This window comes from Noviherbaspirillum suwonense, from assembly GCF_900182955.1.
In the GTDB taxonomy this organism is placed as follows: Bacteria; Pseudomonadota; Gammaproteobacteria; order Burkholderiales; family Burkholderiaceae_D; genus Noviherbaspirillum_A; species Noviherbaspirillum_A suwonense.
Genome location: NZ_FXUL01000004.1, coordinates 1 through 326,955 on the forward strand (window position 1 = coordinate 1; position 326,955 = coordinate 326,955).

The 326,955-nt window shown below is 64.4% G+C and carries 300 protein-coding genes, 6 tRNA genes, 5 pseudogenes and 1 riboswitch; of the genes and pseudogenes, 227 read left to right on the top strand and 84 right to left on the bottom strand.

The features are described from left to right. Positions 1–268: 268 nt before the first annotated feature. Together QOL82_RS07220 and QOL82_RS07225 are read left to right on the top strand one after the other, a co-directional pair. Positions 269–430: pseudogene (locus tag QOL82_RS07220) on the top strand (IS5/IS1182 family transposase); the annotation flags it as partial. A 442-nt stretch (positions 431–872) separates the two neighbouring features. Continuing rightward, the gene (locus QOL82_RS07225) at positions 873–1,976 is read left to right on the top strand and encodes a heme-binding protein (RefSeq protein WP_283441580.1); all 1,104 of its coding nucleotides are present in this window, start codon (positions 873–875) and stop codon (positions 1,974–1,976) included. Between the two features lie 213 nt (positions 1,977–2,189). On the opposite strand, the pseudogene QOL82_RS07230 reads toward QOL82_RS07225, so the two are convergent. Continuing rightward, positions 2,190–2,571 (bottom strand): annotated as a pseudogene (locus QOL82_RS07230) (transposase); the annotation flags it as partial. A 426-nt stretch (positions 2,572–2,997) separates the two neighbouring features. Here QOL82_RS07230 and QOL82_RS07235 point away from each other — a divergent pair. Beyond that, the gene (locus QOL82_RS07235; protein WP_283441581.1) at positions 2,998–3,981 is read left to right on the top strand and encodes a trypsin-like serine peptidase; all 984 of its coding nucleotides are present in this window, start codon (positions 2,998–3,000) and stop codon (positions 3,979–3,981) included. Positions 3,982–4,952: 971 nt separating this feature from the next. After that, positions 4,953–5,084, top strand: a pseudogene (locus QOL82_RS07240) (IS5/IS1182 family transposase); the annotation flags it as partial. Here the strand turns inward: QOL82_RS07240 and QOL82_RS07245 are convergent. Beyond that, positions 5,075–6,060, bottom strand: a pseudogene (locus QOL82_RS07245) (IS3 family transposase); the annotation flags it as partial. The pseudogenes QOL82_RS07240 and QOL82_RS07245 overlap by 10 nt on opposite strands. 79 nt (positions 6,061–6,139) lie before the next feature. After that, complete coding sequence (locus QOL82_RS07250; protein ID WP_283441582.1) at positions 6,140–7,432, bottom strand: S8 family peptidase; 1,293 nt, start codon at positions 7,430–7,432, stop codon at positions 6,140–6,142. 553 nt (positions 7,433–7,985) lie between these two features. Between QOL82_RS07250 and QOL82_RS07255 the strand changes: the two genes are divergently transcribed. The 5 genes from QOL82_RS07255 to qhpG are packed head-to-tail and all read left to right on the top strand — an operon-like array spanning position 7,986 to position 14,487. Further along, the gene (locus QOL82_RS07255) at positions 7,986–9,437 is read left to right on the top strand and encodes a ferritin-like domain-containing protein (protein WP_283441583.1); all 1,452 of its coding nucleotides are present in this window, start codon (positions 7,986–7,988) and stop codon (positions 9,435–9,437) included. Between the two features lie 16 nt (positions 9,438–9,453). Then, on the top strand, positions 9,454–10,839 hold the full coding sequence (locus QOL82_RS07260) for a hypothetical protein (RefSeq protein WP_283441584.1): 1,386 nt from the start codon (positions 9,454–9,456) through the stop codon (positions 10,837–10,839). Positions 10,840–10,859: 20 nt separating this feature from the next. Beyond that, positions 10,860–11,669 (top strand): hypothetical protein, encoded by an 810-nt coding sequence (locus QOL82_RS07265; RefSeq protein WP_283441585.1) that lies wholly within the window; start codon positions 10,860–10,862, stop codon positions 11,667–11,669. A gap of 2 nt (positions 11,670–11,671) precedes the next feature. Further along, on the top strand, positions 11,672–13,054 hold the full coding sequence (locus QOL82_RS07270; protein ID WP_283441586.1) for a radical SAM/SPASM domain-containing protein: 1,383 nt from the start codon (positions 11,672–11,674) through the stop codon (positions 13,052–13,054). Between the two features lie 14 nt (positions 13,055–13,068). Then, complete coding sequence (gene qhpG / locus QOL82_RS07275; protein WP_283441587.1) at positions 13,069–14,487, top strand: flavin-dependent monooxygenase QhpG; 1,419 nt, start codon at positions 13,069–13,071, stop codon at positions 14,485–14,487. A 311-nt stretch (positions 14,488–14,798) separates the two neighbouring features. Here the strand turns inward: qhpG and QOL82_RS07280 are convergent. From QOL82_RS07280 to wrbA, 7 genes and pseudogenes are all read right to left on the bottom strand, one after another. Beyond that, positions 14,799–15,605: pseudogene (locus tag QOL82_RS07280) on the bottom strand (IS5 family transposase). Between the two features lie 385 nt (positions 15,606–15,990). Next, positions 15,991–16,209 carry a hypothetical protein gene (locus tag QOL82_RS07285; protein ID WP_283441588.1) on the bottom strand — a complete coding sequence of 73 codons (219 nt, stop codon included), beginning with the start codon at positions 16,207–16,209 and terminating at the stop codon, positions 15,991–15,993. Between the two features lie 159 nt (positions 16,210–16,368). Further along, complete coding sequence (locus QOL82_RS07290) at positions 16,369–16,782, bottom strand: CesT family type III secretion system chaperone (protein ID WP_283441589.1); 414 nt, start codon at positions 16,780–16,782, stop codon at positions 16,369–16,371. 126 nt (positions 16,783–16,908) lie between these two features. After that, on the bottom strand, positions 16,909–17,352 hold the full coding sequence (locus tag QOL82_RS07295; RefSeq protein WP_283441590.1) for a DUF4124 domain-containing protein: 444 nt from the start codon (positions 17,350–17,352) through the stop codon (positions 16,909–16,911). 18 nt (positions 17,353–17,370) lie between these two features. Beyond that, entirely contained in the window at positions 17,371–18,777 is a 1,407-nt protein-coding gene (locus QOL82_RS07300) for an FAD-binding oxidoreductase (protein WP_283441591.1), read from the bottom strand. Continuing rightward, on the bottom strand, positions 18,770–19,174 hold the full coding sequence (locus tag QOL82_RS07305) for a DUF2069 domain-containing protein (RefSeq protein WP_283441592.1): 405 nt from the start codon (positions 19,172–19,174) through the stop codon (positions 18,770–18,772). Before QOL82_RS07305 ends, QOL82_RS07300 begins: the two co-directional genes overlap by 8 nt. Beyond that, entirely contained in the window at positions 19,174–19,782 is a 609-nt protein-coding gene (gene wrbA / locus QOL82_RS07310; protein ID WP_283441593.1) for an NAD(P)H:quinone oxidoreductase, read from the bottom strand. Before wrbA ends, QOL82_RS07305 begins: the two co-directional genes overlap by 1 nt. 56 nt (positions 19,783–19,838) lie before the next feature. Between wrbA and QOL82_RS07315 the strand changes: the two genes are divergently transcribed. Then, positions 19,839–21,119 carry a YihY family inner membrane protein gene (locus QOL82_RS07315; protein ID WP_283441594.1) on the top strand — a complete coding sequence of 427 codons (1,281 nt, stop codon included), beginning with the start codon at positions 19,839–19,841 and terminating at the stop codon, positions 21,117–21,119. A 107-nt stretch (positions 21,120–21,226) separates the two neighbouring features. Here the strand turns inward: QOL82_RS07315 and QOL82_RS07320 are convergent, their stop codons facing one another. Both QOL82_RS07320 and QOL82_RS07325 read right to left on the bottom strand, forming a co-directional pair. Next, positions 21,227–22,036: an alpha/beta fold hydrolase gene (locus QOL82_RS07320; protein ID WP_283441595.1), complete on the bottom strand. Its 810-nt coding sequence runs from the start codon at positions 22,034–22,036 to the stop codon at positions 21,227–21,229. 1 nt (position 22,037) lies between these two features. Next, a complete protein-coding gene (locus tag QOL82_RS07325; RefSeq protein ID WP_283441596.1) occupies positions 22,038–23,348 on the bottom strand; it encodes an O-acetylhomoserine aminocarboxypropyltransferase in 1,311 nt (436 codons plus the stop codon). A gap of 131 nt (positions 23,349–23,479) precedes the next feature. On the opposite strand from QOL82_RS07325, the gene QOL82_RS07330 reads away from it, so the two are divergent. From QOL82_RS07330 to QOL82_RS07420, 19 genes are all read left to right on the top strand, one after another. Then, on the top strand, positions 23,480–23,926 hold the full coding sequence (locus tag QOL82_RS07330) for a CBS domain-containing protein (RefSeq protein ID WP_283441597.1): 447 nt from the start codon (positions 23,480–23,482) through the stop codon (positions 23,924–23,926). 119 nt (positions 23,927–24,045) lie between these two features. Then, on the top strand, positions 24,046–25,038 hold the full coding sequence (locus QOL82_RS07335; protein WP_283441598.1) for an NAD(P)/FAD-dependent oxidoreductase: 993 nt from the start codon (positions 24,046–24,048) through the stop codon (positions 25,036–25,038). 64 nt (positions 25,039–25,102) lie between these two features. Next, positions 25,103–26,989 carry an MFS transporter gene (locus tag QOL82_RS07340; RefSeq protein WP_283441599.1) on the top strand — a complete coding sequence of 629 codons (1,887 nt, stop codon included), beginning with the start codon at positions 25,103–25,105 and terminating at the stop codon, positions 26,987–26,989. Between the two features lie 86 nt (positions 26,990–27,075). Further along, on the top strand, positions 27,076–28,179 hold the full coding sequence (gene aroC / locus QOL82_RS07345; RefSeq protein ID WP_283441600.1) for a chorismate synthase: 1,104 nt from the start codon (positions 27,076–27,078) through the stop codon (positions 28,177–28,179). Positions 28,180–28,304: 125 nt separating this feature from the next. Then, a complete protein-coding gene (leuC, locus tag QOL82_RS07350) occupies positions 28,305–29,705 on the top strand; it encodes a 3-isopropylmalate dehydratase large subunit (protein ID WP_283441601.1) in 1,401 nt (466 codons plus the stop codon). 30 nt (positions 29,706–29,735) lie between these two features. Further along, the gene (gene leuD / locus QOL82_RS07355; RefSeq protein WP_283441602.1) at positions 29,736–30,383 is read left to right on the top strand and encodes a 3-isopropylmalate dehydratase small subunit; all 648 of its coding nucleotides are present in this window, start codon (positions 29,736–29,738) and stop codon (positions 30,381–30,383) included. An 18-nt stretch (positions 30,384–30,401) separates the two neighbouring features. Then, entirely contained in the window at positions 30,402–31,475 is a 1,074-nt protein-coding gene (gene leuB, locus QOL82_RS07360; RefSeq protein WP_283441603.1) for a 3-isopropylmalate dehydrogenase, read from the top strand. Positions 31,476–31,522: 47 nt separating this feature from the next. Continuing rightward, positions 31,523–32,659, top strand: coding sequence for an aspartate-semialdehyde dehydrogenase (gene asd, locus QOL82_RS07365; RefSeq protein ID WP_283441604.1), 1,137 nt, complete (start codon positions 31,523–31,525; stop codon positions 32,657–32,659). Between the two features lie 208 nt (positions 32,660–32,867). After that, entirely contained in the window at positions 32,868–35,720 is a 2,853-nt protein-coding gene (locus tag QOL82_RS07370) for a motility hub landmark protein FimV (protein WP_283441605.1), read from the top strand. Between the two features lie 410 nt (positions 35,721–36,130). Beyond that, a complete protein-coding gene (gene truA, locus QOL82_RS07375) occupies positions 36,131–36,919 on the top strand; it encodes a tRNA pseudouridine(38-40) synthase TruA (protein WP_283441606.1) in 789 nt (262 codons plus the stop codon). After that, on the top strand, positions 36,916–37,623 hold the full coding sequence (locus QOL82_RS07380; protein ID WP_283441607.1) for a phosphoribosylanthranilate isomerase: 708 nt from the start codon (positions 36,916–36,918) through the stop codon (positions 37,621–37,623). The genes truA and QOL82_RS07380 overlap by 4 nt, the downstream gene beginning before the upstream one ends. After that, positions 37,620–38,858, top strand: coding sequence for a tryptophan synthase subunit beta (gene trpB / locus QOL82_RS07385; RefSeq protein WP_283441608.1), 1,239 nt, complete (start codon positions 37,620–37,622; stop codon positions 38,856–38,858). The genes QOL82_RS07380 and trpB overlap by 4 nt, the downstream gene beginning before the upstream one ends. A 79-nt stretch (positions 38,859–38,937) precedes the next feature. Further along, positions 38,938–39,762, top strand: coding sequence for a tryptophan synthase subunit alpha (gene trpA / locus QOL82_RS07390; RefSeq protein WP_283441609.1), 825 nt, complete (start codon positions 38,938–38,940; stop codon positions 39,760–39,762). Between the two features lie 91 nt (positions 39,763–39,853). Next, positions 39,854–40,726 carry an acetyl-CoA carboxylase, carboxyltransferase subunit beta gene (gene accD / locus QOL82_RS07395; protein ID WP_283441610.1) on the top strand — a complete coding sequence of 291 codons (873 nt, stop codon included), beginning with the start codon at positions 39,854–39,856 and terminating at the stop codon, positions 40,724–40,726. Between the two features lie 80 nt (positions 40,727–40,806). Further along, positions 40,807–42,102 carry a bifunctional tetrahydrofolate synthase/dihydrofolate synthase gene (folC, locus tag QOL82_RS07400; RefSeq protein ID WP_283441611.1) on the top strand — a complete coding sequence of 432 codons (1,296 nt, stop codon included), beginning with the start codon at positions 40,807–40,809 and terminating at the stop codon, positions 42,100–42,102. Between the two features lie 19 nt (positions 42,103–42,121). Then, positions 42,122–43,069, top strand: a complete 948-nt coding sequence (locus QOL82_RS07405) for an SPOR domain-containing protein (RefSeq protein WP_283441612.1) — start codon at positions 42,122–42,124, stop codon at positions 43,067–43,069. Positions 43,070–43,094: 25 nt separating this feature from the next. Then, positions 43,095–43,583: a CvpA family protein gene (locus QOL82_RS07410; RefSeq protein ID WP_283441613.1), complete on the top strand. Its 489-nt coding sequence runs from the start codon at positions 43,095–43,097 to the stop codon at positions 43,581–43,583. A gap of 24 nt (positions 43,584–43,607) precedes the next feature. Next, positions 43,608–45,125, top strand: coding sequence for an amidophosphoribosyltransferase (gene purF, locus QOL82_RS07415; protein ID WP_283441614.1), 1,518 nt, complete (start codon positions 43,608–43,610; stop codon positions 45,123–45,125). Positions 45,126–45,189: 64 nt separating this feature from the next. Further along, positions 45,190–46,434 carry a cystathionine gamma-synthase family protein gene (locus QOL82_RS07420; protein WP_283441615.1) on the top strand — a complete coding sequence of 415 codons (1,245 nt, stop codon included), beginning with the start codon at positions 45,190–45,192 and terminating at the stop codon, positions 46,432–46,434. Between the two features lie 132 nt (positions 46,435–46,566). Here the strand turns inward: QOL82_RS07420 and QOL82_RS07425 are convergent, their stop codons facing one another. From QOL82_RS07425 to QOL82_RS07435, 3 genes are all read right to left on the bottom strand, one after another. After that, positions 46,567–47,163: an LOG family protein gene (locus QOL82_RS07425; RefSeq protein WP_283441871.1), complete on the bottom strand. Its 597-nt coding sequence runs from the start codon at positions 47,161–47,163 to the stop codon at positions 46,567–46,569. 5 nt (positions 47,164–47,168) lie between these two features. After that, positions 47,169–47,849, bottom strand: a complete 681-nt coding sequence (locus tag QOL82_RS07430; protein WP_283441616.1) for a TetR/AcrR family transcriptional regulator — start codon at positions 47,847–47,849, stop codon at positions 47,169–47,171. Positions 47,850–47,944: 95 nt separating this feature from the next. Next, complete coding sequence (locus QOL82_RS07435) at positions 47,945–48,406, bottom strand: fasciclin domain-containing protein (RefSeq protein ID WP_283441617.1); 462 nt, start codon at positions 48,404–48,406, stop codon at positions 47,945–47,947. A 163-nt stretch (positions 48,407–48,569) separates the two neighbouring features. Here QOL82_RS07435 and QOL82_RS07440 point away from each other — a divergent pair, with 163 nt between their 5' ends. Continuing rightward, the gene (locus QOL82_RS07440) at positions 48,570–48,968 is read left to right on the top strand and encodes a hypothetical protein (RefSeq protein WP_283441618.1); all 399 of its coding nucleotides are present in this window, start codon (positions 48,570–48,572) and stop codon (positions 48,966–48,968) included. Between the two features lie 18 nt (positions 48,969–48,986). On the opposite strand, the gene QOL82_RS07445 is transcribed toward QOL82_RS07440, so the two are convergent. The 5 genes from QOL82_RS07445 to QOL82_RS07465 are packed head-to-tail and all read right to left on the bottom strand — an operon-like array spanning position 48,987 to position 52,065. Next, entirely contained in the window at positions 48,987–49,916 is a 930-nt protein-coding gene (locus tag QOL82_RS07445; protein WP_283441619.1) for an esterase/lipase family protein, read from the bottom strand. A 52-nt stretch (positions 49,917–49,968) separates the two neighbouring features. Beyond that, the gene (locus QOL82_RS07450; RefSeq protein ID WP_283441620.1) at positions 49,969–50,442 is read right to left on the bottom strand and encodes an RDD family protein; all 474 of its coding nucleotides are present in this window, start codon (positions 50,440–50,442) and stop codon (positions 49,969–49,971) included. A 54-nt stretch (positions 50,443–50,496) separates the two neighbouring features. Continuing rightward, entirely contained in the window at positions 50,497–51,087 is a 591-nt protein-coding gene (locus QOL82_RS07455) for a DUF3106 domain-containing protein (RefSeq protein WP_283441621.1), read from the bottom strand. Between the two features lies 1 nt (position 51,088). Continuing rightward, positions 51,089–51,499, bottom strand: a complete 411-nt coding sequence (locus QOL82_RS07460) for a DUF3619 family protein (RefSeq protein ID WP_283441622.1) — start codon at positions 51,497–51,499, stop codon at positions 51,089–51,091. Continuing rightward, positions 51,496–52,065, bottom strand: coding sequence for an RNA polymerase sigma factor (locus tag QOL82_RS07465; protein ID WP_283441623.1), 570 nt, complete (start codon positions 52,063–52,065; stop codon positions 51,496–51,498). The genes QOL82_RS07460 and QOL82_RS07465 overlap by 4 nt, the downstream gene beginning before the upstream one ends. Positions 52,066–52,146: 81 nt before the next feature. On the opposite strand from QOL82_RS07465, the gene QOL82_RS07470 reads away from it, so the two are divergent. The 28 genes from QOL82_RS07470 to QOL82_RS07605 all read left to right on the top strand — a co-directional run bounded on the left by QOL82_RS07470 (position 52,147) and on the right by QOL82_RS07605 (position 79,127). Next, a complete protein-coding gene (locus tag QOL82_RS07470; RefSeq protein WP_283441624.1) occupies positions 52,147–52,419 on the top strand; it encodes a hypothetical protein in 273 nt (90 codons plus the stop codon). A 158-nt stretch (positions 52,420–52,577) separates the two neighbouring features. Next, positions 52,578–54,305: an acetolactate synthase 3 catalytic subunit gene (locus QOL82_RS07475; protein ID WP_283441625.1), complete on the top strand. Its 1,728-nt coding sequence runs from the start codon at positions 52,578–52,580 to the stop codon at positions 54,303–54,305. After that, positions 54,305–54,796 (top strand): acetolactate synthase small subunit, encoded by a 492-nt coding sequence (ilvN, locus tag QOL82_RS07480; RefSeq protein WP_283441626.1) that lies wholly within the window; start codon positions 54,305–54,307, stop codon positions 54,794–54,796. Before QOL82_RS07475 ends, ilvN begins: the two co-directional genes overlap by 1 nt. A gap of 32 nt (positions 54,797–54,828) precedes the next feature. Then, on the top strand, positions 54,829–55,845 hold the full coding sequence (gene ilvC / locus QOL82_RS07485) for a ketol-acid reductoisomerase (RefSeq protein ID WP_283441627.1): 1,017 nt from the start codon (positions 54,829–54,831) through the stop codon (positions 55,843–55,845). 70 nt (positions 55,846–55,915) lie between these two features. Beyond that, positions 55,916–56,659, top strand: coding sequence for an SIMPL domain-containing protein (locus QOL82_RS07490; RefSeq protein WP_283441628.1), 744 nt, complete (start codon positions 55,916–55,918; stop codon positions 56,657–56,659). A gap of 160 nt (positions 56,660–56,819) precedes the next feature. Further along, the gene (gene pssA / locus QOL82_RS07495; protein WP_283441629.1) at positions 56,820–57,701 is read left to right on the top strand and encodes a CDP-diacylglycerol--serine O-phosphatidyltransferase; all 882 of its coding nucleotides are present in this window, start codon (positions 56,820–56,822) and stop codon (positions 57,699–57,701) included. An 81-nt stretch (positions 57,702–57,782) separates the two neighbouring features. Continuing rightward, entirely contained in the window at positions 57,783–59,330 is a 1,548-nt protein-coding gene (locus QOL82_RS07500; RefSeq protein WP_283441630.1) for a 2-isopropylmalate synthase, read from the top strand. A 158-nt stretch (positions 59,331–59,488) separates the two neighbouring features. Further along, positions 59,489–60,793, top strand: a complete 1,305-nt coding sequence (locus tag QOL82_RS07505) for an NAD(P)/FAD-dependent oxidoreductase (RefSeq protein WP_283441631.1) — start codon at positions 59,489–59,491, stop codon at positions 60,791–60,793. Positions 60,794–60,869: 76 nt separating this feature from the next. Then, positions 60,870–61,850 (top strand): NAD(P)H-quinone oxidoreductase, encoded by a 981-nt coding sequence (locus QOL82_RS07510; protein WP_283441632.1) that lies wholly within the window; start codon positions 60,870–60,872, stop codon positions 61,848–61,850. Positions 61,851–61,953: 103 nt separating this feature from the next. Then, the gene (gene tpiA, locus QOL82_RS07515) at positions 61,954–62,703 is read left to right on the top strand and encodes a triose-phosphate isomerase (protein WP_283441633.1); all 750 of its coding nucleotides are present in this window, start codon (positions 61,954–61,956) and stop codon (positions 62,701–62,703) included. 28 nt (positions 62,704–62,731) lie between these two features. Continuing rightward, a complete protein-coding gene (gene secG, locus QOL82_RS07520) occupies positions 62,732–63,106 on the top strand; it encodes a preprotein translocase subunit SecG (RefSeq protein ID WP_283441634.1) in 375 nt (124 codons plus the stop codon). Positions 63,107–63,184: 78 nt separating this feature from the next. Continuing rightward, positions 63,185–63,269, top strand: a tRNA-Leu gene (locus tag QOL82_RS07525). 122 nt (positions 63,270–63,391) lie between these two features. After that, complete coding sequence (locus QOL82_RS07530; protein WP_283441635.1) at positions 63,392–63,751, top strand: NADH-quinone oxidoreductase subunit A; 360 nt, start codon at positions 63,392–63,394, stop codon at positions 63,749–63,751. A 3-nt stretch (positions 63,752–63,754) separates the two neighbouring features. Continuing rightward, positions 63,755–64,231, top strand: a complete 477-nt coding sequence (locus tag QOL82_RS07535; protein ID WP_283441636.1) for a NuoB/complex I 20 kDa subunit family protein — start codon at positions 63,755–63,757, stop codon at positions 64,229–64,231. 19 nt (positions 64,232–64,250) lie between these two features. Further along, the gene (locus QOL82_RS07540) at positions 64,251–64,856 is read left to right on the top strand and encodes an NADH-quinone oxidoreductase subunit C (RefSeq protein WP_283441637.1); all 606 of its coding nucleotides are present in this window, start codon (positions 64,251–64,253) and stop codon (positions 64,854–64,856) included. After that, positions 64,849–66,102, top strand: coding sequence for an NADH-quinone oxidoreductase subunit D (locus tag QOL82_RS07545; RefSeq protein ID WP_283441638.1), 1,254 nt, complete (start codon positions 64,849–64,851; stop codon positions 66,100–66,102). The genes QOL82_RS07540 and QOL82_RS07545 overlap by 8 nt, the downstream gene beginning before the upstream one ends. 39 nt (positions 66,103–66,141) lie before the next feature. Next, positions 66,142–66,621 (top strand): NADH-quinone oxidoreductase subunit NuoE, encoded by a 480-nt coding sequence (nuoE, locus tag QOL82_RS07550; protein ID WP_283441639.1) that lies wholly within the window; start codon positions 66,142–66,144, stop codon positions 66,619–66,621. Beyond that, complete coding sequence (gene nuoF / locus QOL82_RS07555) at positions 66,618–67,913, top strand: NADH-quinone oxidoreductase subunit NuoF (RefSeq protein ID WP_283441640.1); 1,296 nt, start codon at positions 66,618–66,620, stop codon at positions 67,911–67,913. Before nuoE ends, nuoF begins: the two co-directional genes overlap by 4 nt. A gap of 66 nt (positions 67,914–67,979) precedes the next feature. Beyond that, positions 67,980–70,325, top strand: a complete 2,346-nt coding sequence (nuoG, locus tag QOL82_RS07560) for an NADH-quinone oxidoreductase subunit NuoG (protein WP_283441641.1) — start codon at positions 67,980–67,982, stop codon at positions 70,323–70,325. 8 nt (positions 70,326–70,333) lie between these two features. Further along, positions 70,334–71,398, top strand: coding sequence for an NADH-quinone oxidoreductase subunit NuoH (gene nuoH, locus QOL82_RS07565; RefSeq protein WP_430438455.1), 1,065 nt, complete (start codon positions 70,334–70,336; stop codon positions 71,396–71,398). Positions 71,399–71,424: 26 nt separating this feature from the next. Then, positions 71,425–71,913: an NADH-quinone oxidoreductase subunit NuoI gene (gene nuoI, locus QOL82_RS07570; RefSeq protein ID WP_283441643.1), complete on the top strand. Its 489-nt coding sequence runs from the start codon at positions 71,425–71,427 to the stop codon at positions 71,911–71,913. Between the two features lie 65 nt (positions 71,914–71,978). Further along, positions 71,979–72,620 (top strand): NADH-quinone oxidoreductase subunit J, encoded by a 642-nt coding sequence (locus tag QOL82_RS07575; protein WP_283441644.1) that lies wholly within the window; start codon positions 71,979–71,981, stop codon positions 72,618–72,620. Positions 72,621–72,629: 9 nt separating this feature from the next. Further along, positions 72,630–72,938, top strand: a complete 309-nt coding sequence (gene nuoK, locus QOL82_RS07580; protein WP_283441645.1) for an NADH-quinone oxidoreductase subunit NuoK — start codon at positions 72,630–72,632, stop codon at positions 72,936–72,938. A gap of 25 nt (positions 72,939–72,963) precedes the next feature. Then, positions 72,964–75,063, top strand: a complete 2,100-nt coding sequence (nuoL, locus tag QOL82_RS07585) for an NADH-quinone oxidoreductase subunit L (protein WP_283441646.1) — start codon at positions 72,964–72,966, stop codon at positions 75,061–75,063. 24 nt (positions 75,064–75,087) lie between these two features. Further along, a complete protein-coding gene (locus QOL82_RS07590) occupies positions 75,088–76,578 on the top strand; it encodes an NADH-quinone oxidoreductase subunit M (RefSeq protein ID WP_283441647.1) in 1,491 nt (496 codons plus the stop codon). A 129-nt stretch (positions 76,579–76,707) separates the two neighbouring features. Further along, positions 76,708–78,195: an NADH-quinone oxidoreductase subunit NuoN gene (gene nuoN, locus QOL82_RS07595; protein WP_283441648.1), complete on the top strand. Its 1,488-nt coding sequence runs from the start codon at positions 76,708–76,710 to the stop codon at positions 78,193–78,195. Positions 78,196–78,215: 20 nt separating this feature from the next. Beyond that, on the top strand, positions 78,216–78,521 hold the full coding sequence (locus QOL82_RS07600) for a DUF2818 family protein (protein ID WP_283441649.1): 306 nt from the start codon (positions 78,216–78,218) through the stop codon (positions 78,519–78,521). A 27-nt stretch (positions 78,522–78,548) separates the two neighbouring features. Continuing rightward, positions 78,549–79,127 (top strand): NUDIX domain-containing protein, encoded by a 579-nt coding sequence (locus tag QOL82_RS07605; protein WP_283441650.1) that lies wholly within the window; start codon positions 78,549–78,551, stop codon positions 79,125–79,127. An 86-nt stretch (positions 79,128–79,213) separates the two neighbouring features. Here QOL82_RS07605 and QOL82_RS07610 read toward each other — a convergent pair whose 3' ends face one another. After that, entirely contained in the window at positions 79,214–80,890 is a 1,677-nt protein-coding gene (locus QOL82_RS07610; RefSeq protein WP_283441651.1) for an electron transfer flavoprotein-ubiquinone oxidoreductase, read from the bottom strand. Positions 80,891–81,047: 157 nt separating this feature from the next. Here QOL82_RS07610 and QOL82_RS07615 point away from each other — a divergent pair, with 157 nt between their 5' ends. Then, the gene (locus tag QOL82_RS07615; protein WP_283441652.1) at positions 81,048–81,824 is read left to right on the top strand and encodes an SDR family oxidoreductase; all 777 of its coding nucleotides are present in this window, start codon (positions 81,048–81,050) and stop codon (positions 81,822–81,824) included. Further along, a complete protein-coding gene (locus tag QOL82_RS07620) occupies positions 81,821–82,246 on the top strand; it encodes an acyl-CoA thioesterase (protein WP_283441653.1) in 426 nt (141 codons plus the stop codon). The genes QOL82_RS07615 and QOL82_RS07620 overlap by 4 nt, the downstream gene beginning before the upstream one ends. A 6-nt stretch (positions 82,247–82,252) precedes the next feature. Here QOL82_RS07620 and QOL82_RS07625 read toward each other — a convergent pair whose 3' ends face one another. Further along, on the bottom strand, positions 82,253–82,864 hold the full coding sequence (locus QOL82_RS07625) for a LuxR C-terminal-related transcriptional regulator (RefSeq protein ID WP_283441654.1): 612 nt from the start codon (positions 82,862–82,864) through the stop codon (positions 82,253–82,255). Between the two features lie 140 nt (positions 82,865–83,004). Between QOL82_RS07625 and QOL82_RS07630 the strand changes: the two genes are divergently transcribed. Together QOL82_RS07630 and QOL82_RS07635 are read left to right on the top strand one after the other, a co-directional pair. Further along, positions 83,005–83,703, top strand: coding sequence for a CoA transferase subunit A (locus QOL82_RS07630; protein WP_283441655.1), 699 nt, complete (start codon positions 83,005–83,007; stop codon positions 83,701–83,703). Between the two features lie 14 nt (positions 83,704–83,717). Beyond that, positions 83,718–84,389 (top strand): CoA transferase subunit B, encoded by a 672-nt coding sequence (locus tag QOL82_RS07635; protein ID WP_283441656.1) that lies wholly within the window; start codon positions 83,718–83,720, stop codon positions 84,387–84,389. A 72-nt stretch (positions 84,390–84,461) separates the two neighbouring features. On the opposite strand, the gene QOL82_RS07640 is transcribed toward QOL82_RS07635, so the two are convergent. Further along, positions 84,462–85,256, bottom strand: a complete 795-nt coding sequence (locus QOL82_RS07640; RefSeq protein ID WP_283441657.1) for a 3-hydroxybutyrate dehydrogenase — start codon at positions 85,254–85,256, stop codon at positions 84,462–84,464. Between the two features lie 106 nt (positions 85,257–85,362). Here QOL82_RS07640 and QOL82_RS07645 point away from each other — a divergent pair, with 106 nt between their 5' ends. From QOL82_RS07645 to leuA, 14 genes are all read left to right on the top strand, one after another. Continuing rightward, positions 85,363–86,253 carry an alpha/beta fold hydrolase gene (locus tag QOL82_RS07645; protein ID WP_283441658.1) on the top strand — a complete coding sequence of 297 codons (891 nt, stop codon included), beginning with the start codon at positions 85,363–85,365 and terminating at the stop codon, positions 86,251–86,253. A 25-nt stretch (positions 86,254–86,278) separates the two neighbouring features. Then, positions 86,279–86,629 carry a RidA family protein gene (locus QOL82_RS07650; RefSeq protein WP_283441659.1) on the top strand — a complete coding sequence of 117 codons (351 nt, stop codon included), beginning with the start codon at positions 86,279–86,281 and terminating at the stop codon, positions 86,627–86,629. Positions 86,630–86,643: 14 nt separating this feature from the next. Further along, positions 86,644–88,920, top strand: a complete 2,277-nt coding sequence (locus QOL82_RS07655) for a RelA/SpoT family protein (RefSeq protein ID WP_283441660.1) — start codon at positions 86,644–86,646, stop codon at positions 88,918–88,920. Positions 88,921–88,978: 58 nt separating this feature from the next. Continuing rightward, a tRNA-Val gene (locus tag QOL82_RS07660) sits at positions 88,979–89,055 on the top strand. Between the two features lie 219 nt (positions 89,056–89,274). Then, positions 89,275–90,399, top strand: a complete 1,125-nt coding sequence (locus tag QOL82_RS07665; RefSeq protein ID WP_283441661.1) for a polymer-forming cytoskeletal protein — start codon at positions 89,275–89,277, stop codon at positions 90,397–90,399. A 256-nt stretch (positions 90,400–90,655) separates the two neighbouring features. Then, positions 90,656–92,563, top strand: coding sequence for a threonine--tRNA ligase (gene thrS, locus QOL82_RS07670; protein ID WP_283441662.1), 1,908 nt, complete (start codon positions 90,656–90,658; stop codon positions 92,561–92,563). Positions 92,564–92,623: 60 nt separating this feature from the next. Then, the gene (infC, locus tag QOL82_RS07675; RefSeq protein ID WP_283441872.1) at positions 92,624–93,145 is read left to right on the top strand and encodes a translation initiation factor IF-3; all 522 of its coding nucleotides are present in this window, start codon (positions 92,624–92,626) and stop codon (positions 93,143–93,145) included. A gap of 172 nt (positions 93,146–93,317) precedes the next feature. Next, the gene (rpmI, locus tag QOL82_RS07680) at positions 93,318–93,515 is read left to right on the top strand and encodes a 50S ribosomal protein L35 (RefSeq protein WP_283441873.1); all 198 of its coding nucleotides are present in this window, start codon (positions 93,318–93,320) and stop codon (positions 93,513–93,515) included. A gap of 22 nt (positions 93,516–93,537) precedes the next feature. Further along, on the top strand, positions 93,538–93,897 hold the full coding sequence (gene rplT, locus QOL82_RS07685) for a 50S ribosomal protein L20 (RefSeq protein WP_194714186.1): 360 nt from the start codon (positions 93,538–93,540) through the stop codon (positions 93,895–93,897). A 154-nt stretch (positions 93,898–94,051) separates the two neighbouring features. Then, positions 94,052–95,068, top strand: coding sequence for a phenylalanine--tRNA ligase subunit alpha (gene pheS, locus QOL82_RS07690; RefSeq protein WP_283441663.1), 1,017 nt, complete (start codon positions 94,052–94,054; stop codon positions 95,066–95,068). A gap of 14 nt (positions 95,069–95,082) precedes the next feature. Next, entirely contained in the window at positions 95,083–97,509 is a 2,427-nt protein-coding gene (gene pheT, locus QOL82_RS07695) for a phenylalanine--tRNA ligase subunit beta (protein WP_283441664.1), read from the top strand. Positions 97,510–97,529: 20 nt separating this feature from the next. Then, the gene (locus tag QOL82_RS07700) at positions 97,530–97,943 is read left to right on the top strand and encodes an integration host factor subunit alpha (protein ID WP_283441665.1); all 414 of its coding nucleotides are present in this window, start codon (positions 97,530–97,532) and stop codon (positions 97,941–97,943) included. 10 nt (positions 97,944–97,953) lie between these two features. Continuing rightward, positions 97,954–98,349, top strand: coding sequence for a MerR family transcriptional regulator (locus tag QOL82_RS07705; protein WP_283441666.1), 396 nt, complete (start codon positions 97,954–97,956; stop codon positions 98,347–98,349). A gap of 438 nt (positions 98,350–98,787) precedes the next feature. Beyond that, the gene (gene leuA, locus QOL82_RS07710; RefSeq protein ID WP_283441667.1) at positions 98,788–100,455 is read left to right on the top strand and encodes a 2-isopropylmalate synthase; all 1,668 of its coding nucleotides are present in this window, start codon (positions 98,788–98,790) and stop codon (positions 100,453–100,455) included. A 16-nt stretch (positions 100,456–100,471) separates the two neighbouring features. Here leuA and QOL82_RS07715 read toward each other — a convergent pair whose 3' ends face one another. Continuing rightward, on the bottom strand, positions 100,472–100,798 hold the full coding sequence (locus tag QOL82_RS07715; RefSeq protein ID WP_283441668.1) for a DUF3135 domain-containing protein: 327 nt from the start codon (positions 100,796–100,798) through the stop codon (positions 100,472–100,474). Positions 100,799–100,977: 179 nt separating this feature from the next. Between QOL82_RS07715 and QOL82_RS07720 the strand changes: the two genes are divergently transcribed. The 5 genes from QOL82_RS07720 to QOL82_RS07740 all read left to right on the top strand — a co-directional run bounded on the left by QOL82_RS07720 (position 100,978) and on the right by QOL82_RS07740 (position 103,331). Then, a complete protein-coding gene (locus QOL82_RS07720; RefSeq protein ID WP_283441669.1) occupies positions 100,978–101,382 on the top strand; it encodes a hypothetical protein in 405 nt (134 codons plus the stop codon). Positions 101,383–101,489: 107 nt separating this feature from the next. Then, complete coding sequence (locus QOL82_RS07725; protein WP_283441670.1) at positions 101,490–101,963, top strand: YXWGXW repeat-containing protein; 474 nt, start codon at positions 101,490–101,492, stop codon at positions 101,961–101,963. A 104-nt stretch (positions 101,964–102,067) separates the two neighbouring features. Beyond that, on the top strand, positions 102,068–102,283 hold the full coding sequence (locus QOL82_RS07730) for a hypothetical protein (protein WP_283441671.1): 216 nt from the start codon (positions 102,068–102,070) through the stop codon (positions 102,281–102,283). Positions 102,284–102,379: 96 nt separating this feature from the next. Next, positions 102,380–102,622: a hypothetical protein gene (locus QOL82_RS07735; protein ID WP_283441672.1), complete on the top strand. Its 243-nt coding sequence runs from the start codon at positions 102,380–102,382 to the stop codon at positions 102,620–102,622. A gap of 226 nt (positions 102,623–102,848) precedes the next feature. Then, a complete protein-coding gene (locus QOL82_RS07740; protein WP_283441673.1) occupies positions 102,849–103,331 on the top strand; it encodes a Spy/CpxP family protein refolding chaperone in 483 nt (160 codons plus the stop codon). Between the two features lie 70 nt (positions 103,332–103,401). Here the strand turns inward: QOL82_RS07740 and QOL82_RS07745 are convergent, their stop codons facing one another. The 3 genes from QOL82_RS07745 to QOL82_RS07755 all read right to left on the bottom strand — a co-directional run bounded on the left by QOL82_RS07745 (position 103,402) and on the right by QOL82_RS07755 (position 105,291). Beyond that, the gene (locus QOL82_RS07745; protein ID WP_283441674.1) at positions 103,402–104,526 is read right to left on the bottom strand and encodes an SLC13 family permease; all 1,125 of its coding nucleotides are present in this window, start codon (positions 104,524–104,526) and stop codon (positions 103,402–103,404) included. Then, entirely contained in the window at positions 104,519–104,746 is a 228-nt protein-coding gene (locus QOL82_RS07750) for a hypothetical protein (protein ID WP_283441675.1), read from the bottom strand. The genes QOL82_RS07745 and QOL82_RS07750 overlap by 8 nt, the downstream gene beginning before the upstream one ends. Before the next feature lie 188 nt (positions 104,747–104,934). Beyond that, the gene (locus QOL82_RS07755) at positions 104,935–105,291 is read right to left on the bottom strand and encodes a hypothetical protein (RefSeq protein ID WP_283441676.1); all 357 of its coding nucleotides are present in this window, start codon (positions 105,289–105,291) and stop codon (positions 104,935–104,937) included. Between the two features lie 163 nt (positions 105,292–105,454). On the opposite strand from QOL82_RS07755, the gene QOL82_RS07760 reads away from it, so the two are divergent. After that, positions 105,455–107,680, top strand: a complete 2,226-nt coding sequence (locus QOL82_RS07760; RefSeq protein WP_283441677.1) for a bifunctional diguanylate cyclase/phosphodiesterase — start codon at positions 105,455–105,457, stop codon at positions 107,678–107,680. 264 nt (positions 107,681–107,944) lie between these two features. Then, entirely contained in the window at positions 107,945–108,931 is a 987-nt protein-coding gene (locus QOL82_RS07765; protein ID WP_283441678.1) for a ChaN family lipoprotein, read from the top strand. Here the strand turns inward: QOL82_RS07765 and QOL82_RS07770 are convergent. Together QOL82_RS07770 and aptA are read right to left on the bottom strand one after the other, a co-directional pair. Then, positions 108,925–109,347 carry a hypothetical protein gene (locus QOL82_RS07770; RefSeq protein WP_283441679.1) on the bottom strand — a complete coding sequence of 141 codons (423 nt, stop codon included), beginning with the start codon at positions 109,345–109,347 and terminating at the stop codon, positions 108,925–108,927. The genes QOL82_RS07765 and QOL82_RS07770 overlap by 7 nt on opposite strands. A gap of 7 nt (positions 109,348–109,354) precedes the next feature. Further along, positions 109,355–110,707: an omega-aminotransferase AptA gene (aptA, locus tag QOL82_RS07775; protein ID WP_283441680.1), complete on the bottom strand. Its 1,353-nt coding sequence runs from the start codon at positions 110,705–110,707 to the stop codon at positions 109,355–109,357. A gap of 640 nt (positions 110,708–111,347) precedes the next feature. Here aptA and flhD point away from each other — a divergent pair. The 9 genes from flhD (at position 111,348) to mntP (ending at position 119,126) form a co-directional block, all read left to right on the top strand. Then, positions 111,348–111,665, top strand: a complete 318-nt coding sequence (gene flhD, locus QOL82_RS07780; RefSeq protein ID WP_283441681.1) for a flagellar transcriptional regulator FlhD — start codon at positions 111,348–111,350, stop codon at positions 111,663–111,665. A 38-nt stretch (positions 111,666–111,703) separates the two neighbouring features. Then, positions 111,704–112,246 (top strand): flagellar transcriptional regulator FlhC, encoded by a 543-nt coding sequence (gene flhC / locus QOL82_RS07785; protein ID WP_283441682.1) that lies wholly within the window; start codon positions 111,704–111,706, stop codon positions 112,244–112,246. Positions 112,247–112,286: 40 nt separating this feature from the next. Then, on the top strand, positions 112,287–113,078 hold the full coding sequence (locus tag QOL82_RS07790; protein WP_283441683.1) for a class I SAM-dependent methyltransferase: 792 nt from the start codon (positions 112,287–112,289) through the stop codon (positions 113,076–113,078). A gap of 172 nt (positions 113,079–113,250) precedes the next feature. Then, entirely contained in the window at positions 113,251–114,111 is an 861-nt protein-coding gene (motA, locus tag QOL82_RS07795; protein ID WP_283441684.1) for a flagellar motor stator protein MotA, read from the top strand. A 24-nt stretch (positions 114,112–114,135) separates the two neighbouring features. After that, on the top strand, positions 114,136–115,251 hold the full coding sequence (gene motB / locus QOL82_RS07800; protein ID WP_283441685.1) for a flagellar motor protein MotB: 1,116 nt from the start codon (positions 114,136–114,138) through the stop codon (positions 115,249–115,251). A 28-nt stretch (positions 115,252–115,279) separates the two neighbouring features. After that, positions 115,280–115,822 (top strand): chemotaxis protein, encoded by a 543-nt coding sequence (locus QOL82_RS07805; RefSeq protein ID WP_283441686.1) that lies wholly within the window; start codon positions 115,280–115,282, stop codon positions 115,820–115,822. Positions 115,823–115,869: 47 nt separating this feature from the next. Continuing rightward, positions 115,870–116,235, top strand: coding sequence for a response regulator (locus QOL82_RS07810; protein WP_283441687.1), 366 nt, complete (start codon positions 115,870–115,872; stop codon positions 116,233–116,235). Between the two features lie 48 nt (positions 116,236–116,283). Further along, complete coding sequence (gene cheA, locus QOL82_RS07815) at positions 116,284–118,278, top strand: chemotaxis protein CheA (protein WP_283441688.1); 1,995 nt, start codon at positions 116,284–116,286, stop codon at positions 118,276–118,278. Between the two features lie 278 nt (positions 118,279–118,556). Further along, entirely contained in the window at positions 118,557–119,126 is a 570-nt protein-coding gene (gene mntP / locus QOL82_RS07820) for a manganese efflux pump MntP (protein ID WP_283441689.1), read from the top strand. Positions 119,127–119,163: 37 nt separating this feature from the next. Here the strand turns inward: mntP and QOL82_RS07825 are convergent, their stop codons facing one another. Together QOL82_RS07825 and QOL82_RS07830 are read right to left on the bottom strand one after the other, a co-directional pair. Continuing rightward, positions 119,164–120,351, bottom strand: a complete 1,188-nt coding sequence (locus QOL82_RS07825; RefSeq protein ID WP_283441690.1) for a sensor domain-containing diguanylate cyclase — start codon at positions 120,349–120,351, stop codon at positions 119,164–119,166. A gap of 115 nt (positions 120,352–120,466) precedes the next feature. After that, positions 120,467–120,619 (bottom strand): hypothetical protein, encoded by a 153-nt coding sequence (locus QOL82_RS07830; RefSeq protein WP_283441691.1) that lies wholly within the window; start codon positions 120,617–120,619, stop codon positions 120,467–120,469. Positions 120,620–120,817: 198 nt separating this feature from the next. On the opposite strand from QOL82_RS07830, the gene QOL82_RS07835 reads away from it, so the two are divergent. From QOL82_RS07835 to QOL82_RS07855, 5 genes are read left to right on the top strand one after another with little or no spacing between them, the layout of a single operon-like run. Then, positions 120,818–121,591, top strand: coding sequence for an SDR family oxidoreductase (locus tag QOL82_RS07835; RefSeq protein WP_283441692.1), 774 nt, complete (start codon positions 120,818–120,820; stop codon positions 121,589–121,591). Positions 121,592–121,636: 45 nt separating this feature from the next. After that, positions 121,637–122,716: a phosphotransferase gene (locus tag QOL82_RS07840; protein ID WP_283441693.1), complete on the top strand. Its 1,080-nt coding sequence runs from the start codon at positions 121,637–121,639 to the stop codon at positions 122,714–122,716. A gap of 12 nt (positions 122,717–122,728) precedes the next feature. Further along, positions 122,729–123,976, top strand: a complete 1,248-nt coding sequence (locus QOL82_RS07845) for an acyl-CoA dehydrogenase family protein (RefSeq protein WP_283441694.1) — start codon at positions 122,729–122,731, stop codon at positions 123,974–123,976. 25 nt (positions 123,977–124,001) lie between these two features. Beyond that, a complete protein-coding gene (locus QOL82_RS07850; protein ID WP_283441695.1) occupies positions 124,002–125,672 on the top strand; it encodes a long-chain fatty acid--CoA ligase in 1,671 nt (556 codons plus the stop codon). A 15-nt stretch (positions 125,673–125,687) separates the two neighbouring features. Further along, positions 125,688–126,473, top strand: coding sequence for an SDR family NAD(P)-dependent oxidoreductase (locus tag QOL82_RS07855; protein ID WP_283441696.1), 786 nt, complete (start codon positions 125,688–125,690; stop codon positions 126,471–126,473). Between the two features lie 214 nt (positions 126,474–126,687). Here QOL82_RS07855 and QOL82_RS07860 read toward each other — a convergent pair whose 3' ends face one another. Together QOL82_RS07860 and QOL82_RS07865 are read right to left on the bottom strand one after the other, a co-directional pair. Further along, the gene (locus QOL82_RS07860) at positions 126,688–127,362 is read right to left on the bottom strand and encodes a class I SAM-dependent methyltransferase (RefSeq protein ID WP_283441697.1); all 675 of its coding nucleotides are present in this window, start codon (positions 127,360–127,362) and stop codon (positions 126,688–126,690) included. 542 nt (positions 127,363–127,904) lie between these two features. Continuing rightward, the gene (locus QOL82_RS07865) at positions 127,905–128,327 is read right to left on the bottom strand and encodes a hypothetical protein (protein ID WP_283441698.1); all 423 of its coding nucleotides are present in this window, start codon (positions 128,325–128,327) and stop codon (positions 127,905–127,907) included. Between the two features lie 213 nt (positions 128,328–128,540). On the opposite strand from QOL82_RS07865, the gene QOL82_RS07870 reads away from it, so the two are divergent. Next, positions 128,541–128,939, top strand: coding sequence for an MAPEG family protein (locus QOL82_RS07870; protein ID WP_283441699.1), 399 nt, complete (start codon positions 128,541–128,543; stop codon positions 128,937–128,939). A gap of 10 nt (positions 128,940–128,949) precedes the next feature. On the opposite strand, the gene QOL82_RS07875 is transcribed toward QOL82_RS07870, so the two are convergent. From QOL82_RS07875 to yjgA, 3 genes are read right to left on the bottom strand one after another with little or no spacing between them, the layout of a single operon-like run. Then, complete coding sequence (locus tag QOL82_RS07875) at positions 128,950–129,621, bottom strand: alpha/beta hydrolase (protein WP_283441700.1); 672 nt, start codon at positions 129,619–129,621, stop codon at positions 128,950–128,952. A gap of 28 nt (positions 129,622–129,649) precedes the next feature. Next, positions 129,650–130,255 carry a molybdopterin adenylyltransferase gene (gene mog / locus QOL82_RS07880; protein WP_283441701.1) on the bottom strand — a complete coding sequence of 202 codons (606 nt, stop codon included), beginning with the start codon at positions 130,253–130,255 and terminating at the stop codon, positions 129,650–129,652. After that, the gene (gene yjgA, locus QOL82_RS07885) at positions 130,248–130,856 is read right to left on the bottom strand and encodes a ribosome biogenesis factor YjgA (protein WP_283441702.1); all 609 of its coding nucleotides are present in this window, start codon (positions 130,854–130,856) and stop codon (positions 130,248–130,250) included. The genes mog and yjgA overlap by 8 nt, the downstream gene beginning before the upstream one ends. A 76-nt stretch (positions 130,857–130,932) precedes the next feature. Here yjgA and pmbA point away from each other — a divergent pair, with 76 nt between their 5' ends. Continuing rightward, on the top strand, positions 130,933–132,297 hold the full coding sequence (gene pmbA / locus QOL82_RS07890) for a metalloprotease PmbA (protein ID WP_283441703.1): 1,365 nt from the start codon (positions 130,933–130,935) through the stop codon (positions 132,295–132,297). Between the two features lie 163 nt (positions 132,298–132,460). Further along, complete coding sequence (locus QOL82_RS07895; protein ID WP_283441704.1) at positions 132,461–133,540, top strand: TRAP transporter substrate-binding protein; 1,080 nt, start codon at positions 132,461–132,463, stop codon at positions 133,538–133,540. 255 nt (positions 133,541–133,795) lie between these two features. Here QOL82_RS07895 and QOL82_RS07900 read toward each other — a convergent pair whose 3' ends face one another. From QOL82_RS07900 to argH, 3 genes are all read right to left on the bottom strand, one after another. Continuing rightward, positions 133,796–135,472: a TRAP transporter large permease gene (locus tag QOL82_RS07900; protein ID WP_283441705.1), complete on the bottom strand. Its 1,677-nt coding sequence runs from the start codon at positions 135,470–135,472 to the stop codon at positions 133,796–133,798. After that, entirely contained in the window at positions 135,469–136,071 is a 603-nt protein-coding gene (locus QOL82_RS07905) for a TRAP transporter small permease subunit (RefSeq protein WP_283441706.1), read from the bottom strand. Before QOL82_RS07905 ends, QOL82_RS07900 begins: the two co-directional genes overlap by 4 nt. 436 nt (positions 136,072–136,507) lie before the next feature. Then, positions 136,508–137,902, bottom strand: a complete 1,395-nt coding sequence (gene argH, locus QOL82_RS07910) for an argininosuccinate lyase (RefSeq protein ID WP_283441707.1) — start codon at positions 137,900–137,902, stop codon at positions 136,508–136,510. Positions 137,903–138,013: 111 nt separating this feature from the next. Here argH and QOL82_RS07915 point away from each other — a divergent pair, with 111 nt between their 5' ends. The 6 genes from QOL82_RS07915 to QOL82_RS07940 all read left to right on the top strand — a co-directional run bounded on the left by QOL82_RS07915 (position 138,014) and on the right by QOL82_RS07940 (position 143,574). After that, positions 138,014–139,051 carry a sensor histidine kinase gene (locus QOL82_RS07915; RefSeq protein ID WP_283441708.1) on the top strand — a complete coding sequence of 346 codons (1,038 nt, stop codon included), beginning with the start codon at positions 138,014–138,016 and terminating at the stop codon, positions 139,049–139,051. Further along, positions 139,048–139,818, top strand: coding sequence for a LytR/AlgR family response regulator transcription factor (locus QOL82_RS07920; RefSeq protein ID WP_283441709.1), 771 nt, complete (start codon positions 139,048–139,050; stop codon positions 139,816–139,818). The genes QOL82_RS07915 and QOL82_RS07920 overlap by 4 nt, the downstream gene beginning before the upstream one ends. Before the next feature lie 131 nt (positions 139,819–139,949). Beyond that, positions 139,950–140,639 (top strand): paraquat-inducible protein A, encoded by a 690-nt coding sequence (locus tag QOL82_RS07925; RefSeq protein WP_283441710.1) that lies wholly within the window; start codon positions 139,950–139,952, stop codon positions 140,637–140,639. A 37-nt stretch (positions 140,640–140,676) separates the two neighbouring features. Next, positions 140,677–141,291 (top strand): paraquat-inducible protein A, encoded by a 615-nt coding sequence (locus QOL82_RS07930; RefSeq protein ID WP_283441711.1) that lies wholly within the window; start codon positions 140,677–140,679, stop codon positions 141,289–141,291. Next, on the top strand, positions 141,288–142,943 hold the full coding sequence (locus tag QOL82_RS07935) for a PqiB family protein (RefSeq protein ID WP_283441712.1): 1,656 nt from the start codon (positions 141,288–141,290) through the stop codon (positions 142,941–142,943). Before QOL82_RS07930 ends, QOL82_RS07935 begins: the two co-directional genes overlap by 4 nt. A gap of 1 nt (position 142,944) precedes the next feature. Then, positions 142,945–143,574 carry a PqiC family protein gene (locus QOL82_RS07940; protein WP_283441713.1) on the top strand — a complete coding sequence of 210 codons (630 nt, stop codon included), beginning with the start codon at positions 142,945–142,947 and terminating at the stop codon, positions 143,572–143,574. A gap of 3 nt (positions 143,575–143,577) precedes the next feature. On the opposite strand, the gene QOL82_RS07945 is transcribed toward QOL82_RS07940, so the two are convergent. The 4 genes from QOL82_RS07945 to ppc all read right to left on the bottom strand — a co-directional run bounded on the left by QOL82_RS07945 (position 143,578) and on the right by ppc (position 147,850). Beyond that, positions 143,578–143,910, bottom strand: a complete 333-nt coding sequence (locus tag QOL82_RS07945) for a helix-turn-helix domain-containing protein (protein ID WP_283441714.1) — start codon at positions 143,908–143,910, stop codon at positions 143,578–143,580. Then, complete coding sequence (locus tag QOL82_RS07950) at positions 143,894–144,148, bottom strand: type II toxin-antitoxin system RelE family toxin (protein ID WP_283441715.1); 255 nt, start codon at positions 144,146–144,148, stop codon at positions 143,894–143,896. Before QOL82_RS07950 ends, QOL82_RS07945 begins: the two co-directional genes overlap by 17 nt. A 497-nt stretch (positions 144,149–144,645) precedes the next feature. Next, positions 144,646–144,936 carry a DUF427 domain-containing protein gene (locus QOL82_RS07955; RefSeq protein WP_283441716.1) on the bottom strand — a complete coding sequence of 97 codons (291 nt, stop codon included), beginning with the start codon at positions 144,934–144,936 and terminating at the stop codon, positions 144,646–144,648. Positions 144,937–144,973: 37 nt separating this feature from the next. Continuing rightward, positions 144,974–147,850, bottom strand: coding sequence for a phosphoenolpyruvate carboxylase (ppc, locus tag QOL82_RS07960; RefSeq protein ID WP_283441717.1), 2,877 nt, complete (start codon positions 147,848–147,850; stop codon positions 144,974–144,976). A gap of 54 nt (positions 147,851–147,904) precedes the next feature. Here ppc and hemC point away from each other — a divergent pair, with 54 nt between their 5' ends. The 5 genes from hemC (at position 147,905) to ppa (ending at position 152,607) form a co-directional block, all read left to right on the top strand. Next, positions 147,905–148,900 carry a hydroxymethylbilane synthase gene (gene hemC / locus QOL82_RS07965; RefSeq protein WP_283441718.1) on the top strand — a complete coding sequence of 332 codons (996 nt, stop codon included), beginning with the start codon at positions 147,905–147,907 and terminating at the stop codon, positions 148,898–148,900. Continuing rightward, complete coding sequence (locus QOL82_RS07970) at positions 148,893–149,663, top strand: uroporphyrinogen-III synthase (protein ID WP_283441719.1); 771 nt, start codon at positions 148,893–148,895, stop codon at positions 149,661–149,663. The genes hemC and QOL82_RS07970 overlap by 8 nt, the downstream gene beginning before the upstream one ends. After that, on the top strand, positions 149,660–150,760 hold the full coding sequence (locus tag QOL82_RS07975; RefSeq protein ID WP_430438454.1) for a uroporphyrinogen-III C-methyltransferase: 1,101 nt from the start codon (positions 149,660–149,662) through the stop codon (positions 150,758–150,760). The genes QOL82_RS07970 and QOL82_RS07975 overlap by 4 nt, the downstream gene beginning before the upstream one ends. A gap of 9 nt (positions 150,761–150,769) precedes the next feature. After that, on the top strand, positions 150,770–151,966 hold the full coding sequence (locus QOL82_RS07980) for a heme biosynthesis protein HemY (RefSeq protein WP_283441720.1): 1,197 nt from the start codon (positions 150,770–150,772) through the stop codon (positions 151,964–151,966). A gap of 86 nt (positions 151,967–152,052) precedes the next feature. Further along, positions 152,053–152,607 (top strand): inorganic diphosphatase, encoded by a 555-nt coding sequence (gene ppa / locus QOL82_RS07985; RefSeq protein ID WP_283441721.1) that lies wholly within the window; start codon positions 152,053–152,055, stop codon positions 152,605–152,607. A gap of 39 nt (positions 152,608–152,646) precedes the next feature. On the opposite strand, the gene QOL82_RS07990 is transcribed toward ppa, so the two are convergent. Further along, entirely contained in the window at positions 152,647–153,813 is a 1,167-nt protein-coding gene (locus QOL82_RS07990) for a GNAT family N-acetyltransferase (RefSeq protein WP_283441722.1), read from the bottom strand. A 168-nt stretch (positions 153,814–153,981) separates the two neighbouring features. Between QOL82_RS07990 and QOL82_RS07995 the strand changes: the two genes are divergently transcribed. Together QOL82_RS07995 and QOL82_RS08000 are read left to right on the top strand one after the other, a co-directional pair. After that, entirely contained in the window at positions 153,982–156,036 is a 2,055-nt protein-coding gene (locus QOL82_RS07995; RefSeq protein WP_283441723.1) for an NAD(+) synthase, read from the top strand. 177 nt (positions 156,037–156,213) lie between these two features. Next, the gene (locus tag QOL82_RS08000; protein WP_283441724.1) at positions 156,214–156,552 is read left to right on the top strand and encodes a P-II family nitrogen regulator; all 339 of its coding nucleotides are present in this window, start codon (positions 156,214–156,216) and stop codon (positions 156,550–156,552) included. A 43-nt stretch (positions 156,553–156,595) separates the two neighbouring features. On the opposite strand, the gene QOL82_RS08005 is transcribed toward QOL82_RS08000, so the two are convergent. Together QOL82_RS08005 and trxB are read right to left on the bottom strand one after the other, a co-directional pair. Continuing rightward, on the bottom strand, positions 156,596–157,237 hold the full coding sequence (locus QOL82_RS08005; protein ID WP_283441725.1) for a Smr/MutS family protein: 642 nt from the start codon (positions 157,235–157,237) through the stop codon (positions 156,596–156,598). A 33-nt stretch (positions 157,238–157,270) separates the two neighbouring features. Further along, positions 157,271–158,224 carry a thioredoxin-disulfide reductase gene (trxB, locus tag QOL82_RS08010; protein ID WP_283441726.1) on the bottom strand — a complete coding sequence of 318 codons (954 nt, stop codon included), beginning with the start codon at positions 158,222–158,224 and terminating at the stop codon, positions 157,271–157,273. A gap of 301 nt (positions 158,225–158,525) precedes the next feature. On the opposite strand from trxB, the gene QOL82_RS08015 reads away from it, so the two are divergent. The 5 genes from QOL82_RS08015 to QOL82_RS08035 all read left to right on the top strand — a co-directional run bounded on the left by QOL82_RS08015 (position 158,526) and on the right by QOL82_RS08035 (position 164,396). Further along, positions 158,526–160,853: a DNA translocase FtsK gene (locus QOL82_RS08015; RefSeq protein WP_283441727.1), complete on the top strand. Its 2,328-nt coding sequence runs from the start codon at positions 158,526–158,528 to the stop codon at positions 160,851–160,853. An 8-nt stretch (positions 160,854–160,861) separates the two neighbouring features. Next, on the top strand, positions 160,862–161,506 hold the full coding sequence (gene lolA / locus QOL82_RS08020) for an outer membrane lipoprotein chaperone LolA (protein WP_283441728.1): 645 nt from the start codon (positions 160,862–160,864) through the stop codon (positions 161,504–161,506). Between the two features lie 21 nt (positions 161,507–161,527). Further along, positions 161,528–162,832, top strand: coding sequence for a replication-associated recombination protein A (locus QOL82_RS08025; protein WP_283441729.1), 1,305 nt, complete (start codon positions 161,528–161,530; stop codon positions 162,830–162,832). A gap of 77 nt (positions 162,833–162,909) precedes the next feature. Next, complete coding sequence (serS, locus tag QOL82_RS08030; RefSeq protein ID WP_283441730.1) at positions 162,910–164,205, top strand: serine--tRNA ligase; 1,296 nt, start codon at positions 162,910–162,912, stop codon at positions 164,203–164,205. Positions 164,206–164,305: 100 nt separating this feature from the next. Then, positions 164,306–164,396, top strand: a tRNA-Ser gene (locus tag QOL82_RS08035). A 230-nt stretch (positions 164,397–164,626) separates the two neighbouring features. On the opposite strand, the gene QOL82_RS08040 is transcribed toward QOL82_RS08035, so the two are convergent. After that, a complete protein-coding gene (locus tag QOL82_RS08040; protein WP_283441731.1) occupies positions 164,627–165,244 on the bottom strand; it encodes a PEP-CTERM sorting domain-containing protein in 618 nt (205 codons plus the stop codon). Positions 165,245–166,168: 924 nt separating this feature from the next. On the opposite strand from QOL82_RS08040, the gene QOL82_RS08045 reads away from it, so the two are divergent. Together QOL82_RS08045 and QOL82_RS08050 are read left to right on the top strand one after the other, a co-directional pair. After that, complete coding sequence (locus QOL82_RS08045; protein ID WP_283441732.1) at positions 166,169–166,558, top strand: hypothetical protein; 390 nt, start codon at positions 166,169–166,171, stop codon at positions 166,556–166,558. A 78-nt stretch (positions 166,559–166,636) separates the two neighbouring features. Continuing rightward, the gene (locus QOL82_RS08050; protein WP_283441733.1) at positions 166,637–167,461 is read left to right on the top strand and encodes a crotonase/enoyl-CoA hydratase family protein; all 825 of its coding nucleotides are present in this window, start codon (positions 166,637–166,639) and stop codon (positions 167,459–167,461) included. 6 nt (positions 167,462–167,467) lie between these two features. Here the strand turns inward: QOL82_RS08050 and QOL82_RS08055 are convergent, their stop codons facing one another. Continuing rightward, on the bottom strand, positions 167,468–168,307 hold the full coding sequence (locus tag QOL82_RS08055; protein ID WP_283441734.1) for a glycosyltransferase family 25 protein: 840 nt from the start codon (positions 168,305–168,307) through the stop codon (positions 167,468–167,470). A 173-nt stretch (positions 168,308–168,480) separates the two neighbouring features. Here QOL82_RS08055 and QOL82_RS08060 point away from each other — a divergent pair, with 173 nt between their 5' ends. The 17 genes from QOL82_RS08060 to QOL82_RS08140 all read left to right on the top strand — a co-directional run bounded on the left by QOL82_RS08060 (position 168,481) and on the right by QOL82_RS08140 (position 186,005). Beyond that, positions 168,481–169,137, top strand: coding sequence for a class I SAM-dependent methyltransferase (locus tag QOL82_RS08060; protein WP_283441735.1), 657 nt, complete (start codon positions 168,481–168,483; stop codon positions 169,135–169,137). A gap of 146 nt (positions 169,138–169,283) precedes the next feature. Further along, complete coding sequence (locus QOL82_RS08065) at positions 169,284–170,192, top strand: DUF6920 family protein (protein ID WP_283441736.1); 909 nt, start codon at positions 169,284–169,286, stop codon at positions 170,190–170,192. A 67-nt stretch (positions 170,193–170,259) separates the two neighbouring features. Next, a complete protein-coding gene (locus QOL82_RS08070; RefSeq protein WP_283441737.1) occupies positions 170,260–171,153 on the top strand; it encodes an acyl-CoA thioesterase in 894 nt (297 codons plus the stop codon). A gap of 1 nt (position 171,154) precedes the next feature. After that, complete coding sequence (locus tag QOL82_RS08075) at positions 171,155–172,297, top strand: CaiB/BaiF CoA transferase family protein (RefSeq protein WP_283441875.1); 1,143 nt, start codon at positions 171,155–171,157, stop codon at positions 172,295–172,297. Positions 172,298–172,399: 102 nt separating this feature from the next. Further along, positions 172,400–173,581, top strand: coding sequence for an acetyl-CoA C-acetyltransferase (locus QOL82_RS08080; protein WP_283441738.1), 1,182 nt, complete (start codon positions 172,400–172,402; stop codon positions 173,579–173,581). A 97-nt stretch (positions 173,582–173,678) separates the two neighbouring features. Beyond that, a complete protein-coding gene (locus tag QOL82_RS08085) occupies positions 173,679–174,185 on the top strand; it encodes a LapA family protein (protein WP_283441739.1) in 507 nt (168 codons plus the stop codon). A gap of 122 nt (positions 174,186–174,307) precedes the next feature. After that, positions 174,308–174,493 carry a hypothetical protein gene (locus tag QOL82_RS08090; protein ID WP_283441740.1) on the top strand — a complete coding sequence of 62 codons (186 nt, stop codon included), beginning with the start codon at positions 174,308–174,310 and terminating at the stop codon, positions 174,491–174,493. A 40-nt stretch (positions 174,494–174,533) separates the two neighbouring features. Next, positions 174,534–175,367: a YihY/virulence factor BrkB family protein gene (locus QOL82_RS08095; RefSeq protein ID WP_283441876.1), complete on the top strand. Its 834-nt coding sequence runs from the start codon at positions 174,534–174,536 to the stop codon at positions 175,365–175,367. Between the two features lie 288 nt (positions 175,368–175,655). Then, positions 175,656–177,269, top strand: coding sequence for a TolC family protein (locus tag QOL82_RS08100; protein WP_283441741.1), 1,614 nt, complete (start codon positions 175,656–175,658; stop codon positions 177,267–177,269). After that, the gene (locus QOL82_RS08105) at positions 177,266–178,522 is read left to right on the top strand and encodes an NHLP bacteriocin system secretion protein (protein WP_283441742.1); all 1,257 of its coding nucleotides are present in this window, start codon (positions 177,266–177,268) and stop codon (positions 178,520–178,522) included. The genes QOL82_RS08100 and QOL82_RS08105 overlap by 4 nt, the downstream gene beginning before the upstream one ends. 1 nt (position 178,523) lies before the next feature. Further along, complete coding sequence (locus QOL82_RS08110) at positions 178,524–180,725, top strand: NHLP family bacteriocin export ABC transporter peptidase/permease/ATPase subunit (RefSeq protein WP_283441743.1); 2,202 nt, start codon at positions 178,524–178,526, stop codon at positions 180,723–180,725. Next, positions 180,722–183,391, top strand: coding sequence for an NHLP bacteriocin export ABC transporter permease/ATPase subunit (locus QOL82_RS08115; RefSeq protein WP_283441744.1), 2,670 nt, complete (start codon positions 180,722–180,724; stop codon positions 183,389–183,391). Before QOL82_RS08110 ends, QOL82_RS08115 begins: the two co-directional genes overlap by 4 nt. Continuing rightward, the gene (locus QOL82_RS08120; protein ID WP_283441745.1) at positions 183,388–183,957 is read left to right on the top strand and encodes an RNA polymerase sigma factor; all 570 of its coding nucleotides are present in this window, start codon (positions 183,388–183,390) and stop codon (positions 183,955–183,957) included. The genes QOL82_RS08115 and QOL82_RS08120 overlap by 4 nt, the downstream gene beginning before the upstream one ends. Before the next feature lie 109 nt (positions 183,958–184,066). After that, positions 184,067–184,273 (top strand): hypothetical protein, encoded by a 207-nt coding sequence (locus QOL82_RS08125; protein ID WP_283441746.1) that lies wholly within the window; start codon positions 184,067–184,069, stop codon positions 184,271–184,273. Between the two features lie 123 nt (positions 184,274–184,396). Further along, on the top strand, positions 184,397–184,981 hold the full coding sequence (locus QOL82_RS08130; protein WP_283441747.1) for a cytochrome b: 585 nt from the start codon (positions 184,397–184,399) through the stop codon (positions 184,979–184,981). A 43-nt stretch (positions 184,982–185,024) separates the two neighbouring features. Further along, a tRNA-Met gene (locus QOL82_RS08135) sits at positions 185,025–185,101 on the top strand. Positions 185,102–185,381: 280 nt separating this feature from the next. Then, entirely contained in the window at positions 185,382–186,005 is a 624-nt protein-coding gene (locus tag QOL82_RS08140; RefSeq protein WP_283441748.1) for an MlaC/ttg2D family ABC transporter substrate-binding protein, read from the top strand. Positions 186,006–186,076: 71 nt separating this feature from the next. Here QOL82_RS08140 and QOL82_RS08145 read toward each other — a convergent pair whose 3' ends face one another. Next, positions 186,077–186,496: a PaaI family thioesterase gene (locus QOL82_RS08145; protein ID WP_283441749.1), complete on the bottom strand. Its 420-nt coding sequence runs from the start codon at positions 186,494–186,496 to the stop codon at positions 186,077–186,079. 83 nt (positions 186,497–186,579) lie between these two features. Here QOL82_RS08145 and QOL82_RS08150 point away from each other — a divergent pair, with 83 nt between their 5' ends. Next, positions 186,580–187,215 carry a ParA family protein gene (locus QOL82_RS08150; protein ID WP_283441750.1) on the top strand — a complete coding sequence of 212 codons (636 nt, stop codon included), beginning with the start codon at positions 186,580–186,582 and terminating at the stop codon, positions 187,213–187,215. Between the two features lie 2 nt (positions 187,216–187,217). After that, positions 187,218–187,712, top strand: coding sequence for a ribonuclease E activity regulator RraA (gene rraA, locus QOL82_RS08155; RefSeq protein WP_283441751.1), 495 nt, complete (start codon positions 187,218–187,220; stop codon positions 187,710–187,712). 111 nt (positions 187,713–187,823) lie between these two features. On the opposite strand, the gene QOL82_RS08160 is transcribed toward rraA, so the two are convergent. The 3 genes from QOL82_RS08160 to flgA form a co-directional block, all read right to left on the bottom strand. Then, positions 187,824–188,291: a flagella synthesis protein FlgN gene (locus QOL82_RS08160; protein ID WP_283441752.1), complete on the bottom strand. Its 468-nt coding sequence runs from the start codon at positions 188,289–188,291 to the stop codon at positions 187,824–187,826. Between the two features lies 1 nt (position 188,292). After that, positions 188,293–188,592 carry a flagellar biosynthesis anti-sigma factor FlgM gene (flgM, locus tag QOL82_RS08165; protein WP_283441753.1) on the bottom strand — a complete coding sequence of 100 codons (300 nt, stop codon included), beginning with the start codon at positions 188,590–188,592 and terminating at the stop codon, positions 188,293–188,295. A 91-nt stretch (positions 188,593–188,683) separates the two neighbouring features. Further along, complete coding sequence (flgA, locus tag QOL82_RS08170; protein ID WP_283441754.1) at positions 188,684–189,391, bottom strand: flagellar basal body P-ring formation chaperone FlgA; 708 nt, start codon at positions 189,389–189,391, stop codon at positions 188,684–188,686. A gap of 155 nt (positions 189,392–189,546) precedes the next feature. Between flgA and flgB the strand changes: the two genes are divergently transcribed. The 13 genes from flgB (at position 189,547) to QOL82_RS08235 (ending at position 202,648) form a co-directional block, all read left to right on the top strand. Further along, complete coding sequence (flgB, locus tag QOL82_RS08175; protein ID WP_283441755.1) at positions 189,547–189,969, top strand: flagellar basal body rod protein FlgB; 423 nt, start codon at positions 189,547–189,549, stop codon at positions 189,967–189,969. Between the two features lie 5 nt (positions 189,970–189,974). Continuing rightward, a complete protein-coding gene (flgC, locus tag QOL82_RS08180; RefSeq protein WP_283441756.1) occupies positions 189,975–190,379 on the top strand; it encodes a flagellar basal body rod protein FlgC in 405 nt (134 codons plus the stop codon). An 11-nt stretch (positions 190,380–190,390) separates the two neighbouring features. Further along, a complete protein-coding gene (gene flgD, locus QOL82_RS08185) occupies positions 190,391–191,071 on the top strand; it encodes a flagellar hook assembly protein FlgD (protein WP_283441757.1) in 681 nt (226 codons plus the stop codon). Between the two features lie 37 nt (positions 191,072–191,108). After that, the gene (gene flgE, locus QOL82_RS08190) at positions 191,109–192,374 is read left to right on the top strand and encodes a flagellar hook protein FlgE (protein WP_283441758.1); all 1,266 of its coding nucleotides are present in this window, start codon (positions 191,109–191,111) and stop codon (positions 192,372–192,374) included. A 529-nt stretch (positions 192,375–192,903) separates the two neighbouring features. Continuing rightward, entirely contained in the window at positions 192,904–193,635 is a 732-nt protein-coding gene (gene flgF, locus QOL82_RS08195; protein WP_283441759.1) for a flagellar basal-body rod protein FlgF, read from the top strand. A gap of 71 nt (positions 193,636–193,706) precedes the next feature. Further along, complete coding sequence (flgG, locus tag QOL82_RS08200) at positions 193,707–194,489, top strand: flagellar basal-body rod protein FlgG (RefSeq protein WP_283441760.1); 783 nt, start codon at positions 193,707–193,709, stop codon at positions 194,487–194,489. Positions 194,490–194,500: 11 nt separating this feature from the next. Continuing rightward, positions 194,501–195,178 (top strand): flagellar basal body L-ring protein FlgH, encoded by a 678-nt coding sequence (locus QOL82_RS08205; protein WP_283441761.1) that lies wholly within the window; start codon positions 194,501–194,503, stop codon positions 195,176–195,178. Between the two features lie 10 nt (positions 195,179–195,188). Then, positions 195,189–196,298 carry a flagellar basal body P-ring protein FlgI gene (locus QOL82_RS08210; RefSeq protein WP_283441762.1) on the top strand — a complete coding sequence of 370 codons (1,110 nt, stop codon included), beginning with the start codon at positions 195,189–195,191 and terminating at the stop codon, positions 196,296–196,298. Positions 196,299–196,326: 28 nt separating this feature from the next. Further along, complete coding sequence (flgJ, locus tag QOL82_RS08215; protein ID WP_283441763.1) at positions 196,327–197,253, top strand: flagellar assembly peptidoglycan hydrolase FlgJ; 927 nt, start codon at positions 196,327–196,329, stop codon at positions 197,251–197,253. A 54-nt stretch (positions 197,254–197,307) separates the two neighbouring features. Beyond that, on the top strand, positions 197,308–199,212 hold the full coding sequence (flgK, locus tag QOL82_RS08220; protein WP_283441764.1) for a flagellar hook-associated protein FlgK: 1,905 nt from the start codon (positions 197,308–197,310) through the stop codon (positions 199,210–199,212). A gap of 5 nt (positions 199,213–199,217) precedes the next feature. Next, positions 199,218–199,529 carry a flagellin N-terminal helical domain-containing protein gene (locus QOL82_RS08225; protein ID WP_283441765.1) on the top strand — a complete coding sequence of 104 codons (312 nt, stop codon included), beginning with the start codon at positions 199,218–199,220 and terminating at the stop codon, positions 199,527–199,529. A gap of 206 nt (positions 199,530–199,735) precedes the next feature. Then, positions 199,736–200,182: a hypothetical protein gene (locus tag QOL82_RS08230; RefSeq protein ID WP_283441766.1), complete on the top strand. Its 447-nt coding sequence runs from the start codon at positions 199,736–199,738 to the stop codon at positions 200,180–200,182. A 12-nt stretch (positions 200,183–200,194) separates the two neighbouring features. Further along, positions 200,195–202,648: a hypothetical protein gene (locus QOL82_RS08235; protein WP_283441767.1), complete on the top strand. Its 2,454-nt coding sequence runs from the start codon at positions 200,195–200,197 to the stop codon at positions 202,646–202,648. 118 nt (positions 202,649–202,766) lie between these two features. Here QOL82_RS08235 and fliR read toward each other — a convergent pair whose 3' ends face one another. The 8 genes from fliR to QOL82_RS08275 form a co-directional block, all read right to left on the bottom strand. Beyond that, on the bottom strand, positions 202,767–203,555 hold the full coding sequence (gene fliR, locus QOL82_RS08240) for a flagellar biosynthetic protein FliR (RefSeq protein ID WP_283441768.1): 789 nt from the start codon (positions 203,553–203,555) through the stop codon (positions 202,767–202,769). Positions 203,556–203,590: 35 nt separating this feature from the next. Then, positions 203,591–203,860: a flagellar biosynthesis protein FliQ gene (fliQ, locus tag QOL82_RS08245; RefSeq protein WP_283441769.1), complete on the bottom strand. Its 270-nt coding sequence runs from the start codon at positions 203,858–203,860 to the stop codon at positions 203,591–203,593. 118 nt (positions 203,861–203,978) lie between these two features. Beyond that, positions 203,979–204,722: a flagellar type III secretion system pore protein FliP gene (gene fliP / locus QOL82_RS08250; protein ID WP_283441770.1), complete on the bottom strand. Its 744-nt coding sequence runs from the start codon at positions 204,720–204,722 to the stop codon at positions 203,979–203,981. Continuing rightward, positions 204,712–205,311, bottom strand: coding sequence for a flagellar biosynthetic protein FliO (gene fliO / locus QOL82_RS08255; RefSeq protein WP_283441771.1), 600 nt, complete (start codon positions 205,309–205,311; stop codon positions 204,712–204,714). Before fliO ends, fliP begins: the two co-directional genes overlap by 11 nt. Beyond that, complete coding sequence (gene fliN, locus QOL82_RS08260; protein WP_283441772.1) at positions 205,308–205,724, bottom strand: flagellar motor switch protein FliN; 417 nt, start codon at positions 205,722–205,724, stop codon at positions 205,308–205,310. Before fliN ends, fliO begins: the two co-directional genes overlap by 4 nt. Next, on the bottom strand, positions 205,714–206,715 hold the full coding sequence (gene fliM / locus QOL82_RS08265) for a flagellar motor switch protein FliM (RefSeq protein WP_283441773.1): 1,002 nt from the start codon (positions 206,713–206,715) through the stop codon (positions 205,714–205,716). Before fliM ends, fliN begins: the two co-directional genes overlap by 11 nt. Positions 206,716–206,719: 4 nt before the next feature. After that, the gene (gene fliL, locus QOL82_RS08270) at positions 206,720–207,220 is read right to left on the bottom strand and encodes a flagellar basal body-associated protein FliL (protein ID WP_283441774.1); all 501 of its coding nucleotides are present in this window, start codon (positions 207,218–207,220) and stop codon (positions 206,720–206,722) included. Positions 207,221–207,377: 157 nt separating this feature from the next. Next, positions 207,378–208,448 (bottom strand): sulfate ABC transporter substrate-binding protein, encoded by a 1,071-nt coding sequence (locus QOL82_RS08275; protein ID WP_283441775.1) that lies wholly within the window; start codon positions 208,446–208,448, stop codon positions 207,378–207,380. Positions 208,449–208,588: 140 nt separating this feature from the next. On the opposite strand from QOL82_RS08275, the gene QOL82_RS08280 reads away from it, so the two are divergent. The 6 genes from QOL82_RS08280 (at position 208,589) to QOL82_RS08305 (ending at position 215,582) form a co-directional block, all read left to right on the top strand. Then, complete coding sequence (locus QOL82_RS08280; protein WP_283441776.1) at positions 208,589–209,845, top strand: MFS transporter; 1,257 nt, start codon at positions 208,589–208,591, stop codon at positions 209,843–209,845. Next, positions 209,842–211,677 carry an ABC transporter ATP-binding protein gene (locus QOL82_RS08285; protein ID WP_283441777.1) on the top strand — a complete coding sequence of 612 codons (1,836 nt, stop codon included), beginning with the start codon at positions 209,842–209,844 and terminating at the stop codon, positions 211,675–211,677. The genes QOL82_RS08280 and QOL82_RS08285 overlap by 4 nt, the downstream gene beginning before the upstream one ends. A 115-nt stretch (positions 211,678–211,792) precedes the next feature. Continuing rightward, on the top strand, positions 211,793–212,656 hold the full coding sequence (gene cysT / locus QOL82_RS08290) for a sulfate ABC transporter permease subunit CysT (RefSeq protein WP_283441778.1): 864 nt from the start codon (positions 211,793–211,795) through the stop codon (positions 212,654–212,656). Next, positions 212,656–213,552, top strand: coding sequence for a sulfate ABC transporter permease subunit CysW (gene cysW / locus QOL82_RS08295; protein WP_283441779.1), 897 nt, complete (start codon positions 212,656–212,658; stop codon positions 213,550–213,552). Before cysT ends, cysW begins: the two co-directional genes overlap by 1 nt. 5 nt (positions 213,553–213,557) lie before the next feature. Beyond that, positions 213,558–214,631: a sulfate/molybdate ABC transporter ATP-binding protein gene (locus QOL82_RS08300; protein WP_283441780.1), complete on the top strand. Its 1,074-nt coding sequence runs from the start codon at positions 213,558–213,560 to the stop codon at positions 214,629–214,631. Between the two features lie 21 nt (positions 214,632–214,652). Further along, the gene (locus tag QOL82_RS08305; RefSeq protein ID WP_283441781.1) at positions 214,653–215,582 is read left to right on the top strand and encodes a CysB family HTH-type transcriptional regulator; all 930 of its coding nucleotides are present in this window, start codon (positions 214,653–214,655) and stop codon (positions 215,580–215,582) included. 41 nt (positions 215,583–215,623) lie between these two features. Here QOL82_RS08305 and QOL82_RS08310 read toward each other — a convergent pair whose 3' ends face one another. The 3 genes from QOL82_RS08310 to aat form a co-directional block, all read right to left on the bottom strand. Beyond that, on the bottom strand, positions 215,624–216,673 hold the full coding sequence (locus tag QOL82_RS08310) for a quinone-dependent dihydroorotate dehydrogenase (protein ID WP_283441782.1): 1,050 nt from the start codon (positions 216,671–216,673) through the stop codon (positions 215,624–215,626). A gap of 53 nt (positions 216,674–216,726) precedes the next feature. Next, complete coding sequence (locus tag QOL82_RS08315) at positions 216,727–217,449, bottom strand: arginyltransferase (protein WP_283441783.1); 723 nt, start codon at positions 217,447–217,449, stop codon at positions 216,727–216,729. 68 nt (positions 217,450–217,517) lie between these two features. Further along, positions 217,518–218,252, bottom strand: coding sequence for a leucyl/phenylalanyl-tRNA--protein transferase (gene aat / locus QOL82_RS08320; RefSeq protein ID WP_283441784.1), 735 nt, complete (start codon positions 218,250–218,252; stop codon positions 217,518–217,520). Positions 218,253–218,433: 181 nt separating this feature from the next. Here aat and QOL82_RS08325 point away from each other — a divergent pair, with 181 nt between their 5' ends. Beyond that, positions 218,434–219,636: an ammonium transporter gene (locus QOL82_RS08325; RefSeq protein WP_283441785.1), complete on the top strand. Its 1,203-nt coding sequence runs from the start codon at positions 218,434–218,436 to the stop codon at positions 219,634–219,636. Between the two features lie 27 nt (positions 219,637–219,663). Here the strand turns inward: QOL82_RS08325 and QOL82_RS08330 are convergent, their stop codons facing one another. Beyond that, positions 219,664–220,236 carry an NUDIX hydrolase gene (locus tag QOL82_RS08330; protein ID WP_283441786.1) on the bottom strand — a complete coding sequence of 191 codons (573 nt, stop codon included), beginning with the start codon at positions 220,234–220,236 and terminating at the stop codon, positions 219,664–219,666. A 104-nt stretch (positions 220,237–220,340) separates the two neighbouring features. On the opposite strand from QOL82_RS08330, the gene QOL82_RS08335 reads away from it, so the two are divergent. From QOL82_RS08335 to flhA, 20 genes are all read left to right on the top strand, one after another. Beyond that, positions 220,341–220,417: transfer RNA gene (locus QOL82_RS08335), tRNA-Met, on the top strand. 176 nt (positions 220,418–220,593) lie between these two features. Further along, on the top strand, positions 220,594–221,646 hold the full coding sequence (locus QOL82_RS08340; RefSeq protein ID WP_283441787.1) for a DMT family transporter: 1,053 nt from the start codon (positions 220,594–220,596) through the stop codon (positions 221,644–221,646). A 207-nt stretch (positions 221,647–221,853) separates the two neighbouring features. Next, positions 221,854–224,565: a bifunctional diguanylate cyclase/phosphodiesterase gene (locus QOL82_RS08345; RefSeq protein WP_283441788.1), complete on the top strand. Its 2,712-nt coding sequence runs from the start codon at positions 221,854–221,856 to the stop codon at positions 224,563–224,565. A 279-nt stretch (positions 224,566–224,844) separates the two neighbouring features. Beyond that, entirely contained in the window at positions 224,845–225,513 is a 669-nt protein-coding gene (scpB, locus tag QOL82_RS08350) for an SMC-Scp complex subunit ScpB (RefSeq protein WP_283441789.1), read from the top strand. Further along, positions 225,494–226,894 (top strand): 23S rRNA pseudouridine(2605) synthase RluB, encoded by a 1,401-nt coding sequence (gene rluB, locus QOL82_RS08355; RefSeq protein ID WP_283441790.1) that lies wholly within the window; start codon positions 225,494–225,496, stop codon positions 226,892–226,894. Before scpB ends, rluB begins: the two co-directional genes overlap by 20 nt. A 310-nt stretch (positions 226,895–227,204) precedes the next feature. Next, complete coding sequence (gene rimP / locus QOL82_RS08360; protein ID WP_283441877.1) at positions 227,205–227,690, top strand: ribosome maturation factor RimP; 486 nt, start codon at positions 227,205–227,207, stop codon at positions 227,688–227,690. Further along, the gene (gene nusA / locus QOL82_RS08365) at positions 227,687–229,246 is read left to right on the top strand and encodes a transcription termination factor NusA (RefSeq protein WP_283441791.1); all 1,560 of its coding nucleotides are present in this window, start codon (positions 227,687–227,689) and stop codon (positions 229,244–229,246) included. The genes rimP and nusA overlap by 4 nt, the downstream gene beginning before the upstream one ends. Before the next feature lie 46 nt (positions 229,247–229,292). Next, on the top strand, positions 229,293–232,166 hold the full coding sequence (gene infB, locus QOL82_RS08370; RefSeq protein ID WP_283441792.1) for a translation initiation factor IF-2: 2,874 nt from the start codon (positions 229,293–229,295) through the stop codon (positions 232,164–232,166). Positions 232,167–232,396: 230 nt separating this feature from the next. Beyond that, positions 232,397–232,786 carry a 30S ribosome-binding factor RbfA gene (gene rbfA / locus QOL82_RS08375; RefSeq protein ID WP_283441793.1) on the top strand — a complete coding sequence of 130 codons (390 nt, stop codon included), beginning with the start codon at positions 232,397–232,399 and terminating at the stop codon, positions 232,784–232,786. Further along, positions 232,776–233,699, top strand: a complete 924-nt coding sequence (gene truB / locus QOL82_RS08380; protein ID WP_283441794.1) for a tRNA pseudouridine(55) synthase TruB — start codon at positions 232,776–232,778, stop codon at positions 233,697–233,699. The genes rbfA and truB overlap by 11 nt, the downstream gene beginning before the upstream one ends. Before the next feature lie 240 nt (positions 233,700–233,939). Continuing rightward, positions 233,940–235,775, top strand: a complete 1,836-nt coding sequence (gene typA / locus QOL82_RS08385; RefSeq protein ID WP_283441795.1) for a translational GTPase TypA — start codon at positions 233,940–233,942, stop codon at positions 235,773–235,775. Positions 235,776–236,237: 462 nt separating this feature from the next. Further along, positions 236,238–236,768, top strand: a complete 531-nt coding sequence (locus QOL82_RS08390) for a chemotaxis protein CheW (protein ID WP_283441796.1) — start codon at positions 236,238–236,240, stop codon at positions 236,766–236,768. 23 nt (positions 236,769–236,791) lie between these two features. Beyond that, positions 236,792–238,552 carry a methyl-accepting chemotaxis protein gene (locus tag QOL82_RS08395; RefSeq protein WP_283441797.1) on the top strand — a complete coding sequence of 587 codons (1,761 nt, stop codon included), beginning with the start codon at positions 236,792–236,794 and terminating at the stop codon, positions 238,550–238,552. Between the two features lie 49 nt (positions 238,553–238,601). Then, positions 238,602–239,852: an EAL and HDOD domain-containing protein gene (locus QOL82_RS08400; protein ID WP_283441798.1), complete on the top strand. Its 1,251-nt coding sequence runs from the start codon at positions 238,602–238,604 to the stop codon at positions 239,850–239,852. Beyond that, positions 239,852–240,952 carry a protein-glutamate methylesterase/protein-glutamine glutaminase gene (locus tag QOL82_RS08405; protein ID WP_283441878.1) on the top strand — a complete coding sequence of 367 codons (1,101 nt, stop codon included), beginning with the start codon at positions 239,852–239,854 and terminating at the stop codon, positions 240,950–240,952. The genes QOL82_RS08400 and QOL82_RS08405 overlap by 1 nt, the downstream gene beginning before the upstream one ends. 100 nt (positions 240,953–241,052) lie before the next feature. Then, positions 241,053–241,451 (top strand): chemotaxis response regulator CheY, encoded by a 399-nt coding sequence (cheY, locus tag QOL82_RS08410; RefSeq protein WP_283441799.1) that lies wholly within the window; start codon positions 241,053–241,055, stop codon positions 241,449–241,451. 1 nt (position 241,452) lies between these two features. Beyond that, positions 241,453–242,106: a protein phosphatase CheZ gene (cheZ, locus tag QOL82_RS08415; protein WP_283441800.1), complete on the top strand. Its 654-nt coding sequence runs from the start codon at positions 241,453–241,455 to the stop codon at positions 242,104–242,106. Positions 242,107–242,155: 49 nt separating this feature from the next. After that, complete coding sequence (locus QOL82_RS08420) at positions 242,156–243,349, top strand: EAL and HDOD domain-containing protein (protein ID WP_283441801.1); 1,194 nt, start codon at positions 242,156–242,158, stop codon at positions 243,347–243,349. A gap of 185 nt (positions 243,350–243,534) precedes the next feature. Then, positions 243,535–244,686: a flagellar biosynthesis protein FlhB gene (gene flhB / locus QOL82_RS08425; protein WP_283441802.1), complete on the top strand. Its 1,152-nt coding sequence runs from the start codon at positions 243,535–243,537 to the stop codon at positions 244,684–244,686. A 348-nt stretch (positions 244,687–245,034) separates the two neighbouring features. Next, positions 245,035–247,122 (top strand): flagellar biosynthesis protein FlhA, encoded by a 2,088-nt coding sequence (gene flhA / locus QOL82_RS08430; protein WP_283441803.1) that lies wholly within the window; start codon positions 245,035–245,037, stop codon positions 247,120–247,122. Between the two features lie 71 nt (positions 247,123–247,193). Here flhA and QOL82_RS08435 read toward each other — a convergent pair whose 3' ends face one another. After that, the gene (locus tag QOL82_RS08435; protein ID WP_283441804.1) at positions 247,194–248,822 is read right to left on the bottom strand and encodes a leucine-rich repeat domain-containing protein; all 1,629 of its coding nucleotides are present in this window, start codon (positions 248,820–248,822) and stop codon (positions 247,194–247,196) included. Between the two features lie 117 nt (positions 248,823–248,939). On the opposite strand from QOL82_RS08435, the gene flhF reads away from it, so the two are divergent. Genes flhF through motD form a run of 5 tightly spaced genes read left to right on the top strand, consistent with a single transcriptional unit; the run spans position 248,940 to position 253,439 of the window. Further along, positions 248,940–250,373, top strand: coding sequence for a flagellar biosynthesis GTPase FlhF (flhF, locus tag QOL82_RS08440; RefSeq protein WP_283441805.1), 1,434 nt, complete (start codon positions 248,940–248,942; stop codon positions 250,371–250,373). Further along, entirely contained in the window at positions 250,366–251,199 is an 834-nt protein-coding gene (locus QOL82_RS08445) for a MinD/ParA family ATP-binding protein (RefSeq protein WP_283441806.1), read from the top strand. The genes flhF and QOL82_RS08445 overlap by 8 nt, the downstream gene beginning before the upstream one ends. Before the next feature lie 3 nt (positions 251,200–251,202). Further along, the gene (locus tag QOL82_RS08450; RefSeq protein ID WP_283441807.1) at positions 251,203–251,934 is read left to right on the top strand and encodes an RNA polymerase sigma factor FliA; all 732 of its coding nucleotides are present in this window, start codon (positions 251,203–251,205) and stop codon (positions 251,932–251,934) included. After that, the gene (locus QOL82_RS08455; protein ID WP_283441808.1) at positions 251,916–252,656 is read left to right on the top strand and encodes a flagellar motor protein; all 741 of its coding nucleotides are present in this window, start codon (positions 251,916–251,918) and stop codon (positions 252,654–252,656) included. Before QOL82_RS08450 ends, QOL82_RS08455 begins: the two co-directional genes overlap by 19 nt. Before the next feature lie 6 nt (positions 252,657–252,662). Next, entirely contained in the window at positions 252,663–253,439 is a 777-nt protein-coding gene (gene motD / locus QOL82_RS08460) for a flagellar motor protein MotD (protein WP_283441809.1), read from the top strand. A gap of 39 nt (positions 253,440–253,478) precedes the next feature. Here the strand turns inward: motD and QOL82_RS08465 are convergent, their stop codons facing one another. Continuing rightward, positions 253,479–254,588 carry a hypothetical protein gene (locus QOL82_RS08465; RefSeq protein WP_283441810.1) on the bottom strand — a complete coding sequence of 370 codons (1,110 nt, stop codon included), beginning with the start codon at positions 254,586–254,588 and terminating at the stop codon, positions 253,479–253,481. A 385-nt stretch (positions 254,589–254,973) separates the two neighbouring features. Here QOL82_RS08465 and aceA point away from each other — a divergent pair, with 385 nt between their 5' ends. From aceA to greB, 7 genes are all read left to right on the top strand, one after another. Continuing rightward, a complete protein-coding gene (gene aceA, locus QOL82_RS08470) occupies positions 254,974–256,275 on the top strand; it encodes an isocitrate lyase (protein ID WP_283441811.1) in 1,302 nt (433 codons plus the stop codon). 240 nt (positions 256,276–256,515) lie between these two features. Beyond that, complete coding sequence (locus QOL82_RS08475; protein ID WP_283441812.1) at positions 256,516–259,176, top strand: bifunctional diguanylate cyclase/phosphodiesterase; 2,661 nt, start codon at positions 256,516–256,518, stop codon at positions 259,174–259,176. Between the two features lie 30 nt (positions 259,177–259,206). Continuing rightward, a complete protein-coding gene (locus QOL82_RS08480) occupies positions 259,207–259,566 on the top strand; it encodes a winged helix-turn-helix domain-containing protein (protein WP_283441813.1) in 360 nt (119 codons plus the stop codon). Positions 259,567–259,704: 138 nt separating this feature from the next. Next, on the top strand, positions 259,705–260,460 hold the full coding sequence (modA, locus tag QOL82_RS08485) for a molybdate ABC transporter substrate-binding protein (protein WP_283441814.1): 756 nt from the start codon (positions 259,705–259,707) through the stop codon (positions 260,458–260,460). After that, positions 260,460–261,179 (top strand): molybdate ABC transporter permease subunit, encoded by a 720-nt coding sequence (gene modB, locus QOL82_RS08490; protein ID WP_283441815.1) that lies wholly within the window; start codon positions 260,460–260,462, stop codon positions 261,177–261,179. Before modA ends, modB begins: the two co-directional genes overlap by 1 nt. A gap of 67 nt (positions 261,180–261,246) precedes the next feature. Continuing rightward, the gene (locus QOL82_RS08495; protein ID WP_283441816.1) at positions 261,247–262,167 is read left to right on the top strand and encodes a 23S rRNA (adenine(2030)-N(6))-methyltransferase RlmJ; all 921 of its coding nucleotides are present in this window, start codon (positions 261,247–261,249) and stop codon (positions 262,165–262,167) included. Between the two features lie 15 nt (positions 262,168–262,182). Further along, positions 262,183–262,743: a transcription elongation factor GreB gene (greB, locus tag QOL82_RS08500; RefSeq protein WP_283441817.1), complete on the top strand. Its 561-nt coding sequence runs from the start codon at positions 262,183–262,185 to the stop codon at positions 262,741–262,743. A gap of 137 nt (positions 262,744–262,880) precedes the next feature. Here the strand turns inward: greB and QOL82_RS08505 are convergent, their stop codons facing one another. From QOL82_RS08505 to gmk, 3 genes are read right to left on the bottom strand one after another with little or no spacing between them, the layout of a single operon-like run. Beyond that, the gene (locus QOL82_RS08505; protein WP_283441818.1) at positions 262,881–265,154 is read right to left on the bottom strand and encodes a RelA/SpoT family protein; all 2,274 of its coding nucleotides are present in this window, start codon (positions 265,152–265,154) and stop codon (positions 262,881–262,883) included. A 39-nt stretch (positions 265,155–265,193) separates the two neighbouring features. Next, positions 265,194–265,397, bottom strand: a complete 204-nt coding sequence (gene rpoZ / locus QOL82_RS08510; RefSeq protein WP_283441819.1) for a DNA-directed RNA polymerase subunit omega — start codon at positions 265,395–265,397, stop codon at positions 265,194–265,196. Between the two features lie 21 nt (positions 265,398–265,418). Next, positions 265,419–266,063, bottom strand: coding sequence for a guanylate kinase (gene gmk, locus QOL82_RS08515; RefSeq protein WP_283441820.1), 645 nt, complete (start codon positions 266,061–266,063; stop codon positions 265,419–265,421). 147 nt (positions 266,064–266,210) lie between these two features. Here gmk and QOL82_RS08520 point away from each other — a divergent pair, with 147 nt between their 5' ends. Further along, positions 266,211–266,852, top strand: a complete 642-nt coding sequence (locus tag QOL82_RS08520; RefSeq protein WP_283441821.1) for a response regulator — start codon at positions 266,211–266,213, stop codon at positions 266,850–266,852. A 9-nt stretch (positions 266,853–266,861) separates the two neighbouring features. Here the strand turns inward: QOL82_RS08520 and QOL82_RS08525 are convergent, their stop codons facing one another. Continuing rightward, the gene (locus QOL82_RS08525) at positions 266,862–267,431 is read right to left on the bottom strand and encodes a biliverdin-producing heme oxygenase (RefSeq protein WP_283441822.1); all 570 of its coding nucleotides are present in this window, start codon (positions 267,429–267,431) and stop codon (positions 266,862–266,864) included. Positions 267,432–267,445: 14 nt separating this feature from the next. Then, the gene (locus QOL82_RS08530; protein ID WP_283441823.1) at positions 267,446–268,360 is read right to left on the bottom strand and encodes a YicC/YloC family endoribonuclease; all 915 of its coding nucleotides are present in this window, start codon (positions 268,358–268,360) and stop codon (positions 267,446–267,448) included. Positions 268,361–268,514: 154 nt separating this feature from the next. On the opposite strand from QOL82_RS08530, the gene QOL82_RS08535 reads away from it, so the two are divergent. From QOL82_RS08535 to hemW, 5 genes are read left to right on the top strand one after another with little or no spacing between them, the layout of a single operon-like run. Next, positions 268,515–269,516 (top strand): serine/threonine protein kinase, encoded by a 1,002-nt coding sequence (locus tag QOL82_RS08535; protein ID WP_283441824.1) that lies wholly within the window; start codon positions 268,515–268,517, stop codon positions 269,514–269,516. A 6-nt stretch (positions 269,517–269,522) separates the two neighbouring features. Continuing rightward, entirely contained in the window at positions 269,523–270,458 is a 936-nt protein-coding gene (locus QOL82_RS08540; protein WP_283441825.1) for a PP2C family protein-serine/threonine phosphatase, read from the top strand. Positions 270,459–270,469: 11 nt separating this feature from the next. Further along, positions 270,470–271,201, top strand: coding sequence for a ribonuclease PH (gene rph, locus QOL82_RS08545; RefSeq protein ID WP_283441826.1), 732 nt, complete (start codon positions 270,470–270,472; stop codon positions 271,199–271,201). Between the two features lie 25 nt (positions 271,202–271,226). Further along, entirely contained in the window at positions 271,227–271,811 is a 585-nt protein-coding gene (rdgB, locus tag QOL82_RS08550) for an RdgB/HAM1 family non-canonical purine NTP pyrophosphatase (RefSeq protein ID WP_283441827.1), read from the top strand. Continuing rightward, positions 271,808–273,037, top strand: a complete 1,230-nt coding sequence (gene hemW, locus QOL82_RS08555; protein WP_283441828.1) for a radical SAM family heme chaperone HemW — start codon at positions 271,808–271,810, stop codon at positions 273,035–273,037. Before rdgB ends, hemW begins: the two co-directional genes overlap by 4 nt. 1,100 nt (positions 273,038–274,137) lie before the next feature. Here hemW and QOL82_RS08560 read toward each other — a convergent pair. After that, on the bottom strand, positions 274,138–277,428 hold the full coding sequence (locus QOL82_RS08560) for an acetyl-CoA carboxylase family protein (RefSeq protein ID WP_283441829.1): 3,291 nt from the start codon (positions 277,426–277,428) through the stop codon (positions 274,138–274,140). Next, positions 277,425–278,108 (bottom strand): TetR/AcrR family transcriptional regulator, encoded by a 684-nt coding sequence (locus QOL82_RS08565; RefSeq protein WP_283441830.1) that lies wholly within the window; start codon positions 278,106–278,108, stop codon positions 277,425–277,427. Before QOL82_RS08565 ends, QOL82_RS08560 begins: the two co-directional genes overlap by 4 nt. Before the next feature lie 184 nt (positions 278,109–278,292). Between QOL82_RS08565 and QOL82_RS08570 the strand changes: the two genes are divergently transcribed. The 4 genes from QOL82_RS08570 to QOL82_RS08585 are packed head-to-tail and all read left to right on the top strand — an operon-like array spanning position 278,293 to position 284,432. Further along, a complete protein-coding gene (locus QOL82_RS08570) occupies positions 278,293–281,814 on the top strand; it encodes a response regulator (RefSeq protein ID WP_283441831.1) in 3,522 nt (1,173 codons plus the stop codon). Beyond that, entirely contained in the window at positions 281,811–282,629 is an 819-nt protein-coding gene (locus QOL82_RS08575; RefSeq protein ID WP_283441832.1) for a CheR family methyltransferase, read from the top strand. The genes QOL82_RS08570 and QOL82_RS08575 overlap by 4 nt, the downstream gene beginning before the upstream one ends. 10 nt (positions 282,630–282,639) lie before the next feature. Then, positions 282,640–283,236: a chemotaxis protein CheB gene (locus tag QOL82_RS08580; protein ID WP_283441833.1), complete on the top strand. Its 597-nt coding sequence runs from the start codon at positions 282,640–282,642 to the stop codon at positions 283,234–283,236. A gap of 5 nt (positions 283,237–283,241) precedes the next feature. Continuing rightward, positions 283,242–284,432: a hybrid sensor histidine kinase/response regulator gene (locus tag QOL82_RS08585; RefSeq protein WP_283441834.1), complete on the top strand. Its 1,191-nt coding sequence runs from the start codon at positions 283,242–283,244 to the stop codon at positions 284,430–284,432. Here the strand turns inward: QOL82_RS08585 and QOL82_RS08590 are convergent. Next, positions 284,395–284,616: a hypothetical protein gene (locus QOL82_RS08590; RefSeq protein ID WP_283441835.1), complete on the bottom strand. Its 222-nt coding sequence runs from the start codon at positions 284,614–284,616 to the stop codon at positions 284,395–284,397. The genes QOL82_RS08585 and QOL82_RS08590 overlap by 38 nt on opposite strands. Here QOL82_RS08590 and QOL82_RS08595 point away from each other — a divergent pair. The 13 genes from QOL82_RS08595 to QOL82_RS08655 all read left to right on the top strand — a co-directional run bounded on the left by QOL82_RS08595 (position 284,615) and on the right by QOL82_RS08655 (position 303,702). Further along, positions 284,615–285,226, top strand: a complete 612-nt coding sequence (locus QOL82_RS08595; RefSeq protein WP_283441836.1) for a response regulator — start codon at positions 284,615–284,617, stop codon at positions 285,224–285,226. The genes QOL82_RS08590 and QOL82_RS08595 overlap by 2 nt on opposite strands. 461 nt (positions 285,227–285,687) lie before the next feature. After that, positions 285,688–286,173 (top strand): hypothetical protein, encoded by a 486-nt coding sequence (locus QOL82_RS08600; protein WP_283441837.1) that lies wholly within the window; start codon positions 285,688–285,690, stop codon positions 286,171–286,173. An 18-nt stretch (positions 286,174–286,191) separates the two neighbouring features. Further along, positions 286,192–287,565, top strand: a complete 1,374-nt coding sequence (locus QOL82_RS08605) for a hypothetical protein (protein ID WP_283441838.1) — start codon at positions 286,192–286,194, stop codon at positions 287,563–287,565. A 90-nt stretch (positions 287,566–287,655) separates the two neighbouring features. Continuing rightward, positions 287,656–292,506: a carboxypeptidase regulatory-like domain-containing protein gene (locus QOL82_RS08610; protein WP_283441839.1), complete on the top strand. Its 4,851-nt coding sequence runs from the start codon at positions 287,656–287,658 to the stop codon at positions 292,504–292,506. Then, a complete protein-coding gene (locus tag QOL82_RS08615) occupies positions 292,506–294,497 on the top strand; it encodes a hypothetical protein (RefSeq protein WP_283441840.1) in 1,992 nt (663 codons plus the stop codon). The genes QOL82_RS08610 and QOL82_RS08615 overlap by 1 nt, the downstream gene beginning before the upstream one ends. 112 nt (positions 294,498–294,609) lie before the next feature. Beyond that, positions 294,610–296,172 (top strand): ATP-binding protein, encoded by a 1,563-nt coding sequence (locus QOL82_RS08620; protein WP_283441841.1) that lies wholly within the window; start codon positions 294,610–294,612, stop codon positions 296,170–296,172. 314 nt (positions 296,173–296,486) lie between these two features. After that, on the top strand, positions 296,487–297,278 hold the full coding sequence (locus QOL82_RS08625) for a FadR/GntR family transcriptional regulator (protein ID WP_283441842.1): 792 nt from the start codon (positions 296,487–296,489) through the stop codon (positions 297,276–297,278). A gap of 23 nt (positions 297,279–297,301) precedes the next feature. Continuing rightward, on the top strand, positions 297,302–298,654 hold the full coding sequence (locus QOL82_RS08630) for an ABC transporter substrate-binding protein (protein WP_283441843.1): 1,353 nt from the start codon (positions 297,302–297,304) through the stop codon (positions 298,652–298,654). 94 nt (positions 298,655–298,748) lie between these two features. After that, positions 298,749–299,645 (top strand): branched-chain amino acid ABC transporter permease, encoded by an 897-nt coding sequence (locus QOL82_RS08635; RefSeq protein ID WP_283441844.1) that lies wholly within the window; start codon positions 298,749–298,751, stop codon positions 299,643–299,645. A gap of 1 nt (position 299,646) precedes the next feature. Continuing rightward, positions 299,647–300,645 (top strand): branched-chain amino acid ABC transporter permease, encoded by a 999-nt coding sequence (locus QOL82_RS08640; RefSeq protein ID WP_283441845.1) that lies wholly within the window; start codon positions 299,647–299,649, stop codon positions 300,643–300,645. After that, positions 300,642–301,412 carry an ABC transporter ATP-binding protein gene (locus tag QOL82_RS08645; protein ID WP_283441846.1) on the top strand — a complete coding sequence of 257 codons (771 nt, stop codon included), beginning with the start codon at positions 300,642–300,644 and terminating at the stop codon, positions 301,410–301,412. Before QOL82_RS08640 ends, QOL82_RS08645 begins: the two co-directional genes overlap by 4 nt. Positions 301,413–301,424: 12 nt before the next feature. Continuing rightward, a complete protein-coding gene (locus tag QOL82_RS08650) occupies positions 301,425–302,072 on the top strand; it encodes an ATP-binding cassette domain-containing protein (protein WP_283441847.1) in 648 nt (215 codons plus the stop codon). Positions 302,073–302,076: 4 nt separating this feature from the next. Beyond that, positions 302,077–303,702 carry a class I adenylate-forming enzyme family protein gene (locus QOL82_RS08655; RefSeq protein WP_283441848.1) on the top strand — a complete coding sequence of 542 codons (1,626 nt, stop codon included), beginning with the start codon at positions 302,077–302,079 and terminating at the stop codon, positions 303,700–303,702. A 250-nt stretch (positions 303,703–303,952) separates the two neighbouring features. Here QOL82_RS08655 and QOL82_RS08660 read toward each other — a convergent pair whose 3' ends face one another. After that, a complete protein-coding gene (locus QOL82_RS08660) occupies positions 303,953–304,288 on the bottom strand; it encodes a YnfA family protein (protein WP_283441849.1) in 336 nt (111 codons plus the stop codon). A gap of 189 nt (positions 304,289–304,477) precedes the next feature. On the opposite strand from QOL82_RS08660, the gene QOL82_RS08665 reads away from it, so the two are divergent. Next, on the top strand, positions 304,478–305,650 hold the full coding sequence (locus tag QOL82_RS08665; RefSeq protein ID WP_283441850.1) for a hypothetical protein: 1,173 nt from the start codon (positions 304,478–304,480) through the stop codon (positions 305,648–305,650). 61 nt (positions 305,651–305,711) lie between these two features. Here QOL82_RS08665 and QOL82_RS08670 read toward each other — a convergent pair whose 3' ends face one another. Beyond that, entirely contained in the window at positions 305,712–307,256 is a 1,545-nt protein-coding gene (locus QOL82_RS08670; RefSeq protein WP_283441851.1) for a glycosyltransferase family protein, read from the bottom strand. A gap of 269 nt (positions 307,257–307,525) precedes the next feature. Here QOL82_RS08670 and QOL82_RS08675 point away from each other — a divergent pair, with 269 nt between their 5' ends. From QOL82_RS08675 to QOL82_RS08695, 5 genes are all read left to right on the top strand, one after another. Then, complete coding sequence (locus QOL82_RS08675; protein ID WP_283441852.1) at positions 307,526–308,512, top strand: acyl-CoA dehydrogenase; 987 nt, start codon at positions 307,526–307,528, stop codon at positions 308,510–308,512. Next, complete coding sequence (locus QOL82_RS08680; protein ID WP_283441853.1) at positions 308,509–309,264, top strand: PIG-L deacetylase family protein; 756 nt, start codon at positions 308,509–308,511, stop codon at positions 309,262–309,264. The genes QOL82_RS08675 and QOL82_RS08680 overlap by 4 nt, the downstream gene beginning before the upstream one ends. Then, entirely contained in the window at positions 309,261–309,863 is a 603-nt protein-coding gene (locus tag QOL82_RS08685; protein WP_283441854.1) for a class I SAM-dependent methyltransferase, read from the top strand. Before QOL82_RS08680 ends, QOL82_RS08685 begins: the two co-directional genes overlap by 4 nt. Then, positions 309,860–310,543, top strand: a complete 684-nt coding sequence (locus tag QOL82_RS08690; protein WP_283441855.1) for a glycosyltransferase family 2 protein — start codon at positions 309,860–309,862, stop codon at positions 310,541–310,543. Before QOL82_RS08685 ends, QOL82_RS08690 begins: the two co-directional genes overlap by 4 nt. Before the next feature lie 131 nt (positions 310,544–310,674). Next, the gene (locus QOL82_RS08695; protein ID WP_283441856.1) at positions 310,675–310,932 is read left to right on the top strand and encodes a DUF6582 domain-containing protein; all 258 of its coding nucleotides are present in this window, start codon (positions 310,675–310,677) and stop codon (positions 310,930–310,932) included. Positions 310,933–311,054: 122 nt separating this feature from the next. On the opposite strand, the gene ribB is transcribed toward QOL82_RS08695, so the two are convergent. Next, positions 311,055–311,726, bottom strand: coding sequence for a 3,4-dihydroxy-2-butanone-4-phosphate synthase (gene ribB, locus QOL82_RS08700; RefSeq protein ID WP_283441857.1), 672 nt, complete (start codon positions 311,724–311,726; stop codon positions 311,055–311,057). A gap of 97 nt (positions 311,727–311,823) precedes the next feature. Beyond that, positions 311,824–311,969: riboswitch (FMN riboswitch) on the bottom strand. Positions 311,970–312,105: 136 nt separating this feature from the next. On the opposite strand from ribB, the gene QOL82_RS08705 reads away from it, so the two are divergent. From QOL82_RS08705 to QOL82_RS08730, 6 genes are all read left to right on the top strand, one after another. Then, entirely contained in the window at positions 312,106–313,539 is a 1,434-nt protein-coding gene (locus tag QOL82_RS08705) for a thioredoxin family protein (RefSeq protein WP_283441858.1), read from the top strand. Beyond that, complete coding sequence (locus tag QOL82_RS08710) at positions 313,536–314,066, top strand: UGSC family (seleno)protein (protein WP_283441859.1); 531 nt, start codon at positions 313,536–313,538, stop codon at positions 314,064–314,066. Before QOL82_RS08705 ends, QOL82_RS08710 begins: the two co-directional genes overlap by 4 nt. Positions 314,067–314,087: 21 nt before the next feature. After that, positions 314,088–315,461 (top strand): L-seryl-tRNA(Sec) selenium transferase, encoded by a 1,374-nt coding sequence (selA, locus tag QOL82_RS08715; protein WP_283441860.1) that lies wholly within the window; start codon positions 314,088–314,090, stop codon positions 315,459–315,461. Further along, positions 315,458–317,353 (top strand): selenocysteine-specific translation elongation factor, encoded by a 1,896-nt coding sequence (selB, locus tag QOL82_RS08720; protein WP_283441861.1) that lies wholly within the window; start codon positions 315,458–315,460, stop codon positions 317,351–317,353. The genes selA and selB overlap by 4 nt, the downstream gene beginning before the upstream one ends. A 46-nt stretch (positions 317,354–317,399) precedes the next feature. Then, positions 317,400–317,492: transfer RNA gene (locus tag QOL82_RS08725), tRNA-Sec, on the top strand. Between the two features lie 947 nt (positions 317,493–318,439). Then, positions 318,440–318,766 (top strand): hypothetical protein, encoded by a 327-nt coding sequence (locus tag QOL82_RS08730; RefSeq protein ID WP_283441862.1) that lies wholly within the window; start codon positions 318,440–318,442, stop codon positions 318,764–318,766. On the opposite strand, the gene cobA is transcribed toward QOL82_RS08730, so the two are convergent. The 7 genes from cobA to QOL82_RS08765 are packed head-to-tail and all read right to left on the bottom strand — an operon-like array spanning position 318,763 to position 325,543. Then, positions 318,763–319,515 (bottom strand): uroporphyrinogen-III C-methyltransferase, encoded by a 753-nt coding sequence (gene cobA, locus QOL82_RS08735; protein WP_283441863.1) that lies wholly within the window; start codon positions 319,513–319,515, stop codon positions 318,763–318,765. The two genes, QOL82_RS08730 and cobA, sit on opposite strands and share 4 nt — an antisense overlap. A gap of 4 nt (positions 319,516–319,519) precedes the next feature. After that, positions 319,520–320,854: a sulfate adenylyltransferase subunit 1 gene (locus QOL82_RS08740; protein ID WP_283441864.1), complete on the bottom strand. Its 1,335-nt coding sequence runs from the start codon at positions 320,852–320,854 to the stop codon at positions 319,520–319,522. Then, positions 320,854–321,789 (bottom strand): sulfate adenylyltransferase subunit CysD, encoded by a 936-nt coding sequence (gene cysD, locus QOL82_RS08745; protein WP_283441865.1) that lies wholly within the window; start codon positions 321,787–321,789, stop codon positions 320,854–320,856. The genes QOL82_RS08740 and cysD overlap by 1 nt, the downstream gene beginning before the upstream one ends. Before the next feature lie 18 nt (positions 321,790–321,807). Beyond that, on the bottom strand, positions 321,808–322,527 hold the full coding sequence (locus QOL82_RS08750) for a phosphoadenylyl-sulfate reductase (RefSeq protein ID WP_283441866.1): 720 nt from the start codon (positions 322,525–322,527) through the stop codon (positions 321,808–321,810). Beyond that, positions 322,524–323,057 (bottom strand): DUF934 domain-containing protein, encoded by a 534-nt coding sequence (locus QOL82_RS08755; RefSeq protein ID WP_283441867.1) that lies wholly within the window; start codon positions 323,055–323,057, stop codon positions 322,524–322,526. The genes QOL82_RS08750 and QOL82_RS08755 overlap by 4 nt, the downstream gene beginning before the upstream one ends. Further along, on the bottom strand, positions 323,050–324,744 hold the full coding sequence (locus tag QOL82_RS08760; protein WP_283441868.1) for a nitrite/sulfite reductase: 1,695 nt from the start codon (positions 324,742–324,744) through the stop codon (positions 323,050–323,052). The genes QOL82_RS08755 and QOL82_RS08760 overlap by 8 nt, the downstream gene beginning before the upstream one ends. A 25-nt stretch (positions 324,745–324,769) precedes the next feature. After that, the gene (locus QOL82_RS08765) at positions 324,770–325,543 is read right to left on the bottom strand and encodes a sulfite exporter TauE/SafE family protein (protein ID WP_283441869.1); all 774 of its coding nucleotides are present in this window, start codon (positions 325,541–325,543) and stop codon (positions 324,770–324,772) included. Between the two features lie 126 nt (positions 325,544–325,669). On the opposite strand from QOL82_RS08765, the gene QOL82_RS08770 reads away from it, so the two are divergent. Beyond that, on the top strand, positions 325,670–326,611 hold the full coding sequence (locus QOL82_RS08770; RefSeq protein ID WP_283441870.1) for a CysB family HTH-type transcriptional regulator: 942 nt from the start codon (positions 325,670–325,672) through the stop codon (positions 326,609–326,611). Positions 326,612–326,955 lie beyond the last annotated feature (344 nt).

Here is a 326,955-nt window from a genome sequence, read left to right on the forward strand (position 1 = left end):
GTCTGCGCCGCTGGACCCCGGTAATGACTTCCACTTGCTGATTTCTTCCCGAAGGCATAGGTCTATCCATAGCAGTATTCCTAGTCGTTAGTTTACGGAATACCGACGGCCCGGGGAATCATGGGGCTACTTCACGGTCATCAGTTGCTGTCCGAGATCATCTTCAGCAAGCTGCTCTCCCAACTCATGCTCCATCCCCGTAATCTGTTTGCTGAAATACGTGTAATGCGCCTGCAAGCGTTCAAGTTTTGATACCAGCCCTGCTGGCGATAGTCGTGCACACCGCTTGGCCTTGGAGCAACGCGGCATTGACCACCAAATTGCCAAACGCCGAACTGCGCATGGCAGCAATCTTGGCAAGACCCGACGGGTGGTTGGACGCACTACCGCTTGGTTGCATCAATTTCGGCGACTGTGCGTACGCTACGAACGACTGCCCTCATTCATGAAGCATTCTTTCACTTGGGCTGCGCCCCTATTTGTTGGCGCATTTGAAAAACTCATTTTGTTAGATGCTCTTAATGTTTTTTCCTTACTTAGCGTTGACTTTTACTATTAAGCACACACTGAGCGGTGCTTTACCAGTTTCTGCAACAGCTTTCGGCATAAATCAAACGACCATCCGTACAAGATATACCAAGCTATTTTTGTGCCGTCGCCGCACCGACTATAGTTGGAGTTTACTAGTCCCCAAAGCACCTGGCACTTTTATATAACTTTGATGTAGCACAATTTAACAATTCTTTGGCGGGTCAAGATTAGTGCAGGCGGTAGATATTTAGTCGGTTCAGCTACGTAGTGCTCGTTGTAAGGCGCAGGCACGATAACGTAAATTAGGCATTGCATAAGTCAAGATTAAGGAGACAGTTGTTATGGTTAAAAAAAATCCAATTGACAACAGAAACCGGCAGTTCTCGGATGTAGTGCCACCACAGTCTACGCTAGTTCGCAAACTTACCAATCGAGGATCCCCGCCGCCTCAAAATCTTGGCCCGCTCCAAAATCTTTTAGGAATATGGACTGCGAACGGAACTGGATGGAACATGATTGCACTACCGTTCCATAATTCTCTACCGTCGCCTGCAGGGTTCAAATTCAGAGTACTGATGAATCAGTATAATGAAGAACTTCGCTTTACTTTTGTGGACGATGATGTGCCGAATCGAGGTTTGTTAAGGTCTGGAGATCCCAATTTTGATCAATTTGTAGTAACAGTTGATTATCAACAGAAAATCGCTCAGGTCGTGGCGGAAGACCGACCAGTGAGCGATGACGCAGGTGGGACCGGTCTGCCGATCCATCACGAACCCGGATTATGGTTATACATGAAGAATCGTAGATCAAAAGACGATCGAATTAGAGATAACACTGTGACAGAAGATGAAATTGATGTTGCGCGACTTGCATCTATTCCCCATGGAAATTCCGTTCTGGCGCTTGGAAAATCTGAACTACATAAAGGCATGCCGGCAATTCCACCAATTAGCGGATTGCCTTTAGGTCGATTTGAGGATGTCAGTACTCCGGATTATGATTTTAAGTCTGATCCGTATTTCGCACCTTACAAGCATTACATCGATAACCCTTTCATGGGAAACGTCACAGTTCCTGGTTTTCCTGGATTCAGTCCGGATGACATGAACAAGATTCTTAGGTTTGCAAACCAAGGTGTCAATATAGTTAAGACGACAACTTTAACTGTAGATTCTACTCGAAGGACCGGTGGAATAACGAATGCTCCATTTTCTGTAAGAGAAGCCGAAGCAGTCAGCATGAAATCAACTTTTTGGATTCAAGAGCTCGCTGAAGTTGACCAATTTGGCAATCCAAAACTGAGGCTCCAATATTCTCAAGTTGTCATGTTAGATTTCTTCCACCCTCGTGAAGATGAATCGCCAGGACGGAATGCTTGGCCACATATCAGTGTTGCGACCTTAGAAAAGGTACCGGCAGAATATGCGCTCGTGTCATCGTAACGGAAGCGACATCCGTTCCTCCTACCTTACATAATAAGGTTGTGCAATTCATATTTGAAGCCGTTCTTGTCATAGAAATCATCGCTAAATCGTCAATTCTATTTCTAATTTAGGTTTAATCATAGAAACACTTCCGTGTAAAACCAAGGGCTTAAATATCGGGCAACTAATCTCAAGCGTGGCAGCATCAATACCGAGGTGGATCTTGCGTCACTGGTGCCGGTGATCGGCGCCGTGCATTTTGTACTCCACTCACCTTTGTACAGCAACTTGATACCAGTGCTATCGACCAGCAAATGCAGACTGGTTACGGTAGGTGGTGCGACTTCAATAGTGACTTGCCTAATGTCTTTTGCCCCCGGCTCACGGTACTGTAGTCGGAAACAGGCGAGGCCAGGCCTGCAAGGCCGAGCGGGCTTCGCCACGCCCATTGTTGTTGATGAGGCAAGCTGAACGGGCGCTTGATGCTCAGGCAAAACTGGATCGCTTCGTCACTGAAACTCGCACTGCTGCCGCGCTTGCCGTTTGCCTAGCCATCCCAGTTCATGGCGTAATCGACCCTGATCAACCGCGAGCCGCGCGATTTTAACGCCACGCTGTACGCTCTCCGGTTCGTCGTTCAGTATTCCAAGAGGGGCGGGTTGCATGCGCTCAGCATATCCAAGCCGCAGCCTATGGGCTGGACGGCATGATTTGCTTAACAAAACCCTTTAACATCATTTTCTCGCAAAAAAACGTTGTAAAAGAAAACTGAGGAACAAGCGTCCTAATTCGGCTTTTTTATGGATGCATAAATAACAAAACCATGTTAAGAAAAATATAACAACAATCAAACTAAGTGTTTCACAGCCCGTTAAGCGTTGCCTGCTGTAATACCCTTCAGTCCAAGTTTTTGACTGACATCAAAATATGCAAGAAAAGAAAGAGCATTCTGAAAATACCATGAACGGCATCGCGGTTACGGCATGGCGAAACTTTTACAGCGAGAGACTAAATTTCGACATCTATCCAAGGAAGAATTATGTCTAACGATAAAGACTTAGAAGGCGTTGACCATGAGGAATTACTTAAGGTGATTCGCTCACGGAACAAACCGCAAAAAGAAAACGGAAGTAGTACGGCTCTTACAAAAGAGAAAAATATAGCTGCGTCCGACATTCCAACGTTGTTGAAGGCGCTTAAAGCAAAGCAAAAAGTCATTTATGGCGTGGACGATCGCAAAGACATGTATGAGGTGTCTGAAAAGAAATTTTTAGTTGACGCGGATAGCGTTGTAGCTTTATTCAAAGAAGACAAGGTCTTGGATAATTCAAACGGGACATCCACGCTTATCACCGAAAGTTTCGGCATCTCCCATAACTTATGCAAAGAATCTAATGTGGCATTTTTTGATCAGCCAACAGGTGCTTTCTGCACGGGATTTTTGGTGGCTCCAGATATAATCGCTACAGCCGGACATTGCGTAACGACGAGCAATGTATCATCTATTAAATTTTTGTTCGGCTTTCGCGAAGCTATAAAGGGAAAACCGGAGACGGTTATTAATAATATTGAAATATATACGGGTACCGAAGTCATTGATATCAAAAACACACCAGATGCCGCAGATTGGGCGCTTATTCGTCTAGATCGTAGGGTAGAAAATCACCCTGTCGTTAAAATTCGTAGGAGTGGTAAAATACCAGATGGTCAATCCGTGCACGTCATTGGGCATCCCTCTGGACTACCGGCAAAATTCGCTGACGGTGCCTTAGTTCGTGAAAATACACAAAACGAATATTTTGTCGCAAACCTCGATACTTTTGGTGGAAATTCCGGCTCACCCGTATTTAACAGTGACACCCACGAAGTTGAAGGAATACTCGTTCGCGGCGAGGCCGATTTTGAAACGCGTGGGACCTGCCTCATCCCGCTAGTCTGCCCAACGACAGGCTGCCAAGGGGAACACTGCACACGAACAACCGAGTTTGGGCATTTGCTTACAAAAGAAGATAATCCTGGGTAACCAGCTAAATGCGGACAAGCGGTTGTGAGATCATACTCAGACGGTTAGTAATTATTAATAATTGGCCCGTACAAATTAAGCTTTAAAATTTGGAGGCAGCCGCAATCCTTCGGTAAGTTGTTAACCGGATCGTTGCGGTAGTACGCTGCCTGAAAGGCTGAAAGAAAACAAGCAGAAAAACGTTAAAACGGGGCAAGTACAGCTTTGTTAGACATATTTTCAATGTTGCTCGCGTAGAAATTGGTCGAACTCTTTTTAGGGAAAATTGCTAGCAGTCAAATAGTTTAGAGCGCGTGCCCAATTTAGTAAAATAAAACACGAAACGACCCACTGAAATTTATAGAAAAGGAAAAGCGGTTGTTTCCAAGTCCGAACGTGAAGTCAATCAGAGATTTGACGGCGATCATAATAGCAATGTGGGGATATCTATTATTCGACTCCAACAGATGAATTGAATTTATATGATGCCAGTCCTCAATTGCCATCTTCCGTTGCACGATTTGGAATCTCAGTTAATAACAGTCGTGCGTAGAAGCAAATCAATCAACGAAATAATGAAATTTTTTCGGTCTTGCTCAAACGTTGAATCTGCTAACTGCAGAAACTATTTTTTAAAAAGCAATCCGCCACAGCGGGTTTTTTCTATTCAATGTCGTGGAAGTAACGAGCTAACTTTTCAACTCACTTTAAGAATTATAGAATTTTCTGGTCAGAAGTTTGAGTTTCACTCATTAGAAATAGAACAGTGACCCTAAAAACAAATTGCATTCGATGCAGTCAGAGTCGATTATATGCAGATCTGCAGTCACAGCACTGGCAAACTTCATACCAAATCGTTGGAAGAAGACCCGGCTGTTATAGGTCATTCGGCCTGCTAAGATTTTTCTCCTATTGCAGTAAATGGCCCTGAAAGTTTGCGCGGCAGAACGCTGACAGGTCATCGGATTGGATAAAGTAAACGTTAAGGGAGAATGACTACAAGCTACCTCCCTTACGACCCGCAGCAGCAGATGCTGTTGCCTTACGTCTTGCAAGAGTGGCTGCCCGAAGGGCATCGAGCTTATTACATCAGCGATACGGTGGGCACTCTGGACTTGACTTCTTCGAGATTGTCAAACAGGTAGTGTGCCAGCAAGTCATTCCGGACTGTGCGGTTGTACCGTTCGATAGGCATTCTGCCGTAACTTATAGGGTTGGACGAATTCGATCTGAATGCCACGCCGGCTTGCCCATGACATGAGAGCGCCGCTGACCTATTCAGGGCCGTTATCGCACCGAATCCTTTCGGGATGCCCTCGCCATTCCATGATGCGTTCTAGCGATCGGATCATCCGCTCGGACAGCAGCCAGAAGCCGACTTCGATTTCCAGGCCTACCCAGTTGAAATCATCAATCACATTGCACAGCCGGATACTGCGGCCGTTGACCAATTGGTCGTGCATGAAGTCAATCGACCAAACTTGATTGTCCGCCGTTGGCTCGGCCAGTGGCTTAGGCTTCTCCCGCACCAAGCGTTTCTTCGGCTTGATACGTAGATTTAGTTCCAATTGTTGATATATCCGATAGACACGTTTGTGATTCCAACGGTAACCCTTGACGTTATGTAGGTACTGGAAGCACAAACCAAAGCCCGAGTTACGCTGGTTGGTCGTCAGGCAAATCAGCCAGTCGCCAATCTCACTGCTCTGCGACGACAGCTTGGCCTCATGCCAATAGCAGGTCTGACCAATGCCGAACGCCTCCCATACCGGCCGGATGCTGATTCCTTTGTCTCTTACTGCCTGTTGCGCCATTTCCCGCCGTCGAGATGGCGCTACCACTTTTTTTTGCATGGCCTCAGCGATGATCTCTGCCTCCAGATGCTCCTCTTCGTACATCTTCTTCAGCCGCCGATTCTTCTTCCAACTCCTTCATTCACCCCATCAAGGTGGCATCCATGCCGCCGAACTTATTGCGCCAGCGATAGAACAATGCTGACCTGATGCCTTGCTCTCGGCACAGTTCTGAAATTGGAGTGCCGGCTTCTGCCTGTTCGAGAATGGTAATGATCTGGCTTTCCGAAAAGCGCGACTTCTTCATGTACAACTTCCCCGTTTCTAATTGGAGAAAACTCTACTTTCAAATCCGCTTACTTTTCCGAGGTTACCTTGGTACGAAATTATGGCGCTTTTACCATCCCGGCACCTACATCAAAAACATCGAAGCCTTGCACCAAATCTGTCGTAGTGGCTGAACCAATTATTTTACTCGTCAGCAAAAGACCATTAAACATGCCCTCTGTTTTCAACTTTTCTGCCCAAAGCGCTCCAATACCAGCTACATGAGGAGCCGCCATACTCGTACCACTTAGCTTATGTCGCCCGCCGCCTAATTTTGATGAAACAATATCGAACCCGGGCGCGCAAATGTTCGGGCCAGTATTTGAAAATGGAGCAACCGCATACCTACGTCGGCCCTCCGTATAAATTGGCATAAAAGCGCCAACAGAAATCACACTTTCTGCTGCGGCGGGCGGAGACACCGCAACCTCGAAATTAGAATCAATTTGCCTCTCGCTCTCGTTACCTGCAGATGCAACTATGATAGTCGGATTTCCTAAACCAGCCCGTGCCTTGATGAACGCCGCCATTTTATCAAAAAGATTTATGTTTGCTCTGTAGGCTTCAAGTGCCCTCGAAAAAGCGATCTGTTTCGGCAGGCCGTTGCGTTCTAATTCAAGGGCCAAAGCTGGGAAATCAAAGCCAACAGACATACAAATGATCGTCGCTCCTCGTTCAGCTGCCCAATACATGGCGTTTAAAACATTTTCACTAGACGCCCCGTCTTTGCCGATCACCTTAGCAATTAACGCAGTTTGTACGCCTGGTGCTACTGAAATTCTAGAGCCCTCGTGTGCCCTGCCAAAAATTATTCCAGCACAATGGGTTCCATGTCCATCAGTATCGCCATTTCCTTCACCAGTGAAATCATTCTCTATAATGTCAATACCTTTAAAATCCTCGTGTTTGGCATCAATCCCGCTGTCAAGAACCGCTACAGTAATACCTTGACCTGTGTATTTTGATGTGCCAGCACCAGTCGCCTCTATTCCCCATTCAAAAAAATCATGCTTCCTTGCTGAAAGCACTTTTCCGGGCGACTCAATACTAGCAGTAAACCTTTTTATTTGTGCTTTTGTCAACGGTCGAAGAAGTTTCATAGGCATGTCTGGCGCAATTGCAAGAACACCCGGATCCCTTGCAAGAATGCCGAGTTTAGACCTTGGGATCATCTTGGTTTCAACCGCAATCCTGTCGTCAGCGAGTAAAGGAGAAGCTGCTGAAATCAAAACTTGTCCTACGTTACCCTTGAAAAACTGAGTCTCACTAGGTAATGAAAACGAGGGTCCAGAAAACATGTTATGTTTAAAAGCAGGTTTTAAGCGCAAAATAATATGACTAGTTTCTTTCATTCCATACCCCAAGTCAACTCTTTAAACAACTGATAACATAAAGAGAGCATCGTGCGAGTAGAAGATGTTCGCAATTAATTGCTCATCCTGCACCGACCGCTGCAAAATTAAGTCCGAAGTTTTATTGATAGTGTGTGCGTCTATAAATCAAACCTTAATGCTCGTTTTGTATAAATTCACCATTAGAAGCAGGGTTGCAGCTTCACGCGCCGATCAGCACAAGTAGGACCGCAATACAAAAATGAATGATGTGCCGATATCATAAGCATGATTTGTGGAATATCAAAGTCGAGCACAGGTTAAGGATTCTAATAAGGGTTCGGTACTCGAGATTTGACGAAACAGAGTAGCTGTCAAGCCGTCCTCGACCAATGACCATCACCACACTTTCAAAAATGGATTAATGCATTATCGGTTTTTTAGAGGGAATGGGATTCTTCTAACTTATGTTCGCAGCGCTTTCATAGGTACGAGATTCAGCACAAACGAAACTTGCTATTTGGAAAATAATTCTTGTTAATAAACTAGATTTAAACATGCAAGGATATAACTTATGAGAGCTCGAACTCGACGGCAAATTCATTTGCTAATAGATCAAGACATTGGTCAATTAGTCTTGAAACACGGTTTGAATAAAGAGAGTAGTTTAGACGACAGGTCGCAACGTTTTCCTTCGGAGTTTGGTGCGCACCAATACGTGGTTATGTTACTGCACGTTGCGGCCGAAATTGAGCACATGCTAATGGTTCAATACCTTTATGCAGCTTACTCGCTAGGGGGCGATCAAGTTCCAGAACGGTATAGAAGAAAAGTTGCATCATGGCAATCAACGATCCTTGGAATAGCGAAAGAGGAAATGGCACACCTCATGACTGTGCAAAACGTGCTGCGGTGTATCGGGGGACCGCTAAATTTCGACAGGGAAGATTACCCATCTTATTCAGAACTGTACCCATTTCCTTTTCTTCTAGAGCCGCTGACACGTACCTCACTTGCAAAATATGTTTATGCTGAAGCGCCTGATCCCGATAGCTGGAGTGGGCAAGAGGCAGATGAGATAAGGGAAATTATCCAAGATGGAGATGGCACTCCCTATCTAAATCGCGTCGGTAAGGTTTATAAGGAGATTATTGACATAATCCAAGACGAGCATGCTCTAGAAGACAAATACTTTAGAGACACTACGCATTCTTTCCAAAGTAACTGGGATGAATGGGGAAGAGGATATGCAAACGGTGAAAGACGTAATCCGGAAGCACAAGATCCAGAGGGATCTCCTAGCCTGATCCTACGTCCGGTTTCTTCCCGTTCCGATGCAGTTTCTGCTTTAAATGCAATTGCAGTGCAAGGGGAAGCCAATTCCGTGAATGCTTCTGAGGCAAAATCACACTTTGCTAGATTTCTTAATATATACCGGGATTTTCCGGACAGAAAAGACTGGATCCCAACAAGAAATGTAGTAATCAATCCATCGGTGTCACCCGTAGACTTAAGAAATTCCGACACCAATCAACTGCCGACAAGCACGATTACACATCCAATAAGCAAGCTTTGGGGCAACCTTTTTAATATTCGCTACCGCATTCTCCTCTCGAGTTTAGCTCATAGCTACGATTACCGTAATGACACCTCAATGTCGAGTTCAGTATCACCTCGAGGACTTTTAATTCATACAACATTTGGGGAAATGTACAACATTCGCTCGATTTCCGGAATACTGATTCAGTCTCCAGTGTCTACAGACAATGACCAAGAGATGGCTGGGCCACCTTTTCAAATGCCGTACACACTAACACTGCCTCATGATCCGGTTGATCGATGGGCTCTTTATCTCGACCTATTTAGCGCTTCGATTGATATCTCATTCCGTTTGAAAAAAGTCGTAGACGCGCGCCATCGGAGCTTTTTAGATGTACTTATCTCCACTGACCAGAAAGCCTTGACGAAAATTGAAGCTTTGATCAATAGCTTGATAACAGTATCTCGTACGACTGACCTAACTTAAACTACTGGTGACGAACATGGCTATTGTAGGACTTCGGCTACTACCGTCGATGGCGATTGGACGATTTGGCTCATCGGAACATCCTCTTGAGGCGTACGAATTACGCTTCGACGAAAATGATCCGTTGGGTTACCGGAAGATTGTTCCAAAGACGACGTTTAACATTGACCATCAGACCGGCGAAGTAATAAACGCATATATACCGCGTAATATAAAGTTTAGAGACGGCTTTCAAATACGCCCTGTTGCGCCTTTTATAGAAGTTTTCGCGCTTATTTCGGACGGGACATTGGTGCCGCTTACATACTCGCTGCTCGAAGCAGAGGGTCTTGGGTTACAAAATATCGAGTGGAATGTTAACGTTGGCAACTTGAAAGTATTTCGCCAAACTGGCGATCAAAATGATAAGGTTCTTAGCAAGACAGGATCTTTTAATGATTTTGAACTGCATAAGCTTAACGGAATATGCGCCAATTTTTTGGAAGGCAAATCTATTGATTTCGGAAGTGTAAGGTTTATAAAACCGACGCTAAAATTTCCAGAGATCCGTTTAAGATTTATCCCTCCAGCGGGTCTTGTCTACGGCTCCAGTACGCTGCGATATAACATGGATGAAAATAAAGATGTCATAGATCCGGTTTTTGTAGGTAAAGAAGAAAGGATCGTCTATGACACATCGCGAGGTAAATGGCGTGGGTTTGGTAAAGATAATGAAGCGTCGTCCACCCATCATCCGACCAGCCCTGGCGACATTTACCATGGATACTGGCCGGACTGGAATGGGCGGCCCATTAGTTGGGGTTATTTAGATGATGTATGCGACGGGCCCGTTACGATAAAGCTTTCACGTAATGATGGAACTACACTTCGTGCGCAAGCTTGGATTAGCTCAGCCATGCCTACATTTGCGCCCGATTCGCTCCCCCTTAGGACCGTTGCCGATGAACTTGAGCAGCTTATTTTGGGTCCTGATGTGGCGGATGAAGAAGTATCAATTCAGTCGGCCGCTGAGATTGTACGCCGAGCACTTGAGTCAATTCGCTTCATGAACACAACGGTTATGAACGGCAATGTGGTCAGTGGAAGGTCAAATATTGCGCGAACATTAGGTACGCAAGATACAAGCAACTTTGGCCGAGAGTATGAACCGATTATGGCTCAATCACTAGTAGACAATTTCGGGGTGATTGCTTTGCATGAACGCATCTACTCTTCTCTCCTAAGCGGCTCGGCGCCGTGGTTTGCCGATGTATTGCGACGGCCAGAAGAGGTCGGTGATCTTAGCGATAAGGGTAGGAGGAAAATGCCACCTATGTTACGAGGCGCGGATGGTCGCGCGCTTACCTTGACCAGACGACAAATCAGCCAGGTGGTTAGGGCTGCAGTGCGCGGACTACTTTAGCAGCGATAGGATAAATGAAAATGGATCCAAAAATCGAACCAAAGAACCGTATGGCACAATTGTTGCACCTTTCCGCTGGAAATCCAGCAAGTACTCTGCCGACATCTACGATTTCAAATTGTTTCCCTGGACTAGAGTATGACTTCAAGAATTTTTGGCGACGTGCATTCGTTGGGATAGTTATGTTAGAAGGCGATAATTATGTATCTGAAGTTACGGACACAAATTATGCTGGGCTAAAGTCGCACCGTTTGCTCAGAGTTGATGATATCGACATAGTTGTTCCAGTTTTCGGGCCTCGGATTCCGGAGGGTCGTGCGGTGCTCCTTCCTTCTTATGAAAATCCCGGTCTAGTAGCGATAGAATGGTCCAACGCATTAGCATATGCCATGCAAAATCAAGGGAAAACTGTAAAGTGTTTCTTTAGTATTGAGGAGGAGGAGCTTCCAGTCCCTTTGCCCGCTGACTCTAACGCACTTCTTGAAGTTGAAATGGTGGTTCGCGTAATGTTTGAAGATGAGTCGGGCGAATTTGCCCATGAATTACTGGAACCAGGCGAATTAACTCAAGGTCTGTGCTCCCCATGGCAACATGACTACCGTGAATGTTCTTGCTACTACTGGCCAGCAAGCCGCCCTGACTTCGTGAATGTAGTTCCTGCCGAAAACGGAAGAAGTCGTGGCGATAATTGGATTTCACGCAACCGAACAGGGGAATATATTTTAGATGACAGAAAGGACAGTCGCTTGGTAACTTATGATGAACTATTCCAAAGGTGGGAAGAGATGCTCCGCTTCCAAGTTGAAGGAAAAGATGGAGAGGAGACTTAGCAATGTTAAACGAGCATCCTGTAATCCGGGTTCGGAAAGCTAGTAAAGAAGAATTACAAACATCCCAGAGCGTGAACAGCTGCAAATCGAGACATGCACACTGGCAGAGATATGGAGGTCAAGGCCAGCTACTTGTTGTTAATGGTACCCAGTTATTCGACGTCGATGATGAGATACTGGATAGGCTAGATGTGGCAGCTCAAAATGGCGATCAAGCAGTTGAGGATGTCCTGCGTAACTTAAATCTTCTTACTCCTCCGCTGATTACTGATGAACCGCTTACTAATCCTAAGCTTCGTGCGTTATCGCTAGCGGTTGCTCAAAAGTGCAATATGGGCTGTTCCTACTGTTACGCGAGTCAGGGCAATTTTGGTAGCGATGATAAAAGCATGACATGGGACACAGCGCGGAGAGCCGTAGATCTTTTATTTGAGGACATTAAAGCAGGCGAAAATGTTAATCTTGCTTTCTTGGGAGGTGAGCCGCTTTTTAACCGCGTTGTCATCCAGGCTGTTACTAAATACGCTGCGAATCTTGCCGAAAAGCGTGGAGTGAAAGCTGGTTTTTCGCTCACGACGAACGGCACACTTCTTAACGACAATGATGCATCATTTTTTGAAGAGTATGGCTTCGCCGTAACTATAAGTTTAGACGGCTTAAAGGAAGAGCATGATAAGCGAAGGACTTTTAAAAATGGCAAGGGCAGTTTCGATCAGATTATCAAGCGTGTAGAACCTTTGCTTTCGTTACAAAATCGAATGCAAGTGTCGGTGCGAGCTACTGTCTGTCCTGGTAACACACGTCTCAAAGAAGCGGTAAATAATTTTCTTGACGTTGGATTCCACTCGGTTGGGCTTTCGCCGGTCCTTCACTCTCCAGATGGGATTGGCGAAATGACCCAAGCTGACTTCGATCAACTTCTTGCAGAAATGATAGATTGCGGACATGAGTTTGAATTAAGAACATTACGAGGCAATCAATACGCTTTTAGCAATATTATCAATGCACTCAATGAGATCCACAGGGGCACTCATCGACCATATCCCTGTGGTGCCGGCGCGGGATACCTAGGCGTGTCTGCGGATGGCAATCTTGCCGCGTGCCATAGGTTTGTCGGAGACCCGATAGGAAAAATGGGGAGTTTAGAAGACGGTATTGATGAGACAAAACGTAATATTTGGCTTGCTACCAGACACGTCCATAAACAGATGCCATGCACCAACTGTTGGGCTCGCTATCTTTGCTCCGGTGGCTGCCATCATGAAGTAATTGCCCGAGGGCGACCAGCATGTGATTTCATCCGTGGTTGGCTTGAATATTGTTTGCAGGCCTATGGGAGACTTTCGTCACTGCAACCTGACTGGTTTAATTATCCTAGCCGGTAAGTAAACTGAATTGGATGACAATGCAAGGTTTTGATGTTTGTGTTATTGGCGGTGGCCCCTCCGGCTGCATTACTGCTCTTAGCCTTGCAATTCGTGGAGTACATGTCTGTGTGATTGAAAAATACGTGCCTTCGGACGCCCGTTCATTCGAATCACTTACCGACGGGATTTGGCCAGTCCTCGACGCTATTGGAATACGCGAATCGTTCCTAAAAGCTGCGCTGTTGAACTTTAGTCCCAAAATTGTTCTTTGGGAGAACGCCGCCGAGCCTGATGTTAATTTCTTCAATAACGACGTCAGCATGATTGTCGATCGCTCCCGATTTAATGAATTTTTTTTAAAGTCACTTCAGGATTTTGGTGTGGCAGTGTTTCGCCCGGCAATTGTCACCCGAACTAAGTATTCGACACTTGGATGGGAAGTGGATCTATCGGTTTACGGAAAAAGTTCGCGAATTTCTAGTCGATTTGTTGTTGACGCATGCGGAAAGAGCGGTTTCTTACCTCAAAAGAAAACACGTAATTCACCGCGAACGATAGCGCTTTGTGGAACGCTTCAGAATTCAGACAGTTCACCTATGACGTACGTTGAGGCTTTTCCGCAAGCTTGGTGTTGGGGTAGTTCGCTTCCTAATAAGGGACTTACCGTAATGATGTTCTCCGATTCTGATACCTTTAATTTGTCCTCAAAGAGAGAAATAGAAGAGAAATGGCGGTCAGCCCTATCTCAGTCAAAGTTTTTTTCAAAGTTTTCCAGCTGTCCTTTGTCACAAAATTTAATTCTGCGAAATGCGACAGCTTATTGCGTCGCCGATCCGCTGCAGGACAGTTATATTAAGGTAGGAGATGCTTCTTTTAGCTTAGATCCATTGTCGTCTAGCGGGGTAGAGAAGGCAATGCATACTGGATTAACGGCAAGTGCAGTTATTCGTACGATATTAAATAAGCCGGCGCGTTTGGATTTGTGCAAAAAGTTTTACTGTGATTACCAATCTGAAACTATTGCAATGCATATTTTTTGGGCGACCAGCTCGTATGCGAAGGTGAAACGTTTCGATGAATCTCCATTTTGGAAGTCGAGATCCGTTTCCCATATTCGTGCCATCGCGCCTCGCCAAAACGATATCGAATTTGGAAAAGTATGTGATATAAAAAATGACACTTTTTTTCAGTTTTCAAAAAACACAAAGTTTGAGAAAAGGCCATGTATTATCGATAGTATGGTTTGTGAAAATACTGTTCTGGTTCACCCCAATTTGGCTCGTCCCATTGCTTTTGTGAGCGGTGTGGACGTGGATCGTCTTTTCCCGCGTTTTACGGACCGTATCAATGCGATAGGACTGCTACGTTATTGGGCGGAAAATTTTCCTTCTGTGAACGGTGTGCGAACAGCCGCCTGGCTTTTAACGAATCAAGTTATGGAAGTCAGTTAACTAGTCGTCCATGCAAATCTCTAAAAGCCTTTTGACCACAAGGAGTTAGCCGCTAGTTCTCTGATCCTGATCCCTAAGAACTAGCATAAGCCCTAGTGAAACCTGAGGGAGATGGGGAGCATTGCAGATGGCAACTGACGATTTTTTCCGAGCCAGGCGCGACCAGATGGTCGATTTGCGACATCCGCTTTCCGTATTGGCAGGCCGGCTGCAGGGGTGGCTCCGGAAATTCGAACAGTTGGATAATTGGAGACCTTGCGGTGAGATAACCTGAGTTCTGTGGACATTCCCGTTTGATAAACTAAGAGCGCCTAACAAAATGAGTTTTTCAAAATGCGCCAGCAAATAAGGGCGCAGCCTAAGTGAAAAAATGCTTCTTGAATCGAGGGCAGTCGTTCGTAGCGTACGCGCAGTCGCCGAAATTGATGCAACCAGGCGATCGTGCGTTCAACGACCCATCGGGTCGTGCCAAGATTGCTGCCATGCGCCGCTCGACGCTTGGCAATTTGGTGGCCGATGCCGCGTTGCTCCAGTGCCAAACGATGGGCGCGACTATCGTAGGCACGATCGGCTTGAACGGACTTGGGCTTTTTCAACGGCCACCCGCGTTTTCCTCGAATTGGGTAGACGCCATCGACCAATGGCAGGAGCTGCGTGACATCAGGCCGGTTAGCCTTGGTCAGAATGACATTGACCGGGATGCCTTGCGCATCGACGAGCAAAGGGTGCTTGCGGCTCGCCTTACAGCGAATGGTTGGGTTCGGTCTAGTTTTTTCCGCCATGCCCAGCCCGTACCGATGAACTGTCGGCAACGACACGGGAGAAATCGAGCTTGTCGGCGCCACGCAGTTTATCCGGCAGCACACGGTGCAGCTTGCGCCACACTCCGGCCTTTTGCCAGGCATGCACCCGGCGCCAGCAGGTCAAACCGGAGCCGCACCCCATTTCTTGGAGCAGCATTTACCATGGAATTCCCGACTGCAAAACAAACAGGATGCCCGTCAGGACGCGCCTATCGTCCAGCGGCTTGCGGCCAGGAGGCGTCCTGCGCCGCCGCCTGACTGGAAGCAGTGGCTAGACTATTTCCACAATGCATCATCAACCAGTTCGCGTGCCATATTGCCTCGCCACGATATATATCGACGAGTTGCTATGACAGTAAAAATCCCATTTTGTTAGATGCTCTAAGACAAATCGCCTCGGCTTATTGCGCCCACCCAGGCCGACACGCTTTAGCGTTTATTTCAATAACCAGATGACGCTTGAAAAAATATAAATATGCAGTCAAGTGCGTATTATGAAGCAACTACATCACGTTATATACCATTGTTTTTTATTGCTAACTCAGTCAGTCAGTCAGTTAGGGTACAATTTTTACCTGTCATAAGGGTTCGAGTCCCTCTGGGCAGGCCAGGCTCCCGCTTTCATTCGTTCATCCTCCCGGCACTTCTGTTATTTCCGTCATTGGCGCGCCATCGATTGCGCCTTTGTCATCCGGCATGCTCATCCGGATTTTTGCCGGCCCGGCGGATTCCTGAACGGCACGTCGCTGCGCGCTGCAACGACCGCGTCCGGCGCGCATTCCTGCAGGTCGCGCAACCGGCGATTGATCTCGCTGAGTCTCAGGAATACTTCCCGCTTTTCATCGAACAGCGACCGTGCCTGGCTGTAGGCGTCAGTCATCCGTATTTGTTCAACCTGCAGATAGCGATCATTTGCCATTGTGCGAACTCCACCAATTTGGTTCCATGGGATAGGCCCAAGTATAAATGGTGAGTTTATCAATAGATTGTGCAAATTCAAGCGGGATAAATTATAGAAAATAAGTATCAAAACGATTAAGAATACTTATTGCGAGGCGGGTATCCCGCTGCCTGCCGCTCAGGCGATGGCAGCCTGGTCGAGGTAGAAGGTGCGACGCCATTCAAGCGCCTGCTGGGCATGATAGGTAAGCAGATCGTGCAGTATCTGCGGGTCGGCGCTGACCAGCTTCAGCGTGCTGATCAGGACGATACGACCAGTCGCCGGCGCCATGCTGAAAGCAGCGCTTCCGCTGGCCAGCTGCAGGTAATTGGCATTGAGCAGCTGCCTGTAAATGTCGGCGCCGCCTGCCTCGGGAACGAGGCCGAAGTCGATATAGCAATGCAGGGTGTCCGGCCTGAGGGCATGGAGATGGATCAGCGTGCAGTCGATGCCATCGACGCGGAAGGAAGCACCATCGGCAATGGCCCCGGCGTGACCGTGGCCGGCGATCCTGCAAAATTCCTGTACGAGCCTGCGATAAGCTTGTTGCACCAGTTCTCCGTAAGGCCGCTGTCGGATGCAACGAGATAACGATGCAACGATGCAGCGTCATGCGTTGGGAGTCTCTTGGTTACTGGCATCTGCGATCGGTTCCAGCGATGCAGGGAAGGCCCGCTGTCATAAGGCCGCGCCGCATTCGGCATCGTGGCGTTCCGCCTTGCGGCGCGCGGCTCTCCTGATGGCCTCGGTTTTCGCGGAAATGGTTTTCGACACCGATGCCGCATCCTCGGCGCTCCATTTCCTTTCCAGTTCCAGGCGCACGCATTTCTTTTTGTCGGCCCGTGCCGCCTTGTCCTTCCTGTCTGCGCGCTGCTCGCGTTCACGGGAAGCCCGTTCGGCATCGCGGGCTTTCTCGATGGCGGCAAGCTGCCGCCGCTCCTTGTCCACCTGCTGCCTGGCGCCCGCCGCGTCGATGGACGGCGGCGGAGGAGGGAGCACGACCTGCGCTGCGCCGCAGGGAACGTCGCTATAGGTGACGTGGTCTTGCGACACGCATTTATAGACGGCCATGGCGGGCATCGCTACTGCCATCAGCAGGGACAGCAGTATCGTATGTCGCATGGCAGCCTCGTTGTCCGGTTAGAGCACCTTCCCCGGGTTCATCAGGTGGAGCGGATCGAGCGCATCCTTGATCACTCCCATCAGACGCAGCTCGACCGCCGATTTGTACTGCTTGATCTCTTCGCGCTTCAATGCGCCCAGCCCATGCTCGGCCGAGATCGAGCCGTGGAAGCGATGCACGCTGTCATGCACGACCTGGTTGACTTCGTGCTGCCGTTCCATGAAGTCGTCCGCCGGCATGTCGACCGGCGGGGACACGTTGTAATGCAGGTTGCCGTCGCCCAGGTGGCCGAAGGTGACCATCCTGATGCCCGGAAACCGGTCCGCCAGCAGCGCGTCGGTTTCGTGGATGAAGTCGCCGATGCGCGAGATCGGCACCGACACGTCATGCTTGATGTTCTTGCCTTCGTCCGCCTGCGCGAGCGTGATGTGCTCGCGGATGTCCCACAGCGCGCGCGACTGGGCGATCGAGCCCGCGACAACCGCGTCCTGTATCGTTTCCTCTTCCAGCGCGCCGGTGATCAACGACTCCAGCATTGCCATCGCATGTTCTTCGGACTCGCTGTCGGATAGCTCCAGCAGCACGTACTGCGGATAGGGCTGCGGAAACGGAGCGTGCATTTGTGGGTAATGTTTGGCAACCAGTTCCAGGCAAAATTGCGACATCAGCTCGAAGCCGGTCAGCGTCGCGCCGCATTGCTGCCGGGCCAGCGTCAGCAGCTTCAGCGCGGCATCCGTGGTCTGCATCGCGGCGAGGGCGGTCAGCGTTGCCTTGGGACGGGGGAAGAGCTTGATGACGGCGCCGGTGATGATGCCCAGCGTGCCTTCGGCGCCGATGTACAGGTCGCGCAGGTCGTAGCCGGTATTGTCCTTGCGCAGGCCGCGCAGCCCGTTCCAGACTTCGCCCTGCGGCGTCACGACTTCCAGTCCCAGGCACAGTTCGCGCGTGTTCCCGTAGCGCAGCACGCCGGTGCCGCCGGCATTGGTCGACAGGTTGCCGCCTATCGTGCAGCTGCCTTCCGCGCCCAGCGACAGCGGGAACAGGCGGTCGCGCTCGTCGGCCGCCTGCTGGATATTCGCCAGGATGCAGCCGGCGTCGACGGTCATCGTGTTGTTGACCAGGTCGATGTCCCTGATCCGGTTCATGCGGCCGAGCGACAGCACCACCGCGCGGCCGCTCAGGTCCGGCACGCTGCCCAGCACCAGGCCGGTGTTGCCGCCCTGCGGGCAGATGGGCACGCCGGCGTCGACGCAAAGGCGCACCAGCGCGGCGACTTCTTCCACCGAGCCGGGACGCAGTACTGCCTGCGCGCGGCCGGTGTAACGGCGGCGCCAGTCGACCAGGTAGGAAGCCATGTCGGCTTCGTTGGTGATCACGTGGGAAGCGCCTATCGCCTCCCGGCACAAATCGAGAAAATTATTCATTGATGGATTCCGATGCTTTCTTGATGACCTGCTTCGCCAGCGTCTTCGCGGCTTTCTTGTAGGGCCGCAGGTAGAGCAGGCTGCAGAGGAAGAAGATGCCTACCAGCGCGATTTCCGCGTAGGCCAGCCAGGCCGACACGCCGGTGTCGGTGTAGGCGCGCACGCTGCCTTCGGCCAGGTAGATGAGGATCAGCATCGACGACCATTGCAGCGTATAGATGTCGCGCTTGAGGATGCCGCGCAGCGGCAGCAGCAGCGGGATGACCTTCAGCACCAGCCACGATCCGTTCGGCCGCAGCGGCGCGAGCACCGTTTCCCATGCGACGCACAGCACGATCAGCGCGACCAGGCTGGCGACCGCGCCGATGTAGAAATTTCTTTGGGCAGGACTTTCCATCAGGCGCCTCGCAGTTTGAGTGCAGTTTGGGCCAGCCGCCGGCCCAGCGCAATTGCCAGGCTGCGGCTGTCGTCGGCCAGGGGGCGGTCGCCGTTCAGGCCCGACCAGTGGCTGGCGCCATACGGCGTGCCGCCGCTGGCCGTGGTCATCAGTTCCGGGTGGGTATAGGGCAGGCCCAGCAGCAGCATGCCATGGTGCAGCAGCGGCAGCATCATCGACAGCAGCGTGCTTTCCTGGCCGCCGTGCAGGCTGCCGGTGGAGGTGAAGACGCAGGCCGGCTTGCCGGCGAGCGTGCCGGCCAGCCATTCGGCGCTGGTGCCGTCCCAGAAATATTTCATCGCCGACGCCATGTTGCCGAAGCGGGTGGGGGAGCCGAGCGCCAGGCCGTCGCATTCGCGCAGGTCGGCCAGCTCGACATAGGGCGGGCCCTGGGCCGGGATGGCGGGCTCGCTGGCTTCGCTGACGGCGGACACCGCGGGCACCGTGCGCAGCCTGGCTTCGCAGCCGGGAACGCTGTCTATGCCCTGGCAGATCAGGTCGGCCAGCTTGCGGGTGGCGCCGTGGCGGGAATAGTAGAGCACGAGGAGGGTAATCGCTTGCTGGGTCATGCTTGGTATTATAGGGGGCTTTGCCAATAACAAATCGGGCCGACGCCGCGCAGCGCATGCCATCCAACGACCATTCCCTGCTTGCCCGATTCGCCCACGTGCAGGTGCGCGACCTGCTGCGCTTCGCCGGGCAGCGCCTGCGCGAGGAGCGGCTGCCGCAGGTCGCCGGCAGCCTGACCTTCACCACGGTGCTGGCGCTGGTGCCCTTGCTGACCATTGCGCTGGCAGTGTTTACGACCTTCCCGCTGTTCGACACCTTCCGCCGCGCGCTGGACAGCTATTTTTTGCGCAGCCTCATTCCGGCCGGCATTGCCAGCACCATCCTCGACTACCTGAACCAGTTCGCCAGCCAGGCCACGCGGCTGTCGGCCGTCGGCGCGGTGGCGCTGATCGCCACCGCTGTGGCCATGATAGGCACGGTCGACCGCACCTTCAACCGTATCTGGCGGGTGCGCACCCGCCGGCCGTTTGCGCAGCGGGTGCTGACCTACTGGGCAGTCATCACGCTCGGCCCCCTGCTCATCGGCGTGTCGATCTCGGTGACCGGCTACCTGTTTGCGGCGACCAACGGCGTGGTCCTGAAGCTGCCGCTGCTGGGCGCGGTGATGTTTACGCTGGTGTCGCTGGCGCTGACCGCCGGCGCGTTCACGCTGCTGTACATGGTCGTGCCGAACCGCCTGATCGACTGGCGCGACGCCGCCTGCGGCGGCGTGCTGGCGGCAATCGCGTTCGAGCTGTCCAAGCGCCTGTTCGCGGTGTTCATCGCCAGCTTTCCAACGTACACCGTGCTGTACGGCGCGCTGGCGGCGATTCCGCTGTTCCTGGTCTGGATCTACCTCGGCTGGATGATCACGCTGATGGGCGCCACGCTGACCGCGGCGCTGCCGGTGGTGCGCTACGAACGCTGGTGGCACGTGGCGCTGCCGGGCAGCGCATTCATCGACGCGCTGTCGCTGCTGGAAGTGCTGTACCAGGCCCGCAGCGGCGAGTCGGCGGCGGTGTCGGCGGCATTGCTGCGCGAACGCACCCGCATCGGCTTCGAGGAATCCGAACGGCTGCTGCAGCAGATGCTGGACGCCGGCTGGGTCGGCCGCATCCGGCACGAGGCGCCGCGGCGCCGGGTGCAGTTCGGCAAGCGCGATACGGTCGGGCTGGACAGCTGGACGCTGCTGGCCAACCCTGGGCAGCTGCGGCTGGCCGACGTCTACCGGATGTTCGTCTTTACCGCGACCGACCAGATGCCCCTGTCGCAGGCCGTTGAAGCGGCGGTCGAGCAGGGCCTGCAGCAGACCCTGGCGGATTACTTTCACCAGCATGGGCAGCCTCGGCCGGCTTGAATGACGGCCGCGACGGCCCCGGCCTGCAGGCGCTGCGCATGCCTGCTGCGCGCAGCCACCGCGGCGGCGGACGCCAGGCGCCCGTTACCGGCGCGAACCGGTCGTGCTCAAAGCTCGGTGGCGAATCCGTAGAGCGCGTCCAGCACCGCGTCCGGCTGCTCCGTCATCAGCGCATGGCCGGTGGCGGCGACCTCGATGCTGCGCGCATGCAGGATGGATTCCTTGATCATCCGCGCAGCCTTCGGCGGCGTCATCATGTCGCGCTGGCCCAGCAGCAGCAGGGTGGGGCAGGTCACCCGCGCCGCCGCCGCTTCGCCGCCGGCATAGCTGTTGCAGACCGAGAAATCCGTGTGGAACAGGTGTTCCGGGCCGCGTGCGGCGATGCGCTGCATCAGCCGGCGCGAGCCTTCCATCACGTTGAAGCCGGGCCCCGGGCTGGACGGCTTCGGCGACATGGTCGAATGCGACCAGATGTTGACCATGTCGATGGCCCGCTGCTCGTCGTCCCGCGCCGCGCCCAGCAGCGCGTCGGATACGCGCATCGGATAGGCCGTGCCGACCATCGCCAGCTTGCTGACCCGCGCCGGCACCGCGCCGGCGGTCTCCAGCGCCGCCAGCGAACCCATGCTGTGGCCGATCAGCAGCGCCCGCTCGACGCCGGCGGCGTCCAGCAGCGCCAGCAGCCAGGCGCTGATCGCCTCGATGCTGGTCAGCGCCGGCCCCGCACTGCGCCCGTGGCCCGGCAGGTCCACCGCCAGCACGTTGTAGCCATGGTGCGCGAAATAGCGCGTCTGCAGACCCCAGACCGAGTGGTCGTTCTGCGCGCCGTGGATGAACACCGCGGTCGGCTGCGACGGCTTGTACGGCTTGCCGCCGGTGTAGCAGTAAGCGCGCTTTCCCTCTACCTGGTAATCCATGTCAGCGTCCCTTCTGCGAGGCTTTCAGGCCGCGCGACAAATCGTCGATCAGGTCGTCGGCATCTTCCAGGCCGACCGACAGCCGTATCGTGCCCTCGGTGATGCCGGAGGCGGCAAGCTGTTCCGCCGGCACCCGGAAATGGGTGGTCGAGGCCGGGTGGATCACCAGCGACTTCGCATCCCCGACGTTCGCCAGGTGGGAGAAAATGTTCAGCGCCTCGACGAAGCGCCGTCCGGCGGCCCGGTCGCCGCGGATGCCGAAGGAAAACACCGCGCCGCAGCCGCGCGGCAGCAGCTTCTGCGCCAGCGCATGGTCCGGGTGGTCGGGCAGGTCGGGGTAGGACACCGACTCCACCGCCGGATGCGCGGCCAGGAACTCGACCACGCGGCGCGCATTGGCCACGTGCTTTTCCATGCGCAGCGGCAGGGTCTCGATGCCCTGCAGGATGGCGAACGCATTGTGCGGGCTCATCACCGCGCCGAAGTCGCGCAGGCCTTCGCGCCGCGCGCGCAATGCGAACGGCGCGACCGTCGATTCCTCGGAGAACACCATGCCGTGAAAGCCGTCGTACGGCTCGCACAGTTCCGGAAAGTTGCCGGTCCGGTCATGCGCCGCCTGCCAGTCGAAGGTGCCGCCATCGACCAGCAGGCCGCCGACCGCGGTGCCGTGCCCGCACAGGAACTTGGTCGCCGAATGAAACAGCAGGTCGGCGCCGTGGTCGAACGGGCGCAGCAGCCAGGGCGTGGTGAAGGTCGAGTCCACCATCAGCGGCAGGAAATGCTCATGGGCCACCTCGGCCACGCGCGGGATGTCGAGCACGTCGAGGCCGGGGTTGCCCAGCGTCTCGGCGAACAGCACCTTGGTGTTGGGCCGGATCGCATTGCGCCAGGCGTCGATGTCGCGCGGGTCGACGAAGGTAGTGTCGATGCCGAAGCGCTTCATCGTATAGCCGAGCAGGTTCTGCGAGCCGCCGTACAGCGCGCGCGACGCCACCACGTGGGAGCCGGCGCCGGCGATGGTGGCCAGGCCCAGGTGCATCGCGGCCTGGCCGCTGGCCACGGCGATGCCGGCGACGCCGCCCTCGAGCGCGGCGATGCGTTCTTCGAGCACCGCGTTGGTCGGGTTGGAAATGCGCGAGTAGACATGGCCCGAGCGCTCCATGTTGAACAGCGCCGCGGCATGGTCGGAGTCCTTGAACACATAGGACGTGGTCAGGTAGATCGGGGTGGCGCGGGCGCCGGTCGCGGGGTCGGGCACGGCGCCGGCATGCAGCGCCAGCGTGTCGAAACCCGGGTATCTGGGATCGCTCATGGCTGTCTCTCTCCTTGTTGATTGCCGGGCATCGTAGCAGTTAAGGCCGGGCCGGGCCACCGCGGGCGCGCTGGATTTTTCAGACCGCATACGCTACATTGCGTTAGGCAAAACTACAACGGGCGGCGGAGATGAAAGTTTCGGAAATTCTCAAGGTCAAGGGTGACATCCTCTATACCGTCACCCCTGAAAGCTCGCTGCAGCAGGCCATCGCCACCATGGCGGAAAAGGATATCGGCTCCCTGGTGGTCATGGAGTTCGGCGAACTGGTCGGCATGCTGACCTTCCGGGAAGTGGTCAAGGCCATCCACGGCAACCAGGGCTCGGTCGGCGCCGGCACCGTGCGCAAGCACATGGACGACCACCCGATCACGATCACGCCCGACACCGACATCAACGAAGTGCGCCGCCTGATGCTGGAGCGCCATGCGCGCTACGTGCCGGTGGTGGACGCCAAGACGCTGCTGGGCGTGATTTCCTTCTACGACGTCGCCAAGGCAGTCTTCGAAGCGCAGAGCTTCGAGAACAGGATGCTCAAGGCATATATCCGCGACTGGCCCAGCGAGGGAGACGAGTAGGGCCTGTCATGCCCCGATCAAGCCGTTCATGGCGCGCAAGCACACCATGAACGGCTTTTTTAATGCGCTGCCGGTATTCTCCGGCCAGCGGCTTATCCGCACGAACGACAAGGAGACTTATGCATATCGCCATCATCGGCGCCGGCCTCGCCGGTCTTTGCTGCGCGCGTGAACTGCAGGCGGCGCGCCATACCGTGACCCTTTACGAAAAGCATGGCGACGCGGGCGGCCGCGCCCGGACCTGCGAGACCGAGGTCGGCGGACTGGACTTCGGCGCGCAGTATTTCACCGTGCAGAGCGATGCCTTCAAGAAGCGCACCGCCGCCTGGCGCAAGGCGGGATGGGTCGCGCCCTGGAGCGGCAAGCTTGTCAGCCTGGAGGACGGCAAGGCCCGTCCATCCGGCCGCGGCCAGCAGCGGCTGGTCGGCGTGCCCGGCATGGGCTCGCTGGCCGGGCAGCTGGCGCTCGGGATGGATGTGCGGATGGGGCAGCGGGTCAACCGCATCGAGCCGCACGGCCAGCAGTGGCTGCTGTCGGTCGAGGCCGAGACCGTGCCCATCGCCGCCACCGCCGGGCCGTTCGACGCGGTGATCCTTGCCATCCCGTCCGACCAGGCGACGCTGCTGCTGGAGCCGGCGCCCGAACTCGCCGCGCAGACCGCGCAGATGCACATGGCGCCCTGCTGGTCGCTGATGATGGCGTTCCAGGACACGCTGGGCCTGTCGTACGACGGCGCCTGGGTCCGCGGCGGCCGGCTGGGCTGGATCGCGCGCGACGCCTCCAAGCCGCAGCGCCGGCCCGGCGAACACTGGATCGCGCACTCGACGCCGGAGTGGGGCGCCGAGCACCTGATGGACGACCCGGAGCGGGCGAAGGAAAAGCTGCTGAAGGCGTTTCACGAGGTGACCGGCTCGGCGGTGCAGCCGGTCTATGCCGCGGTGCACCGCTGGCCGTATGCGCAGGCGCTGCAGCCTTTGCCCGGGCTGTTTCTATGGGACGAGGCGCGCCGCATCGGCGTCTGCGGCGACTGGTTTTCCTGCGGACTCGAGGGCTGCGGCCGGATCGAAAACGCCTGCCTGAGCGGGACGGCGATCGCGGAGGCAATCGCCTGAGCTAGAATTCGAGTTTGATTTCCCGCCGGCATCTTCTGTGCCGGCGTTATTTTTAGCCCGGACCATGCAAAAAAACAGCCAGTTCGCCCTGCTGCGCCAGCGCCGCTTCGCGCCATTTTTCTGGACCCAGTTCCTGGGCGCGTTCAACGACAACGTGTTCAAGACCGCGCTGCTGACCATCATCACCTATGACGCGCTGACCTGGACCACGACCGATGTCGGCCTGCTCAACAACCTGATCCCCGGCCTTTTCATCCTGCCTTTCCTGCTGTTCTCGGCCACGGCCGGGCAGCTTGCCGACAAGTTCGAGAAATCGCGGCTCACGCGCTTCGTCAAGCTGCTCGAAATCGCGATCATGCTGGTCGCCGCCGCCGGCTGGCTCACGCACAGCCTGTGGCTGCTGGTGGCGGCGGTGGTCGGCATGGGCCTGCACTCGACGCTGTTCGGCCCGGTCAAGTATGCCTACCTGCCGCAGCAGCTGAAGGCCGAGGAACTGGTCGGCGGCAACGGCGTGATCGAGATGGGCACCTTCGTCGGCATCCTGCTCGGCGAAGTGCTGGGCGCGGTGCTGGTGCTGCACAAGCCCTGGGGCGTGCACCTGGTCGCATTCGGCACCATCGCCATCGCCGTGCTCGGCTGGCTGACCAGCCGCGGCGTGCCGCTGACGCCGGCGCCGGCGCCCAACCTGCGCATCAACTGGAACCCGCTGACCGAGACGGTGCGCAACATCGGCCACACCCGCCAGAACCGCACCGTGTTCCTGTCGGTGCTGGGCAACTCCTGGTTCTGGTTCTACGGCGCGATCCTGCTCGCCCAATTTCCGCTGTATGCCAAGAATTACCTGCATGGCGACCATGGCGTGTTCGTGCTGCTGCTGACCGTGTTTTCGCTGGGCATAGGCGCCGGCTCGCTGCTGTGCGAGCGGCTGTCCGGGCACAAGATCGAGATCGGCCTGGTGCCGTTCGGCGCGATCGGCCTGTCGGTGTTCGGTTTCGATCTGTTCCTGGCCAGCCTGTCCTACGTGAACACCGAACTGGTCGGCGTGCAGGACTTCGTCGCGCAGAAAGGCAGCTGGCGCATCCTGTTCGACTGCGTTTTCATCGGCGTATTCGGCGGCTTCTATATCGTTCCGCTGTTCGCGCTGATCCAGACCCGCACCGACCCGGCCCACCTGTCGCGCACGATTGCCGGCATGAACATCATGAATGCGCTGTTCATGGTGACCGCGGCGCTGGTGGCGATGGTGCTGCTGGGCATGGGCCTGTCGATTCCGCAGATCTTCATGGTGACCGCGCTGATGAACGCGGTGGTCGCGCTCTACATCTTCCTGCTGGTGCCGGAATTCCTGATGCGCTTCTTCGCCTGGATGCTGATCCACACGCTGCACCGGGTCGAGGCGGTGGACGCCGACCGCATCCCGGAAGCCGGGCCGGCGGTGCTGGTCTGCAATCACGTCAGCTACATGGATGCGCTGGTCATCGCCGCCGCCAGCCCGCGGCCCATCCGCTTCGTGATGGATCATCGCATCTTCGGCATCCCGGTGATTTCCTGGCTGTTCCGCGCGGCCAAGGCGATCCCGATCGCGCCGGCCAGGGAAGATGCGAAGCTGATGGCACAGGCCTACGACCAGATTGCCGCGGCGCTGGAAGAGGGCGATCTGGTCTGCATCTTCCCGGAAGGCAAGCTCACCCGCGATGGCGAGATCGACGCGTTCAGGAGCGGCGTCCAGCACATCGTCGCCCGCACGCCGGTGCCGGTGATCCCGATGGCGCTGCGCGGCCTGTGGGGCAGCCTGCTGACCCGCGGCGACGGCAACCCGTTCGAGCGTTCGTTCCGGCGCGGGCCCTGGTCGCGGCTGTCGCTGTCGGTCGGCGAGCCGCTGGCGCCGGCCGAGGTCACGCCGGACGCGCTGCGGCGGCAGGTGCTGGCGCTGCGCGGCGACTGGAAGTAGGCGCCCGAAGCCGTCGCCGATGCCAGCGCGCCCGGCCGCGCTGGTAAAATCGCTCGCTTCCGCTCAACCTTTCCCCTGGCGACATCATGGCTGGCAATACACTCGGCACAATTTTCACGGTCACCACGTTCGGCGAATCCCACGGTCCTGCGATCGGCTGCGTCATCGACGGCTGCCCGCCCGGCCTCGAACTGTCCGAAGCGGACATCCAGCCCGAACTGGACCGCCGCAAGCCCGGCACCTCGCGCCACGTGACCCAGCGCAAGGAGCCGGACACCGTCGAAATCCTGTCCGGCGTCTATGAAGGCCGGACTACCGGCACGCCGATCGCGCTGATGATCCGCAACCAGGACCAGCGCAGCCATGACTACGGCAATATCGTCGAGACCTTCCGGCCCGGCCATGCCGACTATGCTTACTGGCACAAGTACGGCATCCGCGACCCGCGCGGCGGCGGCCGCTCGTCGGCGCGGCTGACGGCGCCCGTGGTCGGCGCGGCAGCCATCGCGAAGAAATGGCTGAACCAGCAATATGGCACCGTGTTCAAGGGCTGCATGAGCCAGCTGGGCGAGCTGCCGATTCCCTTCGTCGGCTGGGAACACGTGCCGGACAACCCGTTTTTCGCCGCCAATCCAGGCATCGTGCCCGAACTCGAGGCCTATATGGATGCGCTGCGCAAGGCCGGCGACTCCTGCGGCGCGCGCATCGACGTCGTCGCGCAGAACGTGCCGGTCGGGCTGGGCGAGCCGATCTACGACAAGCTCGACGCCGAGATCGCCTACGCGATGATGGGCATCAACGCGGTCAAGGGCGTCGAGATCGGCGCCGGTTTCCGCTCGGTCGCGCAGAAGGGCACCGAGCATGGCGACGAACTGACGCCGCAGGGTTTCGCCAGCAACAACGCCGGCGGCGTGCTGGGCGGCATCTCCACCGGGCAGGACATCACGGTGTCGATCGCGATCAAGCCGACATCGAGCATACGCACCCCGCGCCACTCGATCGACAAGGCCGGCAACCCGGTGATGGTGGAAACCTTCGGCCGCCACGACCCCTGCGTCGGCATCCGCGCCACGCCGATCGCCGAGGCGATGCTGGCGCTGGTGCTGATGGACCATGCGCTGCGCCACCGCGCGCAGTGCGGCGACGTCGTCGCCGGCACGCCGCCGATCCCGGCCGGCGCGGGCGGATAAGGCCGGCGCCGGGGCGCTTGCCGCGGCGCCCCGGCGATGCCGGCCGGAACGGGCTGAATTCCCGATCTCTATGGCATAATCGCAGACTGTTTACCGACACCTGCGCGCTGCGCCTTCCCCCGACCATGGCTCAAACTCTGTACGACAAACTCTGGGATTCCCACGTCGTTGATACTGGCGACGATGGCACCACGATGCTTTACATCGACCGCCACCTGCTGCATGAAGTCACCAGCCCGCAGGCGTTCGAAGGACTCAAGCTGGCAGGACGCCAGCCGTGGCGGCGCTCCGCCAACCTGATGGTTGCCGACCATAACGTGCCGACCACCGACCGTGCCGAAGGCATCGCCGATCCCACGTCGCGGCTCCAGGTCGAGACGCTGGACCAGAACGCCAGCACCTACAACCTGACCTATTTCAACATGCGCGACCGGCGCCAGGGCATCGTCCACGTGATCGGGCCGGAGCAGGGCGCGACCCTGCCGGGCATGACCGTGGTCTGCGGCGACTCGCATACGTCGACCCACGGCGCCTTCGGCTGTCTGGCGCACGGCATCGGCACCTCCGAGGTCGAGCACGTGCTGGCGACGCAGACGCTGCTGGGCAAGAAGTCCAAGGCGATGCTGGTGCAGGTCGACGGCGCGCTGCCGGCCGGCGTCACCGCCAAGGACATCGTGCTGGCCGTGATCGGCAAGATAGGCACGGCCGGCGGCACCGGCTATGCAATCGAATTCGGCGGCTCGACCATACGCGCGCTGTCGATGGAAGGCCGGATGACGGTCTGCAACATGGCCATCGAAGCCGGCGCCCGCGCCGGCATGGTGGCGGTGGACCAGACCACCATCGACTACGTCAAGGGCCGTCCGTACTCGCCGGTGGGTCCGCACTGGGACCGCGCGGTCGACTATTGGCGCACGCTGCAGTCCGACCCGGGCGCGCGTTTCGACCTGGTCGTCACGCTCAATGCGGCCGAGATCAAGCCGCAGGTCACCTGGGGCACCTCGCCCGAGATGGTGGTCGCCATCGACGGCCGCGTGCCCGATCCCGACAAGGAAAAGGATGCCGTGCGCCGCGACGCGATCGAGAAGGCGCTGGTCTACATGGCGCTGAAGCCGAACACCGCGATCGAGGACATCCGCATCGACAAGGTCTTCATCGGCTCCTGCACCAACTCCCGCATCGAGGACCTGCGCGCCGCCGCCGCCATCGTGCGCGGAAAGTTCCGCGCTTCCAACGTCAAGCTGGCAATGGTGGTGCCGGGCTCGGGCCTGGTCAAGGAACAGGCCGAGCGCGAGGGGCTGGACCGCATCTTCCGCGACGCCGGCTTCGAATGGCGCGAGCCGGGCTGCTCGATGTGCCTGGCGATGAACGCCGACCGGCTGGAGCCGGGCGAGCGCTGCGCATCGACCTCGAACCGCAATTTCGAAGGCCGCCAGGGCGCCGGCGGACGCACCCACCTGGTCAGCCCGGCAATGGCCGCCGCCGCCGGCGTGATGGGCCACTTCGTCGACGTGCGCTCGCTTTAAGCGGCAACAACGGAACAGAAAGCAAACGACATGAACAAATTCACCCTGCTCGATGGCCTTGTCGCCCCGCTGGACCGGGCCAATGTCGACACCGACGCCATCATCCCCAAGCAATTCCTGAAGTCGATCAAGCGCACCGGCTTCGGCCCCAACCTGTTCGACGAATGGCGCTATCTCGACCATGGCGAACCCGGCATCGACAACAGCAAGCGGCCGCTGAACCCGGACTTCGTGCTGAACCAGCCGCGCTACCAGGGCGCGTCCATCCTGCTGGCGCGCAAGAACTTCGGCTGCGGCTCGTCGCGCGAGCATGCGCCGTGGGCGCTGGACCAGTTCGGTTTCCGCGCGGTCATCGCGCCCAGCTTCGCCGATATCTTTTTCAACAACTGCTACAAGAACGGCCTGCTGCCGATCAAGCTGACCGAAGGCGAAGTCGACCAGCTGTTCAACGAGGTCAAGGCGTTTCCCGGCTACCGGCTGGTCGTCGACCTGGAGCAGCAGACCGTCTCGACGAAAAACGGCAGCAGCGTGTTTTCCTTTGATATCGACGCCTTCCGCAAATTCTGCATGATCAACGGGCTGGACGACATCGGCCTGACGCTGCAGAAAGCCGACAAGATCCGCGCGTTCGAGGAACGCCACCTGGCCGCGCAGCCCTGGCTGGCCAACACCATCTGACCTTCACGGAAAATTACAATGAAAATAGCAGTCCTGCCGGGCGACGGCATCGGTCCCGAGATCATCGAGCAGGCGGTGCGAGTGCTGCAATCGCTGGATGAACAGTTCGAACTGGAGACCGCGCCGGTCGGCGGCGCCGGCTATGAGGCGCATGGCCATCCGCTGCCGGACGGCACGCTGAAGCTGGCGCAGGAAGCCGACGCGGTGCTGTTCGGCGCGGTCGGCGACTGGAAGTACGACACGCTGGACCGGCCGCTGCGGCCGGAACAGGCGATCCTCGGCCTGCGCAAGAACCTGAAGCTGTTCGCCAACCTGCGTCCGGCCATCCTGTATCCGGAACTGGCCGGCGCGTCGACGCTGAAGCCGGAAGTGGTGTCGGGACTCGACATCCTGATCATCCGCGAGCTGACCGGCGACATCTACTTCGGCCAGCCGCGCGGCGTGCGCATCGCGGTCGACGGCCCGTTCAAGGGCGAGCGCGAAGGCTTCGACACGATGCGCTATGCCGAGCCGGAAATCCGCCGCATCGCGCATGTCGGCTTCCAGGCCGCGCAGAAACGCGGCAAGCGCCTGACCAGCGTCGACAAGGCCAACGTGCTGGAGACCTTCCAGTTCTGGAAGGACATCGTCACTGACGTCCACAAGGAATACCCGGACGTCGCGCTCGACCACATGTATGTCGACAATGCGGCGATGCAGCTGGTGCGCGCGCCGAAGAAATTCGACGTGATCGTCACCGGCAACATGTTCGGCGACATCCTGTCGGATGCGGCCGCGATGCTGACCGGCTCGATCGGCATGCTGCCGTCGGCCTCGCTGGACGCGGCCAACAAGGGACTGTACGAACCGTCGCACGGCTCCGCGCCCGACATCGCCGGCAAGGGCGTCGCCAATCCGCTGGCGACCATCCTGTCGGCCGCGATGATGCTGCGCTATTCGCTGGACCGCGCCGAACAGGCCGACCGCATCGAGGCGGCGGTCAAGAAGGTGCTGGCTTCGGGGCTGCGCACGCCGGACATTTACGAAGAAGGCACGACCCGCGTCGGCACCCGCGAAATGGGCGATGCGGTAGTCAAGGCGCTGGCCGCCTGACGATGCAGGGCAGCAAACAGTAATCAATACAATTCCGGGGAATAAAGATGAAACTCGTAGGCTTGGTAGGTTGGCGCGGCATGGTGGGCTCGGTCCTGATGCAGCGCATGCAGGAAGAGGGCGACTTCGCACAGATCGAACCGGTGTTCTTTTCGACATCGAACGCCGGCGGCCGCGCGCCGTCGCAGGCGAAGAACGAGACCGCATTGAAGGACGCCAACGACATCGAGGCGCTGAAGAAGTGCGAGATCATCCTCACCTGCCAGGGCGGCGACTACACCAGCGAGATCTTCCCCAGGCTGCGCGCCGCCGGCTGGAACGGCTACTGGATCGACGCCGCGTCGACCCTGCGCATGAAGGATGACGCGATCATCGTGCTCGACCCGGTCAACCTCGACGTGATCCGCACCGCGCTGTCGCGCGGCGTGAAGAACTACATCGGCGGCAACTGCACCGTGTCCTGCATGATGATGGGCCTGGGCGGCCTGTTCCAGCACGACTTGATCGACTGGATGACCTCGATGACCTACCAGGCCGCTTCCGGCGGCGGCGCGCAGCACATGCGCGAGCTGCTGACCCAGTTCGGCTCCATCAACGCCGAAGTCAAGGCGCTGCTGGACGACCCGGCTTCCGCCATCCTGGAAATCGACCGCAAGGTGCTGGCCAAGCAGCATGCGATGAGCGCCGAGGAAACCCAGCAGTTCGGCGTGCCGCTGGGCGGCAACCTGATCCCGTGGATCGACAAGGACCTCGGCAACGGCGTGTCCCGCGAGGAATGGAAGGCGGGCGCCGAGACCAACAAGATCCTCGGCCGCGGCGACGCCTTCGGCGCCGGCGCAAAGCCTGCCATCGCGGTCGACGGCCTGTGCGTGCGCATCGGCGCGATGCGCTGCCATTCGCAGGCGCTGACCATCAAGCTGAAGAAAGACGTGCCGCTGGACGAGATCAACGACATCATCGCCAGCAACAACCAGTGGGTGAAGCTGGTGCCCAACACCCGCGAAGCGTCGATGAAGGACCTGACTCCGGCCGCCGTCACCGGCAGCCTGACCATCCCGGTCGGGCGCCTGCGCAAGATGCAGATGGGCGGCGAATACCTGTCCGCCTTCACCGTCGGCGACCAGCTGCTGTGGGGTGCAGCCGAGCCGCTGCGCCGGATGTTGCGTATCGTCCTCGAGGCTTGACAAGCGCGGCCTCAGGTCGTAGATTGTGTTTCCTAAGCGCAATGTCCGCCCGTCAGACCCCGGTAGCCGCCGGATATGACGGGCTTGCTTTATCCAGCCAGGGCGCCTGCTTGCAAGCGCCAGCGTCACGGTGATAAGGTGAAACTTCCCGATCGAAGCCACTTTGGTGCATTCCGGCAAAGCCGGATGTGCCGCGGAATGACCCTCTATGCCCAAGAAAACGACTGAAAAAGACACCGGGAAACCGCATTCGAGAGCCTGGAAGGCGTTGGGGGCCGCAGTGGTGTCCGCCGCCATGCTGGGCAGCGCCGGCGCTGCAGGACTGGGTCAGCTGACCGTCCTGTCCTCGCTGGGGCAGCCGCTGCTGGCCGAGATCGAACTGACTTCGGTAAGCCGGGATGAAGCAGGCAATGTGTCGGTCAGGCTGGCGCCGGCATCGGCATTCAGGCAGGCGAACATCGATTACAACCCGTCGCTGGCCAACCTGAGATTTGCGATCGAGCAGCGCGGGAACCGGCAGATCGTCCGCATCACGTCTTCTCAGCCGGTTAACGAACCTTTCGTCGATGTCTTGCTGGAAGTAAACAGCAATGGCAGTCGCCTGTTGCGCGAATACGTCGTGTTGCTCGATCCGGCCGGCACCCGGCGCGCCCAGCCGGCCGAAACCGCGCCGGCCCCGGCGGGCAATCCGACTGCTGCTGCAGCGGCGGCTACGGCCGCCGCCGCGGCTGCCACCTCGACGCCGGCTGCGCCGGCTAGACGGCAGGCGCCTGCCGCATCGGCGCCGGCAGCCCCGGCCCCAGCCTCGTCGTCGTCAGCCGACGCCGGCGCAGGCGGAAATACCTATCCGGTCAAGCGCGGCGATACGCTGGCCGAAATCGCCGGCCAGGTGAAACCGGAGGGCGTGTCGCTGGACCAGATGCTGGTTGCGCTTCAGCGCGCCAACCCGAATGCCTTCGTCGGCGACAACATCAACCGCCTCCGTTCCGGCCAGATCCTAACCGTGCCGGGCGCGGAAGCGGCGCGCGCGGTGCCCAGCGGAGAAGCCCGCCGCATCGTGGTCGCGCAGTCGGCCGACTTCAATAATTACCGCAACCGGCTGGCAGGGCAGGTTGCCGGCGCCGGCAGCGGCCAGGGCGAAGGCGGGCAGCTTGCGTCCGGCAAGATCACCGCGAAAGTCGAGGAACAGCGCAACCCGGCCGGCGACTCGCGCGACCGGCTGCAGGTATCCCGCTCGGGCGCGCCTGCCGGCGCCAATGCCGAGGAACGCATTGCGCAGGAAAAGGCGCTCGCCGAAGCAAATTCCCGCGTCAGGGAACTGGAAAAGACCGTAGGCGACTTGCAGCGCCTTCTGGAGATCCGCAACCGCGACCTCGCGGCAAGGCAGAACCAGGCGGCTGCAGTTGCAGGCACTGCGGCGACGACGCCGGCTGCGCCAGCCGCGACCGTTGCGCCGGCCGCAAGCCCGGCGCCTGCCGCCGAAGCCCCAGCACCAGCCGCAACGGCACCCGCACCTGCGCCCGCAGCGGTGACCGCCGCGCCCGCGCAACCGGCCCCGGCGGCTGGCGATGCCGCACCCAAGCCGGCCAAGCCGCGTCCGGTGGCTGTCACGCCGCCGGCGGCTGAACCCAGCCTGCTCGAAGACCTCACCGGCAACCCGGTGGTCCTGGGCGCATCGGCATTGCTGCTGGCCTTGCTGGCTGCGCTCGGCATCAGCCGTTCCCGCAAGGCCAAGAAGGCGAAGTCCCTGGGCGGCGCGAGCATCCTCCCGACTTCGACGCTGAAGACCAATACGCTGTTCGGCGCGGCCGGCGGCCAGAGCGTCGACACCAGCAACAGCGTGTTCAACTCGAATTTCTCCCCGTCCGCCAGCCAGCTCGACACCAATGAAGTCGACCCGGTGGCGGAAGCCGATGTCTATATCGCCTATGGACGGGACGCGCAGGCCGAGGAAATCCTGAAGGAGGCGCTGCGCACCCAGCCCGACCGCACCGCGGTGCGCGGCAAGCTGCTGGAAATCTATTCGTCGCGCAAGGACCTGCGCGCCTTCGAGACCACCGCGACCGAGCTGTTCAGCCTGACCAAGGGCGAAGGCGAGGAGTGGGCGCAGGCGGCCACGCTCGGCAGCGCGCTCGACCCGGCCAATCCGCTGTATGCATCGGCGAAGAAGCCGGTGGATGCGGCTGGTCCCGGCATGAGCACCGGCGCCGCAGCGACGGCAGCGGCGGTTGGCGCAGCCGGCATCGGCGCCGCCGCGCTCGCCGCAGCGCCGCATGCCCACAACGAAGACCACGACAACGACCTCGATTTCGACGGCCTGCTGAGCGCCACGAAACAGGTCGACGATACGCCGCACGAGCTGAAGCTGGACGACACGCCGCCCCCGGCGCAAGCACAGTCGCAGGCACAGGTGGACGAAGCGGCAACGCCTGCGACGGACAGCATCGTCGCCACGGACCTGCCTGACGACGCGCCGCTCGCCGCTTCCACGGCCCCGGCGCCCGTGCCGGCAGAGCCCGAGCCGGCATCCAACCTGCTCGATTTCGATTTCGACCTCGACAGCTTCGGCAAGACCACGCCGCCGGTTGCGCCTGCCGCGCCTGCCGACTCCACGCTGGACGAGCATGCCGATTCCAGGCTGATGGACTTCAGGCTCGATGACGACGACGTGCCGGCCGCCACGCCTGGCGTGCCAGCATCGCAACACGGCGAGCCGGCCGACGACGAGTCGTTCGCGCTGCTGGACCCGGAACCCGATGCGACGCAGCCGCACCCGGCAACCCTGGCAGATCAGCCGACGCCCGTGGATTTCGACCTGTCCGGCATCAGCCTCGACCTCGATAGCCATGGCGCGGACAGCGAGGCGCTGCAGGACGTGCCGACGCTGGGCGAGCATGCGTATTCGAACACCGCCGAAATGGCCACCAAGCTGGACCTGGCATCGGCCTACCAGGAAATCGGCGACCGGGAAGGCGCCCGGGAGTTGCTGGAGGAAGTGATCCGCGGCGGCGACACCGAGCAAAGCGAGAAGGCGCGCGGCCTGCTGGAAAAACTCGCCTGAAGCGGGTTTTCCTTGCCGAACGGGCGCAGCGCTGCTGTCGCCCGTTTTGTCATTAAAGGACGTACTCCAGTCCCGGTCCACAACGCGCGACGAAACCCCGTAGGGTGCAATAAGCGCAAGCGCATCACACCATCACCATGCGTCGCGAACAGGCGACGGTGGTTGATTGGCCGGTGGTGTAATGCGCTGCGCTTATTACACCCTATGGAGCGGGACCGTCGATCTCATCCGGTACGGCATGAATCGGGATTGGTATAACCTTGCCCATCGCAACACCCTGAAATCACGGACGTCGCAGGACGCGGCAGGCGAAGCGCATTACGCAAGGCGAGGCGAATGTCGCGACCGCCGGAATCGCCAGCACGGCCCATCCCGTCGTCCGCCAGCCAACCAGACCCATCGGAACTCATTTGAAACGCATAGCAATCGGCATCCAGTATGACGGCGCCCCATGGCAGGGCTGGCAGACCCAGCCGCACGGCCTGACCGTGCAGGATGCGCTGCAGGCCGCGATCCGGCAGTTCGCCTTGCAGGACATCCCGGTCCAGTGCGCTGGCCGCACCGACACCGGCGTGCATGCGATCGGCCAGGTCGCGCATTTCGACACCGACGTGGCGCGCACGATGCAGTCGTGGGTGCGCGGCGTCAATAACTTCCTGCCGCCGTCGATCGCCGTGCGCTGGGCGCAGGAAGTCGACGACGGCTTCCATGCGCGGTTCAGCGCCATCGGCCGCACCTACCATTACTACCTGTACAACCACCCGGTGCGCGCGCCGCTGCTGCATGGCCGCGCCGGCTGGGCGTTCCGGCCGCTGGATGCCGCCCGCATGCACGATGCCGCCCAGCACCTGGTCGGCCGCCATGACTTTTCGGCCTTCCGCGCGGCCCAGTGCCAGGCCAGTTCGCCGGTGCGCGACATGCATGCGATTTCGGTAGAGCGCAATGGCGACCTGCTGCGCTTCACGCTGACCGCGAACGCCTTCCTGCATCACATGGTGCGCAATATCGTCGGCTCGCTGATCGCCGTCGGCAGCGGCGTCCAGCCGCCGGACTGGATCGCCTGCCTGCTTGCCAACGGCGACCGCAAGCTCGCCGCGCCGACCTTCATGCCGGACGGCCTTTACCTTGCGAACATCGATTACGGCCCCAACTGGCATCTGCCTGCCACCCCGATCACCCAACCCGTATTCGCCCTATGAACGCCATTTCCCATCCCGCGCGCACCCGGATCAAGCTATGCGGCCTGAAAGAGGCCGAGGACGTCCGCAATGCGGTCGCCGCCGGCGCCGACGCGATCGGCCTGGTGTTCTATCCGCCCAGCCCGCGCAACCTGACCCTGGCCCAGGCGGCGGCGCTGGCGGCGCTGGTGCCGCCCTTCGTCGCCACGGTGGGGCTGTTCGTGAACCCGACCGCGGCGCAGCTGCGGGAAGCCACGGATGCCGCGCGGCTGTCGCTGCTGCAGTTCCACGGCGACGAGACGCCGGCGCAGTGCCATGCGCTGGCGGCCGCGGTGAACCTGCCCTTCATCAAGGCGTTCCGGGTCCGTCCCGATACGAAACCCGATGATTTGTTAGAATACGACTCCAATTGTCGCGCCGGCGGCCACCTGTACTCAGCCTTGCTGCTGGATACCTGGGTCGATGCCTACGGCGGTGGCGGAAAGGTTTTCGATTGGTCCCTCATCCCAGAAGAACTCGCGCCTCGGGTCGTTTTAAGTGGTGGCTTGAGCGTACACAACGCGACTGACGCGGTGCTGCGCGTTCGCCCTTACGCCGTCGATGTCAGCAGTGGCATCGAACGCGAGAAGGGCGTCAAGGACGGCGAGAAAATGCGCGCTTTCGTCGCCGCCGTCCGCCTGGCGGATTACCGCCTCAGCCCAGCCCTACCTGAAGGAATAGCATGACGACCCAGACCCAGACACGCCCGCCCGAAGGGCAGACCGAGCAATACAACCTGCCTGACGCACGCGGCCACTTCGGCCCCTACGGCGGCAGCTTCGTTTCCGAAACGCTGACGCATGCGCTGACCGAATTGCGCGAGGCCTATGCGCATTACCAGAACGACCGCGAGTTCATGGAGGAATTCCATTACGAGCTCAAGCATTTCGTCGGCCGTCCCAGCCCGATCTACCATGCCAAGCGCTGGTCCGAGATCGTCGGCGGCGCGCAGATCTATTTCAAGCGCGAGGACCTGAACCATACCGGCGCCCACAAGATCAACAACGTGATCGGCCAGGCGCTGCTGGCCAAGCGCATGGGCAAGCCGCGCGTCATCGCCGAGACCGGCGCCGGCCAGCATGGCGTGGCCACCGCCACCATCTGTGCCCGTTTCGGCCTCGAATGCGTGGTCTACATGGGCAGCGAGGACACCCGCCGTCAGGTCCAGAACCTGTACCGGATGGAGCTGCTGGGCGCGAAGGTGGTGCCGGTGGAATCGGGCTCGAAGACCCTGAAGGACGCGCTTAACGAAGCGATGCGCGACTGGGTCACCAACATCGAGAACACGTTCTACATCATCGGCACGGTGGCCGGCCCGCACCCTTACCCGATGATGGTGCGCGACTTCCAGTCCGTGATCGGCAACGAGTGCCTGACCCAGATGCCCGAAATGACCGGCCGCCAGCCTGACTACGTGCTGGCATGCATCGGCGGCGGCTCGAATGCGATGGGCATTTTCTACCCGTACATCGAGCACAAGGACGTGCAGCTGATCGGCGTCGAAGCCGCGGGCGACGGCATCGAGACCGGCCGCCACTCGGCGTCGCTGCTGGCCGGCACCGCCGGCGTGCTGCATGGCAACCGCACTTACCTGCTGCAGGACAAGAACGGCCAGATCATCGAGACCCACTCGGTGTCCGCCGGCCTCGACTATCCGGGCGTCGGCCCCGAGCATGCATGGCTGAAGGACATCGGCCGCGCGCAGTACGTCTCCATCACCGACGATGAAGCGATCGATGCGTTCCACAAGAGCTGCCGCATCGAGGGCATCATCCCGGCGCTGGAATCGGCGCATGCGCTGGCCTATGCGGCCAAGCTGGCCGCCACGCTGCCGAAGGACAAGACCATCCTGGTCAACCTGTCCGGCCGCGGCGACAAGGACATGCATACGGTCGCCGAACGCGACAGGCGCGCGCTGTAATCCGCTGTCCTTTCCGGCATCCGATATCCGTTAATCCCCCGGCCGGCGTTTTCGCCGGCTGCATGACTATAGGCAGGCCATGTCCCGCATAACACCTACATTCGCCGCATTGGCGGCGCAAAAAAGAACCGCGCTGATCACCTTCATCACCGCCGGCGACCCGGCGCCCGAACTGACCGTGCCGCTGATGCATTCGCTGGTCGCCGGCGGCGTCGACCTGCTGGAACTCGGCGTGCCGTTTTCCGACCCGATGGCGGAAGGCCCGGTCATCCAGCGCGCCAGCGAGCGCGCGCTGAAGCACGGCGTCGGCACCACCGACGTGCTCGGCTACGTCCGTGAATTCCGGCGCACCAACAAGACCACGCCGGTTGTGCTGATGGGCTATGCGAACCCGATCGAATGCATGGGCCAGCAGGCCTTCGTCGACGCCGCGCACGAGGCCGGCGTCGACGGCACCATCGTGGTCGACTATCCGCCCGAGGAGTGCGAGGACTTTGCCCGGATGATGATGGAGAAGGGCATGGACAACATCTTCCTGCTGGCGCCGACCTCGACCGAGGAACGCATCCGCCAGGTCGCCAGGGTCGGCGGCGGCTTCAGCTACTACGTGTCCCTCAAGGGCGTGACCGGCGCCGGCAACATCGACATCGACGACGTCAGCCGCCGCCTCGAGCATATCCGCGCCCATGTGAAGCTGCCGATCGGCGTGGGCTTCGGCATCCGCGACGCCGCCACCGCCAAGGCCATCGCGTCGGTCGCCGACGGCGTCGTGATCGGCAGCCGCATCATCCAGGAAATGGAGAAAGCGCCGCTGGACGAAGCGGTGGGCGTGGCCCATGCCTTCGTCGCCAGCATCCGCGCCGCCCTCGACGAGCAGAGCGCGGCGTCGGTCACGGCGGTGTAATATTGCCCCCTTGTGCGCGGGTGGTGGTTGCCGCGCCATCCGGGGCATCCCAAGAACAGCACAATATTGAGAAGATTGAGAGAGGGTCGCCATGAGCTGGCTAGAAAAATTGTTACCCCCGCGCATACAACGCACCGACAGCGCCAACCGCAAGTCGATGCCCGAAGGTCTCTGGGTCAAGTGCCCGTCATGCGAAGCGGTGCTGTATCGCACCGACCTGGAATCCAACCTCCACGTCTGCCCCAAGTGCAGCCATCACCTGCGCATCCGCGCCCGCGAACGTCTGGACTCGCTGCTCGACCCGGAAGGCCGCTACGAGATCGGCCACGAGGCATTGCCGGTCGACACGCTGAAGTTCAAGGACAGCAAGAAATACCCGGAACGCCTGAAAGCCGCAATGGAAGCAACCGGCGAGACCGATGCGCTGGTCGTGCTGGGCGGCGCCATCATGACGCTGCCGGTGGTGGTCGCCTGCTTTGAATTCGAATTCATGGGCGGCTCGATGGGGTCGGTGGTCGGCGAGCGCTTCGTGCGCGGCGCGCAGATCGCGCTGGAGCAGAAGGTGCCATTCATCTGCATCACCGCCACCGGCGGCGCCCGGATGCAGGAAGGCCTGCTGTCGCTGATGCAGATGGCGAAGACCACGGCAATGCTGACCAAGCTGTCCGAAAAGAAGCTGCCGTTCATTTCCGTGCTGACCGACCCGACCATGGGCGGCGTTTCCGCGTCATTTGCCTTCATGGGCGACGTGGTCATTGCCGAACCGAAGGCGCTGATCGGCTTCGCCGGGCCGCGCGTGATCGAGAACACGGTGCGCGAGAAGCTGCCGGAAGGCTTCCAGCGCGCCGAATTCCTGGTGCAGAAGGGCGCGGTAGACATGATCATCGACCGCCGCAAGATGCGCGAGGAAATCGCCCGGCTGCTGGCGCTGCTGCAAAACCAGTCCGCCGACGTGCTGGCCTGACAGCTGGCGCAGCCGCTGGCCCGGTCCTGTTTCCAGGCCCGGGCCTTTTCATTTGAACACCCGTCTCCAGATAAGCCGACATGAACATGCCCACCAACCTCGCCGACTGGCTTGCCTACCTCGAAGCCCAACACCCGAAAGCCATCGACATGGGCCTGGAACGGGTTGCGCAGGTGCGCGACGCGCTCGGACTCCGCCTCGATTGCCCGGTCGTGACCGTCGGCGGCACCAATGGCAAGGGTTCGACCTGCGCGATGATGGAAGCCATCCTGCTGCAGGCGGGCTACAAGGTCGGCCTGTACACCTCGCCGCACCTGGTGCACTTCAACGAGCGGGCACGGGTGGCCGGCGAGATCGTCAGCGACGATGCGCTGATCGAACAGTTCGCCGCGGTGGAAGCGGCGCGCGGCGATGTGTCGCTGACCTATTTCGAATTCACCACGCTGGCCATCCTGCGCCTGTTCGCACAGGCGGGGCTGGACGCGGTCATCCTCGAAGTGGGCCTGGGCGGACGGCTCGATGCGGTCAACGTGATCGACGCCGATGTCGCCGTCGTCACCAGCGTCGACATCGACCATACCGAATACCTGGGCGTGACCCGCGAGCAGATCGGGTTCGAGAAGGCCGGCATCTTCCGCGCCGGGCGTCCGGCCATCTGCAGCGACCCGGTGCCGCCCCAATCGCTGATCGACCATGCTGAAAAGATCGGCGCCGACCTGTGGCTGCTGGGCCGCGATTTCAATTACTCCGGCGACAAGCAGCAGTGGAACTATGGCGGTCGCAGCGTGCGCCGCAATGCGCTGGGCTACCCGGGCCTGCGCGGCGCCAACCAGTTGCTCAACGCCTGCGCCGCGCTGGCCGCGCTGGAAGCCCTGCGCGACCGCCTGCCGCTGGGCGCACAGGAAGTGCGCAGCGGGCTGGCGATGGTCGAACTGCCGGGACGCTTCCAGGTCATGCCCGGCCGGCCCACGGTGATCCTCGATGTTGCGCATAACCCACATGCGGCCGCGGCGCTGTCGCAAAATCTCGGCAACATGGGTTTCCATCCTTATACCTACGCGGTGTTCGGTGCGATGGCGGACAAGGACATCGACGGGATCATTGCGCACATGAAACCGCTCGTTGACCACTGGTGCGTGACCGATTTGCCCCTGCCCAGGGCGGCCAGCGCCGCGCAGATTGCCGAAAAGCTGTCCGAAGCCGGCGTCGAGAGCGGCGCAGCGGACGCCGAACACAGCATCGCGACGTTCGCCAGCCCCGCCGAAGCCTATGCAAATGCGCGGAGCAGGGCAGGCGAGAATGATAGAATTGCTGTTTTCGGCTCTTTCCTTACCGTGGCAGGCGTGATCGCCGCGCGCAAATCCGAATATCACTGACAGATTCAGCATCAATCGCATGGGCTTGCTCTCATTCCTCCGTAAAAACAAGCAGGAATCGCGCTCCGACAGCACGTTCCAGAGTCGCGCAGAAGAGGATTCGGACGCCGTCCGCAATCGTGGCAAGCGCAAGACAGGCAAGGAGCGCGGCAAGGCCCCGGACCCTGTGCTTCCCGAGAAAAAGCGCGCGCGTCGCCGGCTGGTCGGGGCAGTCGCCCTGGTGCTGGCGGCCGTCGTCGGCCTGCCGATGATCCTCGATTCCGAACCGAAGCCGGTCACCGACGACATCGCCATCGACATTCCTTCCAAGGACAAGCGCACGCAGGGCGGAACGGTCCGCAACGCGCCGCCGCCGGTAGCCAACGTCGCCAAGGCGCCGGTCGGCGTCGGGCTGGACAAGGACGAGGAAGTCATCGACCCCGCGACCTTGCCGCCGCCGGTCGACACCGGGCCGTCGACCGCCGCCCGCTCCGAAATGCCGCAACTGGTCAAGCCGGAACCGCGGCCCAAGCCCGAAGCACGGGCCGAAGCCAAGCCGGAAAGCCCGCGCCCGGCCAAGCCCGAACACAAACCTGAACCCAAGACGGAATCGAAGCCGGAGCCGAAGGCCGAGCGCAAGACCGAGATCGCCCATGCCAAGCCCGTCGAGAAAGTCGATGAAGCCAGCCGCGCCAGGGCCATACTCGAGGGCCGGCCCGAGCCGAAGGCGGAAGCCAAGGCCGAACCCAAGAAGGATGGCGGCCGTTTCGTCGTGCAGGTCGCGGCGCTCGCCACCCAGGACAAGGTCGATGAATTGCAGGGCAAGCTGAAGTCGGCCGGCATTGCATCGTTCACACAGAAAGTTTCTACCGACGGCGGCAGCCGTACCCGTATCCGGGTCGGCCCGTTCAGCAGCAAGGAAGAAGCCGACCGCGTGCGGGCCAAGCTGTCGAAGATCGGGCTCGCAGGCACGCTGGTGCCGGCCTGAAGCCGGTAACGGCGCGTGACTGGCGGTGACGCTCTTCGATTACCTGACCCTGTTCGTGCTGGTCGCCTCGATCGTGGTCAGCACCACGCGCGGCGTCGTGCGGGAGGTGCTGTCGCTGGCAAGCTGGGTGGCGGCATTCCTGGTCGCCAACATGTATGGCCAGACGCTGGCGGAATTATTGCCGGATGTCGTGCCAGGCGCGCTGACCAGGCTGATCATCGCATTCGTGGTGCTGTTCATCGGCACGCGCATGCTGATGGGCCTGCTGATACTGATGTGCGAATCGCTGATCAAGGCCAGCGGCCTCTCGTTCGTCGACCGCAGCCTGGGCAGCCTGTTCGGTCTCGCGCGCGGCCTGCTGATCGTGCTGGTGACCGTGATCCTCTGCGGCATGACCGCCATCCCGCAGCAGCCTTTCTGGAAAGATGCGATGCTCAGCGTCTATGCCGAATCCGCCGCGCGCAGCGTCAAGCCTTTCCTGCCGGACGAATTTGCCCGGCATGTACAGTTTTGAATTGTCTTAGTTAGGAGCTCCACCATGTGTGGCATTGCAGGCGTCGTCTCCCAGAACCCCGTCAACCAGCTGATCTACGATGCGCTGCTGCTTCTGCAGCATCGCGGCCAGGATGCAGCGGGCATCGCAACCAATCAGGGCAACAAGTTCTACATGCACAAGGCCAATGGCCTGGTGCGGGACGTGTTCCGGACCCGCAACATGCGCTCGCTGCTGGGCAACATGGGCATAGGCCAGTGCCGCTATCCGACCGCCGGCTCGTCCAGCGAAGAGGAAGCGCAGCCGTTCTATGTCAATGCGCCGTTCGGCATCACGCTGGCGCACAACGGCAACCTGACCAACTGGGAGCAGCTGAAGATCGAGATGTTCCGCAACGACCGCCGGCACATCAACACCAATTCCGACTCCGAAGTGCTGCTCAACGTGCTGGCGCATGAAATCCAGCAGGCCACGCTCGGCTATTCGCTCGATCCGGCCGCGCTGTTCAAGGCGGTGGCATCGCTGCACCGCCGGGTCCGCGGCTCGTACGCGGTGGTCGCGCAGATCGCCGGCTTCGGCCTGCTGGCCTTCCGCGACCCCTACGGCATCCGGCCGCTGTGCCTGGGCGTCAACGAGACCGACGCCGGCACCGAGTACCTGGTGGCGAGCGAATCGGTGGCGCTGGAAGGCCTGGGCTTCCGCTTCGTGCGCGACGTGATCCCCGGCGAGGCGATCTTCATCGATGTCGACGGCAACATGACGAGCCAGCAATGCGCGGACAACCCGGTGCTCAACCCGTGCGCATTCGAATTCGTCTACCTGGCCCGTCCGGACTCGGTGATCGACGGCGCGTCGGTCTATCACTCGCGCCTGAAGATGGGCGAATACCTGGCCGACAAGATCAAGCGCGAATTCAGCACCGGCGATATCGACGTCGTGATGCCGATACCCGATTCGGCGCGGCCGTCCACCATCGAACTGGCGCTGAAGCTCAACCTCGACTACCGCGAGGGCTTCATCAAGAACCGCTACATCGGCCGCACCTTCCTGATGCCCGGCCAGGCGATACGCCGCAAGTCGGTGCGCCAGAAGCTCAATGCGATCGGATCTGAATTCAAGGGCAAGAGCGTGCTGCTGGTCGACGACTCCATCGTCCGCGGCACCACCAGCCGGGAAATCGTGCAGATGGCGCGCGACGCCGGCGCCCGCCGCGTGATTTTCGCGTCGGCCGCGCCGCCGGTGAAATTCCCGAATGTCTACGGCATCGACATGCCGACGCGCAGCGAACTGATCGCCTACGGCCGCACCGACGAGGAAGTGTGCCGCGAGATCACCGCCGACGCGCTGGTCTACCAGGACCTCGACGCGCTCAAGCGCTCCATTTCGGATGCCAACCCGTCCATCCGCCAGTTCGAGGCTTCCTGCTTCGACGGCAACTACGTGACCGGCGACATATCGCGGGACTACCTGGACCGCATCGAATACGCGCGCGGCAATCCGGAACCCGCCAACGACGACATGGTGCGCTCGCAGCTCAACCTGTCGCTGGCGCCGGCGGACTGATCACCGAGCCCGGGACCGTGCCAGCGCGGCCCCGGGCGCATCGAGCCTTAGCGAAATCCCACACATGAACGACAAACGACAGTACGGCTTCACCACCACGATCCTGCACAGCGACCGCCAGAAGAACATCGAGCATGGCTCGCTGCACAAGCCCATCCATACCTCGGTGGCGTTCGGCTACAAGGACGCGCGTGAACTGGCTGCGGTGTTCCAGGGCCGGCAGCCCGGCTACCGCTACGGCCGGCAGGGCAATCCGACCGTGTCCGCGCTGGAAGACAAGGTCAACAAGATGGAAAACGGCTACGGCACCATCTGTTTTTCCACAGGCATGGCAGCCATCGGCGCGGTAGCCCAGGCGCTGCTGCGGGATGGCGACCACGTTGTATCGTCGGCTTTCCTGTTCGGCAACACCAACAGTCTGTGGCAGACGGTGGCCGCGCAGGGCGTGTCGGTTTCGATGGTCGACGCGACCGATGTCGCCAATGTCGAGGCGGCGCTGACGCCGGCGACCCGCATCGTCTTCGTCGAAACCATTGCCAATCCGCGGACCCAGGTCGCCGACCTGGCGCGTATCGGCGCGCTGTGCCGCGAGCGGGGCATTCTCTACATCGTCGACAACACGATGACGTCGCCCTACCTGTTCCAGCCGAAATCGGTCGGCGCGGGCCTCGTGGTCAATGCGCTGACCAAGTCCATCGCCGGCCATGGCATCGCGCTGGGCGGCAGCCTGACCGACACCGGGACCTATGACTGGGCACGTTATCCGCACATCGCGGAAAACTACCGGAAATTCCCGCCGGTGCAGTGGGGCATGGCGCAGATCCGGGCCAAGGCCCTGCGCGACTTCGGCGGCTCGCTGGGGCCGGAAGCGGCGCATCACATCGCGGTCGGCGCGGAAACCATGGCGCTGCGGCTGGAGCGGGAATGCGGGAATGCGCTGGCACTGGCGCGCATGCTGGAGGCGGACGAGCGGGTCGCGGCGGTCCATTATCCCGGCCTGGCATCCCACCCGCAGCATGCGCTGGCGGGCGAACTGTTCCGGGCCTATGGCAGCCTGCTGAGCTTCGAGCTGAAGGACGATATCGACTGCTTCGATTTCCTGAACCGGCTGCAGCTCGCGATCCCGGCCAGCAATCTCGGCGACACCCGGACGCTGGTGATCCCGGTGGCGCATACGATCTTCTATGAAATGGGCGCGGAGCGTCGCGCCAGCATGGGGATCGCGGAATCGCTGATCAGGGTGTCGGTCGGCATCGAGGATACCGACGACCTGGTGGACGACTTCCGGCAGGCGCTGGCGCTGCAGTAATGCCCGTTTCCTGAAGGCCGGGACATCGGGCCGGCGGAGAACGTCCGATGCGGCAGGCCGGCTGGCGTGAAATCCACGGCCGGCGCGCAGCGCTGCGACGAGCAGCGCGTATTCCGGCAATGCGCCTTCGCTTCAGGGAACGATTTCCTTGGCCTGCTCGCGTTCCAGCCACTTCACCTTGATATTCGGCACATAGCTCTCGAACTGGTCCAGCAGCGCGGCCGCGTCCGGCGCATGCATCAGCAGCTGGGCATGATCGGCCCGCACGAATCCCTCGTTCACGAGGTGGTTGGCAAAGCCGGTCAGCCCATCGTAGAACCCGTTCACGTTCAGCAGGCCGATCGGTTTCTGGTGCAGGCCGAGCTGCGCCCAGGTCGTCACCTCGAACAGCTCTTCCAGCGTGCCGAAACCGCCCGGCATCGCGATGAATCCACCGGCCAGTTCGGCCATCATGGCCTTGCGTTCATGCATGTCCTTGACGATGTGCAGTTCGGTCAGGCCATGGTGGCCGAGTTCGCGCTTCATCAGCGCCTCCGGTATCACGCCGATCGCCCGGCCTCCGTTGGCCATGACTTCCTCGGCGATCGCACCCATCAGGCCGACATTGCCGCCGCCGTAGACAAGGCCGATATCGCGCCGGACCAGTTCGCGGCCCAGTGCGCGGGCAGCGTCTGCATAGGCCGGGGAAGCGCCGGCGGCGGAGCCGCAATAGACGCACAGTGTTGCTATTTTTTTCATGATGTCAGTTTTTCTGGAGGTCGCTTCGAGTACTCGTCGACCAGTTTGCGGAAAAGGGCGTGGGTGTCGCCGCGCAGGTAGGGACCGACGAGCGATAGCACTTGGTAACAGCCGCGCATCAATGCATCCGCCATGACCTGCTGCTCGGTGTAGCGGCGCGGGTTGAGCACGTATTCGTACGATAGCCAGTAGCTGGCCACCACGACCATGTTGGCCGACAGCGCCTCGATTTCCTGGTCGCTGGCGTCGAGCGCGCCGTCGCTGCGCAGCCCGGCGCACAGCTGCCTCGCCACCAGCACCTTGTGCCGGTAGATCTGCTTGAACTGCAGTTCGAGCTTGCGGTTGCGCGAGAGCAGGTCGGACAGGTCGCGGTAGAAAAAACGGTAGCGCCAGACCAGTTCGAAGATCAGGTGCAGGTAAAGCCAGACGTCTTCTATCGTCGGGCGCCGGTCTGCCGGCACCGACAGCATCCGGTTGATCTCATCCTCGAACTGCACGAAGATCGAGTCGACGATATCGTCCTTGTTGCGAAAGTGGTAATACAGGTTGCCGGGGGATATGTTGAGTTCTTCGGCAATGATGGTCGTCGTGATGTTCGGTTCGCCGAACTCGTTGAACAGGCGCAGCGATGTTTCCAGTATCCGTTCGCGGGTACGGCGTGGCGCTTTTGCTTGCATTGGCGGGAAACGTTCCTGAACTGTCCGGTAGGCCATAAGCATAGCATCGGATCCGCCGTTCCCGAAGCCAACCCGGCGCCGGCCGCGCCGCTGCGTCAGGGCATGACGACGGTGTCGATCACATGGATGACGCCATTGTCGGCGGCCACATCGCTCTCGATGACGTTGGCCTGGTCGACCGTGACCTTGCCGTTATCCGACTTCAGCGTGACGGGCGCGCCCTGCAGCGTGCTGGCCTTGCCCGGCTTGACCTCGGCGACCAGCATCCGTCCCTGGACGATATGGTGGGAGAGCACGGCGGCCAGCTTCGCCTTGTCCTTGTACAGCGCATCCCAGCTCCCTGCAGGCAGCCTGGAAAACGCGCCATCCTCCGGGGCGAAAATGGTATACGGGCCGCCGGATTTCAGGCTGTCGTCGAGTCCCGAGGCTTTCAGTGCGGCGGTAAATGTGCGCAGATTGGTCGAACTCGCCGATTTCTCTACCAGGTCGGCTGCGCCGGCGGCATGCGCCAGTGTCAGCAGCAATATCGCTGCGCTTGTCTTCGAACGTATCGTCATGTTTGGTCCTGATTTCGATGCTGTGGAGCATTGCGACGCAGTGCGCCGGATTGGCGAAAGCGTCAAGCTGTCTCCACTATGGTTGCCATACAATCGAAAAGTTTCAACACAAGTGCGAGGGCATGCGCCAGATCGGCGCCCGGCGGCTCGCCAGATTCCCCGAATGAAAACAGAAAACGCAGCGCTTCCGCTGCTCCGGATCGTCCTGTGGTCATGGCTGGCCGGCATTGCCTGCCTGTTCCTGGCCCTGCAGTTCAGTCCGCCGTGGTTCTCCATCGACGCGATGGGTGGCGCGCTGGTGACCGCGTTCCGCTCAAGCCTGCTGTATGTGCTGCCGCCGCTGCTGGCGCTGGCCGCATGGCGCTGGCGGCGCGGCCGGGTGGACCTGGCCGTGTCGGCGCTTGCGGCCCTGCTGTGGACGACGTTGACTGTCGGATGGTGGGCGATCCATTTCAATCCCTTCCCCTGGGCGGCAAGCCTGCGCAACATCATGCTGCTCCTGCCATCCATCCTGGTGCCGTGCCTGGTGTTCTGGCGCCTCGTCCGGCGCAAGCCGGGCTGACCGGCGCTACACACCGGCCTAGGCGGCCGAACCGATCGCGTCGATAACGACCTGCTGCACCCGTGGGTGCAGGCCGAGCGCCACGTGGCCGATGCCGTTGAACTCGATATTGCGTGCACCGGGGAGGTGCGACGACAGCTGCGGGGAAACGATATTGTCCTGGTGGGAAAAGATCGAGATGAAGAGCGGCCGCAATGCGGCATCTTCATCGCGGGCAAGGCTGTCCAGCCAGGCGCTGCATCGTCCGTTCTCGGCGTCGCCGGTCCACAGCATTTCCCTGACATTCTCGCCGGCGCCGAACCGGGCCAGCCCGGTGCCGCGATGCGGCGTGCCCAGCGTGACCACCCGCAGCACGCGTCGCGCCCCGTGGTCGCGCAGGTACGCGCGCGCGACCAGGCCGCCCATGCTGTGCGCGACGATGACGATCTGCTCGCGGCCGGTCTGCCGGCATATCTCCTCGATCCGCGCATGCAGCGCCGGCACGAACTGGTCGATGCTGGCGAGCATCGGCTCCAGGTCGATGCCATAGTGGCCGATGCCGGCGCGGGAAAGCGCACGGCTCATGAAGTGCCAATAACCGCTGTTGCAGCCGTAGCCGTGGACCAGCAGCACCGGCGCCGTGTCGGCTTCCCCAGGGCGGTCGCGGAAGGTGCAGAAGCCCATGGTCCAGGATGACGAGACCATCGACGCGCAATACTCGATTAAAAACAGGCGTAACGCAGCCAGCCGGCCAAGCCGATGGTCGAAGGGCGTTTCGCTGCGGTAGATCCAGGAGAGGCCGAAGTTGTTGGCGGTGATCGTCATGCGCACCAGCAGCACAATGGCGACCGCCAGCAGGGCCGCCGGCAGCTTGCCGTGCAGGCCCGCGTATCGCGTCAGCAGCAGGTAGATGCCGGCCGCGGCGAGCAGTTGTATTGCCAGGAGGATGCGGGTGACGCGAGCGACCATGGCCAGTTATCGGGGACGATCGGTTATTGACAGTCTCAGCGTTCGGATTGTCTCAGCGTTGCCGGCCGCGCTTGCGCTTGCCCAGTTTCAGCGGCAGGCGCACCAGGCGGGTCCGGGCCAGCCTGTCATGCAGGAACTGGCGGTCCGGGCCAAGATACATCGTCAGCGCCCAGGCAACCATGCTCGCGGCCGGCAGCAGCACCAGCATCCAGCCCTTCGCATTGATCAGCCAGGCCAGGAGCAGGCCGGGAAGGAACCACATCCAGGCGAGCACATAGCGCAGCAGCGCCTGCCAGGCCGGCAGGTCTTTTCCATCCGTGCGTTCGACGCGGATGCGCCAGGTTTTCATCGCCAGCGTCTGGCCGCCATGCACCCAGAACCACGAGAAGTAGGCCGCCAGCACCAGGAATAGCCAGGTCTCCATCGCGCCGCGCAGGTAAAGCCCGTGGCGCTGCTGGGTCAGCGTCGAAAACAGGTAGCCGGAGATGAACAGGACGCCGAACAGCAGCATGGCCTCGTACACCATGCACGCCAGGCGCACCCTTAACGGGGGGATTGGATGCGGTTCCAAAATAGGCAACTACTGAACGGCGGACGGCTGCGGCGGCGGCTGCCTGAGCACGGATTTCGATGGCGGGACGAGCTTGCTCTTGTCGTGCGCGGCGGGAGGCAGGTTGGTGACGCGCTTCCGGGCGGCCGCTTCTTCCACCAGCTTCTTCTTTTGTTCGTCGGAAAGCTGCTGGTACTCCTGCCACTGCGCGGTTTTCTGGTCCGGTTCCAGCTTCTTGGTCCGCGAATAGCTTTCGCGGGCAACCCGCCGTTCTTCCGGCGTCAGCTTGACCCATTCCCGCATGCGCTCCTGCATCCTTGCCTGCTGTTCAGGCGGAAGGCTGGAGTAGCGCTTGGTCAGTTCTATCCATTTCTTCTTGCGCGCGCCGTCCAGCCTGTCCCAGTCCGCGGCCAGCGGCGCGAGCGCCTGCTGCTGCGTCGGATTGAGTTCCGCCCACAGGGGTTTCGAAAGAGGGGCCTGTTTGGCCACGGCCGCCGGCTTGGCTGTCGCGGAAGCCTGCGCACCGACGCTGTGCGCCGACGACACGCTGCTCGTCAAAGCAATCACGCAGGCGATCACGCAGGCAGGCGCTGAAGCTGCGCGCCATGCGGAACGCGCCACGTCATTCGCCCTGTTGCGCAAGATAGGCATTAAATCCGTGGTCGAGATAGGCATTGAGCGGCAATTCGTCGGTCAGCACCATTGCGTCGATTTCTGCAAGATCGACGATGTGCTGTCTTTTCTCGGCTTGATACATGCCGACCAGGCTGGCGAACACGATGACGACAGGCAGCGCGACGCTCATGCGGCCGAGCCATGAAACCGGCCGGCTGAAGAAGCCTGCGCCATCGCTGCCATGCGCCGCTGCGAGACGCGGCAGAAGCACCCGGCGGCCGGTGTCCGGTTTCTTGCGGGAAAGCGCAAGCTGCCGCGCGGCCGCAAGGCGGCTGCCGGTAGCGGCAGGCAGTTGATCGAGATTTTCATTGAGCGCATGCCGGACCCGGTATGCGAAGTTGATTTCTTTGGCATTCATAAACGTATTCCTCTGGATTTCAGGGCATGAGCCAGGGTGTGTGTCGCTCGCGAGCAGTGGGTCTTTACGCTACCCTCCGAACATCCCATGATCGCGGCGGTTTCCGCGACGTCCATATCCTGCCAATAACGTAGAAGAAACGCTTCGCGTTGACGTCCGGGGAGTTTTTGTACTTCGTCGTCGATCGCGTTGAGCACCTGGTCGCGCGACACCTTGTCCTCGCTGGACTCGGCCGCCATGCTGCCTTCCTCTGCCTCGAAGGTTTCCAGCACGTCGTACTGGTCGCTGTCGTCGGCATTGCCCCGCAGTCCGGAAAACAGGGTCACCCAGGTGTTCCTGACCTTTTCGCGGCGAAAGTAATCGTGGATCGTGTTCTGGAGTATTCGCTGGAACAGCAGCGGGAGTTCGGCAGCCGGCTTGTCCCCGTATTTCTCCGACAGCTTGATCATCGCGTCCTGCACGATATCGAGTGCCGATTCGTCCCGCCGGACGGCAAATGCAGCCTGCTTGAACGCACGACGTTCGACGCTTTGGAGAAAGTCGGAAAGTTCTTTGTCGGAGGCCATTCGGTGCGACGCGCTCGTATTGCCGGCGCTAAGGGTGGAAAGGGTCGAAAACCCGGGACAGCCTGCTGATGCGGATTTGCAATGTTGCGCATGCTAGCAAAAAACACCCTGGTTGTCCGCTTTTTCTGGCTGAAACGGGTGGCATTGCACCGGTTTTGTGAACAATTTGTCTTGACCAATAATGCATCACGCAGTACCTTATCGTTCCCCCGCAACTCGGGGTCGTTTGATGTCTTCCGGCGCGCGCCCCATGATGATGCCGCTGTCGAAGACGCGCTTCATTTGAAAGCTGTTTGCTCTAACCCGCGCCAAAAGCGCGAGAAACCCGCACAAGAACCCAGAACCTCCGGCTGAACGAGTGGCGTTTAGCGCCGATTTGAACCGCATACAACCCTGCGCGACGAATCAGCGTGACCGCACAAGGAAGGGATGCCCCAGGACTGTTTCAACGGCGGTTTCGACAGGAGAGAGCATCCGATCAATCTCCAATGGGACCTTGAAAGGACTTGGTAATGACCCAGGAAATACTCACCGGCGCAGACATCGTTGTCCGCTGCCTGGCCGAAGAAGGCGTGGAACACGTGTTCGGCTATCCCGGCGGCGCCGTGCTCTACATCTACGACGCTATCTTCAAGCAAGACAAATTCCAGCACATCCTGGTTCGCCACGAGCAGGCCGCCATCCATGCGGCGGATGCCTACTCGCGCAGCTCGACCAAGGTCGGCGTGGCGCTCGTGACATCCGGTCCCGGCGTGACGAATGCGGTAACCGGCCTCGCGACCGCCTACATGGATTCGATCCCGATGGTGATCATTTCCGGGCAGGTGCCGTCCACGGCGATCGGCCAGGACGCGTTCCAGGAGTGCGACACCGTCGGCATCACCCGTCCCTGCGTCAAGCACAACTTCTTGGTGAAGGATGTGAAGGACCTGGCGATGACGATGAAGAAGGCGTTCTACATCGCCACTACCGGCCGTCCCGGCCCGGTGCTGGTCGACATTCCCAAAGACATTTCGATGCACACCTGCGCTTACGAGTATCCAAAGGAACTCGAAATGCGCTCGTACAAGCCGGTGGACAAGGGCCATGCCGGCCAGATCCGCAAGGCGATGCAGCTGCTGCTGTCGGCCGAGCGGCCGATGATCTATTCCGGCGGCGGCGTCATCCTCGCCAATGCCTCGCCCGAACTGAACAAGCTGGTCGACCGCCTGGGCTTCCCGTGCACGAACACGCTGATGGGCCTCGGCGCCTACCGCGCGTCGAGCGACAAGTTCGTCGGCATGCCCGGCATGCACGGGACCTATGAAGCCAATATGGCCATGCAGCACTGCGACGTGCTGATCGCCATCGGCGCCCGTTTCGATGACCGCGTGATCGGCAATCCCAAGCATTTCGCGTCGCATCCGCGCAAGATCATCCATATCGATATCGACCCGTCGTCGATTTCCAAGCGCGTCAAGGTCGACATCCCTATCGTCGGCAATGTGAAGGACGTGCTGCAGGAACTGCTGACGCAGATCGACGCCGCCGACGCGCAGGCGATCCGCCCGAATCCGGCGGCGCTGGCCAGCTGGTGGGTGCAGATCAACCAGTGGCGCGAGCGCGACTGCCTGAAGTACCCGACCTCGCGCGAAGTCATCAAGCCGCAGTCCGTGGTGCAGAAGGTATGGGAAGTGACGAACGGCGACGCCTTCATCACCTCCGACGTCGGCCAGCACCAGATGTGGGCGGCGCAGTACTACAACTTCGACAAGCCGCGCCGCTGGATCAACTCCGGCGGACTTGGCACGATGGGCGTCGGCCTGCCGTACGCAATGGGCGTGCAGATGGCCAATCCCGACGCCACCGTCGCCTGCATCACCGGCGAGGCGTCGATCCAGATGTGCATACAGGAGCTCGCGACCTGCAAGCAGTATCACCTGACGCCCAAGATCGTCCTGCTCAACAACCGCTTCCTGGGCATGGTCCGCCAGTGGCAGCAGATCGACTACGGCTCGCGCTATTCCGAGTCGTACATGGATTCGCTGCCGGACTTCACGATGCTGGCCGAGTCTTTCGGCCACGTCGGCATGAAGATCGAGAACCCGAATGATGTCGACGGCGCGCTGCGCGAAGCATTTGCGATGAAGGACAGGCTGGTGTTCATGAACTTCATCACGGACCAGACCGAGAACGTCTGGCCGATGGTCAAGGCCGGCAAGGGCCTGACTGAAATGCTGCTGGGTTCGGAGGATCTGTAATGCGCCATATCGTCTCTGTGCTGCTGGAAAACGAAGCCGGCGCCCTGTCCCGCGTGGTGGGCCTGTTCTCCGCCCGTGGCTACAACATCGAAACCCTGACCGTTGCGCCGACCGAGGACGCAACGCTGTCCCGCATGACCATCGTCACCTCGGGTTCCGACGATGTGATCGAGCAGATCACCAAGCACCTGAACCGACTGATCGAAGTCGTCAAGGTGGTCGACCTGACCGAAGGTGCGCACATCGAGCGTGAACTGATGCTCATCAAGGTGCGCGCAGTGGGCAAGGAGCGTGAAGAGATGAAGCGCACCGCGGACATTTTCCGCGGCCGCATCATCGACGTCACCGAGAAGACCTACACGATCGAGCTGACCGGCAACAAGGGCAAGCTCGACGCATTCATCGACTCGATCGACCGCAGCGCCATCCTCGAAACCGTGCGCACCGGCGGCTCCGGCATCGGCCGCGGCGAGCGCATCCTCAAAGTTTAACCAGCCACCAACACATAAATCTTAGGAAGATCATGAAAGTTTTCTACGACAAAGACTGCGACCTGTCCCTCATCAAGGGCAAGAATGTCGCCATCATCGGCTATGGCTCGCAGGGCCACGCCCATGCGCAAAACCTCAACGATTCCGGCTGCAAGGTCACTGTCGGCCTGCGCCGCGGCGGCGCTTCCTGGAACAAGGTGCAGGCCGCCGGCCTGAACGTGGCCGAGGTCAATGAGGCAGTCAAGGCTGCCGACGTCATCATGATCCTGCTGCCGGACGAGAACATCGCCCAGGTCTACAACGAGAATGTCGCGCCGAATGCCAAGGAAGGCGCCGTGCTGGCGTTTGCCCACGGCTTCAACGTGCATTACGGCCAGGTCGTGCCGCGCGCTGACCTCGACGTGATCATGATCGCGCCGAAGGCGCCGGGCCACACCGTGCGCTCGACCTACGCGCAGGGCGGCGGCGTGCCGCACCTGGTGGCGGTGTACCAGGACAAGTCGGGCAATGCCCGTGACATCGCGCTGTCGTATGCGATGGCCAATGGCGGCGGCCGCGCCGGCATCATCGAGACCAACTTCCGCGAAGAGACCGAGACCGACCTGTTCGGCGAGCAGGCCGTGCTGTGCGGCGGCACCGTGGAACTGATCAAGGCCGGTTTCGAGACGCTGGTCGAAGCAGGCTATGCGCCTGAAATGGCCTACTTCGAGTGCCTGCATGAACTGAAGCTGATCGTCGACCTGATCTATGAAGGCGGCATCGCCAACATGAACTACTCGATCTCCAACAACGCGGAATACGGCGAGTACGTGACCGGCCCGCGCATGGTGACCGCGGAGACCAAGGATGCGATGCGCCAGGTGCTGAAGGACATCCAGACCGGCGAATATGCGAAGAGCTTCATCCTGGAAAACAAGGCCGGCGCGCCGACCCTGATTTCCCGTCGCCGCCTGACTTCCGAGCACCAGATCGAGGAAGTCGGCGCCAAGCTGCGCGCGATGATGCCGTGGATCGCGAAGAACAAGCTGGTCGACCAAAGCAAGAACTGACCTGGTCCAATCGACACAAGAAGCTGTGCCTTGTGCGCAGCTTTTTTTTCGTCTGTATCAAGGAGTATCCATGAAGAAGATTGCAGCATTGATCGCCGTCGCCGCGCTGGCTTCCCCAAGCTGGGCGCAGGCGCCGCAAAGTTTCCAGACCAGCGGCACGCTGGTGGTGGTGCCGGCTTCCGGCGAAGTGCGGCTTGCCAACGATGAAGCCGTGCTGACGCTGATGGTGGAAGAGCAGGACAAGGACAAGTCCGCCGCGGCGTCACGCGTGAACCAGAAAATGAAGCAGGGCGTCGACATCGTCAAGCGGCAGGATCCGTCCGCTGTCTTGCAGACGCGCGGCTATTACACCTATCCGGTCTACCCTGAAAACCAGTCGCCCCGGGCGGCCGGCGCGCGCCTGCAGCCGGTCGGATGGCGGGTCGGCCAGTACCTGGATGCAACCACCACCAGCCTCGCGACGCTCCCGGCGACGGTGGCGGCCGCTCAGAAGGTGCTCGCGGTAAACGGGCTGCGTTTCGGCCTGTCGTCGGCGAGCGCGAAAAAGCTCGACGAGGAGCGGATCGCGGCAACCTATCGCAACCTCGGCGAGCGCATCGCGTCCATCTCGCGGGCCATGGGACGCAATCCCGCCGATGCGATCCTCGACACGCTCGATTTCGAGGGATCGGGCAATTACGTCCAGCAGGAAATGGCGCCGAAGATGATGCGTTCGGCGGCCGCCCAGGATGCGCAGGCGGTCGAGGAACCGAGTTTCGAGCCGGGCGAGACGACGCTGCAGATGCGCGCGGTGGGCAAGGTCCGATTCCGTTGAAGCGGGAAGGGTTACTTTTGGGCAGCGCTCGTCTAGAATAACGACGTTTTATAATTGCCGCCGTAGCGTCATCGAACCCATGTGCGCATCTGTTGTCTGTTTCGCGGGCGCACGGTGCGACCATGCCGTACCGCTCGCATCTCACTGAAACGGAACCAATATGGGTACATTCAACCGGCGCAAGCCCAAAGGCAATGTCACGCAGTTTCCCAAGTCGCCGCGCTCGCTGCGCCACGGCCTGCGTCGCACGCCGCCGGAGGCGCCGGCCGAGGCCACCGTCATCCGGCGTCGCCGCGGCATCTATCTGCTGCCGAACGCCTTCACCACGGCGGCCCTGTTCTTCGGCTTCTATGCGATCGTGATGGCGATGAACCTGAGGTTCGACCAGGCCGCGATCGGCATATTCGCCGCAATGGTGCTGGATGCGGTCGACGGCCGCGTCGCCCGGCTGACCAATACCCAGAGCGAATTCGGCGCGCAGTACGACAGCTTGTCCGACATGGTGTCCTTCGGGGCCGCGCCGGCGCTGGTGATGTACGAATGGTCGCTGCGCGGCCTGGGCAAGTGGGGCTGGCTGGCGGCCTTTGTCTACTGTGCCGGCGGCGCGCTGCGCCTGGCCCGGTTCAACACCAATATCGCCGTGGTCGACAAGCGCTATTTCCAGGGCCTGCCCAGCCCGGCGGCGGCCGCGCTGGTGGCCGGCTTCGTCTGGGTGATGGACGACCTGCGTTATGCGGGCGCCCAGCTCACCTGGGCCGCATGGGGCATCACGCTGTTCGCGGGCCTGACCATGGTGACCAACGTGCCGTTCTACAGTTTCAAGGACGTCAACTTCCGCAAGTCGGTGCCCTTCATCGCGGTATTCGTGATCGTGCTGCTGTTCGTCGCCGTGTCGAGCGATCCGCCCAAGGTATTGTTCGGCCTGTTCATCCTGTACGGCCTGTCCGGCTATGCGATCTTTTTCTGGCGCATGATCAAGGGCAAGCCGGTCAGCATCGTGCAGACCCGCCCGGAACACGACATCGCCGAAGATCACGACTAGCCTGCCGGACCGGCAGGCGCCATCATCATTATCCATCCAGACCCGACACCCGTCGTCACCGTCATCACCAGGAGAGCAGCCATGGCCGCCAGCGCAGAAAAACTGATCATATTCGACACCACCTTGCGTGACGGCGAACAGTCCCCGGGCGCATCGATGACGAAGGACGAGAAGATACGCATCGCCCGCCAGCTTGAGCGGCTGAAGGTCGACATCATCGAAGCCGGTTTCGCGGCGTCGTCGCAAGGCGACTTCGAAGCCATCCGGGCCATCGCCGGCATCATCAAGGATTCGACCGTCTGCTCGCTGTCGCGCGCCAACGACCGCGACATTGCACGGGCAGCCGAAGCGCTGGCCGCGGCGCCGCGCAAGCGCATCCATACCTTCATCGCGACGTCGGCGCTGCACATGGAAAAGAAGCTGCGGATGACGCCGGACCAGGTGCATGAGCAGGCCAGACTGGCGGTGCGTTTCGCGCGCCAGTTCACCGACGATGTCGAGTTCAGCCCCGAGGACGGCAGCCGCTCCGACATGGACTTCCTGTGCCGTGTCATCGAGTCGGTCATCAAAGAAGGCGCGAGCACCATCAACTTCGCCGACACGGTGGGCTACGGCGTGCCGGAACTGTACGGCCAGATGATACGCAGCCTGCGCGAGCGGATTCCCAACTCCGACAAGGCGGTCTGGTCCGTGCATTGCCATAATGACCTCGGCATGGCGGTGGCCAACTCGCTGGCCGGCGTGATGATAGGCGGGGCGCGCCAGGTCGAATGCACGATCAACGGCCTCGGCGAGCGTGCCGGCAATACCGCGCTGGAAGAGATCGTGATGGCGGTGCGGACGCGGCGCGACCACTTCAACCTCGACATCGGCGTCGATGCGTCGCAGATCGTGCCGACTTCCAAGCTGGTCTCGCAGATCACCGGTTTCGCGGTGCAGCCCAACAAGTCGGTGGTCGGCGCCAATGCGTTCGCCCATGCGTCCGGCATCCACCAGGACGGCATCCTGAAGGCACGGGACACCTATGAGATCATGCGCGCGGAAGACGTGGGCTGGACCGCCAACAAGATCGTGCTGGGCAAGCTGTCGGGCCGCAATGCGTTCAAGCAGCGGCTCGAGGAACTGGGCATCAAGCTCGAATCGGAGTCGGAAGTCAACGCCGCATTCGGCCGCTTCAAGGAGCTTGCCGACCGCAAGTCGGATATCTTCGATGAAGACATCATGGCGCTGGTGTCGGACGAGCAGCAGTCGCACGAGAACGAGCACTACCGGTATGTGTCGCTGTCGCAGCATTCGGAAACCGGCGAACGTCCGGCGGCAGAAATCGTGTTCTCGGTCGACGGCAAGGAAGTCCGCTGCAGCGGGCAGGGCAACGGCCCGGTGGACGCGATCGTCAATGCGATCGAGTCGAATGCGCAGAGCGGCTGCGAGCTGCTGCTGTTCTCGGTAAACGCCATCACCACCGGCACCCAGTCGCAGGGCGAAGTGACGATGCGGCTTTCCAAGGCCGGACGCATCGTCAATGGCGTCGGTGCCGACCTCGACATCGTCGTGGCGTCCGCGAAGGCCTACCTGTCGGCGCTCAACAAGCTGCATTCCAAGACGGAGAAGCTCAATCCGCAGCTTTGACGGGAATCCATTCGCGGGGCGAAAGACCGTACGGCAACATGGCGGCGCACTGATTTCGTGCTAAGGTTGTTGCCAGTTTATTACCGACTCGCCCCTGTGACTATTCCCTTGCCCACGCTTGCCGGTCTTCGGCGCCTGCGCGGGCAACAACGCTGCCTATGACCCATATCGTAATTCTGGGCTGCGGCTTCGGTGGTCTCGAAGCCGCCCGCACCCTGGCGCGCGCCGACGTGCGCATCACGCTGATCGATCGCAGCAACCATCACCTGTTCCAGCCCCTGCTATACCAGGTCGCCACTGCCGGCCTGTCGGGACCGGCCATCGCCGCGCCGATCCGGCACATCCTGGCGCGCCAGCGCAATCTGACGACGCTGATGGGATCGGTGACGTCGGTGGACACAAACCAGCGCACGGTCAGCCTTGCCGATGGCGATGTGATCGCCTATGACCACCTGATCGTCGCCACCGGCTCCACCCACAGCTATTTCGGCAACGACCAGTGGGCCGAGTTCGCACCCGGCCTGAAAACGCTGGGCGACGCATTCGAGATCAGGCGCCGCATCCTGATGAGCTTCGAGCGGGCCGAGCGGGAGACCGATGAGGCGGCGCAATCGGCCTGGCTGACCTTCGTCGTGGTCGGCGGCGGCGCGACCGGCGTGGAAATGGCGGGAACCATGACCGAGATTGGCCGCTATACGCTCAATGGCGAATACCGCCGCATCGATTCGCGCAGGGCCAGGGTCGTGCTGGTCGAAGGCAGCGACAGGGTGCTGCCGCCTTATCCGCCCGACCTGTCCGAAAAGGCCCGCCTGCAGCTGGTCCAGCTTGGCGTCGATGTGCGCACCGGCTGCAAGGTTACCGCGATCGATAAAGACGGGGTCACGTACACCGGTTCCAACGGGGAAGAGCGGCTCGCCGCGAAAACCGTCATCTGGTCGGCAGGCGTCGCCGCATCGCCCATAGGCAAGACATTGGGCGTGCAGGTGGATCGCGCGGGAAGGGTGCCGGTCGGGCCCGACCTGACCATTCCCGGCCATCCCGAAGTCTACGTGGTCGGCGACCTGGCTTCCGCGACATCGGACGGCAAGCCGGTGCCTGGCGTCTCGCCCGCGGCCAAGCAGATGGGCCGCACCGCGGCGCGCAACATCCTGCTGCGGATGCGGGGCAAGCCGCCGGAAACGTTCCACTACAAGGATTACGGGTCGCTGGCGACCATAGGACGCAAATCGGCAGTCGCGCAGGTCGGCAAGATCAAGTTCTCGGGTTTTCCCGCCTGGCTGTTCTGGCTTTTCGTCCACGTGTATTTCCTGATCGGCTTTCGCAGCCGGCTGATGGTGCTGACCGACTGGGCCTGGGCCTATTTCACCTTCAAGCGTAATGCTCGGCTCGTCGTCGGCACCGAGGAAGAGCCCGATGTGCTGGAGGGCGGCAGGCCGCGGCGACGCATCGACCAGCCTGGCTGAAAGCGTTGATCGGCTGTTGCCATTACAATCAGCGTTTTTCAACCCCAGTCACCGCGACTGTTTTGATGGACATTCCATGCGCGCTATAGAAATTACCAAGCCCGGAGCACCCGACGTACTGCAACTCTGCGAGCGGCCGATGCCGGTTGCCAATGCGGGCGAAGTCATCATCAAGGTCCATGCGGCGGGCATCAACCGCCCGGACGTGCTTCAGCGGACCGGCAATTATCCGGTGCCGCCCGGCGCGTCGGACTTGCCCGGCCTGGAAGTGGCCGGTGAGATCGTCGACGGCGACCTGGCCGGCAGCGGCTTTTCCAAGGGCGACATGGTTTGTGCGCTGGTGCAGGGCGGCGGCTATGCCGAGTATTGCGCGGCGCCCATCGCGCAGTGCCTGCCGGTGCCCAAGGGCCTGTCCGCGGTCGAGGCGGCATCCCTGCCGGAAACCTTCTTCACCGTGTATAGCAATGTGTTCGACCGCGCGCGCCTGAGCGAGGGCGAGACCCTGCTGGTCCAGGGCGGCACCTCCGGCATCGGCGTGACCGCCATCCAGCTCGCCACCGCGATGGGACACCGTGTGTTCGCCACCGCCGGCAGCGACGACAAGTGCCGCGCATGCGAATCGCTGGGCGCGGAGAAGGGCATCAATTACCGGACCGAGGATTTCGTCGAGGTGGTCAAGGCCGCCACCGGCGGCAAGGGCGTCGACGTGGTGCTCGACATGGTCGCCGGCGACTATCTACCGCGCGAAGTCAGCTGCCTCGCCGACGACGGCCGCATCGTGATCATCGCGCTGCTGGGCGGCGCGAAGGCCACCGTCAACCTGGGCGACGTGCTGCGTCGCCGGCTGACAATCACCGGTTCCACGCTGCGCCCGCGTCCGGTCGCCTTCAAGGCCGCAATTGCTGCCAGCCTGAAGGAAAAGGTCTGGCCTTTGCTTGAGTCGGGCAAGATCAAGCCGGTCATTTTCAAGACCTTCCCGCTGGCGCAGGCAGCCGAGGCGCATACGCTGATGGAGTCGAGCACGCACGTGGGCAAGATCGTGCTGCAGGTTATCTAATAGCTGCCTGACCCGGCTGGCGGCAGGCTCGCCAGCCGGGTCTCAATTTGACCGTCCCGGACGCGCCGCGCTAGAATGACGGGTTATTGAAAATTCAGAAAATATGCGCCGCAAACTCATTGCCGGTAACTGGAAAATGAACGGCAGCCTCGCAGCCAACGCTGCGCTGCTATCCGACATCCAGTCCCACCTGACCTCTCCCTCCTGCGACGTGGCAGTCTGCGCGCCAGCGCCTTATCTCGAACAATGCCGCACGATGCTGGCCGACGGCGCCATCGCCTGGGGCGCGCAGGACGTGTCGGACCACGAGTCGGGCGCCTATACCGGCGAAATATCCGCAGCGATGCTGACGGATTTCGACTGTGCTTACGTTATTACTGGCCATTCCGAGCGGCGCGCCTACCATGGTGAGAGCGATGCGCTGGTCGGACGGAAATCGGCGCGTGCGCTGGCTGCCGGACTGCGGCCCATCGTCTGCGTCGGCGAAACATTGGAAGAGCGCGACGCCGGCCAGACCGAGCTGGTCGTCCAGCGCCAGCTCGATGCGGTGCTGAAAGAAGTGGCAGACGCCGACCTGGTCCGGCTCGTCATCGCTTATGAGCCGGTCTGGGCAATTGGCACTGGCAAGACCGCGACGCCGCAGATGGCGCAGGATGTCCATGCTTTCCTGCGCGCCCGGCTGGCCGCGCGCCATGCCGCTGCCGCGACGCAGATCCAGATCCTTTACGGCGGCAGCATGAAGCCCGACAACGCAGCCGACCTGCTGGCGATGGAAGACATCGACGGCGGACTCATCGGAGGCGCGGCGCTGAAGGCGGCCGATTTCCTCGCCATCATTCATGCAGCCGCATAACGTTTTATCCTAGAACTGGAATTTTTTAATGAACACACTGCTTACCGTCATGATCGTCATCCAGGTGCTGTCCGCGCTGACGATCATCGGCCTGGTCTTATTGCAACACGGGAAGGGCGCCGACATGGGCGCCGCGTTCGGGTCCGGCGCTTCGGGCAGCCTGTTCGGCGCGACCGGCTCGTCCAACTTCCTGTCGAAGTCGACCGGTGTTGCCGCCGCGATTTTCTTTGGCGCGACGCTGGCGCTGGCCTTCCTCGGCAATCGTCCGGCATCGGTGACCGGGGGAGTGATGGACAGGCTGCCGGCGAGCACGGTGCCTGCGAACACCGCACCTGCCGCGCCGGCGCCGGTTGCGCCTGCCGCACCTGTCGAACAAGGCCAATCGGGCCAGATTCCAAAGTAAGAATTTATCGTTTTATGCAATTTCCGGGCGAAATCGTGCATTGAATAAAGAGTTCAAACCGGTTAAAATGCAGGGCTTGCCGACGTGGTGAAACTGGTAGACACGCTATCTTGAGGGGGTAGTGGCGAAAGCTGTGCGAGTTCGAGTCTCGCCGTCGGCACCAAAATAATAAAGCCAGCTGGGGACTTCCTTAGCTGGCTTTTTCTCGAGAATGTTGTTTAGTTTGCAAGTGCGTTTGCAGCAGCCGCCTGTCAAGGCTGGACATTCATCATACGGCGACCCATCGTGAACCTCGAAAATTATCTCCCCGTACTACTATTTATCCTTGTCGGCATCGCCGTAGGCATTGCGCCGCAGGTGCTGGGGCGTGTCCTTGCACCCCATCGGCCCGACGTCCAGAAGAACTCTCCTTACGAATGCGGCTTCGAGGCATTCGAAGACGCGCGGATGAAGTTCGACGTGCGTTATTACCTTGTTGCTATTTTATTCATCCTGTTTGACCTGGAAACAGCGTTCTTCTTCCCATGGGGTGTCGCCATGCGCGACCTCGGCTGGCCTGGCTTCGTTACGATGCTGGTCTTCATCGCCGAGTTCGTCGTTGGCTTCTGGTACATCTGGAAGAAGGGCGCTCTGGATTGGGAATAAGCCATGTCTCTTGAAGGTGTAATGAACGAAGGATTTGTCACCACCACGGCTGACAAACTGATCAACTGGACCCGCACCGGGTCGATGTGGCCGATGACATTCGGCCTGGCCTGCTGTGCAGTCGAGATGATGCATGCGGGCGCCTCGCGTTACGATCTCGACCGTTTCGGCGTCGTGTTTCGCCCCTCGCCGCGTCAGTCCGACGTGATGATCGTGGCCGGCACGCTGTGCAACAAGATGGCGCCCGCGCTGCGCAAGGTCTACGACCAGATGGCGGAGCCGCGCTGGGTCATCTCGATGGGCTCGTGCGCCAACGGCGGCGGTTATTACCACTATTCGTACTCCGTGGTGCGCGGTTGCGACCGCATCGTGCCGGTCGATATCTATGTGCCCGGTTGCCCGCCGACGGCGGAAGCGCTGATCTACGGCATCATGCAGCTGCAGAACAAGATCAAGCGCACCAACACCATCGCCCGTTAACGGCATTCCAGACGGAACTATGACGACAAAACTTGAAACGCTGGAAGCCGGGCTGCGCAATGCGCTTGGCGATCATCTGCAGGACCTGACTGTCGCGCTGGGCGAAATTACCGTACTGGTAAAGGCGGCCGATTACCTTTCCGTAATGCGCGTAATGCGCGACCATGCCGATCTCCGTTTCGAAGAGCTGATCGACCTGTGCGGCGTCGACTACTCCGCGTACGGCGACGGGACCTACGACGGCCCGCGTTTCGCGGTGACGTCGCATCTGCTGTCGATGACCCATAACTGGCGTGTCCGGGTGCGCGTGTTCGCACCGGACGACGACATGCCGCTGGTGGCGTCGCTGGTCGACATCTGGTCAGCCGCGAACTGGTACGAGCGCGAGGCATTCGACTTCTTCGGCATCCTGTTCGACGGCCACAACGACCTGCGCCGCATCCTGACCGACTACGGCTTCATCGGCCACCCGTTCCGCAAGGACTTCCCGGTCACCGGGTATGTCGAGATGCGCTACGACCCGGAACAGAAGCGCGTGATTTATCAGCCGGTGACCATCGAGCCGCGTGAAAACGTGCCGCGCGTCATCCGTGAAGAAAATTACGGGATCAAGAACCATGGCTGAAATCAAGAACTACACACTGAACTTCGGTCCGCAGCACCCGGCAGCGCACGGCGTGCTGCGGCTGGTGCTGGAGCTGGATGGCGAAGTCATCCAGCGGGCCGACCCGCATATCGGCCTGCTGCATCGCGCGACCGAGAAGCTGGCCGAGCAGAAAACCTACCTGCAGTCCGTGCCCTACATGGACCGCCTCGATTACGTCTCGATGATGTGCAACGAGCATGCCTACGTGATGGCAATCGAGAAGATGCTCGGCATCGAGGTGCCGTTGCGCGCGCAGTACATCCGCGTGATGTTCGACGAGATCACGCGCCTGCTGAATCACCTGCTGTGGCTGGGCGCGCATGCGCTGGACGTCGGCGCGATGGGCGTGTTCCTGTACGCGTTCCGCGAGCGCGAGGATCTGATGGACTGCTACGAGGCAGTGTCCGGCGCACGGATGCATGCGGCGTACTACCGTCCGGGCGGCGTCTACCGCGACCTGCCGGATGCGATGCCGAAATACACGGCGTCCATCATCCGCAACGAGAAGGCAATCAGGCAGCTCAACGAAAACCGCCAGGGCTCGCTGCTGGATTTCATCGAAGACTTCACCAACCGCTTTCCCGGTTATGTCGACGAATATGAAACCCTGCTGACCGACAACCGCATCTGGAAGCAGCGCCTGGTCGGCATCGGCGTCGTTACGCCGGAGCGGGCGATGGCAATGGGCTTTACCGGTCCGATGCTGCGCGGCTCTGGCATCGAATGGGACCTGCGGCGCAAGCAGCCGTATGAAGTGTACGACCTGCTGGACTTCGACATCCCGCTGGGCACCAACGGCGACTGCTACGACCGTTACCTGGTGCGCGTCGAAGAGATGCGCCAGTCCAACCGCATCATCAAGCAGTGCATCGAATGGCTGCGCAACAACCAGGGCCCGGTCATGGTCGACAACCACAAGGTTGCGCCGCCGGGACGGGTCGACATGAAGTCCAACATGGAAGAGCTGATCCATCACTTCAAGCTCTTCACCGAGGGCTTTCACGTGCCTGCCGGCGAAGCCTATGCGGCAGTCGAGCACCCGAAAGGCGAGTTCGGCATCTACCTGGTGTCCGACGGCGCGAACAAGCCGTACCGGCTGAAAATTCGGGCGCCGGGCTTCCCGCACCTGCAAGGGCTGAACGAGATGGCCAAGGGCCACATGATCGCCGACGCGGTCACCATCATCGGCACCCAGGACATCGTATTCGGCGAGATCGACAGATAAGTCCGGGCGCGGCGCGCATCGGCATTTGAGGCAAACACAATGGTGTTATCAGAGCAAGCGTACAGAAAAATAGATCGCGAGATCGGCAAGTTTCCGGCGGACCAGAAACAGTCCGCGGTAATGGCCGCGCTCGCCATCGCGCAGGACGAAGCAGGCTGGCTGTCGCCCGAGGTCATGGAAGCAATCGCCGCCTACCTCGACATGGCGCCGATCGCTGTGCAGGAAGTCGCCACGTTTTATGCGATGTACAACCTGGAGCCGATGGGAAGAAGCAAGATCACCATCTGCACCAACCTGCCATGCGCATTGTCCGGCGGCGAGAAGGCTGCCCACTACCTGAAACAGAAGCTCGGCATCGGCTACCGCGAAACCACGGCGGACGGCATGTTCACGCTGCAGGAAGGCGAGTGCATGGGCGCCTGCGGCGACGCGCCGGTGCTGCTGGTGAATAACAAGCGCATGTGCAGCCTGATGTCGGACCAGAAGATCGACGCGCTGCTGGAGGAACTGAAGAAATGACCAGCCTGCATAATCGTCACATCAAGCCGCTGATCCTGGAAGGCCTGGACGGCGCCAACTGGCATCTGAAGGATTACGTGCAGCGCGGCGGCTATGCGTCGCTGCGCCGCATCCTGACCGAGGGCATCACGCCCGAGCAGGTGATCGCCGAACTGAAGGCTTCGTCGCTGCGCGGACGCGGCGGCGCCGGTTTTCCGACCGGTCTCAAGTGGAGCTTCATGCCGCGCCAGTTCCCGGGCCAGAAATACCTGGTCTGCAATACGGACGAGGGCGAGCCGGGCACCTTCAAGGACCGGGACATCATCCGTTACAACCCGCATGCGCTGATCGAAGGCATGGCCATCGGCGCGTATGCGATGGGCATCACCGTGGGCTACAACTATATCCACGGCGAGATCTGGGCCGACTACGAGCGCTTCGAGGAAGCGATTGACGAGGCGCGCGCCGAGGGCTTCCTGGGCGACGGCATCATGGGCAGCCAGTTCAACTTCCAGTTGCATGCATTCCACGGCTATGGCGCCTACATCTGCGGCGAGGAAACAGCGCTGCTGGAGTCGCTCGAAGGCAAGAAGGGACAGCCGCGCTTCAAGCCGCCTTTCCCGGCCAGCTTCGGCCTGTACGGCAAGCCGACCACGATCAACAACACCGAGACCTTCGCGGCAGTGCCCTTCGTGATGAAGATGGGCGGCGAAGCGTATGCGGCGCTGGGCAAGCCAAACAACGGCGGCACCAAGATTTTCTCGATGTCCGGCGACGTCGCCAAGCCCGGCAATTACGAAGTCCCGCTCGGCACCCCGTTCGCGACCCTGCTCGAGCTGGCTGGCGGCATGCGCGACGGCAAGAAGATCAAGGCGGTCATTCCAGGCGGCTCGTCGATGCCGGTGCTGACCGGCGACGTGATGATGGCGACCGACATGGATTACGACTCGATCGCGAAGGCCGGTTCGATGCTGGGCTCCGGCGCGGTCATCGTGATGGATGAAACGCGCTGCATGGTCCGCTCGCTGCTCCGGCTGTCCTACTTTTATTTCGAGGAATCCTGCGGACAATGCACGCCGTGCCGTGAAGGCACCGGCTGGCTGTACCGCATGGTCCACCGGATCGAGCATGGCCAGGGCCGCGCCGAAGATATCGACCTGCTGAACTCGGTGGCCGACAACATCCAGGGCCGCACGATTTGCGCGCTGGGCGATGCCGCCGCGATGCCGGTCAGGGCAATGATCAAGAATTTCCGGGAAGAGTTCGAATACCACATTGAGCACAAGCATTGCCTGGTGCCTGCCTATCTGTAAAGGCAAGGCGGCAGCAGGCGACAGTGCTCCGGTGCGCAAAGCGCACGCTACGGGAAAAAGAAAACCATGGTTGAAATCGAAATAGACGGCAAGAAAGTGGAAGTGCAGGAAGGCAGCATGGTGATGGAAGCTGCCAACAAGATCGGCACCTACATTCCGCATTTTTGCTATCACAAGAAGCTGTCCATCGCGGCCAACTGCCGGATGTGCCTGGTCGAAGTCGAAAAGGCGCCGAAGCCGCTGCCGGCCTGCGCAACGCCTGTGACCAACGGCATGATCGTGCGCTCGCACAGCGAGAAGGCGGTCAAGGCGCAGAAGGGCGTGATGGAGTTCCTGCTGATCAATCACCCGCTCGATTGCCCGATCTGCGACCAGGGCGGTGAATGCCAGCTGCAGGATCTCGCCGTCGGCTATGGCGCGTCGTCATCCCGCTACGAGGAAGAGAAGCGGGTGGTCGTGCCCAAGGATGCCGGTCCGCTGATCTCGATGCGCGAGATGGCGCGCTGCATCCATTGCACGCGCTGCGTCCGCTTCGGCCAGGAAGTTGCAGGCGTGATGGAGTTCGGCATGCTGAACCGCGGCGAGCACGCGGAAATCACGTCCTTCGTCGGCAAGACCGTCAACTCCGAACTGTCGGGCAACATGATCGACCTGTGCCCGGTCGGCGCGCTGACGTCCAAGCCATTCCGCTATCGTGCCCGCACCTGGGAGCTGTCGCGCCGCAAGTCGGTCAGCCCGCATGACGGCCTGGGTTCCAACCTGATCGTGCAGGTCAAGGGCGGCGTGGTGATGCGCGTGCTGCCGCTGGAAAACGAGGAAGTCAATGAATGCTGGCTGTCCGACCGCGACCGCTTCTCCTATGAAGGCCTGAACGTCGAAGAGCGCTTGACGCGCCCGATGATCAAGCAGGATGGCAAGTGGCTGGACACCGACTGGCAGACCGCGCTCGAATATGTCGCGCACGGCCTGCGCAACATCCGCCACGAGCATGGCGCCGACGCGATCGCCGCGCTGGCAACGCCAGGCTCCACGCTGGAAGAACTCGCGCTGCTGAAAAAGCTGGTCAACGGCATCGGATCGGACAATATCGACTTCCGCCTGCGCCAGTCCGACTTCGCACTGTCGGGCGCCGTTGCGCCATGGCTGGGCATGTCGATCGCCGAATTCGGTGAACTCAAACGCGTATTCGTGATCGGCTCCTTCCTGCGCAAGGACCATCCTCTGCTGGCCGCGCGCCTGCGGGCCGCGGTGAAGAACGGCGCCAAGCTGGGCATCCTGCATGCCAGCGACGACGACCTGCTGATGCCGGTTGCCGCCAAGATGATCGCCGCGCCGTCCGCATGGCTGTCGGCGCTGGGTGAAATCATGGCCGCGGTGTCGGTCGCAAAAACGGTCGCGCTGCCGGCGGGCTTCGAGAATGTCGAGGCTTCCGAGAATGCGAAACTGGTTGCAGCCAGCCTGCTGTCCGGCGAGCCACGGGCCATCATGATGGGCAATGCGGCCGCGCAGCATCCGCAAGCATCGCAATTGCATGCCGCCGCACAATGGCTGGCCGAGCAGACCGGCGCGCATTTCGGTTACCTGACCGAAGGCGCCAACACCGTCGGCGGCCACATCGTCCAGGCTTACCCGCAGAAGGGCGGCAATGCGCTGCAGATGTTCGAGGAGCCGCGCAAGGCTTACCTGCTGCTGAACGCGGAACCCGAACTCGACTGCTACGACCCGCAGGCTGCCCGCCGCGCGCTGGACGGCGCCGAGATGGTGGTCGCGATGTCGCCCTACAAGCATGGCCTCGACTATGCAGACGTGCTGCTGCCGGTCTCGCCGTTCAGCGAAACCGCCGGCACCTATGTGAATTGCGAAGGCCGCGCGCAGAGCTTCAACGGCACCGTCAAGCCGCTGGGTGAAACCCGGCCGGCCTGGAAGGTATTGCGCGTGCTGGGCAACCTGCTGGACCTGCAGGGCTTCAACTACGAAACCTCGGAAGAAATCCGCAACGAAGTGCTGGGCGTGCCGTCGAACACCAGGGATGTCCAGGCCGACCTGCGTCCGCGGCTGAACAACCAGGCAACGCTGGCGCCCAAGGCTGCCGCGGCGCCGGCTGGCGGCGGGCTGGAACGCCTTGCGCCCGTGCCTATCTATTCGACCGACGCCATCGTGCGCCGCTCGCCGCCACTGCAGCAGACCGAGGATGCGAAAGCGCCGCTGGCCTGGATGTCCCCGGCGCTCGCGGAAAAGCTGGTCGTCATCGAAGGCGACGTGGTGAAGGTCAGCCAGGGCAGCGGCAGCGCGCTGCTGACGATAGGCATCGACAAGCGCCTGCCCTACAGCGTGGTGCGGGTCGCCGCCGCGCATCCGAGCACGCAAGCGCTCGGCGGCATGTTCGGTGAAATCCGCGTGGAGAAAGCGTAATGGACCAGATGCTGCTCACCCTGAATGCAACCGGGCAGTCCTGGTTCGGCGTCATCTGGCCGGCGATCTGGACGCTGATCAAGATCGTCCTGATCGTTCTGCCCATCATGGGCTGCGTCGCCTACCTGACGCTGTGGGAACGCAAGATGATCGGCTGGATGCACGTGCGCATCGGCCCGAACCGTACCGGCCCCGCCGGCCTGCTGCAGCCGATCGCCGACGCGCTGAAGCTGCTGCTGAAGGAAATCATCGTCCCGGCCCGGGCAAGCAAGGCGCTGTTCGTGATCGCGCCCATCATGACCATCATGCCGGCGCTTGCGGCCTGGGTTGCTGTGCCGTTCGGTCCCGAAGTCGCGCTGGCGAACGTCAATGCCGGCCTGCTGCTGATCATGGCCATCACGTCGATGGAAGTGTATGGCGTGATCATCGCCGGCTGGGCGTCGAACTCCAAGTATGCCTTCCTCGGCGCGATGCGCGCATCGGCCCAGATGGTGTCGTATGAAATCGCGATGGGCTTCGTGCTGGTCATCGTGCTGATGGTGTCCGGCAGCCTGAACATGACCGAGATCGTCATGCAGCAGACGCAGGGCCGCTTCGCCGACATGGGCCTGAACTTCCTGTCATGGAACTGGCTGCCCCTGCTGCCGATGTTCGGCGTCTACATCATTTCCGGCATCGCCGAGACCAACCGCCATCCGTTCGACGTGGTCGAGGGCGAGTCCGAGATCGTCGCAGGCCACATGGTTGAGTATTCGGGCATGTCCTTCGCGATGTTCTTCCTTGCCGAATACGCGAACATGATCCTGATCTCGGCGCTGGCTTCGCTGATGTTCCTCGGCGGCTGGAACCCGCCGCTCGGCATCGCGCCATTTACCTGGGTGCCGGGCTGGATCTGGCTGGGCATCAAGACCTTCCTGGTGGTATCGATCTTCATCTGGGTACGCGCTTCCTTCCCGCGCTACCGCTATGACCAGATCATGCGCCTGGGCTGGAAAGTATTCATTCCATTGACGCTGGGCTACCTGCTGATCGTCGCGATCTGGATCCAGTCGCCATGGAACATCTGGAATTAAACGAATTGAAAAAGGCTGAATAAGACATGGAAGCCATCAAGGATTTTTTCGGCAGCCTGATGCTGCGCGAACTGTTCAAGGGCATGGCCCTGACCGGCCGCTATATGTTTGCCCGCAAGATCACCGTGCAGTTCCCGGAAGAGAAGACGCCGCTGTCGCCGCGCTTCCGGGGCCTGCATGCGCTGAGGCGTTATCCGAACGGGGAAGAGCGCTGCATCGCCTGCAAGCTGTGCGAAGCGGTGTGCCCGGCGCTGGCCATCTCGATCGAATCGGAACAGCGTGACGACGGCACCCGCCGCACCACGCGCTACGACATCGACCTGACCAAGTGCATCTTCTGCGGCTTCTGCGAGGAGTCGTGCCCGGTGGACTCGATCGTCGAGACAAATATGCTCGAGTACCACGGCGAAAAGCGGGGCGACCTGTACTTCACCAAGGAGATGCTGCTGGCCGTGGGCGACCGCTACGAGAAAGACATTGCCGCAAACCGTGCGGCGGACGCTGCTTACCGCTGATTTGATTAATTCGTCACACGCCCGGCCCGTAGCTGGCCGGTCAGGGACGATCTTTGTGGTCCATTATGGAATTTAAAACTGCGCTGTTCTATGTGTTCTCGGCGATCCTCGTGGTCGCCGCGACCCGTGTCATCACCGACCGCAACCCGGTGCATGCCGCCTTGTACCTGGTGCTTTCCTTCTTCTCGGCGGCGTCCATCTGGATGATGCTGCAGGCGGAGTTCCTGGCCATCGTGCTCGTGCTGGTCTATGTCGGCGCGGTGATGGTGCTGTTCCTGTTCGTGGTCATGATGCTGGACATCGACATGGACAGGCTGCGCCAGGGCTTCTGGGGCTACTTTCCGTTTGCGGCCACGATAGGCGTGATCATCGTGCTGGAAATGGCGGCGGTGCTGTTCCGCGGCTTCATCACGCTGGACCCGCGCACGCCGCCGGCGACGAGCATCGGCAACACCCGCGAGCTCGGCAAGCTGATCTATACCCAGTACGTGTATGCGTTCGAGATCGCCGCGGTGATCCTGCTGGTTGCCATCATCGCCGCGGTTGCGCTGACGCTGCGCCGGCGCAAGGACAGCAAGTACTACGACCCGTCCGACGCGGTCAAGGTCAAGAGCAGCGACCGCCTGCGCATCATCAGCATGAAATCCGAGACCGAGCGCCCAGCCCCCGAGGCTGAGGCTGTCGAGTCCGTTCCGCCCAAACAATAAGGACTTACAGTGACCTTGTCCCTCGCTCATTACCTGATCCTCGGCGCGATCCTGTTCGCGATCTCCATCGTCGGCATCTTCCTGAACCGCAAGAACATCATCGTCCTGCTGATGGCGATCGAGCTGATGCTGCTCGCGGTGAACCTGAACTTCATCGCGTTCTCGCATTATCTCGGCGACGCCGCCGGACAGATCTTCGTTTTCTTCATCCTCACCGTGGCGGCGGCCGAGTCCGCGATCGGCCTGGCGATCCTTGTTGTGCTGTTCCGCAATCTCGACACGATCAATGTCGAGGACTTGGACAGTCTCAAGGGCTAATAACAAACAAGCGATAAGGTTCATCATGGCGGGGCAACTCAATCCACAACTTCTTTTGGCCGTACCGCTGGCGCCGCTGGCGGGATCGGTTATTGCCGGCCTTTTCGGCACCAAGTTCTTCGGCAACAAGATAGGGCGGGGCGCATCCCATAGCGTCACCATCCTGGGCGTATTGATTGCGCTGATCATTTCCGTCCAGACCCTGCTGGCGGTCATGGACGGCGCGTCCTACAACGGCACGCTGTACACCTGGATGACCGTGGCCGGCCTGAAGCTGGAGATCGGCTTCCTGGTCGACAGCCTGACGGCGATGATGATGTGCGTGGTGACCTTCGTGTCGCTGATGGTGCATATCTACACGATAGGCTACATGCGGGACGACCCCGGCTATAACCGCTTCTTCTCGTATATCTCGCTGTTCACGTTCTCGATGCTGATGCTCGTCATGAGCAACAACTTCCTGCAGCTGTTCTTCGGCTGGGAAGCCGTGGGCCTGGTGTCCTACCTGCTGATCGGCTTCTGGTACACGCGGCCGACCGCGATCTACGCGAACATGAAAGCCTTCCTGGTCAACCGGGTCGGCGACTTCGGCTTTATCCTGGGCATCGGCCTGCTGCTCGCCTTCGCCGGTTCGATGAACTACACCGAAGTCTTCGCCAAGCGCGAGGCGCTGGCGCAGCTGACGATGCCGGGTTCGAGCTGGATGCTGCTGACGGTTGCCTGCATCTGCCTGTTCATCGGCGCAATGGGCAAGTCGGCCCAGTTTCCGCTGCATGTGTGGCTGCCCGACTCGATGGAAGGCCCGACCCCGATCTCCGCGCTGATCCACGCCGCGACGATGGTGACCGCCGGCATCTTCATGGTGGCCCGCATGTCGCCGCTGTTCGAGCTGTCCGACACTGCCTTGTCCTTCGTGCTGATCATCGGCTCCATCACCGCGCTGTTCATGGGCTTCCTCGGCATCATCCAGAACGACATCAAGCGCGTGGTCGCCTATTCGACGCTGTCGCAGCTCGGCTACATGACGGTGGCGCTGGGCGCCTCGGCCTACCAGGTCGGCGTGTTCCACCTGATGACGCATGCATTCTTCAAGGCGCTGCTGTTCCTCGCCGCCGGCGCGGTCATCATCAGCATGCACCATGACCAGGACATCCGTAACATGGGCGGCCTGCGCAAGTACCTGCCCATCACCTGGATCACCTCGCTGCTGGGTTCGCTGGCGCTGATCGGCACGCCATTCTTCTCGGGCTTCTATTCGAAGGACAGCATCATCGAAGCGGTGGCGGCCAGCCACCTGCCGGGTTCGGGCTTTGCCTATTTCGCGGTGCTGGCGGGTGTCTTCGTGACCGCATTCTATTCGTTCCGCATGTATTTCCTGGTGTTCCACGGCGAAGAGCGCTTCGGCAAGGCGCATCACGGCCATGACGACCATGCGCATCATGCTGCCCATGCCGCACCGCACAGCTCCGACGACATCCACGGCTCGGACGTCGAGGAAGAGGCAGGGCATGAAGAGCATCATGGCCTGGCGCCGGGCGAAAAGCCGGTCGAAGCGCCGCTGGTGGTGACGCTGCCGCTGATCCTGCTGGCGATCCCGTCGGTCATCATCGGCTACCTGACGATTGCGCCGATGCTGCATGGCGACTTCTTCAAGGGCGTGATCTTCGTCGGCGAGAATCACAAGGCGATGGAAGAACTGAGCCACGAATTCCACGGCGCGATGGCAATGGGCCTGCATGGCCTGACCTCGGTGCCGTTCTTCCTCGCGCTCGCCGGCGTGGTCGCCGCGTTCTACTGCTACATGGTAAATCCGCGCGTGCCGGCCTGGTTCTTCGCGAAGTTCCACGGCATCTACAAGCTGCTGGACAACAAGTACTACATGGACCGCATCAACGAGATCGTGTTTGCCGGTGGCGCCCGATCGGTGGGGCGCGGCTTGTGGAATGTCGGCGACCGCACCCTGATCGACGGCCTGCTGGTCAATGGCAGCGCGCGCGTGGTGGGCTGGTTCTCGGTGGTGAGCCGGGCTTTCCAGACCGGCTACATCTATCACTATGCGTTCACGATGATCCTCGGCATTGCGCTGTACCTCGGCTACCTGCTGCTGGCTTCTTACCTGAAATAACGTCGCGTCTCCAGAAAAACAAACATGATGCAGTCAAACTTTCCTCTCCTAAGCCTCGCGATCTGGCTGCCCATCCTTTTCGGCCTGCTGGTGCTGGCCGTCGGCAGCGACCGCAATCCGGGCACTGCGCGTGCATTGTCGCTGTTCGGTTCGATCGCGAGCTTTCTCGTCACGCTGCCCATCGTCGCCAATTTCGACAATGCCTTCCATGGCATGCAGATGGTCGAGCGGGCGCCGTGGATCAGCAGCTTCAATATCTTTTACGCGCTGGGCATCGACGGCATCTCGCTGTGGTTCGTGCCGCTGACGGCGCTGATCACGGTCATCGTCGTGATCGCCGGCTGGCAGGTCATCGAAAAGAAGGTGTCGCAGTACATGGGCTCCTTCCTGATCCTGTCGGGCGCGATGATCGGCGTCTTCTGCGCGCTCGACGGCCTGCTGTTCTACGTGTTCTTCGAAGCCACGCTGATCCCGATGTTCATCATCATCGGCGTCTGGGGCGGCAGCAACCGGATGTACGCGGCAATCAAGTTCTTCCTGTACACCTTCCTCGGCTCGCTGCTGATGCTGGTCGCCATCATCTACCTGTACTTTGCCGCCGGCCATAGCTTCGACATCCTCGCCTGGCACAAGCTGCCGCTGCCGATGACGGCCCAGATCCCGATCTTCCTGGCCTTCATGATGGCGTTCGCCGTCAAGGTGCCGATGTGGCCGGTGCATACCTGGCTGCCCGACGCACACGTCGAGGCGCCTACCGGCGGCTCGGTGGTGCTGGCTGCGATCATGCTGAAGCTCGGCGGCTACGGCTTCCTGCGGTTCTCGCTGCCGATCGCGCCCGACGCCAGCCATTACCTGGCGCCGCTGGTCATTTCGCTGTCGCTGATCGCCGTCATCTACATCGGCCTGGTCGCGATGGTGCAGGCGGACATGAAGAAGCTGGTCGCCTATTCATCGATCGCGCACATGGGCTTCGTGACGCTGGGCTGCTTCCTCTTCAATGACATGGGCGTGCAGGGCGCGATCATGCAGATGATTTCCCACGGCTTCGTGTCGGGCGCGATGTTCCTTTGCATCGGCGTGCTGTACGACCGCATGCATACCCGCCAGATCGCCGAGTACGGCGGCGTGATCAACACCATGCCGCGCTTCGCTGCGTTCTTCGTCCTGTTCTCGCTGGCCAATGCCGGCCTGCCGGCGACCTCGGGCTTCATCGGCGAATTCATGGTCATCCTGGCCTCGGTCCAGTTCAACTTCTGGATCGGCCTGCTGGCCGGCACCGCGCTGATCCTCGGCGCAGCCTATTCGCTGTGGCTGGTCAAGCGCGTGGTGTTCGGCGCCATCGCCAACAAGCACGTGGCGCAGCTGCAGGACCTCAACGGCCGCGAATTCCTGATCCTCGGCGTGCTGGCGATCGCCGTCATCGCAATGGGCGTCTACCCGGCGCCGGTCGGCGATGCATTGCAGTCCTCGGTATCGGACCTGCTCAAGCATGTCGCCGTGAGCAAGGTGCCCTGAAGTGCAGCGAGGCTGGACAACTGACTGCAACTCCCGCTCTTCCGTCGCACGGAAGGGACGGGCAACAAGCCGCGTGCATGCCATAGGCAGGCGGCTCGCAACAAAACTGGCGCAAACGAAGCGGAAACCATGAACAACCTGAATCTCGCACCGCTGTACCCCGAAATCTTCCTCGTGGTGGCGACGTCCTTCATCCTGCTGCTTGACATGTTCCTGAGCGATGCCAGGCGCAACCTGACCTACCTGCTGTCGCTGGCGTCGCTAGCCGTCTGCGCGGCGCTGACGCTGGTGGACTTCAACAACGGGCAGACCACGTACACGTTCTACAACATGTTCGTGTCGGACCCGATGTCCAACCTGCTCAAGCTGTTTTCCTACCTGGCAGTGGGCCTGACGCTGATCTACTCGCGCCAGTACACGACCGACCGCCAGATGCTGACGGTCACCACTGGCGGCGAGTTCTATGTGCTGGCCCTGTTTTCCCTGGTCGGACAGATGGTGATGCTGTCGGCGAATAACTTCCTGATCATCTACCTCGGCCTGGAACTGATGTCGCTGTCGCTCTACGCGCTGGTGGCGCTGCGCCGCGACCATACGCAGTCGACCGAGGCGGCAATGAAATACTTCATCCTCGGCGCAATGGCATCGGGCTTCCTGCTGTACGGCATCTCGATGCTGTACGGCGCGACCGGCTCGCTCGACCTCGCCGAAGTGGCCCGCGTGACCGCTTCCGGCACCGTCAACCGCATGGTGCTGGTGTTCGGCATCGTGTTCGTGGTGGCGGGCCTGGCGTTCAAGCTCGGCGCGGCGCCATTCCACATGTGGGTGCCCGACGTCTACCAGGGCGCGCCGACCTCGGTGACGCTGCTGCTGGGCGGCGCGCCGAAGCTGGCCGCTTTCGCCATCTGCATGCGGCTGCTGGTGGAAGGCCTGTGGACGCTTGCGGTGGACTGGCAGCAGATGCTGACCGTGATGGCAGTGCTCTCGATGGCGGTCGGTAACATCACCGCGATCGCGCAGACCAATTTGAAGCGGATGCTGGCCTACTCGACCATTTCGCAGATGGGCTTCATGCTGCTGGGCCTGCTGTCCGGCGTCTATGCCGGCAGCGACGCGACCGCCGCCGCGAGTGCCTACAGCTCGGCGATGTTCTATGCGATCACCTACGTGCTGACCACGCTCGGCACCTTCGGCGTGATCATGCTGCTGTCGCGCGCCGGCTTCGATGCGGAAAACCTGGAGGACTTCAAGGGCCTGAACCAGCGCAGCCCGTGGTTCGCCGCGATCATGATGGTGCTGCTGCTGTCTCTGGCCGGCGTGCCGCCGATGATGGGCTTCTATGCGAAGCTGGCCGTGCTGCAGTCGGTCCTGGGAGCAGGGCAGTTGTGGCTGTCCATCCTTGCCGTGCTGTTCTCGCTGGTCGGCGCCTATTACTACCTGCGCATCATCAAGCTGATGTACTTCGATGACGCGACCGACACGTCGCGCATCGTGGCCCATGGCGACATGCGCATCGCGCTGAGCCTGAACGGCATTGCCGTCGTTGCGCTCGGCCTGCTGCCCGGCCCGCTGATGGCCGCCTGCTCCGCAGCCATCGTCCGCACGCTCGCCTCGTGACGCGCAGACGCCCGGCCTAGATGGACGTTTCCCTTTCCAGCTGGCTGGTGATCCTCCTGGCCGCACTGGCGGCCAACCTGCCTTTTTTCACTGAACGGGTGTTTGGCGTGCTGCCCTGGCGCAGCGCGGCCAAGCCGTTCTGGCTTCGGCTGGTGGAGATGTTCGTGCTCTACCTGCTGCTGGGCCTGGTCGCTTCGCTGCTCGAAGCCCGCCTCGGCAACCGCTTTCCGCAGCACTGGGAATTTTACGCGGTCACAGGCTGTCTATTCATCGTGCTGGCCTATCCCGGCTTCGTGCATCGCTACCTGCGCCGGCGCCAGGGTTAATCACACGTAGTGGAAAAGGAAGTTCGAATGGATCATCATCTGCGGGAAACGCGGCTAGCCGGCGAGCTGGTCTTCGACGGCGACTTCATCAAGGTGCAGAAGGATACGGTCACGCTGCCCGATGGCAGCCAGTCCGAGCGCGAGTTCATCCGCCATCCGGGCGCGGTGGTGATCCTGCCCATCCTTGACGACGGCAGCATCCTGATCGAACGCCAGTACCGTTATCCGCTGGACCGGGTGTTCTATGAGTTCCCGGCCGGGAAAATCGATCCGGGCGAAGATCCGCTCGTCTGCGCGAAGCGCGAGCTGCGGGAGGAAACCGGTTATACCGCGAGCGACTGGCGCTTCGTCTGCACCATCCACAACGCGATCGCCTATTCGGACGAACACCTCGAGATCTACCTGGCCCGCGGCCTGGTCGCCGGCGAAAGCGCGCTGGACGAGGGCGAGTTCCTGGAAACCATGACCGCCTCGGTCGACGACCTGCTGCGGTGGGTCAGGGAAGGGAAGATCACCGACGTGAAGACCGTGATTGGCTCGTTCTGGCTGGAGAAGATCGTGTCGGGAAGCTGGAGCCTGGATCAGGCTGGGCCTTCCGAAAAATAAGGTCGCCGGAGGGCGGCTTCATTCCCCGCCGCGGCATCGAAGCCGCCGTCCGAAAAAAAAGCCGCATTATGCGGCTTTTTTGTTTTCTACATATTCGGATAGTTCGGCCCGCCGCCGCCTTCCGGCGTCACCCAGACGATGTTCTGGGTCGGGTCCTTGATATCGCAGGTCTTGCAGTGCACGCAGTTCTGCGCGTTGATCTGCAGCTTTTCCTTGCCTTCGGCGCTCGTCACGTATTCATAGACGCCGGCCGGGCAGTAGCGCTGTTCCGGTCCCGCGTAGATATGCAGGTTGATATCGACCGGCACGTTCGGGTCCTTCAGCGTCAGGTGCACCGGCTGGTGCTCCTCGTGATTGGTGTTGGATATGAACACCGAGGACAGCTTGTCGAAGGTCAGCTTGCCATCCGGCTTCGGGTAGACGATGGGCTTGAACTCCGCCGCCGGGCGGAGGTATTCGTTGTCCGGCTTCTTGTGATGCAAGGTCCACGGCGCGCGGCCACGGAACAGCACCTGGTCGATGCCGACCATCAGCGTGCCGGTGTACAGGCCCTGGCCCATGAAAGGCTTGAAGTTGCGCGCCTTGTGCAGTTCGTCGTACAGCCACGAGTTGCGGAAGGCTTCCGGATACGCGTCGAGCTCGTCATGCTGCCGGTCCGCGCCCAGTGCAGCGAATGCGGCCTCGGCGGCCAGCATGCCGGTCTTCATCGCCGCATGGCTGCCCTTGATGCGGCTGGCGTTCAGGAAGCCTGCATCGCAGCCCAGCAGCGCGCCGCCCGGGAAAGTCAGCTTGGGCAATGCCTGCAGGCCGCCCGCAGTGATCGCGCGTGCGCCGTACGAAATGCGCTTGCCGCCTTCGAAGAACTTGCGGATCTCCGGGTGCGTCTTGTAGCGCTGGAATTCCTCGTACGGCGACAGGTAGGGATTGGAATAGGACAGGCCCACCACGTAGCCGACGGCGACCTGGTTGTTCTCCAGGTGGTAAAGGAAGGAGCCGCCGTAGGTCGTTGCATCGAGCGGCCAGCCGGCGGTATGGATCACGAGGCCAGGCTTGTGCATCTTCGGATCGATTTCCCACAGCTCCTTGATGCCGATGCCGTAGGTCTGCGGATCGCGGTCCTTGTTCAGGTCGTACTTGCTCATCAGCTGGCGGCCGAGATGGCCGCGCGAACCTTCGGCAAACAGCGTGTACTTCGCATGCAGCTCCATGCCGAGCTGGAAGGCGTCGGTCGGCTTGCCGTCGCGGTCCACGCCCATGTTGCCGGTAGCGACGCCGCGCACCGAGCCGTCGTCGTTATAGAGGATTTCGGCGGCCGGGAAGCCCGGGAACACCTCGACGCCCAGGCTCTCGGCCTGCTGGCCCAGCCAGCGTGTGACATTGGCCAGCGAGACGACATAATTGCCGTGGTTCCGGAAGCAGCCCGGCAGCATCCATTCGGGAGTGGTGCGCGCCTTTTTCTCGGTCAGGAACATGAAGCGGTCTTCGGTGACCGGCGTATTCAGCGGCGCCCCGAGTTCGCGCCAGTTCGGGAACAGCTCGTTGATCGCGATCGGGTCCATCACCGCGCCGGACAGGATGTGCGCGCCGATCTCGCCGCCTTTTTCCAGGACGCAGACCGATACTTCGCGGTCCTGTTCGGCGGCCAGCTGCTTGAGCCGGATCGCTGCCGACAGGCCGCCGGGGCCGCCGCCGACCACGACCACGTCATACTCCATGGCCTCGCGCGGGCCGTATTCTTCAAGGATGCTCTGGTTCTGCGTCATGGTCTCATCACCTTAGATATATTTTCGAACGTGCGTGCTAATTGTCCGGGATTTTACGGCAGAATACTAGACGCCCCGTTCTAATAGCATGCCTTTCATGTATCTTAGCGGCTCCGTCGCCATGCGCTTCAAGGCAAAACAATTCAAGGAGAAAATTGTGGGTATCGAACTTAATTTCGAAGGCAAGATCGCGATGGTCACCGGCGCATCCAGCGGGCTCGGCGCCCGCTTCGCCAAGGTGCTGGCACAGGGAGGCGCGCAGGTCGTGCTGGCGTCGCGCCGCACCGAGCGGCTGAAGGAACTGCGGGCGGAGATCGAGGCCGAGGGCGGGGCAGCCCATGTGGTCAGCCTGGACGTGACCGACTACGCCAGCATCAAGGCGGCCATTGCGCATGCCGAGACCGAGGCCGGTCCGATCGACATCCTGGTCAACAACTCGGGCGTGTCGACCACCCAGCGCCTGATCGACGTGACCCCGGACGACTATGCCTACGTGATGGACACCAACCAGCGCGGTGCCTTCTTCGTCGCGCAGGAAGCCGCGAAGCGCATGATCGCGCGGGCCAAGGGCGACCCGAAGAAGCAGCATCGCATCATCAACATCGCGTCGGTCGCCGGCCTGCGGGTGTTGCCGCAGATCGGCATCTACTGCGTCAGCAAGGCGGCCGTGGTCCACATGACCAAGTCGATGGCGGTCGAATGGGGCCGCTACAACATCAATGTCAATGCGATCTGCCCGGGCTACATCAGCACCGAGATCAACGCCGAGCATTTCCAGTCGGAGCAGGGGAAGGCGCTCGTCAACATGCTGCCCCGCAAGCGCGTCGGCGAGCCGCAGGACCTAGACGGCCTCCTGCTGCTGCTGGCGTCGGACGAGGCGCACTTCATCAACGGCGCCATCATGACTGCCGACGACGGCATGAGCGCGTCATGAAGATGGAAGACCGGCCGCTGGTGCACGTGGCGCGCATGCCGATCCGCTGGGGCGACATGGACATGATGGGTCACGTCAATAACGCGATGTATTTCACCTACCTGGAGACCGCGCGCATCGACTGGTTCACCAGTCTTGGCTGCGGCCCGAATCCGGCTGGGGAAGGGCCGGTGCTGATCAATGCCAGCTGCACGTTCATCAAACAGCTCGAGTATCCGGGCAATATCGAGATCCGCACGTTCATCGGCAACTTCGGCCGCACCAGTTTCGAGACCTTTCACCAGATCTGCCGGGTGGACCAGCCGGACGTGATCTGCGCGGAGGGCGCGGCCAAGGTCGTCTGGGTCGACTTCGTCGCAGGGAAGTCGACGCCGCTGACCGACGAGCTCAAGGCCAGGTTCGCGGCGCCGCTGCCGGCATAGCCTCGGTCAGGCCGGCGCGGCTTCGGCCCGCGGCGCAGCCGGGGCCGGGGAAGGCGCCTGCCGCGTCACGCCCAGCAGCCGGTTCACCAGTTCGCTGGAGGTCGCCGCGGCGAACTTGCGCATCAGCTTGGCCCGATGCATCTCCACCGTGCGCGGGCTGAGCCCGACCTGGCGCGCGATCAGCTTGCTGGTCTTGCCCTCGACCAGCAGTGCGGCTATTTCCCGCTCCCGCGGCGTCAGCTCGGCCGTTACCGGCCGCTTGGCGCTGAGGTCGTCGAAGGTCCAGATGCCGGCCGCATGCGCGTCGGCGGGGATCAGCCCACTGCCGGACACGTGGCACCAGAACAGTTCCTGGTTGGCCCGCTTCATGATGCGCTCGTCGGAATAGCGGCCGCAGGCGTTCATGATGGGCACGATGCGCGCGCCGGTGCGCTCGAACTCGTCGGGCGACGGGTAGAGCACCGAGAACGACTGGCCCGCCAGCGCGCCGGGCTCGTACCCGAACATCAGGTCCAGCGCCCGGTTGCTGGCCTGGATCACCCGGTTGTAGGACACGCACATGCCCACCGGGGCATGCCTGAATATGGTCTCGAAATCGATGGAAACTGGTTGTCTCATGGCGTGGTACGCTTTTTTCCGTCAAGGCGTTCGTACTTCTACGGTATTGTGCTGCCGTATACGGCAATCTATTCTTCCGGTTGAATTATAAAAGACGGCATTCTCACCGGATGCGGTCTACTTTACACAAAAGGGACACCATGAAGAAAGTTTATCCCGATGCGGCATCCGCGCTTGCCGACATCGTCAAGGACGGGCAGACCATCGCCGTTGGCGGGTTCGGCCTGTGCGGCATACCCGAGGCGCTGATCGCAGCGCTGCGCGACTCGGGCGTCAAGAACCTGACCGCCATTTCCAACAATGCCGGCGTTGACGGCTTCGGCCTCGGCCAGCTGCTGACCACGCGCCAGATCAAGCGCATGATCGCGTCCTATGTCGGTGAAAACAAGGAGTTCGAGCGCCAGTACCTGGCCGGCGAACTGGAGCTGGAATTCACGCCGCAGGGCACGCTGGCTGAAAAGCTGCGCGCCGGCGGGTCGGGCATCCCGGCCTTCTTCACCAAGACCGGCGTCGGCACCATCGTCGCCGACGGCAAGGAAGTGCGCGAATTCGATGGCGAGCAGTACGTAATGGAACGCTCGCTGGTGGCCGACGTGTCGCTGGTCAAGGCCTACATGGCCGACAAGTCCGGCAACCTGGTCTATAACAAGACCGCGCGCAACTTCAATCCCAATGTCGCAATGGCCGGCAAGATCACCGTCGTCGAGGTGGAAAAACTGGTCGAGGTCGGCGAAATCGACCCGGATCAGGTGCATACCCCCAGCATTTTCGTGCATCGCATCGTGGTTAATGCGAACCCCGAAAAACGGATCGAACAACGCACGGTGCGTGCTAAATAAGCAGGAGACAAATCATGGCATGGACTCGTGAAGAAATGGCCGCCCGCGCGGCCAAGGAATTGCAGGACGGTTTTTACGTCAATCTCGGCATTGGCCTGCCAACCATGGTGGCCAATTACGTGCCGCAGGAAATGGAAGTCTGGCTGCAGTCGGAAAATGGCCTGCTCGGCATCGGCCCGTTCCCGACCGAGGAAACGATAGACCCGGACCTGATCAATGCAGGCAAGCAGACCGTCACGGCCTTGCCCGGCGCGTCCTATTTCCCGTCGGCAGATTCATTTGCGATGATCCGGGGCGGCAAGGTCAACCTGGCCATCCTCGGCGCAATGCAGGTGTCCGAGCAGGGCGACCTGGCCAACTGGATGATCCCGGGGAAAATGGTCAAGGGCATGGGCGGCGCAATGGATCTGGTGGCCGGCGTGCGGCGCGTGGTCGTGCTGATGGAGCATGTGGCGAAGGCCAAGGACGGCAGCACGTCCCACAAGATCCTGAAGAAGTGCGACCTGCCGCTGACCGGCGTCGGCGTGATCGATCGCATCATCACCGACCTGGGCGTGATCGACGTCACCGACCAGGGACTGAAGCTGGTCGAACTGGCGCCGGGCGTGACGGTGGACGAGATCGTTGAAAAGACCGGCGCACCGCTCGACACGTCGGCTGTAGGCCAGGCAAGCGCGCAGGGCTGATCCAGCCTGGTCCCATGAAAAAACGGCGCTGTCGACAGCGCCGTTTTTTATTGTGTGGTTGCCTGCTGCGGGTTACTGCGCGACCCAGCCGCCGTCCATGTTCCAGGCCACGCCGCGCACCTGGCTGGCCGCGTCGCTGCACATGAAAACGGCCAGCGCGCCCAGCTGTTCCGGCGTGACGAATTCGCCGGAGGGCTGCTTTTCCGCCAGCAGGTTGCGCTTGGCCTCCTCGTTCGAGATCCCGCCTTCCAGCGCGCGCGCATCGACCTGTTTCTGCACCAGCGGCGTGAGCACCCAGCCCGGGCAGATGGCATTGCAGGTGATGCCGGTCTGCGCGGTTTCCAGCGCGGTGACCTTGGTCAGTCCGACCAGTCCATGCTTGGCGGCGACATACGCCGATTTCTGCGCCGAGGCGACCAGGCCGTGCGCGGAAGCGATATTGATGATGCGGCCCCAGTTGTTTTCCTTCATCCGCGGCAGCGCAAGGCGGGTCGTGTGGAAGGCCGAGGTCAGGTTGATCGCGATGACCGCGTCCCACTTGTCCACCGGAAAATCCTCGATGTTGGCGACATGCTGTATCCCGGCATTGTTGACCACGATGTCGACGCCGCCGAACTGCTCGACCGCGCTACGCATCATCAGCTCGATCTCGGTAGGCTGCGACATGTCGGCATTGTGGTAGGACGTCTTGATGCCGAATTCCTTGGCGACATCGGCCTGCAGCTTGGTGATCGCCGTGGCGTCGCCGAAACCGTTGAACATCACGTTGGCGCCTTCCGCGGCCAGCGCCCGCGCGATGCCCAGGCCGATGCCGGAAGTCGAGCCGGTGACCAGGGCGGTCTTGCCCTTCAAAAAATTGCCTTGCATGCTGTCCCCTAATGCTGATGGATGGAATGTTATGAAGTAATCCGATTCTAAGCGGAACGCTTAGTAAAATACAGGTTTTGGCCGCCAGTACTTCTACGGTAATCACATGACTATTCCCTCCGCAGTCACCACGCCTTATCCCCCGATCAAGCACGTGCAATGCATGTCGCCAGCCGGCCTGCACCGCATGGCGTACAAGGAATGGGGCGATCCGCGCAATCCCAACGTGCTGGTCTGCGTGCACGGCGTGACCCGCGTCTCCGACGATTTCGACGACCTCGCGCGCGCGCTCAGCGACGTCTACCGGGTAGTGTGCCCGGACGTGGTGGGCCGCGGCCGCTCGGGCTGGCTGCGCAATCCCGCCTACTACCTGGTGCCGCAGTATGTGTCGGACATGGTCACGCTGCTGGCCCGGCTCGATGCCGACAGCGTCGACTGGGTCGGCACATCGATGGGCGGGCTGATCGGCATGGGCCTGGCGTCGCTGGAAGGCAACCCGGTCCGCAGGCTGGTGCTCAACGATATCGGCCCCACGTTGAACCATGCGGCGCTGGAACGCATCGGCGCCTATATCGGGCAGCAGGTGATGTTCGACACCCAGCAGGAAGCGGAGAAATATATCCGCGACATCACCGCGCCGTTTGGCCCGCATACCGAGCTGCAGTGGAAGAAGCTTGCCAACGATGTGCTCAGGCAGGATGCCGAGGGTAAATGGATACGCCATTACGATCCGCAGCTCGCCGTGCCCTTCAGGAGCAGCACGGTGGAGACGACGGCCCAGGCCGAAAAAATGATGTGGGCCGCTTATGACGCGATCCGCTGCCCGACGCTGCTGGTGCGCGGCGCCGAGTCGGACCTGCTGACGGCGCAGACCGCCGCTGAAATGACCGGGCGCGGGCCGAAGGCCAGCCTGGTGCAATTCGAGGGCGTCGGCCACGCGCCCACGCTGATGCATGGCGACCAGATCGCCGCCGTGCAAAAATTCCTGCTGGCCTGAGCGCATTTATTTGAATGGACACATCATGGAAATCAAGCGACTGCATGTAGGCTCCCGGCTTTCCGAAGCGGCCATCCACAACGGCGTGGTCTATCTCGCCGGCCAGATCGCCGAGGAAACCACCCAGAACATCGACGGCCAGACCCGCGAGGTGCTGGCCCATGTCGACCGGCTGCTGGCGGAGGCGGGCAGCGACAAGACCCGTATCCTGATGTGCCAGATCTTCCTTGCCGACATCAAGGATATTGCCGCGATGAACGCGGTCTGGGACGCCTGGGTGCCGGCCGGCCATGCGCCGCCCCGTGCGACCGTGCAGGCGATGCTGGCGCGTCCTGAACTGCTGGTCGAGGTCGTGGTCACCGCGGCCCTGTCCTAGGGGCATGCGGGCTTATGGTATCGATTGCAGCAGCCGGAGACGAAGCGGCAGTGCAGCTGGTGGCGGGCCTCAACGAGGCTGACGCCCGGCGCGTGCTGGATGCGCTGGAATTCGTGCGCCCGCTTTATACGGGCAACCCGGTCGCCACCGGGCAGGACGCCTTCGTATTCTCCGAGAACGTCGCCGTGACGCTGGCTTCGCTCAATACCGACGCGGAGACCCGCATCGCCGGCCTGCTGTTCGAATTGCCCATCATCGACGCCAAGGCCGCCGAGCAGATCGAGGCGCGCTTCGGGCAGGAAACCGCCGATCTCGTCGGCCGCATCCGCCAGCTGATGCGCCTGCACGAGATGACCTTCGGCCAGCACAGGGCTGCGACCGACAAGCCCGACAAGACCGGCAAGAACACCGCGCAGCAGACCGCGGCACAGGTCGAGACCCTGCGCAAGATGCTGCTGGCGATGGCGTCCGACATGCGCGTGGTGCTGGTGCGGCTCGCGTCGCGGCTGACCACGCTGCGCTATTTCGCCGACAACAAGCTGCAGAACGACCGCACGTCGCAATATGCCCGCGAGACCTTCGACCTGTATGCGCCGCTGGCCAACCGGCTCGGCGTCTGGCAGCTCAAGTGGGAGCTTGAGGACCTGTCCTTCCGCTTCCTCGAGCCGCAGGCGTACAAGCGCATCGCCAGCATGCTCGAGGAAAAGCGGGTAGGGCGCGAACAGTTCGTCAACTCCGCGATCGCACGGCTGAAGGACGAACTGCGCGCGGCGGGCATCAAGGCCGAGGTCAGCGGCCGGCCCAAGCATATCTACAGCATCTGGAACAAGATGCGCGGCAAGTCGCTGGACTTTTCCGAGCTGTACGACGTGCGCGCCTTCCGCGTCATCGTCGACGATGTGAAGACCTGCTACGCGGTGCTGGGCATCGTCCACAACATCTGGGCGCCCATCCCCAAGGAATTCGACGATTACATCTCCCGGCCCAAGGCCAACGGCTACCGCTCGCTGCACACGGTCGTGCTGGCCGAAGACGGCCGGCCGCTCGAAGTCCAGGTGCGCACCAGCGAGATGCACCATTTCGCCGAGTACGGCGTCGCCGCCCACTGGCGCTACAAGGAAAGCCCCGGTTCCGCCGGCGAGAAATACGACGCCAAGATTGCCTGGCTGCGCCAGTTGCTTGCCTGGAAGTCGGAAGTGGTCGACGCGGTCGTCGGCCAGGAAGACATGCGCCGCGACTGGGTCGAGAACCTGAAGGCGGCGGCGCTCGACGACCGCATCTATGTGCTGACGCCGCAGGCGAGGGTGATCGAACTGCCGCGCGGCGCCACGCCGATCGATTTCGCTTATCACCTGCACAGCGACGTCGGCCACCGCTGCCGCGGCGCGAAAGTGGACGGCGTGATGGTCCCGCTCAACACGGCGCTGAAGAATGGCCAGACGGTCGAGATCATCACGGCCAAGGGCGAAAGCGCCGCGTCCGGCGCTGCCGGCCCGTCGCGTGACTGGCTCAGCGCCGACTATGCGGTCAGTGCCCGCACCCGGACCAAGATACGCGCCTGGTTCAATGCGATCGACCAGCAGGAAACCCTGGGCAGCGGCCGCTCGCTGGTGGAAAAAACCCTGCAGCGCGAAGGCAAGACCGCCGTGAACCTCGAAGTGCTGGCGCACAAGCTCGGCTTCGACAAGCTCGACGATTTCTTCCTGGCGGTCGGCAAGGATGAATTCAGCCTGCGCCAGGTCGAGCAGGCGCTGCATGCGGACGACGCGAAGGTGGCCAAGCCGGTGAACCCGGACGACGCGGTCGTGGCGCGCAAGAGCAGGGCGTCCAGCGTCGTCCAGGGCGCGAAGTCCGGCGTGCTGGTGGTGGGCACCGAAGGATTGATGACCCAGCTCGCACGCTGCTGCAAGCCGGCGCCGCCGGACGAGATCGTCGGCTTCGTCACGCGCGGCAAGGGCGTGTCCATCCACCGCGCGGCCTGCAAGAACTTCGCGGCCATGGAGGCGGCTGCGCCCGAGCGGGTCATTTCGACCGAATGGGGGTCGCCGGCGGCGGACACGGTCTATCCGGTGGACCTGTTCATCCTGGCAAACGACCGCCAGGGCTTGCTGCGCGATATTTCCGAGATCCTGCTGCGCGAAAAAATCAACGTGATCGGCGTGAGCACCCAGAGCAGCCGCGGCCAGGCGCGCATGGCGTTCACCGCGGAAATCACGTCAACAGCCCAGTTGCAGCGGGCGCTGGGCATCATCCGGGACGTGCAGGGCGTGCAGGAAGCGAGGCGGAATTAAAGAAATTGGGAATGACCCTTGGCAAATTGGATTCGGGCCCCTATAATCTCGCTTCCTCAGGCGCGTAGCTCAGCTGGTTAGAGCACTACCTTGACATGGTAGGGGTCGTTGGTTCGAGTCCAATCGTGCCTACCAATGGATTTTGATCTTCAGAGCATCGAGGGACAAAAATCATTGGTTTCGGAAAAGCACCGTCGAAAGACGGTGCTTTTTTTTCGTCCCTACCTTCGGCTGCAGCGCTTTTCCCTTTTTGACCTGCATCAATCCGCACAATCCCCATCGCTTACTAACATAAATGCACCCGGTTTGGCGGGGTCGGGCAAGGCGCCCATCCGGCGCGTCACGGAGCGGATCATGAAAGACTTCATCGTCATTTGTTTTCTGGGAATGTTCGCGGCCATGCCGCTTGCGTCTGGCGCTGCCACCGCCGCGTCCTCGCAGACCGGCTCCGGCAATCGCTACATGAGCGGCGGCGAGGTCAGGCTGACCGAGCCGGTTGCGGCCGACCTGTATGCAGCCGGAGGCAAGGTGACGATCGCCCAGCCGGTTGCGGAGGATGCGGCATTGGCCGGCGGCCAGGTGGACGTGCTTGCCGCGATAGGCCAGGACCTGCGCGCCACCGGCGGCAAGATCAGGGTCAATGCCAACGTCGGCGGCGACCTTCTCGTTGCCGGCGGTGACGTCGCGATAGGCAAGGACAGCCGGGTCGGCGGCGACTTGCTGGCGGCGGGCGGGGATGTGCAGTTTGCCGGCGCCGTAACGGGCGGCGCCAAGCTGACTGGCGGCAAGGTGACGGTGGCGGGGCAGATCAACGGCGACACCGTGCTGTATGCGCAGGAAATCGTCATGGCGCCCGGCGCGCGGATAGGCGGCAACCTGACCTATGCAAGCAGCAAGCCGCTCTCGACGGAAGAGGCCGGCATGGTGTCCGGCGCCGTGAAGCGCGAGGGCGCGCCGCGTGACTGGGCGCCGCGATCCCCGATTTCCTGGTTCCACCCGGTATTCTTCGTCAGCATGCTGGCCTGCGGCTCCCTCCTTTTCATTCTCTTTCCCAACGCGGTCAGCGGCACCCAGCAGACCATGAGGCAAACGCCGCTGCGCAGCCTGCTGGTCGGCATTGCGCTGCTATGCACGCTGCCCCCGGTCGCCGTGCTGTTCATGGTGTCCATCATCGGCATCCCGGTCGGCTTCGCCTTGCTGGCCCTGTATCCGCTGCTGCTCCTGCTGGGCTACCTGGGCGCCGCATTTTTCGTCAGCCGCACCACGGCCGATGCGATGCACCGGGCCAACCGGCCCGGTCGCGCCTGGCAGATCGGTTTCCTGGCAATCGGGCTGGCCCTGCTGGCGCTTGCCGCCAACGTTCCTTTCCTCGGCGGCCTGCTGGTGTTCGTGGCCATCGTCACCGGCGTCGGCGGATGGGCGCAGTGGCTGTACCGCCGTTACCGGACCAGCCATCCGGGCATTGCGGCGCAGCCATGAAGCGCTGGAAAAACAGCGCCCAGTCTGGTAAGCTCGCCGCTCATTCCAAATCCAGTTTTGTAAGAGCGAGAAAGGCAACCCGGTTATGACACCGCGAACTACCATGCCAAGAGTGCAGGAGCGACGCTAGTCGGGATCTTTTTCGTCATCATTCATTGAAAAAGCGCGGCTGGTCCGCGTTTTTTTTCGTCCCAGTTTTTGTACAGATCTATCACCGCAGCAGCGCCAGGCCAGGCCGGCGCCAATGGAGAGCAAAATGATTTCAGTCAGACTTCCCGATGGTTCACAGCGGCAGTTCGAGTCGCCGGTCACGGTAGCCCAGGTCGCCGCCAGCATAGGCGCCGGCCTCGCCAAGGCGGCGCTGGCGGGCAAGGTCGATGGTCGGGTCGTGGATACCTCGCACCTGATCGACCATGATGCGGACCTGGCCATCATTACCGACAAGGATGCCGAAGGCATCGATGTGATCCGGCATTCGGCCGCCCACCTGCTGGCTTATGCAGTCAAGGCCCTGTTTCCGGAAGCGCAGGTCACCATCGGACCGGTGATCGAAAACGGCTTTTACTATGATTTCTCGTACAAGCGGCCGTTCACGCCGGAAGACCTGCAGGCGATCGAAAAGAAAATGGCCGAACTGGCCAAGAAGGACGAGCCGGTCACGCGCAGCGTGATGCCGCGCGACGAGGCGGTGGCCTACTTCAAGTCCATCGGCGAAGAGTACAAGGCCGAAATCATTGGGTCGATCCCGGCCGGCGAGGATGTTTCACTGTATGCGGAAGGCGACTTCGTCGACCTGTGCCGTGGCCCGCACGTGCCGTCCACCGGCAAGATCAAGGTATTCAAGCTGATGAAGCTGGCCGGCGCCTACTGGCGCGGCGATTCCAAGAACGAGATGCTGCAGCGGATCTACGGCACGGCCTGGGGCAGGAAGGAAGACCAGGAAGCCTATCTGCACATGCTGGAGGAAGCGGAAAAGCGCGACCATCGCAAGCTGGGACGCCAGCTCGACCTGTTCCATTTCCAGGACGAAGCGCCAGGGCTGATTTTCTGGCATCCGAAAGGCTGGACGGTCTGGCAGCAGGTCGAGCAGTACATGCGCGCCGTCTACCAGGACAATGGCTTCCAGGAAGTGAAGGCGCCGCAGATCCTGGACCGCAGCCTGTGGGAGAAGTCGGGACATTGGGAAAACTACAAGGAAAACATGTTCACGACCGAGTCGGAGAACCGTTCCTATGCGTTGAAGCCGATGAATTGCCCCGGCCATGTCCAGATCTTCAAGTCCAACATGCATTCCTACCGGGAACTGCCGCTGCGTTATGGCGAATTCGGCCAGTGCCATCGCAACGAGCCGTCGGGTTCGCTGCACGGCATGATGCGGGTGCGCGGCTTCACGCAGGACGACGGCCACATCTTCTGCACCGAAGACCAGATCCTCGACGAGTGCGTGAATGCGACCGCATTGCTGCAGAAGGTGTACCGCGATTTCGGCTTCAATGAAATCATCTACAAGGTAGCGACCCGGCCGGAAAAGCGGGTCGGCTCCGACGAGGCATGGGACAAGGCGGAAGCCGCGCTGATCGAGTCGCTGCGGCGCTCGGGCTGCGAGTTCGAGATCGCGCCGGGCGAGGGCGCGTTCTACGGGCCGAAGATCGAGTACACGCTGAAGGACGCGATCGGCCGGATGTGGCAATGCGGCACGATCCAGGTCGACTTCTCGATGCCGGTCCGCCTCGACGCCGAATATGTCGCCGAGGACAATACCCGCAAGGTGCCGGTCATGCTGCACCGGGCCATCCTCGGCTCGCTGGAGCGTTTCATCGGCATGCTGATCGAAAACCATGCGGGCGCCTTGCCGTTCTGGCTGGCGCCGGTGCAAGTCGTCGTGCTGAACATATCCGATGCGCAGGCAGACTATGCCCGCGAAGTAACACAAGCCTTGAAAAAACAAGGGTTTAGGGTGAACTCGGATTTGCGCAACGAGAAAATAACCTATAAAATACGGGAGCACTCCGTCCAGAAATTGCCTTACATCGTAGTCGTGGGCGACAAGGAACGGGATGCGAACACAGTGGCCGTGCGTGCGCGTGGCAACGTCGATCTGGGCAGCATGCCGATCGACGCGCTGGTGGAAAGGCTCTCGCAGGAGCTTCAAACCAAAGCCTGAGCGGGGAAACCCGCAGCGCTGTAGCACGGCTTAATCATTTGATTTTCAAAGGAAACTACAATAGCTACTGACAAGTCGCATCGCATAAATGGCGAAATCAACGCGCCTGAACTGCGCCTGAGCGGGGTAGACAACGAACCCCTGGGCATCGTGAGCCTCGCCGACGCCTTCCGCCTTGCCGAAGAGAAGAACGTGGACCTGGTGGAAATCGCGCCGACCGCGACACCTCCGGTTGCGCGCCTGATGGACTACGGCAAGTTCAAGTATCAGGAGCAAAAGAAGGCGCACGAAGCGAAGCTCAAGCAGAAGATCATCTCGGTCAAGGAAGTCAAATTCCGACCCGGTACGGACGATGGCGATTACAACATCAAGGTCCGTAACCTGATCAAGTTCCTCGATGAAGGCGACAAGACCAAGATCACGCTGCGTTTCCGCGGTCGCGAAATGGCGCACCAGGATATCGGCATGCGCATGCTCGAACGTCTGAAGGTGGATCTGGAGCAGTACGGCCAGGTCGAGCAGTGGCCGAAGATGGAAGGACGCCAGATGATCATGGTGATGGCGCCCAAGAAGAAGAAGTAGCTGTTGGCGTAACGCAGAATTCGCACGGCTGATTTAGTACAGTCAGCCGGCGCAATAACGTCAGCCGTCAGGTTGGCGTAAAACAAGTGAGAGCAGGCATCAAAGTGCAGTCACAGGCTGCCACCTGCAATCATGTTAAAAAATGGAGCTGTCCATAAGGACAGGTATTGCTATGCCAAAAATGAAAACGAAAAGCAGCGCCAAAAAGCGCTTTCGTGTACGTCCAGGTGGAACCGTCAAGCGCGGCCAGGCTTTCAAGCGTCACATCCTGACCAAGAAAACCACCAAAACCAAACGTCAACTGCGCGGTGCAACCGATGTCCATGCCACAAACATGGTGTCCGTCCGCGCAATGATGCCGAACGCTTAACCTCACTATTTAAGGAGTAACCATGCCTAGAGTAAAACGTGGGGTCACAGCACGGGCCCGTCATAAGAAAGTTCTCGATCAAGCCAAAGGCTACCGCGGCCGCCGCAGCAAGGTATACCGCGTCGCCAAGCAGGCAGTCATGCGCGCAGGCCAGTATGCCTACCGTGACCGCCGCAACAAGAAGCGCGTGTTCCGCGCACTGTGGATCACCCGTATCAACGCCGCGTCGCGTTCGCACGGCCTGACCTACAGCGTGTTCATGAACGGCCTGAAGCGCGCCGCCATCGAACTGGACCGTAAAGTCCTGGCCGACATGGCCGTGACCGACAAGCCGGCATTCGCCGCTATCGTCAACCAGGTGAAAGCCGCGATCGCTGCTTAATTGTTAGCATCCATCATTGCTTGCAGATGATGGTCGGGCGGGGCACAGGTGAACACCTTTGCCCCGCTTTGTTTGTCGGCTGCTGGATGGCCGGCACGCCGGCTTCCTTTTTCGGCTTTTTTTTCGGCTTCAATCAGAAAGCGGGAAACACCGCATGACCTCCTTAGAACAACTCGTAACCCAGGCGCAGGCTGATTTCGCCGCCGCGCCGGACGCTGCCGCGCTGGAAAACGCCAAGGCCAGATACCTGGGCAAGACCGGCCAGATCACCGAGCAGATGAAGGGCCTGGGCAAGCTGGCGCCGGATGAGCGCCGCGCCCAGGGTGCCGTGATCAACGCGGCAAAAGAACAGATCGAGCGCGCGCTGACCGCGCGCCGCGATGCGCTTGACCAGGCGCAGCTGGAAGCCCGCCTGAATGCGGAAGCGATCGACGTGACGCTGCCCGGCCGCGGCCGCGGCATCGGCGGCATCCATCCGGTGATGCGCACCTGGAACCGCGTCGAGGAAATTTTCGGTTCGATCGGCTTCGAGGTCGCCGACGGTCCCGAGATCGAGACCGACTGGACCAATTTCACCGCATTGAACAGCCCGGAAAACCACCCGGCGCGATCGATGCAGGATACGTTTTACATCGACGGCAAGGACAGCCAGGGCAAGCAGTTGCTGCTGCGCACGCACACCAGCCCGATGCAGGTCCGCTATGCGCGGATGAACAAGCCGCCGATCAAGGTGATCGCGCCCGGCCGCACCTACCGGGTCGATAGCGACGCCACCCATTCGCCGATGTTCCACCAGGTCGAAGGACTTTGGATAGACGAGAACGTCAGCTTCGCCGACCTGAAAGGCGTCTACCTGAATTTCGTCCGCGCTTTCTTTGAAACCGACGATTTGCAGGTGCGTTTCCGGCCATCGTATTTCCCGTTCACCGAACCATCGGCCGAAATCGATATCGCGTTCGGCAGCGGCCCGTTGAAGGGCCGCTGGCTGGAAGTCTCGGGCGCCGGCCAGGTGCATCCGACGGTCGTGCGAAACATGGGACTCGATCCGGACCGCTACATCGGTTTCGCGTTCGGCTCCGGCCTCGAACGGCTGACCATGCTGCGCTATGGCATCAACGACCTGCGCCTGTTCTACGAGGGCGATCTGCGCTTCCTGAAACAATTCAATTAACGACACGGTTCACTATGCAATTCTCCGAAAGCTGGCTCCGCACGATGGCCGATCCGACATTGAATTCGGATGAACTGTCACATCTGCTGACAATGTCGGGTCTCGAAGTCGAAGAGGTGGAAGCCGTGGCGCCGCCGTTTTCCGGCGTGGTCGTTGCACGCGTGGTTGAAGTTGCGCGGCATCCGAACGCCGACCGTCTCAATGTCTGCCAGGTGGATGTCGGCAGCGGCACGCTGCACAACATCGTCTGCGGCGCGCCCAATGTGCGTGCCGGCATGCATGTTCCCTGCGCACTGCCTGGCGCGGTGTTGCCGCCCGGCGAAGACGGCAAGCCATTTGAAATACGTGTCGGCCAGCTCCGCGGCGTCGAGTCGCAGGGCATGCTGTGCTCGGCGCGCGAACTGAAGCTGTCCGAGGATCACGGCGGTCTGCTGGAGCTTCCGGCCGATGCGCCGGTGGGCCAGGATTTCCGCGACTACTATCAGCTCAACGACCTGCGTTTCACGATCAAGCTCACCCCCAACAAGGCGGACTGCCTGTCGGTGCTCGGCGTCGCGCGCGAGGTTTCCGCGCTGACCGGCGTGCCGCTGCATGAACCCGAGTTCAAGGCGGCCGCGGTCAGTTCCGATGAGAAGTTGCCGGTGCGCATCGACGCGCCCGACCTGTGCGGCCGGTTTTCGGGACGCGTGATCCGTGGCGTCGATGCCCGCGCGGCGACGCCGGACTGGATGAAGCGCCGCCTGGAACGCAGCGGGCAGCGGCCGATTTCGGCGCTGGTCGATATCTCGAATTACGTGATGCTTGAACTGGGCCGGCCTACCCATGTGTTCGACCTCGACAAGATCCACGGCGGGCTGGAAGTGCGCTGGGGACGCAAGGGCGAAAGCCTGAAGCTGTTGAACGGCAACACGGTCGACGTGGATGAGTGGATAGGCGTGATCGCCGACGACAGGCAGATCGAGTCGCTGGCCGGCATCATGGGCGGCGACGCAACCGCGGTGTCGCTGGAGACGCAAAACATCTATCTCGAGGCGGCATTCTGGTATCCGCAGGCGATACAGGGCCGTGCGCGCCGCTATAACTTCTCGACCGACGCCGCTCACCGCTTCGAGCGCGGCGTCGACTATGCGACGACTGTCGAGCATATCGAGCGGATCACCGCGCTGATTACCGAGATTTGCGGCACCGCCGCGACCACGGTCGGCCCGGTGGACGACCAGGTGGTGAACCTGCCGCAACGCGTTCCCGTGACCGTTCGCACCGAGCGCGCCCAGAAAGTGATCGGCGTTCCGCTGGACGATCAGCGCATTGCCGACATCTTCAGCCGGCTGAAGCTGCCGTTCACGCAGGAGGCAGGACGCTTCCACGTGACGCCGCCGTCATACCGTTTCGATATCGAGATCGAGGAAGACCTGATCGAGGAAATCGCACGGGTCTATGGATTTGAAAACATTCCGGCACGGCCGCCGGTTGCCGCCAACGTGATGCGCATGCTGCCGGAAAACGTGCGTTCGCTGTTTGCGATCCGCCGGCAGATCGCTGACCTCGACTACCAGGAAGTGATCAATTTCAGCTTCGTCGAAGAATCCTGGGAAAAGGATTTCGCCGACAATGACGCGCCCATCCGGCTGCTGAATCCGATTGCAAGCCAGATGAGCGTGATGCGCTCGACGCTGATTGGCGGCCTGCTTGCCAACGTCCGCTACAACCTGAACCGCAAGCTTAGCCGGGTGCGGGTATTCGAAATCGGTGCAATCTTCAAGCGGGACGAGTCGGTACAGGATGGCCCTCTGTCCGTTGCCGGCTATTCCCAGCCCAAGCGCATGGCCGCGCTGGCTTATGGCCAGGCGATCGACGAGCAGTGGGGCGCGCCTGCGCGCAATGTCGATTATTTCGACCTGAAGGCCGACCTCGAAGCGCTGTTCGCGCCGCGCCAGCTGCGCTTCCGCAAGGCCGTGCATCCGGCGCTGCACCCGGGCCGTTCGGCCGAAGTGCTGCTTGACGGCGCGCTGATCGGCTTCATCGGGGAACTGCATCCGCGCTGGCAGCAGAAATACGACCTGCCGCTCGCACCGGTCATTTTCGAGGTCGATGCGACTGCACTGCAGCATCGTGACGTGCCCGTCTACCAGGAAATCTCGCGCTTTCCGGCGGTCACGCGTGACCTCGCGCTGTTGGTAAAAAACGACGTTCAGGCCCAGGAACTGCTTGACGCTTTCGAGTTGCACAGGCAGGAAAGCAGTGAAGGGCGCCTCGTCCAAGCCATTGTTTTATTTGATGAATATCGCGGCAAAGGTCTGGAAAATGAGCAAAAAAGCCTTGCTTTCCGGTTCACCTTGCAAGATACTCAGACGACCCTGAACGACAACAACGTGGACGCCCTGATGGCTGGTTTCATTGAGGTTGCCCGCACAAAACATGGTGCCGCACTGCGCACTTAAGGCAGGTGGGGACAACAGAAATGAATGACGTGAACTCAGCTGAATTTCAATCCGTATTAGCCGTCGATCTCAACCGCGCCGTCCTGGAAGCACAGGCGCGGTCGCAGGCAGAAAAGGATTTGCCCACCCTGACCAAGGCGGAACTTGCCGAAATGCTGTTCGAACAGGTTGGCCTGAACAAGCGCGAGGCGAAGGACATGGTCGAGACCTTCTTCGATGAAATCCGCAATGCGCTGGAACGCGGGGAACTGGTCAAGCTGTCGGGATTCGGCAATTTCCAGCTGCGGGACAAGCCGCAGCGGCCGGGACGGAATCCGAAGACCGGCGAGGAAATTCCGATCACCGCGCGGCGGGTCGTTACCTTCCATGCCAGCCAAAAACTCAAGAGCATGGTCGAACTCGCCAGCCAAAAACCCGCCACCCGCGTCGCCTGATTGATTGCCCATGACCGAGCGTAACAGCAAGCCAGAACCAATCGAACTCCCGCCGATTCCCGCGAAACGTTATTTCACCATTGGCGAAGTCAGCGACCTGTGCGGTGTCAAGCCGCACGTGCTGCGGTACTGGGAGCAGGAATTTACCCAGCTCAAGCCGGTGAAGCGGCGCGGCAACCGGCGCTATTACCAGCATCATGAAGTATTGCTGATCCGGCGGATACGCGAGCTGCTGTACGAGCAGGGCTTCACGATCAGCGGCGCGCGCAACAAGCTGGGCAGCCGGCTTGCCGAGCACGAGGAAGTGCCGGAGGAACCGCCGGCGCCGCCCGAGCCGCAGGTCGACCTGCTGGCATTGCGCGAAGAACTTGCAGGCATCATGCAGCTGTTGCGGCCGCAGGCCTGAAAAAGTCGGCTGAAAGGCATTTCAGCCGACTTTTTTGCTTGACAGCGGTTCGCCGCGTCCCTTAAGGTTCACCCATGTCTTCCGCTCACCCACCTCTCTTTTCGTTCAGCCCGCGCGCCAGCCTGCTGCCAGCGCTACGACTACGCCTGCCGCTATAACAGCAGGCAGCAAGTCCGCGCCGGTGTTCCGGCCCCAGGCAAATTGAACGAAAGACCGTGAGCATGTATTCGAAGGCCATATCCCCCGCAAGCTGCACCCAAGGCGAATTTCCGCATTCCTCCGGTCGCGCACGCGCCGTTGCAATCCTCCTGCTACTACTACCGATCGGTTGCCTGGCCTCGCGTTGAGTGGCAGTCCGGCAGCCTTTCCGCCACATCCGAATTTCCCTTCCGTTTTCGCGACCGTTCACCGGTCACCTGTACCAGACAAGGAATTGCCATGATGCTCACCAACCCAGCAAGCAAATACCGTCCATTCGCCGCCGTAGCGCTGCGTGACCGGACCTGGCCCGACCAGGTCATCAGCCATCCGCCGATCTGGATGAGCACCGATCTGCGCGACGGCAACCAGGCGCTGATCGAGCCGATGAGCCCGGAGCGCAAGCTGCAATTCTTCGAATTGCTGCTCCGTACCGGCCTGAAAGAGATCGAAGTGGGTTTCCCGTCGGCGTCGCAGACCGACTTCGATTTCGTCCGCATGCTGATCGAGGAAAACCGCATTCCCGACGACGTCACGATCATCGTGCTGACCCAGTCGCGGGAAGAACTCATCCGCCGCACCGTCGATTCGGTGCGCGGCGCGAAGCGGGCAGTAGTCCATCTTTACAATTCGACCGCGCCGGCATTCCGCCGCGTGGTCTTCAACATGAGCCGTGACGAGATCCGGGACATCGCGGTCAGCGGCACGCGCCTGGTGCGCCACCTGACCAGCGACATGCCCGAGACTGACTGGGGTTTCGAGTACACGCCGGAATCGTTCAGCCAAACCGAACTGGATTTCGCCAGGGATGTCTGCGACGCGGTCTCCGCAATCTGGCAGCCGACGCCCGAGCGCAAGATGATCGTCAATCTGCCGTCGACGGTCGAAAGCAGCACGCCCAACATCTATGCCGACCAGATCGAATGGATGCATCGCAACCTGGCGCGCCGCGACGCCATCATCCTGAGCGTGCATCCGCACAATGACCGCGGCACCGCGGTCGCCGCCGCCGAGATGGCGGTGATGGCGGGCGCGCAGCGGGTCGAAGGCTGCCTGTTCGGCAACGGCGAGCGCACCGGCAACGTCGACCTCGTGACGCTGGCGCTCAACCTGTACACGCAGGGCGTGCATCCCGGCCTGGATTTTTCGGATATCGATGCGGTCCGCCAGTGCGTCGAGGATTGCAACCAGCTCCCGGTGCATCCGCGCCACCCCTATGTCGGCGACCTCGTCTACACCGCGTTCTCCGGTTCGCACCAGGATGCGATCAAGAAGGGATTCGCCAAGCAGAAGCCGGACGAGTTCTGGGACGTGCCCTACCTGCCGATCGACCCGGCCGACCTCGGGCGCAACTACGACGCGGTCATCCGCGTAAACAGCCAGTCGGGCAAGGGCGGCATGTCCTACCTGCTGGAGCAGGAATATGGCCTGGCATTGCCGCGGCGGCTGCAGATCGAGTTCAGCCGGGTGGTGCAGGCGGCTGCCGACACCACCGGCAAGGAAATCACGGCCGACGAAATCCACCGCATCTTCAGCCGGGAATACCTGGAACGGCAGGCGCCGTATGCCTACCAGGGCCACCGGATGAGCGAGGATACGAGCCGCGAGAGCCCGGTGCAGATCAGCGTGACCGTGGAGCAGGACGGCCGGGAAGTCCAGCATTCAGGGCAGGGCAATGGGCCGATCGACGCCTTCGTCGCTGCGCTTGGGCTGGACATCCGGGTCATGGATTACCACGAACATGCGATCGGCGCGGGCGCCAATGCGCAGGCGGCAAGCTATGTGGAACTCCGCGTCGGCGACGGTCCGACCACGTTTGGCGTCGGCGTCGACGCCAATATCGTCACGGCCTCGTTCAAGGCGGTGATCAGCGCGGTGAACCGGGACAGGCAGTCGTCGGCGCGCTGATCCCGCGAGCGCCGGTTCAGCCGGCGCGCAGTTTCATCATCAATGCATCGGCCTGCAGCTGGGCGAGGCTTTGCAAGCCGAGCTGCCAGGCCGCATTCAGTTGGCCGACCGATTGACGCATCATCTGGAATGCGCCGATTGCGGCGTCGGCCGGCGTCGCCGCGCGCTGGCGATTCGCTTCGATGCAAAGCAATAATTCTTCGAGCGCGGGCCGGTGCCGCTGCGGCGCCTCGTCGACTGCCTGCTGGAGCAGGTGCCGGCGGAAGCTTTCGAAAGCCGCCGGATCTTCCTTGTACAGACGGGACAGCGTATCAAAGTCAGGCAGTTTAGCGTCGGTGTTCATCACGACTCCGCATAGTTGTATTAATGATAATCTTAACTACGTGGCAATATTATCATTTACGCAATCGCAATGCGGCGCACTTTAACGAATCGGGCCTGAGCAAAATTGGGTCTGTTAGCGAACATACATTTCCAAAGTTTCGTTCTAGACTGCAACTTTTAGCGTCCAGGAGCGACAACATGACCTTCCCCATTTCCCGTTTTTCCCATTCCTGCCGTGTTGCGCTGGTCGCAGGCGGCATGCTTCTGGCAACCGGCAGTGCAATGGCGGCAGAGGGCGACCGCCAGGCTGGCGCCAGCACGACGATTGCCCAGGAACGGCAGAATTGCATGGACGGCAAGACCAACCAGGACCGCGAAACCTGCCTGCGCGAAGCGGGCGCCGCGAAGCAGGAATCCCAGCGCGGCAACCTGCGCGACACCGGCGATTACAGCAGCAACGCCAGCAAGCGCTGCGCGACGCTGCCAGCTGACCAGAAGGCCGATTGCGAACGCCGCAGCATGGGCGAGGGCAGTGTCAGCGGCAGCGTCGGCAGCGGTGGCGTGGTCCGCGAACTGGTGACGCCCGTTCCTGCAGCGAAATGAACAGGCAATGACGGAATCCGCAACATGTCGCAGGAAAACTTGCAATTGTGTCTGAATATTTCTCTATGGCATGTATATTGGTTGCCAGTGAGTCAAAAGGAACCAGTATGAAATCCGCCGTCATTGCAGCAGCACTGTTCGTCGCCGTATCCGGCGCCGCCTTCGTCCCGGCGCCGGCGCACGCCCAGGTCAACGTCAACATCGTGATCGGCAATCCGCCGCCGCCGCCACGCTACGAGGCCGTCCCGCGGCCTCGCGCCGGTTATGTGTGGGCGCCCGGCTTCTGGAACTGGAATGGCCGCGACCACGACTGGCGTTCCGGTCACTGGGAGCGCGCCCGTGCCGGGCAAGTCTATAACCGCCCGCAGTGGGTCCAGGCTGACAACGGCTGGCGGCTGCAGGAAGGCGGCTGGCGTCGTGCCCGTGCAGAACGGCACGAGCGCTATGAAAGACAAGAGCGCCATGAGCGGCACGACCGCCGGGACGAGTACCGCTCGGAAGAGCGGGATGGCCATGGTCATGGTCACGGTCATGGCGGAGACCACTGTCCTCCGGGACAGGCCAAAAAAGGTCGATGCTGAGCCGTGTCATCCTGAAGTCATGAGTCCGGAATTTTCTGTGCGCGAGCGCACAGACGCCAGGGCCGGACGGAATTATCTTTTGGAATTATCAGGAGAATAAGACAATGCCTTCAGAGAATTACACCCGCCGTGGCGGCCAGCGGCTGACTTATCTAATCGCCTATGACAAGGGCGAATACTTTATCGAACGTGACGGCCAGCTGAAAAAGGCGGTTCCGGATGCGATGGCAACCGGCATTGCGCCGAGTGAAGCGACCCCGGAACTCATGCTCCGCATGGCGATCGGCGATATCGAGAGTTTGAACGGCATGGACGAGTAATCATCCCTGCCGGCAGGACGGTTCCAGGCGCACGCTCGCCTGGCGCTGAAACAGTGGCTCCGGCATGGCGCCGGCCACAATAACCAGGAGGATGTCATGAAAAGAATAATCGGTGTTTTCGCAGTGCTGCTCGCGCTCAGCCCATTGGCCCAGGCGCAGGAACGTTCGGTCCGCGAAGAAATGCGCCATGACCGCCATGTCGTCGCCCGCGACGCGCGCGCCGCCGGCCACAAGATCGCCCATCCGCTGCGCGGCAAGGTACGCTGCCGCGACGGCCTGATCCGCACCAGCCGTCCAGGCGCCTGCGCCCGCCACAACGGCATCGCCCGCCGCTACTGATTCGCGAGGTACTGCGCACCGGCGCCGCCGCCCGATTCTCGGCCGGCGGCGTTTTACATCCGGCGGCCCGATCCGGCAGCCTTCACCTTCCTGGCCGCATCCCATTCCTTCCCCGCTTCGACACAACTCGATACAAAGCCGTCCCTGCTGACATCAGTCTGATACATCGGCCATGCATCATGCATTCCTGTGCACTGCACACTTTTTAACCTGAAGGGGAATGAACATGAAACAACTGCACGCCAGGATGATCTCGGGCTTTATCGCCGCCGCCGCTCTCTCCACCGCTGTGTACGCAGCACCGCCGGCGCCTGAACAGGGCGGACCGGACCGGGGTGCGATGCAGGGCATGCACCAGGAGCACAAGGGTGGCGACTTCAAGGAGCGCATTGCACGCCGCCAGGCGGTATTGCATGACAAGCTGAAGCTGACCGGCACCCAGGAAGCCGCCTGGAAAACCTATATCGCGGCCGCCACGCCGCCGGCCCCGCCCGCACGCCCGGATCGCGCCCAGTGGGAAAAACTGTCCGCGCCGGAGCGCATGGAAAAGATGATGACCATGATGAAGGAGCGGGAAGGCCATATGGCAACGCACCTTGCCGCGATGAAGACCTTCTATGCAACGCTGTCGCCGCTGCAGCAGCAGATCTTCAATGACAATGTCGGCGGCGGCATGCGCGGCCACGGCCACGGGCACGGCCGCGGTTAAGTCCACGGTGTGTGCAGGCCTGGGGCTGTCTTCGCAGCGTTAGCGTGGATGTAGGCAGGCGAACGCTGCGTCAGCGCAGCAGCAGCCAGGCCAGACCGCCCGCCACCAGCAGGAAGGGCAGGGAATAGGCGTGAAAGCTGATCCATGCCCGGCGGTCGGGCGCCATCCGCAGCGCGATGATATTGGCGAGCGAGCCGATCATGAAGCCGAAGCCGCCGACATTGACGGCATAGGCGATCACCCGCCAGTCGTGGCTGTACTCGGCCAGCAGGATGGCCGCCGGCACGTTGCTCACAACCTGCGACGCAGCGATGCCGGCAAGGTAAAGGTGCGGCAACTGGCGCAGGTCGACCGCGCCTATCCAGGCCCGCACCACGTCCAGCTGCGACAGCAGGCGCAGGTCGATGAACATCAGGACGAACACCAGGATCAGCGCCCAGTCCAGCCGGGCCAGCAGTTCGCGCCGGGCGAGCAGGAGCGGCGCCAGCGCCAGCAGCGCCAGGTAAGGATGGCGCAGGTCGGTGATCACCAGGAAGGGTATATACAGCCCCAGCGCCAGCATCAGCATCAGGCGGTCGGGCTGCGCGGACGACTGCCTGGGCGACAGGTGCAGCCGCTTGCCCGAAAACGCCAGCAGGGTCAGCAGCAGCAGCGGCGCCAGCAACACGGCCGCCAGCGGCAGCATGGCCAGCGTGAACTGTCCGAACGTGACATGCGAGAGCTGCCACAGGAACAGGTTCTGCGGATTGCCGATCGGCGTCAGCACCGAGCCCGCATTCGCGGCCAGCGCCTCGAACACGATCAGGCGCGTCAGCGGCGCGCCGCTGCTTTTCAGCGTCAGCGTCAGCGGCACCACCACGAACAGCGCGACGTCATTGGTCAGCACGGTGGCCAGCAGCGCGGTCGCCAGCACCAGGAACACCGCCAGGCTGCGCTCGGTGGGAATGGCGGCGACCAGGCGCTGCGCGAGTTGCGGCAGGTAGCCGCTGCGCTCGACACCCTTGGTCAGGGCGAGCAATCCGGTCAGCGTGGCGATGGTTCGCCAGTCGACCAGCGAAAGATAATCGGGAATGGCGGCCGGCCTTGCCATCGAGAACGCGGCCAGCGCCAGCAGCAGCGTCCAGAGCAGGTAGTCGCCTGCCAGCGCAGCGAGGAAGGCCCTTAACGGCGGCGCCGCGCTGGCGCCGTCAGCCATTGTTCTTCACCCACTCCACCGACCAGGCGCGCGCATGTTCGATCGCGATCGCACGGGTGGAGTAGGCGACTTCCGGCGCGAACCGGGTGGTGCCCATGTCGGCCTTGTCGCTATAGCGGGTAATGTGGGCTTCCGCGTGAAAACCGCCTTTTTCCACTGGAATGGCGATGCAGCGCAGCAGATAACCCTGGTTTGCGAATGTTTTTTCAGCCTTGATCACGTTTATTTCCTGGCATTCCGGACGCCGAATTATAACGGCTCGGGAGGTGCCGGGCGGAACTGCCTCCAAATGCATCACCGCGAAATTTATCCATCGCGATCAAGCACTTAGGACGCTTCAAGCAGGGTTATCCACAGAATTGTCCACTAGAAATGTGAGTAGTCCACAGCAGCCGTCGGCTTATCCGGTCATCGCAGCGGGAAACGGGCCTCCAGCACGGTCCGGACGGCATAGCTGCGCGCTGTGTCGCGCGTATCCCTGAGCGTGATGTTTGCCGCCGGCAAGCCGCCCAGCAACGCTGAGGTCGCATTGACGAGATCCTGGTAGCGGTCCTGGCAGGCCGACATTGCCGCGTCGGCGATGTCGGCGACCAGCGCCTCCGACTTCACGTAGCGCATCGCATAGACGCCGATGCAGCGGAAATAGGTGCTGTACGCCTCTTCCTGCTGGGACTGCCGGTCGGAAGCCGCGCCTTGCGCCTGGGCGGCGCCGGTGGAGCCGACGGCAAGTAATACGGACAGGGCAAGGATGGGCAGGGTTTTCATGGGAGTCCGGCAAGGAGAAGGAAGGAATCGCCATGATAGTGCAGCCAGCCGTGTGGGCAGCTGCCATGCTGCGCAAACGTAGTTGCCGCCGTGATATTTCCTGCAGGCAGCAAAACTTGTAAAATCCTGTCACAATACGATTTCATTTCCATTGGGAATTATTTTGGACGGACTTTCTCCTCCAGCGCAACAGGACCGGAAGCCCTCTCCCGGAAGCAGGCATGCAGGATGGCTGGTCGCCTGCCTGGCGCTTGCCTGCGTGCTGCTGCTTGCGCTGGATGGGTGGAGCGTCTGGCGCTCCCATGAGCGCAGGGTGCAGGAAGCAGGGCGCGCGGCCGGCAACATGGCGCAGGCCGTGGCGCGCCATGCGGACGACACGATCACCGCGGCCGACCTGGCGCTGGCGTTCGTGGTGCGCCGGGTGGAAGGCGACCTCGACCGGGACGACTTCTTCGGCGACCTCGGCGAAGCGCTTGCCGCGCGGGCAACGTCGCTGCCGCAGGTTGCCGAACTGTTCGTGTTCGATGACGCCGGCGGCTGGGTCGCCAATTCGCTGCGGGTCATGCCCAGGGACGCGAACAGCGCGTCCGCGCCTTTCTTCATTCATCACCGCGACAATTCCGGGCTCGAAGCCTACATCGGGCCGCCGGTCAAAAGCCGCATCAACGGCGAATGGGTCATGACGGTATCGCGCCGCATTTCCCGTCCCGACGGCTCGTTCGCCGGCGTCGCGGCAGCGACCATACCGCTGTCCTACCTGCGCGATTTCTACGCGGGGCTGGACCTTGGCCCGAGCGGCGTCGTCGGCCTGCTGCGCGACAGCGGAGCCTTGCTGATGCGCCACCCGTTCGTCGAGACCGCCGCCGACGCCGACGCGTCGCAGTCGGCGCTGTTCCGCGCCTACCTGCGCCGCCCGGCGCAGGGCCTGCTGCGCGACCGTTCGCCGGTCGACGGCATTGAACGGCTCTATGCCTACCGCCATTCCGAGCGCTACCCGCTGGTGATCACCGCCGCGCTGTCGTACGACGCGCTGCTGGCGCCATGGATCGAGGAAGCGCTGCTGCACGGCGCCGTGGTGCTGGTGCTGGCCTTGCTGGCGGCGGCTGGCGCGGCCGGCCACCTGCTGCAGCGTCGCCGCCTCCGCCTGCTGGCGCAGCGGCACCGGGCCAGCGAGATGCGGCTGGTCGACCTGGCCAACAACCTGCCGCTGATGGCGCTGCGGCTGGATGCGGGCCACAAGCTGGACTTCTGCAACGCGGCCAGCCGCGCCTGGCTGGACATCGCGCCCGGCCCGGCCCGGAGCATGCATCTCGCCGATGCAGCCGGCCCGGTGCTGTATGCGCAATGGCGGCCGATGCTGGAGCGGGCGCTGGCGGGCGAGCGCGTCGACTTCGACTGCGTCGCGCTGATGCACGGCCAGGCGCACGACCTGCGCATGGTCTGCATGCCGGACCGCGGGCATGACGGCAGCGTGCAGGGCGTCGTCATGCTGGGCAGCGATATCACCGGGCTGAAGGCGGGCGAGCGGCGGATGCAGTCGATCGCCGCCAACACCCCGGCGCTGGTGGCCTTCGTCGACCGCGACCAGCGTTTCAGCTATACCAATGGCCACGGCGAGGCGTCGCCAGGCATCAATGCCGAACACATGGTCGGACGCACCGTGCAGGAATTGTATGGCGGCACCGTGTACTCGCTGCTCGAAGCCCATGTGCGGGCGGCGCTTGCCGGGGAGCGGGCGCAGTTCGACTACAGCATCGACCAGGGCGGCGAGCGGCGCGTGCTGCACAACGTCTATATACCGGAATGCGATGCGGCCGGCCGCGTGATCGGCTTCACCATGCTGACCGACGATGTCACGATGTTCAAGGAAGCCGAGCAGAAGCTGAGCCGGCTGGCGCGCTTCGACGCGCTGACGGGCCTGCCCAACCGCAGCCAGCTGAGCGAACGCCTGGCCGACGCGCTGCGGCGCAGCGACCGCAGCGGTCGCGCGCTGGCGCTGATCCGGCTGGACATCCACGGCTTCCGCGAGATCAATGACGTGCTCGGGCATCTTGGCGGCGACGCGGTGCTGAAGGAAGTCGCTGCGCGCCTGGTGCGCAATTGCCGCACCACCGACATGGCCGCGCGGCTGGGCGACGATGAATTCGCGATCCTGATGGAAGGCCTGGGCGAGCCGGAGGAAAGCCAGCTCGTGGCAGCGAAGCTGATGGAAGCCCTGTCGCGCCCGTTCGAGATCGCGAACCAGACGCAGCATCTTGCGTTCACGGCAGGCATCGCGCTGCGCGTGGCCGAAGCGGTCGATGCGGACACGCTGCTGCGGCGGGCCGGCGACGCGCTGCGGAAGGCGCGGCAGGATGCGCGCAGCCGGGCGGCCGAACTGGTCGACTGACACCGATCCCGCGTCATGACGCACCGGATGAGATCGTGGTTCCGGTTCGTAGGGTGTAATAAGCGTAGCGCATTGCACCACCGGCCAGTCAACCACCATCGCCCGTTCGCAGCGAATGATGTAATGCGCTTGCGCTTATCACACCCTACGGGGTTTCATGGCGCATCTCCTGGGATCGGTATGGCATCGATCACCGCCGATGCGCCACGCCCGCCGCATTCCATGATAGGTTAGCCGGCTCTCCCACGCCGATGAGCCGCTGCCATGCCGAGTCGCCTTTTCTCCCGCGCGCCAACCCTGCGCGCCGCCCGCCTGCCTGTCCTGCTTCGACTCCTGCCCATCCTTGCCGTCCTGTGCGCCTGCGCGCCGCTGGCGCCTGACGAGGCCGCTTCCGACGCGAAGGTGTGGCGGGCCTCGGCCCGCAGCTTCATCCCGTATGACGAACTGCTGCAGCAGGCCAGGGCGGCCGACGTCGTGCTGCTCGGCGAAACCCATCACAACCCGTCCCACCATGCGCTGCAGGCGCGCCTGCTCGCGGCGCTGTCCGAAAGCGGCCAGCGCCCGGTGCTGGTGATGGAGCAGTTCGATATCGAGCAGCAGGACAGGCTGGACGCGATCAAGGCGTCCGCGGCGTCCGGCGACATCAAGCTGGCCGCCTACAAGGCGCTGATGGGGGAGGGATGGGAATGGAAGGGCTACCAGCCGCTGCTGTCGCTGGCGGTCAAGCACGAACTGCCTGTGCTTGCCGCGAATATTTCGCGGGCGTCGCTGCGCGAGGTGATGCGCGGCGGGCAGGAGAAGCTGGGCAGCGGCGAGCCGCAGCGGCTGGGTCTGGCCAGCGGCTGGCGCCGCGAACAGCAGGACGCGCTGTCGAAGGACATCGCCGTCGCGCATTGCGACGCGCTGCCGCCGGCTGCGATCAGTGCGCTGACGCTGGCGCAGCGGGCGCGTGACGCGGTGATGGCCGACCGGCTGCTATCGGTGCGCGGCAGCAAGGCGGTGGCCATACTCGGGCGCGGCCACGTGCGCCAGGACCTGGCCGTGCCGCTGTACCTGAAGCAGCGCGCGCCCCGCACCAGCGTGCTGGCAGTCGGCATGGTCGAGGCAACGCCGCCGTTCCATCCGGCCGAGCTTGCCTACGGGCCGCTGGGCCAGCGCTACGACGCGGTGGTGTACGCCGGCCTGGTCGAACGCGACGCCGATCCGTGCGCCGCTTTCCAGAAGCCGGCAGCGGCAAGCGCCGCTCAGTAGCGGCGCTTGCGGAAATCGTGCCGGGTCACGATGCGGGTCGACTCGATCAGCATCGATAGCCCCACGACCAGCTGCGTCAGCGCATGCGCCGGCAGCGCCCAGACCTGGCTGGGCGGCGCTGGCATGCCGGTGGCCGCGACGATCACCGGCGCCGCCCATTCGGCTTCCGGCGTCACGTCCAGCAGCACGTCGCCGTCGCCGGTGGTGTGCAGGTAGATCTCGCCGCCCGCGGCCAGCACGAAGCAGATGCCCTGGCCCTGGTTGAGGCCGAACGACTGCGACTGCACGTTGTTCGGGTCCAGCGTGCGCTTGAGGTCGCGGTTGTAGCTGTCGATCCATCCTTCCACGTCGCCGCTGTTTTCCAGGTGTATCCACGGGCGGGTGATCGGCGGCGGACTGTCTTCGTAATCATCCATGCCTGAATTACACCGTGCTTTCCATGGTTTGCGGCGCGGCGCTCTGGGCCTTGAGCACGTCGGCAATCGCGCCGAACAGCTGGTCGACCTGCGCCCGGTCGATGATCAGCGGCGGCGACAGCGCGATGATGTCGCCGGTGGTGCGGATCAGCACGCCCTTGTCCCAGAAGCACTTGAGGAAGGCGTCGAAGGCGCGGGCGGTCGGCTTGCCCGGCACCGGCTCGAGCTCGATGCCGCAGATCAGGCCGAGGTTGCGCACGTCCTTGACCCACGGCAGCCCGCGCAGGCTGTGCGCGGCGTCCTCGAAGTAGGGCGCCATCGCGGCGGCCCGCTCGAACACCTGCTCGTCGCGGTACACGCCCATGGTGGCGACCATCGCGGCCGCGGCCAGCGGATGGCCGCTGTAGGTATAGCCGTGATAGAACTCGATCGCGCCTTCGGCCGACGCGCGCATGAAGTCGTCGTGGATGTCCTGGCGCACGATCACCGCGCCCATCGGCACCGCGGCATTGGTCAGTCCCTTTGCGCAGACGATCATGTCGGGCACCACGCCGAAGTAGTCGGCCGCGAACGGCGCGCCCAGGCGGCCAAAACCGGTGATGACCTCGTCGAAGATCAGCAGAATGCCGTGCTTGTCGCAGATCGCGCGCAGCTTCTGCAGGTAGCCCTTGGGCGGCAGGATCACGCCGGTCGAGCCCTGCACCGGCTCGACGATCAGCGCGGCCACCGTGGCCGGGTCGTGCAGCGCGAGCAGGCGCTGCTCGAATTCGTCGGCGATCTCGGCGCCATGGTCCGGCAGGCCGCGGCTGAACGCATTGCGGCCGATGTCGAGCGGATGGCGCAGGTGGTCGACGCTGGCCAGCGTCGGCCCGAAGTGCTTGCGGTTGCCGGCGATGCCGCCGACCGCGATGCCGCCGAAGCCGACGCCGTGGTAGGCGCGCTCGCGGCCGATCAGCCTGGTGCGCAGCGTGTCGCCGCGCATGCGCTGCCAGGCGATCGCGATTTTCAGCGCGGTGTCGACGCCTTCGGAGCCGTCATTGCAGAAGAACACCCGGTTCAGGCCTTCCGGCGCAATCGCCGCCAGCGCGGTGGCTGACTCGAACGCAGCCGGGTGGCCCATCTGGAACATCGGCGCGAAATCCATCTCGCCCGCCTGGCGGCGGATCGCCTCGGTGATCTTCGGATGGCAATGGCCGGCATTGACGCACCACAGGCCGGCCGTGCCGTCGAGGATCTGCCGGCCGTCGTCGCTGGTGTAATGCATGCCCGAGGCGGCGACCAGCATCCGCGGCTTTTGCTTGAACTGGCGGTTGGCGGTAAAGGGCATCCACAGATGGGCGGTGTCGATGGGCTGGGTCATGGCCGGCTTCCTTGGTGTGATGGGGAAAGTTGACATGGTAGTACGTTTTGCGGGGACAGGCAGCGCAACGGGGCATCTGGCCGCGGCGGAACGCATGCCGTCCGGCCTCCGCCAGCGCGCCGGCTCCTGCCGCGCACGGCGTCGGCCTGCAAATCGACGGCCGGCATGGTCCGGTTGTTCTCGGAATGATTTTTTTTGGCGCCACCCTAAATTTCCCGTTGGCGCCGCCGTTACTTGCCCTGTAGCCCGAGCCGACTGGATTATTTGAAAATATTTTCAAAATAACCCTAAAGTCGTTCGGCACGCTGCCGTAAATAGCTTCAGCAACACCGCAACAAGCAGGGAAAGACCAGCAGCACCGAGGAAAGCCAGTCCGTCGCAGCCGATACTGCAAGCGCCATCCTCCCGCAGCAATGTCTTCCCGCCGGATTTTCTTCGTGCCAGACACTGTCCCCGCCCCGGTTTCCCGGGGCGGGGAGGCCGGCGCTGGCGTCTTGTAAGACGGAGTCCTACAAACCCGCTAGATAATTCCTCACTAGAAATACAGCGTCCCGCTTATTTCCAGCAGGCATCATTGCAGGCAAACTTCTTCCATCGGCAAAGCAACCGGGTTCACCGGCAAAACGGACAGGAGAACGCAATGAATACCAACGACATGATGGCTGAGATTCGCGACGCAAATCTGAACTACCTGATGCTGGCGCAGCAGATGATACGCGCCGACAAGGCATGCGCCATCTACCGTCTTGGCATCAGCGCGGAGATCGCTTCGCTGCTGGAAACCCTGAGCAACAGCCAGCTCCTGAAGCTGGCCAGCGCCAACCTGATGCTGGCGCGCTTCCGTTTCGACGACACCGCCATCCTCGGCATGCTGACCAGCCACAGCAAGGAGCGTTCGCTGTCCCAGACGCACGCGGCCATCCTGATGGCCGGCCAGCCGGTCGAAGAAATCAACTGATCAGCGGCACACACACACTTTCAGCAGGAGTCGGGAACATGGCAAACAAGAGTCTGGTGTCGGAAGCGCGGGAAATCGGCCTGGCGATCGAGCTGATCAAGCTGGGCGCCCGCCTGCAGCTGCTGGAGCTGGAAACCTCGCTGTCGCGCGAGCGCCTGCTGAAGCTGTACAAGGAATTGAAGGGCATGTCGCCGCCGAAGGGCATGCTGCCGTTCTCGACCGACTGGTTCATCACCTGGCAGCCGAACATCCATTCGTCGCTGTTCATCAACATCCACCGCTACATGACCCAGCACGCGGGCCTTGCCGGCATCGAGGCCGTGATGAAGGCCTACCAGCTGTACCTGGAGCAGATGCCGCCGGCCCCCGGCGAGGAAGCGGTGCTGTCGCTGACCCGCGCATGGACCCTGGTGCGCTTCTTCGACAGCAAGATGCTGACCACCGCCAGGTGCGGCCAGTGCGGCGGCGAGTTCGTCACCCACAGTTTCGACCTGAACCACGGCTATGCCTGCGGCCTGTGCCACATGCCGTCCCGCGCCGGCAAGACCAAGAAGGCGCGCGAGGATGCGCTGAGCGCCTGAGCTTCGTCGTTCCTCCCGATCCAACCGTAAAGAGCCCGCAATGCAAAGCATCGCCACAACGGCCGGGCGCGGGCTGCTGCGCCTGCCCTCGGTGCAGGCGCTGGCGATCCAGGCCGGCGCACTGCTCGTCGTCGGGCTGTCGCTGCTCATGCTGGCCCGGATGCAGTGGCTGCCGCCCGGCGCCTTTCCCTCCATGACCGTGATCGTGCTGCTGCAGGGCGCGCTGGCGGCGCTGCTGTCGCGCGCGCTGCGGCAGGCCGCGTGGTGGCCCGTCATGCATTTCCTGTTCCTGCCGGCGGCGCTGGCGGCCTTGTCCCTGCGCCTGCCGCCGTGGGTCTTCCTGGGCGTGTTCCTGCTGATGCTGGCGCTGTACTGGTCGACCTTCCGCACCCAGGTGCCGTTCTACGCCTCCGGCGCGGCGGCCTGGCGCGCGGTCGAGGCCGAACTGCCGCAGCGGCCGCTGCGCATCATAGACATCGGCAGCGGTCTTGGCGGGCTGGTGGTCAACCTTGCCGGGCGCCGGCCCGACTGCCGTCTCGAAGGGATCGAGCTGGCGCCGCTGCCGTGGCTGGTGAGCCGTGTTCGCCAGGCGGCCGGCGCGCGCTGCCGCTTCCTGCGCGGCGACTATCAGCGCCTCGATTTCGCCGACTACGACGTGGTGTTCGCCTACCTGTCGCCGGCCGCGATGCCGGCGCTCTGGGCCAAGGCCCGCGCCGAGATGCGCAGCGGCACGCTGCTGCTGAGCCATGAATTCGCGGTGCCGGGCGCCGCGCCGCAGATCGCGCGTCCGACCCGCCCGGGCGGACCGGTGCTGTACGGATGGGTCGTGTGATCACGCCGAAAAAATTGCCTCCTCTCAAGTTTTTGCCGCACATGCCGTAACCGGAACGAGGACGGGATCGAGGCGCACGCCGCGCAGCACATCGTGGCGCGGCGCCGCTCCCGAATGAACAGCGACAGCCGGCGGCCTGGCCGCGGCACTTACCAGGCGGAGAGTAATAAACGTGTTAGTGATCATTGGATATGTCGTCGTCATGGCGTCGGTGTTCGGCGGCTTCGCAATGGCCGGCGGGCACCTGGCCGCACTCTGGCAGCCGCTGGAAGTATTGATGATCGCCGGCGCCGCCGTCGGCGCCTTCTTCGTCGGCAATGACATGAAGTCGATCAAGGCGACTGCCAAGGCCATTCCTTCGCTGTTCAAGGGTTCGCGCTACAACAAGACCCTGTACCTGGAGCTGATGTCGCTGCTGTCGGAAATCCTGACCAAGGTCCGCAAGGAAGGCCTGATGTCGATCGAGGGCGATGTCGACGCGCCGGAGGAAAGCGCGATCTTCGGCAAGTATCCGGGCATCCTCCACGACCATCACATGATCGAGTTCATCACCGACTACCTGCGCCTGATGGTGTCCGGGAACATGGACGCGTTCCAGATCGAGAACCTGATGGACAACGAGATCGAGACCCATCATCACGAGGGCGAAGTGCCGGCGCACTGCATCGCCAAGCTGGGCGACGGCCTGCCGGCATTCGGCATCGTCGCCGCGGTGATGGGCGTGGTGCACACGATGGAGTCGGTCGGCCTGCCGCCGGCGGAACTGGGCATCCTGATCGCGCACGCGCTGGTCGGCACCTTCCTCGGCATCCTGCTGGCCTACGGCTTCATCGGCCCGCTGTCCGGCCTGCTGGAGCAGAAGCTCACCGAGTCGACCAAGATGTACCAGTGCGTGAAGGTCACGCTGCTGGCCAGCCTGAATGGCTACGCGCCCGCGCTGGCGGTCGAGTTCGGCCGCAAGGTGCTGTTCTCCACCGAGCGCCCGTCGTTCAAGGAACTGGAAGAACACATCAAGCAGGCAAAAACCAAGTAAGCATCGAGGACACGGAACGGCATCATGGCTGACGACAACCTGCGACCCATCGTAGTCAAGCGCATCAAGAAAGTGGCGGGCGGCCATCACGGCGGCGCCTGGAAGATTGCCTACGCCGACTTCGTGACCGCGATGATGGCCTTCTTCCTGCTGATGTGGCTGCTGGGCTCGACCGCCAAGGGCGACCTGCAGGGCATCGCCGAATATTTCTCGACGCCGCTGAAGGTGGCGATGGCCGGCGGCTCCGGCGCCGGCGACAGTTCCAGCGTGATCCAGGGCGGCGGCAAGGACCTGACCCGGAAGGACGGCCAGGTCAAGAAGGGCACCGAGCCGCCGGCCAAGAAAACCTACGACCTGAAAGGCGCGCAGGCCGACCTCGAACGCATCGAAGGCGAGAAGCTCAAGGGCCTGAAGGCGCGCATCGAAGCGGCGATCGAAGCCAATCCCACGCTCAAGCAGTTCAGGAAGCAGCTGCTGATGGACATCACCACCGAGGGCTTGCGGATCCAGATCGTCGATGCGCAGAACCGGCCCATGTTCGCCAGCGCCAAGGCCGAACTGCAGCCCTATACACGCGAGATCCTGCATGAGATCGGCCGCGTGCTGAATGACATGCCCAACAAGATCAGCCTGTCCGGCCACACCGACGCGACGCCGTATTCGAGCGGCGACAAGGGCTACAGCAACTGGGAGCTGTCGTCAGACCGCGCGAATGCGTCGCGTCGCGCGCTGATCGCCGGCGGCATGGAGGAAGGAAAGATCGTGCGCGTGGTCGGACTGTCGTCGGCGGTGCTGATGGACCAGCAGAATCCGAACAACCCGATCAACCGGCGCATCTCGATTATCGTGATGAACAAGAAGGCCGAGGACACTGCGTCGCGCGATGGCGGCTCCGTCACGATCAGGGAAGAGAAGCAGGCCGAGCCGGTGCTGCAGGGGATAGAGAAGCCGGGCGCGGGCGCCGAAGCGCCGCCAGCCGGCGCTGCGGCAGCGGCGACGACGCCAGCGCCAGCGCCAGCGCCATTGCCGGCAGCCGCGCCGTCGATGCCGCCCAACGCGGCGACCGTGGCGCAGCAGGCCACGGCGGCGGCGGCTGCGGTGACGGCACGGCAGGATGCCGCAGCCGCCAGGCATGAGTAGAACATTTGGCACAGACCATGGACAGGCGATGAAGAGACAGGATTCCGGCGTGCTTGAACTGGGCCAGCTGCTGACCGATGTCAGCGCCGAAGGGATAGCGCATCTCGAGGAAGTGCAGGCCGACCTGGCGCAGACCCGGCTGCTGCTGGGCGAGGCGATTGCGCGCCTGTCCAGCGGCTTCGGCGCGCTGCATGCCGCGGTGTCGGTCCAGCGCGTCGCGGCCGAGCAGCTGCAGCGGCAGGCCGAGGGCGCAGGCGGCGGCGGCGACGGCGAGGAACAGCTGCGCGCCGCGGCGGCGGCCATCGACACGCATGTGCAGGCGATGGTGACCGCGCTGCAGTTCGAAGACATGACCAGCCAGCTCATCGCCCAGGCCGGGCGGCGCATCGCCGGCCTGCTCGGCATCCTTGCCGGCGTCGGCGACGGCGCCCAGGGCCTGGCGAGCGGCGACCTGACCCGGCTCGACGCGCTGCGCACCGCGATGGCAGCGCAAAGCCGCGAACTCGATGGCCTGCTGGCGCGCAGCGTCGACCAGCGGCACATGGAAAGCGGCGACATAACCCTGTTCTGATCCGTGGCGATCGGCAATTCAAGACGACAAACAAAGCGAGCAAGACTATGGCAAAGACAATACTGGCGGTGGACGACTCGGGCTCACTGCGCCAGATGCTGGTATTCACGCTGAAGGCCGCCGGCTACCAGGTGGTGGAAGCGGTCGATGGCCGCGACGGCCTCGACAAGGCAATGCAGAAGCAGTTCGACCTGGTGCTGACCGACCAGAACATGCCGAACATGGACGGCCTCACGCTGATCCGCTCGCTGCGCGCGCTGCCGGCCTATGCGCGGGTGCCCATCCTGATGCTGACCACGGAGTCGAGCGACGAGATGAAGTCCAAGGGCCGCACCGCCGGCGCCACCGGCTGGCTGGTCAAGCCCTTCGACCCGAACCGGCTCACCGAAGTGGTCCGCAAGGTGCTGGGCTGATGCCGCATTCCCTATCCCGCCGGCTGCGCAGAGCATGAGGAGCCCAGCATGAGCATCGATATCAGCCAGTTCTTCCAGGTGTTCTTCGAGGAAGCCGAGGAGCTGCTGGCCGAGATGGAACGCCTGCTGCTGGCGCTGGACACCGCTGCGCCCGACATGGAGCAGCTGGCGGCGATCTTCCGCAGCGCGCATTCGATCAAGGGCGGCGCGGCGACCTTCGGCCAGACCGACATGGCCGAGGTGACCCATGTGCTGGAATCGCTGCTGGACCGGCTGCGGCGCGGCGAGATGGGGCTGACGTCGGCCCATGTCGACGCCTTCTTCGCGGCCAAGGACGTGCTGAAGATGCAGCTCGACGGCCACCGCCATGCAACGCCGGTGGACATGGACGCGGTCGCCGCGGTGCGCGCCCGGCTGGAGGCGCTGTCCGCCGGCCATGCGCCGCTTGCACAGTCACAGTCAGCGCCGCTGCCGGCAACCCTGGCGCCAAGCCGCCGCCTCAGCCTGGAGCTGCCTGCGCTGGCGCAGGACGAACTCGATGCGCTGGTGGACGAACTGGCGCTGATGGGCACGGTGTCGTCGCAGCTGCTGGAGGACGGCCGCCTGCGCCTGAGCGTCGATACCGCGCAGAGCGCCGACGACGTGCTGGCGATCTGCTCGTTCATCGTCGACCCGGACAGCCTGGCCATCGTCGAGGACGGGGCAGGCGGCTATACGTCGCCCGACGGCAGCTATGGCTTTTTCGAGCCGCTGCCGGAACCGGCCGCGGCCCATGACGACGCGCCGGTGGTGGTGGCGCACGCGGAGTCGCCGGCCGCGCGCTCGGCCGCCGCCGACAAGGCGGCCAGCCTCGACGCGTCGTCGATCCGCGTCAGCGTCGAGAAGGTGGACCAGCTGATCAACCTGGTCGGCGAACTCGTCATCACCCAGGCCATGATCGAGCAGCGCAGCAGCACGCTCGACCCGATGCTGCATGAACGCCTGCTCGGCAGCGTCAGCCAGCTCACGCGCAACACCCGCGACCTGCAGGAAGCGGTGATGTCGATCCGCATGATGCCGATGGACTACGTGTTCTCGCGCTTTCCGCGCATGGTGCGCGACCTGTCCGGCAAGCTCGGCAAGAAGGTCGATTTCCTGACCTATGGCGCCGCCACCGAACTCGACAAGGGCCTGATCGAGCGCATCATCGATCCGCTGACGCACCTGGTGCGCAACAGCGTCGACCACGGCATCGAGACGCCGGCGGTGCGCGCCGCCGCCGGCAAGCTCGAAGCCGGCAAGCTGTCGCTGTCGGCCGCGCACCAGGGCGGCAACATCGTCATCGAGGTCAGCGACGACGGCGGCGGGCTGAACCGCGAGCGCATCCTGGAGAAGGCGCGCCAGAACGGGCTGGACGTGTCCGACGCGATGGCCGACGCCGAGGTCTGGCAACTGATCTTCGCGCCCGGCTTTTCGACGGCCGAGGAAGTGACCGACGTGTCCGGGCGCGGCGTCGGCATGGATGTCGTCAAGCGCAACATCGCCGCGATGGGCGGCTCGGTCGACATCCGCTCGGCGCGCGGCTTCGGCACCACGATCTCGATCTCGCTGCCGCTGACGCTGGCCATCCTCGACGGCATGTCGGTGCGGGTCGGCGAGGAGATCTACATCCTGCCGCTGGGCTACGTGGTCGAGTCGCTGCAGCCGGCGCGCGAGGACGTCCGGGAGATTGCGGGACAGGGCAGGGTGGTGCGGGTGCGCGGCGAATACCTGCCGCTGATTGCGCTGCACGAGCTGTTCGGCATCGACCCGCACTGCGCCGACCCGTCCGAGGGCATCCTGGTCATCCTGGAGTCGGACGGCGCGCGCGCGGCGCTGCTGCTCGACGAGCTGGTCGGCCAGCAGCAGGTGGTGGTCAAGAACCTGGAATCGAATTACCGCAAGGTCGCCGGGATCTCGGGCGCGACCATCCTCGGCGACGGCGGCGTGTCGCTGATACTGGATGTGGCGATGCTGCTGCGCGGCTACGGCAGGCGGGCGATGGCGGAAGGCGCGGTCGGATAGGGCCGGCGCCGGAAGCGGGCGCGTGCCGCCGCGTCGCTCCGCGCATTTTCAGGCCGGCCCGCGCCGGGGCTTCCACCATCCAGCGCGGCCATGCTATATTCCGGCGTCCTTTGGGGAGTAGCCGGCTTCCGTCCCCCGGAAGCGTCCGCATCAACATACTCGGTGACTTCGGTCCCGTGGTGCGGTCAGCCAGTCAGGTTGGCGAGACCATAGGCATTGCGCTTGCCCGGTCGGGCCGGGCGCAATGCCTTCGTCCATGCCCGACCTGAAAGTACCCGATGAACTTTGCCGCCACCGCCCTGCTGTCCCTCGCCATGTCCACCGATGCCTTCGCCGCCGCTGTCGGCAAGGGCGCGGCGCTGCACCGTCCCCACTTGCGCGAGGCGCTGCGCACCGGCCTGATCTTCGGCGTGATCGAAGGCCTGACCCCGGTCATCGGCTGGCTGCTGGGCCAGCTCGCCGCGCCGTATGTCAGCGCATGGGACCACTGGATCGCGTTCGTGCTGCTCGGCGGACTGGGCATCATGATGGTGCGGGAAGGGCTGTCGACCGACGAGGAGGAAGCCGAGAAGCCGGGCAGCCATTCGTTCTGGCTGCTGGCCGTCACCGGGTTCGCCACCAGCATCGACGCGATGGTGGTCGGCGCCGGCCTTGCGATCATGGATGCCGATATCGTCGTCACCGCAATCGCCATCGGCTTTTCCACTTTCGTGATGGTGACCATCGGCGTGATGCTGGGCCGTGTGCTCGGGCTGATCGCCGGCAAACGCGCCGAGATCGTCGGCGGCATCATCCTGATCGGGATCGGCGCCTTCATCCTGTATGAACACCTGGGGGCGACTGCCTGAACGGAACGCGCCGGCGACGGGCGATTCGCCTGTTCCCCTAGAAGAATTCCACGCTGCCGCTGGCGTCCTCGCGGTGCAGCAGGCGTTCCGCGACCAGCTGGTCGTAGAACTGGACCTGGTTCCTGCCATGCTGCTTCGCGTAATACAGCGCCTGGTCGGCATGGCCGAGCACCACGACCGGCGTGTCGCTGCTGATGCTGACGAAGCCGAGGCTGATCGTGACCCGGCCCACCTGCGGGAAGTCGTACTGCTCGATCGCCCGGCGCAGGCGCTCGAACACCATCGTCGCATTTTCCTTCGTCGCCGACCTGAGCAGGATGACGAATTCCTCGCCGCCGAAACGAAAGATCCTTTCATTGGCCCGGAATGACGATTTCAGCAGGTTGGCCAGCAGGATCAGCACTTCGTCGCCGTACAGGTGGCCGAAACGGTCGTTGATCTTCTTGAAATGGTCGATGTCCACCACCGCCAGCCAGTTTTCGCGTGCCTGTTCGGTGTGCCGGCGCTCGGGCTGGCCCGGCTGCGCATGCGGCTTCGGCTGATGGCATTGCGCGGTCATCCGCGCAAACCTGGCGTCGAAGGTTTTCCGGTTCAGCAGGCCCGTCAGCGAGTCGCGCTCGCTGTAGTCGAGCAGGCTCTGGTGATTCGAGTAGACCTTGACGATGCCTTCGATGAGGATGCGGCTATCGGCATCGCACGGCGTCGCATAGGCAAGAAGGATGCAGCACTGGATACGGTCGTTCAGCCATACCGGCAGCCAGATCAGGTGCTGTCCGTTCCCGTCGTCCGCTTCCACCGGGCAGGCGCGGCGCCGTATGCCATCCGCAAGCGGCTGCGGGCAGGGCTCCTGCCGGCTTGCTTCATCGGTCCCGGCCGCGTCGTCGAAGTAGGCGCGCACCGTGTCCTGCTCGATCACGGCCGTGGCTTGCGTGTACAGCCTGCCGTTCGCCTGCGTCACGTCGAGCATCGTGGCCGACAGCGCGCCGGTCATACGGTACAGCGCCGTGATGGTCGTCAGGTCGAGCTGGTCATGCTCGCGGCAGCGGGTCATTTCCGCGAGGTGATGGAGGAATGCTTTCAACGGGTTTCCCTGGCCTGCCAGCAGCGACACCGTCGCCGGTTTTGTTGCCGCGGGAAATGGTTGGTCATGCGCGGCAGGCGCGCGCGGCGGCTTGTCGCGCAGCGTTCCCATTTCGTGCAGCGGTGCAGGCAAGTCTCTCGGCATGGCGGCATCATCCTCGTCCCGGGTCGGCAATTCAAGCAGTTCGGGCGTTGTCCCGAGATGCCCGGCCAGCGACCGCCCGTTCGAGACCGTTTACCTGATATGGAATAATTCTATTTTAGAAATAATGCGAAGAGGAATTATTCTGCAGGGTTTCCCCCATTTTTGTCATTTGCTGTTGCTCATTGGCAGCAACCGGAAGGCAGTCGAACCATGCTTCCGGCGCAAGGATCGTGCAGATATGCAATCTCCCGTCGATCGTGATACCCATTCGGCCATCCTGGACCAGCGGCGCCCGGTGCTGCGTTGGCAGCGGTTTGGTATCCGGTAGCTGACTTTACTTGACGATGACCGGCTGTTACCATGAGCTGCGAATGGAACATTGTTTTGCTGTGCGGAACAAATCGGGCGATTGTAGTTTAGTCCCGTAATTTTCCATCGCCGCTTTTAAATCGCAGGAGACAACAGCATGGGCGTCAAGGAATTATTCAAGCTCGACGGCAAGGTGGCATTGATCACCGGCGGTTCGCGCGGACTCGGGCTGCAGATGGCCGAGGCGCTTGCCGAGATGGGCTGCAGGCTGGCCATCACGGCGCGCAAGGCGGATGAACTCGAGGAAGCGAGAAAGCACCTGGAGGCCATGGGCGCGGAGGTGCTGACCATCGCGAACGACCTGTCCGACACCGCCGGCATCCCGGGCATGGTCGAGCAGGTGGCCCAGCGCTACGGCACGATAGACATCCTGGTCAACAATGCGGGCGCGACCTGGAATGCGCCGGCCGAGGACTATCCCGACCACGCGTGGCACAAGGTGATGAACCTGAATGTCGATGCGCTGTTTTTCGTGGCCCGCGAAGTCGGCCGGCGCTGCATGATCCCGCAGCAATCGGGCAAGATCATCAACATCGCCTCGGTCGCCGGCCTGCGCGGCAGCGCGACCAATGTCACCACGATTGCCTATCACACGTCCAAGGCCGCCGCCGTCAACATGACCCGCGCGCTGGCCTCCGAATGGGGCAAGTACAACATCAATGTCAATGCGATCTGCCCGGGCTTCTTCCCGTCCAAGATGTCGGCCGGCCTGCTGGAAAAAGTAGGCGACGCGATCATCGCGCGGGCGCCGCTGCATCGCATCGGCGGTGAAGAAGACCTGAAGGGTTCGGTCGTGTTCCTGGCCAGCGAGGCGTCGCGCCACATCACCGGCCAGGCGCTGGCGGTCGATGGCGGCGTCACCGCTGTTTGAGTCTTATCTCCCATCCATAGTGGACGGCCGCGCGCCGTTGATTTCATGAGTTCAGATCCGCAGGACCGTTTTACAGGCACCCGTCCGGTGTCGCCGCAGCATGTGTTCGATATCCCTAAATTGTCGGCCTGGATGCGGGCCAATGTCGAAGGCTTCAGCGGCGAGCTGACGCTGGAGCAATTCAAGGGCGGCCAGTCCAACCCGACCTTCCTGCTCGCCGCCGGCGGGCGCAAGTACGTGATGCGCCGCAAGCCGCCCGGCACGCTGCTGCCGTCGGCCCATGCGGTCGACCGCGAATACAGGGTGATCAGCGCGCTTGCCAATACCGACGTGCCGGTCGCCAGGGCCTATGCGCTGTGCGAGGACGACAGCATCATCGGCACTGCGTTCTACATCATGGATTATGTCGAGGGCCGCATCCTGTGGAACTCGGCGCTGCCCGACCACAGCCCGGCCGAGCGGGCCGCGCTGTTCGATGAAATGAACCGCGTGATCGCCGCGCTGCACAGCGTCGACTACCAGGCGGTCGGGCTGGAAAGCTACGGCAAGCCGGGCAACTTCCTGGAGCGCCAGGTGGCGCGCTGGACCAAGCAGTACCGTGCCTCGGAGACCGAGCGCATCGAGGCCGTGGAAAACCTGATCGCCTGGCTGCCGCAGCACATCCCGTCAGGCGACGAGACCCGCATCGTGCATGGCGACTACCGCATCGACAACGTGATCTTCCATCCGACCGAGCCGCGCATCCTGGCGGTGCTGGACTGGGAACTGTCGACGCTGGGCCATCCGCTGGCCGACTTCGCCTATCACTGCATGACCTGGCGCATGCCGCCGGGGCCGTCGCGCGGCATGGCGGGACTGGACCTGCCGGCGCTGGGCATCCCGACCGAAGAGCAATACCTGGCGGCTTACTGCCGCCGCACCGGCCGCGACGGCATTTCGCAGAGCGACTGGGAGTACTACATGGTGTTCAACATGTTCCGCCTGACCGGCATCCTGCAGGGCATCATGGCGCGGGCGCTGCAGGGCAATGCGTCCAGCGCCGAGGCCATGGCTGCCGGCAAGCGGGCGCGCCCGCTCGCCGAACTGGCGTGGCAACTGGTCGAACGCATACAACAACGCAACTAATCGGAGACGACGATGGAATTCAATTACTCAGACAAGGTCATCGACCTGCAGAAGCGGGTCACCGCATTCATGGACGAGCATGTGTACGCGGCCGAGGAAGTGTTCGAAGCCGAGATGGATGCGGCGCGCAAGACCGGCAACCCCTGGGTCCCCACGAAGATCGTCGAGGAACTGAAGCAGAAGGCGCGCGCGGCCGGCTTGTGGAACCTGTTCCTGCCCGAGTCCGAACTCGGCGCCGGCCTCACCAATCTTGAATACGCGCCGCTGTGCGAGATCATGGGCCGCTCCCATATCGGGCCGGAAGCCTTCAACTGCTCCGCGCCCGACACCGGCAACATGGAGACCCTGGCCCGCTATGCCAGCCAGCCGCTGCAGGACCAGTGGCTCAAGCCGCTGCTGGAAGGCACGATCCGCTCCGGCTTCGCGATGACCGAGCCTGATGTCGCCTCGTCGGATGCGACCAACATCGAGGCGCGCATCGAGCGCGACGGCGACGACTACGTGATCAACGGCCAGAAATGGTGGACCTCTGGCGCCAACGACCCGCGCTGCAAGATCCTGATCTTCATGGGCAAGACCGACCCGGACAACCCGAACCGGCACCGCCAGCAGTCGATGATCCTGGTGCCGATGGACACGCCGGGCGTGACCGTGCTGCGCCACCTGCCCGTGTTCGGCTATGACGATGCGCCGCACGGCCATGCCGAAGTGCGCTTCGAGAATGTGCGGGTGCCGGCGACCAACATGCTGCTGGGCGAGGGCCGCGGCTTCGAGATCGCCCAGGGCCGCCTCGGACCGGGACGCATCCACCACTGCATGCGCCTGATCGGCCGCGCCGAACGTGCGCTGGAAAAGATGTGCCGCCGTTCGCTGAACCGGGTCGCATTCGGCCGCCCGGTGGCGGACCAGGGCGTGACCCGCGAGCGCATCGCAAACGCGCGTATCATGATCGACCAGACCCGTTTCATGGTGCTCAATGCCGCTTACATGATGGACACCGTCGGCAACAAGGCCGCGGCCAAGGAAATCGCGATGATCAAGGTCGCCGCGCCCAACATGGCCTGCCAGGTCATCGACTGGGCAATCCAGGCGCACGGCGGCGGCGGCGTCAGCGAGGACTTCGGCCTGGCCCGCGCCTATGCCAGCTCGCGCACGCTGCGCATCGCCGACGGCCCGGACGAGGTGCATCGCAATGCGATCGCCAAGCTCGAGCTGGCCCGCTATATGGAACCGAAACTGCGGGAACCCAAGCAGCGCTGATTTAATCTAGAGGAAGCCGTTACCCATGTCGGACCGTCATCTGGCCTTCTGGCCGAAGACCCAGCCGCGGCACCTGTCGCTGCCGAACACCCACCTGTTCTACAACGCGGAGGTGTCGGCCGCGCGCTATCCCGACAAGCCCTACCTGGTGTTCTACGACACCCCGGTGACCTTCGGCCAGTTCAAGGACGAGGCCGAGCGCATCGCCGGCTACCTGCAGAACGAATGCGGTGTGAAGAAGGGCGACCGGGTGCTGCTGTACCTGCAGAACAGCCCGCAGTTCGTGCTCGCGTATTACGGCATCCTGCGTGCCGATGCGGTGGTGGTGCCGGTCAATCCGATGAACATGACCGAGGAGCTGCGCCACTATGTGAGCGACACCGGCGCCACGGTCGCGTTCGCGCCGCAGGACCTGATGGGCCACATCGCGCCGCTGCTCGACGAGGGCCTGCGGCATATCGTCGCGGTCTCCTATGGCGATTACATCCGGGCCGGGCATGACTACCCGGTGCCGGCCTATATCGCCGCGCCGCGCGCGCATTTCGATTTGCCGGGCGTGATCCCGTGGACCGACATGCTGGCGCGCGGCCTGCGTCCCGGGCCCATGACCGCCGGCCCGGACGACCTCGCGGTGATGCCCTATACCTCCGGCACCACCGGCCATCCGAAGGGCTGCATGCATACCCACCGCAGCGTGATGTACAACGCGGTGGCCGGCATGACCTGGGTCGGCACGCAGGCCGACTCGGTGCTGCTGTCGGTGCTGCCTTTCTTCCATGTGACCGGCATGCAGGGCAGCATGAACACGCCGCTGTATGCGGGCGCCACGCTGGTGATGCTGCCGCGCTGGGACCGCGACACCGCGGCGCGGCTGATCCAGCGCTACCGGGTCAACGGCGTGCAGCTGATCTCGGCGATGGTGGTCGACCTGCTGTCCAACCCGGACATCACCGACTATGACCTTTCCAGCATCACCCGCATCAGCGGCGGCGGCGCGGCGATGCCGGAAGCCATCGCGCAGAAGCTCAACGACATGCTGGGCATACCGTACGTCGAAGGCTACGGCATGTCCGAGACCATGGCGGCGACCCACCTGAACCCGATGCAGCGGCCCAAGAAGCAGTGCCTGGGCATGCCGCTGTACGACGTCGACTCCCGCGTGGTCGATACGCAGACGCTGCTCGAAGTGCCGCAGGGCGAGGCCGGCGAGATCATCGTCAGCGGACCGCAGGTGATGCAGGGCTACTGGAACAACCCGGGCGCCACGCAGGACGCATTCATCGAGCGCGACGGCAAGCGCTTCCTGCGCACCGGCGACATCGCGATGATCGACGAGGACGGCTATTTCTTCATGGTCGACCGATTGAAGCGCATGATCAACGCGTCCGGCTTCAAGGTCTGGCCGGCCGAGGTCGAGGCGCTGCTGTATCACCACCCGGCGATCCGGGAAGCCTGCATCATCGCCGCGCCGGACGAGAAGCGCGGCGAGACCGTGAAGGCGGTGGTGGTGCTGAAGGACGCCTATCGCGGCGAGGTCAGCGAACAGGACATCGTCGACTGGGCCCATGCGAACATGGCGGCCTACAAGAGTCCGCGCATCGTCGAGTTCCGCGACGCGCTGCCGAAGTCCGGCTCGGGCAAGGTGATGTGGCGCGAGATGCAGGAACAGGCGATGGCTGCGGCCGTGAAAAACTAGGAAGAGGAGACAGGCATGCGATTCACAGACAGGGTGGCCATCATCACCGGCGCGGCCAGCGGCATCGGCCGCGCCACCGCGCAAAGGCTGTACGACGAAGGCGCGGCGATTGCGCTGGTGGACCGCAACGAGGAAGCGCTGGCAACCTTTGCCGCGTCGCTGCCGGATGCGCAGCGCGTGCTGTGGCGCTCGTTCGACATCGGCGACGAAGCCGAGGTCGAGCGTTTCATTGCCGACGTGCAGAGCCGGCATGGGCACATCGACGTGCTGTGCAACAACGCCGGCATTGCCGGCGGCGATTATTCGGCGATCAGCGAGACCGATACCGAAGTGTGGCAGCGCATCCTGCAGGTCAATGTGATGGGCGCGGTCAATTTCACCAAGCATGCATCGCGCATCATGCGCGACCAGCAGCGGGGCGCGATCGTCAATACCGCGTCGGTCGCCGGCGTGCGTTCCGGCGCAGGCGGCAATGCTTACAGCGCATCCAAGGCCGCCGTGATCAACCTCACGATGACGTCGGCCTGCGACCTCGGCCAGTACAACGTGCGGGTGAATGCGGTCTGTCCCGGCCTGATCGAGACCGGCATGACCGCTCCCGTGTTCGAGCGCGCCCGCGCCGCCGACAAGGAAGACCGGCTGGGCTCGCGCTGCGAATTGCGGCGCTACGGCCGGCCGCAGGAAGTCGCCGCCGTGATCGCCTTCCTTGCCAGCGACGACGCCAGCTACGTGACCGGCCAGGCGCTGCCGGTGGACGGCGGCAACACGGCGTCGCTGAACCTGCCGGGGATGAAGGTCTAGCAGGTTACGGCTTTGCTTCAGGCTAGACGCGGTTAACGGCGCGGCAATGCAGGGTGTCCTCTGACAACGACACGCAGGCAAGCCAGCCCAGCGCCGGACTTTTCAAAGTGCCTTGACAGTCATGCTGTGGCGGCCGGTTGCGGGCTCTTCAGGCGAATCTTGTATTGCAGCCACGCCCGACCCGCCTACGGCGGGACGTCGGCGCTGGACCGTCTCATGGAACGATCCCGGCATCGTCCTGGAGAAGCTCCGCGACCATTGCATACTGAACGTATTTCGTATCTTCCAGATACTTCGGGAACAGCCTGAATGCAATGCGCCGGACGATGGATTCGGTCCACCATTCCTCGTTGATTCCCTTCAGCTCGACCAGTTTCAAGCCTGTCCCCGCAAGCAATTTCGGCGCGCTCTTCTTGGTGAAGAAGCGCAGGTGCGTCCGGTCCCGGATGCCGATGGCTTCATAGTTGAAGTCTTTGTCGACCAGGATATGAAGCAGGTTGTCTATATGCCGCAAATTCGGGATCGAGATGACGATGCGCCCGCCGGGCTTCAGTTTCCCGGCTGCCAGCCGGAGCGCCGCCCACGGGTCCGGGATATGTTCCAGCACGTCGTTGAACGAGATGACGTCGAAATATTTTTCGGGCAAGGCCAGATCTTCTGAAAAGTAGCCGTGGAACACCTCGTCCAGGTAATTGCTGGCGATACGTGCCGTTTCGGCATCGGGTTCGACGCCCCAGACTTCCGCACCGTATTTCTTTTTTACCGCATGACCGAATTGGCCGGTATGACACCCGATGTCCAGCAGCCTGTGCACGGATGAAGGTATGAAGGCCAGCATCTCCGACCGCGGGGTGTCCGTATAAATAGAATCGTGCTTTAAACAGTCCATGTAAGCGGATCCTTTACTCGTCTAGCTTACGCTGTGACCGGCCCGGCTCGATGAAGTGCCCTTTGTTTTTGTCATGGCACGCTGCCGGCAACAAGCGAGCGGTGCGCAAGGAAGATCGTTCCAGCGGGGAAATGCCGCCGGTGGCTCGCGGGAGCCTGATGCGGACTTGTCGCCGGTGTGCGATGCGGGAGTGAGCGGATGTACAACTCCGTGCCACGTTGCCCGGCGGCGGGCAGCATTGCCCGTGTCGACCAGGCCAGCCGTTCATCTGCCTGCCGGCCCGGTCGCATCCGGCGGACGGAAGGAGGGTATGCCCCTTGCCGGGACCGATGAACGTTGGACGCGGAGCGCGTCGCCAAGGGCTGGAAAGGCTTTCGCCTATCCGGATAGCTGGTTTGACGGTGGAACCGCGGCCAGGCGGCCTGGCGGCTCTCCACGGGCCTGTGCGCAACCCGCGGGGCATTCCCGCAACGGGCTCGATGCGCCTGGCTTAAACCCGGGTGCGACTCATCGGCGCAGCGCCGCGGTCCGGCAGCGTGGATTTACTTCGCGTCGCTATGCGCTGCCTTGTCCTTTGCATGCATACGCTTGCCGCCCGGCGTGGCGGGCACCTCGGTGTTCTTCGTGCCCATCGAGCCGGTCGCCCGTTCGCTTGCCTTGACTTCGGACCGCGCCAGCCCGCTGCCTTTGGTCGAGGGATTCGCCGGCGTCTCGATATTGTCGGTGACCGGGGTGCCGGATGCGCGGGTTTCCGCCTTCACCGCAGAACGCGACGTCGTGCTTCCCTTCGTGGACGGCGTGCGCGGCACTTCGATGTTCTTCGTGCCCGCCGATCCGGAAGCGCGCTGGTCGGCCTTCACTTCGGCGCGGCTTTTCGCGGCGGAAGGATCGCTGGACGCAGCAGTCTGCGCATGTGCGGCGCTCGCGGCAAGCAGCATTGCAGGCAGCAATAGCAATTTGTTCATGGTTTTTCCCTATATGAATTGATGATCGGTGAGCTCGATGCATGTACCGGCGCATTGCATGTCGGATGCGGGCGCAACGAAGCGTCGTCCACCTTTGGGCCGCCCGCCTTGGCCTGGATCATAATTCGGTCGGAAAAAGCGCAGGCGCGGGCTGGCTGGAAGCGCATGCGCATGGCCCATAATGGCCGTCCGGATAAAACGATGGAGAATGGCATGGCTTGGATACACCTGGTCGCACTACTGGCGCTGATCCAGTACCTGCTGTTTGGCGCGCTGGTAGGCCGTGCGCGCGGCAAGTACGGCGTGCATGCGCCGGCAACGACTGGCAACGAGGTATTCGAGCGCTACTACCGGGTGCAGATGAATACGCTGGAACTGATGGTGGTGCTGCTGCCGGCGATGTGGATGGCCGCGGCCTACTGGGACACGCGCTGGGTTGCCGCAGCAGGGGCGGTGTACCTTGCGGGGCGCGTCATCTATCTGCGGGCCTATACCCGCGACCCGGCCGGCCGGGCGCTGGGCTTCATGCTGAGCGTCGCGCCGATCTCGGTGCTGATCGTGGCGGCCGTCACCGGGGCGGCGCTGCGCGTCCTGAACGGCGGGACGCCCTGACGCCGCTGGCTCAGGCCAGCACGCGCCGCATCCAGGCGCCGATATCCTCGACCTCGTCCTGGCACACCGAGTGCGGCATCATGTACTCGTGCCATTCGACCGGGTAGCCCAGCGACTTCAGCATGTCGCGGGACTGCTCGGCGCGGGCGATAGGGATCACCTGGTCGGTGCGGCCATGCGCGAGGAAGACAGGCGTCTGCTGGTTGGCCGGATGGCGTTCGGCGGCAACGGTCGTGTGGATCGGCAGGTAACCTGACAGGCACAGCAGGCCGGCCAGCTTTTCCGGGTGGCGCAGGCCGGTCTGCAGCGTCATCGCGCAGCCCTGCGAAAACCCGGCCAGCACGATGCGTTCGGCCGGCACGCCGCGCGCCTGCTCCTGCGCGATCAGCTGCTCCACCATGACCTGCGACGCGCGCAAGCCTGCTTCGTCCTCGCGGCGCGACAGGTCGGCGCCGACGATGTCATACCAGGCCCGCATCACATAGCCGTTATTGACGGTCACCGGCATCGTCGGCGCATGCGGGAAGATGAATCGTATCGCCGGCAGGCCGGTCAGGTCGAGTTCGCGCACGATAGGAACGAAATCGTCGCCGCTGGCGCCCAGTCCGTGCAGCCAGATCACGGAAATGGTGGGATTCGGGCCGGTGTCGACCTGTATGGTCTCGAGTGTCGAAGAAGTCATGTAGGAGCGCTTGCGCGGTTTGTGCCGGTTAGGCGTTTTTCGGGCGGATGGCGGATTTGGGGCGGAATACCTTGCAGACTGCGTCGTCGGTCTCGATATACGGGCCGCCTATCAGGTCGATGCAATAAGGCACCGCGGCAAAGATGCCGCCGACCAGCTGCTTGCCGTCCGCGTCCTTCAGGCCTTCCAGGGTTTCGCGTATCGACTTGGGCTGGCCCGGCAGGTTGATGATCAGCGCCGCATGGTCGGCTGTCTCGCGGATCACCGCGACCTGACGCGACAGGATGGCGGTCGGCACGAAATGCAGGCTGATCTGCCGCATCTGCTCGCCGAAACCCGGCATTTCCTTGGTCGCCACCGCCAGCGTGGCTTCGGGCGTCACGTCGCGCCGCGCCGGGCCGGTGCCGCCGGTGGTGATGACGAGGTCGCAGCGCTGCTGGTCGACCAGCTCGGTCAGCGCCGCCTCGATCGCCGGGCGATCGTCGGCAATCAGCCGGCTTTCGAGCTCGAACGGGCTGGTCAGCGCCGCCTTCAGCCAGTCGGCCAGCGCCGGGATGCCCTGGTCCTGGTAGACCCCGCCCGAGGCGCGGTCCGACACCGACACCAGGCCGATGCGCACGGTTTCTTCATTCATCGTCCTGCTCTCCGTCCTCGTCCTCGTCGTCCGCCGCTTCCTGCGCGGCGGCCTTGGCGCTGCCCGCCTGCAGCAGCTTGAGCGCCTGGAAGATTTCGCGGTAAGCCTTGGGCGGCTTGTTCTCGGCCTGCTCGCGGCGGGCATTGCGTATCATCGTGCGCATCTGCTGGACGTCGAGGTCCGGGTACTGCGCGCGCAATTCGGTCAGCGCGCCGTCGTCGGCCACCAGCCGGTCGCGGCGGCGTTCAAGCGCATGCAGCGCGGCCGTTTCCGCCTTGGACGGCTGTTTCCAGCTGTCGATGGTCTTGCGGATCAGCGCGACTTCCTCTTCTTCCAGCGTGCGCATTTTCTTGCCGACATATTGCAGCTGGCGACGACGGCCTTCGTGGTCGGTGATCGTCTGGCATTCGAGGATGGCGTCGCGCACGTCTTCCGGCATCGGCACGCGCTTGACGCGTTCGCGCGGTTCGGCGATCAGCTCGGCGCCGAGCTTTTGCAGCGCGGTCATTTCGCGCTTGAGCTGGGACTTGGACGGGCGGTCGTATTCCTGTTCAAACTCGTTCGACTGGAATCCGGTATTGCCCCGGTTGGAGTTAGGCATGATAGGGAGGCGGCGTTAAGCCATTCGGTAAACGGCTGCTATGATAACTCTTTTACACCGGCCCCTAAAACCGCATATGAACGACACCTTGTTTATCCACAGCCAGGACCAGTTGCGCGAGCTTGCCCAGGACGTGCTGCGCTATGCCAGGGACATGGGCGCCTCGGACGCTGCCGTCCAGATCAGCGAGGGCAGCGGACTCTCCGTCACTGTCCGCCGAGGCAATGTGGAAACCATCGAACAGAACAAGGACAAGGGAATCGGCGTCACCGTTTATATGGGCGAAAGCCGGGCGATCCGGCGCGGCAGCGCCAGCACCTCCGACTTTTCCCAGGCGTCGCTGAAAGCCACCGTCGAGGCCGCGGCCAATATCGCGCGCTTCACCGCCGCCGACGACTGCGCCGGGCTGCCGGACGAGGACACGCTGGAGTTCGACCCGCAGGACCTGGCGTTGTGCTACCCGTGGCCCATCAGCGCCGAGGACGCGATCGTGCTGGCCGGACGCGGCGAGGCGGCGGCTTTCGCGGTCGACCCGCGCATCACCAATAGCGAAGGCGCCAGCGTCCATGCGCAGCAGTCGCATTTCGTCAGCGCCAATACCCGCGGCTTCATGGGCGGCTATCCGTATTCCCGCCATACGATCTCGGTGATGCCGATTGCGGGCCGCGGCAACAACATGCAGCGCGACGACTGGTATTCGTCGGCGCGCGACCCCGATCGCCTGGCCGAGCCCGAGGCGATCGGGCGCTACGCCGCCGAGCGCGCGCTGGCCCGCCTGAATGCCAGGAAGCTCGATACCCGCAAATGCCCGGTGCTGTTCGAGGCGCCGCTGGCCGCGGGCCTGCTGGGCGCCTTCGTCCAGGCAGTCTCCGGCGGAGCGCTTTATCGCAAGTCGACATTCCTGAACGACTCGATCGGCAGCCAGGTGTTCGGCGAGCATGTGCAGATCGTCGAGGAGCCGCATGTGAAGGGCGCGGTCGGGTCGGCGCCGTTCGACGAGGAAGGCGTGAAAACGTCGCGCCGAGACGTCGTGCGCGACGGCGTGGTCCAGGGTTATTTCCTGTCGACCTATTCGGCCCGCAAGCTCGGCCTGAAAACCACCGGCAACGCCGGCGGCGCGCATAACCTGACCATTACTTCCAGGCTGACCGGGGCCGACGACGACTTCGCCGGCATGCTGCGCAAGATGGGCACTGGCCTGCTGGTGACCGAACTGATGGGGCAGGGCGTCAATTACGTGACCGGCGACTATTCGCGCGGCGCGTCGGGCTACTGGGTGGAAAATGGCGTGATCCAGTATCCGGTCGAGGAGATCACCATCGCCGGCAACATGAAGTCCATGTTCCGGCAAATTGCCGGCATCGGCACCGACACCCTGGTGCGCGGCACCCGCCGCACCGGCTCCATCCTGATCGAAAGCATGACCGTTGCCGGTAGCTGAAAATTTGTGCGATGCAGTTGTGCGTCGCAGCAACTAATTCCTGTTGCGGCGCGGCGTTGCCGCCCCTACAATCTGCACGCTGTTTGAGCAGCAGCCCGGACAAAGCGCCGCCGACTGCTGCCTGACGACCCAACCCTTATAACCGACTGGAGATGACACCATTATGGAACGACGTTCCTTCCTGAAAAAAGCGGCGGTAGGCGCCTCTGTAGGCGCAATCGCGGCGCCGGCGCTGGCGCAGTCGCAGCCCACCGTCAACTGGCGCCTGGCGTCAAGTTTTCCGAAATCGCTGGATGTCATCTTTGGCGCTTCCGAGCGCCTGTCCAAGCGCGTCGCCGAGCTGACCGGCGGCAAATTCAACATCCGCCCATTCGCCGCCGGTGAAATCGTCCCGGCGCTGCAGGTGGTGGACGCGGTCCAGGCCGGCACGGTCGAAATGGGCCACAGCGCGGGCTATTACTACTTCGGCAAGGACCCGGCATTCTGCTTTGACACCGCGGTGCCATTCGGCCTGACGTCCCGCCAGCAGACTTCCTGGTTCGAGTTCGGCGGCGGCAAGGAACTGATGCGCGAGTTCTACAAGGAATACGGCATCATGAACTTCATGGGCGGCAACACCGGCACCCAGATGGGCGGCTGGTTCCGCAAGGAGATCAAGACCGTCAAGGACCTCGAGGGCCTGAAGATGCGCATCAGCGGCCTGGCTGGCCGCGTGATGCAGCGCCTGGGCGTGGTGCCGCAGCAGATCGGCGGCGGCGACATCTACCCGGCGCTGGAAAAAGGCACCATCGACGCAGCCGAGTGGGTCGGTCCGTACGACGATGAAAAGCTGGGTTTCGCCCGTGTCGCGCCGTTCTACTACGCGCCGGGCTGGTGGGAAGCCAGCGCGCAGCTCAATTTCATGGTCGGCATCAAGGAATGGGACAAGCTGCCCAAGGAATACCAGAACGCCTTCGAAGTGGCGAGCCATGAAGCCCACGTGCTGATGCAGGCCGACTTCGATGCGCGCAACCCGGCGGCGCTGGCCCGCCTGCTCAAGGGCGGCACCAAGCTGCGTACCTTCTCGCGCGACATCATGGAAGCGTCGTACAAGGCGGCGACCGAGGTGATGGAAGAGGAAGCGGCGAAGAACGCCAAGTTCAAGAAGATTTACGAGCCGTGGAAGCAGTTCCGCCAGAACCAGAACCAGTGGTACTCGGTGTCCGAAGCGCCGATCGCCAACTTCCTGGTCAGCCGCAAGTAAGCATCGGCCCGGTGCGGCCTGGCATAGCCGCCAGTCCGCAGTCCGGACCAGCGCCCGCAGCACGCAAGTGCTGCGGGTTTTTTTTCGCCTGCCGCCGGCAGGGACGCAGCAATGCGCGCGGTCCCACGCCATCCGCCGCGTTGGCCTGCTTGCGGGAGATGGCGAGGACCCGCGGCGGCCGCCGCGCCGAAAAAAAAGCCCCGTGGTTTTCACGGGGCTTTCCATGACGCTTTTCGTCGTCGACGGCTTACTGGCTTACTTCTTGTCGCCTTCCGTCGAGAAGTTCAGCTGCGGCGTGGTGTCTTCCGGCGCGCTGAAATCCGGCGTCGGCTGCGCATCCGGCGCCGGCGTGTCGGGCGCCGGTATGTCGATGCGAAGCTGCAGCTTCTCCTTCATGTCGGCGCGTTTTTCCACCGACACCAGGTGCGGGAAGATGATGATCAGCGCGACCATGATCACCTGTATCAGCACGAACGGGATGGCGCCCCGGTAGATGTCGGATGTCTTCACTTCCTTCGGCGCCACCGAACGCAGGTAGAACAGCGCAAAGCCGAACGGCGGGTGCATGAAGGACGTCTGCATGTTAACCCCGAGCAGCACGCCGAACCAGATCAGGTCGATGCCCATCTTTTCCGCAACCGGGCCGACCAGCGGCACCAGGATGAAGGCCAGTTCGAAGAAGTCGAGGAAGAAGGCCAGGAAGAAGAACAGCAGGTTGACCACGATCAGGAAACCGAGGTTGCCGCCCGGCAGGGAAGTCAGCAGGTGCTCGACCCACAGATCGCCGTTGACGCCCCGGAACACCAGCGAGAAGACGCTGGAGCCGATCAGGATAAAGACGACGAAGGCGGACAGGCGCGTGGTCGAGTTCATTGCCTGCTTCATCAGGCTCCAGCTGAGCCTGCGGTTCAGGATCGCCAGGACCAGCGCGCCGAGCGCGCCCATGCCGCCGCCTTCGGTCGGCGTTGCGATGCCCACGAAGATCGTGCCCAGCACCAGGAAAATCAGCGCCAGCGGCGGGATCAGCACGAACACCACCCGCTCCGCCATTTTCGACAGGATATTCAGGCGGAGCTTGCGGCTGACGAGCGCAAACAGGAAGCAGACGGCGGTTGCCAGCGACGCGCCGTAGATCATCACTTCATCGAACGGCTTTTCCGGATGACGGGCGCCGAACCACTGGCTGAACAGGTAGGTGATGCCGGCAGCGACCACCACCAGCACCGCCAGCGACCGCACGCCGCTGTCGCCGTTCGGCTCGCGCAGGTTGCGCGCCTCGAGCGGCAGCGCGGGCGCGGCGCTCGGCCGTATGATGGACACGGCCATCACGTAGCCGGCGTACATCGCGGTCAGCATCAGTCCGGGAAAGAAGGCGGCCTTGTACATGTCGCCGACCGAACGGCCGAGCTGGTCGGCCATCACGATCAGCACCAGCGACGGCGGAATGATCTGCGCCAGCGTCCCGGAAGCGGCGATCACGCCCGACGCCAGTCGCTTGTCGTAACCGTAGCGCAGCATCACCGGCAACGAGATCAGGCCCATCGAGATCACCGACGCGGCGACCACGCCGGTGGTGGCGGCCAGCAGCGCGCCGACGAAGATCACCGCATAGGCGACGCCGCCGCGGATGGGGCCGAACAGCTGGCCGATGGTGTCGAGCAGGTCTTCGGCCATGCCCGAGCGTTCCAGGATCAGGCCCATGAAGGTGAAGAAGGGGATGGCCAGCAGCGTGTCATTGGCCATGATGCCGAACAGCCGGTTCGGCAACGCCTGCAGCAGTTCAGGGCGCAGCAGGCCGAGTTCGATGCCCAGCAGGCCGAAGAACAGGCCGTTGGCCGCCAGCGCGAACGCGACCGGGAAGCCCGACAGCAGGAACACCACCAGTGCGCCGAACATGATGGGCGCCATATTGGCGATCAGGAACGCGCTCATGCTTTCTCCTGCGGTACGTCGAGTTTATTGGCGGCGGCGATCGCCGCGATTTCTTCTTCCGGCGTGGCGACCTGCTTTTCGAATTCGCTTGGGTCGATCAGGCCGGCCAGGCATGCGAGACGCTTGATCAGTTCGGAGAAGCCCTGCAGGATCAGCATGATGAAGCCGATCGGGATCAGCATCTTGGCCGGCCAGAGGATGAGTCCACCCGCGTTGCTGGACACCTCCTGGTTGCGCAGGGATTCCATTGCGTACGGAATCGAAAAGTAGAGGATCAGCAGCGACACCGGCAGCAGGAAGATGGCAAAGCCGAATATGTCGATGATGATCTGGGTGCGCCGCGAGAACCGTCCGACGATGACGTCGATGCGCACGTGCTCGTTGCGCTTCAGGGTATAGGCGCCGGCCAGCAGGAACATCGCCGCGAACAGGTACCACTGGATTTCCAGCCAGGCATTGGAGCTCATGTTGAAGGTATAGCGGACGATCGCGTTGCCGGCGCAGATCAGCACGGCCAGCAGCAGGGCCCAGCTGACGGCCAGGCCGATCTTTTCATTGATCGCGTCGATCAGACGCGCGAGCGCAAGGAGTAAAGACATGGTGTGTCTCCGTCGTTATGGTCAGATTCCGGGTTGTGCCCCCGGGTTGGCGTGGCGATGCCGCTGGTACGAACTTGTTCCGCCGTGAGCGGTGGGGAGTATATGGACATTTCAGCCATGAAACAATGCATTTCTTGTGTCGGAAACCGGCGCGACGCCGCCGTGTTGCGGCGCTGCCGGAGACGGGGTAAAAGCCGACCGAGTATAGAAAGATTCGGGACTGCCGGGAACCAGCCTGGCGACCGATTCCCAGAATATGATGCAAAAGCCTGGCTAGAAGGGCGGTGACCGAAATGCCGGTCGAAAGACGATACTTTAGTGGCAAAAATACATCAGTCGCCGCGCATCCAGTGGCCGGTCATGCAGTCCTTGCCTGCCCGGACAGGCATCCGGTCGCCTTGGCCCGGCAGGTTCGCCAGGCCAGCCCGATGACGGCTCAGCCGAGTTCGGCGCGAACCCGTGCGATCGCGGTGCGCACCTGTGCCGGCGCGGTTCCGCCCACGTGGTCGCGCGCCGCGACCGAGCCTTCCAGCGTCAGCACCGCGAACACGTCCTCGGCAACCAGGTCCGAGAAGGCGCGCAGGTCGTCCAGCGTCAGGTCCGCCAGGTCGCAGCCGCGGTCGACGCAGGCGCGCACCGCGCGGGCGACCGCCTCGTGGGCGTCGCGGAACGGCAGCCCTTTCTTGACCAGGTAATCGGCCAGGTCGGTCGCGGTTGCATAGCCCTGCAGCGCCGCGGCGCGCATGGCTTCCGGCTTGACGGTGATGCCGCGCGCCATGTCGGCGAAGATGCGCAGCGTGTCGGTGACCGTGTCGACCGTGTCGAACAGCGGTTCCTTGTCTTCCTGGTTGTCCTTGTTGTAGGCGAGCGGCTGGCCTTTCATCAGGGTCAGCAGCGCGACCAGGTGGCCGTTGACGCGCCCGGTCTTGCCGCGCGCCAGTTCGGGCACGTCCGGGTTCTTTTTCTGCGGCATGATGGACGAGCCGGTGCAGAAGCGGTCGGCGATGTCGATGAAACCCACCCGTGGGCTCATCCAGATCACCAGTTCTTCGGACATCCGGGACACGTGCGTCATCACCAGCGCGGCGGCGGCGCAGAATTCGATGGCGAAATCGCGGTCGGACACCGCGTCCAGCGAATTGTGGCAGACGTCGTCGAAGCCCAGCGTCGCCGCTACCCGCAGGCGGTCGATCGGGAAGGTGGTGCCGGCCAGCGCCGCGGCGCCCAGCGGCAGCCGGTTGACGCGCTTGCGGCAGTCGGCCATGCGCTCGGCGTCGCGGCCGAACATCTCGACATAGGCCAGCATATGGTGGCCGAACGTGACCGGCTGCGCGACCTGCATGTGCGTGAAGCCGGGCAGGATCGTGTCGGCATGCTGTTCGGCCAGGTCCGTCAGCGCCAGCCGCAATTCACGCAGCAGCACGGTGATGTCGTCGATCGCGCCGCGCAGGTAGAGGCGGATGTCGGTGGCGACCTGGTCGTTGCGCGAGCGGCCGGTGTGCAGCCGCTTGCCGGCGTCGCCGACCAGTTCGGTCAGGCGTTTTTCGATGTTCAGGTGCACGTCTTCCAGGTCCAGCAGCCATTCGAACTGGCCGGCGGCGATTTCGGACTGGATCTGCGCCATGCCGCGCTGTATCTCCTGGAGGTCGCTCTGGCTGATGATGCCCTGCGCGGCCAGCATGTCGGCATGCGCGAGCGAGCCCTGGATGTCGACTTCGGCCAGGCGCTTGTCGAAGAAAACGGAAGCGGTGTAGCGCTTGACCAGGTCGGAAACCGGTTCGGAAAATCGTGCCGACCAGGCTTCGCTTTTTTTGGAGAGTTGTGCTGTCATAATTGTGTCCCGGAGAATTACGGGATTATAGAGCAAGCCGGTTCCGCTTCCGCCCCTGCCTGGCCCCGCCTGCGATCCCCTTGCATCCCTAGCCACCGTCCACGGAGAACCATGTCCGCCACTGCCCCGGCCGCGCCGCCACCGTCCGTCCTGCCCGACTGCTGCAATATCGGCGTGGTCCTGCGCACGCTGCTGGCGGTCAACGGCGCGGTCATGGTCGCGATCCTGGCGCAGGCGCCGACGCTGGGCGCGGCCATCCTGTCCTTCATCGAGGCGTCGATGCTGGTCGAGCTGGCCTGCCTGGCGTCGCTGCTGCTGCTGTGCGCCGGCCGCAAGGTGCTGTCCGGCTTCCCGCCGTGGGTGCAGCGCGGCGCCTGCACGCTGGTGCCGGCCGCGGTGACCGCGCTGATCATCCGCTTCCTGGCGACGCTGAACCTGTTCCTGGTCGACGCCGCCGGCCTCTCCATGCTGCAGGGCGTGGTCAGCGCGGCGGTGATGGGTTATCTTCTGCAGCATTACTTCGAGCTGCGCACCCGGGCTTTCTCGCCGGCGCTCGCCGAGGCGAGGCTGCAGGCGCTGCAGGCGCGGATCCGTCCGCATTTCCTGTTCAACAGCCTCAACGCGGTGCTGTCGCTGATCCGCAGCGCGCCGCGGCAGGCCGAGGCGACGCTGGAGGACCTGGCCGAACTGTTCCGGGCGCTGCTGCGGGACGCCCGCGACATGACCACGCTGGAGCAGGAACTGCGGCTGTGCGAGCAGTACCTGTCGATCGAGAAGATCAGGCTGGGCGACCGGCTGCAGGTCGAATGGGAGCTGACGAACATGAGCGACGACGTGCTGCATTCCGCGCAGATCCCGTCGCTGCTGCTGCAGCCGCTGCTGGAAAACGCGGTGCACCACGGCGTCGAGCCGGCGCGCGAGCCGATGCTGGTGCAGATCCATGTCAGCCGCTGGGGCGACAGGCTGGACATTGCGGTCATCAATCCGCATCATCCTGAACGCAGCCGGCCAGGCAACCACATGGCGCTGGATAATATCCGCGAACGCCTCGCACTGCTCTACGATGTCGAGGCGCAGCTGGTGACGACGATAGCGCGCGGTTATTTCGAGGTGCGGCTGCGGTTTCCGTATGTAAGGGAGGACGAATGAGCCAACGCATATTCATAGTCGATGACGAGGAGCATGCCCGCGCCAGGCTGGCGATGCTGCTTTCCGACATCGGCGAGGATTGCCCGAACGAACTGGTAGGCGAGGCCGCGGATGCGGCCGGCGCGCTGCAGGGCATTGTCGACACGCACCCGGACATCGTGCTGATGGACATACAGATGCCCGGCATGAATGGCCTGGACCTGGCGTCCCGGCTGTCGCTGGAAGGCGAGGGCATGCCGGCCGTGGTATTCGTCAGCGCCCATGACGACTACGCGCTGGACGCGTTCGAGGTCCATGCGCTGGACTACCTGGTCAAGCCGGTGCGCGCGGCGCGGCTGCAGCAGGCGCTGCGCCGGGTTGCGCTGCTGCGCGGGCGCAGCAGCGGCGGCAGCGACGTCGAGCAGACGCGGCGGCGCGAGCATTTCACCGTGCATGAGCGCGACCGCCTGCTGCTGGTGCCGGTCGCCGACGTGATCTACCTGAAAGCCGAGCTGAAATACGTCACGCTGCGCACCCGCACCCGGGACTACCTGATCGAGGATTCGCTGGCGTCGATCGAGGAGGAACTGGACGACGTGTTCGTCCGCGTGCATCGCAACACGCTGGTCGCGCGCAAGTCCATCATGGGCGTCGAGCGCGGCACCGTCGGCGCCGACGGCGACGGCGAGCGCGGGCAGGAAGCCTGGCAGGTCATCCTGCGCGACGTCGCCGAGCGGCTGCCGATCTCGCGGCGCCAATGGCCGGTGGTCAAGGCGCTGGTCCGCTGAGGGTCCGGCGGGGGATTGCGCAGGAATAAGTCCTGTGCGCAAGACGGCTGCAGGCTATTGTTCAGGGTGCCCGCATAGGATAGCCTGTAGCGCATCTTGTCCGATTAATATTTCCCCTAAGCATTTCACGCGTGAGCCAACCATCCAGCAGCGAATTGCAATCGTCCCGGCCGCCTGCGCCGGAAGGCGCTGCAACGCGCCTGATCGCCTGCCGCGACTGCGACCTGCTGCAGCAGGAAGTCCCGCTGGAACGGCATGCCGACGCGCATTGCATCCGCTGCAACAGCGTGCTGTACCGCGGCACCCGCACCGGCATGAACCTGATGCTGTCGCTGATGCTGGCCTGCGCCTTCCTGCTGATCGTCTCCAATGTCTTCCCGATCGCCGTGCTGGAAGCGCAGGGCACCCGCGTCGAGGCGACGCTTTTCAGCACCGTGCTGACCGTCTACGACCAGGGCCGCGAACTGGTGGCGCTGCTGGTGCTGCTGACCACCATCGTGCTGCCGGCGCTGGAGATCGGCTGCCTGCTGTACCTGCTCGTGCCGCTCTGGCTCGGCCGGCCGGCGTCGCGCACGCCGCTGGTGTTTCGCCTGGTGATGGCCATCCATCCGTGGAGCATGATGGAAATCTTCCTGCTCGGCGTGCTGGTCACGCTGGTCAAGCTCAACGACTTCGCCACCATCATTCCCGGCGTTTCACTCTGGTCTTTCTGCGCGCTGATCGTGTTCTTCACGGCCGCATCGTCGGCCTTCAGCACGCGCGACTTCTGGGAATGGGTCGTATCTAGCCAAGCCGGACAACTGGAGGAACTCCCGCAATGAATTCGCGCCTTGCCGTCTATACCGAGGACAGTGCCTGATGGCGTCCGCCATGACCCACGGCCTGGCGTCCTGCCATACCTGCGGGATGCTGTCGCGCCTCGACGGCGCCGCCGCCGCGCACTGCCCGCGCTGCGCGGCGCGCCTGCATGCCCGCAAGCCCGACAGCCTGTCGCGCACCTGGGCGCTGGTGGTGCTGGCCTACGTGCTGTACATACCGGCGAACCTGCTGCCCATCCTGGAAAGCCGGGCGCTGCTGACCGCCGAGAGCAACACCATCATGAGCGGGATCCTGCTGTTCTGGGAAGGCGGCTCCTGGATGATCGCCGCGCTGGTGTTCATCGCCAGCATCGTGGTGCCGATGACCAAGCTACTGGCGCTGACCTGGCTGCTGATATCCGTGCAGATGAAAAGCCGCGCCAAGCCTTACCAGCGCACGCAGCTTTACCGGATGGTCGAGTTCATCGGTCGCTGGTCGATGCTCGACATCTATGTCGTGGCGCTGACGGTGACCCTGGTGCAGGTCGGCACGCTGGCCTCGATCGAGGTCGGGCCGGGCGCGCTGGCCTTCGGCGCCGTGGTGGTGGTGACGATGATCGCCGCCCGCTCGTTCGACCCGCGCCTGATCTGGGACGCCGCCGGGGAGGCTGAATGAGCGATAGCCTGCCGCCGGACACATCCGGCATCCCGAGCGCGCTGCCGGTACCCAAGCGGCGCTGGGCGGTTTCCATCGTCTGGCTCATCCCGCTGGTGGCCGTGCTGGTCGGCGGCTGGGTCGCCGTGCACTACCTGATGGCGCGCGGGCCGACCATCACCATCGAATTCGCGAATGCCGACGGCCTGGAAGCCGGCAAGACCAAGCTGCGCTACAAGGAGGTCGATATCGGCACCGTGTCGGCGATCGCCATCGCCAAGGACCGCAGCCACGTGATCGTCACCGCCAAGATGGCCAAGCAGGCCGACGACCTGCTGGTGACCGACACCAAGTTCTGGGTCGTGCGGCCGCGGGTCACGCTCAACAGCATCAGCGGGCTGGGCACGCTGCTGTCGGGCGCCTATATCGGCCTCGACGCCGGCAAGTCGGCCGAGAGCCAGTCCGACTTCAAGGGCCTGGAGACGCCGCCGCCGATTCCTTCGGACCTGCCGGGACGGCGCTTCATGCTGCACGCGGACGACATCGGCTCGCTCTACGTCGGCGCGCCGGTGTATTACCGGCGGGTCGAAGTGGGCAGCATCACCAGCTACAAGCTCGATGAAAACGGCCGCGGCATCTCGCTCGAGATCTTCATCAACGCGCCCAACGACAAGCTGGTGACGACCAATGCCCGCTTCTGGCACGCCAGCGGCATCGACGTGTCGATCGGGTCGTCGGGCGTGACGCTCAACACCGAGTCGCTGACGTCCATCATCGTCGGCGGCATCTCGTTCCAGGCGCCGGAGGAGGCAAGGCCGGCCGAGCCGGCCAAGGCCGATACCAATTTCACGCTGTTCGAGAACAAGGCCGGCGCGCTGAAACTGATCAACCAGGAAGTCCACAGCTACATCCTCTACTTCGACGAGTCGCTGCGCGGCCTGGCGCCCGGCGCGCAGGTGGATTTCCGCGGCATCCCGCTGGGCGAGGTGAAATCGGTCAGCATTGAATACGACCGCAGCGAGAAGGCGGTGCGCTTCCCGGTCGAGATCGACATCTACCCGGAGCGGATGCGTTCGCGCTACCGGGTCGGCGCGCCCGAAATGTCGGCGATGGAACGCGATCCCCAGGCGCTGCTGGACCGGATGGTGGCGCGCGGCTTCCGCGCCCAGCTGAAGAGCGCCAACCTGCTGACCGGCCAGCTCTATGTGGCGCTGGACTTCTTCCCGAAAGCGCCCAAGGCCAAGATCGACTGGACCAAGAAACCGGTCGAGCTGCCGACCGCGCCGGGCGCGCTGGAAGACATCCAGCAGACTATCGGCAATATCGCGAGCAAGCTGGAGAAGGTGCCGTTCGATACCCTCGGCACCGATGCGGGCCGCGCGCTGAAGACGCTTGATACTGCGCTGAAGAGCGTCAACAGCACGCTGAAGCAGGCCGACACGACGCTCGCCAAGGTCGACGCCAGCATCGTGCCCGAACTGCGCAGCACGCTGGAACAGGCACGCAAGACGCTGTCCAGCGCGGAAAAAACCCTGTCGTCGGATGCGCCGGTGCAGTCCGACCTGCGGGACACGCTTGCCGAGGTCACCAAGGCGGCGCGCACGCTGCAGGACCTGGCCGATTATCTGAGCCGGCACCCGGAGTCGCTGTTACGCGGCAAGAAAGGCGATTGAAATGAACAGGACCAGCAAACTGGCGAGCCTGGCCGTGATGGTCGCCGCCCTGTGCTCGGGCTGCGGCAGCGCGCCCAAGGAACGTTTCTACACGCTCGCGCCCGCATCCGGTCCGGCGACAGCCGCGGCGCCGGTGACGGCATCGAATGCGCAGCCGCGCCTGACCATTGCGATCGGCCCGGTACGTGTGCCGGACGCGGTGGACCGGCCGCAGATGGTGGTGCGCGAAGGCCCGAACCGGGTCGAGATACTGGAGCAGCAGCGCTGGGCCGGCTCGCTGCGCAGCGAGATCGGACGCGCGCTGGCCGCCGGCGTCGGCGAGCGCCTGCCCGATGCGCGTGTCAGCGCGGCCGACAGCCAGGCAGCGCGCAGCGCGGCGTACCGCGTCGGCATCGACGTCGAGCGGTTCGACGCGGCGCTGAACGGCAGCGTCAGCGTCCAGGCGCTTTGGACCGTGCGCCAGGACAATGGCACGCAGCTCGCCAGCGGCCGTTACAGCGCCACCGAGCCGACCGGCGCTGGCGGCTATGAAGCGATTGCGGCTGCCTATGCCCGCACATTGGCGGGGCTGAGCAGCGTGATTGCGGATGCGGTGCAGGGTGCGCCGATTGCGCCGGTGGCCGGAAAGTAAGGCTCAGACGTCCAGCTGTTCGGGCAGGATGCCCAGCGCTTCGGCGATTTTCCGCCGCGTCGCAGCCCGGATTTTCCGGCTGGATTCCTGCTGCGAGTAGGCGGACTGGCTCACGCCCAGTCGCTCCGCCAGCTGTTCCTGGGTCAGGCCCAGGTGTTCGCGCCAGGCACGGGTGACGGTCCAGTCGCGGTCGACCATCATCGACACGACTTCATGCGGTATGTAGGTGTCGCCGGCATTCTTGCGGCATTCGACGAAGTCGGCGTACGGGATCACCGCGAAAGCCGGTTTCCCATCCGGCCCGCTGATGATCTGGACATTAGTAAGTGCGTTCATCGCGCTTCCTCACTTCCTCTATCACGACGATGCGGATCGCACCGTCAAAGTTGAAAAATACCCGGTAATTCCCGACGCGAAGCCGGAACTGGTGCTTGTGATTCGTCAGCGCGACGACATTGCGCGTGTCGGGAAGATGCGCCAGTTCGCCTATTGCGTCTTTAATCCCTGCCTGTTCCGGTTTGCCGATCTTGAGCAACTGCTTGACTGCCTTGGGCGACCATTTGATGGCATTCATATTTATTATAGGCCTGATTATAAGTTTATAAGCAATTTTAAAAGGAAATGACTAATAAATTGGTCAGGCGAGCGGTGGAGGAGGCTAGGGCTGCCCGGGAAATCAGGTGCCTGAGTCGGTTCTGCAGGAGGAGAGTTCAGAACAAAAAGGAAAGGGCCGCGCAGACGTTCGGGGGGCGCATCACGGACAAGGAGGAAGGGAAAGGCGGCGGAGGGCCGGCTTGGCGAACATGCGGATGGAAACCTGACCTGCCTGGACAGGCTTTGCGGGCGGGTATTGTCTCGCAGACGAATAATCATCCGCATTGCGCGGCAGGCGTCATCTGCTCAGGACAGGCGATGGGCGTGAACGCCGCGTCGACATCGGCGGCGCCCGGGACCGGGGTGTCGCAAGGGAAGCGCGTCAGGCAAGTGCGCACATCATCGGAACGCGCACCCCGGACGGCTGAAAGTGCAGGGCGCCTTTGCCCGTCGCATGCTGCGGCGCCCGCGCCAGCCTTACCCTTCGATCTTCACCCCGCGCCAGAATGCGATGCGCCCGGCGATCTCCTTCGCCGCGTCCTTCGGCTCGGGGTAGTACCAGGCCGCGTCCTTGTTGACCTGGCCGTCGACCACCACGTCGTAGTAGCTGGCGGTGCCTTTCCACGGGCAGACCGTGTGGGTTGCGCTCGGGCGCAGCGTGTCGCTGGCGACCGACGATGCGGGAAAGTACTTGTTGCCTTCGACGACCACGATGTCCTGCTCGGCGGCGTCGGCGATGACGGCATTGTTCCAGCTGGCTTTCGGCATGATGCATGCTCCTGTGTGGTGAAAGAAAACGGCCCGCTCAGCCTGTATTGCGCAGGCCGGCAGCAATGCCGTTGATGGAAAGATGAATGCCGCGATGCACCCGGCCGTCATGCTTGCGGCCCTCGTCCGCATTGGCGCGGTTGCGCTTGATCAGCTCGACCTGCAGGTGGTTCAGCGGATCCAGATAGGCAAAGCGGTTCTGGATCGAGCGCGCCAGCAGCGGGTTGCTTTCCAGCCGCGTCTTGGCGCCGGTGATCTGGCCCAGGCAGGCAACCGTCTGGCCGTGCTCGGCGCTGATGCGCTTGAAGATCGCATTGCGCAGCTTGCGGTCGACGACCAGCTCGGCATAGCGCGAGGCGACTGCAAGGTCGGTCTTGGACAGCACCATGTCCATGTTCGATAGCAGGGTGGCGAAGAACGGCCATTCCTGGAACATGGCCTTGAGCGTCGCCAGCCGGGCCGTGCGTCCGCGCTTGCCTCCCTTGGCGTCGCTGCCTTCCAGCCAGGCCGAGATCGCCGAGCCGAAGCCATACCAGCCCGGCAGCAGCAGCCGGCACTGGCCCCAGGAAAAGCCCCACGGGATCGCGCGCAGGTCCTCGATGCGGCGGCTGGCCTTGCGCGAGGCCGGGCGCGAGCCGATATTGAGCTCGGCGATTTCCGCGATCGGCGTGGCCGCGAAGAAGTAGTCGGTGAAGCCGGGGGTTTCATAGACCAGGTCGCGGTAGGCGTGGTAGGCGAGGCCGGACAGTTCGTCCATCACCTGTTCGAAACCGGCCAGCCGCTCGGCGTGGCGGCTGCTGTCGGACGGCGGCATCAGGCTGGCTTCCAGCGTGGCCGACACCAGCAGCTCCAGGTTGCGCCGCCCGATCTCGGGATTGGAGAATTTCGATGCAATGATTTCGCCCTGCTCGGTGAGCCGGATCTGTCCGTTCACAGTGCCGCTGGGCTGGGCCAGGATCGCCTCGTAGCTCGGTCCGCCGCCGCGGCCGACCGTGCCGCCGCGGCCATGGAACAGCCGCAGCGTGACGCCGGCGCGCTTGAACACGTCGACCAGCCGGGTCTCGGCCTTGTACAGCTCCCAGGTCGATGTCAGGAAGCCGCCGTCCTTGTTCGAGTCCGAATAGCCGAGCATGACTTCCTGCAGTTCTCCCTGCTTGGCGACGAGCCGTCGCACCACCGGGATGGCCATCAGGTTTTCCATGATCTCGGCCGCGCGCCGCAGGTCGGGAATGGTCTCGAACAGCGGGATCACCATCAGCTCGAGGTCGGTTTCCGGGATGCCGCCGTCGTCGGCTTCATGCCAGCGGCTGCGCAGCAGGCCGGTTTCCTTCTGCAGCAAAAAGACTTCCAGCAGGTCCGACACTTCCTCGGTGTGCGAGATGATGTAGTTGCGGATGGCCTTGGCGCCGTAGCGGGCGCGGATCTCGCGCGCGGTGCGCAGCACGCCCAGCTCGACATTCGCCTCATCGCTGTAGCTGATGTACGGCGAGGTCAGCAGGCCGGGCCGCGCCAGTTCCGACAGCAGCAGCGCGACCTTGGCCGGTTCGTCCAGCGCCGCATAGTCCGCCTCGACCCGGGCGCAGGCGAACAGCTCCGACAGCACCCGCTCGTGCACGTCCGAACTCTGGCGCATGTCCAGCGTCGCCAGGTGGAAGCCGAAGATCTCGGAGGCGCGCAGCAGCGACGCCAGGCGCGGGCGGATCAGCGCGGAGCCGAAGTTGGCGCTCAGCGAGTCGGCGATGGTCTGCAGGTCCAGCGTGAACGCGATGGCGCTTTCATACGGTTCGGCATGGCCGACTTCCTTGCGCAGGATGTTCGACGCGCCCAGCGCGCGCGACGTGGCGGCCAGCCGTGCATAGACATAGATCAGCGCCCGGCGGTAAGGCTCGTCGTTGCGATGGGCCGACTGGTCCGGCGATATGTCGGCCAGCGCCTGCAGTTCCGGGCTCACGCCGACCAGCAGCGTCGAGATCGACAGTTCGGCGCCGAGCGCATGGACTTCCTGCAGGTAGAAGTCGAGGATGGTGGTCGACTGCCGCGTCAGCGCATGCTGCATGGTGGCCGCGTTCACGTTCGGGTTGCCGTCGCGGTCGCCGCCGATCCAGCTGCCCATCTGCACGAACGGCGGCAGCTTCAGGCCGCCGTCCTTTTTCTGCAGGTGCGGGAACTGGGCGGCAAGCTCGACTTCCATGTCGTCGAACAGCGCCGGCAGCTCGCGCAGGAAGGTGATGCGGTAGTAGGACAGCGCATTCTCGATTTCATCGGCCACGGTCAGTTTCGTGTAGCGCAGCATCCGGGTCTGCCACAGCGTCGCCACCTGCGCATGCAGCAGTTCGCCGTTGCGGGTGCGTTCGCGCGGCGTCAGCGCCAGGTCGCGCTCGGCCAGCAGGCGGGCGATCTCGTGTTCGGCGTCAAGGATGCTCTTGCGCTGCACCTCGGTCGGATGCGCGGTCAGCACCGGCGACACCAGCGCGCCGTCGAAAAATTCGCGGATCGCCGCGCCGGACACGCCGGCATCGTCCAGCCGCGACAGCGCATGCGGAATGCTGCCCGGCTGCGCGGCGGACCCGGCCAGCAGGTGCGAGCGGCGGCGGCGGTTGTGATGCTGGTCCTCGGCGATGTTGGCCAGGTGCGAGAAATAGGAAAAGGCGCGCACGACCGAGATGGTCTGCTCGCGCGTGAGCTTCTTGAGCATGCGGTTGAGTTCCGCGCCGGCCACCGGGTCGGCCTCGCGCCGGAAGCGCACCGCGGTCTGCCGCACCGTCTCGACGACTTCGTAGACGGCATCGCCTTCCTGCGCGCGCAGCACGTCGCCCAGCAGGCGACCCAGCATCCGTATGTCTTCCTTCAGCGGCGCATCCTTGTCGATTGCCGCGGGGCTGGTCCTGCCGGGTGTTTTCAACTGCTTTGCCATGATGGGAATGCGCGCTCCATAGAGGGGGAAGGGGACGGGCGGGCCAGAAGCGCCATGCTAGAATCCTTCGCTTCCAGCCCATCAGAAGAGCCTGTCTTGAACTCTCCAGAGATCCAATCTTTTACCGGAAAACTCGTTATCGCCTCGCGCGAAAGCCGGCTTGCAATGTGGCAGGCCGAACATGTGCGCGCACAGTTGCTTGAATTATATCCGCACAGTTCGGTCGAGATTCTGGGCATGACCACCCGCGGCGACCAGATCCTGGACCGCACCCTGTCCAAGGTGGGCGGCAAGGGCCTGTTCGTGAAGGAACTGGAAATCGCGATGCTGGGCGGGCATGCCGACCTCGCGGTCCATTCGCTGAAGGACGTGCCGATGGAGCTGCCGCCGGAGTTCGAACTGGCGGCGGTGCTGGAGCGCGAAGACGCGCGCGACGCCTTCGTCTCGAATGACTACGACAACCTGGCGGCGCTGCCGGCCGGCGCGGTCGTCGGCACCAGCAGCCTGCGGCGCCAGGCGCTGATCGCCGCGCGCTTCCCGCACCTGGTGATCCGGCCGCTGCGGGGCAATCTCGACACCCGCCTTGGCAAGCTCGATCGCGGCGAATACGCGGCCATCATCCTGGCCGCGGCCGGCCTGAAGCGGCTGGGTCTGCCGGAACGCATCCGCAGCCTGCTGGAGCCGGAACAAAGCCTGCCGGCGCCGGGGCAGGGCGCGATGGCGATCGAGATACCCGCCGGCCGCGCCGACCTCAGGCAGCTGCTCGCGCCGCTGGACCATGCGGACACCTCGGCCGCGGTGCGGGCCGAGCGCACGCTGTCGCGCGTGTTCGGCGGCAGCTGCCAGGTGCCGCTGGCCGCATACGCAACGGTGGCTGGCGACCAGCTGCATATGCGTGCGATGGTCGGCACGCCGGACGGCCTGCGCGTCGCCACCGCCGAGGCCAGCGGCCCGGCCAGTGCGCCCGAGGCGCTCGGCCGGCAGATTGCCGACGCGCTGAACACGCAGGGCGCGGCATCCATCCTGGAGGCGTGCAAGGCGGATGCCTGATCCGGTCGTCATCACCCGCCCGGCCGCCCAGGCCGCGCCGCTGGCAGAGCGCCTGACCGCGCTGGGCCATGACGCAGTGCTGTTTCCGCTGCTGGAAATCCAGCCATTGCCCGACCAGTCCGCACTTCGGGCGGCGCTGGCCGACATGTCCGGCGTGGCGCTGGTCGCCTTCGTCAGCCCGAATGCCATCGACGCCGCCTGCGCGCTGCGGAGCGAATGGCCGCGCGCCGTCACGCTGGCCGTCATGGGCGAGGGCAGCCGCGCCGCGCTGGCCCGCCACGGCCTGACTGCCGCCAATGCCACCATCGTCAGCCCGGCCAACACCGAGCGCACCGACTCGCAGACGCTGCTGGAAACGCTGGACCTCGAAATGCTGCGCGGTAAAAGGGCGCTGATCGTACGGGGCGAGAGCGGACGCGAATTGCTGGGCGACGCATTGCGCGCAGCCGGCATGGAAGTTACCCAGGTCGCCGCTTACCGGCGCAGCATTCCGCCGTTCGACCCGGCGCGGAAGCGGGAACTGGCCCGCCTGCTGGCCTGCGACAGCCGCTGGATCATCACCAGCTCCGAAGCGCTGCGCGGCCTGCTGGACATGGCGCGGGCGCTGGACGGCGATCAATCTGTAGTTAGTTTGCAACAAAAAAGCCTGATCGTTCCGCACGTCCGCATCGAAGAAAGCGCCCGCGCACTCGGTTTCCGCTCTGTGACGCTGACCGGATCAGGCGACGAAGCGCTGATTGCCGCGTTACAATCCCGGCCATGAACGACGCGCCTTTCAACTCCGAATTGCCGCCGCCGCGCTATGCGGCGGGGCTGGTCGATCCCGTCGGGTCGGCCATGCGCAACCGCAGCGGCCGCCTCGGCTACGTGCTGCTTGCGGTGCTGGCGCTGCTGCTGGCCCTGCAGTGGTGGACTTCGCATTCGGAACTGCGCACGCTGCGGCGCGAGATGGCGCAGCGCCTGCAGGCCGGGGACAGCATCGCCACCGAGGGCCGGACCATCGCCAGGTCGGCGCAGGACGACCTCAAGGAATTGCAGGGCAAGGTGTCGGTGCTGGAAGGCAAGCAGGTAGAGGGCCAGAGCCAGCAGATGGCGCTGGAGCAGCTGTACCAGGAATTGTCCCGCAACCGCGACGACTGGGCGCTGGCCGAGATCGAGCAGGTGCTGTCGACCGCGAGCCAGCAGCTCCAGCTGGCCGGCAATGTGCAGGGTGCGCTGATCGCGCTCCAGAATGCCGACACCCGGCTGTCGCGCTCCGACAAGCCGCAGTTCATCACGATACGCCGGGCGCTGGCCGGCGACATCGACAAGCTCAAGGCGCTGCCGTCGGTCGATGTGACGGGCATCGCATTGCGGCTGGACAGCCTGATCACCCAGGTCGACAGGCTGCCGCTGCTGGCCGACGAGAAGCCCGCGCTGCCGGCGACGCCGCCGAAGAACAGCAGCGTGGTCCCCGGCACCCAGTCGGCCAGCGCCGCCTGGCTGACCGCGCTGAATGACAAGTGGCAGAGCTTTTCCAATGAAATGTGGACCGAGCTCCGGCAACTGATACGGGTGCGCACTGTCGACACGCCGGACGCGCTGCTGCTCTCGCCGACCCAGGCCTACTATGCCCGCGAAAATCTCAAGCTGCGGCTGCTGAGCGCCCGGCTGGCGCTGCTGTCGCGCAATGAAAGCGCATTCCGCAGCGACCTCGCCGCCGCCCAGGACACGATCAACCGGTATTTCGACACCCGCGCCCGCCAGACCCAGTCGGCGCAGGCGCTGCTCAAGCAGGTCCAGGCCAGCGACCTGACCATCGAGATGCCGACGCTGAACGCCAGCCTGAACGCGGTCCGCAATTACAAGGCCAAGCCCTGATACCGGACCATGCGCATATTTCTCTGGCTCGTCGCACTCCTGGCAACCGCGATCGGACTCGCGGTGATGGCGCGGTTCAATGCGGGCAACGTGGTGCTGTTCTACCCGCCGTACCGGGTCGACCTGTCGCTTAATTTCTTCCTGCTGCTGCTGTTCCTGCTGTTCCTGCTCAGCTACGGCGTGCTGAACGCGATCCGCAGCGCACAGAGAATGCCGGGCAGGGTGATTGAATACCGCCGCAGCCGTCGCGAACGCGAGGGCAACCGCGCCTTCCGCGAGGCCCTGAAGGCGCTGTTCGAGGGCCGCTTCGGCCATTCGGAAAAAGCCGCGGCGCGGGCGCTGGACCTCGACGAGAACAAGGGCCTGGCGTCGCTGATCGGCGCGCGCGCCGCGCACCGGATGCGGCAGTCGGAGCGGCGCGACGCCTGGCTGGCGCGCGCGCAGGAAGACCCGGCGCTGAAGACCGCGCGGCTGATGACGGCGATCGAACTGCTGGTCGACGACGACCAGCCGGAAGCGGCGCTGGAGACCGTGCGCGAGCTGAACGCCAGCGGCACCCGCCACATCCATGCGCTCAGGCTGGCTCTGAAGGCCAACCAGCGCGCCAAGGACTGGCCCGAAGTGCTGCGGCTGACGCGCATGCTGGACAAGAACAATGCGCTGCATCCCGCGCTGTCGCAGCGGCTGCGCGAACTTGCCTACAACGACCTGCTGTCCGGCCGCCGGCATGACGCCGAATCGGTGCGCCGCGTATGGGCGACCGTGCCGGACGCCGACGCGCGCAAGCCGGCGATCGCGGTGCGTGCGGCCGACGCCTTCAATGCCCACGGCCTGCACCAGGAAGCGGCGGCGCTGGTGGAAAAGGCGCTGGCGGTCGAGTGGGACGAGCGCCTGGTCTGCGCCTACCGCCGCGCCGCCGCGCCGGAAAACTCGCCGGCGCTGCTGGCACAGATCGAACGCTGCGAGCAGTGGGCGCGCGAGCATCCGAGCGATGCGGAACTCGAATTGACGCTGGGCACGCTGTGCCTGAAACAAAAGCTCTGGGGCAAGGCGCAGCGCTACCTGGAGCATGCGCTGGCCGACGCCATCCATGCGCCGACCGTGCGCGAGATCCACCTGAAACTTGCGCAATTGCACGAGTCGCTGAACGACCCGGAACGGGCCGCGGAGCACTACCGGCAATGCGCGCTGGCAACGGCGATCTGACCCGCGTTGATGCGCATCGCGTTCCCGCGGCGGCAAAGCCGCTATAATCTGCCGACTTAAAATTCTTACCACTTCTGGAAACTGCCATGAGTCTTAACGACGTCAATTCAGGCCGCGACGTGCCTAACGATTTCAACGTGATTATCGAAATCCCGATGAATGCCGACCCGATCAAGTACGAAGTCGACAAGGAATCCGGCGCGATCTTCGTCGATCGCTTCATGGGCACCGCGATGCACTATCCGTGCAACTACGGCTACGTCCCGAAAACCATTTCCGACGACGGCGACCCGGTCGACGTGCTCGTCATTACCCCGTTCGCGCTGATTCCGGGCGTTGTCGTGCGCTGCCGTCCGCTGGGCATGCTGAAGATGAGCGACGAAGCCGGCGGCGACGCCAAGGTTCTGGCCGTGCCGGTCGACAAGGTGCTGCCGATCTACAGCCACTGGCAGAAGCCGGAAGACCTGAACGACCTGCGCCTGCAGCAGATCCAGCACTTTTTCGAGCACTACAAGGACCTGGAAAAGGGCAAGTGGGTCAAGATCGAAGGCTGGGTCGGCCCGGAAGAGGCGAAGCAGGAAATCCTGAACGGCATCGCCGCTTACAACAAGCTGGAAGCCGACGCCAAGGCCAAGGAATAAATCGCGTTGAACAGGCCGGGCCAATCGCGGCCCGGCCTGTCATTCCGGCGCGCCCTGCGCGCCGGTCCTGAACGGGTTGCGCTCGTTCAGTTCATCGATGTAAGCCGCAATCCCTCCCGATTCCTGTTCCAGAAAGCGTTCCACCGCGTCGCCGAATGCCGGATGCGCGAGCCAGTGCGCCGACCAGGTTTTTTGCGGCAGGAAGCCGCGGGCCATCTTGTGTTCACCCTGCGCGCCGCCTTCGAAGGCCGCGATTCCCCGTTCGATGCAGAATTCCAGCGGCTGGTAATACGAGGTCTCGAAATGCAGGCAGTCGTGATGCTCGAGCGCGCCCCAGTAACGGCCGTACAGCGCATGCCGGTCATGGATCACCAGCGACGCGGCGATCGGCCGGCCGTCGCGCTCGGCAATGACCAGCAGGATGTTTTGCGGCATCGTCGCGCCGATGCGCAGGAAAAAGTCCAGGTTCAGGTAGGGCGTCGAATAATGCGCCGCATAGGTATGGTCGTAGCAGCGCTTGAAGAAGCGCCAGTCCGCCTCGCCGATCTGCGCGCCTTCGACCCGGCGGAACGTGATGCCAGCGTCCCGCACCTTGCGCCGTTCGGCGCGGATGTTCTTGCGCTTCTTCTGTTCCAGCGTCGACAGGAACTGGTCGAAATCGCGGTAGCCGGCGTTAAGCCAGTGAAACTGCACGCCGTTGCGCAGCAGGAACCCGGCGCGCTCCAGCAGTTCCGCCTGTTCCGGCGGCGGGTACAGCACATGGGTCGACGACACGTCGGCCTGCTGCTGCAGCGCGACCAGCGCCTTGGCCAGCGCTGCCCGCGCCGATTCGTCCCGCGCCAGCAGCCGGGCGCCGGTCACCGGCGTGAACGGGATCGCCGACAGCAGCTTCGGGTAATACTCCAGCCCGTGCCGCCGGTAGGCGTCGGCCCATGCCCAGTCGAACACATATTCGCCATACGAATGGCTCTTCAGGTACAGCGGCAGCGCGGCGGCGAGGACATCGCCCTGCCACAGCGTCAGGTAGTGCGGCCGCCAGCCTGACTTGCGCGACGCGCTGCCGGACTCGTGCAGCGCATGCAGGAAGGCATAGGACAGGAAGGGGTTGGCGTCCGCCTGCAGGGCCAGCAGGCCGCTCCATGCCGGTTCGCCGACCTCGGACAGGGAGGCGATAATACGCGTGCGATAATTCAGGGTCAGCCTCATTGAGCGTTGTTCACAGGGGCAGCCGCCTCGACAGGCCGGTTCGCAACGGGAACCGTAGTGGCGGCATCAAGCCTGACCAGGCGCTGCTGTGCGACCCATTTTACGCAAAAACTGCTGGCAGAGAATTTCATCAACCGACCCTGCTCAAGGGCGCGCAAGGCGGAGCAAATGCAAACCAAGGAATTTTTCAATCTCTATTCGCACGATTTCGCAAGGGTGGCCGTAGGCGTTCCGACCTGCCGGGTCGCCGACCCGGTTTTCAATGCGGCGGAAACCATCGCGCTGGCAAGGCAGGCGGCCGAACGCGGCGCGGTGCTGATCGCGTTTCCCGAACTCGGCCTGTCGGCATATACCTGCGACGACCTGTTCCATCAGCGCGCGCTGCTCGAAGCCAGCAAGACGGCGCTGGCGTCCATCGTCGACGCCTCGGTCGACCTGCCGCTGGCGATGGTGGTCGGGATGCCGCTGCAAGTCGATCACCTTCTGTTCAACTGTGCGGTCGTCGTTTCCGGTGGCGCGATACAGGGCGTGGTGCCCAAGAGCTACCTGCCCAACTATGGCGAATTCTACGAGGCCCGCCAATTCAGCGCGGCTGACTGTGCGACCAGCGAACAGATCGAGCTGCTCGGCCAGACCGTGCCATTTGGCCCCGCGCTGCTGTTCGAGGCGGCGAACATGCCGCTGCTGCGCTTCCATGTGGAAATCTGCGAGGATCTGTGGACGCCGATTCCGCCGTCATCCTATGCGGCGCTGGCCGGCGCGACCGTGCTGATCAACCTGTCCGCATCGAACATCGTGGTGGGGAAGTCGCGTTACCGGCACCAGCTGGTGTCGCAGCAGTCGGCGCGCTGCCTGTCCGCCTACCTGTATTCATCGGCCGGGAAGGGCGAGTCGTCGACCGACATGGCCTGGGACGGCCAGGCGCTGATCTGCGAGAACGGCGAACTGCTGGCCGAGTCCGAACGCTTCTCCGACGCCTCCCACCTGATCTGCGCCGACATCGACCTGGAGCGGCTCTCGCGCGAGCGGATGCGGGTGACGACGTTCGGGCAGTCGATGCGCCGGCACCGGGACGAGGCCGCACGCTTCAGGACCGTGTCATTCCTCATCGATGCGCCGCTGGACCGCCGCCTGCCGCTGCAGCGCCGGCTCGAGCGTTTCCCCTACGTGCCGTCCGACGCCCGCCAGCGCGACGAGCGCTGCGAGGAGGTCTACAACATCCAGGTCCAGGCGCTGGTGCAGCGGCTGTCGGCATCGGGCATCAGCAAGGTTGTGATCGGCGTGTCCGGCGGCCTCGATTCCACCCATGCGCTCCTGGTCTGCGCGAAGGCGATGGACAGGCTGAAGCTGCCGCGCACGAATATCCTGGGCGTCACCATGCCCGGCTTTGCGACCAGCGACCGCACGTTGCAGCAGGCCAGGCAGCTGATGCAGGTGACTGGCTGCACTGCCAGCGAGGTCGATATCCGGCCAAGCTGCCTGCAGATGCTGAAGGATATCGGCCATCCGTATGCGGCCGGCCACGAGGATTACGATGTGACCTTCGAGAACGTGCAGGCCGGCGAGCGCACCAGCCACCTGTTCCGCATGGCCAATTACAACCAGGCCATCGTCCTCGGCACCGGCGACCTCAGCGAGCTGGCGCTGGGCTGGTGCACCTATGGCGTCGGCGATCACATGTCGCACTACAACGTGAACGCCAGCGTGCCAAAGACGCTGATCGTCCACCTGGTGCGCTGGGTCGCCGAGACCAGGCAGATCGGCGAGTCCGGCTCGGACGTGCTGCTCAATGTGCTGGCCACCGACATCAGCCCGGAGCTGGTGCCGGGCAAGCTGGCCGATGTGCCCGAGCAGAAGACCGAGAATGTCATCGGTCCGTATGAACTGCAGGATTTCAACCTGTACTACGTGCTGCGTTTCGGTTTCGCGCCGTCCAAGGTCGCGTTCCTGGCGCTGTCGGCATGGGGCGACCGCGACGCCGGGCGCTGGCCGGAAGGCCCGCATGTGCCCCGCAATGAATACACGCTGGCGGCGATCAAGAAAAACCTGGGCATTTTCCTTTACCGCTTCTTCAAGACCAGCCAGTTCAAGCGCTCGTGCATCCCGAATGGGCCCAAGGTCGGCTCCGGCGGGTCGCTGTCGCCGCGCGGCGACTGGCGCGCGCCCAGCGATTCGGAAGCGGTGGTCTGGATGGACGAACTGAAAAGCATACCGGATGACTGAGCGGGCTTCCCATCGTAAGATTCGTGCGATGGGTTTCTGGAGATAGCCGCTGGTCGGCTATACTCGCGGCCGGTGATCGTATCGAGTAGCTTGGTTGTATCGGGCAACCGACAGCATCCGGAGCCGCAGCGCCGCATTCAATGACTTGGGTTTGCCATACAACAGGAGGAATTTTTCGTGAAACAAATTACCGCGATCATCAAGCCGTTCAAGCTCGACGAAGTGCGCGAGGCGCTTGCCGAAGTCGGCGTCAGCGGACTGACAGTCACCGAAGTCAAGGGTTTCGGCCGCCAGAAAGGCCATACCGAGCTGTACCGCGGCGCCGAATACGTGGTCGACTTCCTGCCCAAGGTGAAGGTCGAGGCGGTGGTCGACGATGACGTGGTCGACTCCGCGGTCGATGCAGTGATCAAGGCGGCGCGCACCGGCAAGATAGGCGATGGCAAGATCTTCGTGCAGGCGGTCGAGCAGGTGGTGCGCATCCGCACCGGCGAAACCGGTCCGGACGCCGTCTAGGCCGCCTGGACCATCCGGCGCAGGATCAGCCCGGTCGGGCGCATCAGCTCTGCGCCTTGAGCAGCACCATCACCGCCCCGGCGCCGCCATCCGCGGCCCGGGCCTGGCAGAACGCCAGCACTTCCTCCTTCTGCACCAGCCAGTTCCGCACTTTTTTCTTCAGCACCGGTTCGCGGTTGACCGAACCCAGTCCCTTGCCGTGGATTACCCGCACGCAGCGCAGCCCGCGCCGGCCTGCGCTGCGCAGGAATTCGGCCAGCGCCTCGCGCGCCTCGTCGGTGCGCATGCCATGCAGGTCCAGCTGCGCCTGGGTCACCCAGTGGCCGCGCCGCAGCTTGCGCACGGTTTCCTGGCCGATGCCGGTGCGGGCATAGCTCAGTCCCTCGTCGGTTTCCAGCAGCGACTCGATGCTGAATTCGTCGGACAGCGATTGCGCCAGCGCCGCCTGCTCGTCGGCCAGGTGGTGCCGGGCGATCGGCTCCGGTTGCGGCGGCAGGTGCAGCGCCTTGTCGATGATGCGCATCGGCGCCACCGTGCCTATGCTTTGCCGGAACAGGTTGGCCTCGCGCAGCGCCAGCGCTTCCTGCTCGCGCCGCCTGACTTCGGCGGCGGCGCGCGCCTCCTGTTCCCGCTTCAGCTGGTCGCGCAGCGCCTGCAGCGCCGCAAAATCCTTGATGCCTGCCATGACCAGTCCATCCCTTGAGTGCTTGGCGGGTCTTTACGACTGGCCTTCCAGGTAACGCTGCGCGTCGAGCGCGGCCATGCAGCCGGTGCCCGAACTGGTGATGGCCTGGCGGTAGACGTGATCCTGCACGTCGCCGGCGGCGAACACGCCGGGCGCGCTGGTCGCGGTGGCAAAGCCGTCGAGGCCGGTCTTCGTGCGGATATAGCCGTTTTTCATTTCCAGCTGGCCTTCGAAGATGCCGGTATTGGGCTTGTGGCCGATCGCGATGAAGACGCCATGCAGCGTCAGCGGCGTCACGGCGCCGTCGATCATCGACTTGATGCGGATGCCGGTCACGCCGCTGTTGTCGCCAACCACTTCGTCCAGCGTGTGGTTCCACTTGATCTCGACCTTGCCCTCGGCAACCTTGGCCATCAGGCGGTCGATCAGGATGGCTTCGGCCCGGAACTTGTCGCGGCGGTGCACGACGGTGACTTTCTTGGCGATGTTGGACAGGTAGAGCGCTTCTTCCACCGCCGTATTGCCGCCGCCGACCACGGCGACTTCCTGGTTCTTGTAGAAGAAACCGTCGCAGGTCGCGCAGGCGGACACGCCCTTGCCCATGAATTCCTCTTCCGACGGCAGCCCCAGGTACTGGGCCGACGCGCCGGTGGCGATGATCAGCGCGTCGCAGGTGTATTCGCCGGCGTCGCCGATCAGCCGGATCGGCTTTTCATCGAGTTTCGTGGTGTGGATATGGTCGAACACGATTTCCGTGTCGAAACGCTCGGCATGCTGCAGCAGCCGCTGCATCAGTTCCGGTCCCTGCACGCCCATCGGGTCGCCCGGCCAGTTTTCGACGTCGGTGGTCGTCATCAACTGTCCGCCCTGCTCGATGCCGGTGATCAGGACCGGCTTCAGGTTGGCGCGGGCGGCGTAGACCGCAGCGCTGTAGCCGGCGGGGCCGGAGCCGAGAATGAGGACGTGGGCGTGTTTGGGAGTGGACATGGCGCTCATAGTAAAAGGAAAGGAAACAGGGGTCGGGCGTGGCAAGGCGCTGACGTCGGGCGTTGCAGCTTGCACGGGATACTGCTGCGGCGTCGGCCGCGATGCTGCTGGCAGTGCTCGTCGTATATCATGCCGGTCTGGCCGATTTCAACCAGGACCGATTTTGTGCTTTGTTGCAGCCTGAAAATGGTTAAGATTATAGACCAACCCGCCAGACACCTATTTTCACCCGTCGCAGCATTCTTAAATGCAACATCGTGGCGATCCGCTTACCTGCTTCCGATATTCCGCTCCCTGATTTATGACTAGAACGAGCCAAACCTATACCCGCGACACCAGTCCACAGCCGCAGCTGCCGAGCCGGCTGGTGCGCCTGCTGTCCGAAGCCAAGTGGCTGGTGCTGACGGTGATGACGACTTACCTGGTGCTCATCCTGCTCACCTATGCCAAGTCCGACCCGGGCTGGTCGCATGCGACCCACGTGACCCGTATGCACAACTGGGGCGGCCTGATCGGCGCCCGCGCCGCCGACCTGCTGCTCTATATCTTCGGCCTGTCGGCATGGTGGTTCTGCGTGCTGCTGTTCAAGGCGATCTACCAGGGATACCGCCGCTTGTCCGAGGGCGACGTCGAAGGCGTCGAGCCGATCTACCGGCAGGAGAAAATCATCCGCGGCATTGGTTTCGTGATGCTGCTGGCCGGCAGCATCGGCCTCGAATACGTGCGGATGTACAGCCTGAAAGTGGCCTTGCCGCTGGCGCCGGGTGGCGTACTCGGTGCGCTCATCGGCGGAACTGCGCAAAAAGCGCTGGGTTTTACCGGCGCGACGCTGCTGCTGGTGCTGCTGTTCGGCCTCGGTTTCTCGCTGTTTTTCCACGTGTCCTGGCTGACGCTGGCCGAGCGCATCGGCGCGGTGCTGGAAGGCTCGATCACCTCGGTGCAGAAGCTGTATGCGGCCCATGTCGACCGCAAGCTGGGCCAGGTCGCCGCGGTCAAGCGGGACGTGGTCGTGGTGCAGGAGCGCGCAAAGAGCGTGGAAGCGCCGCCGGTGCGCATCGAGCCGCAGGCGGTGACCGTGCCGCGCGCCGAGCGCGCAGCGCCCAAGGAACGCCAGGCCAGCCTGTTTACCAATGACAACCGCGACACCAACCTGCCGCCGCTGTCGCTGCTGGACGAGGCGCCGCCGGCGCAGGAAACCGTCAGCGTGGAAACGCTGGAATTCACCAGCCGCCTGATCGAGAAAAAGCTGTCGGACTTCGGCGTCGATGCCAAGGTGGTCGCGGCCTACCCGGGACCGGTGATCACCCGCTATGAAATCGAACCGGCTACCGGCGTCAAGGGCAGCCAGATCGTGAACCTGGCGCGCGACCTGGCGCGTGCGCTGTCGCTGACCTCGATCCGTGTCGTCGAAACCATTCCCGGCAAGAATTACATGGGCCTGGAGCTGCCGAACCCGAAACGGCAGATCGTCCGGCTGACCGAGATCCTCGGCTCCAAGGTCTACAACGACGGCCAGTCCAGCCTGACCGTGGCGCTGGGCAAGGACATCGCCGGCCATCCGATCGTCGCCGACCTGGCCAAGATGCCGCACCTGCTGGTGGCCGGCACCACCGGCTCGGGCAAGTCGGTCGGCATCAACGCCACCATCCTGTCGCTGCTGTACAAGTCCGACCCGAAACAGGTCAGGCTGATCCTGATCGACCCGAAGATGCTGGAACTGTCGATCTACGAAGGCATCCCGCACCTGCTGGCGCCGGTGGTCACCGACATGAAGCAGGCGGCCCATGCGCTGAACTGGGCGGTCAACGAGATGGAGCGGCGCTACAAGCTGATGTCCAAGCTGGGCGTGCGGAACCTGGCCGGCTACAACCAGAAGATCAGCGACGCCGAGAAGAGCGAGCAAAAGATTGCGAACCCGTTCAGCCTGACGCCGGACGCGCCCGAGCCGCTGGAAAAACTGCCGACCATCGTCATCATCATCGACGAGCTGGCCGACCTGATGATGGTGGTGGGCAAGAAGATCGAGGAACTGATCGCCCGGATTGCGCAGAAGGCGCGCGCCGCCGGCATCCACCTGATCCTGGCGACACAGCGGCCGTCGGTGGACGTGATCACCGGCCTGATCAAGGCCAACATCCCGACCCGCATCGCGTTCCAGGTGTCGTCCAAGATCGATTCGCGGACCATCCTCGACCAGATGGGCGCCGAGGCGCTGCTGGGCATGGGCGACATGCTGTACATGCCGCCCGGCACCGGGCTGCCGGTGCGGGTGCACGGCGCCTTCGTTTCCGACGAGGAAGTGCACCGCGTGGTCGACCACCTGAAGGAGCAGGGCGAGCCGAACTACATCGACGGCATACTGGAGGGCGGCGTCGCGGACGAGGGCGGCGAGGCGGGCGCGGTGGCAGGCGAGGGCGGCGGCGAGAGCGACGCGCTGTACGACCAGGCGGTGCAGGTCGTGCTGAAGAACCGGCGCGCGTCGATCTCGCTGGTCCAGCGCCACCTGAGAATTGGTTACAATCGCGCCGCCCGCCTGCTGGAACAAATGGAACAGAGCGGAGTCGTATCCAGCATGCAATCCAATGGCAATCGCGACATCCTCGTCCCCGCCGGCAACACAGCAGAATAGGACAGCACTTGACCAAAGCATTCCGCAGCAAGCACACCGTTTCCCTACTGGTCGCCGCCGCGCTCGCGCTGCCGGCGCTGGCGCAGGCAGCCGCGCTGGACCAGTTCCGTTCCTTCGTCGCCGGCACCAAGACCGCCCGCGGCGAATTCTCGCAGCGGCTGGTCAAGAACGACAACGGCAACGCCCGCGTTTCCAATGCCTCGACCGGCACCTTCGAATTTTCCCGTCCCGGCAAGTTCATCTGGATCTACAAGAAGCCGTACGAACAGCATCTGCAGGCCGACGGCGAGAAGCTCTACATCTACGACAAGGACCTGAACCAGGTCACCGTGCGCAAGCTGGGCAATGCGCTCGGCTCGTCGCCGGCTGCCATCCTGTTCGGCAGCAATGACCTGGAAAAGAATTTCACGCTGAAGGACGTCGGCGAACGCGACGGCATGGAGTGGCTGCAGGCCACGCCGAAGGCGAAGGACACCACGTTCGAGCAGATCGGCATCGGCCTGCGCGACGGCGTGCCGGCGGCGATGGAACTGCGCGACTCGTTCGGCCAGGTGTCGCTGCTGAGCTTCACGAAATTCGAGCGGAACCCGGCGCTGCCCGACAGCCAGTTCCGCTTCACGCCGCCCAAGGGCGCCGACGTGTTCGAGCAGTGAAGCCGATGACGGTCCGCGCCCATGGCTGACCTGTTCCACACCGAGCCGCGCCAGCCGCTGGCCGAGGCGCTGCGCCCGCGCAAGCTCAACGAGGTCGTCGGCCAGAGCCACCTGCTGGGTCCGGGCAAGCCGCTGCGGCTGGCCTTCGAGTCCGGCAAGGTCCACTCGATGATCCTGTGGGGTCCGCCCGGCGTCGGCAAGACCACGCTGGCGCGGCTGATGGCCGACGCCTTCAACAGCGAATTCATCGCGCTGTCGGCGGTGTTCGCCGGCGTCAAGGACATCCGCGCGGCGATGGAGCAGGCGCAGCAGAACCTGGACCAGCATGGCCGCCATACCATCCTGTTCGTCGATGAAATCCACCGCTTCAACAAGTCGCAGCAGGACGCGTTGCTGCCCTTCGTCGAATCGGGGCTGGTGACCTTCATCGGCGCGACCACCGAGAATCCCAGCTTCGAGGTCAACTCCGCGCTGCTGTCCCGCGCCCAGGTCTACGTTCTGCAGTCGCTGACCGACGAGGACATGAAGCTGCTGCTGCAGAGGGCGCAGGACAGCGGCCTGGTCGACCTGTCGTTCAAGGACGCCGCGATCGACACGCTGGCCGGTTATGCGGACGGCGACGCCAGGCGCTTCCTCAACCTGCTGGAACAGGCGGAAACGGCCGCGCATGCGTCCGGCCGGCGCGAGATCGACGGCGCCTTCGTCGAAAGCGCGATGACGCTCAACGCGCGCCGCTTCGACAAGGGCGGCGACAATTTCTACGACCAGATCTCGGCATTGCACAAGTCGGTGCGCGGCTCGCATCCCGACGCGGCGCTGTACTGGTTCTGCCGGATGATAGACGGCGGCGCCGATCCGCGTTACCTCGCGCGCCGCATCGTCCGCATGGCGTGGGAAGACATCGGCCTGGCCGACCCGCGCGCGGTGCAGCTGGTCAACGACGCCGCCGAGACCTACGAGCGCCTGGGCTCGCCCGAAGGCGAGCTGGCGCTCGGCCAGGCGGTGATCTACCTGGCGGTGGCCGCGAAGAGCAATGCCGGCTACAACGCGTTCAACCAGGCAATGGCGTATGTGAAGAAGGACAAGTCGCGCGAGGTGCCGATCCACCTGCGCAATGCGCCGACCAAGCTGATGAAGGAGCTGGGCCACGGCCATGCGTACCGCTATGCGCATGACGAGCCGAACGCCTACGCAGCCGGCGAGACCTACCTGCCCGACGGCATGCCCGAGCCGGGCTGGTACCGGCCGGCGCCGCGCGGCACCGAGGCCAAGATCGCCGAGAAGCTGGCCTGGCTGCGGCAGCTCGACCGCGACGCCACGGACTGAACCGGGGCGCGGCCGATAGCGGATTGCGCCGGTGGCCTTGCTACAATGGCGGCTTTCAAAACCGACATCCTCCCGCCATGATAGACATCCAGCTCCTGCGCAAGGACATAGACGCCGTCGCCGCGCGGCTCGCCGCGCGCAAGTTCAGGCTTGACGTGCCCGCCTTCAACGCCCTCGAAGCCGAGCGCAAGCAGATCCAGACCCAGACCGAAGAACTGCAGGGCCGCCGCAACAGCCTGTCCAAGCAGATCGGCATGTTGAAGGGCAAGGGCGAGGACGCGTCGGCCGTGATGGCGGAAGTGACCAGCATCGGCGACCAGCTCAAGGCCTCGGCCGCGCGCCTCGACGAAGTGCAGGCCGCAATGGGCGCCTTCCTCGAAGCGGTGCCCAACCTGCCGCATCCGTCGGTGCCGGTGGGCGATGACGAATCCGGCAACGTGGAAGTCAGGAAGGTCGGCCAGCCGCCCGCATTCGACTTCGAGGTGAAGGACCATGTCGATATCGGCGCCCGGCTGGGCCTGGACTTCGAGACCGCCGCCAAGCTGACCGGCTCGCGCTTCGCGGTGATGAAGGGCGGCATCGCCCGCCTGCACCGGGCGCTTGCGCAGTTCATGCTGGACACCCATGTCGAGGAGCACGGCTACACCGAGTGCTACACGCCCTACATCGTGAATGCCGAGTCGCTGCGCGGCACCGGGCAGCTGCCGAAATTCGAGGCCGACCTGTTCGCCGTGAAGAAGGGCGGCCAGGAAGGCGAGGGCGAGGCGCTGTACCTGATACCGACCGCCGAAGTGCCGCTGACGAACATGGTCAGGAACGACATCGTCGCACGCGATCAGCTGCCGATCCGCCTGACCGCCCATTCCCCGTGCTTCCGTTCCGAAGCCGGCGCCTATGGCCGCGACACCCGCGGCCTGATCCGCCAGCACCAGTTCGACAAGGTCGAGATGGTGCAGATCGTCGATCCGGAAACCTCGTACGACGTACTGGAGGAAATGCTGGGCCACGCCGAGAACATCCTGAAGAAGCTGGGCCTGCCGTACCGCGTGATCACGCTCTGCACCGGCGACATGGGCTTCGGCGCGGCCAAGACCTACGACATCGAAGTCTGGGTGCCGGCGCAGCGCACCTACCGCGAGATTTCATCGGTCTCGAACTGCGAGGCATTCCAGGCGCGCCGGATGCAGGCGCGCTTCCGCAATGCGCAGGGCAAGCCCGAACTCCTGCACACGCTCAACGGCTCCGGCCTCGCCGTCGGCCGCACGCTGGTCGCGCTGCTGGAAAACAATCAGCAGGCCGACGGCAGCGTGCTCATCCCCGAGGTGCTGCGTCCCTACATGCGCGGCCTGGAAGCGCTGACGCCGGCCGATTGAAAAAGCCGCAATTTTGCGGCTTGCGGGTATTCCAGTTTTCAAAGTTCGTCTGCTATAATTCGCGCCTTGCAGCGCTTCGGTGCCGCAAGGAATCAGACCAGGAAAGGTGGCAGAGTGGTCGAATGCGCTGGACTCGAAATCCAGTGTAGGATTATGTCCTACCGTGAGTTCGAATCTCACCCTTTCCGCCACATATTCAAGTACCTAGCTTCACCGATAAAGCCCCTTTTCAGGGGCTTTATTTTTTTCCGTGCCGGATTTTCTGGGCGTCCGGTCGAGGGCGGAAACCAAAGTATCCGATGCCAGGCCGGATATACTTGCCGAGCACCGCGATCACCTGGCGCTGCCGCTCTTTCTGGGCGGGTAAAGGTGGAGAGCAAAAAAGCCCGCACGCGGCGGGCTCTGTCGAGGTGGGGAAGTTTTACTTTTTCGCTGTCTTCCTGCGCGATGCGGCAACGCCCAGCAGGCCAAGGCCGAGCAACGCGACGGTGGTTGGTTCTGGAACCGTTCCCATTACGACCTTCCCATTGAAGATGCTGACGGAGGCGAGTCGGATGTTTCTTATGCCATTCGAATCAGGACCATTTTCCAGGTTGCCCCAGTATAGGTCCATGGTGCCGGTGCCAGACGTGTTAAGAAAACTTTCGCCACCCCATGTCAAGGTCACGGGTGCGCCAGTCCCTGTTAGTCCAGTGAGAGGGTCTGAAAACTGCAGCCAGGAATAATCTGTCGGTGTGTACCCGAAACCGCCAGTATTTCCGTCAACCAAGGTGAGAGCTCCGTTAAAAGGAATGGCACTAAGGCTATTTGCAGAGAAGTTATTTCCGCCAATCCATAGGTTCCCGGAATAATTGATGTCTATTTCAACTGGACTATTAGCCAGGGTTCCAGGATCAGTAGCTGGCATGGTCCCATTCAGAGTAAATGTTACGGAATTGCTTGTGTAGTTATTAACGGTAAACTGCAATGGAGCCGCATTTGCGGCAACGGCGGATAACATCAGAACTGCGGCCGCAAACCATGCTGTTTTAGGATTCATATTGTGACTCCTTTATAGTTAATTTTCTGATGGATATGAAATGTTCTTGCATCAAAGAAGCTCCGACCGATATTCGATGCTTTGAACACATTGCTTTCCGTGCAGACATCATGCCAGAACGTAATATATTGATTAAAAGTCAATTTAATTTCCAATTGGAATAGATTGTAAATAATTCCGACACGCGCGAATCAACCCAAACGACTGCGGTTAACGGTCGACAAAAGTCGTCCGTATATTGATGCAGGGCACCATTGAACTGAAGCAAGGATTCATGCCGATTTAGGCGGTTCCTGTCCGCGTTCACGGAAATGTGCGGAACCTTGTGATGCCAAACGGCAAGAGCCCGAAATTAAGAGTTACATCGAAACTTCGAGGCAAAATTACCTCAGCAACGATTATTTTTTTAAAAACAGCCGGCAAGCTGTAGTCAATGACTGAGCTAGCCAATTCAGTAATGCGGGAAGAGGCGGTATTCCGATACGTGTCTATGCCGTTGTTGCACGCGAAAACAGTGACAAGTCTTTGTTTGCATTAAGACCGGCAGCGAGGCCATATATAAATAACTAGCAATTGGTCTTGAAATCGGGCGTAGTTTCATGTCATGCCGAGAGATAGAATCTCGTCCTTTCCGCCAATAAGTCATGTTGTCACGTTGTCTGCAGAAGCCGCTGAATAGCGGCTTCTGCAGACAACACGGGAAGAGTTGTAAGGTTTCTTGAAGTAGTCCCATTCCTACAAGGCTTTAAGCCTTTCTCCGACTGGTGGTCGCTGGGCAAACCGTTAAGATGAACCCGTCTCCTCCACCTCCCTTAAGGATGGATCTGGCCCGCCGATGTTCGCGGGCCTTTTTTTATTACGGCGTCAAGGAGCCTGCGGAAAAAACGGGACGCAGCCAGTCAAATGCAGTAAATTCGCCAGATCATGGATCGTCGCAATACGCCATTCAGGAATCGTGTGCAAGCCAGGGTGCGCCAGTTCTGGCGGCTGGCCGTGCCGTTCTGGCTGTTCCGGGATGCGCACCATGGAACCGTGGAGCAGCGCATTGCGAATTACCGGTTCAATCGCGCGCAGCGCAACATCCTCCCGTTCTACATGCTCAAGTGGCTGGGCATTGCCACCTGCCTGCTGAAGATGACCGAGTTGCTGTCCGGGCTGATGCTCAGCACCCAGGCGCAGGCCCAATCCCAGGGCGCGGACCACCTGTTCGCCGCGCTGCTGTGCATGGGCGCGGGCATCGCCTTCGCGTTTTCCTGCATCGTCCTTCTGATGCTTGCCACGAGTTATCTTTACCTGAGCTGCGTCGAGCGCTAGGGCCTCTTTGATCGTTGCGATGCCTGTGCGACACTTTGCTCCCGGCCCACGACGGCCAAACTTCATCCGGGGAGCAGAATGCAGACAGAAGAAAGAGTAACGATCAGCGTGGAGGATGGCGTCGCGCAGGTGAGGCTTAACCGTCCGGACAAGATGAATGCGCTCGACAGCGCAATGTTCCAGGCGCTGCTGGCGGCGGCGGATCGCCTGCGCCGCGACCGCTCGGTGCGGGCCGTGGTCGTGGCCGGCGAGGGCAAGGCTTTCTGCGCGGGCCTGGACATGCAGTCCTTCCAGCGCATGCAGGAAGGCGGCAGCGTGAATGCCGACGCCGGCTTCCCTTTCGACCGCGGCCTGATGCAGCGCACCTTCGGCAGCGCCAACGCGTTCCAGCAGGTGGCGATGATGTGGCGCGACATCCCGGCGCCGGTGATCGCCGCGGTCCACGGCGTCGCGTTCGGCGGCGGCCTGCAGATTGCGCTGGGCGCGGACATCCGCCTGATCGCGGCGGATGCGCGCATGTCGGTCATGGAAATGAAATGGGGACTGGTGCCGGACATGGGCGGCATCCTGCTGATGCGCGAACTGGCGCGGCATGACGTGGTGCGCGAGCTGACCTTCAGCGGCCGCCAGTTTTCGGGGGAAGAGGCGGTGCGCATCGGCTTCGCCACCCGGATCGAGGCTGACCCGCTGGCTGCGGCCACCGCGCTTGCGCGGCACATTGCGCAGCAGAGCCCGGACGCGGTCAGGGCGGCCAAGCGCCTGCTCAACCTGTCATTGCATGCCGACCCGGCGACGGTGCTGCAGGCCGAATCCTATGAACAGGAACGGCTGGTCGGCAGCGCCAGCCAGGTCGAGGCGGTAATGGCGAACATCGAGAAGCGGCCGCCCCGGTTCAGCGACTGACGCCGTTCAGGCCGGGCTGGCGCCGTCCTTGAGTTCCCGGAAGTTCATCAGCATGCTGGTCAGGATTGCAGAGAATGCCCTGTGTTCGGGGTCCGCGATGACTGCTTCGATTTGCGCCATGTCGGCCGCGACCTGTTCCGGCCGCCTCTCCAGCCATACCAGCCGGCGGAACGTGCTTCTGGCGTGGTTGAGCTGTTCGACCTTGTCCGGCTGTATCTGCGAGCTTGTTGAGTGGTGGGACAGCGTGGTCACGAAAGGGAACAGCACGGCGGCCTTCAGCCGCCCCTCGCGGATCTGCGCGGCCAGGTACACGTCATATTCGACGTCGACCGGCACGCCCGCGTCGAGGATGGCGACTATCCTGGGGATGGACCGGGGATTGACGATGTAGGCGTTGGCGCCGAAGAAGGGAATCTTTGCCAGGTCGAGCGGGATGACGCTTCCGGTTCTCATCAGGTCCTTGCGGTGGAAGTACAGCTTCACCATGTCATCGATGCCGGTCGCGCAGACATCGAGAAACAGCAGGTCCCAGTCGGCTTCGGGATTCTGCTGCAGCAGGCCATCGACGATTTCGCAGGTGGCGATGCCGAATTCGACATCGTCTTCCAGCACCAGTAGCGGCGTGGAGCGGCCTGCATGGGCCTCGATCACCGCTTTATGGCTGAGGAAGCAGGCTTTTTCTTCCCTGCTCCTGACGCCGCCAACCGCATGGCGGTCGACGAACTGCGTATCCACCGCCTCGAAACGCGCCATGTCCCAGCCCGGCCGCGCCACCTTGTCAAAGCTCGCCTCGATGGCCAACCGCCGTTCCACGGCATCGGCGAGATTAATGTACCGGCATTGCATATGCGCTTCCTTTCATCGGGAGAGATTAGAACTGGGGTGGGGATGGCGTTACTACCTTGGGTAACGCCCGCTGCCGATCTGCACCCACAGACATCGAAACCTACACTGACACCGTTCTGCCGCGCCCGTCCCGCCAGCGCGCGCCAGGCCGGCCCAACAGGAAAGCGCCTGCCATGCCCAACGACCGAGCCCAGCCCGCCCGACAGGACGAACAGCCCGTATTCACCGCCGACTGGTTCGAGACAGTCGCCCGGCCGCTGTGGGACCAGTTCATTCCTTCCCTCGAAGCCCGCCGCGTGCTGGAAGTGGGTTCCTACGAGGGCGCCAGCGCCTGCTACCTGATCGATCATCTTGCCGCGCAGGCGCCGCTGGAAATCCATTGCATCGACGCGTGGATAGACACCGGAACCTGGAACCGCGCAATCGTCGACATGGCCGAGATCGAGGCCCGGTTCCGGCGCAATACGGCGCTGCTGGTCGCGCGCAGCCCGCATCCGGTCACGCTGGAAGTGCACAAGGGGTATTCGGATGTCTGCCTGGCGACGCTGCTGGCGCAGAAGGGCAAGGGCTACTTCGACCTGGTGTATGTCGATGGCTCGCACCAGGCCTCGGACGTGCTGGCGGACGCGGTGGTCGGCTTTCAACTGCTGCGGCCCCACGGCATCATGATCTTCGACGACTACCTGTGGCGCGGCGGGGAAGACAACTACAGCGACCCTGCGATGTGTCCCAAGATGGCCATCGACGCATTCATCAACTGCAACCATGCCAACCTGCGCATCGTCAACGCGCCGCTCTACCAGATCTACCTGCAAAAGCTGTCCGCCTAGAACCTGCCGGCTTCGCTTCCAGCACCCGGCCGGACCGGGTTGAGTACGCTCAATGCAATGCCCGGCATCGGGCCGTAGCATGGGGCGCATCCATCGCCCGGCAAGCGCGGGCATTCGTCAAACCGGGAACAGGCATCGGACAGCAAGTGAACTGGCTGAAAACCACCGGCATGGCCGCCGCCGGCATGCTGGCGCTGGGCATGGGCGCCAGCGCATATGGCAGGGCGCGGTGGAGCCTGCAGACGTCGCGCCTGCTGGGCCGCCTGGAAGCGGCGCGCGGAGAAACGCGCTTCCAGCCCTATCGCGCCGATGACCTCGACGGCCTGCCGGCGCCGGTGCAGCGTTACTTTCGGGCAGTGCTGGTCGACGGCCAGCCGGCGATCGGGGCCGTGAACATGCGGCACGAGGGCACATTCAACACCGGCGCCCGCGCCGAAAACTGGAAGCCGTTCACGTCGCGGCAGCGCGTCGTCATCCATCGTCCGGGATTTGTCTGGGACGCGAAAATCATGATGGCGCCCGGCCTGCCGGTGCGCGTGCACGATGCCTATATCGACGGGCGCGGTTTCCTTGCCGCGGCGCTGGCCGGCGCGTATCCGGTCGCGGACATGAAGCCGTCGCCGGCGCTGGACGAGGGCGAACTGATGCGTTTCCTCGCCGAGGCCGCCTGGTATCCGACGGCGCTGCTGCCAGGCCAGGGCGTGCGCTGGGATGCGGTGGATGCGCATTCCGCCCGGGCAACGCTGGCGGACGGAAAGACGTCCGCAAGCCTGCTGTTCCGGTTCAACGGCGACGGCCTGATCGACACCGTCACCGCCGACGCGCGCGGCCGCACCGTCGGCCGGGATGTGGTGATGACGCCGTGGCAGGGCAGGTGGTCCGGCTACGCATGGCGGCATCGCATGCTGCTGCCGATGGAAGGCGAGGTCGCCTGGCTGACGCCCGGCAAGCGCCTGCCGTACTGGCGCGGCAGGGTGCTGGCCCTCGATGTCGAACAAGCGCCGCACGCCGCTGCCGGCAGCGCCGCCGCGACCGGCGCTGCGCCTGCGCGTTAGAATGAATGCCAGACAATAACCGGCATACGCCTGGCGCGCTGCCCGGGACTTATAACAAGGAGCGCAAATGAAAGATCACCACTGGCGCCGCCAGCTGGAATCCTACGATTTCCATTGCACGATCGACCCCCGCCATGCCGACATGGACGCGGAGCGGCATATCAACAACGTTGCCGTCCAGGCGCTGCATGCGGAAGCGCTGATGCGTTTCCAGACGCAGGCCCGCGATGGCTGGGACCCGGACGGCGCGCTGCTGCATCCGCTGCAGTCGGAAGTCCATTTCCTGAAGGTCACGCATTATCCCGAGCCGGTACGCTGCGGCGTGCGGCTGCTGTCGGCCGGCAAGCAGGGCTACCGGCTGGCCAGCGCCGTGTTCCAGGGCGGCGCCTGCACCAGCATCCAGGAAACCCTGTCGCTGCCCTGGCAGCATGCCGAGCCGGCGCCGCCGGACGCGCTGGCAAGCGGCCTGGCGCCGCTGGTGAACGCGGCAGGCGAGCCGGCGCCCGAGCCGCTGCCGGCCGATGACGGCCAGCCCTATCCATACCGCTATCGCTCGACCTTCCGTTTCGGCGACCTCGATGCCGACCGCTGCCTGTCGGCGCTGGCCGTCGCCCGCTTCGTGGAGCAGGGCAGGGTGCATCTGCTGCACCAGGCGGTGGCGTCGTCCGGCATCGACATGCAGGCCGCCGGCCTGGGCCTCCTGGTGGCGAAGATCACGATCCGCTTTCTTGCGCGGCGCGAAGCCGGCGGCGACGGCTGGCTGCGCGCCCGCCTGCTCAAGCTCGGCAATGCATCGATGCTCCTGCGCATCGTGCTCAGCGACCAGCATGGCGACCTTGCCTACGCCGATAACGTGATGCTGTTTGCCGACCGCGCCACCACGCGGCCGGTGACGGTGCCGGCGGCGGTGCGCGCCTGGCTGGCCGCGGCGCCGCCGGCCGATGGCCATGGAGGGCAATGACATGGCCGGTCCGCTGCAGGGATTGAAGGTCGTGGAAATGGCGGGCCTGGGGCCGGCGCCGTTCTGCGCAATGATGCTGGCCGACATGGGCGCTGACGTGGTCCGCATCGAGCGGCCGTCGGCGGCCAGCGTCACCGGCGCGGCGGGCAGGTTCGACGTCACCGCGCGCGGCAGGCGCGTGCTGGCGCTGGACCTGAAGAACCCGTCGGCGATCGGCGCGGTGCTGGCGCTGGTGGACCGGGCCGACGTGCTGATCGAGGGCTTCCGGCCGGGCGTGATGGAACGGCTGGGCCTGGGGCCGGACGTCTGCATGGCGCGGCGGCCGTCGCTGGTCTATGGGCGCATGACGGGCTGGGGGCAGACCGGGCCGCTGGCGCGGGCCGCGGGCCATGACATCAACTACATCGCCATCAGCGGCGCGCTGCATGCGATCGGCAGCCAGTCCGCGCCGCCGGTGCCGCCGCTGAATTACGTCGGCGACTTCGGCGGCGGCGCGATGATGCTGGCCTTCGGCATCCTCTGCGCGCTGCATCATGCGCGCGGCGGCGGCGCCGGGCAGGTCGTCGACGCGGCGATGACCGACGGCGCGGCGCTGCTCTCGGCGATGATGTACGGCATGCATGCGGCCGGCGCCTGGAGCAACCGCCGCGGCGAAAACATGCTCGACGGCGGCGCGCATTTCTATGGCTGTTACGCCTGCGCCGACGGCAGGCACGTGTCGATCGGCTCGATCGAGCCGCAGTTCTATGCGCAGTTGCTGGAACGCACCGGCATCACGGACCCGGCCTTCGCCGCGCAGCTCGACGCCGCCGCCTGGCCGGCGCTGAAGGTCCGCCTGGCCGAGGTGTTCCTGACAAAGACACGGGACGAATGGTGCGCGCTGATGGAAGGCAGCGATGTCTGCTTCGCGCCCGTGCTCGACTGGGACGAGGCGCCGCAGCATCCGCATAACCTGGCGCGCCAGAGCTTCGTCACGGTGGACGGCGTGGTGCAGCCGGCGCCCGCGCCGCGTTTCAGCGGCACGCCGCCGGCGCCGCCGCGCGGAACGGCAGCCGCCAGCGCCGACGCCGCCGCCATCTTCAGCGCATGGGGCATCGCGCCGGGCATGCTGCAGTCGCTGCGCAATGCCGGGCTGGCCGGCTAGGCGGATGCCCGGCGCCATGGTTTTCAGTACACTTGACGACCGAGCAGGCGGCGCGCCGCGCGCCGCCATATAAACAGGGGAAGACAACATGAGGAAGACAACATGAGCCAGGCCTATATCGTCGCCGCAGTCCGGACCGCAGGCGGAAAACGCGGGGGTCGGCTGTCCGGCTGGCACCCGGTCGACCTGGCGGCGAAAGTGCTCGACGCGCTGGTCGACCGCACCGGCATCGACCCGGCCGCGGTCGAGGATGTGATCATGGGCTGCGTCGGCCAGGCCGGCGAGCAGTCCACCAATGTCGGGCGCAACGCGGTGCTGGCGTCGAAACTGCCCGAATCGGTGCCCGGCACGTCGGTGGACCGGCAGTGCGGATCGTCCCAGCAGGCGCTGCATTTCGCCGCGCAGGCCGTGATGTCGGGCACGATGGACGTCGTCATCGCCGCCGGCGTGGAAAGCATGAGCCGGGTGCCGATGAACATGCCCAGCGCGCTGCCGCGCAGGAACGACCTCGGTTTCTACATGAGTCCCGGCCTGCGTGAGAACTACCCGGATGCGCCGGAATTCAGCCAGTTCATCGGCGCCGAGATGATTGCCCAGAAATACAATCTGTCGCGCGACATGCTGGACCAGTATGCATTCGACAGCCACCAGCGGGCCATCGCCGCCAGCCGCGCCGGCGCCTTCAACGACGAGATCCTGGTGCTGGAGGCGCGCACCGCCGATGGCGACCCCACCGGCGAGATGCATGCGGTGGACGAGGGCATCCGGTTCGAAGCGACGCTGGAAGGCATCCGGAACGTCAAGCTGCTGCAGGAAGGCGGGCGCATCAGCGCGGCCAACGCCAGCCAGATCTGCGACGGCGCCACCGGCGTCATGGTGGTCAGCGAAAAGGCGCTGAAGGAACACGGCCTGGTGCCGCTGGCGCGCATCCACCAGATGACGCTGCTCGGCCACGACCCGGTCGTGATGCTGGAGGCGCCGCTGCCGGCGACGGCCAAGGCGCTGAAAAAGGCGGGCATGTCGATCGACGACATCGACCTGTTCGAGGTCAACGAGGCATTCGCCTCGGTGCCGCTCGCGTGGCTGCAGGCCACCGGCGCCGATCCGGCGCGGCTCAATGTCAACGGTGGCGCGATCGCGCTCGGCCACCCGCTCGGCGCCTCCGGCACCAAGCTGATGACGACGCTGGTGCATGCGCTCGGGAAGCGCGGCAAGCGCTACGGCCTGCAGACGATGTGCGAGGGCGGCGGCATGGCCAACGTGACGATCGTCGAACGCCTCTAAGCGTAAACGCCGCAGACGGCAAAGTCCGCCTGGCGCAAGGGCCGCCCGCCGCGGCTCGGGTAGCATCGTGGACGATTCTTACCGTAACGGAGTACTCATGAAAGTCCGCACCCTGCTGCTGATACTGGTCCTGCTTGCCATCGTCCTCTTCACCGCGCTGAACTGGACGGTGTTTACCACGCCGTCCACGCTGTCGCTGCTCGTGGCCACCGTCGAGGCGCCGCTGGGCGTGATCATGCTGGGCTTGCTGGTGCTGCTGACCGGCCTGTTCATGATCTTCGCCGGCTACCTGCAGACGTCGACGCTGCTGGAAGCGCGCCAGCAGACGAAGGCGCTGGAGGCGCAGCGCAAGCTGGCCGACCAGGCCGAGGCGTCCCGCATCACCGACCTGCAGAACCTGCTCAACAGCGCACTGCTCAAACTGGAGCAGCAGTCGCTCGAAAGCCGCCAGCTCAACAGCGCCAGGCTGGACCAGCTGGAGCAGAACCTGCGCGCCGCGGTCGCCCAGGAAGGGACCACGCTGTCGGCCTACATTGGGCAGCTGGAAGACCGGCTGGACAGCCGCGACCGGGCTTCCGGCCTGCCGCCGGTGCGCGGCGGCTGACCTGCGCGATCCGGCCGGCGCCAAGGTGCGCCAGCCCACCGACGCGCGCAGCGGAATCCCGTTAACCTAGACCAGACTCGGACCGGCTCGCCGGTCTGCAACACGCAGTTTTGGAGGCAATCATGCAAAACCAGGCGCAGGCGGAAACCCTGATCCAGATGACGGAAGTCGATGGCCGGCAATGGCACGTCAGCCAGGTCGGCCAGGCCGAGCCGCTGGCCTCGTTCGGCGATGTGAATGCGGCAGTGGATTACGCGAGCGAATATGCGCAAAGCAGCGGCGGGCGCATCGTCCAGCATCTTGACTGAACCGGCGCCGACCCGGATCGGCCTGCGGGACCTGTTCGACATGGCGCGGGCAGCCGTGTCGGCCTGGAGCAGCGACTATGCGCCCAGCATGGGCGCGGCCCTGTCGTACTACACGATCTTTTCCATCGCCCCGTCGCTGCTGATCGTCATTTCGATCGCGGGCCTGGTCTACGGCGAGGACGCTGCCCGCGGCGCGGTGTTCTACCAGGTGCGGGGCATGATGGGCGACGCGGCGGCCGTGGCCCTGCAGGGGCTGCTGGCCAGCGCGCACAAGCCCGGCCAGAGCATCGTGGCGGCGACCATCGGCCTGGTGCTGCTGATCGTCGGCGCCACATCCGTGTTCGGGGAACTGCAAAGCGCGCTCGACCGCATCTGGCGCACGCCGGACCGTGTCAAGCAGGGCGGATTGTGGATGCTCCTGCGCACCCGCCTCGTGTCGTTCGCGATGATCGTCGGCATCGGCATCCTGCTGATTGCGTCGCTGCTCGCCAGCGCCGCGCTGGCGCTGCTGGAAAACTGGTGGGGCGCGCTGTTCGGCGCGCAGGCGCTGGTGGCGAGCGCGCTCAACATCCTGCTGAGCTACCTGATCGTGACCGTGATGTTTGCCATGATCTACAAGATCATGCCGCGGGTTCGCATTGCGTGGCGCGATGTCTGGACCGGCGCAGTCATCACCGGCATTCTCTTTACGGTAGGCAAGTACCTGATCGGCTTGTATATAGGAAAGAGCGGGGTGAGTTCATCCTTCGGCGCCGCCGGCTCCCTCGTGGTCATCCTGCTGTGGGTCTACTACTCCGCGCAGATCTTTCTCCTTGGCGCGGAATTCACCTGGGTCTACGCCCACCGCTTCGGTTCGCGCCGCCCCGCCAGCTAGTCCCGGCTTTTCCCGGCTTTTACCGTATATCAAATTTCGCACAGACGTCCGTTCCCCGCTTCCAGGCTGGGAACAGGATGTTGTTTTGCGTTACCAAGCGCACTGCTCGGACATTAGGGTCCGAAGCCAATCATGGCGGCGGTAGCTGATCCTACCTGCGCGTACCTGCGCGTACCTGCGCTTACCTGCGCTTACTTGCCAGTACTTGCAGTATTGGCCAGCACTTGCCAATACTCGCCTGCACGAGTTGGTACGCGCCAGCACCTGCCAGCACCCGTTTGCGACCCAATGCGATTGAAAAAATACCGGCATTTCCCTGGGCCAGGCCAGCGCGACCAGCATCGAATAGCCAGCGTAGCGCGCACGCTGGTTCAGCTTGCCCGCGCGCTGGGCGCACTGGCCGCGGGGCTCATGCTGGCCTGGCCCTTCTCCGCATTGGCGCAGGTGTTCCAGGGCCGGTTGCTCGAGGCGGTGCTGCTCACGCTGCAGCATGAGCCCAATGTCGCCGCAGCCAGCCGCCAGATTGCCTACACCGAAGGCCAGCTTCAGGCGGCGCGCGGCGAGTTCGACACGGTCCTCGACGCAGGCGCCGGCGTCGGGCAGACCCGGGTTCCGCTCATCGCCGCGCTGCAGTCGCCGGGTCGCACGCAGGCCAATGCCAGCACCGCCGGCTACAGCATCGGTTCCACCACGCGGCTGCGCTCGGGCATCACGGTCGCGCCGGTGCTCCGGGTCGACCGCCTGCGCGACAACCAGGGCGCGGCCAGCGCGCCGGCGAGCAGCCAGGTCGCGCTGAATGTCGTGCTGCCGATGCTGCGCGGCCGCGGCGTCGAGACCAACACCGCGGCCGAGCGGGCTGCCCGCGAAAACCTGCAGGCCGCCGAATTCGCCTATCGCCACACGGTCGCGGCGCGGATTGCCGGCAGCGTCAACGCCTACTGGGATTACCTTGCGGCGCTGCGCGCGCTGGATATCCGCATCCAGTCCGAGGCGCGGTCGCTGCTGCTGCTCGACGACGCCCGCCGCCTGGCCAGGGGCGATGAGATACCGCAGGCCGACGTGCTGCAGAACGAGGCGCAGCTCGCGCGCGACCGCGGCTTCCGGCTGGTCGCCGAGCAGGCGGTGGTCGAGGCCCGCAGCGCGCTTGCGATTGCGATGGGCATGCCGGCGGCCGATCCGATGCAGCTTGCGCTGCCTGCGGACGACTTTCCCGACCTGCAGCCGGCGCAGCTGGCGCAGCTGCAGGCCATGCCGCCGGTCGCGCCGCCCGCCGGTCGCTTCGACCTGCTGGCTTCGCACCGCCGCCTGGCGGCAGCCGGGATACTGTTCGATGCGGTGCGCAGGGACCCGGGGTCGCAACTCGACCTGACCGTCTCGGTCGGCTATAGCGGGCTGGTCGAAAACCGGCCCGCGCTTGCGGCGATGGAAGCGCTGGGGCGGCCGGCCTCCGGCTTCAATGCGTCCATCGGCCTCGTCTACGTGCTGCCGGTCCAGGGCAATACGCAGGCGGGCCAGCTGCGGCAGCGGGCGGCGCTGGCCGACCAGGCCCGCATCGAACTCGAGGCCCTGCTGCTGTCGGTGAAGGCCGCGATCGCCGTCCAGCGCGCCAACCTGTCGAGCGCGGTGCTCCAGCTCGACCAGCAGCGGCAGCAGGTGGTGCTGCAGACGCAGGTGTTTGCCAATGAACGCAAGAAGTACCGGCTGGGCCTGGCCACGGTGCTGGACCTGCTGACGGTGGAAACCCGCCTGACCAGCGATGAGCTGGCGGTGATAGACATCCGCCGCCGGCTGGCGCAGGCGCTGGTCAATTACCGCTTCGAGACCGGCACGCTGCTCGGCGCCGGCGGCGATGTCCAGCGCATCGACATGCAATCGCTGACGACACTGCCGGAGCCGGGATGAAACAGGAAATGTTCCGCAAGGCGGCGCTGGAAAACCTCTCGACGCCGGACCAGCTCGACCACGGCATGCAGATCACGCGACCGCGCGCATGGATCGCATTGAGCGCCATCCTGCTGCTGCTGCTGGCGGCCGTCGTCTGGAGCGTCGCCGGCACGCTGCCGGCCAGCGTCGAAGGGCAGGGCATCATCATTCGCGAAGGCGGCACCTTCAATATCGTTTCATTCGGCACCGGCGTCATCACCGACATGACGGACCTGAAGATCGGCGACCCGGTGCGCCGCGGGCAATTGCTGGGCCGACTGGCGCAGCCTGAGATGCAGCAGCAGATCGATACGCAGCGCATCGCGCTGCAGCAGCTGCTGGACGAGGAAACGGACACCACCGGCAGGATGCGGGCGCTGCGGCCGGTCCAGGAAAATTCGATCCGCCTGCAGCAGGCCGTGCTCCAGCGCAGCATCCTGGCCAAGCAGGACCAGTTGCGTTCGCTGCGCGTGATACTGGAAGGCCAGCAGGAACTGCTGCGCGACGGCCTGATCACGCGCCAGCGCTACGAGCAGAGCCGGCAGCAGGCGCTCGGCGCGGAAAGCGACATCGACAATGCCCGCACGCTGCTGCAGAAGCTGTCGGTCGAGCAGATCGAGTCGGCGGCGCTGCGCGAGAACCGGCTGCGCGAGATCGGCGCCCGGGTGCTGCAGGCGCGCAACCGGCTCAACGACCTGCTGCTGCAGCACGAACTGGCGTCGCAGCTGATCAGCCCCCATGACGGCATCGTCGTCGAGAGCATGGCGATGCAGGGCGACGCGATCCGGAATGGCCAGCCGGTGCTGAGCATCGAAGTCAACGAGGGCGTGCTGGAAGCGGTGATTTATCTCCCCCCGAACTCCAACGCCAAGCTGTTGAAGCCGGGCATGGCCGCGCAGATTTCCCCCGTCACCGCGAAGAAGGAACGCTTCGGCTACCTGATCGGCACGGTGCGGGCGGTCGCGCAGTATCCGGCGACCGAGGCGGGCATGCTGTCGCTGTTCAACAATGCGGCCCTGGTCCGCGAGCTGACCCGCAGCGGACCGCCCATCGCGGTCGAGGTGGTGCTGGCGCCGGACGCCTCGACCCGCAGCGGGTACGCCTGGTCGTCGCGGACCGGCGCCAGTGTCGAACTGTCGAGCGGCACGCTGGCCGGCGGCACCTTCGTGGTGGAAAGCAAGCGCCCGATCACGCTGCTGATCCCGCTGCTGCGCGAACTGACGGGGACCTGAGATGAAACGGCTGATCGCGCCGATCCGGCATGCATTCCGACGGGCTCCCGGCCGCCGCGTGCGCACGCCCACGGTGCTGCAGATGGAAGCGGTCGAATGCGGCGCCGCGGCGCTCTGCATCGTGCTGCGCCATCACGGACGCCATGTGTCGCTCGAGGAATTGCGCATCGCCTGCGGCGTCTCGCGCGACGGCAGCAAGGCCAGCAGCGTGGCGCGGGCCGCGCGCAGCTACGGGCTGGCGACGCAGGGCATGCGGCTGGAAATCGACGCGCTCGCGCAGTACGCATTCCCGATGATCGTGTTCTGGAACTTCAACCACTTCCTGGTGCTGGAAGGCCTGGACGGGAAGCGCGCCTGGCTCAATGACCCGGCCACCGGGCCACGGACGGTCGGCATCGACGAATTCAGCCGCTCCTATACCGGCGTGGCGCTGGTGTTCCAGCCGGAGCCAGGCTTCAGGCGCATGGGCAAGCCGCGCGGCATGGTCGCCGCGCTTGCCGCGCGGCTGCGCAACGGGCGGGCCGGGCTGCTGTACGTGCTGATCGCCACCCTGGCCATGGTCATCCCCGGCCTCGCGATCCCGGTGTTCTCGCAGGTCTTCGTCGACAGCTACCTGATCGGCCGGCTCGACAGCTGGGTCAAGCCGCTGCTGCTGGGAATGGCGCTGACCGCCTTGCTGCGCGCGGCGCTGGTCTGGCTGCAGCAGACCTACCTGCTGCGGCTGGAAACCCGGCTGTCGCTGGCGTCCTCGGCCGACTTCCTCTGGCATGTGCTGCGCCTGCCCATCGACTTCTTCAGCCAGCGCCATGCGGCCAATATCGCCCAGCGCGTCGGCGCCAACGACAATATCGCGCAGCTGGTGTCGGGCGAGCTGGCGACCAATGCGGTGGCGCTCGTCACGCTGGTGTTCTATGCGGCCATCATGCTGGCCTACGACGTCGTGCTGACCGTGGCCGGCATCGCGCTGACGCTGCTCAATGTCGGGCTGATGGCTTACCTGTCGCGGTCGCGCCAGGATGCGACGCTGCGGCTGCAGAAGGAGCGCGGCAAGCTGGGCGCGGCGCTGGTCGGCGGCATACAGATCATGGAGACCATCAAGGCCGGCGGCGGCGAGGCGGACTTCTTCACGCGCTGGGTCGGCCTGCGGGCGGCGGCCAATAATACCGAACAGGCGCTTCGGCTCTACTTGCAGGTCATCGGCACGCTGCCGCTGCTGGTCTCGGCCGTCATCACCGCCGTCATCCTCGGCCTGGGCGGCCTGCGCGTGATGTCGGGCGACATGACGGTTGGCATGCTGGTCGCCTTCCAGAGCCTGATGGCCTCGTTTTACAGCCCGGTCAACGACCTGATGAGCCTGTCCGGCCGCCTCCAGGAAGCGCGCGCCGACCTCGACCGGCTGGAGGACGTGCTGCACTATCCGGTCGACCCGCGCTTTTCCGCCGCACCCGCGCCGGCCGCGGCCGTTCCCGAGGAAAAACTGCAGGGCGCGCTCGAACTGCGGCATGTCAGCTTCGGCTACAGCCGGCTGGAGCCGCCATTGCTCGACGACTTCTGCCTGGCGCTGGCGCCGGGGCAGCGGGTGGCGCTGGTCGGCGCCTCCGGCAGCGGCAAGAGCACGGTCGCCAGGCTGGTCATGGGATTGCACCAGCCGTGGAGCGGCGAGATCCTGTTCGACGGCCGGGCGCGCAGCGAGATTGCGCCGCGCGTGCTCAACGCGAGCCTGGCGGGCGTGGACCAGGAAGTGTTCCTGTTCTCGGGCAGCGTCCGGGACAACCTGTCGCTGTGGGATCACAGCCTGCCCGAACCGGACATGGTCCGCGCCGGCCACGATGCGGCGATCCATGCCACGGTCGCGCTGCGCAGCGGCGGCTATGACGCCGCGGTCTCCGAAGGCGCATCCAACTTTTCCGGGGGACAGCGCCAGCGGCTGGAGATTGCCCGCGCGCTGGCCGGCAATCCGCGCATCCTGGTGCTGGACGAGGCGACCGCCGCCCTCGACACCGGCACCGAAAAGGAGATCGACGACAACCTGCGCAGGCGGGGCTGCACCTGCCTGATCGTCGCGCACCGGCTTTCCACGATCCGCGACTGCGACGAGATCATCGTCATGGCGCAGGGCCGCATCGTCGAGCGCGGCACCCATGCCGCATTGCTTGCGCAGCGCGGCGCGTATGCGGACCTGGTCGGGGAGATCGCCGCGTGAGCGCCGTCGCCAGCGGCATGCCCGCAGCGGCCGGACGCCACGCGGCGTTTGAGGACGCGGGCACGCGGCTCGCGCCGCTGGCGCTCGAGCCCGTGCTGCTGGGCACGGGCAATGCGGTCTGGCTGGTCGAGCAGGGCGGCGTCGACCTGTTCCACGTCGCGATCGCCGACGGCATGCCGGCCGGCGCGCGCCGCCATGTCTGCCGGGTCGGCCCGGGCGGGCTGGTCATGGACCGTCCCGGCGCCGTGCATTCGGCGCTGATGGCCGTCGCGCTGTCGGGCACCGTCTGGCTGCGTTTCGAGGACGGCGGCGCGGCATTGAAGCAAGACCCCGGCAGCGCGGCCGCGCTGCAGTCGCTGGAGCAGGGCTGGCGCGACTGCCTGCGGCGCGCGCTGCACGGCCTGCCGGACGACGCGCTTGCGCCCGGCGCCTGCCACCTCGACCTGCTGGCGTTCCTGGACCGGAGCGCGCAGCAGGCGCTCGCGGCCGAGCATGCGGCCATCGACGCCAGCGCCAGGAACGAGGCGCAGACGATGCGGCATGCGCTGTCGGATGTCGCCGGCGTACTGGCCGGGCCGGACGGCATCCCGCATGCGGCCGGCGGCAATCCGCTCCACGCGGCCTGCCTGATCGTGCTGCGGGCCGCGGGTATCGCGATCCAGAGCCAGGGCGGGCCGGCTGTCCCGGCCCCGGGCGACGCCGGCGGGTGGCTGGAACAATTCTGCCGGCGGAACCGGCTCGCAAGGCGCCAGGTCGACCTGGGCGAGCCGCACTGGTGGCGCAACGACCTTGGCCCGCTGCTGGCCTTCCGCGCCGCCGACGGCATGCCCGCCGCGCTGGTGCCGGACGGCGCCGGCTATCTGCTGACCGACCCGGTGGCCGGCACCCGCCGCCGGGTCGACGACCAGGTCGCCGCCAGCTTCTCGCGCCACGCGGTGATGTTCTTCAACAGCCTGCCGGGCGCGAAGCTGCGGTTCCGCGACCTGGTCCGTTTCAGCCTGGCCGGCAGCGGGTCCGACCGTCGGCGGCTGATGGGATTCGGCCTGGCCGGCGGCGCGCTGGGAATGGTGGCGCCGTTCGTCACGCGGCTGCTGGTGGACTCGGTGCTACCCGGCGCCAATCGGGGCGAACTGCTGCAGCTGGTCCTGATGCTGGCGCTGACCGCGGTGGGCGTCGCCGCCTTCGCGTTCAGCCGCGGCCTGGCGGCCAACCGCATCCGCACCCGGCTGGGCAACAACATGCAGGCCGCGGTCATCGACCGGCTGCTGTCGCTGCCGGCGCCGTTCTTTCGCGGCCATGAGGCCGGCGATCTGGCGCAGCGGGCGATGGGCATCGAAAGCATCCTGCAGAAACTCAGCGGCACGGCCGAGACCGCGGTGTTCGGCTGGGTGTTCGGCCTGTTCAGCCTGTTCTACCTGTTCTTCCTGGATGCCGGCCTCGGCCTGCTGGCGCTGGCGCTGGTGGGCCTGAAGCTGATATGGACGCTGGCGCTGGGCTACCGTGCGCTGCTGCTGCAGCGCGACGGCGCGAAGCTGTCCGGCGAGATCGCCAGCCGGGTTCTCCAGATATTGAACGGCATCGCCAAGCTGCGCGCGCAGGGCGCGGAAAACCGGGCCTTCGCATTGTGGGCGTCGCTGTTTTCGCGGCAGAAGTCGCTCGATGTCGACGTGCGCCGGGTCGGCATCGCGCTCGCCACGATGGACGGGGCCTACGGCCTGTTCTGCAGCATGGCCATCTTCGCCGCGGTGGCCTTCCTGATGCCGGACATGCGGGCCGGCGAATTCATTTCCTTCGGCGCCGCCTTCGGCCAGTTTCTCGGCGCGACGATGGCCCTGAGCACGGCGCTGACCGGCATGCTGGCCGTGATCCCGCTCTACGAGCGGGCGCTGCCCATCCTCGACGCAATGCCCGAGTCCGCCGACGCCGCGCATGCGCCGGGCGTGCTGAGCGGCGCAATCGACATCAGCAGCGTGTCCTTCCGCTATCAAGCGGACGGCCCGGAGGTGCTGGACAAGCTGTCCATCAGCATACGCGCCGGCGAATTCGTCGCGCTGGTCGGCCCGTCCGGCTGCGGGAAGTCGACGCTGTGCCGGCTGCTGCTGGGGTTCGAACAGGCGCAGGCGGGCGCCATCTTCTTCGACGGGCAGGACCTCGCCGGGCTCGACCGGGTGGCGGTGCGGCGGCAGATCGGCGTCGTGCTGCAGAACGGCCAGCTGACGGCCGGCGACATCTTCAGCAACATCGTCGGCGCGTCGCGGCTCAGCATGGACGACGCCTGGGAAGCGGTGCGGTTGGCGGGCATGGAAAACGACCTGCGCGGCATGCCCATGGGCATGCACACGATGATTTCCGAAGGCGCCAGCACGATCTCCGGCGGCCAGAAGCAGAGGCTGATGGTGGCGCGGGCGATCGTCCGCAAACCGAAGATCCTGCTGTTCGACGAAGCGACCAGCGCGCTCGACAACGCCACGCAGGCCATCGTCACCCGCAGCATCGCCTCGCTCAGGACGACGCGCATCGTCGTCGCGCACCGGCTCTCGACGATCATCGGCGCGGACAGGATTTTCTTTATCGAGCAGGGACGGGTAATGGAAGTCGGCACATTTGAACAACTGATGCAGCTTAACGGCCGCTTTAAAGCTTTAGCAGAAAGGCAACTTGCATGAGCAGACTTCTTTTGATCGAAGGCGAACGCTGGGTGGAACAGGCGCGCAATGGGAACCAGGAGGCATTCGGTAAGCTAACGGAGGCCTACTACAGCAGGGTCTGGCGCTTCCTGCTGAAATGGGTGAAGAATCGCGACGATGCCGAAGAGCTGGCGCAGGAAACCTTCCTCGCGGCCTGGCGGGCGCTTCCCGGCTATCGGGCAGGCTCGAAATTTTCAACCTGGCTGCTGGGCATTGCGCTCAACCTGGCCCGCAATCACCATAACCGCACCGTCAAGAAGCGCAGCCGCGACGTCGAGCTCGACGAGTCGATGTATCTCGAGACGCCGGGCGGGCATGACGACGAGCCCGACCGCCAGTTCGAACGCAAGCAGGCGATGCAGGCGCTCGAAAAGGCGATCGGCCGGCTGCCGGATGACATGCGGGAAGTCGTGACCATGGTCAAGCTGGAGGGCATGCTGCTCGACGAGGTGGCCAGCGTGCTGGGCATACCGGCCGGCACCGTCAAGAGCCGCCTGTCGCGGGCGAAAAGCAAGCTGCTGGAGGACGTCGCGCCCTACCTGTGACGCAGGAAGACGCTGCCATTCCGGGAGGAACGAAGCCTCGGCAAGCGTTGCCCAACATGGGCCGGACATGCTCTATCATCAACCTGCCTTTCTCCGACGAGGAACCGAAATGAACGACAAGGAAGAACAACTTGACCGACTGCTGACCGGCCTCGCCGATACCTATGCGCGGCAGCAGGTGCCGGCAGGGGCGATCGACCGCATCAAGCGCCGCCTGCGCGCGGAGACCAATACGCTGTCGGACGCAGACCTCGACTGGCTGGCCGCCGCCGGCGACCGGATGCCGACGGACAGCGGCGGCCCCGAAGACGAATAGGCCGGCATACGCCGCCTGCGCATGGCGCGCAGCGGCGGGCACGTGTATATTTTCATCGCACCGGGCGCAGGCTGGCGGCCCGGCATCCAGGTTGCCGGGAGAGATGCGATGGAAAGCCGCAGTATGTCAAGTTCCGCCCGGGCCTCCGGGTATGTTTCCCCGTCCGGCGCGCCGATCGCGCGCTACAGCTGGCAGGCCATGCTGCTGCACTGGCTGCTGGCCGTCATCGTCATCGGCATGCTGTGCCTGGGGTACCTGCTGGACGACATGGCGCGCGGACCGACCAAGGATTTCTACGTCGAGATGCACCGCTCCTTCGGCGTGACGGCGCTGGTGCTGGTGTTCCTGAGGCTTGCATGGCGCATGCGCCGCACGCCGCCGCCGCTGCCGGCCAGCGTGCCGCGCTGGCAGCGCATCGCGGCAGCCGTCACCCACGGCCTGCTGTATCTCTGCATCCTGCTGCAGCCGCTGTCCGGCTACCTGGCATCGTCGTTCGGCCGCAGCGGCATCCATTACTTCGGCATGCCGCTGCCGCACTGGGGCTGGGATGACAAGCCGCTGCGGACTTTCTTCGGCGAGGTGCATGGCATCGTGGCGACGGCGCTGGTGGTGCTGATCGCGATCCATGTGCTGGCCGCGCTGAAACACCTTTTTATCAACCGCGACCAGGTGTTCCAGCGCATGCTGCCGGCGCGGCGAAAACCCTGATTTGCGGATTCCGGCCTGGCTGTGTACAATGCGACCTCTCAGACGCGGGGTGGAGCAGTCTGGCAGCTCGTCGGGCTCATAACCCGAAGGTCGTAGGTTCAAATCCTGCCCCCGCAACCAGTTTCATGAAAACCGGCTTCCTACAGGAAGCCGGTTTTTTTTGTGCCGCGCCGCCGGACGCATCCGCAAGGGCCGCCTCCGGTCGAAAATAAGCGGTCGACCGTTTTCCGGTGCCGGTCCGGCCCGTAAACCGTCCCGGCCGCCCGGCCGGCGCGCCGAGCGGAACCGGGCGCCGGCCGGACGGATGCTGTTACCATGTCCGGCTTCCTACCGTTCGCGGCTGCTTCCAGCCCATGCCATCATGCAAGCAAATTCCTCTTCTTTCCGACATTTCCTGGCAATGCTCCTGCTGCTCGCTGCCGCCTGCGGCCTGGCCCGCGCGCAGGAGGCGATCGAGGCGCCCGATGCGCTGATACGGCGGGTCAGCCAGGAAGTGATGGACCTTGCCCGCAACGACCCGGCGATCCAGGCCGGCGACCGCAGGCGCATCTACGCGGTGGTCGAGTCCCGCATCCTGCCGCACCTTGACTTCCAGCGCGGCACAGCGCTGACCATGGGCCGCAACTGGCGCGAAGCCACGCCGCAGCAGCGCCAGAAACTGGCCGCGGAATTCCGCAACCTGCTGCTTCATACCTATGCGGGCGCGATGTCGCAGATCAAGGACCAGACCATGACCTTCCGGCCCTTGCGCATGGATCCGTCGGACACCGATGTCGAGGTGCGCTCGGAAGTGCGCCTGCCGCGCCGCCCGGAGCCGGTCGAAGTCAGCTACCGGCTGCGCAAGACGCCGACCGGCTGGAAGATCTACGACGTCAACGTGATGGGCGCCTGGCTGTCGGAGACCTACCGGACCACGTTCGCGTCGGAAGTCAGCAAGGGCGGGATCGACGGCCTTATCCGGACGCTGGAAGAGAAAAACCGCTACCTGGCGTCGCGCGACGCGCAGGAAGACGGCAAGCGCTGAGCCGCCGACAGCGGCGCATCAGGCCTTCGGCCTCCGGCCACGACGCCATCAGGCCTTCGGCCACAACATCCTCAGGCCTTCGGCCACAACACCATCTGCGTGCAGCGAAACAGCGCCAGGGTCTTCCCGCCGGCGCTGACGGCAGCGTCCCACACCTGGGTAGTCCTGCCGAGGTGCACCGGGCGCGCATGGCATTCGAGCACGCCTTCCAGCGCCGTCCCGAGGTGGTTGCTCTTCAGTTCGATCGTGGTGAAACCGCTGGCGCCCGGCGGCAGCCGGGAAATGCATCCGTAGCCGCAGCAGGAGTCGGCCAGCGCCACGACCGACGCCGCATGCAGGAAACCGTTGGGCGCCATGTGCACGGCCTTGATCGCCATGGTTGCGTGGACGCCATCCTCGCCGACGGCCGTGACCTCGATGCCCAGCATGCCGGGCAGGGTGCCCTGCTGGATCGAATGGAAATGTTCTGGCGGGAGAAATGGGGCGGTCATGGCGGGTCCGTGTCGTGTGATAGGCATGCTATTCTTGCACGAAAATTTTCGGATCGAGGGCAATTGCCCGCCAGGAGAACTGCGTGCCGGTCATCGTGATTGCAAACCCGAAGGGCGGCGTCGGCAAGAGCACCATCGCAACCAACCTTGCCGGCTGCCTGGCGCGCCAGGGGCACAAGGTGATGCTGGGCGACACCGATGCGCAGCAGTCTTCCCGCGCGTGGCTGGCGCTGCGGCCGCCGGGGCTGCCGGCCATTGCAGCATGGGAACTGGGGCCGGACCATATCGCCCGGCCGCCGCGCGGCGTCACGCACGTGGTGCTGGACACGCCGGCCGGCATCGACAGCGCCCATCTGCAGCGGGCGCTGCGGATCGCCGACCGGCTGATCGTGCCGCTGCAGCCGTCGATGTTCGACATCCTGGCCACCCAGACCTTCCTGCAGCAGCTGCCTCCCTTGCCCGAACGGGTGCGGGTCGGCGTGATCGGCATGCGGGTCAATGCCCGCACCCGCGCCGCCGAGCAGCTGTCGCACTATGTCGGCCGGCTCGGCATGCCGGTGCTGGGCTATCTGCGCGACACCCAGAACTACGTGCAGCTGGCGGCGATGGGCGCCACGCTCTGGGACGCGGCGCCGTCCCGGGTCGACCGCGATATCGCCCAGTGGCAGGACCTGCTGCGCTGGATCGACGATGCATCCGTTTTCAACCACCTGGAGTAATGATGGGCTTTACCACATGCGACCTTTGCGACGCCAATGAAAACCTGATCGGGGAGGGCACGCTGGCCGTGCTGCCGCCGGTGTTCCGGCCTTTCGGCAAGCGCGCCGCGTTTTCCGGGCAGGCAGCCACGCTGAAGGTGTTCGAGGACAATGTGCTGGTGCGCACCGCGCTGGAAACCCCGGGCAATGGCCGGGTGCTGGTGGTCGACGGCGGCGGCAGCCTGCGCTGCGCGCTGGTCGGCGGCAATCTCGGCAAGCTGGCCGAGAAAAACGGCTGGGCCGGCATCGTCGTCAACGGCTGCGTGCGGGATTCGGCGGAACTCGATGCCTGCGATGTCGGCATCCGGGCGCTGGCGCTGCATCCGCAGCGCAGCGTGCGCAAGGGCCTGGGCTACCAGGAGATCGCGGTGACGATGGCCGGCGTCACGGTCAGGCCGGGAGACTGGATCTACGCGGATGAAGACGGCGTGCTCGTGTCGCGCGCCAAGCTCGACTAGGCGCTTGCGCCGCGGACGGCCGCCGCGCAATAAGGGAACAAGGGGAGCTGGAAGGACTTCGATACGCCCGCCCGGCCCATGCCGGGCCAGGCCGATCGCCTGCGGCCAGGGCTAGCCCGCGACGAACGAACGTCCGGCTGTGCGGACATTCTGCTGGCCGTCGCGGCCGTACACCGCTGTCTGGCCGCCGCCGCGCAGCGCCTGCAGGCCGCCCTGGTTGCGGTTGATGTGCTGGTGTATCAGCAGGCCGTTGGTGCGGTTGAGTTCCTTGCCCGACGCGGCCAGCGCGAGCAGCGCATGCCAGTCGCCGCGCACCGCGTCCTGCTGCTGCGCCAGCCAGGCCAGCATGCCGGCCTCGGTGGCGGGGTGGCCGGCGTCGGCCAGCGATTGCAGCCGGGCCGCCGCCAGGCCGTTCATCCGGCCGACCAGGCCGGTCTTGCGTTCGGCGCAGTTCGCCAGCGCGTCGATGTCCGCCCTGATCAGGTGCGCCTGCTCCTGCTGCAGGCATTCGAGCAGTTCGCGGGCGGATTCCAGTTCCTGGGCCAGGCTGGCTGCCGGGCCGTGCTGCGCTTCAGTCATGCTATTTCCGTTTCTGGATCATGTCCTTGACAGAGTCGATCAGGCCGTCGGCAATCTTGCCTGCATCCACCTGAAACTGGCCGCCGGCAATCGCGGCCTTGATCTCTTCAACCTTCTTCGCGTCGAACACGCCGCCGGTCGAGGTCGAGGAAAGCGCCTTGGCCTGGCTGGAAAGACGCACATTGTCGGAACCCGCGCTGACAGCGCCGGCCTTGTCGGCTGCGCGGCCGGCGCCGGCCTGGGCGGGGGCGACGCTGGTCGCCGCGGGCTTCTTGATGGAGCTGGAGTCATTGATTTTCATGACGTTTCCTTAGTCTTTGCGAGGGGACAGTCCTCTGCCATAGTTGGGTTACGACGCGTCCGGCAAAAACTTTAATGCGGCTCTCCCGGTATCAGTAAGCCACTTCGACCAGACCGCCCAGCCGCGCCACGCCCGACACCACCTGGCCGTTCGGCGCCCGCACCTGTATGGTCTGGCCGTCGCTGCCGTTGGCCAGCGCGCGGCCGTCGGTGGTGACCTTGAAGCCGGGGCCGGCGGACACCAGCCGCACCATCTGTCCCTGGGCGACTGCCTGCTGGCTGCGCAGCGCATCCTGCCGCAGCGGCGCGCCGAGCGCCACCGTGCGGGCCACAGTATAGCCGACCGCCTGCGACGCGTCGGTGACGATGCCCGGCGGCAGGGCGGTCAGGTCGCCGCGCACTTTCGCGACGTCGTTGGGGCCGATGGTCTGCCCCTGCGCCAGAGGCACCGCCGCCGCCAGGTATTCGCCCTGGACCTGCACCATTGCCGGTATGTATACAGTCCATGGCGACGGCGCGGTGCAGCGCACGCCGACCGAAGTCTTGCCCCAGGCCTTCGCGCCGTTCGGCAGGAAGGCTTCGGGCGCGGCGCAGGCGGCCAGGTTCAGGCGCGGGTCGATGGCGCCGACGGTGACGCTGATCTGGCCCGGCAGCCCGCCCGCCTGCACGGTCAGGAACTGGGTGACGGCCTGGCGCAGCGCGCCATGGTCCTGGCGCGCCGGCGCCGACTGCGCGAAGGACGCAGCGGCCATGGCGGACAGCGCGAGGGCGGTGAATACGGTTCGAAATTGCTTGATCATGGGCAGGCCCGAGGATTATTCCAGCCTGCATGGTACGGCCGGGCCGGCCGGACAAAGACCTGAACAGCGCGTGGTTTGCCGCCTTTATCAGCCGATGGGACGCGGTGCCGAATCATTACTATTCCCTACAAGCAATATCATCATCGGGAGCGGACATGATAGGAAAACTGGATCAGGCGCTGGGTTTTCATGAAGCGGCGCTGCGGCTGCGCTCGGAGCGGCAGCAGGCGCTGGCGTCGAACATCGCCAATGCGGACACGCCCAACTTCAAGGCGCGCGACTTCGATTTCAGCCAGGCGCTGCAGAACGCCGTCGGCCGCACTTCCGGCGCGCCCGCCGCGCCAACGGCCGGCCTGGCGCAGACCGACGGCGGCCACCAGGCCGGCAACGGCTCGGTGACCAGGGCCGGCGCGCCCTCGATGCTGTACCGCACCGGCGTGCAGGGCGGCGTCGACGGCAACACGGTCGACATGGACGTGGAACGCAACCAGTTCGCCGACAACGCGCTGCGCTACGAGGCCAGCATCACCATGATCAGTTCGCAGATCAAGAACCTGCTCACCGCGATACAGGGATAAGCCAGATGTCGCTCTTTAATGTATTCAACGTCGCCGGCTCGGCCATGAGCGCCCAGGGCCACCGCCTCAACACGGTCGCCAGCAACCTGGCCAATGCCGACAGCGCCACCAGCGCCACCGGCCAGCCCTACCGCGCCAAGCAGGTGGTGTTCGAGGCGGTCGAGGGGACGACGCCGGGCGCGTCCTCGGTCAAGGTGCAGCAGGTGGTCGAGGACAGCGCGCCGCCGCGCGTCGTCTACAACCCGTCGCACCCGCAGGCCGATGAAAAAGGCTATGTGAATATGCCCAACGTCAACGTCGTGGAGGAAATGGTCAACATGATTTCCGCCACCCGGTCCTACCAGACCAACGTGGAAACCATGAATGCAGCCAAGACCATGCTGCTGAAAACCCTGACCATCGGCCAGTAAAGGAAACAGGCATGACGACCATTAACGACAACACCGTGTCACCCGCGCTGCTGAACTCGATGAACACCAGCAAGGCCGCGGCAGCTACCGCGACCGACAGCGCCGGCGCGACCCAGGACCGCTTCATGAAGCTGCTGATCACGCAGATGAAGAACCAGGACCCCATGAACCCGCTCGACAATGCGCAGGTCACCAGCCAGCTTGCCCAGCTCTCCACCGTGACCGGCATCGACAAGCTCAACGCCACCATGGGCACGCTCAAGGACAGCTACCAGTCCAGCCAGGCGCTGCAGGCCACCAGCCTGATCGGCCACGGCGTGCTGGTCCCCGGCAACAGCGCCGTCCTGGCCGACGGCAAGGCGGTGCTGGGCATGGACCTGCCGGGCGCGGCCGACGCGGTGTCGGTCACGATACGCGACGGCTCCGGCAACGTGGTGCGCAAGATGGACCTCGGCGCGCAGGCGGCCGGCACGCTGCCGCTGGGCTGGGACGGCAAGACCGACAAGGGCGCGGCGGCCGCCAGCGGCCAGTACAGCTTCGAAGTCAGCGCCTCCAGCGCCGGCTCGGCGCTGAAGGCGACGACGCTGTCGTACGACGAGGTCGGCAGCGTGTCGACCGGCGCGTCCGGCACCAAGCTCAACCTGAAGGGCGGCAGTTCGGCAGCGCTGGCCGACGTTCGCGAAATCATTTGAAGGCAGCAGGACCAGCACCTATCCCACGGAGAAGAACATGAGTTTTCAGCAAGGTCTGAGCGGCCTGAACGCCGCATCCAAGAGTCTCGAAGTCATCGGCAACAACGTCGCCAATGCCAGCACGGTCGGCTTCAAGGGCTCGCAGGCGCAGTTCGCCGACGTCTACGCCACCTCGCTGTCCGGCGGCGGCTCGTCGCAGGTCGGCATCGGCACCAAGGTGTCGAAAGTGTCGCAGCAATTCAGCCAGGGCAACATCACCGCGTCCAACAACCCGCTGGACATCGCCATCAACGGCGCCGGCTTCTTCCGCATGGACAGCAACGGCACCGTGACCTATGGCCGCAACGGCCAGTTCGAGCTGGACAAGACCGGCCATATCGTCAACGGCACCGGCGCCGCGCTGACCGGCTACACTGCGAACGCCGCCGGCGTGCTGTCGACCGGCGCGCCGTCCAAGCTGCAGATCAGCACCGCCGACCTGCCGCCAGCCATCACCGGCAAGGTCAAGGAAGTCGTCAACCTCGACTCCGGGCAGAAGGCGCCCGTCACGACGCCGTTCAACCCGGCCGACCCGACCAGCTACAACAACGCGACCTCGATCTCGGTCTTCGACAGCCTCGGCAACCCGCACGTGGTGCAGAGCTTCTTCGTCAAGACCAATCCCACCCCTCCCGTCACCGGCATCAGCACCTGGGAGGTCTACGGCGTCGCCGACGACGTGGTCCTCAACACCGGCCCCGCCGGCAAGAAAGGCCTGATCGGTTCGCTGGAATTTGGCGAGGACGGCGCACTGACCACCGCCGGCAAGGCCGCGCTGCCATTCAACGTGACCATCCCGGCCAGCGCCGGCGGCGCAGCCGACATCAAGTCCACCATCGACTACAGCGGCAGCACCCAGTACGGTTCCCCCTTCATCGTCAACGCGCTGTCGCAGGACGGCTACACCTCCGGCCGCCTGACCGGCTTCAACACCGGCGCCGACGGCATCATCACCGGCCGCTACAGCAACGGCAAATCCGCAACCCTCGGCCAGGTCGTGCTGGCCAATTTCACGAACGTCAACGGCCTGCAACCCCTGGGCAACAACGTCTGGGCCGAAAGCACCACCTCCGGCGTCCCCCTGGTAGGCGCCCCGTCGTCCGGCACCTTCGGCACGCTGCAGGCATCGGCCGTGGAAGATTCGAACGTCGACCTGACCGCCGAACTCGTCAACATGATCACCGCCCAGCGCGTCTATCAGGCCAATGCGCAAACGGTGAAGACGCAAGACCAGGTCCTGCAAACCCTGGTGAACCTGAGGTAAGAAAAGTAAAAAGGGGAAGGGGAGGCGCAATGCGCCACCCCGCAAGGATAACGGCCCGATGCCTGGCCTCTGCCCCGCGCAGCGACAGTTGAAGTTGAAGTGGCAGTCAGCCCCGCGCAGCGACATTTGAAGTTGAAGTGGTAGTTGCCTTTGAAGTGGCCGTTGCAGTGAATCCCCGTTAGATGGCGACGCGTCGCCAGTACCTGAAACGGATAAAGAAGCGTCCGCTGTCTGAGCGCAGCGAGTTTCGGACGCTTCCCGTTTCAGGTACTGGCGGCGCGTGCAGTCCGCGCAGCGGACCGCCATCGTAGGGGTCGCCTTTTTTGCCCCACTTTTTTGGCGAAGCAAAAAAGCGGGTCGGCCGCCGGGCCGAACACCCGGCTTGCATCCACGGCAGCGAAGCAGCAACGCTTCACCGGCCAGCAGACGCAGCATGAGCGCCTTGCGTATCAAAAGGTCACTTGCCTACCAATAGGTCAACAACAACACGCCCCAGCCCGCGCCAGCACCAGACTAAAGGAACGCACAAATGGACCGCCTGATCTACACCGCCATGACCGGCGCCAAACACATCCTCGAACAACAAGCCAACACAAGCAACAACCTCGCCAACGCCACCACCACCGGCTTCCGCGCCCAGATCGATGCCTTCCGCGCCGTCCCCGTCGTCGGCAACGACCTCCCCACCCGCGCCTTCGTGGTCGACGCCACGGTAGCCACCGACTACACCCCCGGCCCCCTCCAGCAAACCGCCCGCGAACTCGACGTCGCGATCCAGGGCAAGGGCTGGCTAGCCGTCCAGACCGCCGACGGCGCCGAAGCCTACACCCGCCACGGCAGCCTGAAGGTGTCCGAGAACGGCCAGCTCCAGACCCAGCGCGGCGACGCGGTGCTCGGCGACGGCGGCCCGATCAGCATCCCGCCCGACACCAGGATCGCGATCGCCAAGGACGGCACCATCACCGGCACCGCCGCCAACCAGCCGCCCAGCATCCTGGGCCGGCTCAAGCTGGTTAACCCGCCCGAGGACAACCTGGCGCGCGGCAATGACGGCCTGTTCAGGACCAAGGACGCCAGCCCGGCCGACGCCGACGCCGCGGTCACCGTCATCGGCGGCACGCTCGAAGGCAGCAACGTCAACACGGTCGACGCGATGGTCAACATGATCAGCCTGGCCCGCCAGTTCGAAATGCAGATGAGCCTGATGAAGAACGCCGAGAGTAACGAGACAAAAGCCAGTCAACTCCTCGCTTTGAATTAAGTGTTTCTCCACGACAATAGAGACTAGCCCACCAGTCAACATTGAGCGGCCGCGCCGCGACGGAGTTAGACATGATTCGATCCCTCTGGATAGCCAAGACCGGTCTGGACGCACAGCAGACCCAGATGGACACCATTGCCAACAACCTGGCCAATGTCAGCACCAGCGGCTTCAAGCGCTCGCGTGCCGTGTTCGAGGACCTGCTGTACCAGAACATGCGCCAGCCCGGCGCGCAGACCTCGCAGCAGACGCAGATGCCGTCGGGCCTGCAGGTCGGCACCGGCGTGCGCACCGTCGCCACCGAGCGCATCTTCACGCAGGGCAACCTGCAGCAGACCAGCAACGACAAGGACCTGGCGATCCAGGGCAACGGCTTCTTCCAGGTCTTGATGCCGGACGGGACCACCGGCTACACCCGCGACGGCTCGTTCCAGGTCGACAGCCAGGGCCAGATGGTGACCGCCAGCGGCTTCGTCATCCAGCCGGCCATCACCATTCCCGCCAATACGCAGAGCATCACCGTCGGCCGCGACGGCACCGTCTCGGTCACGCAGGCCGGCACCGCCACCGCGACCCAGGTCGGCCAGCTGCAGATGGCGACCTTCATGAACCCGGCCGGCCTGGAAAGCCGCGGCGAGAACCTGTACGTGGAGACGGTCGCGTCGGGCAACGCCAGCACCACCACGCCGGGCACCAACGGCGCCGGCATGATCACGCAGGGCTATGTCGAGACCTCCAACGTCAACGTCGCCGAGGAACTGGTAAACATGATCCAGACCCAGCGCGCATACGAAATCAACAGCAAGGCCATCACCACTTCCGACCAGATGCTGCAGAAGCTGACCCAGCTCTAAGCCGCCACGCCATGAAAAAAGCCTTACTCCTCGCGCTGCGGGTCGTCCCGCCGCTGCTGGCGCTGGCCGCCTGCAACACCGTGCCCGACTCCATCGTCCAGCGCCCGACCAGCACCCGGCCGGAGCCGCGCATGGCCAGCGCGCCGGCGTCGAACGGCGCGATCTTCCAGGCCGCGACCTACCGCCCGCTGTTCGAAGACCGCCGCGCCCGCCATGTCGGCGACATGCTGACCATCGTCATCAACGAGAAGACCAGCGCCGGCAAGACCGGCTCGGACACCGGCAGCAAGACCGGCAGCGCCAGCTTCTCGGTCGGCAAGCTGCTGGGCCTGAACACCGCCGTCACCGGCCGGTTGGGCGTGGATGCGAAGGGCGCGAACAAGTTCGAGGACAAGGACGCGTCCAGCTCCAGCAACAACTTCACCGGCACGCTGTCGGTGACCGTGACCGAAGTGCTGTCCAACGGCTACCTGGCCGTCAGCGGCGAGAAGCAGGTGGCCTTCGACAAGGGCAACGAGTACATCCGGTTTTCCGGCGTCGTCAACCCGGATTCCATCCTGAACGGCAACCAGGTCGCCTCGACCCAGGTCGCCGACGCCCGGCTGGAGTACCGCAGCAATACCCGCATCGACCCGGTCGAGGTGGCGTCCCAGCTGGGCCGCTTCTTCCTCAGCGTCCTGCCGTTCTAGGAAAGCGCCCATGCGTACCAAGACCCTGTTCAAGGCGCTGCTGTGCGGCGCCATCCTGCTGGCCAGTGCCGGCGCCCAGGCCGAGCGCCTGAAGGACCTCGCCAGCATCGGCGGCGTGCGCCAGAACCAGCTGATGGGCTATGGCCTGGTCGTCGGCCTCGACGGCAGCGGCGACCAGACCACCCAGACGCCGTTCACCGTGCAGAGCGTCATCAGCATGCTGCAGCAGCTCGGCGTGAACCTGCCGCCGACCGGAAGCCTGCAATTGAAGAACGTGGCCGCGGTGATGGTCACGACCTCGCTGCCGGCCTTTTCCCAGCCCGGCCAGCTGCTCGACGTGACCGTGTCGTCGATGGGCAATGCGAAGAGCCTGCGCGGCGGCACGCTGCTGATGACGCCGCTCAAGGGCGCGGACGGGCAGATCTACGGCATGGCCCAGGGCAACGTGCTGGTCGGCGGCGTCGGCGCCGCGGCCAACGGCAGCAAGGCCCAGGTCAATCACCTGAGCGTCGGCCGCATTTCCAGCGGCGCCACCGTGGAACGCGCGGTGCCGAATGCGCTTGGAGAGAACAACATGATTGCGCTGGAGCTCAACGAGAGCGACTTCTCGACCGCCAGCAAGGTGGTCGAGGCGGTCAACCGGCGCTTCGGCCCCGACACCGCCGCCGCCCAGGACGGCCGCGTGATCCGGGTCCGCACGCCGTCCGGCAGCGACGAGCGCGTGGCCTTCCTCGGCGCGCTCGAAAGCCTGTCTGTGACGCCGGCGCAGACCGCCGCCAAGGTCATCATGAATGCCCGCACCGGCTCGGTGGTGATGAACCAGTCGGTCACGCTCGACACCTGCGCCGTTTCGCACGGCAACCTGTCGGTGGTCATCAATACCGAGAACACCCCGAGCCAGCCGGCGCCGCTGTCGGGCGGCCAGACCGTGGTCACGCAGAACTCGCAGATCGAGATCAAGAAGGAAGCAGGGCAGGTGGTGCTGCTGAAGCAGGCCGCGTCGCTGGCCGACGTGGTCAAGGCGCTCAATGCGATCGGCGCGACGCCGCAGGACCTGCTGGCGATCCTGCAGGCGATGAAGGCGTCCGGCTCGCTGCGCGCCGAGCTCGAAATCATCTGACGCACAACAGTCAAGGACGAACCACGACATGATCAGCCCGACCCCCAGCATCGCCAGCGACGGCGCCGATGTCTCCGCTCTGCGCCGTTCCGGCAAGGCGGACTCGCCCGAAGCGCTGCGCGCCGCGGCCAGGCAGTTCGAAGGACTGTTCATGAACATGGTGATGAAGAGCATGCGCGACGCCACGCCCCAGGACAGCCCGTTCGACAGCCAGCAGAGCCGCATGTACACGTCGATGCTGGACCAGAAGATCAGCGACAATTTTTCCAAGCGCGGCATGGGCCTGGCCGATGCGCTGATGCGGCAGCTGTCGAACAATGCGGCCGGACCGACGCTGCTGCCGGGCCAGGAAGCCGCCGCCGGCATGGGCGACGGTATGGGTCCAGGCGCCATCCCCGCCGCGCCGAACCTGAAGCAGACCGGCCTGTCGGCCACGCCGCCGGACGGGGCGACGCCGCTGGAAATCAGCAGCGCCCGCCAGTTCCCGGCGCGGCCGGACCATGTGCAGGCTTTCCAGGACAAGCTGGCCGCGCATGCGAACGAAGCCAGCCGCAGCACCGGCATTCCCGCAAAGTTCATGCTGGGCCAGGCCGCGCTGGAAACCGGCTGGGGCAAGCGCGAGATCCGCGGCGCCGACGGCAGCACCAGCCACAACCTGTTCGGCATCAAGGCGACCGGCAACTGGACTGGCAAGACCGTCGAGGTCGCCACCACCGAATACGTCAACGGCGTGGCCCAGAAGAAGATGGAGAAATTCCGCGCCTACGATTCCTATGCCGATTCCTTCCGCGACTACGCCAGCCTGCTGAAGAACAATCCGCGCTACCAGAACGTGATCGCCAACGGCAAGGACGCCGCCGGGTTCGCGCAGGGCCTGCAGGCAGCCGGCTATGCGACCGACCCGAATTACGCGGCCAAGCTCAGCCGCATTATCAAACAATCACTATCCAGCTAAAGTTCGGCGCGCAAACGCCGTAACCGGTGTAACAGCGATAAGGAAAAACCCATTATGTCCATACTCAGCGTCGGTCAGAGCGCGCTTAACGCGGCACAGGTGGGCCTTGTCACGACCGGGCACAACATCGCCAACGCGGCCACACCCGGCTACAACCGTCAGGTGGTGGTGCAGGGCGCCGTCAGCGGCCAGGATGCCGGCTACGGCTTCATCGGCAAGGGCACCGAGGTCACCGGCGTGCGCCGCGTCTACAGCGAGTTTCTCGGCAACCAGGTGGTCTCGACCCAGACCGCCAAGGGCCAGCTCGACAGCTACTATTCCCAGATCCAGCAGGTCAACAACATGCTGGGCGACAGCAAGTCCGGCCTGTCGCCGGCCCTGCAGGATTTCTTCTCCAGCGTGCAGTCCACCACGTCCGACCCGAGCTCCGCCGCCGCGCGCCAGTCCATGCTGTCGTCGGCCAACACGCTGGCCGGCCGCTTCCAGAGCATGGACGCGCAGCTCAACGAGCAGCGCCAGGGCGTCAATGCCGAGATCCGATCCAGCGTCGAGGGCATCAATGCCTATGCGCAGCAGATAGGCAAGCTCAACGACGCGATCGAAAAGGTGATGAACAACGGCGGCGGCGCGCCCAACGACCTGCTCGACCAGCGCGACCAGGCCGTCAGCGAACTGAGCAAGGAAATCAAGGTCAACGTCGTCAAGCAGGGCAATACCTTCAACGTGATGATAGGCAGCGGCCAGCCGCTGGTGGTCGGCAACAAGACCTATAACCTCTCCGTGGTCCAGTCGCCGACCGACGCCGGCCGGGCCGAGGTCGCCTATGACATCAACGGCAAGCCGGTGATGCTGGCCGAGGAAAGCATCACCGGCGGCAAGCTCGGCGGCGTGATGGAATTCCGCTCCAAGACGCTGGATGCGACACAGAGCGCGCTGGGCCGTGTCGCCATCACGCTGGCCACCGAATTCAACCGCCAGCATGCGCTGGGACAGGACCAGGCCGGCGCGCCGGGCGGCCAGTTCTTCGACATCGGCGCGCCCATGGTCGGCCCCAGCAGCGCCAACAGCAAGAACGCCAACGGCAGCCCGAAAGGCGAGCTGGTGGCGAGCTTCGATCCGGCTGCTACCAGTTTGCTGACCGCGAGCGATTACAAAGTGCAGGTAACCGGCACCAATCCGGCCGCGTTTTCGGTGCTGCGCCTGTCGGACAATAAGCCGGTGTCCGAGATCGCGGGCGTGCAGCTCCAGCTCACCGGCTCGCCGTCGGTAGGCGACACCTTCACGGTGCGCCCGACCGCGGGCGGCGCGTCGGCCGCGACCGGCATCAAGGTCAAGCTCGACGACCCGGCGAAGATCGCGCTGGGCTCGCCGCTGCGCGGCACGTCCGCCGCCAGCAACACCGGCACCGGCGCGGTCGGCGGCGTCGCGGCCACTGCGCCGACCGCCAAACCGGTGCAGCCATTCACGATCACCTTCAGCAATCCGACCACGTTCAGCATTACCGACAGCAGCGGCAACGCGGTGCTGAGCAACCAGACTTTCCAAGCCGGCGCCGACATCGCCGCCGGCGGCTGGAAGCTGCAGATCAAGGGCGCGCCGGCAGCCGGCGACGTGTTCACCGTCGGCGCAAACAACGGCGCCAGCGGCGACAACAGCAATGCGCTGGCGCTGGCCAGCCTGCAGTCGGCCAAGACCACCGCAGGCGACGCCAGCTTCCAGGGTGCGTATTCGCAGCTGGTGAACCAGGTCGGCAACAAGACCCGCGAACTCGAGGTCACCAGCGCCGCCGCCGGCCAGCTCTACACCTCGGCCGTGACCGCGCAGCAGTCGGAGTCCGGCGTCAACCTCGACGAGGAAGCCGCCAACCTGCTCAAGTACCAGCAGGCCTACCAGGCTGCCGGCAAGCTGATGAAGACCGCCAGCGACATGTTCAACGTTCTGCTTTCGCTCGGCGCGTAAGTGGTTTGGCAATCCGTATCAGCGCCAGCAGCCTGCTCGAATCGAATGTCAGCCACATCGGCGAAACGCAGTCGAGCCTGGCGAAAGTCCAGCAGCAGATCAGCACCGGCAAGCGGCTGCTGTCGCCTGCCGATGACCCGCTGGGGGCGGCCAAGGTGCTGGACCTGAGCCAGGGCCAGTCGATCAATGCCCATTACACGCAGAACCGCGGCAGCGCCAGGGATGCGCTGAATATCCAGGAAGGCACACTGCCGGCAGCGCGCGGGACATACAGTACGCCGACCAGCTGTCTTCGATCCAGGCCCTCGACTACGTAAAGGCGATCTCGGAGCTGTCGCAAAAGCAGATGATGCTGCAGGCGGAGCAGCAGAGCTTCGTCAAGGTATCGGGACTGTCGCTGTTCAGCTATCTGTAAAAAAATCCCAGTGACAGGACGGCTGCGCCGCGTGGGAACGGCCAGACTCTTGCAGTTACGAAGGCGGCTCGGCTGGATTGAGCCGTTAACTGTAGGAATTGAAAAGATATGAGCGCGCTGCAAATTTTGTTGGACGATCTGGTCAATGGTGTTTGGCCCGTTGTCCCGGCGCCTTTCGCGCCCTTTTGGCTGACGCTCGATGACAAAGTTGTCATTGCCCTTTTGGAGGATGAGGCAAAGGGCGCCATCTTGCTGTGCGCCAGCCCGGGCTACCTGCATCAGACCTCCCGCGATAGTCCAGCAGCTTCCGACGCTTCGTGGACCGATGATGCAAGTGATCATGATCTTGCTCCAGGAGCGAGTCGCTTATTGCAGGTCGATCCAGCCACCGGCATTGTGATGATCAGCGAGTCATGGCCGCGCGCGGCGCTCGACAGCGTGCGTTTCAGGGAACGTCTTTCCTACTTTGCCGATGCCTTTTGCTACTGGAGTGGCCTGCTGCATCACACGCCAGCTATCGCAAAAATTAATTCTGTAACGCAGTCGCAAAACTGAAAGGCTATTGCAATGGATAAATCGAACCTGCCTGGGCATTCCCTTCATCACGTGCCGCTTCTGCAGCCGTTCCCAAGCATGGCAGGGCCATCTGCACCCGGAGTGTCGCTGCCACAGTCCCCCATGCTTTCGCAGGGGCTGCAGCATGTGCTGTACAACATCGACCGCATCCGGCAGCAGCGCGAGCTGTTCTCAATGCAAAACCAGCTGCAGACGCAGCTAACCACGTTTTCCAGCGCGACCACCGGATTGCCTTTCACGGTAGCGCCCCATATTTCGACTAACGCCACATTCTCTGGAAACAACACCCAAAAATCGCTGGACGTGTTTGGACCGACCGCGTTCGAGGAACATGCTGGACGTTCTGCGAGCATGGAGTCGCCCATCCACAACCGGGAAACTGCCGAATCCAGTTTCTCTTATCCGCCATTCCTTGAACCCGGCTCGTCGCCCGGCAGCGCACGCCTGGAAGCACGGGCTTTGCAATCGCCAGAGCAATCAAGAAGTAAGGCGAGTAGTCCAGGCGAATTGCATCTGCTCGCCGCGCCCAGCGCGGCAACACTGAAAAGAAGTCGCAATGTCATCGCGCAAGATAATTCCGGCAGCGCAAGCTGGAAACGTGCTGGCGGGGCGGAAAAATCGACAGCGTCACTGACGACCACAACCACAACGACAGACGGGCTGGGCAAACTTGCCGACGCGACTGGACAGGACGGCGAACCTGTGAACAAAAAGCGCCGGATTGAAACCCCTGTGTCCTCAAACATGCAAATGTCCTTTGCGTCATTGTCAGGTGAATTCGATAAAATGCAGTCGATCATGGAACGCTATAAATCAGCGACCGAAATCGCTCAAAAAAGACTGGGCCATGATTTCCTGGAAGATGAGGACATACAGGATTACGGCGATGAATTCAAAAAAGAATGCGTTGGCCTAGTCCGTTTCTGCCTCCGGAACAATTACCTCAGCTTGTGTGAAAGAATCATTTCAGAAAGTGAAAAATTTTATGCGGAAACGTTCCCGCCCACATTCGAAGCCGGGGAGCGGACAAGATGGCGTTTGTCAGACGAACTAGTCCCACACAATCTGAATAACCTTTGTGCGCTCCTGGATAGAAGTAACCTGACCAAACTGCTATGCCAGCGGGATGAATTCAGGCAGCAGGTATTGGGAAGTTCGACACTGCCGCACGAAATTTCACAACTCGCCCCGGTAACAGTCCCAACTGTTCTCAGAGAGCTTCCCGATGTGACGCCGGCGCCGAAAAGCCTGACTCCCAGCGAGCCAGTGGCTGCCGCGGATGATGCGCCGCATATGGCGATTATCATGGAAAGTCCTGACGATGGCAGTTCGTTTACGCAAAGCTTTGTCGAACTCGTCGACGTCCCCTCGAGAATTACCCAAGCAGATATAGACGAGTTTATTTCGGATAAAAGAAATTTCGAGACGCCTGAAACAGTTGGTGGATTTCTGCGCATTATTGTCAGGCTCGTGTCCACGATCATGGCCCAGCGCGGTCTTTCCATAAAATTCGACGGGCAGCCAATTCTTCAGTCGGCCTTGAAAAAATTATTTTCCCAAATGCAGGACAAACAGGCCAGTAAGGGAAAGATCGCCATCACAAATCGATTTCTTGTAGAGCTTGCGATTGATAATGCCGCGTTGTGTGAGCTGATCAGCCTTGTTCTACTTGATATGTCGTCGAAGCGCTTTAGCGGGATCGTGTACAAGGGAGACTTCGAAATTATTTCTGGCTTGCATAAGACTGGCATTCCGAATTTTCAGGCCGGCGATGAACTTCCGACCAATACCATACTAAAAAATTTACGCGACGGCGATAAGTTCTCAAAAGGAAAGGTAATTTTATATCTGAAAACGGCGCCTGCAGGATCCAGTATTAATTCGTTGAATGACTACTTTCAAACGCTCGAACTTTTGCTTGAAGAATTGTTTTCAGATAGCGAGAAATATCAAGACCTATTTGCCAAGGACATAATTTCAGCTGCGCTCGACAGGCTGGTAAAAACGTCGAACGTGATTACGTTGCATGACATCGCATCCCACTATTTATTAAGGCTGGCAATTAAAAGCAAGCAGGCATGCGATATTTTGGTTCGCGAGTTATCGCACATGTCTGACGACAGGAAGCGCAAATTCCGGGTCGTGCGAAAATTGGAATTTTTTAGTAAAGCCCATGCGTTACTGAAGGCCAAATTTTATGTGCCAGCGCCGAGCGGGCACAGAGCGGGCACTGAGCCTGGCGTCAGTTCAAGCACACCGATCGCCCATGCGTACGGTCGAACCGATTCCGGGGTCTCGACAATCGAGAAGCCAACATCGAGTACTACGGCAAATTCGTCCACGACGCCTTCGGGTGTGCTGCCTGGGGAAGCGGCGGGTAGCGCAAACAGGCGGGATAAGGGAACGAAATCCTTGTCCAATCGGGAAGATGAATCCGAAAACTGACGGTCTTCTGGAAAGGCCTGGATGTTCTGCTCGCGCACGGTAGATGTTCACCTTGTCCGTCCTGATTTTGCCAGGGCTTTTTCCTGGATAGCGACAGAAAATAGCCGCAAGCCTGCGTTCAAATCTTCGGCAGGCCCGCCGTCAGCTGCCGCATCATCCCGAATGCTTCCGCAAACAACCGGTCCAGCGGCACCGCCAGGTAAGGCACGGTCAGGGCCAGCATCAGGAAGCCGACCGACAGCGTGATCGGGAAGCCGACGCCGAACAGGTTCAGCTGCGGCGCGGCGCGGGTCAGGATGCCCAGCGCGATGTTGGTGATCAGCAGGGCGGCGACCACCGGCAGCGAGAGCTGCACGCCGGCGCTGAAGATGCGGCCGCCCCATCCGACCAGCTGGCGGAACAGGTCGCCGCCCATCGGCATGGCCGAGATCGGCATGCTGGTGAAGCTGTCGACCAGCGTCGACAGCACGACCAGGTGCAGGTTGGCGGCGAGGTAGACCATCAGCGTCAGCAGCGACAGGAACTGGCTGATCGCGGACGTGCGGCCGCTGGACTGCGGGTCGAAGAAGGTGGCGAAGCCCAGGCCCATGGTCATGCCGCACAGTTCGCCGGCCAGCTCCACCGCGGTGAACACGATGCGCATCGCGAATCCCATCGCGATGCCGATGATGAACTGCTGTGCCAGCAGCAGCGCGCCGCCGATCGACACCGGGTCCATTGCCGGCAGGGCTGCGACGGTCGGCGCGACGATGGCCGACAGCAGCATGCCGAGCGCGATCTTGAGCCGCGCCGGGATGCCGTTGTTGCCGAACAGCGGCGCGATCGACAGCAGTCCCATGATGCGGGTGAAGGGCCACAGGTAGCTGGCGATCAGCGCGTTGATGTCGAGGCTGTTCAGGGTAATCATGCTTGCGCGCAGCCGGAGCCGCCAGGTCCGGCCGATCAGCCCACCATGCCGGGAATGCCGGTCAGCATCTGGCGCATGTAGTCGAGCATCACCGACAGCATCCACGGCCCGGCCACGACCAGCGCGACGAAGATGCCGATCAGCTTGGGAATGAAGGACAGGGTGGTCTCGTTGATCTGCGTGGCGGCCTGGAAGATGCTGACCACCAGGCCGATGACCAGCGCCACCAGCAGCATCGGCGCGGCGACCATCAGCGTGACTTCCATCGCATGGCGGCCTAGGGACATGACGCTTTCTGGGGTCATTGCGGTGCTTTCTTGATGGTCTTCATAACATTGTCCTGCACGGGACGCCGTGCGAGGGGCAAAGAGGCTGCGGCGGGCGGGAACGCGATGCGCCCCGCGGCTTCCGCGCCGTCATTCTTCAATAGAAACTCTGCGCCAGCGAGCCGATCAGCAGCTGCCAGCCATCGACCAGCACGAACAGCATCAGCTTGAACGGCAATGACACGATGGACGGCGACACCATCATCATGCCCATCGACATCAGCACGCTGGCCACCACCATGTCGATGATCAGGAAGGGGATGAAGATCGCGAAGCTGATCTGGAACGCGGTCTTGAGCTCGCTGGTGATGAAGGCCGGCACCAGCACCCGCAGCGGCACGTCCTCCGGGCCCTGGAGCTGCGCGCTGTTGGACAGCTTCACATACAGCGCCAGGTCCGACTGCCGGGTCTGCTTCATCATGAATTCCTTCAGCGGGCCGACGCCGGTGTCGAGCGCCTGCGTCATCGTGATCCGGTTTTCCGACAGTGGCAGGTAGGCGTCGGTATAGATCTTGTCCAGCACCGGGCCCATCACGAACAGCGACAGGAACAGCGCCAGGCCGACCATCACCTGGTTGGGCGGCGCGGTCTGCGTGCCCAGCGCCTGGCGCAGCAGCGACAGCACGATGATGATGCGGGTGAAGCTGGTCATCATCAGCAGCGCCGCCGGCAGGAAGGTCAGGCCGGTCAGCAGCAGCATGGTCTGCAGGCTAAGCGTGTAATTCTGTCCGCCGTTGGCGGCGGGGGTGCTGGTCAGCGCCGGCAGGCCCTGGGCCTGCGCGCACAGCGGCAGCAGCGCGGCCGCGATCACAAGGCCGCGTGCGGCCCACTTAGTTTGCATTGCGTTTCTCTATCGTTTGCTTCAGCCATGCGCTGAAATTGGGAGCGCCGGCGGCAGCCTGCGCTGCGGGCTGCTCCTGGCGCGGCATGCTGGCCAGCGTGTTGACCTGGCCGGGAGCGACGCCGATGACGATCCACTGGTCGGCCACTTCCACCACCATCACGCGCTCGCGGTTGCCGACGGACACGCCGCCGACGATCTTCACCACCGAGCCCGGCGCGAAGCGGCCGCCGCCCAGGCGCTTGAGGAACCACAGCGCGCCGGCCAGCAGGCCCAGCACCACCAGCAGGCCGAACACCACCTGCAGCAGGCTGCCGGCCGAACCCGGTGCGCTCGTGACCGGGGCTGGCGCCGCCGCCGGCGCGGCGGACCCGAGGGCAGGGCGCTGGGCGGGAGCCGCCGGCGTCGGCACCGGCTGTGCAGTGACAGGCTGCGCCGTGTCGGCTTGCGCCGGCGCCGGCTGCACGGCAACAGGCTGCGTCGTAGCCGGCTGCACGGTAACAGGCTGCGCCGTCGCAGCCGGATCGGCGGCCACGGCCGTGCCTGCCGCCAGGGCCAGGCTCAGCAGCAGCGCGCGTGCGGTCGTCATTTGTTGAGTTTGCGGATGCGTTCGGACGGCGTGATGATGTCGGTCAGGCGGATGCCGAACTTGTCGTTGACCACCACCACTTCGCCCTGCGCGATCAGGCAGCCGTTGACCAGCACGTCCATCGGCTCGCCGGCCAGGCCGTCCAGCTCCACCACCGAGCCCTGCGCCAGTTGCAGCAGGTTCTTGATCGCGATCTTGGTGCGTCCGAGTTCGACCGTCAGCTGCACCGGGATGTCCAGGATGAAGTCGATGTCGTTGTGGGTGCTGCGGCTGCCGCCGCTGGAAAACTCCTGGAAGATGCTGGCGCCGGCGGTCTGCGCGCGCAGCGCGTTTTCCTCGGCCTGCGCCTGCTCGGCGATCGCGGCGCCCCAGTCATCCTCGGCGATGATCTGGGTGGTGGGGTCATTGGACATGTTCATCTCCTGGCATTACTTCATGTGAGCTGTTGATCATGCGTTCGACGCGCAGCGCGTACTGGCCGTTGATTTTGCCATAGGTGCATTCCATTACCGGCACGCCGTCGACCTTGGCTTCCACCGTCGGGGCCAGCGCGAACGGGATCACGTCGCCCGCCTTCATGTTGAGGATGGCGCCCAGCGTGGTGCGGGCTTCGCCCAGGTCCACGATCAGCTCCACCTCGGCGCTCTGGATCTGCTGCGTCATCAGGCGGATCCAGCGCTTGTCCACTTCCAGCGTCTCGCCCTGGATGCTGCTGGTCAGCAGGTCGCGTATCGGCTCGATCATCGAGTAGGGCATGCAGAAGTGCATTTCGCCGCTGACCGGGCCGAGCTCGATGGTGAACGTGGTCGCCACCACCACTTCGTTCGGCGTGGCGATGTTGGTGAACTGGGTATTCATCTCGGAGCGGATGTACTCGAATTCGATCGGGTACACCGGCTCCCATGACTTCGCATACGACTCGAAGACGATGTTCAGTATCCGGTGGATGATGCGCTGCTCGGTCTGGGTGAAGTCGCGGCCCTCGACCCGGGTGTGGAACCGTCCATCGCCGCCGAACAGGTTGTCGACCATCAGGAACACCAGGTTCGGGTCGAGCACCATCAGCGCCGTGCCGCGCAGCGGCTTCATGTGCACCAGGTTCAGGTTGGTCGGCACCACCAGGTTGCGGATGAATTCGCTGTACTTGGAAACCCGCACCGGGCCGATCGACACCTCGGCGCTGCGGTGCAGGAAGTTGAACAGGCCGATCCGCAGCAGCCGCGCAAAGCGCTCGTTGATGATCTCGAGCGTCGGCATGCGGCCGCGGACGATGCGTTCCTGGGTCGCCAGGTTGTAGGGCCGTACGCTGGAGCTGTCGACCTGCGTGCTTATTTCGTCGATGTCTCCGCTGACGCCCTTCAGGAGGGCGTCGACTTCATCCTGCGACAGAAAATTTTCGGCCATGGCTTTACTGAATGACGAAAGCGGTGAAGAAGACGTCGGTCACTTCCAGCGGCTGCGCGCCCTTGGCAAACGGCTGCGTCAGCTGCTCGATGATTTCCTTGGCCAGCTTGTTCTTGCCGTCCACCGTGGCAATGTCGGCGCCGCGCTTGCTCGACAGCAGCAGCAGCACGCGGCTGCGGACCTGCGGCAGGTAGAGCTTGATCGCGTCGACGTCGGCCTGGCTGCCGACCTTCAGCGTGAATGCGGTCTGCAGGAACTGTTCGCCGCCATCGGCCTGCAGGTTGACGGTGAACGGGTCCATCTGCGCAAAGACGGGCGGCGCCGCCGGGTTGGGCTTGGCATGCGCCGCCTTTTCAGTCGTCTCGCCCTTGTGGCCCATGAAATACCAGGCGCCGCCGCCGCCGCCGGCGGCCAGCACCAGCGCGCCGATGATGATGAACATCTTGCTCTTGGATTTCTTGCCTTCCGCGGCCGCGGGGGCCGCGGCGGCTTTCGAGGTTGCCATTTCTGTTCCTTGGGTTGCAATGAGAATTGCAGCCATTATCGAAAAGAACGGCCCGGCGGGATGCGGAGATTAACGGGGGGATAGTCGCGCATATCGTGGCTTCGCGACTGAAATGACAAGGTGCGGCGCCGGCGGCCGGCGGCGCACCCCTGAACGGCTACTTCTTGGGCTGGTAAATCTTGTCGAATTCGCCACCGTCGTCGAAGTGCTTCTTCTGCGCGGCGTCCCAGCCGCCGAACACCGCGTCGACCGTGAACAGCTTGACCGGGCGGAACGACTCGGCATGCTTCTTCAGCACCGCTTCCGAGCGCGGACGGAAGAAATGCTGGGCGATGACTTCCTGCGCCGGCTCGGTGTACAGGTATTGCAGGTAGGCGGTGGCCTGCTTGCGGATGCCCTTGCGGTCGACCACCTTGTCGACCACCGCGACCGGCGATTCGGCCAGGATGGACGTGGTCGGGTAGACGATGTCGAAGTTCTGGCCCATTTCCTTCTTCACCAGCTGCACTTCGTTTTCGAAGGTGACCAGCACGTCGCCGATTTCACGCTGGGTGAAGGTGGTGGTGGCGGCGCGTCCGCCCGAGTCCAGCACCGGCACGTTCTTGAAGATCTTCGTCACCAGCTCGCGCGCCTGGGCTTCGTTGCCGCCTTTCTGCAGCACCGAGCCCCAGGCGGCGAGATAGGTGTAGCGGCCGTTCCCCGCGGTCTTCGGGTTCGGGATGACGACCTTCACGTCCGGCTTGGCCAGGTCGTCCCAGTCCTTGATGCCCTTGGGATTGCCCTTGCGGACCAGGTAGACCATGGTCGAATAGAAAGGCGCGGCATTGTTCGGGAATTTCTTGCTCCAGTCGGCGGGCAGCAGGCCGCGCTTGGCGAGCATGTCGATGTCATTGGCCTGGTTCATCGTGACGACCGACGCTTCCAGGCCGTCGGCCACGGCGCGCGCCTGCTTGCTGGAGCCGCCGTGCGACTGGTTGATGACCAGGGTCTCGCCGGTCTGCTTCTTCCAGTCGGCGATGAAGAGGGGATTGATGTCCTTGAACAGTTCCCGCGCGACGTCGTAGGAAACATTGAGCAGCGTGGTGTCGGCGCGGGCCGGCGCGGCAACGCCGAGCGTCAGCGCGACGGCGGCCAGGCCGGCGATGCCGGCAAGCTTGCCGCGCAGCGTGCGCAGCAGCGGCGCGCCATGGTCTGCGCCGTCACGGCGGCGGATTGCGAAGGTGGACATTGCCTCTCCTGAAATGAATTGAGGCGCGTATTGTGCCAAAAATCGGCGCTGCGCATCGGCCCGGCTGGATGCCGATGCGAATCTTGCCTCCAAGGTATACTCGCCGGCTCGCCATCAAGACGTCCGGAAAGAAAGTTTCAATGCCCGACCCCGCTCCAGAACGCGCCGCCAGCCTGTTGCGCCAGCCCAGCTTCACCTTCTACCTGCTGGCCCGCGTGCTGGGCACGCTGGCCGTCCAGATGCAGAGCGTGGCCATCGGCTGGCAGGTCTACGAACTGACCGGCAGCCTGGTGGACCTCGGCCTGATCGGCCTGGCGCAGTTCGCGCCGTTCTTCCTGCTCATCCTGATCGCCGGCCATGTCGCCGACCGCTACGACCGCCGCCTGATCATCCTGCTGTGCCTGGCAACGCAGCTGCTGTGTGGCGCCTTGCTGTTCGCGCTGACCTTCAGCGGGCTGCGCGAGGTCTGGCCGGTGTTCGCGGTGCTGGTGCTGTTCGGCAGCGCGCGCGCCTTCATGATGCCGGCTACCCAGGCCATCCTGATCAATCTCGTGCCGCCGGCCAGCTTCAGCCGCGCGGTTGCCCTCAGTTCCTCCACCTTCCATGTGGCGGTGATCGCCGGGCCGGTGCTGGGCGGGCTGCTGTACCTGGCCGGCCCCAAGGTGGTGTACGGCATCGTCGCCGGGCTGCTGCTGGTGTCGGTCGCGCTGATGTCGCTGACCCGCACGCTGACGCGGCAGAACGGCGGCCGCGAACCGGTGTCCTGGCACAGCCTGCTCGAAGGGCTGCGCTTCGTGCGCTCCCGCCCCGTGGTGCTGGGCGCGATCTCGCTCGACCTGTTCGCGGTGCTGTTCGGCGGCGCCACCGCGCTGCTGCCGGCGCTGGCGCGGGACGTGCTGCATGCCGGCCCCGGCGCGCTCGGCCTGCTGCGCATGGCGCCCGGCGTCGGCGCGGCGCTGACGTCGGCCGTGCTGGCCTACCGGCCGATCACGCGCCGGGTGGGGCTATGGATGTTCGGCGGCGTTGCGCTCTACGGCTTCGGCACCGTGGTGCTCGGCCAGTCGGCATGGCTGCCGCTGTCGCTGGCGGCGCTGGCGCTGATGGGCGCCGGCGACATGGTCAGCGTCTACGTGCGGCACATGCTGGTGCAGCTGGAAACGCCGGACGCGATCCGCGGCCGGGTCAGCGCGGTCAACTCGGTGTTCATCGGCGCGTCGAACGAGCTGGGCGAATTCGAGTCGGGCATCACCGCGGGCTGGTTCGGCCTGGTGCCGGCGGTATTGCTGGGCGGCGTAGTGACGCTGGGCGTCACCGCGGCCTGGATGCGCATCTTCCCGGTGCTGCGGCGCATGGACCGGTTTCCGGGGGCGGTGGACCAGACCGCCAGGGGCAAATGAGCGCGGCCGGGCCGGAGGACGGCCCAGCCCCGTCCTCCGGCGTGTCGTCCGGCGTACCCGCGCTGCCGGCGACGCCGCTGCGCTTCATCCTGCATTTCGTCGCCAGCTACCCGTGGTGGTACCTGGCCATGCTGCTGTTCGAGACCGCCAACGTAACCTGCGGCATCCTGCTGCCCTATGCGCTGGGCCGCATCGTGAAGGGCGTGACGGCCAGCCCGGTGGCGTCGCCCGCGGTGGTCGACGCGCTGCACGGCCCGCTGCTGCTGTTCGTCGCGCTTTGCGCCGGCGAGCTGGTGTTCGGCCGGATCGCCGGTGGCATCCAGATCCGGATCGGCCCGCGCCAGCGGCAGAACGTGACGCGCACGCTGTTCCACTACCTCCAGCACCATTCGCATCGTTATTTCAGCAACAGTTTCGCCGGCTCGCTCGCGCATCGCGTCAGCGAGACCGCGCTGGGCGTGGTGCAGGCGCTCTGGTCGCTGCTGACCGAATTCTGGCCCATCGCGATCGTGCTGACCGTGTCCATCGTGCTGATGTCCCGCGCGCATGTGCAGCTGGGCCTGTTCGTGTCGCTGTGGGCGGTCTTGTTTATCGGCCTGTCCTACCTGCTGGCGCGGCGTTCGCGGCCGCTGGCAATCAATGCATCCGCCGCCCGCAGCGACACCACCGGCAAGGTGGTCGACTCGGTCACCAATCTTTCCAGCACCCGGCTGTTCGCCCGGCTCGGCTTCGAACGGCAGCTGCTCGACGAGGCGCAGGTGACCGAGATGGCGGCGCTGCGGCTGTCGAACCGCTACAACGAGCGGGTGCGCTGGTTCCAGTTCGGCGCGGCGGCGGTGCTGAAGGCCGGCATCCTGTATTACGCGCTGACGCTCTGGAGCCGCGGCGAGATCGGCGTCGGCGACTTCGTGATGGCGGTCAGCCTGGGGCTGATGATCATCAACGAGGCGCGCAACCTGTCGCGCCGCTTCCTGGAATTCTTCGAGTACATCGGCAATGTCGCCAACGGCGTGCACAGCATCGTCCAGCCGCATGAGCTGGTCGATGCGCCGGGCGCGGTCGCCGCGCGGGTGCGGGCAGGGCGCATCGAGTTCAGGGACGTCGCTTTCGGCTACGATCCGGCGCGCCCGGTGTTCGACGGCCTCAACGTGACCGTGGAGGCCGGCCAGCGGGTAGGGCTGGTCGGCTTCTCCGGCTCCGGCAAGTCCACCTTCGTGAACCTGCTGCTGCGCCTGTACGACGTGCAGCGCGGCGCCGTCCTGGTCGATGGCGTCGACGTCCGGGGCATGACCCAGGATGCGCTGCATGAGCAGCTGAGCCTGATACCGCAGGACCCGAGCCTGTTCCACCGCAGCCTGATGGACAACATCCGCTATGGCCGGCTGGATGCGAGCGACGACGAGGTCATGGCTGCCGCTGCCCAGGCGCATGCGCATGCGTTCATCATGCAGGCGCCGGAGGCCTATGACGCGATGGTCGGCGAGCGCGGCGTCAAGCTGTCCGGCGGCCAGCGCCAGCGCATCGCGATCGCCCGCGTCATCCTGAAAAACGCGCCGGTGCTGATCCTCGACGAGGCCACGTCCAGCCTGGACTCGGTGACCGAGGACGCGATCCAGACTACGCTGGAGGAAGTCATGCGCGGCAAGACGGTCATCGTGGTCGCGCACCGGCTGTCCACCATCGCGCACCTGGACCGCATCCTGGTGTTCGACGAGGGCCGCATCGTCGAGGACGGCAGCCACCAGGCGCTGCTGGCGCGGCGCGGCGTCTACTGGCAGTTATGGAGCCGGCAGGCCGGCGGCTTCCTGCCGGACCGGCGGGCGGCATCCTGATATCCCGGTCCGTATATGCGTTTTTCTTCTAACGACATGCAAATAAAATATTTTGCTTTATAACAACCGTATGTGATTATGCCGGCCTGTTAGTCGGACCGGTTATAAAGGATTTATGGACGTCGCCACCACACCGCCGGCGCAAAAGCGCGGCAATTTTCGGGTCATGCCCGGTTTCCACCTGTCGCTCGGCTTCACCATTTTCTACCTGAGCCTGGTGGTGCTGATCCCGTTGTCGGCCGTGTTCTTCAAGACCTTCACGATGACCTGGGAAGCGTTCTGGAGCGCGGTCACGTCGGACCGGGTGATGGCTTCCTACCGGCTGACGTTCGGCGCGTCGCTGATCGCCGCCGCGCTGAACGTGCTGTTCGGCGGCATCGTCGCCTGGGTGCTGGTGCGCTACCGCTTTCCCGGCAAGCGCATCATCGACGCGATGGTCGACCTGCCGTTCGCGCTGCCCACCGCGGTCGCCGGCATCGCGCTGACGGCGCTGTATTCCACCAACGGCTGGATCGGCCGCTACCTGGAGCCGCTGGGCATCAAGGTCGCGTTCACGCCGCTGGGCGTGGTGGTGGCGCTGACCTTCATCGGCCTGCCTTTCGTGGTGCGCACGGTCCAGCCGGTGCTGGAAGACGCCGAACGCGAACTGGAGGAAGCCGCGGCCAGCCTCGGCGCGAGCAACTGGCAGACCTTCACCCGCGTGATCTTCCCGACCATCCTGCCGGCGCTGCTGACCGGCTTCGCGCTGGCCTTCGCCCGCGCCACCGGCGAATACGGCTCGGTCATCTTCATCGCCGGCAACATGCCTATGGTGTCCGAGATCACGCCGCTGTTCATCATCACCAAGCTCGAGCAGTACGACTACGCCGGCGCCACCGCGATTGCGGTGGTCATGCTGCTGGCGTCCTTCCTGATGCTCCTGACCATCAACCTGTTGCAAGCCTGGACCCGCAAGCGCGGCCAGCCGGAGAAAATCTGATGTCCGCCGTCGCCACTCCCGCCACCGCGCCCGTGCCGCGCGTCGAGCCGGCCTACACGCCGTCCGCCATCGCCGAGCCGTTCTGGGTGCGCGCGCTGCTGATCACCGCGGCGCTGACCTTCATGACGCTGTTCCTGTTCGTGCCGCTGGTCGCGGTGTTCGTCGAGGCATTCAAGAAGGGCTGGCAGGTCTACCTGACGTCCATCACCGAGCCGGATGCGATTGCCGCGATCAAGCTGACGCTGCTGACCGCCGTCATCGCGGTGCCGCTGAACCTGGTGTTCGGCGTGGCCGCGTCCTGGGCCATCGCCAAGTTCGAATTCCGCGGCAAGAGCATATTGCTTACCCTGATCGACCTGCCGTTCTCGGTCTCGCCGGTGATCTCCGGCCTGATCTACGTGCTGCTGTTCGGCGCCCAGGGCTGGTTCGGCGAATGGCTGCAGGCGCATGACATCAAGATCCTGTTCGCGGTGCCCGGCATCGTGATCGCCACGGTCTTCATCACCTTTCCCTTCGTCGCCCGCGAGCTGATCCCGCTGATGCAGTCGCAGGGCAGCGAGGAAGAGGAAGCCGCGCTGGTGCTGGGCGCGTCGGGCTTCCGCACGTTCTGGCACGTGACCCTGCCCAACATCAAGTGGGGCCTGCTGTACGGCGTGATCCTGTGCAATGCCCGCGCGATGGGCGAGTTCGGCGCGGTGTCGGTGGTGTCCGGCCATATCCGCGGCCAGACCAACACCATCCCGCTGCAGGTCGAGATCCTCTACAACGAATACAACTTCGCCGCCGCCTTCGCCATCGCGTCGCTGCTGGCGCTGCTGGCCCTCGTCACGCTGGCGCTGAAGAGCTTTATTGAATGGCGGTTGCACCATGCCATGTCGTCCACCGATCAGGAGTAATCACCGTGGCCATCGAAGTCAGAAATATCAACAAGCGCTTTGGCAACTTCGTCGCGCTCAACAATGTGTCGCTCAGCTTCAAGCCGGGCGAACTGACCGCGCTGCTCGGCCCCTCGGGCTGCGGCAAGACCACGCTGCTGCGCATCATCGCCGGCCTGGAACGGCCCGACAGCGGCCAGGTCTTGCTGGACAATGAAGACGCGTCCGAGCGCCATGTCCGCGAGCGGCAGGTCGGTTTCGTGTTCCAGCATTACGCGCTGTTCAAGCACATGACCGTGTTCGAGAACATTGCCTTCGGCCTGCGCGTCAAGCCGCGCTCGGAGCGTCCGTCGGAAGCGCAGATCAAGGCGCGCGTCCACCAGCTGCTGGAACTGGTGCAGCTGGACTGGCTGGCCGACCGTTATCCGCCGCAGCTGTCGGGCGGCCAGCGGCAGCGCATTGCGCTGGCGCGGGCGCTGGCGGTCGAGCCCAAGGTGCTGCTGCTGGACGAGCCGTTCGGCGCGCTCGACGCCAAGGTCCGCAAGGAACTGCGGCGCTGGCTGCGCCGGCTGCATGACGAGCTGCATGTGACCAGCATCTTCGTCACCCACGACCAGGAAGAGGCGCTCGAGGTGGCCGACCGCATCGTGCTGATGAACAAGGGAAATATCGAGCAGGTCGGCTCGCCGGCCGACGTCTACAACCAGCCGGCGTCGCCCTTCGTCTACGGCTTCCTCGGCAACGTCAACCTGTTCCGCGGCCGGGTGCATGAAGGCGTGCTGGAAGCCGATGGCGTCACCTTCGACGCGCCCGAGCATGGCGGCGCGAAGGACGCCAAGGGCACCGGCTTCGTCCGTCCGCATGACATCGAGATCGACCGCTACCTGCCCGACATCGACAGCGACGGCATCGTCGCCGTGATCCGCCGCGCGCATGCGATCGGGCCGCTGGCGCAGCTGGACCTGCAGCGCGAGGACAACGGCGACCTGCTGGAAGCCGTGGTGCCGAGCGAGCGCTATGCCGAGCTTGGCGTGGCCGAGGGCGACCGCCTGGTGGTGCGGCCCAAGCGGCTGCGCATCTTCGTCGACGAAGCGGTCTGACATCCATCCGGGGCAAGGGCGATGAACTTCCAGCAACTGCGCTCGATCCGCGAAGCCACGCGGCGCGGCTACAACCTGACCGAGGTCGCCAATGCACTGTTTACGTCGCAGCCCGGCGTGTCCCGCCAGATACGGGAGCTGGAGGAAGAGCTGGGCGTCGAGATTTTCGAGCGCAACGGCAAGCGGCTGACCGGCCTCACCAGTCCCGGCAAGGACATCCTGCGCATCATCGACCGGCTGCTGCTGGAAGCGGAAAACCTGCAGCAGGCCGGGCAGGAATACTCGGGCGTCAAGCGCGGCACGCTGACCATCGCAACGACCCACACCCAGGCGCGCTACGTGCTGCCGAAAGCGGTGCAGAGCTTCCGCGCGGCATTCCCGGATGTGCGGATCGCGCTTCAGCAAAGCTCGCCCGAACATATCGCCGAGTGGGTGTTGTCCGGGAAGGCCGATATCGGCATCGCGACCGAGGGCCTGAGCCAGTTCGACGACCTGGTGTCCTTCCCGTGCTACCAGTGGCATCACGCGGTGGTCGTGCCGGAAGGGCATCCGCTGCTGGCCGCCGGCAAGCTCACGCTGGCGCAGCTGGCCGAGTATCCGCTCATTACCTATGACATTGGATTCACCGGCCGCAGCCACATCGACGATGCGTTCCGCGAGGCCGGCACCGCCACCGACATCGTGCTGACAGCGATGGACTCCGACGTGATCCAGCAGTATGTCGCGCTGGGCATGGGCGTGGGCATCGTGGCGTCGATGGCGATCGAGCAGAGCCGGCATGCCGGGTTGAAGCCGGTCGACGCCAGCCACCTGTTCGCGCCGAACGTGACCCGGCTGGCGGTGAGAAGGGCCGCTTACCTGCGGTCGTACACGGTGGATTTCATCCTGCAATTCGCGCCGACGCTGACGCGGGCGGATATCGATACGGCGCTGGGCGGGGCGGGCGGGTAAGCGTCGGCCGTCCGAGCGGCGTCGAGTATCCTTATTTCGCCTTATTTCGCGCCGTGGCCGCGCAGCGCATCCGCGCATTCCCGTATCAGCGCCGGCCCACGGTAGATCAGGCCGCTATATAACTGCACCAGCGCCGCGCCCGCGTCCATCTTCGCCCGCGCATCTGCGCCCGACAGGATGCCGCCGACACCGATGATGGGCAGCGCGTCGCCCAGTTCGGCCTTCAGCGCCCGGATCACCTGGTTGGAAGCGTCGAACACCGGCGCGCCGGACAGCCCCCCGGCTTCGTCCGCATGCGGCATGCCCTTCACCGCGTCCCGCGAGATGGTCGTGTTGGTCGCAATCACGCCGTCGAACCGGTGCCGCAGCAACGCGTCCGCGATGTTCTTCACCTGCTCGCCATCGACGTCCGGCGCGATCTTCAGCGCGATCGGCACGTAGCGCTTGTGCTTGCCCGCCAGGCGCTGCTGCGCGTCCTTCAGCGTGGACAGCAGCGCGTCGAGCTCGGACGCGCCCTGCAGCTGGCGCAGGTTCTTCGTGTTCGGCGACGAAATGTTGACCGTCACATAGCTGGCGTAGGGATACACCTTTTCCAGGCACAGCAGGTAGTCGTCGGCGGCCCGCTCGATCGGCGTATCGGCATTCTTGCCGATGTTCAGCCCCAGCACGCCTTCCTTTTCGCGGTAGAACTTCGATGCCTGCACGTTGCGCACGAACGCATCGACGCCGCCATTGTTGAAACCCATGCGGTTGATGATCGCGCTGGCTTCGGGCAGGCGGAACATCCGCGGCTTCGGGTTGCCGGGCTGCGCGCGCGGCGTCACGGTGCCGATCTCGATGAAGCCGAAACCCAGCGCCGCCAGCCCGTCGATATAGGCGCCGTCCTTGTCCAGCCCGGCGGCCAGGCCGACCGGATTCGGAAACGTAATGCCCATCACCGTGCGCGGATCGGGCCGGGGACGGCGCAGTATCCGGGTCAGGCCCAGTCCGGCCGCGCGGCGCAGCGCCGGCAGGGTCAGGTTGTGGGCTTCTTCGGCGTCGAGGGAAAACAGCAGCGGGCGGGCGAGGGCGTAGAGGAGTTTGTCGGACACGGTAGGGACGGGAAATTTGCGCGAGCGCTATTGTAGCCCGCGCGCTCCCGGCCTCACATCTCCGCCCAGGCGCCGTTGCGCAGCGCCTCGATCGGCCTGAAGTTGATCTTGTAGGCCATCTTCGGGCTTTTTTCGATCCAGTAGCCGAGGTAGACGTAGGGCATGTTCAGCGTCTTGGCCTGGGCGATCTGCCACAGCACGTTGTAGGTGCCGAAGCTCGCGCCTTCCACGTCCGGGTCGTAGAAGGTATAGACCGAGGACAGGCCGTCTTCCAGTACGTCGATGATGCTGACCATGACCAGCGTGCCGTCCGGCTCGCGAAACTCCGCCAGCCGGGTATTGACCTTGCTCTGCAGCAGGAACTGCGCGTACTGGTCGCGGCTGTCCTGGTCCATGCCGCCGCCGGCATGCCGCGCCGACTGGTAGCGCAGGTAGAGGTCGTAATGCTCGTGCACGTAGGCCAGGTTGGTGATCAGCACTTGCAGATGGCCATGCCGCTGCGCGGCGCGGCGCTGGCTGCGGTTGGGCCGGAAGTGCCAGGCGTTGACGCGCACCGGCGTGCAGGCCTGGCAGCCGTCGCAATACGGCCGGTAGGTGAAAATGCCGCTGCGGCGAAAACCGTTTTTAACCAGTTCCGAGTAGACATCGGCATTGATCAGGTGGGACGGTGTGGCGACCTGCGAGCGAGCCTGCCGGTGTTCGAGATAGCTGCACGGGTAGGGCGCTGTGGCATAGAACTGCAAGGTTGAAAAGGGAAGGTCTTTTAGATGCGTCATCGTGCAAACCGGTTTGACAACAAATCGACGTTTCAATGTACACCGATGGTCAGCCTGAAGCAAAAAATTCAGGCCGGCGCTTGCACCGGATCGACTGGCCGCCAATCGGAGATCGGCGGCAGCTTCACAGCGGACGAAAGGTGCGCCATGAATTCAGCGCGGGAAATCGGCGTTGCGCCCAGCGAGGCAAGGTGTTCTGTCTCCTGCTGACAATCGACCATCGTAACGCCATTGAGTTTCAGGAAATGCACAAGATAGGCGAGCGCGACCTTGGATGCATCGGTCTCGCGGGCGAACATCGACTCTCCATAAAACATGCGGCCTATCGATACGCCATAGGCGCCGCCTACCAGTTCGCCATCCCGCCATAATTCCGCCGAATGCGCATGGCCGCTGGCATGCAGGCCGGCGTAGCCCTGGACGATGTCCTCGGAAATCCAGGTGCCCGCGCCGTCCCGGCGGGGCGCTGCACAGGCGCGGACCACCCGTTCGAACGCCGAATCGAACCGGACCTGGTAAGGCCCGCCGGCTTCCCGGCTTTTCTGGATGCGGCGCAGGGTCTTGCGCAGGCTGGGAGAAATCTTGAAGCGCTCGGTGTAGAGCACCATGCGCGGGTCCGTGCTCCACCAGAGTATCGGCTGGCCTTCCGAGTACCACGGGAAGATGCCGCGCTGGTAGGCCTGCAGCAGCCGCCAGGGCGACAGGTCGGCGCCCGCCGCCAGCAGCCCGGGCGCGCCGTCGGCCTCGGTCAATGCCTGCGATACGTCGGGGAACGGGGTGCTTCTATCCAGCCAGGGAATCATCTTGCCTCACATTTGCACTGAAACGGCGCCCCTCGATGGTGCGCGGCGGATGGACGAGCTCGGCCAGCCAAAAATATTTCCTTATCTTTCAATGACTTGAAAATTTGCACCAAATTGGAATGGTTTTTGCTTTTTCCCACCGTCAATTGATAAAAATCGCACTAAAATTGGGAGTTGTTGCATGGAAGCCTATAAGCACAGTACCGACACACTCTTCATCCTGCTCGGCGCCATCATGATTCTTGCGATGCATGCCGGCTTCGCCTTCCTCGAACTCGGCACCGTGCGGCGCAAGAACCAGGTCAATGCGCTGGTCAAAATCTTAGTCGATTTTGCCATTTCAACCATTGCCTATTTCTTCGTGGGCTACAGCGTCGCCTATGGCGTGACCTTCTTCACCGACGCGCCGAGCCTGGCGCAGCGCGGCGGCTTCGAACTCGTGAAGTTCTTTTTCCTGCTGACCTTCGCGGCGGCGATCCCGGCCATCATCTCGGGCGGCATCGCCGAACGTGCGCGCTTCCACCCGCAGTCGATCGCCACCGCGCTGCTGGTCGGCCTGCTTTATCCGCTGTTCGAAGGTATCGCGTGGAACCAGCGTTTCGGCATCCAGGCCGGCCTCGCATCGCTGTTCGGCGCCGAATTCCATGACTTCGCCGGCTCGGTCGTCGTCCATGCATTCGGCGGCTGGGCCGCGCTGCCGGCCGTGCTGCTGCTCGGCGCGCGCCGCGGCCGGTATGCCAAGGACGGGGCGATTGCCGCGCATCCGCCGTCGAGCATTCCCTTCCTGGCGCTCGGCGCATGGATATTGACGGTCGGCTGGTTCGGCTTCAACGTGATGAGCGCGCAGACGCTGGACAAGATCAATGGCCTGGTCGCGATGAATTCGCTGATGGCCATGGCCGGCGGCACGCTGGTGGCCGTCATCATGGGCAAGAACGACCCGGGTTTCGCGTACAACGGCCCGCTGGCCGGCCTGGTCGCCATCTGCGCCGGCTCGGACCTGATGCATCCGCTTGGTGCACTGGCGACCGGCGGCATCGCCGGGGCGATCTTCGTATGGACGTTCACGCTTACCCAGAACAAGTGGAAGATCGACGACGTGCTGGGCGTATGGCCGCTGCACGGGCTGTGCGGAACCTGGGGCGGCATCGCGGCCGGCATCTTCGGCTCGACCGCGCTGGGCGGCGTCGGCGGCGTGTCCCTGATGTCGCAGCTGGCCGGCACGCTGCTCGGCGTCACCATCGCCGTGTCGGGCAGCCTGCTGATCTACGGCCTGCTGAAGAAAACCCTGGGCCTGCGGCTGGACCCGGAAGAGGAATTCAACGGCGCCGACCTGTCCATACACCGGATCTCGGCATCGCCCGAGCGGGAGACCAACTGGTGACGGGCAGGCGGCCCGCAGCGCGCAGTCTCAGGTCTGCCGCATCGGCTTGTTGATGTCGCGGGTGTGAAACCGGAAATCGCCTTCGCCATTGCGGATGCGGGCGAGGTCCTCGAACAGAAAACGCAGCGTGTGGCTGATGGTTGGAAAGGCGATCTCGTCCCACGGGATCTCCGCTTCGGAAAACAGCTTCACTTCCAGGCTTTCGACGCCGGCCAGGTAGTCGAGGTCGAGCAGGGTGGCGAGGTAGAACATGTGCACCTGGTGCACGTGCGGCACGTTCAGCAGCGAGAAAAGCTGGTGCAGTTCGATGCGCGCGCCGGCTTCCTCCTCGGTTTCCCGGCCGGCCGCCTCGGACGTGGTCTCGCCGTTTTCCATGAAGCCGGCCGGCAGCGTCCAGTAGCCGTAGCGCGGCTCGATCGCGCGGCGGCAGAGCAGCACGCGGGTCTCGCCATCGGCTTTCCAGAGGGGAACCGAGCCGACCACCATATTGGGATTCTGGTAATGGATCGTCCCGCATTGCGTGCAGACGTAGCGCAGCCGAGTGTCATCCGGCGGGATTATCTGGGTTACCGGATGCGCGCATTCTGAGCAGAATTTCATGGAAAAAATGGGTAGTGTGGACGAGCGCCGAGTGTAACACCGCCTCCCCGGCTGTTCGCGATTTGCAATTGACGCAACCAGCCTGTATAGTTCACATCTTCAGACGCGGGGTGGAGCAGTCTGGCAGCTCGTCGGGCTCATAACCCGAAGGTCGTAGGTTCAAATCCTGCCCCCGCAACCAGTTTTACGAAAGGCCCGCATTCATGCGGGCCTTTCTGTTTTTGCCGATCGCATTTGATGCGATCCGCCTCCAGCGCCCGGCGGCATTGCGGTTTTCCTGCCGCGCTGCCTAGACTGCATTGCCTGCGCCGCGCATCCTGCCGGCGCCACTTCCACCTCCACCGATTGGAAATCCTGATGAATGCTGGTGTCTTGCATGCCTTTGCAGCGGCAGCGACATTCGGCGCAAGCACGCCATTCGCGAAGCTGCTGGTCGGCGAGATTGCGCCGGTTGCGCTGGCCGCGCTGCTGTACCTGGGCAGCGGCATCGGCCTGATGCTGTGGTTCGGCGTTCGCGCGCTTCGTGCGTCCCCGTCCGACGGCGGGACCGCCCGGCTGGAACGGAGCGACCTGCCGTGGCTGTTCGGCGCCATCCTGTTCGGCGGCATTGCCGGCCCGGTGCTGCTGATGCTGGGACTGAGCGTGACGCCGGCGTCGTCGGCGTCGCTGCTGCTGAACATGGAAGGCGTGCTGACCTCGCTGCTGGCCTGGTTCGTCTTCAAGGAAAATTTCGACCGCCGCATCTTCCTCGGCATGCTGCTGATCATCGCCGGCGGCCTGGTGCTGGCCTGGGAGCAGCGACCCGAGATCGGCATCCCGTGGGGCGCGCTGGCGATCGTCGGCGCCTGTCTCTGCTGGGGCATCGACAACAACCTGACCCGGAAGATTTCCGCCAGCGACGCGGTGCAGATCGCCGGCATCAAGGGACTGGCGGCCGGCGCCGTCAACCTCGGCATCGCACTGGCGATGGGCGTCGCGCTGCCCGGCATCGGCAAGGCGGCGCTGGCGGGGCTGGTCGGGTTCTGCGGCTATGGCATGAGCCTGGTCTTTTTCGTGCTGGCGCTGCAAAAGCTGGGAACGGCCCGCACCGGCGCCTATTTCTCGATTGCGCCGTTCGTCGGCGCCGCCGTGTCGCTGCTGATGCTGGGCGACACGCCGGGCGCCGGTTTCTGGACGGCGGGCGTGCTGATGGGCGCGGGAATCTGGCTGCACCTGACCGAGCGGCATGAGCATGTCCACCTGCACGAGCCGATGGCGCATGCGCATGAACACCGGCATGACGAGCATCACCAGCACCGGCACGATTTCGACTGGGACGGCGTCGAGCCGCATGTACATCCGCATCGTCATGAAGCCGCGCGGCACAGTCATCCTCACGTGCCAGACATCCATCACCGGCACAGCCATTGACGCGCCCGGCCGCGGGTTTTCATGCCGGCAGTCAACGAAACTTGCGGTTAAATTTCCCTCAGTCATTAAATGGCTGTCGGGAATTTTTACACCGTTTCCATCGTTGTTTGATTTATCTCAGCAAGCCGTTGATTAGTTTATAAAATATTTCTAGGCACAAATGTTGCTCTGACGGATTACTCTTAAATGTCTTTCCGTCAAGAATTTATGCTTAAAGGCATCTCCATCCTGCGTACGCGCCAGCCTGGAAAGCGACTTGTCGCTTCCGGCAATGCCGGCGTCGTCGCAGTCTGGATGATGGCCCTGATCTGCCTTCTTGCCGTCGTCTGGCAGTTCACGCGCATCTCGCTGGCCGAGGAAAAGGCAATGCGGGCCGAGCGTTCCCGCGAAAAGGCGGCGGTGCTGGCCCGCGCATATGCCCGGCAGCTGTCGCGTTCGCTGGACCAGATCGAGCAGGCGGCGCAGGGGCTGCAGTACGACTGGGAGGAATTGCACACGCCCGATCTGCTCGAACGTCGCCTGCGCCGCATCCTTCGCCCGTCCGCCGGCGTGCGCATTGCCGCGGTGGCCGACAGCAGCGGGCGGCTGCTGGCAGCCACCGGCCTGGTGGAACCAGACGTGTCCGGCACGCCGTTTTTCATCCATCACCAGCAGCGCGCCGGCAACGGCATCCTGATCAGCCGGAGCACGTCGGGCGTGCTGCCCGAGGCCAACCTGCTGATTTCCCGGCGGCTGGAGTCCGGCGACGGCGGTTTCGACGGCATCGTGATGTTTGCGGTCGACCCGGCGTCGCTGGCCGACTTCAGCGACGAAAGCGGGCTGGGCCACAACGACTTCCTGACCGTGCTGGACAGCGCCGGCGCGCCGCTGCTGACCCGCGTCGGCGCCGACCCCCGGCTGGCGTCCGGCCTGTTCCGGCAAGCCTATGTGGCGCCGGCCGACATCGGCGTGACCCGGGTCGAGTCGCGGGCGTTCACCGACGACGCCGCGCGCACCGTCGCATGGCAGCGCCTGCCGCAGTCCGGCCTGGTGGTGGTCGCCGGGATCGCCGAGCGGGACATGCTGCTGGCCTATCAGCATTTCGCGAACCAGCGCATTGCCGTCGCCGTCGCCGGCAGCCTGCTGCTGGCGCTCGCGGCCGCCATGGGCATGCGCATTGCGATGCGCCGCGCCGGCCGCGAACGCCGGCTGGCCGAGGTGCACAAGACCTACAGCATCGCGGTGGATGCCGCCAACGAAGGTTTCTATACCGTGCAGGCGCTTTATGACGCCGACGGCAACCTGTGCGACTTCCTGATCGAGTACTGCAACGAGCGCGGCGCGGAACTGGTCGGACGGGCCAAGCATGAACTGGTCGGAAAACGCTTCCTGGAACTGTATTCGGGCAGCCATGCGCAGCAGCTGCTGGCGGTGTTCAGCGCCGCGATGGAGTCCGGCTACCACGAGGACGAGATCCTGGCGTCGGCGCACGGGCCGCTCGGGGCGCGCTGGCTGTCGCGCCGCCTGGTGCGTTCCGGCGCCGGCCTGGCGATGACCGTGCGCGACATCTCCGAGCGGCGGGCCCAGGAACAGGCGCTCAGCCACATGGCCAACACCGACCCGCTGACCGGGCTGCCCAACCGGCACTGGCTGATGGCCTTCCTGCCGCCCGCGATCGAGGCGGCGAATGCCTGCAACGGCGGCATGGCGCTGCTGTTCGTCGATCTCGACGATTTCCGCCATATCAACGATTCCTTCGGCCACGGCGCCGGCGACGAACTGCTGCGGCAGGCGGCCGCGCGGCTGAAGTCGCTGGTGCGGGCCAGCGACCACGTGGTGCGCCTGGGCGGCGACGAATTCACGGTGGTGCTGCAGAAGGTGCAGGCGAGCGACGACGTCGCCCGCGTGTCGCGGCTGATCATCAGGGCGATGCAGGAGCCGTTCGATGTCAACGGACAGGGCCAGCACCTGGTCGAGGCGTCGGTCGGCATCTCGGTGTTTCCGCGCGACGGCGGCGACGCCGACACGCTGCTCAAGCATGCCGACCTGGCGCTGTACGCGGCCAAGGCGGAAGGCAAGGGCCGCTTTTCCTTCTACCAGCCGGGCCTGTCCGACAAGCTGATGAACCGCCTGGGCAAGGAGCAGGCGCTGCGGCGGGCGATTGCGCAGGACGAATTCATCATGGTCTACCAGCCGCGGGTCGAAACGATGGGCGGCGCGCTGTGCGGCATGGAGGCGCTGGTGCGCTGGATGCATCCCGAGCGCGGCCTGCTGCCGCCGGAGGAATTCATCCAGGTCGCCGAAGACACCGGGATGATCCGGGAAATCGGCTCCGCGGTGATCGAAAAGACGATCGCGCAGATCTCGGTCTGGCAGGACGCCGGCCTGCCGGTGGTGCCGGTGTCGATCAACGTGTCGGCGCTGCAGTTCGACGAAGGCCACCTGCGTCCGCTGCTGGTGGCCTGCATGCGCCGCTACCGGGTCAATGCCGACCTGATCGAGATCGAGATCACCGAGTCCAGCATGCTGGGCGGCGGCGACCTGGTCTCCGGCCAGCTGGCGGCGATACGCGAGCTCGGCATCAAGCTGCTGATCGACGACTTCGGCACCGGCTACTCGTCGCTGTCGCAACTGCAGCGGCTGGAAATGGACGTGCTGAAAATCGACCGCGCATTCACCTCCCAGCTGCGCAAGGAGTCCAGCGCCAACGTGCTGTTCAACGCGATCGTCGTGATGGCGCATGCGCTCGACATGCGGGTCGTCGCGGAAGGCGTGGAGACGCTGGAGCAGCTGCGCGCGCTGCAGCTGCTGGGCTGCGACGAGGTGCAGGGCTTCTACGTGTCGCGGCCGGTCGCCGCGTCCGAGATGCCGGCGCTGATGCAGCGCGAATGCCTGTTCCCGCCGCAGCGCGCCGGCCTGCGGCTGGTCTCCGGCGACTGAGGCCCGTGGCCCCGCAGCGGGCTTTTTCATGACACTGCCTGGCATTTCCTCTATAATCCGCCGACCGGAGAAGCCAGGAAACCCGCCATGAGCCGCCCAGCACGGGCCCTGAACAGCGCTCCGGCAGCCTTGGCCGCATGCTCCACTCCATCCACGACGATTGTTCCTCCGGCTAGCTGGTGTCGGAGAGCGGCAGCGAAGTTTCCCGAACAGGCGGCGCTTAGGCCGCCGACTTTAATCTCAGCAGTCTGCAACCAACTTGCCGTAGATGAATTGCACATGAATACCGTTGAGGCGAAAAAAGTCCTCGAAACCGCGCTGCTCTGCACGCAGGAACCCCTGTCGATGGCCGACCTGAAGAAGCTGTATGCCGACGACGACGGGAACGGCGCCGCGGGCGCCGACACCATCAAGCTGATGCTGGAGCAGCTGCGCGAGGACTGGCGGGGAAAAGGCATCGAGCTGGTGGCGCTGGCGTCGGGCTGGCGCTTCCAGAGCCGGCCGGAAATGAAGGTCTACCTCGAACGCCTGAACCCGGAAAAGCCGCCGCGCTACTCGCGGGCGACGCTGGAGACGCTGGCCATCATCGCGTACCGGCAGCCGGTGACGCGCGGCGACATCGAGGAGATACGCGGCGTGACGGTGAATTCGCAGACCATCAAGATGCTGGAAGACCGCGGCTGGATCGAGGCCATCGGCCATCGCGACGTGCCGGGCCGGCCGGCGCTGCTGGCGACGACCAGGCAGTTTCTCGACGACCTCGGCCTGTCCTCGCTGGAGCATTTGCCGCCGCTCCAGGCAGTAAGCAGTCCCGAACTGGCCAGCCGGCTTGCGACGGGCGGCACAGATAACGACATTCCATCCCCAGACCACGCGCCCGAACCGATCACAGACGCCGCGCCTGGTCAGCCAAACCAAGAACCGACCAATGACCTCGCCAATTCCTGAAGATTCCAAGCCCGCAGACGCGGCTGACGACACCGCTGCCGCGCCGGCCAGTTCCCGGGAGGGAAGCACGGCGGAGCGCAGCGCGCAGGCGCCGCGGCCCGTGCGGCGCACCCGCCCAGGCGAGGCAGCGGCCAAGCCGGCCAAGGGCCGCGGCGCGCAGGACAAGCGCGCGCAGCCGGGCGCGAGGGCCAAGCCCGGTGCGCCGCGCGGCGGCAAGCCTGGCGGCGACGATGCCGACGAGGTGTTCTCGTTCGTGACCTCCGACGCGTTCGACAGCGCGGCCGACGACGCCCGCGGCGCCCGCGCCGCCAAGCCGGTCCGGCGCGACCTGACCGCGGACGACGACGCGCCCAAGCTGCACAAGGTGCTGGCCGAAGCCGGACTCGGCTCGCGGCGCGACATGGAGGAATTGATCGTGGCCGGGCGGGTCTCGGTCAACGGCGAGCCGGCCCACATCGGCCAGCGCATCCTGCCGACCGACCAGGTCCGCATCAATGGCAAGCCGCTGCAGCGCCGCATCAGCAGGAAGCCGCCGCGGGTCCTGGTCTATCACAAGCCGGCCGGCGAGATCGTCAGCACCAGCGACCCCGACGGCAGGCCGTCGGTGTTCGACCGCCTGCCGACCATGAAGACCGGCAAGTGGCTGGCGGTCGGACGGCTGGACTTCAACACCGAGGGCCTGCTGCTGTTTACGACCTCCGGCGACATCGCCAACCGGCTGATGCACCCGCGCTATGGCATCGACCGCGAATACGCGGTGCGCACGCTGGGCGAACTGGAAGAGGGCATGAGGCAGAAACTGCTGGCCGGCGTCGAACTGGACGACGGCCTTGCCCAGTTCTCCAAGATCGCCGACGGCGGCGGCGAAGGCGTCAACAAGTGGTACCGGGTCACGATCGGCGAGGGCCGCAACCGCGAGGTGCGCCGGATGTTCGAGGCGATCGGCCTGACCGTGTCGCGCCTGATCCGCACGCGCTACGGCAGCATGACGCTGCCGCGCGGCCTCAAGCGCGGCCGCTGGGAAGAGATGGAAGAAAACGATGTGCGCGGCCTGATGACCATGATCGGCCTGGACAAGCCGGAGCGCGACAGCGCGCCGCGCGGCCGGACCGATGCGCAGCCGCGGACCGCGGGCGCAAACCCGTTCGACAAGCCGGCCTCGCAGCGCCGTTCGGGGCCGGGACCGGGAGCGGGACCGCGCTCGCGCCAGCCCGACCCGCTGCAGACCGCGCTCGGTTTTCCGGGCGCCGGCCAGCGCCGCAATGCCGGCCAGGGCCGCACGCCCGACCAGGGACCGGGACGCGGGCCGCGTCCCGGCGGCCCGGCAAGATTCACCCCCGGCGGCGCCCAGGGAACGCCGCGCCGCCGTCCTAAAGGTTAAGACTGCGGGTGGATGCTCGCCGCGGTGGCCGGATGGCGCACTGCGGTATTTTTCATTGCGGCGCAGTCCGCATTACCGTATAATTCGATAGTTAACGAAGGTCGCCGCAACAGGATTTAAACAGTTTAGGCGACCCGAAGCCTGAGCAGGCGCAGAAGTAGGGGCAGGCACGCAACAGCATGGTGGCAATCATTGAAGCACAGGTCAAGTTGGCTTGAACGATAAGAAAGATGGGCAGATGCCCATTTTTTTTTTGGCAAACGATTGTGCGCAGGTTGTCGCGGGCCACAGCAAAATTCGGAGAATCGCATTGCAATTGTTGCACTTAATTGAAAAGACCGTTGTCGGCATGGGTTATGACCTGGTCGATTTCGAGCAGGCCGGGCGCGGCCTGCTGCGGGTGTTCATCGACTTCACCGAGGAAGAGGCCGACCGCGGTTTCATCACCGTGGAAGACTGTGAAAAGGTGACGCACCAGCTGCTGCATGTGCTGACCGTGGAAAATGCGAATTACGAGCGGCTCGAAGTATCGTCGCCCGGACTGGACAGGCCGCTGAAGAAGCTGGCGGACTACCGCCGGTTTGCCGGGCAGGAAGCGGTGGTCAAGCTTCGCATGCCCATGGCGGCGGCGGCCAACCGCAAGAATTTCCAGGGCATCCTGCAGGAACCCGAAGAAGACCGGCTCAAGCTTGAATTTGAAGGAAAAGACGGCCCGGCGATGCTCGAGTTTACGCTCGCCGATGTGGACAAGGCACGACTGGTGCCGAAAGTGGATTTTAGGAGTCGCAAAGCATGAGTCGCGAGATTTTACTGTTGGTTGACGCGCTGGCGCGCGAAAAGAACGTGGACAAGGAGGTTGTCTTCGGAGCCCTGGAGCATGCGCTTGCGCAGGCGACCAAGAAACGCTACGAAGGCGATGTCGACATCCGCGTGGCCATCGACCGCGACACGGGCGAGTTCGAAACCTTCCGCCGCTGGCACGTGGTGCCGGACGAGGCAGGCCTGCAGCTGCCGGACCAGGAAATCCTGCTGTTCGAAGCCAAGGACCAGATCGGCGACATCGAGGTCGACGACTTCATCGAGGAGCCGATCGAGTCGGTCGACTTCGGTCGCCGCTTCGCGCAGGACACCAAGCAGGTCGTGCTGCAGCGCATCCGCGACGCCGAGCGCGAGCAGATCCTGGCCGACTTCCTCGAGCGCGGCGACGCGCTGGTCACCGGCACGATCAAGCGCATGGAACGCGGCGACGCGATCGTCGAGTCCGGCAAGATCGAGGCGCGGCTGCCGCGCGACCAGATGATCCCGAAGGAAAACCTGCGCATCGGCGACCGGGTCCGCGCTTATATACAGCGCATCGAGCGCAATGCCCGCGGCCCGCAGGTGATCCTGTCGCGCACCGCGCCGGAATTCATCATGAAGCTGTTCGAGCTGGAAGTGCCTGAAATCGAGCAGGGCCTGCTGGAAATCAAATCGGCGGCGCGCGACGCCGGCGTCCGCGCCAAGATCGCGGTGTTCACCAGCGACAAGCGGATCGACCCGATCGGCACCTGCGTCGGCATGCGCGGTTCGCGCGTGCAGGCCGTGACCGGTGAACTGGGCGGCGAGCGGGTAGACATCGTGCTCTGGTCCGACGATCCGGCGCAGTTCGTGATCGGCGCGCTGGCCCCGGCCAATGTCTCGTCAATCATGGTCGACGAGGAGAAGCATGCGATGGACGTGGTGGTGGACGAGGAAAACCTGGCCATCGCCATCGGCCGCGGCGGCCAGAACGTGCGCCTCGCGGCGGAGCTGACCGGCTGGCAGATCAACATCATGACCGCCGAGGAATCGGCCGACAAGTCCGCGCAGGAAACCGCCGCGGTGCGCCTGCTGTTCATGGAAAAGCTGGACGTCGACCAGGAAGTCGCCGACATCCTGGCCAACGAGGGGTTTTCCAGCCTGGAGGAGATCGCCTACGTGCCGATCACCGAGATGCTGGAAATCGAATCCTTCGACGAGGACACCGTCAACGAGCTGCGCAACCGGGCGCGCGACGCGCTGGTGACCGAGGCGATCGCGTCGGAAGAAGGCCTGGAAGGCATGGAAGAGGCGATGGTCAATTTCGAGGGCATGGACCGTGTCACCGCGGGCAAGCTGGGACTGGCCGGCGTGAAGACGATGGACCAGTTTTCCAGCCTTGCTTACGACGAATTTGGCGCAATACTGGCACTGCCCGCGGACCGTGCGCGCCAGCTGATAGACAATGCATTTGAAGATGTGACCGATGAGGAGATGAAGCTGATCGACTTGAAGTACGACGATCGCGCCAAGGCCCTGCAGGCCAAGGCGTGGAGCCTGGCAGCTGTCAAGTAAGCCGGTTTCCACATCATCCACCGCGTCACATAGAAAAGAGGACTGAATGGCGAGTAACAACGTAGCCCAATTTGCCACCGAGCTGAAGATGCCGGCTGACCTGCTGTTGACACAGCTGCGCGCAGCCGGGGTCGAAAAGAGCTCGACCGACGACCAGCTGTCCAAGGAAGACAAGGACAAGCTTCTTGGTCATCTGCGGCGCGCGCATGGTGTGGCACCCGACAGCGAAAAGAAGAAGATCACCCTGACCCGCAAGGAAACCACCGAGATCAAGCAGGCCGACGCCACGGGCAAGTCGCGCACGATCCAGGTTGAAGTCCGCAAGAAGCGCACCTTTGTGCAGCGCATGGATACGCCGCCGGAACCGGCGCCGGTCCAGCAGGCCGCACCCGTCGTGGACGAGGCTGAAATCGCCCGCCGCGAGGAAGAGGCGCGCCGTCAGGCCGAGCAGGCCGCACGGCAGCAGGCCGAGCTGAAGGAGCGCCAGGAACGCCTGGCCGCGCTGGAAGCCGAGCGCCAGCTGCAGGAAGAAGCCGAGGCACGCGCCGCGCAGAAGGCAGCCAGCGAAAAGGCGGCTGCCGAAGCCAATGCCCGCAAGGCAGCCGCGCAGGCGCCGGTCCAGGCAGCGGCAGCGGCGGCAGCGCCCGTCGCCGCCCCGAAAGTGGACCCGGCCGTCGAGGAAGCCAAGCGCGCCGCCGCCGAGGAAGCCGCGAAGAAGCGCGAGCAGGACGCGAAGGAAGCGGCCGAGCGCGCCGCGGCCGTCGACCGCGCACGCAAGGCGGTCGCCGACGAGGTCGCGCAGATCAAGGCGATGATGAATGCGCCGCGCCGCGTGATCAAGGCCCCGGAACCGGCGCCCGCGCCGGCCCCGGTGGCGAAGGCCAAGCCGGAAGGCACGCTGCACAAGCCGACCGACAAGAAGCCCGACGCCAAGAAGGATGACAAGAAGCCCGCGGTCACGCCGGACAAGAAGTCGATCAAGTCGGCCAATGTCTCGTCGACCTGGCAGGATGACGCCAAGAAACGCGGCGGTCCCGGCATCAAGACCCGCGGCAACACGGGCGGCGGTGGCCGTGACGGCTGGCGCGCCGGCCCGCGCGGCGGACGCCGCGGCGGCCATAGCGACGATCGGGAAAGCAATTTCCAGGCGCCGACCGAGGCAGTGGTCAAGGACATCAGCGTGCCGGAAACCATTACCGTGGCCGAACTGGCGCACAAGATGGCGGTCAAGGCTTCCGAGGTCATCAAGCACCTGATGAAACTGGGCCAGATGGTCACCATCAACCAGGTGCTGGACCAGGAAACGGCGATGATTCTCGTCGAGGAAATGGGCCACACCGCGCATGCGGCGAAACTGGACGATCCGGAAGCGCTGCTGCAGGACGGCGACGAGCATGCGGACGCCGAGCAGGTGGCGCGCGCGCCGGTCGTGACCGTCATGGGCCACGTCGACCACGGCAAGACCTCGCTGCTGGACTACATCCGGCGCGCCAAGGTGGCGTCCGGCGAGGCCGGCGGCATCACGCAGCACATCGGCGCCTACCACGTGCAGACGCCGCGCGGCATGATCACCTTCCTCGACACCCCGGGCCACGAGGCGTTCACCGCCATGCGTGCCCGCGGCGCCAAGGCGACCGACATCGTCATCCTGGTGGTGGCGGCGGACGACGGCGTGATGCCGCAGACCAAGGAAGCGATTGCCCATGCGAAGGCTGCGGGCGTGCCGCTGGTGGTGGCGATCAACAAGATCGACAAGCCGGGCGGCAACCTCGACCGCGTTCGCCAGGAACTGATTGCCGAGCAGGTCGTGCCCGAAGAGTACGGCGGCGATTCGCCGTTCGTGCCGGTGTCGGCCAAGACTGGCGAAGGCGTCGACGCGCTGCTGGAGCAGGTGCTGTTGCAGGCCGAGGTGCTGGAGCTGACGGCGTCGATCGACTCGCCTGCACGCGGCCTGGTGATCGAAGCCAAGCTCGACAAGGGCCGCGGTCCGGTCGCGACCATCCTGGTGCAGTCCGGCACCCTGCGCCGCGGCGACGTGGTGCTGGCGGGTTCGGCTTATGGCCGCGTCCGTGCAATGCTGGATGAAAACGGGAAATCGATCAGCGAAGCGGGTCCATCGCTTCCGGTCGAGATCCAGGGCCTGACCGAGGTGCCGAATGCCGGCGAGGAAGTCATGGTCATGTCCGACGAGCGCAAGGCGCGCGAAATCGGCCTGTTCCGCCAGGGCAAGTTCCGCGACGTAAAGCTGGCCAAGCAGCAGGCAGCGAAGCTGGAAAACATGTTCGAGCAGATGGCCGAAGGCGAAGTCAAGTCGCTGCCGATGATCATCAAGACCGACGTGCAGGGTTCGCAGGAAGCGCTGGTGCAGTCGCTGCAGAAGCTCTCCACCAGCGAAGTCCGTGTCCAGGTCGTGCATGCGGGCGTTGGCGGCATCACCGAGTCGGACGTCAACCTGGCGGTCGCCTCGAAAGCGGTCATCATCGGCTTCAACACCCGGGCTGACGCCCAGGCGCGCAAGCTGGCGGAATCCAACGGCGTCGACATCCGTTACTACAACATCATTTACGATGCGGTGGACGAGATCAAGGCGGCAATGTCGGGCATGCTGGCGCCGGAGAAGCGCGAGAGCAATATCGGCCTGGTCGAAATCCGCCAGGTCATCATGGTCAGCAAGGTCGGCGCGATTGCCGGTTGCTACGTGCTCGAAGGCGTGGCCCGTCGCGGTGCATCGGCAAGGCTGCTGCGCAACAACGTGGTGGTCTGGACCGGCGAGCTCGATTCGCTCAAGCGCTTCAAGGACGACGTCAAGGAAGTCAAGTCCGGCTTCGAATGCGGCCTGACGCTGAAGAACTTCAACGACATCCAGGAAGGCGACCAGCTCGAGCTGTTCGAAGTCCAGGAGGTGGCGCGCACGCTGTAAGGCGGCAACCCGTCAAACCGGTCGGGATTCAGCGGTGTACGATGTACATCGCCGGATCCCGATTTTTTTGGCTGGAACGCGCCAGCATGCGCCGCCGTCGGCCGGGAATCAGCGGAAAAGGCGGCGAAGCGCTTGCCGGACCGTCCACTCCGCAAGACGCCCGCGCCAGAAGGCCTGCCCCTGTTTTTGCGGGCACGCCATCCACTCATCAAACACCACACTCCATCATCATGGCCAAACACAGCAAAACCATGCCGGCCCGCGGATTGCGCGTGGCCGACCAGATCCAGCGCGACCTGGCGGAAATCATCGCCTATGAACTCAAGGACCCCCGGGTCGGCATGATCACGCTGACCGAAGTCCAGCTCACCCCGGACTATGCGCATGCCAAGGTGTTCTTCACCACCCTGGCCGACGACCCGGAAACCGTGCGCAACACAGTGCAGGGCTTGTCCAAGGCCGCCGGCTTCATCCGGCTGCAGCTGGGCAAGCGCGTGACCATCCATACCTTGCCGGAACTGCATTTCGTGCACGACCAGTCGACCGCGCGCGGTTCGGCGCTGTCCAAACTGATAGACGAAGCCAACGCCACCCGCGCGCTGGATGCGGATGAAGGCTGACGCACGGCCGAAGCGCGTGCGCGTGCCGGTCCACGGCGTGCTGCTGCTCGACAAGCCGGCCGGCCTGTCGAGCAATGACGCGCTGATCAAGGCCAAGCGCCTGCTCAATGCGGAAAAGGCCGGCCATACCGGCACGCTGGACCCGTTCGCCACCGGCCTGCTGCCGCTGTGCTTCGGCGAGGCGACCAAGTTTGCGCAGGACCTGTTGGACGCCGACAAGACCTATGAGACCACGGTCCATCTCGGCGTCACGACCAGCACCGGCGACACCGAGGGCGAGGTCATCGACAACCGGCCGGTCGACGTCAGCCCGGAGCAGATCGAGGCGGCGCTGGCCGCTTTCCGCGGTCCGATCGACCAGGTGCCGCCGATGCATTCGGCGCTCAAGCGGGACGGCCGGCCGCTGTACGAATATGCGCGGGCCGGCATCACGCTGGAACGCGAGGCGCGGCGGGTCACCATTCATGCGCTGACGCTGCTGGGCTGGGAGCCGCCATTCCTGCGGCTGGCGGTCACCTGCAGCAAGGGCACGTACATCCGCGTGCTGGGCGAGGATATCGGCGCGGCCCTGGGCTGCGGCGCGCACCTGAACGCGCTGCGCCGCACCGCGGTCGGCAACCTGTCGATCGCGCAGGCGGTCACGCTGGAGCAGCTGGCCGGGCTGCCCGAGCCGGATCGCGCGGCCAGCCTGGCGCCGGTCGATGCGCTGCTGTCGAGTTTCCCCCAGCTGATGCTGGACGACGAGCTGTCCCGCCGCTTCCTGCACGGGCAGCGGCTGGCGCTGGCCGGCATGGAGGGATTGCCGCAGGCGGGCAGGGTGCGAGTGTATCGCCAGAGCGACAGCCGGCTGCTCGGCACCGCGCAGCTGATGGACTACGGCGTGCTCGCGCCGGAACGCCTGGTCAAGTCATAGCCTGCCGCAGCGCAGACGGCGGGCGCCGCGGGCTGCGCCCGGCGGCGAGTCATTTGCGCTTTGTTGAATCCGGCTCCCGGGCCGCGGCACATCGCCGGTTCCGGGCATGCCGGTTTGCCGTTGTTATCGGCCCACTGTTGCCAACCCGTTGAAATAAAGGGATTTTTCGGAGATTCGTGCGTCGCAGCATGATACAATGCGCGTCTTCCGTTATTCCGCCCCACACGCAGACAAGAGATCATGTCAAATATCAAACGCGCAATTCGCAACATCGCCATCATCGCCCACGTCGATCACGGCAAAACCACGCTGGTCGACCAGCTGCTTCGCCAGTCCGGCACGTTCCGCGATAACCAGCATGTCGATGCGCGCGTGATGGACTCCAACGACCTCGAAAAGGAACGCGGCATCACCATCCTGTCGAAGAACTGCGCGGTCGAATACGAAGGCACCCATATCAATATCGTCGACACCCCGGGCCACGCCGACTTCGGCGGCGAGGTCGAGCGCGTGCTGTCGATGGTCGACAGCGTGCTGCTGCTGGTGGACGCGGTCGAAGGCCCGATGCCGCAGACCCGCTTCGTGACGCGCAAGGCGCTGGCGCTGGGCCTGAAGCCCATCGTCGTGGTCAACAAGATCGACCGTCCGGGCGCACGTCCTGACTGGGTCATCAACGCGACCTTCGAACTGTTCGACAAGCTGGGCGCCACGGAAGAACAACTCGATTTCCCGGTCGTCTTCGCCTCGGCGCTGAACGGCTATGCGTCGCTCGACGCCGAAGTCCGCGAAGGCACCATGAAGCCGCTGTTCGACGCCGTGCTGCAACACGTTCCGGCCCGCGAGGACGACGTCGACGGCCCGTTGCAACTGCAGATCTCCTCGCTGGATTATTCCTCCTACGTCGGCAAGATCGGTATCGGCCGCATCACCCGCGGCCGCGTCCGCGCGCTGCAGGACGTCATCATCATGGACGGCCCTGAAGGCACGCCGGTGAAGGCGCGTATCAACCAGGTACTGAATTTCAAGGGCCTCGAGCGCGTGATCGTGGACGAGGCGGTTGCCGGCGACATCGTGCTGATCAACGGCATCGAGGACCTCGGCATCGGCACCACGGTATGCGCGCCGGAACGTCCGGACGCGCTGCCGATGCTGAAGGTCGACGAGCCGACGCTGACCATGAACTTCATGGTCAACAGCTCGCCGCTGGCCGGCCGCGAAGGCAAGTTCGTCACCAGCCGCCAGCTGCGCGACCGCCTGGAACGTGAACTGAAGGCCAACGTCGCGCTGCGCGTGATGCCGACCGACGACGACACCACGTTCGAAGTGTCGGGCCGCGGTGAACTGCACCTGACCATCCTGATCGAAAACATGCGCCGCGAAGGCTACGAGCTGGCGGTGTCCCGTCCGCGCGTGGTGTTCAAGATGGTCGATGGCGTGCGCCACGAGCCGTTCGAGCTGCTGTCGGTCGACGTCGAGGAAAACCACCAGGGCGGCGTGATGGAAGAACTGGGCCGCCGCCGCGGCGACCTGCAGGACATGCAGCCGGACGGCAAGGGCCGCGTGCGCCTCGAGTACCGCATCCCGGCCCGTGGCCTGATCGGTTTCCAGGGCGAGTTCATGACCCTGACCCGCGGCACCGGCCTGATGAGCCATATTTTCGACGACTACGCGCCTGTCGATAACACCAAGGGCGAGATGGCCGGCCGTCGCAACGGCGTGCTGATCTCGCAGGATGACGGCGCAGCCGTTGCCTACGCACTGTGGAAGCTGCAGGACCGCGGCCGCATGTTCGTCGTCCACAACGACCCGGTGTACGAGGGCATGATCATCGGCATTCACTCCCGTGACAATGACCTGGTCGTCAACCCGATCAAGGGCAAGCAGCTGACCAACGTGCGTTCGTCCGGCACCGACGAAGCGGTGCGCCTGGTGCCGCCGATCCAGATGTCGCTCGAATACGCTGTCGAATTCATCGACGACGACGAACTGGTCGAAGTCACGCCGAAGAGCATTCGCCTGCGCAAGCGCTACCTGAAAGAGCACGAGCGCAAGAAGGCGTCGCGCGAAGCCGCATAAGCAACAGCGGACCGCAGATCCACCCGCGCAAGCAGTCGCCCCTGGCGGCGGCCTGCGCGGGTTTTTTATTGGGCGCGGCTTCCGCATCGGGAGTGGCCCCGGTCTTGCAGCAACGTCCCGGCGCTTCACGCCAGTGCATGGCGTTGCCTGAGAACCTGTGGAGGCGCTCGCCCCAGCCGGTCTGCCGGTTTTGGCCCGAAACGCAAAAAATGCGCGCTTTCCTTCCCAGCCCGACCCGCTGCCGGCGTGCCCGAAGCCGCTGGCTGCCGCCTGCCCGACACTGGGCGTTCCCGAATAGTTGTCACTCCTGCCACGTCCTCCCGGCGTTCGACCTTCCTCTCCTGAATTAGCCCGAAAAACCCTGCCTGTTTCCGGCATGGACCCCTAAAGAGTGCGTATAAGCTGTCGATAACTTTACAGAAGGCAATTTTGTGTAAAGCACTTTCTGAAAAGGTCAAATCCATGCACGCCACCGTCTCGCCCAGCACTGTCTCCTCCCACAACAACGCCCACTCCGCTTCCCACGTCAGCCACGCCGACATCGGCTCCGGCAACGAATACTTGGCCTTCAAGCTGGGCGAAGAGGAATACGGCATCGACATCCTGAAGGTGCAGGAAATTCGCGGCTATGAAAACGTCACGCGGATCGCAAACGCGCCGGAGTTCATCAAGGGCGTGATCAACCTGCGCGGCATCATCGTGCCCATCGTCGACATGCGCATCAAGTTCAATCTGGGTGAGCCGAGCTACGACCAGTTCACCGTCGTGATCATCCTGTCGATCGCAGGGCGGGTAATGGGCATGGTGGTCGACAGCGTTTCCGACGTGACCACGCTGCAGCCCGACCAGATCCGCCCGGCGCCGCAGATGGGTTCGGCGCTCAACACCGACTACCTGGTCGGCCTCGGCACGGTTGAAGAGCGGATGCTGATCCTGCTCGACATCGAGCGGCTGATGTCGTCCGCCGAAATGGGCTTGCTGCAGCAAGCCTGAACCAGGAAAGCCCGAGGACAGTAATGACTATCCGTAACCTGAAAGTACGCACGAGGCTGGCCCTGGGTTTCGGCGCCATGATCGTGGTCGTCTCCGGCGTGGCTTCGGTCGGGCTGTTGAAGATGACGCAGATCGAGCACCGGCTGGAAAACATCGTCGGCATCAATAACGTTGCGACAGCGCAGGTCATGGCAATGCGCGGCACGGTGTTGGACCGGATGATCGCGTTGCGCAATCTGGCCCTGCTTTCCGATCCGGCCGATGTCAAGCAGGAGGCCGACCGCATCACGGCGCAGGCGCGCAAGTACGGCGAAGCAGAGGCGCGACTCGGCGGCCTGTTCAAGTCCAACGTCGAGACGACGCCGGAAGAAAAGGCAGGATTGGAGCGGATTCGCGAGTTCAGCCAGGCGGCAGCGCCCATCATCGAACGCGCGGCGAAGGCCGGCTCGAATAATGACGCCGACACGGCGAAGAAAATCCTGATCGGCGATCTTCGCCAGGTCCAGCGCAAATGGGTGGAAAGCCTCAACGACCTGGCCGCGGTCGAGGAAAAGCTGGCCGCGCAGGCAACCGCGGAAGCGGCCCAGAGCTATGCCCAGGCACGCAACCTGATGCTGGCCATCAGCGCGCTGGCGCTGCTGATCGCAGCGGCGGCAGGCATGCTGATCGCTCGTTCGCTGACCCGCCAGCTCGGCGGCGAGCCGGACGAGGCGGCCAGCGTCGCGTCGCGCATTGCGGCCGGCGACCTCGCCACGGCGATCCCGCTGCGCGAGGGCGACCGCAGCAGCATGATGTTCGCCATGAAAACCATGCGCGACGACCTTGCTGGCATCGTCACCCAGGTCCGCTCGGGCACCGACACGATTGCCACTGCTTCCGGCCAGATCGCATCCGGCAACCTGGACCTGTCCTCGCGCACCGAGGAGCAGGCGTCGTCGCTGGAAGAGACCGCGTCGTCGATGGAAGAGCTGACTTCGACCGTCAAGCAGAATGCCGACAATGCGCGCCAGGCAAGGCAGCTTGCGGCAACGGCGTCGAGCGTCGCTTCCGAAGGCGGCAGCGTCGTGGCGCAAGTGGTCGAGACCATGGGCGCAATCGACGCGTCGTCGCGCAAGATCGTCGACATCATTTCGGTCATCGACGGCATCGCTTTCCAGACCAACATCCTGGCGCTGAATGCCGCGGTGGAAGCGGCGAGGGCCGGCGAGCAGGGCCGCGGCTTCGCGGTGGTGGCGAGCGAGGTGCGCAGCCTGGCGCAGAAGAGCGCCGCCGCGGCGCGCGAGATCAAGGGCCTGATCGGCGACTCGGTGGACAAGGTCGAGGCCGGCGGGCGGCTTGTGGCGCAGGCCGGCGCGACGATGCAGGACGTCGTCACCAGCGTGCAGCGGGTCAGCGACATCATGGCCGAGATCAGCGCGGCCAGCACCGAACAGAGTGCTGGCATCGAGCAGGTGAACCAGGCCATCGCGCAGATGGACCAGGTCACGCAGCAGAACGCGGCGCTGGTGGAAGAGGCTGCCGCTGCGGCCGGCTCGATGCAGGACCAGGCAGCGAGCCTGTCGCGGGTGGTCGGCATCTTCCGGCTGGCCGACAACGGCGTGCAGCAGCCGGTTGTCCCGGCAAGGTCGGCGGGACCGGCCGGCGCGATCGAGCCGGCGGGCCTGCGCCCGGCGACGCTTCCGGGTGCAGGTCGCCTGCCGGCGGCAGCAGGGCGCAGCATGGCGCGGCCAGCAGCGCCGTTGCCATCGTCCGCCGGCGCCGACGGGGATTGGGAAACGTTCTAAACTGCGCGCCGGCCGACTGCCGGCCGCATGTCCACGGAAGACCTAACACATGCCAGTAGCAACCATGCAGGACGAAGTCGAAGACATCTTTCTCGGAAGGCAGCCCATCGTCGACCGGGCGCAGCAGCTTCACGGTTTCGAGCTCCTGTTCCGCAACAGCCGGGCCAATCATGCAGCGGTCTCGGACGACCGGGCAGCGACGTCGACCGTCATCGTCCATACCCTCAGCGAGTTCGGCATCGACAGCGTGCTGGGCGGTTTTTCCGGTTTCATCAACTGCGACGCCAGCTTCCTGATGAGCGACGCCATCGCGCTGCTGCCGCCGGAAAAGGTGGTGCTGGAACTGCTCGAATCGACCGTCAGCGACGCCGAGATCCAGCGCCGCTGCCTGCAGCTGAAGTCGCTCGGCTTCCGGCTGGCGCTCGACGACTTCCAGGGCGCGACCGACTATAACCGCGGCCTGCTGCCGATGATGGACATCATCAAGGTCGACATCAACGGCCTGTCCGCGGCCCAGCTCGACCTGCTGTCGCGCGACGTCCGCACGCTCAACGCGATCCGCCTCGCCGAAAAGGTGGAAACCGCCGAGCAGTTCCGGCACTGCTTCGAGCTTGGCTACCACCTGTTCCAGGGCTATCACTTTTCACGGCCGGAAATGGTCAGCGGCCGCCGGCTGTCGCCTTCCCACATGGCCTTGCTGCGGCTGCTGACGATGCTGCAGCAGGATGCAGACATCCGCCAGATCGAGGACGTGTTCAAGCACAATCCCGCATTGGCGGTCAACCTGCTGCGCCTGGCCAATTCCGCGGCGATGGGACAGCGCCAGCCCCTGCGCTCGGTGGCGAATGCGATCGTCGTGCTGGGGCGGCGCCAGCTGCAGCGCTGGCTGCTGCTGCTGATGCTGGCCACCGCCGACCAGGGCCAGGCCGCGCGGCCTGCGCTGCTGCACATGGCCGCCACCCGCGGCAAGTTGATGGAGCTGCTGATGCTGCAGGACCATCCGACGCACGCCGACAGCGCCTTCGTGGCCGGCATCGTGTCGGTGATGGACGCGCTGCTGGGCCAGCCGATGCAGCAGGTGGTCGACGCGCTGGGCCTGGCCGACGACATGCGCGCCGCGCTGCTGCAGCGCAGCGGCCCGATCGGCCGGACGCTGGGGCTGGTCGAGGCGCTGGAAGGCGACGACGACCGGGCCGTGCTGGCCTATCTCGACGAGGACGAGCGGCGGGCGGCGAAAAAGCTCAACCATAGCCAGGGCCTGGCGCTGGCATGGGCAAACCAGGTATTGCAGGCCGCATGATGCGCGAAGCCACCGCAGGTAGCGCCACCGCCGCGAAGATCCGCGTGCTGGTGGTGGACGACTCGGCGCTGATCCGCAGCGTGCTGCGCGAGATCATCGGCAGCCAGCCCGACATGGAAGTGGTCGGCGTCGCGCCGGACCCGATCGTGGCCCGCGAGATGATACGGCGGCTCGATCCGGACGTGCTGACGCTGGACGTCGAGATGCCGCGCATGGACGGCCTGGATTTCCTTGAAAAACTGATGCGGCTGAGGCCGATGCCGGTCGTCATGGTGTCGACCCTGACCGAGCGCGGCTCGGAAATCACGATGCGTGCGCTGGAGCTGGGCGCGGTCGACTTCGTGACCAAGCCGAAGATATCCATCCAGCACGGCATGCAGGACTATGCCGACACGATCGCCGACAAGATCAGGACGGCTGCGCGGGCGCGGATCCGGCGCGCCGCGCCCGCGGCGGCGACTGCTGCGCCGGCGCTGCTGCAGTCGCTGGGCAACCCGCTCGCCAGCAGCGAAAAGCTGATCATCATCGGCGCCTCCACCGGCGGCACCGAGGCGATCCGGGAATTCCTGGTGCAGATGCCGCCGGACTGTCCCGGCATCATGATCGTGCAGCACATGCCCGAGGGATTCACGCGCTCGTTCGCGCAGCGGCTCGACGGCCTCTGCCGCATCTCGGTGGCCGAGGCGGCCCACGGCGAGCGGGTGCTGCCGGGCCATGCCTACCTCGCGCCCGGGCATTCGCACCTGCTGCTGGCGCGCAGCGGCGCCAATTACGTGACCGCGCTGGACCAGGGGCCGCCGGTCAACCGCCACCGGCCCTCGGTCGACGTGCTGTTCCGTTCGGCCGCGCTGCACGCGGGCAAGAACGCGGTGGGCGTCATCCTGACCGGCATGGGCCGGGACGGCGCGGCCGGCATGCTGGCGATGCGGGAGGCGGGCGCGTGGAATGTCGCGCAGGACGAAGCAAGCTGCGTGGTGTTCGGCATGCCGCGCGAAGCCATCGCGGCAGGCGCCACGCACGAGACCGCGCCGCTGAAGGAATTGCCGGGCATGGTGCTCGGCCACCTGGCGCGGCACGGCGGCCGGTCGCTGCGGGTGTAGAAGGATTGATGTAACGCGCCGGCGGATGTCTTGCCGGTCTAAAGTTTCACCGTGACGTGCCGATATGCAGATGTCGGTTTAAAGAGTTAATGGAGCAATGATGGCTGATCCCAAAATGAAGTTTCTGGTGGTGGACGATTTCTCGACGATGCGCCGCATCGTGCGCAACCTGCTGAAGGAACTGGGCTATAGCAATGTCGACGAGGCCGAAGACGGCGCGATGGCGCTGACCAAGCTGAAGAACGAGCAGTTCGACTTCGTCATCTCGGACTGGAACATGCCGGTGATGAACGGCCTCGACATGCTCAAGAGCATCCGCGCCGACGCCGCGCTGGCCAAGCTGCCGGTGCTGATGGTGACGGCGGAGGCGAAGAAGGAAAACATCATCGCCGCCGCCCAGGCCGGCGCCAACGGCTACGTGGTCAAGCCGTTCACGGCCGCGACCCTGGATGAGAAGCTGGCGAAGATTTTCGAGAAACTCGAAAAAGTCGGAGCCTGAGATGGACGCCGCGCGCCCGGTCGTGACGGCTGATGCGGCAGCGGACGACCCGTCGCCGACGCAGGAAGCCCTGCTGGCGCGGGTCGGACAGATGACGCGCAGCCTGCACGACAGCCTGCGCGGCCTGGACTTCGACAAGCTCGCCGCCCGCGCCGCGCATGACATCCCCGATGCGCGCGACCGGCTCGACTACGTTGCCCGGATGACCGAGCAGGCGGCGCAGAAGGTGCTCAACGCGACCGAGGCGGCCAGCCCGCTGCAGGAGCGGATCGGCGGCGGCGCCAGGTCGCTGGCGCAGCAGTGGCGCCAGGAGCTCGAGGGCCATGGCGCAGCGACGCCGCTGGCCGGGGCGACGCTGGCCTACCTGGAGCAGACGGCCGGCGACAGCGACCTGACGCGGCAGCAGCTGATGGACATCATGATGGCCCAGGACTTCCAGGACCTGACGGGCCAGGTGATCCGCAAGGTCACCGAGCTTGCGCACGGACTGGAGCAGCAGCTGGTGCAGCTGCTGGTCGACTATGCGCCGGGCGACCTGAAGCGCGAGGCGCAGGGCGGCCTGCTCAACGGCCCGCAGATCAATCCGGGCGCCAGCCCGGACGTCGTGGCCGACCAGACCCAGGTCGACGACCTGCTCGAAAGCCTCGGCTTCTGACCGGGCCGCGTTTTCCAATCCCACGATCCCACTCCCGCCAGCCAAACACATGTCCCACTCCGGTTTCCTGGTTCGCACCGCCTTGCTCGACCCGTCCCGCAAGGTGGTCGCGCATGAAGTCGACTGGCAGCGGGCCGGCGCCGCGCCGGCCGATGCGCTGCTGCCGCTGCTGAACGCGGCGCTGCATGACGAAGAGAAGGGCTGGCTGATGGCCGACGGCCACCTGGTCGTGCCGCTGGCGCCGTCCGCGCTGGCTGCGCTGGCGGACACGCCGCTGCCGCCGAGGGGCATGACGATCGCCGTCGGCGCCGACACGCTCGATGGCGCGGACGGCGCGGCGCTGGCCGACGACCTGCGCCGCCGCGGCTACGGCCTCGCGCTGCGCGACGCCGACGGGCAGACGATCAACCCGGCGCTGTTCGCGCACGCGACCCAGCTGCAGCTCGATGGCGCGACGCCGGAATTGCCGGTGCGGCTCAAGCGGGTGATCCAGCAGCGCCGCGCTGGCGCCCGGATCGCGCTCTGCAATATCGGCGAGTGGGCGCATTACGAAACCTGCGCGAAGGCAGGGCTGGACGTCTACACGCAGAAGCTGCTGCGGGCGGCTGCCCCGGCGCAGGCCGCGCGCGGGCTCAATCCGGCGCAGGCGGTGATCCTGCAGCTGATGGACCTGGTCACGCGCAATGCCGACATCCGCGACATCGAGGCGGTGCTCAAGCGCGATCCGGCCATTTCCTACAAGCTGTTCCGCTATATCAATTCGGTGGGTTTCGGCCTCGGCTCGGAAATCCACTCGATTCGCCATGCAGTGACCATGCTGGGCTACAGCACGCTGTACCGCTGGCTGGCGCTGCTGCTGGCCACGGCCAGCGCCAGCGATTATGCCGCGCCGCTGATGAAGACCGCGATCATCCGCGGCCGCTTCGCCGAACTGCTGGGCGTGACGCTGCTGCCGAAAAACGAGGCGGAAAACCTGTTCGTCGCCGGCATGTTCTCGGTGCTCGACCGGCTGCTCGGCCAGCCTATGGAAGAGGTGCTGACCCAGATCCCGCTGTCGGAGGCGCTGTGCGAGGCGCTGCTGTCGCGCACCGGCATCTACGGACCGTTCCTGGCGCTGGCGGAGAGCTGCGAGCAGGCCGACGGCGCCAGCGCCGCGCTGGCCGATGCGCTGTTCCTGAGCGCCGACCAGGTCAACCGCGCGCATCTTGCCGCGCTGGCCTGGGCGCAGAACCTGAAGCTGTAGCCGCCGTTCCCGGTCCGGGAAGCCGAATCCTCGCCGCCTGGCCGCACGTCCCGGTCCCAACACCCGAACAGCGCCTGTTTCGCCGCGCTTTTCCGCGCACGGCCACGCCACGCCGGCATCGATAATCGCTGCTGGCTTCCCACGTCCGCGCCGCAGCGCCGGCGTGCAGGGAGCGGGAGCGCCGCATGGCCGAAGACAGCGAACTGGAAAAAACCGAACCAGCCTCACAGAAACGCCTGGACGATGCGCGCGAACAGGGCAACGTGCCGCGTTCGCGCGAACTCGCGACCTGCAGCGTGCTGCTGGCCGCCGGCTGCGCGTTGTGGATGCTGGGCGAGAAACTGATCGCGCAGCTCGGCAGCCTGCTCAGCAACAGCCTGGTGTTCGAGCGCGAGCAGGCCTACGACATGAACCTGCTGGTCACGCGCGCGGCGTCGCTGCTGGTCGACGTGCTGCTGGCATTCGCGCCGGTGGCCGGCGTGCTGATGCTGGTGGCGATCGGCGCGCCGCTGCTGATCGGCGGCTGGAACTTCAGCACCAAGGCCTTCATGCCCAGCTTCGACAAGCTCAATCCGCTGACCGGCCTGACCCGCATGGTGTCGACGCATTCGCTGGTGGAGCTGGGCAAGGCGCTGGGCAAGACCGTGCTGGTCGGCTACGTTGCGTGGATCGTGGTGCGCGGCAAGCAGGAAGCGGTGATGGCGCTGGCGCTGGAGCCGCTGAACGTCGGCAGCGCGCATCTCGGGCACCTGCTGCTGCAATGCTTCATGCTGATCGTGTTCTCGCTGGTCGCCATTGCCGCGGTCGACGTGCCTTACCAGCTATGGCAGCACGCCAGCAAGCTGAAGATGACACGCGAGGAGCAGCGGCAGGAAGCCAAGGAATCCGAGGGCAACCCGGAGATCAAGGCCAAGATCCGGGCGACCCAGCGCGAGATGGCGCGCCGCCGGATGATGGCGGAGATCCCGACCGCCGACGTGGTCGTCACCAACCCGACCCACTATGCGGTGGCGCTGAAGTACACCGAGGGCAAGATGGGCGCGCCGCGCGTGATCGCCAAGGGCGCCGACGAAGTGGCCGCGAAGATTCGCGAACTGGCGGCCGAGCACAATGTGCCGCTGCTGGAAGCGCCGCCGCTGGCCCGCGCGCTGTTCCGCCATGCCGAGCTGGGCGACGAGATACCGGAGGCGCTGTACACCGCGGTGGCGGAAGTGCTCGCCTATGTGTTCCAGCTGAAGGCGCATGCCAGCCAGGGCGGGCTGCGGCCGACCGCGCCGACGGCGCTGGAAGTGCCGCCGGGGATGGACCCGCACAATGAGCAGGGCGAGCAGGGATAGCAGGATAGGGCGCCTGGCGCCTGCCGGTTGCGCGCTGCCTGCCGGGCACCGCAGTTTCGAACATGCCGCGCCCGGACGTGCGCTGGACGAGACCAGTTGGCCACCGGCCATGCGCTATCGATGCATTGTTGATAACGCCGGGCGTCCCGACGGCGACGGCCAGGCGTTTCCCGGGCCCGCTGTCTTGGAAAAAGCCCGCATTTCCCCTGCTGTTCCTCTCATGCAACTTCTCCTGCCTGCCCAATAATGCTCTCCTAGCACCAGCCGATGCGCCGTCCGGGCGCCGGCCCGTACCCCAGGAGCGGATTTGACAACTATCTCAACATCGACATCGACAGGCGCCGTGCAATGAACGGGATGACGCTTCCGGCCTGGCTGCGCGGCGCCAATACCAAGGCGCTGGCCGCGCCGATCATCATCATCATGATGCTGGCGATGATGGTGCTGCCGCTGCCGGCCATGGCGCTGGACATGTTCTTCAGCTTTAACATCGCGCTGTCGGTCATCATCCTGCTGACCAGCCTGTACACCATCAAGCCGCTGGACTTCATGGCCTTCCCGGCGGTGCTGCTGGTGTCGACCATGCTGCGGCTGTCGCTCAACGTCGCCTCCACCCGCGTCGTGCTGACCGAAGGCCACACCGGCCCGGACGCGGCCGGCAAGGTGGTCGAGGCCTTCGGCCACTTCCTGATCGGCGGCAACTACACGGTCGGCATCGTGGTGTTCGTCATCCTCACTATCATCAACTTCACCGTCGTCACCAAGGGCGCGGGCCGCATTGCCGAAGTCGGCGCGCGCTTCGCGCTGGACGCGATGCCGGGCAAGCAGATGGCGATCGATGCCGACCTGAACGCCGGCCTGATCGCCGAGGCCGAAGCCCGCCGCCGCCGCACCGAAGTGGCGCAGGAAGCCGAGTTCTACGGCGCGATGGACGGTGCGTCCAAGTACGTGCGCGGCGACGCCGTCGCCGGCATCATGGTCACCCTGATCAACGTGGTCGGCGGCCTGGTGGTGGGCATGGTCCAGCATGACATGGCCTTCGATGCGGCGATCAAGAACTACACGCTGCTGGCGATCGGCGACGGCCTGGTCGCGCAGCTGCCTTCGCTGATCATCTCCACCGCGGCCGGCGTCATCGTCTCGCGGGTGGCGAGCGAGCAGGACATCGGCAGCCAGCTGGTGAACCAGCTCTTCGCCAAGCCGCAGGTGCTGTATATCACTGCCGGCATCCTGGGCGGCATGGGCATCATTCCCGGCATGCCGCACGTGCCCTTCCTGTTCCTCGCCGGCCTGATGGGCGGCGGCGCCTACCTGATCAAGAAGCGCGCGGACCAAGCCGCGACGGCCGCCCCGGTGGAAGCGCCGCCGGCGCTGCCCGCGCCGGAAAACGAGGAAGCGACCTGGCAGGACATCGTGCCGGTCGACACGCTGGGCCTGGAAGTGGGCTACCGTCTCATCCCGCTGGTCGACAAGTCGCAGGGCGGCGAGCTGCTCAAGCGCATCAAGGGCATACGCAAGAAGTTCGCGCAGGAAGTCGGTTTCCTGTCTCCGCCAGTGCATATCCGCGACAACCTGGAACTCAAGCCTTCCGGTTACCGCATTGCGCTGAAAGGCGTGGAGATCGGCGCCGGCGAAGCGCATTCCGGCCAGTTCCTGGCGATCAATCCCGGCATGGTGACCGGCACGCTGCCCGGCGCCATCACCAGCGACCCGGCGTTCGGCCTGCCGGCCACCTGGATCGACGCCAGCCTGCGCGACGAAGCCCAGGCCATGGGCTACACCGTGGTCGACGCCGGCACCGTGGTCGCCACGCACCTGAACCACCTGATCACGCTGCACGCGGCCGAGCTGCTGGGCCGCGGCGAACTGCAGCAGCTGATCGACCACCTGAACAAGGAATCGCCGAAGCTGATGGAAGACCTGGTGCCCAAGCTGCTGCCGCTGTCGACGCTGCAGAAGGTGCTGCAGAACCTGCTTGCCGAGGGCATCCATATCCGCGACATGCGCACGATCGTCGAGACCCTGGCCGAGAACGCCAGCCATTTCCAGGACGCCGGCGACCTGACCGCACTGGTGCGCATTGCCCTGGGCCGGGCCATCGTGCAGCAGCTGTTCCCGAACGGCGGCGAACTGACGGTGATGGCGCTGGACAACCGGCTCGAACGCCTGCTGATGCAGGCGATGCAGACCAGCGGCCCGGACGGCGCCGGCATCGAGCCGGGCCTGGCCGACACGCTGGTGATGCAGACCGCCGAGGCGGTCCAGCGCCAGGAGCAGATGGGCGTGACGCCGGTGCTGCTGGTGCCGGGCCAGCTGCGCCCGGTGCTGTCGCGCTTCCTGCGCCGCAGCCTGCCGCAGCTGAAGCTGCTGTCGCATGCGGAGATACCGGACTCGAAGACCATCAAGGTGACGGCGCTGGTGGGCGGGCAGGGCTGAGCTGCCGCGGCGTAGAGATTGTGGGTGTGCGCCGGTTGAAACGGCAGATCGGTGCTGTCAGCGTGTGGAGATCAGTAGTCGTTGTTACCGCTGCTCATCTGGCTGAGCACGGCCAGCAAGTCCTTGGAACAGTTATTAGCAAGCACGTAATGGAGTTCGCGCGGGACGTGTTGCGCCGGTAACGAGCCGTCAGCAGGCTGCTGGGTTTGAATGCTATTTGCCAGCGTGCCGGCCTGGTCCATTGTGAATGCAAAACGGGTAAGCAGGTCGAGGGTGACGGCCGAATGGATGAGCCGTGCCGGGTGAGCCCGGTTGTTGGACAGTTCGGTTTCTATCGCTTGGCTGAGCGGGTCGTCGCATGAGTCCGACGGACTTTCGAATACGAGCGTTGTGATCGACGTGTTGGATTTCATGAACGCCAACACCATTGTGTTGGTCAGGAAATTCTGGTCGACGATAAGCGTTTGCAATTCCTTCGGCAAGTTGTTCGACAAGGAACTTAACCGATTCCTGCCCACGTCAAGGTGTCGCAGTTGTCGTGGCAAGTTATCCGGCAACGTGCGGAAATCGTTGCCTCTGCAGTAAAGGTTTTGCAGATCGGGCGGCAAGTTCCCTGGTAGGGATGCGAGATTGCTGTTGCCAACGGAGAGGTGTTTCAGTCCCTCCGGGAGCTGCGGCAGGGCGTCCAGCTGATTGTCGCTGATGTCAAGGTCTTGCAGCCCTTGAGGCAGTTCAGGAATCGCGGTCAGTCGATTGTGGGCGGCATAAAGATATTGCAAGGTGCTGGGCAAGTTATCTCGCAACGTTGTCAACCGGTTTTGAGCAGCGGAAAGGCATTTCAGGTCCTTTGGCAAATTTTCCGGAAGGGCGCATAACCTGTTGTCGTCAATAAGGAGAAATTCCAATTTTTGTGGCAAGTTTTCCGGAAGTGCGCTCAGCTTGTTGCCGCTGACGTCGAGTGTTTGAAGTTCTTGAGGTAAATAGTCTGGCAAACTGCCTAATCGATTGTCGCGGGCCACAAGACGCCGTAGGCCGGCCGGCAAGGGTGGAAGCGTCGTCAGGGCGAGCGACGAAATATCGATGGTCCCGCTACTTTCCTGATTATCCCGCGTTGCGCGAGCACATCTACTTTCGGCTGCCAGGCGTAAATTTACCTCGGCTGGCGTCGCAGATCTGGTCCACGCTGCCAGTTCGCTCATGTAGGACGCTAATGATCTTGCATCGATGGCCGGCATTGCCTTATGGCCTTCACTGGCAATGCTATAGACGCAAGGAGCAGAAAGGGGGCTTGAATCCTGCGGGTTGGCGGGTGGATCGGTAGCGGACATTTGAATGTTGTCCTGGCGCCGCTGCGAGCCGGTCTGGATGAAAGGGGAGGTGTCATTGGCAGCACGTTTCATTGATGTTCGATCTTGTAAAAGGAAAGGACTGGACTGAGTGGAGACACCCGTAACGCAGTTCATCCGGATTACAGAAGCCCGTGCAGATGCAGCCCTGACTGCGTGATTGCCGCTGGCCAAAATGGCCACCATGCCGGAATCAGTCCCTTTCGCTTCCTGTCCCGGAAAAAGACCCATAACTCCCTCTTGTTCCTCAGATGCAACTTTCCGCAAATCGCCAATAATCAATCCTGTAATGACCCCGATGCGCCACCCGGCGCCGGATTGCACCACAGGAGCGGCATTGGCTAATACCCACATTCAGGCAGGCATGACACCGGCAGCGCGATGGAATCGCGGCGCGATGGCGACCCGGCCGCATGCCGCAAGCACCGATCCAGCACCAATAAAAATCCCCGTCCCGGTTGGAGATCCAGCATGAATGTCAGAAAATTCTCTGCTCAGACATCGCGCGAGGCGCTGCGCATGGTGCGCGATGCATTGGGTGCCGATGCGGTGATCCTGTCCAACCGCTCGGTCAACGGCAACGTGGAAATTCTGGCGCTGGCCAGCGCCGACATGGCCTCGCTGGCCGAGCCGTCGGTGGATAAGGAAGTGCTGCCGCAGCCTCTGGTGGAAGCGCTGGCCGGCAAGCGTATTGCGCAGAGCCAGCCTAAGCCGCAGGTACAGCAACCGGCCCCGTCGCCCGCACAACATGCGACCGTGGCGAAAACGCTCGCCGGTTCTGCCCTCAGCGCATTCGAGCGACTGCGCCCGACGCCGGTGGCTGCACCGGCGCCTGTCGCCCCCGTCGTTGCCGCCCCAGCCGTCAGCGCCCCAGCAGTCAGCGCCCCAGCCGTGGCGATGCCGCAGCCGCCCGCCGCGACCACCATCGACACCCACCAGGCCGAGATGCGCCAGATGATGGACGAGATCCGCTCGATGCGCGGCATGCTCGAAGCGCAGCTCGCCGAGATTTCCTGGGGCGCGCAGCACCGCCGCGAGCCGATGAAGGCGACCGTGATGCGCGAGATGCTGGCCGCCGGCTTTTCCGCCAGCCTGGCGCGTTACCTGACCGAGAAGCTGCCGGAGCAGGGCGGCGACGCCATGGGCTGGATCAAGTCGGTGCTGGTGCGCAACCTGTCGGCCGCGGCCGATGAAAATGCGATCCTCGACAACGGCGGCGTGTTCGCGCTGGTCGGTCCGACCGGCGTCGGCAAGACCACCACCACCGCCAAGCTGGCCGCGCGCTGCGTGATGAAGCATGGCGCCGGCAAGCTGGCGCTGATCACCACCGACGGCTATCGTATCGGCGGCTTCGAGCAGCTGCGCATCTACGGCAAGATCCTCGGCGTGATGGTGCATTCGGTGAAGGACGAAGCCGACCTGCGCATCGCGCTGTCCGAACTGAAGAACAAGCACACCGTGCTGATCGATACCGCCGGCGCCAGCCAGCGCGACCAGATGGTGGCCGAGCAGGTGGCCATGCTGTCGGGCGCCGACACCCCGGTCAGGCGCATCCTCTGCATGTCCGCCACGTCCACCGGCGAGACGCTTAACGAAGTCGTGAAGGCTTACAAGGGCAATGGCCTGTCCGGCGCCATCATCACCAAGCTCGACGAAGCAGCCACCATCGGCAGCGTTCTCGACGTGATCATCCGCCAGAAGCTGCAGCTGCAGTACATCGCCAACGGCCAGCGGGTGCCGGAAGACCTGCACCTGGCCCGCCCCAACTTCCTGATCGACCGCGCGTTCAAGATGAAGCGCGAAGCCGCGCCGTTCCAGTACCAGGACGACGAGCTGCCGCTGGTCATCGGCAACACCGCCCGCGTGATGAACGACCAGTCGCTGCGCGAGGTGAACCTTGGCTAGCATCCGCATCGACCAGGCCGAGGGCCTGCGCCGCATGGTCGCCAAGCCGGCGCCGCGCGTGCTGACCTTTCTGTCCGCCACGCCCGACCATGAAAAGAGCGCGACGCTGCTGAACCTCGGCGCATCGCTGGCGCGCACCGGCAGCGGCGTGCTGCTGCTGGACGCCTGCGCCACCAGCCGCGGCGTCGGCGCCGCGCTCGACCGCATGCAGGGCGGCACGCTGCTGCAGGCCGCGCGCTCCGAGCGCCGCCTGTCCGACGTCGTGCTGGCGATGCCGCAGGGCTTCGGCATTGCCGTGATGGCCCGCGGCGCGCTGGACGAATTCGAGCGCGAGGACATGGCGGCGCTGTTCACCCGGCTGGCCGCCGACAATGACATCGTGCTGGTCGACGCCGAACTCGACGCCTCCAACGCGCTGCCGCTGGCGGCGATGGGCGAGGGCGAAATCGTCGTGCAGGTGGAGGACAGCGCCGAATCGATCACCGCCGCCTACGCATTGATCAAGCGGGTCTCCGAGCATTACGGCCGGCGTCCCGTCAGCATTCTCGTCACCGGCGCCGGCATCGTCCGCGCCGGCATGATCTACCGGAACATCGCGGCCGCCGCCAGCCGTTACCTGGCGCTCGAGCTGCACTCCATCGGGTCGGTCCCGCCGGACGAGCACCTGGCGCGCGCGACGCGCCTCGGCCGCACCGTGATCGACGCATTTCCATTGGCGGGCGCCTCCGTGGCGTTCCGCGACCTGGCCGGCCGCTTTTCCCGCTGCGCGATGCAGCCCGGCGGCTGGCGCAATGCGCTGCAGTCCAGCGCAACTCTCGGGGCTTGAAGCATGTACACCGTACAAGGAAAATCCGACCGCAACCATCTGCTTGCGCACCATGCGCCGCTGGTGAAGAAGCTGGCGCACCTGATGCGCGCGAAGCTGCCGCCCAGCGTCGAGGTCGACGACCTGATCCAGGCCGGCATGATCGGCCTGCTGGACGCCATCAGCCGCTATGAGGAAACCCATGGCGCGCAGTTCGAGACCTATGCGGTGCAGCGCATCCGCGGCGCCATGCTCGACGAGCTGCGCAGCAGCGACTGGATGCCGCGCAACATGCGCCAGAACATGCGCAAGATCGAGGTCGCGATGACCGAGGCGCAGCAGAAGCTGGGCCGGCCGCCGACCGAGAGCGAGGTCGCGGCGCGGATGAAGATGTCGCTGGCGGATTACCAGGAACTGCTGGCCGACGCCGGCGGCCACCAGCTGGTCTATTACGAGGATTTCCAGGACGGCGACGGCAACGAGCATTTCCTCGACCGCTACTGCACCGACGGCTCCGACGACCCGCTGCAGGCGCTGATGAACACGGGCTTTCGCAGCGCCGTCATCGAAGCAATCGAAGCGCTGCCCGAGCGCGAGAAGATCCTGATGGGCCTCTATTACGAGCAGGAACTGAACCTGAAGGAAATCGGCGCCATCATGGGCGTGTCCGAATCGCGGGTCTGCCAGCTGCACAGCCAGGCCGTTGCGCGCATGCGCGCCAGACTCCGGGAGCAGGCATGGACTGGGGTAGCGTAGCCGGCCTGCTGCTGGCGCTCGGCGGCATCGTCGCCGGGCAGATGATCGAGGGCGGCCACATCGGCTCGCTGCTGCAGCCGGCCGCGCTGCTCATCGTGGTGGTCGGCACGCTGGGCGCGGTGCTGATGCAGTCCGGCCTGCGCAACTTCACCCGCGCCATCGCGATGGCGCGCTACGCCTTCGTGCCGCCGGACGACGACCACGGACGGCTGTCGCGCGCCTTCGTCTTCTGGAGCAACATGGTGCGCCGCGAGGGCCTGCTGAGCCTGGAGCGGCATTGCGAACGCGAGAGCGACCCGTTCATCCGCAAGGGCCTGGGCCTGATCGTGGACGGCGTCGACGCCGCAAGGCTGCGGCTGGTGCTGGAGCAGGACATCAATATCTATGAGCGACGCGAACGCGCGGTGGCCAGGGTCTGGGAACTGGCTGGCGGCTATGCGCCGACGGTCGGCATCCTCGGCGCGGTTCTGGGGCTGATACAGGTGATGGAGAACCTCGGCGACCCGACCCGGCTCGGCGCCGGCATCGCGGTGGCCTTTGTCGCCACCGTCTACGGCGTCGGCCTCGCCAACCTGGTATTCCTGCCGATCGGCGGCAAGCTCAAGGCCATGGTGCAGAACGAAGTGGGGCGGCGCGAGATGCTGACCGAAGTGATGGCCGGGCTGGCCGCGGGCGAGAACCCGCGGCTGATCGAGGACCGCATGGCCGCCTGGGCCGCCTGATTCCTCATGGCGCGCAAACCTTATGTCGAGGAAGAGGACAACCGGGAACGCTGGCTGGTTTCCTATGCCGACTTCATCACGCTGCTGTTCGCGTTCTTTGTGGTGATGTACGCGGTGTCCTCCGTCAACGACGGCAAGGTCCGCAATATGTCGAATGCGCTGACCACCGCGTTCGGCCGCTTGCCTGCCGCCACGCCGCCGGTGCATGACAGGCTGGCGCCCGAACTGCCGCTGCTGCCGCGCCAGTCCATCTACCGCAGCCGCCTGAACGACAACGCGGTGCGGCGCGAAAAGGAACAGCTGACCACCATCGCCCGCGACCTGCTGACCGCGCTGGCGCCGCTGGTCAGCCAGGGCAAGGTGAAAGTCACCCAGGGCGCGCGCGGCATCACGGTGGAGATCAACGCCAGCGTGCTGTTCGCGCCCGGCGACGCGAAACTGTCGCCGCAATCGGTCGAGGCGCTGGCCGCGGTGGCGCAGGTGCTGAAGGACGACGGCCATGCGATCCAGGTGGAGGGCCACACCGACAACGTCCCGATCAGCACTGCCCTCTATCCGTCGAACTGGGAACTGTCTTCGGTGCGGGCGTCGAGCGTGGTGCGGCTGTTCATCGACAACGGTGTTGCCCCCTTGCGCCTGACGGCAATCGGCCACGGCGCGAACCGCCCGGTGGACGGCAATGACACCCCGGAAGCACGGTTGCGCAACCGGCGGGTGCAGTTGATGATCATGTCGAACCTGCCGGATGTGCAGAAGGATGTGCCGATCGAGGGGGCGCGGTAGAGGGAGTGGATACGTCCTGTCCTCGTCCAGGCGTCTGCATCAAGCGTCAGCATCCAGCTCGTTTTCGTCGCCAGACTCCTGCTGCTGGCGACGTTCACTCATCCGAGTGTTTGAACCCGTGCGATGGTTGGAGACGCCATCCGGTGCATTGCCTGCGCCAGACTTCGGCGTGTTGACTGGCAGGCTAGGCACAACAATCATGACCGAGACTTTTTTCCCCAACGCTTGCTGCTTTTTAATAAATTCGTTCGCCGCATCCGTCGCGCCATAGACGTTGGCATCTGTGCATACAGGCTCGGAATCATATGGTAATTCCAGAAGAACCGTTGACTTCACGAACCCGGCAACGCTTTTCAGCTGATTTTTGTAATAGTCTTTGAATGCCTCCTTGCTGCGAAGATTTCTAAAGGCATCCGTATATTCCAGCTCGACTGTGTTTCCCCGGCCTAGCAAATCCTTGGTCGCCGACCGCATGGTCTCTTTTCGAACAAGCCGCACGTCGGCGATCACGTGCAGGACAGAATTTTTCAACGATGGTTTGATCGCCGCACTGATCAATTTTTTTATCCAGACATTCAAATTCTTGTCATTCAATGGATTGAAAATTGCGCTGACGACGCCCATTGCGAATTCGGCTTTTTCCTTTACCTCCGGCCTTGCTTGTTCCAGGGCGTCGGGCTGAGCGATAGAAACGCCCCGCCGAACGAGGATTGCGCCATTGGATGGTTTATCAAGCACCTTGCGCAAACAGATCTTATTGCGATTTTTTGCTTCAGTTTTTGTATCGGACTGCCTTTTTGCCGAGGATAGAACGGGGCGGGTAACTAATTTTTCCGTCGTGCGTGTGTGGAGGAGATTCATTATTAATTCCTCCTTTACCGTATCCATTGATGCGTCCTTGCTGTTCAAGAATGCGCGTACATGGCTTTCTATCGCTATCTGGGTGTTTGCTCTTGCCTGCTGGAGTTCCAGATCGGAGGCAACGATTTTTTCGAAAAAATAGCTTGGCCAACTGCGAACGCCTAAATGAATTTGTCCATTTCGTACTTCTGCCCGTAGTGGCGCGCTGGACAAAGTGGCCATTTCGGTAAGCCTCGTCACCGATTCAGAGGCGTTTTTTGCCAGCGTCATAAGATTAATTGTTTGCATGATCTTCCTTTATGTGTCTGAACCTTGGCCGCAAGAGGGCGTTATGCACAGCCGACAACGAACCCGGCTTTTGTATCAGCGACGGACTTTTTCGTTCCTCGCGATGGCTGGATCGTCTTTCATGATTTGGAATGCGTATCCCGCATTGTGAAATCGCCTAGGTGCGCGGCACCATTTTCCGATTTCATTTTGAGGAATAATATTTCATATCGCGATATATGTAAGATAAGTTATTGAAATTAATAGAGAAAAATCAACTTATATGTCTTATATAAGACCTTGTTGCCCTGCAAAATAAAGCATAAGATTTATCCCATGGGCGGAACGTTGAACACGGCTTCCGCACCGACCCGGATTCATTAACATCACTACAGGAGTATTCATCATGGCAACACGTCAAGAGCAGATCCAGGCATTGGAAAAAGACTGGGCCGAGAACCCACGCTGGGAAGGCGTCAAGCGTCCTTACTCGGCGGAAGACGTGGTCCGGCTGCGCGGTTCGGTGCATATCGAGCATTCGCTGGCCCGCCGTGGCGCCGAAAAACTCTGGGACCTGCTCAAGACCGAGCCGTTCGTCAACACGCTGGGCGCGCTGACTGGCAACCAGGCAATGCAGCAGGTGAAAGCCGGCCTCAAGGCCATCTACCTGTCTGGCTGGCAAGTCGCCGGCGACGCCAACCTGGCCGGCGAGATGTATCCTGACCAGTCGCTGTACCCGGCCAACTCGGTGCCGATGGTCGTCAAGCGCATCAACAACACCTTCCAGCGCGCAGACCAGATCCAGTGGTCCGAAGGCAAGGATGACATCGACTTCTTCGCGCCTATCGTGGCTGATGCGGAAGCCGGCTTCGGCGGCGTGCTGAATGCCTTCGAGCTGATGAAGTCCATGATCGACGCAGGCGCCGCCGGCGTTCACTTCGAAGACCAGCTGGCTTCGGTCAAGAAATGCGGCCACATGGGCGGCAAGGTGCTGGTCCCGACCCGCGAAGCCTGCGAGAAGCTGGCCGCCGCGCGCCTGGCAGCCGACGTTTCCGGCGTGCCGACCCTGGTGATCGCCCGTACCGACGCTGAAGCAGCCGACCTGCTGACCTCCGACGTCGATCCGATCGACCAGCCGTTCTGCACCGGCGAGCGTACCGTCGAAGGTTTCTACAAGACCCGTCCCGGCTTCGACCAGGCTGTCGCTCGTGCGCTGGCCTATTGCGAATACGCCGACCTGGTCTGGTGCGAGACTGGCAAGCCTGACCTGGCCTTCGCCAAGGCATTTGCCGACGCCGTCCATGCCAAGTTCCCGAACAAGATGCTGGCCTACAACTGCTCGCCATCGTTCAACTGGAAGAAGAACCTGGACGACGCGACCATTGCCAAGTTCCAGAAAGAGCTGGGCGCGATGGGCTACAAGTTCCAGTTCATCACGCTGGCCGGCTTCCATTCGCTGAACTACTCGATGTTCAACCTGGCCTACGGCTATGCCCGCAACCAGATGAGCGCATTCGTCGAGCTGCAGGAAGGCGAATTCGCCGCCGCCGAGAAGGGTTTCACCGCGGTCAAGCACCAGCGCGAAGTCGGCACCGGCTACTTCGATGCCGTGACCCAGACCATCCAGCAGGGCCAGTCGTCGACGACCGCGCTGCATGGCTCGACCGAAGATGAACAATTCTTCGATGCGAGCAAGAAGGTTGCCTGATCAGTTGATGCATTAAGTTTTTAAGGTGACAATAAAGGCCGCGATTTGCGGCCTTTTTTATTGCTCAATTTCAATTCGACGCGTATTAAAGGTGTTACCATTAGGAATCATTGTGAACCAGCGTGCCGGCGCTGATCTCCAGCATCACAGGCGCTGACCGCGCCGGGCGCGGTCCAGGGGGATCAACCATGCAACTAGCGGCTGGCCCGATAGGCAGTACATATACGCTGGTCTGTACGCATGCAAAAACTGCAGTTTTTAAAAGGTAATTTCCTCTCTGTCCTGGTGTGGCCGGCCCTGTGCCTGCTGCTGGGCGCGCTGCTATGGGGCGCCACCGCCGTCAAGCTGTCGAACGACAGGCGCGAGGCGCAGGAGGGCGCGCTGAAGAACGTGGCCTCGCTGGCTGGCGCCTATGCGCAATACCTGACCCGCACCATCGAGCAGATGGACCAGATCGCGATGCAGGTGCAATACGACTGGAACCGGTCGGGCGGCAACGTCGACCTGAAGGATTTCCGCCGGCAAGGCCTGCTGATCGCGCCGCAGCTGATCACGGTGACGATACTGGGCGCAGACGGCTTCCCGATCACGTCGACCGTCAACCTCAAGGCCAGGCCCTCGGGCGCGAGCCGCGAATACTTCGTCTTCCACCGCGAGAACGACACGCTGGCGGCGCGGGTCGGCCTGCCGCTGGTCTGGCCCGGCACCGGCACTGCCATCCTGCCGTTCACGCGCCGGCTCAATGCGCCCGACGGCAGCTTCGCAGGCGTGGTCGCCGTATCGATAGGCTCGGCCTATTTTTCCGAATTCTATGATGATGTCAGCCTGGGCAACGAAGGCATGCTGGCGCTGGTCGACCTCCAGGGCGCCGTGCGCACTGCGCGCGTCGGCGCAGCCGTCCATACGCCGACCGCGCCTGTCCTGAGCAGCAACATGACGTTCGCCAGCACCGAGGGGTCGATGCGGATGGACGGCAAGCCTTCGTTTGCCGACGGCCAGGCGCGTTATGTCGGCTGGCGCAAGCTGCAGGGCTATCCGTTCATGGCGGCGGTCGGCATGTCCGAGGACGAGGTGCTGGCAGGCTATCGCGCCACCGAAGCGGCGTATCGCAACTATGCGTTCGGCGGCAGCATCGCGCTGCTGTTCTTCGGCATCGTCGCCAGCGTGATGGCGACGCGGCTGGCATGGCGCAAGCAGCAGGTCGAGGCGGTGCAGGCGGCATACCGGGTGGCGACAGAAGGCGCCAACGAAGGCTTCTACATGCTGCGTCCGCTGTATCGCGACGAGCAGCTCGTCGACTTCGAGGTGGTCGACTGCAATGAGCGCGGCGCTGCCTTCTACAGCCTGGAGCGCGACGCGATGCTGGGCATGCGCTTCTCGCAGTTCAGCACGCCGGCCGTCATGCCGGGGCTGCTGGCGAGTTGCGCGGCTGCGATGGCGAACGGTTCGCAGGAAGATGAATTCGAAGTGCCGGCCGGCAGCATGCTGCGCCTGGCGTGGGTCCATCGCCGGCTGGTGCGCTCCGGCGACAGCCTGGCTGTCACGCTGCGCGACATCAGCGAGATCAAGCTGCACGAACAGCAGCTGCTGCGCCTGGCCAGGCAGGACCTGCTCACCGGGCTGCCGAACCGGCAGTGGCTGGCCGACGCGCTGCCGCCCGCCCTTGAACGCGCGGCCACGCGCGGCGGCATGGTTGCGCTGCTGTTCATCGACCTCGACAAGTTCAAGCGGGTCAATGACAGCGCTGGCCACCAGGTCGGCGACGAGCTGCTGAAGGTCGTTGCCCGGCGCATGCAGTCGGTCCTGCGGCCGGGCGACCATGTGGTGCGGCTCGGCGGCGACGAATTCACCGTGCTGATGGATCCGCTGGCGTCGATCGAGGACGCGGGCCATGCGGCCGAACGCATCGCGGCGGTGGTGTCCGAGCCGTTCGCGCTGTCGGGCGCGCAGCACAGCATCAGCGCGTCGATCGGCATCAGCATCTTCCCGCGCGACGGCGCCGACGCCGACCAGCTGCTAAACAATGCGGACATCGCGATGTATGCGGCCAAGGACGAGGGCAGGGGCGGCCATTACCTGTTCCAGCCGCAGCTGTATCACCGGCTCAAGCAGCGGATCGCCACCGAGGAGGCGCTCGAGCGGGCCATCGGCGACGATGAGTTCGCGCTTCATTTCCAGCCGCGCATGCGCGCCGGCGACGGCACGATGACCGGGCTCGAGGCGCTGCTGCGGTGGCGTCACCCGGAGCGCGGCCTGCTGTCGCCGGGCGAATTCATTCCGCTCATCGAGAGCAACAGCCTGCTGCACACGCTGGGCGACATGGTTGTCAACAAGGCATGCGCGCAGCTGGCGGACTGGAAAGCGCAGGGGCTGGCGCTGGCGCCGGTGGCCGTCAATGTGTCGGCCAGCCAGTTCAACCACGGCAGCGTGGCCGACCAGGTGTCGGCGGCGCTCGCGCTGCACGCGGTCGACGCGCGCTGGCTGGAACTTGAAATCACCGATGTCGCCACGCTGGCCGACAACGAGAATGTCGGCGTCCAGCTGCGCCGCCTGGGGGACATGGGCGTGCGGCTGCACATCGACGACTTTGGCGTCGGCCCGTCGTCGCTGTCGCAGCTGCAGCGCCTGCCGGTGCAGGTGCTGAAGATCCATCCGCGCTTCACGTCGAACCTGGGCCGGGAGCCGGCCGGCGCGGTGTTCTTCAACGCGCTGATCAGCATGGCGCATGCGCTGGGCCTGGTGGTGGTGGCCGAGGGTGTCGAGTCGCACCAGCAGCTGGCCATGCTGCGCGACATGGGCTGCGACGAGGTGCAGGGCTATTTCGTCGCGCCGGTGCTGCCTGCCGCGCAGTTGCCGGCCCTGCTCGAAAATCGCGCGCTGCACGAGAGCCTGCCGGCCTGAGCCGGCGGCGCCGCTTGCTACAATCGGCGCATGACGATCACCCGTTCCCTGCAACTTCGCCTGCTGCTCGACAACGTGATCGCGCTTGGCCCCGGCAAGGCGGCGCTGCTGCGCGGCATACAGGACAGCGGCTCGATCTCCGCCGCGGCGCGTGCGATGTCGATGTCCTATCGACGCGCCTGGCTGCTGGTCGAGGACATGAATCGCTGCTTCCGCCAGCCGCTGGTCGAAACCAGCACCGGCGGCGCGCGCGGCGGCGGCGCCCGGCTGACCGACAACGGGCGCGCCGTGCTGGCCCGCTATGCCGCGATGGAGCAGGCCGCGCTGGAGGCGACGCGGGCCGACATGGACTACCTGGCAACGCTGCTTGCCGAGGATTCCGGCGGCTGACTTCGGGGCCGGCATCCCGGCTGGCTTCCCGCAAGGCATTCCGGCCGTTATTTATTTTCCTGCAAGTCCCGTTATCAATCCGCAAGACAATCCGCACGGTTTTCGTTATATTCGCTGGAATATCACGAAAGCCATTCCATGACCGTTTTTCAACGCTGCGCCTTCCTGCTGAGCTCGCTGATCGTGCCGCTGGCCCTTGCCGGACCGGCGCTCGCCGCGCCGCTGCGGATTGCCGCCGCCGCCGACCTGGCAAGCTGCATGCCGGCCCTCACTGCCGGTTTCGTCGGCGAGACCAGCGTCACCACCGGCGCGTCGGGCAGCTTCTATGCGCAGATCCGCAACGGCGCGCCGTTCGACATCCTGATGTCGGCCGACACCAGCTATCCGCAGGCCCTGGCCGATGCCGGCCTGGCGGACGGCGCGTCGATGTTCGTCTACGCGCTAGGGCAACTGGTGCTGTGGTCCGCCGATCCCGCGCTGAAGACCGCCGGCGGCCTGCAGTTGCTCGCCGACCCGTCGGTGCGCCGGATCGCCATCGCCAACCCCGAGGTGGCGCCGTATGGCCGCGCCGCGAAGGCCGCATTGCAGCAGGCCGGACTCTGGGACCGGGTGCAGGGCAAGCTGGTCTACGGCGAGAATGTCGCGCAGACCATGCAGTTCGTCGAAAGCGGCAATGCGCAGGTCGGGCTGGTCAGCAAGGCGCATCTGAAGGACAGGCCGAACGGCTGGATGCTGCCCGCCGGCAGCCATCCCGCGCTGGAGCAGGGGGCCATCGTCACCGCGCGCGGCAGGGAGCATCCGGCGGCCGCGCGCTACCTGCAGTTCCTGCGCTCGGATCGCGGCCGCGCGCTGCTGGCCGGCTGCGGTTTCCTGCTGCCGCCAGCGCGCCCCTGATGCTGACGCCGCCGTGGGCGTTGCCGGCAGAGCTGTGGCGCTCGCTGGCATTGACGCTGCAGCTGGCGCTGGTCTCCACCTGCGTGCTGATGCTGGTGGCGCTGCCGCTCGGCGCCTGGCTGGCCGGCGCGCGCAGCCGGCTTGCGCTGGCGCTGGAAATCCTGATTGCGATGCCGCTGGTGCTGCCGCCGACCGTGATCGGCTTCTACCTGCTGGTGCTGCTGTCGCCGCGCCATGCGTTCGGCGCATGGTGGCAGGAGGTCTTCGGCCAGCCGCTGCCGTTCTCGTTCGCCGGGCTGGTCATCGGCTCCTGCGTCTACAGCCTGCCATTCGCGGTGCAGCCGGTGGTCGCCGCCTTCCGCATGCAGCGCGCCGAGGTGCTGCAGGCCGCGTGGTCACTGGGAATGACGCGGCGCCAGACCTTCCTGCATATCGCGCTGCCGCTGGCGCGCTCCGGCGTCGTCGCCGGAACGCTGCTGGCTTTTGCCCACACCATCGGCGAGTTCGGCGTCGTGCTGATGCTGGGCGGGAATATCCCCGGCGTGACAAGGGTGGCGTCGATCGCGCTGTACGACCAGGCGCAGCTGCTGAACTACCCGGACGCGCATGGCTACGCGCTGCTGCTGCTGGTGCTGTCCTTCGTGCTGCTGCTGACGACGACGCTGGTGCAGAAGCGGCAGGAGCGGCGGCGCCTCGCGCCGCCGGGGAGGATGAAATAGGGGATAACGCGGCCGCTTGTTAAAATGGCCGCCACTTCTATTCAATCATCCGATCGCAGGCCACCTTATGCTCAGTTACCGCCACGCATTTCATGCGGGCAATCACGCCGACGTGCTCAAGCATGCCATCACCATCCAACTGCTGCAATACCTGGGGCAGAAAGACGCGCCCTACATGTACATCGACACCCATGCCGGCGCCGGCGTCTATGCGCTCGACAGCGGCGAGGCGACCAAGAACGCCGAGTTCGACACCGGCATCACCAAGCTGTGGGGCCGCAAGGACCTGCCGCCGGCGCTGGCCGATTACATGGCGCTGGTGAAGGGGATGAACCCGAGCGGCAAGCTGCGGCTGTATCCGGGCTCGCCCTACTGCGCCGAGAAGACCATGCGCGAACAGGACCGGCTGCGGCTGTTCGAACTGCATCCGCGCGACGTGAAGATGCTGGTCGAAAATTTCCGCAAGCTCGAGGCGCATGAAGCCGCGCAGGGCAGGACCGCGCCGGTGCGCGGCAAGCGTGTCATCGTGTCGCATGCCGATGGCTTCACCGGCCTGAAAGCGCTGCTGCCGCCGCCGTCGCGCCGCGGGCTGGTGCTGATCGATCCGCCGTATGAAGTCAAGGACGACTACAAGCGCGTCAAGCAGACGCTGGAAGATGCGCTGGGCCGCTTCGCCACCGGCATCTACGCGGTCTGGTACCCGGTGCTGCAGCGGATGGAAGCGCGGCAGATGCCGGAAAAGCTCAAGCGCCTGCCGGCCAACGGCTGGCTCAATGTCACGCTGTCGATCAGCGCGCCGGTGCCGGACGGCTTCGGGCTGTATGCCAGCGGCATGTTCATCCTGAACCCGCCCTGGACGCTGGAACCGATGCTGCGCGAACTGATGCCGTGGCTGGTCAAGGCGCTGGGCCGCGACGCCGGCGCCACTTTCACGCTGGAGTCGGGCCAGACGCTGCCGGTCAACACCGGCACCCGGCGCACTGCCTAGCCAGGGGACAATGCGATGAACAAGGCTTTCGTCAAGGAGTCATCGGACGACGATGACGATGAACTGGCCGGCGCGCTGCCGCAGATCCCGGCTGGCGCAAAGAATTACATCACGCCGGCCGGCTACCAGCGCATACGCGCCGAGCTGCTGCAGCTGATCGACGTCGATCGGCCCGAGGTGGTCAAGGTCGTGCACTGGGCGGCGTCGAACGGCGACCGCTCGGAAAACGGCGACTACATCTACGGCAAGCGCCGGCTGCGCGAGATCGACCGCCGCATCCGCTTCCTGACCAAGCGGATGGACCTCGCGGAAGTGGTCGACCCGACCGTGCATCACGGCAGCGACCAGGTCTTTTTCGGGGCGACGGTGCGCTATGCCAATACCGCAGGGGAAGAGCACACGGTGACCATCGTCGGCATCGACGAACTGGACCCGCTGCACGGCAAGATCAGCTGGATCGCGCCGGTGGCCAGGGCGCTGACCAAGACGCACGTGGGAGACCTGGTGACGCTGCAGACGCCCGCCGGGCTGGAGGAACTCGAAGTGCTGGATGTGACGTATCCGGCGAAGGATTGACGCCGGAAGAATTGCGGCAAGCAGGGCAGGCTGCCCCGGCATTGCCAGCTGCTATGGCAGCGGCTGCCGTTCGCGGGAAGCGGCTGCATGTGCAGGCTGCAACGCCCGCCGCATGCGCGGCTGGCCCTGCTGCAGCCCTATGACCGTTCCCGCAATATCCTCGCCACGCTCGGGATCGCGCGCACGTTGCGCATCAGCCGGGCCAGGTGGATGCGGTCTTCCACCTGCACCGTGAAGCGCAGCTGCTGCATCACCTGGTCCTTGTCGTCGTCCATCGCGACATAGACGATGTTGGCGTCGGACTCGCCGAGTTCGGCGGCGACCCGCGCCAGCGCGCCTTTCTCGTTGTGGACCAGCACCTTGATGCGGCAGTCGAAGCGGCGCTTGGTCTCGGGCGCCCAGACCACCTCGATCCAGCGGTCCGGCTCCTTCATCCGCTGGCGCTTGGCCAGTTCGCAGTCGGCCGCATGCACGGTCAGGCCCTGGTCGCGCCGGAAATGGCCGAACATGCTGTCGCCCGGGATGGGCAGGCAGCACTGGGCCAGCTGCACCGCGGCGCCCTCGGTGCCATTCAGCACCACCGGGTCGATCTTGTTCGGGATCAGCTCGCCATGCTCGTCCACCGCGGGCGCGGAACCGGCGGCGTTCTCGGCCAGCCCGAAGATATGGCGCGCCACCAGCGAGGCCATGCGCTTGCCCACGCCGATGTCCGCATGCAGCTCCTCGAGCGACCTGGCGCTGGACTCGTTGAGCAGCCGCTCGGCCAGCGGCGCCGGCAGTTCGGGGCTCAGGTTCAGCGCTTCGAGCGCATGGGACAACAGTTCGCGGCCCAGTTCGATCGACTCGGCGCGGTTGATCGTGCGCAGGTAATGCCGTATCGCCGAGCGCGCCTTGCCGGTGCGCACGAAGCCCAGCCAGGTCGGGCTAGGCCTGGCAGTGGACGAGGACACGATCTCCACGATGTCGCCGTTGCGCAGTTCGGTGCGCAGCGGCACATGCTCGTGGTTGATGATGCCTTCGGTCGCGTGGTCGCCGATATCGGTATGGATGGTGTAGGCGAAGTCCAGCGCGGTGGCGCCGCGCGGCAGCGAGATGATGCGCGACTTCGGCGTGAACACGTAGACCGAATCCGGGAAGAGGTCGACCTTCACGTGCTCGAGGAATTCGGCCGAGTCGCCGGTCTGCTTCTGGATGTCGAGCAGCGACTGCAGCCACGCATGCGTGCGCTGCTGCAGGTCGGTCAGCGCGCCTTCGTCGGTCTTGTACAGCCAGTGCGCGGCGACGCCCGACTCGGCGACGCGGTGCATCTCGTCGGTGCGGATCTGGAATTCGACCGGCGTGCCATACGGGCCGATCAGCGTGGTATGCAGCGACTGGTAGCCGTTCAGCTTGGGAATCGCGATGTAGTCCTTGAACTTGCCCGGCATCGGCTTGTACAGCGCATGCAGCGTGCCCAGCGCGACATAGCAGTTGGCGAAGCTGTCGACCACGATGCGGAAGCCGTACACGTCCAGCACCTGCGAGAACGACAGGTGCTTGTTGCGCATCTTGCGGTAGATGCCGAACAGCGTCTTCTCGCGGCCATAGACTTCGGCCTGTATACCGCTTTCGGCCAGCGTGGTGCGCACCGCGTCGAGGATCTTGCTGACCACTTCGCGCCGGTTGCCGCGAGCCGCCTTGACCGCCTTGCCCAGCGTCTTGTAACGGACCGGGTAGAGGTGCGAGAACGACAGGTCCTGCAGTTCGCGGTACAGGTTGTTCAGGCCGAGCCGGTGGGCGATGGGAACATAGACATCCATCGTCTCGCGCGCGATGCGGCTGCGCTTGGACGGGTCCATGTGGCCCAGCGTGCGCATGTTGTGCAGCCGGTCGGCCAGCTTGATCAGGATGACGCGGACGTCGCGCGCCATGGCCAGGAGCATCTTGCGGAAGTTCTCCGCCTGCATCTCGACCTGGCTCTGGAATTCGATCTTGTCGAGCTTGGACAGGCCGTCGACCAGCGACGCGACCGGTGCGCCGAAGCGCTCGATCAGCTCGTCCTTGGCGACGTCCTGGTCTTCCATCACGTCATGCAGCAGCGCGGCCATGATGGCCTGGGCGTCGAGCTTCCACTCGGCGCAGATTTCGGCGACCGCGATCGGATGGGAAATGTAGGGTTCGCCCGACTTGCGCATCTGCCCCAGATGTTTTTCATCGGAGAAGCGATACGCTTCCCTGACCTTCTTCAACTCGGAAGGCGTCAGGTATTCGGTGAGCTGGGCACTGAGTCGGGAGACGGAGGCGACCCCTGGCGCCGGGGCAGGCGCAGCGCCCGGATCTTGCCGGTTCGGTCGCTGCGCAGGCTGGCGGGGGGCATCACCTCGCTTGGCGGGCGTGGCTGATACTGTCGAATCTGGTGAGGTCAGGTTCATAAATGCTAATCAGCGACGGGGCGCGCATGGGAATGACGATTAGCTCGGGACTTTTTTCAGCATTTCAATGCCTACCTTGCCTGCGGCGATTTCACGCAGCGCCAGCACGGTCGGCTTGTCCTTGGCATCGACCATCGCGGTATGGCCCTGCACCAGCTGGCGTGCGCGATAAGTTGCCGACAGGGTCAGCTGAAAGCGATTGGGGATCTTCGAAAGGCAGTCTTCGATGGTAATGCGGGCCATGTGTACTCCGGGATAACGTGGTTAATTTAAATTAGCATGGATGCCCAGTTGGGCAAACAGGGAACTGTTGCGGGCTGCCTGCTGCGGGAACCTGCAGCGGGTGGCGATAACGATGGAAGTCAGTTGGGATAAGGCGACGGAGAATTCTTGATTGATAATAACATACTCGAAGTCTGGGGCATGGGCGATCTCCCCGCCGGCGGCGAGCAGGCGGCGGGTGATCACCTGGTGGTCGTCCTGGCCGCGCTTGGTCAGCCTTTCCTCGAGCGCCGCGATCGACGGCGGCAGGATGAACATGCCGACCGCATGCGGGAACTGCTTGCGCACCTGCTGCGCACCCTGCCAGTCGATCTCGAGCAGCACGTCGGTGCCGGCGCGCATCTGCTCGTTGATCCAGATCCGCGACGTGCCGTAGTAATTCCCATGCACTTCGGCCGACTCCAGGAACTCGCCGGCTTCGCGCCGCGCGAGGAAGTCGTCGACCGTGACGAAATGGTATTCGCGGCCGTTCTGCTCGCCGGGCCGCGGTCCGCGGGTGGTGTACGAGACCGACAGCCTGATGGCGCCGTCCTGCGCCAGCAGCGCATTGACGAGAGTGGACTTGCCGGCGCCCGACGGCGCGACGACCATGAACAGACTGCCGGAGGGAGGCGAGGGGAGAAGCATGGAGAACCTTGTCTTGGTAACCGGAAAAAGCAGCGGTATTGTAGCAGCCGCGTCGCGCCGCCTCGCGCTCAACAACGGTATCATGCGGCCTTGCAGTGAGCCGGCGCAAGGGCGCCGGATGACGGCGGGAAAACGCGGGAGCAAAACGTGCGCAATGAAAAGATCCGGGTGCTGATAGTCGACGACCATATCATTGCGCGCAATGGCGTGCGCCTGATGCTGAGCACCGCCGACGACATCGACGTCGTCGGCGAAGCCGAGACCGCGGAAGCCGCGATGCAGCTGGTGCAGAGCGAACGGCTGGATGTGGCCCTGCTCGACATCGCGCTGCCGGACAAGAGCGGCCTCGAATTGCTGAAGGCCATACGCGCGGCGCGGCCGGGGCTGGCGGTGCTGATGCTGAGCATGTACGCGGAGCAGGTCTACGCGGTGCGGGCGCTGAAGCTGGGCGCGGCCGGCTACCTGACCAAGAACACGCCGGCCGGCACCATTGCCGACGCGGTGCGCAAGGCCGCCGCCGGCGGCCACCACGTGAGTTCGACGCTGACCGAGAAGCTTGCCAGCATGATCAGCCGCGGCAGCGAGGCAGCGCATGAAACCCTGTCGCACCGCGAGCTGGAAGTGCTGAAGCTGCTGGCGGCCGGCGAGAGCCTGGTGCGCATCGCCGAGATGCTGCACCTGAGCCCGAGCACCGTCACCACCTACCGTTCGCGCATCCTGACCAAGACCGGCACCCGCAGCAATGTCGAACTGACCCGCTATGCGCTGGAGACCGGCATCCTGGTGTGATGCCCGCGGTCAGGCCGCGCCGCGTTCGCGGAACCAGCCGGCCAGCGCGCTGAAGGCCGCGCGCGCCGCGGCGGCTGCCTCTTCGCGCGCCGCATCGTCGGCCAGCCGCAGCTCGGCTTCCTTGCGGAATGCCAGCCAGTAGCCCGATGCCTGCTCGCCATAGCCCGACAGCCAGCGCGCCGGCCAGGGCGCAAGCCGCGGCTTGAGCGTGCGCGACAGCAGCTGCGAGCCGAGTTGCGCGCCTTCAAGCACATAGGCGGTGCCGATGCGCTGGGCGGCGCTGTCGAGATGCACGGCGGCCGGGGCCCGCGGCAGGCGGGCAATGGCCTCGTCATCGAGGCCGGCCGCGCGCAGGTCTGCTTCCAGCCAGGCGCTCTTGGAGGAGCGCAGCTGCGGCTCCAGGTGCGCGGGCCAGCCGGCCTGCCATAGCCGCGCCTCGAACGGCTGCAGCCAGCCATACATCGCGGCGATGAACGCCAGATAGTCGTCGCGGCCGGCGTCGGGCGCGGCAATCCTCAGGCCGGTCTCGAATGCATCGTGAATATCGCGGGTGGCTTCCCGCAGTGTCTGCATTGCCATGGACATAAGGGCGGCTACTCCAGGTTCTGCACTTGCTCGCGCATCTGCTCGATCAGCAGCTTCAGCGCCATCGCGGCGTCCGACAGCTCCTTGGCCGGCGCCTTGGAGCCCACCGTGTTGGCTTCGCGGTTCAGTTCCTGCATCATGAAGTCCAGCCGCTTGCCGACCTGGCCGCCCTTTTTCAGGATGTGACGGGTCTCCGCCAGGTGCGCGCCCAGGCGGGTCAGCTCCTCGGCGATGTCGATGCGGATGCCGTACATCGTCACTTCCTGGCGTATGCGCTCGGCCGCTTCCTGCTGCGACAGCAGCGGCTGCGCGCCGCTGTCGGCGGTCCGCAGCGCCAGCCCAAGGCTCTCGCGCATGCGCTCGGTGGCCTTCTGCTGGAACTGGGCCACCACCTGCGGCACGATGGGCGTGATGTCGGCGACGATGCGCTCCATGTCGGCCAGGCGGGCCAGCAGCATCGCCTCCAGCGCCGCGCCCTCGCGCTGGCGCGACGCAACGAAGGCGTCCAGCGCCTCCACCGCGGCGGCGCCGATGTCGGCCTGCAAGGTGTCCTGCGACGCGGCGGCGTCCTCCACCATGCCGGGCCAGCGGAGCAGTTCGCCGACCGACAGCGCGGCGGCCTGCGGGAAGCCGGCCTGGATCTGCGCCTGCAGCGCCGCCAGCTGGGCCAGCAGCGCCGTGTTGACCGCGGCGCCGGCGATCGCCGCCTTGCGGCCGAAGCTCAGCCGGCACTCGACCTTGCCGCGCGTCACGCGTCCCATGATGGCTTCGCGCAACGCCGGCTCGGACGAGCGCAAGTCGTCGTTGATGCGGAACTGCAAGTCGAGGAAGCGGGAGTTGACGCTGCGTAACTCGAGCGTCAGGGTGCCGTGCGGTGTCTCGCGGGTGACGACCGCGTAGCCTGTCATGCTGCTGATAGCCAAAATGAAGTCCTCGAATTCTTTACAAAAAGGGGATTTCTACACACAATCCATGCTTGCCGGCGGCGTCGCCGGGCGGCACAGTATAGGATACCGCCGCAACATCGTACGGCAGCGACGCAAGGTCGGCGCAGCACACCAAGGACACAGCAAACACATGGCCGCGCAAAACAATGCCCCGCTACCGGAAGGACTGAACGTAGCCGGGTACCGCATTGTAAAGAAGATAGCGGCCGGGGGCTTCAGCATCGTCTACCTGGCGCAGGATGAGGAAGGCAACCCGGTTGCCATCAAGGAGTACCTGCCCAGCTCGCTGGCGCTGCGCAAGTCCGGCGAACTGGCGCCGCAGGTCGCGCCGGAAAACCTGCCGGTGTTCCGCATCGGGCTCAAGTGCTTCTTCGAGGAAGGCCGGGCGCTGGCCCGCATCAACCATCCGAACGTGGTGTCGGTGCAGAATTTCTTCCGCGCGCACGACACCGTCTACATGGTGATGGCGTACGAGCACGGGCGCTCGCTGCAGGACCATATCCTGCGCCGCCGCGAACGCGGGGAGAAGCCGCTGGTGTCCGAGCGCTTCATCCGCAAGATGTTCAGCCAGGTCATGCAGGGCCTGCGCGAGGTCCATGCGAACAAGCTGCTGCACCTGGATTTGAAGCCGGCCAACATCTACCTGCGCCTGGACGGCACGCCGATCCTGCTCGACTTCGGCGCGGCGCGGCAGACGCTGCGCGCCGACCTGCCCAAGCTGTACCCGATGTACACGCCGGGCTTTGCGCCGCCCGAGCTGTACACCCGCGGCGGCTCGCTCGGGCCGTGGTCGGACATCTACAGCATCGGCGCGTCGATGTTTGCCTGCATGGTCGGCGCGCCGCCGCAGCCGGCCGACCAGCGCCTGAAGAACGACAGGATGGAGCATCACTACGACAAGCTGCACGGCGTGTATTCGCCCGAGCTGATCGAGGTCATACGCTGGTGCCTGCTGACCGACCCGCTGCAGCGGCCGCAAAGCGTGTTCGCGGTGCAGAAGGCGCTGCGCCAGGACCTGCCCGAGCCGGCGCCCGCGCCGGACTTCCTGGCGCGCATGAAACGCCAGCTGCGCGCGATGCTGGGGCAGAAGCGCCAGCCCGACCCCGACACGATCCAGGAAAACACGAGGTAAGCGGCAATGCGATTTTCAATCTACCAGGAAAGCCTGATCGGCGGCCGCAAGGTCAACCAGGACCGCATGGGCTACTGCTATACCCGCGACGCCTTGCTGATGCTGCTGGCCGACGGCATGGGCGGCCATATCCAGGGCGAGGTGGCGGCGACGATCGCGATGCAGACGATGTCGGCGCTGTTCCAGGAAGTGGCGGTGCCGCATGTGAAGAAGCCCGAGCAGTTCCTGGAGGATGGCATGTTCGCCGCGCACCGCGAGATCCACCGCTACCGCGCGGTCAACAACCTGCCCGAGTCGCCGCGCACGACGCTGGTGGCCTGCCTGGTGCAGCACGGGACCGCGCTGTGGGCGCATGTCGGCGACTCCCGGCTCTATTGGATGCGGCGCGGCCAGATCATCGCGCGCACCCGCGACCACTCGCGGGTGGAGGCGCTGATTGCGCAGGGCAGGCTGGACCCGGCCGAGCGCGACACCCACCCGGACCGCAACAAGCTGTTCAACTGCATCGGCGCGCCGACCATCCCGATGATCGACATCGGCCGGCCCTCGCTGCTGCAGCCCGGCGACGTCATCATGATGTGTTCGGACGGCCTGTGGGCGGTGCTGCCCGAACAGGCGCTGGCCGCGGCCATCGGCGGCAGCACCGTGGTCCGGGCGGTGCCCGAGATGGTGAATGCGGCCGCCGCGCTGGCCGGCCGGCACAGCGACAATGTGACCGCGATGGCGATGATGTGGGAAGACGATGGCCAGGCCGGCGCCGGCGACGGCGGCCTGATCACGACCAGCCTGGTGCCGCTGGGTGCGGTGACCACCACCATCCATGCGCCGCGCCATGCCGACCTCGAAGGCGCCGACCAGTTCGACGACAGCGAGATCGAGAAGGCCATTGCCGAGATACGCGACGCCATCGACAAGTCGTCCCGACTGACACACAAGGATTGAAGGATCAACCCATGCAGCAAGAACGTTCGGGCGGCCGCGCCGCCGACCAGCTACGCGACGTGCGCATCACCCGCCAATACACGAAGCATGCGGAAGGCTCGGTGCTGATCGAATGCGGCGACACCCGCGTGCTGTGCACCGCCAGCCTGCAGGACAAGGTGCCGCCGTTCCTGAAAGGGAAGGGGCAGGGCTGGCTGACCGCGGAGTACGGCATGCTGCCGCGCTCGACCCACAGCCGGATGGACCGCGAGGCGGCCAAGGGCAAGCAGTCCGGCCGCACACAGGAGATCCAGCGCCTGATCGGACGCTCGCTGCGGGCCGCATTCGACCTGCGCGCCTTCGGGGAGCGCACGCTGCAGCTGGACTGCGACGTGCTGCAGGCCGACGGCGGCACCCGCACCGCGTCCATTACCGGCGCGATGGTCGCGGCATACGACGCCTTTTCGACGCTGCTCGCCAGCGGCGCGATCAGCGCGATGCCGGTCAGGCATTTCGTGGCGGCGGTGTCGGTCGGCGTCTATCGCGGCCTGCCGCTGCTGGACCTGGACTATGTCGAGGATTCGGGCTGCGACACCGACATGAACGTGGTGATGACCGAGGCGGGTCGCTTCATCGAAGTGCAGGGCACGGCCGAGGGCGAAGCCTTCGACCGCGCGACCATGGACAAGCTGCTCGACCTTGCGCAGGACGGCATCGCGGAGCTGGTGCGCCTGCAGCAGCGCGCGCTGGGCCTGGCCGCATGAGACTTATTCTAGGATGACAGACCGCATGACACGAACCCTGATACTGGCTTCCAACAATGCCGGCAAGCTGCGCGAGTTCGCGTCGCTGCTGGCGCCGCTCGGCTTGAACGTGGAGCCGCAGGGCGCGCACGACGTGCCCGAGGCCGACGAGCCGCACCCGACCTTCGTCGAGAACGCGCTGGAGAAGGCCCGCCATGCGTCCCGGCTCACCGGCCTGCCGGCGCTGGCCGACGACTCCGGCGTCTGCGTCAATGCACTGGGCGGCGCGCCCGGCGTGCTGTCCGCCCGCTATGCGGGCGAGCCGAAGTCGGACCAGCGCAATAATGAAAAGCTGATCGCCGACCTGGCGGCGCATGTGGACAAGTCCGCTTACTACTACTGCGTGCTGGTCTACGTCCGCCATGCGGACGACCCGCAGCCCATCATCGCCGACGCCCGCTGGCATGGCGTGATGCTGGACCGGCCGCGCGGCGAGGGCGGCTTCGGCTACGACCCGTATTTCCTGCTGCCGGAACTCGGCCTGACCGCGGCCGAACTGGCCGCTGCCGACAAGAACCGGCTGTCGCATCGCGGCCAGGCGCTGCGCCTGCTGGTGGAGAAGCTGCGTTGATCCCCATCATCCCCGCCGGCGCGTCGACCGCGCCCACCGCCGCCCGCGCCGCCACCGCCTATCTCGCGCCCGGCGCGCTGAACCTGGCTGCCTTGCCGCCGCTGTCGCTGTACGTGCATTTCCCGTGGTGCGTGCGCAAGTGCCCGTACTGCGACTTCAACTCGCACCAGGCCAGCGGCGAGATGCCGGAGGACGCCTACCTCGACGCGGTGCGCGCCGACCTCGAAAGCGCGCTGCCGCTGGTCTGGGGCCGCAAGATCTTCACGGTATTCATCGGCGGCGGCACGCCCAGCCTGATGTCGGCCCGCGGACTCGACCGGCTGATGTCGGACATCCGCGCGCTGCTGCCGCTGGACGGCGCGGCCGAGATCACGATGGAAGCCAACCCCGGCACCTTCGAGGCCGAGAAGTTTCGTTCCTACCGGGCCTCCGGCATCAACCGCCTGTCCATCGGCATCCAGAGCTTCAACCCGCAGCACCTGAAGGCGCTGGGCCGCATCCACGACGGCGAGCAGGCGCGCCGCGCGATCGAGATTGCACAGGACAGCTTCGACAACTTCAACCTCGACCTGATGTATGCGCTGCCGTCGCAGACCCTGGCCGAAGCCGAAGCCGACCTCGCCACCGCGCTGTCGTTCGCGCCGCCCCACCTGTCGATGTATCACCTGACGATGGAGCCCAACACCGAGTTCGCCAAGTACCCGCCGTCGCTGCCCGACGATGACGCCAGCGCCGAGATGCAGGACATGATCGCCGCACGCACCGCCGCCGCGGGCTTCCGGCATTACGAAGTGTCGGCCTATGCGCAGCCGGGTCGCGAGGCGCGGCACAACCTGAATTACTGGCAGTTCGGAGACTATCTCGGCGTTGGGGCCGGGGCGCATTCGAAGCTGTCGTTTCCGCATCGGGTGATCCGGCAGGCGCGCTACAAGATGCCTGTTGCGTACATGCAGCATGCGATGGCTGGCAATGCGGTGCATCAGGAAAACGAAGTGGGACGGAACGAGCTCGGGTTTGAGTTCATGCTCAATGCGATGCGGTTGACCGCGGGTGTCGAGTCGAGGATGTTTGCGGAGCGGACGGGGATGGGGTTGAATGCGATCGAGCGCCGGCTCGATGCGGCGGAAGCGAAGGGCTTGGTGTATCGGGATCACATGGTGATCAGGCCGACCGAGCTGGGGCAGCGGTTCCTTAATGATCTGCAGGAGATGTTCCTGCCGGATTAGGTGGGGCTTGCCAGCGGGGGATGGAGGATGGGAGCTGGCGGCGTTGGTGTCGCGCGTGTGCCGGTTTTGCTCCGCGCAGCGACAGTTGCGGTTGTTGTTGACGTTAGTCCCGCGCAGCGACCGTTATTGTTGCCTTTGAACTGGCCGTTGCTGCTGCCTTTGAAGTAGCCGTTGCCATTGCTGTTGAAGTGGCCGTTGCAGTGAGTCCCCGTTAGATGGCGACGCGTCGCCAGTGCCTGAAACGGATAAAGAAGCGTCCGCTGTCTGAGCGTAGCGAGTTTCGGACGCTTCCCGTTTCAGGTGCTGGCGGCGCGTGCAGTCCGCGCAGCGGACCGCCATCGTAGGGGTCGCCTTTTTTGCCCCACTTTTTTGGCGAAGCAAAAAAGCGGGTCGGCTGCCGGGCCGAACACCCGGCTACTCCCCACGGCAGTGAAGCCTCAATGTTTCACCCGCCAGCAGACGCAGCATCGGCGCCTTGCGTTGTGGCGCGTGTTCCTGACGTGCAGCCGCCGCAAACTGCAGAAGCGGCTTCGCGACGGTGCGCCGGCGGGCGGGTGAAGCGATACGTGTGCCCTGCCGGACGACCTAGCCGGGAGTCCGTCCCGGCGGCCGGGTCACTTCTTTTGCTTCGCCAAAAGAAGTAACCAAGAAAAGGCGACCCCGGAGATGCCGCCCCGCTGCGCGGGGTGCCCACGCCGCTGGCACCGAAATCGGGAAGCGTCCGAAACTCGCTTCGCTCAGACAGCGGACGCTTCTCTATCCGATTTCGGCACCAGCGACGTGGCGTCATCAACGGGGATTCACTGCAACGGCAACGGCAACTGCCACTTCAACGGCAACTGCCACTTCAACGGCAACTGGACAAGCAACGGCAACGGCAACGGCAACGGCAACTGTCGCTGCGCGGGGCTAACGTCAACAGCAACCGTCGCTACGCGGAACGTCAACGGCAACGACGCGATGCGGCTGAGGCATCCTTCGGAAGCGCTGCGGCGCAGCCTGCTCAAGGCTAACGGAAATGGCGGAAGCCCCCGTGAATCAAGCGCCACGGCATTCGCAACAGCCACCGCTGCCCGCTGCCCGCGACCCCCTGATCCCCTTCACCACGTGTCAACAAACCGCCGCTTCCGCTCCCCCGGCCCAACCGCCGGCGCAGCCTTCAATCCCCTCACAATCCACCCCCGCGTCTCCGCCGGATCGATCACATCATCGATCTCCAGGTACGACGCCATATTCACGGCCTGCCCATTCGCATAAGCCGCCGCGACCATCCCATCGAACGCCTGCTTGCGCGCATCAGGATCGGCGATCGCCTCAAGCTCCTTGCGGTAGCCAAGCCGCACCGACCCCTCGATCCCCATCGCGCCGAATTCAGCCGATGGCCAGGCGATGGTGAAGAACGGCGCGGCGAAGCTGCCTGCGGCCATTGCCTGCGCGCCGAGGCCATAGCCCTTGCGCAGCACGATGGTGTAGAGCGGCACGGTCAGGCTGGCGGCGGTGACGAACATCCGCGACACATGGCGGACCATCGCGGTGGCTTCGGCGTCGGGGCCGACCATGAAGCCGGGCGTGTCGCACAGGGACACGATGGGCAGGCCGAATGCGTCGCAGAGCTGCATGAAGCGCGCCGCCTTGTCCGCGCCGTCGGCGTCGATCGCGCCGCCGAGATGGATGGAGCTGTTGGCGATCAGGCCGACCGGGCGGCCTTCGATGCGTGCCAGCGCGGTGATCATGCCGACGCCGAATTCGCGGCGCAGTTCCAGTACCGAGTCCGTGTCGGCCAGCGTGGCGACCAGTGCGCGGATGTCGTAGGTCCGCAACCGGTTCTCGGGGACCGCATGGCGCAGCAGGCGCTGGTCGGCGCAGTCCCATGCCGCGATGCTGCCCTGAAAATAGGACAGGTACTGCTTGGCCACCCGCACCGCTTCAGCTTCGTCGGCGACCACGACATCGATCACGCCGTTCGGGCTCTGCATCGATACCGGGCCGACTTCCTCGGGACGGTAGACGCCCAGGCCGCCGCCCTCGATCATCGCGGGTCCGCCCATGCCGATGGTCGCGTTCTCGGTGGCGATGATGACGTCGCTGCATCCGAGGAAGGCCGCATTGCCGGCGAAGCAGCGGCCGGAGACGATGCCGACCCGCGGGACCAGCCCGGCCAGCCGCGCATAGGCGGCGAATGACGTGCAGTCCAGGCCCGCGACCAGCAGCGCATCGGTGTCGCCGGGCCGGCCGCCGCCGCCCTCGGTGAAGAACACGACCGGCAGCCGCCATTGCTCGGCGAGATGCAGCATGCGGTCGGTTTTCTTGTGATTCATCATGCCCTGGGTGCCGGCCATCACCGTGTAGTCGTAGGCCATGACCAGGCAGCGCGACGCGTCGTCGCCGAACAGTTCGCCGTTGATGCTGGCGATGCCGGCCACCAGGCCGTCGGCGGGGCTCATGCGGATCAGTTCGTCCATGGGCCGCCGCCGGCGCTGGGCGGCGAGCGCGAGCGCGCCGTATTCGCGCAGGCTGCCGTCGTCGACCAGGTCCGCGAGGTTTTCCCGCGCGGTCCGCTGGCCGGTCTTGCGCCGGCGGGCGATCGCGTCGGGGCGCTGCGCATCGAGGCCGATTGCATGGCGCTCGATCGCTATCTTCAGGTCCGGGCGGACCAGGTCGAGGTCGGGCGCGGCATCCGGCCCGGCTTCGTGATGGGCGGCCTGCGAAGGCGCGATATGGCATAGCGCCGCGCCGGCGGCGGTGACCTGCCCGGGCCGCACGTCGATCCGGCGCACGATGCCGCTGGACGGCGCCAGCACCAGGTGCTCCATCTTCATCGCTTCCAGCACCGCCAGCTGCTGGCCGGCGCGGACCTCGTCGCCGACCTCGACGGCGATGCTGACCACCGAGCCGGCCATCGGCGAGGGCGCCGGCATGGTGCCGGCGGGCGCATGCTGGACCTGCTGCGCGGCGCGGACCGCGGCCTGGTGCGGCGCATGGCGTCGCCGGTGGCTGGTCGCCGGCGACAGCAGCGCCGCCGCATGCTGCTCGACGAAGGCGGTGCTGATGCGGTGCGCGGCCACGTCCGGGTGGCGCAGCAGGCTTTGCAGGAAGTCGAGGTTGCTGTCCACGCCTTCCAGCCTGAACTCGGACAGCGCATCGGCGGCGCGCGCAAGCGCTGCTTCATAGCGCGGCGCCGATGCGATCACCTTGGCCAGCAGCGAGTCAAAGCCGGGGTTGACCGCGTAGCCGGCATAGCCGCAGCCGTCGACCCGCACCCCCGGCCCGGACGGCGGCTCGTAGGCGGCGATCGTGCCGCCGGCCGGCGTCGGGCTGCCGTCGGCCGCCATGGTTTCCAGGTTCACCCGGCACTGCACCGCGTAGCCCCGCGGCGGCGGAATGTCCTGCTGCCGCAGGCCGAGTTCGGCCAGCGTGGCGCCGCCGGCGATCTGGAGCTGCGCCTGCACCAGGTCGATGCCGGTGACCTGCTCGGTCACCGTGTGTTCGACCTGCAGCCGCGGGTTGGCCTCGATGAAGGCGTAGCGGGCATCGTCGCGGCCTTCATCGGCGGCGACCAGGAACTCGATGGTGCCGAGGCCGGCATAGCCGACTTCCCGCGCCATCGCCAGCGCGGCCTCGATCAGGCTGTCCCTGAGACGCGGCGGCAGCGACGGGCTGGGTGCGACCTCGACGATCTTCTGGTTGCGCCGCTGCAGCGTGCATTCCCGTTCCCACGCATGCGCGATGCCGCCGCGGCCATCGCCCAGCACCTGGACCTCGATGTGCCGCGCCGCCGGCATCAGCTGCTCGACATACAGCGCGCCGTCGCCGAACGCGGCGATGGCCTCGGAACGGCAGCGCTGGAACGCGTCGGCCAGGTCCTGCGGCCGCAGCACCGCGCGCATGCCGCGGCCGCCGCCGCCGGCCAGCGCCTTGAGCATCACCGCGCCGCCGGCCCCCAGTCCTTCCATGAAGCCCAGCGCCTCGTCCAGCGTGGTGGCGCGGTCGGTGCCGGCGATGACGGGAACGTCCAGCCGACGGGCGAGCGCGCGGGCCTGTCCCTTGTCGCCGAACAGCCGCAGCACCTGCGGCGACGGGCCGACGAAGACCAGGCCGGCGTCGATGCAGGCGCTGGCGAAGTCCGCGTTCTCGCTCAGGAAGCCATAGCCCGGATGCACGGCGTCGCAGCCGTGCTGGCGGGCCGCTTCCAGCATCGCGCCGATGTCGAGGTAGGCGCGGGCCGCATGCCCGGGAAGCCGGTGCGACTGGTCGGCCTGGCGCACGTGCAGCGCATCGGCGTCGTCGTCCGGATGGACGGCGACGGTGGCGACGCCCAGGCCGGCGGCCGCGCGGGCGATGCGGATGGCGATCTCGCCGCGGTTGGCGATCAGCAGCTTCTTGATGGTCATGGATTGTCCTTGTTGGCGCCGGTCCGGGCGCGTCGCTTCGGCGTCGGCTGGCGAAAGCCGGCGATGTTCATCAGGATGCGGGTGATCTCGTCGGCCATGTCGTCCTGTGCGATCGGGCCGCCGGGCTTGTACCAGGTATACATGAAGCCGACCACGCTGCCGATCGCATGGCTGGTCAGCATCAGGTTGCCGCATTCGATGCTGCCTTCGTCCCGCGCCTGCTGCAGCAGGTCGCGCAGCTCGCGGTGAAACACCCGGGCCATCGCCCGCAGCCGCGCCTGGAAGGGCGCTGCCAGCGCTCCGGTCTCGCGGTAGGCGAAAGTGCCGGCGCGGAAATAGCGGATGTTGGCGACCGCCAAGCGGTGCAGGCCTTCCTGCAGCCTGTCGCCGGCCGGGCGCGCATCGCCGGCGTCGGTGTGCATGGAGGTCAGGCAGGCGACCGACGCACGCCAGCACAGCTGCTCGAAGATGTCGTCCTTGCCGTTGAAGTAGTAGTACAGGTAGGGCTTGGTGACGCCCAGCGCGGCGACGATGTCGGCCACCGTGGTCTGCGCATAGCCGCGCTCGAAGAACAGCGCCTCCGCCGCCGCCAGGATTTCCTCCCGCTTGTTCTCGCGCACGTCGTCGGCCATCGAGCGGCGTGGCTTTCGTGGGAGGCGTGGCGTGCTGCTCGCGGTCATGGCGGCCCTGGCGGCTGAAGTCGGCTGATGATATACCACCCGGTAGATTATTTCTATCGCCGGCCGACGGCGGTCCATGCTCCCGGCGCATGTCGAACAGCACAACCAGCGGTGCTGTTGCGGGCTTGAAAGATAGTGGTATCGGTTAAACTGCCGCCCGTGTATGGCCCCCGGAAAGGCAATAATGTCCGCAGTACCCGCAGTCGACCCGCACGGATTCAAGCGCATTCTCTATCGAAATATCGCACTGCCCCTGGTCGTGGGCGTGATCAGCATCATGGGTTTCGTCGCGCTGATCGCCTACCTGCTGTCGGCGATGCGCTGGGTCGAGCATAGCGACCGCGTGATCGCGGGCGCGCAGTCCGTGATCAAGCTGGCGGTCGACCAGGAAACCGGCATGCGCGGTTTCCTGCTGACCGGCGAGGAGACCTATCTCGAGCCGTACCGGCTCGGGATGCCGCGGATGCAGGCCGAACTGGACAGCCTCACGCGCATGGTCGCCGACAATCCGGCGCAGGTCGAGCGGCTGCGCCTGCTGGCAAGGCTCCATCGCCAGTGGTCCGACTATGCGAACCAGGCGCTGGCGCTGCGTCGCAGCAACGGCAACTGGCTTCCGCTGGTGCAGGGCGGGCGCGGCAAGCAGGAATTCGACCAGCTGCGGCGCGAGTTCAACGGTTTCCTGCAGATCGAGGAAACCATGCGCACCCAGCGCAGCGAGGAGGCGCGCCAGCTCACGGTGACGCTGGTGGTGATCTACCTGGTGCTCAACCTGATGCTGGCCGGCGGCCTTGCCTGGTTCGGCCGGCGCGAGCTGCTGCGGCTGTCGGAAAGCTATAACGCCGCGCTGCAGCGGCAAAACGAGCATGCGGCCTTCCTGGAGCGCCAGGGCTGGCTGCGCAGCGCGCAGAATACGCTGTCCGAGCGCCTCGTCGGCCAGCAGGCGCTGGCGCCGCTGGCGCGCAGCGTGCTGGACTTCCTGGGCGAGCACCTGAACGTCGCCGTGGCCGCGCTGTATGTGCGGGAGCCGGTCAACCTGCTGCGGCGGGTGGCGACCTACGGCTTTGCCAAGGACAGCGAGCGCAGCGAAGCGCTGGTCGAGGCGGGCGAGGGCCTGGTCGGCCAGGCGCTGCTGGCGCGCCGCGTGATCCGGCTGGACAACGTGCCCGACAATTATCTCAAGGTGAGTTCGGGCCTGGGCAGCGGCGCGCCCGTGTCGGTGCTGCTGGCGCCGATCGAGGAAGGCGGCGTCGTCAACGGCGTGCTGGAACTGGGCTTCGCGCGGCAGGTCGACGCCCGCGACCTCGAATTCCTGGAGCTGGTCGGCGACAGCATCGGCGCGGCCATCGAGGCGGCGCAGTACCGGCAGCGGCTGCAGGCGGCGCTTGCCGACACCCAGCAGCTCAACGAGGAACTGCAGGTCCAGCAGGAAGAGCTGCGCACCGCCAACGAAGGACTGGAAGAGCAGGCCCGGCTGCTGCGCGAGTCGCGCGCCAGCCTGGAGAACCAGCAGGCCGAACTGGAGCAGACCAATATGCGGCTGGGCGAGCAGGCGGACTCGCTGGACCAGAAGAATGCAGCCCTGCAGCAGGCGCAGGACGCGCTGGAGGCGCGCGCCGACGACCTGCAGCGGGCCAGCCGCTACAAGTCGGAATTCCTCGCCAACATGTCCCATGAATTGCGCACGCCGCTGAACAGCTCGCTGATCCTGGCCAAGCTGCTGGCGGAGAACAAGCCGGGCAACCTGTCTTCCGAGCAGGTCAAGTTCGCGGAATCGATTTACGCGTCGGGCAACGACCTGCTGGTGCTGATCAACGACATCCTCGACATTTCCAAGGTCGAGGCAGGCCAGCTCGAACTGATGCCGGAAGCCGTCACCGCCGCCGAGCTGGTGTCCAGCCTCGAGCGCACCTTCGAGCCAGTGGCCACGGAAAAGGGCCTGGCATTCAAGGTGCCGCCGTACGACCTCGGGCCGGCGCCCCTCTACACCGACCGCCAGCGCCTCGAGCAGATCCTGAAGAACCTGCTGTCGAATGCGATGAAGTTCACCGAGCGCGGCAGCGTCACGCTGGCCTTGACGGCGTTGCCGGGCGACCGCATCCGGTTTGCCGTCACCGACTCCGGCATCGGCATCGAACCCGGCCAGCTCGACATCATCTTCGATGCGTTCCGCCAGGCCGACGGCGGCACCAGCCGCCGCTACGGCGGCACCGGGCTGGGCCTGTCGATCTCGCGCGAACTGGCGGCGCTGCTGGGCGGCGCCATCGAGGTTGACAGCGCGCCGGGCAAGGGCAGCACCTTCGCGCTGACGCTGCCGCGCCGCATCGAGACGCCGGCGGCGAGGGCCGCTTTGCCGGCGCCGGCGCCGGCACGGCAGCAGCCGCTGCCGGTCGCGCAGGCCGCGCCCGCATCGGCGGCGGCGCCTGCATCGGCCCCGACGCCCGCGAGGACTGCACAGCAGGCTGCCGCGCCGTTCCCGGACGACCGCGGCAACCCGGCGGACCACCGGCGCACGGTGCTCGTGGTCGAGGACGAGCCGGCATTCGCCGGCATCCTGTACGACCTCGCGCGCGAACTCGGCTACCGCTGCCTGGTGGCGCAGGGCGCCGACGAGGGCCTGCAGCTCGCCCGCGACTTCCTGCCCAGCGCGGTGCTGCTCGACATGCGCCTGCCGGACCGGCCCGGCCTGTCGCTGCTGCAGGACCTGAAGGAAAACCCGCGCACCCGCCACATACCGGTCCATATCGTGTCTTCCGAAGACCGCAGCGACGCGGCGCTGCACATGGGCGCGATCGGCCATGCGCAGAAGCCGGCGTCGCGCGACGCGCTGGAAGAGGTATTCCGGCGGCTGGAAGAGCGCACCACCAAGAAGATGAAGCGCATCCTGCTGGTGGAGGACGACGCCCGCCAGCGCGACAGCGTGACGCACCTGATCGCCGACGAGGATGTCGACATCGTCGCCGTGGCGACCGGCGCGGAAGCGCTGGCGCGGCTGGCGGACGCCGGCGCGAGCGCCGCCTTCGACTGCATGATCATCGACCTGAAGCTGCCCGACATGCAGGGCAAGGACCTGCTGCGCCGCATGGCCGAACAGGGCCTGCAGCCGTTCCCGCCCGTGATCGTCTATACCGGCCGCAACCTGACGCGCGAGGAGGAGGCCGACCTGATGAAGTATTCGCGCTCCATCATCATCAAGGGCGCGCGTTCCCCCGAGCGCCTGCTCGACGAAGTCACGCTGTTCCTGCACAAGGTCGAGGCCGAGCTGTCGGACGACCGCAAGGCCATGCTCAAGACGGCGCGCAGCCGGGACCACGTGTTCCAGGGCCGCCGCGTGCTGCTGGTCGATGACGACGTGCGCAATATCTTCGCCCTCACCAGCGCGCTCGAACAGAAGGGCCTGGCGGTTACGGTGGCCCGCAACGGGCTCGAGGCGATCGAGCGGCTCGACGAGACGCCCGACATCGACCTGGTGCTGATGGACGTGATGATGCCGGTGATGGACGGCCTGGAAGCGACGCGCCGGATACGCGCCGACGGCCGCTTCCAGAAGCTGCCCATCATCGCGGTCACCGCAAAGGCGATGCGCGACGACCATGACCAGTGCCTGAAGGCCGGCGCCAGCGACTACCTGGCCAAGCCGGTGGACCTCGAGCGGCTGTTCGCGCTGCTGCGGGTCTGGCTGCCCACGCTGGAGCGGCTGCCTGCATGAAGCCCGACGCCACCGACATCGAGCTGAAGCTGCTGGCCGAAGCCATTTTCCTGCGCTACGGGCATGATTTCCGCGACTATTCGCTGGCGTCGCAGAAGCGCCGGGTGCTGCACGCGCTGTCGCAGTTCGACTGCCCGACCATCTCGGCGCTGCAGTCGCGCGTGCTGCACGATCCGGAAGCATTCCACCAGCTGCTGCAATTCCTGACCATCCCGGTTAGCGAGATGTTCCGTGACCCGTCCTACTTCCTGGCGCTGCGGCGGGAAGCCGCGCCGCTGCTGCAGACCTACCCGTCGATCAAGGTCTGGGTGGCCGGCTGCAGCACCGGCGAGGAAGTGTATTCGCTGGCGATCCTGCTGCACGAGGAAGGCCTGCTGGAGCGCACGCTGATCTATGCGACCGACATCAACCCGGCCTCGCTGGACAAGGCGCGCCGGGGCATTTTCCCGTTGAGCGCGATGGAGCGTTATGCGGCCAGCTACGAGAAGTCGGGCGGCAAGCGGCAGCTGTCCGACTACTACACCAGCGCCTACGAGTCGGCGCTGATGGACCGTTTCCTGTCGGCCAATGTCACCTTCGCCGACCATAGCCTTGCGACCGACACCGTGTTTTCGGAAACCCACCTGGTGTCCTGCCGGAACGTGCTGATCTACTTCAACCGCAAGCTGCAGGACAGGGCGCTGAAGCTGTTCCACGATTCGCTCTGCAACCGCGGCTTCCTTGGTCTCGGGTCCAAGGAAAGCATGGACTTCTCGGCCTGCAGCGACAGCTTCGAAACGGTGGACAGGCGCGAGCGCCTGTACCGCAAGCGATGACGGGGCGGCCATGAACGAACGAGGAAGCATTGCAGCCGGCCGCCAGATCGACGCGGTGGTGATAGGCGGTTCGGCCGGCGGGCTGGACGCGATGCTGCGCATCCTGTCCGGCCTTCCCGGCACGTTCCGGCTGCCGCTGATCGCGCTGCTGCACCTGCCCAACAACGGCGACAGCAAGCTGGTCGATGTCTTCGGCGCGCGGCTGGCGATCCCGGTCGAGGAAGCGGCGGACAAGGCGCGGATCGCGCCGGGACGGCTATACTTCGCGCCCGGCGGCTATCATCTGCTGGTCGAGCAGGATTTTTCGTTCGCGCTCAGTTGCGAGGCGCCGGTGCATTACTCGCGGCCCTCGATCGACGTGCTGATGGAGTCCGCCGCCGACGCCTGGGGCCCGCGGCTGGCCGGCATCCTGCTGACCGGGGCCAACGATGACGGCGCGGAAGGACTCGCGCGCATCGGCGAGCGCGGCGGGCTGACGGTGGCGCAGGACCCCGACGAAGCCGCCATACCCACGATGCCGCGCGCGGCCATCAAGCGCCGCGCGCCCGACCTGGTGCTGCCGCTGGATAGCATCCGCGACTTGCTCCTCGAATTGAACAGGCATTGAACACCATGGCAAGCAGCGTCAATATTCTGATCGTCGACGATCTTCCCGAAAACCTGATCGCGCTGGAGGCGCTGATCCGGCGCGACCACCTGACCGTGCATGCGGCCAGCTCCGGCGACGACGCGCTTTCGCTGCTGCTGGAGCATGATTTCGCGCTGGCGCTGCTGGACGTGCAGATGCCGGGCATGAACGGCTTCGAACTGGCCGAGCTGATGCGCGGCACCGAGCGCACCCGGCGCATCCCCATCGTGTTCGTCAGCGCCGCCGGCCGCGAACTGAACCATGCGTTCAGGGGCTACGAGGCGGGCGCGGTCGATTTCCTGCACAAGCCGCTGGACGCGTACGCGGTCAACAGCAAGGTCGCGGTGTTCGTCGACATGTACCGCCAGCGCAGCGAGATGCGGCGGCAGGTCGAGGCGCTGGAACTGGCGCGGCGCGAGCAGCAGGCGCTGCTGGAGCGTCTCAATGCCGCGCAGCAGGAGCTGGAGCATGCGGTGAAGATGCGCGACGACTTCATGTCCATCGTCGCCCACGAGCTGCGCACGCCGCTCAACACGCTGTTCCTGGAGTCGCAGCTGCGGCGCATGCAGCTCGACCGCGGCAACATGGCGGCCTTCGACCCGGCGCGGCTGGACGCGATGTTTGCCCGCGACGACCGCCAGATCCGCAACATGGTGCGGCTGATCGAGGACATGATGGATGTCTCGCGCATCCGCAGCGGCACGCTGTCGGTGCGGCCGGTGAAGATCGAGCTGTCGCTGCTGCTGCAGCGGGTGGTCGACGACCTGGCGCAGCAGGCGGCGGCGGTCGGCAGCACGATCACGCTGCAGGCGCCCGAGCCGGTCGACGGCTGGTGGGACGAGTTCCGGATCGAGCAGGTGGCGGTCAACCTGCTGACCAACGCGCTGCGCTACGGCAGCGGCAAGCCGGTGGAGGTGAGCCTGTCGCCGGCGCCGGACGGCGCGCACATCGAGGTGCGCGACCATGGCATCGGCATCTCGCAGGAAGACCAGAAGCGCATCTTCCGCCAGTTCGAGCGCGCCGGCGGCGGCCGCTCGGCGGACGGGCTGGGACTCGGGCTGTTCATCACGCAGCAGCTGGTCGAGGCGCACGGCGGCAGCATCAAGGTCTACAGCGAACCCGGCAACGGCTCGGTGTTCATCCTGCACCTGCCGCACGCGGCAGCCCCGGCATAGGAAGCGCAGGGCAGGCTGCCTTGCCTGCTGCGGTCTGGCTGGCGAACCCATTTTCCACAGCGCCCAGCCCGGCGGAAATGCCATCCGTTGCATTTAATTGCATCGAGGAAATTATTTCTGGCGTCGATATGAAACAATCGCTAGAATCAATAAATTCGTTCAAATTAAAAGAAAGAGCAGCCATGACCACTCTCGCGTCCCTGCGCGTCAATGCGGAAGAGTATTGCACCACCCGCGACGCGGCAGGCGTGCTCGGGGTCTCGCTGCGGACGATACAGGTCTGGGTCGAGAGCGGCGCCCTGCAGGCCTGGAAGACGCCCGGCGGACATCGCCGGATCACCGTGAAGTCGCTGGAAAAAATGGCCGTCGAACGGTCGAGCGCGCTGGGCATCGCGCCATCGCCGGCGCCTGCCGCCGCCGCAAGCCCTTACTGCGTGATGGTGGTGGATGACGATCCGACCATGCTGCGCCTGTATGAGCTGGAGATCGCCGGCTGGGATTTGCCGGTCCAGCTGACAACCGCCGCCAACGGGATGGATGCGCTGATCAAGATCGGCAAGCACCGGCCCGACCTGCTGATCACGGACCTGACGATGCCGGAAATCGACGGCTTTGGCATGATCAGGCGGCTGCGCGCGAACGAGGACTGCGCCGGCATGCCGGTCATCGTGGTCAGCGGCCTGGACGAGAGCGCGCTGAAGGCCGGCGGCCTCGCACCCGACATCCCTTTCTTCCCCAAACCTGTGCCATTCGAAGCGCTGTTCGACGCGGTCAAGCGCAGCCTGAACGCATAGAACCGCCGCGCAGTTCAACCTCGGCCTGACGGACAGGCCGCAGGGCGGGGCGGCCGCCTGCCGCCCGTCTTTCTTTTCTCCCAATCACGAATGATCTGAAGCACGGTCCCGTCAAACGCGGGACGCTGCCCGTTCACGGGCCGAGGCAATGGCCGGGTTCCCGGCCGCCTGGCACCAACCGCCGGCCGTGCAGCGCATCCATGCGCTCCGGAACCAACCGGATTGCCGCACCGCGCATGCACCTGATCGCATCCCGGTCTGCCGGACCGCTCGTCTTTCCTTCCTCCTGTCCCCAGTCGCCGACACCGCTTTAGCGTATTTCCAACAGTGGGCAATTGTTTCTGCTCAGTAATAAAGATGTTTCTATACAGAAATTATAAAAGTGATAGAATGCAACAAAATGAAAGAAATGATACTTCCAGCAAAATGATGCTTCCATCGAAATGACACCGATGATCAAAATGTCCGTTGCAGTTCTGGCTTCCGCCATCCTCTTCACCGCCGCGCCCTGGTTCGCCCACGCCGCAACCGGCCCCGAAGTCGTCGTCGACCTGCAGGTGCAAAAAGTCGTGCGCCAGAAGGACGGCGCCGAGACCATGGTCGATGGCCAGGCCGGGCCGGGGGACACCCTGGAATACCGGGCGACCTATACCAACCGCGGCGCCGCGCCCGCCCGCGGCGTGCTGGCGACGCTGCCGGTGCCGCCGGACGGCATGGAATATGTCGATGCGTCCGCCGCGCCGGCCAAGGTGCTGGCCAGCCTGGATGGCAAGCAGTTCGCGCCTGCGCCGCTGCAGCGCGTGGTCGTCCTGCCCGACGGCAGCCGCAAGTCCGAAGCGGTGCCCGCATCCGAATACCGCTTCCTGCGCTGGAACCTGGGCGACCTCGACGCCGGCAAAAGCGTCGTCGTCCGCTCCCGCATGCGCCTGATCGGCGCTCCCCGTTAATCGTCACAAGCACACACGATGAAATACGCTCGATTTTCCCGTCACTCCCCTGCAGCAGGCTGCCGCCGCCTTCGCCTTTCGCGCCTTTCCCGACTGGCGCTGGCCGCGCTGGCCCTGCTGGGCGCCGCTTCCGCCCATGCGCTCACCGCGGCCGGCGCGTCGATCTCGAACCAGGCCACCGCGACCTATACCGACGCGGCGTCGACCGCGCGCACGGTCAGTTCCAATACCGTGGTCACGGTGGTGCAGCAGGTCGGCAGCCTGACGATGTCGGTGAATGGCGCGAAGAATGCCGCGCCGGGCGCCCAGGTCAGCTATCCGCACACCATCACCAATACCGGCAACGGCCCTGACAGCTTCCTGCTCAGCGCCACCAACAGCGGCGCCTTCGCCCATGCCGGCGTGCTGTTCTATGCCGACGCCAACGGCGACGGCGTGGCCGACAATGCGACGCCCATCGTCGCCACGGACAGCATCGCGGCCGGCGCGACCTACAAGTTCGTCGCCGTGGCCACGGTGCCGGCCAACGCGCCGGCCAATGCGGCCAACAGCATCGTCGTGACCGCGGCCAGCGTCTACGCGCCCGGCTCGACCGCGACCAATACCGACACCACCACGGCCAGCGCAGTGTCGACGGTCGACATCACCGGCAATGCGCCGGGCGCCGGCGCACCCGGCGCGGGCGCCGGCCCGGAAGTCACGCCGACCATCACCAACGCGGTTAACCCGGGCGGCACCACCCGCTACACGCTGTACCTGAACAATGGCGGCAACGCGCCCGACACCTTCAACCTGCAGGCCAGCACCGACGGCAGCTTCGGCGCGACCACGCTGCCGCCGGGCTGGACCGTGGTCTTCAAGGACGCGGCCGGTTCCGTCATCACCAGCAGCACGGTGCCGGCCGGCGGCAACAGCCTGGTGTATGCGGATGTCACGCCGCCCGGCGGCGCCGTGGCGGCGGCGAGCGACCTGTATTTCCGCGCCGCCGGCACGACATCGGGCGCAAGCGACCGGCTGCACGTGGCGGCGGTCGTGCTGCCGGCCGCGGGCCAGGTCGCACTGGTCAAGTCGCAGGCGCTCGACGCCAACTGCGACGGCATCGCCGACACGCCGTTCGTACTGGTCAACATCACCGTCGGCGCCGTGCCGGGCGCCTGCATCCGCTACCAGATCGCCGCGAGCAATGTCAGCGGCAGCAACGTGACGGCGCTGGTGATCACCGATCCGACGCCCGGCAGCACGACCTACCATGCGGCCCGCGCGGCCAGCGTGACGCTGGGCACCGTCACCGCGCCGGCCGGCGGCAGCGCCGGCAATGTGCAGGCAACCGTGGGCACGCTGGCGCCGGCGCAGTCCGCGGTGCTCGAGTTCGGCGTCCGGATCAATCCATAACGCCGCCCCTTCCTTCCCTCCCGTCCCTGGCGCTGCACCGGACCCCGGCGCAGCGCGGGGCTCGCCACGTCCATCGCCATCGTCCCGTCCATGCAGAAACCTGCCCGCCTGCCGCGCCTCTACCTGCTGTCATGCCTGTTCCTGGCATGGCTGCTGTGCGCGCCTGCGGGCGCGGCGGTGACCCTGAACAATGCGATCGCCAACCAGGCGCAGGCAAGCTTCATCGAAGCGGCGTCCAGCAAGAACGCGACCCTGAACTCGAACAAGGTCAGGGTCGTGCCGCCGACCACGATCCGCTATTACCGCGACGACCAGTTCAGCAACGAAGCGCTGGCGTCGCGCATAGGCAGGCAGCTGTTCGTGCAGGCCAGCGCCGAGGCATGCAATGCCGACGAGACGGCGAATGAGCAGGTGCGCATCAGCATCGCGTCGAAACTCACCGGCGACATGGAGTGGTTCGACGCGAGCGAGACCGGCCCGGACACCGGGCTGTTCCGGATTCCGCGCCAGGTCATGACGATGGACGGCGGCGTGCAGCCGGTGCCGGGCGACGGCATCCTGCAGGTGCTGAAGAATGACACGCTGATGGCGCGCATCGAGAACTGCGGCAGCGCCGCCGTGTCGATGCTGCTGATCGACCCCTCGGGCATCGTCTTCGACAGCCGCAGCGACGAGCCGGTCGCCGGCGCCACCGTCGCCATCATCGACGCCAGCGGCGAAGGCAATGGCGGCAATGCCGGCGGCCCGGCGAAGGTGTTCAGCAATGACGGCGCGCCCGCGCCCGACACGGTCACCACCGGTGCCGACGGCCGCTTCGAGTTTCCGCAGGTCGGGGCGGGCCGCTACCGGCTGGTGGTCACGCCGCCGCCCAGCTACGACTTCGCGTCGAAGCTGGCGCCGGCCGCGCTGCCGGCGACCCGGACGATCCACCTGTACGGTTCCTATGGCGGCGAATTCCCGGTCAACGCCAGCACCGGCGCGGTCGTGCTCGACGTGCCGCTGGACTTCGACAGCAGCGGCCTGCTGCTGGAGAAGTCCGCTTCCCGCCAGGTCGTGGAGATCGCCGACTTCCTCGACTATGCGCTGAACGTGCGCAACAGCGGCAGGGGCGACCTGGTGCAGGTCGTGGTGCGCGACCGGCTGCCGGCCGGCTTCAAGTTCGAGCCGGGAAGCCTGCGGGTGCGCGGCGCCAGGGCGCCCGACCCGGTCCAGACGGCCAGCGGCGAACTGGCGCTGCCGGTCGGCGAGCTGCCCGTCAACGCGGTGGCGGCCATCAGCTTCCGCGTCCGGGTCGGCCCCGGCGCGCTGCAGGGCGACGGCATCAGCCGCGGCCAGGCAGGCAGCGGCCGGCCCCTGCCGAAGACAAGCAACGTGGCGACCGCGCGGGTCAAGGTGCAGGCCGGCGTGTTCAGCACCAAGGGCTATGTGATCGGCTCGGTCTACCAGGACTGCAATGGCAGCATGCTGCGCGAGGCCGGGGAAATTGGCATACCCGGCGTGCGCATCCTGATGGAAGACGGCACGTCGGTCGTCACCGACATCGACGGCAGGTACAGCTTCAGCGAGGTGGCGGCGCGCACCCACGTGCTGCGGCTCGACGGCGCGACCCTGCCGCCCGGCGCGCGGATCGCCGACGCGGACCGCAGCCGTTTCGCCGACCTGAAGAACGGCGAGCTGTACAAGGCGGAATTCGCCGTCGCCGGCTGCGACGCGGCAACCGGCAAGGACATCGAAAGCCGCCGCGCGCAACTCGTTAGGGCCGGCGCGGCGGCCATCGCGCCGGGCGGCGCGGCCGCGGCCGCTGCGCCGATCCCGGCCGCAGCCGCGGCGCCGGCCGCAGCGGCTGACATCGATGTCGGCGCGCTGGACAACACGCTGGACTTCGTCGGCCTGCAGGACGGCGCGGTGCTGGGCCAGGCGCAGACGCCGGTGCGGGTCAAGGGCGCGACCGGTTCGCGCCTGGCGCTGAGCGTGAACGGCGGCGCGGTGCCCGACAAGCGCATCGGGCGCAAGCTCGCGGCGCCGGACCGCCAGGTCGAACTGTGGGAATACATCGGCGTCGACCTCAAACCCGGTCCCAACGTGCTGGAGGTGACGCAGCATGACGGCTTCGGCAATCCGCGCGGCGCCAGGCGCATCACCGTCACCGTCGCGGCCGGCGCCGCGGTCATCGAGCTGGCGGCGACCCAGGCCGCGGTGCCGGCCGACGGCAAGTCCATGGCCGGCATCCGGGTGCGCCTGTCCGACGCGAACGGCGTGCGGGTCACCGCGCCCACGCCGCTGACGCTGGAATCCAGCCGCGGCGCCTGGCAGGCGGTCGACCTCGACCCGCGCGAGCCGGGCGTGCAGGCCATGCTCGACGGAGGCGAAGCCGACTTCCTGCTGCAGGCGCCGAAGGAGGAGGGCGAAGCCGTGGTGCGCGTGCGCAGCGACGGCGCGAGCCGGGAGATCAGGGTGCATTTCGTGCCGGACATGCAGCCGCTGATTGCCGCCGGCCTGATCGAGGGCGCGATCAATGTCCGCCACTTCCGGCGCGACGCGCTGGCGCCGGCACGGGCCGAGGACGGTTTCGAGGACGAACTGCGGCAGGTGTCGCGTTCGCTGGGCGGCAATGCCGGCGCGGCGGCGCGCGCGGCGATGTTCATCAAGGGCAAGATCCGCGGCGACTACCTGCTGACGCTGGGCTATGAGTCGGAAAAGGCCCCGGACACCAAGCTGTTCCGCGACATCGACCCGAATGCGTTCTACCCGGTCTATGGCGACGGCGCGGTGCGCAGCTTCGATGCGCAGTCGACCGGCAAGCTCTACGTGCGCATCGCCCGCGACCGCTCGTGGCTGCTGTACGGCGACTTCACGCCGCCGCCGCCCACGCCCGCCCGCAACCTCGGCGCCTATCACCGCAGCCTGACCGGCGTGCGCGAGCATTACGAGACCGACAGCGTCAGCATCGACGCCTATGCCAGCCGGGCCAGCGCGCGCCAGGCGATCGACGAGTTCCCGGCCATCGGCGTGTCCGGCCCGTTCCAGATCAGGCAGCGGCCCATGCTCGCCAACAGCGAGCGCGTCGAGATCGTGGTGCGCGACCGCAACCAGCCGGCGCTGGTGCTGGGCACGACGCCGCTGGCCCGCCTGCAGGATTACGAGATCGATCCGGTCGGCGGCACGCTGCTGCTGCGCGCGCCGGTCGCCAGCCTGGATCCGAACCTCAATCCGGTGTCGATCCGTGTCACCTACGAAGTCGACCAGGGCGGCGCGCAGTTCTGGGTCGCCGGCGTGAACGCGCAGGCCAGGGTAAGCGAGCGCATCGAGGTCGGCGGCAGCTACGCGACCGACCGCAATCCGCAGGACCCGGCCACGCTCAGGAGCGCGAATGCGACGGTGCGCCTGGCCGAGCAGACCACCCTGATCGCCGAGGTCGCCCGGAGCGACAAGGCCAGCCTGGGAACGGGCCGGGCCGCGCGGGTCGACGTCCAGCATGTCGATGGCAGGCTCGAGGCGCGCGTGCATGCGGGCCGCGCCGACAGCCAGTTCGACAACCTGTCGGCCAGCCTGGGCCGCGGCCGCACCGAGGCTGGTGCGCGGGTGGCCTACCGGGTCGACGATGCGACCAGGCTGGTCGGCGAAGCGATCCATTCGGCCGACGCCGCCAGCGGCGCCGCGCGCGACGGCGTGCTGGCGGGCACGGTGACGCGTTTCGCCAACGGCGTGCAGCTCGAAGCCGGCGTGCGCCATGCGACCGAAACTGCGCCGGCCAATGTCACGCTGCCGGACACGACCACCAACAGCGTGCGGGCCAAGGTGACGGCGCCGGCGCCGCTGCCGTCTCTGGCCGGCGCCACCGTGTTCGTCGAAGCGGAGCAGGATGTCGCGCATGCCGACCGCAAGACCGTCGCCGTCGGCGGCGACGTGCCGCTGGCGCAGGGCGGCCGGCTCTATGCACGGCATGAACTGATCTCCAGCCTGGGCTCGAACTACGCGCTCAACGACAGCCAGCAGCGCAATGCGACCGTCGTCGGGCTGGAAGCCGGCGCGATCGAGGATGGCCGGGTCTTCTCCGAATACCGGGCGCGCAACGATTTCGGCGGGCCGCTGGCGGAAGCGGCCATCGGGCTGCGCAAGCTGTGGCGGGTGGACGAGGGCGTGGCCGTGTCGGGCAGCTTCGAGCGCGTGCAGACGCTCGAAGGCGAGAGCCACAACGGCGGCATCGCGCTGACCGCGGCGCTGGAGCTGACCACCAATCCGAACTGGAAGGCGACCGCGCGCGCCGAGGTGCGGCGCTCGGACGCCAGCGAAGGCGTGCTGACGACCGCCGGCATTGCCGCCCGGCTCAGCCACACGCTGACCTTCCTCGGCAAGGGCACGGTCTCGTTCCAGCATGGCCGGCAGGGCGGCGGCATCCGCACCGACGCGCTGCTGCAAACCGGCCTGGCCTACCGGGCGCTCGAATCGCTGGGCCTGAACGCGCTTGCCAAGTACGAATACCGGCTCGAGCGCGACACCAGCTTCGCCAACGTGCGGCGGGCGGTGCATATCATTGCCGCCAACCTGAATTACCAGGCCGACCGCGACACGGTCTACACCGTGCGTTATGCCGGCAAGCGGGTGCATGACCAGTCGGCCGGCATTGCCAGCCAGGCCAGCGCGCACTTGCTGGGCGGCCGCATCGGCAGAAACCTGGGCGGCCGCTGGGACGGCAGCCTGCTGGCGCAGATGCTCACCAGCGGCGACTTCGGCAGCCGCCAGGCCGGCGCCGGCGTCGAGGCGGGCTACCGGCTGCGGGACGACCTGTGGATGGCGGCCGGCTACAACTTCGCGGGCTTCACCGACCGCGACCTGTCGGCGAACAATTACACCAGCCGGGGCGTCTACCTGCGCATGCGCTACCAGTTCGACGAGCGCGCGCTGCCGGACGCACTCGCGGCGGACGCGGGGATGCACTGATGCGCAGCCTCCGCGCCTTGTTCACCTGCCGCAGCCTGCGCAGCCTCCTGGCCGTGCTGGCCTGCCTGCTCTGGTGGCAGCCTGCCTGGAGCTGCACCACCGGCGCATGCGTGACCGTGGGGCCGCGCCTGGCCAGCGTGGACATCGCCAAAAGCGCACTGCTCAATGCGCTCTACGGCAACCTGCTCGGCGGCAACCTGTCGCTGAGCGTCGCCGACTGGAACGCGCTGGCGCAGGGGGACGTGGGCCTGCTCGGCTTCCTGAACGCGCTGCAGGCGCGCACCGCGGTCGGCACGCCGGACCAGGCGCTGGCGGCCAATGCCACCCTGGCGCAGCTGGCCGCGGCGCTGCAGGCAAGCGCGCAGGCCGACGCCAACGTCGCGCTGGCGAATGCCTATGCGTCGCTGGCGTCGCAGCTGGCTTTTGCCGGCGGCACGATACGCATGGCCGACCTGCTGCAGCTGAGCGTCCCGGCGGCGTCGCTTGCCGGCGCACGGCTCAATGCGCTGGACCTGCTGGCCGGGCAGCTGCAGCTGTTCAACCATCGCAACCTGCTGACCACGCCGGCGCCCGTCGGCGTGTCGGCCAGCGCGCTCGGGCTGGGCGGCGTGCTCAACGGCATACAGCTGTACTCGCAGGTGATCGAGCCGCCGGTGATGGTGTGCGGGCCGAGCGGCACGCAATTCCACTCCGCCGCCATCCGCATCAAGCTCAAGCTCGACCTGGTCGCGCTGTCGCCGTCGACCGGGCTGCTGACCGCCATTCCCGGCGTGCTGGGCGCCTCGGTGCGCATCGCCAACCTCGATGTTTACGCCAGCGTGGCCCGCGCCGAGGGCGCCATCGACGGCATCGACGCGATCGGCAGGCTGGTCACGGTCAGGGCCACGCCCGGCGTGGCCGACCTCTACCTTGGTACATTCAGCGACAGCGTGTTCTTCAACCGGAGCCGGACGCTGAATGCCGCGATCGACCTGGGCTACGGCAACATCGGCACCGTCAACATCAACGGCGCCGTCGTCGCGCTGGAGGCGCGCAGCGCCGTCATCGGCCAGGCGCCGCTGGGCGGCAGCGCCAGCTTTACCGGCCCGTTCCCGCAGAGCCGCACCTTCGGCAGCAGTTCCGCCGTTTTGGCCAGCGCGCTTTCCAGCCTGGTGTCGAACCTCGACATCCGGATGACGCCGTCGCTGGGCCTGCTCAACGCGGTGGTGTTGCCGGTGCTGAAGACCGTGGTCGCCGGCGCCTTGTCGCCGGTGTTGTCGAACGTGCTCTCCGGCGTGCTCGACCCGGTGCTGAAGCTGCTCGGCATCGGCATCGGCGAGGCGGTCGTCACCGTCAACGGGATTGCGCAAAGCTGCACGGTGTCGGGCACCGTCTACAACGACGCCAACCGCAACGGCCGCTTCGATGCGGGCGAGAGCGGCACGAGGCAGGCGCTGTGGGCCAAGCTGGTCGCGGGCAACGCGGTCAGCGCCGTCGTCAGCGTCGACCCGAACACCGGGGCGTACAGTTTCCCCAGCGTGCCTATGGGCAGCTACAGCCTGCTGCTCGATGTCGCCAGCGGCGCCGGCACCGCGCCGGCCGGCCCGCCCGGATGGGCCGGCACCGAAGCGCCGACGCTGCTGCGGACGGTCACGATTTCCACTGCGGACCTGGGCAGCCAGAACTTCGGGCTGTTTGGCGACAATACCGAGTTCACGCTGGTCAAGACGGTCGACAAGACGACTGCGGCGCCGGGCGAAGTGCTGACCTATACGCTGAATTTCAAGAACAATGGGGCGGCCGGCGTCAATAATTTGAAGATCGAGGACAGCGTGCCGGCCTATACCGCCTTCCTCGACGCCGGCTGCGGCGCGATGCCGGCTGGCGTCAGCAGCTGCGCCGTCTCGGCCAGGCCGGACGCCAGGCAGGCGGGCCTGGTCCAGTGGACGATCAATGGCATGCTCGGCGCGGGCGCCGGCGGCACAGTCATATTGCGCGTGACGGTGAATTAGGAATCGATTAAATACCTTTCTCTCCTTCCGGATTATTACCAAATGTTAACTTCATCGAAAAACGGGACTAAGGTAAGATCTTTTCCTGGAATTCAATATTCTTGGAGTGATCATGTTGAAAGCGTCCACTCCTTCCGATGAAGCCGAGCGGCTGGAATCTCTCAGAAACCTTTCCATTCTCGATACGCCGCCGGAAGAACGGTTTGACCGCATTACCCGCCTGCTGGCGCATTTTTTCCAGATGCCCATTGCCGCGGTCAGCCTGATCGATTCGGACCGCGTCTGGTTAAAATCGAGGGTCGGCACGCATTTCGTGAACATCCCGCGCGAGAATTCATTTTGCGGGCATGTCATCGCCTCCGGTGAAATGATCGTGGTAAGCGACGTATTGGAAGATGAACGTTTCGCCGATAATCCCTATGTGCGAAATGCCCCGCATATCCGTTCCTATTTCGGCGTTACATTAATGGGCCCTGGCGGCCATCCGGTTGGCGCCTTATGCATGGTCGACCAGAAACCCAGGCATTTATCCAGCGCGGACGCCAAGGCATTAATCAGCCTGGCCGCCATTGCCGGCAATGAATTGGCGGCCGTCGATCTCAATCGCGCGGTCGCGGAACAGTCCCGCCGCGAAAAATGGGTGCGAATGCTGCTGAATCATTTACCCAGTGGCGTGATCCTGCTGGATGAATGCCGTGTCGTCGAATCCTATAATCCGGCCGCCGAACAGCTGTTCGGCGCTTCGCTGTCCGGACTCGTCGGCGCCGACGCCGGCACCTTGACGACCGACGACCTGTCGCGGTTTTCGAGCATGGGAATCGGCGACGACGGCAGTTACACGCAGGAAGCCACCGGGCGGCGCACCGACGGCAGCCTGTTCCCGATGGAGGTGTCGGTGACGCCGACGCACCTGGGCGGCAAGAAAAAATATGCGGTGATGGTGCGCGACATGACGGCGAAAAAAGCCGAGGAAGCGCGGCGGCAGGTGGGCGAGGAACGCAGGCAGAAATACTATTCCAGCGCCGCGCATGAATTGCGTTCGCCGCTCGGCAGTTTGTCGGGATTCGCCAATATGCTGGCGAAACGGCAATTGCCGGAAGAAACGGTGCGCGAAATAGCCGGCATCATGAGCACCGAAACTGGCAGGCTGGTGAAACTCATCAATGAAATGCTCGATTTCGCCCGACTGGAAAATGGCGGCACCGACGATTTCGACATTCGCCTGCAGGCGCTGGCGCCCGTTATCGAAACGACCCTGCAATCGCTCGGCGGCATCGAAGGCATCACCCGGGTGGTTTGCACGATTGCGCCGGAAATGCCGGACGTCGCAATCGATGCGCGAAAAATGCAGCAGGCGCTGACCAATATTCTCGGCAATGCGATTAAATACTCGCCGGACGGCGGCAAAATAGACCTGATCGTGCAGACTGCAATGGCTGGAAATACCCGGGTCGCACAGATCGTGGTCAGGGATCGCGGCATCGGCATGACGCCGGCGCAGAAAGAGCGGATATTCGAGCCATTTTACCGGGCCCGGCAATTGGCTTCCGCCGAGGGCAATGGTCTTGGCATGGCAATTACCCAGGACCTGGTCAAATTGCAGCGCGGTTCGATCAGCGTCGAATCCGCCCTCGGGGAGGGCACCGAGATTACGATTTGCCTGCCATTGCAATGAATTGAACGTTAACTTCATTTGCTGGCTTATCGATTTTCCGGCTGCGAACCCGATTAATGTCGACGATATTGCATTAATCGATCCAGCGAATTAAAGATAAATGATGGCCGTTAAAACCGGCGGACGCCGCGGCGCCGCCGGCGTCCTCCTTTTGCCCGTGCGGCTGCAAGGCATCGCTTCGGCTCGTCGCCCCGGGTGCGGCGCTGCACCATCAAAACATCTTGACCAATTGTTATCTCGGTACGAATATCCGACAAACGGACAGCGTTGGTCCAGCCGCAGCACGAGGATGTCATTTTCCCAGGATGGAAAAAATGAGCTCGACCGATCCCGCAGTCAGCGCCAGCCCGCAGGCCGAACAGGTGTTCCGGCGCATGCGCATCGCGCCGGCCTACAAGGCGGTGTCGGCCGAGATCGAGCGCATCATCGTGTCGGGCGAACTGGAGCCCGGCGCGCCGCTGCCGACCGAACAGGAACTGGCGCAGCAGTTCGGCGTGAACCGCTCGACGCTGCGCGAAGCCATCCGCCAGGTCGAACAGGAAGGCTTGGTCGAGCGGAGGGAGGGGCGGCGCCTGTTCGTCGCGCTGCCCGGCCTGACCGACTTCGCGCCGCGGGCGATACGTTCGCTGGTGCTGCAGCAGGCGACATTCCACGAACTGTGGGAAGTCGCGGTGGTGCTGGAGCCGCTGGCGACGAGGCTGGCTGCGAAGGCGGCGCTGGACGATGACCTCGGCGCGCTGGACCGCAACCTGGCGCGCATGGAGGAACTGGCGTCCGGCGGCCCGGGCGACGCCAGCAATGCCGCCCTGATCGAACTCGACGTCGAATTCCATGCGATCGTGGCCCGCGCCAGCCGCAACCGCGCGCTGATGCTGGCGCGCGAGCCGGTCAGCCTGCTTTACAGCACCACGCTTTCCAAGATGCAGGTCGCCCTGCCGCAGATGCAGGTGCGCAATGCCGCGGCGCACCGCAAGATCCTCGACGCGCTGCGCGGCCGCGACGCCGACGGCGCTGAGCAGTGGATGCGCAAGCACATCATCGATTTCCAGCGCGGTTACGTGTTGGCACAACTGGACATGCATGTGCCGATATCGATAGCCGGATAAAAACCCCCTTGAAGGAGGAGACCATGAAAACAAAAAGCACGAGTCTGCAACCCGCGGCGAACCCGGCGAATTCCCGCCCGACACGGCTACGGGCGGTCGCATGCGCGGCGGCACTGACCGCGCTGGCCGCAATGGCGCCGGGACAGGCGCTGGCGCAGGAGACCTTCCGCATCGGCGTGGTCAGCTTCCTGTCCGGCCAGGCCGCGGAAAGCTTCGGCGTGCCCGCGGTCAATGGCGGCAAGGTGCTGATCGACGCCTTCAACAAGGGCGAGGCGCCGGCGCCGTACAACAAGGTCGGCTTCGGCGGCATGAAGATCGAGGCGGTGTATGTCGACGAGAACGGCGGCGCCACCAAGCAGGTGCAGGAACTGCGTAACCTGTACGACCGGGAGAAGGTCGACGCGGTGGTCGGCTATGTCGGCTCCGGCGACTGCCTGGCGGTCGCGCCGGTGGCCGAGGAAATGAAGCGCTTCCTGATCCTGTACGACTGCGGCACGCCCCGCATCTTCGAGGACGGCAAATACAATTACGTGTTCCGCACCGCGTCCCACGGCACGATGGACAACGTCGCGCTGGCGCGCTACCTGAAGCAGCGCAACGTCAAGGTCGGCACGATGAACCTGATCAACCAGGACTATGCGTGGGGCCAGGATTCGCGCAAGGACTTCGTGCTGGCGATGGAAAAGCTGTACCCGGACGCGAAGGTGCAGTCCGACCTGCTGCCCAAGTTCGGTTCGGGCCAGTACGGCACCGAGATCTCGCAGCTGATGAGCAAGCCGGCCGACCTGACGCATTCGAGCTTCTGGGGCGGCGACCTGCAGAGCTTCATCCTGCAGTCCGCGCCGCGCGGCCTGTTCAAGAAGTCGCAGGTGGTGCTGTCGGCCGCCGACCATGTGCTGCAGGGCCTGGGCGACAAGATGCCGGACGACGTGATCCTCGGCGCACGCGGCGCCTATGGCCTGATGGCGCCGAAGTCGGCGCTGAACGACTGGTGGTGGAGCATCTACCAGAAGGCGTACACGGTCTACCCGGTGCAGGCCCCGTACCGGATGGCGCAGGCGCTGCTGGGGCTAAAGCTGGCCGCCGAGAAGGCGATGGCCGCCAACGGCGGCAAGAAGCCGACGCCCGAACAGCTGGCGGCGGCGCTCGCGGGCTCGTCGTGGGATGCGCCCGGCGGCAAGATCCGCATGGCGCTGGGCGACGGCCACCAGGCGATCCAGGAAACCGCGATCGGCCGCACCAAGTATGACGCCGCGAAGAAGATGGTGACGCTGCAGGACATCCAGCGCTTCCCGGCCGAATGCGTGAATCCGCCGGCCAACATGAAGTCGGAAGACTGGATCAAGGCCAACTTCGCGGGCGCGAAATGTGACTAGCCGAACGGGCTGAAGTAACCCCGCAGCCCCGCAGCCCCGCAGCCCGGCGCAGGCCGGGCTGCGCTCATCCGCCATCCCGCACAGGAGAGCATTCATGAATCAGTTGGTCACTATCCTGATCGACGGCATTACCTACGCGTCCTGGCTGTTCATCGTCGCGCTGGGCCTGACCCTGGTGTTCGGTGTGCTGAAGATCCTCAATATCGCCCACGGCAGCTTCTATGCGGTGGGCGCCTATGCCGCGGCCAGTTTCGTCGGCTGGTTCGGCACCATGCAGTTCGCGCCGTCGTGGTCGCTGGTGGCGATGCTGCTGGCCGCGGTGGCGGTGGCGGTGCTGGTTGCGCCGCTGTGCGAGCGCGCGCTGCTGCGGCCCTTCTATGGCCGCGACGAGGTGCTGCTGGTGCTGGTCACCTATGCGCTGTTCCTGATACTCGAAGACGTGACCAAGCTGGTCTGGGGCGTCAACCCGTACTACGTGACCGACCCGTACGCGCTGTTCGGCAATGTCGAGGTCGGCGCGCAGTCCTATGTCGGCTACGACTTCATGCTGGTCGCCGTCGCGGTGGTGGTCGGCGTCGCCGTCTGGTGGGGCCTGAACCGGACGCGGCAGGGCAAGCTGGTGTTGGCCGTGATCCACAGCGAGGAAGTGGCGTCCAGCATGGGCGTGAACGTGTCCAAGGTCTACATGCTGGCCTTCGGCGTCGGCATCTTCCTGGCCGCGCTGGGCGGCGCGCTGACCGCGCCGATGATCTCGGTGCAGCCGGGCGTCAGCGTCGGCGTGATCATCGTGTCCTTCGCGGTGGTCATCATCGGCGGGCTGGGCAGCATACCGGGCGCGGCGATCGGCGCGCTCATCGTCGGGCTGGCGCGTTCGCTGGCGGTCCATACCGCGCCGGTGGCCGAGCTGTTCTCGGTCTATATCGTGATGGCGGTGGTGCTGATGTTCCGGCCGCAGGGCCTGTTCCAGCGCATACAGGCAAGGAAGATCTGACATGCATGCAAACGTGATCCATCCCGTCGCCGTGCGGCCGCCGCTGGCGGCCAGCCGCACGCCCCGCATCCTCGCCGCCGGCGTCGCGCTGACCGCGCTGATCGCGGTCGCAGGCGCTTTCCTGCCCAAGTGGCTGACCTTCCTGCTGACCATGGCCGCCTCGCATGGCCTGGTATCGCTGGGCATCATCATGCTGATGCGGTGCGGCGTCGTTTCATTCGGCCAGGGCATGGTGTTCGCGCTGGGCGGCTATACCGCGGCGCTGGCCTTCGGCAAGCTGGGGCTGACCGACGCGGTCGGCATGGCGCTGGCGGGCGGGCTGGTGGCCGCGCTGGTGGCGCTGCCGGTGGCAAGGCTGATCGCCGGCTACCGCGGCATCTTCTTCGCGATGCTGACGCTGGCGCTGTCGATGGTGCTGTACGGCGTGCTGGTCAAGACCGACGCGCTGGGCGGCTCCGACGGCTTCAACATGGGCCGGCCCACGCTGTTCGGGCAGGCGCTGCCCGACGCCAGCGCCGGCTACGTGCTCTTCGTCGTCACGATCGTGCTGTCCGGCCTGCTGGCGCTGGCCACGCGCATCTATTTCGACTCGACCCGCGGGCTGGTGTCGCTGGCGGTGCGCGAGAACGAGCTGCGGGTCGAGTATCTCGGCGGCTCGGTGCGCCAGGCGATGGCGACCAATTTCGTGCTCGCCGCCTTCGTCGGCGGCGTCGGCGGCGCGCTGACCGTGATGTCCCTCGGCCATATCGATCCGAACTTCAGCTACTGGACCAGCTCCGGCGAGTTCGTGTTCGTCGCCATTCTCGGCGGCTATCACAGCGTGCTCGCGGTGTTCATCGCGTCGACCGTGCTGGAAATCGTCCGCTCGTTTTCCAGCCTGTATTTTCCGAACACCTGGCAGCTCGCGCTCGGCATCTTCCTGCTGCTGACCATCCGCTTCCTGCCCGGCGGCATCGGCTCGCTGTGGGCCGGCGGCAAGATCAGGACGGGGCGGCCATGAGCGCGCAAGCGATGCAGCGCACGGGGCCGGTGCTCCAGGCCAGCGGACTGCAGAAGCGCTTCGGCTCGGTGGTCGCGGCCAGCGACATGTCGCTCGGCGTGGCCGACGGCGAACGGGTCAGCCTGATCGGCAGCAACGGCGCCGGCAAGACCACCTTCGTCAACATGATCACCGGCTACATCAAGCCGGACGAGGGCAGCATCATGCTGGACGGCCGCGACATCACGCGGCTGGACCCGCGCGCGATCACGCGGCTGGGCGTGGCCCGCTCGTTCCAGATACCGCAGCTCTACCTCGGCCTGACCGTGCTCGACAACATGCTGGTGGCGACCGCCTGCCACGGCCGCAGCCTGTCGTTCTGGCGGCCCGCGCACCGGGCCGAGGCCATCGACCGCGCCAGCGCCCTGCTGGAACGTTTCGGCCTTGCCGCGCACATGGCGCGGCCCGTGTCCGAGCTTCCGGGCGGCGTGCGCAAGCTGCTCGACATCGCGATGGCCCTGACCGAGCAGCCGCGTCTGCTGCTGCTCGACGAGCCGACCAGCGGCGTCAGCGTCGAGGAAAAGTTTCCGATGATGGACACGGTGATGCAGGCATTGCAGCAGGAAGCGATGACGGTGCTGTTCGTCGAGCATGACATGGACATCGTCGAACGCTATGCGAGCCGGGTGGTGGCCTTCTACAGCGGCCGCATCATCGCCGACGCCGCGCCGCAGGATGCGCTGCGAAACGACGAAGTGCGGCGCTATGTCACCGGCACATTGCGCTGAACAGGGGGAAGCATGCTGCAGGTATCTGGAATCAAGGTCGCAATCGACGCCGTGGAAATACTGCGCGGCTTTTCGCTGGACGTGCCGGCCGGGAAAATGGTCGGCCTGATCGGCCGCAACGGCGCCGGCAAGACCTCGCTGATGCGCTCCGTGATGGGCCATCTCGCGGTGCGCGGCGGCGCCATTTATTTCGACGGCCGCGACCTCGCCACGGTGCCGCGCCACCAACGCGCGGCGATGGGCATAGGCTACATGCCGGAAGACCGCGGGCTGGTGCCGGAACTCACCGTCGAGGAAAACATCCTGGTGCCGGTTTGGGCCTCGAAGACGCTGGATGAACGCCAGCGGCTGGACTTCGTCTACAGCGTGCTGCCCGAGATGAAGGAGATGCGCGAGCGGCGGGCGCTTCTGCTGTCCGGCGGCCAGCAGAAGCTGGTGGCGCTGGGACGCGCGCTGGCGGTGGGGACCCGGCTGCTGCTGCTCGACGAGCCGTTCGAGGGCGTCGCGCCGGCGCTGTCGCAGCGGCTGTCCGAAGTGATAGGGGGACTGCGCGGCGGCGAGCTGTCGGTGCTGATCTCGCAGTCCGATCTCAACCATTCGAGTTCGCTGCTCGATGCCGAAGTGGTCATCGAGCGCGGCGCCAATGCAAGCAGGGAGTAAGCGCATGACACAGCAGCACTGGGCTGCGTTCGACGTGCCGGCCATCCGCCACGAAGCCCATTTCAACGACCGCGTGGTGCGCTGCTTCGCCGAGCGCCCCGCGTCCTTCCATCAGATGTATGCCGACGCGCTGGCCGCGCATCCGGCGCGCCGCGCCATCGTGTTCGACGGCGCGGCGCTGACCTACCAGGCGCTCGACGCCGAGGTCGGCCGCATCGCCGCCGGGCTTGCCGCAGAGGGCATTGCGCAGGGCGACCGTGTCGTGCTGTTCATCGGCAACCGTCCAGCCTTCGTGTCCGTGCTGCTGGCCACGCAGCGGCTGGGCGCCATCGCGGTGCCGGTCGGCACCCGCGAGCAGCGTCCCGGGCTGGCCTACGTTCTGCGGCAGTGCGGCGCGAAGGCCATCGTGTTCGACGCGGCGCTGGCCGGCGTGCTGCCGGACGCGGCGGAGGCGCAAGGGCTGGCGGTTCGCATCTGCGTCGACGGCGACGGCGCGGGCACGCTGGGCGCGCTCGGGCTCGGGCTGCCGCCGCTGCAGGCCGCGGACGCGGCTGCCGTTCGCGAGGAGGACACCGCGGTGCTGCTCTACACCTCGGGCACCACCGGCAACCCGAAGGGCGCGATGCTGAGCCATTTCAACATCGTCCATTCGGCCATCCATTACCAGGCCTGCTTCGGCCTCGATGAGAACGACTGCGCCGGCCTCGCGGTGCCGGCCAGCCACGTGACCGGGCTGATCGCCGTCATCGCCGCGATGCTGCGCGTGGGCGGCGCGATGCTGGTGTTCGCCGAGTTTCGCGCCGACCAGTTCGTCGCCGTCGCGGCCCGCGAGCGCATGACCTACACGCTGATGGTGCCGGCCATGTACAACCTGTGCCTGATGCGCGGCGGGATGGAGGCGCACGACCTGTCGGCCTGGCGCATCGGCGGCTTCGGCGGCGCGCCGATGCCGCCGTCGACCGTCGAGGCAATGGCGCAGCAGCTGCCCGGACTGACGCTGGTCAATGCCTACGGCGCGACCGAGACCACGTCGCCGGCAACCGCCGTGCCGCCGGGCGCGATCGTCGAAGGCAACGACTCGGTCGGCGTGGCGCTGCCGTGCGCGTCGGTGATCGCGGTCGATGACGACGGCGTCGAGGTCGCGCCCGGCGTCACCGGCGAGCTGTGGATAGGCGGGCCGATGGTGGTGCGCGGCTACTGGGACAATCCGGAAGCGACCGCGCAGGGCTTCACGGCCGGCTACTGGCATTCGGGCGACATCGGCTCCATCGACGCGCAGGGCTTCGTGCGCATCTTCGACCGCAAGAAGGACATGCTCAACCGCGGCGGCTACAAGATCTATTCGGCCGAGGTCGAAAACGTGCTGATGGCGCTGCCCGGCGTGCTGGAGGCGGCCGTGGTCGGCCGGCCATGCCCGGTGCTGGGGGAAAGGGTGCATGCCTTCCTCTATGCGCCCGGCGGCGGGCTGGATGCTGCAGCGGTCAGGCAGCATTGCGCAACGCGGCTGGCGGATTACAAGGTGCCCGAGGAAGTCACGCTGATGGACGCGCCCCTGCCGCGCAACGCGAATGGCAAGCTGATGAAGAGGACGCTGCGGGAGCAGGCGTCGGCCGGCGGGGCAGGGAAGTGATACCCATCCCAAGCCATGGCGTACCGGACGGGACCGATGGTCCCGATTCGTCTGCGTGGCCCGCAGGCTCGCAGGCCCCTAGGGTGTAATGCGCTTGCGCTTATTACACCCTACGGCGTTCCATGGCGGGTGTTGAGCCGGATTGGCATGACGCATCCGCCTGGCCGAGCGGTGTCCTCCAAGGGAAACCCGCGTTCCTGTCCTATGCCGCGCCGACCTTTTTCGATGGCTGCGCCCGCAACGCCCGGGCTCAGCGCATCTGCGGCTGCAGTGCAATGACCGCCATGCCCGCGAGCGCGAGTCCGGCCCCGGCCAGGTCCCACCGGCTGAGCGGCAAGCCGTCGACGAAGCGGAGCCAGAGCAGCGCGACGACGATGTACATGCCGCCATAGGCCGCATAGGTGCGCCCGGCGGCCGCGGGATGCAGCGTCAGCAGCCACGCGAACAGTCCCAGCGAGGCCATCGCCGGCAGCAGCAGCCATGCCGGCTTACCCTGTTTCAGCACCAGCCACGGCAGATAGCAGCCGACGATTTCCGCCAGCGCGGTGACGGCGAAAAGCGCCGCCAGCTTGATCAATTGCAGCATCGACGCTCCGGGGTTCTACGAAGGCAACACACGGGGTACAGGACGTCCGATGGATTCGGCATCGTCGTATTTATGCCTCTGGATAAGATTGACGGCAATTAAAGCTTTAGCTTTTAATAACAAAAACACTGGCTCGCCGTTATTCTACTGAATTGGCAATGTCGAGGCGCAATTCTCACGGAGTGGTAAATGGATAAAGCAACATTAGCTGGCATGTCAATGCCATTGCAGAAAAAAACAGCGGTGTACTGGCTGGTTTCCGTGCTGATGCTCCTGGTGATCTATAAAAGATTAATGCCCCTTGAATCGGGCGACATGCAGAGTTTTCTGTACCCCTGGTTTTCCGCGATCCTGGCGGGAGGCTACGCCGCAATGGCCGGGGATTATGCCAATTATTCCCCGCCTTATCTGTATCTGCTCGGCCTGGCCTCGCTCTTTTCGCCGCTTGCCTCGCCGATCGTCCTGATCAAATCGGTCAGCATAGTATTCACTTTTGCAGGCGCCGCCGTATTCGGCCTGATCGTCATGGAGGTGAGCCGCAACAGGAATCTCGCCCTGACCTCGGCCTGTTTTTTCCCCCTTATTCCGAGCGTGGCTGTCAATGCCGCCTGGTGGGGGCAGTGCGATGTCATTTACACGACATTCCTGCTGGCCGCATTCTGGGCAAGCATCAGGCGTGCGCCGTTGCAGGTAGTCATTTTCTTTGGCATTGCATTTTCATTCAAGGCGCAGGCTATCTTTTTCACGCCTTATCTGCTTTACCTGGTGCTGAAAAAGGAATTGCCGTGGCGGTATCTGCTGCTCATTCCCGTTATCTACGCTTGCATGATGCTGCCGGCGTGGCTGGCTGGTCGGCCCGCAGCCGAACTGGCATCGATTTACGTCAACCAGGGTGGTTACTACAAGTCGCTTGCGATGAACGCGCCGAATCCATGGGCAATCATCGAGAAATACCATTTAATGCCGTATGCCGCGGGCGTCTTGCTGGGCGCGGCGGCGACGGTGGCCGCCTCCCTGTTTTTGGTGCGCAAAAGCTTGCTGTCTAAATATGACGAGGTGACCGTCAAATTATGGCTGGTTACAATGTCGACTTTGGCCAGTCCCTATCTCCTGCCAAAAATGCACGACCGGTATTTTTTTCCAGCGGACGTGTTCACCGTTTTGCTTTGCGTGATTTTCCCGCGATATCGGATAGCCGCCATTTCAATGCAAATTGCATCGGTCCTGGTTGCGCTGGCTTTCCTGAAAACGCCCGATGCGCGCTCGTCCCTTTCGGTGGTCGCCAGCGTTTTTTCAAGCATCGCATTGTTCTGGCTGCTGTTCAAACCGCCGGTTTCCATGAGATCGGAAGCAGCCCGTTAAGATCGCCGCCGGATTGGATTTATCCGGCCTGCTCAACCTTCAATGCGAAGGGCGTGGCGACCTAGTTGGACTGTGCACCGCCAGAAAGAGCACAGTTCTCGTAGACTTTCCACGGCGCGCTGTCGATCACGACCTTGGGTATGCAGGGCGCAGTCCTGAACAATTGGCCCGCATCGTGTTTGCCCCGGACGAAGAAATAGCGATAGCTCGCGCCCTGGTGTTTTTTCCAGTCGAACGAGCCCGGGACCCATTCAAAACCGAGCGAAACGGCAGGGCCGGCGCCTGGACGGTAGCGGACCACCTGCGGTGTAAACCAGGCAAAGTTGAAATCGGTCAGGCCCTTGTTTTCGGCCTGGTACCAGGCAGTGTAATGGACATAGGGGACGTAATTCTCGGCAGCCTGGCTGCTTGGGTCGAAAATCAGGCCCAGTGCGCGATGCCCGAATGCCAGTTGCCGTACCTTGGCGTCGAATTCCTTCGTTTCCTGGCTGAAGCGCCATACCCGTAGAGAAGTTAATCCCAGCACATAACTGCACGCGAGGACCAGTATCGTCAGCGACAGCGCAGGCCAGATGCCTTTTCTCTGAAATGCCGTCTCTTTTCCCGGTTCTCCTGAAGTGAATAACCATGCGTAGACCGGCAGCAGGAAGAGCGAATAACGCGAATACAGCAGCGCCGTATTGTCGGCGGTGTTGGGCAATCCGAAGAAGAGGGTAGCGACGCACACAAAGGGCGCCCATGCCGCCGGATGGCGCCAGTTCAGGCGCAAACCGAGAAGAAATGGCGCAATGAAAATAGCCAGGACAACCGGGATGAACGAGCGGTCCGTCCCTATTTTCATTTGGGAGGAAAAGGGAAACAGCGCGGCTTCCCTCATCCTGCCGAGCATGCTTGTTCCGTAATCGAAAGCCACCGGGCTTTGAATGAGGGTCGCATCGATCTGCTTGCCGCTTTCATAAAAGATATAGCCGGCAAGCAGCAGGATCGCATAAGGGAGGTAGCGGGTAAGCGCTTTCCATTGGCGCATGCGCAAGGTGAGCAGGGCCAGTCCGGTGCCCCAGCCGAGCACGAAAGTCATGCCGTGACTGATCAGCAGCAACAGTCCGATGGCGATAACGACGGCGCCGCGACGAATTGTCGGGCGGGACGCATACCTTTCCGCCTGCAGGATAAAGTACAGGCCGATTGGCGCCGCAAGCAGGAAGGTGTACAGGCCCCAGGAATAACAGAACCCGAAAAAAGTAGGGATGAAGATCCAGTCGAGGCGTGAATCGGCGCTGACGCGTTTGCGGTACCGGATGCAGACGGCCACGAAAAGAATATAGGCGAGCGACAGCAGCAATTTCATCGCTGTGACGATGGGCATCAGAAATGACAGCAATGTGGCCAGCCCATAGCCGATCAGGTAAGGCGTGACCAGGTTTATCTGCAGTTGGCCAGACCAGGGCGATTTTCCAGTCAACAGATCTTTCAGCAAGCTGATCTGCGCGGCATGCTGTGGAAAGTCGACCATCGGCGGATGCGGAGCGATCCAGAAAATCATTGCGCCCCATGCTACAAAGAAGAAGAGCAATAAACGGGCTTTTATATCGATTTTCTGTTCCATCGAGCGGTAATTCCTTTTTCTAATAGCTTTCATGTTATCAACGAATTGCTGCAGCGAATTGGGCGTAGCTAAGAATGCAGGCTGCTCGCCGGAAACAGGCGCAGCTTTGAAACTGTTCTCAAACAATGCCTGCCTGCGAGCAGTCCGCAACCGCATTTCTTGTGTTCGCCTGCGTACAGTTGAGTTTGATTGCCCGCCTTTATGCTTTATGCATGGAAAACACGCCAGCAGCTCCTACCAACCTGTCACCGGATCTTCTGCAACCCGGCATGATAACCGCATGCCTGGGCAAGGCCGCCATCGAGGCACCGCCCGCGATGCTGGCGCAACTCGTCGCGGCCGGGCTGGACCTGCTTCCCTTTCCGGGCCGCGGCAGTACGCTGCTGCGCTGGCAGATGCTGGCTGCAGTGGCCGCGCACGACCTTTCGCTGGTCAAGCTTTACGAGGGCCATACCGACGCGCTCGCGATCCTTGCCGAACTGGAGGGCGGACCGCCGCCGCCAGGCAGTGTATGGGGCGTCTGGTGCGCTGAGCCGCCGGGCGCAAGGGTGAGCATCGAAGGCAGCCCCGCGCCGGGCGCGGCGGTTCGCCTCCAGGGCGTCAAGGCATGGTGTTCCGGAGCAGCCGACGTCAGCCACGCACTGGTCAGCGCATGGGATGCGGACGGCCGGCCCTGGCTGGTCGCGGTCGCCATGCGGCAGGACGGCGTCCGTGTGCTGCAGGGCGGCTGGCAGGCTGTGGGCATGGCCAGCACCGGCACGGCGGAAGTCGCGTTCAGCGGCGCGGAAGCATTCTGCGTCGGCGCCAGCGGCGCCTATGTGCAGCGGCCGGGCTTCTGGCATGGCGGGGCCGGCATCGGCGCCTGCTGGTACGGTGCGGCGGCCGAACTGGGCCGCATGATGCAGTCGGCCGGCGGCGAGCCGGATGCGCACCGGCTCGCGCACCTGGGCGCGGTCGACTGTGCACTGTCGGCGGTGCGCGCGCTGCTGCATTCCAGCGCAGCTGTGATCGACGCCGAGCCGTCGGGCGACGCGATGGCGCTGGCCATGCGGGTGCGGCTGGCAGTTGAAGCGGCCGCGACCGTCGTGATGCGGCATGCCGGCGAGGCGCTGGGCGCCCGTCCGTTCTGCCTGGACCGCAAGTTCGCGCGGCTGATGGCCGACCTGCCGGTGTTCCTGCGCCAGAGCCACGCCCGGCGGGACGAGGCGGCGCTGGGCCGGATCGCGCACGACCGGCAGCAGGGCTGGGCCTTATGAGCGGCGACCGTGAAATCCGCGGCGCCGGCACGGCCGAAGCCAGCTGGCAGTCGTGGCAGGGCTGGCAGGCGCTGCCCGAGGTCGATGCCGCCCAGCTTGCGCCCGCTGGCAGCCGCACGCTGATCCTGGCGCCGCACCCGGACGACGAGTTGCTCGGCTGCGGCGGGCTGATCCGCGCGCTGGTCCAGCTGGGCCGCGAAGTGCTGCTGGTGGCCGTTACCGACGGCGGCGCGAGCCACCCGGATTCATCGGAATGGCCGCCCGAGCGGCTGAAGCGGCAGCGTTCACGCGAGACCGCCGATGCGCTGGGCCTGCTGGGCGCTGCTCCGGTGACGGTGATGCGCCTGGGCCTGGACGACGGCCAGGTTGCCGCGCAGGCAGGCCGGCTGCAGCAGGCGCTCGACCTGCTGGTCAGGCCGGGCGATGTGATGGTCGCCACCTGCCGCTTCGACGGTCATCCGGACCATGAGGCGGTGGGCGCCGCCGCCGCGCAGGCCGCGGTCCGGCGACGCGCGACGCTGCTCGAAATGCCGGTGTGGATGTGGCACTGGGCCGAAGCGGGCGACCAGCGCGTGCCATGGGACCGCGCCTGCCGGCTGCGGCTGGACGCTGCCGCCCAGCAGGCCAAGCGCAGCGCGGTGCAGGCTTACCGCAGCCAGCTCGAACCCGACCCATCAACCGGGCGCGACGCGATTGTCCCGCCCACCGCACTGGCGCGGCTGCTGCGCGACGAGGAAGTCTATTTCAGATGAACGGCACCGGCCTGTCCTATTTCGATGAACTCTATGCGGCAAGCGATGACCCCTGGCTCATGCAGCAGCGCTGGTACGAACGGCGCAAGCGCGACCTGGTCATGGCATCGCTGCCGCGCGAACGCTACCAGCTGGCGTTCGAGCCCGGCTGCGGCAACGGTTACCTGACGGCGGCGCTGGCGCGGCGCTGCGAGCGCCTGCTGGCAAGCGACTTCTCGACCGACGCGGTGCGGCTCGCGCGCAGCCGCCTGGGCGATGCCGGGCACGTGACCATCGAATGCCAGCACGTGCCGCATGCATGGCCGGCCGGGCGCTTCGACCTGGTCGTGCTGAGCGAATTCGGCTTCTACCTGGACGATGCGGAATTGGCGCTGCTGCAGCGGCGCAGCGTGGACGCGCTGGCCGACGACGGCGTGCTGCTGGCCTGTCACTGGCGCCGGCCGTTCGCCGAGCGCACCCAGGACAGCGACGCCATCCACGAATGGTTCAGCCGGCAGCCGCAGCTGACCCGCATCGCGCATCATGAGGAAGCCGATTTCCTGCTCGACGTATGGAGCCGCCAGCCGGCTTCGGTCGCACAGGCGGAAGGCTTCGCATGATAGGCGTGCTGATCCCGGCGCATGACGAGGAAGCCTGCCTGGCCGACTGCCTGGACGCGGTGTTCCGCGCCGCGGCCCATCCGGGGCTGGGCGGCGAGCAGGTGGTCGTGGCCGTCGCGCTGGATGCCTGCAGCGACCGCTCCGAACAGCTTGCCGCGGCCTATCCGGTGACGCTGATCCGGCTCGATGCGCGCAATGTCGGCATGGCCCGCGCCGCCGCGGCGGTCGCGCTGCTGGATGCGGGCGCGGACTGGCTTGCCTGCACCGATGCCGACACCGTCGTCGCCGACGACTGGCTGCACCAGCAGCTGAGGCTGCGCGACGAAGCGGGCGCCGACGCCGTCTGCGGCACCATCAGCGTCACCGACTGGACGCCGCACCTGGCACGGCTGCAGGCGCTGCTGCAGCGCTTCCATGCGTCCTATACCGACGCGGATGACCACAGGCATATCCACGGCGCCAACTTCGGCGTCTCGGCGCAGGCCTACCGTCGGGCCGGCGGCTTCCAGGCGGTGACCTGCAGCGAGGATGTCGCGCTCGTGATGGCGCTGCAGGCCGACGGCGCCCGGATCGCATGGAGCGCCGCGCCGCGGGTGGTGACCAGCGCCCGCATCGCCAGCAAGGCGCGCGGCGGCTTCGGCGACACGCTGTTTGCATGGAGCATGCAGCCGCCGGCATGAGGAAGCCCGCGCCGGGCGCAGCGTTAGCGGTGATGGGCGCGCGCTTGCGGAGAGTCGTGCGGCGCAGGCGCGGCGCGGGAACCTGGGTCGGGCTCCGGGTCTAAAAGGACATTACCCAACCAGGAGACACCATGAGCAAGCTCGACCAGGAAAAGCGGGACGAGATCCCGTCACGCGAATTCGCCTTTCCCAAGCAGCAGAAGGAGCCGCTGGAAGACGCCAGCCACGTGCGCAATGCGATCGCCAGGTTCAACCAGGTCGAAGGCGTGACCGACGCCGAGCGCGACGAGGCATGGAAGCGCATTCGTGCGGCGGCGCGCAAGTTCGATGTGGAAATGGAAGAGGGTGGATGGCGCGAGCTCAAGCACGGCGGGCACCGGAAGAGCTGACCGGCCGCGCGGCGACGGCTGCGCACTGAGGCAGCGAAGGCCTGCGGCGCAGGCCTTCGCTGCTGCTACTTCAATGCTGTCGCCGGTCTCTTTCGCCTGCCGCGTCCGGGACCGGCGCAGCGTCAGGCCGCCGCCTGGACCTCTGCCATCCGGCACGCCACCAGCTCGGCGATCGTCAGCTGCGGCAGCCCATGGAGCGCGGCGAAGCGGTCGATGTCCTCGCCCCGCATCATCGAGCCGTCCGGGTTCATCAGCTCGCACAGCACCGCCGCCGGCGCCAGCCCGGCCAGCAGCGCGAGGTCGATCGCGCCCTCGGTATGGCCCTGCCGTTCCAGCACGCCGCCGCGCGCGGCCCGCAGCGGGAATACGTGGCCGGGCCGCACCAGGTCGTCGGGCAGCGCGTCGGCGGCGATGGCGGTGCGTATCGTGTGCAGCCGGTCCGCGGCCGACACGCCGGTGCTCACGCCATGGCGCGCCTCGATCGACACGGTGAATGCGGTGCCGTTGCGGCTTTCGTTGCTGGCGACCATCTGGGGCAGGGCCAGCGACTGCAGTTTCTCGTCGGACAGGCACAGGCAGACGATGCCGCTGCATTCGCGGATCAGCATGGCCATCGACTCGACCGTCAGCCTGTCCGCGGCGACGATCAGGTCGGCTTCATTCTCGCGGTCGAAATCATCCAGCAGGATGACGGGGAGGCCGCGCTGCATCGCCTGCAATGCAAGCGCCAGCCGTTCATGCGCGGCTGCGCGGCTCGTGGGAAACGACGTACTTTTCAACTCGGTTTTTGACATGGAAACGCTCTTCACAAAAGATGGGTGAAAGCGTTTCAGGGCAAGCAAACAGGCATAGCCCCGCGCCGATCGCTCGGTGTCGGGGATAGGACCGTAAGCACATCTTCTCTCATCCGGACTATGACCGTCGGCCCTGGAATCGCACCAGATCTGCTGACCTTGCTTGCGCAAGCGCTCGCGGGCTTGTCTACGTGATGTAGTTTTACCGCCGGTGGGGAATTTCACCCCGCCCTGAAGACGCACTGACATGGGACCGATGGATGGCCCCGGGCAAATCTTATCATCGATCGAATAGTACGGTCGTGCAAAAACCGCTAGCCAGCGCTGTGCTTCCTTCGTATGATGTTCGTCACTTTGGTCGACTGGCACGCATAACAACATGAACCCATTGCCCGACGGTTTGATCCTGGTCGCCAAGCGCGGCTGCCCGACCTGCACGCTGGTGGAGCCGCTCGCGGCCGAGCTGGCCGGCAGCGGCCCGCTGACCGTGTATGTGCAGGACGACCCGGCCTACGCCGGCGGCATGGCGGGCGTCGTCGACGACCGCTCGCTCGAACATTCCTACCGTCTCAATATCGAAGTGGTGCCGACGCTGATCCGCGTTGAAAACGGACGCGAGGTGGCGCGCACCTACGGCTGGCATCGCGACGACTGGCGCAGCCTCAGCGGCCTGGATGCGCTGGGCGAAGGGCTGCCTGCGCTGCGCCCCGGCTGCGGTTCCAAGACCCTGGACCCCGGCGTCGCCGAGGAACTCGCGCTGCGCTTCGGCGACGTGCGTTTCGCCTCGCGCGAGGTCACGCTCGGCGACGAGGAAGACGCGATCGAGGCCTGCCACCAGCGCGGCTGGACCGACGGCCTGCCGGTGGTGCCGCCGACCCGCGAACGCGTGCTGCGCATGCTCGCCGGGACCACGCGCAAGCCGGATGAAGTGCTGGGCATGGCGCCGCCAGACCTGGCGCCCTGCACCGTCGAAAAGGTCGCGATCAATGCGGTGATGGCCGGCTGCAAGCCCGAGTACCTGCCCATCGTGCTGGCCGCGGTGGAAGCGGCGCTGGTCGACGAGTTCGGCATGCATGGCGTGCTCTGCACCACGATGTTCGCCGGGCCGGTGGTCATCGTCAACGGCCCGGCGGCAAGGGCGGTCGGCATGAATTCCGGCGTCAATGCGCTGGGGCAGGGCAACCGGGCCAACGCCAGCATCGGCCGCGCGCTGCAGCTGGTCATACGCAATGTGGGCGGCGGCAGGCCGGGCGAAGTGGACCGCGCGACGCTCGGCAACCCGGGCAAGCTCAGCTTCTGCTTTGCCGAAGCCGAAGACAGCGGCTGGGACTCGCTGGCGGTGGAGCGCGGCTTCGGCGCGGGCGCATCGACCGTCACGCTGTTCGCCGGCGAAGGCGTGCAGGGCATCGTCGACCAGAAATCGCGCACGCCGGAGTCGCTGGCGAAGAGCTTCGCGCTGTGCCTGCGCGCGGTCGACCATCCGAAGCTGGCAATGGCCGGGGACGCGGTGCTGGTGGTGTCGCCCGAGCATAGCCGGGTCTTCATCCAGGCCGGCTGGTCGAAGGCGCGGCTGCTCGACGAACTGACCGCATTGCTGACCTTCGATGCCGACGACATGCTGGCCGGCGCCGGCGGCATTGCCGAAGGCCTGCCGGCGGCGCTGGCAGGCAAGAAGGTGCCCAAGTTCCGCCCCGGCGGACTTCTGATCGTGCGGGCCGGCGGCAGCGCCGGCCTGTTTTCCGCTGTCATCGCCGGCTGGGCCGCATCCGGCCCCACCGGCTCCACACCTGTCACCAGGGAGATTGCCTTATGACGCAACAAACCATATTGCTCGACCCGACCGCGGAGCGCGCGCCGTCGGCGCGGCCGCGGCTGGCGCGGCCCGCACAGCTGGACGGCCTGACGGTCGGCCTGCTGGACATATCGAAGGCGCGCGGCAATGTCTTCCTTGACCGGCTCGACGAGCGCCTGTCGGGCATGGGCATCGCCGTCAAGCGCTACAAGAAGCCGACCTTCACCCGCGTCGCGCCGACCGCGCTTTCGCAGCAGATCGCCGGCGAATGCCAGGTCGTCGTCGAAGGCCTGGCCGACTGAGGGTCCTGCACGTCGTGCTGTATGCATGACATTGCGGACCTCGAAGGTCGGGGCATACCTGGAGTAGGCGTTGCATCCACTGAGTTTGTCGAAGCGGCTGCGCTGCAGTCGAAGAGCCTGGGTTTCGACCCGGCGATGGTGTTCGTCCAGCATCCGATACAGGATCGCAGCGACGACGAGATGCGCGCGCTGGCCGACCAGGCGGTCGAGCCCATCCTGCGCGCGCTTACCGGCGCAAAGGGCTGAGTCCAGCCGGGAAAGGCGTTTATGAAGGCCGACGCGCTGGCGCGCCTGCCGTCGGTCGACCGCGTGCTGCGATGGCCGCCGGTCGCGGCCCTGGCCGCGAGCCACGGCCGCGCGCCGGTGCTGCACGTGGTGCGCGCGGCACTGGACGCATGCCGGGCCGCCGCCACGGTCCCGGACGATGACGCGCTGTGCGACGACATCGGGCGGCGGGTAGAGGCCGACCTCGCGCCCAGCCTGCGCCGGGTGCTGAACCTGACCGGCACCGTGCTGCATACCAACCTGGGCCGCGCGCCGCTACCGCAGGAAGCCATCGATGCGATGGTGCAGGTGGCATCGGGCGCGTCCAATCTCGAATACGACCTCGCCACCGGCAAGCGCGGCGACCGCGACAGCCACGTCGAGAAATGGCTGTGCCGGCTGACCGGCGCCGAGGCGGCCACCGTCGTCAACAACAATGCGGCCGCCGTGCTGCTGACCCTCAACAGCCTGGGCGCGCGGCGCGACTGCATCGTCTCGCGCGGCGAACTCATCGAGATCGGCGGCGCGTTCCGGCTGCCCGACATCATGGCCCGCGCCGGCTGCCGGCTGCGCGAGGTCGGCACCACCAACCGCACCCACCTGCGCGACTATGCCGAGGCCATCGGCCCGCGCACCGGCCTGCTGCTGAAGGCCCATACGAGCAATTACCGGATCGAGGGCTTCACCGCCGAGGCCGACCCGGTGAAGCTCGGCGCGTTGGCCGCCGAACATGGGCTGCCCTACGTGGTGGACCTCGGCAGCGGGACGCTGACCGACCTGTCGCGCTTCGGCCTGCCGCGCGAGCCGACGCCGGCCGATACGCTGCGCGAAGGCGCGAGCATCGTCACCTTCAGCGGCGACAAGCTGCTGGGCGGGCCGCAGGCCGGCATCATCGTCGGCCGCGCCGACCTGGTCGCGCGGATCAAGAAGAATCCGATGAAGCGGGCGCTGCGCTGCGACAAGCTGACCATCGCGGCGCTGGGCGCGGTGCTGCGGCTCTATGCCGACCCGGACCGGCTCGCGCAGCGGGTGCCGGCGCTGCGGCTGCTGTCGCGCCCGGCGGCGGAGATCGAGGCGCAGGCGCTGCGGCTGCTGCCGGCGGCCGCGCAATGGGCGGGCGGGCGCGGCCGGGTCGACGTGGTGCCGGTGCAGAGCCAGATCGGCAGCGGCTCGCTGCCGGTCGACCTGCTGCCCAGCTTTGCGCTGCGGATCGCGCCGGCCGGCAAGCGCGGCGGGCAGGCGCTGGAAGCGCTGGCCACCGCGCTGCGCAGCCTGCCGCTGCCCGTGATCGGCCGCGTCGCCGACGGCGCGCTGCTGCTGGACCTGCGCTGTCTCGATGACGAAGCCGGCCTGCTGGCCGCGCTGCTGCCCGCATGATCGTCGCGACCGCCGGCCATGTCGACCATGGCAAGACCACGCTGGTGCGCGCGCTGACCGGCGTCGACACCGACCGGCTGCCCGAGGAGAAGCGCCGCGGCATGTCGATCGACATCGGCTTCGCCCATGCCGACCTGGGCGGCGCGCAGCCGGTCGGATTCGTCGACGTGCCCGGCCATGAACGCTTCCTGCGCAACATGCTGGCCGGCGTCGCCGCGATCGACTTCGCGCTGCTGGTGATCGCCGCCGACGACGGCGTGATGCCGCAGACGATCGAACACCTGGCCGTGCTGGACCTGCTCGGCATCGCGCGGGGCGCGGTCGCGCTGACCAAGGCCGACCGGGTCGACGCCGCCCGCATCGATCAGGTCGGCGCGGAGATCGCCGCGCTGCTGGCGCCGACCTGCCTGCGCGACGCGCCGGTCTTTGCGCTGTCGGCTACCGCGGGCGCCGGCGTGGAGGCGCTGCGGCAGCACCTGGCCGCGGCGCAGGCCGGGCTGGCCGCGCGTTCGCAGGACGGCAATTTCAGGCTGGCGGTGGACCGCAGCTTCACGCTCGACGGCGCCGGCCTGGTCGTCACCGGCGCGGTGCTGGCCGGCAGCGTGCAGGAAGGCGATGCATTGCTGCTGTCGCCAGCCGGCGTGCCGGTGCGGGTGCGCGCGATCCACGTGCAGGACCGGCCGGTCGGCCGGGCCGGGGCCGGCATGCGATGCGCGCTCAACCTCGCCGGCGACCTGAAGCGGGTGGAAGTCGGCCGCGGCGACTGGGTCGTGGCGCCCGCCGCGCACGTGTCGACCTCTCGCCTCGACGTGCGGCTGCGCCTGCTCGCGGATGCGGCCGCGCCGCTGGCGCACTGGACGCCGGTGCAGCTGCATCTGGGCGCGGCCAGCCTGGGCGCCCACGTCGCGCTGCTGCAGGTCCGGGCGCTGGCGCCGGGCGAGCAGGCCTATGCGCAACTGGTGCTGGAGCGGCCTGCGGCAGCCATGCACGGCGACCGCTTCGTGCTGCGCTCGCAGGCCGGGCAGCGCGTGATCGGCGGCGGTATCGTGATCGACACCATGGCCACCAGCCGGCGCATCGCCCGGCCGTTGCGCCTGGCCCGCAGCATCGCGCTGGACCACGCGGATGCGGGGCACGCGCTGGCAGCCCTGCTGGACGTCGAAACCGCCGGACTGGTGCTGGAAGATTTCGTGCAGGCGCGCAACCTGTCGGAAGCCCAGGTTGCGCGCCTGCGGCTGTCGGCGGCAATGCATGCTGCCGAATCGGGCGGCAGCACCTATGCGATCGGCCGGCAGCGCTGGCAGGCGCTTGAACGGCGTGCGCTGGCGCTGGTGGCGGACTGGCATGCGCGGCAGCCCGACAGCCTGGGCGTGCCGGAAGCCTGGCTGGCCGGGCAATTGCGCAGCGAGGCGCTGCCGCCGCTGGCGCATGCGGCCTTGCGCGCATTGCTGCAGCAGGGGGCGCTGGTGCGCGACGGGCTGCTGCTGCGGCTGCCCGATCATTGCGCGCGGCTGGATGCAGAGGACAGCGCCCGGCTGGCGCAGGTCGCGGCGCTGCTGCAGCCGGCCGGCCTGCGCCCGCCCATCGTCGGGGAACTGGCGGCCGCGCTGGGCATGGAACGCGCGGCGCTGATGGCTTTCCTGGAGCGGATCGCCCGGCTCGGCTATTTGGAACAGATCGCGCCCAACCGCTATTTCCTGCCGCAGACGGTGGCGGCCCTGGCGGACATCGCGGCGGCGCTGGCGCAGGAATCCGGCACCGGCGAATTCGACGCGGCCGGCTTTCGCAACCGTTCGGGCATCGGGCGCAACCTGACGGTGGAAGTGCTGGAATACCTGGACCGGGCCGGTTACACCCGGTATGCGCACGGGCGGCGGCGGATGGTCCGGTAAGCCGGGGGCTACGCGTCCGGCTGCGCCTGTGCTACGCTGCCGGCTCGGAAGGACATCGCATCCCGGTGGTGCGCCCGGACTTCAAATCCGGTGAGGCGCGCCACGCGTGCCTGGTGGGTTCGACTCCCATTTCCTTCCGCCTCTCCTCGTTGTTTTCTCTCATTGAAAGTGTCCGTCTATCGCCCAAGGAATCGCAGCGTGCATTAAAATGCAGGCGGTTTTTCCATGGAACAATGACGAGATAATGACGATGTTGATCTTTTTGACGGGTTCGGTGATTTGGCTTGGGGCGCTGGTGGGGGCGGGGTATTCGCATTACCGGTACCGGGTCAGGAATGACCGGATTTATCGGGAGCAGTTGGGGAGGGAGTATATGGGGGGAACCTGGTAGGTTCGGGGCCCTGGCGGGGCTGGCGTGCTGACTGGCGCGGGCGTAGCCTTGCTTTTGCGCTTGGCGCTCGATTAAGCTCCGCGCAGCGACAGTTGCTGTTGCTTGTGAACTGGCCGTTGCCGTTGCCGTTGCAGTGAATCCCCGTTAGATGGCGACGCGTCGCCAGTGCCTGAAACGGATAAAGAAGCGTCCGCTGTCTGAGCGAAGCGAGTTTCGGACGCTTCCCGTTTCAGGTGCTGGCGGCGCGTGCAGTCCGCGCAGCGGACCGCCATCGTAGGGGTCGCCTTTTTTGCCCCACTTTTTTGGCGAAGCAAAAAAGCGGGTCGGCTGCCGGGCCGAACACCCGGCTACTCCCCACGGCAGTGAAGCCTCAATGTTTCACCCGTCAGCAGACGTAGCATCGGCGCCTTGCGTTGTGCAACCGTCGCAAACTGCAAAAGCGCTTCGCGACGGTACGCCTGCTGGCGGGTGAAGCGATACCGGCTAGCCTGCCGGACGACCTAGCCGGGAGTCCGTCCCGGCGGCCGGGTCACTTCTTTTGCTTCGCCAAAAGAAGTAACCAAGAAAAGGCGACCCCGGAGATGCCGCCCCGCTGCGCGGGGTGCCCACGCCGCTGGCACCGAAATCGGGAAGCGTCCGAAACTCGCTTCGCTCAGACAGCGGACGCTTCTTTATCCGATTTCGGTGCCAGCGACGTGGCGTCATCAACGGGGATTCACTGCAACGGCAACGGCAACGGCAACGGCAACGGCAACGGCAACGGCAACGGCAACGGCAACGGCAACGGCAACGGCCACTTCACAGACAACTGCAACGGCAACCGTCGCTGCGCGGAGCTGAACGGAAACTCCCTAAGCGGTAACTGCGACAACAGCTTTGCAAAGATGCCGGGATTAAGTTTAATGATTAGCTGCAGGCTTAAGATCCCGATGATCAGCGGCATCCGGCCCGCAGCGGTCTGCGATGAAAGCGCAGCAGCGAACCCGCCGGCCCCGCAACCTACCGCCCAACGAAACCGCTAGGATCCGCCCGCGTCCGGCCGCGCAGCCTCGCCATGTTCTCTCGCCGCCAGCGCGGCGCCTATCATCACCAGCACCGGGCCGCTGCAGCGCGCCAGTCCCTGTTCCAGGTCGTCCAGCCTCAGCCGGAGCACGTGCTCGTTCGCTAGGCTGCAGTTTTCCACTACCACCACCGGGGTGTCGCCGGGCTGGCCGCGTTCCAGCAGCTTGCGCGCCGTTACCATCGCCTCGCGTCCGCCCATGTACTGGACCAGCGTGTCGCAATCGGGCAGGGTGACCTGGTCGGGTTCGCCGGGAGCGGTGGCGGAGGTGAAGAGGGCGACGCTGCGGGCGATGCCGCGCCGGGTCAGCGGCTGGCGGGCCGAGGCGGCGGCGGCGAGGGCGGCGGTGATGCCGGGGACGATTTCGTAGGGGATGCCGGCTTGTTCCAGGGCGCGCAGTTCCTCGTCGGCGCGGCCGAAGAGCATCGGGTCGCCGCCCTTGAGGCGCACCACCAGCCTGTGCCGGTGCGCGGCGTCGACCAGCAGCTCGTTGATCAGGGTCTGCGCGGTGGAACGCTGGCCGGAGCGCTTGCCGACCGCGATCAGCTCGGCCTGCGGGCACAGGGCCAGCAGGTCGGGCGTGACCAGCGCGTCGTGCAGCACGGCGTCCGCCTGCGACAGCAGGCGCGCGCCGCGCACGGTGATGAGGTCGGCGGCGCCGGGGCCGGCGCCGATCAGGTAGACCTTGCCAGGGCCTGCATTACCCGCCATCGGGCTAGGCCGCCTGCGGCAGCCGTATCATGCCGGCGGCCACCGTCTGGTGGGTGACCTCGTCGATCAGGATGAATGCGCCGGTCGCACGGATATGGTCGTACGCGTCGGCCGCCAGCGGCTGCTGCACGTTCAGCGTGACCCGCGCGATGCCGTTCAGGCCCAGCGCATCGGCCGGCCGGCGCTCCTGGGTGTTGATGTCGAGCAGGCTGTCGAGCTTCGTCACCCGCGCCGCCACCTGGCGGGTCGTGTGCTTGAGCCAGTACTTGCGGCGCAGGTCCAGCGGCTCCTCGGACAGCCAGCACAAATCGGCTTCCACGGTTTTCAGCAGCGTGGCCGGCTGGCCGGCCGACACCAGCATGTCGCCGCGCGAGATGTCGAGGTATTCATTGAGCAGCAGGGTGACGGACTGGCCGACGATGGCGCTTTGCAGCGAGCCGTCCAGCGTGACGATGTCCTTCACCGTCGCCGACTGGCCGCCGGGCTGCACCGTCAGCTTGTCGCCGACGCTGACCTTGCCGGCCTCGATGCGGCCCATGTAGCCGCGGAAGTCGTTGGCCTGGTGGCCGTCGTGGCGCGCCACCAGCTGCACCGGGAAGCGCAGCGGGTCGTCATGCGACTCGTCGTACACGGTCAGCGATTCCAGCAGCTCGATCAGCGTCGGGCCTTCGTACCAGCCCAGCTTGTCGCCTTTCTTCACCACGTTGTCGCCGGCCAGCGCCGACAGCGGGATAGGGCGGATGTCCTTCAGCCCGAGCTGCTCCGCGAACGCCCGGTAAGCGGCGACGATGCGGTCGTACACGGTCTGGTCGTAGTCCACCAGGTCCATCTTGTTGACCGCCACCACCACGTGCTCGATCTGCAGCAGGTGGGCAATGGTGGAATGCCGCTTGGTCTGGATCAGCAGGTCCACGCTGCCGTCGTCGCCCAGCTTCACCTTCGACACGTCGATCAGGATAATCACCGCGTCGGCGGTCGATGCGCCGGTCACCATGTTGCGCGTGTACTGCTCATGGCCCGGCGTGTCGGCGATGATGAACTTGCGCTTGGGCGTGGCGAAGTAGCGGTAGGCGACGTCGATGGTGATGCCCTGCTCGCGCTCGGCTTCCAGGCCGTCGGTCAGCAGCGACAGGTCGATGGTGTCGCCGACCGTGCGCTTGTGGCGGGCGCGGGACATCGCGTCGAGCTGGTCGGCGAAGATGCCCTTGCTGTCGAACAGCAGGCGGCCGATCAGCGTGCTCTTGCCATCGTCGACCGAGCCGGCGGTGATGAAGCGCAGCAGGCCGCGTTCGGTTTTTTCGGCGGGCGCGTTGGTCGCTTGGGTTGCCAGGGCGTTCATCAGAAATATCCTTCCTTCTTGCGTTTTTCCATCGAGGCTTCCGAGGTCTGGTCGTCCATCCTCGTTGCGCCGCGCTCGGTGATCTGGGTCACCGCGGTCTCGGCGATGATCGCGTCCACCGTGGCTGCGTCCGACGACACCGGGCAGGTGCAGGAGATGTCGCCGACGGTGCGGAAGCGCACGGTCTGGGTCTCGATCTGCTCGCCTTCGCGCGGCGGCGTCAGGTCCGTCAGCGGCACCAGCAGGCCGTTGCGCGGGATGACCTGGCGCTCGTGCGCGAAGTAGATGCTCGGCAGCTCCAGCTTCTCGCGGGCGATGTATTGCCAGACGTCGAGCTCGGTCCAGTTCGAGATCGGGAACACGCGCATGTTCTCGCCGGGATGGACGCGGGTGTTATACAGGTCCCACAGTTCGGGACGCTGCGCCTTCGGGTTCCACTGGCCGAACTCGTCGCGGAAGGAAAAGATGCGCTCCTTGGCGCGGGCCTTTTCCTCGTCGCGGCGGGCGCCGCCGATGCAGGCGTCGAACTTGTGCTCGGCGATCGTTTCCAGCAGCGTCACCGCCTGGGCCGCATTGCGCGAGTCGGTCTTCGGATTGCGCAGGCGCACCGTGCCGCGCCGGATCGAGTCCTCGACCGAGCCGACGATCAGGCGCTCGCCGAGTTCGGCCACGCGCTTGTCGCGGAAGGTGATCACTTCCTCGAAGTTATGGCCGGTGTCGATATGCACCAGCGGGAACGGGAAGCGGCCCGGCCGGAAGGCTTTCTCGGCCAGGCGCAGCATGACGACCGAGTCCTTGCCGCCCGAGAACAGCAGCGCCGGGTTGCTGCACTCGGCCGCGACCTCGCGCATGATGTGGATCGCCTCGGACTCGAGCCAGTCCAGGTGGCGGTTGGCCGCCGAGGCGGTCAGGAATTGTTCGACTGCTGTGTTCATGATGGATACCGATCTGGCTTATGCAATTTGTTTGATGCGGATGAGCTTGCCGTCGACCACGTGCAGGCCGCACTCTTTCGATTCCGGGTTTTCCCACCACCAGCGTCCGGCGCGCACGTCCTCGCCCGGCTGTATCGCCCGGGTGCACGGCTCGCAGCCTATCGACGGATAGCCACGGTCATGCAGCGGGTTGTAAGGCACGTCGTTGCTGCGGATGTAGTGCCAGACGTCTTCTTCCAACCAGTCCGCCAGCGGGTTGAACTTGGCCATGCCGTGCGCCGCGTCGTCTTCCTGCACCGCGAGCTCGGTGCGGGTCGCCGACTGCGCGCGGCGCTGGCCGGTGATCCATGCGCGCTGGCCTGCCAGCGCCCGGTTCAGCGGGTCGACCTTGCGGATGCGGCAGCATTCCTTGCGCATCTCGACGCTGTCGTAGAACGCGTTCAGGCCATTCTGCTGCACGTAGGCGTCGACCGCCGCGGGGTCGGGGCGATAGGGCTCGATGTCGTAGCCGTACACTTCGCGCACCCGGTCCAGCATGCCCAGGGTTTCCTTGTGCAGCCGGCCGGTTTCCAGCGTGAAGATGCGGATAGGCAGCTTCGCGCGCAGGATCAGGTCGGTCAGCACCATGTCTTCCGCCGCCAGGCTGGATGCGAACACCGCTGGCGTGAAGTCGGACGCGATGCGTTCCAGGGTCGCCCGGGTGGCCGCGACCAGGCCGTCGTAGTCGGCGGAAATCATTTTGTCGCCGGCTCCACGTCGGCCGTGCGCTCGACGCGCCGGAACAGCGGCGCCTTCTGGTCCCACGATGCCTGGTAGGCCTCGGAGAAGTCGGTCAGGCCCTTCAGCGCATCCTCGATGCTGCGGTCCGGCCGGGTCGCGAAGGCGTTGAAGCCGACCCGCTGCATGTAGAACAGCTGGTCGCGCAGCACGTCGCCGATGGCCCGCAGCTCGCCCTGGTAGCCCAGCCGGGCGCGCAGGTTGTAGGCGGTCGAATAACCGCGGCCGTCGCCAAACTTCGGGAAGTCCACGGCGATCAGCGGCAGCGTCGCCACGTCGTCCTTCAGCGCTTCCGGCCGCTCGTCGCTGGCCAGCCAGACGGCCACGTCGCCGCGCGCCAGCAGGCTGTCGCGGCGCGACTGCCATACCGCCAGCGGCACGATGACCTTGCCCTCGGGAATGGCGACGCCTTCGGCGGTCTCGCCCTCTGCCAGGCGCAGCACCTGCCAGTCGTCCGCGACGATCTTGCGGTCCTTGATGATGTCACGCATATGCGTCTTCTCCTGCGTTGTTGCGCGCCTTGATCGGGGTCGCGTACACATGTTCCTTGAACGGCGCCACGCCGAGGCGGCGCACGGTGTCGATGAAGCGCTCGTCCTCGATGCGGTCGCGCACATACACTTCCAGCAGGCGCTCGATAACGGTCGGCATCTGGTGCGCCGAGAACGACGGCCCGATGATCTTGCCGATCGAGCTCTGGTTGCCCTGGGCGCCGCCGAGCGACACCTGGTACCACTCGGCGCCGTCCTTGTCCACGCCCAGGATGCCGATGTTGCCGACATGGTGATGGCCGCAGGCGTTGATGCAGCCCGAGATGTTGAGCTCGATGTCGCCGATGTCATGCTGGAAGTCGAGGTTGTCGAAACGCTCGGCAATGGCTTCCGCGATCGGGATCGACTTCGCATTCGCCAGCGAGCAGAAGTCGCCGCCCGGGCAGCAGATGATGTCGGTCAGCAGCCCGATGTTGGGCGTGGCCAGTCCCTGCGCCTTCGCTTCCTGCCAGAGCGCGAACAGCTCGCTCTGCTTCACGTCGGCCAGCACCAGGTTCTGCTCGTGCGTCACGCGCAGTTCGCCGAAGCTGTAGCGCTCGGCGAGGCCGGCGACGAAGTCCATCTGGTCGGCGGTCATGTCGCCCGGCGGCACGCCGGTCTTCTTCAGCGACAGCAGCACGATCGCATAGCCCGGCACGCGGTGCGGCTTGACGTTGCGGTTGATCCAGTTGGAGAAGGCCTTGTTCTCTTCCTGCTGCGCCTTCAGCGCGGCGCCGCCGTCTTCCAGCGGCTCGTAGGCGGGCGGCGCGAAGTACGCGGCCACCCGGTTGAATTCGTCCTCGGTCAGCGTGCTCGGGCCGTCCTTGATGTCGGTCCATTCCTGCTCGACCTGCCGCGCGAAGTCTTCGGCGCCGATGGCCTTGACCAGGATCTTGATGCGCGCCTTGTAGATGTTGTCGCGACGGCCGTACTGGTTGTAGACCCGCATGATCGCTTCGGTATAGGTCAGCAGGTGCTCGCGCGGCAGGAACTCGCGGATCACGCTGCCGAGGATAGGCGTGCGGCCCATCCCGCCGCCGACCATCACGCGGAAGCCAACCTCGCCCTGCTCATTCTGCAGCACGGTGAACGCCAGGTCATGCACGGCGGTCGCTGCGCGGTCTTCCACCGAGCCGTTGAAGGCAATCTTGAACTTGCGCGGCAGGTAGGCGAACTCCGGGTGGAAGGTGCTCCACTGGCGCATGATTTCCGCATACGGCCGCGGGTCGACGATCTCGTCGGCGGCGACGCCGCAGAACTCGTCGGTGGTGATGTTGCGGATGCAGTTGCCCGAGGTCTGGATCGCGTGCATCTCGACCGACGCCAGCTTTTCCAGGATCTCCGGGGTCTCTTCCAGCGTGATCCAGTTGTACTGGATGTTCTGGCGGGTCGTCATGTGGCCGTAGCCGCGGTCATGCTTGCGCGCGATCTCGCCGAACATGCGTATCTGCTGCGCATTCAGCAGGCCATAGGGCACGGCCACGCGCAGCATGTACGCATGGCGCTGCAGGTAGAGTCCGTTCTGCAGGCGCAGCGGCCGGAATTCTTCCTCCGCCAGCTCGCCGGACAGGCGTCGGCGCACCTGGTCACGGTATTGCTCGATGCGTTCCTTGACTATCTGGAAATCGTACTGGTCATAACGATACATGGTCATTCCTTAAATTGGGCTTCGGTCACAGCACCAGTTTGGCTGCAACGCCTGTCAGGGTGATCGCCAGCAGACCGCGCAAAGCGCGTTCCGGCACCGCACGCGCAGCCAGCGAACCGAGGGTGATCCCGGGCACTGAACCGAGCAGCAGCATGGCAAGCAGTTCCCAGTTGATCGACCCCAGCCACCAGTGGCCCAGGGCCGCAATCGCCGTCAGCGGGACGGCGTAGGCAATGTCGGTGCCGGCTATTTCAGCCGGCTTCAGGCGTGGATACAGCAGAACCAGCAAGGTGGCGCCAACCGCTCCGGCGCCAATGGACGATATTGTAACCAATGTACCCAATATTGCGCCTGAGACAACAGTGGCCGTCGTCAGCGCGCGGCCGTGCAACTGGCGGCTCGGATGGCTGTTCATCCATGCCTGCATGCGGCCTCTGAACAGGATGGCGACGACGGTCAGCAGCACCGACGTGGCGATCGAATAGCGTATGAACTGGCCGATCTCCTGGCTGAGCGCACCGAAGTACTTGAGTCCCAGCGCGGTCACCACCGCGGCCGGCAGCGCGCCCAGGCACAGGCGGCGGACGATATCCCAGTGCACATTGCCATGGTAGCGGTGGGCGAACGTACCGGCGACCTTGGTCGCGGAGGCAAAGGCGAGGTCGGTTCCGACCGCCACCGCCGGGTTGATCCCGAACAGCAGCGTGAGCAGCGGCGTCATCAGCGAGCCGCCGCCGACGCCGGTCAGGCCAACCAGCAGGCCCACCGCAAAGCCGGATCCTACATACGTTAAAGTCATAACCCCCCGCGCAAATGAGCACGAATCGTAATAAACTCCGGCCTTATTCACAACGACAGAGTATTTATTTGCTTATATGCTTATGCGTAATATGCAGGATGTCGTCTACCTGATCGGCTCTTTCCCATGAATCTCCATCAACTGCGTTTCGTCCGTGAAGCGGTGCGCCAGAATTTCAACCTCACCGAAGCCGCGAAAGCGCTGTTTACGTCCCAGCCCGGCGTCTCCAAGGCCATCATCGAGCTGGAGGAAGAGCTGGGCGTGGACATCTTCACCCGCCACGGCAAGCGCATCCGCGGCCTGACCGAGCCCGGCAGGGCCGTGCTGAAGTCGGTCGAAACGGTGATGCAGGAAATCGACAGCCTCAAGCGCATCGGCAAGGAATTCGCCGCGCACGACAGCGGAAGTTTCACCATCGCAACCACCCACACCCAGGCCCGCTACTCACTGCCGCGCGTGGTCCAGCTATTCGCGCAGCGTTTCCCGAAAGTGCGGCTGTCGCTGCTCCAGGGCAATCCCAAGCAGATCGCCGAGATGGTGCTGAACGATCAGGCCGACCTGGCCATCGCCACCGAGTCGATCGCCGAGATGGATGGATTGATCTCGCTGCCGTGTTACCAGTGGGAGCACCTGGTGGTCACGCCGCCCGACCATCCTCTGCTGCGCGCCAAGCCCCTGTCGCTGGAGGAAATCGCGAGCTACCCGCTCATCACCTATGACGCCGCTTTCGCCGGCCGCAACAAGATCGACCATGCATTCGCGCTGCGTTCGCTGAAGCCGGACATCCTGCTCGAGGCGATCGATGCGGATGTGATCAAGACGTATGTCGAGCTGGGGATGGGGGTGGGGATCATTGCGGGGATGGCGTTCGATGCGGAGCGCGACCGGAACTTGCGGGCGATGTCGGCTGGACATCTGTTTGGCAGCAATGTGTCGAGGGTGGCGGTGAAGCAGGGGGCTTATCTGCGGAGCTATGTGTATACGTTCATCGAGCTGATGACGCCGGCGCTTACCAGGAAGCTGGTGGAGCAGGCGATGAGCGGCGAGCAGCCGATGTATGAACTGTGAGGGCTGCCGCGGGGGAGGGGTAGGGCGCCGCGCAGCGACGGTTGCTGTTGCAGTTAGCTCCGCGCAGCGACCGTTGCCGTTGTAGTCGCCGTTGCCGTTCCGCGTAGCGACAGTTGCCGTTGTAGTTGCCGTTCCGCGTAGCGACAGTTGCCGTTGCCTTTGAAGTGGCTGTTGCCGTTGTCGTTGCCGTTCCGCGCAGCGACAGTTGCCGTTGCCGTTGCCGTTGCCGTTGCCGTTGCCTTTGAAGTGGCCGTTGCCGTTGCAGTGAATCCCCGTTAGATGGCGACGCGTCGCCAGTGCCTGAAACGGATAAAGAAGCGTCCGCTGTCTGAGCGAAGCGAGTT

Bases quoted from the DNA above. Each gene is read 5' to 3' on its own strand.
- QOL82_RS07225 (WP_283441580.1), top strand. From the start codon at position 873: ATGGTTAAAAAAAATCCAATTGACAACAGAAACCGGCAGTTCTCGGAT.
- QOL82_RS07235 (WP_283441581.1), top strand. From the start codon at position 2,998: ATGTCTAACGATAAAGACTTAGAAGGCGTTGACCATGAGGAATTACTT.
- QOL82_RS07250 (WP_283441582.1), bottom strand. From the start codon at position 7,432: ATGAAAGAAACTAGTCATATTATTTTGCGCTTAAAACCTGCTTTTAAA.
- QOL82_RS07255 (WP_283441583.1), top strand. From the start codon at position 7,986: ATGAGAGCTCGAACTCGACGGCAAATTCATTTGCTAATAGATCAAGAC.
- QOL82_RS07260 (WP_283441584.1), top strand. From the start codon at position 9,454: ATGGCTATTGTAGGACTTCGGCTACTACCGTCGATGGCGATTGGACGA.
- QOL82_RS07265 (WP_283441585.1), top strand. From the start codon at position 10,860: ATGGATCCAAAAATCGAACCAAAGAACCGTATGGCACAATTGTTGCAC.
- QOL82_RS07270 (WP_283441586.1), top strand. From the start codon at position 11,672: ATGTTAAACGAGCATCCTGTAATCCGGGTTCGGAAAGCTAGTAAAGAA.
- qhpG (WP_283441587.1), top strand. From the start codon at position 13,069: ATGACAATGCAAGGTTTTGATGTTTGTGTTATTGGCGGTGGCCCCTCC.
- QOL82_RS07285 (WP_283441588.1), bottom strand. From the start codon at position 16,209: ATGGCAAATGATCGCTATCTGCAGGTTGAACAAATACGGATGACTGAC.
- QOL82_RS07295 (WP_283441590.1), bottom strand. From the start codon at position 17,352: ATGCGACATACGATACTGCTGTCCCTGCTGATGGCAGTAGCGATGCCC.
- QOL82_RS07300 (WP_283441591.1), bottom strand. From the start codon at position 18,777: ATGAATAATTTTCTCGATTTGTGCCGGGAGGCGATAGGCGCTTCCCAC.
- QOL82_RS07305 (WP_283441592.1), bottom strand. From the start codon at position 19,174: ATGGAAAGTCCTGCCCAAAGAAATTTCTACATCGGCGCGGTCGCCAGC.
- wrbA (WP_283441593.1), bottom strand. From the start codon at position 19,782: ATGACCCAGCAAGCGATTACCCTCCTCGTGCTCTACTATTCCCGCCAC.
- QOL82_RS07315 (WP_283441594.1), top strand. From the start codon at position 19,839: ATGCCATCCAACGACCATTCCCTGCTTGCCCGATTCGCCCACGTGCAG.
- QOL82_RS07320 (WP_283441595.1), bottom strand. From the start codon at position 22,036: ATGGATTACCAGGTAGAGGGAAAGCGCGCTTACTGCTACACCGGCGGC.
- QOL82_RS07325 (WP_283441596.1), bottom strand. From the start codon at position 23,348: ATGAGCGATCCCAGATACCCGGGTTTCGACACGCTGGCGCTGCATGCC.
- QOL82_RS07330 (WP_283441597.1), top strand. From the start codon at position 23,480: ATGAAAGTTTCGGAAATTCTCAAGGTCAAGGGTGACATCCTCTATACC.
- QOL82_RS07335 (WP_283441598.1), top strand. From the start codon at position 24,046: ATGCATATCGCCATCATCGGCGCCGGCCTCGCCGGTCTTTGCTGCGCG.
- QOL82_RS07340 (WP_283441599.1), top strand. From the start codon at position 25,103: ATGCAAAAAAACAGCCAGTTCGCCCTGCTGCGCCAGCGCCGCTTCGCG.
- aroC (WP_283441600.1), top strand. From the start codon at position 27,076: ATGGCTGGCAATACACTCGGCACAATTTTCACGGTCACCACGTTCGGC.
- leuC (WP_283441601.1), top strand. From the start codon at position 28,305: ATGGCTCAAACTCTGTACGACAAACTCTGGGATTCCCACGTCGTTGAT.
- leuD (WP_283441602.1), top strand. From the start codon at position 29,736: ATGAACAAATTCACCCTGCTCGATGGCCTTGTCGCCCCGCTGGACCGG.
- leuB (WP_283441603.1), top strand. From the start codon at position 30,402: ATGAAAATAGCAGTCCTGCCGGGCGACGGCATCGGTCCCGAGATCATC.
- asd (WP_283441604.1), top strand. From the start codon at position 31,523: ATGAAACTCGTAGGCTTGGTAGGTTGGCGCGGCATGGTGGGCTCGGTC.
- QOL82_RS07370 (WP_283441605.1), top strand. From the start codon at position 32,868: ATGCCCAAGAAAACGACTGAAAAAGACACCGGGAAACCGCATTCGAGA.
- QOL82_RS07380 (WP_283441607.1), top strand. From the start codon at position 36,916: ATGAACGCCATTTCCCATCCCGCGCGCACCCGGATCAAGCTATGCGGC.
- trpB (WP_283441608.1), top strand. From the start codon at position 37,620: ATGACGACCCAGACCCAGACACGCCCGCCCGAAGGGCAGACCGAGCAA.
- trpA (WP_283441609.1), top strand. From the start codon at position 38,938: ATGTCCCGCATAACACCTACATTCGCCGCATTGGCGGCGCAAAAAAGA.
- accD (WP_283441610.1), top strand. From the start codon at position 39,854: ATGAGCTGGCTAGAAAAATTGTTACCCCCGCGCATACAACGCACCGAC.
- folC (WP_283441611.1), top strand. From the start codon at position 40,807: ATGAACATGCCCACCAACCTCGCCGACTGGCTTGCCTACCTCGAAGCC.
- QOL82_RS07405 (WP_283441612.1), top strand. From the start codon at position 42,122: ATGGGCTTGCTCTCATTCCTCCGTAAAAACAAGCAGGAATCGCGCTCC.
- purF (WP_283441614.1), top strand. From the start codon at position 43,608: ATGTGTGGCATTGCAGGCGTCGTCTCCCAGAACCCCGTCAACCAGCTG.
- QOL82_RS07420 (WP_283441615.1), top strand. From the start codon at position 45,190: ATGAACGACAAACGACAGTACGGCTTCACCACCACGATCCTGCACAGC.
- QOL82_RS07430 (WP_283441616.1), bottom strand. From the start codon at position 47,849: ATGCAAGCAAAAGCGCCACGCCGTACCCGCGAACGGATACTGGAAACA.
- QOL82_RS07435 (WP_283441617.1), bottom strand. From the start codon at position 48,406: ATGACGATACGTTCGAAGACAAGCGCAGCGATATTGCTGCTGACACTG.
- QOL82_RS07440 (WP_283441618.1), top strand. From the start codon at position 48,570: ATGAAAACAGAAAACGCAGCGCTTCCGCTGCTCCGGATCGTCCTGTGG.
- QOL82_RS07445 (WP_283441619.1), bottom strand. From the start codon at position 49,916: ATGGTCGCTCGCGTCACCCGCATCCTCCTGGCAATACAACTGCTCGCC.
- QOL82_RS07450 (WP_283441620.1), bottom strand. From the start codon at position 50,442: ATGGTGTACGAGGCCATGCTGCTGTTCGGCGTCCTGTTCATCTCCGGC.
- QOL82_RS07460 (WP_283441622.1), bottom strand. From the start codon at position 51,499: ATGAATGCCAAAGAAATCAACTTCGCATACCGGGTCCGGCATGCGCTC.
- QOL82_RS07465 (WP_283441623.1), bottom strand. From the start codon at position 52,065: ATGGCCTCCGACAAAGAACTTTCCGACTTTCTCCAAAGCGTCGAACGT.
- QOL82_RS07470 (WP_283441624.1), top strand. From the start codon at position 52,147: ATGTTGCGCATGCTAGCAAAAAACACCCTGGTTGTCCGCTTTTTCTGG.
- QOL82_RS07475 (WP_283441625.1), top strand. From the start codon at position 52,578: ATGACCCAGGAAATACTCACCGGCGCAGACATCGTTGTCCGCTGCCTG.
- ilvN (WP_283441626.1), top strand. From the start codon at position 54,305: ATGCGCCATATCGTCTCTGTGCTGCTGGAAAACGAAGCCGGCGCCCTG.
- ilvC (WP_283441627.1), top strand. From the start codon at position 54,829: ATGAAAGTTTTCTACGACAAAGACTGCGACCTGTCCCTCATCAAGGGC.
- QOL82_RS07490 (WP_283441628.1), top strand. From the start codon at position 55,916: ATGAAGAAGATTGCAGCATTGATCGCCGTCGCCGCGCTGGCTTCCCCA.
- pssA (WP_283441629.1), top strand. From the start codon at position 56,820: ATGGGTACATTCAACCGGCGCAAGCCCAAAGGCAATGTCACGCAGTTT.
- QOL82_RS07500 (WP_283441630.1), top strand. From the start codon at position 57,783: ATGGCCGCCAGCGCAGAAAAACTGATCATATTCGACACCACCTTGCGT.
- QOL82_RS07505 (WP_283441631.1), top strand. From the start codon at position 59,489: ATGACCCATATCGTAATTCTGGGCTGCGGCTTCGGTGGTCTCGAAGCC.
- QOL82_RS07510 (WP_283441632.1), top strand. From the start codon at position 60,870: ATGCGCGCTATAGAAATTACCAAGCCCGGAGCACCCGACGTACTGCAA.
- tpiA (WP_283441633.1), top strand. From the start codon at position 61,954: ATGCGCCGCAAACTCATTGCCGGTAACTGGAAAATGAACGGCAGCCTC.
- secG (WP_283441634.1), top strand. From the start codon at position 62,732: ATGAACACACTGCTTACCGTCATGATCGTCATCCAGGTGCTGTCCGCG.
- QOL82_RS07535 (WP_283441636.1), top strand. From the start codon at position 63,755: ATGTCTCTTGAAGGTGTAATGAACGAAGGATTTGTCACCACCACGGCT.
- QOL82_RS07540 (WP_283441637.1), top strand. From the start codon at position 64,251: ATGACGACAAAACTTGAAACGCTGGAAGCCGGGCTGCGCAATGCGCTT.
- QOL82_RS07545 (WP_283441638.1), top strand. From the start codon at position 64,849: ATGGCTGAAATCAAGAACTACACACTGAACTTCGGTCCGCAGCACCCG.
- nuoE (WP_283441639.1), top strand. From the start codon at position 66,142: ATGGTGTTATCAGAGCAAGCGTACAGAAAAATAGATCGCGAGATCGGC.
- nuoF (WP_283441640.1), top strand. From the start codon at position 66,618: ATGACCAGCCTGCATAATCGTCACATCAAGCCGCTGATCCTGGAAGGC.
- nuoG (WP_283441641.1), top strand. From the start codon at position 67,980: ATGGTTGAAATCGAAATAGACGGCAAGAAAGTGGAAGTGCAGGAAGGC.
- nuoH (WP_430438455.1), top strand. From the start codon at position 70,334: ATGCTGCTCACCCTGAATGCAACCGGGCAGTCCTGGTTCGGCGTCATC.
- nuoI (WP_283441643.1), top strand. From the start codon at position 71,425: ATGGAAGCCATCAAGGATTTTTTCGGCAGCCTGATGCTGCGCGAACTG.
- QOL82_RS07575 (WP_283441644.1), top strand. From the start codon at position 71,979: ATGGAATTTAAAACTGCGCTGTTCTATGTGTTCTCGGCGATCCTCGTG.
- nuoL (WP_283441646.1), top strand. From the start codon at position 72,964: ATGGCGGGGCAACTCAATCCACAACTTCTTTTGGCCGTACCGCTGGCG.
- QOL82_RS07590 (WP_283441647.1), top strand. From the start codon at position 75,088: ATGATGCAGTCAAACTTTCCTCTCCTAAGCCTCGCGATCTGGCTGCCC.
- nuoN (WP_283441648.1), top strand. From the start codon at position 76,708: ATGAACAACCTGAATCTCGCACCGCTGTACCCCGAAATCTTCCTCGTG.
- QOL82_RS07600 (WP_283441649.1), top strand. From the start codon at position 78,216: ATGGACGTTTCCCTTTCCAGCTGGCTGGTGATCCTCCTGGCCGCACTG.
- QOL82_RS07605 (WP_283441650.1), top strand. From the start codon at position 78,549: ATGGATCATCATCTGCGGGAAACGCGGCTAGCCGGCGAGCTGGTCTTC.
- QOL82_RS07610 (WP_283441651.1), bottom strand. From the start codon at position 80,890: ATGACGCAGAACCAGAGCATCCTTGAAGAATACGGCCCGCGCGAGGCC.
- QOL82_RS07620 (WP_283441653.1), top strand. From the start codon at position 81,821: ATGAAGATGGAAGACCGGCCGCTGGTGCACGTGGCGCGCATGCCGATC.
- QOL82_RS07625 (WP_283441654.1), bottom strand. From the start codon at position 82,864: ATGAGACAACCAGTTTCCATCGATTTCGAGACCATATTCAGGCATGCC.
- QOL82_RS07630 (WP_283441655.1), top strand. From the start codon at position 83,005: ATGAAGAAAGTTTATCCCGATGCGGCATCCGCGCTTGCCGACATCGTC.
- QOL82_RS07635 (WP_283441656.1), top strand. From the start codon at position 83,718: ATGGCATGGACTCGTGAAGAAATGGCCGCCCGCGCGGCCAAGGAATTG.
- QOL82_RS07640 (WP_283441657.1), bottom strand. From the start codon at position 85,256: ATGCAAGGCAATTTTTTGAAGGGCAAGACCGCCCTGGTCACCGGCTCG.
- QOL82_RS07645 (WP_283441658.1), top strand. From the start codon at position 85,363: ATGACTATTCCCTCCGCAGTCACCACGCCTTATCCCCCGATCAAGCAC.
- QOL82_RS07650 (WP_283441659.1), top strand. From the start codon at position 86,279: ATGGAAATCAAGCGACTGCATGTAGGCTCCCGGCTTTCCGAAGCGGCC.
- QOL82_RS07655 (WP_283441660.1), top strand. From the start codon at position 86,644: ATGGTATCGATTGCAGCAGCCGGAGACGAAGCGGCAGTGCAGCTGGTG.
- QOL82_RS07665 (WP_283441661.1), top strand. From the start codon at position 89,275: ATGAAAGACTTCATCGTCATTTGTTTTCTGGGAATGTTCGCGGCCATG.
- thrS (WP_283441662.1), top strand. From the start codon at position 90,656: ATGATTTCAGTCAGACTTCCCGATGGTTCACAGCGGCAGTTCGAGTCG.
- rpmI (WP_283441873.1), top strand. From the start codon at position 93,318: ATGCCAAAAATGAAAACGAAAAGCAGCGCCAAAAAGCGCTTTCGTGTA.
- rplT (WP_194714186.1), top strand. From the start codon at position 93,538: ATGCCTAGAGTAAAACGTGGGGTCACAGCACGGGCCCGTCATAAGAAA.
- pheS (WP_283441663.1), top strand. From the start codon at position 94,052: ATGACCTCCTTAGAACAACTCGTAACCCAGGCGCAGGCTGATTTCGCC.
- pheT (WP_283441664.1), top strand. From the start codon at position 95,083: ATGCAATTCTCCGAAAGCTGGCTCCGCACGATGGCCGATCCGACATTG.
- QOL82_RS07700 (WP_283441665.1), top strand. From the start codon at position 97,530: ATGAATGACGTGAACTCAGCTGAATTTCAATCCGTATTAGCCGTCGAT.
- QOL82_RS07705 (WP_283441666.1), top strand. From the start codon at position 97,954: ATGACCGAGCGTAACAGCAAGCCAGAACCAATCGAACTCCCGCCGATT.
- leuA (WP_283441667.1), top strand. From the start codon at position 98,788: ATGATGCTCACCAACCCAGCAAGCAAATACCGTCCATTCGCCGCCGTA.
- QOL82_RS07715 (WP_283441668.1), bottom strand. From the start codon at position 100,798: ATGAACACCGACGCTAAACTGCCTGACTTTGATACGCTGTCCCGTCTG.
- QOL82_RS07720 (WP_283441669.1), top strand. From the start codon at position 100,978: ATGACCTTCCCCATTTCCCGTTTTTCCCATTCCTGCCGTGTTGCGCTG.
- QOL82_RS07725 (WP_283441670.1), top strand. From the start codon at position 101,490: ATGAAATCCGCCGTCATTGCAGCAGCACTGTTCGTCGCCGTATCCGGC.
- QOL82_RS07730 (WP_283441671.1), top strand. From the start codon at position 102,068: ATGCCTTCAGAGAATTACACCCGCCGTGGCGGCCAGCGGCTGACTTAT.
- QOL82_RS07735 (WP_283441672.1), top strand. From the start codon at position 102,380: ATGAAAAGAATAATCGGTGTTTTCGCAGTGCTGCTCGCGCTCAGCCCA.
- QOL82_RS07740 (WP_283441673.1), top strand. From the start codon at position 102,849: ATGAAACAACTGCACGCCAGGATGATCTCGGGCTTTATCGCCGCCGCC.
- QOL82_RS07745 (WP_283441674.1), bottom strand. From the start codon at position 104,526: ATGGCTGACGGCGCCAGCGCGGCGCCGCCGTTAAGGGCCTTCCTCGCT.
- QOL82_RS07755 (WP_283441676.1), bottom strand. From the start codon at position 105,291: ATGAAAACCCTGCCCATCCTTGCCCTGTCCGTATTACTTGCCGTCGGC.
- QOL82_RS07765 (WP_283441678.1), top strand. From the start codon at position 107,945: ATGCCGAGTCGCCTTTTCTCCCGCGCGCCAACCCTGCGCGCCGCCCGC.
- QOL82_RS07770 (WP_283441679.1), bottom strand. From the start codon at position 109,347: ATGGATGATTACGAAGACAGTCCGCCGCCGATCACCCGCCCGTGGATA.
- aptA (WP_283441680.1), bottom strand. From the start codon at position 110,707: ATGACCCAGCCCATCGACACCGCCCATCTGTGGATGCCCTTTACCGCC.
- flhD (WP_283441681.1), top strand. From the start codon at position 111,348: ATGAATACCAACGACATGATGGCTGAGATTCGCGACGCAAATCTGAAC.
- flhC (WP_283441682.1), top strand. From the start codon at position 111,704: ATGGCAAACAAGAGTCTGGTGTCGGAAGCGCGGGAAATCGGCCTGGCG.
- QOL82_RS07790 (WP_283441683.1), top strand. From the start codon at position 112,287: ATGCAAAGCATCGCCACAACGGCCGGGCGCGGGCTGCTGCGCCTGCCC.
- motB (WP_283441685.1), top strand. From the start codon at position 114,136: ATGGCTGACGACAACCTGCGACCCATCGTAGTCAAGCGCATCAAGAAA.
- QOL82_RS07805 (WP_283441686.1), top strand. From the start codon at position 115,280: ATGAAGAGACAGGATTCCGGCGTGCTTGAACTGGGCCAGCTGCTGACC.
- QOL82_RS07810 (WP_283441687.1), top strand. From the start codon at position 115,870: ATGGCAAAGACAATACTGGCGGTGGACGACTCGGGCTCACTGCGCCAG.
- cheA (WP_283441688.1), top strand. From the start codon at position 116,284: ATGAGCATCGATATCAGCCAGTTCTTCCAGGTGTTCTTCGAGGAAGCC.
- mntP (WP_283441689.1), top strand. From the start codon at position 118,557: ATGAACTTTGCCGCCACCGCCCTGCTGTCCCTCGCCATGTCCACCGAT.
- QOL82_RS07825 (WP_283441690.1), bottom strand. From the start codon at position 120,351: ATGCCGAGAGACTTGCCTGCACCGCTGCACGAAATGGGAACGCTGCGC.
- QOL82_RS07830 (WP_283441691.1), bottom strand. From the start codon at position 120,619: ATGGGTATCACGATCGACGGGAGATTGCATATCTGCACGATCCTTGCG.
- QOL82_RS07835 (WP_283441692.1), top strand. From the start codon at position 120,818: ATGGGCGTCAAGGAATTATTCAAGCTCGACGGCAAGGTGGCATTGATC.
- QOL82_RS07840 (WP_283441693.1), top strand. From the start codon at position 121,637: ATGAGTTCAGATCCGCAGGACCGTTTTACAGGCACCCGTCCGGTGTCG.
- QOL82_RS07845 (WP_283441694.1), top strand. From the start codon at position 122,729: ATGGAATTCAATTACTCAGACAAGGTCATCGACCTGCAGAAGCGGGTC.
- QOL82_RS07850 (WP_283441695.1), top strand. From the start codon at position 124,002: ATGTCGGACCGTCATCTGGCCTTCTGGCCGAAGACCCAGCCGCGGCAC.
- QOL82_RS07855 (WP_283441696.1), top strand. From the start codon at position 125,688: ATGCGATTCACAGACAGGGTGGCCATCATCACCGGCGCGGCCAGCGGC.
- QOL82_RS07860 (WP_283441697.1), bottom strand. From the start codon at position 127,362: ATGGACTGTTTAAAGCACGATTCTATTTATACGGACACCCCGCGGTCG.
- QOL82_RS07865 (WP_283441698.1), bottom strand. From the start codon at position 128,327: ATGAACAAATTGCTATTGCTGCCTGCAATGCTGCTTGCCGCGAGCGCC.
- QOL82_RS07870 (WP_283441699.1), top strand. From the start codon at position 128,541: ATGGCTTGGATACACCTGGTCGCACTACTGGCGCTGATCCAGTACCTG.
- QOL82_RS07875 (WP_283441700.1), bottom strand. From the start codon at position 129,621: ATGACTTCTTCGACACTCGAGACCATACAGGTCGACACCGGCCCGAAT.
- mog (WP_283441701.1), bottom strand. From the start codon at position 130,255: ATGAATGAAGAAACCGTGCGCATCGGCCTGGTGTCGGTGTCGGACCGC.
- yjgA (WP_283441702.1), bottom strand. From the start codon at position 130,856: ATGCCTAACTCCAACCGGGGCAATACCGGATTCCAGTCGAACGAGTTT.
- pmbA (WP_283441703.1), top strand. From the start codon at position 130,933: ATGAACGACACCTTGTTTATCCACAGCCAGGACCAGTTGCGCGAGCTT.
- QOL82_RS07895 (WP_283441704.1), top strand. From the start codon at position 132,461: ATGGAACGACGTTCCTTCCTGAAAAAAGCGGCGGTAGGCGCCTCTGTA.
- QOL82_RS07900 (WP_283441705.1), bottom strand. From the start codon at position 135,472: ATGAGCGCGTTCCTGATCGCCAATATGGCGCCCATCATGTTCGGCGCA.
- QOL82_RS07905 (WP_283441706.1), bottom strand. From the start codon at position 136,071: ATGTCTTTACTCCTTGCGCTCGCGCGTCTGATCGACGCGATCAATGAA.
- argH (WP_283441707.1), bottom strand. From the start codon at position 137,902: ATGACAGCACAACTCTCCAAAAAAAGCGAAGCCTGGTCGGCACGATTT.
- QOL82_RS07915 (WP_283441708.1), top strand. From the start codon at position 138,014: ATGTCCGCCACTGCCCCGGCCGCGCCGCCACCGTCCGTCCTGCCCGAC.
- QOL82_RS07920 (WP_283441709.1), top strand. From the start codon at position 139,048: ATGAGCCAACGCATATTCATAGTCGATGACGAGGAGCATGCCCGCGCC.
- QOL82_RS07930 (WP_283441711.1), top strand. From the start codon at position 140,677: ATGGCGTCCGCCATGACCCACGGCCTGGCGTCCTGCCATACCTGCGGG.
- QOL82_RS07935 (WP_283441712.1), top strand. From the start codon at position 141,288: ATGAGCGATAGCCTGCCGCCGGACACATCCGGCATCCCGAGCGCGCTG.
- QOL82_RS07940 (WP_283441713.1), top strand. From the start codon at position 142,945: ATGAACAGGACCAGCAAACTGGCGAGCCTGGCCGTGATGGTCGCCGCC.
- QOL82_RS07945 (WP_283441714.1), bottom strand. From the start codon at position 143,910: ATGAACGCACTTACTAATGTCCAGATCATCAGCGGGCCGGATGGGAAA.
- QOL82_RS07950 (WP_283441715.1), bottom strand. From the start codon at position 144,148: ATGAATGCCATCAAATGGTCGCCCAAGGCAGTCAAGCAGTTGCTCAAG.
- QOL82_RS07955 (WP_283441716.1), bottom strand. From the start codon at position 144,936: ATGCCGAAAGCCAGCTGGAACAATGCCGTCATCGCCGACGCCGCCGAG.
- ppc (WP_283441717.1), bottom strand. From the start codon at position 147,850: ATGGCAAAGCAGTTGAAAACACCCGGCAGGACCAGCCCCGCGGCAATC.
- hemC (WP_283441718.1), top strand. From the start codon at position 147,905: ATGCTAGAATCCTTCGCTTCCAGCCCATCAGAAGAGCCTGTCTTGAAC.
- QOL82_RS07970 (WP_283441719.1), top strand. From the start codon at position 148,893: ATGCCTGATCCGGTCGTCATCACCCGCCCGGCCGCCCAGGCCGCGCCG.
- QOL82_RS07975 (WP_430438454.1), top strand. From the start codon at position 149,660: ATGAACGACGCGCCTTTCAACTCCGAATTGCCGCCGCCGCGCTATGCG.
- QOL82_RS07980 (WP_283441720.1), top strand. From the start codon at position 150,770: ATGCGCATATTTCTCTGGCTCGTCGCACTCCTGGCAACCGCGATCGGA.
- ppa (WP_283441721.1), top strand. From the start codon at position 152,053: ATGAGTCTTAACGACGTCAATTCAGGCCGCGACGTGCCTAACGATTTC.
- QOL82_RS07990 (WP_283441722.1), bottom strand. From the start codon at position 153,813: ATGAGGCTGACCCTGAATTATCGCACGCGTATTATCGCCTCCCTGTCC.
- QOL82_RS07995 (WP_283441723.1), top strand. From the start codon at position 153,982: ATGCAAACCAAGGAATTTTTCAATCTCTATTCGCACGATTTCGCAAGG.
- QOL82_RS08005 (WP_283441725.1), bottom strand. From the start codon at position 157,237: ATGGCAGGCATCAAGGATTTTGCGGCGCTGCAGGCGCTGCGCGACCAG.
- trxB (WP_283441726.1), bottom strand. From the start codon at position 158,224: ATGTCCACTCCCAAACACGCCCACGTCCTCATTCTCGGCTCCGGCCCC.
- QOL82_RS08015 (WP_283441727.1), top strand. From the start codon at position 158,526: ATGACTAGAACGAGCCAAACCTATACCCGCGACACCAGTCCACAGCCG.
- QOL82_RS08025 (WP_283441729.1), top strand. From the start codon at position 161,528: ATGGCTGACCTGTTCCACACCGAGCCGCGCCAGCCGCTGGCCGAGGCG.
- serS (WP_283441730.1), top strand. From the start codon at position 162,910: ATGATAGACATCCAGCTCCTGCGCAAGGACATAGACGCCGTCGCCGCG.
- QOL82_RS08040 (WP_283441731.1), bottom strand. From the start codon at position 165,244: ATGAATCCTAAAACAGCATGGTTTGCGGCCGCAGTTCTGATGTTATCC.
- QOL82_RS08045 (WP_283441732.1), top strand. From the start codon at position 166,169: ATGGATCGTCGCAATACGCCATTCAGGAATCGTGTGCAAGCCAGGGTG.
- QOL82_RS08050 (WP_283441733.1), top strand. From the start codon at position 166,637: ATGCAGACAGAAGAAAGAGTAACGATCAGCGTGGAGGATGGCGTCGCG.
- QOL82_RS08055 (WP_283441734.1), bottom strand. From the start codon at position 168,307: ATGCAATGCCGGTACATTAATCTCGCCGATGCCGTGGAACGGCGGTTG.
- QOL82_RS08060 (WP_283441735.1), top strand. From the start codon at position 168,481: ATGCCCAACGACCGAGCCCAGCCCGCCCGACAGGACGAACAGCCCGTA.
- QOL82_RS08070 (WP_283441737.1), top strand. From the start codon at position 170,260: ATGAAAGATCACCACTGGCGCCGCCAGCTGGAATCCTACGATTTCCAT.
- QOL82_RS08075 (WP_283441875.1), top strand. From the start codon at position 171,155: ATGGCCGGTCCGCTGCAGGGATTGAAGGTCGTGGAAATGGCGGGCCTG.
- QOL82_RS08080 (WP_283441738.1), top strand. From the start codon at position 172,400: ATGAGCCAGGCCTATATCGTCGCCGCAGTCCGGACCGCAGGCGGAAAA.
- QOL82_RS08085 (WP_283441739.1), top strand. From the start codon at position 173,679: ATGAAAGTCCGCACCCTGCTGCTGATACTGGTCCTGCTTGCCATCGTC.
- QOL82_RS08090 (WP_283441740.1), top strand. From the start codon at position 174,308: ATGCAAAACCAGGCGCAGGCGGAAACCCTGATCCAGATGACGGAAGTC.
- QOL82_RS08095 (WP_283441876.1), top strand. From the start codon at position 174,534: ATGGCGCGGGCAGCCGTGTCGGCCTGGAGCAGCGACTATGCGCCCAGC.
- QOL82_RS08100 (WP_283441741.1), top strand. From the start codon at position 175,656: ATGCGATTGAAAAAATACCGGCATTTCCCTGGGCCAGGCCAGCGCGAC.
- QOL82_RS08105 (WP_283441742.1), top strand. From the start codon at position 177,266: ATGAAACAGGAAATGTTCCGCAAGGCGGCGCTGGAAAACCTCTCGACG.
- QOL82_RS08110 (WP_283441743.1), top strand. From the start codon at position 178,524: ATGAAACGGCTGATCGCGCCGATCCGGCATGCATTCCGACGGGCTCCC.
- QOL82_RS08120 (WP_283441745.1), top strand. From the start codon at position 183,388: ATGAGCAGACTTCTTTTGATCGAAGGCGAACGCTGGGTGGAACAGGCG.
- QOL82_RS08125 (WP_283441746.1), top strand. From the start codon at position 184,067: ATGAACGACAAGGAAGAACAACTTGACCGACTGCTGACCGGCCTCGCC.
- QOL82_RS08130 (WP_283441747.1), top strand. From the start codon at position 184,397: ATGTCAAGTTCCGCCCGGGCCTCCGGGTATGTTTCCCCGTCCGGCGCG.
- QOL82_RS08140 (WP_283441748.1), top strand. From the start codon at position 185,382: ATGCTCCTGCTGCTCGCTGCCGCCTGCGGCCTGGCCCGCGCGCAGGAG.
- QOL82_RS08145 (WP_283441749.1), bottom strand. From the start codon at position 186,496: ATGACCGCCCCATTTCTCCCGCCAGAACATTTCCATTCGATCCAGCAG.
- rraA (WP_283441751.1), top strand. From the start codon at position 187,218: ATGGGCTTTACCACATGCGACCTTTGCGACGCCAATGAAAACCTGATC.
- QOL82_RS08160 (WP_283441752.1), bottom strand. From the start codon at position 188,291: ATGACTGAAGCGCAGCACGGCCCGGCAGCCAGCCTGGCCCAGGAACTG.
- flgM (WP_283441753.1), bottom strand. From the start codon at position 188,592: ATGAAAATCAATGACTCCAGCTCCATCAAGAAGCCCGCGGCGACCAGC.
- flgA (WP_283441754.1), bottom strand. From the start codon at position 189,391: ATGATCAAGCAATTTCGAACCGTATTCACCGCCCTCGCGCTGTCCGCC.
- flgB (WP_283441755.1), top strand. From the start codon at position 189,547: ATGATAGGAAAACTGGATCAGGCGCTGGGTTTTCATGAAGCGGCGCTG.
- flgC (WP_283441756.1), top strand. From the start codon at position 189,975: ATGTCGCTCTTTAATGTATTCAACGTCGCCGGCTCGGCCATGAGCGCC.
- flgD (WP_283441757.1), top strand. From the start codon at position 190,391: ATGACGACCATTAACGACAACACCGTGTCACCCGCGCTGCTGAACTCG.
- flgE (WP_283441758.1), top strand. From the start codon at position 191,109: ATGAGTTTTCAGCAAGGTCTGAGCGGCCTGAACGCCGCATCCAAGAGT.
- flgF (WP_283441759.1), top strand. From the start codon at position 192,904: ATGGACCGCCTGATCTACACCGCCATGACCGGCGCCAAACACATCCTC.
- flgG (WP_283441760.1), top strand. From the start codon at position 193,707: ATGATTCGATCCCTCTGGATAGCCAAGACCGGTCTGGACGCACAGCAG.
- QOL82_RS08205 (WP_283441761.1), top strand. From the start codon at position 194,501: ATGAAAAAAGCCTTACTCCTCGCGCTGCGGGTCGTCCCGCCGCTGCTG.
- QOL82_RS08210 (WP_283441762.1), top strand. From the start codon at position 195,189: ATGCGTACCAAGACCCTGTTCAAGGCGCTGCTGTGCGGCGCCATCCTG.
- flgJ (WP_283441763.1), top strand. From the start codon at position 196,327: ATGATCAGCCCGACCCCCAGCATCGCCAGCGACGGCGCCGATGTCTCC.
- flgK (WP_283441764.1), top strand. From the start codon at position 197,308: ATGTCCATACTCAGCGTCGGTCAGAGCGCGCTTAACGCGGCACAGGTG.
- QOL82_RS08230 (WP_283441766.1), top strand. From the start codon at position 199,736: ATGAGCGCGCTGCAAATTTTGTTGGACGATCTGGTCAATGGTGTTTGG.
- QOL82_RS08235 (WP_283441767.1), top strand. From the start codon at position 200,195: ATGGATAAATCGAACCTGCCTGGGCATTCCCTTCATCACGTGCCGCTT.
- fliR (WP_283441768.1), bottom strand. From the start codon at position 203,555: ATGATTACCCTGAACAGCCTCGACATCAACGCGCTGATCGCCAGCTAC.
- fliQ (WP_283441769.1), bottom strand. From the start codon at position 203,860: ATGACCCCAGAAAGCGTCATGTCCCTAGGCCGCCATGCGATGGAAGTC.
- fliP (WP_283441770.1), bottom strand. From the start codon at position 204,722: ATGCAAACTAAGTGGGCCGCACGCGGCCTTGTGATCGCGGCCGCGCTG.
- fliO (WP_283441771.1), bottom strand. From the start codon at position 205,311: ATGACGACCGCACGCGCGCTGCTGCTGAGCCTGGCCCTGGCGGCAGGC.
- fliN (WP_283441772.1), bottom strand. From the start codon at position 205,724: ATGTCCAATGACCCCACCACCCAGATCATCGCCGAGGATGACTGGGGC.
- fliM (WP_283441773.1), bottom strand. From the start codon at position 206,715: ATGGCCGAAAATTTTCTGTCGCAGGATGAAGTCGACGCCCTCCTGAAG.
- fliL (WP_283441774.1), bottom strand. From the start codon at position 207,220: ATGGCAACCTCGAAAGCCGCCGCGGCCCCCGCGGCCGCGGAAGGCAAG.
- QOL82_RS08275 (WP_283441775.1), bottom strand. From the start codon at position 208,448: ATGTCCACCTTCGCAATCCGCCGCCGTGACGGCGCAGACCATGGCGCG.
- QOL82_RS08280 (WP_283441776.1), top strand. From the start codon at position 208,589: ATGCCCGACCCCGCTCCAGAACGCGCCGCCAGCCTGTTGCGCCAGCCC.
- QOL82_RS08285 (WP_283441777.1), top strand. From the start codon at position 209,842: ATGAGCGCGGCCGGGCCGGAGGACGGCCCAGCCCCGTCCTCCGGCGTG.
- cysT (WP_283441778.1), top strand. From the start codon at position 211,793: ATGGACGTCGCCACCACACCGCCGGCGCAAAAGCGCGGCAATTTTCGG.
- cysW (WP_283441779.1), top strand. From the start codon at position 212,656: ATGTCCGCCGTCGCCACTCCCGCCACCGCGCCCGTGCCGCGCGTCGAG.
- QOL82_RS08305 (WP_283441781.1), top strand. From the start codon at position 214,653: ATGAACTTCCAGCAACTGCGCTCGATCCGCGAAGCCACGCGGCGCGGC.
- QOL82_RS08315 (WP_283441783.1), bottom strand. From the start codon at position 217,449: ATGACGCATCTAAAAGACCTTCCCTTTTCAACCTTGCAGTTCTATGCC.
- aat (WP_283441784.1), bottom strand. From the start codon at position 218,252: ATGATTCCCTGGCTGGATAGAAGCACCCCGTTCCCCGACGTATCGCAG.
- QOL82_RS08325 (WP_283441785.1), top strand. From the start codon at position 218,434: ATGGAAGCCTATAAGCACAGTACCGACACACTCTTCATCCTGCTCGGC.
- QOL82_RS08330 (WP_283441786.1), bottom strand. From the start codon at position 220,236: ATGAAATTCTGCTCAGAATGCGCGCATCCGGTAACCCAGATAATCCCG.
- QOL82_RS08340 (WP_283441787.1), top strand. From the start codon at position 220,594: ATGAATGCTGGTGTCTTGCATGCCTTTGCAGCGGCAGCGACATTCGGC.
- QOL82_RS08345 (WP_283441788.1), top strand. From the start codon at position 221,854: ATGCTTAAAGGCATCTCCATCCTGCGTACGCGCCAGCCTGGAAAGCGA.
- scpB (WP_283441789.1), top strand. From the start codon at position 224,845: ATGAATACCGTTGAGGCGAAAAAAGTCCTCGAAACCGCGCTGCTCTGC.
- rluB (WP_283441790.1), top strand. From the start codon at position 225,494: ATGACCTCGCCAATTCCTGAAGATTCCAAGCCCGCAGACGCGGCTGAC.
- nusA (WP_283441791.1), top strand. From the start codon at position 227,687: ATGAGTCGCGAGATTTTACTGTTGGTTGACGCGCTGGCGCGCGAAAAG.
- infB (WP_283441792.1), top strand. From the start codon at position 229,293: ATGGCGAGTAACAACGTAGCCCAATTTGCCACCGAGCTGAAGATGCCG.
- rbfA (WP_283441793.1), top strand. From the start codon at position 232,397: ATGGCCAAACACAGCAAAACCATGCCGGCCCGCGGATTGCGCGTGGCC.
- truB (WP_283441794.1), top strand. From the start codon at position 232,776: ATGAAGGCTGACGCACGGCCGAAGCGCGTGCGCGTGCCGGTCCACGGC.
- typA (WP_283441795.1), top strand. From the start codon at position 233,940: ATGTCAAATATCAAACGCGCAATTCGCAACATCGCCATCATCGCCCAC.
- QOL82_RS08390 (WP_283441796.1), top strand. From the start codon at position 236,238: ATGCACGCCACCGTCTCGCCCAGCACTGTCTCCTCCCACAACAACGCC.
- QOL82_RS08395 (WP_283441797.1), top strand. From the start codon at position 236,792: ATGACTATCCGTAACCTGAAAGTACGCACGAGGCTGGCCCTGGGTTTC.
- QOL82_RS08400 (WP_283441798.1), top strand. From the start codon at position 238,602: ATGCCAGTAGCAACCATGCAGGACGAAGTCGAAGACATCTTTCTCGGA.
- QOL82_RS08405 (WP_283441878.1), top strand. From the start codon at position 239,852: ATGCGCGAAGCCACCGCAGGTAGCGCCACCGCCGCGAAGATCCGCGTG.
- cheY (WP_283441799.1), top strand. From the start codon at position 241,053: ATGGCTGATCCCAAAATGAAGTTTCTGGTGGTGGACGATTTCTCGACG.
- cheZ (WP_283441800.1), top strand. From the start codon at position 241,453: ATGGACGCCGCGCGCCCGGTCGTGACGGCTGATGCGGCAGCGGACGAC.
- QOL82_RS08420 (WP_283441801.1), top strand. From the start codon at position 242,156: ATGTCCCACTCCGGTTTCCTGGTTCGCACCGCCTTGCTCGACCCGTCC.
- flhB (WP_283441802.1), top strand. From the start codon at position 243,535: ATGGCCGAAGACAGCGAACTGGAAAAAACCGAACCAGCCTCACAGAAA.
- flhA (WP_283441803.1), top strand. From the start codon at position 245,035: ATGAACGGGATGACGCTTCCGGCCTGGCTGCGCGGCGCCAATACCAAG.
- QOL82_RS08435 (WP_283441804.1), bottom strand. From the start codon at position 248,822: ATGTGGGTATTAGCCAATGCCGCTCCTGTGGTGCAATCCGGCGCCGGG.
- flhF (WP_283441805.1), top strand. From the start codon at position 248,940: ATGAATGTCAGAAAATTCTCTGCTCAGACATCGCGCGAGGCGCTGCGC.
- QOL82_RS08450 (WP_283441807.1), top strand. From the start codon at position 251,203: ATGTACACCGTACAAGGAAAATCCGACCGCAACCATCTGCTTGCGCAC.
- QOL82_RS08455 (WP_283441808.1), top strand. From the start codon at position 251,916: ATGGACTGGGGTAGCGTAGCCGGCCTGCTGCTGGCGCTCGGCGGCATC.
- motD (WP_283441809.1), top strand. From the start codon at position 252,663: ATGGCGCGCAAACCTTATGTCGAGGAAGAGGACAACCGGGAACGCTGG.
- QOL82_RS08465 (WP_283441810.1), bottom strand. From the start codon at position 254,588: ATGCAAACAATTAATCTTATGACGCTGGCAAAAAACGCCTCTGAATCG.
- aceA (WP_283441811.1), top strand. From the start codon at position 254,974: ATGGCAACACGTCAAGAGCAGATCCAGGCATTGGAAAAAGACTGGGCC.
- QOL82_RS08475 (WP_283441812.1), top strand. From the start codon at position 256,516: ATGCAAAAACTGCAGTTTTTAAAAGGTAATTTCCTCTCTGTCCTGGTG.
- QOL82_RS08480 (WP_283441813.1), top strand. From the start codon at position 259,207: ATGACGATCACCCGTTCCCTGCAACTTCGCCTGCTGCTCGACAACGTG.
- modA (WP_283441814.1), top strand. From the start codon at position 259,705: ATGACCGTTTTTCAACGCTGCGCCTTCCTGCTGAGCTCGCTGATCGTG.
- modB (WP_283441815.1), top strand. From the start codon at position 260,460: ATGCTGACGCCGCCGTGGGCGTTGCCGGCAGAGCTGTGGCGCTCGCTG.
- QOL82_RS08495 (WP_283441816.1), top strand. From the start codon at position 261,247: ATGCTCAGTTACCGCCACGCATTTCATGCGGGCAATCACGCCGACGTG.
- greB (WP_283441817.1), top strand. From the start codon at position 262,183: ATGAACAAGGCTTTCGTCAAGGAGTCATCGGACGACGATGACGATGAA.
- QOL82_RS08505 (WP_283441818.1), bottom strand. From the start codon at position 265,154: ATGAACCTGACCTCACCAGATTCGACAGTATCAGCCACGCCCGCCAAG.
- rpoZ (WP_283441819.1), bottom strand. From the start codon at position 265,397: ATGGCCCGCATTACCATCGAAGACTGCCTTTCGAAGATCCCCAATCGC.
- gmk (WP_283441820.1), bottom strand. From the start codon at position 266,063: ATGCTTCTCCCCTCGCCTCCCTCCGGCAGTCTGTTCATGGTCGTCGCG.
- QOL82_RS08525 (WP_283441822.1), bottom strand. From the start codon at position 267,431: ATGGCAATGCAGACACTGCGGGAAGCCACCCGCGATATTCACGATGCA.
- QOL82_RS08535 (WP_283441824.1), top strand. From the start codon at position 268,515: ATGGCCGCGCAAAACAATGCCCCGCTACCGGAAGGACTGAACGTAGCC.
- QOL82_RS08540 (WP_283441825.1), top strand. From the start codon at position 269,523: ATGCGATTTTCAATCTACCAGGAAAGCCTGATCGGCGGCCGCAAGGTC.
- rph (WP_283441826.1), top strand. From the start codon at position 270,470: ATGCAGCAAGAACGTTCGGGCGGCCGCGCCGCCGACCAGCTACGCGAC.
- rdgB (WP_283441827.1), top strand. From the start codon at position 271,227: ATGACACGAACCCTGATACTGGCTTCCAACAATGCCGGCAAGCTGCGC.
- QOL82_RS08560 (WP_283441829.1), bottom strand. From the start codon at position 277,428: ATGACCATCAAGAAGCTGCTGATCGCCAACCGCGGCGAGATCGCCATC.
- QOL82_RS08565 (WP_283441830.1), bottom strand. From the start codon at position 278,108: ATGACCGCGAGCAGCACGCCACGCCTCCCACGAAAGCCACGCCGCTCG.
- QOL82_RS08570 (WP_283441831.1), top strand. From the start codon at position 278,293: ATGTCCGCAGTACCCGCAGTCGACCCGCACGGATTCAAGCGCATTCTC.
- QOL82_RS08575 (WP_283441832.1), top strand. From the start codon at position 281,811: ATGAAGCCCGACGCCACCGACATCGAGCTGAAGCTGCTGGCCGAAGCC.
- QOL82_RS08580 (WP_283441833.1), top strand. From the start codon at position 282,640: ATGAACGAACGAGGAAGCATTGCAGCCGGCCGCCAGATCGACGCGGTG.
- QOL82_RS08585 (WP_283441834.1), top strand. From the start codon at position 283,242: ATGGCAAGCAGCGTCAATATTCTGATCGTCGACGATCTTCCCGAAAAC.
- QOL82_RS08595 (WP_283441836.1), top strand. From the start codon at position 284,615: ATGACCACTCTCGCGTCCCTGCGCGTCAATGCGGAAGAGTATTGCACC.
- QOL82_RS08590 (WP_283441835.1), bottom strand. From the start codon at position 284,616: ATGGCTGCTCTTTCTTTTAATTTGAACGAATTTATTGATTCTAGCGAT.
- QOL82_RS08600 (WP_283441837.1), top strand. From the start codon at position 285,688: ATGTCCGTTGCAGTTCTGGCTTCCGCCATCCTCTTCACCGCCGCGCCC.
- QOL82_RS08605 (WP_283441838.1), top strand. From the start codon at position 286,192: ATGAAATACGCTCGATTTTCCCGTCACTCCCCTGCAGCAGGCTGCCGC.
- QOL82_RS08610 (WP_283441839.1), top strand. From the start codon at position 287,656: ATGCAGAAACCTGCCCGCCTGCCGCGCCTCTACCTGCTGTCATGCCTG.
- QOL82_RS08615 (WP_283441840.1), top strand. From the start codon at position 292,506: ATGCGCAGCCTCCGCGCCTTGTTCACCTGCCGCAGCCTGCGCAGCCTC.
- QOL82_RS08620 (WP_283441841.1), top strand. From the start codon at position 294,610: ATGTTGAAAGCGTCCACTCCTTCCGATGAAGCCGAGCGGCTGGAATCT.
- QOL82_RS08625 (WP_283441842.1), top strand. From the start codon at position 296,487: ATGAGCTCGACCGATCCCGCAGTCAGCGCCAGCCCGCAGGCCGAACAG.
- QOL82_RS08630 (WP_283441843.1), top strand. From the start codon at position 297,302: ATGAAAACAAAAAGCACGAGTCTGCAACCCGCGGCGAACCCGGCGAAT.
- QOL82_RS08635 (WP_283441844.1), top strand. From the start codon at position 298,749: ATGAATCAGTTGGTCACTATCCTGATCGACGGCATTACCTACGCGTCC.
- QOL82_RS08640 (WP_283441845.1), top strand. From the start codon at position 299,647: ATGCATGCAAACGTGATCCATCCCGTCGCCGTGCGGCCGCCGCTGGCG.
- QOL82_RS08645 (WP_283441846.1), top strand. From the start codon at position 300,642: ATGAGCGCGCAAGCGATGCAGCGCACGGGGCCGGTGCTCCAGGCCAGC.
- QOL82_RS08650 (WP_283441847.1), top strand. From the start codon at position 301,425: ATGCTGCAGGTATCTGGAATCAAGGTCGCAATCGACGCCGTGGAAATA.
- QOL82_RS08655 (WP_283441848.1), top strand. From the start codon at position 302,077: ATGACACAGCAGCACTGGGCTGCGTTCGACGTGCCGGCCATCCGCCAC.
- QOL82_RS08660 (WP_283441849.1), bottom strand. From the start codon at position 304,288: ATGCTGCAATTGATCAAGCTGGCGGCGCTTTTCGCCGTCACCGCGCTG.
- QOL82_RS08665 (WP_283441850.1), top strand. From the start codon at position 304,478: ATGGATAAAGCAACATTAGCTGGCATGTCAATGCCATTGCAGAAAAAA.
- QOL82_RS08670 (WP_283441851.1), bottom strand. From the start codon at position 307,256: ATGGAACAGAAAATCGATATAAAAGCCCGTTTATTGCTCTTCTTCTTT.
- QOL82_RS08675 (WP_283441852.1), top strand. From the start codon at position 307,526: ATGATAACCGCATGCCTGGGCAAGGCCGCCATCGAGGCACCGCCCGCG.
- QOL82_RS08680 (WP_283441853.1), top strand. From the start codon at position 308,509: ATGAGCGGCGACCGTGAAATCCGCGGCGCCGGCACGGCCGAAGCCAGC.
- QOL82_RS08685 (WP_283441854.1), top strand. From the start codon at position 309,261: ATGAACGGCACCGGCCTGTCCTATTTCGATGAACTCTATGCGGCAAGC.
- QOL82_RS08690 (WP_283441855.1), top strand. From the start codon at position 309,860: ATGATAGGCGTGCTGATCCCGGCGCATGACGAGGAAGCCTGCCTGGCC.
- QOL82_RS08695 (WP_283441856.1), top strand. From the start codon at position 310,675: ATGAGCAAGCTCGACCAGGAAAAGCGGGACGAGATCCCGTCACGCGAA.
- ribB (WP_283441857.1), bottom strand. From the start codon at position 311,726: ATGTCAAAAACCGAGTTGAAAAGTACGTCGTTTCCCACGAGCCGCGCA.
- QOL82_RS08705 (WP_283441858.1), top strand. From the start codon at position 312,106: ATGAACCCATTGCCCGACGGTTTGATCCTGGTCGCCAAGCGCGGCTGC.
- selA (WP_283441860.1), top strand. From the start codon at position 314,088: ATGAAGGCCGACGCGCTGGCGCGCCTGCCGTCGGTCGACCGCGTGCTG.
- selB (WP_283441861.1), top strand. From the start codon at position 315,458: ATGATCGTCGCGACCGCCGGCCATGTCGACCATGGCAAGACCACGCTG.
- cobA (WP_283441863.1), bottom strand. From the start codon at position 319,515: ATGGCGGGTAATGCAGGCCCTGGCAAGGTCTACCTGATCGGCGCCGGC.
- QOL82_RS08740 (WP_283441864.1), bottom strand. From the start codon at position 320,854: ATGAACGCCCTGGCAACCCAAGCGACCAACGCGCCCGCCGAAAAAACC.
- cysD (WP_283441865.1), bottom strand. From the start codon at position 321,789: ATGAACACAGCAGTCGAACAATTCCTGACCGCCTCGGCGGCCAACCGC.
- QOL82_RS08750 (WP_283441866.1), bottom strand. From the start codon at position 322,527: ATGATTTCCGCCGACTACGACGGCCTGGTCGCGGCCACCCGGGCGACC.
- QOL82_RS08755 (WP_283441867.1), bottom strand. From the start codon at position 323,057: ATGCGTGACATCATCAAGGACCGCAAGATCGTCGCGGACGACTGGCAG.
- QOL82_RS08760 (WP_283441868.1), bottom strand. From the start codon at position 324,744: ATGTATCGTTATGACCAGTACGATTTCCAGATAGTCAAGGAACGCATC.
- QOL82_RS08765 (WP_283441869.1), bottom strand. From the start codon at position 325,543: ATGACTTTAACGTATGTAGGATCCGGCTTTGCGGTGGGCCTGCTGGTT.
- QOL82_RS08770 (WP_283441870.1), top strand. From the start codon at position 325,670: ATGAATCTCCATCAACTGCGTTTCGTCCGTGAAGCGGTGCGCCAGAAT.